Origin of the sequence: Paenibacillus sp. FSL H3-0302, from assembly GCF_037982245.1 — a bacterium.
Classification (GTDB): Bacteria; Bacillota; Bacilli; order Paenibacillales; family Paenibacillaceae; genus Paenibacillus_AQ; species Paenibacillus_AQ odorifer.
Map to the genome: position 1 here is coordinate 1,384,114 of NZ_CP150284.1, position 461,373 is coordinate 1,845,486.

388 protein-coding genes, 1 tRNA gene, 5 pseudogenes, 2 riboswitches and 1 other annotated feature (2 of these 397 cut by a window edge) are annotated in these 461,373 nt (G+C 44.9%); of the genes and pseudogenes, 287 read left to right on the plus strand and 107 right to left on the minus strand.

Annotated features, from left to right (window positions below; all coding sequences use genetic code 11):
- The 10 genes in view from MHH50_RS06125 to MHH50_RS06170 are tightly spaced (at most 57 nt apart) and all read left to right on the plus strand, a layout consistent with a single transcriptional unit that may run on beyond the window.
- Positions 1-529, plus strand: partial view of an ATPase, T2SS/T4P/T4SS family gene (locus MHH50_RS06125; RefSeq protein ID WP_312149725.1) — the final stretch only. 917 nt of this gene lie to the left of the window's left edge; the window shows 529 of its 1,446 coding nt (coding positions 918-1,446); its start codon lies beyond the left edge, outside the window; the stop codon is at positions 527-529.
- Between the two features lie 12 nt (positions 530-541).
- On the plus strand, positions 542-1,591 hold the full coding sequence (locus tag MHH50_RS06130; protein WP_076282023.1) for a hypothetical protein: 1,050 nt from the start codon (positions 542-544) through the stop codon (positions 1,589-1,591).
- 11 nt (positions 1,592-1,602) lie between these two features.
- The gene (locus MHH50_RS06135) at positions 1,603-2,472 is read left to right on the plus strand and encodes a hypothetical protein (protein ID WP_312149724.1); all 870 of its coding nucleotides are present in this window, start codon (positions 1,603-1,605) and stop codon (positions 2,470-2,472) included.
- A gap of 57 nt (positions 2,473-2,529) precedes the next feature.
- Complete coding sequence (locus MHH50_RS06140; RefSeq protein ID WP_076137569.1) at positions 2,530-2,739, plus strand: hypothetical protein; 210 nt, start codon at positions 2,530-2,532, stop codon at positions 2,737-2,739.
- A 5-nt stretch (positions 2,740-2,744) separates the two neighbouring features.
- The gene (locus tag MHH50_RS06145; protein ID WP_162636675.1) at positions 2,745-2,888 is read left to right on the plus strand and encodes a hypothetical protein; all 144 of its coding nucleotides are present in this window, start codon (positions 2,745-2,747) and stop codon (positions 2,886-2,888) included.
- A 15-nt stretch (positions 2,889-2,903) separates the two neighbouring features.
- A complete protein-coding gene (locus MHH50_RS06150; RefSeq protein ID WP_340034091.1) occupies positions 2,904-3,284 on the plus strand; it encodes a hypothetical protein in 381 nt (126 codons plus the stop codon).
- 20 nt (positions 3,285-3,304) lie between these two features.
- Complete coding sequence (locus MHH50_RS06155; protein ID WP_076128182.1) at positions 3,305-3,802, plus strand: hypothetical protein; 498 nt, start codon at positions 3,305-3,307, stop codon at positions 3,800-3,802.
- 35 nt (positions 3,803-3,837) lie between these two features.
- The gene (locus MHH50_RS06160; protein ID WP_340034092.1) at positions 3,838-4,488 is read left to right on the plus strand and encodes a hypothetical protein; all 651 of its coding nucleotides are present in this window, start codon (positions 3,838-3,840) and stop codon (positions 4,486-4,488) included.
- A gap of 5 nt (positions 4,489-4,493) precedes the next feature.
- Positions 4,494-6,755 (plus strand): PKD domain-containing protein, encoded by a 2,262-nt coding sequence (locus MHH50_RS06165; RefSeq protein ID WP_340034093.1) that lies wholly within the window; start codon positions 4,494-4,496, stop codon positions 6,753-6,755.
- A 12-nt stretch (positions 6,756-6,767) separates the two neighbouring features.
- On the plus strand, positions 6,768-10,562 hold the full coding sequence (locus MHH50_RS06170; RefSeq protein ID WP_340034094.1) for a hypothetical protein: 3,795 nt from the start codon (positions 6,768-6,770) through the stop codon (positions 10,560-10,562).
- An 87-nt stretch (positions 10,563-10,649) separates the two neighbouring features.
- Here MHH50_RS06170 and MHH50_RS06175 read toward each other — a convergent pair whose 3' ends face one another.
- Positions 10,650-11,282: a hypothetical protein gene (locus MHH50_RS06175; RefSeq protein WP_036681725.1), complete on the minus strand. Its 633-nt coding sequence runs from the start codon at positions 11,280-11,282 to the stop codon at positions 10,650-10,652.
- A 303-nt stretch (positions 11,283-11,585) separates the two neighbouring features.
- On the opposite strand from MHH50_RS06175, the gene tkt reads away from it, so the two are divergent.
- Together tkt and MHH50_RS06185 are read left to right on the plus strand one after the other, a co-directional pair.
- Complete coding sequence (gene tkt, locus MHH50_RS06180; RefSeq protein WP_036681727.1) at positions 11,586-13,628, plus strand: transketolase; 2,043 nt, start codon at positions 11,586-11,588, stop codon at positions 13,626-13,628.
- A gap of 33 nt (positions 13,629-13,661) precedes the next feature.
- Positions 13,662-13,979: a pyrimidine/purine nucleoside phosphorylase gene (locus MHH50_RS06185; protein ID WP_036681729.1), complete on the plus strand. Its 318-nt coding sequence runs from the start codon at positions 13,662-13,664 to the stop codon at positions 13,977-13,979.
- A gap of 1,832 nt (positions 13,980-15,811) precedes the next feature.
- On the opposite strand, the gene MHH50_RS06190 is transcribed toward MHH50_RS06185, so the two are convergent.
- A complete protein-coding gene (locus MHH50_RS06190; RefSeq protein ID WP_076206557.1) occupies positions 15,812-16,714 on the minus strand; it encodes an NAD(P)-dependent oxidoreductase in 903 nt (300 codons plus the stop codon).
- A 235-nt stretch (positions 16,715-16,949) separates the two neighbouring features.
- Here MHH50_RS06190 and MHH50_RS06195 point away from each other — a divergent pair, with 235 nt between their 5' ends.
- The 3 genes from MHH50_RS06195 to MHH50_RS06205 all read left to right on the plus strand — a co-directional run bounded on the left by MHH50_RS06195 (position 16,950) and on the right by MHH50_RS06205 (position 19,669).
- Positions 16,950-18,305, plus strand: coding sequence for a glucose-6-phosphate isomerase (locus tag MHH50_RS06195; RefSeq protein WP_076304504.1), 1,356 nt, complete (start codon positions 16,950-16,952; stop codon positions 18,303-18,305).
- Between the two features lie 146 nt (positions 18,306-18,451).
- Positions 18,452-19,084, plus strand: a complete 633-nt coding sequence (locus MHH50_RS06200) for a YigZ family protein (RefSeq protein ID WP_076099036.1) — start codon at positions 18,452-18,454, stop codon at positions 19,082-19,084.
- Positions 19,085-19,087: 3 nt separating this feature from the next.
- Positions 19,088-19,669 (plus strand): TetR/AcrR family transcriptional regulator, encoded by a 582-nt coding sequence (locus MHH50_RS06205; protein ID WP_036681739.1) that lies wholly within the window; start codon positions 19,088-19,090, stop codon positions 19,667-19,669.
- A gap of 146 nt (positions 19,670-19,815) precedes the next feature.
- Here MHH50_RS06205 and MHH50_RS06210 read toward each other — a convergent pair whose 3' ends face one another.
- Entirely contained in the window at positions 19,816-20,217 is a 402-nt protein-coding gene (locus MHH50_RS06210) for a secondary thiamine-phosphate synthase enzyme YjbQ (protein ID WP_340034095.1), read from the minus strand.
- A 208-nt stretch (positions 20,218-20,425) separates the two neighbouring features.
- Here MHH50_RS06210 and cysT point away from each other — a divergent pair, with 208 nt between their 5' ends.
- From cysT to MHH50_RS06245, 7 genes are all read left to right on the plus strand, one after another.
- Positions 20,426-21,241: a sulfate ABC transporter permease subunit CysT gene (gene cysT, locus MHH50_RS06215; RefSeq protein WP_340034096.1), complete on the plus strand. Its 816-nt coding sequence runs from the start codon at positions 20,426-20,428 to the stop codon at positions 21,239-21,241.
- Entirely contained in the window at positions 21,238-22,035 is a 798-nt protein-coding gene (locus MHH50_RS06220) for a sulfate ABC transporter permease subunit (RefSeq protein WP_076104839.1), read from the plus strand. Before cysT ends, MHH50_RS06220 begins: the two co-directional genes overlap by 4 nt.
- Position 22,036: 1 nt before the next feature.
- The gene (gene cysA / locus MHH50_RS06225) at positions 22,037-23,101 is read left to right on the plus strand and encodes a sulfate ABC transporter ATP-binding protein (protein WP_076104838.1); all 1,065 of its coding nucleotides are present in this window, start codon (positions 22,037-22,039) and stop codon (positions 23,099-23,101) included.
- A 317-nt stretch (positions 23,102-23,418) separates the two neighbouring features.
- Entirely contained in the window at positions 23,419-24,486 is a 1,068-nt protein-coding gene (locus tag MHH50_RS06230) for a sulfate ABC transporter substrate-binding protein (protein ID WP_340034097.1), read from the plus strand.
- Positions 24,487-24,625: 139 nt separating this feature from the next.
- Positions 24,626-25,411 (plus strand): MBL fold metallo-hydrolase, encoded by a 786-nt coding sequence (locus MHH50_RS06235; RefSeq protein WP_340034098.1) that lies wholly within the window; start codon positions 24,626-24,628, stop codon positions 25,409-25,411.
- Between the two features lie 313 nt (positions 25,412-25,724).
- Positions 25,725-26,105: a GNAT family N-acetyltransferase gene (locus tag MHH50_RS06240; RefSeq protein ID WP_312151082.1), complete on the plus strand. Its 381-nt coding sequence runs from the start codon at positions 25,725-25,727 to the stop codon at positions 26,103-26,105.
- A gap of 17 nt (positions 26,106-26,122) precedes the next feature.
- Entirely contained in the window at positions 26,123-27,907 is a 1,785-nt protein-coding gene (locus MHH50_RS06245) for an ABC transporter ATP-binding protein (protein WP_340034099.1), read from the plus strand.
- Between the two features lie 73 nt (positions 27,908-27,980).
- Here MHH50_RS06245 and MHH50_RS06250 read toward each other — a convergent pair whose 3' ends face one another.
- Positions 27,981-28,784: a Cof-type HAD-IIB family hydrolase gene (locus MHH50_RS06250; RefSeq protein ID WP_036681768.1), complete on the minus strand. Its 804-nt coding sequence runs from the start codon at positions 28,782-28,784 to the stop codon at positions 27,981-27,983.
- 12 nt (positions 28,785-28,796) lie between these two features.
- The gene (locus MHH50_RS06255; protein WP_340034100.1) at positions 28,797-29,744 is read right to left on the minus strand and encodes a DMT family transporter; all 948 of its coding nucleotides are present in this window, start codon (positions 29,742-29,744) and stop codon (positions 28,797-28,799) included.
- A gap of 228 nt (positions 29,745-29,972) precedes the next feature.
- Between MHH50_RS06255 and MHH50_RS06260 the strand changes: the two genes are divergently transcribed.
- From MHH50_RS06260 to MHH50_RS06285, 6 genes are all read left to right on the plus strand, one after another.
- Positions 29,973-30,686 (plus strand): metal-dependent hydrolase, encoded by a 714-nt coding sequence (locus MHH50_RS06260; protein WP_076128159.1) that lies wholly within the window; start codon positions 29,973-29,975, stop codon positions 30,684-30,686.
- Positions 30,687-30,745: 59 nt separating this feature from the next.
- The gene (locus tag MHH50_RS06265; RefSeq protein ID WP_076282015.1) at positions 30,746-32,557 is read left to right on the plus strand and encodes a sensor histidine kinase; all 1,812 of its coding nucleotides are present in this window, start codon (positions 30,746-30,748) and stop codon (positions 32,555-32,557) included.
- The gene (locus tag MHH50_RS06270; protein ID WP_340034101.1) at positions 32,550-33,749 is read left to right on the plus strand and encodes a response regulator; all 1,200 of its coding nucleotides are present in this window, start codon (positions 32,550-32,552) and stop codon (positions 33,747-33,749) included. The genes MHH50_RS06265 and MHH50_RS06270 overlap by 8 nt, the downstream gene beginning before the upstream one ends.
- Before the next feature lie 189 nt (positions 33,750-33,938).
- Positions 33,939-35,270, plus strand: a complete 1,332-nt coding sequence (locus MHH50_RS06275; RefSeq protein WP_076128153.1) for an extracellular solute-binding protein — start codon at positions 33,939-33,941, stop codon at positions 35,268-35,270.
- Positions 35,271-35,377: 107 nt separating this feature from the next.
- Positions 35,378-36,253: a sugar ABC transporter permease gene (locus tag MHH50_RS06280; RefSeq protein WP_038569153.1), complete on the plus strand. Its 876-nt coding sequence runs from the start codon at positions 35,378-35,380 to the stop codon at positions 36,251-36,253.
- A gap of 30 nt (positions 36,254-36,283) precedes the next feature.
- Positions 36,284-37,111, plus strand: a complete 828-nt coding sequence (locus MHH50_RS06285; RefSeq protein ID WP_036681776.1) for a carbohydrate ABC transporter permease — start codon at positions 36,284-36,286, stop codon at positions 37,109-37,111.
- A gap of 90 nt (positions 37,112-37,201) precedes the next feature.
- Here MHH50_RS06285 and MHH50_RS06290 read toward each other — a convergent pair whose 3' ends face one another.
- Positions 37,202-38,203: a lipoate--protein ligase gene (locus MHH50_RS06290; RefSeq protein WP_076128152.1), complete on the minus strand. Its 1,002-nt coding sequence runs from the start codon at positions 38,201-38,203 to the stop codon at positions 37,202-37,204.
- Positions 38,204-38,430: 227 nt separating this feature from the next.
- On the opposite strand from MHH50_RS06290, the gene cobD reads away from it, so the two are divergent.
- The 4 genes from cobD (at position 38,431) to MHH50_RS06310 (ending at position 42,084) form a co-directional block, all read left to right on the plus strand.
- Positions 38,431-39,519: a threonine-phosphate decarboxylase CobD gene (gene cobD, locus MHH50_RS06295; protein ID WP_076280083.1), complete on the plus strand. Its 1,089-nt coding sequence runs from the start codon at positions 38,431-38,433 to the stop codon at positions 39,517-39,519.
- 129 nt (positions 39,520-39,648) lie between these two features.
- Positions 39,649-40,386, plus strand: coding sequence for an adenosylcobinamide amidohydrolase (locus MHH50_RS06300; RefSeq protein WP_076218820.1), 738 nt, complete (start codon positions 39,649-39,651; stop codon positions 40,384-40,386).
- 49 nt (positions 40,387-40,435) lie between these two features.
- Positions 40,436-41,395, plus strand: a complete 960-nt coding sequence (gene cbiB, locus MHH50_RS06305) for an adenosylcobinamide-phosphate synthase CbiB (RefSeq protein WP_340034102.1) — start codon at positions 40,436-40,438, stop codon at positions 41,393-41,395.
- Positions 41,396-41,403: 8 nt separating this feature from the next.
- Positions 41,404-42,084 (plus strand): histidine phosphatase family protein, encoded by a 681-nt coding sequence (locus tag MHH50_RS06310; RefSeq protein WP_076280085.1) that lies wholly within the window; start codon positions 41,404-41,406, stop codon positions 42,082-42,084.
- A gap of 105 nt (positions 42,085-42,189) precedes the next feature.
- On the opposite strand, the gene catA is transcribed toward MHH50_RS06310, so the two are convergent.
- Positions 42,190-42,849, minus strand: coding sequence for a type A chloramphenicol O-acetyltransferase (gene catA, locus MHH50_RS06315; protein ID WP_076185747.1), 660 nt, complete (start codon positions 42,847-42,849; stop codon positions 42,190-42,192).
- A gap of 142 nt (positions 42,850-42,991) precedes the next feature.
- Between catA and MHH50_RS06320 the strand changes: the two genes are divergently transcribed.
- The 8 genes and pseudogenes from MHH50_RS06320 to MHH50_RS06355 all read left to right on the plus strand — a co-directional run bounded on the left by MHH50_RS06320 (position 42,992) and on the right by MHH50_RS06355 (position 50,430).
- Positions 42,992-43,528, plus strand: a complete 537-nt coding sequence (locus MHH50_RS06320) for an ATP-binding protein (protein WP_076194756.1) — start codon at positions 42,992-42,994, stop codon at positions 43,526-43,528.
- A 125-nt stretch (positions 43,529-43,653) separates the two neighbouring features.
- Positions 43,654-45,105, plus strand: a complete 1,452-nt coding sequence (locus MHH50_RS06325) for a PLP-dependent aminotransferase family protein (RefSeq protein WP_340034103.1) — start codon at positions 43,654-43,656, stop codon at positions 45,103-45,105.
- Positions 45,106-45,118: 13 nt separating this feature from the next.
- Positions 45,119-46,051, plus strand: a complete 933-nt coding sequence (locus MHH50_RS06330; protein WP_076128138.1) for a D-alanine--D-alanine ligase — start codon at positions 45,119-45,121, stop codon at positions 46,049-46,051.
- Positions 46,044-47,207, plus strand: a complete 1,164-nt coding sequence (locus tag MHH50_RS06335) for an aminotransferase class I/II-fold pyridoxal phosphate-dependent enzyme (RefSeq protein WP_076128136.1) — start codon at positions 46,044-46,046, stop codon at positions 47,205-47,207. The genes MHH50_RS06330 and MHH50_RS06335 overlap by 8 nt, the downstream gene beginning before the upstream one ends.
- 95 nt (positions 47,208-47,302) lie before the next feature.
- A complete protein-coding gene (gene cobT / locus MHH50_RS06340; RefSeq protein WP_340012045.1) occupies positions 47,303-48,364 on the plus strand; it encodes a nicotinate-nucleotide--dimethylbenzimidazole phosphoribosyltransferase in 1,062 nt (353 codons plus the stop codon).
- Entirely contained in the window at positions 48,361-48,909 is a 549-nt protein-coding gene (gene cobU, locus MHH50_RS06345; protein ID WP_076137512.1) for a bifunctional adenosylcobinamide kinase/adenosylcobinamide-phosphate guanylyltransferase, read from the plus strand. Before cobT ends, cobU begins: the two co-directional genes overlap by 4 nt.
- Positions 48,906-49,722: pseudogene (cobS, locus tag MHH50_RS06350) on the plus strand (adenosylcobinamide-GDP ribazoletransferase). Before cobU ends, cobS begins: the two are co-directional and overlap by 4 nt.
- Before the next feature lie 381 nt (positions 49,723-50,103).
- Positions 50,104-50,430 (plus strand): YnfA family protein, encoded by a 327-nt coding sequence (locus tag MHH50_RS06355; protein ID WP_076128128.1) that lies wholly within the window; start codon positions 50,104-50,106, stop codon positions 50,428-50,430.
- Between the two features lie 1,707 nt (positions 50,431-52,137).
- Here MHH50_RS06355 and MHH50_RS06360 read toward each other — a convergent pair.
- Entirely contained in the window at positions 52,138-53,826 is a 1,689-nt protein-coding gene (locus MHH50_RS06360; protein WP_076193028.1) for a methyl-accepting chemotaxis protein, read from the minus strand.
- Between the two features lie 366 nt (positions 53,827-54,192).
- Positions 54,193-54,238, plus strand: a riboswitch (PreQ1 riboswitch).
- A gap of 10 nt (positions 54,239-54,248) precedes the next feature.
- Here MHH50_RS06360 and MHH50_RS06365 point away from each other — a divergent pair.
- The 10 genes from MHH50_RS06365 to MHH50_RS06410 all read left to right on the plus strand — a co-directional run bounded on the left by MHH50_RS06365 (position 54,249) and on the right by MHH50_RS06410 (position 62,819).
- The gene (locus MHH50_RS06365; protein ID WP_076128125.1) at positions 54,249-54,962 is read left to right on the plus strand and encodes a queuosine precursor transporter; all 714 of its coding nucleotides are present in this window, start codon (positions 54,249-54,251) and stop codon (positions 54,960-54,962) included.
- Positions 54,963-55,240: 278 nt separating this feature from the next.
- Positions 55,241-56,722, plus strand: a complete 1,482-nt coding sequence (locus tag MHH50_RS06370) for an AMP-binding protein (RefSeq protein WP_340034104.1) — start codon at positions 55,241-55,243, stop codon at positions 56,720-56,722.
- The gene (locus tag MHH50_RS06375; protein WP_340034105.1) at positions 56,719-57,870 is read left to right on the plus strand and encodes a thiolase family protein; all 1,152 of its coding nucleotides are present in this window, start codon (positions 56,719-56,721) and stop codon (positions 57,868-57,870) included. The genes MHH50_RS06370 and MHH50_RS06375 overlap by 4 nt, the downstream gene beginning before the upstream one ends.
- Entirely contained in the window at positions 57,867-58,268 is a 402-nt protein-coding gene (locus tag MHH50_RS06380) for a MaoC family dehydratase N-terminal domain-containing protein (RefSeq protein ID WP_076302194.1), read from the plus strand. Before MHH50_RS06375 ends, MHH50_RS06380 begins: the two co-directional genes overlap by 4 nt.
- Positions 58,243-58,584 carry a MaoC family dehydratase gene (locus MHH50_RS06385; protein ID WP_052096837.1) on the plus strand — a complete coding sequence of 114 codons (342 nt, stop codon included), beginning with the start codon at positions 58,243-58,245 and terminating at the stop codon, positions 58,582-58,584. Before MHH50_RS06380 ends, MHH50_RS06385 begins: the two co-directional genes overlap by 26 nt.
- 2 nt (positions 58,585-58,586) lie before the next feature.
- A complete protein-coding gene (locus tag MHH50_RS06390; RefSeq protein WP_081391870.1) occupies positions 58,587-59,408 on the plus strand; it encodes an SDR family NAD(P)-dependent oxidoreductase in 822 nt (273 codons plus the stop codon).
- Entirely contained in the window at positions 59,409-60,209 is an 801-nt protein-coding gene (locus tag MHH50_RS06395; protein WP_340034106.1) for an energy-coupling factor transporter ATPase, read from the plus strand.
- Positions 60,194-61,051, plus strand: a complete 858-nt coding sequence (locus MHH50_RS06400; RefSeq protein WP_340012051.1) for an ATP-binding cassette domain-containing protein — start codon at positions 60,194-60,196, stop codon at positions 61,049-61,051. The genes MHH50_RS06395 and MHH50_RS06400 overlap by 16 nt, the downstream gene beginning before the upstream one ends.
- Positions 61,044-61,847 (plus strand): energy-coupling factor transporter transmembrane component T, encoded by an 804-nt coding sequence (locus MHH50_RS06405; RefSeq protein WP_340034107.1) that lies wholly within the window; start codon positions 61,044-61,046, stop codon positions 61,845-61,847. The genes MHH50_RS06400 and MHH50_RS06405 overlap by 8 nt, the downstream gene beginning before the upstream one ends.
- A 6-nt stretch (positions 61,848-61,853) precedes the next feature.
- Positions 61,854-62,819: a nitronate monooxygenase family protein gene (locus MHH50_RS06410; protein ID WP_340034108.1), complete on the plus strand. Its 966-nt coding sequence runs from the start codon at positions 61,854-61,856 to the stop codon at positions 62,817-62,819.
- 84 nt (positions 62,820-62,903) lie between these two features.
- Here the strand turns inward: MHH50_RS06410 and MHH50_RS06415 are convergent, their stop codons facing one another.
- Positions 62,904-63,998, minus strand: coding sequence for a Xaa-Pro peptidase family protein (locus MHH50_RS06415; protein ID WP_076128106.1), 1,095 nt, complete (start codon positions 63,996-63,998; stop codon positions 62,904-62,906).
- Positions 63,999-64,223: 225 nt separating this feature from the next.
- Here MHH50_RS06415 and MHH50_RS06420 point away from each other — a divergent pair, with 225 nt between their 5' ends.
- Together MHH50_RS06420 and MHH50_RS06425 are read left to right on the plus strand one after the other, a co-directional pair.
- Positions 64,224-65,066 carry an SDR family oxidoreductase gene (locus tag MHH50_RS06420; RefSeq protein WP_340034109.1) on the plus strand — a complete coding sequence of 281 codons (843 nt, stop codon included), beginning with the start codon at positions 64,224-64,226 and terminating at the stop codon, positions 65,064-65,066.
- 25 nt (positions 65,067-65,091) lie between these two features.
- Positions 65,092-65,595, plus strand: a complete 504-nt coding sequence (locus tag MHH50_RS06425) for a GNAT family N-acetyltransferase (RefSeq protein ID WP_076128102.1) — start codon at positions 65,092-65,094, stop codon at positions 65,593-65,595.
- Positions 65,596-65,612: 17 nt separating this feature from the next.
- Here MHH50_RS06425 and MHH50_RS06430 read toward each other — a convergent pair whose 3' ends face one another.
- Positions 65,613-65,957 carry a helix-turn-helix domain-containing protein gene (locus MHH50_RS06430; RefSeq protein ID WP_076128100.1) on the minus strand — a complete coding sequence of 115 codons (345 nt, stop codon included), beginning with the start codon at positions 65,955-65,957 and terminating at the stop codon, positions 65,613-65,615.
- A gap of 91 nt (positions 65,958-66,048) precedes the next feature.
- Here MHH50_RS06430 and MHH50_RS06435 point away from each other — a divergent pair, with 91 nt between their 5' ends.
- The 10 genes and pseudogenes from MHH50_RS06435 to MHH50_RS06480 all read left to right on the plus strand — a co-directional run bounded on the left by MHH50_RS06435 (position 66,049) and on the right by MHH50_RS06480 (position 74,193).
- Entirely contained in the window at positions 66,049-66,309 is a 261-nt protein-coding gene (locus MHH50_RS06435) for a YqkE family protein (RefSeq protein ID WP_036681837.1), read from the plus strand.
- 228 nt (positions 66,310-66,537) lie between these two features.
- Positions 66,538-67,485, plus strand: a complete 948-nt coding sequence (locus MHH50_RS06440; protein WP_036681839.1) for an ABC transporter permease — start codon at positions 66,538-66,540, stop codon at positions 67,483-67,485.
- A gap of 2 nt (positions 67,486-67,487) precedes the next feature.
- The gene (locus MHH50_RS06445) at positions 67,488-68,432 is read left to right on the plus strand and encodes an iron chelate uptake ABC transporter family permease subunit (protein ID WP_076281998.1); all 945 of its coding nucleotides are present in this window, start codon (positions 67,488-67,490) and stop codon (positions 68,430-68,432) included.
- Entirely contained in the window at positions 68,426-69,181 is a 756-nt protein-coding gene (locus MHH50_RS06450) for an ABC transporter ATP-binding protein (RefSeq protein ID WP_036681845.1), read from the plus strand. The genes MHH50_RS06445 and MHH50_RS06450 overlap by 7 nt, the downstream gene beginning before the upstream one ends.
- Positions 69,182-69,303: 122 nt before the next feature.
- Positions 69,304-70,308: pseudogene (locus tag MHH50_RS06455) on the plus strand (siderophore ABC transporter substrate-binding protein).
- A 166-nt stretch (positions 70,309-70,474) separates the two neighbouring features.
- On the plus strand, positions 70,475-70,978 hold the full coding sequence (locus tag MHH50_RS06460) for a sigma-70 family RNA polymerase sigma factor (protein WP_036681849.1): 504 nt from the start codon (positions 70,475-70,477) through the stop codon (positions 70,976-70,978).
- Positions 70,971-72,164: an anti-sigma factor gene (locus MHH50_RS06465; RefSeq protein ID WP_340034110.1), complete on the plus strand. Its 1,194-nt coding sequence runs from the start codon at positions 70,971-70,973 to the stop codon at positions 72,162-72,164. The genes MHH50_RS06460 and MHH50_RS06465 overlap by 8 nt, the downstream gene beginning before the upstream one ends.
- 202 nt (positions 72,165-72,366) lie before the next feature.
- Entirely contained in the window at positions 72,367-72,873 is a 507-nt protein-coding gene (locus MHH50_RS06470; protein ID WP_076128097.1) for a metallophosphoesterase, read from the plus strand.
- A gap of 102 nt (positions 72,874-72,975) precedes the next feature.
- Complete coding sequence (locus MHH50_RS06475; protein ID WP_076306749.1) at positions 72,976-73,437, plus strand: GNAT family N-acetyltransferase; 462 nt, start codon at positions 72,976-72,978, stop codon at positions 73,435-73,437.
- A 33-nt stretch (positions 73,438-73,470) separates the two neighbouring features.
- Complete coding sequence (locus MHH50_RS06480) at positions 73,471-74,193, plus strand: HAD family hydrolase (RefSeq protein ID WP_076281995.1); 723 nt, start codon at positions 73,471-73,473, stop codon at positions 74,191-74,193.
- Positions 74,194-74,504: 311 nt separating this feature from the next.
- Here the strand turns inward: MHH50_RS06480 and MHH50_RS06485 are convergent, their stop codons facing one another.
- Complete coding sequence (locus tag MHH50_RS06485; protein WP_076128094.1) at positions 74,505-75,611, minus strand: FAD:protein FMN transferase; 1,107 nt, start codon at positions 75,609-75,611, stop codon at positions 74,505-74,507.
- A gap of 173 nt (positions 75,612-75,784) precedes the next feature.
- On the minus strand, positions 75,785-76,756 hold the full coding sequence (locus MHH50_RS06490; RefSeq protein ID WP_254848783.1) for a glycosyltransferase family 2 protein: 972 nt from the start codon (positions 76,754-76,756) through the stop codon (positions 75,785-75,787).
- Positions 76,757-76,953: 197 nt separating this feature from the next.
- Between MHH50_RS06490 and MHH50_RS06495 the strand changes: the two genes are divergently transcribed.
- Positions 76,954-77,676 carry a DsbA family oxidoreductase gene (locus MHH50_RS06495; protein ID WP_076142179.1) on the plus strand — a complete coding sequence of 241 codons (723 nt, stop codon included), beginning with the start codon at positions 76,954-76,956 and terminating at the stop codon, positions 77,674-77,676.
- A 139-nt stretch (positions 77,677-77,815) separates the two neighbouring features.
- On the opposite strand, the gene MHH50_RS06500 is transcribed toward MHH50_RS06495, so the two are convergent.
- From MHH50_RS06500 to MHH50_RS06540, 9 genes are all read right to left on the minus strand, one after another.
- Positions 77,816-79,396 carry an oleate hydratase gene (locus MHH50_RS06500; RefSeq protein WP_076128088.1) on the minus strand — a complete coding sequence of 527 codons (1,581 nt, stop codon included), beginning with the start codon at positions 79,394-79,396 and terminating at the stop codon, positions 77,816-77,818.
- A 157-nt stretch (positions 79,397-79,553) separates the two neighbouring features.
- A complete protein-coding gene (locus tag MHH50_RS06505; RefSeq protein WP_232061171.1) occupies positions 79,554-80,147 on the minus strand; it encodes a TetR/AcrR family transcriptional regulator in 594 nt (197 codons plus the stop codon).
- The gene (locus tag MHH50_RS06510) at positions 80,144-80,539 is read right to left on the minus strand and encodes a hypothetical protein (RefSeq protein ID WP_076309610.1); all 396 of its coding nucleotides are present in this window, start codon (positions 80,537-80,539) and stop codon (positions 80,144-80,146) included. Before MHH50_RS06510 ends, MHH50_RS06505 begins: the two co-directional genes overlap by 4 nt.
- Positions 80,540-80,586: 47 nt before the next feature.
- Positions 80,587-81,108, minus strand: coding sequence for a hypothetical protein (locus MHH50_RS06515; protein ID WP_076128085.1), 522 nt, complete (start codon positions 81,106-81,108; stop codon positions 80,587-80,589).
- A gap of 153 nt (positions 81,109-81,261) precedes the next feature.
- Positions 81,262-82,242, minus strand: coding sequence for an RluA family pseudouridine synthase (locus tag MHH50_RS06520; RefSeq protein ID WP_076128083.1), 981 nt, complete (start codon positions 82,240-82,242; stop codon positions 81,262-81,264).
- 101 nt (positions 82,243-82,343) lie between these two features.
- Positions 82,344-82,532, minus strand: coding sequence for a CLC_0170 family protein (locus MHH50_RS06525; protein WP_076128081.1), 189 nt, complete (start codon positions 82,530-82,532; stop codon positions 82,344-82,346).
- A gap of 24 nt (positions 82,533-82,556) precedes the next feature.
- Complete coding sequence (locus MHH50_RS06530; protein WP_076282232.1) at positions 82,557-83,780, minus strand: Ger(x)C family spore germination protein; 1,224 nt, start codon at positions 83,778-83,780, stop codon at positions 82,557-82,559.
- Positions 83,773-84,876 carry an endospore germination permease gene (locus tag MHH50_RS06535; RefSeq protein WP_076185704.1) on the minus strand — a complete coding sequence of 368 codons (1,104 nt, stop codon included), beginning with the start codon at positions 84,874-84,876 and terminating at the stop codon, positions 83,773-83,775. Before MHH50_RS06535 ends, MHH50_RS06530 begins: the two co-directional genes overlap by 8 nt.
- Complete coding sequence (locus tag MHH50_RS06540) at positions 84,869-86,482, minus strand: spore germination protein (RefSeq protein ID WP_139330130.1); 1,614 nt, start codon at positions 86,480-86,482, stop codon at positions 84,869-84,871. The genes MHH50_RS06535 and MHH50_RS06540 overlap by 8 nt, the downstream gene beginning before the upstream one ends.
- A 170-nt stretch (positions 86,483-86,652) precedes the next feature.
- Between MHH50_RS06540 and recQ the strand changes: the two genes are divergently transcribed.
- Together recQ and MHH50_RS06550 are read left to right on the plus strand one after the other, a co-directional pair.
- On the plus strand, positions 86,653-88,488 hold the full coding sequence (gene recQ, locus MHH50_RS06545) for a DNA helicase RecQ (RefSeq protein WP_340034112.1): 1,836 nt from the start codon (positions 86,653-86,655) through the stop codon (positions 88,486-88,488).
- A gap of 15 nt (positions 88,489-88,503) precedes the next feature.
- Positions 88,504-90,411: a B12-binding domain-containing radical SAM protein gene (locus tag MHH50_RS06550; protein ID WP_076279505.1), complete on the plus strand. Its 1,908-nt coding sequence runs from the start codon at positions 88,504-88,506 to the stop codon at positions 90,409-90,411.
- A gap of 827 nt (positions 90,412-91,238) precedes the next feature.
- Here MHH50_RS06550 and MHH50_RS06555 read toward each other — a convergent pair.
- From MHH50_RS06555 to MHH50_RS06570, 4 genes are read right to left on the minus strand one after another with little or no spacing between them, the layout of a single operon-like run.
- Positions 91,239-92,189, minus strand: coding sequence for an alpha/beta hydrolase (locus tag MHH50_RS06555; RefSeq protein ID WP_076279506.1), 951 nt, complete (start codon positions 92,187-92,189; stop codon positions 91,239-91,241).
- Positions 92,190-92,216: 27 nt separating this feature from the next.
- Complete coding sequence (locus MHH50_RS06560; protein ID WP_076128070.1) at positions 92,217-93,185, minus strand: type I phosphomannose isomerase catalytic subunit; 969 nt, start codon at positions 93,183-93,185, stop codon at positions 92,217-92,219.
- Positions 93,186-93,233: 48 nt separating this feature from the next.
- Positions 93,234-93,836 (minus strand): class I SAM-dependent methyltransferase, encoded by a 603-nt coding sequence (locus MHH50_RS06565; RefSeq protein ID WP_076219068.1) that lies wholly within the window; start codon positions 93,834-93,836, stop codon positions 93,234-93,236.
- Positions 93,836-94,792, minus strand: coding sequence for a TIGR01212 family radical SAM protein (locus MHH50_RS06570; protein ID WP_076107276.1), 957 nt, complete (start codon positions 94,790-94,792; stop codon positions 93,836-93,838). The genes MHH50_RS06565 and MHH50_RS06570 overlap by 1 nt, the downstream gene beginning before the upstream one ends.
- A gap of 324 nt (positions 94,793-95,116) precedes the next feature.
- Here MHH50_RS06570 and MHH50_RS06575 point away from each other — a divergent pair, with 324 nt between their 5' ends.
- Both MHH50_RS06575 and trmB read left to right on the plus strand, forming a co-directional pair.
- Positions 95,117-95,296: a hypothetical protein gene (locus MHH50_RS06575; RefSeq protein WP_036679526.1), complete on the plus strand. Its 180-nt coding sequence runs from the start codon at positions 95,117-95,119 to the stop codon at positions 95,294-95,296.
- 196 nt (positions 95,297-95,492) lie between these two features.
- Entirely contained in the window at positions 95,493-96,209 is a 717-nt protein-coding gene (gene trmB, locus MHH50_RS06580) for a tRNA (guanosine(46)-N7)-methyltransferase TrmB (RefSeq protein ID WP_036679523.1), read from the plus strand.
- Between the two features lie 92 nt (positions 96,210-96,301).
- Here the strand turns inward: trmB and MHH50_RS06585 are convergent, their stop codons facing one another.
- The gene (locus MHH50_RS06585) at positions 96,302-97,417 is read right to left on the minus strand and encodes a glycosyltransferase (RefSeq protein WP_076128064.1); all 1,116 of its coding nucleotides are present in this window, start codon (positions 97,415-97,417) and stop codon (positions 96,302-96,304) included.
- A 51-nt stretch (positions 97,418-97,468) separates the two neighbouring features.
- The gene (locus MHH50_RS06590; protein ID WP_076128062.1) at positions 97,469-97,996 is read right to left on the minus strand and encodes a phosphatase PAP2 family protein; all 528 of its coding nucleotides are present in this window, start codon (positions 97,994-97,996) and stop codon (positions 97,469-97,471) included.
- A gap of 404 nt (positions 97,997-98,400) precedes the next feature.
- Between MHH50_RS06590 and MHH50_RS06595 the strand changes: the two genes are divergently transcribed.
- The 4 genes from MHH50_RS06595 to rplT all read left to right on the plus strand — a co-directional run bounded on the left by MHH50_RS06595 (position 98,401) and on the right by rplT (position 101,069).
- Complete coding sequence (locus MHH50_RS06595; RefSeq protein WP_036679513.1) at positions 98,401-99,639, plus strand: glycosyltransferase family 2 protein; 1,239 nt, start codon at positions 98,401-98,403, stop codon at positions 99,637-99,639.
- 78 nt (positions 99,640-99,717) lie between these two features.
- Positions 99,718-99,862 (plus strand) — a sequence feature (ribosomal protein L20 leader region).
- Positions 99,863-99,919: 57 nt separating this feature from the next.
- Complete coding sequence (gene infC, locus MHH50_RS06600) at positions 99,920-100,417, plus strand: translation initiation factor IF-3 (protein ID WP_036679510.1); 498 nt, start codon at positions 99,920-99,922, stop codon at positions 100,415-100,417.
- Between the two features lie 60 nt (positions 100,418-100,477).
- Positions 100,478-100,678 (plus strand): 50S ribosomal protein L35, encoded by a 201-nt coding sequence (gene rpmI / locus MHH50_RS06605; RefSeq protein WP_036679507.1) that lies wholly within the window; start codon positions 100,478-100,480, stop codon positions 100,676-100,678.
- Positions 100,679-100,709: 31 nt separating this feature from the next.
- Positions 100,710-101,069 carry a 50S ribosomal protein L20 gene (rplT, locus tag MHH50_RS06610; RefSeq protein ID WP_036679505.1) on the plus strand — a complete coding sequence of 120 codons (360 nt, stop codon included), beginning with the start codon at positions 100,710-100,712 and terminating at the stop codon, positions 101,067-101,069.
- A gap of 129 nt (positions 101,070-101,198) precedes the next feature.
- Here the strand turns inward: rplT and MHH50_RS06615 are convergent, their stop codons facing one another.
- Positions 101,199-101,741, minus strand: a complete 543-nt coding sequence (locus MHH50_RS06615) for an acyl-CoA thioesterase (protein WP_051491073.1) — start codon at positions 101,739-101,741, stop codon at positions 101,199-101,201.
- Between the two features lie 309 nt (positions 101,742-102,050).
- Between MHH50_RS06615 and MHH50_RS06620 the strand changes: the two genes are divergently transcribed.
- From MHH50_RS06620 to MHH50_RS06640, 5 genes are all read left to right on the plus strand, one after another.
- Positions 102,051-103,100, plus strand: coding sequence for a BMP family ABC transporter substrate-binding protein (locus MHH50_RS06620; RefSeq protein WP_076107271.1), 1,050 nt, complete (start codon positions 102,051-102,053; stop codon positions 103,098-103,100).
- 179 nt (positions 103,101-103,279) lie between these two features.
- Positions 103,280-104,818: an ABC transporter ATP-binding protein gene (locus MHH50_RS06625; RefSeq protein ID WP_036679500.1), complete on the plus strand. Its 1,539-nt coding sequence runs from the start codon at positions 103,280-103,282 to the stop codon at positions 104,816-104,818.
- A complete protein-coding gene (locus MHH50_RS06630; protein WP_076107269.1) occupies positions 104,811-105,884 on the plus strand; it encodes an ABC transporter permease in 1,074 nt (357 codons plus the stop codon). Before MHH50_RS06625 ends, MHH50_RS06630 begins: the two co-directional genes overlap by 8 nt.
- Entirely contained in the window at positions 105,885-106,841 is a 957-nt protein-coding gene (locus MHH50_RS06635) for an ABC transporter permease (RefSeq protein ID WP_036679496.1), read from the plus strand.
- A gap of 184 nt (positions 106,842-107,025) precedes the next feature.
- Positions 107,026-107,355 carry a hypothetical protein gene (locus MHH50_RS06640; RefSeq protein ID WP_076128060.1) on the plus strand — a complete coding sequence of 110 codons (330 nt, stop codon included), beginning with the start codon at positions 107,026-107,028 and terminating at the stop codon, positions 107,353-107,355.
- A gap of 22 nt (positions 107,356-107,377) precedes the next feature.
- Here the strand turns inward: MHH50_RS06640 and MHH50_RS06645 are convergent, their stop codons facing one another.
- Positions 107,378-107,824, minus strand: a complete 447-nt coding sequence (locus MHH50_RS06645; RefSeq protein ID WP_036679492.1) for a GNAT family N-acetyltransferase — start codon at positions 107,822-107,824, stop codon at positions 107,378-107,380.
- Positions 107,825-108,415: 591 nt separating this feature from the next.
- Between MHH50_RS06645 and ilvB the strand changes: the two genes are divergently transcribed.
- The 5 genes from ilvB (at position 108,416) to MHH50_RS06670 (ending at position 117,648) form a co-directional block, all read left to right on the plus strand.
- A complete protein-coding gene (gene ilvB, locus MHH50_RS06650) occupies positions 108,416-110,158 on the plus strand; it encodes a biosynthetic-type acetolactate synthase large subunit (RefSeq protein ID WP_036679490.1) in 1,743 nt (580 codons plus the stop codon).
- The gene (gene ilvN / locus MHH50_RS06655; protein ID WP_170914191.1) at positions 110,155-110,643 is read left to right on the plus strand and encodes an acetolactate synthase small subunit; all 489 of its coding nucleotides are present in this window, start codon (positions 110,155-110,157) and stop codon (positions 110,641-110,643) included. The genes ilvB and ilvN overlap by 4 nt, the downstream gene beginning before the upstream one ends.
- 177 nt (positions 110,644-110,820) lie before the next feature.
- A complete protein-coding gene (gene ilvC / locus MHH50_RS06660; protein WP_036679485.1) occupies positions 110,821-111,813 on the plus strand; it encodes a ketol-acid reductoisomerase in 993 nt (330 codons plus the stop codon).
- A gap of 102 nt (positions 111,814-111,915) precedes the next feature.
- Positions 111,916-113,457: a 2-isopropylmalate synthase gene (locus MHH50_RS06665; RefSeq protein WP_038569217.1), complete on the plus strand. Its 1,542-nt coding sequence runs from the start codon at positions 111,916-111,918 to the stop codon at positions 113,455-113,457.
- A 288-nt stretch (positions 113,458-113,745) separates the two neighbouring features.
- Positions 113,746-117,648: a collagen binding domain-containing protein gene (locus MHH50_RS06670; RefSeq protein ID WP_340034114.1), complete on the plus strand. Its 3,903-nt coding sequence runs from the start codon at positions 113,746-113,748 to the stop codon at positions 117,646-117,648.
- A 67-nt stretch (positions 117,649-117,715) separates the two neighbouring features.
- Here MHH50_RS06670 and MHH50_RS06675 read toward each other — a convergent pair whose 3' ends face one another.
- Positions 117,716-118,861 (minus strand): response regulator, encoded by a 1,146-nt coding sequence (locus MHH50_RS06675; RefSeq protein WP_081386357.1) that lies wholly within the window; start codon positions 118,859-118,861, stop codon positions 117,716-117,718.
- An 83-nt stretch (positions 118,862-118,944) separates the two neighbouring features.
- Complete coding sequence (locus MHH50_RS06680; RefSeq protein WP_340034115.1) at positions 118,945-122,043, minus strand: ATP-binding protein; 3,099 nt, start codon at positions 122,041-122,043, stop codon at positions 118,945-118,947.
- Between the two features lie 103 nt (positions 122,044-122,146).
- Between MHH50_RS06680 and MHH50_RS06685 the strand changes: the two genes are divergently transcribed.
- The 4 genes from MHH50_RS06685 to MHH50_RS06700 all read left to right on the plus strand — a co-directional run bounded on the left by MHH50_RS06685 (position 122,147) and on the right by MHH50_RS06700 (position 124,859).
- Positions 122,147-122,728 (plus strand): RNA polymerase sigma factor, encoded by a 582-nt coding sequence (locus MHH50_RS06685; RefSeq protein WP_076125482.1) that lies wholly within the window; start codon positions 122,147-122,149, stop codon positions 122,726-122,728.
- Positions 122,725-123,177 carry a zf-HC2 domain-containing protein gene (locus tag MHH50_RS06690; RefSeq protein ID WP_038569222.1) on the plus strand — a complete coding sequence of 151 codons (453 nt, stop codon included), beginning with the start codon at positions 122,725-122,727 and terminating at the stop codon, positions 123,175-123,177. Before MHH50_RS06685 ends, MHH50_RS06690 begins: the two co-directional genes overlap by 4 nt.
- A 75-nt stretch (positions 123,178-123,252) precedes the next feature.
- Positions 123,253-123,750 carry a hypothetical protein gene (locus tag MHH50_RS06695; RefSeq protein WP_076125480.1) on the plus strand — a complete coding sequence of 166 codons (498 nt, stop codon included), beginning with the start codon at positions 123,253-123,255 and terminating at the stop codon, positions 123,748-123,750.
- Between the two features lie 17 nt (positions 123,751-123,767).
- Entirely contained in the window at positions 123,768-124,859 is a 1,092-nt protein-coding gene (locus tag MHH50_RS06700; protein ID WP_076308054.1) for a DUF5668 domain-containing protein, read from the plus strand.
- Positions 124,860-124,935: 76 nt separating this feature from the next.
- Here the strand turns inward: MHH50_RS06700 and MHH50_RS06705 are convergent, their stop codons facing one another.
- Positions 124,936-125,916 (minus strand): aldo/keto reductase, encoded by a 981-nt coding sequence (locus MHH50_RS06705; protein ID WP_076218520.1) that lies wholly within the window; start codon positions 125,914-125,916, stop codon positions 124,936-124,938.
- 226 nt (positions 125,917-126,142) lie between these two features.
- On the opposite strand from MHH50_RS06705, the gene leuB reads away from it, so the two are divergent.
- The 5 genes from leuB (at position 126,143) to MHH50_RS06730 (ending at position 131,687) form a co-directional block, all read left to right on the plus strand.
- A complete protein-coding gene (leuB, locus tag MHH50_RS06710; protein ID WP_036680106.1) occupies positions 126,143-127,225 on the plus strand; it encodes a 3-isopropylmalate dehydrogenase in 1,083 nt (360 codons plus the stop codon).
- 181 nt (positions 127,226-127,406) lie between these two features.
- Positions 127,407-127,946 (plus strand): peroxiredoxin, encoded by a 540-nt coding sequence (locus MHH50_RS06715; protein WP_036680102.1) that lies wholly within the window; start codon positions 127,407-127,409, stop codon positions 127,944-127,946.
- A 225-nt stretch (positions 127,947-128,171) separates the two neighbouring features.
- On the plus strand, positions 128,172-128,579 hold the full coding sequence (locus MHH50_RS06720; RefSeq protein WP_036680100.1) for a hypothetical protein: 408 nt from the start codon (positions 128,172-128,174) through the stop codon (positions 128,577-128,579).
- Positions 128,580-128,970: 391 nt separating this feature from the next.
- Positions 128,971-130,074 (plus strand): ATP-binding protein, encoded by a 1,104-nt coding sequence (locus MHH50_RS06725; RefSeq protein ID WP_076125474.1) that lies wholly within the window; start codon positions 128,971-128,973, stop codon positions 130,072-130,074.
- Positions 130,075-130,181: 107 nt separating this feature from the next.
- Positions 130,182-131,687, plus strand: a complete 1,506-nt coding sequence (locus tag MHH50_RS06730) for a leucyl aminopeptidase (protein ID WP_139329924.1) — start codon at positions 130,182-130,184, stop codon at positions 131,685-131,687.
- Between the two features lie 98 nt (positions 131,688-131,785).
- Here the strand turns inward: MHH50_RS06730 and MHH50_RS06735 are convergent, their stop codons facing one another.
- From MHH50_RS06735 to MHH50_RS06750, 4 genes are all read right to left on the minus strand, one after another.
- Positions 131,786-131,932: a hypothetical protein gene (locus MHH50_RS06735; RefSeq protein ID WP_172628785.1), complete on the minus strand. Its 147-nt coding sequence runs from the start codon at positions 131,930-131,932 to the stop codon at positions 131,786-131,788.
- A gap of 103 nt (positions 131,933-132,035) precedes the next feature.
- Positions 132,036-132,215, minus strand: a complete 180-nt coding sequence (locus tag MHH50_RS06740) for a FeoB-associated Cys-rich membrane protein (RefSeq protein ID WP_038569228.1) — start codon at positions 132,213-132,215, stop codon at positions 132,036-132,038.
- Between the two features lie 44 nt (positions 132,216-132,259).
- Complete coding sequence (feoB, locus tag MHH50_RS06745; RefSeq protein ID WP_076306743.1) at positions 132,260-134,272, minus strand: ferrous iron transport protein B; 2,013 nt, start codon at positions 134,270-134,272, stop codon at positions 132,260-132,262.
- A complete protein-coding gene (locus MHH50_RS06750) occupies positions 134,269-134,511 on the minus strand; it encodes a FeoA family protein (RefSeq protein WP_076218517.1) in 243 nt (80 codons plus the stop codon). Before MHH50_RS06750 ends, feoB begins: the two co-directional genes overlap by 4 nt.
- Positions 134,512-134,749: 238 nt before the next feature.
- Between MHH50_RS06750 and MHH50_RS06755 the strand changes: the two genes are divergently transcribed.
- The 4 genes and pseudogenes from MHH50_RS06755 to MHH50_RS06770 all read left to right on the plus strand — a co-directional run.
- On the plus strand, positions 134,750-135,709 hold the full coding sequence (locus MHH50_RS06755; protein ID WP_170914180.1) for an aldolase catalytic domain-containing protein: 960 nt from the start codon (positions 134,750-134,752) through the stop codon (positions 135,707-135,709).
- Between the two features lie 244 nt (positions 135,710-135,953).
- Entirely contained in the window at positions 135,954-138,080 is a 2,127-nt protein-coding gene (locus MHH50_RS06760) for an EAL domain-containing protein (RefSeq protein ID WP_076192986.1), read from the plus strand.
- Positions 138,081-138,144: 64 nt separating this feature from the next.
- Positions 138,145-138,218 (plus strand) — tRNA-Gly (locus MHH50_RS06765).
- A gap of 147 nt (positions 138,219-138,365) precedes the next feature.
- A pseudogene (locus MHH50_RS06770) lies at positions 138,366-138,629 on the plus strand (cation diffusion facilitator family transporter); the annotation flags it as partial.
- A gap of 316 nt (positions 138,630-138,945) precedes the next feature.
- Here MHH50_RS06770 and MHH50_RS06775 read toward each other — a convergent pair.
- Entirely contained in the window at positions 138,946-140,301 is a 1,356-nt protein-coding gene (locus tag MHH50_RS06775; protein WP_036680069.1) for a dipeptidase, read from the minus strand.
- A 158-nt stretch (positions 140,302-140,459) separates the two neighbouring features.
- Entirely contained in the window at positions 140,460-141,143 is a 684-nt protein-coding gene (locus MHH50_RS06780) for an SDR family NAD(P)-dependent oxidoreductase (protein WP_076125466.1), read from the minus strand.
- 115 nt (positions 141,144-141,258) lie between these two features.
- On the opposite strand from MHH50_RS06780, the gene MHH50_RS06785 reads away from it, so the two are divergent.
- The 4 genes from MHH50_RS06785 (at position 141,259) to MHH50_RS06800 (ending at position 143,656) form a co-directional block, all read left to right on the plus strand.
- Complete coding sequence (locus tag MHH50_RS06785; protein ID WP_244886429.1) at positions 141,259-141,654, plus strand: helix-turn-helix domain-containing protein; 396 nt, start codon at positions 141,259-141,261, stop codon at positions 141,652-141,654.
- A 42-nt stretch (positions 141,655-141,696) separates the two neighbouring features.
- Positions 141,697-142,650: an RNA methyltransferase gene (locus MHH50_RS06790; RefSeq protein ID WP_076125464.1), complete on the plus strand. Its 954-nt coding sequence runs from the start codon at positions 141,697-141,699 to the stop codon at positions 142,648-142,650.
- 33 nt (positions 142,651-142,683) lie between these two features.
- A complete protein-coding gene (locus tag MHH50_RS06795; RefSeq protein ID WP_076309617.1) occupies positions 142,684-143,301 on the plus strand; it encodes an NUDIX hydrolase in 618 nt (205 codons plus the stop codon).
- Positions 143,302-143,503: 202 nt separating this feature from the next.
- Positions 143,504-143,656: a hypothetical protein gene (locus MHH50_RS06800; protein ID WP_155288093.1), complete on the plus strand. Its 153-nt coding sequence runs from the start codon at positions 143,504-143,506 to the stop codon at positions 143,654-143,656.
- A gap of 101 nt (positions 143,657-143,757) precedes the next feature.
- Here the strand turns inward: MHH50_RS06800 and MHH50_RS06805 are convergent, their stop codons facing one another.
- The 3 genes from MHH50_RS06805 to MHH50_RS06815 all read right to left on the minus strand — a co-directional run bounded on the left by MHH50_RS06805 (position 143,758) and on the right by MHH50_RS06815 (position 146,499).
- Positions 143,758-144,225 (minus strand): ASCH domain-containing protein, encoded by a 468-nt coding sequence (locus MHH50_RS06805; protein WP_076125460.1) that lies wholly within the window; start codon positions 144,223-144,225, stop codon positions 143,758-143,760.
- 24 nt (positions 144,226-144,249) lie between these two features.
- Positions 144,250-146,211 carry an ABC-F family ATP-binding cassette domain-containing protein gene (locus MHH50_RS06810; RefSeq protein WP_340034116.1) on the minus strand — a complete coding sequence of 654 codons (1,962 nt, stop codon included), beginning with the start codon at positions 146,209-146,211 and terminating at the stop codon, positions 144,250-144,252.
- A 120-nt stretch (positions 146,212-146,331) separates the two neighbouring features.
- A complete protein-coding gene (locus tag MHH50_RS06815) occupies positions 146,332-146,499 on the minus strand; it encodes a hypothetical protein (RefSeq protein ID WP_162636617.1) in 168 nt (55 codons plus the stop codon).
- Between the two features lie 178 nt (positions 146,500-146,677).
- On the opposite strand from MHH50_RS06815, the gene MHH50_RS06820 reads away from it, so the two are divergent.
- From MHH50_RS06820 to MHH50_RS06840, 5 genes are all read left to right on the plus strand, one after another.
- A complete protein-coding gene (locus MHH50_RS06820) occupies positions 146,678-147,055 on the plus strand; it encodes a PH domain-containing protein (protein WP_036680049.1) in 378 nt (125 codons plus the stop codon).
- A gap of 524 nt (positions 147,056-147,579) precedes the next feature.
- On the plus strand, positions 147,580-149,193 hold the full coding sequence (gene ggt, locus MHH50_RS06825; protein WP_256717466.1) for a gamma-glutamyltransferase: 1,614 nt from the start codon (positions 147,580-147,582) through the stop codon (positions 149,191-149,193).
- 118 nt (positions 149,194-149,311) lie between these two features.
- A complete protein-coding gene (locus tag MHH50_RS06830) occupies positions 149,312-150,736 on the plus strand; it encodes an amidase family protein (protein ID WP_254848785.1) in 1,425 nt (474 codons plus the stop codon).
- A gap of 605 nt (positions 150,737-151,341) precedes the next feature.
- Positions 151,342-151,512 carry a hypothetical protein gene (locus tag MHH50_RS06835; protein WP_175618978.1) on the plus strand — a complete coding sequence of 57 codons (171 nt, stop codon included), beginning with the start codon at positions 151,342-151,344 and terminating at the stop codon, positions 151,510-151,512.
- An 85-nt stretch (positions 151,513-151,597) separates the two neighbouring features.
- Positions 151,598-151,864, plus strand: a complete 267-nt coding sequence (locus MHH50_RS06840; RefSeq protein ID WP_081386354.1) for a hypothetical protein — start codon at positions 151,598-151,600, stop codon at positions 151,862-151,864.
- Positions 151,865-151,938: 74 nt separating this feature from the next.
- On the opposite strand, the gene MHH50_RS06845 is transcribed toward MHH50_RS06840, so the two are convergent.
- On the minus strand, positions 151,939-152,091 hold the full coding sequence (locus tag MHH50_RS06845; protein ID WP_248547815.1) for a hypothetical protein: 153 nt from the start codon (positions 152,089-152,091) through the stop codon (positions 151,939-151,941).
- 459 nt (positions 152,092-152,550) lie between these two features.
- Here MHH50_RS06845 and MHH50_RS06850 point away from each other — a divergent pair, with 459 nt between their 5' ends.
- From MHH50_RS06850 to MHH50_RS06935, 18 genes are all read left to right on the plus strand, one after another.
- Positions 152,551-154,125 carry a PucR family transcriptional regulator gene (locus MHH50_RS06850; protein WP_076306739.1) on the plus strand — a complete coding sequence of 525 codons (1,575 nt, stop codon included), beginning with the start codon at positions 152,551-152,553 and terminating at the stop codon, positions 154,123-154,125.
- A 95-nt stretch (positions 154,126-154,220) separates the two neighbouring features.
- On the plus strand, positions 154,221-155,345 hold the full coding sequence (locus MHH50_RS06855; RefSeq protein ID WP_076306738.1) for an XdhC family protein: 1,125 nt from the start codon (positions 154,221-154,223) through the stop codon (positions 155,343-155,345).
- On the plus strand, positions 155,308-155,859 hold the full coding sequence (locus tag MHH50_RS06860; RefSeq protein ID WP_280775583.1) for an NTP transferase domain-containing protein: 552 nt from the start codon (positions 155,308-155,310) through the stop codon (positions 155,857-155,859). Before MHH50_RS06855 ends, MHH50_RS06860 begins: the two co-directional genes overlap by 38 nt.
- A gap of 242 nt (positions 155,860-156,101) precedes the next feature.
- Complete coding sequence (locus tag MHH50_RS06865; RefSeq protein ID WP_076185402.1) at positions 156,102-157,262, plus strand: BMP family ABC transporter substrate-binding protein; 1,161 nt, start codon at positions 156,102-156,104, stop codon at positions 157,260-157,262.
- A gap of 109 nt (positions 157,263-157,371) precedes the next feature.
- Entirely contained in the window at positions 157,372-158,904 is a 1,533-nt protein-coding gene (locus MHH50_RS06870) for an ABC transporter ATP-binding protein (protein WP_340034117.1), read from the plus strand.
- Positions 158,901-160,043 (plus strand): ABC transporter permease, encoded by a 1,143-nt coding sequence (locus MHH50_RS06875; RefSeq protein ID WP_076306736.1) that lies wholly within the window; start codon positions 158,901-158,903, stop codon positions 160,041-160,043. Before MHH50_RS06870 ends, MHH50_RS06875 begins: the two co-directional genes overlap by 4 nt.
- Before the next feature lie 3 nt (positions 160,044-160,046).
- On the plus strand, positions 160,047-160,976 hold the full coding sequence (locus tag MHH50_RS06880) for an ABC transporter permease (RefSeq protein ID WP_042185778.1): 930 nt from the start codon (positions 160,047-160,049) through the stop codon (positions 160,974-160,976).
- Between the two features lie 58 nt (positions 160,977-161,034).
- Complete coding sequence (locus tag MHH50_RS06885; protein ID WP_076125444.1) at positions 161,035-161,934, plus strand: FAD binding domain-containing protein; 900 nt, start codon at positions 161,035-161,037, stop codon at positions 161,932-161,934.
- Between the two features lie 34 nt (positions 161,935-161,968).
- Entirely contained in the window at positions 161,969-164,263 is a 2,295-nt protein-coding gene (gene pucD, locus MHH50_RS06890; RefSeq protein ID WP_340034118.1) for a xanthine dehydrogenase subunit D, read from the plus strand.
- Positions 164,250-164,786: a (2Fe-2S)-binding protein gene (locus tag MHH50_RS06895; protein ID WP_081386353.1), complete on the plus strand. Its 537-nt coding sequence runs from the start codon at positions 164,250-164,252 to the stop codon at positions 164,784-164,786. The genes pucD and MHH50_RS06895 overlap by 14 nt, the downstream gene beginning before the upstream one ends.
- Before the next feature lie 4 nt (positions 164,787-164,790).
- The gene (gene uraD, locus MHH50_RS06900; RefSeq protein ID WP_081386352.1) at positions 164,791-165,303 is read left to right on the plus strand and encodes a 2-oxo-4-hydroxy-4-carboxy-5-ureidoimidazoline decarboxylase; all 513 of its coding nucleotides are present in this window, start codon (positions 164,791-164,793) and stop codon (positions 165,301-165,303) included.
- 46 nt (positions 165,304-165,349) lie between these two features.
- Positions 165,350-166,300, plus strand: a complete 951-nt coding sequence (gene pucL / locus MHH50_RS06905) for a factor-independent urate hydroxylase (protein WP_076125438.1) — start codon at positions 165,350-165,352, stop codon at positions 166,298-166,300.
- Positions 166,300-166,674: a hydroxyisourate hydrolase gene (uraH, locus tag MHH50_RS06910; protein WP_076125436.1), complete on the plus strand. Its 375-nt coding sequence runs from the start codon at positions 166,300-166,302 to the stop codon at positions 166,672-166,674. The genes pucL and uraH overlap by 1 nt, the downstream gene beginning before the upstream one ends.
- Positions 166,675-166,707: 33 nt before the next feature.
- On the plus strand, positions 166,708-168,102 hold the full coding sequence (locus MHH50_RS06915) for an allantoinase (RefSeq protein ID WP_076125434.1): 1,395 nt from the start codon (positions 166,708-166,710) through the stop codon (positions 168,100-168,102).
- On the plus strand, positions 168,099-169,340 hold the full coding sequence (gene allC / locus MHH50_RS06920; protein ID WP_076306734.1) for an allantoate deiminase: 1,242 nt from the start codon (positions 168,099-168,101) through the stop codon (positions 169,338-169,340). Before MHH50_RS06915 ends, allC begins: the two co-directional genes overlap by 4 nt.
- 34 nt (positions 169,341-169,374) lie before the next feature.
- Complete coding sequence (locus MHH50_RS06925; RefSeq protein WP_076276658.1) at positions 169,375-170,607, plus strand: alanine--glyoxylate aminotransferase family protein; 1,233 nt, start codon at positions 169,375-169,377, stop codon at positions 170,605-170,607.
- A gap of 234 nt (positions 170,608-170,841) precedes the next feature.
- Positions 170,842-172,659: an adenine deaminase C-terminal domain-containing protein gene (locus MHH50_RS06930; protein ID WP_076306753.1), complete on the plus strand. Its 1,818-nt coding sequence runs from the start codon at positions 170,842-170,844 to the stop codon at positions 172,657-172,659.
- 358 nt (positions 172,660-173,017) lie between these two features.
- Positions 173,018-173,470 (plus strand): IDEAL domain-containing protein, encoded by a 453-nt coding sequence (locus tag MHH50_RS06935; RefSeq protein WP_076125508.1) that lies wholly within the window; start codon positions 173,018-173,020, stop codon positions 173,468-173,470.
- A gap of 92 nt (positions 173,471-173,562) precedes the next feature.
- On the opposite strand, the gene hemH is transcribed toward MHH50_RS06935, so the two are convergent.
- Positions 173,563-174,576 carry a ferrochelatase gene (gene hemH, locus MHH50_RS06940; protein ID WP_175617361.1) on the minus strand — a complete coding sequence of 338 codons (1,014 nt, stop codon included), beginning with the start codon at positions 174,574-174,576 and terminating at the stop codon, positions 173,563-173,565.
- A gap of 450 nt (positions 174,577-175,026) precedes the next feature.
- Here hemH and MHH50_RS06945 point away from each other — a divergent pair, with 450 nt between their 5' ends.
- Both MHH50_RS06945 and MHH50_RS06950 read left to right on the plus strand, forming a co-directional pair.
- Complete coding sequence (locus MHH50_RS06945) at positions 175,027-177,312, plus strand: FMN-binding protein (protein WP_076306733.1); 2,286 nt, start codon at positions 175,027-175,029, stop codon at positions 177,310-177,312.
- Between the two features lie 197 nt (positions 177,313-177,509).
- A complete protein-coding gene (locus tag MHH50_RS06950; protein ID WP_036680004.1) occupies positions 177,510-178,466 on the plus strand; it encodes an HD domain-containing protein in 957 nt (318 codons plus the stop codon).
- Positions 178,467-178,536: 70 nt separating this feature from the next.
- Here MHH50_RS06950 and MHH50_RS06955 read toward each other — a convergent pair whose 3' ends face one another.
- The gene (locus MHH50_RS06955) at positions 178,537-179,193 is read right to left on the minus strand and encodes a 3'-5' exonuclease (RefSeq protein WP_076282260.1); all 657 of its coding nucleotides are present in this window, start codon (positions 179,191-179,193) and stop codon (positions 178,537-178,539) included.
- 111 nt (positions 179,194-179,304) lie between these two features.
- Between MHH50_RS06955 and MHH50_RS06960 the strand changes: the two are divergent.
- From MHH50_RS06960 to MHH50_RS06975, 4 genes and pseudogenes are all read left to right on the plus strand, one after another.
- Positions 179,305-179,820, plus strand: a pseudogene (locus MHH50_RS06960) (TerD family protein); the annotation flags it as partial.
- Between the two features lie 111 nt (positions 179,821-179,931).
- Positions 179,932-180,603 (plus strand): VWA domain-containing protein, encoded by a 672-nt coding sequence (locus MHH50_RS06965; RefSeq protein ID WP_340034588.1) that lies wholly within the window; start codon positions 179,932-179,934, stop codon positions 180,601-180,603.
- A 184-nt stretch (positions 180,604-180,787) separates the two neighbouring features.
- On the plus strand, positions 180,788-181,405 hold the full coding sequence (locus tag MHH50_RS06970) for a DNA-3-methyladenine glycosylase (protein ID WP_076192963.1): 618 nt from the start codon (positions 180,788-180,790) through the stop codon (positions 181,403-181,405).
- A gap of 22 nt (positions 181,406-181,427) precedes the next feature.
- Positions 181,428-182,138 (plus strand): DNA alkylation repair protein, encoded by a 711-nt coding sequence (locus tag MHH50_RS06975; protein ID WP_076192961.1) that lies wholly within the window; start codon positions 181,428-181,430, stop codon positions 182,136-182,138.
- A gap of 28 nt (positions 182,139-182,166) precedes the next feature.
- Here MHH50_RS06975 and MHH50_RS06980 read toward each other — a convergent pair whose 3' ends face one another.
- Both MHH50_RS06980 and MHH50_RS06985 read right to left on the minus strand, forming a co-directional pair.
- Complete coding sequence (locus tag MHH50_RS06980; RefSeq protein WP_340034119.1) at positions 182,167-182,859, minus strand: PspA/IM30 family protein; 693 nt, start codon at positions 182,857-182,859, stop codon at positions 182,167-182,169.
- Positions 182,860-182,918: 59 nt separating this feature from the next.
- A complete protein-coding gene (locus MHH50_RS06985) occupies positions 182,919-183,137 on the minus strand; it encodes a PspC domain-containing protein (protein WP_038569266.1) in 219 nt (72 codons plus the stop codon).
- A gap of 286 nt (positions 183,138-183,423) precedes the next feature.
- On the opposite strand from MHH50_RS06985, the gene MHH50_RS06990 reads away from it, so the two are divergent.
- On the plus strand, positions 183,424-183,837 hold the full coding sequence (locus tag MHH50_RS06990) for a zinc ribbon domain-containing protein (RefSeq protein ID WP_036679993.1): 414 nt from the start codon (positions 183,424-183,426) through the stop codon (positions 183,835-183,837).
- A 292-nt stretch (positions 183,838-184,129) separates the two neighbouring features.
- Here MHH50_RS06990 and MHH50_RS06995 read toward each other — a convergent pair whose 3' ends face one another.
- A complete protein-coding gene (locus MHH50_RS06995; protein ID WP_036675894.1) occupies positions 184,130-185,233 on the minus strand; it encodes an endospore germination permease in 1,104 nt (367 codons plus the stop codon).
- Between the two features lie 145 nt (positions 185,234-185,378).
- On the opposite strand from MHH50_RS06995, the gene MHH50_RS07000 reads away from it, so the two are divergent.
- From MHH50_RS07000 to MHH50_RS07075, 16 genes are all read left to right on the plus strand, one after another.
- On the plus strand, positions 185,379-186,893 hold the full coding sequence (locus MHH50_RS07000; protein ID WP_076282262.1) for a spore germination protein: 1,515 nt from the start codon (positions 185,379-185,381) through the stop codon (positions 186,891-186,893).
- The gene (locus tag MHH50_RS07005; protein ID WP_076125410.1) at positions 186,890-188,113 is read left to right on the plus strand and encodes a Ger(x)C family spore germination protein; all 1,224 of its coding nucleotides are present in this window, start codon (positions 186,890-186,892) and stop codon (positions 188,111-188,113) included. The genes MHH50_RS07000 and MHH50_RS07005 overlap by 4 nt, the downstream gene beginning before the upstream one ends.
- Before the next feature lie 6 nt (positions 188,114-188,119).
- Positions 188,120-188,350 (plus strand): hypothetical protein, encoded by a 231-nt coding sequence (locus MHH50_RS07010; RefSeq protein ID WP_076125408.1) that lies wholly within the window; start codon positions 188,120-188,122, stop codon positions 188,348-188,350.
- 239 nt (positions 188,351-188,589) lie between these two features.
- The gene (locus MHH50_RS07015) at positions 188,590-190,149 is read left to right on the plus strand and encodes a helix-turn-helix domain-containing protein (RefSeq protein WP_340034120.1); all 1,560 of its coding nucleotides are present in this window, start codon (positions 188,590-188,592) and stop codon (positions 190,147-190,149) included.
- The gene (locus MHH50_RS07020; protein ID WP_076192957.1) at positions 190,146-191,936 is read left to right on the plus strand and encodes a sensor histidine kinase; all 1,791 of its coding nucleotides are present in this window, start codon (positions 190,146-190,148) and stop codon (positions 191,934-191,936) included. The genes MHH50_RS07015 and MHH50_RS07020 overlap by 4 nt, the downstream gene beginning before the upstream one ends.
- 184 nt (positions 191,937-192,120) lie before the next feature.
- Positions 192,121-193,422 (plus strand): extracellular solute-binding protein, encoded by a 1,302-nt coding sequence (locus MHH50_RS07025; RefSeq protein WP_076125404.1) that lies wholly within the window; start codon positions 192,121-192,123, stop codon positions 193,420-193,422.
- Positions 193,423-193,650: 228 nt separating this feature from the next.
- Positions 193,651-194,463 (plus strand): sugar ABC transporter permease, encoded by an 813-nt coding sequence (locus tag MHH50_RS07030; protein WP_232061505.1) that lies wholly within the window; start codon positions 193,651-193,653, stop codon positions 194,461-194,463.
- Complete coding sequence (locus MHH50_RS07035; protein ID WP_076185385.1) at positions 194,463-195,284, plus strand: carbohydrate ABC transporter permease; 822 nt, start codon at positions 194,463-194,465, stop codon at positions 195,282-195,284. Before MHH50_RS07030 ends, MHH50_RS07035 begins: the two co-directional genes overlap by 1 nt.
- A 37-nt stretch (positions 195,285-195,321) precedes the next feature.
- Positions 195,322-198,393: a glycoside hydrolase family 2 TIM barrel-domain containing protein gene (locus MHH50_RS07040; RefSeq protein WP_340034121.1), complete on the plus strand. Its 3,072-nt coding sequence runs from the start codon at positions 195,322-195,324 to the stop codon at positions 198,391-198,393.
- Between the two features lie 158 nt (positions 198,394-198,551).
- A complete protein-coding gene (locus MHH50_RS07045) occupies positions 198,552-199,262 on the plus strand; it encodes a lantibiotic protection ABC transporter ATP-binding protein (protein ID WP_312148672.1) in 711 nt (236 codons plus the stop codon).
- Positions 199,259-200,005 (plus strand): lantibiotic immunity ABC transporter MutE/EpiE family permease subunit, encoded by a 747-nt coding sequence (locus tag MHH50_RS07050; RefSeq protein ID WP_340034122.1) that lies wholly within the window; start codon positions 199,259-199,261, stop codon positions 200,003-200,005. Before MHH50_RS07045 ends, MHH50_RS07050 begins: the two co-directional genes overlap by 4 nt.
- A gap of 2 nt (positions 200,006-200,007) precedes the next feature.
- The gene (locus MHH50_RS07055) at positions 200,008-200,769 is read left to right on the plus strand and encodes a lantibiotic immunity ABC transporter MutG family permease subunit (RefSeq protein ID WP_340034123.1); all 762 of its coding nucleotides are present in this window, start codon (positions 200,008-200,010) and stop codon (positions 200,767-200,769) included.
- A 15-nt stretch (positions 200,770-200,784) separates the two neighbouring features.
- A complete protein-coding gene (locus MHH50_RS07060) occupies positions 200,785-201,444 on the plus strand; it encodes a response regulator transcription factor (protein WP_076125504.1) in 660 nt (219 codons plus the stop codon).
- A gap of 113 nt (positions 201,445-201,557) precedes the next feature.
- Entirely contained in the window at positions 201,558-202,808 is a 1,251-nt protein-coding gene (locus MHH50_RS07065; protein ID WP_340034124.1) for a HAMP domain-containing sensor histidine kinase, read from the plus strand.
- 289 nt (positions 202,809-203,097) lie between these two features.
- Complete coding sequence (locus MHH50_RS07070; protein WP_036675873.1) at positions 203,098-203,871, plus strand: SDR family NAD(P)-dependent oxidoreductase; 774 nt, start codon at positions 203,098-203,100, stop codon at positions 203,869-203,871.
- Positions 203,872-204,369: 498 nt separating this feature from the next.
- Complete coding sequence (locus MHH50_RS07075; protein ID WP_036675871.1) at positions 204,370-204,729, plus strand: hypothetical protein; 360 nt, start codon at positions 204,370-204,372, stop codon at positions 204,727-204,729.
- A 64-nt stretch (positions 204,730-204,793) separates the two neighbouring features.
- Here the strand turns inward: MHH50_RS07075 and nrdF are convergent, their stop codons facing one another.
- The 5 genes from nrdF to MHH50_RS07100 all read right to left on the minus strand — a co-directional run bounded on the left by nrdF (position 204,794) and on the right by MHH50_RS07100 (position 212,034).
- Positions 204,794-205,753, minus strand: a complete 960-nt coding sequence (nrdF, locus tag MHH50_RS07080; RefSeq protein ID WP_076192948.1) for a class 1b ribonucleoside-diphosphate reductase subunit beta — start codon at positions 205,751-205,753, stop codon at positions 204,794-204,796.
- Between the two features lie 39 nt (positions 205,754-205,792).
- Positions 205,793-207,877 (minus strand): class 1b ribonucleoside-diphosphate reductase subunit alpha, encoded by a 2,085-nt coding sequence (gene nrdE, locus MHH50_RS07085; RefSeq protein ID WP_340034125.1) that lies wholly within the window; start codon positions 207,875-207,877, stop codon positions 205,793-205,795.
- Complete coding sequence (gene nrdI / locus MHH50_RS07090; protein WP_340034126.1) at positions 207,864-208,223, minus strand: class Ib ribonucleoside-diphosphate reductase assembly flavoprotein NrdI; 360 nt, start codon at positions 208,221-208,223, stop codon at positions 207,864-207,866. Before nrdI ends, nrdE begins: the two co-directional genes overlap by 14 nt.
- 403 nt (positions 208,224-208,626) lie before the next feature.
- A complete protein-coding gene (locus MHH50_RS07095) occupies positions 208,627-210,276 on the minus strand; it encodes a helix-turn-helix domain-containing protein (RefSeq protein WP_076125388.1) in 1,650 nt (549 codons plus the stop codon).
- A 30-nt stretch (positions 210,277-210,306) separates the two neighbouring features.
- Positions 210,307-212,034, minus strand: coding sequence for a sensor histidine kinase (locus MHH50_RS07100; RefSeq protein ID WP_340034127.1), 1,728 nt, complete (start codon positions 212,032-212,034; stop codon positions 210,307-210,309).
- A gap of 323 nt (positions 212,035-212,357) precedes the next feature.
- On the opposite strand from MHH50_RS07100, the gene MHH50_RS07105 reads away from it, so the two are divergent.
- The 4 genes from MHH50_RS07105 (at position 212,358) to MHH50_RS07120 (ending at position 222,424) form a co-directional block, all read left to right on the plus strand.
- Entirely contained in the window at positions 212,358-213,701 is a 1,344-nt protein-coding gene (locus MHH50_RS07105; RefSeq protein WP_036675860.1) for a sugar ABC transporter substrate-binding protein, read from the plus strand.
- Positions 213,702-213,800: 99 nt separating this feature from the next.
- Positions 213,801-214,739 carry a sugar ABC transporter permease gene (locus MHH50_RS07110; protein ID WP_036675858.1) on the plus strand — a complete coding sequence of 313 codons (939 nt, stop codon included), beginning with the start codon at positions 213,801-213,803 and terminating at the stop codon, positions 214,737-214,739.
- A gap of 15 nt (positions 214,740-214,754) precedes the next feature.
- Positions 214,755-215,594, plus strand: a complete 840-nt coding sequence (locus MHH50_RS07115) for a carbohydrate ABC transporter permease (RefSeq protein ID WP_081383301.1) — start codon at positions 214,755-214,757, stop codon at positions 215,592-215,594.
- Positions 215,595-215,743: 149 nt separating this feature from the next.
- Positions 215,744-222,424 carry an S-layer homology domain-containing protein gene (locus MHH50_RS07120; protein ID WP_340034128.1) on the plus strand — a complete coding sequence of 2,227 codons (6,681 nt, stop codon included), beginning with the start codon at positions 215,744-215,746 and terminating at the stop codon, positions 222,422-222,424.
- A 167-nt stretch (positions 222,425-222,591) separates the two neighbouring features.
- Here the strand turns inward: MHH50_RS07120 and MHH50_RS07125 are convergent, their stop codons facing one another.
- Positions 222,592-223,428 carry an AraC family transcriptional regulator gene (locus tag MHH50_RS07125; RefSeq protein ID WP_076307333.1) on the minus strand — a complete coding sequence of 279 codons (837 nt, stop codon included), beginning with the start codon at positions 223,426-223,428 and terminating at the stop codon, positions 222,592-222,594.
- A gap of 180 nt (positions 223,429-223,608) precedes the next feature.
- Here MHH50_RS07125 and MHH50_RS07130 point away from each other — a divergent pair, with 180 nt between their 5' ends.
- The 5 genes from MHH50_RS07130 to sigK (MHH50_RS07150) all read left to right on the plus strand — a co-directional run bounded on the left by MHH50_RS07130 (position 223,609) and on the right by sigK (MHH50_RS07150) (position 230,621).
- Positions 223,609-224,751 carry a DUF2264 domain-containing protein gene (locus MHH50_RS07130; protein ID WP_340034129.1) on the plus strand — a complete coding sequence of 381 codons (1,143 nt, stop codon included), beginning with the start codon at positions 223,609-223,611 and terminating at the stop codon, positions 224,749-224,751.
- Positions 224,752-224,824: 73 nt separating this feature from the next.
- Positions 224,825-226,633, plus strand: coding sequence for a hypothetical protein (locus MHH50_RS07135; protein WP_340034130.1), 1,809 nt, complete (start codon positions 224,825-224,827; stop codon positions 226,631-226,633).
- 72 nt (positions 226,634-226,705) lie between these two features.
- The gene (locus MHH50_RS07140) at positions 226,706-227,842 is read left to right on the plus strand and encodes a glycoside hydrolase family 88 protein (RefSeq protein WP_340034131.1); all 1,137 of its coding nucleotides are present in this window, start codon (positions 226,706-226,708) and stop codon (positions 227,840-227,842) included.
- A gap of 19 nt (positions 227,843-227,861) precedes the next feature.
- Positions 227,862-229,712, plus strand: a complete 1,851-nt coding sequence (locus MHH50_RS07145; RefSeq protein WP_340034590.1) for a DUF2264 domain-containing protein — start codon at positions 227,862-227,864, stop codon at positions 229,710-229,712.
- Between the two features lie 207 nt (positions 229,713-229,919).
- On the plus strand, positions 229,920-230,621 hold the full coding sequence (sigK, locus tag MHH50_RS07150; protein WP_036675850.1) for an RNA polymerase sporulation sigma factor SigK: 702 nt from the start codon (positions 229,920-229,922) through the stop codon (positions 230,619-230,621).
- A gap of 367 nt (positions 230,622-230,988) precedes the next feature.
- Here the strand turns inward: sigK (MHH50_RS07150) and MHH50_RS07155 are convergent, their stop codons facing one another.
- From MHH50_RS07155 to MHH50_RS07175, 5 genes are all read right to left on the minus strand, one after another.
- The gene (locus MHH50_RS07155; RefSeq protein WP_076125377.1) at positions 230,989-232,554 is read right to left on the minus strand and encodes a histidine kinase N-terminal 7TM domain-containing protein; all 1,566 of its coding nucleotides are present in this window, start codon (positions 232,552-232,554) and stop codon (positions 230,989-230,991) included.
- A gap of 409 nt (positions 232,555-232,963) precedes the next feature.
- Positions 232,964-233,953, minus strand: a complete 990-nt coding sequence (locus MHH50_RS07160) for a family 43 glycosylhydrolase (RefSeq protein ID WP_076125375.1) — start codon at positions 233,951-233,953, stop codon at positions 232,964-232,966.
- 29 nt (positions 233,954-233,982) lie between these two features.
- Positions 233,983-234,816, minus strand: a complete 834-nt coding sequence (locus tag MHH50_RS07165) for a carbohydrate ABC transporter permease (protein ID WP_076125501.1) — start codon at positions 234,814-234,816, stop codon at positions 233,983-233,985.
- Between the two features lie 16 nt (positions 234,817-234,832).
- On the minus strand, positions 234,833-235,729 hold the full coding sequence (locus MHH50_RS07170; RefSeq protein ID WP_042185833.1) for a sugar ABC transporter permease: 897 nt from the start codon (positions 235,727-235,729) through the stop codon (positions 234,833-234,835).
- Between the two features lie 85 nt (positions 235,730-235,814).
- Positions 235,815-237,152 (minus strand): extracellular solute-binding protein, encoded by a 1,338-nt coding sequence (locus tag MHH50_RS07175; protein WP_042185834.1) that lies wholly within the window; start codon positions 237,150-237,152, stop codon positions 235,815-235,817.
- Positions 237,153-237,415: 263 nt separating this feature from the next.
- Here MHH50_RS07175 and MHH50_RS07180 point away from each other — a divergent pair, with 263 nt between their 5' ends.
- Positions 237,416-238,480: a GntR family transcriptional regulator gene (locus MHH50_RS07180; RefSeq protein WP_076125373.1), complete on the plus strand. Its 1,065-nt coding sequence runs from the start codon at positions 237,416-237,418 to the stop codon at positions 238,478-238,480.
- A gap of 555 nt (positions 238,481-239,035) precedes the next feature.
- On the opposite strand, the gene MHH50_RS07185 is transcribed toward MHH50_RS07180, so the two are convergent.
- Together MHH50_RS07185 and MHH50_RS07190 are read right to left on the minus strand one after the other, a co-directional pair.
- Positions 239,036-239,167 carry a hypothetical protein gene (locus MHH50_RS07185; protein ID WP_340034132.1) on the minus strand — a complete coding sequence of 44 codons (132 nt, stop codon included), beginning with the start codon at positions 239,165-239,167 and terminating at the stop codon, positions 239,036-239,038.
- A 102-nt stretch (positions 239,168-239,269) separates the two neighbouring features.
- Positions 239,270-242,428, minus strand: coding sequence for an amidase family protein (locus MHH50_RS07190; RefSeq protein WP_340034133.1), 3,159 nt, complete (start codon positions 242,426-242,428; stop codon positions 239,270-239,272).
- Positions 242,429-243,282: 854 nt separating this feature from the next.
- On the opposite strand from MHH50_RS07190, the gene sigK (MHH50_RS07195) reads away from it, so the two are divergent.
- Positions 243,283-243,825, plus strand: coding sequence for an RNA polymerase sporulation sigma factor SigK (sigK, locus tag MHH50_RS07195; protein WP_340034134.1), 543 nt, complete (start codon positions 243,283-243,285; stop codon positions 243,823-243,825).
- Between the two features lie 399 nt (positions 243,826-244,224).
- On the opposite strand, the gene MHH50_RS07200 is transcribed toward sigK (MHH50_RS07195), so the two are convergent.
- Positions 244,225-245,190: a nitronate monooxygenase gene (locus tag MHH50_RS07200; protein ID WP_340034135.1), complete on the minus strand. Its 966-nt coding sequence runs from the start codon at positions 245,188-245,190 to the stop codon at positions 244,225-244,227.
- Positions 245,191-245,436: 246 nt separating this feature from the next.
- Here MHH50_RS07200 and MHH50_RS07205 point away from each other — a divergent pair.
- The 12 genes and pseudogenes from MHH50_RS07205 to MHH50_RS07260 all read left to right on the plus strand — a co-directional run.
- Positions 245,437-245,753 (plus strand): annotated as a pseudogene (locus tag MHH50_RS07205) (sigma factor); the annotation flags it as partial.
- Positions 245,754-246,257: 504 nt separating this feature from the next.
- A complete protein-coding gene (locus tag MHH50_RS07210) occupies positions 246,258-246,416 on the plus strand; it encodes a hypothetical protein (RefSeq protein ID WP_248547758.1) in 159 nt (52 codons plus the stop codon).
- A gap of 256 nt (positions 246,417-246,672) precedes the next feature.
- Entirely contained in the window at positions 246,673-247,287 is a 615-nt protein-coding gene (locus MHH50_RS07215) for a Gfo/Idh/MocA family oxidoreductase (protein ID WP_339248755.1), read from the plus strand.
- Positions 247,288-247,778: 491 nt separating this feature from the next.
- Complete coding sequence (locus MHH50_RS07220) at positions 247,779-248,411, plus strand: carbohydrate-binding family 9-like protein (protein WP_076098916.1); 633 nt, start codon at positions 247,779-247,781, stop codon at positions 248,409-248,411.
- A gap of 224 nt (positions 248,412-248,635) precedes the next feature.
- Entirely contained in the window at positions 248,636-249,514 is an 879-nt protein-coding gene (locus tag MHH50_RS07225) for an ABC transporter ATP-binding protein (protein ID WP_249267678.1), read from the plus strand.
- A complete protein-coding gene (locus tag MHH50_RS07230; RefSeq protein WP_340034136.1) occupies positions 249,511-251,970 on the plus strand; it encodes a hypothetical protein in 2,460 nt (819 codons plus the stop codon). The genes MHH50_RS07225 and MHH50_RS07230 overlap by 4 nt, the downstream gene beginning before the upstream one ends.
- Positions 251,967-252,659 carry a hypothetical protein gene (locus tag MHH50_RS07235; RefSeq protein WP_076125360.1) on the plus strand — a complete coding sequence of 231 codons (693 nt, stop codon included), beginning with the start codon at positions 251,967-251,969 and terminating at the stop codon, positions 252,657-252,659. The genes MHH50_RS07230 and MHH50_RS07235 overlap by 4 nt, the downstream gene beginning before the upstream one ends.
- Positions 252,660-252,685: 26 nt before the next feature.
- Positions 252,686-253,279, plus strand: a complete 594-nt coding sequence (locus MHH50_RS07240) for an RNA polymerase sigma factor (RefSeq protein ID WP_076125358.1) — start codon at positions 252,686-252,688, stop codon at positions 253,277-253,279.
- Positions 253,254-254,231, plus strand: coding sequence for a hypothetical protein (locus tag MHH50_RS07245; RefSeq protein ID WP_076137953.1), 978 nt, complete (start codon positions 253,254-253,256; stop codon positions 254,229-254,231). The genes MHH50_RS07240 and MHH50_RS07245 overlap by 26 nt, the downstream gene beginning before the upstream one ends.
- 12 nt (positions 254,232-254,243) lie before the next feature.
- The gene (locus MHH50_RS07250; RefSeq protein WP_076125354.1) at positions 254,244-254,894 is read left to right on the plus strand and encodes an ATP-binding cassette domain-containing protein; all 651 of its coding nucleotides are present in this window, start codon (positions 254,244-254,246) and stop codon (positions 254,892-254,894) included.
- A gap of 454 nt (positions 254,895-255,348) precedes the next feature.
- A complete protein-coding gene (locus MHH50_RS07255; protein WP_143766439.1) occupies positions 255,349-255,807 on the plus strand; it encodes a hypothetical protein in 459 nt (152 codons plus the stop codon).
- A 279-nt stretch (positions 255,808-256,086) separates the two neighbouring features.
- Complete coding sequence (locus MHH50_RS07260; RefSeq protein WP_248547753.1) at positions 256,087-256,746, plus strand: hypothetical protein; 660 nt, start codon at positions 256,087-256,089, stop codon at positions 256,744-256,746.
- Positions 256,747-256,801: 55 nt separating this feature from the next.
- Here the strand turns inward: MHH50_RS07260 and MHH50_RS07265 are convergent, their stop codons facing one another.
- Positions 256,802-257,218: a MerR family transcriptional regulator gene (locus tag MHH50_RS07265; RefSeq protein WP_312148712.1), complete on the minus strand. Its 417-nt coding sequence runs from the start codon at positions 257,216-257,218 to the stop codon at positions 256,802-256,804.
- 120 nt (positions 257,219-257,338) lie between these two features.
- Between MHH50_RS07265 and MHH50_RS07270 the strand changes: the two genes are divergently transcribed.
- From MHH50_RS07270 to MHH50_RS07305, 8 genes are all read left to right on the plus strand, one after another.
- On the plus strand, positions 257,339-258,388 hold the full coding sequence (locus tag MHH50_RS07270) for an NAD(P)-dependent alcohol dehydrogenase (RefSeq protein WP_076185356.1): 1,050 nt from the start codon (positions 257,339-257,341) through the stop codon (positions 258,386-258,388).
- A gap of 569 nt (positions 258,389-258,957) precedes the next feature.
- Positions 258,958-260,358: a sugar ABC transporter substrate-binding protein gene (locus MHH50_RS07275; protein WP_076282274.1), complete on the plus strand. Its 1,401-nt coding sequence runs from the start codon at positions 258,958-258,960 to the stop codon at positions 260,356-260,358.
- Between the two features lie 79 nt (positions 260,359-260,437).
- Complete coding sequence (locus tag MHH50_RS07280) at positions 260,438-261,361, plus strand: sugar ABC transporter permease (protein WP_076125342.1); 924 nt, start codon at positions 260,438-260,440, stop codon at positions 261,359-261,361.
- On the plus strand, positions 261,358-262,227 hold the full coding sequence (locus MHH50_RS07285) for a carbohydrate ABC transporter permease (RefSeq protein ID WP_076125340.1): 870 nt from the start codon (positions 261,358-261,360) through the stop codon (positions 262,225-262,227). Before MHH50_RS07280 ends, MHH50_RS07285 begins: the two co-directional genes overlap by 4 nt.
- 991 nt (positions 262,228-263,218) lie before the next feature.
- On the plus strand, positions 263,219-263,956 hold the full coding sequence (locus MHH50_RS07290) for a CPBP family intramembrane glutamic endopeptidase (protein ID WP_076276587.1): 738 nt from the start codon (positions 263,219-263,221) through the stop codon (positions 263,954-263,956).
- A 114-nt stretch (positions 263,957-264,070) separates the two neighbouring features.
- A complete protein-coding gene (locus MHH50_RS07295) occupies positions 264,071-265,222 on the plus strand; it encodes a DUF4163 domain-containing protein (RefSeq protein ID WP_076193514.1) in 1,152 nt (383 codons plus the stop codon).
- Between the two features lie 398 nt (positions 265,223-265,620).
- Positions 265,621-267,018, plus strand: a complete 1,398-nt coding sequence (locus MHH50_RS07300) for an MATE family efflux transporter (RefSeq protein WP_076218361.1) — start codon at positions 265,621-265,623, stop codon at positions 267,016-267,018.
- A 323-nt stretch (positions 267,019-267,341) separates the two neighbouring features.
- A complete protein-coding gene (locus tag MHH50_RS07305; protein WP_175619978.1) occupies positions 267,342-268,148 on the plus strand; it encodes an ATP-binding protein in 807 nt (268 codons plus the stop codon).
- Between the two features lie 102 nt (positions 268,149-268,250).
- Here the strand turns inward: MHH50_RS07305 and MHH50_RS07310 are convergent, their stop codons facing one another.
- On the minus strand, positions 268,251-269,288 hold the full coding sequence (locus tag MHH50_RS07310; RefSeq protein ID WP_076279555.1) for a LacI family DNA-binding transcriptional regulator: 1,038 nt from the start codon (positions 269,286-269,288) through the stop codon (positions 268,251-268,253).
- Between the two features lie 465 nt (positions 269,289-269,753).
- On the opposite strand from MHH50_RS07310, the gene MHH50_RS07315 reads away from it, so the two are divergent.
- From MHH50_RS07315 to MHH50_RS07400, 18 genes are all read left to right on the plus strand, one after another.
- Positions 269,754-270,674: an ABC transporter permease subunit gene (locus MHH50_RS07315; RefSeq protein ID WP_051490892.1), complete on the plus strand. Its 921-nt coding sequence runs from the start codon at positions 269,754-269,756 to the stop codon at positions 270,672-270,674.
- Positions 270,675-270,691: 17 nt separating this feature from the next.
- The gene (locus MHH50_RS07320; protein ID WP_036675818.1) at positions 270,692-271,573 is read left to right on the plus strand and encodes a carbohydrate ABC transporter permease; all 882 of its coding nucleotides are present in this window, start codon (positions 270,692-270,694) and stop codon (positions 271,571-271,573) included.
- Between the two features lie 61 nt (positions 271,574-271,634).
- Entirely contained in the window at positions 271,635-273,248 is a 1,614-nt protein-coding gene (locus MHH50_RS07325) for an ABC transporter substrate-binding protein (RefSeq protein WP_076220048.1), read from the plus strand.
- A gap of 57 nt (positions 273,249-273,305) precedes the next feature.
- Positions 273,306-274,787, plus strand: coding sequence for a glycoside hydrolase family 32 protein (locus MHH50_RS07330; protein WP_340034137.1), 1,482 nt, complete (start codon positions 273,306-273,308; stop codon positions 274,785-274,787).
- 21 nt (positions 274,788-274,808) lie between these two features.
- Entirely contained in the window at positions 274,809-275,702 is an 894-nt protein-coding gene (locus tag MHH50_RS07335; RefSeq protein ID WP_076309640.1) for an ROK family protein, read from the plus strand.
- 130 nt (positions 275,703-275,832) lie between these two features.
- A complete protein-coding gene (locus MHH50_RS07340) occupies positions 275,833-279,600 on the plus strand; it encodes a GH32 C-terminal domain-containing protein (protein ID WP_340034138.1) in 3,768 nt (1,255 codons plus the stop codon).
- A gap of 297 nt (positions 279,601-279,897) precedes the next feature.
- A complete protein-coding gene (locus MHH50_RS07345) occupies positions 279,898-280,899 on the plus strand; it encodes a LacI family DNA-binding transcriptional regulator (RefSeq protein WP_076125296.1) in 1,002 nt (333 codons plus the stop codon).
- A gap of 21 nt (positions 280,900-280,920) precedes the next feature.
- The gene (locus MHH50_RS07350) at positions 280,921-281,901 is read left to right on the plus strand and encodes a BadF/BadG/BcrA/BcrD ATPase family protein (RefSeq protein WP_076309642.1); all 981 of its coding nucleotides are present in this window, start codon (positions 280,921-280,923) and stop codon (positions 281,899-281,901) included.
- Positions 281,902-281,944: 43 nt separating this feature from the next.
- Complete coding sequence (locus MHH50_RS07355; RefSeq protein WP_076219660.1) at positions 281,945-283,243, plus strand: 6-phospho-beta-glucosidase; 1,299 nt, start codon at positions 281,945-281,947, stop codon at positions 283,241-283,243.
- Between the two features lie 24 nt (positions 283,244-283,267).
- Positions 283,268-284,194, plus strand: a complete 927-nt coding sequence (locus MHH50_RS07360) for an ABC transporter permease subunit (RefSeq protein ID WP_076185343.1) — start codon at positions 283,268-283,270, stop codon at positions 284,192-284,194.
- 59 nt (positions 284,195-284,253) lie between these two features.
- Entirely contained in the window at positions 284,254-285,144 is an 891-nt protein-coding gene (locus MHH50_RS07365) for a carbohydrate ABC transporter permease (protein WP_076185342.1), read from the plus strand.
- A gap of 33 nt (positions 285,145-285,177) precedes the next feature.
- Positions 285,178-286,824, plus strand: coding sequence for an extracellular solute-binding protein (locus MHH50_RS07370; RefSeq protein WP_076219658.1), 1,647 nt, complete (start codon positions 285,178-285,180; stop codon positions 286,822-286,824).
- Between the two features lie 38 nt (positions 286,825-286,862).
- Complete coding sequence (locus MHH50_RS07375; RefSeq protein ID WP_340034139.1) at positions 286,863-288,596, plus strand: family 10 glycosylhydrolase; 1,734 nt, start codon at positions 286,863-286,865, stop codon at positions 288,594-288,596.
- A gap of 266 nt (positions 288,597-288,862) precedes the next feature.
- Complete coding sequence (locus MHH50_RS07380) at positions 288,863-290,146, plus strand: DUF1963 domain-containing protein (protein WP_340034140.1); 1,284 nt, start codon at positions 288,863-288,865, stop codon at positions 290,144-290,146.
- A gap of 166 nt (positions 290,147-290,312) precedes the next feature.
- The gene (locus MHH50_RS07385) at positions 290,313-290,642 is read left to right on the plus strand and encodes a PadR family transcriptional regulator (protein WP_036675798.1); all 330 of its coding nucleotides are present in this window, start codon (positions 290,313-290,315) and stop codon (positions 290,640-290,642) included.
- A gap of 14 nt (positions 290,643-290,656) precedes the next feature.
- Positions 290,657-291,523 (plus strand): pentapeptide repeat-containing protein, encoded by an 867-nt coding sequence (locus MHH50_RS07390; protein ID WP_076125280.1) that lies wholly within the window; start codon positions 290,657-290,659, stop codon positions 291,521-291,523.
- Positions 291,524-291,599: 76 nt separating this feature from the next.
- A complete protein-coding gene (locus tag MHH50_RS07395; RefSeq protein WP_340034141.1) occupies positions 291,600-292,358 on the plus strand; it encodes an ATP-binding cassette domain-containing protein in 759 nt (252 codons plus the stop codon).
- Positions 292,359-293,129 carry an ABC transporter permease gene (locus MHH50_RS07400; RefSeq protein ID WP_036675795.1) on the plus strand — a complete coding sequence of 257 codons (771 nt, stop codon included), beginning with the start codon at positions 292,359-292,361 and terminating at the stop codon, positions 293,127-293,129. It abuts the gene before it with no gap.
- Positions 293,130-293,194: 65 nt separating this feature from the next.
- On the opposite strand, the gene MHH50_RS07405 is transcribed toward MHH50_RS07400, so the two are convergent.
- On the minus strand, positions 293,195-295,126 hold the full coding sequence (locus tag MHH50_RS07405; RefSeq protein ID WP_280752635.1) for an ATP-dependent DNA helicase: 1,932 nt from the start codon (positions 295,124-295,126) through the stop codon (positions 293,195-293,197).
- 291 nt (positions 295,127-295,417) lie between these two features.
- Here MHH50_RS07405 and MHH50_RS07410 point away from each other — a divergent pair, with 291 nt between their 5' ends.
- The 9 genes from MHH50_RS07410 (at position 295,418) to MHH50_RS07450 (ending at position 302,762) form a co-directional block, all read left to right on the plus strand.
- On the plus strand, positions 295,418-296,599 hold the full coding sequence (locus MHH50_RS07410; RefSeq protein ID WP_340034142.1) for an ATP-binding protein: 1,182 nt from the start codon (positions 295,418-295,420) through the stop codon (positions 296,597-296,599).
- A gap of 182 nt (positions 296,600-296,781) precedes the next feature.
- Positions 296,782-297,228, plus strand: a complete 447-nt coding sequence (locus MHH50_RS07415) for a V4R domain-containing protein (protein WP_076185335.1) — start codon at positions 296,782-296,784, stop codon at positions 297,226-297,228.
- A 148-nt stretch (positions 297,229-297,376) separates the two neighbouring features.
- Complete coding sequence (locus MHH50_RS07420) at positions 297,377-298,636, plus strand: MFS transporter (protein WP_076098890.1); 1,260 nt, start codon at positions 297,377-297,379, stop codon at positions 298,634-298,636.
- Positions 298,633-299,547: an ectonucleotide pyrophosphatase/phosphodiesterase gene (locus tag MHH50_RS07425; RefSeq protein WP_340034143.1), complete on the plus strand. Its 915-nt coding sequence runs from the start codon at positions 298,633-298,635 to the stop codon at positions 299,545-299,547. The genes MHH50_RS07420 and MHH50_RS07425 overlap by 4 nt, the downstream gene beginning before the upstream one ends.
- A 27-nt stretch (positions 299,548-299,574) precedes the next feature.
- Complete coding sequence (locus MHH50_RS07430) at positions 299,575-299,937, plus strand: hypothetical protein (protein WP_340034144.1); 363 nt, start codon at positions 299,575-299,577, stop codon at positions 299,935-299,937.
- 28 nt (positions 299,938-299,965) lie between these two features.
- Complete coding sequence (locus MHH50_RS07435; protein WP_036675789.1) at positions 299,966-300,838, plus strand: YitT family protein; 873 nt, start codon at positions 299,966-299,968, stop codon at positions 300,836-300,838.
- A 167-nt stretch (positions 300,839-301,005) separates the two neighbouring features.
- A complete protein-coding gene (locus MHH50_RS07440) occupies positions 301,006-302,094 on the plus strand; it encodes a nucleotidyltransferase domain-containing protein (RefSeq protein ID WP_340034145.1) in 1,089 nt (362 codons plus the stop codon).
- 130 nt (positions 302,095-302,224) lie between these two features.
- Entirely contained in the window at positions 302,225-302,551 is a 327-nt protein-coding gene (locus MHH50_RS07445; RefSeq protein ID WP_340034146.1) for a DUF6442 family protein, read from the plus strand.
- Position 302,552: 1 nt separating this feature from the next.
- Positions 302,553-302,762: a helix-turn-helix transcriptional regulator gene (locus tag MHH50_RS07450; protein WP_076125269.1), complete on the plus strand. Its 210-nt coding sequence runs from the start codon at positions 302,553-302,555 to the stop codon at positions 302,760-302,762.
- A 104-nt stretch (positions 302,763-302,866) separates the two neighbouring features.
- On the opposite strand, the gene MHH50_RS07455 is transcribed toward MHH50_RS07450, so the two are convergent.
- Both MHH50_RS07455 and MHH50_RS07460 read right to left on the minus strand, forming a co-directional pair.
- Positions 302,867-305,539, minus strand: coding sequence for a cation-translocating P-type ATPase (locus MHH50_RS07455; RefSeq protein WP_076279567.1), 2,673 nt, complete (start codon positions 305,537-305,539; stop codon positions 302,867-302,869).
- A gap of 344 nt (positions 305,540-305,883) precedes the next feature.
- Complete coding sequence (locus tag MHH50_RS07460; RefSeq protein WP_312148699.1) at positions 305,884-307,290, minus strand: MFS transporter; 1,407 nt, start codon at positions 307,288-307,290, stop codon at positions 305,884-305,886.
- Between the two features lie 111 nt (positions 307,291-307,401).
- On the opposite strand from MHH50_RS07460, the gene MHH50_RS07465 reads away from it, so the two are divergent.
- The 3 genes from MHH50_RS07465 to MHH50_RS07475 all read left to right on the plus strand — a co-directional run bounded on the left by MHH50_RS07465 (position 307,402) and on the right by MHH50_RS07475 (position 314,726).
- Positions 307,402-308,289 carry a LysR family transcriptional regulator gene (locus tag MHH50_RS07465; protein ID WP_076125263.1) on the plus strand — a complete coding sequence of 296 codons (888 nt, stop codon included), beginning with the start codon at positions 307,402-307,404 and terminating at the stop codon, positions 308,287-308,289.
- A 406-nt stretch (positions 308,290-308,695) separates the two neighbouring features.
- Complete coding sequence (locus MHH50_RS07470; protein ID WP_340034147.1) at positions 308,696-313,279, plus strand: endo-1,4-beta-xylanase; 4,584 nt, start codon at positions 308,696-308,698, stop codon at positions 313,277-313,279.
- A gap of 460 nt (positions 313,280-313,739) precedes the next feature.
- Positions 313,740-314,726 carry a stalk domain-containing protein gene (locus MHH50_RS07475; RefSeq protein WP_340034148.1) on the plus strand — a complete coding sequence of 329 codons (987 nt, stop codon included), beginning with the start codon at positions 313,740-313,742 and terminating at the stop codon, positions 314,724-314,726.
- Between the two features lie 91 nt (positions 314,727-314,817).
- Here MHH50_RS07475 and MHH50_RS07480 read toward each other — a convergent pair whose 3' ends face one another.
- Complete coding sequence (locus MHH50_RS07480) at positions 314,818-316,260, minus strand: DHA2 family efflux MFS transporter permease subunit (RefSeq protein WP_254847740.1); 1,443 nt, start codon at positions 316,258-316,260, stop codon at positions 314,818-314,820.
- Positions 316,261-316,554: 294 nt separating this feature from the next.
- On the opposite strand from MHH50_RS07480, the gene MHH50_RS07485 reads away from it, so the two are divergent.
- Positions 316,555-317,136 carry a TetR/AcrR family transcriptional regulator C-terminal domain-containing protein gene (locus MHH50_RS07485; protein ID WP_312148694.1) on the plus strand — a complete coding sequence of 194 codons (582 nt, stop codon included), beginning with the start codon at positions 316,555-316,557 and terminating at the stop codon, positions 317,134-317,136.
- 98 nt (positions 317,137-317,234) lie between these two features.
- Here MHH50_RS07485 and MHH50_RS07490 read toward each other — a convergent pair whose 3' ends face one another.
- The 3 genes from MHH50_RS07490 to MHH50_RS07500 are packed head-to-tail and all read right to left on the minus strand — an operon-like array spanning position 317,235 to position 320,259.
- Positions 317,235-318,500 carry an ABC transporter substrate-binding protein gene (locus tag MHH50_RS07490; RefSeq protein ID WP_076125255.1) on the minus strand — a complete coding sequence of 422 codons (1,266 nt, stop codon included), beginning with the start codon at positions 318,498-318,500 and terminating at the stop codon, positions 317,235-317,237.
- A gap of 38 nt (positions 318,501-318,538) precedes the next feature.
- Positions 318,539-319,378: a carbohydrate ABC transporter permease gene (locus MHH50_RS07495; RefSeq protein ID WP_076141188.1), complete on the minus strand. Its 840-nt coding sequence runs from the start codon at positions 319,376-319,378 to the stop codon at positions 318,539-318,541.
- Entirely contained in the window at positions 319,378-320,259 is an 882-nt protein-coding gene (locus tag MHH50_RS07500; RefSeq protein WP_076125253.1) for a sugar ABC transporter permease, read from the minus strand. Before MHH50_RS07500 ends, MHH50_RS07495 begins: the two co-directional genes overlap by 1 nt.
- 125 nt (positions 320,260-320,384) lie before the next feature.
- Between MHH50_RS07500 and MHH50_RS07505 the strand changes: the two genes are divergently transcribed.
- The 3 genes from MHH50_RS07505 to MHH50_RS07515 are packed head-to-tail and all read left to right on the plus strand — an operon-like array spanning position 320,385 to position 321,901.
- On the plus strand, positions 320,385-320,669 hold the full coding sequence (locus tag MHH50_RS07505) for a hypothetical protein (protein ID WP_340034149.1): 285 nt from the start codon (positions 320,385-320,387) through the stop codon (positions 320,667-320,669).
- A 57-nt stretch (positions 320,670-320,726) separates the two neighbouring features.
- Entirely contained in the window at positions 320,727-321,203 is a 477-nt protein-coding gene (locus MHH50_RS07510; protein WP_076279576.1) for a VOC family protein, read from the plus strand.
- Positions 321,203-321,901 carry an SDR family oxidoreductase gene (locus MHH50_RS07515; protein ID WP_076279577.1) on the plus strand — a complete coding sequence of 233 codons (699 nt, stop codon included), beginning with the start codon at positions 321,203-321,205 and terminating at the stop codon, positions 321,899-321,901. Before MHH50_RS07510 ends, MHH50_RS07515 begins: the two co-directional genes overlap by 1 nt.
- Positions 321,902-321,985: 84 nt before the next feature.
- Here MHH50_RS07515 and MHH50_RS07520 read toward each other — a convergent pair whose 3' ends face one another.
- The 4 genes from MHH50_RS07520 to MHH50_RS07535 all read right to left on the minus strand — a co-directional run bounded on the left by MHH50_RS07520 (position 321,986) and on the right by MHH50_RS07535 (position 326,773).
- Complete coding sequence (locus MHH50_RS07520) at positions 321,986-322,993, minus strand: iron ABC transporter permease (protein WP_076125241.1); 1,008 nt, start codon at positions 322,991-322,993, stop codon at positions 321,986-321,988.
- Positions 322,990-323,997: an iron ABC transporter permease gene (locus MHH50_RS07525; RefSeq protein ID WP_076193445.1), complete on the minus strand. Its 1,008-nt coding sequence runs from the start codon at positions 323,995-323,997 to the stop codon at positions 322,990-322,992. Before MHH50_RS07525 ends, MHH50_RS07520 begins: the two co-directional genes overlap by 4 nt.
- 5 nt (positions 323,998-324,002) lie before the next feature.
- Positions 324,003-324,950, minus strand: coding sequence for an iron-hydroxamate ABC transporter substrate-binding protein (locus MHH50_RS07530; RefSeq protein ID WP_076220363.1), 948 nt, complete (start codon positions 324,948-324,950; stop codon positions 324,003-324,005).
- A 170-nt stretch (positions 324,951-325,120) separates the two neighbouring features.
- Positions 325,121-326,773, minus strand: coding sequence for an AraC family transcriptional regulator (locus tag MHH50_RS07535; RefSeq protein ID WP_076220364.1), 1,653 nt, complete (start codon positions 326,771-326,773; stop codon positions 325,121-325,123).
- 223 nt (positions 326,774-326,996) lie between these two features.
- Between MHH50_RS07535 and MHH50_RS07540 the strand changes: the two genes are divergently transcribed.
- Both MHH50_RS07540 and MHH50_RS07545 read left to right on the plus strand, forming a co-directional pair.
- On the plus strand, positions 326,997-327,830 hold the full coding sequence (locus MHH50_RS07540) for a metallophosphoesterase (protein ID WP_340034150.1): 834 nt from the start codon (positions 326,997-326,999) through the stop codon (positions 327,828-327,830).
- Positions 327,831-328,011: 181 nt separating this feature from the next.
- Positions 328,012-329,079: a serine hydrolase domain-containing protein gene (locus MHH50_RS07545; RefSeq protein ID WP_076193439.1), complete on the plus strand. Its 1,068-nt coding sequence runs from the start codon at positions 328,012-328,014 to the stop codon at positions 329,077-329,079.
- Positions 329,080-329,131: 52 nt separating this feature from the next.
- Here MHH50_RS07545 and MHH50_RS07550 read toward each other — a convergent pair whose 3' ends face one another.
- Positions 329,132-330,409, minus strand: a complete 1,278-nt coding sequence (locus MHH50_RS07550; protein WP_340034151.1) for a helix-turn-helix transcriptional regulator — start codon at positions 330,407-330,409, stop codon at positions 329,132-329,134.
- A gap of 108 nt (positions 330,410-330,517) precedes the next feature.
- Between MHH50_RS07550 and MHH50_RS07555 the strand changes: the two genes are divergently transcribed.
- Entirely contained in the window at positions 330,518-332,782 is a 2,265-nt protein-coding gene (locus MHH50_RS07555; RefSeq protein ID WP_340034152.1) for a glycoside hydrolase family 3 C-terminal domain-containing protein, read from the plus strand.
- 106 nt (positions 332,783-332,888) lie between these two features.
- On the opposite strand, the gene MHH50_RS07560 is transcribed toward MHH50_RS07555, so the two are convergent.
- Both MHH50_RS07560 and MHH50_RS07565 read right to left on the minus strand, forming a co-directional pair.
- Positions 332,889-334,097, minus strand: a complete 1,209-nt coding sequence (locus tag MHH50_RS07560; RefSeq protein ID WP_076279583.1) for an MFS transporter — start codon at positions 334,095-334,097, stop codon at positions 332,889-332,891.
- 119 nt (positions 334,098-334,216) lie between these two features.
- Entirely contained in the window at positions 334,217-335,392 is a 1,176-nt protein-coding gene (locus MHH50_RS07565; protein ID WP_256716042.1) for a serine hydrolase domain-containing protein, read from the minus strand.
- A 172-nt stretch (positions 335,393-335,564) separates the two neighbouring features.
- Here MHH50_RS07565 and MHH50_RS07570 point away from each other — a divergent pair, with 172 nt between their 5' ends.
- Positions 335,565-336,023 carry an Lrp/AsnC family transcriptional regulator gene (locus MHH50_RS07570; RefSeq protein WP_076185318.1) on the plus strand — a complete coding sequence of 153 codons (459 nt, stop codon included), beginning with the start codon at positions 335,565-335,567 and terminating at the stop codon, positions 336,021-336,023.
- A 126-nt stretch (positions 336,024-336,149) separates the two neighbouring features.
- Here MHH50_RS07570 and MHH50_RS07575 read toward each other — a convergent pair whose 3' ends face one another.
- From MHH50_RS07575 to MHH50_RS07605, 7 genes are all read right to left on the minus strand, one after another.
- Positions 336,150-336,344, minus strand: a complete 195-nt coding sequence (locus tag MHH50_RS07575; RefSeq protein WP_340034153.1) for a helix-turn-helix domain-containing protein — start codon at positions 336,342-336,344, stop codon at positions 336,150-336,152.
- A 227-nt stretch (positions 336,345-336,571) separates the two neighbouring features.
- Complete coding sequence (locus tag MHH50_RS07580; protein ID WP_256719089.1) at positions 336,572-337,498, minus strand: HAMP domain-containing sensor histidine kinase; 927 nt, start codon at positions 337,496-337,498, stop codon at positions 336,572-336,574.
- Positions 337,499-337,518: 20 nt separating this feature from the next.
- Complete coding sequence (locus tag MHH50_RS07585; RefSeq protein ID WP_076141190.1) at positions 337,519-338,280, minus strand: ABC transporter permease; 762 nt, start codon at positions 338,278-338,280, stop codon at positions 337,519-337,521.
- Complete coding sequence (locus MHH50_RS07590) at positions 338,273-339,196, minus strand: ABC transporter ATP-binding protein (protein ID WP_340034154.1); 924 nt, start codon at positions 339,194-339,196, stop codon at positions 338,273-338,275. Before MHH50_RS07590 ends, MHH50_RS07585 begins: the two co-directional genes overlap by 8 nt.
- Before the next feature lie 82 nt (positions 339,197-339,278).
- Entirely contained in the window at positions 339,279-339,971 is a 693-nt protein-coding gene (locus MHH50_RS07595) for a response regulator transcription factor (protein WP_340034155.1), read from the minus strand.
- A gap of 209 nt (positions 339,972-340,180) precedes the next feature.
- Positions 340,181-342,769, minus strand: coding sequence for an FAD-dependent oxidoreductase (locus tag MHH50_RS07600; RefSeq protein ID WP_340034156.1), 2,589 nt, complete (start codon positions 342,767-342,769; stop codon positions 340,181-340,183).
- Positions 342,770-342,775: 6 nt separating this feature from the next.
- A complete protein-coding gene (locus MHH50_RS07605) occupies positions 342,776-343,060 on the minus strand; it encodes a metalloregulator ArsR/SmtB family transcription factor (protein WP_036675735.1) in 285 nt (94 codons plus the stop codon).
- A 101-nt stretch (positions 343,061-343,161) separates the two neighbouring features.
- On the opposite strand from MHH50_RS07605, the gene MHH50_RS07610 reads away from it, so the two are divergent.
- From MHH50_RS07610 to MHH50_RS07625, 4 genes are all read left to right on the plus strand, one after another.
- Entirely contained in the window at positions 343,162-343,482 is a 321-nt protein-coding gene (locus tag MHH50_RS07610) for a rhodanese-like domain-containing protein (protein WP_076185313.1), read from the plus strand.
- A 10-nt stretch (positions 343,483-343,492) separates the two neighbouring features.
- Positions 343,493-343,906: a rhodanese-like domain-containing protein gene (locus MHH50_RS07615; RefSeq protein WP_340034157.1), complete on the plus strand. Its 414-nt coding sequence runs from the start codon at positions 343,493-343,495 to the stop codon at positions 343,904-343,906.
- A gap of 6 nt (positions 343,907-343,912) precedes the next feature.
- The gene (locus tag MHH50_RS07620; protein ID WP_175619979.1) at positions 343,913-344,050 is read left to right on the plus strand and encodes a hypothetical protein; all 138 of its coding nucleotides are present in this window, start codon (positions 343,913-343,915) and stop codon (positions 344,048-344,050) included.
- Positions 344,051-345,165: 1,115 nt separating this feature from the next.
- Positions 345,166-345,843 (plus strand): hypothetical protein, encoded by a 678-nt coding sequence (locus tag MHH50_RS07625; RefSeq protein WP_340034158.1) that lies wholly within the window; start codon positions 345,166-345,168, stop codon positions 345,841-345,843.
- On the opposite strand, the gene MHH50_RS07630 is transcribed toward MHH50_RS07625, so the two are convergent.
- Positions 345,821-346,054: a hypothetical protein gene (locus tag MHH50_RS07630; protein ID WP_340034159.1), complete on the minus strand. Its 234-nt coding sequence runs from the start codon at positions 346,052-346,054 to the stop codon at positions 345,821-345,823. The two genes, MHH50_RS07625 and MHH50_RS07630, sit on opposite strands and share 23 nt — an antisense overlap.
- A 179-nt stretch (positions 346,055-346,233) precedes the next feature.
- Between MHH50_RS07630 and MHH50_RS07635 the strand changes: the two genes are divergently transcribed.
- Entirely contained in the window at positions 346,234-349,065 is a 2,832-nt protein-coding gene (locus tag MHH50_RS07635) for a glycoside hydrolase family 3 protein (RefSeq protein ID WP_076279592.1), read from the plus strand.
- A 49-nt stretch (positions 349,066-349,114) separates the two neighbouring features.
- Positions 349,115-349,531, plus strand: coding sequence for an HIT family protein (locus MHH50_RS07640; RefSeq protein WP_340034160.1), 417 nt, complete (start codon positions 349,115-349,117; stop codon positions 349,529-349,531).
- A 51-nt stretch (positions 349,532-349,582) separates the two neighbouring features.
- On the opposite strand, the gene MHH50_RS07645 is transcribed toward MHH50_RS07640, so the two are convergent.
- Positions 349,583-349,921, minus strand: a complete 339-nt coding sequence (locus MHH50_RS07645) for a hypothetical protein (RefSeq protein ID WP_076185308.1) — start codon at positions 349,919-349,921, stop codon at positions 349,583-349,585.
- A 28-nt stretch (positions 349,922-349,949) separates the two neighbouring features.
- Complete coding sequence (locus MHH50_RS07650; RefSeq protein ID WP_340034161.1) at positions 349,950-350,906, minus strand: MBL fold metallo-hydrolase; 957 nt, start codon at positions 350,904-350,906, stop codon at positions 349,950-349,952.
- A gap of 148 nt (positions 350,907-351,054) precedes the next feature.
- Positions 351,055-351,162: riboswitch (guanidine-I (ykkC/yxkD leader) on the plus strand.
- 84 nt (positions 351,163-351,246) lie between these two features.
- On the opposite strand from MHH50_RS07650, the gene MHH50_RS07655 reads away from it, so the two are divergent.
- The 3 genes from MHH50_RS07655 to MHH50_RS07665 all read left to right on the plus strand — a co-directional run bounded on the left by MHH50_RS07655 (position 351,247) and on the right by MHH50_RS07665 (position 352,958).
- Complete coding sequence (locus MHH50_RS07655) at positions 351,247-351,609, plus strand: multidrug efflux SMR transporter (RefSeq protein ID WP_036675723.1); 363 nt, start codon at positions 351,247-351,249, stop codon at positions 351,607-351,609.
- Positions 351,610-351,924: a multidrug efflux SMR transporter gene (locus MHH50_RS07660; RefSeq protein ID WP_076125196.1), complete on the plus strand. Its 315-nt coding sequence runs from the start codon at positions 351,610-351,612 to the stop codon at positions 351,922-351,924.
- 134 nt (positions 351,925-352,058) lie between these two features.
- Positions 352,059-352,958: an aldo/keto reductase gene (locus tag MHH50_RS07665; protein ID WP_076098851.1), complete on the plus strand. Its 900-nt coding sequence runs from the start codon at positions 352,059-352,061 to the stop codon at positions 352,956-352,958.
- 674 nt (positions 352,959-353,632) lie between these two features.
- On the opposite strand, the gene MHH50_RS07670 is transcribed toward MHH50_RS07665, so the two are convergent.
- Positions 353,633-354,706: a M42 family metallopeptidase gene (locus MHH50_RS07670; RefSeq protein ID WP_076185305.1), complete on the minus strand. Its 1,074-nt coding sequence runs from the start codon at positions 354,704-354,706 to the stop codon at positions 353,633-353,635.
- 563 nt (positions 354,707-355,269) lie between these two features.
- On the opposite strand from MHH50_RS07670, the gene spoVAC reads away from it, so the two are divergent.
- The 15 genes from spoVAC to MHH50_RS07745 all read left to right on the plus strand — a co-directional run bounded on the left by spoVAC (position 355,270) and on the right by MHH50_RS07745 (position 368,024).
- Positions 355,270-355,773 (plus strand): stage V sporulation protein AC, encoded by a 504-nt coding sequence (gene spoVAC / locus MHH50_RS07675; RefSeq protein ID WP_076125192.1) that lies wholly within the window; start codon positions 355,270-355,272, stop codon positions 355,771-355,773.
- A complete protein-coding gene (spoVAD, locus tag MHH50_RS07680; RefSeq protein ID WP_076185304.1) occupies positions 355,770-356,801 on the plus strand; it encodes a stage V sporulation protein AD in 1,032 nt (343 codons plus the stop codon). Before spoVAC ends, spoVAD begins: the two co-directional genes overlap by 4 nt.
- A 2-nt stretch (positions 356,802-356,803) precedes the next feature.
- Entirely contained in the window at positions 356,804-357,154 is a 351-nt protein-coding gene (gene spoVAE, locus MHH50_RS07685) for a stage V sporulation protein AE (RefSeq protein WP_036675923.1), read from the plus strand.
- 155 nt (positions 357,155-357,309) lie between these two features.
- The gene (locus MHH50_RS07690) at positions 357,310-358,266 is read left to right on the plus strand and encodes a MoxR family ATPase (protein WP_076125188.1); all 957 of its coding nucleotides are present in this window, start codon (positions 357,310-357,312) and stop codon (positions 358,264-358,266) included.
- 1 nt (position 358,267) lies between these two features.
- Positions 358,268-359,512 (plus strand): DUF58 domain-containing protein, encoded by a 1,245-nt coding sequence (locus tag MHH50_RS07695; protein WP_076104720.1) that lies wholly within the window; start codon positions 358,268-358,270, stop codon positions 359,510-359,512.
- Between the two features lies 1 nt (position 359,513).
- Entirely contained in the window at positions 359,514-361,754 is a 2,241-nt protein-coding gene (locus MHH50_RS07700; RefSeq protein WP_076279596.1) for a transglutaminase domain-containing protein, read from the plus strand.
- 87 nt (positions 361,755-361,841) lie between these two features.
- Positions 361,842-362,363, plus strand: coding sequence for a YqeG family HAD IIIA-type phosphatase (locus MHH50_RS07705; protein ID WP_036675921.1), 522 nt, complete (start codon positions 361,842-361,844; stop codon positions 362,361-362,363).
- A 2-nt stretch (positions 362,364-362,365) separates the two neighbouring features.
- Positions 362,366-363,493: a ribosome biogenesis GTPase YqeH gene (gene yqeH / locus MHH50_RS07710; RefSeq protein WP_076125182.1), complete on the plus strand. Its 1,128-nt coding sequence runs from the start codon at positions 362,366-362,368 to the stop codon at positions 363,491-363,493.
- 17 nt (positions 363,494-363,510) lie between these two features.
- Positions 363,511-364,383: a shikimate dehydrogenase gene (aroE, locus tag MHH50_RS07715; protein WP_340034162.1), complete on the plus strand. Its 873-nt coding sequence runs from the start codon at positions 363,511-363,513 to the stop codon at positions 364,381-364,383.
- Between the two features lie 67 nt (positions 364,384-364,450).
- Positions 364,451-364,744 (plus strand): ribosome assembly RNA-binding protein YhbY, encoded by a 294-nt coding sequence (gene yhbY / locus MHH50_RS07720; RefSeq protein ID WP_036675703.1) that lies wholly within the window; start codon positions 364,451-364,453, stop codon positions 364,742-364,744.
- 36 nt (positions 364,745-364,780) lie between these two features.
- Positions 364,781-365,383 carry a nicotinate-nucleotide adenylyltransferase gene (locus MHH50_RS07725; RefSeq protein ID WP_076138319.1) on the plus strand — a complete coding sequence of 201 codons (603 nt, stop codon included), beginning with the start codon at positions 364,781-364,783 and terminating at the stop codon, positions 365,381-365,383.
- Positions 365,355-365,933, plus strand: a complete 579-nt coding sequence (gene yqeK / locus MHH50_RS07730) for a bis(5'-nucleosyl)-tetraphosphatase (symmetrical) YqeK (protein ID WP_076125176.1) — start codon at positions 365,355-365,357, stop codon at positions 365,931-365,933. The genes MHH50_RS07725 and yqeK overlap by 29 nt, the downstream gene beginning before the upstream one ends.
- The gene (gene rsfS / locus MHH50_RS07735; RefSeq protein ID WP_036675699.1) at positions 365,930-366,277 is read left to right on the plus strand and encodes a ribosome silencing factor; all 348 of its coding nucleotides are present in this window, start codon (positions 365,930-365,932) and stop codon (positions 366,275-366,277) included. Before yqeK ends, rsfS begins: the two co-directional genes overlap by 4 nt.
- Positions 366,274-367,197, plus strand: a complete 924-nt coding sequence (locus tag MHH50_RS07740) for a S1-like domain-containing RNA-binding protein (protein ID WP_036675697.1) — start codon at positions 366,274-366,276, stop codon at positions 367,195-367,197. Before rsfS ends, MHH50_RS07740 begins: the two co-directional genes overlap by 4 nt.
- 56 nt (positions 367,198-367,253) lie before the next feature.
- Positions 367,254-368,024, plus strand: coding sequence for a class I SAM-dependent methyltransferase (locus MHH50_RS07745; protein ID WP_038569469.1), 771 nt, complete (start codon positions 367,254-367,256; stop codon positions 368,022-368,024).
- A 72-nt stretch (positions 368,025-368,096) separates the two neighbouring features.
- Here the strand turns inward: MHH50_RS07745 and MHH50_RS07750 are convergent, their stop codons facing one another.
- From MHH50_RS07750 to MHH50_RS07765, 4 genes are all read right to left on the minus strand, one after another.
- Positions 368,097-368,243: a hypothetical protein gene (locus tag MHH50_RS07750; RefSeq protein ID WP_179089392.1), complete on the minus strand. Its 147-nt coding sequence runs from the start codon at positions 368,241-368,243 to the stop codon at positions 368,097-368,099.
- Between the two features lie 304 nt (positions 368,244-368,547).
- Positions 368,548-368,838: a hypothetical protein gene (locus MHH50_RS07755; protein ID WP_340034163.1), complete on the minus strand. Its 291-nt coding sequence runs from the start codon at positions 368,836-368,838 to the stop codon at positions 368,548-368,550.
- Positions 368,839-368,892: 54 nt separating this feature from the next.
- Positions 368,893-369,051 (minus strand): hypothetical protein, encoded by a 159-nt coding sequence (locus MHH50_RS07760; protein WP_036675694.1) that lies wholly within the window; start codon positions 369,049-369,051, stop codon positions 368,893-368,895.
- Positions 369,052-369,182: 131 nt separating this feature from the next.
- Positions 369,183-370,139, minus strand: a complete 957-nt coding sequence (locus MHH50_RS07765) for a winged helix-turn-helix transcriptional regulator (RefSeq protein ID WP_036675692.1) — start codon at positions 370,137-370,139, stop codon at positions 369,183-369,185.
- A 376-nt stretch (positions 370,140-370,515) separates the two neighbouring features.
- Here MHH50_RS07765 and MHH50_RS07770 point away from each other — a divergent pair, with 376 nt between their 5' ends.
- From MHH50_RS07770 to MHH50_RS07795, 6 genes are all read left to right on the plus strand, one after another.
- Complete coding sequence (locus MHH50_RS07770) at positions 370,516-371,886, plus strand: arabinan endo-1,5-alpha-L-arabinosidase (RefSeq protein WP_340034164.1); 1,371 nt, start codon at positions 370,516-370,518, stop codon at positions 371,884-371,886.
- Positions 371,883-373,358: an alpha-N-arabinofuranosidase gene (locus tag MHH50_RS07775; protein ID WP_076125169.1), complete on the plus strand. Its 1,476-nt coding sequence runs from the start codon at positions 371,883-371,885 to the stop codon at positions 373,356-373,358. The genes MHH50_RS07770 and MHH50_RS07775 overlap by 4 nt, the downstream gene beginning before the upstream one ends.
- A gap of 4 nt (positions 373,359-373,362) precedes the next feature.
- The gene (locus MHH50_RS07780) at positions 373,363-373,635 is read left to right on the plus strand and encodes a DUF6171 family protein (protein ID WP_076125168.1); all 273 of its coding nucleotides are present in this window, start codon (positions 373,363-373,365) and stop codon (positions 373,633-373,635) included.
- 31 nt (positions 373,636-373,666) lie between these two features.
- Entirely contained in the window at positions 373,667-374,944 is a 1,278-nt protein-coding gene (locus tag MHH50_RS07785) for a glycoside hydrolase family 27 protein (RefSeq protein WP_076125487.1), read from the plus strand.
- 12 nt (positions 374,945-374,956) lie between these two features.
- A complete protein-coding gene (locus MHH50_RS07790) occupies positions 374,957-375,922 on the plus strand; it encodes a family 43 glycosylhydrolase (RefSeq protein WP_076307439.1) in 966 nt (321 codons plus the stop codon).
- 104 nt (positions 375,923-376,026) lie between these two features.
- Positions 376,027-377,585, plus strand: a protein-coding gene (locus MHH50_RS07795; RefSeq protein ID WP_340034165.1) for an IS3 family transposase whose coding sequence is annotated in 2 segments (ribosomal slippage) — positions 376,027-376,660 and positions 376,660-377,585 — 1,560 coding nt in all. Because the reading frame shifts where the segments join, the coding sequence is not laid out codon by codon here.
- 93 nt (positions 377,586-377,678) lie between these two features.
- Here MHH50_RS07795 and MHH50_RS07800 read toward each other — a convergent pair.
- Complete coding sequence (locus MHH50_RS07800; RefSeq protein WP_340034166.1) at positions 377,679-378,182, minus strand: hypothetical protein; 504 nt, start codon at positions 378,180-378,182, stop codon at positions 377,679-377,681.
- Positions 378,183-378,441: 259 nt separating this feature from the next.
- Here MHH50_RS07800 and MHH50_RS07805 point away from each other — a divergent pair, with 259 nt between their 5' ends.
- Complete coding sequence (locus tag MHH50_RS07805) at positions 378,442-381,117, plus strand: YhgE/Pip domain-containing protein (protein WP_340034167.1); 2,676 nt, start codon at positions 378,442-378,444, stop codon at positions 381,115-381,117.
- A gap of 82 nt (positions 381,118-381,199) precedes the next feature.
- Here the strand turns inward: MHH50_RS07805 and MHH50_RS07810 are convergent, their stop codons facing one another.
- Positions 381,200-382,174, minus strand: a complete 975-nt coding sequence (locus MHH50_RS07810) for an aldo/keto reductase family protein (protein WP_076280513.1) — start codon at positions 382,172-382,174, stop codon at positions 381,200-381,202.
- Positions 382,175-382,240: 66 nt separating this feature from the next.
- Between MHH50_RS07810 and MHH50_RS07815 the strand changes: the two genes are divergently transcribed.
- A complete protein-coding gene (locus MHH50_RS07815; RefSeq protein WP_076142489.1) occupies positions 382,241-382,948 on the plus strand; it encodes an SGNH/GDSL hydrolase family protein in 708 nt (235 codons plus the stop codon).
- A gap of 41 nt (positions 382,949-382,989) precedes the next feature.
- Here the strand turns inward: MHH50_RS07815 and MHH50_RS07820 are convergent, their stop codons facing one another.
- Positions 382,990-383,760: a DeoR/GlpR family DNA-binding transcription regulator gene (locus MHH50_RS07820; RefSeq protein WP_076185292.1), complete on the minus strand. Its 771-nt coding sequence runs from the start codon at positions 383,758-383,760 to the stop codon at positions 382,990-382,992.
- Positions 383,761-384,002: 242 nt separating this feature from the next.
- Between MHH50_RS07820 and MHH50_RS07825 the strand changes: the two genes are divergently transcribed.
- The 4 genes from MHH50_RS07825 to fucU are packed head-to-tail and all read left to right on the plus strand — an operon-like array spanning position 384,003 to position 388,355.
- Positions 384,003-385,769, plus strand: a complete 1,767-nt coding sequence (locus tag MHH50_RS07825; RefSeq protein WP_340034168.1) for an L-fucose isomerase — start codon at positions 384,003-384,005, stop codon at positions 385,767-385,769.
- 29 nt (positions 385,770-385,798) lie between these two features.
- Complete coding sequence (locus MHH50_RS07830; protein ID WP_076309232.1) at positions 385,799-387,244, plus strand: rhamnulokinase family protein; 1,446 nt, start codon at positions 385,799-385,801, stop codon at positions 387,242-387,244.
- A 20-nt stretch (positions 387,245-387,264) separates the two neighbouring features.
- Positions 387,265-387,915, plus strand: coding sequence for a class II aldolase/adducin family protein (locus MHH50_RS07835; RefSeq protein WP_038569477.1), 651 nt, complete (start codon positions 387,265-387,267; stop codon positions 387,913-387,915).
- 11 nt (positions 387,916-387,926) lie between these two features.
- Positions 387,927-388,355 (plus strand): L-fucose mutarotase, encoded by a 429-nt coding sequence (fucU, locus tag MHH50_RS07840; protein ID WP_076277110.1) that lies wholly within the window; start codon positions 387,927-387,929, stop codon positions 388,353-388,355.
- Positions 388,356-388,430: 75 nt separating this feature from the next.
- Here the strand turns inward: fucU and MHH50_RS07845 are convergent, their stop codons facing one another.
- Positions 388,431-390,422 carry a beta-galactosidase gene (locus MHH50_RS07845; RefSeq protein WP_340034169.1) on the minus strand — a complete coding sequence of 664 codons (1,992 nt, stop codon included), beginning with the start codon at positions 390,420-390,422 and terminating at the stop codon, positions 388,431-388,433.
- A 263-nt stretch (positions 390,423-390,685) separates the two neighbouring features.
- Here MHH50_RS07845 and MHH50_RS07850 point away from each other — a divergent pair, with 263 nt between their 5' ends.
- From MHH50_RS07850 to MHH50_RS07895, 10 genes are all read left to right on the plus strand, one after another.
- The gene (locus MHH50_RS07850; RefSeq protein ID WP_036675672.1) at positions 390,686-391,657 is read left to right on the plus strand and encodes a sugar ABC transporter permease; all 972 of its coding nucleotides are present in this window, start codon (positions 390,686-390,688) and stop codon (positions 391,655-391,657) included.
- Positions 391,658-391,674: 17 nt separating this feature from the next.
- On the plus strand, positions 391,675-392,559 hold the full coding sequence (locus MHH50_RS07855; protein ID WP_076130713.1) for a carbohydrate ABC transporter permease: 885 nt from the start codon (positions 391,675-391,677) through the stop codon (positions 392,557-392,559).
- A 34-nt stretch (positions 392,560-392,593) separates the two neighbouring features.
- Complete coding sequence (locus MHH50_RS07860; protein WP_076309234.1) at positions 392,594-394,180, plus strand: extracellular solute-binding protein; 1,587 nt, start codon at positions 392,594-392,596, stop codon at positions 394,178-394,180.
- Positions 394,181-394,231: 51 nt separating this feature from the next.
- The gene (locus MHH50_RS07865) at positions 394,232-396,646 is read left to right on the plus strand and encodes a helix-turn-helix domain-containing protein (protein ID WP_081386502.1); all 2,415 of its coding nucleotides are present in this window, start codon (positions 394,232-394,234) and stop codon (positions 396,644-396,646) included.
- A gap of 38 nt (positions 396,647-396,684) precedes the next feature.
- Positions 396,685-399,312 (plus strand): hypothetical protein, encoded by a 2,628-nt coding sequence (locus MHH50_RS07870; protein WP_340034593.1) that lies wholly within the window; start codon positions 396,685-396,687, stop codon positions 399,310-399,312.
- 27 nt (positions 399,313-399,339) lie between these two features.
- Positions 399,340-400,047: a DUF1961 family protein gene (locus MHH50_RS07875; RefSeq protein WP_340034170.1), complete on the plus strand. Its 708-nt coding sequence runs from the start codon at positions 399,340-399,342 to the stop codon at positions 400,045-400,047.
- A gap of 21 nt (positions 400,048-400,068) precedes the next feature.
- On the plus strand, positions 400,069-400,878 hold the full coding sequence (locus MHH50_RS07880; protein WP_076280517.1) for a polysaccharide deacetylase family protein: 810 nt from the start codon (positions 400,069-400,071) through the stop codon (positions 400,876-400,878).
- Between the two features lie 27 nt (positions 400,879-400,905).
- Positions 400,906-402,177, plus strand: coding sequence for an FG-GAP repeat protein (locus tag MHH50_RS07885; protein ID WP_076142506.1), 1,272 nt, complete (start codon positions 400,906-400,908; stop codon positions 402,175-402,177).
- 15 nt (positions 402,178-402,192) lie between these two features.
- Positions 402,193-404,412, plus strand: a complete 2,220-nt coding sequence (locus MHH50_RS07890) for a glycoside hydrolase family 88 protein (RefSeq protein ID WP_249267793.1) — start codon at positions 402,193-402,195, stop codon at positions 404,410-404,412.
- A gap of 446 nt (positions 404,413-404,858) precedes the next feature.
- Positions 404,859-405,029 carry a hypothetical protein gene (locus tag MHH50_RS07895; RefSeq protein ID WP_340034171.1) on the plus strand — a complete coding sequence of 57 codons (171 nt, stop codon included), beginning with the start codon at positions 404,859-404,861 and terminating at the stop codon, positions 405,027-405,029.
- A 7-nt stretch (positions 405,030-405,036) separates the two neighbouring features.
- Here the strand turns inward: MHH50_RS07895 and MHH50_RS07900 are convergent, their stop codons facing one another.
- On the minus strand, positions 405,037-405,864 hold the full coding sequence (locus MHH50_RS07900; RefSeq protein ID WP_076301920.1) for a helix-turn-helix domain-containing protein: 828 nt from the start codon (positions 405,862-405,864) through the stop codon (positions 405,037-405,039).
- A gap of 147 nt (positions 405,865-406,011) precedes the next feature.
- On the opposite strand from MHH50_RS07900, the gene MHH50_RS07905 reads away from it, so the two are divergent.
- A complete protein-coding gene (locus MHH50_RS07905; protein ID WP_076141355.1) occupies positions 406,012-407,298 on the plus strand; it encodes a Gfo/Idh/MocA family oxidoreductase in 1,287 nt (428 codons plus the stop codon).
- Between the two features lie 191 nt (positions 407,299-407,489).
- Here the strand turns inward: MHH50_RS07905 and MHH50_RS07910 are convergent.
- Both MHH50_RS07910 and MHH50_RS07915 read right to left on the minus strand, forming a co-directional pair.
- A protein-coding gene (locus MHH50_RS07910; protein ID WP_340034172.1) for an IS3 family transposase occupies positions 407,490-409,048 on the minus strand; the annotation gives its coding sequence in 2 pieces (ribosomal slippage) (positions 407,490-408,415 and positions 408,415-409,048; 1,560 coding nt in all).
- 121 nt (positions 409,049-409,169) lie between these two features.
- The gene (locus MHH50_RS07915) at positions 409,170-410,432 is read right to left on the minus strand and encodes a TraB/GumN family protein (protein ID WP_036675660.1); all 1,263 of its coding nucleotides are present in this window, start codon (positions 410,430-410,432) and stop codon (positions 409,170-409,172) included.
- A 259-nt stretch (positions 410,433-410,691) separates the two neighbouring features.
- Between MHH50_RS07915 and MHH50_RS07920 the strand changes: the two genes are divergently transcribed.
- From MHH50_RS07920 to MHH50_RS07985, 14 genes are all read left to right on the plus strand, one after another.
- Entirely contained in the window at positions 410,692-411,813 is a 1,122-nt protein-coding gene (locus MHH50_RS07920; protein WP_076279774.1) for a glycoside hydrolase family 88 protein, read from the plus strand.
- Entirely contained in the window at positions 411,803-413,965 is a 2,163-nt protein-coding gene (locus MHH50_RS07925) for an alginate lyase family protein (protein ID WP_076279773.1), read from the plus strand. Before MHH50_RS07920 ends, MHH50_RS07925 begins: the two co-directional genes overlap by 11 nt.
- A gap of 67 nt (positions 413,966-414,032) precedes the next feature.
- Positions 414,033-415,754 (plus strand): histidine kinase, encoded by a 1,722-nt coding sequence (locus MHH50_RS07930; RefSeq protein WP_076279772.1) that lies wholly within the window; start codon positions 414,033-414,035, stop codon positions 415,752-415,754.
- Complete coding sequence (locus MHH50_RS07935; protein WP_076279771.1) at positions 415,754-417,337, plus strand: response regulator; 1,584 nt, start codon at positions 415,754-415,756, stop codon at positions 417,335-417,337. The genes MHH50_RS07930 and MHH50_RS07935 overlap by 1 nt, the downstream gene beginning before the upstream one ends.
- Before the next feature lie 169 nt (positions 417,338-417,506).
- On the plus strand, positions 417,507-418,436 hold the full coding sequence (locus MHH50_RS07940; protein ID WP_051490863.1) for a sugar ABC transporter permease: 930 nt from the start codon (positions 417,507-417,509) through the stop codon (positions 418,434-418,436).
- 15 nt (positions 418,437-418,451) lie between these two features.
- Positions 418,452-419,288 (plus strand): carbohydrate ABC transporter permease, encoded by an 837-nt coding sequence (locus MHH50_RS07945; protein WP_036675652.1) that lies wholly within the window; start codon positions 418,452-418,454, stop codon positions 419,286-419,288.
- A 141-nt stretch (positions 419,289-419,429) separates the two neighbouring features.
- Entirely contained in the window at positions 419,430-420,827 is a 1,398-nt protein-coding gene (locus tag MHH50_RS07950; protein WP_076192894.1) for an extracellular solute-binding protein, read from the plus strand.
- Between the two features lie 115 nt (positions 420,828-420,942).
- On the plus strand, positions 420,943-422,217 hold the full coding sequence (locus MHH50_RS07955) for an alpha-L-fucosidase (RefSeq protein ID WP_254848818.1): 1,275 nt from the start codon (positions 420,943-420,945) through the stop codon (positions 422,215-422,217).
- Positions 422,218-422,242: 25 nt separating this feature from the next.
- Complete coding sequence (locus MHH50_RS07960) at positions 422,243-424,075, plus strand: beta-galactosidase (RefSeq protein WP_076279770.1); 1,833 nt, start codon at positions 422,243-422,245, stop codon at positions 424,073-424,075.
- 155 nt (positions 424,076-424,230) lie between these two features.
- Positions 424,231-428,091 (plus strand): polysaccharide lyase family 8 super-sandwich domain-containing protein, encoded by a 3,861-nt coding sequence (locus MHH50_RS07965; protein WP_340034173.1) that lies wholly within the window; start codon positions 424,231-424,233, stop codon positions 428,089-428,091.
- A 4-nt stretch (positions 428,092-428,095) separates the two neighbouring features.
- Positions 428,096-431,242: an S-layer homology domain-containing protein gene (locus MHH50_RS07970; RefSeq protein WP_340034174.1), complete on the plus strand. Its 3,147-nt coding sequence runs from the start codon at positions 428,096-428,098 to the stop codon at positions 431,240-431,242.
- 162 nt (positions 431,243-431,404) lie between these two features.
- Complete coding sequence (locus MHH50_RS07975) at positions 431,405-432,112, plus strand: DUF421 domain-containing protein (RefSeq protein WP_076184726.1); 708 nt, start codon at positions 431,405-431,407, stop codon at positions 432,110-432,112.
- A 108-nt stretch (positions 432,113-432,220) separates the two neighbouring features.
- A complete protein-coding gene (locus MHH50_RS07980; protein WP_076104908.1) occupies positions 432,221-433,717 on the plus strand; it encodes an alpha-N-arabinofuranosidase in 1,497 nt (498 codons plus the stop codon).
- Positions 433,718-433,729: 12 nt separating this feature from the next.
- Positions 433,730-434,011, plus strand: coding sequence for a DUF6171 family protein (locus MHH50_RS07985; protein WP_076100542.1), 282 nt, complete (start codon positions 433,730-433,732; stop codon positions 434,009-434,011).
- A gap of 49 nt (positions 434,012-434,060) precedes the next feature.
- On the opposite strand, the gene MHH50_RS07990 is transcribed toward MHH50_RS07985, so the two are convergent.
- The 3 genes from MHH50_RS07990 to MHH50_RS08000 all read right to left on the minus strand — a co-directional run bounded on the left by MHH50_RS07990 (position 434,061) and on the right by MHH50_RS08000 (position 441,372).
- Positions 434,061-434,975: an ArsR family transcriptional regulator gene (locus MHH50_RS07990; RefSeq protein WP_076100540.1), complete on the minus strand. Its 915-nt coding sequence runs from the start codon at positions 434,973-434,975 to the stop codon at positions 434,061-434,063.
- Between the two features lie 192 nt (positions 434,976-435,167).
- Complete coding sequence (locus MHH50_RS07995; RefSeq protein ID WP_076310200.1) at positions 435,168-439,985, minus strand: LamG-like jellyroll fold domain-containing protein; 4,818 nt, start codon at positions 439,983-439,985, stop codon at positions 435,168-435,170.
- A gap of 481 nt (positions 439,986-440,466) precedes the next feature.
- Positions 440,467-441,372, minus strand: coding sequence for an ArsR family transcriptional regulator (locus tag MHH50_RS08000; protein ID WP_076126270.1), 906 nt, complete (start codon positions 441,370-441,372; stop codon positions 440,467-440,469).
- A 276-nt stretch (positions 441,373-441,648) separates the two neighbouring features.
- Here MHH50_RS08000 and MHH50_RS08005 point away from each other — a divergent pair, with 276 nt between their 5' ends.
- The 4 genes from MHH50_RS08005 (at position 441,649) to MHH50_RS08020 (ending at position 445,865) form a co-directional block, all read left to right on the plus strand.
- The gene (locus MHH50_RS08005; protein WP_076101554.1) at positions 441,649-442,893 is read left to right on the plus strand and encodes an extracellular solute-binding protein; all 1,245 of its coding nucleotides are present in this window, start codon (positions 441,649-441,651) and stop codon (positions 442,891-442,893) included.
- 79 nt (positions 442,894-442,972) lie between these two features.
- Positions 442,973-443,851: a sugar ABC transporter permease gene (locus MHH50_RS08010; RefSeq protein WP_076138280.1), complete on the plus strand. Its 879-nt coding sequence runs from the start codon at positions 442,973-442,975 to the stop codon at positions 443,849-443,851.
- A gap of 53 nt (positions 443,852-443,904) precedes the next feature.
- On the plus strand, positions 443,905-444,801 hold the full coding sequence (locus MHH50_RS08015; protein WP_036675639.1) for a carbohydrate ABC transporter permease: 897 nt from the start codon (positions 443,905-443,907) through the stop codon (positions 444,799-444,801).
- A gap of 104 nt (positions 444,802-444,905) precedes the next feature.
- The gene (locus tag MHH50_RS08020) at positions 444,906-445,865 is read left to right on the plus strand and encodes a family 43 glycosylhydrolase (protein WP_340034175.1); all 960 of its coding nucleotides are present in this window, start codon (positions 444,906-444,908) and stop codon (positions 445,863-445,865) included.
- A gap of 334 nt (positions 445,866-446,199) precedes the next feature.
- Here the strand turns inward: MHH50_RS08020 and MHH50_RS08025 are convergent, their stop codons facing one another.
- Positions 446,200-447,012, minus strand: coding sequence for an ABC transporter permease subunit (locus MHH50_RS08025; protein ID WP_076134034.1), 813 nt, complete (start codon positions 447,010-447,012; stop codon positions 446,200-446,202).
- On the minus strand, positions 447,012-447,896 hold the full coding sequence (locus MHH50_RS08030; RefSeq protein ID WP_076279767.1) for an ABC transporter ATP-binding protein: 885 nt from the start codon (positions 447,894-447,896) through the stop codon (positions 447,012-447,014). The genes MHH50_RS08025 and MHH50_RS08030 overlap by 1 nt, the downstream gene beginning before the upstream one ends.
- Before the next feature lie 166 nt (positions 447,897-448,062).
- Between MHH50_RS08030 and MHH50_RS08035 the strand changes: the two genes are divergently transcribed.
- On the plus strand, positions 448,063-448,656 hold the full coding sequence (locus MHH50_RS08035) for a TetR/AcrR family transcriptional regulator (protein WP_076126280.1): 594 nt from the start codon (positions 448,063-448,065) through the stop codon (positions 448,654-448,656).
- A gap of 37 nt (positions 448,657-448,693) precedes the next feature.
- Here the strand turns inward: MHH50_RS08035 and MHH50_RS08040 are convergent, their stop codons facing one another.
- Complete coding sequence (locus tag MHH50_RS08040) at positions 448,694-450,190, minus strand: amidase (RefSeq protein ID WP_076279766.1); 1,497 nt, start codon at positions 450,188-450,190, stop codon at positions 448,694-448,696.
- A gap of 148 nt (positions 450,191-450,338) precedes the next feature.
- Between MHH50_RS08040 and MHH50_RS08045 the strand changes: the two genes are divergently transcribed.
- A complete protein-coding gene (locus MHH50_RS08045; protein ID WP_076126284.1) occupies positions 450,339-450,806 on the plus strand; it encodes a MarR family transcriptional regulator in 468 nt (155 codons plus the stop codon).
- A 74-nt stretch (positions 450,807-450,880) separates the two neighbouring features.
- Here MHH50_RS08045 and MHH50_RS08050 read toward each other — a convergent pair whose 3' ends face one another.
- Positions 450,881-452,512 carry an MDR family MFS transporter gene (locus tag MHH50_RS08050; RefSeq protein WP_076218151.1) on the minus strand — a complete coding sequence of 544 codons (1,632 nt, stop codon included), beginning with the start codon at positions 452,510-452,512 and terminating at the stop codon, positions 450,881-450,883.
- A 217-nt stretch (positions 452,513-452,729) separates the two neighbouring features.
- On the opposite strand from MHH50_RS08050, the gene MHH50_RS08055 reads away from it, so the two are divergent.
- The 5 genes from MHH50_RS08055 (at position 452,730) to MHH50_RS08075 (ending at position 457,663) form a co-directional block, all read left to right on the plus strand.
- On the plus strand, positions 452,730-453,251 hold the full coding sequence (locus MHH50_RS08055; protein WP_076134039.1) for a MarR family transcriptional regulator: 522 nt from the start codon (positions 452,730-452,732) through the stop codon (positions 453,249-453,251).
- A 69-nt stretch (positions 453,252-453,320) separates the two neighbouring features.
- Positions 453,321-454,067: a metallophosphoesterase family protein gene (locus MHH50_RS08060; RefSeq protein WP_305953684.1), complete on the plus strand. Its 747-nt coding sequence runs from the start codon at positions 453,321-453,323 to the stop codon at positions 454,065-454,067.
- 80 nt (positions 454,068-454,147) lie between these two features.
- Positions 454,148-455,185, plus strand: a complete 1,038-nt coding sequence (locus MHH50_RS08065) for a helix-turn-helix domain-containing protein (RefSeq protein ID WP_076126290.1) — start codon at positions 454,148-454,150, stop codon at positions 455,183-455,185.
- Positions 455,186-455,188: 3 nt separating this feature from the next.
- Positions 455,189-456,451, plus strand: a complete 1,263-nt coding sequence (locus MHH50_RS08070) for an FAD-dependent oxidoreductase (protein ID WP_076184718.1) — start codon at positions 455,189-455,191, stop codon at positions 456,449-456,451.
- Between the two features lie 294 nt (positions 456,452-456,745).
- Entirely contained in the window at positions 456,746-457,663 is a 918-nt protein-coding gene (locus MHH50_RS08075) for a DUF5692 family protein (RefSeq protein ID WP_076126294.1), read from the plus strand.
- Positions 457,664-457,746: 83 nt separating this feature from the next.
- Here the strand turns inward: MHH50_RS08075 and MHH50_RS08080 are convergent, their stop codons facing one another.
- On the minus strand, positions 457,747-458,607 hold the full coding sequence (locus tag MHH50_RS08080) for a type II CAAX endopeptidase family protein (protein WP_076218149.1): 861 nt from the start codon (positions 458,605-458,607) through the stop codon (positions 457,747-457,749).
- A gap of 183 nt (positions 458,608-458,790) precedes the next feature.
- Here MHH50_RS08080 and MHH50_RS08085 point away from each other — a divergent pair, with 183 nt between their 5' ends.
- Together MHH50_RS08085 and alaS are read left to right on the plus strand one after the other, a co-directional pair.
- The gene (locus MHH50_RS08085; protein WP_340034176.1) at positions 458,791-458,913 is read left to right on the plus strand and encodes a hypothetical protein; all 123 of its coding nucleotides are present in this window, start codon (positions 458,791-458,793) and stop codon (positions 458,911-458,913) included.
- Positions 458,914-459,127: 214 nt separating this feature from the next.
- Positions 459,128-461,373, plus strand: the 5' portion of a protein-coding gene (gene alaS / locus MHH50_RS08090) for an alanine--tRNA ligase (protein WP_076126297.1). Its footprint extends 388 nt past the window's final position; the window shows 2,246 of its 2,634 coding nt (coding positions 1-2,246); it begins with the start codon at positions 459,128-459,130; its stop codon lies off the right edge, out of view.

Genomic DNA, 461,373 nt, shown 5'->3' on the forward strand with positions numbered 1-461,373 from the left:
GGGAGTAGAGTCGCTGCGGCATGACCCAAATATTTTGTATATGACGGAGATGCGTTATAACGAGTGGGAATTTTATTTGTGGAGTGGGGAAAAAGGATACGACGGGATCACCGGAACCTTCCACACCGTGGATTCGGAGGACATTCCTTATCAAGGTGCGTTTGCTGTGTCGACAAGAATTGGCGGGAGTTTAAAGGGGCATTTGATCTCTGCGCTGAAATCATGCGAGCTGGTGTTTATTTTGGAGAGTGTCCCGAACGGGAAGAAGCGGCTGGTGCGAATATCAGAAATCTTTTACGAAGAGGATAGAAATTCAGTGTTTGCTAATGATCTTATGCGCTGGGAGCCGGAGGAAATGTGTTGGTCTTATAATGACAAGCTGACGAAAAATCTGATGCTGAAAATGACTAAGAAAAATGCACAGGCTACGCGGATTCTCCAAAAAGAGCTGGGACGACTTGCTTCAACAAAACCAATGGATCAGCCGCTTAAAGAAAGCTTGAAATCTAAGATAGTACTTAATGAGTGAGGAGGTGCAGATATGGATTTACTATTTTATATTTTTCGTTTTGTTCTTCATTTATGGATTGTGTGGGGACTGTGGTTACTCACCAAACTGCTCATCGAAAGGCATTTACGGCAGGTAGTCCAGAAATTCGATTTTCGAATTAAACATAAGATGAGCATTTTTGGCAAAAGAGTTAGCTCGGTTAAAAAAAGGCTGTGGCTCTACCGCCATCTGGACAAGCTTCTGTATTTCGTACACCGGAAGTATGAACCGGGTATTAGCGTTATGCGTTTTGTTATGCGTACAGCCATTTTGTTTATTGCGGTTTTCTTATCAGGACTACTGACACTTAGTGAGCTCCCTGGAAGGTTGAGTTTTAACAATCCTTTTTTGGAGGGGATTACTTTTAATGAAGGACAGCCGATTCAGGGGGCGTGGAGATTTCCGCTTTTTATAGCTGTAATATCTGCGACGATTCCTTATTTTCGTATGAGATACATCTATGCACAGCGGAAGGTACATGGAAGCTACGATCTCCTCGATGTGGTCAAAATCTCCACCAAATTCACACATTTGTCGGTAGATTCGATTCTTGATCGTACAGCGGATTTTCTAACAGATAAAAATGTACTAAAGAGTCCTCTGAAGCTGCTTGGTGCCGCATTTTCTAATTACAGTAATGAGAAGGAGCTTGTTGAGGAGGCAGGGAGATTCTCCAGTGCGATTGGCACCACCTTCGCTTTAGAGTTTATATCAGATCTGCTCTATGCCGAGAAGGAGGGAACCCGTTATTTAAAAAGCTCGCTAATGCTGTTGAATCGTTCTATGGAGCAGCAGAGAGAGACGATTTTAACTGTAAAAGCAGGAAGCAGAGATGCGATCAGCCTTGGCTTATATGGGAATCTTCTGGTGCTGGTATCTACGGTTGGTACCTTTATGTATATGCTGAAGCCCGATATCTATTTTCAACTGCAGTTCGAAACTACGGTAGGTCTTTCCTTTTTGATGGTGATCGTCTCCGGCCTTTTTATCTCTTTTGTGATCAGTACTATTCTTGCCAGGCCCAAACTGGACTACCACTAAGGTGATGAACTATGGATAGATTATTACTACTAATTACAGTGATCGGGATCGTGTATGTCGCATTACTTGTGTTTGTGAGCAGCAGCAATAAGCAGGAACGATATCTTGTCCGACTGGGCATCCGGTGGAATTCGCTGGGTGAACACGTGCAGAGTGATAGATTTCAGCAATTGTTGAATGAATGCGGTTTATCAATTTCAGCTCGAAAAGTTACGCTATTTCGTTATTCAGCGGCAATCATCTATTTATTTAGCCAAGTCGTCAGCGATTTCATCCGATCTGTTCCTTTTTCATTCTATGACCCTCTAATTGCTCTACTTATTCTCGTAATCAGCAGTCCGATGCGTTATCTTCCGCTTGGTTGGGTGTTGGCGTGGCTTCACCAAAAGACGAATATTCAAAAAGATGGCGAGTTGATCTCCTTTATCCGTCTCTATGAGAATAATCGCCTACGTAAGCGCGGATATGTGCAGTTTGGTGCTTTTTGTGGGAGTACAGCGGGACATTTTCAATATATACGTCAGGACTTGTATGAGCTGTCAGAACGGGCAGTAGATGAGGGTGTGGAGGGGGCGATTGAATGGTTTTGTGCCAAATTTCCGGATAACCATCACTTTATTAATGACATCCGGTCCATTTTGCTGGCGACAGAAGGCATGGATGATGACACGGAAGCTGCAAACTATTTGCGTGAACAAGGCAAGATTATCTCCAAAATCTCCAGCGATCAGTATTTAAAAAAATGGTCTTTCATCGGTGATCTATCGACGATTATTAATGTTATTCCATCGATTGCTACTTTTTTGATGATCGTTGCCATGGCGATGCAGTACATTTTGCTAATCAAAGGAAATTTTAATGGAGTCGGCATGTTCCAGTGAAAAATTGTATATTCAACCTTATTTTTAAAACCTAAAATAAAAAGGGAGAAATTAACAATGAAAAAAGACGCTATTTCTACAGGTTTGTTTATCGCTATCGGTTTTTTGTGTGTGGCCATCGTAATTGCCATTTTGATTCCTCTGGTGCGTGACGTGATTAATGCTGCCGATGATAATAGACCGACGATCCCGGGGGTATCTCTAACTCAACCGCTGGATTCCAGCCAGACTGCACTAACTATGTCCATGACTCACGTTTCGGTATAAGTCAGATGAAAAAAGACTCTATTTCCGTCGCTATGTTTTTGGCCATTGGCTTTGTAATTGCGGGGATGTTTGTCACGGTAGCTACGCATATGATCGGCAGCAGTCAGGACGATATCATCTCACATACTAAGCAAGTGGAACAGTATTAGAAGGAGGCGTGTCTAATGAAGGAGACCGTCCTCCGGGCATTGTTCATGTGGCTAGTCCTGTTTATTATCCTGCAGCCTATCTTCTCCTACATAGATTATCTGCTAGATTTACAGGTCAAAGCTAATACGTCCTATATCACACAAAAAGCAGCAACAGAGGGGATGGTTACAGCTTCTATGCGGAATGAAGTAATTTCGCATCTGAAGGCGATTGGATTTTCTGAAGCTTCGATAGAAATTACTAGCAGTACAGACACCGTTCAAGAGCGAAAGCAACGAATTGATGTGTATGTAACCGCGCCGCGGATAAATCTGTTTCCTTATAATTTTTCTACGGTTTCGCAGCCGACTCGATATTATGGGCATGGATCAATTATGAGTGAGTATCTCGATTGACTAAGGGATGAGCGTAATTTATGGATTACATTATTAAGCTGGCATTTGTCCTACTGATCTTTATCTACTCCTGGTTCTTTCAGATCCAGAATCAGGAGTGGGACCAGCTGCGCAGCATGTTAAAAGACGCAAATAATATCGCTGTTCACGATGCCGCACAGGAATTAGATGAGACCGAATTGACTCGTGGTCGTCTGATTATAGATCCCGAAGATGCGTACGATACTTTTCAGCAAACCCTGCAGAACAATCTAGGCCTTGATAGCGGCCTTTCCCCCCAAGGGGGCAGTCGTTTTAAGACACAAGTAAAGATTGTGAAGTTCGATATTATTGACGATTCCGATGGCGTGAATTTTCCACTTTTATACGAGGATAGCGAATATGGCATAACCAAATACATCGCAGGTCCTTCGGTTATTGCCGTCATAGAGACGGAACACCCGGTTCTGATCTTCAGATCCAAAACACAACAGCCCATCAGGGTGCCAGCAGTTCAGGAGTATAAGTTCAATAAGTAAGAAAAGCCAATTAAAGAAAAGGGAGAGATTCAGTGATGAAGAAGAACATTTTAAGAGCAGCTTTGACTACAACAATGTTACTTAGCATGGTATTGGGGCAAAACGTGATTACTAACGCAGCAGCGGTTACACCAGTAACCGCATCTACACCATCAGCTACAGCAAAACCTGCTGCTACACCAGCACCCATTATGAGGGATAACTTAAGTAAATATGGTTTGAAAAAGGATTTAGAGTTGCCGGTTACGCTTACGGCGGGTGGGCTTAGTTATACGCTGGAGAAGTTTATGATTTATGATTTCAAGTCAAAAGATGCACAAAATTTAGTGAGACAATATGATTATGATTCATTCAGTGCTATGGTTAGTAATCCTAGGTACCTCATTTGGACTAAGATCACAATTATAAATAACAGTAAAAAAACAGTGAAAAGAACATTGGATGATCATAAAGAAAAGTGGACTTTAACTCTGCAGAGATTTGGACAAATAGATGAAATTTGGCCTACGGCCAACCTAAAAAAACTAAATAATAAAGAAGCTCTTTATTATTATAGCCTTAAGCCAGGAGAGCAATTATCTACTTACCAAGCTTATTTATATGATCAAGACATTAATTATTTTGTTATTCGGTTATTTCATGACGGTGAATTTGATGAGAAATTTGTAGTCAACTCTCAGGGGTAGTAGGTATGAAAAAAATATTTATCTCAAGCATTTGCCTTCTGTTACTTATCCCACATATGACATCCATTTCTTCAGTACATGCAGCTGAGACGAAATTGACCTCGCTTGCTATTCCTATTACTACAGGTTTGCAAGGGTCAAACAATGCAGCTAAAGATTTTTATTTAGAACTTCCTAGTGGAGTGTCTAGTTCATCAGTCAAGACAGGTACTTTAAAATACAGTGGATCTAATGAAAAAATGAGCCTATCTTTGGAGAATGAGAAGATTAAAGTTACGTTAAAGGGAATCTCTAATCAAAAAGATATTAAAGGTGTGCAGGGTTATAGAGCTTCTTTTGAAGAACTGTATAAAACTGAAATCTATAATTCAATTTGGTTATACTCAGACGGTAAAAGATGGCAAATTAATGAGTACAGTGAAAAAAAAGATAGTATGGTGACATATGATAAGCCTACTGAGGATGGATATCCATCCAAGAATCCACCTGTAACCTCAGTAACTGCAGGTCCTTATCAAGAAAAAGATTACTTAAAATGGTATAACGGATCGAAAACCGAGATTATAGAATCTGAAGACATTATTCAGTCTACTATAAAGCCTAAATACACCAAAAAATCTCCATATGGAGAAGATCCGAGATTTAAAAATGGAAGAGTTATTATAAACTATACGATTCCTATAGGTGTTCCTTGGAAGGCTGAAATTAATGATAGTTTAACTGGAAAGGCAGAAGGACGAAGATATCTAGCATTCGCAGAATATTATTACACTGCAGACGCTAAAGTCACCACTTACAGCTACGGGGGAACAGTCAGCTTTGAATATGGTCTCCCAGATGAAGCTACACTCACAGGTTCTGCAATTCTAGAACAACCTAATCCAAACCCAATTAAGTTTGATAATAAGAATGTTTCGGTTAAGATCGCATTGAAGGGTGAGCTGCTATCCTATAAAGATATTTCGAATATTTCAGAATGGATTTTTTATGCCAAAGAGAAAGGTAATGACAGTTCACTCCAGACAAAAAAGGTGTATACCAAAACTCTAACGGCAAACGAAACTTTCAAGTTTGAAATTCCGAAGGAGAAAGTGGCAGGTAAAAGTAACTACAGTCAAGAGTACGAACTAAGTATAGTAGTGAGATTTAAGAATGAAGTCGTGACCAAAAGAAGTAAGTTCGACTCGTTAAAAGAATCTTTTACAGTCAAAGCAGGAGTGTATACAACCTCAGATCCTCCGGGAGGAGGGTTTCCAGGTCCTACATCACCGTCAGAACTACCGAGAGAGTTAAAACCTCCAGTAGCTCTTATAAATGCACCGAAAACTGTAAAAGCAGGACAAGAGTTTGTAGCCAGTGCAGCAGGGTCGTATGACCCCGATGGTTATATTACGGATTACTTTTGGGATACGCCTAATGCTAAGGGAGAATTGAGCACTTTGCCAAGGGGAACGCTTTGGTATGATAAAGACCATTTGGGGGAACAAACACTTGCTTTGACTGTAATGGACGACGACAAAATGACTGGAAGTACTAGTACTGAGGTTAATGTCATTGAGCCAAAACCAGATGCATCTATCAGGGTAGATGGTACATTAAAGCAAAATCGAAAGGTTATCATACAAAGTTACGTTAGTAGCCCGACCCACTACCCATTAGTAGATGCTAAGACTAAATTCACCATCACAGCCGTATCAGGTGGAACGAATTCTGATATTAAATATAGCGGATCGCTGAACGGAGTATATAGCAAAGATGTGCTATTCAAGAAGCCAGGGAAATATAAAGCAACCATTTATGTGGAGAATACATTAGGGCTAACTGCGAGAAACGAAACAACTTTTGATATAGCACCAGACCAGAAGCCTTTTGCATACTTTACGATGGCTGGAACAGTGTATCGCAATCCTTCAGATGGTAAACAAGCGACCCTATCAATAGATGATATCTCTTACTCTCCAGATCAAGATATTGTGGCTCGTAGGCTTTGGGAATACCGTTACGATTCAGATAACAACGGTAGTTTTGCAGGTGAGCAATGGGTTATTTTTAGCAATGAGAATTTAGATCGTTTGAATCTCAAGGTAAGAGATGTTGGGCAATACGAAGTGCGACTAACTGTATTCGAAGAGTTTGGCCAGCCGACCATCGAGGAGTTTGTGACGCAGGCTGATCGGCAATCCATAGATTCAGAAGCTACACAAAATGTGATCGAACGGATCTTCACGGTTAAAAATCAGGCACCTGATGTCGATTGGTCATGGTAGAGAGGATTAGAGATGCAGAAATTAAAAAAAACAATTTCAACGTTTATGGCCCTTGTATTACTACTTCTTTCATTCCCTGAATTTTATTCGGGGAGTGCAAAGGTAGAGGCGACAGGTGACCCAAATATCATCAATTTTATGGATATCCGTCTTGAAGGATTTAATAAAACAACTCCTTGGGAGCCAGCTATGGGGAATATAGGATCTTTAAGTTTGAATATGCCTGCTATGACCCTAACCAATATTACTTTTGATCTAACAACAAGAATACTGCGCTACGATTATGTACCTGATGCGCCTGTAGTTTTAACATCAGGGGATATTAATTGGTACTATGATACGCAGCGTACTAGATTTCTTAATATTTACAGTTATATGTACAGGACAGATGGAAGTGGTAATACTGATTATGCTACTGATGCCTCATGGAGAATTGAAGAAATGCCACCTGTGAAAAGTTCGGATAGTCTTCAGTTTAACCTTGACAGAAATACAACCGCTTTTTATGAAAGTTATGCCTATCCAGCGAAGTATGGCATTCCAAAAGCCCTTAAAGTCGCACTAAGAGCAAGTGATGCGCAACACCAACCTAACGAATGGATGAATGGTTGGCATAACAACGTATATTATGATTGGGTTAACATACCTCTAGTAATAAATTCAGCACCTACGCTCACAGTGACTACACCAAGCGAGCAGCAGCTACTGAATGAGCCAGGATTCAGTGGTATGAATATCGAAGGATATGTTCGAGATGTGGACAATAATGATCTAGTCGTTAGTGCTGAAATTCCTAATGTGTTCTATAAACAAGTCAATGTCCAACAGGCACTAAATAATAAATGGTTTTCCATCCCAATAGATGTTTTGGCAGACGGAATTCCTCCCGGACGACACAATATCATTATCAAGGTTGTGGATCCCTATAATTATAAGGATGAGAAATCGTTGGTCGTTAATGTATCCTATAGGCTTAGGAATAAATCCTTTATATTGATTAACACTCCTATAGACGTATCAACCACATACAAGGACTATGAAGGAGATTCTAAATATCAAGAACGCTATAGATACGATCATAACCCGTATTTCTTCGATAATTCGATGGGTATCATTTCGGATAGTGGGTTATGGCGTTCAGAAAGGTATACCTCCTTTCCATATAGCGGACTCTATAACGCAACCTTTCAAGCACGAGATAATCCTAAAAACGATGACAGATTCGATGTCTATCGTTTATGGAGCCGAGATAATTTATCTTCAATGACCTATCATGTTCATCGGAAGCCAATTGCATTGTTTGCTGCCAAACTGGCGTGGGGATCTCTTCTGCTAACAGATAGTTCCTACGATTTGGACCACATCACGGCTGTTAATAAGGGACTTATAGCTTGGCAATGGCAGTATAAAAAAACTGATTCTGAAATATGGACAGATGGTCAACCGCCAGCTCAATTACCGAGTTCTGTACAATATGACATACGCCTTAGAGTACGTGATGTCGATGGCGAAAATGGGTTGGGGGTCTGGAGCGACTGGTGTGTAAGGACGGTGGGGGCTGCAGGTAATCTACCTCCCGTAGCGTTATTTAGTGTTGATCCTAATATTGTTTCCTATCGCAAAGCTACTACCATAACAGACAAATCGTTTGATCCGGATAATGATCCATTAGATGTGTATTACTGGACGGTTATCAAAGACGGTTGGAACAAAGTTTGGGAGCATTGGGGTGGAGCTACAACGCCACCTAATATCGCAGCTTTTGGAATTGGTAATTATCAAATTAGTTTACAAGTACATGACAACCGAGGATTATGGTCAGATTGGTATCGTCAAAATGTTCAGGTGATTAATCACCCACCCGCAGCAGCATTTAACATGCCAGCTGAAGTATATCGAGACACTGTAATTACAATGGATAATCTAACACCAGATCCTGATGAAGATGGAGATTCGCTTGCTTATTTATGGTACGCCAAACTCAACAATAGTCCTTATTATTATGCTGGCAGTAACCGCAACCAATCTTTGACGATACGAGATCTTATTGCTGGAAACGGAATTTCACCGCAGCAGGCTATATCAGAAGGATGGGAAATGCGCCTTAAGGCAACAGATGTACCTAATCCCTCAAGTATTGGAGCTTTAAGTTCCAATGCAACACGCGTATTTACTGTTAAAAATCATGTTCCAACAGCTGCTATTAATGGTCCATCGGCAGTATTCCAATATGATACCCGACAATATACATCTTTTGATGAGGATGGAGATCCCTCCGACATCGCTAGTCTGCAATACTTCTGGAAAGTAACGGATAGTGATGGCATTACGCAATGGCTTCGAACTCCTAGTATTGATGTTAATTTTCCTGAGTCCGGTATCTATACATTGGAACACTGGGTTATCGATCAGATCGGTGATAAGTCTAATATAGCTACGTTGAAGGTGAGTGTTACTAAAAATCTAGCGCCCTCAATGACATTGATAACCCCGGCGGGAACCGTAACCAATCCATCCGTTATAGATGCCGAAATACAAGGAGATCCATTAATTAAATGGAATTATACAGACCCAGAGAGTGATCCGCAGGAGAAGTACCGTTTAGAATTTTTTTCGAAAGACGGACTCTTAGTTAAGACAGTTGAAAACCTTGACACCACAGGTCAGCTGCGGCAGTATCAACTCCCTAACCATACATTTAATCGCTTTGAATACTTCACCGTATATGGGCGGGCTTATTCCAAATTAAGCTGGTCAGAAATATCTAACGAAAAAACGTTTATCATCGACAATCCGCCGCAGCCCGGATTCACACTTATCACGGATACAGGCAGAGATGCTGCCAAAGAGCCGATTTATCGCACGGATCTTCTAAATATCAAGAGCAAAGCGACGGATCCAGACCTTCCAAAAGGAGATACGATCAGCCATAAGTATGATTTGAAATCATCTAACGGGACGGAAGGATTGGCTAGTACTCAAGCTGAATTTACGAAGAAATTCACCTCAAATGGCGTCTTTACCTTGAAACAAACCGTTACGGATTCTCTAGGACTGTATCGAGAGCTATCTCTGAGTATCACCGTAGCCAACCGTAAACCGACCGTAACGATAACGTACCCAACAAGTACTGACTCAAGTAAGCCTATGATCGCAAGTACGCTTACACCAATCATCAAGTGGGATTATCAAGATGAGGATGGAGATGAACAACAGCGGTATAAGGTACAAATTATCAACTTGGCGACAGGGATGGTTAAGGTTCAATCTGGCGAACAAAATTCAAGTGCCAAACAGTGGCAAGTGCCCGCGGGAATATTGGTTGAGAACGAAAAATATGCCGTGGAAGTGGAAGCTTTTGATGGTTATAACTGGAGTAATATCTCAGCGCGTAAATATTTCATGGTTAATCTACTGAGTATTAAAGGTGGGGTCCAGCACACAGAGGAATGGAATAACAACCGTAAAGGCTACAATTTGAACAAGAGCGGTAATGAGGAGAGTCCAAGAGGCTATAATGTGTTTTGGGCAGGTGAGCGATTTATTTTGCAAGGGATAGCAACCGGTCTACCTGATACTGTTGAGGTAACGATGACGGGAGGTTATTCTACGCAACTAAATCCAACGAACAGTGATAAAACCTTGTGGACAGGCGAATTTTATAATCCGGCATTTGTGAAACTTCCCGATGGTCCAGTGACCTTTACCTTCACAGCTAAGAATGAGTACAATACCAAAATAGATACAGTTACTGTTGTGATCGCTGGCGATTGGTCCGAATATTTTCGGAACCATCGTGTGAAGTAATGATACATCTACGACTTTATCCTTTTTCCATCTAAAAAGGGCTACGCGGAAATACGACCCGCATAGCCCTTTTTTACGAGCAACAACTTATATAACTCCTTCAGTCCGTTCTTCATTCATTCTCATCATTCTTGTAGCAACGGAAGGGGTATGTAAAGGTATATTCGTCGAACGTGCAGAGGCTCTTTGAGCTCTACGCACATAATAGGATAACTTGCCGCTGAATATTTTATGGGAACAGAGTGAAAGAGCGAAATCCTCCGGGGTAACAAAGCAGGAAGGCTTATTCACAGGCTGAACTGCGGTATTTTCAAATAAGGAAGCAACAAAATGAGAGCAGAAATAAGCGTTCTCTCGATCTATTTTAACATTTAGAAGTACGCCGATCAGGCCTAAAAGATGGTATTTATAACGTTCCTGATTTTTCATCATCCCTTGGACATGATTGTACATGGCATCGTATTCCGTGGCACTGACACGTAACTGATAAATAGAGCAATTTGCGCTGCTATAGAAAGGGTGAATGAAATTTTCTTGAATCAGACCCGCGACGAATGGATTGTGCATTTTTTTTCTTCCGAAGCTGTACACCTCACGTAGTTCACTATCAAAGGCGATCGAAGCATGGTTCAGATCAGCTTTTGTAAACCACTTAATGAAACCACTGAAGGCTGTACCTGTACCGGTAAGCACAATATAAACATCCTTTTTCGAAGTCATGTTCAGAATTCCTTTCCACTTGGAGATATTGGATAATGAATGAAAATTTTACTTGTGTAACTCCATCTTACTTTATATTCGAGCATTGTAAAACAAACTTTAGTCGCAATAGAAAACTAGACCATAGGCTAAGTAAAAACCCGTCTCATGACATAGTTACTTTTGCGTATATAAATGCGTAGATATTGCAAAACATAAGCTGTCAAACAAAGAGTTTTTAAAAACAATTGGAATTGCTTCCACACTAGTGATACAATAAGAGTCAAAATGACATTCTTGAGATTTCAGAGGAGGAACTATTAAATGAGTGAACAAGAACAAGCGATCCAGAAGGAAGAAAACTCAACAGTAGATAACCTGTCTATCACAACAATTCGTACGTTGGCTATTGATGCTATCGAAAAAGCGAATTCCGGCCATCCAGGTATGCCAATGGGTTCTGCACCAATGGGCTACCAACTGTTTGCAAAAACAATGAATCATAACCCTGATCATCCAACATGGGTAAACCGCGATCGTTTTGTATTGTCCGCTGGACATGGTTCCATGCTTCTGTACAGCTTGCTGCACCTTAGCGGCTATGATCTTCCTATGGAAGAATTGAAACAATTCCGTCAATGGGGTAGCTTGACTCCTGGTCACCCGGAAGTTGGTCACACAGCTGGTGTTGATGCAACTACAGGTCCGCTTGGACAAGGTATTGGTATGGCCGTTGGTATGGCTATGGCCGAAGCTCAATTGGGCGCAACCTACAACAAAGAAGGACATAACGTAGTTGACCACTATACTTATGCTATTTGTGGTGACGGTGACCTTATGGAAGGGATCTCTTCTGAGTCCGCTTCTCTTGCTGGTCATTTGAAACTCGGAAAATTGGTTGTATTGTATGATTCAAATGATATTTCCCTTGATGGTAAATTGAATCTTTCTTTCTCCGAAAATGTAGCTCAACGTTTTGATGCTTATGGTTGGCAAGTTCTGCGCGTAGAAGACGGAAATGACCTTCCGGCTATTGAAAAAGCTATCGCTGAGGCGCAAGCTGAGACTAGCAAACCGACTTTGATCGAAGTGAAGACAGTTATTGGTTATGGTAGCCCTAACAAACAAGGTAAAGGCGGCCATGGCGGTACTCACGGTTCCCCACTTGGAGCAGAAGAAGCTAAGCTGACCAAAGATTTCTACAAATGGGTATACGAAGAAGATTTCTATGTGCCTGATGAAGTTCGTGCACATTTTGCAGAAGTGAAGAAAAATGGAATCGCAGCTAACAAAGCTTGGGACGACAAATTTGCGGCTTACAAAAAAGCATATCCAGAGCTGGCTGCACAATTCGAAACTGTAATCAATGGCGATCTTCCAGAAGGCTGGGATGCTAACCTTCCAACTTACACTACTGAAGATAAAGCAGTATCGACTCGTGTCGCTTCCGGTAGTGCGCTTAACGGTCTGACTGCTGGCGTTCCTCAGCTAGTGGGTGGTTCCGCTGACTTGGAAAGCTCCACTATGACGCATTTGAATGGTTTGACATCTTTCACACCAGAATCTTATGATGGCCGCAACATTTATTTCGGCGTACGTGAGTTTGGTATGGCTGCTGCAATGAACGGTATTGCTCTACACACTGGTCTTAAAGTATTCGGAGGAACATTCTTCGTATTCACAGACTACCTGCGTCCAGCAATTCGTTTGGCTTCGATCATGAAATTGCCAGTAACCTATGTATTGACACATGACAGTATTGCAGTTGGTGAAGATGGTCCTACGCATGAACCAATCGAACAATTGGCTTCCCTGCGTATCATCCCAGGTCTGACTGTTATTCGTCCGGCTGATGCTAACGAAACTTCTGCAGCATGGGCTTATGCTATGGAAAACAAAGAGAATCCGGTTGCTTTGGTTCTGACTCGTCAAAACTTGCCAATTCTTGCTGGAACCGTAGATGGCGTTCGTGAAAACATCAAACGTGGTGGTTATGTTGTCTCTGATTCCAAAAATGGTACTCCACAAGCACAACTTATCGCAACTGGTTCTGAAGTACAGTTGGCAGTTAAAGCGCAAGCTGCTTTGGCAGAAGAAGGCATCGATGTTCGTGTAATCAGCTTGCCAAGCTGGGATCTGTTCGAAAAACAAGACAAAGAATATCGCGATTCCGTAATTCTTCCAGGAGTCAAAGCTCGTCTTGCTATCGAAATGGCACAAACCTTCGGCTGGGAACGTTACACTGGTGACCAAGGCGATATCCTAGGCATCACTACTTTCGGAGCTTCCGCCCCTGGCGATAGAGTTATGAAAGAATACGGCTTTACTGTAGAGAACGTAGTTAGCCGTGTGAAAGCACTTCTGTAATTAACTGAATAATCATTAGGGGGAGAACAAGTAATGAGTCAGTTTAACAACGCAACGATCGAAAAAGCAGCCAATGTATATTATGGCGGACAAGTAACCAGCCGTACGGTAATTTTGCAAGATGGATCTAAGGTGACACTGGGCATCATGTTGCCGGGTGTGTATGAATTTGGTACAGATGGTCCTGAAATTATGGAGATTCTGTCCGGCGATCTTAAAGTGCTGCTTCCCGGCACTGAGGTATGGCAGGAGATTAAGGGAGCGTCAACGTTCAATGTTCCTGGCAACTCTAAATTTGCGTTGGAAGTATTTGAAGTAACTGATTATTGCTGTTCTTACCCGGTTCTATAGAAAACAGACTTTTCTAAGGGCTGTCCTATAAGTAGCTTTTTTCTATGAGTGAGACGACCCGGATTCAATTTAAAAATCGTAAAAGTCAGCAAGGCAGCGGTTCTCCTGTTATTGGAGGATCGCTGCTTTTTGTGTTGTTGGTTGGTGATATTGCTTGATGTTCAATTATGTATTCATCATTCTATTTTGAGGCTTAAGGACTCAAATGACGTTAGGGCTGAATCGGATCATCACCAAATTAGCACTGAGTCATAACCATCCCCACCGCGTACGGACCCAGATGACGTTAGCGCTGGAGCAACACCAATTTAGTACCGGGTCAACAACATTCCCCGCGTACGGACCCAGATGACATTACCACTGGATTCAACACCAATTTAGTACCGGATCAACACCAATCCTACCGCTTAAGGACCCAGCTGACGCTATTAGCAAATTTATAGCCTTTTGAGCAGGTTTTCGGACTCCAGTGTAGCTATTTCATAGAAACAGGCTCATAATTGGCGCTTTTTATGCCAATAGCGACTATGGAGTCCGATAGCATGCCAAATGTGGGATTATACTGCGAATAAGGTCAGCTGAGTCCGAAGGTGCTGTGTCATCACCAACTTTAGGCACCGGGTCCGCACCAACCCACTGCGTAACTACCCAGATGACGTTAACACTAGATCAACACCAATGTAGTACCGGGTCACCACCAATCCTACTGCTGTAGCACCCGGTCAACACCAATCCTACTGCTTAAGGACCCAGCTGGCGCTATTAGCAAAATTATAGCCTTTTGAGCAGGTTTTCGGACACCAGTGCAGCTATTCCATGGAAATAGCCTCATAATTGGCGCTTTTTATGCCAATAGCGACTATGGAGTCCGATAGCATACCAAATGTGAGATTATGCTGTAAATAAGGTCAGCTGAGTCCGATGGCGCTGTGTCATCACCAACTTTGGCACACGGTTAGCGCCAACCCACTGCGTACGGACCCAGATGGCGTTAACACTAGATCAACACCAATGTAGTACCGGGTCAACACCAATCCTACCGCTAAGGACCCAGATGACGCTATTAGCAAATTTATAGTCTTTTGAGCAGGTTTTCGGACACCAGTGCAACTATTCTATAGAAACAGGCTCATAATTGGCGTTTTTCATGCCAATAGCGACTATGGAGTCCGATAGCATGCGAAATGTGAGATTATACTGCGAATAAGGTCAGCTGAGTCCGATAGAGATAGCTGTGTACCGCAGAGGTTACTTAGTTAAAAGGAGCTTGAGGTTTGGAGCGAGGGAGAGGTTCCAGAAAAGACGGGATATACCGTAGTCATCAAGCAATCAACTTGGTACCAATTTGCTACTAAACAGCAGCTCACCCAGTGACTATCCAACAACTTCTCCAGTATCTATCCAACAATTCAGCGCTCCTTCAGTAACTTTTCTGAAATTATCTAACAACTCATCCAGTAACTTCTCCAGCACTTACCCAACAATTCAGCACTCCCTCAGTAACTTTTAAGCGACTATTTAGCAACTCATCAGTAACTCCACCAGCACCAATCCACCGTTTCATCAATAATACAGTAACTTTTGCGACAAACCAGTACTTCGCGACCTTCTTAGTAACTATCCCACCAACACCACCACAACGTTCTGAGTAACTCCATAGCAACCAATATTTTCTTGCACTACAACTGTTAATTTGGTATTATAAATACACAAACAAACGTTCGTATAATTGGTTTGACAATGGGATTGTCCATAAAGAAAAGACCGCATCGCAATATCATGTGCGAGGCGGTCGTAAATGTTCTTATGAAGTAGGTTTTGAGCTCTTGGATTTATTTATTGGATACATTTGCACCCATCTTTTGGCCGATCCACTCTTCGTAACATTTCACTACGGCAGAGAGATCTTCTTCACCATAACCTTGGGTGAATCCAGCTTGGAACATGCTTTTAGCCAAGCCCAGCATAGGAGAAGGAACGCCTGTTGAATCGCTATGGGCAGAGGCAAGCTTCAAATCCTTAAGCATTAGAGCGAGGGAGAATTGATTGCTGAAATCATCTTCTATGATTTTACGGCCTTTAAGCTCAGCTTGTTTGCTGCCCGCAGAACCAAGTTGTACCAGTTCCAGGAACTTGTCTGCTGGTACGCCTGATTTAACAGCAATGGCGAATCCTTCGGCTAGGGCAACATTATGAATACCAACCATAGCATTGTGAGCCAGCTTGGCCACAGCGCCGCTGCCGTTCTCACCCATATGTAGCAGCTTCTTACCCAAAGTATCAAAGATATCACGATGTTGTTCTATGACCTCAGCACTACCGCCGACCATGAACACTAAGGTTCCTTCAATCGCTGCCGGTTTGCTTCCAGTTACTGGCGCGTCTAGGAAATGTCCACCGCGCGCTTCTACAGCAGCGGCAATCTCACGAACTAGTCCTGGTGAAATTGTGCTGGAATCAATAATTAGTCCACCAGGCTTCACAGCATCAAGTATACCATCTTGACCATAAAAGACTTCACGAACCGAATCATCATTGCTGATCATGGTAATAATAACATCCTTACCCTCAGCCGCTTCGCGGGGCGTGAGAGCAGTCTGGGCACCTTCTGCTTCAAGAGGTTTACACTTGGCTGCCGTACGGTTGTATACCGTAACCTGAAAGCCGCCACGTAGTAAATTGGAGGCCATAGGCGCACCCATTGTTCCGAGTCCGATAAAACCGATTTGTTTCATTTATATAGCCACCTTCCGTTTTCTTTATTCTATCACGGCACTTTGTCCAGCACCACAGCATACCTATGTCTTTTGATACAGGAAACGCTTCCAAGGAACTTTGGAAAACTTGGTTCTAATGCCCTCTATGTGCCCTAAGACCTTGCCAGTCAAGGCAAATTAAAGTATCCTAATTATAAAGTTGTAACAAACGGTTTTAAATTTAAAGAGATAAAACAGGAGGTTACCATTACCGATGTCTAAGAAGATTAATTTTGACTACACAAAAGCTCTTTCGTTTTTTAACCAACAAGAAATCGACAACCTTTCCGCCCCAGTTAAGCTAGCACACGAACAGTTGCATAACAAAACGGGTGTAGGCTCTGACTACCTTGGATGGATCGATCTGCCGACAGCTTATGATAAGGAAGAATTCGCTCGCATTCAACAAGCTGCTAAGAAGATCCAAAGCGATTCCGAGGTACTGATTGTAATTGGTATCGGAGGTTCTTATCTGGGAGCACGCGCAGCTATTGAGGCGCTATCGCATTCTTTCTACAATAACCTTTCTAAAGATAAACGCAAAACTCCAGAAGTTTATTTCGCTGGTAATAACATTAGCTCTACATACATCACGCATCTGCTTGATCTAGTAGAAGGTAAAGACTTCTCCGTGAACGTAATCTCCAAATCTGGAACTACTACTGAGCCAGCGATTGCTTTCCGCATTTTCCGCGCTGCTCTGGAGAAGAAATACGGCAAGGAAGAAGCTCGTAAACGCATTTACGCTACTACAGACAAGGAAAAAGGTGCCCTTAAGAAATTGGCAACTGAAGAAGGTTATGAATCCTTCATCATTCCAGACGATGTTGGCGGACGTTACTCCGTATTGACACCTGTAGGCTTGCTGCCAATTGCTGTAGCTGGCATTAACATTGAAGAAATGATGCAAGGTGCTGCTGCCGCTGCGGATGAGTTCAACAATCCAGATGTAGCTACTAACCAAGCTTATCAATATGCTGCAGTTCGTAACGCTCTATACCGTAAAGGTAAAACAACTGAAATCCTCGTCAACTATGAGCCTTCCTTACACTTTGTATCTGAGTGGTGGAAACAATTGTTTGGCGAAAGTGAAGGTAAGGACTTCAAAGGAATTTATCCTTCTTCCGTTGATTTCTCCACAGATCTACACTCCATGGGTCAATTTATCCAAGAAGGTAACCGCAACATTTTTGAAACGGTTATCCAAGTAGATCAAGTAGCTCATCATGTTACGATTGAGAATGATCCGGATGATCTGGACGGCTTGAACTTCTTAACAGGAAAGACTATGGATTTCGTGAATAAGAAAGCTTTCCAAGGTACAATGCTTGCACATACAGATGGTCAAGTACCTAACCTTATCGTTACTATTCCTGATCAAACACCATACACCTTTGGATATTTGGTGTACTTCTTTGAAAAAGCCTGCGGTATCAGCGGATACTTGCTCGGTGTTAACCCATTTGACCAACCAGGCGTAGAAGCATACAAGAAAAACATGTTCGCATTGCTTGGCAAACCAGGTTACGAAAAAGAAAAAGCAGAGCTGGAAGCAAGACTTACTGAATAGTATTGCAGTAGGTTTTACAATGGCTATTAATCACAGAACATTCATACTAATGTAAGTCACCAGGAGCAGTCCATAGGTAATCCAATACCAGGACTGCTCCTGACATTATATGAAGACATCATATGTAAATAAGGACTGGAATAATTATGTTAGAACAATATCAAACGGTCCGCTCTTCCGGCTCAAAGGAAGTTGTGATCCGTAAATCCCGTTTCATTGGTCATGTTATGCCAGTGGAGAATGAAGAAGAAGCTTTGTTGTTTATCGAGGACATCAAGAAGAAACATTGGAACGCAACGCATAACTGTTCTGCTTATGTGATTGGGGAGAGAGACGAAATCCAGAGGCAATCGGACGACGGGGAGCCGAGTGGTACAGCCGGCAAACCGATTTTGGAAGTAATCCGCAATCAGGGAGTTAAAAATGTCGCAATCGTAGTGACCCGTTATTTCGGAGGCATTATGCTGGGTGCCGGTGGGCTGATTAGAGCTTATACGGATGGAGCAGTGCTTGCGCTTGAAGCAGGAGAAGTAATCACCCGTGTACTGAGACGAGAGGTATTCGTAGAGATTGAGTACACTTGGCTGGGCAAGGTTGAGAACGAACTTCGAGGAAGAGGGATTCAGACTGGCGAGACTTTGTTCACCGACAAAGTAACGTTGTTATGTTTGCCGCGAAATGATGAGGGTGACACTTTTATGGCATGGATAACAGATCTAACCCAAGGGCAAGCCCTGATAACAGAAGGGCGGCGGATTTACTACAGCGAAGGGGATTAGTATATGGCAAGGAGAGCAGTGGAGCAGGAGTTGTCGAGGGAAAGGATTTTAGAGGCCGCTAGGCATCTGTTTATAACCAAAGGGTATCGAGCAATTTCAATGCGAAGTATTGGTCAGCATTTGGGATATAGCCACGGCTCTCTCTATTATCATTTCAAGGAAAAGGCGGAGTTGTTCTACGCTATTGTTGTAGAGGATTTTAATCATGTGGCTGCTTTACTCAGTCAAGTGATGAATAAACCGCCTGAAGAAGGAATGACAAGGGTAGAACAGCTGATTATGGAATTTATTAGATTTGGAATAGATCATCCCTATCAATATGAAATTATGTTCATGATTCGCGATGAGGAATTGCTAGCTTATTGTAGAGCAGAACAGGGACGATGTTTTGATTTATTCTCCAGTATTGTGCGCCGTCATATGAAGGAAGAGGGATATGTGTCTGAGGACTGGCAGAATGTGCCGTTAACAATGTTCTTGTCTGCACACGGATTTATTTCTTATTATATCCAGGACAAAGTATCGTTTGACGATGTGAAAGAGGCAGCGTTAGCTCATATAAAGGTTTTATGTCGCAGCCTTTAACATGCTGTTTTTTTTATAGATCTTCACTTTAAAGCTGTGCATTGGTATAACACTGCTTCTCTACTTGATGAAAGTATTGCTAGACTCTAGTTATTGTCTAAATGGCCGCTCCGCAGCGATAATGGAAGCGGCCATTTGTATGTTTATTATCCCTCTACTATTTTTAAGAAACATTGACGGCGTCTAGGTCCATCGAACTCACAGAAATAAATACCTTGCCAACGACCGAGAATTAATTCACCTTCGTGGATGATCAGGGTCTGGGAAGGCCCGGTAGTAATAGATTTAAGATGAGAGGCAGTATTGCCTTCCGCATGCCGATACTTCGGATGCTCCCAAGGGTAGACCTCATCCAAACGCATCAGAACATCATGCTTCACATCAGGATCCGCATTTTCATTAATAGCAATACCAGCAGTGGTATGAGGACAATAAACTACAATCAATCCGTCTTGAACTCCACTTTTTTTCACATAAGAAATGACTTCCCGAGTAATATCACGTAATTCATCCCGCTTTGCAGTAGTGATCTCCAGAGTATGCAACATAATCAATCCCCTTCCTGTGAGGTGCCATTTTTTAGTGTACCTTTGATACATATATTTTAACCCAAATTCACTTGAAAGTAATTGACGGCGGTGAGAAGGATTTGGTAAAGTAGTAATAATATAAAACCAAGTATATAAATAGGAATAATTAATGAGGATTTTGGTTAGTATACCGACCGGTTATCCGGAGGTGGGAGGGCAAAAATCATTGAATTCGCTGCTTAGACACAAAGGCTGGACTTGGGGTTTCCGAACTACAATTTTGCTCTATTTTGTAGTATTGATCGTGTTGCCCATACTCGGGGTCTATTACAACTCTTTTTCTCTTGGTTTTGGCAATTTTGTGGAAAGCGTCAGCGATCCAATTGCTTGGAAGTCGGTGCTGTTAACCTTAAAGCTGGCGATTATCGCTACTTTAATTAATGTCTTGTTAGGAACTATGATTGCTTGGGTCCTTATTCGTTATCAATTTGCTGGTAAAGCGCTGCTAAACAGTCTGGTCGATTTACCTTTTGCACTGCCAACAGCTGTCGGAGGTTTGATGATTCTACTGCTGCTTGGACCAGGGAGCCTTATCGGCAAAGCAGCTGAGGCACTTGGATTTGAAATTGTTTTTCATCAACCGGCTATCGTAATTGCTATGGTGTTCGTGACGTTTCCATTCGTGATTCGAGCGGTTCAGCCCTTGCTGGAGGAGTTGGATCCATCCGAAGAGGAAGCAGCATATACAATGGGTGCCAAGGGGGCAAGGGTATTCTGGCAAATTATTCTTCCATCAATGGCGCCTGGGATGATCAGTGGTGGGATGCTCGCATTTTCAAGAGCGCTTGCGGAATTTGGTGCAGTGGTACTCGTCGCAGGTAATATTCCGGGCCGTACGCTTGTATCATCTGTTTTTATTTTTGGTGAAGTTGAAAGTGATAATCCGGTCTCCGCCGCTGCGGTTTCTGTTATTCTCTTGACCTTATCCTTTCTCATTCTTTGGCTGATTAATATGCTGCAGATGCGGGGGAGACGCTCATGAGGAAATTATGGATTGCTCTTACTTATTTAGTGTTTTTTCTGCTCATTGCTGCTCCATTAGGAAAAATGGCTATCGGTGCTTTTAGTGAAGGATTTGGTGGTTTCTGGAATGCTCTGACTAGGCCCGAAGCGCTGCATGCGCTCATGATGACTGGGCTTGTTGTGATAGTAGTTACGTTATTAAATACATTGTTCGGTATTATGATGGCTCTGTATCTTGTTCGGGCGAACTGGATCGGCAAGCGTCTAAAAGGATTATTGAACAGTATTGTGGATTTGCCTTACGCGGTATCCCCTGTAATCGGAGGATTGATGATTGTCCTGTTGCTGGGTCCCGATAGTACCTTGGGAGCGATTTTTGAGGGGATTGGACTAAAGATCGTTTATGCGATTCCCGGGATGATCATTGCCACTTTATTTGTTACCTTTCCTTTAATGGTGCGTGAGGTTATGCCGGTGCTTCAGGAGATTGGTTCACAGCAGGAGGAAGCGGCTTCGACATTGGGCGCTCGTAGCTGGACTATTTTTTGGAAGGTAACTTGGCCTTCGATTCGTTGGGCGGTTGTGTATGGTGTCATTCTTACGGTGGCACGTTCACTTGGAGAGTTCGGCGCGGTACTTGTGGTTTCGGGGAACATTATGAACAAAACTCAGACGGCGACAACTTTAGTCTATCAGGATGTTGAGAATTTTAATGTGACGGCTGCTGGAGGAATAGCGCTAGTTCTGGCTGCATTTTCCGCAGGTCTGCTGCTGTTGATGGAATGGACCAAGAGAAGAAAGGAAGTGCAGTAATATGCATGTAGAAGTGCGGGGGTTAAACAAGCATTTTGGAGATTTTCATGCGGTCAAGGACGTCAATTTCACCATTACAAAAGGTCACCTGATTGGATTGCTTGGCCCAAGTGGAGGCGGGAAAACCTCAATTCTACGTATGCTGGCGGGACTGGAGTCACCGGATACCGGAGAGATTATTTTTCATGGTCAGACGGTGAACAATCTTCCTCCTCAAGAACGTGGGATCGGCTTCGTTTTCCAGAACTATGCACTCTTCAAACATATGACTGTATTTGATAATATCGCTTTTGGCTTAAAGGTTAAAAAGGCTAACAAAACAGCTATCCGCGATCGTGTTATGGAACTTGTAGAGCTTACAGGGTTAAAAGGGTTCGAGAAACGTTATCCGCATCAGCTATCAGGGGGACAACGTCAGCGTGTGGCTTTTGCACGTGCGCTTGCGCCTGAACCACAGCTGCTGCTTTTAGATGAACCTTTTGCTGCTATTGATGCGAAGATCCGCCAGGAGCTGCGCGCTTGGCTGCGTGAACTGATTGAGCGTGTAGGTATCACCTCTATTTTTGTAACCCATGACCAAGATGAAGCGATTGAAGTAGCGGATGAAATTATGATCATTAATCAAGGACGTTTGGAACAAAAGGGTACCCCGTGGGATATTTACAAGGAACCCAAAACACCGTTCGTGGCAACATTTATCGGCGAATCTACGTTGATTGAGAACGCTTCTGAGGTTAAAGGCTTTACAGGAGCGGGGGACGGAAAACCTACCAAAGCGCTGATTCGTCCTGAATATATTGAAGTGGGTAACCTGCATGAGTTCAAGATGGCTTCTGCCACGGAAAAAGGTGTTGTGAAACATCTGCATTTCCGCGGCAGCGAATGGCTCGTTGAGGTTGAAGTAAATGGCCACAAGCTGGTCACCTACCGTTCGTTGGAGAAAGAAACCTTGCAGCCGGGTCAGGAAATCTCAGTACTGGTACATCGGGCTTATCTGTTTAATGATGAGCGCAGCTGGATCCAGGAGAACAACCTGAAAGAAGATCCAATGCCGATTTTTATTTAAAAATAAATAAAATGATTTTCAATTTCTTTTGATAGTAGCGAATGTGATTCGCTAGGATTAGAGGAACTGATGTGAAGGCCAGAAGTAATGAAGTGGAAGTTTGGAACTGTAGGAGCGGAGCGACCGCCTTTGTTTCCGGATTTAATCCGCTGAGGATATAAAATTAATAAATCTGGGAACAACAGCGGCCGAAAGTTCAAACATTCCGCGTAATTACGGCAAATACCGAACGTTGGTTACTTGAATTTTAAGTTTCAGCCATAGAGCTACTTTCAAGGAAATATTAAAAATCATTACCTCGAAGGATGTGGGCCGCAATGAATATCAAAAGGAGCAGACAACTGCACGGATGTTTTGCTGCCCTAATGCTGGCCATACTCACGCTGACAGTAGTCGGTTGCGGGAATGAGAAGGCAGCTACGACGATGGCAGAGCCTTCGAAGCAAGGGGAGGTTACGCTGGTAATTGGCGCATACAGTGTGGCTAAGGATGCGATGCAGGATATTTTGCCGTTATTTGCTGCCAAGTGGAAGGCGGATACGGGTCAGGATATTAATTTTCAGGAGTCTTATGAGGCTTCAGGGACACAGGCGCGAGCGATTGTAGGTGGATTTGAAGCGGATGTGACGCTGCTAGCCATGGAAGGTGATGTCGAGAAGCTAGTTAAGGCTGGACTCGTAGCGCCAACATGGAAAGAGCAGGGTGAAGAAGGCATGGTAACACGTTCAGTAGTAGCTCTTGGTACCCGCGAAGGAAATCCCAAAGGCATTCGCGATTTTGCGGACTTAGCCAAGCAAGGGATTAAAGTGTTATATCCAAACCCGAAGACCTCTGGTGGTGCGCAATGGGATATCAACGCGATCTATGGGGCTGGTCTGAAGCTGTCAGAGGAGCAGGAGGGGGCAAAGGATCCAGCAGCAGCCAAAGCTTTTTTGGAAAGCATCCATGCCAATGTAGAGTCTCTGGATAAGAGTGGCCGCGCTTCTATGGCAGCCTTCGAGTATGGAGTGGGGGATGTAATTGTCACCTATGAGAATGAACTGCTGGCTCGGATTGCTCAGGGAGTCAAATACGAAGTCATTATTCCTAAAAATACAATTCTGATTGAGAATCCGGCGGCTGTTGTAGAGAAATATGCGGATGAGCATGGGACACGCATAGCATCAGAAGCACTGGTTGATTTTTTGATAACTCCACAGGCACAAGAGATCTTTGCAAAATATGGCTTTCGTCCCGTGGATAAACAAGTCTATGCTGAGCACAAAAGCGATTACCCTGATCCGGCGGGCCTCTTTGATATTAACTATTTAGGAGGCTGGGATGAGGTGCGAAGCTCACTTTATTCCAAGCGTGGAATTTGGTATCAGGTACTTGCCGGAATATAAGGTAGAGGTATAACAAAAGAGTCATCCCAGCAGTTCATCTGTGGTGGGGATGGCTTTTTTTGGTGGGTCTCTTTAAGATAGAGAGAGGGTAATTTAGATTTATTACTTCGTTGAAGAGAACCTGAAGGAGAGATAGCAGATGGATACGTTGGTGTTTTTGGGTACAGGGGATGCCATGGGGGTTCCTCGGGTATATTGCAGTTGTGAGACCTGTACAGAGGCAAGGGAACAGGGTAAAAATATTCGCCTGCGCTCTTCTGTACTTATAGATAATGGCAGTGACTTTTTAGTGATCGATTGTGGGCCTGACTGGCGGCGTCAGATGGAGGCGCAGGGAGTACGGAATATGCGCAGACTGCTGGTGACACACGCTCATTTTGATCATATTGGTGGGCTGCCGGAATGGGCGGATTCTTGCCGCTGGATGGGATATAAGGGCCAGCTCTATGCCCCAGCAGAAGTGATCCCGATAATAGAGCGGCAATATCCATGGCTGCGCAATCAGATCGAGATGATTCCTTGTGATGAAGGCATAGAGCTAGACGGCTGGACAATTGATACCTGGAAAGTGAACCATGGCAAGAATGGATACTCGTATGCTTTTCGTCTGGAGAAGGAGGGCTATGTATGGGTGTATTGTCCAGATTCCATTTCTCTTGGAGCTGAAGAGACACGCCTGATGCATGGAGCTGACTTGCTGGTATTAGGTACAAGCTTCTATTACGAAGCAGCGGAGTTATCGACTCGTTCTGTATACGATATGACGGAAGCAGCGGAGCTGCTGCAAACTGTGAAGCCTCAAAAGGCAATCTATACCCATATGTCGCATGATGTGGATATGAGAAAATCATATATTTTACCGGAAAATGTTACGCTGGCCGAGACGGGGATGAGAATACCCTTAGGATCTTTGGAGATCAGCTGAAATTTAGATAAAAAGAAAACTCCCTTTTGCTGGAAGGAAGTTTTCATGATCCTATTTAAACCTGTTATATTCCGCCTTGTTGAATATGTTTAATGAACTCTTCAAGCCAATAAATGGAGTGGTCCGCTTTAGTTGAGATATTCACTAAATCAAAAAGGGACATCATTCGGGCAACTTCAGCCTGTTGATGTTCCTTTTGTGATTTCTATTGCATTCAGTATTCAGATCCCGATATATACTATATAATCAAAAAGCATATCGTATTATTTTTACATATTTAGAATAATTATCATCTCCAAAGGAGGAGTACGAAGTGGCTGACTCCAAGGATCCAATCCTGCTTGATTTTCCCGAGAGTTTTGAAACAGAGAGGCTGCTCATTCGTGCCCCTTTATGGGGAGATGGAGTTAGCATGTATGAGGCTATCCGTGAAAGTATAGATGAATTGAGACCTTGGATGGCTTTTGCTCAAGTAATACCCACATTAGAAGAATCAGAGAAAGTTTTTGCCATACGGGAACTAGGGGCGAATCGTCTCGAAATCTTTTGTAGTGCACGAAATACCAAAAGTGCCGCGGTAGCCGAACGTGCGGGTTTTACCCTGGAAGGGATCCTGCGCAGTGCGAATCTTGGGTATGACGGGGAACGGCATGACAGTAAGGTGTTCGCTAAGGTTAGAGGTATAGAATTTTAAGTGAGAGGGCTGGTTCTTTGAAGCAGAAAGGCGTATTTTCAAGATTAAGTACATATATGTTAAGGCACAAGCTCTTATATACGATTTTATTATTTACGACTTTATTTGGGATTGTTCTGGATTTAACGATTGCTTGGCTGCTCTCAGTAATTACGGATGCTGCGGTTAGACTCGATGTGAAAGCTTTTAAAGGGCTGGTTATTTTCGGATTAATCTACTTATTAGTGAGTGCAATTAATGGTTTCATCGATCGATATCTCAAAAATAAAATCGCAGCTAAGATCAGAAATGAGCTGCGGTTGGATATGATGCGGCATGCCTTAGCTCTTCCTCAGTCTTATTTTGACCGTAATCATTCCGGGGATTTATTGTCCCGCTTTACTAATGATAATCAATCTGTTGGTAATGCTACAGGCGAGGTAATGATTGATCTAATCCGTAACCCTTTACTAGCCCTCGCGGCTTTTGGTTATTTGCTCTATATTAACTGGCTACTGGCATTGATCTGTTTTGCAATGGGGCCTTTGATGTTCCTTACGGGAAAAATCTTTGGTTCAGCGATGCGTGAGAACAGTGTGAAGATTCAGACTAATATGAGCAAGATTACTTCCTTTTTACATGACATTCTAGGCAGTAGTATGGTGTTTAAATCCTTTAGCATTGAACGCAGACTAATGAAGCAGTATCAGGAGCATAGTGAGAATATTACTTCTGAAGAATTGAAGCGGGGAAGAATTGAGGGAGCTACTGGCTCATTCTCCTCATTTTTGGGAAACTTTACGTTTCTTCTGGCGCTGGTCGTGGCTGGTTATTTTGTGGCAAAAGGATCACTTGAGGTCGGTGCGATGATTGCTTTCATCCAGCTCATGAATTATTTAGTGATGCCGTTCTCGTCATTGCCGGGACTGATCAATTCGATGCAGCAATCACTTGGGGCGGCGGGACGGATCTTTGAGGTGTTGGATAGCCCGGTGGAGGTTGAGACCCTTCCAGAAGTGAAGACTAAGCAACCAGAATTTGAGAGTATGGTTATGTCGTCGATCTCATTCTCGTATCCGGGAGCAGAGAGACAAAGTATAAACAAGATCAGCTTAGAGCTTCAAAAAGGAACACAGATGGCGGTTGTGGGACCGAGTGGTGGAGGTAAATCTACGCTTTTCAAACTATTGCTGGGATTGTATGAACCCGATGAGGGCGAAGTAATAATCAATGGGCAGCGGATCAACGAGATGAGTCTGGCTAAGCTTAGAAGTTATTTTTCCTATGTGCCGCAAGAGGCAGGTCTTTATACAGGAAGCATTCGTGATAATATCCGGAATGGAAATCCAGAGGCGGATGAGCAAGAAATTCTGGAAGCTTTGCGAAAAGCGAATGCCTATGATTTTGTAATGGAATTGCCTGAGGGACTGGATACTGATATTGGTGAGGAAGGCTCACGACTGTCCGGGGGACAACGTCAGCGGCTTTCCATTGCAAGAGCAATTCTAAGAAACGCTCCTATTCTACTGTTGGATGAAGCTACTGCTGCACTTGACAATGAATCAGAAAAACTGGTACAGCAGGCCATTCGTAAACTAATGGGGGACAAAACTACACTCGTTATCGCGCACCGTTTATCTACGATTCAGAACGCTGATATCATTCTCGTGATGGAGAATGGTGAAATTGTGGAGAGTGGAACGCATGATGTACTGCTTGCTGCTGAAGGAAGATATAATGATTTGTACTATTCTCAGCTAGAGCAGGAAGAAGAGAGTGGAATGGGACCCGAGAAAGTGGAATTAGCTTCTACAGGAGTTTGAGTTTTTGGAAATAAAAAAGGGTGCAGCAACGTCATAAAATATGGCGTTGCTGCACCCTTTTACTTAAGGAAGTTTAGTTCACTTTATTAAGAATGAATTTATCAATCGCATATTTCACGCCATCGTCATTGTTGCTTAAGGTCACGAAATCAGCAATTTCTTTCAGAGCAGGAATAGCATTCTCCATAGCGACGCCAAGTCCGGCAGCTTCCAGCATCTCATGGTCGTTCCAAGAATCACCTACAGCAATGGTCTCGGAAAGATCACAGCCGTAATGTTTGGCTAGGAATTCAAGTGCAATGCCCTTGGTTCCTTCATGATGCATGATTTCCAGGAAGTGTGGTTTGGATTTGGTAATATGCACGGAATCGCCAAGCAATTCATGCAGGATTGGAGCCAGTTCATCCAAGAAATCAGGATCATCGATAATTAGCATTTTTGGTGTTTTTTGCGGAACAAGCTTTTCCCAGTCAGGCTCAATAAAATATTGCGTTTTATTCAAGTCCGTATAGTCTTTGATCTTTTGGTTGTCTTCACGGGCATATAGCTTGTCGTCAATGTAAGTTTGCAGATGCAGATTATGCTCCACGCAGTAAGTGAACAGCTTGCGGACTGCATCTTGCGGGACGTAACGCTCATACAGTACTTTTTCATCGAGCAAGTTCTTAACGAGTGCACCCTGGTAAGTAATGATAGGTACGTTTAGTCCAGTTTGACGGGCAATGGCTTGAGCGGAAGCGTAAGCACGGCCTGTAGCAAGGGTTACAACAACACCTGCGGCAACAGCCTCTTCAAGCGCAGTTTGGGTAGCAGGTGTTACTTCCTTGTCATCATTAATCAGAGTGTCATCAATATCAATCGCGATCAATTTGTACATTTGTCTCTCTCCTTATCTCTTTCTAAATAGATGTAATTTGGAAAAATAACTCTTCTTATGTTGATTCTGACCCGGTTCCGGGCTCAGCTCTGCCATAAGCATAGCCCCCAGAATACAACCACAACCGAGCAGAGCGGACAACCCGAGTGTTTCCCCGCCAAAGGCTAAACCCGTCAGAACGGCAAATACCGGTTCTGTGGCATAAATAATGGCTACCCGTGATGGGGTAGTATATTTCTGACAGGCGGTTTGAATCCAGAAGGCAAAAGCGCTGGTTGGCCCGATGGAGATCAGCAGAGCCCAAAGCACATCTGGGTCCTTAATCAGCTCCCCGCTGTGGGCGAGCGGTGTTGCCCCTTCAAAAATAAGCGAGGCAGCAATACTGAACAGCCCAACGAAAGCAAGCTGCAGAGTAGCTAGCGGCAACGCCGGATAATGAGGTGCATAAACGCCAGTATAGGCTACCTGTAACGCAAAAGCTACGGCACACAGAAGAATCAAGGCATCGCCTTTATTCAAGGATAATGCAGAGCCCGTGAAGGTCAACAGATAAAGCCCGATTGCGGCGAGTGCCGCACTGAACCAAGTGTATCGTGAAATCGCATGCTTCAATAGGGCAAGAGACAGAAAGGGAACTAGGACAACCGATAGCCCGGTAATAAAGCCGGTATTAGAGGTTGTTGTATATAGAAGTCCCATCGTCTGAAAGCCATAGCCCATAAACAAAAAAAGGCCAAGCAGCAGAGAATCGCGTACCATGCGGAAACTAAGCTGTTTCCAATCCTTGCGGTAAAAAATAACTGTGATTAGAGCCAGCAACAGGGCAGCGCCCATAAAGCGGATACTATTAAACGCGAGCGGTGGCAACACCTTGACAGCATTTTGTACAATCAGAAAGGTACATCCCCACATCATCGCCACCAATAGCAGGCTAAAATCGGCTATACGGGAACGCTTCACTACTTAGGTCATCCTTTCTTCAGCAGCTGCCGTCTCTATGTAGACGACAAGGTCAAGTTGTCCAAATTGTATCGTATATTCATGGGGAGGACAAGATAGAAATCGCGTAAAGGCTTATATACTAAGCGATTTCAGCGTTTTATGTAGACAAAAAAACCGGGTCTTGATATACTTCGATAACCGCACATTTGTTCTTGTTTTTGCATCTTAGAAAGGAGCGGTTTCACTATGATGGGCAGATCCCATTTAATTATCAGCACCGGGGTTACCCTATCTGTTATGAGTTTGATGGCCCATGAGATTACAATCCCGGTTATTGCTGTCGCCGCATTAAGCTCGCTCCTGCCAGACATTGATGAACCGAATTCGTTACTGGTACGCAAGGCGATTCCTGACTTTCTGCTCAGGGTACTACAGGTTGCTTTGATAGGAGCAGCGATTTATCTTTATTTTGCAGGAATCGTTGAAAGCCCTTGGAATATTGTACTGGCCCTACTTGTGGGGAGTGTGACTTTCCTGCCGGGAAGAAAGCTGCGGCATCTGGTGATGGTACTAATCGCTACTGCGGTATTTGCATACGGAGGGGCATATGACCCTTGGAACTACATAGTAGCTTGTATACTCGTAGTTACATCACTTGTCCCGCATCGTGGATTGACTCATACCTTATATGCTGTTGCAGGCTGGAGCACTTTATTGTATTTTGCTTCATCGGGTATACAGGATGGTGGCAGTCTATGGATAGCAGGCGGCATGTCTTATGCGCTTCATCTATTAGCCGACTCTCTCACCCAAAGGGGAATTACGCCCCTGCCGCCCATTCCATTTAAGCTGCGTCTAAAGCTAATGAGTACAGGCACGAAAAAAGGTGGAGCTGTAGAGAATGTTTTTATCCTGCTGACACTAGCCCTAGTTGTATATGTATTTATACTTTCTCCTTGAGATTTACGGATATGAAGCACATAATGAATTACCGCTAGAACACACAGGAGGCGGCTGTTATGCGGGGGGATTCCTTAGTGAAGTGGTTTGGAAGATTGCAGATTCGTAATAAAATTATCCTTATTTTTATACCGTTGATCATTTTTCCATTGCTTGCTTTAGGCTTGCTCTCAGGACAGATGTTCAGCCGTTCGATGATCGAAAAGGCTAAGTACAATTTTAAAGATGAATCCAAGCTCATCATGCAGCAAATAGATACGATTGTAAAAAATACGGAGAGTAGTGCCAACATTATAACTACCGACATCCATCGGATGTATGCTGAACGTCCGTTGTTATCCTCGACAGTGGAGCAGACGCGGTTTCGCAATTTAATGCAGAGCCAGCTTTCTATCGATCTGATTATTTTTCCGGATGTTGATTCTGCTGTGTTTGTGGATACGGAAGGCCAGATTTATTCCTCTTACGCCTACGGTAATTCTAACGAGCAGAAGGTATTCACCAGCGATATGCTGGAGAAGGCTAAAGAAAAAGGCAGCTACGGAGTCAACCGTTGGCTTCCTATGGAACAGAGAGATTATCTGGTTAGTGATCCGGCAGTTCCGGTGCTCACACTAAGTAAAGTCGTGTACAATCTTAAAACGGGCAACCTAATAGGTACATTATTTGTGAACGTAAAAGAAGATGCTCTCTCTGCTTTTCTGGAAACCGCTAGAGAAACCTCTTCGGACAAGAAATATTTTATAGTAGACGGAACGCAAAGGACCGTGTCTACACCTGATAAATCAAAGCTCCTACTGAAGCCTGAGGACAGACTGAACGATAGTCTTAGGAAGACGGGAAGCTCTGTCTCGGAAATTATCGGCAGGGGGAGCGGGCGAGAGCTGGTCACAGTGACGTATTATGATAAGCTGAATTGGAAGCTTGTGAATACCATTTCGCTGCAAAAGTTAACCGCTGATATTCACCGTAATATAACGTTAACTATATTCGTGGGAATTGGATGCCTGTTACTGTCTCTGCTGCTTGCAGGAAAGCTGTCACAGATTATCGTAAATCCGCTTCTTCAGGTGACGAAGGCGATGCGTAAAGTAAGGGAAGGCGATCTGAATGTCACCTCACCAGTGACTACAGAGGATGAGACGGGGTTGATCTCCACCGTATTCAATTCTATGGTTGGTCGTATCCAGGAGCTGATGCGGACGATTACGAACGAACAAGTCCGGAAACGTGAATATGAACTAGCTCTGATTCATGCCCAGATTAAACCACATTTTCTGTACAACACACTGGATACGATTTATGTACTCAACGATTTGGAGCTTAATGAAGCGGCTCGGGATACGACCAAGGCACTGGCAGACTTCTATCGGGTTGTTCTTAGCAAAGGAAACGAGGTTATTCCACTGTCCGAGGAAGTATCAAATGCAGCTGATTATTTGGCTATTATGCAGGTTCGCAACCCCGACGTATTACGTTACGAGATTAATATCCCGAAATCTCTCGAAGGAGTCAAGGTACCCAAATTGTCCCTACAGCCACTCATAGAGAATGCAATCTACCATGGATTAAAAACAAAGGGTAGTCAGGGGCTTATCTCAATAGAGGCTTATACACACGGAAGAGAAGTTATCATTACCGTGGAGGATAACGGTGTTGGCATGTCCGAGGAACAGGTGTCCCGGATTGTAGAATACCGCTCACGAGAAGGAAAACCGGCATCCATTGGTATATACAGCGTTCATGAACGGATTAAGCTGTATTTTGGAGAACCATATGGCCTATCGGTGGAAAGTAGACTGGGAAAGGGTACTGTTATGAAAATGACGATTCCCGGAACGGAAGCGCAGGGGGGCAGCATAGATGTATAAAGTGATGGTTGTAGATGACGAGCCGCTGTTTCGTTATTATATGCGGACCAAGCTGGATTGGAGTAAATATGATTTCAGTGTCTGTGGTGAAGCGTCAAATGGCAGAGAAGCGCTGGAAGAAGCGGAACGGACGAAACCTGATTTGGCTTTAGTGGACATTAGCATGCCCTATATGGACGGTATGGAGCTGGTTACCCGGTTACAGGCCAATGCTCCTGATATGCTGATTGTTTTTGTAACAGGGCACAATGAATTTGATTATGCGCAAAAAGCGATTCGCTTAGGTGTACAAGATTATTTATTGAAACCGTTTAACCAGCAAGAGTTTAACGAGATGATGATCAAGGTGAAGCAGCGCCTTCAGTCACATAAAATAGGTGCACGCAAAGCTGGTAAGCCGGAAATAATTGCAGAAGGGACGGCTTCTAGTAAGCTCTTTCCACTCCAAATGGACGAGCAGAATTCCTCTGAAGGGATAGAGGAGTTCTCCTTTCCATCCAAAGAAATCACTCATCTTGGAATTCAGGATGCCATGCTGATGGCGTTAAAGATGGGGGATGGCGATGCAGCGGCGAAGGACATAAGCAAATTAATTGAGATTCTACGACGCCAGAGAGGGGGAGGCAGCTATTCCTTTACTCTATTAATGAGTATAGTATCCCTTTGCCTTGCCTATGCTGGAGAAAGAGGGATCAATCCGGAAAGTCTCTGGAAACCAGCAGGTTCATCAGAGCAGCGGCTATGGGAGATGGATAACTGGGATGAGACTGAAAGCTGGATAAAAGGCTTGTACAGTAAAGTCATTGATCAAGGTCGTGAGCACCGCCCCTCTAAGTCGTACAATTTATTCATTGCCGCCAAAGAGTACATCCGGGAGCATTATTCCGATTGTGAGCTGACAGTTGACCAGGTGGCGAATGGCGTGTATGTAGATACCAGCTATTTACGGAAGGTTTTTCGAAAAGAAGGTGGAATCTCTGTACTTGATTTCATTACCTATACTCGTATGAAGCAGGCCAAGGAACTGCTTGCTGGAGGAAATGTGAGACTGTCTGAAATCGCCGGTAAAGTGGGCTATAATGATCCGAATTATTTCAGTAAATGCTTTAAAAAACACTATGGCATGCCGCCGTCTGAATTTGAGCAGCTGGCTGCCCGTTCCCGCCATATTGGCGTTAATAATGAAATTTAATAAACAAATTTGGTGGCGGCTCTCTGGTGAGGCCGCTTTCATTTTGTCCTGTTTATTACCGATTGTGCCCGATATGGCTCTTTTTGGGTCTTCAAGGCTCAAATATAATAGAAACAGGACGATGAAAACGCTAACAAATAGCGATTTCAACTAGCTCCACTAAATAGAGCATCAGAAAGGGGATTCATTATGAGCAACAAGCTATTCAGAACACTGGGGGTTGCAACCGTTTTATCCTTAGCTTTCTCACTTACAGCCTGTGGTGGTAACAATGCCGGAAACGGTGGTTCAACCTCTGAAGATTCCAATACGACCGCTGGGAACACCGATAAGAAAATTCAAATAAAAATTTATGCACAGCATTTTGACGAAGATACTTCAAAGCCATTTGATTATGCCGTAGAGGAATTAAAAAAGGAAATGCCGGAGGTGGAGATTGTACTGGATGAGGCTGTTCAAGACGGCTACCAGAAGCTGAAAACATATGCCGCGACTGGGAACATGCCGGATATTTATGAAACAGACTGGCCTACGCTGCAAACCTTCGCCAAATCTAAAAATGTCGAGCTGCTTGATGAATACCAAGCCACCAAAGATTTCAAAGCGAATCTAAACACAGGGAATGAGTCCCGTCTAATTGCCCCAGACGGTCATGTATACGCATTCCCATATACGGGAATTGAATTCCAAATGTTGTTTTACAACAAGGATATCTTTAAAGAGGTAGGCATCGAGATGCCGATCAAGACGATCGATCAGCTGGCTGAAGCGGCTAAGAAGCTTTCTACAGCAGGGTATACACCGCTCTCAATTTTCGCGAAGGAGAAATGGATCACTACTTCTTTTTATAGCGGACTTGTGACTCGTGAGGAGACGAAAGGGTTTGGCCCACTCGAAACGAAGGGAACGACAACTTTGCCTTCGCCTTATGTAACAGCAGCAGAACAAATGAAGAAGCTGGAAGAAGCAGGCTTGTTCGACGTCAATGCTACGAATACCAATTATGATCAAGCCTCATCTTTGTTCTACCAAGGAAAAGCTGGCATGTTCGTCAACGGTCAGTGGGAAATCTACAGCAGTGCTGAGAAGCTTGGGGATAAAGTGGATTGGATGTACTGGCCAGCTAAGGACGAAGCGACTTATGAGAACAACAAAATGTACATTAACGGTGCCGGAGGCCCTGGTGGTTTTGCCGTTTCTCCTAGCAGCAAGAATGTTGAGACCGCAGTGAAAGTAGCTAGTTTTATCGCACAAAAATATAGCGAATACAAATATACACAGCTGGGTAGCCCGATCGTAGCGACTAAAGTGGATAAAGAAATGACCGGTGAAGTGCCTGCCATGATGAAAAGAATCGCTGAAGAAGTGCTGCCAAACGTAAAGGGTTACGCCAATGCGGTAAGTAGTGTTCAAATTAAAAATGCACTGGACGACAATACACAAAATATGTTGATCGAAGGATTCTCGGCTAAGCAGTTCACGGATAACATGAACCGAGTGCTGAACAAAGAAAATAAATAATTAGAGAAATAAAATAAATAAAAATTGGTCCATGCCCTGCAGCTCACCCGGATCGAGCCCTTATATCGGGTGAGCAGCTTGGTAAGGAAGGAGTGGAATCTTACCGCATGCATAAATACTTAGGTAATAAGAAAGCCATAATGCTGTTTCTGCTTCCCGCACTGTTGATTTATAGCGTAGTGATTATCTATCCGGTGCTTCAATCCTTTTATCGTAGCTTTTTCGAGTGGGACGGGCTCAGTACGGCTACTTTTAACGGATTGTCCAACTATGTAGAGATGTTTGATGATCCATTGCTTTTGACATCCCTTCGTAACGGCCTTATTTTTGCACTGGTGCTCGCTGTATTTCAGATCGGATTGGGAACCATTCTTGCGCTTGCCTGTGCCGATCCGCGAATCAAAGGGCGTAAGTTGTTGAAAACAGCTTATTTTATCCCCGTAGTTCTGTCGGTTACGGTTGTTTGTCAGCTATGGATTGCCATCTACGATCCGAATAACGGATTGATCAATAGACTTTTTGAAATTTTGCATATTCCTTATCAACAAAACTGGCTCACTTCTCCAACCACATCCATAATTGCGATTGCCTTTGTTAATGCCTGGCAGTTCATGGGTTACCAGTTCAGTCTTTTATATGCGGGGGTTAAATCTGTCCCTGAGCAGTACATGGAAGCTGCCACGATTGACGGTTGCTCCAAATGGATGGCGCATCGTAAGGTGACGATTCCAATGATGAAGGAGACGTTCAAATTCTGTCTGATCATTGCCATTACTTCAGGAATCGGTGCTTTTGTACAAATGTTGATTATGACTAACGGCGGACCGGGAACGAGCAACTATACGCTTACCTTTATGATTTATCGTTATGCTTTCTTGGAAAGCAACTACGGCTATGCCTGTGCGGTATCGGTTGTGCTTGTCCTTCTGTCGCTTCTGGCCACCATTATTATCAACAAGACATTTGACCGAAATGAAGCATAAGGCAGTACGCCGGAAAGGAAAAGGAACGTTATGAAAAAAGTGAGAGCATTGCTCATACAGCTTCCCTTATGGATTTATTTTATCATTTCCATCTATCCGCTATTATGGATGATTTCTTATTCTCTGAAAAATAACGATGAGATTTTTGTCACCAACCCTTTCGGATTTCCGACTAATTTCCGGATTGAAAACTATGTGGCCGCTTGGTCACAGTTCAATATACCGCGATATTTTACGAATAGCTTGGTAGTCTCTACGATTTCAACGCTACTTATTATCATATTATCGCTGATGTTCTCATTCGCAATTTCCCGGCTGCGGTGGAGATTCCGTGAAGGGGTCAGATTGTATATGACGATCGGAATGTTCATGCCGCTGCAGGTAATTATGATTCCACTTGCTATACTCGTGCGGGACTTACATCTGACTAATACCTACGGTGGGCTGATTGTTCCTTATGTCGCCATTGGATTGCCGTTCTCTTGTCTGGTATTCTACGGCTTTATGAAGGGTATCCCTGGGGAGCTGGAGGAATCCGCTTGTATGGACGGCGCGAATGTATACCGGATGTTTCTGCAGATTATTGTGCCGGTTGTAACGCCAGCTGTCGCAACAGTAGCCATTTTTCAATTTCTGAACAACTGGAATGAATTTTTGCTGGCTTATATTCTGATCTCTGATGAGGGGATGAAAACACTGCCGCTGGGTCTATTGTTCTTCCAAGGCCAATACAGCACAGACTGGGGTGGCATGGGGGCGGTTATGACGATGGCGAGTCTGCCAATGGTTATTGTCTATTTGTTCTTTAGTGAGCAGGTAGAACGGGCTATGACAGTTGGATCTGCTGTAAAAGGATAAAGCGAAGAGTATTAATTCATGCAAAAGAGGACTCCTGGCGAATGCGCAGGAGTCCTCTTTTTGATTCAAATCATGACCAGTGAATTCATCCTATTCCTCTAGGAAGACCAATCCGATAAAATCCTCCGGCTCAATACGACCGAAATAATGCTTCAAATCGAGATCAGCTAATGCTTCTCTAACCTCAGCCTCGTCATAACGTTTGCCACGAAGTGCATTTTCAACATCTACTACGTCACCGACTCCGAAGAAGTCACCATAGATTTTGATGTCTTTAATGAGGGAATCTTCAATATCCATCCGAATATCAATAATTCCGGCAGGGAATTTGCGCGTGTGTTTAACGTTGCTTTTTGGTGACAGACCGTAGTTCCAGTCCCAGTTCTGGTAGTGCTCCTTGGAGATCTCATTAATTTTGTCCCAGTCGGCTTGTTGCAGCTTGTACTGAGGAACCTCCGAAGGATCCATACCAAAGATCGAACGCAGCAGGCCGGCGCGGAACTCCTCGATCGTCATATCTGTACCCAGCAGCTCTTTGATATTCGCTACACGACTGCGTACGGATTTGGTGCTCTTTGATTTAAACTTCTCTGGATTCACTTTTAGAGAGGCTTGTACATCATCTAAATTAAGATTGAACATCAAGGTACCATGGCTGAACATACGTCCGCGTGTGGAGAACTGAGCGTTACCGGAAATCTTTTGCTCACCAACTTGCAGGTCATTCCGTCCGCTTAGCTCGGCGTTAACACCCATGCTTTGCAGGTAATCGATGACCGGTTGGGTAAATTTCAAAAAGTTATGAAAGGATTGGCCGTCATCCTTGGTAATAAAGCTGAAGTTCAAATTTCCAAGATCGTGATAAACAGCTCCACCGCCGGATAGACGACGTACGACCTGAATATTATTATCTTTTACATACTCTTGGTTAATTTCTTCGATAGTATTCTGATGTTTCCCTATGATGATGGATGGGCTGTTGATATAAAAAAGCAGGTAACTCTCGTCCATCGGCAAGTGCTTCAGCGCATATTCCTCAATCGCCAAATTGATGGATGCGTCAGTAATCCCTGTGTTATCAATAAAAAGCATAGTGAATTCCTCCGTCGCAGCAAAATTGATTACAACCTTCATTTTAAACCAAAAGCGGTTTTTTAACAAAAGAGATCACATTGTTGAGATTCATGTCGGTTTGAGGGAAGCGGGGGATTTAGCTGATTCCTTCTGCGAAAGCATTGACGTTCTTCCGGCAAAGAGGCAATAATGGTGGCAATGACATACATATCGTGCTAGAGAAAGTAGATAGAGGGAGTGTAAATATGCTTGAAAAATATGGCCATGGCGGTGATTTGCTGACGGCAGCGGAGCTCTATGGGGAAGCTGGAGGCACATTTCTCGACTATAGTGCTAACATCAATCCGCTCGGTCCTCCACCGCAAGTTTTGGAGCTGCTCAGAACAGCACTGTCAACGGTGGTAGCATATCCGGATCCTGGACACCGACGCTTCAAACGCCTACTGGCGGAAAATCTTGGCGTAGATAATAGCTGGTTAACTGTGGGCAACGGAGCAGCGGAATCTATGGCTTTGCTGCTGCTGGCGATAGCTCCACAAAAGGTTGGCATCGTGGAGCCTTGTTTCTCTGAGTATCGGCAGCTTTCCGTACAATTTGGGGCTGAAGTATTATCGGTTCAGGGGACAAGGGAACAGCATTTTCGCGCTGGAGTGGAGGAGATTGCCGGGCTGTTGGAACAGGTGGAACTGTTATTTCTCGGACAGCCGAATAATCCCAATGGCGTTCAGTATGCTGTGGAGGAACTGCGCTTGTTAGCGCAGAAGGCTGAAAGCTGCGGGACTTATTTGGCTGTGGATGAAGCTTTTATTGACTTTATCCCGGAGTCAGAGCGAAATACACTCCTGCCGGAGCTGGAGCGGTTTCCGCATACGGTTCTGGTGCGGTCGATGACGAAGTTTTATGCGATTCCCGGCTTGCGTCTCGGGTTTGCGATTTCACATCCGAAGCTGGCGAAGGCGATGAGCGGAAAGCAGGTCACCTGGAGCGTGAACGGCTTGGCGCTGCTCGCAGGGGAAGCCTGCCTTACAAGTGGACGTGACTATGAACAGCGTACGCGTGAGCTTATTGCAGCAGAACGCGAAAAACTGCGGCAGGGTCTTATGCAGCTGGGCTGCGATGTCCCACCGGGAGAAGCCAACTTTCTGCTCTGTGGCTTGCCATCACCGTGGAGCGCGGCTGAGTTTCAGACTAGGCTTGGCCGCGTAGGTATACTAGTGCGCAGCTGCGCTATGTATGCAGGGTTAGGTGCTGAGCATATTCGAGTTGCCGTTAAGGGACATGAGGATAATGCCCGCCTTTTGCTGCAGATGGCGGAGATTCTAGCGACTAAGTGACAGGTGCATGTAGTCTTTAATGACTCTATGTGCGGAGCGAGCTGACAGCGCTATTGGTGTGGCATCCTTTCGAGGATGGTTGTAAGTATTCAATGAAAGAAATGAGCGGTGAAAGGAGCGGGATCGGCTATGGTGGAAGTGAAGATTCCATTTAATCTTACAGGGGGAATCAGGGAGTATCGTCCGGCCGTCTGGCCAGGGCTTGCTCTGCAATGGAAGGATAAGCATCTGCTGCTGGAGCTGCCAGCAGAAGCCGATGGTTTATCGAGCGCGTTCTACGGCGGAGGAATGAACCGGCTGCAGCGGGCCGTCAATTTATATGTTGATCGCAATTACGAATGTAGTGATCCTGTCCAGGATATGGAGAATAAGCTGCGCGATTGGGGTTATCCTTTATCCGGCTGTGCTGGTCTGATGACGGCTGTGCCGCTAGAGCATGCAGCGGTAGCTGAAGAGGACACGGGTTCAGCGGGAATATTTGTTTGCGTTACAGCCGCTGCAGGAAATGCTGCGCGCGCAGGTGTGGAACGCAATGTGCTGGCTGTGTATCGGCCGGGTACGATTAACATCATGCTCTGCATTGATGGCCGCCTGACACCGGCGGCCATGGTCAATGCTGTGCAGACAGCTGTCGAAGCCAAAGCTGCTGCGCTGGCAGATCTCGGGATTACCGATCCCGAGAATGGCCTGATCGCAACCGGCACGACTACGGATGCTATTGTACTCGCTGTGAGCCAAAGCGGGCGATACAGCGCCGAGCATGTATATGCCGGAACAGCAACCGATCTTGGAGGCGCTATCGGCCGGCTTGTATATAGCGCTGTGACGGGCAGCCTGCTGTCGGTGCAGGCAAGGAAGGATAGCTAATGAGAATGGATAGCTGGAGAAGTAGAAGCTTGTTCAGAGGTGATTGCTTGTGACAATCGCTTTGGTGTTGCTTGCAGCTTATGTGATTGACCGGATCGTAGGTGATCCGCGTAACCTGCCTCATCCCGTAATTGGTATGGGCAAAGCAATCACGGCTCTGGAGCGGGCGATCCGTCGTTTATGGTCCCGCCCGCAAAGCCTGAGCAGAGCAGGGGTGTTACTTCCGCTATGTGTGGCGGGCGGTGCTTGGGCACTGACAGCCATCCTGCTATGGCTGCTGTCATCTATCTCACCGTGGCTCGTCTGGATAGCCGAGGTTTGGTTGATTTCAACCACGATTGCCTCCAAGGGACTAAAGGATGCAGGAATGGCGGTGTACGTGGAATTGCAGAAGGGCGATATTCCTGCTGCCCGCAAGGCGTTAGGGATGATCGTGGGACGTGATACGACTTCGCTAGATGCACCGGAAATTGTCCGTGGAACGGTGGAGACCGTAGCAGAAAACATCGTCGATGCGATTATTTCTCCGCTTTTCTACGCGCTGATTGGCGGTGCACCGCTTGCTATGGCTTATCGGGCGGTCAATACACTCGATTCAATGGTTGGTTATAAGAACGATAAATACCGTGATCTCGGCTGGGCATCTGCCCGGCTCGATGATGTGGCTAACTTTATCCCGGCACGAATTACGGCATTGCTTTTGGCTCTATGTGCAGGGATGCTTCGTCTGGATTGGCGCAGATGCCTGCAGATGGTGAAGCGGGATGCACATCTACATCCAAGCCCTAACAGCGGTTATCCAGAATCAGCTGTGGCTGGCGCACTCGGCATCCGACTCGGAGGCGAAAATGTGTATCATGGCGTCGCTTCTTTTCGGGCTTATATGGGTGATCCGGTACGTACGATGGAACCGGATGATATCATCCAGACCTCGCGGATGATGATGCTCTGCTCTTCAATATTTGTAGGTCTATGCGCGGTTTTGGCATGGATATGGATTGGAGGCTGAGCGTCGGTATGGCAATTCCCTCTATAGAGCTTGAGCTAGTGCTTATCCGACACGGGCAGACGAAATGGAATGTTGAGCATCGTTACCTGGGACATACGGATCTTCCATTGCTTCCTGACGCAAGTGAGCGGTTATCCCAACCTCAGCAGCAGATCTGCCTGCAGACTGAGTTATCAGGTGGTTTTTGGCGTGTGTTTTGTAGCGATTTGCTAAGATGTCGGGAGACCTTGGCTTTCGTAGCACCTTCACTAGAGCAGGACGCTGTTTACGATCAGCGGCTTCGTGAAATGAACTTCGGAGCTTGGGAAGGCTGCACTTATGAGCAGCTGAAAGATAACTCTCTATATAGACGTTGGATTGATGATCCTTCAAAGGTTACACCGCCAGAAGGAGAATCGTGGACAGCATTCGATGCTCGGTTGCGTAGTTTCCTGTTGGACCTAGGTCAAGCTGCTGTGGCTGCATTTGGATGCTGTGCTATCAAGGAGAAAAAAAGTGAGGTTACATCGAATAGAGTATTGGTAGTGACGCATGGGGGTGTAATCAGGAATTTACTTGCACAGTTAGTTCCTGGTCTCACATTCTACAGTGCAGTGGCTCCTTCTCCAGGGAATGTAATGGTACTAAAAATACTCTGGCAGCATGGACAATGGTCAGCTGATAAAGCTCATATTTTGGAAAAAGGATGATTACATGAAAAAAGGGTTCCACGTCATTAGGAAAACCTAATAGGTGGAACCCTTTATGTTTGAACTATCGTTTGCTGTCAGCAGAATAACATGGTTAATTAGATATTAGGTAATAGGTAACCATTCCTTATAGGTATCTGCACGTGATTGTAATTCATTATACAGCATGCTGGCATGGTAACCGTCGCACACGGCATGGTGGAATTGCCCCGAGATGGGTAATAGTATTTTTTTGTCTTGCTGAAAATATTTCCCTATCGTAAAGATGGGAAGTAGGTAGGTTCCCTCGTTATACACATTCAGGTTAAAGCTTGTGAAGCTGACCCACGGAATGCTGGAAATAGGGAAGGTGTTCGGTGGTTCGTTTGCTTTAGCGATAAATTGTTTCACGCTTCCGTACATTTTCATATCATCGAGATAACGGTTATAGAAATCATTAAACTGTTCACCGTACGAAGTCCAGATGCTTGAGAAAGTCTTATCATCATCATGGAAAATTGTAAAACTAGGGGACAAGCTATCCCAATAACCTAATCTACCTTCAGAATCAAAACATGTGCGGAATTCACTATGACGGTTCACCACCGTAGTTATCATGTGGATTAGTGCTGGGTACAGCTTAATTCCCTTATGCTTAAGCTCTGACAGTAGAAGGGTGATATCAATATTTACAGTCATGCTGTAGGTGCATCTGACATTGTTTAAATAATGTTCAAAATAGGGTTTTCTACTCCAGTTATCAATGACAATCGGGTTAAAAATCATTTATTATGACCTCCTAAAATTATTTCATTTTTCATTTTAGGAGGTCTGCTGGACTGATTTCACCATATCCTTATCACAATCCCTTGAGAAAGTATTTTGTAACGATGAGTATACCATCAATTGGAAGGGAGATGCATTTATAATGCTGAGCGAAAAGTTGGTTATTGAAAAATTGCTTCAGCAAAAGCGTACGAGTGTTGCTTCCAGCGTAGTGATGATGTGCGGTGTAGCGGGGTCGGGTAAAACAACCTTTGCTAAAAAGCTGGAAAAAGAGGGATTCGCCAGACTTTCGATAGATGAAGATATTTGGGCCACGCACGGCCGTTTCGGGGTGGATTATCCAGAGGACAATTATGAGTCCTATAAGGAAGAGTCGGAGATAAAGCTGCGGGGGGAGCTGGTGAATCTGCTTCAGGCAAAACATCATGTTGTTATCGATTTCAGCTTCTGGCAACGTCAGAGACGGAACGATTACAAGCAGCTCATTGAGAGTTATGGTGGCGTGTGGGAACTGATTCACTTAAAGGTTCAGCCGGATGAATTGCGTCAGAGACTGCTTATCCGGAGTGAACGTTTTGACGCCAATGCCGCATTTCCGATTACTGAGGAGATACTAACCCGGTTTTTAAATGGTTTTGAGATTCCTGCTGGAGAAGGGGAGCTTGTGATCGAAGCATAGAGCTGTAACTTGATTTTTTGGGCATTTTTCCTCTTATAGAACCACAGCCGGATTAAAATCCCATGGCTGTGGTTCTTTTTTTAAGCGAGTGATTGTGCCATGATAGTCATGGGGGCGATTGAGAGATGTTTAAGGATTTTAAGCTCATAGCCGGACGGCCGGTGTATATACAAATTAAAGACTATATGAAGCACTTAATCATAAAAGGCGGTCTGCAAGGCAATCAAAAGCTGCCCTCCACACGAGAGCTCAGCACATTGCTTAAGGTTAGCCGCAACTCCGTAATCTCTGCTTATACAGGGCTTGAGGATGATGGCTTTGCTTATGCCGTGCAAGGGCAAGGAAGTTATGTTGCTGCTACGCCGCCCGGCAGTGAAACGATCTCTTCCTGGACGATGGACTGGAAGTCACGTCTCAATGATCACGCGGTGCTGGCAGAGGAACTGGATATCATGAAGCGCGGGATTCGAGCGGAGAAGGGGACGATCTCCTTCACCAGCATAGCGCCTGATGAGAGTCTTTTTGATCTGGATAATGTGAAGCGGTCCTTTATGGATCGGATGTCGGTGGAAGGCAACGTTCTGCTAAATTACGGCTATGCCAAAGGGTATAAGCCTTTAATAGACTATTTGAAGCAGTATATGGAGCACAAGGGCGTTGAAATGAAAGGCAAGGATATATTGATCACCAATGGCTTTACTGAAGGGTTCGATATTGTATTGTCTGCTCTGAGTAAAAAAAATGGTTCGGTCATTTGTGAGAATCCGACGCATCATACAGCGATCAAAAATTTGAAGCTGAACGGTTTTGAGATCACCGGGATTTCGATGGAGCGTGATGGGATTGATTTGGCGGAGCTGGAGAAAGCATTGCAACAGCAAGCTTTTGACTGTGCATACTTCGTCCCTTCTTATCATAATCCGACCGGAATTGTAATGTCTCCAGAGAAAAGACAGCGGCTAATGAAGCTGATGAATCGCTACCAAGTCCCGGTGATTGAGGATGGTTTTAACGAGGAATTACGATATTCGGGCTCACATGTGGCTCCACTTATCGCAGCAGCAGGCAGCGGCAACAGCGTGATTTATCTCGGCAGCTTCTCCAAGGTATTATTTCCGGGACTACGTGTAGGTTGGGTGCTGGCGGATCAGGAGTTGATCAATTCCCTCGAAAGCGTCAAGCGCGCCCGTACCATTCATACCTCGACGCTGGATCAATCCATTTTGTATCAGTATTTATTGGGTGGTCATTTAGAAAAGTATTTGAAAAAAGCCAGAGCGGAATACAAACGAAAGTATGAATTAACCCTGCAATGCTGCAAGGATTGTATTCCTTATACGGCGCTGTCAGGGGACGGTGGCCTGCATCTTTTTGTAACCTTCGCGGAGGGCTTTAATACAAGGACGCTGTTGGCGGCCTGTCATGAGCAAGGGGTTATTTTTACAGCAGGAGATATATTCTTCACAGACGGTAAGGGTCAAAATACGATACGGATCGGTTTCTCCAGAGTGACGGATGAGGATATCCGCAAGGGGATTGAGATTATTGGCAGAACAGCTCGACAACTAATGGGATAAAGAGGTGCTTGAGATGAAGGTAGGCGTAATTATGGGCGGGGTATCCTCAGAGTATGAGGTATCCATGAATAGCGGTAGAGAAATATTGAAGAATCTAGACCCCAATAAATATGAAATTATTCCAATTGTGATCACCAAGCGTGAGGAGCTTATTGAGCAGGCAAAGGGGATCGATATCGCACTGCTTGCACTTCATGGAGCTTACGGCGAGGATGGTACGGTTCAGGGAACGCTGGAGACGATGGGGATTCCGTATACGGGCAGCGGGGTTTTGTCTAGCAGCATTTGCATGGATAAAGATCTCTCCAAAAAGCTTATGCGCTGCGCAGGCGTCAATACAGCAGATTGGCTATGCTGGGACAGCATGAAGGATTATTCGGCTGAAGCGGTGGAACGGCTCGGATATCCTGTTATGGTGAAGCCATGTTCAGGCGGCTCGAGTATCGGAATGGAAAAAGTGAGCAGCAGCGAGGAGCTGTTGTGCGCAGTGCAGAAGGCTTTTGCCTGTGATCAGTCGATTTTGATTGAAAGCTACATTCAAGGCCAAGAAATCACCTGTTCTATTCTAAACGGAGAGCTGCTGCCTATTCTGGGAATAACCTCAGCAAATGCCGAGTGGTTCGATTACAGTGCTAAGTATGAAGAAGGCGGAGCAGATGAACGGGTCATTGAATTGCCTGCTGAGGTGCATGAGCGGGTACGCGAGGCTGCCTTGAGCTGTTACAAAGCACTAAAATGTAGCGTGTATGCACGGGTTGATATGCTGCTTAAAGAGGGGATTCCTTATGTGCTGGAGGTGAATACGTTACCAGGCATGACGAAGGCCAGTCTTTTACCCAAAAGCGCGCAAGCGGCAGGCTACACCTTCAGCGGACTGCTGGACGAAATCATCTCCCTTTCCCTAACGGAAAAGAGTGCAAAAGAAGAGGTGTACAGCCATGCATAATGAATGGATTGCTCCACGTGTGCGGGAGATTGCACCCTCGGGGATTCGGGCTTTTTTTGACCTAAGTGCGGGGAATCAGGATATTATATCGCTGGGTGTAGGGGAACCGGATTTCGTTACACCGGAGCATGTAAGAGCTGCCTGTATTCGGGCCTTGAATAATGGGGAAACGATGTATACGCCAAATTCCGGGTTACTGGAGCTTAGAGAGGAGATCGCTTCTTATCTGCACACAAGTTTCAAGCTTCGCTATGAGCCAAACGATGAGATTATGGTTACGGTGGGAAGCAGCGAGGCTGTGGATTTGGCATTACGAGCTTTCATTACACCTGGGGATGAAATTATCGTCCCTTCTCCGAGCTATATCGCATATTCGCCGATTACCCATTTGAACGGGGGGGTTACGGTGGAGGTAGAATCATCGGCCGAGCAGGGGTTTAAGCTTACTGCTGAAGCGTTACGGAAGGTGATTACTCCGCGTTCCAAGCTTCTTATGGTGAATTTTCCGACTAATCCTACAGGTGCAGTAATGACTTATGAAGATTGGCTGCCTATTGCACAGATTGTAAAAGAGAATAACCTACTGGTCATTTCAGATGAAATTTATGCCGAGCTTACGTATGACAGTCAGCATGTCAGCATCGCCTCTCTTCCCGGGATGCTGGAAAGGACGATTGTGATTAGCGGCTTCTCCAAAGCTTTTGCAATGACTGGCTGGAGAGTGGGTTATGCTTGTGGCGATCGAGAATTAATTGCTGCGATGCTAAAAATCCATCAATACACTGCGATGTGTGCCCCAGTGCTCGGTCAAATTGCTGCGATTGAATCATTGCGCAATGGAATGCAGCATAAGGAACATATGAAGCAATGCTTCGATGAGCGGAGAAAGCTGCTGGTTAGTGGATTTCGATCCATAGGACTACCTTGCCATGAACCTGCGGGTGCATTTTATGCCTTTCCTTCCATCGCTCACACCGGAATGAAATCAGAAGACTTCGCTTTGCAGCTGCTCAGGGAGGTCGGTGTCGCTGCGGTTCCGGGTCATGTGTTTGGAGCAGGCGGAGAGGGTTATATTCGCTGCTCCTATGCCGCTTCCTTACAAAAATTGACGGAGGCGCTGGAGAGAATCGAAGATTTTATGAAAGTGAAGTTGTAATTCTAGAAGTCCCCCTCTATCATAGATGGGGGCTTTTCTGCGAATATGAGATAGAATAGGTTATACGGATACATTTAATAGGAGGTCGTAATTATATGCTTTCAGATATTCAAGACGTAATTAAACAAATCACTCCGGCTGATGATCAGTCCATCCTCAAGGCGGAGCATCGGCTGAACATTTTGACCAAACCTCCGGGCAGTTTGGGACAATTGGAACCTCTGGCCGTTAAGCTCGCTGGAATTTCGGGTACGGAGCAGCCTAGTTTCACCAAACGAACAGTTGTTGTGATGGCTGCTGATCATGGGGTGTGCTGCGAAGGGGTTAGCGCATTTCCACAGGAAGTCACGCTACAGATGGCCCATAACTTTCTCAGCGGTGGAGCGGCTGTGAATGTATTGGCACGTCAAGCTGGGGCAGAGGTACAGTTTGTTGATGTCGGCATAAACGGCGATCTTAGTCATGTCGATCTAATTGATCGTAAAGTGCGCCGGGGAACGGATAATATGGCTGTGGGACCTGCGATGAGTCGTGAGGATGCCATGAATGCTCTTCTTGTTGGGATAAGCGTTGCGCAGGAAGCGGTTAAGAACGGCACGGAGATTTTTATAACAGGCGAAATGGGCATTGGGAATACTACGGCTAGTGCTGCCATTCTATGTGCTCTCAAAGGAATAGCCCCTGAAGTAGCTGTGGGACGAGGAACGGGAATTGATGATGAACGTTTACTACATAAAATTGCAGTAGTGGAACGCGCCTTAAAGGTAAATCAGCCGAATTCAGCAGATCCGTTGGATGTATTATCTAAAGTTGGCGGACTGGAAATCGCTGGCTTGGCGGGACTGATTCTGGGTGCGGCTGCTAATCGGACACCTATCATTTTGGATGGTTTTATTTCGGGGGCGGCAGCGCTTGTGGCAAAAGCCCTTGCACCTGAATCCATCGCTTATATGATAGCGTCTCATGTATCAGGAGAACGGGGACACAAGTTAATGCTGGAGCAGCTTGGGCTTGAACCGCTGCTTAACCTCGGTCTGCGATTGGGTGAGGGAACAGGGGGAGTATTATGCCTTCATTTAATCGAGGCGATCTGCCGCATTTTGAGCGAAATGGCAACCTTTGAAAGTGCAGGCATCTCTGGAGCTGGTCAACGATGAGCATTCTTGTAACGGGAGGCGCACGTAGCGGGAAAAGTGGTTTTGCAGAAAAACTGATACAGTCACTGGCAGATCAGGCCTTCTATGTAGCAACCGGACAGGCCTTTGACGACGAAATGAAGGAACGGATTGCTTTGCATCAGCATCAACGAATGGAAAGTGGTTACGCTTGGGAGACACTTGAGGAACCGTATGATTTACCAGATCTGCTAAAGCGATTATCGGGTGAAAAAGCGGTGCTCGTAGATTGTTTAACCTTATGGTTATCCAATGCATTATTGGCTGTGGAAGGTTTTGAAAATAGACAAGAGCTTGTTGAGAGTGAAATAACAAGGCTTGAAGACAGTGTGCGTTCTTTTCAAGGCACGCTTATTCTGGTCACTAATGAGGTTGGCGACGGGATTGTTCCGGAGTATGCGCTTGGCCGATTGTATCGTGATCTGGCGGGACGAATGAACGCCCTGATCGCTCGGCAATGCGAACAGGTCTTTCTAGTAACTGTTGGAATTCCGATTGAGCTGAAGAGCAGGGAGTATCGTTTATGAGGGAGCGTAGGGATGCGGCCGTAGCTGCCTTTCAGTTCTTATCCCGATTTCCTGTAAAAGGTGATCCGGGATTCTCTCCTGAACTGCTGCGCCGGAGTGTAATCTTCTATCCCATGGTAGGCGCAGCAATTGGGCTGTGTGTAGCTGCTGGAGCAGCCCTGACGGGATTGCTTTTACCTGCTTGGCCAGCAGCTGTGCTCACTCTGATGCTGTGGGTAGGTCTCACTGGCGGGTTGCATCTTGATGGCTGGATGGACAGCGCGGATGGTCTGCTCAGCTATCGGCCACGGGAGCGGGCCCTGGAGATTATGAAGGACAGCCGTGTGGGTGCGATGGGCGTACTCGCCTGCGTGCTGCTCCTGCTGTTTAAAGCATCTTTGTTGGCAGCTCTAATCGAAGGCTTCGCCTACTACGAGCTGCCGCTGCTCTTGGTACCAGCGGTCTGGAGCCGCTGGTATATGGTGCGGGCAATGGTGCGTTATCCCATTGCCCGTGGAGACGAGGGGCTGGCCGCGAACTTCGCCGGCCTAGCTTCCTCGCATGAGCGGCGCGCGCTGGCAGTCGCCGCGCTGCTCTCGCTGGCCGCCGCCGCTGCGCCACTGGCGCTCGGCGCTGGCTTAGCCGCGTGGCCGCTGCATCTGGCGGCAGCTCTGCTGCTGCTTATCGCGGCCTTGGCCTGCGGCACCGCGGCTGCGCGGCGGATCAGCAGCCGGCTCGGCGGGCTTACTCGGCGACGTGTACGGCGCGCTGAACGAGCTGCTGGAGGTTGTGCTGCTGCTAGTGTTATTGCTGCTCCAGCACAATTTAATGTAAGCTCCACGGGGGAATCTTGAGTAATTTGGTGTAGGTGGTACTACGGATGAACCTTGAGTAATTTGCTGTAGGTAGCTCCATGGGTGAACATTAGTAGTTTGCTGTAAGTAGCTCCGCAGATGAACATTGAGTAGTTTGCTGTAAGTAGCTCCACGGGTGAACATTAGTAGTTTGCTGTAGGTAGCTCTAAGGGTGGATCTTGAGTAATTTGCTGTAGGTAGCTCTAAGGGTGGATCTTGAGTAATTGAGTAATTTGCTGTAGGTAGCTCCATGGGAGAACCTTGAGTGGTTTGTTGTAGGAGTTCTACGGGTGAACCTTGAGTACAATTTGTTGTGAGCAACCTTTGCGTTTTTATGAGATAGATAGGGAAGAGGGATGACATGTTATTTGCCATTCTGCTGTTTATAATTGCTGGGCTTGCTGAGATCGGTGGCGGATATTTAGTATGGTTATGGTTGAGAGAATCACGGCCACTTTGGTACGGTTTAGTGGGGTCTTTGATTCTGATAGCGTATGGGATTATCCCTACGTTGCAGAAATTCCCTTCCTTCGGAAGAGTGTATGCGGCTTACGGCGGGGTGTTTATCGTACTTGCGGTCTTATGGGGATGGCTTGTAGACAAGAAGACACCAGACGTATACGACTGGGTCGGAGCTGTTATTTGTGTGATCGGTGTATCGGTTATCCTCTGGGCACCTCGGCACTAGGTTGAGTGAGGTTTGCTTAGCCATAAAAGCGGAATGAAAGCTGAGTAACCTAGTTTTTACTGAGTGAGTAACTTGGCTCCGGACTCAGGAGACCTTATTTGTGATAAAAGGGTTAATTTGGAGCGTTTTCGGACACCAGAGACGCTATTTGAACAAAATAGGCTGAGTCTGGGTTGATTATGAGGCAATAGCGTCTCTCGAGTCCGAAAAAGCCTCCAAATGGCAGTTTTTCGAGTAATAGCGGCATCTGAGTCCGCAAGCCAGTAGCAAATGGCGTGCTGAGTCTAAGTGAGAGCTTCGCGCAAGCTAGCGCATGTAGCCGAGTCTATTGCTGTAGGTAGCATCGACGGATGAACTTTGAGTAATTTGCAGTAGGTAGCATCCACGGATGAACTTTGAGTAATTTGCAGTAGGTAGCGCCACGGAGGAACTTTGAGTAATTTGCTGTAGGTAGCATCGACGGATGAACTTTGAGTAATTTGCAGTAAGTAGCATCCACGTAGGAACTTTGAGTAATTTGCTGTTGGTAGCGCCACGGATGAACTTTGAGTAATTTGCAGTAGGTAGCATCCACGGATGAACTTTGAGTAATTTGCAGTAGGTAGCATCCACGGATGAACTTTGAGTAATTTGCAGTAGGTAGCATCCACGGATGAACTTTGAGTAATTTACTGTTGGTAGTGCCACGGATGAACTTTGAGTAATTTGCTGTTGGTAGCGCCACGGATGAACTTTGAGTAATTTGCTGTAGGTAACTTGGCTCCGGACTCAGGAGACCTTATTTGTGATAAAAGGGTTAATTTGGAGCGTTTTCGGACACCAGAGGCGCTATTTGAGCGAAATAGGCTGAGTCTGGGTTGATTATGAGGCAATAGCGTCTCTCGAGTCCGAAAAAGCCTCCGAATGGCAGTTTTTCGAGTAATAGCGGCATCTGAGTCCGCAAGCCAGCAGCGAATGGCGTGCTGAGTCTAAGTGAGAGCTTCGCGCAAGCTAGCGCATGTAGCCGAGTCTATTGCTGTAAGTAGCATCGACGGAGGAACTTTGAGTAATTTGCAGTAGGTAGCGCCACGGAGGAACTTTGAGTAATTTGCTGTAGGTAGCATCGACGGATGAACTTTGAGTAATTTGCTGTAGGTAACTTGGCTCCGGACTCAGGAGACCTTATTTGTGATAAAAGGGTTAATTTGGAGCGTTTTCGGACACCAGAGGCGCTATTTGAGCGAAATAGGCTGAGTCTGGGTTGATTATGAGGCAATAGCGTCTCTCGAGTCCGAAAAAGCCTCCGAATGGCAGTTTTTCGAGTAATAGCGGCATCTGAGTCCGCAAGCCAGCAGCGAATGGCGTGCTGAGTCTAAGTGAGAGCTTCGCGCAAGCTAGCGCATGTAGCCGAGTCTAAGCGAGATTATCGCGCAAGCCAGTAGCAAATGACGCGCCGAGTCTAAGCGAGAGTATCGCGCAAGCCAACGGCAAATGACGCGCCGAGTCTAAACGAGAGTATCGCGCAAGCCAGCGGCAAATGGCGTGCCGAGTCTAAGTGAGAGCTTCGCGCAAGCCTAGCGCATGTAGCCAAGTCTAATCGAGGTTCCGCGCAAGCCTAGCACATGCCCCCAAGTCTAAGCGAGACCTCCGCAAGCGCTAGCGAGCCATCGCAAACTAAAAACCCCCGTTCAACACTTTCGTGTGAACGGGGGGTTTAATTTACAAGCGTTAAATCTTAAATTGCTGCACAGCTTCTTGGAGTTTCTTGGCTTGCTCATACAGATGTTTAACGGTTTCTGCATGGCCTTCCAGTTCGACGCGCTGCCGCTCTGAGTTAGCAGCGAGTGTGTCCGCACTTTCTTGCGATCTTGATGTAATTTGTGCAGTTTCTTCGACGGAAGCACTGACTTCTTCTGTACTTGCCGAGATTTGCTGTGTAGCCGCAGATACGGATTGAATGCTGTGATTGATGCTTTGGATAAGAATCAGGAGGTGATTAAAGGCATCACCTGCTTCTGCTACTTTGCCGACTCCAGAGGCAACCTCAGAATTCACGTGGTTCATCTCGGTAACGGAGCGACTCATATCTTCTTGAAGCCCAAGTAGGAAGTCACGGATCTGTTCGTTTGCGTTACGGGATTGTTCAGACAGCTTGCGTACTTCTCCCGCAACAACAGCAAAGCCGCGTCCATGCTCTCCTGCGCGTGCAGCTTCGATTGAAGCATTCAGCGACAGCATTTGGATCTGTTTCGTAATTTCAGTAATGCTGTGAACGACTTCTCCGATCATTACTGAACGCTCATTCATGATTTGTAATTGATCCAGCGACTGTAGGGAAGCACGTTCAACCTGGCGCATTTGCAGCACAGCGCTTTGAGCAATTTCATTACCGCCACTTGCTTCAGCGGAAGCCTCACTGATTTGCTCCGTGACTTCATTCGCTGCTGAGGCAATACTTTGAATGCCTAAATTGATTTCTTCCATTGCTCTCGAGTTATCTGATGCACTGCTAGCGATAGTCGTACTACCTTTGCCGATTTCTACTACCGATGAGCTGGAGTGTTCCGCCATATCATTAAGAACCTCAACACGTTCTTTTAAAGAGTTGGAATCCGCAACGACAGTATTAGAGGTTACCAGTACATGTCCAATCATTTCTTTCAGGCGTTGGGTCATCGCTTGGAAGCTTACGGACAACTGTGCAACTTCGTCATTTCCTTTAACTGATAATTCTTCGGTGAAATCTCCCTCTGCGAGCCGGGCACTATAAGCTGCCAGTTTTGAGATTGGACGTGTTATACGCACACTCATGAACCATGCACCAGTTAGGCCGATGATCAACGTCAGAAGTGTGATTCCGGCACTTGTCCATAGAATACTGTCTGTTTTTTCTTGAATGAAGCTTACGTCACTGCTTACACCGATAACCATCGTACTTCCGGGAATACCGATATAAGCTGTTTTATGTATACCATGTGCGTCGCTATATGTATCGCTTAGTCCAGTTTTTCCTTTAGAGGCTTGTTGCATTGCAGAGGATACGGTGACACTTTCTGCCCGTTGCAATTTTGCATCGTGATCTGCGGATAGAATCTCAGCTTCTTTTCCCTTCAGATTGACCAGAAAAATGGTTTCCACTCCATGTTGTTTCCTCTTTTCCTGAAAATAGAACTCGAGATTGGTGGCAGACTGATCGTTCTTATTTAGGGTTTGCTGGGCGTGCATTACGTTGAGATTCTTATATACGTCCTGAGCAGCGGCAGTAAGGATTTTGTTAATCTGCGGCATAACATAGCTGTTGAAGATACTGATAGAGATAAAATAGAAGCTGGTGCTTAACAAAAGAGACGTGAGCAACAGAACAACAAATAATAAACGCGTAAATTTGCGACTGATCGAATGCTTGATACGAAACATATCGTTCTCTCCTTTTTTTATGGACGGTGAGGTCATTTCTTTTTTGGTCTTCACTAGATACTCCATGCCAACTGCTGGAAATTGGCGACCCGAGATATATTCCATAGTTATGTCATATTTCTACTAAATGGATCGGGAATAAGGTGTTTGATACTATTCTATAGAATTAACCTCTGGATGAATAGTGAAAGTTTTGTCCTATAGAGCATTTTTTTCTGAAAAAAATGAATTATTGCTGACTATTTTAGATAATTGGCGAAAAAAAAGAAATGGAACTACCAATTTCATATAAAAATATTATTTTTATGGATTGTTAAGCGCTATTGTGATAGAGTATTAATGTTTTGTTCCGAAAATTTAATATTGTAAGCCGCGGTTCGTAACCATCCCGCGTAAACAAAACTAGGAGGAATTTCAGTAATATGTTTAATTTGCTGTGGGGAGTTTTATTTGTTATTGTCAATTTTGCTTTTTTTCTACTCTGTTACCGCTTGTTCGGGAAAAGTGGAATGTACGCCTGGGTAGGTATTGCTACTGTAATTGCTAACATTCAGGTAGCTAAGACGATTGCTATGCCATTTGATATTGTGATGACACTCGGAAATACGATGTATGTCACTTTATATATGACCAGCGATTTACTTAATGAGAAGTACGGAAGAGCGGAAGCACGTAAAGCGGTCTGGTTTGGTTTCTTCACCTTGCTTATGACTACAGTCATTATGCAGATGGTATTAGTATTTAAGCCGCAGGAGACCGATATCGCTCAGTCTTCTTTGGAGACGATTTTTGGGCTGATGCCTCGACTAGCTTTGGGTAGTCTTACAGCTTACTTCATTAGTCAGTTCCTAGATGTTCGGTTGTACTCTTGGATTCGTAAATATTACAGCACCTCAAGTCAGCTGTGGATTCGTTCCAACGGTAGTACGATGATTAGCTCCTTTGTGGATACACTTATTTTCTGTACCATTGCGTTTGCGGGCTTGTATGACTGGAATGTATGGCTTGAAATTTTGCTTACGACTTATCTAGCGAAGTTCTTACTAACCGCAGTAAGCACACCTATCTTATATATCGCCCGAACCTTTACTTTTGCTGAAGAGGGTTCACCATCATCCGTTCAAAAGAAGGACTAAACAACAATACAGCCAGCGCGTACCGATCATAATCGATGCGTGCTGGCTGTTTTTTCGTTGTAAGATGGACTTAATAGTTACATGAAAGATGTGTACATAAAAATAATATAAAGCTAAAATAAGCTATCGTAGCAATTCTAGCGGGTTAGTTTAACAGGAGCGCCGGCGATGGCGCTTATCACATATCCTTTAGTTTGGGCTGGACTTGCGGGGCAGTCCGATTGAAGAGAATGTATATAATCGGTAGTCACAGAAAATACGAACAGGTGTGATCTAGGATGAATCTAGTAGTTCCTATACTGCGTCATGCAGCACAGCAGCCCGACAGCATTGCCTTAACCCATGACCAAGCAAGTCATACCTATGCCACATTAGTAAAAACGATGCGGAGAATCGCGAATGGCTTACAGCAAAAGGGTCTGAGGCATGACAAAATCGCGATTTTATCTACGAATCGTATTGAATTTGTTGAGGTTTTTTTGGGGGCGATTTATGCGGGCTGTGTTCCCATTCCCTTAGATCCCAAGTGGAGTGCTAATGAACTGCAGGTTATTATAGAGCAGTGCCAGCCGACAATGATTTTTGCCGAGCCGGAAGCCGCAAAGAATCTGACCTTCAAGGATCAAATGATCCAAACATTGACCTTCTCAAATGAACGAACAGGTTCCTATGATCAGTGGCTGGCTGCCCTGAAGCCGGAGGCTGAGTTGGATGAGACGAATGAATTATTATTTATTGGCTTTACTTCAGGCACAACCGGATTGCCCAAAGGTTATATGCGTACCCATTTATCATGGTTAAAAAGCTTTGAGGTCTCGAATATTGCTTTTGAATTGGACGCTATGAAGGATGTTTTGGCACCAGGTCCATTTGTGCATTCCCTATCCTTATTCGCCGTAATGCAGAGTCTATATAGTGGAGCAACCTTTCATATCACACAAAAATTTAGTGCCACGCAGGTGTTAGAGCTGTGCCAGCAAATTCCGGGCGTGGTGCTGTTCGTCGTACCAACAATGATCGAATCCATGATGCAGCAGGCTGTACCTGGGCAGATACAGATTGATGCGATTATTAGCTCAGGTGCAAAGTGGTCGGAGTTGTCCAAGAAAAGGGGCATGGAAGTGTTTGGTGGAGCGCGGCTTTATGAATCCTACGGTTCTTCAGAAGCGAGCTATATTAGTTATTTGGATGTTCTGACCGAGCATAATCCGACCTCTGTAGGCAAACCTTATCCCGGGGTGCAAATTTCCATTCGTGATGACCAGTTCCGGGAAGTCCCTCCTGGGGAGATTGGGCAGCTATATGTGCGTAGTGATATGATATTTTTAGGCTACCATCAATTGCCGAATGAGACAGCAGCAGCTTTTAGAGAGGGATGGCTTGTTTTAGAAGACTATGTTTATCAGGATGAAGCTGGTTATTTATATATGGCGGGACGTTTGAAGAATAAAATCATATCCGGAGGGCTGAACGTTTATCCGGAAGAAATAGAGAGGGTGCTGGAGTTTCTTCCGGAAATAGATGAAGTGATGGTGCTTGGCGTGCCTGACGATTACTGGGGAGAACAGCTGATAGCCCTCGTGAAGTGGAGCGGAGAACAGCATTTATCTGTCGAAGAAATTAAGAATTATTGCCGCCAGTATTTAGCGAGCTACAAAGCGCCGAAGCAGCTGCTAACCGTGGATGAATTTATCTATACAAGTAGCGGGAAAATTGCCCGGCAAGCGATGAAAGACTATGTGAAAAGAGCGATGATATGATAGAAGCAGTAATTGTCATGGCAAAACGTACACCGGTTGGCAGAATGGGTGGCTTATTAAGTACACTTGAGCCGGAGGCATTACTGGCGCCGCTTATTCAGCATATTGTAGCCGAAACGAACTTGCCTAAAGAACTGATCGATGATGTCATTATTGGGAATGTTGTGGGCCCAGGAGGTAATATTGCCCGGGTAGCTGCGCTTGAAGCGGGGCTGCCTGTTTCGGTTCCGGGTGTCACCGTGGATCGTCAGTGCGGATCTGGGCTAGAGGCAATTAATATAGCAGCAAGACTGATTCAAAGCGGCGCTGGTGAGATTTATTTAGCGGGTGGTGTCGAAAGTACGAGCCGTGCTCCATGGAAAATGGCTAAACCACAGACGTTAATGGGGGTTCCACAGCTGTATACCCGTGCACATTTTACGCCTAGCTCTTACGGTGATCCGGATATGGGAATAGCTGCAGAGAATGTAGCTAGGAAATACGGGATTTCTCGAGAAGAGCAGGATCAATATGCCTTAAAAAGCCATCAAAAGGCGGTTCATGCTCAGCAAAGTGACCGGTTTCAGCAGGAGATAGTACCTCTTCAGGTAGAGGGGCAGTGGGTGAGCACCGACGAATGTCCTCGGGCAAATACGAGTCTGGACAAGCTGCAAAAGCTGCCGCCAATTTTTGAAGAAAAGGGTACCGTCACTGCTGGAAATGCCTGTCCTATTAATGATGGCGCAGCGCTTCTATTAATGATGTCTCGTGAGAAATGCCAGCAGCTTAAGCTTACCCCTATTTTGCGGGTCGTGGATGCACAAGCTGCGGGTGTAGATCCGAACTATTTGGGTATGGGGCCTGTACCAGCTGTGCAAAAGGTGTTAAAACGCCAAAAGCTTACCGTTGCCGATTTAGATATCGTAGAGTTTAACGAAGCTTTTGCTTCACAAGTATTGGCATCACTGAACGAGCTTCAAATTCCACAGGAAAAGGTCAATCTTGGCGGGGGGGCATTAGCAATAGGCCATCCATACGGAGCTTCCGGGGCTATGTTAATGACTCGCTTATGTGCTGAAATGCAACATGTCCCTTACCAACGAGGGCTTGCTACTCTGGGAATCGGCGGTGGGATAGGTCTGGCAACACTCGTGGAGGTTATAGAATGAACAGTGTCCGACATCAGATCCATATGACTGCTGAATGGATTTCGGACTATGCACAGAGTATTGAAGCACCCGTGCAGACGATAAATGGAAAGCTGATCGCTCCTGCGACGATGCCTATTATTTTCTGGCAAGACTTCGATATTCCTTGGTTAATCATCGGTGAACCCTTGCTTCACGGCACTCAGAAATTTTCATATCAGGCTCCGATTACGGCGGGGATGATTTTGGATTGTGAATTAGCGTTAACGGGCGAGGTGCAAAAAGAAGGCAGACAGGGTAAACTGACTTTTTACACACATACGCTGGTTTGTAGGTGTGAGGGTGAGCTTATAGTCACCGCAGAAACGGTGTTAATTCGGGTAGGTGATGATCATGATAAAAAAGTGCATAACAGCTGAGGCTATCCGGCAATATGCAGCTGCTTCCCAAGATTTGGCGCCTATACATCTAGATGCAGAGGCCGCAGCCAAGGCTGGTTTGGAGCGACCCATCGCACATGGGATGTATCTTATGGGATTAGCCCAATCTTTGTATATTGCTGAGCACCCTACACAGTGGATCACTCAATATGATATGAAATTTCATAAGCCAATAGAGGTCGATAGTGTCGTGATTTTTGATTTTGCAGCGGACGATTGCTTTGTGAAAGTGATCCTTACAACAGAAGCTGGCGATGTTATTGCTGCGGGAGCTTTTGCAGTGAAAGAGGTGTAGTGATGAATAAAGTGGCCTTAATTACTGGAGCAACAAGAGGGATCGGACGTAGTATCGCCATACAGCTTGGCAAGTCAGGTTATATAGTGGTTGTAAATGGTACGAAACAAGTCTTAATTGATGAGGTTGTGCGCGAGATCCGCCAGGCAGGCGGAGAGGCACTAGGGTACGCTGCTAATGTAGCCGATTCCGTCGCAGTCACTGCCATGGTAGGTGAGGTCATTGCCCGATACGGTCGTATCGAGGTATTGATAGCTAACGCGGGAATTGTGCAGGATCAGAAATGTCAACGTATGACGGATGAACAGTGGAAGACTGTTCTGGATGTGCATTTAAATGGCACTTATTATTGCATTCAACGAGTATTACCACATATGCGTGAAACAGGTGGGGATATCCTGTTGATGACCTCTGCTGCTGGACTAGCAGGTTCCGTAGGTCAGGTGAATTATAGTGCAGCCAAGGCTGGAATACTGGGCATGATGTGGACGCTCGCAGCAGAGCTGAAACGTGACCAGATTAGGGTCAATGCGATTTCTCCAGCGGCATTAACGGATATGACCAGACCAATAATTGACCATTTGAAGGAGAAACATGCCAGTCGTAATGAACCTTTGCCTGATTTTTGGAGAATAGGTGACGCTGAGGCTATTGCTTCCTTCGTGACTGCATTGTTGAGGGAGTCCGACGCGGATTTAACCGGTGAAATCTTTGCCGTGAATGGATCAAAAGTGACAAAATGGGAGAAGCCTGCACCTGCATTTTCCGAGAATAGCATTGAGGCATTTTTTGCTGCTTGGCACCGTCAAAAGGGGACTGAATAAATGCTTACCTTCGATCAAGTTTGTTTTTATTATAAAAAAGGACAACCTCTTCTGGAGGATATTAGCTTTACGATAGACGCAGGGGAGTTTGTGGCGATAGTCGGGGCGAATGGTTCTGGCAAATCCACTATTGCAAAGCTCATGGACGGACTGCTGCTGCCGCGAAAAGGGACTGTACAATTTAAGAGCTTGGACACAGCAAAACCAACGGATCTTGCGGAGATTCATCAGCAAATCGGTTTTGTTTTTCAGAATCCAGAGGATCAATTTATCACCACAACCGTTATGGATGAGGTGCTTTTTGGTTTGGAGAATATCCGTGTGCCGAGGGAGGAAATGCGCAGCCGATTGGATCATGCCTTACAGGCCGTTCATATGGAGGATTATCTGGAAGCTATGCCACATCAGCTATCTGGAGGCCAAAAGCAACGTGTCGCTATCGCCGCTATATTGGCGATGTGCCCGCAAGTCATTATTTTTGACGAGGCTACCTCAATGCTTGATCCTCAGGGAAGACAGCAGGTTCTTTCTATTATGCAAGAGCTGCATCGTCAAGGCCTGACGCTTATTCATATCACCCACCATATGGAGGAAGTGCTTGCAGCAGAACGCGTATTGCTCCTGCACCAAGGACGACTTGAGTTTGACGGCGATCCACTGACTTTTTTTGAAACCATGCCTGTTGCGGACTATCAATTACAACTGCCCTTCGCAGTGCGTGTACATACATTGCTCCATTCAGCAGCACCGCTAACAGCCGATTGGAAGGGGATAATTCGATCACAATGGTCTACCAATTAAAAAATCTAAGTGTGAACTATGCCGATCATGTGGCTTTGCGAAATATAAACTGCACTATTCCTGAAGGCAAATGGATTTCTATTATCGGTCCAACAGGCGCAGGAAAGTCTACCTTTGTCAAAGTGCTGAAGGGCTTGATTCCCACCGTAAAAGGAGACTATTGGATTAACCAGCAGCCTGCCAGCAGAGATGCTAAAGGACGCTTAAAGGTTGTCCCCGAGTTGGGTTTCGTTTTTCAATATCCGGAGCATCAGCTATTCGAAACAACGGTGCATAAGGAGCTTGCTTTTGCTCTGAATCAGCAGGGTGCTTCACGTCAGCAAATTACAGAGGCGATTGAAATGATCTTGCCGCAAGTGGGTTTGCCAGAGGGGATTCTCCCCTTAAATCCATTCCAGCTAAGTGGTGGTGAAAAGCGCCGTGTAGCTATTGCCTCTGTACTGATGACAAATCCGAAGCTGCTGATATTGGATGAACCGACAGCGGGTCTCGATCCAGCTAGCCAAGTGTCTTTGCTGAGGCTACTAAAGGAATGGCAGCAACAAGACAATCGCACCATCCTCTTCGTTTCGCATCAGATGGGTGATGTTGCCGAATTCTCAGATGAGGTCATGGTTTTTCGTGAAGGTCAGTTAAAAGGGCATCATGATATCAGAACATTGTTTCTGGAAAAGGAAGAATTACTGCTGGAACTTGGACTATCCTTGCCTGAACCCGTACAGCTCTTGAAGCTAGTGGAGGAATTATCTGGTCAGAAGATTGAAGTTGCCAGCTGTAAAGAGCAGGATATCTTCGAAGCGATTTTGCCGATTTGGCATTCGAGGGGGCAAGGGCATGGCTGATTCCGTATTAGTCGGTCAATATGTGGAGACGCATTCGATTTTTCATCGTTTAGATCCTCGTACAAAGCTTGTAAGTATCGTGATGCTCATGCTTAGCTTTATGATGCTTGGTACGGGGCTTAGTTATGTTTTTGCAACCTTTTTTGTATTGGGATTGTTACTACTGTCTAAAGTTCCTGTGCATTTTTTTTGGCGAGGGCTACGGCCGGTATTATTTATTTTATTATTTACTTTTGTTTACAATGCCGTGTTCACCAAGGGGACGATTCTCTGGTCATGGTTTTTTATCGAGGTGACTGAAGAGGGATTGCGGATAGGATTACGTTTTGTATGGCGGATTATATTGCTCATCTTGTTAGCCTCAATTCTGACATTAACTACTAAACCGCTAGACTTAGCTTATGGTCTGGAGAAGCTGCTTGCCCCTCTGTCCAAATTGGGGGTACCCGTAGAGCAGTTCTCTTTAATGATAGTGATTGCGATCCGTTTTATCCCTACCATCAAGGAGGAGCTTGATCGTATCCTTCTCGCACAAAAGGCTAGAGGTTATGATCTCACAGTATTATCACTGCCTAAACGGATATATGCGTACATTCCGATCATTATTCCTCTGCTCTTCACAACGATTCAACGAGCTGAACAGCTGAGCTATGCAATTGATGCGCGTGCTTATGGGAATGGTAAAGGAAGGACTTCTTTTAAAAGACTGCAATTTCAGCAAATAGATTATCTGGCAGGGGGAGCTGCCCTTTTAATTGCCGTGATTCTACTTTGCTTAAAGATAGGAAAGGTGTAGATGAAGATGAAATGGAATACCCGTATTACGGAGTTATTACACATAGAATATCCTATTATTCAAGGAGGACTTGCTTATTTAGGTTATGCAGACCTTGCGGCTGCGGTTTCAATTATCGGTGGACTGGGTCAGGTCACGGCAATGAGTCTTCCGGATGCGGAGGCCTTACGTGCAGAAATACGTCGGGTACGAACACTAACGGACAAACCATTTGGTGTTAATTTTGCTATCGGCATGCATGGGATTGGTTATGAAGATCGGGTGCAGGTCGCCATCGAAGAGCAGGTTCCCGTGGTGAGCCTCACTGGAGGGAATCCAGCCCCTATACTGGAAATGTTACAGCCCACCGATATTAAAACACTTGTGCTCGTCTCCTCACGCAGACAAGCCCAAAAAGCTGAACAATTAGGGGCTTCTGCGGTTATTGTTGTTGGGCATGAGGGAGGGGGCCATTTAGGGCGTGACGATGTTGGAACCATGGTGCTCGTTCCGCAAGTGGTTGATGCGGTTAATATTCCTGTGATTGCTTCCGGAGGGATCGGAGATGGCCGTGGATGGATGGCTGCTCATGCACTTGGGGCTGAAGGAATCGAAATGGGCACTCGTTTCGTTGCTACAGTGGAATGTGTTCATGCGGCCGCTTCTTATAAAAAAGCTTTAGTAGAAAGCTCAGAGTCGGATACGGTTGTAATCAAACGTTCTATTGGAGCACCCGCACGAGTGTTACGTAGTGACTACATTGATCAAATTCTTGAAATCGAGCGCGTGACACCGACCTATGAAGCATTAAAAGAGTATATCAGTGGTGCAGCCAACAAGCGCTGGATCTATGATGATATCAAAGAAGAGGGCATCGGCTGGGCAGGTCAAGTGACAGGAATGATCCAAGATATTCCTACAGTCGCGGAGCTGATCGGCAGGATGGTGAAAGAGGCTAAGTTGGTTCGCGGGATGTGGGGAACACAGGTTTGAATTTAAAAAAACACAGAGCGGCGATTCTCTCATTATTGGAGGAATCGCTGCTCTGTGTTTTTGGCTGTGGCTTGTAATTCTTTTCTATAAATGAAGAATAGTCAGTTCCTTAGGGAAGCTTGTTAAGGTCTCTGCACCTTCAGCTGTAATAATCAGATCATCTTCGATACGTACACCCGCTAGTCCAGGCACATAAATTCCCGGCTCAACGGTGAACACATTGCCGATTTCGATAATGTCGTCGTTCTGTCCGTGAAGTGATGGATATTCATGAACATCCATGCCCAGTCCGTGTCCGACACGGTGTAAGAAATATTCTCCGAATCCAGCTTCTTCAATTACATCACGTGCAGCTTTGTCGACTGAGCCGAAAGGTGCTCCAGGATTGGAGGCAGCGATCCCAGCTTCGTTGGCAGCCAGCACAGTGTTATAGATAGTGACTAGCTTGTCGTCTACGGATTCAATAGCAAAGGTACGTGTAATATCAGAAGCATAACCATCGGCATACACCCCGATATCAAACATCAGGAAGTCGCCGGGTTGAATGACCCGGTTGCCAGGAACACCGTGAGGCAAGGCAGTTTTCGGACCAGAAAGCACCATAGTGTCGAAGGAAGGGCCGGAAGCGCCAACCTTTTTCATTAGATATTCTAGCTCCGCCACTAGATCGTTTTCTGTAACGCCTGTTTTTACGTGGGTAAGAACGCGGCGCAAGGCTTCCTCAACTAGCTCAGCGGCATGTTTCATGCGCTTAACTTCATCCGGGGTCTTTTTAGAGCGCATGCTGCGCAGCAATGGACCAATATCACTAAACCGTTCAGCTGGAACAGCAGCGGTTAGGTGCTCAAAACGGGCTACTGAGAAATGTTCCTTTTCTATGCCAAGAGTACCTAGCTTACTGCTGCCGAAACAATCTTTTAGCAGGTTATAGGGATTATCAGTGTCAGTGTGAGTTAGAATTTTGGTGACCGAAGAAGCCGCTTGAGCCGCTTCTGCATCCAATGCAGGCAGAATGAGCATAGGCTCTTCTCCGCGTATCAGCAGCAGACCCAGAAAACGTTCATGCGGATCGCTGGCGAAGCCGGTTAAGTAGTAGACATGCTTGGGATCTGTTACGAGCAGGGCATCCAGACCTTCGCCCGCCATTTGCTGCTCTAGGCTTGTCAGAGCATTATTCATAGTTGGTGTTCCCCTTTCAACTTCACGATTAGAACTGCAATATTCCTATTATAGATCAAAAATAGACCAGACGCACCTGACGAACTATAACTATCGTTGGCTAATCATGACATGAAGCTTTTCTTAACCCTACTAGTTGGTGTAACATATCTTTAAATATACTTCTCCTAAGGTTAGGCTGAAGCTTATTCGGGTACGGTTGTTGAGAGAGGAGTGATTCTTGCAATGAGAGAAACAATCGCACTTGTTACCGGAGCGAATTCCGGTATGGGGCTGGCCACAACAGTTGAACTGGCTCGCAAGGGAGCTAAAGTTATTATGGTTTGCCGTAATCGCCAGCGGGGAGAAGAAGCACTTGCTGCCGCCAAACAAAAGAGCCGCTCCGAGGATATCGAGCTCATGTTGTGTGATCTGGCTTCACTTGAGAGCATTCGCAGCTTTGCTGAGGAATTCACTATGAAATATCCGATGCTAGACATACTTATCAATAACGCCGGGGTAGTCACGATTAAGCGTCAGCTTACGAAGGACGGCTTTGAGATGGATCTTGGCGTAAATCATTTGGGGCATTTTCTACTTACCAATTTGTTACTTAAGTCGTTGCAGGCAGCAGAGCAAGGCCGTATCATTGTGGTTGCCTCCGGTGCTTACAAGATAGGTGCGCTCCATTATGAAGATCCAACCCTCGCTCGCCGTTTTAATCCTGCAAAAGCCTATGCCCGATCCAAGCTAGCCAATATTCTCTTCACGCGGGAGCTGGCTTCGCGTCTTCACGGAACAAGGGTGACGGTGAATTGCCTGCATCCAGGAGCAGTGGGGACGAATATAGGTGTAAACCGGGAGACTGGTTTTGGCAAGTCGGTACTTAAGTTACTCTCATACTTTTTCTTAACACCTGAACAAGGTGCCGATACAGCGATTTATTTGGCTACAGATCCCGATCTTGGAGAGGTAACCGGTCAATATTATTATCGAAGAAAGATTAAACAACTGTCTCCCAGAGCGCAGAATACAATAGAGGCCGAACGGCTGTGGCAATGGAGCCAGGAGCAGGTCGGCCTGAGTTAATTAACACATTTGGAGGAATTAAGGGATGAATTGGGAGAACAGCAGAATTGAAGATGCAACATCTGCAGACTTAGCAGCTATTGTAGATATTTATAACTCAACGATTGCTGGGAGGATGGTAACTGCAGATCTGGAACCCGTTACTGTTGCAGATCGGGAGAAATGGTTTCTTGAGCATAATAGCCATCACCGTCCCTTATGGGTACTGAAGCAAGGAGATGAAATTGCTGCATGGTTCAGTTTTCAATCCTTCTATGGTCGTCCAGCGTATAATGCAACAGCAGAAATCAGTGTATACGTGAATGAAAAGTTCCGTGGTGGTGGTGCGGGCAGAATTCTTCTGACAGAGGCCATTGAGAAAGCCCCTAGTCTCGGAATTAAGAATCTAGTCGGCTTTGTGTTTGGACATAATGATCCAAGCCTTGGTTTACTGAAAAAGTTTGGTTTTGAAGAATGGGGAATGCTGCCTGGTGTGGCTGAACTTGACGGTATAGAGCGTGATTTAGTCATTGTCGGCCTTAAAATCTAATGCCTCAGATAAAACGCTTACATTTTGAGAGTTGAATTTAGATTATCGGTGTCACAATCGACCCATTCTTTGGACCAACTCTGTAAGTCTCGGATGACTGATTCCAGAGCAAGACCTTTATCCGTCAAAGAATATTGGATCCGCACGGGGGTCTCTGGGAACACTTCTCGAAGAACGATCCCTTCCTGTTCCAGCTCTTTGAGCCGTTCGGAGAGCAGTCTTCCACTGATGGGTAATGCCGCTTCAATTACATTGAAACGTTGGGGTCCTTGAAGGAGCTGGTAGATAATTAAACCAGTCCAACGCCTGCCGATAATATCCATACTTTTTTGTAGCCGGGGACATAAATCATTGGACTTCATAGGGCTCACCTCTTAGTAAACATTATAAACGAAAAGACCAATAACTTAAACAAATTCCAATTTAATTCAGTACTAGAAAGGATGATGGACAGTGGCTAAAAAAAAGAAAATGCCTACCACACCAAGAGCCGCTACGAATGATGGCCCTGCTACGTTAAAAGATCTGCTAAGCAGTGATGTTCTAGGAAAGCTGAAGGCGCAATCTGATGCGTTGAAAGCGGAGGAAAATGACCGTAAAGAAGCTGCCCGTAAGGCAGTGGAAGATCAGCGGAAGGCTGAGCAGAAGCGGTTGGATAATGATTTTGCACATCTGCTGGAGAACAGTAATCAGGATTGGAAAAAATATAAATAAATCCTATAGCTTAGCGCTAAAAATATGGCAGAGATTAAAGAGGCACCCGTTAGGGTGTCTTTTTTTATGTAACTTAAGCAGATAAGCCTAAGTCTTAATTATTTTAAATTTAAGTATATGAAAGGGTTGACCCTCAAAGTGGGCTTAGGTATAATTTAAAACATTGCGAATGAAAATCATTATCATAAAAGCGCATTTGTAAACTATTAAACAGATAAGGAACAACTCATGAAACTAAAATATTTGTCCCTACTTCTAATAGTATTTTCATTTATATCTTTGTTTATAGGCGTTAAAGATATATCCCCATTAGATCTCTTTCATCTTACGGAATCTCAAGCACAGACCTTGCTGGTAAGCCGGATTCCCCGGTTAGCCGCATTGATTATCGCTGGAGTCAGCATGAGTATTGCCGGATTAATTATGCAACAGCTGTCACGCAATAAATTCGTCTCCCCGACTACGGCAGGGACGATGGATTCCGCGAAATTTGGTATTCTCGTATCCCTCATGTTATTCACAGGCGCAACGCCAATGCAGAAATTGCTGGTTGCTTTTGTTTTTGCACTATTGGGCACCTTTATTTTTATGAGAATCTTGGATCGGATCAAGTTCAAGGATAGTATTTTTATCCCGCTGGTCGGACTCATGTTCGGCAACATTGTAGGCTCGATTACCACTTTTTTTGCGTATAAAAATGATTTGATTCAGAATATCTCGTCTTGGATGCTTGGAGATTTCTCAACGATTATCAAAGGCCAATATGAATTAATTTATATCAGCATTCCACTTGTCATCCTGGCGTATCTCTTCGCTAATAAATTTACGGTAGCCGGTATGGGCGAGGATTTCTCCGTTAATCTTGGCATGAATTACAAAGCGGTTGTCAACGTGGGATTGGTAATTGTAGCGTTAATCTCTTCTGTTGTCATTTTAACCGTAGGTACGATTCCATTTCTGGGTCTGGTAGTACCTAACATTGTAACGTTGTACATAGGAGATAACCTCAAAAAAAGTCTGGCGCATACAGCCATTCTCGGAGCGGTGTTCCTCCTGTTCTGCGATATTCTGGGCAGGCTCATTATCTATCCATATGAAATATCAATCAGTCTCACGGTAGGCGTCATCGGTAGTGGTCTGTTTATCTACTTGCTGATGAGAAGAAAGGCGAACTAGAGATGAAGACAAAACTAACTATATTATCTATAAGTGCTGTCGCCCTCATCGTCTTGTTTATGACGTATCATGCTTTGGGAAATTGGGACTACGTTCTTCCCAGCCGGGGAAGAAAGCTGGCGGCCATTCTGATTACCGGAGCTGTGATAGCTGTCTCTACCGTAGTTTTTCAGAGCATCACGAACAATCGTATTTTGACACCAAGTATTCTCGGGCTCGATTCCCTGTACATGTTAATCCAGACGTTCGGTGTATATGCCTTAGGTTCATCGAATATGACCTTTATGAATAAAAACATCAACTTCTTGTTCTCTGCGTGTCTCATGGTCCTGTTTTCAGGCGTATTGTATAAGCTAATGTTCCGTAGGGAAGGACAAAATATTTATTTCCTGCTGCTGGTAGGGCTAATCATGGGGACGATGTTCCAGAGCGCGTCTTCTTTTATGGAAGTGCTTATTGATCCGAACGAATTCCTGATTCTACAGGGGAAAATGTTTGCCAGCTTCAACAATGTCAGCAGTGACCTATTGATTCTTTCCGCCATTGTTCTGACGCTAACTACGTTGTATTTCTTGCGATTTGTTAAGTATTTGGATGTTATTTCGCTTGGAAAAGATGAAGCCATTAATCTGGGCATCAATTATGACTATGTGGTCAAAAGGCTGCTAGTTATTGTATCTATCTACGTTTCGATCTCGACGGCTCTAGTCGGACCAATTACTTTCTTAGGTTTGTTGGTAGCTAATGTGGGACACCAGCTGTTCCGTACCTATAAGCATGCCTATCTGATTCCTGGAACGATTCTGCTGAGCATTGTTGCGCTTGTCGGCGGGCAGTTCCTGGTCGAACGTGTTTTTGGATTCAATACTACGGTTAGTGTGATTATCAATTTTGCAGGCGGCGTCTACTTCGTCTATCTGCTGTTAAAGGAGAATAAGTCGTGGTAGAAGTTAAAAATTTAACCAAACGTTATGGCGGAGTAACCGTCGTTGATGATGTGTCCTTGTCCATCAAAAAAGGCGCAATCACCTCGTTTATCGGACCAAATGGTGCGGGTAAAAGTACACTGCTCTCCATGATCAGCAGACTTATCTCCAAAGACGCGGGAGAGGTGCTGATCGAAGGTAAGGAAATCGGTACCTGCAAAAGTAATGAGCTTGCTCGTAAAATATCGGTGTTAAAGCAGTCCAATCATATTAGCGTACGTCTCACTGTGAAGGAGCTCGTTTCTTTTGGGAGATTCCCGTATTCACAGGGGAAGCTGAGTCCGGAGGATCGGGCGTTCGTTGACGAAGCGATTGCTTACATGGATCTCCAAGAGATGCAGGATAAATATATTGATCAGCTCAGTGGAGGGCAACGCCAGCGGGCATATATTGCCATGGTTATGGCTCAGGATACAGAGTACATTCTGCTCGATGAACCGCTCAACAACCTTGATATGAAGCATTCCGTCCAAATTATGAAGGTGCTTCGCCGTTTGGTGGACGAGAAGGGGAAGACGATTGTGCTCGTTATCCACGATATTAACTTTGCTTCTTGTTACTCAGACTACATTGTTGCGCTTAAAAATGGAAGAGTAGCTTCCTCGGGTACAGCGGATGAAATTATAGATTCTGCAGTTCTTAAAGAGGTATATGACATGGACATTCCTATTGAAACTATAGGAGGCCGAAAAATCGGTGTCTATTTCTAAAAAGGTAACTATTACTATGCGGATATTATTATGACGTAACGTAAGAAGTGAAAGGCGCCAGCTTCTTAACGCATACGCGAATAATTCAAATAGCTTCACTATAAAAATTAGGGGTGAATACATTGAAGAAGAACTTATCTTTACTGATTATGACAGTATTTCTTGCGGTAATCTTGGCGGCTTGTGGCTCCAATAATGCAGCAACTTCAAATAACAACACAGCAGCGGCAGGCAATTCGGAAGCTACTACTGCACCAACAACGGAAGCTACTACAGCACCGACAGAGCTTACTTTCAAGCATGCGCTTGGCGAAACAACTATCAAAAGCAATCCGCAAAAAGTGGTTGTTTTTGACTTCGGTACACTGGATACGCTGGATAAACTGGGTGTAGAGGTGACTGGAGTGCCTCAAAGTAATGTACCGGCTTATCTCTCTAAATATAACGATGCTAAATATGAGAATGTTGGGGGTTTGAAAGAGCCTGACTTCGAAAAAATAAACAGTCTTTCTCCGGACCTGATCATCATTTCCGGCAGACAACAGGATTCTTATGAAGAATTCAGCAAAATTGCACCTACCCTGTATGTGGCTGTAGATAATGCAAACTACATGGAATCTTTTACGAATAACGTGAAAATGCTGGGTCAAATTTTTGGAAAAGAAGCAGAAGTAGAAACTTAGCTTGCGACTATCAATGATTCCATCAAAGCTTTGAATACGAAGGCAACAGCTGATAGCAAAAAAGCACTTGTTATTCTTGCGAATGAAGGAAAAATCAGTGCTTACGGTGCAGGTTCCCGTTTTGGGATTATCCATGATGTGTTCGGATTTGCACAGGCTGATGATAAAATTGAAGTATCCACTCACGGACAAAGCGTATCCTACGAATATGTAGCGGATAAGAATCCGGATTATCTGTTTGTAGTGGACAGAGATGCGGCTGTGAAGAGTGATGGCGGCGAAGCCGGCTCAGCTAAAAAAGCAGTTGAAAACGATCTAGTGAAGAACACAAATGCCTTTAAAAACGGTAAGATCATCTACTTGGATCCTAACTACTGGTATTTGTCCGGTGGCGGTTTAATATCCGTTAGCGAAATGCTCAAAGAAGTTGAAGTTGTTCTGTAAGCTGAGTAACTTGGTGAATTAAAAAGCCTGTTGGCAGGAGTAATACTCCTTGCCAGCAGGCTTTTTTCGCTTTTTTCCATGGAATTACTGGTATATTCATACTAGTTGCTAAATTTATCTGTAACTTTTCAGGCTGGGATACGTGGTTAGGTTAAGGGGGGAGTGCATGAAGCGAAAGTCATTGGATGAAATATATCAGATGTATGTGATGGATATTTACCGCTATTTGCGCTCCCTTTGTGGTGATCATTATGCGGCTGAAGATTTGATGCAAGAAACCTTTTATCGCGCTTATCTACATTTGGAGGATTGTAAAGAAGAGAAGATTAAGCCATGGTTGTTCCGTGTCGCTTATAACGCCTTCGTAGATTACAAGCGAAAGGAAGGCCGCAGTACAGTTCAGAGTGAGGATTATTTCAAAAAGCTTGCTCATCCAGATACCACAGAAAGCACACTGCTTCATCAGGAACGTTGGGAAGAGATGAGGATAGCAGTAGGTGAGCTACCGGACAATCAGAGAAATGCACTGCTGCTGCATGATTTTCATGGGCTGAGTTATCGGGAAGCATCGGACATTATGGATGTGGGCTTGTCCCAATATAAGATATTGATCTTTCGGGCCAGACAGAAGCTGCGTGAGGCAGAGCGGAGGAGAAATGAACATGAGTGAAGAGTTTAAGGAGAAGTTAAGAAGGTATGGCGAAGGCACTCTTGCTGATGAGGATAGGGATGAGGTTGAACGTGAGCTAGAGAAGATGGAAGCTTACCAGGCCTATCTGGATGAACTGATGGGCGAAGAAAAGCCGGCTTCAGAAGAGGAGAAGAGCATAAAATTCGGAAAGGGTAAAAGAAACAGACCCGGCAAAGAAAAAAAGATCATCCGCCGTGGCAAGTGGAAAGCACGTATATCAAATACTTTGACGGTGATTTCTGCATTTTTGATTTTTTTGATCGTCAGCAGTATCATCACAGCGGTATTTTATGGCACTGGAGAAAGAGGAGAGACTTACCGTGATGTCGTTTCTTCCGCAATTGCTGTTTCACAGCCGAATACAATCGTCCATTTGAGTAGCGATTCCGGACCGTTTTTTAGTATGAATCTGCAGGGTGAAATAATAAAACAAATTGGTGATGCGCGGATTAATGTTGGAGATTATTCGATGAAGTTTCTATTAGGCTGGCCCAGAATATATAGTTATTCATGGACATATGAACGCAGTGGGACAGGTAATTACTTTATCTATCCCACTGAGAACCAGTCTGCAGAAAATAGGATGGATGACAGCAGTGACTGGGAAAAACTAGAAAAGCTCCCTGAAGGTACGGTAGGAGAAGCCTATTTGTCTTTTGAACAATTTTTTACGACAGATGAGCTATTGAAGAAGTTTCAGCATAAAAATCTTGAGCTTTTATGGTTCGCAGCAGATACAGGTCCAAGGACACAAGAGCCAGTAATAAATGATCCCTTAGGATTTCCAAGTACGCCCATCTGGCATGCCGATGATATGAAGGTGACACAAGAGTCAAAGAAAAAGTGGGGTTGGTTTGGAGGGGTGACTAGCCGCACGAGTGTTTCTCCATCTGTTGACTCATATGGGGATGGTGAACTTCGTAATGCGAACTTCCTTAAGACACTGCACTTAATGCAGGAGCATAAATCGATCGCCAACAAGGTAATTCCGTTTATTGATCTGGATGACTCCATTAGTTATCTGGAGAAGAACGGAGTTAGGCTGTATGGAGCTGTCGTAACCGGTCCGGTTAAAGAGTTGCTCAAGTTAAAGGAAGAAAAATGGGTCAGTAATATTCATGTTGAAGAAGTAAGATTATGGAATTGGCAGGATAGAGAGAACTGAGTTGGGATGCTAAATACTGTAGAAGGTAGTAAGCATAAATGATTTCTTTGGAATTACTTAATGGCAGCCGGATATGCTCTGTGTTAGTGGGGTGTACCCGGCTTTTCTGTGTGGGAGAAGTCACAGAACTTGCTTCTCGTTTAAGCAAATCGTACAATTATTTGAATATGAGATGAGTATGATAGATTAGGAGCTGAGTTATATGAAAGTAGGCGTGGTATCAGATACACATATGACAAGAATGGCTAAGTCTCTGCCCAAAGCACTTGTTGCTGAATTCCGGAATGTAGACTTGATTCTGCATCTTGGAGATTGGGTGAGTATGGGAATCTACGATTTGTTGGCTGAATTGGCTCCAGTGGAAGGGATTGCTGGGAATAACGATGGAATAGAGATCATCGAGCGTTTCGGGGAGCGTAAGCTGCTAACGCTTGAGGGAGTCCGGATCGGAATGGTCCATGGTCATACGCCACACTCCCGCAAAGGAACGGACGGGAATGCGCTGCTTGCTTTTGCGAACGATAAGGTGGATTGTATTCTTTTTGGACATTCGCATCAGCCTTTATTGCGGGAAGAGAATGGGATTCTGCTCTTTAATCCAGGATCGCCAACGGATAAACGACGTGAGAAACTGTATTCCATCGGAATTTTGGATATCGAAGAGGGTAAAGTCAGTGCCCGGCATGTGTTCTACGATTCCAAAGAATAAGAATAATTGTCCAAATGATCTGGCGTTCGCTCCATGGTGCACGGTACGGCTGAAATATACAATAACGTTAAAACGGCCCAAGCCGGAAAGTGAGCGTTGAGGATGAACAACTATCGTATTGAACGTGTGATCTATGATGATTTGGAACGGCTTATCCCATTGTTTGATGAGTATCGGGTATTTTATGGGGCAGTCTCTGATCTGGATGGTGCACGTGCTTTTTTATCAGATCGATTGAAGCTGAACGAATCGGTAATCTTTATTGCGGTGGAGGGAGAAGGCGAGGAGAAACGAGCGTGGGGCTTCACCCAGCTCTATCCCTCTTTTTCATCGGTCTCTATGGAGCGTCTCTGGATATTGAATGATCTATATGTAACTACGGAACTGCGAGGTCATGGGCTCGGCTCCAAGCTGCTGGAAAGTGCCAGAGCTCATGCGCTCGCAACGAATACGAAGGGCTTGTCCCTGACAACAATGACGGCGAATGTGGGGGCACAGCGTTTATATGAAGCGCATGGCTACATTCGGGATGATGATTTTTATACCTATAACCTTTTTTTCTAAAGCTAGAGAGAAAGACGAGTAAGGGGCGTTAAAGTGGATACAAGTAATAAGCTGGCAATCTTTTTTGACCTTGATGATACCTTATATGATCATTTGATTCCTTTTAAAGAAGCGGTGCGTCAAGTGCTTAGACCGGATGAGAGCAGTCTGGACTTTGCGGAGTTATTTTATAAAGTAAGACATCATAGTGATGTATTATGGCCTATGTATTTACGTGGAGAAATTCCGCTGGAGGAGACTAGGGTACGCCGATTGGAGCTTGCTTTTGCAGAGTATGGTTTACAGCTCGATCGTGATCAAGCCACGGCGGTACAAGCGGCTTACATTGGCCGTCAGTACACCATTCAAATGATAGATGGAGTCCGGGAGCAATTGGAAAGGTTCATTACTGCTGGTCATAAAGTAGGCATCATTACGAATGGACCCAAAGATCATCAAATGAAAAAGATTCGCGGATTAGGTCTGGATCAGATGATCCCCGAGGAGATGATTTTTATTTCTGACGCTGTAGGTCTGGCCAAACCAGATCCGCAACTCTTTTTGCATGTGAATCAGAAGTCTGGCACTTCACCAGACCATTCACTTTATATAGGTGATACCTGGGCTAACGATGTAGTAGGAGCGCTTGCGGCTGGCTGGAAGGTCTGCTGGTATAATCCGAGAGGCAGACAGCCGGCTACGGATCATAAGCCTAGTTATATTTTCACGAATTATAAGGAATTTAGCGAGTTGCCTTTGGTGCTGCAAAAATCTTGATCGGGAATTAATTAGGGAAAACCTCCCTGAAATTAATCGATTAAAGCGCGAAATGGAGGTTATTGGGGAATTCCTCCCTAATAAAACCTAAATAAGCACGGTTATAGCCATATTCGGGTGATTTTTAGGGAGGTTTTCCCTAATCGAAGGTTTACCTTGAAAAAATCTAATGATTTTAGGGAGGAATTCCCTAATTATTAGGCTGCTGGGCGATAGTATTCCCTCAACCATGCCAAAAAACCTTTATCCACAACAAAAGAGCTTGCCTCCCAAAGCCAATAATGGCTTTATGGGGGCAAGCTCTATTTCATTTAATCAGCGAAGCTGTACGTAGGGTCAGTCAGATTCATTCTTTCTTTAATGCCTGGTGTGGCGTAGATTTTGTTGTCATCGGTAATAAAGAAAGCTTCTACATCTTCAGGTAACGACTCCAGATATTTCATGCCTTCTTCGATCCCCATCAAGAATACCCCAGTGGACAAAGCGTCCGCATCTGTTGCATTAGGGCTCATAATGGTCAAGCTTTTGAGACCGTTCTGAGAAGGGTAACCTGTGCGTGGATCAAGAATATGGTGGTAACGAACATTGTCTTGCATAAAATAACGTTCGTAAACACCAGAAGCATCGATGACCTCATCTGCGATTTTAATCGTTCCTAGCTGTGTGCCGCGGCTTTGGTCAGGGTCTTGCAGACCAATATTCCAATCCGTTCCGTTTGGTTTCGTACCTAACGCAATAATACTGCTGCCGCCGAGGTTGATCATTGCACTGTTAAGGCCTTGCTCTTTTAAATAATCAGCGATACGGTCAGCAGCATACCCTTTGCCGATACCTCCAAGATCCAGTACCATATTTTCCTTCAGTAGCTTCACGGTCTTAGCAGCTTCGTCAATTTCAACGTCCCTGTAATTGGTTAGGCTCTTGGCTGCATCGATAGCTGCTGGATCAGGGACTTTATCCCCGCCACTACCGATGTTCCAGAGGTCGATCAGCGGACCAATCGTGGGATCGAATAGCCCGTCCATTTCTTTTGCATATTGCACCGATTGTTTTACAACATCTAAGGTCTCTTCCGAAACGACAACCGCTTCTTTTCCTGCTGCTTGATTGACTGCGTAAACCTCGCCGCCTTCTTTTGTACGGCTAAGCTCCATATCCATTCGCTCCAGCATTTGCTGGATATCATCCATATTTTTTTGGGCTACATTTTCTCCGAACACTTTGATATTCACGACCGTGTCATAGATATAAAAGGTCTGTGAGAGTGACTTGGCTTCGCCTTTTCCTGAAGCTGTTGCGCCACCTGGTGTTTCCGTCGCTTTGTCATCCTTATTTTTAGTAATTAGCCAAGCGCCGACAGCTATGACGACGATGAGGATAACAACGAGGATCAACGTCGTTTTTTTGTTCTTGAACATATTCCACCATCCATAAAGTTAGTTTCTAAAACACATTATTACTATCATACCCTAGATCAGAAGTTGATGGAAATTAATTTCATGGCATATTTAGGTACAACTCCGTCTGCACGAAAAAAAAGCCCCGCAATCTGATTCGGAGCAACGCTGTGGATATAGAGGTAACTATTAAGCTAATCTAGCATGTATTCACGGTATTTGTTTTTACGAGGATTCATTACGAAAAGGATTCCTTTGGCATAACCGCTAACGGCTTTGAAATTTCGTTTGAGAGTTTCTTTGCCTGTCAGACAGGTTAACGTCCAGATCAATGCGGCATAATTCATAGGGGGTGCTTTACGTAAGTTGAGCAGATAATAATGATTGATGGCAGTAGCTCTTGCAACAACGCCCGCCTTATCCCGAGAGCCCGGCGACTCATGATGAATGATTTTCATAGCCGGGTTAATGACAAGCTTGCCATAACGGCTAGCCAAATGGGACAAGTAAATATCCTCGGCAATGGAGTAACTTGTCATCCAGGGATAGGGTTTCATATCTTGTAATGCTGAGCGCCGGAATGACATATTGCAGCCGTGAAAAAAATCCGTCTCAAAAACCTGCTCTTTCTCTCCCCAGAGGTATAGGGAGCCTGCAAACATGCTTGGGGATAATCTGCCCGGGGATCCGGACATTTGTCCGGTCAGCATGCCAAACAGCCGGCCCGGTTTGCTGCTGCGCATGCCTTTAGCAACCCCGCCTACACCGACAATTGAATCGTCCGCTGCATAAGTATCAAGTAATCGTCGAATATATAAGGAATCATCTAATTCTGCATCATCGTCTAAATGAAGCACAATTTCAGCATTTACTAGTCCAAGTGACTCATAACGGGAGAGCCAGAGACCCGGATTAGTCTTACGATGATATCGAAACTCAGCCTGTGGCAATTTGTTCAGTATGTTACGATAATAGGTTAATCTTTCTACAGGAATCTCACCGTCATCTACAATCCAGAGCTCGATGGAGACATTCTCTAGCTGTGTCTGCTTGCTTATAGATTCTATGCACACTGTAAGGTCGTTTATACGGTTACGGGTAGGTATCACTATAGATACATCATGCATATGGGGATCTCCCTTCGGAATGTCTGGTGTTAACTTCATTCTATCTGCCCTGAAGGGGAGCGTATATACCACTTTCGTTTACTTTTTGCTTTAGCATTCACGTCTATAAATGTTATTTTAATAAAAGTTAAGTTTGTAATTTTGAGTTTTTAACTATATAATAGTAAGCGACGTATATTTAGTTATTACTCTTATATAACAGCTACAAATTATCAATAATATTAGGAGGTTTTTTCGTGAGAATAGATATCTGGTCCGATTATGCATGTCCTTTTTGTTATATTGGCAAAAGACGTTTGGAGAATGCGCTAAGCCAATTCCCGAACCGTGATCAAGTGGAGGTAGTATTCCGTAGCTTTCAATTGGATCCACATGCAGAGGTAAGTACAGACAAGAGTATTCATGAGCTGTTGGCTACCAAATACGGGATGACCGTCGAAAAAGCAAAAGCAATGAACGCACAACTAGCGGAGCAAGCTAAAGATGTGGGTTTGGAATTTAATTTTGATACAGTGAAGCATACCAACACTTTTGACAGTCACCGACTGAGTCATTTTGCAAGCACAAAGGGAAAAGGTGCAGAAATGTCCGAACGTCTGCTGCGTGCCTACTTTACGGATTCATTAAATCTTGGAGATCGCAGTGTACTGGCTTCACTCGCTGCTGAAGTAGGTCTGGATCAAGCGGAAGCTGCGGCAATGCTGGAAACGGATGCTTTTGCGAATGAGGTTAATGGCGATATTGAAGAAGGAAGCCGTCTTAATATTACCGGTGTACCTTTCTTTGTATTCAATAATAAATATGCTTTATCTGGTGCACAACCAGGTCCTGTATTTACAGAGGTACTGGATACTGTGTGGGCGGAGGAACAAGCAGGACCAACATTACAAGTGGTTGGTAAGGGGAATTCTGAAGTATCCACCGATGATGGCTGCGCAGATGGATCTTGCAATATTTAAATTTTGGATTCGAGTAAAACAAAAGAGCTGAGGGAGCCCTCAGCTCTTTTTTGTTTCGATAAAACTGTTCTTTTGTTGCTTCCCACACTCAAAAACAAGCGCTCCCGATATCCGGAAGCGCTCGCCGCTGATTGTTGTTTTATCTGAAAGATGTAACAAAGCTTGAGAATAGTGTACGTACATCGTATTGATATTGGTTGATTGGCTCGATAGGCCGTTCGATACCAAGTAGAGTATATACCGCAATTCTCGCTGCTCTCACGGAGTATTCTTCAGTGAATACAACGTCATCTGGAATTTCACAGAATTGTCCAATAAAGGCCAGGTTCGTGGAACCCTCAGGGACAACTTTTGGTCTGTCACTATTGAGTCTAGGCATGAACTGTGAAGTGATATAAGGCATCATGCAAGGAATACAGTTGGCGGTAGCCATGATCTCGTCCTTATGTTCTTCAAAGTGAAGATGACCGATCAATTCTTGCATGATTTCTTCGCCGGTACAATCACACATTCTCTTTTTCACGAAATCCCCAACTTTGTCTGGATACAGTCCGTAACCCCAGAACACTTTAACATGCTCAGGTTGATTGCGGAAATGCGGTTGGTAGGCCAGTACAACGGACATAAACCAGCTCGAATCCTTGAATGTGACCAAAGCGCCTGTGCCGGCACGGTTACGTGTGAAATTTTCCATCAGATCGAAGAATTTGGAGTCATGGAAAGTTACAGTAAAGGACTCCCATTTCGAACCGTCTACATGATCATCGAACGAAGAAGGATTGCCAAGACTTGGTTTCTTGGAAGCGATGTTTTCCCATAATTTCCACGAGCTTCCCTTGCCGTTAAGGCGTGGAGCAGAAGTCATAGAACCAAGGCTGGAGCCTTCGGTCATAGAACCGTTTGTGATAATCACAAGATCATCTTCTTTTACATCAATCACATCTTTGACACCTTCGCGCACTACATTCATTTGGGTTACGGTAATTCCGTCACCTTTTTTGAACTGCAGATCAGTCACTGTACATTTCAGTGTGAAATCGACACCAAATGGTTCAAGATATTTGTGCAAAGGCAGAATGATGGAATCATATTGGTTATAAGGAGTGCGGGTTACACCTTCCAGTGTTTGAATTCTTGGGAATTCATGGAAGAAACGGAGCATATATCTTTTAAACTCTACAGCGCTGTGCCAAGGTTGGAATGCAAAAGTAGTAGCCCACATATACCAGAAGTTTGTTGTGAAAAAGTGAGGGGCGAACCAGTCGTTGATACGCGCTTTCCCCATTTTATCTTCTGGTGTAATAATCAGCTTGCCCATAGCGAGACGATCAGCCATATCAAAACCCATGGACAATACATCTTCTACTTTGCCGTCTTTATTTACTAGTCTGGCGTTTGAGTGTGTTGGATTAGCGGTATCAAAAGCAATAATTTCATCCCGCACAGACAACCCCGGACGGTCGACAGAAGGAATCGTTGTTAATAGTTCCCAGAGATTTTCATAAGCTTCATCGTTGAGCATACGGCCGCCGCGGACAACGTAACCATGTTCAGCGTCACCTGCGCCGTCATTGCTACCACCAAGAATCTTCATCTCTTCAATAATGTGAATGTTTTGTCCCGGAAAATCACAGTCTCTGACCAGGTAAGCAGCGCCCGCTAGGGATGCAATTCCGCCACCGACAAAATAAACCTGTCTATTACCGTACTCTTTTTTCACAATGGTCGCCTCCAAGTAGTTGTTTAAATAATCACACTCTTAATGTAAACCAACTCCTATTTTGAAGGTATAATCAAACTCTTTAGAGTGTCTGGATTTTTGTCATTATGGGTGATCTGTCTAGTTTTTAGACAAAAAAAACCGCTGCAACCAAAGGTTACAACGGATGGTTCTCATATTTGTGTAAAGCTTTCAGAAAATTTCCTTCAATTAGATCACTTAGCTTCTCAATCATATGGTGCGGTTGTTCCTTCATGCCTTCTCTCATCCACTGAATGATTAGGCCTGTGAAGGCGAGCGTATAGAAATTGGCTATAAAATGCTTGTCTTCTTCGCAAACCTCCATCCCGGAGGACAGCTCGTTTATAACCCCCATGATGAGATCGTTTGTCACCTCGTACAGATATGCATCCAGGTGATTTCTGCCTAGTGAATTTAGCGTGTTACAGCAAAAGGATTTATTCCGCTCAATATAGCAGAAGATTCTATAAAAACCGTCCGTCCAAGTGCTGTAGCTGCGATACTGGGCGAGGCTTTCGACAGCCTCAGTCTTATAGATCCAACCTAGCAAATCAAATATATCCTGAAAATGATAATAAAAGGTTTGTCTGTTTAGTCCGCAATGGTCCACTAGTTGTTTAACAGTAATTTTATTGAGCGGTGTATGCTCCATTAGTTCTTTTAAAGAATGGGACAATGCATTTTTGGTTAGAAAAGAATTGGACAACAGCGTTTCACCTCTTCCATTCAAGACTTCGATGCTCGCGTATACAGCAGACGAATACCTTCCGCTAATAAACCCAGTGCAAATCCGGCACATGAAAATAAGGAAAATGCGAGGAAGCCTGCGAGATCCTCCCAACCGGACATCTCTTTGTAGGTGTAGCCCAGCATAAATGCCGCGCCTATGATTATTCCCGCCGTACTAAATACCCAGAGCAGACGTGCTCCGAGCCAGCCTAAAGTGTTGACGATGCCTGCCACTACTACGGAAAAAAGAGCAAAGCGCAGTAAGAGTGTGGTATCCATTTCTTGGGCCAGCATCACAAATCGGTGCAGAGGGAAAAGAAGCCATAGCAGAATGGCATAAACGGTCATCCAGAGAAACCAACGTTTACTTTTGGTAGCAGGCAGGAATTTCATTTCATGCACACCTCTTTTCCCATAGTTCGAACGTTAAAAAGTAGGAATTATACCGTGAAGGATTCCAGTTCTTCCGCACTTTGCAGCAGGTGGCTTAGCAGGTTTGGAATGTCCTCCATTTGTTCTTCTGTAAGTTGTCTTTTGAATTGTAGCTCGATGCAGTTATTGTAAGTTTCACTTTCCTGGCCATATATGAAGCTTAAAGATTGCACAGGCTGGAAATCAGGTCCCCAGATCGCTTTTAGAATACTGTCTATCGCCTGACATTCGTTAGGAATATCTTCGACTTCCATATAAAAACGAAGTGAAAGATTACAGCCGGGATCCGTATTAGGAACCTCCATGATTTCATCGCTGAGATCTTTCGTGGTCGAAGTGAGCAGGATTTCGGCGGTTACTTTCCTGCCTGCAGTTAATTGGAAGGAGAGACTGAACTCTCTGGACATCAGCGCCATATTCAGAAGGTCGGAGCGATCCGTAACCACCAGTATTCCGTCTAAATTATCGTAGTCATAAATCTGGTTCTCAAAGGCGATCTTAATATTATCGAAAACAGTAGGATGGAACAATAAGGGCACCTTCTTTGTTTATTTATATTGTAACATGATGTGATAGGAAGTTAAAAAAAGACGCCCAGGACCAAATGGACCGGGCATCTTGTGTAGAAGTTACGGCTTCCCATAAGCGGGAAGGCTCGTCAGTCGTGGGTATACGTTCAATTCTTAGTTTGTAGGCGCAGGCGCAGTATATTTCAGGAACGTCTTCGGAATCGGGCTCTCAAAGGTCATCAGTTCTCCAGTGGTTGGATGAATAAAAGAGAGCACTCGAGCATGTAGTCCAAGTCTCCCTACCGTTTTGGTCTCTGCCCCATACTTCTTGTCACCTGCGATAGGGTGGCCGATATCTGCCATATGCACCCGAATCTGATTTTTTCGTCCGGTTTCGAGCTTAACCTCTAGCAAGGAAAAATGGCGGTTAGCCTGAATAAGCTTATAATGTGTAATTGCATGTAGTCCATCGCCTTCATGAGGACTGGAATACATTTTAAGGGTTGAGGTTTCTTTGAGCCAAGAGCTTATCTTGCCTTCAGGTCTTTTAACCGCGCCTTCCACGAGCGCTACGTAAGAACGTTCCTTCACAGTATCTTTCCACGTAGTTTGTAATGCCTGCTGAATCCGTTCGCTTTTGGCAAACATCATTACGCCTGAAGTATCTCTGTCCAAACGGTGTACGACAAAAATCCGATTTTTTGGATTGCTAACACGGACATGCTCCATAAGCTGGCGGTAAGCCGTCAATTCATTTTCTTCCGCAGTGGCGATAGATAGCAGTCCAGCATCCTTTTGAACAATGATCAGATCTTCATCCTCATGAACGATTTTAAGTCCGATCATCTCTGCTGTTTGTACAGGCTTCTCTTGATCAATAGTAACGTTTTGACCCGGATGCAGTTGGAAATTATGCTGTGTAACTACCTTATCATTCACCGACACTTGTCCACGCGATAGGATGGATTTAATCGCATTTCGTCCGCGACCCGTGACGTGGGTGAGTAAGAAGGGCAACAGTTCAGAAGGTTCGTTTACAGTAAAAGACTTGGGTGCTGCGGTTGTTTTAGTTTTATGGTTAAGCTTGCCAGTAGGCTTGCTGTGAGAACGAGTACCTCTTTTGGCTGTTTCTTTAGGATTTCTTCTTGAGTTCATGGATGCATTCTCCGTCCTTTAATATTGTACTCCTCAATATACCATGGGCTGTGAAGAAATACTATGGAGAGGGCAGGCTTGCTGGTTTGGTTTGTAAATGCTCATAAATAGAACAGCTGGGCTAATCCAAGAAGCAGGAATAAACCGAGATAAATCCAGCCTAATATGCGGGCATATTTCTTTTCCCGGTGCATGGCATTGACTGCATATATTTTAGTATCCACAGTAAGCAACAGAACACTGGAGATCAGCAGCGCAACAATTACGTAGGTTAGCTGGTGATAGAGCATAGTAGAGCCTCCCATAAACGTCATTTAATTTTGTTTAAGACCTACTCTGTCGATGTGAGTTTTCAACTTAACTTCAATACTGAGATTGGAATACTGCTGCTCCCAGTCATGTTTGTCACGAATATTGGCTTTCCAGTAGGAGGGAGCATATGCACGAATATATTCACCCATGCCAAAGACATCGGAATGCGCTTGTTGAGTTTCTTTGATAAGGTGGTTGAAAATACCGATCACTCTCTTTTGAAAAATATCTTCAATCTTTTCTAAAGAACGGCTGGAATCGATAGGGATATCACTACGTAAATGCTCATCTAGAGCCGCCTCTAAAGTGAGATTATAGGTGATGTGAGGTTTGCCCTCTTTGAAATGAACCTTCACCCTCGTGAACCGGTCGTTGACCTTGAGCATCACCGGACCGAATTCATCAGCATAAAAAAGATCGGAGTATCCCCCTGGATTAATGCCCTTCATGGACATATATGCGCCAATCTCAATCGGAATCGTCGATCCGACCATCACTCCACCACTAAAGTAAGCTAGGCCTTTAATCATGATATTGTCTTCCTGATGTAATGAGACGTAAGGCAGATAACCACTTTCGCCCCATTTGGATTCTGCTGACCAGAATACACCTATATAATCAGCGGGGAATTTTCCTGATGTTACTGCTTTTTCCATGGTGGAGAGGATGTAAAGGGTCGGCACTCGCTGCAGCGGAGGATTAATATTCATAAATTTAGCAGCCTCCCCTTCGGATACTAGCAGCCAGGTCCGGCGACGAACTTCTGGATTTCGCCGCAAATAATCATTTAAGTCATTCATGCTTTTTTTTGCGATGTCCTCACTAATAATAATCACTCGTAAATGAATTAGATAACGTGGATCAGAAATTTGCTGCTGTAAATTGTTCATGGCGTCATCTAAGGTGTACCCGTACACTTCTACGACCCATACTGGATTTTGATTCACGCCTCCGCCTTCACCCCCACTGCCTGGTCCGAGTGGAACTCTTCCCGGAACCGCAATTTGGGCGGTCACACGGATTTTGGGAAGGCTAATATTTGCGCTTTTAAGATGAGTGGTTTGATCATCATTTATTTTGCTGTCTGGAGGGACGGAATCAATGGATAACCCTAGCACCAATGCACGGTCTTCTATTTCAAGCTGGTCCCAGCACCCTGAGAGTAAACCAGACATGAGTGAGAGAATAAATATAAGAACTACACGCTTGTAAATTTTTTTATTCATGAGAAATGGCTCCTTTATTTCGGATTAGAGAGACTAACCATAATAAAAGAGGATAGAAGGTCAAAAAAATCAAACCGATTATCGCTGTAATGCTAGCAAATGAATAGACCTGAAATATATTTCTCGGCAAAAGTGAAAAAGTGATGATAAGTGGAAGTAAGAAGCTGGATATTAGGCGGTGATCCTTGTGCCGCAGCACTTGTTGCAGAGAGTATGCAGCTAAGTAGTAGTTCGTAAAGATGGAAGTGAATATAGAAACCACCCAAATTATTATAAAAAGAGCATCAAACCGTTCTAAAAGTCCTGCGCCGATGGATATGGAGCGAGCTGCTTCTAAGGTTGGATAGGAAAGTAATTTGGTTTCTTGAGCTCCAAACATGCCTAAAGTGACCCAAACGATCATTACATAAATGAATCCAATGATACAAAGCGCAACAGTGCCTGCTTTAAGGATCTGTTGAGGTTTTTTCATTAAAGGAACCAGCAGGATGATGACAAATGTGCCCTGATAAAGGCCAGCAGACGTAATCGTTCCTTTGGAAAAGCTTGAAAAGGTGGTGTGATTTCCGGTGAGGGGTAGCAAGTTTAGAACGTCAACATTTTTCATAGCTACCAAGGCAATTGCTATAACAGATAATAGAATAAAAGGTAAATAGAAAACATGAACATAAGTGAATTTCACAATATTTCTTCGGATTGATAAGGCAACCAGTAGGAGCATTAAGAGAATTACTGCTTCGATGGGTGTCTTTTTAAAGACAACCGCAACACATACTTCTCCGAATTGGCGCATGGTGATCCCGGCAGAAAAAGCAAAAAACAAAGAAATAAAAATGGAGAAAATATCCGCGAGCCCAGTTCCGAGAAGGCGGCGGCTGAATACGAACAACGTTTCGTTCGGGAATTTTCGGCAGACAGCTGCTGTAAACCAGCAACCCAAAAAAGCAACAGGTACACCAGAAGCAGTCACGAGCGGTGCACCACTGTCTCCGGCTTCAGCCATATAACGAGGAATACTTAAGATTCCTATTCCTATAATCGTACTGACGATTACAGCCATGACTTGGATCGTTGTTATGGGGCGGTTACTATTCATCAGCTTCACTTTTCTCCTTAAAAATCAGATCGGTATGCATTTTCGGAATATCCTTGGCAAGAAGATCAGGATCAGGTGTATTAAGAAAGCTTGGGCGGCTTCGCATCCACCATAAAGGTACCCGAACGATACTATCCTTAAGGTCCTTCCATATCGTAGGGACAAAGGGTGTCATGTAGGGAACGCCAAAAGATTCCAGGAATAACAAATGGTTGATAATAACAATAGTGCCCAGCATTACTCCGTACAGGCCAAAGCAGCCTGCCAATATGATCAATGGAAATCTAAGCATTCTTGAAGAGATTGCGGCATTGTAAGCGGGTGTGGCAAAAGACCCTATGGTCGTTATAGCGACAACAACTACGGTAGTTGGACTCGCCAGACCTGCTGCTACGGCTGCCTGACCAATGACAAGCACACCTACAATAGAAAGAGCCCCGCCAATCATTTGCGGTAGGCGAATGGTTGCTTCGCGCAGCACTTCCATGAAGACTTCCATAATCAGAACTTCCAATACGGCTGGAAAGGGTACGCCAGCTCTTGCACCTGTTATTGCTACGGCGAACTCTGTCGGCAGTAGCTCAGGATTGAAAGAGATAATGGATACATATAAGGCAGGGAAGAAAAGGGAAAATAATAATGCGATCAGGCGGATCATTCTTAGGAGGCTTCCTACGATAAAACGTTCCGTATAGTCATCCATCGTCTGAAAGAATTGGTTGAAAAGTGCCGGGACGATGAGGCAGAAAGGTGAGCCATCTACAAGGATGATGACTCGTCCTTCTAATAAAGAGGCTATAGATTTATCCGGACGTTCGGTTGGCTGAACCTGTGGAAACGGGGAAAGGGGATGATCCTCTATAAATTGCTCGATATACCCCGCATCAAGGATGCCGTCTACATTTATTGCTGATAATCTCTTCATCACCTTTTGAACTAGCCCTGGATCGGCTATTCCTTCGATATAACAAACAGCTACTTTTGAGCGCGTCCGTACGCCAAGAGGGGCAGTTACTACACGAAAATCCGGCGTTTGTAGTCGATAGCGAAGCAAAGAGATGTTGGATTCTAAATTCTCTATAAACCCATCACGTGAACCGCGTATAACTTGTTCAGTTTGAGGTTGCTCAATGCTACGATGCTCAATTTTACGCAGATTGAAGTAAAGTGCCTGATCCATTCCATCTATGATTAGAACTACATTTCCATCCAACAAGACGGAGACTAGAGTATTTAGGTCCTTAGTGCGGTTACCTTGTGTGACTTGTACCGTCATACTCCAGATGTAATCAGGTAAATCCTTTAGATCTTTTGGAATTTCTGAGTGGTCGGAGGAAACATTCATTAATGGCTTTAAAACATAGTTCTGAATTTGATTCTGGTCCACCACAGAAGAAAAAAAGATAATAGCCGCATCATATCTACCGTATACCTTGAAGTTGCGGACAATAAGGTCGCTGTCTTCTCCAAAGACTTGTCGAATGAAGCTTATATTGCTCTTCAGGCTGGAATCCAATGGCTTTACTGGACGATTGTCCTGGGCAGAGGACTCGTTACGTGCAGGCTTTTGTTTAAAGGAGGTATATTTTTGTTTCCAATTTTGCACGGTCGCTCCACCTTTCTATGAAATCACGCTTATTAAAGCTTGGCTTAAAAGAAGACCTTTTATGTAAATATTTCAAAAGAAGAACAGGGTGATGATAGTTAAGAAGTGTTGCTCATTACACCATTGACCGCTAAACTAAAGATAGAAACGCCTAAGGAGTTATGAGAGATATGAAGATGCAAGCACCTACTATTGAACAGGCGCAGGCTGAGCTGCAAAAATATTACGGTTATCCAGACTTTCGGGATGGCCAGAAAAAGATTGTTCAGAACTTGCTGGAAGGACGCGACACACTGGGAATCCTCCCTACGGGTGGCGGGAAATCGATCTGTTATCAGGTTCCTGCACTGCTCCTGCCAGGGCTGACACTGGTGATATCACCACTGATCTCGCTGATGAAAGACCAGGTGGATGCGTTAACTACTGCGGGTATTCCGGCAGCCTTTATTAATAGCACGTTAAGCGGAAAAGAAGTGAATGAGCGGATTCGGGCTGCCCGGCGGGGCGATTTGAAGCTGCTCTATGTTGCGCCCGAAAGACTTGAGCTGGACTGGTTCCGTCTGGAAATGGCTGAGCTGTCTATTTCCTGCGTGGCTGTTGATGAAGCGCACTGTGTATCCCAGTGGGGACATGATTTCCGGACAAGTTATCTGTCGGTATCTCCATTTGTAGATGAGCTGCCTAAACGTCCGATCCTGGCAGCATTTACCGCCACGGCGACGCCGGAGGTTATGGAGGATATGGTCCGGCTGCTGCGCTTGCGCGAGCCGGGTATTTTCGTGACGGGGCTAGGAAGAGATAATCTGGCAATGTCCGTGCTGCGTGGAGAGAACAAGCGGGAGTTCGTTATGGATTATGCGGCTACGCATTCTCACCAGCCGGGGATTGTATATGCGGCAACCCGCAAAGAAGTAGATGATCTGTATCAGAGGCTGCAAGCTTCTGGCATAGCGGCAGGTCGCTATCATGCGGGTATGAACGACCAGGAGCGGGCAGATAGCCAGGAAGGGTTCCTCTATGACGATATCCGGGTCATGGTGGCTACGAATGCCTTTGGGATGGGGATTGATAAATCCAATGTCCGGTACGTAATTCACTACAATATGCCCAAAAATATGGAAGCTTATGTTCAGGAAGCAGGTCGTGCTGGACGTGACGGGGAGCCGAGTGAATGTATTTTGCTGTTTAGTGCGCAGGATATTATGACGCAAAAGTTCCTGATCGAGCAGAATCCACAGGATACTGACCGTAAAGCTAACGAATATCGCAAGCTTCAGCAAATGATTGATTATTGCTATACTACCCGCTGCTTGCGCAGTGCCCAGCTGGATTATTTCGGGGAAGAGCATGGGGACAAGCCATGTGGTATCTGCAGCTCATGTACGGATGAACGAGAGCTAGTGGATATGACCGTCGATGCGCAAAAGATCTTCTCCTGCATCCACCGCATGCGGGAGCGTTATGGTGTAGCCTTGGTGGCATCTGTGCTGAAAGGCTCGCGCAATCAAAAGGTGATGCAGTACGGCTTCGATAAGCTGCCCACACATGGGGCGATGTCGAGCCGGACGGAGAAGGAAATCTCAGAGAGTATCAATGTGCTTATCTCAGAAGGGTATCTTGGCTTGTCGGAAGGCCAGTACCCTGTAGTACGGCTTCAGCCTCTGGCTGCCGAGGTCCTGCGCGGACAGCGTGAGGTGATGCAGCGTGTGGCACGGCCTTCGCGGACAGGTACAACATCCGGTACGAGAGTTCGTAGTCGGGGGCATGACCTGTCGCCATCAGCCGTCAATGAGACTGTCTTTGAGCAGCTGCGTCTTATCCGGCGTGAATTGGCAGGACGCGAGCATGTGCCGTCGTACATTATTTTTAATGATGCCACGCTGCGTGAGATGAGTGTGGTTTGCCCGCAGACCGAAGCGGAAATGCTGAGGGTAAAGGGTGTTGGGGAAGTGAAATACCGGAAGTACGGTAAGGCATTCTTAGAGTTTTTTCAAAATGAAATGTAGAAAAGGTCGTGTAGCATGAAAATCGTCCTGACCACGTTAAACGCTAAATATATTCATACCTCGCTCGCAATCCGCTTGCTAAAAGCGTACAGTGAGCATGAATTTAAGGATATTCATTTGGCAGAGTACACCATCAAAGATCCCGTGATGAATATTGTGTCCGACTTGTTTCAGAAACGGCCAGATGTGATTGGTTTCTCCTGTTATATCTGGAACATCGAAGAGACGCTGAAGCTGATTGGTATTCTTAAGCAAGTGATGCCTGAAGTTACGATTGTTCTCGGAGGACCGGAAGTTTCGTATGAGCCGCTTCATTGGATGAAAAGAGAAGCTGGCATTGATTTTATAGTTAATGGAGATGGGGAAGAGACGTTCCACCATTTGCTGCAGGAGCTAAGGGATGATCGTAAGTTTCACTTTGTGTATGGAGCCGCTTATCGCAAGGGAGAAGAGATCATTGTCAATCCACCACGTCCCAAAAGCGATCTGAATACCCTGCCTACGCCGCATCGTTTTCCTGAGGATATTCCAGATTTGAGTAAACGTATTGTTTATTTTGAGACAAGCCGCGGGTGCCCATTTAACTGCCAGTTCTGTTTATCCAGTATTGAGGTAGGCGTACGTTATTATGATATTGAACGAGTGAAATCCGATCTGCTTTATTTAATACAGAATGGCGCCAAAATCATTAAATTTCTGGATCGTACTTTTAATATCAACCGCAACTATGCGATGGAAATGTTTCAATTCCTGATCGATAATCATCAAGGCTGCGTGTTTCAGTTCGAAATTACCGCAGATATCATGCGACCGGAAGTTCTGGATTTCCTATCTAAGAATGCGCCTCCGGGTATTTTTAGATTTGAAATTGGGGTGCAATCTACCAACGATGAGACGAATGAGCTTGTTAAACGCCGCCAGAATTTCAAAAAGCTGTCCCGTACCGTAATGAAGATTAAGGCAAGCGGCAATATCGATCAGCATCTGGATTTGATTGCCGGACTACCTATGGAGGATTACAGTACCTTCCGTAAAACGTTTAATGATGTATTCGTTATGGAGCCGGAAGAGCTACAGCTAGGATTCCTCAAAATGCTGCGGGGAACGGGGCTGCGGGCGCAGGCGTCTAAATATGAGTACACGTATATGGAACACGCACCCTACGAAATTCTTAGCAGTCATATGATGCCTTTCTCAGACATTATCCGTTTGAAGCGGCTTGAGGATGTGCTGGAGAAATACTGGAACAGCCACCGGATGGACCATACGGCCAAGTACTTGATCCGACATGTATTTGATTCGCCATTCGATTTCTTTCAGGAGTTCGGTGACTACTGGGAGGAGAGAGGCTGGCAAAAGATTGGTCATCAGCTGGAAGATCTCTTCACCCGCTTGCAGTCCTTCCTGATAGATCGCGGGACGCCGTCTATGGATGTTATAACTGGCTTGATGAAGCTGGACTATTTTCTTGGACACAAGTACAAGCCGCGCAAAATCTGGTGGGATTTCGTGCTGGATAAGTCGGATTGGTCGAGCTATTTGAAAGATATCGCGGCTAATCCGGGTCAAATTTCTGCCCAGTTAGCAGAAGCAGGACTTAACGAAAGAGAACTGCAAAAGTATACTGTGCTGGAAGTATTGCCATTCTCGCTGGAAGCGGTGCTGGATTCCATCAGCGGCATGCGTGCCGATGAAGGCTTGGAGGATAGTGAAGCTGATATGGCTAATCTGGAGGCGTTGCCTTCGGCAGACTCGCCATTACAGGGAGCAGCGGATAGTAGTTTAGAAGAGACTGCGCAAGCAGCAAGCTCGGCTGTAGCTGTAGCGGAGCCCGCTTCCATTAGAGAAGGGCGCACGCTACTAATCGTAATGTATCAGCAGAACGAGAGCCAACGCGCTCAGTACTACACACTGCCCTTGTAATAGGCGGGTGGAAGGATAGACCGTTCCTTTATGGGACGGTCTATTTTTTTGTCTTGGGCGATAGCGACAACGGAGTTCGGAAGTGGTGAGTAACCCGACGCAGGCGGACCCAGCGGACCTTATACGTGGAAATATCCTGTTTTTTGGTGCTAACGGACCGCATAGTCGCTATTGGCACGAAACACACCCAATATGAACCTGTTTCACATGAATAGCTGCACTGGAGTCCGAAACCTAGCTCGAAAGGCTATAAATTAGCAAATAGCGTCATCTGAGTCCGGAAGTGGCGGGGAGAGTAATGATGTGTGGTTAGTGTCAACTGAGTCCGGAAGCGGTGAGTCACCCGACGCAGGCGGACCCAGCGGACCTTATACGTGGAATTATCCTGTTTTTTGGATGCTAACGGACCGCATAGTCGCTATTGGCACGAAACACACCAAATATGAACCTGTTTCACATGAATAGCTGCACTGGAGTCCGATATCTAGCTCGAAAGGCTATAAATCAGCAAATAGTGTCAACTGAGTCCGAAAGTAGAGGGGGAATGGTGATGATGTGTAGCTAGCGACAACGAGTTTGTACGTGGTGTGGGAGAACGATGAGCTGAAGACAGCGTCAACTGAGTCCATTAGTGGTGGGGGATGTTTATTTACTAAGTTCAGATGCGCGGAGGAACTGGAGATTGTTAGATTGAGAAGTCTGCTGAGACAAGCTACGCAAACCGCAAACCGCAAACCGCAAAGAAGCGATCTCCCAAATACCGGGAGCATCGCTTCTATGTTGTCTCAATTCTCGTCTCATAAATTCACTAACAACCGCGTTTTCTCTTAACTTATCGTTGAAACCTCTGAAGGAAGGTGGCGCTCTAACCAGTTGAGCACATCGGCTGTGACTTGATCTCGATTCACTTCATTTAGCATTTCGTGTCTGCCTTCTGGATAGAGTCGGAACTCAACGTCTGACACTCCTCGTTTCTTATACAACTCCGCAAGACGGGGAATGCCTTGACCGTTCATCCCGACAGGGTCCTTATCCCCACCGAATATATAAATGGGCTTACCTGTACATAATGTGCTAAGTGATTCCTCAGTATGGATCTCTCTTAGGAGGTGGAAGAAACCACGGAAAAAGCGTGTTGTACAAATAGCTCCGCAGAATGGATCGGAAATGTACTTATCTACTTCCGCAGTATCGCTGCTCAGCCAGTCAAATGTTGTTCTGACCGGGGAAAAGGCGCGGTTATAGCTGCCAAATACCAGACTGTTCAGCAGTACACTGCGATGATGCTCACCCTTTAGCTTAAGCTGCGCGCTAGCCAGAGATTCTCCAATACGCAGCATACTGCGTGGACCATTTGTCCCGCTTAGGATAAACCCTGAATAGATTTCGTTGCCTTCTTCGCACATGAGTTTTTGACCCAGAAAGGAACCCATGCTGTGTGCGAATAAAATGATGGGCTTTCCTTCATGCTTGGAGAGTGCTGCGGCACCTACCTGTAGAAGATTGCGCCGCATCCAATAAAATCCGTCCTCCCCAACATCACCAAGCAGGTTGACTTGACCAGCGGTTCTACCATGTCCCCGGTGGTCATTTGCATATACTGCATAACCAACCCCGGTTAAAGCTTCCGCAAAACGAGCGTAGCGGGCAGCAGTTTCACACATCCCGTGTGAAATTTGCACGATTCCTCTAACTGGCACATCGGACTCAGGTAACCATTCATAGACATGGATGGTTACACCTATGGGATCCGTTAGAGTAAAGCTGTTTTCCTTCATGGTCCATTCCTCCTAAAGGTTCTCGACTTATGGTAAATAAGAGCGAAGCACAGTAGAATGACCCTCGATAGTATAACGGCCTAGGTTGGAAGGAATCAGATAACATTCCCCTGCGGCATAAGGCTGGGAGCCGCCTTCCCAAGTCAGATGTCCGCTGCCTTCGCAGATAACCAGAATAGTGAAGCTGTCTTCTGAAGTGGTGAGATCCCATGAACCATTTACGATCCCTTTTTCGACAATAAAATAAGGTGAAGCGGCAAGCTGCAGCCACTCTCCAGGCACTGCATGATCGGTCTTCATCGAAGTAGCGCCGGCGCCTTCATAAGCTGTAACATTCAGAGAATCCTCGATATGAAGCTCGCGTGGTTTTCCATCTAGTCCTGGACGGTCGTAGTCATAAATACGGTATGTAGTGTCGGAATTCTGTTGAATTTCCGCTACAACGACACCAGCACATAGAGCATGTACCGTTCCGGCAGGGATGTAGAAGGAATCGCCAGCGGAGACAGATACCTCTTGAAGGCTATCCATAACCGTACCTTTTTCCAGTGCTTCGCGTAATGTTTCACGGTCTACGCCTTCTTTAAGGCCGTAGATGATTTTTGCATCTGGCTTAGCGTCTAATACGTACCACATCTCTGTTTTACCCAGTTCACCTTTAGGCAATCCTACATAATCATCCGTAGGATGGACTTGAACGGAAAGGTTGTCGTTGCAATCCAACAATTTGATCAAGAGTGGAAATCTTCCGCCAGCTTCTGATATTCCCTTGCTTCCGAACCACTCGTGACCAAATTGCTCACGAATTTGATCCAGACCTTGTCCAGCTAATTCTCCATTAACCACCGAAGATGTTCCATTCGCATGATCGGCAATCATCCAGCCTTCACCAATATGACCTTCTGGTAGATTCAGGCCGAATTTCTCCAGCGCGCGGCCACCCCAGACACGTTCTTTAAACTCCGGTTGAAATTTTAAAGGATATGGTTGTGTCATTCGTAATCTTCCTTCCCAATTACAAGATTGTTTGATTGTTTACAAAGCTTAAGATGGGGAACCTTTTTTCTTCTCGAGGGCAATTACATAAGGTGCGTCCGTGCGCTGCAACTGGCGGTATACAATGCTCTGCGCTACCTTAGGGGAAACAGTCGCAGCCCAAGCTTCAACAGCGGCGGCTTCGAGATCTCCGCCTGCATGGCCAGGATACAGTACAGCCGTAATAATTCCCCCCGGACGCAGCAGCTGGAGTGAAGCTTCCAGGGCTGCAATAGAGCTATCCGGCTCAGTAATGATATTCTTATCGGCATCGCCTGAAGGCAGATAGCCAAGATTGAACATTACAGCACCAACGGTGCCTGGCCAGTTAGCCGGGACGGCTTCTGCCATTTCGGCATGGCTGCGTTCCAGTAAGGTAACGGCAGAGAGTGAGGAAGTGTCCTCCCGCGCAAGCCGGAGACGTTCTTCTGCCAGCTTCAGCGCCGCAGCTTGAATGTCAAAGCCGTAGACTTCGCCACGAGCTCCGGTTGTTTTGGCTAGAAAAAGCGTGTCAGCACCAGTACCTACAGTTGCATCAATCGCACGGTCACCTAAAGTTAGCCGCTCAGAGATTAATTTATGAGCAAAGCTTAGAACGGACATAAAGCCCATTAGCCCTTCCTCCAATACTTACCCTGCCAAGTATCACGAGCAACAAGCTCATCGTCAATGGCATTTAGCACTTCCCATTTCTTGAGACTCCACATCGGTCCAACTAAGAGATCCCGTGGGGCATCTCCAGTCAAGCGATGAACAATCATCTCAGGGGGCAGAATTTCAAGTGAATCAGCAATCAGCTTCACATACTCGTCCTGTTCCATGAATCGGAGCAATCCTGCTTCATACTGCTTCACCATTGGTGTTTTCCGCATGAGATGCAGAAGGTGAATCTTAATTCCCTGCACATCCATGCGAGCTACAGCAGATACCGTTTCAAGCATCATTTCGTGCGTCTCCTGTGGGAGACCGTGAATGATATGGGTACAGATCCGAATATTGTGACGGCGCAGCTTCTCCACAGCCTCCACATAACACTGCGTATCATGCGCCCGGTTAATAAGCTCAGAAGTGGAGTCATGTATAGTCTGAAGACCCATCTCTACCCAAAGATACGTACGCTTGTTCAGCTCTGCTAAATATTCGACCACATCATCCGGCAGACAGTCAGGGCGCGTAGCAATCGATAATCCAACGACACCAGGCTGCTGCAAAATAACTTCGAAATATTCTCTCAGCTCTTCGACCGGAGCGTACGTATTAGTATAGGCTTGGAAGTAACCGATATATTTAGCATTTGGCCATTTCAGATGCTGTCTGTCACGGACGTTATTGAATTGTGTGACTAGGTCATCTCGGCGGCTTCCGGCAAAATCACCAGAACCTCTGGCACTGCAAAATGTGCAGCCTCCCTTAGCAATGGAGCCGTCACGATTGGGACAGGTAAAGCCTGCATCAAGCATAACTTTGAATACCTTGGTGTTCATGTGTTCACGCATTTCGTAATTCCAAGTATGAAAACGTTTATCTCCCCAAAGTTGCGGAGGAGAAGTGTATTGAAGATTAGACACGAGAAGCCCCTTTCTGAAAATATAATTATGGATAAGATTCCTTATCCTTATATTTTTCTGAGACAGATGGCGTCCTTATCCCAGAGAACGCACAGCCGTTTCTTATAATCCAATACATTGTATCAAAAAACCGAGCTCGGCGTAACATTGACTCCTCATAACGGCATGAAAAATAGGCAGGAAATAAGGCGCTTTCAGCTTGAAAATGCTTACATAGTATGTTATATTCAGAGTGTGAAAAGCTGCTGTGGCATAAAGAAATTCATCCAAGAGTTCATAATTTCGTGTCGTCCGATCCATAATAATAACCGTGAGGTGATAGCAATGAATTCTCAAACGGTATATGCTGAGGGTAAAGATTCGATTGAAGTCCACTTAACACCAGATGAAGCCCTTGCACTAACGGGCGTGGAATTTAACGGCAACCCTAAGATCAAGACAGATGCGCAGCGCAAAATTCGTAGCGCATTCGAAAAAAAGACATTTGCCACAAACACAAAGTAAATCCTGATTTGTCAGACAAGAACGAAATCTATTCCAATATACAACAACGAAGGAATTCCTCTGAACAGCTCATTTAAGAGCTGAACCAGAGAATTCCTTTTTCTTTTTTTACCGCAATCCCTTTACTTTTTGGGACAATTTCGGCACAATATTGCAAGTGACAGTTATCGTATAAGAGATAATCGGAGGAATACCTATGCGTTTACGCGGAAGAAAAGGAATACGTGAAAGTTTGGAAGAACAGACGGATTTAGTCATTCTAGATCCTCGGAGTTATAAAGGTGAGTGGTCCAAGCTGTTCGGTAACGATCATCCGATCCATGTGGAGTTCGGAATGGGCAAAGGACAGTTTATCAGCCAAATGAGCTTTAAATATCCTGATATTAACTTTATCGGAGTGGATATGTATGATGAGCTGATCCGCCGTGCTGGAGATAAGGCTAGAGCAGTATGGGAGCCGGCAGGACATGAAACACCGCCTAACCTGAAATTGGCACTTGCAAATATCGATTATGCTGAGGAAGTATTTGCTCCGGGAGAGCTTGAACGGATTTATCTTAATTTCAGCGATCCGTGGCCTAAAAGCAAGCATGCCCGGCGTCGTTTGACACATCCGCGTTTTCTTGACAAATATCGCGGTTTGCTTAGCGATCTAGGTGAAATTCATCTAAAAACAGATTCCCGCAGTCTTTTTGAGTTCTCATTAAATGCCTTTGCGGACTTTGGCTTGCAGATGAAAAATATTTCTTTGGACCTACATGCAGATGGCATCATCAACGAGGATCATATCATGACAGAATATGAGACGAAATTTGTCGGACGTGGCGTGAATATCCATCGTTGCGAGGCAATTGTAGGTGCAGAAGCACTCAAACAGTATCAGGCTACCCGATTGGATAAATATCGGCTGTAGTTACAAAGCACTGCTTCAAATGGCATGCTTCAATAATAAAGCGGCAACTCTCCAAGTAAAGTAGTTTGGAGGCTGCCGCTTTTTTAAATTAACTATTCCAATAATTCGATGATACTCTGAGCACATTGTAAAGGATGGTAGCGCGCAATTTCTTCAAGATGAAGTTTGCGCTTGTTTTGCACATCCTCATAGTTGTTTAAGAGGCGCTCCATCCACATTTCGACAACCTCTAAAGATTCGATGGGTTCTCCGAAGCCGGCTGCAGTAAAGTAGCGGCAATTCTCCTCCTCCTGCCCGGGAAGAGGGTGATGGAAGAGCATCGGAATACCTTTTGCAAGCCCTTCACTGCAGGTCATTCCTCCCGGTTTTGTAACCAGCAGATCGGACACCTCCATCAGCTTGTGGATTTCACGCGTAAAGCCGAGTAAGGAGATATTAGGATGATTATAATGCGGGTCTTCTTTCATTTCCTTTAGCAGCTGTTCGTTATTGCCGAGACAGAAAACAATCTGAATCTTGTCACGCCATTCCGCCAGACAAGCATTTACGACTTGGTCGTTCATGATTCCCCAGCCTCCGCCCATGACAAGAACGGTTGGCATCTCCCGCAGATTGAATTGCTCTCGAATCTCCTGCTTTCCGGGATGCTTCCAAAAATTAGGGTGTATCGGTATACCTGTTACCTGAATTTTCGTGGCAGGAATATTTCGGCTGCGTAATTTGGATTTAACCTCAGGTGTTGAAACCAGGTAAAGGTCTACCTCTGGGCTAATCCAGGTTGCATGCGCATCATAATCCGTTATGACGGTGACGAGCGGCACATTTAGGGTAGGATCCAATCTCTTTAGGCGGGACACTACAGCACCTGGAATAAAATGTGTGCAGACAATTACGTCGGGTTTCAGTTGCCTCACAATATTTTTGGCATGCGTATAAAATATACGATGCAAGGCAAGCGTGGTAAGACGATTGAATGATTTCTGGTGACGGTAGACATAACCCATCAATTTTGGCTGTGTCGTTACCGTCTTTCGGTAAGCAGACAGAATAATAGGTGCCATCTTGGGGTTTAAAAAATTTCCAAGTTCTAGCACCTTCGTTTGTAAATTAGGCGATAATTGGCGCAGACTGCTCGACAACGCATAAGCTGCTTGTGTATGTCCGGCGCCAAAACCTTCCGAGAGTATTAAGATTCTTTTTTTACGCAATGTTGATTCACCTATTCTCAAGGGTTTTCCCGGTTATTAACAATAAATGCTTTACATCCATAAGGCTATAGTACCAGCTGCTACGCAGGAACCGATCACTGCGCCAGCTATAACATCTGATGGATAATGCAATCCAAGATAAATACGAGAAAATCCGACAATACAAGCTAGCGGCAGCAGAATAACGGTCAAAGCAGGAAACGCCAGCATATAAGGGACCGTAGAAGCAAAGATAGCTGTAGTATGACCAGATGGAAAAGAATGATCCTTTAATGGATTACGAAAAGTATTGGTTTCCGGTAACGCCAGATAAGGACGCATACGCGGGTACAGTTTTTTGGCGATAGCTACGGGTATATGGCTGACAGCTAGTGCTGTTAAGGCTTGTAAACCTGTAGTTCTCCAAGGCTCAGGAGCTAATACCCATACCAGTATATTGATAACAATCGTGCTTGTAGCTCCACCCAAATGAGTAAGGTAAAAGAGCCAAAAGTTCAAAAAACGATTATGCATTCGTCCGTTGATCCACTTAAAAAGATGCCGCTCCCAGAGATGTAGTTTCATGAATAAATGTCTCATATCTAATTCCCTCCGCTAGTCCGGCTACCGTTAACAGATGTTAATGCAGTAATCCGTTCTATAGCTTAGATCTGTCTTAATCATACTTTTTAAAGGTAGTTCATTTCAAGGAAAAGCTCAGGTTTACACGAAATTTGCCAGTTTTGACTTAGAGCACTATTACGCTTTACAATGATTCAAGCAGACTAAACCTGTTTAAAAGGGTAAGAGATAAATAAGGATTCAAAAAAAGGAATCCATAGAATTCTTTTAAACAGCATATATAAAAATTGTGAAGTCTGCCGAGAATAAGAATACTCTTGGTCTATTGTTAAGGGATGCAACAAAAGGGTCAGAAAGAACGTCAAGCAAGCTAGAGAGAAAAAAAGAACACCAAGAGTGAAAAAAGGGGGCATCAAAAGGTCATGACAGACGCACTGTTTGTTACGCTCCAAGTGATCTTGGCAGCAATCGCAGTCTATCAGTTTACGTTTTCATTATTCGGACTGCACAGGAAAAAGAAAAAAACGCAGTATAAGCCGGAAAAATCTTTTGCCGTACTTGTTGCCGCACATAACGAGGAAGAAGTTGTCGGCGCATTAATGGAGAATCTGAAGCAGCTTAATTATCCATCAGAACTGTACGATGTATTTGTAATTTGTGACAATTGTACAGACGGTACAGCTCGCATCGTTAGAGAACACGGCATGAACGCTTGTGTCCGCACCAATGCAAATCTGAGAGGTAAAGGCTACGCAATAGAATGGATGCTTAAAGAGCTGTGGGCTATGCCCCGGCAATATGATGCTGTTGTCATGTTCGATGCCGATAACTTGGCGCATACTGAGTTCCTGATGGAGATGAATAATGATCTTTGTTCAGGTGCACGGGTAATCCAAGGTTATATCGACACCAAGAATCCAGAGGATTCCTGGATTACAGCTGCTTATGGTATTTCGTACTGGTATATTAACCGTTTGTGGCAACTTTCACGCCATAATTTAAATATGGCTAACTTCCTTGGCGGAACGGGAATGTGTTTTGAGACCACACTTCTTAAAGAAATGGGCTGGGGAGCTACAAGTTTGGTCGAGGACTTGGAGTTTACGATGCGTAGTGCAGCACATGGTGTATATCCTAAGTTCAATTATGATGCAAAGGTATTTGATGAGAAGCCGTTAACCTTCAAGGCCTCTTCAAGACAGCGTCTGCGTTGGATGCAGGGGCACTTCACTGTTGCTCGCCGTTATTTTTTCCCATTGCTTTGGCAAAGTATTAAAGAACGCAGCTTAACGAAGTTTGACCTCGCGCTTTATGGAGCGAATGTATATATTGTATTGCTCACTTTTTTAATGACGGCGGTAATGTGGGTAGATATGGCGTTCTTTAACGGACCGAATATCGCTAACATTTACGGCAGCTTGCCGATCTGGCTCAGCTTCCTGGCTATTGGCGCCAATCTGGTGACTTTTGGTATTGCGATGGCATTGGAGAAGGTTACGTTCAAGAAAGTATATGCTTATCTTGTATTCTTCCCGATCTACTTGATCTCGTGGTATCCGATTACGTTCTATGCGTTCTTCACGCAGAACAATAAGCAATGGAGCCATACCAAGCATACTCGCGTAGTACGACTTGAAGAAGTACAAAGTAAGCAGGTATAAAATTCACGAAATTTCTGCATAAAAGGATTGACACCCCAAATAGTGTGGTGTATAGTATTCAAGTACGCAAATCATAGGGATTGCAAGAAGAAGCACCTGCTTCTCACCTGACTGGCATATTCGCCGGCTGGTTTTGATCTCAATGCTTTATGAATGTTAATGTTCATGAACGTTGATCAAACACGGGGTGTCGGGTGTTACCGGCACCCCTTTTTTATGGAGTTACGTGAGAATAGTTGTTAAAAAGATCCGGAGGTGGAGAGTTATCAGTAAGGAACATATGATCAATGATGAAATTCGGGCCAAAGAGGTACGGTTGGTTGGTGCGGAAGGTGAGCAAATCGGAATTAAACCGATCCGCGAAGCGCTGCAAATGGCGATCGATCTTAATCTGGATCTAGTCAATGTAGCACCACAGGCTAAGCCGCCGGTATGCCGCATCATGGATTACGGCAAGTTCCGTTATGAAACGCAGAAGAAAGAGAAGGAAGCGCGTAAAAACCAGAAGGTCGTTGATATCAAGGAAGTCTGGTTCCGTGCTAACATTGAGGAACATGATTATCAAACTAAGTTCCGCAATGTGATCAAGTTCTTGGGTGAGGGCGATAAAGTGAAGTGCTCCGTACGTTTCCGCGGACGTGAGATTACACACGCGAATATCGGCCAAAAAATCCTCGAACGAGTGAAGAACGAAGTGGCTGATATATCTGTTGTTGAGCGCCAGCCAAAGCTGGAAGGCCGCAGCATGATTATGATTTTGGCTCCTAAAGCTCAATAAATCTGGAGTCACTTGCTTATCTGCAATTTGGCGCCGCATAATATTCAAGGAGGAAACACCATGCCTAAGATGAAAACACACAGCAGCCTGAAAGGCCGCTTCAAAATTACCGGAACTGGTAAAGTAACACGTTACAAAGCTCACAAAAACCACTTGCTGTCCCACAAATCTAAACGCGCTAAGCGCGTTCTGAACGGAAATCCAGTAATGGCCCCTGGGGATGTAAGACGTTTGAAACAAGGATTGGCTAACTTGAAATAGTTTATTACACATTTTTGGGAGGTTTATTAATATGGCAAGAGTTAAGGGCGGATTTGTAGTTCGTCGTAAACATAAAAAAGTGTTGAAATTGGCAAAAGGTTATTTCGGTTCTAAACACCGTATTTTTAAAACAGCTAAAGAACAAGTAATGAAATCGATGGTTTACGCTTACCGCGACCGTCGTCAAACTAAACGTAACTTCCGCAGACTGTGGATCGTTCGTATTAATGCAGCAGCTCGTTTGAACGGTCTTTCTTACAGCAAGCTTGTATACGGCCTGAAATTGGCTGGTGTAGAAGTTAACCGTAAAATGCTGGCTGATCTGGCTGTGAATGATCTTAACGCATTCAACTCCTTGGCTGGTATTGCTAAAGAGAAAATCAACGCGTAAGTGTTGTAATATAACCGAAAAGCACCGCCTGCGGGTTGCCCATGCAGCGGTGCTTTTTTGTGCGGTAAGATAGGGATGAAGCAGCGTTGACATTCCCTACATAAAAGAAAAAGCTCTGCATCTGCAGAGCTATTCCCAGTACTTTATGGTGTTTAATTGAGCGGCGAGTTTTTTGCTGATATTGCGGCGAACTTTTCGTAGCTCGGAACGTTCATTAGCAGACTCGTTGATCAGCTTCTCTTCGTCTGTCTCTGGGATGATAGCTGGGACCGGAGTAGGCGTGCCATCCTCTTCGACTGCGACAAAGGTTAGGAATGAAGTAGCAGCGACAGCGCGCTCTCCAGTATATAGATTTTCTGAAATGATCTTCACAAACACCTCTATGCTTGTCCGTCCGGTCCAGGAGACGAAGGATTCAAAGCATACGGAGTCCGTAGGGCGAATGGGTCTCAAGAAGTCTACAGAGTCTGTAGAGGCTGTGACGACGTTAGTTCGACAATGGCGCATAGCTGAAATGGAGGCTACTTCATCAATGCCGCTCATAAGCTTGCCACCGAATAATGTTTTGTGATTATTGACATCATTAGGGAAAACGCGTCCGGTTTTGAAGACACGGGATTCACGGCAATACTTGAAGGCCGGTGTTGTTTGTGGATTTATTTCTTCGGTCATGATCTGATAACTTCCTTTCAGTGCAATTACTAAGGAATCATAATAATAGAAAACACTTAAGTGTGCAATAATATTTGTAATGTGTTGGAATACTATACAGAGTAAAATCAGGGTTTCTGACATTAACCAGACATAACTGTAACATGCTATGTCATGGAAAGCGGTTACTTGCTAAAAAGTGCAAATTATTATTGACCTGAGGTCATTTATGCACTGGATTTTAGATTTTATTGCAGTTATAATTTGAACTAATGGAATGTCCAAGCAGAACACAGAAGACATCCAATATTTTAAGGGGGATTACATTCAATGAAAAAAGGTTTAAAGCTATCTCTTGCAATGTTGCTGTCTCTTACAGTCGTTTTGACAGGCTGTGGAAACAACAATAACAACGCCGCTAAAGGTGAAACTAATGCAGGAACCAATGCAGGAACAAACGCACCTAAATCCGATTTCAAATTTGGTATGGTTACTGACATTGGTGGCGTAAACGATAAATCGTTTAACCAATCCGCATGGGAAGCATTGCAAGCTCTTGAAAAAGAAACAGGTAGTGGCGTTAAGTACTTGCAAAGTAAATCAAATGCTGACTATGAGCCAAACCTTAACTCCTTCGTTAAAGATGGATACAACTTGACTTGGGGTATTGGTTTTGATCTTGGCGACGCAATTAAAAAAGTAGCTACTGAGAACCCAAATGCTAACTTGGCTATCATTGATAGCGTAGTTGAAGCTCCTAACGTAGCTTCCGTTACTTTCTCCGAAAATGAAGGTTCCTTCTTGGTTGGTGTGGTTGCTGGTCTGACTACAAAAACTAACAAAGTTGCATTCATCGGTGGTCTGGAAAGCCCTGTAATCAAACGTTTTGAAGCTGGCTTTAAAGCTGGTGTAGCAGCAGTTAACCCTTCAGCTAAAGTAACACCTACTTATGCTGGTGGTTATGACAAACCAGACGTTGGTAAATCTCTTGCGGCTACATTGTATAACGACGGAAACGACATTATCTTCCCTGCTGCTGGACAAACAGGAAATGGCGTATTCAACGAAGCTAAAGCTCGTAACAAAGCAGGCGGTACTAAAGTATGGGTTATTGGTGTAGATAAAGACCAATCCATCGAGTTTGGTACTGACGTTACTTTGACTTCCATGATCAAACGTGTAGACGAAGCTGTTCTTAAAGTTTCTAAAGAAGTAATTGACGGTACGTTCAAGGGTGGTACTACAACCGTTCTTGGTCTGAAAGATAATGGTGTAGGTATTTCTGATACTAAGGACAACGTTTCTGAAGAGATCCTGGCTAAAGTTGAAGAATACAAAAAACAAATCATTGATGGAACAATCACTGTTCCTTCCGAGTAATAGTTAGTCTCCATTTATTGCATTACAATAAGGATCAAAGAATAAGGCCGGTGTTGTGCTGGCCTTATTCCTTGTTAAAGCACTGGTTATGATAAGAGGAACATAGATATACCGCCTTACAAAGGGCGGTACATCCGTGTCTATAAGGTAGTTATATATTCTGTGATGAGGGTGATTCCATGAGTGCTGCGGCTCCTGTCGTAGAGTTGAAGCAAATCACAAAACGCTTTCCCGGTATTGTTGCTAACGATTCCATTAGCTTGACGCTTAAAAAGGGTGAAATCCTTGCATTGCTTGGTGAGAATGGTGCAGGCAAGTCCACTTTAATGAACATTGTATTTGGATTGTATCAACCGGATGAAGGCAGTATTGAAATCGACGGGAAACCGGTTATTATTGATAACCCCAATAAAGCTATTGAGCTTGGTATTGGTATGGTTCATCAGCATTTCAAGCTTGTGGAGCCTTTTACGGTGACCGAGAATATTGTTCTTGGGATGGAGCCGAAAAAAGGTCTTAAAATTGACTATAAATCCGCTGCGGAACAGGTTCGGAAGCTATCGGAGCAATATGGCCTGCAAGTGAATCCAAATGCCGTTATTCATGACATTTCGGTAGGTATGCAGCAAAGGGTAGAAATTATGAAGACCCTGTACCGTGGAGCGGATATTCTCATATTTGATGAGCCGACCGCAGTACTTACGCCTCAAGAAATTACGGAACTCATGGCGATTATGAAGCGGCTTGTTGCAGAGGGAAAATCCATTATTTTGATCACGCATAAGCTTAAAGAAATCATGCAAATATCTGATCGGGTCACCATTATTAGACGTGGGAAAGTAATTGATACTGTGAATACCGCAGAGACCAATCCTAATGAGCTAGCTGAAAAAATGGTTGGGCGTGGCGTAACTTTCAAAGTGGACAAGAAGGCTCCTGAGGTTGGCCAATCTGTACTCAAACTGAAGGATGTCAGCAGTAAGAGTAAAGATGGGGTCTCCGTACTGGATGGTCTTAGCTTTGAAGTTAAAGCAGGGGAAATTCTCGGGATTGCTGGCGTAGATGGTAATGGACAAAGTGAGTTGATCCAGGCCATTACAGGTCTGCGCAAAATTGATTCGGGTTCGATAACCGTGTCTGGCAATGAAATTGCTAATTTATCACCGCGAAAGGTTTCAGAGATGAATGTCTCTCATATTCCTGAGGACCGCCACAAGCATGGGTTAGTGCTTGATTTCACCATGAGTGAGAATATGGTTTTGGAAACCTATTATAAGAGTCCTTACAACAAAAATGGCTTTTTGCAAAATGATGTCATTGATAAGTACGCAGCGAAGCTTATAGAGCAATTTGATGTACGTACACCTTCAATAGAGACCAAAGCACGTTCTTTATCCGGCGGAAATCAACAGAAAGCGATTATTGCGCGGGAAATAGATAAAAATCCGACATTGTTAATTGCCGCACAACCTACACGCGGTCTAGATGTTGGGGCTATTGAATTTGTTCAGAAGCAACTCATAGCTCAGCGTGATCAAGGAAAGGCTGTTCTACTTATTTCCTTTGAATTGGACGAGATTATGAACGTCTCTGACAGAATCGCTGTTATCTATGAAGGGAAAATTGTCGGTGAAGTGTTCCCGCAAGATACGAATGATCAGGAACTGGGTCTTATGATGGCAGGCAGCTTGCAGCGGGGAGGTAAGGCAGTTGAATAAGTTCAAAAAAATCTTCACAACTGACAGCTACATCGTTCCTCTGGTTGCCATCGTGCTTGGTTTTCTTGTGGGAGCAATAGTTATGCTTCTGGGCGGTTATGATCCGATAACTGCTTACTCCGCACTGTTCAAACGTGTGTTTGGTAATTTGTATAACTTTGGTGAAGCTGTGCGCGAAATGACACCATTAATGCTTACAGGGCTAGCCGTAGCTTTCGCATTCCGTTCAGGGATGTTTAATATCGGGGCAGATGGCCAAGTAATGATTGGTATGACAGCGGCAACAGTGGTGGGTATTAAGATGGCAGGTCTGCCATCCTTCCTGCTTGTCCCGCTTGCTGTAATTATTGCGGGTGTCTGCGGTGGTTTATGGGCAGGGATTGCCGGTTATTTGAAAGCAAAACGTGGGATTAACGAAGTTATTACCACAATCATGTTAAACTGGATTGCTCTTTACCTGTCGAATTATATCGTTAGAAACTTTTTGTTGCTTCCAGGACAAAATCGTTCCGAGGATATTCCGGCCTCGCTTTCCATGACCTTTTTGAATTCGATATTTGATAATGCACGTCTACACTGGGGTACAGCTATTGCTCTTGCTGCAGCGGTATTCTTCTATGTGTACTTATGGAAGACCAAGCAGGGCTACGAAATGCGTGCAGTTGGTTACAATCCACATGCTGCCGAATATGCAGGGATGAATGTTGGACGTAACGTTATGAAGGCAATGTTCATAAGTGGTGTATTCGCCGGTCTGGCCGGAGCAGGAGAGGTGCTTGGTGTATTCCATTATCAAGCTATTTTCGCGGCATCGCCAGGATATGGATTTGATGGTATCGCTGTTGCTCTTCTTGGTTTAACACATCCACTTGGTGTTATTCTGGCTGCGATTCTCTACGGTACGCTGACTTATGGTTCTGCGGGTATGAGTTTTGCTGCAGATGTTCCACCAGAGCTTATTCGTATCGTTATTGGTTCAATCATATTCTTTATTGCGGCACAAGGGATTGTGCGCTGGGTGCTTAAGCCCTTTTACTTCAAGCGCAAGAAAGAGAAGGTGTTATAGATGGATCTGCAGACGTTAGGTCAACTGCTTAATACAACGCTTGTTTTTTCCACAGCGCTCATTTTTGCCTCACTTGGCGGCATCTTCTCTGAACGTTCCGGTGTCGTAAACATTGGACTTGAAGGTTTGATGATGTTTGGTGCCTTTGCGGCAGCAGTAGGCGGTTATTATGCTCAGGACGCTGGTATGGGCGAATGGGCTCCTTGGGTTGGTGTACTCTGTGCTATAGCTGTTGGTGTGCTAGGCTCACTAATTCATGCGGTTGCATCTATAACCTTTAAATCTGATCAGACGATTAGTGGTACGGTTATTAACTTTTTAGCTGCAGGAAGCACGCTCTATATGGTAAAGCTCCTGTTTGATGGATCTGCTGAAACTCCGATCATTGACGGATTTAGCAAGGTTGCAATTCCTGGGCTCTCCAAAATCCCAGTGATTGGTGAAGGGATTTTTAATTCCTATCCTACAACTTATCTGGCCATAATACTGGTCATCGTTATTTATTTGGTTCTGTTTAAGACGCCATTTGGATTGCGTTTGCGTGCAGTAGGTGAGCATCCAAGTGCTGCAGATACACTGGGTGTAAAAGTTAATCGGATGAGATATATCGGTGTAATGTTGAGTGGATTGATGGCGGGTATTGGTGGAGCTACAATCACTTTAACAACAACCGGAACCTTTGGACATAATACAATCTCTGGTCAAGGTTTTATCGCCATTGCAGCGATGATCTTTGGGAAATGGAATCCACTTGGTGCCTTTGGTGCAGCGGTATTCTTCGGATTTTCCCAAGCGATCCGCAACTATGTTCAATTGTATGAGTGGTCACAAAATATTCCTCAAGAGTTTATCTTTATGATCCCTTATGTACTGACTATCATCGTGCTGGTAGGGGCTGTAGGCCGATCCTCTGCTCCTAAGGCATTAGGACAGCCATACGATCCTGGTAAGCGATAGAAATGTAACTTTTCAAAGCCGTATTTCCGGTCTTTTCCCGGAAATACGGCTTTTTTATTAGGATCAGCAAGGATAAACATTGAGGCAGGAGGGCAAGTGTACAGGCGAAGGTCCTTTCCATCGAATAGACTGTTTTGTAGATGATGCAAATGAGAGGCGTACAAAACATTTAGGAGGGGATCATATGACTAAGCCAGTTACGAAGAAGCAGGTTATGAGACTCGTAGGTAAGCAGATCATTGCAGTAAAAAAGGACGGTACTCAGGTGACAGGGAAACTGCTTCGTGTATCCGGAAATCGTCTGATATTACAACGCGTAAGTGGTAAAAAAGTACAAACCAAAGCAATCATTCCTTTAGTGTTGTTTGATTTGCTAGCTATTGGTACAGCACCTTATGCTTTTGGTGGTGGCTATGGCGGTGGAGCTCCTTATGGCGGAGGTCCTGGCTATGGTAATCCTTATGGAGGTTACGGGTACGGAGGCACACCCTATCCACCTTTCGGATTCTTTTAAGTTCAGTTGAAATTCGATTTAACTAGATGAACCTTTTCTCCAATTCGTAACAGAAGCTTAGGGATTGATAACGGGCTACGCTGTAGCCCAATTTTTGATAAAAGGCAAGAGCTGCTGTGTTTCCTAAATCGACGGATACCTTAGCCCGATGACATCCGCGTGATAGTGCAAATCGTTCTGCTCGATCCATGAGCATATTCCCCAAGTGTTTGCGCCGTGCTGCGGGTGCTATGGCTAACATATCGATATAAAGTAAATCACCATGCAGCAGGAAATGGACAAACCCCATTGGATCACTCTCATAGTCGGGACAGGCGACTAAGGTGATACCGTGTCCCAGACGACGGGGGATATCTTTTTTGATTTTGGCAATTTCAGTCTTTGGTAAATGAGATAATGGTACAAGCTGTCGCTCGATTAAATCAAGGATAATGACGTCATCCTGCTTGGGTCGACGATAACGGATCATAGAGCGCCCCCTTTCTACGCATTGTCGTACATCATATGTCGGGAGCGTGGTGGGGGTTCCCAGCACGTAGAAGTAGGAGTTGTGACAATATTAAAAATAAGGGTATTGACTTATCCATGTTAGGAATCATATAATGTGTCTAAACATTTTATCGAACATACATGTATCGGCAATGATGAGGACGAAGTTTTAAGGGCTCTTTTGCTCAGAGAGTGTGAGGATCTGCTGCAACCTCCACCGAAATCCCTTATATACGAGCTCACCTCGGAGCTGTTTTCCTGAAAGGTCCACTGGCTAGAGTGGTGGAATTATTAGGGAAAATCGTTTAGTCCGCGTTAGGGACTTCAGGTTACAGAGATTAGGGCCCTTGCCTACATCGATGGATTTTTGTATACCTGATAAGGCGTTACATCGCGAGATGTAATGCAAACATGGGTGGTACCACGGAAGATCAACCTTTCGTCCCTCACGCGCTAATACTGTGCGTGGGAGGCGAAAGGTTTTTTTGTTTTATAAGGAACCATTTGCTGATGTATAAAGGACGGTCCGTCATTTGCATAATGAATGTTAAATATCGGAGGAGGAATACTGATGAGCGCGCAAATACCGGAATTACGGTCTACTGAGCAGTTAAAAGAAAAATGGATGGAGCCGGAGGTCATTTCCGGTTCCGAGATATTACTCCGCAGCCTTGTATTAGAAGGTGTAGACACTGTATTCGGATATCCGGGTGGAGCTGTACTGTACATCTATGATGCATTGTACGGTTTTACGGATTTCAATCACGTGTTAACACGTCATGAGCAAGGTGCTATTCATGCAGCTGACGGTTACGCTAGAGCAAGTGGCAAACCAGGGGTATGTATAGCTACCTCAGGTCCCGGAGCAACGAATCTTGTAACAGGTATTGCTACAGCATATATGGACTCCACTCCATTGGTTGTAATCACAGGTAACGTATTCTCCAGCCTGATCGGTACAGATGCTTTCCAGGAAGCAGACATTACCGGGATAACGATGCCAATCACTAAGCATAGCTACTTTGTAAGAGATGTTGAGGATCTCCCCCGTGTTATACATGAAGCTTTTCATGTGGCGAATACCGGTCGTAAAGGTCCAGTGTTGATCGATATTCCGAAAGACGTATCAGCAGCGAAGACGTTGTTCACACCAGTGAAAACAGTGAATCTTCGGGGCTACAATCCTTGTACAGTTCCAAACAAACTGCAGCTTGATAAATTGGTTCGTGCGATTGCGGTTGCTGAACGTCCGATCATCATTGCAGGTGGTGGAGTTATTTACTCCGGAGCACATGAAGCTATGTTCGAATTCGTGAAACGGACAGAGATTCCAATTACTACAACCTTGCTGGGTCTCGGAGCTTTCCCTAGTGCAGAAGAACTTTGGATGGGAATGCCGGGTATGCATGGTACGTATACCGCGAATAATGCGATCCAACAGTGCGATTTGCTCATTAATATCGGTGCACGTTTTGATGACCGTGTTACTGGCAGACTGGACGGCTTCGCGCCAAAAGCCAAAATCGTGCATATCGATATCGATCCTGCAGAAATCGGGAAAAATGTATCGCCTGATATTCCGATTGTAGGCGATGTGAAAACGGTATTGGAAATGCTGAATCCTGAGGTTGGCCGCGCATCTAATGCTGATGCTTGGAGAACACAGATTGCTCAGTGGAAGCTAGATCAGCCGCTTCGGTATAAGGATTCAGAAACAGAGCTTAAACCACAATGGGTGATTGAAATGATCAATGACACCACTAAAGGTGAAGCGATTGTTACAACGGATGTTGGTCAGCATCAAATGTGGGCTGCACAATACTATAAGTTCAATCATCCGCGTTCATGGATTACTTCAGGCGGTCTTGGAACGATGGGCTTCGGATTCCCGTCAGCTATCGGTGCACAGATGGCACATCCTGAACGGTTGGTAGTATCGATTAATGGTGATGGCGGCATGCAAATGTGTTCCCAAGAGCTAGCGATATGTGCGATTAACAATATACCAGTCAAAATTGTAGTAATTAACAATCAGGTGCTTGGCATGGTTCGCCAATGGCAGAATCTTATCTATGATAAACGTTACAGCTTTACAGACCTCGCAGGCAGTCCGGACTTCGTTAAGCTGGCTGAGGCCTATGGTGTAAAAGGTCTACGGGCGACGAATAAGGAAGAAGCACGTGATGCATGGCAGAAAGCACTGGAAACACCGGGTCCAGTATTGGTAGAATTCGTTGTTCCAAAAGACGAGAATGTCTACCCGATGGTAACTCAAGGTTCAACCATCGATCATATGCTGATGGGGGATGAATAACAGTGACAAGACATACGATTTCTGTACTCGTAAATGACCAGCCGGGTGTGCTTCAACGGGTGTCGGGTTTGTTCGGTCGCCGCGGATTTAATATTGAGAGTATAACGGTTGGCCAGTCTGAAGAGGTTGGATTGTCCCGGATGGTTATCGTTACTCTTGGAGACCAGCATACGCTTGAACAAATCGAGAAGCAGCTCTACAAGTTAATTGATGTAATTAAAGTCGTTGATCTTGGATCTAAGCCCATGGTTGCTCGTGAGCTGGCTCTGATTAAAGTGAATGCTGATCCAAGTGAGCGTCCGGAAATTATGGGCGTTGTAGAAACCTTCCGGGCTTCAGTTGTTGATATTGGTAGCACTACATTGTTAGTACAGGTAGTTGGAGATACAGTGAAGATTGATGCGATGATCGAGCTTTTGAAACCTTATGGAATCAGAGAACTGTCTCGCACGGGTATTACGGCTATGGTACGCGGTAACTCTTAAATAGTTTATTTTGCGACTTTAACGGATTACTGCTTGATTGCATTAATCTGATATGATATGAATGAACTTCCCGCTAAAGAGCGGGAGCTTGAGGAGCAGCTAGATCTTCTATGATTCCAGTTCTCTTGAAGCACCCGCTCTTTATGATGGGTCTCAAATTAAAGGAGGATATTGACAATGGCAGTTACAACGTACTATGAACAGGATGCAGAACTTAGTGTATTAAAAGGAAAGACAATTGCGGTAATCGGGTACGGTAGCCAAGGACATGCCCAAGCACAAAACCTGCGTGACAGTGGTCTTCAAGTTGTCATCGGTCTTCGTGAAGGTAAATCTTTTGAAACTGCGAAAAATGACGGTTTTGAAGTATTGCCAGTAGCTGAAGCAGTATCCCGTGCAGATGTTGTGCAAATCCTAATGCCAGATGAAACACAGGCTTCGGTATATAAAAATGAAGTAGAACCAAACCTCAAAAAAGGCGCAGCTTTGATGTTCTCCCACGGCTTTAACGTACACTTTGGACAAATCGTTGCTCCTAAAGATGCAGACGTGTTGCTTGTAGCACCAAAATCTCCAGGTCATATGGTTCGTCGTACTTATGTTGAAGGCTTTGGCGTTCCTGGCTTGATTGCTATCGAACAAGATGCAACTGGAAAAGCTAAAGAAATCGGTCTTGCTTATGCAAAAGGTATCGGCTGTACACGCGCAGGGGTTATCGAAACTTCCTTCCGTGAAGAAACCGAAACTGACTTGTTCGGTGAACAAGCTGTACTTTGCGGTGGTGTATCCGCACTGATCAAAGCTGGCTTCGAAACATTGACAGAAGCAGGATATGCTCCTGAGATGGCTTACTTCGAATGTCTGCACGAATTGAAGCTGATCGTTGACATGGTATACGAAGGCGGATTGTCCAGCATGCGCGATTCTATCAGTAACACTGCTGAGTACGGTGACTATGTAACTGGACCACGTATTGTAACTGAAGATACTAAAAAAGCTATGAAAGCTGTTCTGACAGATATTCAAGAAGGTAAATTCGCTCGTGACTTTATCCTTGAGAACCAATCCGGACGTGCTTTCCTTACCGCTACTCGCCGCAACGAAGCTGCTCACCCAGTAGAAGTTGTAGGTAGCCAATTGCGTGAAATGATGCACTGGATTAAGAAATAATCATAATCATACTTATGATTAAATAGTATTACCTTCAAATGCGGCCGTGACTTTGCGAGCCGCATTTGAGAGTTTCAGCACAATTTTTGGGAGGTGCTTAGCATGCGGAAAATTTATGTGTTCGATACGACACTGCGAGATGGAGAGCAGTCACCAGGTGTGAACCTCAACACGCGTGAGAAAGTGGAGATCGCTTACCAGTTAGAGAAGCTGGGAATTGATCGCATGGAAGCGGGTTTTCCTGCAGCTTCTCCAGGTGATCTAGCTTCTGTTAATGCGGTGGCAAGAGCTGTGAAGAACGTCACGGTAATCGGCCTTTCTCGTTCTAGAGAGACAGATATTGATGCTGTAAAAGAAGCACTACAGGGAGCGCAGGACCCTTGTATTCATATTTTTCTGGCTACATCTCCTATTCACCGCCAGCATAAGCTACGGATGGATAAGGCTCAGGTGCTGGAAACTGCACAGTCTGCTATCCGATACGCTAAAAAATATTTCCCTAAGCTCGAGTTTTCATTAGAAGACGCGGGCCGTACGGAGTATGATTTCATGGCTGAAATGGTCGGCATGGCTATCCGGGAAGGCGCTAATGTTGTTAATATCCCGGATACTGTAGGTTATTTGAATCCTTCGGAGTACGGAGCTATCTTTAAATATCTAAAAGAGAATGTGCCTGATATTGAACGCGTACAGCTTAGTGCCCATTGTCATAACGATCTTGGTATGGCTACAGCAAATACGCTGGCTGCGATTCAGAATGGTGCAGATCAGATCGAAGGAACGATCAACGGTATCGGTGAACGTGCCGGGAACACAGCGATTGAAGAAGTTGCGCTAGCGCTTGAGACACGGGCTGAATTTTTTGGTGCAAAAACATCGCTTACGTTATCTGAGATCTCTCGCACAAGCCGTCTGGTCAGCAAGCTTACAGGTATGGTGGTTCCAGGGAATAAAGCGATTGTAGGAGCTAACGCATTTGCTCATGAATCGGGTATTCACCAGGACGGGATGCTAAAAGAGAAAACTACCTACGAGATCATGACACCGGAGACTATTGGACTTAAAGAGAGCAAGCTGGTACTCGGCAAACACTCTGGACGGCACGCTTTCCGCGATAAGTTGAGTGATCTTGGGTATGATTTGTCCGAAGAAGAGCTGAACACCGCTTTTTCTAGATTTAAGGATTTGGCAGATAAGAAAAAAGAAGTATCAGATGAAGACATTTTGGCTTTGATTGAAGAGAAATTAATTGATACGCCAGAAGTCTTTAAGCTGCAAACGATGTTCGTTACTTATGGTAATGAAGCTGTTCCAACCGCCAAGGTTATTATTGCGGGTCCGGAAGACCAGCCGATTGTAGCTGAGGCCGAAGGTAATGGTTCAGTAGATGCCATCTACAATGCTATTGATAAAGCCACGAATGAGGAAGTTACCCTTGGAGATTATTCGATTAAATCGGTCTCCCGTGGTAAAGATGCGCAGGGTGAGGTTCATGTGGTGCTTTCGCAGGGAGAAGTAGCTGCACAAGGCCGTGGACTTAGCACCGATATTCTAGAAGCAAGTGCCCGCGCTTATATTGATGCGCTGAACAAGCTTCTGGAGAAGCGTAAGACTTACACCAAACGTGATCACGCTAGTCTATAAGATGTACAATGTTATTTTTATTTTCCACTAAGTAGTAAATACGACAGGGATATGCGAGTTATTGCGCATATCCCTGTTTTTTTTTTGCAATAAAAAGATCTCCAAGACTGCAATAGGACGCTGTTCAGATTATGTATAGATGGACTATTTACAATAGTTGTTAGGTTGCAAATTTATATCATGAGAAAGAGTCAAGGAGGTTAATGCGGGGGAGTAGAGTACGGGATTCAAAGGATAAAGCTTAGGAAAAGCACGATAAACGGAGTGATAAAGGAGGCATTTTTAATAATGTTATCAAAAAAGAAAATTAGCGCATTGCTCGTAGTATTCTTGCTTGTGACGCAATGGGCTTACAGCTTTGGCTTTGGAGTCAATTCGCAGGCATATGCGAGTGGCAACGGTACTGTAATTGGAGATGACCTCATTACTAGTGTTACGCTTGCTGTATACACCGATGATAAATACACAAATACGGTTACAGAAAGCGTATATGAACTTGATTCCTATTCGGAATTGAACTATACATGGTCACTTCCAGATGGGCATGGATATAAGGATGGGTCCACCTATACCTTTGATCTTCCAACACAGTTTGAACTTTATAACGATCTGAATGGTGATCTTATTTTTGACGATGAGCCTGTAGGGACTTATACCGTCGACAAAAATACTAACCGCGTTGTATTTACATTTAATGCTTATATCGAAACTCACGATAAAGTGGGAGGGACTTTCTCCGTAAGGTCGCTTTTGAGCTCCAAGAAAATTACAGGCTCCACGAAGCAAACCCTGATTTTCCCGATACAAGGCGGTACTCAGACCATTGAGCTTAATTTTAAGCCGAAGGTTAGCTCTACTATAGAAAAAGACGGTTCGCCTAAGCCGCAGTATTATAATCCAACAAGCATCGCTTGGACGGTTGATGTGAATAAGGCACTGGAAAGCGTAAAAAATGCAGTTGTCACCGACACACTCCCTGCGGGATTATCACTGAATACGGTATCTATTGCTGTTTATGAGCTTGATGTGAAGGTCGATGGGACTGTGAGTCTTGGCAATCTAGTGGACAGCAGCAAGTATGATGTGACAGGATCCACTTTGGGAGAGTTAAAGCTGAAATTTGCGGATAACCCGCTTACTAAGGCTTACCGGATTGGCTTCTCTACGGATATTACTGGTACTGGTGTAGATGCGAAAACCTTTTTGAATGAGGCAGTCTTAACAGGAGATAACGGATTTTCTAAAAAGGCTAGCACTACAGTTACAGTAGGACGTGGCAAACCACTATCGAAAGAGTCCACCAATTACGATGCAGCGAATCAGGTGATTTCCTGGGCTGTTAATTTCAATTACAATGAAAAAACAATTTTAGCGGCAAATGCTATTTTGAAGGATACATTCAATAACACCCAAGATCTAATTCTCAACTCGGTTAAAGTTTATCCTGTAACGATCGACAGTAATGGCAACGGGGTTAAAAGCGCGGAAATCGCTTCAAGCGAATATACAATAACTCCAACAACTGCAACGGGATTAAATGGTTTTGATCTGAAATTTAACAATGATATAAATTCTGCCTACCGTATTGAATATCAGACAAAGGCAAACGGCAGAGTATTTGTTGATGGTCAGATTACGAACAAGATTACTTATGATGGAAAAACAGAAACGGGTTACAGTGATATCAAGCAGCAAATTCTCCATAAAAATTATAGCAACGTTAATTATGCGACTAAGACCCTCGATTGGACTATCCAAATTAACGATGACAGCAAGACTATGGAAAATCTAGTGGTGACCGATACTTTTGGCAATGCTGGATTAAAGCTTGTCCCGGGTACATTAAAGGTTCAACCAACTAAAGGTGGAACTGCTACCGTCCATAGTGTTGTTTACAATGCGCATGATCCAGTTGCAGTAAACGATGGATTTGTGATTACTTTTAATGCGCCGATAAATGAGCCTTACACAATTACTTATACAACAAGCTTTAACTATGATTGGCTGGCTCCGGGCAAAACTCAATTCACTAATACAGGTGCACTCGATTGGAAAGAAACGGTTAATGGGGTGCAGGAGTCTAAGCATAAAGAAGCGACCGTAACCTTTAATCCAAGAGATGAGGTTAAAAACAATGGGAAGAAGAGTGGTTCCTACAATGCTGTAACTAAGGAAATCACTTGGAACATTGGGGCTAATTATAATCAGAAAACGTTAAACCAAGCTCAACTGGTTGATACCATTTCAGCTGGCCAAGTTGTAAATATGGATTCTGTGAAAGTGAATAAATGGGAGTATGGAAAGGATGGAAATCCTTCTCCTCAAGCTAGTGTGAATTCCGCGGACTATAAAGTGGAGCTGGATGGCAGTGAGCTGAAGGTGACATTTAATAAAACGATTAATTATGCGTTCTACGTCACTTTCAAAACAACGTTCGCGGATCAAGCGATTGATTCAAATGAAATTAAAAATACAGCTACGTTATATGACGGTGCGAAAGTAGAGTCCGCTAAACTGCAAGCTTCTGTTAATATCCCTCAGGGCGGGGAATACGTTAACAAAGAAGGTGCGCAGGATGGCAATAAAATACATTGGACGGTTTACATCAACCGTAACCAATCTTTTGTAAAAGAAGCGGTAATTACGGATATTCCAAGCGACAATCAAATCCTGCTGTCCAATACATTCCATGTCTACAAAACGAAAGTTGCAAGTAATGGGGATGTAACATCGACCAACCAAGAATTGGTGAGTGGTACAGATTATAAGCTGGAAATCACTACGGATAATGACGGAAAAGAAAGCTTTAAGCTTAGTTTCCTGAAGGATATTTCCGAAGCTTATATTTTGAAATATGACTCCCTGATCACAGCACAAAACAATGATAAGGTAACCAATAAGGTTAGTTTCGATGGTAAAAACATCAAGGTAGTTCCAGGTGTAAGCACCGAGGAAATTATCGTTAAGCTCTCTAGCGGCTCCGGCACAGGAAGCGGCGTAAGAGGACCGTTGACGATTACCAAAGTAGAAGACGGGAATACGAGTAAGGTGTTAAGTGGGGCCGTTTTTGATCTGTATCGGGTAGTTGATGCCGATAAGATCTGGATTAAGGAAGGCACTACGGATACAAACGGGATACTTGAATTTACCAAACTGACAGGTGGGAAATATATATTAATTGAGAAAACAGCGCCTGCTGGTTATGTTCTTGATCAAACACCACATGAAGTGACTATTTCTTCGACGACAGGGATAAGCCTTGAGGTAAAAAACAAAGTTCCGACACCAACAGCAACGCCTATACCGACCGTAACGCCCGCACCAACGGTAACACCAACGCCAGCGCCAACAGCAACAGCAACGCCAGCGCCAACAGCAACGCCAACGTCGACACCGACAGCAACACCAACGTCGACGCCGACAGCAACACCAACGTCGACGCCGACAGCAACACCAACGTCGACGCCGACAGCAACACCAACATCGACACCGACAGCAACACCAACGTCGACACCGACAGCAACACCAACGTCGACGCCGACAGCAACGCCAACGTCGACACCGACAGCAACACCAACGTCGACGCCAGAGGAACCGACAGGTCCTATCTGGACACCATCACCGACACCGGAAGTAGTCGTTACTTCTACACCAACAGCAACACCAGTTGTGGTGGCAACACCTTCGCCAACACCGATGGTAACGCCAGTGTCGACGGCAACGCCAACGGTTACGCCAACAGCTACTCCAAGCCAGCCTGTGGCAACTAGTACGCCTGTTGTTCCGCAGGTAACTCCACCTGTGCAGAAAGAGATTACCAATGAAGATGTTCCTATTGAAGGTGAAATTCCACTTGGGGGAGTGCCAAGCTTGGGAGATGAGCCGGGACATGGTAAAGTGACTATTACTAAGGATGGCAAATGGGTCTACACACCTGATCCGGGCTATATTGGTAAAGATAAGTTCACCATTATTGTTACAGATGAGAATGGTAATGAAGAAGAAATCCTCATAGAGATTGATGTGGAGGAAGTACCAAAGGGTACAGTTACTGAGCCGGGAAATAACAGCAATAAACCGACTCAGCTTCCGAAAACAGGAGAAGACAGCGCGTTTCCGATCTACTTGGCTGGTGGAAGTCTGGTGCTTTTAGGGTTTGTATTAACAAGACGATTCAAACGTAATAACTAGGAAGGTAATAATAAAGACACCCGGTTTTATCCGGGTGTCTTTATTATGTCTTGATAGGTTATTTAGCTCATCGCACTCTATGGTTAAGCTGTTCCCATTGCTCGTACCATTGCTCAACGCTGGCTGGAAGGCCAAGGTTAAGTTCCTTTTGGAACAAATCCTTGAGCAGCTTGTACTGCTCTTCCACAGCGGAACGTTCTCCAATGCTGTCGTAGACCTTCATTAATCCTAAATGCCCTTGTTCAAAATAAGGCTGTAACTGCACTACTCGTTGATAGACAGTAACGGCCTCGGCAATTCTGTTGCTTTCTATATAAAATTGGGCTATGCCCATTGCATGGTGCAACCAAATGGTACGAAGACGTTGCCGCTCACTTTCAGCCCATAAATAATCATAATCGTCATAGTAATCTCCAGAATAAAGCTCGAATAAAACTTGATGCTCCGCACAATTAACTTCACTGATGGTTTCCAGAGCCAGGATACCCTGTTCCCACTTATCTACATCAATCAACATTGATCCGGTTTCAAGGGTATAGCCTTCCCCCCCGCTAAGGTTGCTGATATGCAGGTCGACTTCATTCTGCTTTAAGCATTGCCGGACTTGATAAATTGTTGTATAGAGATGGGTAGAGGCCTTTTTCAGATTGAAGTCTGGCCACAGCAGTTCAATCAGCATGTCTTTACTTACGAAGCGGTTGCGATTATGGAGCAAAAAGGCAAATAACTCTTGGGCCTTAGAGGTTCTCCAACGCAGATTATTCAGAGATTGTCCGCCTCGTTCAAAACGAAGCGATTGAAGACAACGAATGGTTACCTCTTCTTTTGCAATTATGAGTTTTGGTGCAAGTGACAATCTTTCTTCTAACCGCTGGACAGCTTTCAATAGTCGGTCATTTCGCACAGGCTTCAAAATATAATCGAGCGCATTGATCTCAAAAGCCTCCACAGCATAATGGTTATACGCGGTAACGAAGATAATATTTGCATTTGGACAGGCCTCTTGGAGCATCTCCGCAGCTTGAAGACCATTAATTTCTGGCATTTCAATATCAATAAAAATAACGTCAGGATGATAAGACGGAGCCTCTTGAATGGCCTGTGAGGGGTCCGTATAGGAAGCGGCTATATGTAAAGATGGTATTTTTTTTAACATAAACTCTAATTTCACAAGGGCAAGCCGTTCATCGTCAACTAATATTGCCTGAATCATTATTAATCACCACTCAGATATAGTATTTTAGCCAAAATACGTCGAATCCTTACTTGATATTTCGGTTCACAATAGTTTGTCTGTTAATCAGAAAGTTTTCGAAGCGGATTTTTTTTGTCAGAAGGAATAATAAAACTCACAGAAGTTCCTTTCCCTTCGGAGCTTTTAATCTGCAGCCCTTTTCCGTAGACCCGCAACAGCCGTTTATGTGTATTTAAAAATCCGATTCCTCTTGCATCATTAGACGGATTGCTGAGCAACTGCTGGAGTTGTTCGTTTTTCATGCCTTGGCCATTGTCTGATATCGTGATTTCAATATCGCCAGCTTGTTCCTTGATGGTTATGGACACCGTTCCTCCTTGGGAGCGACTCAAAATACCGTGCCGGACAGCATTTTCAACCAGTGGCTGTATAGTCAGAGGCGGCAGTTGAAAATGCAAGCTTTCCTCATAATCCCAAAGAATGGTCATCCTATCTTCAAAGCGCTCCTTTTCTATGTAGAGGTAGGCATGAACAAGCTCAAGCTCTCGTTCAATCGGTATCATAGGCTCAGCATTCAGGAAATTGAAGCTTAAACGCAAATAAGAGCTGAAGGCATCCACAAGGTGACTCATTCTATTAATATCAAAAGAAGCCAGCGCAGATATTGAATTTAATGTGTTGAACAAGAAATGTGGTTGTATTTGCGCTTGAAGATAGGCAGCTTCCACACGAAGCCGTTCGTTTACGGACTGTTTTAGATCTGTTAAGGAGCGTACACGGGCCTTCAGCTCTATTGCATTCATAGGCTTCATTACATAGTCATTTGCACCTGAAATAAAACCGGTATAAATATCTTCCGCTTGGCCTCGTGCCGTCAGAAGCAGAATGGGAAGCTCAGCAATAGTGTAACGTTCACGAATTCTATGCGCCAACTCATACCCGGACATTTGTGGCATCATTACATCTGTAATAATTAAATCCCACTGAACGGTATCCAGCAATAGTAAAGCATCGTTTCCGCTGGTCACCGTAACGATTTCATAGTCCTTGATGGAAAGTACGTTGGTAAGTATTTTTAGATTAACCGGATCATCATCTACAGCCAGAAGCTTGGGTCTCCTTCCATGGGCTGATGAAACGATACCCGGTGCGGTTAATTTGGATAAAGTGATCATAGATGGCGTGTCTGAGAATTCAGTCATAGAGGGCAGTTCTGAACTCAATACCCGGCTGGTTGAATCGTATAATGGCATTGTGAATGTAAAGGTAGTACCTTCTCCAAGTGTAGAGACTACACTTATTTTCCCGCCGTGAAGTTCAACTAACTGCTTGCTGGTGCTTAATCCAAGCCCGATGCCACCGCTAACTTCGTTCATGCTGGAATCGCCCTGTTCATAGGGCTGGAAAGCTCTGAGCAACGTCTCCTCGTTCATGCCAAGACCCGTATCCGTAATATGAATCTGCGCCGATTTTTTATGAATATCTGCATGGATTCTTATCGTGCCTACAGTCGTATATTTAACAGCATTTTGAAGCAGATTGAACAAGATCTGAATGAGTCTTTTTTCATCAGCCACAATAGAAGGGAATGAATCTGGTATTTCTGAGATTAAGGTTAAAGATTTCCCTTCCGTTAAGAATTTGAACATATCAAGCACACCCACTGCGAAGGATTGGATCTTAAGTTCTCTGAGCTGCAATTGTATATTGCTTTCACGGAGCTGGGATTGATCCAGCAGATCGTCTACCAGAAGGGACATACGTCTTCCAACGGTAATGAGCAGTTTTAAATTCTCAGCATTTTGATGCGTTACAGTGTCACGCTCGCTGTCCAGGACAGTTTCGGCAATGTTAATGATACTGTACAGCGGATTTTTTAATTCATGTGAGGTGTTAGCCAAAAAAGCATCCTTTTGTGTAACACTTCTCTGCAGGCTGTGCGCCAGTTTTTCTGTCTCCTTAGTATTCCAGTGATATCGCTTAAATCCAAAAGTCGCAAAGCACAAAAAGGCGATAATTAGATCAAAAGGATAATAGGTAACGTTAACCCAGTTATAATTCTTGAACATTCCCCAAAGTGTGCTGTTAACGATGGCAAACATAGATAACAACAGGAAAATAGAGCCTTCGTAATTTTTAACAATAGATCTCAGAAAAAGAATTACGACACCTAATGCTAAAACTAATAAATTTATGCCGAAAATCAGCGTGTGAAATTCATAATAGTGAACAACGGGTCCAAATAATATGAACAGGATGTCTACTACGGACAGGATGGTTAGGATACGAATACTTTTTATTTTTAAATCCGCGAACAAAAGATGTTTGCTTGTCTGCAGGATAAAAATAAATACAGCAATATAAGAGATAAAAAATAGCTTGAAATTCCATTGATAGTTCAAGGGAAATACGTGCAATAAAAGCCTGTCATCATCTATGAGTACGGTAGTTATAGCGGATATTACCAGTAGAAAAAAATAGATCAACATCTTTTGCCGCAGCCCAATTATATATAAAATAACAGCATATACAGCGTGCAGTATTAGAACAACACATAATAGCAACTGTAGGCTAATAGAGAGCAGTCTTTCCTGTGTTAAAGCTTTTTCGCTGCCAAAAACAATCGTTTTAGAAATTCCTCCCGTTTGGGAAAAGGAATAGTTGGCTACATGGATCACAATTTCAAGTTCACTTTTATCGGTTGTAAAGGATATTGAATAAGGCAGTATGTACGGAATATAGTGTTCTTTACTCTCAGCAGGAGTGCCAGAGCTGTCCAGCCGTTCACCGTTGATATACACTTCTGAAGAGGACCGAGCTCCGGAAATTAGAAGACTATAGGATTGCTTCTTATGATTATCTGTTAGGACACGTAGCCGATAGGAGCCGTAGCCATAAGCAGATTTATCGCTATCGCTAAGGGCATCTTTCCAGTTCCCCGGGACTTGTATATATTTTGCAGGAGCAGCAGTTACAGATTGTTCGTTGAATGAAGGAAGCAGCATACCCGGATAGAACTCCCACTGCCCATTTAAAATAAGGAGTTTGTCCTGATTCCATTGTTTATCCCGTAAATCCAACACACCATTGATCAGTGGTGGTTGTGTGGTGTGCGGAGAAATCTTTACCCATAGGATACGGAATCTAGTGAGTATAATAAGAAACAATGCGATAATTAAGAAGAGTTTTCTTTTAGTCATAGTAGTTAAACATTATTCGACAACAAACTATATATTCCTCTCTTCAGCCTATTTCAAAAAAACCAAAAAAATTTATGTATAGGTTGCAGGGGAGAACGATTGGTTGGCGTCTAACGTTATGAAGGTGAAGGAGGGGAGAAAGCTGGAAGAGGCAGAATGGATTGCTGCTGTGCTGAACGGTCAACATCAAGCCTTTGGGCATTTGGTGACACGTTACCAAGGCATGGTATACAGAGTATGCGTCAAAATCACAGGAGAAGCCGAATCGGCCAAAGATATGGCCCAGGAGGTTTTTATAAAAGCATATAAAGCGCTCCCCTCTTTCAGAGGACAATCCTCCTTCTCGACATGGCTGTATCGGATTGCCTACCGAACCTGTCTGGACTGGAAACGGGCCAACGATAGGGAGTGGAAGTACCGAAGTGCAGCTGATTACACAGAAAATGATTGGGTAACGTCTCAAACTCCGGAGCATGAGGTACTTGAGCAGGAAACATCAGCTGAATTAGGTGAGAATGTGAACAGTCTGGCGGAACCGTACCGGTCGGTCGTCCAGCTGTACTATTTTCAGCGGAATTCCTATCAAGAGATTGCAGAGCAAAAGGGAGTTTCCGTGAAAACAATCGAATCGCAGCTTTATCGAGCCAGACAGATGATGCGTAAACAAAGGGAGGAATGGCGATGAATTGTGCAATAGTGAAGGAATGGATGCCACATTATATAGACGGCCTACTGTCTCCAGAGATGGAGCTGAGTATCCGATTGCACATAGAGTCATGTCCTGATTGCGCAGAGTGGCTGGAGGAAGCCAAAGCAATGTCGGAGCTGTGGTCGGAAATGGATGCTGACAGAGAACAGTTGCAGGCGCAGATGGACTTCCCGGATCTCGCAGCAGATGTTATGACACATATTGAGCAGCTCGAAACAGGGCGCAGATCACGAGCGACTAAGGCAACCAATGTAAGACGTCGTTCTGCCCCAAAAACCTCATGGATTCATTATGGAGTGGCTGCTTGCCTCAGTTTGTTATTGTTGCAGTTTGGGGTATTTGAGAATTTGGCCTATGGCATTACCGAAATAAACGGCCATATGTCGAATTCAGTAACCCAGTGGTTTGGTGGCTTTGGGAGATAGTAATAAAATAATTGATCATCAATAGATGTTTAAATTGGCTAAAGTTTTGCTACCCAAATTTTAGGAGGATGTATTATGATTAAGAAGAGACGTTGGCTCACTTTTATGCTGGCTATGATACCTGGAGTAGGTCATTTGTACTTAGGCTTTAAAAAGCAGGGTTTACAGTTTATGATCGGGGCCTCCTTATGTATAATGTTTATTCCGTCCGAGCCCTTGATCTTCCCGTTTGCCCTGGCGGCGCTGTGGTTTTATCAGTTGTTTGATGCCCTGCAGAAGGCGGCTTGGATGAAAATAACTGCTGCTGAACACGAACGAATGATGTTTCATCCAGACAGCTTCGGAGCCCCTTGGACCATGGGGATGTCCTCTATGCCTGGATATCCACATGAAGAGATCAATCCAGCTTGGGTGGGAATCGGCTGTGTTGTTGCTGGGTTCCTTATGTTGGTAATCACAGCTTTCCCTACCCTTTGGGATATGCTGACTGAGATCAACATCGGCACGATCTTATTATCAGTGGGTCTGATTGCGTACGGACTGAAGATGTTAAGGAACAATACGAGAGCATAAGAAACGGGGATTTAACTATGGGGAGATGGAAAATAGGAAGTTTCACAGCAGCCTTGGGCTGCATTGCCCTTGGTGTCATTATCGTGATGGCTCAGTATGATATGATCAGCTATGAGGTGCTTGGTTTTTTATGGCCGGCGTTGTTGGTCTTATTCGGAATTGAGATGTTGATTAGACTTTTTATCAAATCCGATGTCAAAAGCCGTGTAAGCGGCTGGGCCATCCTGTTAATTATTGTACTGATCGGAGCAAGTGCTGCTCAGACAGTAATGGCTGGAGGTTCACTCAGCAATCTGATCGGTAATACACATCTAACTCCGCTTAGTGGGAATGTGGAAGTGAAAGAGAATATTACGACGCTCAAAATCGTACTTCCAAGTGGAAAAGTAAAGGTTGAGGGTGTAGCTGGAGGCACTTTGGATTATGAGGGGAGTTTACTGCTGCCTGGAAAATCGCAAAGTGATGCTGAAAGTGCACTGGAAAAGAAATGGAAGGTTAGTACTGAAGGAGATACACTGATTATGGAGCTTGATACCGATCATAATTGGTTCTCTAACATTCAGTTTGGATTCAATACCAAAAGTCCTTATTTAAATATAAGTGCACCCAATAACCTTGCTGTTGAGGTTGAGACAAGTGATGGCTCTATAGAAGCCTGGAATCTTAAGTCAGGTATAGAGGTTGAGACAAGTAATGGTGCATTAAATATTCATGATATTATCGGCGAAGTGGATGCGCATACCAGCAATGGGTCACTATCCGTACAGAATATCCAAGGTGAAGTTGAACTTGTGAGCTCTAATGGAGCCATAGTATTGGATAACATTGATGGGGCATTGTCAGCCAAGAGCAGCAACGGCAAAATTACTATAAACTCAGCAGTGACCGGAAACTGGAAATGTACATCCAGTAACGGAAAGATTATAGTGGGCTTGCCGGCCGTGTCGGATGCGAAGATTATTGCAGATACAAGCAATGGCTCGCTGAAGGGGAATGTACCCTGGGATCGGGACGGCGATAGCTATGGTACCGCTGTGCTTGGTAAAGCCACGTATACTGTGGATTTAAGCACGAGTAATGGAAGTGTGACCGTGGACACAGCTGAATAAGTATGAGTAAAAGGGAGCTGAGGCTTCAGCGAATGGATTCTGCTGAGGCCTCAGCTCCTTTTGTGATAGAACTTACCTACCAAGCATAGGCTTTAGGGGCTTCACCGCCGGGTCCAGGGAATATTTCATCTAGTCGTTTAAGCACAGCTTCATCTAGTACAATCTCAAGACTGCGCAGCGCACTCTCAAATTGCTCCAGTGTGCGGGGGCCGATAATAGGAGCTGTTACAGCAGGATTAGCCAGTAGCCAAGCAAGAGCGACATTATCCTGTGGTTCTCCCAGCTCCATACATAAGCTGGCAAAAGCCTCAAGCTGGCTCTTGTGCTGCTCTACACGATCTGCATTTCCGCCACTTCGGCTGCCCTCTATTTTTTTGAGTGCATTTCTTCCGAGCAGACCTCCATCGAGTGGACTCCAAGGAATAATACCTAGCCCCAGATGGCGAGCGGCTGGCAAAACTTCAAGTTCAGGAAGCCGACAGGTCAGACTGTATTTATGCTGCTCTGAGACTAGTCCAAGAAAACCACGAGCCTTTGCTTCTTGTTGTGCTATGGCGATATCCCAGCCTGCGAAGTTACTGGAACCGACATAACCAATCTTGCCTTGACTCACAGCCAGCTCGAAAGCCCCCCAGAGCTCTTCCCAGGACGTACTGCGGTCTATATGATGCATCTGGTACAATTCAATATGATCGGTCTGAAGACGCTGCAGGGACCCTTCAAGATGGCGGCGAATGATATATGAGGATAATCCTTCTTCATCATTAGGACCATCAAGCTTATCATTCATGGCTCCATAAACTTTGGTGGCTAGTACAACCTTTTCCCGCCGCCCGCCGCCTTGTTTAAACCAGCGTCCGATAATGGTTTCAGTCAGGCCAGAATTTTCGCCCCAGCCGTAAATGTTAGCGGTATCAAAAAAATTAACACCTGCATCCAGTGCAGCGTCCATGATGCGGAAGGCTTCTTTTTCATCCGTCTGTGGGCCAAAATTCATCGTTCCTAGACATAGGCGACTGACCTTCATGCCGGATTTGCCAAGCTTTGTATAATGCACTTCGCATTCACTCCTTTGATAGATGACTTCATATTAATTGTAAACATCTTCAGAACTAAGAGCAAATATGCTCAGCATTTACGGTGGTGTTCTGATTCTCACTGTTTATAGGCTATACCTATCAGTTCAATAGAATCTATATCTTTGTCCTTTACGACTGGGTATGATACAACAATATAAAGAAGAACTATGTCTGTTAGAGCAGAAAACTTGAGGAGTGACTGAGATGAGTGAAGTTAAAAAAATCGCCGTTATCGCAGGGGACGGTATTGGACCAGAAGTTGTAGCAGAAGCGGAAAAAGTATTGAAAGTAACAGAAGAAGTATTCGGTTATGCCTTTGAAACAGAGCATGCATTATTTGGCGGTATCGCTATAGACGAGAAGGGCACTCCGCTGCCGGAAGATACACTTGAAATCTGTCGTAGCGCAGATGCTGTGTTATTGGGTGCTGTTGGTGGACCGAAATGGGATAATAATCCAAAGGAGCTTCGTCCTGAAACCGGACTGCTCGGAATTCGCAAAGCACTGGGGTTGTTCTCCAACCTGCGTCCAGCTGTCGTATTTGACTGTCTTAAGGATGCTTCGACTTTGAAGCCTGAAGTCCTGGAAGGCACAGATCTTATGGTAGTTCGCGAACTGACTGGCGGGATTTATTTCGGAGATAAATTGCGCCGTCAAGGAGAACATGGTGAAGAAGCTGTGGATACCTGTGTATATAACGTAATGGAAGTAGAACGAATTGTCCGCCAAGCTTTTGAAATTGCCGGCAAGCGCCGCAATAAACTGGCGAGTGTTGATAAAGCGAATGTACTTGAAACTTCACGTTTGTGGCGTGAGGTTGTGAATAAGATCGCTCCAGAATATCCGGAGGTAGAGGTAGAGCATGTACTGGTTGATAACTGCGCAATGCAGCTGCTGCGCCGTCCATCTAGCTTTGACGTTATCGTTACTGAGAACATGTTTGGTGATATCCTGAGCGACGAGGCTGCTATGCTGACAGGTTCTATCGGTATGCTTGCTTCGGCTTCGATGGGTGACGGCAACTATGGTCTCTACGAGCCCGTTCACGGCTCTGCTCCTGATATTGCCGGACAAGGGCTTGCGAACCCGATCGCAACAATCTTGTCGCTGGCCCTTATGTTCCGCTTAACCTTTGGTTATGAGGATGCTGCTGCTGCAATCGAAGCTGCAGTTGCTGCAGTATTGGATGCAGGACACCGTACAAGTGATATCGCCGTGGATAAGAGCAAAGCGATCAGTACAACTGAAATGGGCGACCTGATTGTTGCAGCAATCCGCAAAGCCTAATCTTCTATTTATAATAATTATAAATAAATAATTGATCTAATCTTGACTTTGATTTTGTGCGATGATACCATTTGTTTAGTAGACAAGATATTATCGATTTCTGCAAATTTCAATATATTTCAGTATATTGAGAGATACAAATGGTACTTTTTCTTACATAATCAGAGGGAGGATTCTAGCAATGGCGGAACGTTTAGTAGGTAGACCGGCTCCCGATTTTACTATGGAAACCGTATCAGGTGATGGTAAGGATTTTGGTAAAGTAAGCTTGTCTGATTATCGTGGCAAATGGCTTGTATTCTTCTTCTATCCGCTTGATTTCACATTTGTATGTCCAACTGAAATCACAGCTCTCAGTGACGCAGCAGCACAGTTTGAAGCACTTGATACAGCGATTCTCGGCGCAAGCATCGATTCGATCCACAGCCACAAAGCTTGGATCAATACCCCTAAGGATTCTAATGGCCTGGGTCGTTTGAATTTCCCGCTTGCAGCTGATATTACGAAACAAGTCTCTAAAGACTATGGCATTCTGATTGAAGAAGAAGGTATCGCATTGCGTGGTTTGTTCATAATCGATCCTGAAGGCGAATTGAAATATCAAGTCGTTAACCACAATGATGTAGGCCGCAGCGTGGAAGAAACACTTCGTGTTCTGCAAGCCTTGCAATCTGGTGGTTTATGCCCAATGAACTGGAAGCCGGGAGATAAGAATCTGTAAATTTTAGACCGTTATCATAGTGATCCTTGATATTCTGATTTCTACCTCCTTGCAGAAAATTTTCTGTAAGGGGGTTTTTTGCTCCAAAAGATCTTGTATATCTAAATAGATTTGAAAATAGGCGCGAAAAGTTATATTATGTCCTCGAGTGGAGGAATCTCCATTGGGGTAATGTAATACAATAATAAACAATCAAAGGGTTATTTCTAAGGAGGGCGAACAAATATGAGCTTTTGCTGTGGAGCGAGTATGGTAGGAACAAAGGGGACCCTAAAACATTATCGCACGCAAGTCCATAATGTTCCCCTGCTTTTTTGTCCGGTATGTCATCGTGTGGAGGTTCACTACAAGGTCGAGAATGAATATGAGATCTTAGCGGAATATGCACATGGAGATGGTGTTACCGACGTGGACTTTCAGGACTATGTCATGGAAGACGAAACTGCAATATTCGAGAACGTCATTAACGTCGAGAGTGAAGATCCTCTAGCCGTTGTACGCAATCAAATCGATATGGCGCTTGACCTGCTAGCTGTAGCCAAACAGATTGAGGATACCAAGTGGGAACGGGAATTGAAAAAAAGGTTAGCTGTGATGAGTCAGCGCCGTCTACGCCTGCAACAAAAGGCATAAGTTTATTACTAATTTTTTGGGCATGCCCCATTTTTCCATGTAAGCCTCCGCAATCGCGGGGGCTTTTTAGCTTTTTATAATCCTTTTTAGCTTTTCGTGATCCTTTTTAGATTGTTTTAAATCATTTAGGCGAATAAATAGCGATAAATATAATTTGATGTGATGTTTCATATGTCTTTGGAATCATTTTATGAATTTTTTTACCATTCGACAGTTTCTCCGATTGCGTTGTCTAGTTCTCTTGGATATGATTGGAATATAATTGAACCGGTTGGAAAAAGTGCAACGATTACCGAATGTTCTGGCGGCTTCGTCATACACTCAAATACATAGTAATTTGATGTCGCTTAAGCGTCTTCGTCAAATGCAGTAAAAGGGGGAACTTCGTATCGTGATTAGCCAATATCAAGAAAGTCTTCTATTACCGGGAAGAACCTATCAAACTGGACCTGTGGATACTACATACGAGGATGTTCTAGAGAATATTGACAGCGGAATCATGCTTTTTGATGAAGAGGGAGTTATAAGTTTTGTAAATAAGCAAATGTACGGGATGCTTGAGCTTACCCGTCACTCTCTTGTGGGCTGCACATTTTCCCATCTGCTGTCTAATATTCGACTGAGCCGTTCCAAGAAAAAACAAGTACTGCAGAGCTACAGAGAGATGGTATACAAAGGAAAATCAAATTATGAGTTTCTAGACGAGTATGGCCGTTACTGGAAGGTTACTTTATGCTGCGGAGAGCAAATGAAAGGCTGTTATTTGTTCACTGTCAAGGAAATCTCGGATTATAAGTTAATCGAACAAACGGCTTACCAGAACGATAGCTTGGCTATGCTAGGCAAATTATCCGCATCTATTGCCCATGAAATCCGGAATCCGTTGACCGCGATCCGGGGATTTATTCAACTGCTTCATCCATACTTGCATCAACTGGGGAAAGAGGAATATGCCAAGATTATATTGGCCGAGATCGATCGTGCGAACGATATTATTCATGAATTTCTATCCTCCTCTAAGCCGTCAGTTCCGCAGGTGGGGATGATACCCGTGTCCGCATTGCTTAAGGAGGTTGTTCTCCTTACAGAGAGCGAAGCTTTAATGAAAGGCTGCCAGATCAATCTTCATCCTCTTCAAGAGGACATGGTGATTTCTGGCGATGTCAAACAGATGAAGCAAGTCGTGCTTAATATGATTAGAAATGCAATGGAGGCTGTAGCGGATCGAGAAGATGATTCGATGGGGAAAATCGAGGTTGGTGCCCGCAGAGAAGGCTCTGAGGTCCGTATTTTCATATCTGACAACGGTAAAGGAATGGATATTCGTACACTGGACAGGTTATTTAATCCTTTCTTTACTACCAAAGAGAATGGTACAGGATTGGGTCTTTCCGTAAGTGACCGCATCATCAAAAATCATGGCGGATGCATTTCTGTTAGCAGCAGAGTCAACGAGGGTACTCATTTTGTGATCTCTTTGCCATTAATCCATTAGAATAAGTAATAAGAGGCTGATCCCTGCGGATAATACAGATGCGGAGATCAGCCTTTGCTTATGTTACAATGGGTGTTGGTTTTGGGAAACAAATGGAGGGAATCACAATGAATATAGATTACAACAGTGGTGTTGCCAACAATGTGCAGGGTGATGCCCTTATCCTTATTATTTCTGAGTCTGAGGTCGAAAATGGAGGCTTTTCCGAGGGCTGGGATGACAGAATTCGCCTATTGGGAAAGGCAGGTTTATTTAAAGGCAAGCTTAATCAGACTTATGTACTACCTGCTGAGAATTCATCTGGTTGTCCTGTTGTTATTTTGGTTGGCAGGGGGGACCAACTTCTCACGACTGAGGATCTAAGGCAAATGGGGGCTCAGACAGTTCGTGCAGCACTTCGTTTGAAGGCGCTCAAGCTGATATTTGAAGTGCCGGACAAATTACAGGAGCTTACCGTAGAGAAGGATGTGACTTCTATTGCTTATGCGCTGACGGAGGGGCTAATGCTTGGTTCCTATCGTCGGGCTACCTATAAGCAGGTGCAGTCTTTTTATACAGGCCCAACAGCAGTTGTTTTCACTATAAAAGAGAAATTAGAGGGTACTGCCGGGCGGGATTGGACTCAAGGCATTCAGAAGGGGCTAGCTTTCGGTGAGGCCACGAATTTGGCGCGGAGCTTGACCAACATGCCTGGTAATCTATTGACCCCCTCAGACCTTGCTGTGGCCGCTATAGAGATTGCTGAGCGATATGGCTTTCCTTCTGAGGTGCTGGACGAACGGGAAATTGAGCAAAAAGGAATGGGCGGATTACTCGCCGTCGGAAAAGGAAGTGTAAACCCTCCACGAATGATCGTCATCCGTTATCAGGGGACAGGGAATTGGGATAATGTAGTGGGGCTTGTAGGGAAGGGAGTTACCTTTGACACCGGCGGGATCTCCTTAAAAAGAGCACCAGGTATGGAAGAGCTGATTAGTGATATGGGAGGGGCAGCGGCTGTACTCGGAGTAATGGAGGCGCTTGGCCGCTTACGTCCACGAATTAATGTCGTTATGGTTATTCCTTCTGCGGAGAATATGCCATCGGCCAATGCTTTTAAGCCTGGAGATGTTATTACCTCCATGAGTGGACGAACGATAGAAGTGTTGAATACCGACGCTGAAGGCAGAATTGTCCTAGGAGATGCGCTGACTTATGCTCGGGAATGGGGAGCGAAACGTATTATCGATGTAGCTACGCTGACAGGCGCTGTGTTGTCCACTTTGGGAGATATAGCAACAGGTGCTGTGACTAATGATGAAGCGTTTCTGGAGCGATTTCTGACCGCTTCAAGCTATTCAGGGGAAAAGGTCTGGCAGCTTCCGGCATACCCGGAATTTCGTGAAATGCTAAAGAGCGAGGTTGCCGATATCCGTAACACTGCTGGAAGATATGGTGGAGCTACTACAGGCGGATTATTTGTAGGTGAGTTTGCTGAGGGCTTGCCATGGATTCATCTAGATATTGCTGGCACTGCATATGTATCTAAAGAACGTGGAGTTAATCCTAAGGGAGCAACAGGTGTCATGGTTCGTTCTATCATTCAGTGGCTGCTGAGCGAAAGCGAGATCTAAACATCCGGGGAGCTGTCCGTTCTAAACAACAAGGGGTGTTCCCTAAACCAGACTCTGGTTTAGAGAACACCCCTTTATTGAAATCCAAGAGCAGAAGCTTAAACAGTACCACTGGATTTTTTGGCCTTCGATTGGGAAGTGTAGGATTGAATGCCGTTCATAATTTTATCGCGAGTTCCCTTATTCTTCAGTAAATATACTGCTCCCAATGCGACTGTTGTAAATAATGTCTTTTTGGTATTCATAGGAATTACCTCCTTGGTATTGTCTGTAGTTGCTTATAACAAACATACCCGTTAGTTAAGGAGGCTAAACGATAAATCTCTATTTATTGCTCGTTTTACAAGCTTACTTCTTGTTGTTAACCGGTGTTGAACAACAAGAAAGAGGGGAATCCATCGATGCTGCCGAGCAGCTTTTTCCTTTATCACAGCCTGCACAAGCGCCCTGCTTCCCCTTTTGCACATGTCGATAGATGGTCCAGCCAGAATAACCGAAAATTAAGGCGACAATCACAACATTTATCATAATGGTACCCCACTTTCATCATGAGAATCTTATAATTTACAAGTCTACGACCATCCTAATAACCGTCCGCCTTGAAAAATAATTAAAGATACGATATACGCCAGAACGAGAGAATAGCCCATGGAGAAGAAGGTCCATTTCCAAGACGCTGTTTCTTTTTTGATTACCCCTACAGTAGCCAAACAAGGAATATATAGCAGGATAAAGGCCATAAAGCTGATCGAACTCAATGGTGTGAAGACTTGAGAAATTTGATTTTCTAAACCAGCAGCATCTGGTGCGTGATAGATGATATTCATGGTAGAGACTACGACCTCTTTTGCCAAAAAGCCCGGAACCAATGTAGAGCCAGCCTGCCATGTTCCGAAACCAAGCGGTGCCAGTAGCGGTGCGATCATACCTCCAAACTTAGCCAGGAAGCTGTGATCCATGTCCACATCAAACCCGCCAGGACCGGCATAAGACATAAACCAAATAATTGCTGAGCCTGCAAGAATAATAGTTCCAGCTTTTCGCAGGAAACCTTTGCCCTTTTCCCAAGTGCTGCGCGATAAGGTCTTGATCTGCGGCATACGATAAGGTGGAAGCTCGATCATGAAAACTGAGGATTCATTTTTGAATAAATATTTAGAGAATACCTTACAAAGAATCAGCGCAAACACAATACCCATCACATACATGGACAGAACTGCTACGGCCTCTTGCGCCGGAAAAAACACAGCTGCGAATAAAGCGTAAACAGGCAGTCTCGCAGAACAGGACATCAGCGGCATTAGCAAGGTGGTCAGCATTCGGTCTTTGGGCTGTTCGATGCTGCGCGCCGCCATTATGGCAGGTACATTGCAGCCAAAGCCAATGATGAATGGAATAAATGCTTTTCCGTTTAGTCCCATACGTTCCATCGTGCTGTCCATTAATAAGCAAACCCGAGCCATGTATCCTGAATCCTCCAAGAAGGAAATGATCAGGAAGAGAATGAAGATTTGCGGGACAAAGACGAGGACGCCCCCTACACCGCTAATTAATCCATCGACGATCAGGGCATGCGTGAAGCTGGATGCTCCAAGCGTCTGTAGCAGGGAATTGGCTCCATCACTAATCGGTCCGGAGATCAGGCCATCGAGGAGATCTGATAAAGGTCCGCCAACCCAGTCAAATGTGGTCTTAAAGAGAGCATACATAAAGAAGATAAATAAGGGCAGTCCTAGAAAACGATGCGTCAATATGGAATCTAATCTTTCTGTTAAGTTATGAGGCTTCTGTGTTGTTGTATCAAGTACAACCTCACAAATGGAGTGGATATAATCCATCCGCTGTGAGCGAATCCATTGGGGGAGCGTCAGGGCCAGCTTTTTGATCTGTAGCTCACTCTGACAGGATTCACAGATGTTTAGCAGGCGGGTGGTTTCCATACGTGTCTTTAGAAAATGAAGAATAACCGGATTCTGCTCCATAAGCTGTAGAGCAATCCAGCGGTGATTGGGTAAGTTCTTGATAGGAAGTAATTCCTTTTCTATAGAAGATATCGCATGCTCTACAATCTCACCGTAGTTTAACTTGAACTTTACAGCGGGAATCGCAGAGGATTTCTCTAAAATACTGAGGACTTGTGCGCAGCCTTTTCCCGTTCTTGCAACAAGCGGGAGGACAGTTATACCCAGTCGTGATTGTAAGACTTCATGATTGATGCGAATTCCACGTGCATTGGCGACGTCAATCATATTCAGTCCGAGTAAGGTAGGTTTGCCATACTCAAGTAATTGAAGCGTGAGCAGCAGATTTCGTTCCAGCTGTGAAGCATCCACGATATTAATTAAGGCTTCAGGAGATTCTTCTATTAAATACTGGGCAGCAACTCCCTCATCACGTGAGAGTGGGTGCAAGGAATAAATGCCCGGCAAATCAATGAGCTTGCCAGCGCCGTTCTTCAGGCTGCCGATCTTCTTTTCTACCGTTACCCCAGACCAGTTACCAACATATTCGTATGAGGAGGTCAATGTATTGAAGAGAGAGGTTTTACCTGTATTGGGGTTACCTACAAGTGCTATTGAACTCAAGACACGTTCACCTCAATCAATGAAGCTTCCTTCCGGCGGATGGCGAACAGTTGTCCATTGCATTCCAAGGTAATAGGTCCTAAAAAAGGTCCTTTTCCTTTCAGGCGAATGCTTACACCCTCGGACACTCCAAGATCAGCCAGACGACGACGCAGGATGGGATTGATTCCTTCTATTTTATGAATACATCCAGTCGAACCCGGTTGTAGTCGCAGTAATGAGCAAGAGGTAGAAGCCATTTTTATCCCTCCAAAAGAGACTGATAATCAATCTCAATGATTTTCTTGTAATGTAGCATTTTTAGGGCTTATTTACTGTGATCATTGTCGCTGACACGATGTGGTAATAGCATTAAAGAGAAGAAGATGAAATTCCTTTACATTTTATTCTTCATTAAAGTATGATTATACGATATAAATTGCATAGTAAAGCTATATTCGCGGTTATAATGATTGCAATAGTTGAAGGGAGATAATTATGAAGACTAATCAATGTAAGATTGTTGACTGCACCATCCGAGATGGGGGCCTAGTGAACAACTGGGATTTTAGTGTGGAATTTGTACAAAACTTATATGCCGGCTTGAATGAAGCTGGTGTTGATTATATGGAAATCGGTTATAAAAATTCACCAAAATTGCTCAAAGGAGCAGAGGGTGCCGGACCATGGCGTTTTCTGGACGATGATTTCCTGCGTAAAGTGATTCCGCAAAAAGGTCACACCAAGCTATCTGCTTTGGTTGATATCGGCCGCGTGGATGAGAATGATATTTTGCCCCGCAGCGAAAGTATGCTGGATTTGATTCGTGTGGCATGCTACAGCAAAGATGTAGAGAAAGCCCTGCAATTGGTACAAACTTTCCATGATCTAGGCTATGAGACAACGATCAACATTATGGCTTTGTCTAATGTTATGGAGAATGAATTGTTGGAAGCTTTTGAAATGATCCGTGAGAGCGTTGTTGATGTGGTATATATTGTAGATTCATACGGCAGCTTGGATCACAATGACATGAATTATCTGGTTGAGAAGTTCAAGACACATCTGCCAAACAAACGTCTAGGCGTACATACTCACAATAATCTTCAGTTGGCGTTCTCCAACACGTTGATTGCTGCTGAGAATGGTGTAGAGTTACTGGATGCTTCTTGTTATGGAATGGGACGAGCTGCAGGAAATTGCCCTACAGAGCTGTTAGTAACTCATTTGAAGAATACACGTTACTCCTTGCGCCCTGTGCTTGATATTATTGAACGCCTGATGATTCCTTTGCGTGAGAAAGAGGAGTGGGGCTATATCATTCCTTATATGATCACAGGTACACTTGATGAGCATCCACGTTCAGCAATGGCACTTCGTGCATCTGCAGACAAGGATAAATCCGTTGATTTTTTTGATAAGCTTACAACACCAGAAGTAACCTTCGGTGACAAATAAACTTGAGTTTCTTAGAAGCACTGAACCCTTTCGTAGGGGGAAGTGCTTTTTTGGTTGCCTGCTAGCAGAAAATGGTTTATATTTATGCAAGATTTATGAATATATAACTTATAAACGCGCCTTCCATTTGAATGCCCATAAAAGAAATGTAACTTAAAAGTCCTATCCCGCCGATATTTATACATAGGACATAACTATACTTGAATGTTAATTAATAGATATTATTTTCAGACGCGAGGGACTTATGAGACAAGAAGAGAAAAAGACAATTCAAGCAGCTGCTGTAGGCGCCTTGCTGTTCCTTTTAATTCAAATTTTCCATACATCGCTTAACCGATTGGACGATTGGGATATTATTTCTTCTCTCTATCTCATTGTCGGCTGCTGTAATGTTGCTTTTGGATTTGCAATATTTGCACAGGGCTGGTTATTCTTCTCTAGCAGATTATCTAAAGGAAGATTATATGCCGCTGCTCTTTTTGGTGGAATATGTATTATTGATTTCTTGCATACACTGGGTTTTGTCGGCGTCCCGTTGATTTCATCATTCATAACTTTTGAAGAATCGTTGTGGCTGCGAACCCTCTCACGACTAATCAGCGGTTTAGGAATGTTGTTTATTTTTAGCAGGGAAGATAAGCCCGTGTCTGTCTCTGAAAAAAGAAAATTGTTTAGAATAGCCTTCATGTTGATTGTGCTTTCCATTGTTTTGTTTATTTTCAGCCACTCGGCATTGCCTCAGTTATTAACTAAGCCTTGGATGAATCCATTGAAGCAGATTGCTGATTTAGCAGTTCTTTTTGTTTACTTGGCAGGTGTTGCAGTTATTGTATTTCCTGAAAAAAGTGAAAAGTCAGCCTCACTGCTTATTATTATTCGAGCACTTATCTTTTTCTCTTTGGGCCAAGCCTTTTTTATGAGTCCATTCAGTAGTGGCAATATAGATGATCTTTTTGGAATGGTGTGTAGCGGAGTTGCTTACTACTTGCTGCTTACTGGAGTATATCGTCTGACGATTGAAGAACCTTTTTACGAAAAGCAGTTGGCTGAGGAGCGGATCAATTATTTAGCCTATCATGATGATTTAACGGGACTTCCCAATAGACGTCGTCTGACGCAGCGTGTAGAAGAGATGATTATTGCTGGAGAGAAGAAAACGAGCGATAAATTCTCAGCGTTAGCTATTATGAATATTAATCATTTCAAGAATATTAATGACTCCCTGGGCCATTTTGCCGGAGACCATTTATTGAAGCTAGTTTCTGAGCGGCTTGTGAATGAGGCCAAATCTACTGAAGAGCTTTATAGTATGGGGGCGGATGAGTTCGCTTTTCTTATGATGGAGAGAGCAAGTCTTGGAGAATGTTTGGTACGAGCTACGGAGCTGCATCGATTGTTTGAGGTACCTATTGCCTTAGAGTCGGGGGAGTACCATATTTCGCTTAGTATGGGGTTAAGTATTTATCCCGGTGACGGTGAAACTGCGGAACATCTGATTCAGAATGCTGATACGGCTGTACATAATGCCAAGGAACAGGGAGTGGAGATTCGCCGGTATATCCCAGCTATGCAGATGAAAGCAAAGGAACGTTTAAAGCTGGAAAATGACCTCCGCAGAGCGCTTGAACGCAATGAATTCTTTCTGGTGTATCAGCCAAAGGTTTTGTTGGAGACGGAAGAGATCGTAGGAATGGAAGCACTGCTCCGCTGGAATCATCCGAAACGTGGTCTGGTCTCTCCTGCGGAATTTATCCCGTTAGCTGAGGAGAGTGGACTTATTGTTCCGATTGGGGAATGGGTACTCAAAACAGCTTGTCTGCAGAATAAAAAATGGCAGCTGGCCGGCTATGTGCCGATTTGCGTCTCCATCAACCTATCTATGCGGCAATTCCTTCAGCCTAATCTAGCAGGGAGGATTCATACCATCTTAACCGACATTGGATTAGATCCGTGTTATGTCGACCTTGAGATTACTGAGAGTATGACCTTGGATAAAGAAACAGCCTTTGATCAGCTGAAGCGTCTGAAAGAGCTTGGTGTCTTCATCAGTATTGATGATTTTGGTACAGGCTACAGCTCCCTGCATTATCTAAAGAACATGCCGATCGACAGATTGAAAATAGACAGGTCGTTCGTATCAGAGGTTATGGAGGACAGCAACAATGCTGCTATAGTCTCTACAATCACTTCTATGGCGCATCATTTGAAGCTGAAGGTTACGGCTGAGGGTGTTGAGAACAAGGAGCAGCTGCAGTTTTTGCGTGAACAGCATTGTCATGAAGCTCAAGGATTTCTGTTCAGCAAACCTATTCAACCAGCAGAGTTTGAGGCGATATTTTTAAAAAAGGCACCCCTCGGCGCTTCACTGTAAACTAAAAAAATGTTGATTTTTACTTGTAGAGATGATACAATAACTCTTGTATTCACTTTCTAGTGCGGGTGTAGTTCAATGGTAGAACTTCAGCCTTCCAAGCTGATAGCGTGGGTTCGATTCCCATCACCCGCTCCATAATTCAAACTTCCAAATCCTTGCGATGCAAGGGTTTTTTTATATCCCATCAGCCTATTAATGGTTGGTGGGATTTTTTTGTTTATGCTATTTGCCTAATGGAAAAACTTTAATATAGCGTACTTTTAAGAAAAGGTTGTGAAACTTTTGAATGGTGCAAAGATTGCGTTCCTATCTGTACTTAGCAATACATTTATCGTTTCTTTAAAGCTTATGGTCGGAGTACTTACAGGTTCAGTAGCAATTATCTCGGAAGCGATCCACTCCTCCTTAGATTTAGTTGCTTCGTTGATTGCTTTTTTCTCGGTCCAATGGTCGAGTCGCTCTGCGGATAAAGCTCATCCTTATGGTCATGGCAAAGTGGAGAATATCTCAGGGACGATTGAAACGTTGCTTATTTTTGTAGCTGGAGATATTACATGAAGGCTAATAATGGTGATTAAGCACAGAGATTCTCTGCTATTTCAATATTTTGTATTAAGTGATATGGTGATTATATCTCTTTTATATTCATTCTAAATGGGGGACGGATAATGATCGCTTATTTAAGACCTTTAATAATAAGTAGCTCAGTTAAAAGCCTGATTTTTCTTTTAATAATAATGGTGATAGCAATGGTATGGTGGTTTTATAAATGGACTAAGCAATGATCCTCTTTTGTTTGGCCGCATACTAAAAAGCCAGGCTCCCAATTTAGGGAACCTGGCTTTAATTGTTTGTAGGTATCTTATACAGTCTTTAGGAACTCAACAATGGTGAGTAATCCCTTGTCGAAGTTCTCCAGGTTGAAATGCTCATCCGGTGCATGCAGGTTCTCATCATCGAGACCAAAGCCCATCAGAACGACAGGTGCTTCCAGTACACGGGAGAAGCTCTCCATGATTGGAATGGAGCCGCCGTCTTTGGTGAAGAGGGCGCGGGTTCCATATACTTTGCCATATGCGTCTGCTGCAGTTTGCAGAATAGGATTCGACGGATCGATGTTAAAGGCACGTGCCTTCTCCATTTGCTTAACATGCACTTTCGCTCCGGTCTGAATATTAGCCTTCAGATGTGCTTCAACGGCATCGAGGATATGCTGTGGATCCTGATCGCCTACTAGGCGGCAGGTAATCTTCGCATGGGCTTCTTTAGGGATAACCGTCTTACTGCCTTCCCCTTGGAAACCGCCGTATACGCCGTTAAGCTCAAGCGTAGGACGAGCGCCAATCCGTTCTACAAAGGAATAACCTTCTTCCCCGTATAACGATTCCAATCCAAGACCTTCGCGGATTTTATCTTCATTCACACCTTGCTTCACGAATTCTTCCCGCAGCATTGGGGAAAGTTCAGGAACACCATCATAGAATCCGTCTACAGATACACGTCCTTTGTCGTCATGAAGCGAGCTTAGTAAAGATACTAGGGCATGCAGTGCATTCGGAACACCGCCGCCGTAAGAACCGGAGTGCAGGTCTGTCAAAGCGGTAGTTACATCAACTTCAAGGGAAGCTAGTCCACGTAGCCCAGTGCAGATGGCAGGACGACCGCGTTCCAATAGGGATGTATCGGAGACTAACACCGCATCCGCAGCGAGCTTTTCTTTATTGGCTTCAAGGAACGGAGGCAGATTCACACTGCCGATTTCTTCTTCACCTTCGATGCAAAGCTTGAGATTCACAGGAAGAGTACCTTCTTGTTTCAGGATCGCCTCAATGGCTTTGAGGTGAACGAATACTTGTCCTTTGTCATCTGTTGCTCCGCGTGCATAAAGCTTGCCATCACGAATCTCTGGTTCAAATGGAGGTGTGGTCCATAGGTTTAATGGGTCTACTGGTTGTACATCGTAGTGACCATACACGAGAATGGTTGGTTTGCCTGGAGCATGAAGATAATCGGCATATATAACGGGATGTCCCGCTGTCGGATGCAACTCAATGTTCTCAAGTCCGGCTTTTTTCAGGGTGTCTGTCAGCCAATGGGCTGCCTTCAGTACATCGTCCTTATGTTCAGATAAGGCAGAAATACTTGGAATTCTGAGCCATTGTTTTAGTTCTTCGAGATGTTCATCCCGGTGGGTTGAAAAATAAGTTTCGTATGACATAGTGAGTATGTACCTCCTTAAGTTTTGCTGCGCAAAACCGGCTTTGTAAGCGCCTGGGCATAAGCTTATTGGCCATGCGTGACCGTCTTGTTTAGCATTCTATAGGAACCATTATACTGGAGAACTCACTATGGATCAAAAGCGATGGGGCAAACCTCTCACCAGATGATTGTAGCCGGTGTCACACCTTGGGGAAAAGTATCCTCAGCTTTGCTTTTGTCCATATACATCTCATACCAAACATCAGCGATGAGTCCTGGATCTGTAGCAGTGCCGGGTTTAATGAATACACCAAGTGCTAAATGACCTACATAGATTCCTTGTGGAGCCAAATCTGCATGCAGGTTAAGTGCGTAGTTTCTTAATCCGCTAAGCGCAATGCCAACATTACCCATCATCTGCATGGGATAGACGGAGGACAATCCGGTTGTGAACAGCAGTGCGCCGCTGCGTTTCTCCAGCATCTCAGGCAATACCTGTGCTACGCTGCGGATAGCGGCTACAACCAGTGCCTGAAAGGCATCCTGTGCATTTTCTTCGGTTACTTGTGAAGCAGGAGTAGGAGGGTAATTTCCACTTGTCGGGCTGAATTCGAGCACATCGATAAAGCCGTATTTTTTCTTGATATTATCGAAGGCTGTGGCTACTTGTTCTTTATTGTATACGTCGGCAGGAAAAGCAGCAGCCTCGATATTTAGTGCTTGCAGTTCCTGAACAAGGGTGTTCAGCTTCTCTTCATTTCGAGAGATTAATGCCACTTGAAATCCGTTGGCTCCGAATTTTTTGGCGATTGAGAGTCCTAGGCCGGGTCCAGCACCCATGATGGCAATGGTCTTTTTCATGATTTATTAGTTCCTTTCCGGTTGTTGATTACTAACAGTAACCATGATAAGCTGAATAGGCTTGAGGGACAAGAAGGCACTATTACATGCTTAAGTTACATGGAGGTAACCACAGTTGGAACATTCAAAGGAAGAACCCACCCGGTTCATGCCGATGCTGGAGGATTGCTCCATTACCCGCCAGATTCTGGACAGGGTCGGAGACAAATGGAGTGTACTGATCATAGTCAATTTAGGTGCTGAAGCTTTGCGGTTCAAAGAGTTGCAAAGGCGCTCTGGAGGGATATCACAACGGATGCTGACCCAGACCCTGCGCCATTTGGAACGGGATGGATTAGTTTGGCGTAAAGCGACGCCTACAGTCCCACTGACTGTGGAATACGGTCTGACGAGCATAGGAGAATCATTGTTGGGACCTTTAACCTCGCTTGTGGACTGGGTCAACAAAAACAATGGGAAGATCGCCAAAGCGCGTATAGATTATGACCACCAGCACGATACACAGGAGTAACAAGACAGCAGAACAATTCACTGGGATAGAGGATGGATTATATTGCATACGGAAAGTGGAACCAACACATTTATTTATACTTACACCTGTTCAGAGGACGAATTATCGCTGTGTCAGATGGAGCTGCGATGTCTTTTTGGCGAGCAGGTGCCGACTGCTCTTTTTAAGAGTGAGGTTGAAGTGGATGTCAGCCGCAGTCCCTTCATTAAAGAGCGGATAGATGTAATGTATGAAGGGGATAGTCTGCCTGAGATTTATGATCAAACGGAGCAGGTGGAGCTTGGCGGCAAGACGTTTAAGGTTATTTTTGTGAAGACCAACGATCTGGGCCCTGCAGACAAAATAGAGTATGATGAGCGCAGAGTGATCGAGCGGGAAATTGGGTTGCGGATTGAAGGAGAAGCGGATGTTAACCATCCGGAGCTGGTATACGGCATTGTTACGCTGGGTGGACGCTGGTACTTCGGATCTTATCATAAAAACAAGGCAACTTGGTTCCGCCAAATGAAGAAGCCACGCAGCTATTCTATCGCGCTTAGTACACGTGTTGCCCGTGCCGCGGTTAATATGGCTATTCCGAATCCTGAAGGTATACGTGCTATAGATCCTTGCTGTGGTATTGGAACTGTAATGGTAGAAGCCTTGTCAATGGGAATCGACATGGTTGGACGTGATATTAACCCTATGATTGCTACCGGTGCGAGAACAAATATTGCCCATTTTGGATTCACCAGTGAGGTAACGCTTGGGGATATTGCGGATATCACTGATCATTACGATGTAGCCATTGTAGATATGCCATATAATCTATATTCTAGTATTACACCTGAGGAGCAGTTCGCGATTCTAGTGAATGCGCGCCGGATTGCAGATCGGGTGGTTATCGTTGCGATTGAACCGATGGACGAGATGATCACTGAAGCTGGATTTACAATCATAGACCGTTGTGAAGCTAAAAAAGGAGCCTTCTCGCGTCATTTAATGCTTTGCCAGTAATCCTAATCAAGGTACCGAAAAAGGGGTGCAGCAATGGAGCAGAAATGGTTAACGTGGGCCAAAGAAATTCAGGCCATCGCACAGACTGGATTAACTTATGCTAAGGATGTTTATGATATAGAACGGTATCAAGCTTTGCGGGAGCTCAGTGTAGATATCCTCGCTAATTATACCTTCGAAAGCAAGGAGAGAATTAGACTCTCCTTTGCGGGTGAAGGGGGTTATGCTACTCCAAAAGTTGATGTCCGTGGTGTTGTATTCCGGGAGGATAAAATTCTACTTGTTCGCGAGAAGTTGGACGGGAATTGGGCGCTTCCTGGTGGCTGGGGAGACATTGGACTGTCCCCGAGTGAGGTTGTTGTGAAAGAAATCAAAGAGGAATCGGGTTTTGAGGCAGAAGCAGTTCGCTTACTGGCTGTACTAGATAAGAAATTTCATAACCATCCACCGGAGCCTTATCACGTGTACAAGTTCTTTATTCTATGCCGCATCGTGGGCGGAGAGGCAATGGAAGGGGTAGAGACAAGCGAAGTTTCTTTTTTTGCAGAAGATAAGCTGCCTGAACTCTCAACAGAGCGGAATACAGAGGCGCAGATTCGGACGATGTTTGAATATTTACGAAATCCGGAAAAAGTAGTAATATTGGACTAAGAATCTGCATATACTGTATGACTTCCGCAAATTTAAGTTTTTAATTATTCAAAATTTGGTTAATATCTAATATGTAAGCACTTACAACGGTTTGGCCGCTGAGCCTTTATATCTACCAAAATTCAAAATTTTAATTTTTTGGGTCGAGCGGTCTACATTTTTTCCTCTACTGTGACGATAAGATATTTTAGGAGGGGATCGCATGGAACAAGAAGAATTGAGCATTCCATTGAAACAGGAAAATGTGGTGCGTCCTGCAGAAGGCAATATTGCCACTGGGCTGGTTTGGGGTATCTTAATCAGCATTCCGTTATGGATCTCTGTTATTGGCTGGATTTTGGGATTTTGGCACTAAACCATAAATTAATGAGGATCTAATTCTGTTGAATTTATAGTATACACAAAAGGCTGTCCCTTCCTTGTGGAAGAGACAGCCTTTTGCGTTTTCTGAAGATCTTAGCCTTTTGTATATACCACTTTAAAATTCTCACAAACAACTTTCATCTTTGGATCAAAGGGTTTGTTTAAGAATTTTAAGGATTCTCGGGTGAAGAACTGCTCATGATCATGACGCCATGACTTAAGCGTCCGGTCACCCTCTCCTTCAGTATAGGCAAACTCAGCGCTAACCTCATCAAAAGGTATAATTTGTACCTCTGTAGTAATAATTATTGCCTGCGGATCACCAGAACCATCCAGCACGATACTGTGCCCGCCAACTTGCGGAAACGTCTCGTCACAAGTTTCAAATATATCATAATTTGAAGCAGTTCCTGTCTTGATCCCACGAATCACCAGATCGAGCAGTTTATCGGCCATCTGGGGACTGTCACCAAAGGCCCAGGCGTCATATTTATCCGCTTTTTGTGGATGAAGCTGGGTATATTCTTTCCATAACAACTTAATTTTCTCTTTGTTGCTCATATGCTCATCTCCTTATAGATCAATTTATAGATCAGTTGTCTCCATCCATCCTGTATAGAGCTCATCCAACTGTTCCTGTATCGCATCACGTTCTTGTTGCAGTTCAGCAAGTTCAACTGCATCGCTGCTGATCAGGGGCTCTAACATCTTGGCATCGATCACGCCAAGGCGTTTCTCTACCTCTGCAATGGCCGTTTCCCAGTCGAAGGTGGTGTTTTTCCTACGGGAACTGGAGGATTTAGCGTTGGTTTCTTTCCCTGAATTGTTAGATTGAGGCTTATCAGAGCCTGAACTTGTTCGTTCTGCAGAGAAAGGTTTAGCTTGATCCGCAAAAGAGGGAGCTAATAATGCTTTTTCAGCTTGTTTTTCCTTGTAATATTCATAGTTTCCGTTGAACACTCCAAACCGCCCGTCTTCAATGGACCATAGTTTGTGAAATAGACGATTGATGAAATAACGGTCATGAGATACCGCCAGAACTGTGCCTGGAAACTCCTCTAATGCTTCTTCGAGTGCTTCACGAGAATCTATGTCCAGATGATTGGTCGGCTCATCGAGAATCAGCAGGTTTGGCTTGCGATGCATTAGTACAGCGAAACGCAGGCGGGTCCATTCACCACCGGACAGATTCGTAATGTCTTTGAATACATCGGGACCATAGAATAGGAAACGTGCAAGCTTCCCGCGAGCTTCACCTTCTTCAAGTCCAGCTTCTTCGCGGAAGTAGCGGAGTACAGACTGTTTGTTATTTTCCGGAACAGCCTCTTGTGCGAGGTAGCCGACCACAGTTCTTGAACCGAGTGTACAGCTTCCGCTGTCCGGGGTTTCCTGCCCTAAAATAATTCTTAAAAGTGTACTTTTACCTGCCCCGTTACCGCCGATGAGTGCCGTAGTCTCTCCGTAGCGAAGCACTTCGTTTGCCTCTGTGAAAAGGCTTCGCTGACCATATGCTTTTCCGATATCCTCCAAAATGACAACCTGATTACCGGAACGGTCATTTTGCTGTAGCTGCAAATCCATTGATTTGCGCTCCAGAATGGGACGTTTAACCTTCACCATACGATCCAGTGCTTTTTGCATGGATGCTGCTCTCCGGTAAAAGGAAGGGTTAGGAGGAGTCCCGCGATTGCCAAATTCAATGAGACGTTTGATGCTTTCCTGCATTTGTTTTATTTTTTTCTGCTGCTCTTGATAATCAGCAAATTGTTGAAGAAGTCGTGTTTCCTTCTCCACTTGATAGCCGCTGTAGTTGGTGTGGAAGGTAAAAGCCTCGCCATCTTCAATCTCGATGACTTTCTTGACTACAGCGTCCAGAAAGTAGCGGTCATGGGAGATCGCCAGCACTGTTCCATCATAACTCTGTAAAAATTGCTCCAACCATTCGATGGCATTCATATCGAGATGATTGGTTGGTTCATCCAGTAGAAGGATGTCTGGACGGCGCAGCAGCAGCTCCGCAAGTCCGACTTTTGTTTTTTCTCCTCCTGAAAGAGAGGCGAACAGTCGGCTGTATTGTCCGGTTCCGATCCCGAGACCCGAGGCTACGCGCTGAATAGAGGATTCGATCTCGTAACCTCCGGCGGCCTCGAACTTATCCTGCAAGCTGCCATATTCTTTTAACAGCCGATTCCAGAGGGTTTCATCCGTTCCGCTGTTAAAGCTGGACATTTCCAGCTCAAGCTCCCGCAGGCGGTGCTGCCATTGCAAAGGTTCAGCAAAGCTGCGCTGTAGAACATCATATACGGTTTCTTTTTCGCTAACTTCTTGTATTTGAGCCAGCAGGCCTACTACGCTACCTTTGCGTATTGAGATTTGCCCTTCATCGGGACGTTCTTCCCCGTTCAGCAGGTGGAATAGTGTCGTTTTGCCACAACCGTTGCGGCCGATCAGGCCAATTTTTTCCCCTTGGCGGATATCGAAGGTAATGCTATTCAGCACGAGCTGTGCCCCGTGGTATTTTTGAACATTTTGGCATTGGATGATCATATATATTCTCCTTTAAGAATGCCCTTCGCACCGCCAGTACCCTAAATGGCTCCGAAATCCTGTGAAAAACCATAAAAAAAGACCGTAGGGAAATTTCCCCACGGCCTTATCATTCTCCGGTTAACTGATCCGTCCGGGTGATGGCAGGAAAGGCATTTCACAATTGTGTAGTGTTATTAAATTCATACAAATGGACAGACTTCTCCCGTTATCGCCATTTACATGAGCAATGCCAGCTATCGCTTTAGGTAGCCGACTCATAACACTGTTGGTCCAATTGTGATCCATTCCTTCCACACCCCTCTCTTAGTAAATTTAATGACAGTGTAATCAAAAATCAAAGAATAAGCAAGTAAAAAGATGTCAGAGAGTATTTTTACACAGCATAGAATATAAAAAATAGAATAATATGGTTCTGTAGTGGGGGGCAAGTGGCTAAATTTAACGGATGAAAAGAGGAAGAGATATGGCACTTTTTGACGGGTTAATGGGCAATGCATCGCAAGTGAATCTTACGGAGGTCCAGCGGGAATACGCACAAATTCTTGCCCCTCAGGAGAAAATTGAACGCGCCTATAAGCTGATTAGAGATATGTTCATTTTTACGGACAAGCGGCTTATTTTGGTGGATAAACAAGGTCTGACGGGCAAAAAAACAGAATATCATTCGATCCCTTACAAAAGCATCTCGCATTATTCCGTGGAGACGGCAGGGCATTTTGATCTGGATGCGGAGCTATGTATCTACATTTCCAGCAGCACGCTTCCGGTGAAGAAGACCTTCAATAAATCCGTAAATATTTACGAGGTGCAGGCCGTGTTATCGCAATATATTTTAAAATAAATTGTTTATTCGGTGTTCCAAAGCACAAGCCCCCCTAAGTAAAAGTGGCTAAGATTACTAAGGTTAGATGCAGTTAGACATATCTGAGATAGGCAGAGCCACAATACATAACCGAGATAGGCAGCCAGTGGAGGAAATAGGTTAGAGACATAACCGAGATAGGTAGCTATATGGCGGCAAAAGGTGACTATATATATTCGAGATAGGCAGCCATTTGGCGGCAAAAGGTGACGGAAGTACTCCATGGGTGTATGCGGCTCCCTGTAATTAAAATGATTTTATAATATTCGTAGGCGTGATTCTACAAGGTTAAACAAAGATGACCTCTTATTTGTGCATAGCTCACAAAAAGAAGAGGTTTATTTTGCGTTTCAGCGTAACCGATTGACAAAGGATTTTCGTGTAATGTTAAATGACACTAATTAAACCAGAAGTTATAGGGGGCTCGCAGAGGAACCTGCCGCAGAATATAGGAGATTGAATATGATGGAGAAACCCGCCGCAAAAAAATAAGGAGTTGGGACATGGCGGAAAAACCCGTAAAACATAGGGGGATGGGCATGGTGGAGAAATCCGTAATAGGCACAAAAACTATGGTAGTTAGCCCCCATTATTTAGCCTCGGCTGCTGGTGCACGTATGCTGGAAAAAGGGGGGAATGCCTTTGATGCAGCGGTGGCGATCAGTGCGACATTAGCTGTAGTATATCCACATATGACGGGGCTAGGCGGAGATTCCTTTTGGTTGACCTATAACACGCAAGAGGCGCGTGTTCGGGCCTATAACGGAAGCGGGCGCTCCGGGTACGGAGTCCGCAGAAGCAGCTACGCCGGGGAAGCTTTCATCCCGCGGCGGGGGATTCGCAGCGCCATTACGGTGCCGGGGATGGCGGACAGTTGGGATGCCATACTGAGTAAGTATGGCCGCTTTACGCTGGCGGAAGTACTGGAGCCTGCCGTTGGTTACGCTTTGGAGGGGTTTCCGCTGTCGCCGGATCAGCGGAATAACACGGCTGTTGCGGGCTCTGCGCTGTCACCGGAGGCGGCAGCGATTTACACGCCAGGCGGCGTGATTCCTTGTGCTGGATCGCGATTCCAGCAAAAACAGCTGGCGGCCACCCTGCGGACATTGGCGGCGGGTGGGCGGGATGCTTTTTATAAGGGAAAGATTGCGGAGGACATCTGTGACTTTATGCTGGCATCTGGCGGGTATCTGACTCGGGATGACTTTGCGGATCATCAGGGCGAGTGGGGCGAGCCGCTTCATACGGATTATCACGGGCATACGGTGTACCAAGTGCCGCCTAACTCTCAAGGTTTCACAGGACTAATGAGTCTTAATATGTTGGAATATTTCAATTTTGAAGCAATCGAGCATGGATCGTATGAATATTATCACCTGCTTGTTGAAGCGTTGAAGTTAAGCTTCCGCGATCGGGATAGGGTGCTTACGGATCCGGATTTTAGTGCTATACCTTTGGAGCAGCTGCTGGATAAACGTTATGCAGGACAATTAGCGTCTGCGATTTCGATGCAAAAAGCTGCACAACTGACAAGTCAGCCTATCGGCAGTGATACAGCTTATGCTGCAGTTGTGGATGAAGACGGGAATGCGGTCTCTTTTATTCAGAGTCTGTATTTTGAATTTGGTTCGGGCGTGATCGCTGGGGATACGGGGATTTTGCTGCAGAATCGAGGTTCGTTTTTTTCGCTGGATCCCGGGCACATCAATACGCTTGAGCCGCATAAGCGCAGCTTCCACACACTGATGCCAGCGATGGCCTGCCGCGAGGGAAAACCTGCAATTCTGTATGGGACGCAAGGTGGCGAAGGTCAACCACAGACTCAAACTCTACTGCTTACACGGATGCTGCATTATGGCATGAATCCACAAACGGCTGTGAATGAGCCGCGTTTTGTGTGGGGGAGAACGTGGGGAGAGCCTACGCAAGAACTGAAGGTGGAGAGTAGGGTAGCTGATGAGGTGCTGGCAGATTTGGCCGCAGCCGGTCATATTGTCCGGAAAGTAGATGACTATGATGGGGTTATGGGTCACGCTCACGTGATTTCGATAGATGACAATGGATACCGGAGTGGGGGAACGGACCCGCGCTGCGATGGTGCGGCGATTGGGTGGTAGGTATAGGAATGATGGAGCGGCCGGAAGGACTCTGAAGGAATCGTAGGAGAAAAGGTGACGGATTCGAAAGGCTGTTAGAGGGATTGTAATAGTAATGGTGAGGGGAGGAGGAGTAATTATGGTTTTGGATAATCGGTATGGTGCGTTTATAGATCCTGAGCTTACGGTTGAGAGTTTAGGTAGCGGGATATTGGATGGACTGACCTTTGCAGTAAAAGATGTATTCGCTGTAGCTGGACACAGCTCTTCTGCAGGTAATCCTGATTGGCTGCATAGCCACCATTCGTCCACGGAGCATGCGGTGGCTGTACATCGTTTACTGTTGTCGGGTGCTACACTTCGTGGTGCTGCCCATACGGATGAGCTGATGTATAGTCTGGGTGGCGAGAACCATCATTTTGGAACGCCGATTAATCCGCGTGCTGTAGGTCGTATCCCGGGCGGATCTTCAAGTGGTTCGGCAGTAGCGGTAGCTTCTGGTAGTGTTGATTTTGCGCTCGGTACGGACACTGGTGGCTCAATTCGAGTACCTTCCTCCTATTGCGGAGTATATGGCTTCCGGCCAACGCATGGAGCTGTGGATTTTCAAGGTGTTATTCCATTATCTCCGGCTTTTGATACAGTTGGCTGGGTGTCGGATCGCTTGGATGTGCTCCAGCAGGTAGGGGAAGTGTTACTTGTGGCTGGGAGTACATCTGTAAGGACGTCGAAGAAAATAGGAAGTAGTCTAGAAGAAACTGTAGGGAAGAGCATAGAGAAGAATGTAATTAAAAATTTAGAGAACAACCTAGAGGGAGACATGGTGAAGACTGATGAAAATAATTTAGAAATGAGCCAGAAAGAAAGTTTAGAAACGATTTTGGAGAAGCGTATTGAGAAGAGTACGGAGGAAATTTTAGAGATCGGCCCGGAGAACAAGGTAAAAAAGAAAATAGAAGACAATATCAAAATGGGTACTTTATTTGTTGCTACTGACTGCTGGGCTTTGGTTAATCTGGAGAATGCAGCTATTTTATCGGAGGGATTAAGGTGTTTGCGATCCGGGGCAGATCATCTCATGGAGATAGAGATTGCTTTGGAGGGTTTAAAGGACTGGATGGATGTTTTTAGAGAATTGCAGGGGAATGAAATTTGGGAAACTCATGGCGCTTGGATTGAGAACGAGAAACCAGTCTTTGGGCCTGATATTGCAGCGCGATTCTCGTGGGCTGCTAGTTTGGCGGAAGTGGATCATAGTGTTGCGAAATGTAAGCAAAAAGAGATTTCTAATCAGATGCGCTTGCTGCTAGGTGAGGACAATTGTCTTGTGATTCCGACAGTTCCGGGACCAGCGCCGCTGCGTGGAGGGGATTTGCGCCAATTAGAGGAGAATCGTAGCGGTGCGATGATGTTGAGTTGCATAGCAGGGTTGGCGGGTTTGCCTCAGGTAACAATACCTATGCTCTCCACAAGTGGATTGCCACTGGGATTATCCGTTATTGCCGGACATGGTCAGGATCTCCGGTTACTCTCTTGGGCGAATGAAGTGTGGCAGCAGTCCTGAGAAGCTGGGTGTAGCGGCCTTGAAAAAGCGATACTAAACAGATCGTAGCTACTGAACAACATAGCTTGATGATTCTTTTCTAGTTACTATTAACCGGTACTCCTCCATTACCCTCTTGGAATACACTCTAGAAATACACTCTAGGAGTACACTCTAGGAGTACACTCTAGGAGTACACTCTAGGAATACACTCTAGGAATACACTCTAGGAATACACTCTTGGATTACATTCTAGCAATACACTCTAACGCCACACTCACTTATTCATTCACAAATTAACGAAATGCACATGTCATTCCCTCCTGCTTTTAGTTTTATTGACACCGGGGAGCCTAGTGGAGTTGCTTTTAATACTAAGGTAGTTGGAGTTAGCTCAATAGTGGGGCAGTAGTGTAAAAAAAGATAAATTCAGCGCTCGATTGTGTGGTGTAAGACCAGTGGAATTAAGTGAATACGTCGCTGGAGAGAAAAGAACGGTATAAATCCCGCAGAAGTCGGGGGAAATGGCTCAAGTAACTAAAAAGAACGGGATAAATCCCGTAGAATCTAGGGGAATGGCTAAATAAGCTAAAAAGAACGGGATAAATCCCGCAGAATTCGGGGAAGTGGAACAAGTAACTAATAAGAAGGGGATAAATCCCGCAGAAGTCGGAGAAATGGCTGAAGTAGCTAAAAAGAACGGTATAAATCCCGCAGAAGTCGGGGAAGTGGCACCAGTAACTAAAAAGAACGGTATAAATCCCGTAGAAGTCGGGGGAAATGGCTCAAGTAACTAAAAAGAACGGTATAAATCCCGTAGAATCTAGGGGAATGGCTAAATAAGCTAAAAAGAACGGTATAAATCCCGCAGAATTCGGGGAAGTGGAACAAGTAACTAATAAGAAGGGGATAAATCCCGTAGAAGTCGGGGAAGTGGCACAAGTAACTAAAAATAACGGGATAAATCCCGTAGAAGTCGGGGAAATGGCTGAAGTAGCTAAAAAGAACGGGATAAATCCCGTAGAATTCGGGGATATGGCTGAAGTAGCTAAAAAGAACGGGATAAATCCCGTAGAATGTGGCGAAGACGCCTATGTAGCCAAAAAAAGGGCAAAAGTGCCCTTCACCTCAGCAATTTCGGCTGGATAGCTGGAAAGAAGGGCAGAAGTGCCCTTCATCTCGGCAGTTTCGGCCAAACAGCCAAAAAGAAGGGCAAAAATGCCTCACACCTCGGCAATTCCGGCCGAATAGCCAAAAAGAAGGGCAAAAAAGCCTTTCACCTCGGCGATTTCGGCCAAACAGCCAAAAAGAAGGGCAAAAAAGCCCTCCACTTCTACCAGCAGCAGTAGATCTATAAGCGCTTGTACCTCCGCCACAGCTACAGTGGGGTGGTATTATCTCTACTCGTACGGATCTCCTACACCGCTCAATTCCCCGTCTTGCAGCGCTGGTGTGCCTGCGACTTCGATCCGATGGCCAATGCGAATGGCCCGAGAATACCCTCCCATCAACTCCCATGTTGAACCCGTAAAAACTTGTTTTTACTCGAAAGCCCTCCCTCAACTCCACCTACTATTTTCCAATCCCCTTATACAGTTCACATGAACGATATGAGCTAAAGTTCAATAATTCATAATTCATAATTCATAATTCATAATTCATAATTCATAATTCATAATTCATCATCCATGTTCATTTTGTGTTAAGTTTATTTACATATAATCATGAAATTTTAACTTTCCTCTATTCAACACGGTTCATTTTAATTATAATGTTACATAAAATAACATTATGAATCAGAAATGGTTCTATTGATCCTAATAAGGAGGGGTGGCATGCATCTTACGGTTGAAGAAGCGTTGTCCATTTATCCTTTGTCCGAGGCGAAGCTTATCGCTGGGTCTAAAGGGAAACATCGAATTGTGAAGTCAATTAATGTGATGGATGCCCCCGATATTTCGGATTGGATCAAAGAAGGCGAGATGCTGCTAACGACAGCCTATTTGATAAAGGACAATATGGAGGAAGCCTCTGCCTTGCTGCAGACTTTGAATCGCCGGGGATCTTCAGCCTTGGGCATTAAGCTGGGGCGGTTTTGGGATGAAGTACCAGAGCAATTGGTCGCAGAAGCGGAGAGTCTTAACTTCCCTCTAATCCAGCTGCCGTTCGAGTTTACTTTTTCGGATCAGATGAATGGTCTGTTTCGCGCCGAGCTTAGCCGCAGCACTCACGTTCTGCAGAGCATTATGGAGAAGCAGAAAAAGCTGATGCAATTCGCCTTAAGATCTGTCCGCAGCCGTCCGTTGTTTGACTCGGTGTCTGAAGTGATTGGCCATTCACTTGTGGTGGTTAGCGCACGGGGGGATGTGATCTACAACAACTCTGAATACTATCCTTCAGAGCTGCTGGAGGGGTGGCCATGGCAGAAACGGAATCAGCGCTTTCGTGTGGGAGATCATGTGAGCTACCGTACGCCACTTTTGCAAGGAGAGAAGTGTTCCGGATATCTATTGTTTTGTGCCATCGACCCTTTATTGCTCCCAATGGAAGAAAGTTTGTTCGTTCAGGGAGCTGAACTTATTTCATATCATATTCATTCAGGATACGAAGATTATTTTGAACAGGCAGAACACAGGGAGTTTAGCGGATTGCTGAGACGTTGTTTGAGTGGTAATTTATCTTACACAGATTTGGCGCAGGCTGCTCTCGATTTGGAGATTGAGCTGCTTCAATCACCATTTTGTCTCTTATTGACCGATACAGCTGCGACTGGGGAAGAACGCCAAGGGGAGCTACTCAGGCTAAAAGAAGAATATCTTGAACATCCCGGGCTGCGGGAAGTAAAGGGAATTCATGTGATCATAGATCAAGGACTTTTGTCTATATATCCGGGAGATCGTCAGCGTCCTGAACAATTTCGGGATCTAATCCAGGTTTGTTTTGACAACATGAAGTTTGATAAGGGATATTATCCGCGAGCTGCGATAAGCAGTTGTAAAGCGAAGCCGGAGGGGCTGAAGGAGGCTTTTGCCGAGGTAAAGGATTGTATGGGAATGCTTCAGGGCGGGGGAGTAAAAGGGAGTGTTGTGCATTACCGGCAGCTTGAGCTTAACCTGCTGCTCGGGCAAATTCCGGCAGAGGTTATGGAGAAATATTGTAATGGAAGTCTAAGAGGGTTGCTTAGCCGAGAACCGGAGTATGTCAGGGAAATGCTGCGGACGCTGGAAGTTTATCTAGAGAACGATGGTCATGTTAATGAGACGGCTAAGAAACTGTTTATTCATCGAAACACGGCTACCTACCGGATTGAGAAGCTTAGTGAGCTGCTGGACGTCGATTTTAAAAAAATAAATGATCTCATGAGGTTGAAGTTAGTATTCATGTTTCGGAGGATGCTCGGACGGGATTAAGGTCTGAGTTCTAAGGTCTAAGGTTTAAAGTCTAAGGTCTAAGTTCTAAGTTCTAAGTTCTGGTTTGAAATGCAAACCCGGAGGAGGGGAACCTCGTGAATACACATGAGATCGCAATGCATATTCAAACCCATCAGGGGCCTGCGGTGCTGGCAACGCTAATAGAGGTGGAGGGACACTCGTATCGTAAAGCCGGAGCGGTGATGTTGTTTTTTGGAGGAGGTACGATTGGGAGCCTGAGTCCAGGTTGTCTGGAAAACGATCTGCAGCTGCGAACTTCTGAGATCTGGGAACGAGGGCTGCCCGAAATTGTGGAATACAACATGCTGTCTCCGGATGATCTGTCCTGGGGTGAGGTTGTCGGCTGTGGAGGCAAAATCAAAGTAGTGCTTGAACCCGTGCAGGGTCAGCTCTACAAGCTTTTAGTGCAGGCGAGTGACAGATTGGCTAGGGGAGAGAAGCTAATTCTGTTCCGCGAAGCATTGGAGAAAGGTTTTGCCTATAAGCTGGAGCTGGATCCAGACCTTGTACTGCCGCAGAGCAAGAAACATCCCAAATTATCCCACTCGGCAAAAGAAAACCTAGCGGCAGGTCGCTTTATGGCCGCTCCAGCAGAATTGACAGCATTCCATACGTCTTTCGTGCCTAGACCGCGGCTTGTGATTTTTGGCGGGGGACGTGATGTGGTTCCAATTGCGGAACTTGCTGACAGAGTTGGCTTTCGGGTTGCGGTTGCGGATTGGCGCGAAGGAAGCTTGCACAATAAGTTTCCTCGAGCTGAACAAGTAATTTGTTCCCCTATGGAGGTTGTTCAGCGATTGGGCGTAGCTCGAGAGGATTATGTATTGATTTGCAGTCATCAACTTGGGCGGGATAGACAGTTCCTGGAGAGTGTGATTCCGCTTGCTCCTCTATATATAGGGATTATCGGTTCGAAGGCGCGAATATCTCTTTTACTGGAAGGGTTTGAGGCTCCTGCATCTTTGCATGCACCTGTAGGGTTGCCGATTGGAGGAGAAGGTCCGGAGGAGATTGCGGTCAGTATTATAGCAGAAATTATTCAAATTAGAAGGGCGGGCTCACGAGAGCTGCCCAAAGGAGCGGATAGTATTGAAGGTAGCAGGAATATATTTGGCAGCGGGGCAGAGCAGGCGGATGGGCGTGTCCAAGGTTTCACTGAAATTGTCGCAGGAGGTCTCACTCGGGAGCGTCGCGCTTAGTGAATTGGATCGTTGCAATCTAGAACCGCTAATCGTGGTAGTGCGTGCGGATGACAACTTGGAATGGCTGCCACCCGCGATTGAACCGCAAGGCTCCAGACGTACCGAAACTTGCTTAACCGCACATCTGGGATTGTCTTTTTCACTGCGCTGCGGCCTTAATGCGGTATTACCTTTACAGCCCGATGCAGTAGTTGTGGCGCTTGCGGATCAGCCATTTATTACTACAGCATTAGTGAACCGTCTAATACAAACGTTTGAACAATCTCCGGAGATGGACTATGTCGCTAGCGTCAGCAATGGGTCGGCTATGCCCCCGGCTTTGTTCTCGAAGACGTTGTTTCCAGCACTACAGGGATTAGATGGAGATCGAGGAGCGGCGGGGATATTGCGTTCACCTGATTATAAGGGGATTGTTCTGGAATCTGAGTCTGCCCATTATTTCATGGACGCAGATACAAAAGAAGATTTTGGTGAGATTCAGGAGCAATGGATTCTGAGAAATGGAAAGTGAAGTAAAGAATAGTGTGGAAAGTAATCTGAAACAGTGTTCCTTTTCCACCTTTGGTCATATAATATGACACGCAACTCACCTTCCGAAAACCAATTAGTGCATTACACACAAAAAAAGTTCTGATTCTTATATTCCTATACAAACGTATGTTATATAAATTTACGCCAAGGCCACCTCTAAGTATAGTAGAAGTACATTAATGGTTGCAGCCATGATGAGAGATGATTTGGAGGAGGAGAATTATGAAAAAAAGGGGTCAGTTCATAACATCTTGTCTTGCATTAATGGTTCTAATGACGGTGGCTTTGGTGGGGTGTGGCAGCAATAATAATACTTCTACAAATGCAACGGAGGCACCAGCGACAACTACAGCGGCAACAGAGGCAACTGCAACAAAAGAACCGGCTGCAAAGAAACCGACGGTTGCTTTTGTTTATATCGGACCTCCGGGGGATGGCGGCTACACGTACCAACATGATCAAGGACGGCTGTATATGGAGAAGGAGCTGGGGATTAAAGCTGACTTTGTAGAAAATGTCCCTGAAAGTGCTGACGCCGAACGAATCATCACAGAGCTTGCGCAATCACACGACATCGTGTTTACAACGAGCTTCGGATATATGGATTTTACATTAAATGTAGCGGGCAAATTTCCCAACGTGAAGTTCCTGCATGCTTCGGGTTACAAAACCGCAGAGAACATGGGGACCTACTTCGGGAAAAACTATCAGGCCAGCTATCTGAGCGGCATAGCGGCAGGGAAAATGACCAAAAATAATCAGTTGGGTTATGTAGGGGCTTTTCCGATCAGCGAAGTGATTTATAACTTGAATGCTTTTACCCTTGGAGCACAAAGTGTCAATCCTGATGTAAAGGTGAATGTGGTATGGACGAATACATGGTATGACCCGACGACTGAACGTCAAGCGGCAATCAGCTTGCTGGATAAGGGGGCGGATGTGCTTTTGGCCTATCAGGATTCACCTGCAACCCTGCAGGCTGCTGCTGAACGAGGGGCTTTTGCCGGGGGAAATGACTCGGATATGAGTAAATACGCTCCGGACAATTATTTGACGAATCCGGTATGGAATTGGGGGCCGTATTACGTAAAAGCTGTGCAGGCAGTTATGGATGGAACCTGGAAGAGCGAGCAATATTCGGGTGATATGGCTGACGGTATGGTGGAGCTGGCTCCTTTCGGGAACAAGATCCCAGATGATGTGAAAAAGCTTGTCGAAGACGCCAAAGCCAAAATTATCAGTGGTGAGCTTGAGGTTTTCACAGGTCCGATCTCAGATAATCAAGGGAATGTGAAGGTTCAGGAGGGTCAGAAGCTGACCTTGGAGGAAGTGCTGGGCATGAACTGGCTCGTAAAAGGTGTGGAAGGAACTATCCCGCAATAATGTTTAAAAATAGGGAATAAGATGTGCACAATCTATGGGTGGGGCGGGTTCCGTTAAGCGGAAACTTCCCCACCCGTACTACAACTTGAAGGAAGGAGGGGTTCAGGCCATGCGGGGAACTTCAGTTGAAATGCGGGGGATTGTGAAAAAATTCGGCTCGGTAACCGCCAGTGATCAAGTCGACTTTTCGGCAAATGCGGGTGAGATTCATGCGTTGCTTGGGGAGAATGGGGCCGGGAAGAGCACGGTGATGAGCATGCTGTCAGGGGTGTACAGAGCAGATGAAGGAGAAATCTTCATTCATGGGAAAGGTGCTCAGATCCGTTCTCCTAAAGATGCTGCGCAGCTGGGTGTAGGTATGGTGTTTCAGAACTTTAGGCTGGTGCAAAGCCTCACAGCAGCAGAAAATATCGTGCTTGGCGAAAAGTCGTCTTTCTGGCGCGGCCGTAAGTGGATGAAGAACAAACGCGAGGAGATAGAGGCATTAGCGGAACGGTTTGGACTGAATTTCCCGGTGGATCGCCCGATCTGGCAGTTGTCCGTGGGTGAGCAGCAGCGTGTTGAAATCGTTAAGACGCTGTATCGCGGGGCTGACATTATTATTCTGGATGAACCAACCTCTGTATTGACCCCGGGAGAGGTGGAACAGCTATTTGAAACGCTGCGGGTCATGAAGCAGGCAGGAAAAACGGTCATTATGACTACTCATAAAATGAAAGAGGTTATGGCGTCCTCCGATCGGATTTCCGTCATGCGCAAAGGGAAAATGATCGCCACACTGACCACGGCAGATACAGATGAACTGGAGCTGGCTCGTCTGATGGTGGGCAAGGAAGTAACCATCACCCGTCAAGAACGGGAAGCCACTGAAGGGGATTCTTTATTAGAAGTGAAAGATGTGGAGGTATATGCCGATCACGGGCGAAAAGCACTGGATCACTTCTCACTGAACGTATGTAAAGGGGAGATTGTAGGCGTAGCTGGGGTAGCTGGTAACGGGCAAAAGGAACTGGCTGAAGTGTTAACAGGTCTTAGAGGCTGGAAAAGTGGTGAAATCACGTTTGATGGAAAAACGGTGAAATCGGCTTCGGTTAGAGGGGCAATTGATTCAGGAATCTCCCACGTGCCGGAGAACCGGATGAAGAGCGGTTTAGCTGGACGCCTCGGATCGGTGGATAATCTTTTGTTTAAGTCTTACCGCTCAGAGGAGCACTCCAAATTTGGTTTCTTGAAGTCCGCGAAGAACCGTTTGTGGTCACAGGAGCTGGTCCAGCGCTTTAACGTCAAGACACCTGAGCTGGAGACGCCAGTACAACAGTTGTCAGGTGGTAATCAGCAGAAGCTGCTCTTTGCACGTGAAATCAGTCATCGGCCTAAGCTGATGGTCGCCGTTCATCCGACACAAGGGCTGGATGTAGGTGCCACGGCTGGTGTTCACGACCTTCTTATGGAGTTGCGTGGTTCAGGTAGTGGCGTGTTGTTAATTTCGGAGGATTTAGATGAATTGCTTCAGTTGTCCGACCGGATTCTAGTGATCTATAACGGCTCAATTATTGGTGAGAGTACACATGAGGAAGCGAATCGAGAGAGCATCGGACTACTAATGGCTGGTATTCATAATAGAGAGGAGAGCGCCGTATGAGCCCGGAGAATGGAAGAAATACCGCAGCAGCAGTACTGGAACCCCTCTCCTCCCACTCCGGAAAACGATTCTCTCTACGTTTCGAATACGATGCCAGCCGCATCCGTTCTCCTTGGTGGACACCTATTGTATCTATAATTTTAGCGCTATTGTTGTGTGCCCTATTTATTGCGGCGAATGGCATGAATCCGGTGCTGGTCTATGAAAAAATGTTCCGTGGCGCATTTGGCACTGCGTATGGGCTCACGGAAACGATGGTTAAAGCGATCCCGCTACTCCTATGTGGGCTTGGGATTGCTGTGGCTTACCGCATTTCGGTATGGAATATTGGAGCAGAAGGCCAGTTAACCGTTGGGGCTATGGCGGCCACAGCGGTCACGATTTATTTTCCTGACTTACCTTCATTCTGGTCCCTGAGCTTAATGCTGCTGTTCGGGATTGCCGCGGGTGCGCTTTGGGGACTATTGACTGCTATTCCGCGGACGCATTTTGGAGTGAATGAGCTGATCACTTCATTAATGCTGAATTATGTTGCCCTATTGGCGCTCGATTACGTGGTATTCGGACCTTGGAAAGATCCTAAAGGTTTTAATTTCCCGGGATCACCTATGTTTACTGCGGCTCAGTCGCTGCCTGTTCTCGGAAGTACAAGATTGCATATTGGATTGTTATTTGGACTTATCGCCGTTGTGATTTATTACTTAATGATTCGTTTTACCAAGTGGGGTTACGAGCTCCGTCTGATCGGGGCCAATCCTGTTGCAGCCAGATACGCGGGGATTCCTATCAAGCGCCATATTATTATCGTCATGCTGATCAGTGGGGGGCTCGCCGGGATCGCTGGCATGGCGGAGGTCTCCGGTGTTACACACAAGCTGATGCAGGGCATTTCACCGGGTTATGGATACACCGCCATTATTGTGGCTTGGTTGGCCAAATTGAATCCACTCGGTCTAATCGTTACTTCTATTTTATTCGGTGGCTTAATTGTTGGCGGATATAGTGTTCAAACCATCGGGCTGCCCTCATCGATATCAGAAATGCTGCAGGGCTCCATCCTGTTTTTCTTGATTGCTGGCGATATGATCTATCGTTTCCGCATTCGCCGTAGCCGGGTTCAGCTGAAAGGGGGGAGATAGGCGATGGATTTTACAACACAGCTACTTATTGCCGCTATTTCCGCAGGGACCCCGCTGCTGCTGGCTACGCTGGGAGGCATTCTAAATGAACGAGCCGGCATTATACAGCTTGGGGCTGAAGGTCTGATGCTGATGGGAGCGGTCACCACTTGTATCGTGTATATTCGCTCCGGAAACCTGTTGCTGGCTCTGCTGGCTACCGTAGCTGTAACGGCTGTGCTTGGTTTGCTGCATTCTTTTCTCTGTGTGACCTTGCGGGCGAATCAAACGATGTCCGGTCTTGCGATGACCTTGTTCGGCAGTGGGTTGAGCGCTTATCTTGGTAAACCAATCAGCGGCATTCCTTTGCCGGGAACCTCCCCTAAGCTGCATCTGGCTTGGCTGGAAAATGTACCGTTCATCGGAAAAATATTCGGCAACATGGATTACCTAACCTGGTTCAGCCTGCTGCTAGTGCTTGCTCTGCATCTGCTAATTCACCGCACTTCATGGGGCCTGCATTTGCGGGCAGTCGGAGACAGTCCGGCTACCGCAGATGTGATGGGGATCCGTGTGCAGCTTATCCGCTACAGCTATGTGATCACCGGTGCTGCTCTCATCGGCCTGGCCGGAGCGGATATGGTATTGGCCTATGCGCCAACCTGGAATGAAGGGCTGACAGCCGGTCGAGGCTGGATTGCGGTAGGGCTAGTGATTTTTGCCAGATGGAATCCGCTGCGCGCTTTGTTCTGCGCTTACTTTTTTGGGGCATTGGATTCACTTGGCTTCCGCATTCAATTGCTGGGCAGTGCAGTTCCGCCCTATTTTCTCAAAATGATTCCGTACCTTGTGACCATTCTGGTCCTAATGTACCTTGGGTACCGCAATCGCAACAAACCATCCGGTACACCGGAGGCGCTCGGAGTTCCTTATATTCGGGAACAAAGGTTTTAAGGCAGGCTATACGAGAAGGGAAGCGGCAATCTGGTACTCAAAAAGGGAGGCGGAGTGTATGGGAGTTATACGGGAAGAGGATGGAAGGCTACCTGAAGTAATTCAACCCCACAGCCTGCACGAAGCTTGGGAGAGAAAAACGGCGTTTGGAGACAGTTCCCGATATGTCGCAGGAGGAACATTGCTGAGAACAGGGTGGGAAAATGGAACGGATCATATGCCCAAACAGCTGATTGATCTTCGGCAAATCACAAATCTCGGCGACATTACCTTAACGGAATTTCACTTATCTCTGGGCGCTCTTGTTCCACTCTCCCAGTGCCGCAGTAATGAGCATTTGCAGGCCGTGGCTCCTGCGCTGCAAGAGGCTGCACGTTGCATAGCGGCTCCGTCGGTGCGTAATCTTGCCACGCTCGGGGGCAATATCGCTTCTGGCTTCGGAGATATTCTACCTGCGTTACTGGTCTATGACGCGGAGTTAATCTCCTTTGACGGCAAATTTATGACGGCACTACCTTTGATAGAGTGGCTAAACAATCACTGGAGCGGGATAAAACCTGCGGCAGATCTTGTGGCTGAGATTCGCATCTCACCTACTCGCTTAGAGAGTCCGTTAACGGATAGGCTAGAAATTTTCCGTAAGGTTGGCCGCAGGGAAGTGTTCACCCCTTCACTTGTAACAGTAGCAATCTCAGCATCAATCGATGAGGAACTCCGTTTCCGTGAGGTGCGTATCGCCGCAGGTGGGGGCTCTGGGCGGCCGCAGCGACTAAGTAGAGCTGAAGTTATGCTTGAAGGTGTGAGGTATACAGAGGAGCTGTTGGCTTCTTTATATGAAGAGGTTGAGAACAGCTTTGAGACGTATAGTGATCCCTTTGCAACAGAACTTTACAAGAAAAAGACTGCTGGGAATTTGGTTGTATCTGAGCTGTGGAAGGCTATGAATATACGGAGTTAAGAGGTGAATAACCCGACGAAAGGAGAGAGGGAAAATGCTGCTGAATAAGGAATCCAGCGGTAGCCGCTGGCGTACACGACCCGATGGAGAGGGCAAGGTATCCGGTAAGCTGCAGTATTTGACCGACATGAGGGCAGAAGGAATGTTGATCGGCCGCGTGCTCCGCAGTGAGCAGGCACATGCTCGTATTTTGTCCATACGCATTGAGAAGGCCGTTGAAGTCCCTGGTGTACACGCTGTAATTACTCATGAGGATGTGCCCGGACTTAACGGCTTTGGCATAGCTTTGCCGCATCAACCGGTATTTTGCAGTGACCGTGTGCGTTACACTGGCGATGCGATTGCGGCAGTCGCGGCAGAGACGGACGAAATTGCGGAATATGCCTTATCTCTTATCGAAGTGGATTATGAGCTTCTACCCTTACTCGAGAACCCGGAAGAGGCGATGAAAAAGGACGCAATTCTGCTGCATGCCGAGGGAAACGTGCTTCATCATACGGAATATCGAAAAGGGGAGCCGGAAGCGGTATTTACGGATTGCTGTCATGTGGTAGAGGAGACTTATTATACACCACGCCAAATGCACACTTATATGGAGACTGAAGGTGGACTGTTTATCCCAGAGGATAACGGACGGCTTACCGTATATTCAGCTACACAACATGGGTTGATGGATCGCCTGCAGCTATCCAGAATTCTGGCTATTCCTCAAGAAGATATTCGCGTCATCTCGAGTCCTATCGGCGGGTCCTTTGGAGGAAAAGACGAGCTGAATGTACAACCGTATGGAGCGCTGCTCGCCTTGCGGACACTCCGTCCGGTAAGACTGCATAATTCGAGAGCTGAATCGGTACGTGCAGGACTAAAACGCCATCCCATGAAAATCACCATGAAAACTGGCTGCGACCCCGAAGGAATCATCAGGGCACATCAGGTCAGAATTATTTCGGATACGGGAGCTTACGCAACACTGGGGGCGGAGGTGCTCAACTTTGCGACAGAACATGTGATGGGCCCCTATATCATCGATCATGTGGATGTGAAGGGTTTTGCTGTATATACCAATAACGGTGTATCTGGTGAATTTCGCGGTTTTGGCGGCAATCAGGCGATTTTCGCTTTGGAGGGACAAATCGATCGGTTGGCTGAGCGATTGCAGATCGATCCGTGGGAAATGCGCCGCCGCAATTTGCGTAAATATGGAGATCTGGGGCCGCTGGGTCAGGAAATTGCTCAGACCGATGGTGCCTTTCAGGTGTGGGAAGCGCTGGCGGGTTCGCCTCTTATGACTGAGGCCGCATCTACAGACAGTGATTCAGGTGTGGTGGAACCTTGGATCGTAACTGGAACGGGTGCTGCTATAGCTATGCATGGTGCAGGACTTGGCTATGGTATTCCCGATCCGGCGGGTGGCAGGCTCTCTTTGACGCTAGAGGGCAAAATTGAGGCGGTGTTTGGTTACGAGGAGTTTGGTCAGGGGTTAATCGCAACAATGGAACAAATGCTGATTGAACAGTTTGGCTTGGCGGCAGAGGATCTAAGCATCGTTATTGGCGATACGGATGTTGTGCCCGATAGCGGATCTAGTACGGCTTCCCGATCAACCAGCATGATGTGGATGGCCTTAAAACGGCTGCGTCCAGACTTCACCGCTCGAGTGCTGCAGGCAGCTGCGATGATAAAGCCAGAGCTGGATAACTATGAAATGAAGCTCGGCCCTGGCGGTATTTGGCTAAAAGACGGCGGTCTGCTTCTGACTTACAAGGACTTGGCACAGCGTATTTCAGAACCCATTGTCTGTAATACAAAGTTTACTTATCCAACCACACCCTTTAAAAGAGTGGGGGCACATTTCCTATACACCTATTCTGCAATCGCAGTCCGCGTGGAAGTTAATCTGCTTACTGGACGTGTTCGTGTACTGGATCAATATCATGCGGTAGCGGCGGGACCGGTGGCTAATCCGCAAGGTTATCTTGGACAGATCGAAGGTGGCAGCAGTATGGCGGTCGGTTTCACCTTGTCAGAGGATGCTGTGATGTCTGGCGGCAGCTATGTCACCAAAAATTTAGACACCTATTTGGTGCCGACCATTGCCGACATGAATGGCAGCATTCAGGTGCAGCCGATAGAGGATTTGCCGGATCATGACACGTACGGTCCTCGCGGCATTGGAGAGGTGGGTTCCGTCAATTTAGCTCCGGCAGTCGCGTCAGCCATATTTCAGGCTGTAGGGAAACGGGTAACCAAGCTGCCCATTGATCCCGAATGGCTGCAGTCTACACCGTTTATTCCACAAAAGGTGGTGAACATCCATGTCGAGCCATAATTCAGATGCGAATCTAGATGAAGATAACCTTGACCCCTTATCGTCTGAGGAAGCCTTTGCAGAAGAGAGGTTCACCTTTAATTGCAATCTTAATGGTAAAGCGATATCCACGGAGATTCCACCCTCCCGCCGGCTTTTAAAGGTCATACGTGAAGATTTGGAGCTGACCGGCACAAAACGTTCTTGTGAGATTGGCCGCTGCGGGGCATGTATGGTGCTGGTGGATGGACGTCCAGTGAATTCATGTCTGGTCATGGCCTATCAATGCTCAGGTGCGGAAATTACAACGATTGAGGGTCTTAGTGAAGTAGGCCTGCATCCCGTTCAGCGGGCTTTTTTAGAAGAGGGGGGGTTCCAATGCGGTTATTGCACACCAGGGATGGTCATCTCGGTGGTTGCTCTGCTGGAAGAGAACCCGCATCCTACTCAGGCTGAAGTGGAAGAAGCTTTATCGGGTAACATTTGTCGCTGTACGGGGTACGGTGGTATTTTACGAGCTGTTAACAAAGCTATTGGAGGTTGAGTGGATGGTCGTTTCTGAAGGCATGTTTACGTTGGAAGAGATAAATGCCATGAGTATAACGGATTTTGTGAAGCATCTAGGCGGCATTTTTGAACATTCACCGTGGGTAGCAGAGGAGGCTTATAAGCAGATTCCGTTCCATTCTTTAGAGCATTTGCATAGCACCATGATGCAGACCGTACTGAGTGCTGACCGGAGCCGAATGGAGGGACTATTAAAAGCTCACCCGGATTTGGCGACTAGGCTTCAAGTTACGGCTTTATCTGCCTCTGAGCAGCAGGGAGCTGGACTGGATCGGTTAACAACGGAGGAGTTCAATCTATTAAATGATCTGAATCGAAAGTATACGGACAAATTTCATTTCCCTTTTATTCTAGCTGTTCGTGGCAAAAACAAAGATGACATTATCAGCGCCATTGGAGTGCGAGTTGAGCGTTCCCCTCAGGAGGAATGGGTTCAAGCCTTTTCTGAAGTCGGTACAATTACGAGATTTCGCCTAAGTGATTTAATTATTTAATTATTTAATATTCATTCATTCATCATAAACGGGGAGGGTGTCAGCCATGCTGGAACCAATTAACGGACGTACAATGTTTTATGGAAAAAGTGATGTGCTAACTTATCGTACCTATGCTAAACCGCTGGCCGTTACCCCCGTTCCCGAATCTTCCTTCACGGGCTGCGACAACATTATATTCGCACATAATATTACATTCGCAGTCACGGGCGAAGCGTTTCTTCCTTCTTTTTCAGAGGGGGATAATTCCATGGTTGTTGCTACCGATTCTATGAAAAATTTCATCCTGCGCAATACCGCGGACTACACTGGAAGCACAACGGAGGGGCTACTGCAGCTTCTAAGCAGCCGTTTTCTCGATAAATACGATCATGTCACCGCAGTTTCAGTTTCCGCAGACCGGTTACCTTTTGAACAGGTGATGGTGCCCGGGGTTGAGGGGCTTAAACAGAGTCATTTAGTACTGCGTCACTCCAATAATGAATCTTATTCGGCTTCGTTAACTATAAAACGTGGAGAGAATGGGACTGAGGTTATCGCTCATGAATGCCGATTGAAGGATTTACAGCTGATAAAAGTGAGTGGAAGCTCGTTTTATGGATTCGTCCGTGATGAGTATACAACATTGCCGGAGAGCTTTGACCGTCCGCTTTATATTTTTCTGAATATTAACTGGACCTACAGTGATGTTCAGCATGCTCTGGATGGAGATCTAGGCCAATATGTGGCATCGGAGCAGGTTCGCGATATCGCCCATAGCGCTTTCCATGAGCTGAACAGTCCATCAATCCAATCGTTGATTTATCAAATTGGGCTGCGCGTATTGTCCCGTTTTCCACAGCTGGCTACCGTTTCATTTGAGTCCAATAACCGGACTTGGGAAACCATTGTTGAGCCTGAAGAAACTAAAGGTGGAGTCTTCACCGAACCTCGTCCACCCTATGGTTTTCAGGGCTTTTCTGTCAGCCGTGCAGATCTGGCCGGAGAGACAGCGTAATGAGCGGGCGTCTTACCACCCATGTGTTGGATCTGTCGCGGGGGATTCCTGCTACAGGTCTGACGCTTCAGCTCTGGAAGCTTACGGATGGGATGAGCAAGCTTCTGTGTGAAGAAGTCACAAACAGTGACGGGAGGCTGGATGCTCCGCTGCTGGAGGGAAACGAAATGGAGTCTGGATGTTACGAGCTGCTGTTTATGGTTGGCGATTACTACCGTAGAGCGGATGCCAAAGCGTCAGCAGACACTCAACGTGAGATGCCTTTTTTTCTAGAACAGATACCTATTCGCTTTCATATAGAGAGCTCCATGCAACACTACCATGTACCTTTGCTAGTAGCACCTGGTGGATATAGTACGTATCGGGGAAGTTAAGAGAAAGTTGACGACCGGAGGAGGTGGCAGCTCATGAAGGAATCCTATGAACTTGTGATTAAGAACGGGAATGTAGTGCTGCCCGATCAGGTACTCAAGCTGGATATTGCAGTATCAGAGGGTAAGATTGTCGCACTTGGAGAGGAACTTTCGCTTGCGCCGCTAACCAAAGTCATCGACGCAGAGGGGTTCTATGTGCTCCCCGGTATGATTGATATGCATGTCCACTTTAATGAACCAACATTTGGACATTGGGAAGGCTTTCGCAGCGGTTCTGCGGCGTTGGCAGCTGGCGGCTGCACAACCTATGCAGATATGCCGCTTAACGGTAATCCACCTACTGTGAACGAGGCTGGGCTTCGTCAAAAGGTAGATGCTGCGGCTGGAAACTCTGCCGTTGATTATGTGCTGTGGGGTGGGCTCGTTCCCGGCAATCTGGATGATTTAGAAGTTTTGGCAGCCGCTGGCGTCACTGGGTTTAAAGCCTTTCTCTCCAATCCTGGAGGGGAGGGCGAAGGCAGATTCCGTGAAGTGGATGAGGATACACTCTATCAAGGGATGCAGCGAATCGCTTCTCTGGGCGGGATTCTGGCGCTGCATGCAGAAAGTGAGGCTATCACGGCGGTGTTGACCGCAGATGCAGTGCGAAATGGCAGAACCAGCGCAAGTGATTTTGCGGCTTGCCGCCCTGCTGAAGCAGAGCTGGAGGCAGTGTCCAGGGCGCTGCTGTACGGTGAACGTACGGGCTGCCGGTTGCATTTTGTTCATATCAGCACGGCCGCCGCCATTGAGAAAATCTATGAAGCTAAGCTTCGAGGTCTGGACGTTTCGGCCGAAACCTGTCCACATTATCTGGTCCTCACTGAAAATGATATGAAGGCTTTAGGCCCTGTGGCGAAGTGTGCGCCTCCGCTGCGAAGTGCGGTGGAGCAGGAGAAGTTATGGGAGATGCTGGCCCAAGGCAAAATCGATCTGATTGCTTCGGATCATTCCCCCTGTCCAACGGAATTGAAGGTGAAGCCGGACTTGTCTTTTTTTGCAGCTTGGGGTGGGATCTCGGGTGCGCAGAGCAGTCTGGAGCTTATGTTCCATGAAGGCGTGAATGTGCGGGGTTTGGATGTTACATTAATTTCCAGTCTGCTTGCAGGGCAACCCGCAAAACGTTTTGGAATAGAGCATCGCAAAGGCGCTATAGCTCTAGGTCTAGATGCCGATTTAGTTCTGCTGAATCCAAATACAACCTATACGCTGACTGCGGAGGATTTATTGTATCGCCACAAGCACAGCCCCTACATCGGAAGAACTTTATCCTGCAAAGTAGTTGCTACGATCTGTCGCGGGAATGTGATCTATACCTCTGAAGAAGGAGTGATCAGTGAGGGAGGTGGACAGTGGCTGCGAATTAGGAAGGAACAGTACAGCCTATGAATGATTCCAGAGTTCAAGCGTCGACTCAGAAACTGCTGGAGCTGCTGGAGGAGCTGGCGGCATTCAGCACACCTGGGCCAGGAGTTACTAGACTGCTATATACGGAGGAATGGAGCCGGGCGCAGATTTTTTTGCAGGAAAAAATGGCTGGGCTCGGCTTAGAAGTTTCCATAGACAAGGTTGGCAATGTATATGGACGATTGAGTGGATGCAATCCGCAGCAAAAGGTTATTTTAACCGGATCGCATATCGATACTGTAGTCAATGGCGGAAAATATGATGGTGCCTATGGGATCGCTGCGGCTATGATTGCGCTTCAAGATTTGCAGAGGAACTTTGGCCAGCCGCAGCGGACGCTTGAGGTCGTATCTTTTTGTGAAGAAGAAGGGAGTCGATTTCCGCTTGCTTATTGGGGTTCGGGCCATGTCACGGAAAGGTATGACGGAAGCGAGGCCGAGACCTATATGGATGCAGAGGGCGTGACGTTAAAAGCAGCAATGGCACAATCCAGCTTTTTGCAAGGTGTAACAGATGAGAATGGAGTCAGAAATGATATTGGTGCTTTTGTAGAACTGCACATCGAGCAGGGGATTATTCTGGAGAAGACGGACACTCAGATAGGCGTAGTTCAGGGGATTGTTGGCCAGAGACGATATGTGGTCAAGGTCAGTGGTACTGCTAATCATGCGGGCACGACACCGATGTTGATGCGGCAGGATGCACTGGCTAGTGCGGTTGAAATGCTGTACGTGCTTGAAAGTGCTGCTAAAACTACTGGTGAACCTCTTGTAGCAACCTCGGGTAAGCTTGAGGTGTATCCGAATACGCCAAATGTGATCCCGGGTGAGGTTCTTTTTACACTAGATATCCGCCATAGTGAAGAGGACGAACTGGAACGTTTCTGTGAGAAGCTTCTTGCGGAATGTAATGAAATTGCTGTTAAACGTGGGGTGACTCTTGAGGTTACATCCGTGCTCAATACAGTCCCTGCGCCTATGGATATGAAGCTATCTGCAATGCTGGAAAATATCTGCCGCCAACAGGGGAAGACGTACCGCATGATGGTAAGTGGAGCGGGACATGACGCCCAGCTGTTTGCGCCGCGTTGCCCTACTGCGATGATATTTGTGCCAAGCCGAGCTGGCATCAGCCATTCTCCGGAAGAGTATACTTCCCCTGAGCAGCTCGTTGCTGGGCTTGAGGTTCTGACTGCGATGTTATATGAGTTAGCTTATTAAAAAGAGTTCGCCGAACTTTTAAGGGAGGATCATCATGAAGCGTTACGAAGATTTGTCGCCGTCCCAACGCTGTATTATGACTCCGGGTCCGGTCGAGGTAGATCCGCGTGTACTGCGGGCGATGTCTTTTCCGGTGCTGGGTCAGTTTGATCCAGAGTTCACCTCTATTATGAATGAAACGATGGAAATGCTGCGGGAGCTGTTTGCTACTTCTAATTCATGGGCTTACCCAATTGATGGTACCTCCCGTGCTGGAATTGAAGCCGTGATGGTTAGTTTGATCCTGCCGGGTGAGCGTGTGCTGATTCCGATCTTTGGCCGCTTCGGACATCTATTGCATGAGATTGCTGAAAGATGTGGCGCTGAGGTGTTCGTGTTGGAAAAGCCATGGGGGAGTGTGTTTGAGCCGGATGAAGTGATAGCAGCTATGGAGACTTTTAAGCCACATGTGGTGGCAATGGTTCACGGGGAGACCTCTACAGGACGTGTGCAGCCACTCGCGGAAATTGGTAGAGCTTGCCGCCGGATGGATACTTTATTCATAGTCGATGCAGTTGCAACCATTGGGGGCATTCCTGTCGAGACAGATGCTTGGATGTTGGATGCCGTCGTTGGCGGTACACAGAAATGCCTGTCCGTCCCTTCCGGAATGGCACCGATAACGTATAATGATCGTGCTGAAGCTAAGCTCATGACCCGAAAACGAGTAGAACGCGGGATTAGAGCAAGTGATGTCCAGCCAGGTGACTTATCTTTTGTCCGCAGTAATTATTTCGATCTCGGCATGCTTCAGGATTACTGGAGTCCACAACGTCTCAATCATCATACAGAGATGACCTCAATGCTTTATGCACTGCGGGAGGGCTTGCGGCTTACCCTTGAAGAAGGGCTGGATGCCCGATTCGCCAGACATATCCTCCATGAAAAAGCACTTGTAGCTGGATTAACAGCTATGGGTTTAGAACTATACGGGGATCCTTCCTGCAAGCTTACTGTTGTTACCTGTGTGCTGATCCCTGAGGGGATAGATGGGGAAGCTGTCCGTTCGCTGCTGCTGGGGCGGTTCGGAATTGAAATTGCCAGTTCTTTTGGACCGTTAAAGGGAAGGATCTGGCGCATCGGTACGATGGGTTTTAGCTGTCGTGAGAATAACGTGTTGCGGCTGCTTGGAGCGCTGGAAGCCGCATTACAGCGTCATGGATTTAAGGGGCCTTGCGGGTTTGGGGTTCAGGCAGCACTTGACGTATATGAGGCAAAAGTAAGATAATCGTTGGAATAGAGCGGATGGCGGGAGAGTAAAAACAGGGGCATGTCCGGATGGTTCGGACAATCTTTGGGAATAAGTAAACGGCTATCATCTACAGGGATGATTGAGCCGTTTTTTCTTACAAATACAGACCTGCGCAACTATATTATCCTAGGCTTAATAGTTAGGCAATCCTCTATGATTACGGATCTATTCACTACATCAAGACAACACTTGGATACTAACGGGGGAGAGATGAAGATGACAACTTTTACAAGAAAGCCTTTAGCGGATTGTGTACCTGAGCTTGTGGCTACGGCAAGAGGCGATAAACCGGCAACACTGGTAATTACAGGTGGAAAGCTGGTCAACGTATGCTCTGGTGAAATTCTAGAAGGAATGTCTGTTGGTGTTCAAGGTGGACGAATTGCTTATGTTGGTAAAGATGTGACACATATGATTGGCGAAGGAACGCAAGTTATTGATGCGAACGGCAAGTATATAGCTCCGGGATTGCTCGATGGCCACTGCCATATTGAGAGCACCCAGCTAACCGTTACTGAATTTTCCCGCGCTGTTCTGCCGCTTGGCACAACAGGTGGTTTCTTTGATGCACATGAGATTGCTAATGTATTCGGGCTGAAGGGTATTCAATTGATGCTGGATGAGATGCGGGGGACGCCGTTAGCTGCTTACATGCAGGTGGCTTCTTGTGTGCCTGCGGCAGGTGCGGAATTCGAGACAACGGGTGCCTCAATTGGTCCTGAAGAAGTTGCCGAAGCTTTTACTTGGGGCAAAGATGTGATTGCTCTGGGCGAAGTGATGAATTTCCCTGGCGTTGTTTACGGCGATGAGAAAATGCTTGGAGAGATTCAAGCTACGCTGCGGGCAGGCAGATTTGTAGATGGTCATTTCACATGGCCTTCCAGCGACTGGAGACTGCCCGTGTATGCTGCGGCAGGTGTGACTGGCGATCATGAGTGTGTGACAGCAGACGATGTGATTGAGCGCGTTAGACTGGGGATGTATGCCAAAATGCGCCGGGGCTCGGCTTGGCATGATGTTGCCAAGACCATCACCGCTCATACAGAGCGTGGACTTGACCCGCGTCGCATGATGCTGGTAACTGACGACCGCAGCTCGGAATCGTTACGGGACGAAGGTCATATGGATTTCGTTGTTCGCCATGCGATTGCTCAAGGCGTGAAGCCAGTAACAGCCTTCCAAATGGCAACTATTAATACAGCAGAGCGTTTTGGGTTGTCTCAGGATATCGGATCTATTACTCCAGGTTCTTTTGCGGATATTATTCTGCTGGACGGGAATTTGGCCGATGTTCGTGTGGTACTTACGATTGCTGCTGGTGTAGTCGTTGCCGAAAACGGTGTGATGACGGCAGAGCTTGCTAAATTCACATATCCAGAGGAAGTTTTGGCTTCGGTTCATTTGCCGCAGCGTCCTACCGCCGAAGATTTTATTATCGCGGCTCCAATTGAAACAGGGGAACTTACTACAAGAGTTATTAAAGTAAGAGAAAATCATGTGGAGACCATTGAACGTATGGTTTCGGTACCTGTAGTAGCAGGGCAGCTGGATGTAAATGCTGTAGAGGGTCTATGTAAAATCGCTGTGCTCGAACGGCATAAAGGAACAGGAAATAAATCAGTGGCTGTTGTGGAAGGCATCGGTTTTAAAGAACCGGCTGCTATCGCAATGACTGTTGCTCATGATAGTCATAATGTACTCGTCATCGGCAATGATAATGAGCTAATGGCCAAAGCTGCGAACGCGGTGGCGGACGCTCAGGGTGGGGTCGCCGTAATTACATCTAGTGGAGAAACGTTATTCCCGTTGGCCATTGCAGGCCTAATGTCTACAGAGCCATTTGAAATTGCTGCTGAGAAATCAGCTGCGATCAGCAAAGCGTTGTATGATGCCGGCTGTACTTTGAATTACGCGTTTATGACTTTATCGCTGCTTGCTTTGGCGGTTATCCCAACGTTACGTATCACAGATAAAGGACTCGTGCGGATTTCACCCGAGGGAATACAGTTAGTGCCATTGTTTGTTTAAGTAAATTAACTGAAGTATAATCCTAATGCAAAAAACTGTTCTGAGGTCATAATGACCCTTCAGAACAGTTTTTTTTGTTTAAATATAAGAAAGCAAAAGCTTCACATGATGCGTAATCTTTATACATCCTTTTGTAATGAACAATAATATTAAACAGATTTTTAGAGAATGAAACATTTTTCTGAGCGAAATCCTAAAAAAATATAAATAAAGCATAGTCAGGTGACGATAATAATGTTAAATTAGATAAAATTAAAGTGAATTAATGGAGTTAATTTTACATTAATGGCATATAAAGAATTATAGATAATGGCAGGTTTCGAATAACCCAACTAAGAGGGACGAGGTGCATGGAGAGATGATCAGACTAGAAACGCAAGATATTTTGAATATTAGCATGAAGCAAATTGCTACTATTTTTAAGATGAAGCCGCTTGAACTGAGATTTGTCACCGATTTTCAGGGTGAGAAATATCTCTTAACTAATGATAAGTTACACCTCAACAACCAGCAATATTGGGCAAAGGTTATGGAATGTGTCTTTGATGATCATGTTAGACCTGTGTTAATGTGTGAGGTATTATATTTCCTTCGTAATGAATTTCTGGAAAGTGACATTAAGTTATGTTTTTCTTATGATTACGCAGAGGATGGGAATGGCGCAGCTACAGCTACGGCTGAAGTATCCTTTAATGACTCAGCAGATTTACAGCCGAGTGAGATTGCCGAGCTGATTGATTTTGCGTTGACCTTGCAGGACAAGCAGTGGTTCCATGAACTGACTACGAAATATAAGCAGCTTACAGCATAAGTATCCTTTCGATTCTTCATGCTTAACAATTGATATAGCTAACCGTCTTGTCTGCAACAGAAATGATCTGTGGACAAGACGGTTTTTTTGATTTACCATCCTTGGGCGTTTTTTTCTACATGTTCAGCCAAAAAATCAAGCCAATCCTCATGGTCATTCAAACAGGGGATTGCCATAAATTCCTCTGCTTGTCCTCCACCAGCCTCGAATTGTTCTCGTCCTTCTATGGCTAGCTCATGCAGCGTTTCCAGACAATCGGTCACAAGACCCGGTGAAAAAATCAGAGGCTTACGTATTCCTCGTCCGGCAAGCTCTCCCAGAACATCCGCAGTAGAGGGTCCTACCCATTCTTCTCGTCCGAAACGTGATTGAAAACTAAGCTGCCAGCGTTCGGGCTCCCAATTCATAGCAGAAGCAAGAAGATGCGCGGTTTCCATACATTGCTGCGGGTAGGGATCGCCGGTATCCGCATACCGTTTGGGAATCCCATGGAAGGTCAGTACAAAATAATCAGGTTCTTTGCTCAGAATCTCCATTTGACGCAGTAGGTGTGACTTCAAGGCTGAAATATAACCGGGCTCATTATAGTAGGCATCAATAAATCTTAGAGCCGGAATCAGACGTTTAGTTACAGGTCCAGTGGAGCTTTGGCGACCTAAGGCTGCAAAGCTGGCCTGATCGAATACGGACGCGGTAGTCGTGGACGAATATTGCGGAAACAGCGGCACAATGATAATTCGGGTAACTCCGGCGGTGTCGAATTTCGCCATCGCTTGCTCCATGCTGGGTTCGCTATAAGCCAATCCAAGCTCTACCTGATACCGTGGACCCAGCAGTTCTTGTAATCCAGATTGCTGAGCTAAAGAGTGAAAGAGCAATGGTGATCCTTCGGTTGTCCATATTTGACTGTACAGCTCAGCGGACCGGCGTGGACGTGAACGCAGAATGACACCTCGCAGCAAAGGCTGCCACAGCAGAGGAGAATAATCTATGATTCGGCGATCTGATAAAAAACGTTTCAGATAAGGCCGTACAGCTTTTGCAGTTGGTGCAGTAGGGGTGCCGATTTGGGCGAGTATAACTCCAATAGGTGGCTGTTTGCTCAAAGCACAGAACTCCTTTCCCATATAAGAGATCGTTCTAAAATAGCATAGCTAGCCTTGAATGCACAGTTATTGAGATCACTTTGCGCGTATAAATTAAATTTAATCGCAAATAGTGATGTTTCTTATAGGGTGTGTGATTTTCGATACAGAAGAACCGCAGAAAGGTCTGGTAGTATCAAACCAGAAATTGATGGAAAACGGGTGTAAGTGTTTTTATAGTAACTTATGTGAATTATTTCACCTTTTATACAGCTTTGTGTTAAAAGGAAGAAATGAAATAGATTCAAGCTATTTTTTATTGAAAATCGAGCGTGTAAAGGCATGAGAGGGGGGATGAGTTCTTATGAAGAGAGAAGTTATGCTTCATAAGAAGAGAAGGGGCATCGTACGAAAAAGGTTTGGTTAACAAAAAGCTACATATCACTGGGGTTTGGTAAAGGAGAATTTTCATTGAAAAAACTAATTTCTTTAACGGTTAGCGCGGCTATATTGTTAGCGCCGTTTGCTTACACACTTAATGTGCCTGCTATAAACTTGAAGGTGGATGCAGTATCGGCAGCCTCCGAAGAAGCGGATGCACCGGCAGCAAAACCAACAGCAAAACCCACGGCAAAACCAGCAGCAACACCAAAAGCAACGGCAAAACCAGTAGCAACACCAAAGCCAACGGCAAAACCAACAGCAACGCCAAAGCCAACGGCAAAACCAACAGCAACAGCCAAACCAGCAGCAACCCCAAAAGCTACAGCAGCACCAGTAGCAACCCCAAAAGCAACCGCTGTACCAGCAGCGACAGTAGTACCAGCGGAAACTGTTAAGCCTGTGGCTACAGCAAAGCCTGTTACAGTTAATGAAAACGTATACCAAGATGGAGTTTACGTAGCTTATGGCGATGCATACTCCAAAGGCACGGAAGGTGCCAAGATCGAAATTAAAGATGGTAAAATTACTAGCATTGAGCTTTTGAGAACCAGTCCTAAGCTGATTGATAGAGATGCTCGTAACAATTATAGTGCTTTATGGCAAGCTTATGGATTGATGAAGGATAGATTGCTTGGCAAAACAAGAGATGGAGCAGCGGCAGTTGATGCTGTTTCGGGAGCTACCCGCTCCAGTAATGGCTGGAAATTGTCTGTAGATAGAGCGTTTGAAAGAGCTCTGACAGTGAAAGATACAAATGCAGTTTACTTTGATGGAGTTCATATGGGCGTAGATCCTACAGGTAAATATTCTGTATTTGCGACCTACGAATCCAACAAGCTCACAGATGTTAAAGTGTATCCTATGAACAGCGCTGGTGATTTCATTGAGGAGAAAGCTTACACAGCTGAGCAAGCGGCAGCGGTTGCAGCTATAGCTCCAGCCTTGCTGGCCAAAGGAACAGAGGCACAACCTGTTGCAGGTCTTGAAGCCGACTTTAAAGCAGCGATTAACGCTTTCTGGGATGCTGAGCAGAATGCAATAATCAATAATACATCTGCTTATGTAGACGGATTCTATTCCTCTTATGGTACGGCAAGAAGTGTTGGCGTTGAAAGAGCCGACATCGTGATTCGCAACGGTAAGTTGGTTGATGTGAAGCTGTTTAGACTTGGCAACAACCTGATTGACAGAGGGGCAACAGCTTATGCGGAAGTAGTAAAAGCAAATGCTCCTATGACAGCTAAGCTGTTAGCGAATGGTTCATATATCGCTAACTATGATGAAAAGGTTGACGGAATTTCCGGAGCCACAGAAAGCAGTCACAGCTGGAACCAAGCTGTAGAAAGAGCATTTGAGAAAGCGCTGAAGGTTCCTGCTGAAGGTCAATATTTTGACGGCAAATTTGCCGGAGTAGATAACCAATCTAAAGTGCTGCTGCTAGTTGATGTTGATGCAGATGCGGTAACAGGCATTAAAGTAAGTCTGTTTGGAGCTGACGGCAAGCTGATTGCTGACGATAAAATGAGTGCAGAACAAAAAGGATGGGTAGCTACACTCACATCCGGGCTGTTAGAAAAAGGTGTACAAATGGCCGATATTACAGGCCAAGAAGCATTGTCGGCAGCAGCTAAAGCAGCACTGACAGATGCTTTGGCCAATGCATCCAAAGTCCAAGGAACCTATAAAGACGGAACCTTTACTGCATTTGGTGATGCTTATGATAAAGGAACGAACAGAGCGGACGTTACCCTGCGTAACGGCAAAATCGTAAATGTAGCCTTGTACCGTGTAGGAATGAACCTTGTAGATAGAGGGAACGCTGCTTATCCTGAGGTGGTAAAAGCAATTCCTCAGTTGACGGCTAGCTTCCTCGCAGCAGGGACTAGAGAAGGTGTGCAGGAAGTAGATGCTGTGTCTGGTGCAACTAGCAGCAGCGTGGCTTTGAAGACTGCGGTGGATAGAGCATACGGAAAAGCTGAGGTTGTAGAAGCTAATAAAGCGGCTTATTTCGATGGAATCTTCATTGGTGTAAGTGCCGATAAGCTTGTAAATGTTATGGTGAATGTAGAGTACGGTGTTCCTGTCAAAATGCTTGTTTATTATTTGGATAAAAACGGAAGTGTAAGAACAATCAATCAGTTAACGGACGCGGAGCTGGCAGTGAAAGGTGAAATCGAGTCGACATCGACCGGATACAGCCTGCACAAATATGGTTACCGTCCAGCAGCCTTCGGAAAAAATGATGCAGAAAAAGAAATATCCGCTAAAGCGGTAGAAGCTATTAAATCAGCGCTTGAATCGGCTGGTAAATAATTATCGTTTTATAATAAAAGGAGGATATTCCAGTGCCAGAATATGGCCGGGGAGTAGCCTCCTTTTTCAAATATTCTTGGCTTGTACATAAATATGAAAATAGATCGTATAGTGATTTAAAGGGATTTTGGAGGTGAGTGTCTAAAGTTTAATATAGAGAGCAGGCCAAAAGCCTGTTATTAATAGGAGGCTCCAACATGACACAAATTAAACAGCTCGCTCCACAAGATGAATTTGTTGGCTTTTATCTTTTAAGAGAGCTGGCAATTAAACAAACGAACGGCACTCCTCCAAAAGATTATTTTGACATCGTTCTGGGGGATTCCACTGGACAATTATCTGCGAAATATTGGGATGCCAGCACAACCGATAAAGAAACTTTTTTTCCTATGGCGCTTGTGAAGGTACGCGGGATTGCTCATACTTATCGTGAGAAATTACAAATAAAAATTACTAAAATCAGGTTGGTTAACGATGAGGATGGTGTTGCACTTACGGATTTCATCCGTTCTGCCCCAATTCGTCCAGTAGACCTTATTCATACGATTAAAGGGGTTATGGCAAGTATTTCAGATCCGGAAATTGCTTCGATTGTCTCTTTTTGTGTGGGTAAAGTGGAAGAGAAATTGATGCATTATCCGGCAGCCAAAACACATCATCATGCTTATTTTGCCGGACTTGCTTATCATATGGTGCGTATGCTGGAGATTGGTGATTTTCTGTGCAAGCAGCGTCCGTTCTTGAATCCAGATCTAATGAAGGCAGGAATCATTCTGCATGATATCGCGAAGCCGGAGGAGATGGTCTCCCAGCTTGGGATTGTCTCGGAATACAGCGTTCAGGGCAAGTTGATTGGCCATATCTCGATGGCGTCTAACTGGATCACGGAAGCGGCTATCCGTTTAGATATTGATTTGAATTCGGAAAAGGTTATGGCGTTACAGCATCTCGTATTGTCACATCATAATTTGGGCGAATGGGGTAGTCCTGTTCAGCCACAGACAGCTGAGGCAGTCGCTCTGCATCATATCGATGCGATGGATGCGAAGCTGCAAATGGTGGAGGATGCTTTGGATACCACACCGGAGACCGAGGAATGGACACCGTTCATCAGAGGTCTAGAGAATAAGGCTGTGTATCGTTTGAAGATTTAAGAGATACCCTGTAAAACCAAACCCCCAATCAGCAGAAAGGAGCTGGTTGGGGGTTTTTGATGTTCTTTGGTTATTTGGACAAAGTGGCGCGGCTGCTATAAATGGAGGGTTTATGTTTAGTGCCTTGTTTCTTAGCAGGCTTTTTCGTGCGAGTGGAAAATGGGGTATACCCGCCGGCAAACATCGTTCCGCTAGTATATCCTTGACTGGCAGAGAGCAATAGAGGATCATAGTGCTCCTCCTGCTCCATAAGTTTTACTAGAATTGCAGCGGCTGCGCGTGCGTCATCTAAGGCATCATGGTGCTTTAGCGTAATGCCGAAAAACTCGGAGACTACATTAAGTTTATGGGAGGGCAGGTCGGGCAGCATTTTTTTGCCTAATAAATAGGTACATAAGTATTGAAAGCTTGGGTAGCTCAGGGACATTCCATCGAGACAATAACGCAGGACACTCATATCAAAAGCAGCATTATGCGCCACGACGATTTGTCCGTGTAGTAACGGTTCTACGGTGGGCCACAGTTCTTGAAAAGTAGGTTGCCCGATTACCATTGATGGCGTGATGCCGTGTATCGAAATGTTCATGCCATCAAACCGCTGCTGCGGGTCAATTAGCCAAGAATGCTCTGCGGTTATATTTCCAGCTTTAACTTCCACAAGTCCCAAGGCACATGCACTGGATCGACTGGAGTTCGCGGTCTCAAAGTCAATTGCTATAAAGTCCATTCGTAAAGCTCCTTATCTATCATATATACGTTTCATATTAAAGTAGTAAAATGATAAATACAATCTAGTGAATCACAATGAGCTGTTCAGTAAAAATAAGGAGATGATAGAGTGCGGCTTATAAAGGGGCAAAAGGTGGATATTACGAAAGGGAGAAACGTGAACAAGCTTTTGCTGAAATTTGGGTGGATGACTGCTGATACTAGAATTGGCATAGACTCTGCTGCTTTTTTACTGTCAGAGCAGAACCGTTGCGAACGCGATGAGAACTTTATCTTTTATGGTAATCCGTTGTCTATAGACGAAGCTGTAACTCATTCTGTCTTACAACTAGGGGATAAAGAAGCTATCGCCATTACACTTTCTCGACTTCCTAAGGATATTACTAGAATAGCTTTAACTTTAACGATCTATGAAGGAGAAAAATTAGGACACTCTATGAAGCAAGTAACCTCTCCTTATCTACGCTTAGTGGATGCTGCTAGCGGTGAGGAATTATTCGTTTTCGAGTATGGCTCTGACCTGTCGACGGAGACAGCTATTGTGGTTGGAGAGCTATATCGCTATGGCCCAGAGTGGAAATTCAGTGCGATTGGTAGTGGCTTTGAGGGAGGATTGGCTGCGTTATGTACAAACTATGGGCTCGTTATTGAAGAAGACGAAGGGAACCCTGAGGTAGCGGCCACAGCTGAGTTATCCCTGCCTTTAGAGACGATCCGTTATGAAGAGAAGAATGTACTGTCCTCTATTGATTTACGTAAAAAAATTGTTCAGATTACCTTAGAAAAAAAGTATCTGACAGGAGTCATCGCAAGGGTAGGCGTTGTTCTGGATATTACAGGATCTATGAGAAATCTCTATAATAATGGAACCGTTCAAGAAGTAGTTGAGCGTATATTAGCCGTTGCCTGCAAATTTGATGATAACCAATCGTTAGATGTTTGGGTGTACGATACGGAGTTTAGCCGGCTGCCACCAGTGACAGAGCAGGAATTAGGAAGATATGTGTTTACACATATTTTAAATAATCGTACCATTCATAAGTTTGGCCGCAATAATGAACCGCCAGTAATGGAGGATATCATTAAAAAATATACGGAGGAAGAACCCGATTCTACACCAGTATTTATCATATTTATTAACGATGGTGGTGTAGTGAAATCCACTAAAAATGTGATTATGGCTGCTTCGGTCCAACCGATTTTCTGGCAGTTTGTCGGAATCGGTAACTCGGATTTTGAAGTATTGAAGCAACTTGATACGATGAAGGGCCGTTTGGTGGATAACGCCAATTTTATTCATCTGGACAACATTGAAAAGGTGACTGATGAAGATCTGTATGATCAGCTGCTGAATGAATTCCCCTTGTGGCTAAGCGCAGCGAAAGAAAAAAGAATCCTGCGAACATAAAAATACATTACTGAAAATGAATAAGCCTGTGCGTTACTATAGGCCATAACCACCTATCTTAGGAGGTCTTATGGCTTTTTTTAGTTTCGCTATCTTGCTATTCTATTCAACAATCCGTACACTGCCAAATAGGTATTGTATATTAGGATTAGGGTCATCACTATCAGATACGGGAGGAAACACTTTGAGCAGCGTAATTACTAAGTTTTTTGATTATGGGCAAGAAGACATAGATTATCTCCGAAGTGTGGATCCAGTACTTGGCGCAGCTATGGCACGGATGGGCAGGGTGGAACGTGTAATTATACCGGATCTTTTTACTGCGCTTATCTATGCTATACTAGGACAGCTTATTTCAGTAAAAGCGGTTCGGACCATTTGGAACAGAATGTTGGCTCAGTTCGGAGACATCACTCCGCAGCAGTTAGCCTTACATACGGCGGATGAGATTCAAAGCTGTGGGATGACGATGAAAAAAGCACTATGTATCCATGAGATTTCCAATTTGGTCGCTCAGGGTGATTTTAAGCTGGAGGAATTGCCTGGGTTATCAGATCAAGAGGTTATACAAAAACTTATGACGTTAAAGGGCATTGGCAAGTGGACGGCAGAAATGATGTTAATCCATTCTATGGAACGACGGGATGTAGTCAGCTGGGGAGATATTGCGATTCGTCGGGGGATGATGAAGCTGTATGGACTTGATAAGCTTACCAAAGATCAATTTGAACAATACCGGCTAAACTATTCTCCTTTGGGTTCTGTGGCTTCTATATATTTATGGGAAATTTCATTTGAATAATGGACGGGTAAGGAGTACTACTATGGAAAAAACAATAAGAGAACAGCTATTGAATTTGGCAGATGTGGACTACCAAAAGTTTTCTGCGGCCTTAATTCCGACGATAGATAATGTTATAGGCGTCAGGCTACCGGAACTGCGCAAGCTTGCCAAAATCATTGCAAAGGGTGATTGGAGAGCCTATTTGGAGCATGCCGAGACAGATTATTTTGAAGAAGTGATGCTGCAAGGTATGGTGCTTGGCTACGTGAAGACAGATCTTGAAGAAATCCTACGTTATATCGCTGACTTTATTCCCAGAATCGATAACTGGTCGGTATGCGATAGCTTTTGCACAAGCCTGAAGTTTACCGTAAAGAATAAAGAACGGGTATGGGAGTTTATAATGCCGTACTTATCATCAGATAAAGAATATGAGATCCGATTTGCTGTGGTAATGCTGCTTAATTTCTTTATTGAAGAAACGTATATCAGCCGGATTTTACCATTGCTCGATAAGGTCAGTCATGAAGGCTATTATGTAAAAATGGCGGTTTCTTGGGCGCTTTCGATTTGTTATGTGAAATTGCCAGAGCCTACGATGAGTTATTTGAGAAACAACAGCTTAGATGATTTCACTTACAACAAGGCTTTGCAGAAAATCACGGAGTCTTATCGCGTGGATCCGGAAACGAAAAAATGGATTCGCGGGATGAAAAGAAGTAAAAAACAAACCCCTTATTCAGCACAATAGCTGAGTAATAAGGGGTTTATTGTCCTATTTATTTTTTCTCAGTGTTTACTTCAGTGTTAGTTTTACGGTTGCGGATTCGCTCGATTTCGATGTCAACAGCGCTACGCAGGTTAGGATCGATGGAAGGACTTATACCTGTACCTGTATTGAATTTATTTTTGGAGTTTTCCGCCAATGCTTCCCACTCGAAAATCTTCTCTTCCATACGTTCGAAGCCTTGCGAAGCTGATCCTACATTTAGACCTTTCGTAGAACTACGTGGAGCTGAGTGGAGTGTTTCTGTGGCTTGTTGAGCGCGAGCGATAAGCTCAGTTCTTTTCGCTTTGAGATGTTCACGCTCTTCTTTAGCTCTAGCGATATTGATCTCAAGCTCTGCCAGGGATTGCTTAGTTTGTACTTGACTATTTATGGACTCTTCCAGCTGTTCCACGTACCGTAACTTGGCTATGAGTGCCAGGCGAGCTCTTTCTTCATTTCCTTGCTCAACTGCTTGAACGGCTTCGGCTTCACTTTGCTCTACGAACTGAGTATATTCTTGCTTGCGGCGTTCCAACACACTGGCTGTTACTTGCAGATCACGCTCATTACGTTCCGCCTTAGCAATATCATTTTCAAGATCACGTAAATACTGACCTGTCAGCAATACCGGGTTTTCTAATTTATTTAGGCCTTCGTGTAGGGCTGCTTTAGTAATTGTGGAAATTCTTTTTAATAGACTCATGTTCTATCTCTCCTTTTTTATGGCTATATTAGGGCTGGCTTGTATTGAACGACGATTAATTAATAGAAATCATGTCCATCTGAAAAGCTGTTAAAAGGTTCTTTAGGAACGATGATACTAGCGATGACGTAGAAGATAAGTACTGTTCCGAAGCTGAACAATGCTGCGGCAACAGCAACAAGACGGATTACTGTAGCATCAATACCAGACCAACGAGCAAGACCTCCGCACAAACCACTTATCTTCTGATCACTTTGGGAACGATATAATTTTTTCATTTATTGTTTTCTTCCTCTCGTATGGGTGTGATTGTTATTGAATCCTGCAACCCGTTTGCTTATGTACTCATTCTAATGTCTTTTTGCATGCGAAAAAACGGCCTGGAGGCGGTTTTGTATACCAGACCTGAGTCGAGGTTCGTTCCCGCAGGAAGGCGGGGAAAGGGTTAGTAAATCGGTTATAGGCTACAAACCATGGACGAAGTTAGGTACAATAAAGAAAGGAATACTTCTGGCGGTGTCGAAATATGCTTATATATGACTACTACGGAATTGGGGGCTGAATATGAGTTTTTTTAACAAAGTAAAAGCAGGGGTAAGCGAGGCTGGGAATAAAGCAAAAACAGTGGTGGAGATTAACCGGTTGAAGCTGCAAAATAACGGTAAGCAAAATGATATTGACCAGCAGTATCAGGTCATGGGCAAACTGTTATTTGAAGCCGTAACTCAAGGTGCAGGACCACTGCCAAGTGAGCAAATCGAGACTAATATTAATCGTATTCTCGAATTGAAGGCGGAGATTGAGACGAACCTTCAGCAAATTGCTGAGTTGTCCGATGTAAAGCATTGCAAAGCATGTGGTGGGAATGTGGCGATCGAGGCACGCTTTTGTCCGGCCTGCGGATCCACTTTTGAAGTGGCAAAAGAACCTGTCAGTGATGTAACTCCATCGTCGATTTCTTTGGATAAGAAGGAATAGAGTTACTTCATACAAGAAACTTATGAACAAAGAGGCTGTCTTAAAAGTAGTGAATACTACTTATGAGGCAGCTTCTTTTTTAGTAAAAAGGCTATAAGCGGATTCTTGCTTTAGCCAATAGACTATGGGCTACGCACACAAAGTATTCTATGCCATTAGGTTGGGCGGCGGAATATTCACTTTGTGAATTTCAGGGAGAAATTCCCCAATTATTTTAGTGGAGCGTAATTAGATCATTAAGCGGGATTCGTATCTACAATCTTAATTTCACTTATTCACAATCTAGTGTCGTTTAAACCTTAGAAGCGTGGCGTTTCTTAAATTTATACACAACTAGCAACATAAGCGGCAGAACAAATGCACAGGTGAAATCCCAATCTACCCAGTAGGCGGGGATCTCCTTCACATAGAAAATGATGTCTTTGGCAATCAGCTGTGACATACCGAATAACAAAAATCCAGTGGGGATGATCAGAGGACGGTGGCTTTTGAGTTTAAATAATTGGGCTGTACCTAAGGTTAAAGCATAGTAATAAACTGCAGTTTTGAAGTATGTGCTGATAATCCATGCTGTAGCCATAAGCGCTTCAATACGTTGCAGAGAATTAGCAATATTAATTTTTTGAGCAAGAATATAAGCGGCATAAAATTGATGTTCAGAAGCGTAAACACCTAGAACGGTAAGGGAAAACAATAAGATGAGGTTAAGGCCCAGAGCTCCGATGATCAAGGCTATGAAAATATCCCGGCTTGTTTTGCTATTTTTCTGAGCATAAGGATATATCATTAGAAACACGCACAATTCGCCAAAAGGATAAAAAACACCATACATCAAAGTATGAAGCATGTCCGGTACTGGTGTGTTCAAGATGGGGTATAAACGTTCCATTTTGACATCGGGGGTCAGCAGGAGCAGCAGACCGATTAAAAAAACTGCAAATAAAGGGAAAAATAGCTGAGCTGCCCGGCCCAAGGTTTCTAGGCCAAGTCGTACCCCATATACCAGCAGGAAAATGGCCATGAAACGAATAACCCCACCGGGTGTTTTCTCGTAAATCTGTGTACACATGAAATCTTCAATTTCTCTTATGTAGGTGGAGGCAGCAATCAGGAAGAACCCTAAATAGAATAAGGCCACAGCAGTTCCGACCCATTTTCCTAAAATTTGTAGGCTAAGCTCGATAATATTCTTGTTGGGTTCAAGGTCTGCTAAGCAGAGTAACAGTTTTATGGTCACTAGACCCAAGGGAATGCTAATCAAAGCAGCAATCCATGCATCTTGCTTCGCTCCTGATATCATTAACGCCGGATACACAAGCGCCATATCCCCAATAAATGTGAATAGCCCGAGTATAATCATTTGATTGGTACTAATTCGATCTTTCTCCAAACTCATATACCCCCTCAAATTTATTGGACTAGTTTTAGTATGGTTGTAGTTACCAGAATTATGCCATCCCGATTTTTTAATCCGAAGGAATAATTATCATAATTAACATCAAACTATACTCATCTATCTATGGAGAAGTGGAGGTTGCATCATGAAAGATACGGAGATTGGTACATTATCAAGCCGGTTGGAAGTTAATATTGCTAATTTGTACCAATTGATGGGGGAAAGCTCTGATGTAGTCATAAAAGAGTTGCAGATAGAAGAAAACACTCATATTTCTTTGGTTTACATAGATGGTCTTGTGGATACTCAGGTGCTGCATAATTCAATTTTGTATTCCTTGCAGGAACACATTCCTTACGAACAGCTGAGGGGGCTTTCTCCCGAGCAGAAGTTTGAGATGATTAAGAAACAGATATTAATAGCCGGCGATATAGCCGTCATTGACGATTACAGCCAATTTATTCATCATTTATTGTCCGGTAATATAATGCTGCTGCTTGACGGGTTATCCAGCGCTCTGCGGATCGGCTTACCAGGCTGGGAAGATCGTAATGTCGGGGAGCCTAGCTCACAGTCGGTTGTTCGGGGTCCAATGGAAGGATTCACTGAGAATTTACGGACGAATACGGCACTGGTTCGGCGAAAAATCAAAGATAGCCATTTATGGCTGGAAACCGTTCAGATCGGAAGGGTGACTCAAACCAGCGTATCCATTATGTATCTAAGTAACATCGCGAATAAGGAACTGGTGCAAGAGGTAAAGCGCCGTCTGAATAAAATAGATACGGACAGTATTCTCGAGAGTGGATATATTGAAGAGTTTATTCAAGAGACGGCAGTTACACCTTTTCCTACCGTATACAACAGTGATCGTCCAGATACGATTGCAGCGGGTATTTTGGAAGGAAAAGTGGCCATTCTTGTTGATGGAACTCCTTTTGTACTGTTGGTGCCCACATTTTTTGTGGCATTTTTCCAGTCAGCTGAGGATTATTACCAAAGGGCCGATATTGGAACATTGCTGAGATTAGTTCGTTTTATTTCATTTTTTATTACTTTGCTTGCCCCTTCATTGTATGTTGCGATTACTACTTATCACCAAGAGATGATACCGACCAATCTTGTAATCAGTTTAGCTGCCCAGCGGGAGAGTGTTCCTTTTCCTGCTTTTATTGAGGCACTGATCATGGAAATGACTTATGAAATTTTGCGGGAGGCCGGGGTGCGGATACCCAAAAATATTGGTCAGGCGATTTCCATTGTCGGAACGCTGGTGATAGGACAAGCCGCGGTAGCAGCGGGTTTTATTTCATCCGCAATGGTCATTATTGTATCGCTAACAGCCATTTCTAGTTTTGTTATTCCGGAGACAGGAATGTCTATTGCTGCGCGGATGATCCGTTTTGTGCTTATAGCTTTGGCCGGATTTATCGGATTATATGGAATTCTCTTCGGTATTTTCATCATCGTATTGCATTTGTCGAGTCTGCGTTCTTTCGGAATGCCTTATATGAGTCCGCTCGGACCGTATAATTCCAAAGATTTAAAAGACTCTATTTTTCGCTTTCCGTGGCCGTTTTTAAAGACAAGGCCTGCTGAGAATAAGACGCAGAACCTGTTTCGTCAAAGCACATCCAGTGATAAGGAACCAACCAAATGAATAAAAAATTAGTTAGAGGCGTTCTTCGATTAATGATAGCCCTCCAATTTACGTTAGTGCTAAGCGGCTGTTGGGAAAGAAATGAGCTGAATGAGATAGCTTTTGTCTTGGGGATAGGGATTGACAAGGCAGAAAAAGGTTATACCGTTTCGATGCAGGTCGTTATTCCATCTGCGATTTCCTCCCAAACGAATGGAGGAGGGGGAGGCAGTGGAGTCCCAGTGGTTGTATATAAATTTACTGTACCTACGTTTTATGATGCGCTGCGTAAGCTGAATCTGGATAGCTCTAGGTCAAGTTATCTCGGTCATATCCGGGTGTTGGTGATTGGGGAGGAGCTTGCCCGCACCGGAGTGGGTGAGATACTCGATGTATTTAAAAGAAGTCGGGAACCCCGGATGGATTTCTACGTTATGGTTGCCAGAGATACAACCGCCAGCAATGTCTTGAATGTCCTTACACCTATGGATAAATTACCAGCGAACAAATTATTTAGTTCCTTGGATAATTCTTATAAAGATTCAGCAAAAACAGTCGCTGTCACGCTGGATGATTTTATTGAGAATTTATTGTCTGAAGGCGAGAATCCTGTGCTAACCGGAGTGAAAATTATAGGCGATCCCAAAGATGGAGAGGACAAAAGCAATGTAGAGCGAACAATGCCTAAGGCAAGATTGGAATACCATACTGTAGCTGTGTTCAAAAAAGACAAGTTGATCGGTTGGCTAACTGAGGGAGAAACGATTGGTTACAATTATATTAACGATAAGGTAACCGCACATTCTGGCCCGATCGCAGGGGAAGACGGAAAGCCCATTGTAATCGAAGCGATCCAGGCTACAACTAAACGCAAAGTGAAAATCATTAATGGGGAGCCGCATATTTACCTTAGTGTTAAGACGCTTTGCAATATTGAAGAAGTGCAAAGTGTAGAAAATTTGGAATCGGAAAGCACTATAAAACGTTTGGAAAAGGAGACAGAGGAGCGGATTATAGAGCGGATGCAAAAAACTGTGGAGCATGTAAATGATCGTTTCAATGTTGATATTATGGGATTCGGACAATCGATCTACCATGCCAGCCCTAAAGCTTGGGCAAAGCTGCAGCAACAAAAGGGTGACGATTACCTTAAATCATTGCCCATCCATTACAAAGCCTCAGCAGTTATTAACCGCGTGGGTCTCACAGATAATTCTTTTCTTGAAAAAATCAAGGAGTGAAGTCAGATGCTAGTACTGTTATTCTCGGTGATTGCTGTAGGTTGTATGGCACTTGATTTGCCTAAATTAATGCGAAAGCGCCGAGTGCGTGATCTTAGCGTATATTTTATTTTTTGGATTTTGGGTCTTGGTGCGACCTTCTGCTCGTTGTTAAAATTGAACATCCCCAGTCCGCTGTTTCTTATTATTTTTATCTATAAGCCAATAAATAATTTATTTGGATTATTGTTTCATTAACAAAGAAGCTGCAAATATCGCAGCTTTTTTTGTTGCATCATCTAGAAGTTTTTTCCTTAAATTTAAGAATATTTCATGGGATGAAAAATGAGAGGTTGACCATATTTGTCAGTGGGGCATATGATTTGGAATGAACAATTTTTAAGTAAGCTTACGGCTTTACTTGTCTAGAAGCTTGCTCCTTGTTGGATGTATTGTATACTAACAAATGGAAAGAAAACGGTTACAAGGGGGAAGAAATGAAACCAATATTCAAAATTATGATTGTTGATGACGAGATGCTAGTAAGACAAGGAATCAAACATCTTTTGGATTGGGAGAATGAAGGGTATCGAATTGTTGGTGAGGCTGCTAACGGTCTTGAAGCACTAAATATGATGGATGAGGTCAGTCCCCATATCATCATTACAGATATTGTTATGCCAATCATGGGCGGAGAGAAACTGGTTAAGATTGTTAAGGAGAAATACCCTCATATTGAAGTAATCGTCTTAAGTAGTTTCAGTGAATACGATTATGTCCGATCCACATTTCAAAGTGGGGTAGCGGACTACATTCTGAAGCCAAAGCTGGAAGCTGACTATTTGTTATCCATCCTAAATAAAACTACTGCTAAATTGGTAGGGATGGAGATGTCCGATCAAGGAACGGATCCTGGCGAAAAGCAAATTTTGCTAGTTATCGAGAAGCTTATGACCGGATATGAGTCTGGGCTTGAACCTGCTTTGCTTCATGCGAAGTTTCCACACCCACTATTCGCTTTCTTCGGAGCGGATATGAGACATATTAAAGATTCTGGGGATAGGTTAACTTTCACACAGAAAATAGAAAAAGGGCTTAGTACGCTCCCTTTGGGTGATACAGTGTTTATTCGGCTGAAGTTTGTCAATGATTCGGTTATTTATTTGCTTAATGCAAACCCGGAACAGTGGGACGAGCTTGTTATAGAGCTCCGATATCTGGTCTCGGAAATGGATCATTGGGCGAGAGAAACACATTTCGTTATCAGCCAAAGCTTTACGGATTTTAATAAGCTGGGAGAGATTTATCGAGACAATTATTTAAAGCTTACACGATACAGTTTCTACTTGCCGGATCGAAGCTTAATTGAAAACGATCATTTGCCCAGCCTTCCGAGAGCCTATCAGGAATATGATATGGGCGAATTAATGGAACAACTGAAACGTAAGCAATACCAGAAGGCATTTACTGGATTTCTGGAATATGTTCATCTCCGTTCGATGGATTATAGGACCGATATTTTCGAATTCAAATCGTTATTGGGGAATTTCATATTTAACGTAGCGACCACACTTGGAAAAATGAAGTACGAGACTGGAGGCTTGGAGGCATCCAAATACGACTACTTTCGAAAAATAGATGAAGCGATGTATGCCGGAGACGCAATTGCTGTTGCTGAAGCCTTTATTCGCGAAGCTGAACGTGCGATTGGTGAGACGAACCTAACGACCAATCCCAATATGACCCGATTGCTTGAATACATTCAGACTCATTACGCTGATCCCATCACGTTGACTGGGGTTGCACGGCAGTTTCATTTCAACGCTTCTTATTTATCGAGCCATTTCACTGCTCAGAATGGTGAAGGATTTAATGAATATTTGAATAAGGTCCGGTTGGAGAAAGCCATGGAGTTACTCGTGACGACGGAAAAAACAATTTCTGATATCAGCGCTAGTGTGGGGTATTCGGATCAGAGTTATTTTACTAAAGTGTTTAAGAAACAGGCTGGTATTTCTCCGAGCCAGTACCGAAGACGGGACGTAGAGCGACCATGATTGGAACTATCATTAACAAGATTAGAAAGCAGGGCCTATTTCTTAAGCTTTTTCTTGTGACCCTCATAAGCATTGTTGCTGTATCCCTGCTGACTTTGTCTATTACCATCCGTATGTCAGAAAATTTATTCTTAAAGACCTTCAGCATAACGAATGGCAAACTACTAAATCAGATGAAGACAAACTTGGAGTCCTACAACAACGTTGTAGCTACGGGTGCTACAATGACAGCTCAGAAAGGTGCCATCCGCAGCTATTTGTCTGGGGGAGAGACGGATTCATTGACACTCGCTATCAAAACCTACCAGATGACAGAAAGCATGCGGGCAGTCCGCTCCAACCTAAGTGCTTTTGATGTGGGGATTATGATTGTAGGTGCGAATGGCAGAAGTTACTCAACTGACCCTTGGTATTGGTCTGCTACTGCTGAAGAATTGAAGAACCACCCGATTACGAAAGCGACAGTGGCTCATCCGCAGCAAATTCTGTACCAGCTTTATCAAAAAGAGGATGGTCAAACCCATAAGAAAGAGATCATGTTAGTGGCTTCTAAAGCTCTATTTGATCATTCGACCGGCAGTATCTATGGCACTATGTACATTGCAATTCGTGATAGCGATTTCAAGGCCTTCTATGCCAATTTTACGAGTGAAGGTAATGATGTTGTGTTGCTGAATGCAAAAGGGCAAATTGTATCCAGCAACAGGACAGAGCTGATTGGACTGAACGATCAACAGCTGCTTCAAGAAGTAGTTGATGAACAGAGCACAGGAGACAATGGAGAATCTGTCTATGTGATGGGGAATGAACGGGTAGTATTCTCGGAATACTTGCCTGAATTTGATGTTTATTTGGTGAATCTGATCGATAAAAAAGCTGTGACCGGGCAGATGGTTAATGCCAAAGCAGTGTCGTTGACGATCATGGCTATCGTAGCCATTTCGCTTATTATTGTATTTTTAATTACAAGGAAAATGACGAAGTCCCTGCGTGTACTCGTTGAACAGATGTCGAGTATTCCAAAGGGGGGATTCGATAACCACGTGGATGTCGCTACTAGTAGTTATGAAGTTAAGGAGCTAGGCAATGCCTTTAATTTTATGCTTGATTCCCTACATGATTATGTTGATCGGTTGATGGAGACCCAGAAGCAGCAGCGTAATGCGGAGCTGGCCGCCCTTCAAATGCAGATCAATCCCCATTTTTTATACAATACACTGGCTTCTATCAAATTTCTGGTGCAACAGGGTAACAAAGAAAAAGCAGCTGGCACGATAAATTCGCTAATCTCACTCCTGCAAAATACTGTCAGTGATGTTCAATCCACTATACCTGTTAGTCAGGAATTAGAATCGCTGAAGCATTATGTATATATCAATCATGTAAGGTACGGCGAGAAGATCCGCGTGAATTATTTTGTGGAGCCTGAAAGCTTGGATTATCATATGCCAAAGCTAATTCTGCAGCCTTTTATCGAAAATGCGTTCTTTCATGCATTCAATCTTAAAGATGAGGGAAGAATTCTAATCATGATCGCTGTTCAGGAAGATCAGCTTGTATGTGAAGTTGTAGATAATGGTGACGGGATGGACCTTGATCCTAATTTTCTGAAAGAAGAACAGTTGCCAGCCTCGAAGCACAAACGCCAATTGTTCTCCGGGATCGGTATACGGAATGTTGATGACAGAATCAAATTGCTGTACGGAGAGAGTTACGGTATTAACATTACAAGCAAACGAAATGAAGGTACGAAGATCATAATTACGCTTCCATTGTTAAAAGGCTAAAAAATTTACAAAAATCTAAAATTAGTACCAGTGTCGATCTCAGAGGGAAAATAGAATCCAATAATAACACCAAAGCTAACAAAGATACTGCCAAAGAAAGCGAATACAAAATGATAATATGGAATTGTAGCAGAGAAAACGCTTCCATCTTTATTATTTTACAGATTAACAAGGGGGTTACGAAGTGAAAAAATTATTATCCGTGATGCTGGCTAGTGTGGTTCTACTTTCGGCATGTTCCTCAGGTGGAACGAAAAACGAAACGGGCAACTCCGGAAGCGAAGGTAGCAGTAAGCCACAAGAAATCACAGTTTGGGCTTGGGACCCAGCGTTTAACATTGCAGCCATGAATGTTGCCAAAGAAGCTTATGCGAAAGTCAATCCAGACATAACGGTAAACGTCGTAGAGAACGCACAGGCTGATATCGTGCAAAAGCTGAACACAGGGCTGAACTCTGGATCTACGAAGGGTCTTCCTAACATTGTATTGATCGAGGATTACCGTGCGCAAAGCTTTTTACAAGCGTATCCGGATTCCTTTTATGAATTGACTGATGTTGTAAAAGCCGCTGATTTTGCGGATTATAAGATTGGCCCGACCAGTGTTGACGGCAAGCAATACGGTGTTCCGTTTGATTCTGGTGTGACTGGAATGTATGTACGGACAGACTATCTTGAGCAAGCAGGCTACAGCCTGGATGCACTACAGGATATCGACTGGAAGCAATATATCGAGATCGGTAAAGCTGTAAAAGAAAAAACCGGCAAAAGCATGATCACACTGGATCCCAATGATCTTGGACTTATCCGGGTCATGATTCAATCGGCGGGTGCATGGTATACAGGTGAAGACGGTCAGACTCCGACCATTGCAGACAACGCTGCTTTAAAAGAGGCACTTGTATTGTACAAAGAAATGATGGATTCCGGCATCGTGAAAGTTAACTCAGACTGGAGCCAATTTGTAGGCGCATTTAATAGTGGTGAAGTGGCAACCGTGCCGACGGGTAACTGGATTACCCCTTCAATTAAAGCCGAAGCTTCCCAATCCGGTAAGTGGGCAGTAGCTCCACTTCCTAAGCTGGCAGCAACAGCAGGCTCCGTCCATGCATCTAACCTTGGGGGCAGCTCCTGGTATGTAATGAATGTAGATGGTAAAGAAGCCGCTGCGGAGTTCCTTGCAAAAACATTTGCTTCTGATGCTGATTTGTATCAGACGTTGAATACAAAAGTTGGTGTTATCGGCACTTTAAAAGCTGCGGCAAGCGGAGAAGCTTATTCAGCAGCGGATGAATTTTTCAAAGGTCAAAAGGTTGTATCAGATTTTGCGGCATGGACCGAGCAAATTCCTAACGTCAACTACGGCATGAACACTTACGCAATAGAGGACATTATGGTTGTAGCAGTGCAATCTTATCTTGGTGGAAAAGATGTAGATACTGTTCTGAAGGATGCCCAGAAGCAAGCAGATACCCAAGTTCGCTAATCACACTTAGGCTGTACAATCTAAGCCCTTGCTTCTACTTCTCCTGTAAATTGGATTTCTACAGAAGGATGGGTAGCAGGGGCTTTCATCTCTAATAAATCAGACAGAAGGGTGTGAAGTGGAGTGGAAAATGTAAAGCCAGGGCTAAGCTCTCAAAGACATAAAAGCTCTAAGGGTCAACGGCAGATCCATCTGACAGGTTGGTTATTCGTTATTGTGCCGGTAATTATGATCAGTATTTTCTATTTCTATCCAATGATTCAAGCCTTAATTCTATCCTTCAAGACAGGTAGAGGCAATAATCTTCATTTTACCGGCCTTGATAATTATATTCGGCTGTTTAGCGACACCACTTTCCTTACAGCCGTCAAAAACACTTTTATTTATTTGATTATTCAGGTCCCAGTTATGCTGGTGCTGGCGCTCTTTATCGCTGTGCTGCTAAATGACGAAAGACTGAAATTTAAAGGGTTTTTCAGAACGGCCATATTTCTGCCAACGGTAACTTCACTTGTAGCCTACTCCGTTGTTTTCAAGTACATGTTTGGAGCCGAAGGTATCGTCAATAAATTTCTGGTGAATCTGCATCTAATCAGCGAACCGATTCAATGGATTACTGACCCCTTCTGGGCCAAAGTCACTATCATTATCGCTATCACTTGGCGCTTTACTGGCTATAATATGATTTTCTATTTGTCCTCACTGCAAAATGTCGACAAATCAATATATGAGGCTGCTCATATAGATGGTGCGAGTGCATTTACACAATTTTTCAAAATTACAATTCCCCTATTGAAGCCGATTATCTTGTTCACGACGATCACATCGACCATTGGTACCCTTCAGTTGTTTGACGAGGTGGTTAACATCACGAAAGGTGGACCCGGCAATGCAACCATGTCGATTTCCCAATATATTTATAACCTTTCCTTTGAATACACACCTAACTTTGGATACGCTGCAACCGTCTCCTATTCGATTGTTGTAATGGTGCTCATTCTGACGCTTATTCAGAACAAAGTAGGAGGGGATAAGAGATAATGAAAACCAAACGCATGTTTACTTACGTTTTTCTAATCATCGCTGCGCTGATCTCTATCTTTCCATTTATCTGGATGGTTATAAGCGCCACGAACCAGTCGGTTGATGTAACCAAAGGAACATTGTTGCCGGGTGCACATTTAGTGAAAAATATAAACAATCTATTTAGTTCAGTGGATATGTGGCAGGCTCTCTGGAACTCTGCAAAAATCTCTGTGGTGACTACTGTGCTTTCACTGCTAGTCGCATCGGCGGCTGGATATGGTTTTGAAATGTACCGCAGCCGGAGTAAAGATATCGTATTCAATATTTTACTTGCTTCAATGATGATTCCATTTGCGGCGATCATGGTACCTCTATTTCAAATGTTCGCAAAAGTATCTAGTGTAGTGCCTTTTCTGGGCATCGATACAGCATCGGCGGTCATTCTTCCGACATTTACAACAGCATTTCTAATTTTCTTCTTTCGTCAAAGTACAAAAATGTTTCCTAAGGATATGATGGAGGCTGGGCGCATCGATGGTCTTTCGGAATTTGGTTTGTTCTTCCGCATTTATATGCCAACGATGAAATCAACTTACGCCGCCGCAGCGATTATCACATTTTTAAACAGCTGGAACAATTATCTGTGGCCTTTGATCGTATTGCAATCACCAGAAAATATGACTGTGCCTCTTCTTATCTCGAATCTAGGCTCAGGTTATGCCCCTGACTATGGTCTGATCATGTCTGCGATTGTCATTACAACCTTGCCGACAGCACTAGTGTTTTTCATGATGCAAAAGCAATTTGTAGCTGGGATGACGGGTTCGGTTAAATAAGTTAGCGATCATGTTATGAATAGAGGAGGAAATATAGATGAAGCAGCAGGTTGAACGAAACCTCACTCCAAGTCTGGAATGGTTATCAGACCCTTCCATTTATGCAATAGGCAGAGTGCACGCGCATTCTGACCATCGATATTACCAAACGAAAAATGAAGCCGAAGCGCTTGGAGAAATGCCCTGGCGCCACAGCCTGAACGGCAGCTGGAAATTTAGCTATGCCCAAAATGCCATGGAACGACAGGTTCATTTTTATAAGGAGAACGTGTCTTGCAGAGGCTGGAAGGATATTAAAGTTCCCGGTCATATCCAACTTCAGGGTTATGGACAGCCACAGTACGTGAATACGATGTATCCATGGGACGGTCATGAGCATCTTAGACCTCCAATGATCTCTGAGGACCACAATCCTGTAGGCAGCTATGTCAAATATTTTGAAGTTCCTGCGGGCTGGGAGCAACGTCCGGTGTATATATCTTTTCAAGGAGTTGAATCGGCTTTTTATATATGGCTAAACGGGGAATTTGTTGGCTATAGCGAAGATAGCTTTACACCGAGTGAATTTGATTTAACATCGTACTTGACGGAAGGTGAAAATAAGCTGGCGGTCGAAGTCTATCAGCGCAGCACGGGGAGTTGGTTGGAGGATCAGGACTTCTGGCGCTTTTCGGGAATCTTTCGTGAGGTGTATCTATACACCGTGCCGGATGTTCATGTGCGGGATCTCCACGTTCAAACCGATTTGGATGAAAAGTTTGAGCAAGGAACGCTGACGGCTGTCATGCAATTGATAGGTAATTCTGCCTCAAAAGTGCTCCTTGAGCTAAAGGATAGAGCAGGTAATCTTGTAGCTAGTGGGGAAAGTGAAGTTTCAGGAGATTCCCTTTCGCTTACGCTTGCGGCAACAAAGGTGCAGCTGTGGAGCGCAGAAGCTCCTAATCTGTATACCCTTTACGTCTCTGTTTACAACGCATCCGGGGATCTTGTAGAAGTTGTGCCGCAAAAAATTGGTTTTCGGAAATTCGAAATGATAGATAAGATTATGCACTTAAACGGCAAACGTATTGTATTTAAAGGCGTCAACCGACATGAGTTTAATCCGCGCTTTGGACGCAGCATTACAAAAGAAGATATGCTATGGGACATAAAAACCTTAAAGCAGGCGAACATCAACGCTGTGCGGACCTCGCACTATCCGAATATGACGCTCTGGTATGAGTTGTGTGATGAATACGGAGTCTATGTCATTGACGAGATGAATTTAGAGTCGCATGGATCATGGCAGAAAATGGGGGCAGTTGAGCCGTCTTGGAACATCCCCGGCAATAAGCCTGAATGGCAGGATATCGTGATGGATCGTGCGATTTCCATGGTAGAGAGAGACAAAAACCATCCCTCCATTCTAATTTGGTCCTGTGGGAACGAATCTTTTGCAGGAGAAGTAATTTTGAACGTAGCCAATTATTTTCGAGAGAAGGATCCTACTCGTTTGGTTCATTATGAAGGGGTGTTCCATAACCGTGAATATGATGATTCGAGCGATATGGAAAGCCGCATGTATGCGAAAGCGGCAGATATTGAAAGATATTTAACAGAAGATCCGTTAAAGCCATATATTAGCTGTGAATACATGCATGCGATGGGTAATTCCGTCGGGGGACTGCATAAATACACAGAGCTAGAGCAGAAGTATCCAATGTATCAGGGTGGATTTATCTGGGATTATATGGATCAGGTGATTATAAAAAATGATCGATACGGTAAGCCCTTCATGGCTTATGGAGGAGACTTTGATGACCGTTCAACCGATTACAACTTCTCCGGTAACGGAATTGTGTATGCGGATCGGAGATGGTCGCCAAAAATGCAGGAAGTGAAATTTCTGTATCAGAACGTCAAGCTGCTCCCGGACAGTCAGGGTTTTACAATCAGAAATGAAAACTTATTTGTGGGCTTGGATGCTTATGAATTACAATACGCTCTGAACTATGAGGGTAGGGTCATCCAGCGTGGAACTGTATTCGCTCAGGTTAATCCAGGCGAGGAAAAATATGTAGAAGTTGATCTACCCGATATCAAGAATCAGTCTGGCGAGTATAGCTTGGATGTTTCACTTGTCCTGAAGGAAGATTCATTATGGGCGAATAGCGGTTATGAAATCGCTTTTGGCCAGCATGTTTTTCAAGTGGCCAATACGTCAGCCGAGGAGTCTTTAACAGATGCTAAAATAACATCTGTCGTGAATGATTTTCGCGTGGTTGAAGGAGATGTGAATATTGGTGTACATGGTCGTGACTTCTCCGTAATGTTCTCAAAGCAGGCGGGTACATTAATTTCTGTTAAATATTCAGGACAGGAAATGATCTCTTCACCGCCGGCACCACTCTTCTGGAGAGCAATGACAGACAATGATAAGGGGGCAGGAATGCATTTCGACTCTTCCCCTTGGTATGCAGCAAGCTTGACCCGTAGAACGTTAAGCTTCGAGCTCGTGGAGGAGAAAGATCGTGCGACCGTGACTTACGTGTATAAGCTTAGTGTATTAGAGGAGGTACGTGTACGTGTAACTTACACAGTGTTCTCCGATGGAAGCATACAGGTGAAATCAAGCTACCATGGAGCAGCGGGTTTACCAAAGCTTCCACTCTTCGCTTTAAGCTTTAAGGTGCCAGCGGATTATCACCAGCTGAATTGGTATGCAAATGGGCCGGAAGAAAATTATATCGACCGTGCGTGTGGAGCAAGATTGTGTCGCTTCCAGAATCATGCGGTGGATAATGTGTCGTCCTATTTGGTGCCGCAGGAATCGGGCAACCGCACAGGTGTGCGCGAAGTATCCATTAAGAACGATTATGGTCAAGGCATTATAATATCGGCACCAGCTACAGCCCCTGTTGAAGCCAATATCTCGCCTTACTCGGCAATGGAGCTGGAGAATGCGACACATCATTATGAGCTGCCGAACGTTCACTATACCGTTGTTACCATTGCTGGACGTCAAATGGGCGTAGGCGGGGATGACAGCTGGGGAGCTCCAGTTCTTGATGAATATCAAATCAATCCATCCTTAGATATGGATTTTGAATTTACAATTCGCAGAGCATGATGATAAAAATTCAACAGGCTCGGCTCAACGTTAAATTTGAACCGAGCTTTTTTTTATGCTCGTTATAATCCCGTATAATTTGAGCTCAGTAAAACCTTATAAAGTCCTTAGATTTGCTATATATGATCAACGTATAGCAAATGAGAGGATGATATAGGATGGGAGAATATATTTTACAAACTAATAATTTATGCAAGAATTTTAGGGGGCAGTGTGCGGTTAATGATATCAGCATAACCGTAAAAACTAATTCGATTTATGGACTGTTAGGCCCAAACGGCGCAGGTAAATCGACGACTCTAAAAATGATAACAGGGATTCTTCGAGCGACGTCAGGACAAATTTTATTTGACGGTCATCCATGGACACGTAAGGATTTACTACACATTGGAGCGCTGATTGAGTCCCCGCCACTTTACGGGAATTTGACTGCTGCCCAAAATTTGAAGGTACATACGACAATATTAAACTTACCGGATTCTCGGATTCGGGAAGTTCTTGAAATTGTTGATTTAACAACAACAGGCAAAAAAAGAGCGGGACAATTCTCTATGGGCATGAAGCAACGTCTCGGGATTGCGATCGCCTTGTTAAATCAACCTAGACTCTTGATTCTGGATGAACCGACAAATGGGCTTGATCCGATTGGGATTCAGGAATTACGTGAGCTTATACGCTCATTTCCTGCACAAGGGATTACCGTCATCTTATCGAGTCATATTCTTCATGAGGTGGAGCAAATTGCCGATCATATTGGGATCATTAGTAATGGTGTTCTAGGGTATCAGAATGCAATATATCCTGGTGATGATTTGGAGAAATTGTTCATGGAAGTCGTGACTCGGAACAGACAGGAGGTAACAAGATGATCCACTATCTGTTATCCGAAAATCTTAAATTCAAACGAACATTTTCGCGAAAATTGATTGTTGCGGTGCCACTGTTTTTTCTTCTATTTTCATTTTTTACACAACAGAACCTGCAAACGGAAGACCACTATTTTATGGAAATGGTATTTAATTGGTGGCCGCTGTTATTCATGACCATAGGATCTGCTTTGTTGTCTACACTATCGAATAACAAGGATCGTAAGGCTGGAGGGTACCGTAGCTTAAGCAGTCACGGAATTAGTATCGCTAAACTTTGGCTCAGTAAAATAATTGTGGTGTCATATTATTTGTTGCTGTCTTCGCTGCTTCTTATTGTAGTAATGTACCTATCTGGTCTTTTGTTTCCTTTGGGTGCAGCACCCTTATCTGAAATTACAACAGCCGCTATTGTTGTTTGGTTGACCTCTTTGGGGATGATTCCAATCTATCTATTCTTAGCCGAACAATTTGGGGCGGTAGTATCTATTCTTGCAGGTCTGTTTGGGATGATTGTGAGTGTACTAGCAGCGGATCAACCTTCATGGATTTATGTTCCGTGGAGTTGGGCTTTAAGGTTAATGTGTCCCATTGTTGGTGTGCGTCCCAATGGTGTGGCTCTTTCAGCACAGGATGCTCTAAGAGACTCTTCGGTTATTTTACCTGGAATTGTGGTGTCGCTGGTATTCTTTTTGGTGACCCTCACCTTAACTAGCTGCTGGTTTAGTAGAAGAGAGGTGCGATAGAGATGGTGATACTCCGACTATTACAAGCTGAATGGTTGATGACTAAGCACACTGCAATTCGTTGGTTGATATTCCTTGTTCCTGTTCTATATCCGATGATGGTACTTTGGTATTTTTCACAGCGTGCGGATCAGCTTCACATCTATGATGGTTATTTTTCATTAATAGCCTTTGGGTTGCCTGTTGGGATAGGATTATTCTCTGCTTTAATGAGTGGTTTAGAGGAGGGGGCAGGGGGATTCTATAATCTATTAAGTGCTCTTTCACGTCCGAAGTGTTATATAAGAAAACTAGGGTTCATAATCTTGGCGATGATATGGATCGTATTCGGTTCAACATCAATTCTAATACTGGGCATGAAAAAAATTTTGCATATAGAGCGGATACAATATCTAATATTCTGGCAAGGAGCTTGTTGGGTAGTAGGCACTGCTCTAATCTTAATGATCTTTCATCTCATCTTAAGTTATGCTGGAGGCATGGGACTTTCTCTAACGGTGGGTAGTGCAGGTACGCTAATTGCAGCTATCGTAGGTGGAACAATTGTAGGCGATAAAGTGTGGTTATACATACCGTGGGCCTGGTCGATGCGGATGATTCAACTTCCCTTATTTTATGCTCAACCCAACGGGCTCATTGAAACGGAAGTATTGAAGCTGCAACTTATTCATTCCGTACCTGCTATACTTATTAGTACAATGGTAATGGCAGTGTTAGGCTTGATATGGTTTCATTACTTTCAGGGTAGGAAATCATATGAATAAATAGGAGTGAGGTCACTGGCTAATATTTTAATAATAGATGATGAACCTGATATTTTGGCGCTAGTAAATAATATTCTTAGCAAAGATCACCATAGGGTTACGATAAAAACAAGTGCACGACATATGCCTTTGAATGAGTACTCGACATTTGATTTAATCCTGTTGGACGTGATGATGCCAGATATCGATGGTTTTGAGCTCTGTACTCAAATCAGGGATATCGTAGACTGTCCGATTCTGTTTCTTACAGCTAAATCAATGGAAACGGATATTATGTTTGGACTTAGTGTAGGTGCAGACGACTATATCGTGAAGCCTTTTCGTGCAGGCGAGTTGAAGGCTCGGGTGAACGCTCATTTGCGGCGTGAAAATCGAGAGAAAAATCATATGTTAAGCGCATCTGGAGTGAAATTCAATCTCTCGGCAAAGGAGATTTTTGTTGATAAAGAGAAAATAAATCTCACTAAAAGTGAATATCAGATATGTGAATTTCTTGCTAGAAATAAAGGTCAGGTTTTTTCCAAAGAACAAATTTATGAATCGGTTTATGGCTATGACAGAGAAAGCGATAGCTCAACTATTACAGAACATGTGAAAAATATCCGCAGTAAGCTGAGTGCGAGGGAGGTTTCACCGATTGAAACCGTTTGGGGGATAGGTTACAAATGGGTGTGAAACGAATACGGCTCCGTACAGTCTTCATTCAATATTTATTATCATTAGGTGCGTGTACTCTATTATTGGCATTTCTGTGTTTAGGGGTATTTACTCTCTTAATGCAGTATGGAATGATTGTTCCAGCAAACCATACCGAGCAATCCATTGCAAAGTCTTGGGATGTTTTGCAGCGTGCTCCACAAATTACGGAAGAAATGATCCCTTGGGGAGCGGAATATGCGGTATTGGATCAGCAAAAGAACTATATTTCAGGAAATATTCCTAAAGAACGCGCTCTAGATATATTGCAGAAGAATCAAAGCAGTTGCAATCTCATGGGTACAAACTGCAGCGATGTGATTGAGCGGGAGCATGAGGTTATCGTACTGCAATATGCAATTGTACCGCAGTTCACCTCAAATTTTCTGCATAACACGCTGCCTAATCCGCAATTAACGCTATTGCTGTTTTTTGTAGTTCTGATGTTACTGGAAGTTATTCTGATTTCTGGATTTTTCGCTCGAAGACTGAGTCAAAAAATGGCTTCCTTGCAGGAAGCTGCACATCACATTGAAGCTAAAAATTTGGATTTTACTGTCGTGTATTCTGGGGTCAGTGAAATTGATGAGGTGCTATCATCCCTGGAACAGCTGAGAGAGGAATTGAAAAAGTCACTAGAACAGCAATGGAATCTGGAACAAATGAAAAAAGAGCAGATTTCTGCGCTTGCCCACGACATTAAGACTCCTCTTACGATTATTCAAGGAAATGCAGATTTGCTGATAGACTCAGATTTAGCAGAGAATCAGCAAGAATATATAGGGTATATTTCCAAAAATGCAGATCAAATCGAACAATACATGGCAACACTTATTGAGATTTCTAATACAAGAAAACAAATTTCTCCCCGCTCTAAATGGGTTGCAACGGATGCCTTTATCCAGCAAATTCGTATGCAGTTAGATGCGTTGGTTGTCCCTAAGCGTCTTCAGATAGAATTTCACCAGGACAATAATCTGCCCCCTGAGGTGTTGATTGACGATGAGCTACTTCATCGGGCTGTGATGAATGTACTCGCTAATGCGGTAGAGTATTCCCCGTATGAGAGTGTGATTTATTTGCAGGTTGAGGCAAAACAAGATCGGTGGAGTATAACGGTAACAGACAGTGGATCAGGATTTACGAGTGAAGGACTCCAATCAGCACTTAAGCAGTTTTATCGAGGGGACAGTAGCCGTACCTCCAAAAGTCACTATGGATTGGGACTTTATATTGCCGACACCATTGTCAGGCAGCATCAGGGCAGTCTGCATATTAGCAATTCTACCCTCACGGGTGGAGGTCAAGTTCGAATCGACGTCCCAGTTCGTGGAGTTAGGTAGAGGTTTATTACACCTCTTAGAATAACATTGGATAAAACTTCTGGTTTATCTGATGAAATTCTAAGGGGTGTATTTTTTATGACGATCAAAACCAAATTCTCAATTGTTGGAAAAGTAGATTAAAATATTGATTGCTATATACAATTAAATACAATAAAGTTGTCATATAGAGGATAATTTTGTCGATTTTTCTGCAAAAATGTTCCAATCCACATTGTATCAGGTGACATTAGGGTCTATGAGGTTCAAATCCTCTTCCTGAAAAAGACATAAGAAAGTGGTGCGCATAATGAGTAGCAACAGATTTGAAAACAAAGTAGTTATTATTACGGGTGCTGGTACCGGAATCGGAAAAGCTACAGCATTGAGAGTAGCAAGAGAGGGTGGTACTGTAGTAGTTGCCAATCGATCAGATGCTGGCGCTAACACAGTCGAAGAAATCAAAGCTTTAGGTGGAGAAGCGCTGTTTGTGCGGTCAGACGTTTCAGTTGAAGCAGACTGCAAAAATATCGTAGATCAAACCTTAGCAGCTTATGGAAAGATTGATTGCCTTTATAATAACTCAGCAATTACAGGAGATAATGCGGATGTTACAGAATATGATCCGATATTGTTTCAAAAGGTGATTCAGACAAATCTTAATGGCCAATTCTACATGTTGCATTATGCATTACCACATATGAAATCCGGTGCTTCCGTTCTAAACTGTTCCTCCTTGCATGGTATTTTTATTGGGATGGCAAATGATGCAGCTTATTCAGCAAGTAAACACGCCATTGTGGGCATGACTAAATCGGTTGCTAAAGAAGTGGGTCACCGTAATATCAGAGTAAATGCTATTTGCCCTGGTCCTATTCCTACACCAACCATGAACAGATACGAAAAGCTGTTGTCTGATGATGTAGAGATGCTTCAATCTCTTATCGCTTCTGGAACGGCTTTGGGCAGATATGGTACGCCTGAGGAAGTAGCTGCTTTTGCATGTTTCCTTCTAAGTGATGAGGCTTCATTTATTACAGGTACAGCACATGTGATTGACGGGGGCTACTCCGCAACTAAGTAATTAGACGGATTAATTTACTTATATAAGCATCTAGTATTGAAGGCTTTGCGGCGTATTCCTGTTCGAATATCCTGTAGGATGAATGGACTGGAGTTGGAAGGCGCACGCAGAGCCTTTTTTAGTTGTTTCTAAACGATAACGGAATTACACAATTGTGTATGAAATTAAGGCAAATATAACCATGAATATGTTGGAATTTGTAGAAATTTGTATTTTAATATAAATAAAAAAAGAAATTTGTCGATAATAATATAGGTAATAGGTATGAGTTAAAATATATTAGAAAGGATGTTGCAATAAAACGATACAGGAAATAGATGTCATTAACTATTGATTGTAACGATATGGCATCATTTAAACAAGGCAGTTTGTTCCAAACCCAGTTGCCAAAAGTAGAAGTTACTGAAAAGCCTGGGCAGAAATTTTTTGTCTGTTGGAGTTACATACATTACTTTCTATTATTAAAAAATAACTATTAAAACTTGGAGGAATACAATTATGTCATACACAATTAAGTACAACAAAAGTGAAAACCACATCGATGTAGTATCTATCGATTTTTCTGCTGAGGATGTTCCAGGATACTTGAAAGATTTTGAGAATATCATGAAGCTTGTTAGTCCTAAATTTACGGGTACAACTGATGTAACTGAATCTGCAAGTGTACTTTCCCCTGAAGTTGCAGCAATGTTGGCTCCAACAGGTGAGATGGCGAAAGCAGCTGGCCAAGCAGGATGGGCTTATGTAACTAAAAACCCAATTTGGAAAATGCAATTGAAACGTATTTTTGGCAGAGATTTTGCTGATGCTTACGATACCTATGAAGAAGCTAGAACAGTACTGAAAAAATTGCAATAATCTAATAAATAGAGTTAGCAAAAAGTGCGGAGAGCTTTCTCCGCACTTTTTGTTTTATCTATATTTAAAATTGAAAATCTTCATCCTTCAGTGGCTCCACATTAAGCGCCCGGACATATCCGTTGCCTTTCTTCGAGAAGAAGTCATGCTGCTTGGTGTGGGTGCTGATCCCGTTCTGTACAATCGGGTTGATCTCTTCCTCGTCAAATAGCGGATCATGGCCCAGATTCATCATCGCTTTATTGGCATTGTATCTTAGGAAAGTCTTAACCTCTTCCACCAATCCGATAGGGGCATAGATCTGCTCGGTATAACGCTCTTCATTCTCATGCAGCAGTCGAAGCAATTCTACCAGCGTATGGTGAAGTTCGCGTTGCTCGTCTTCTGGGAGCCCGTCAAAGATCTCCTGTGCCAGCACACCGACATATACCCCATGGATGCTCTCATCCCGTAGAATAAGGTCGATGATCTCACCGCTGCAAGTCATTTTGCCCTGCCCAGCCAGATATAGGGGATAGAAGAAACCACTGTAGAACAAGTAGCTCTCGAGCAGCACGGAGGCTGCCATGGCGAGGTACAGGTCTTTTGGTGAGTCTATGTTTTTGTAATATTGTGAGATGGTCTCCGCTTTGAACTGGAGGAAGGGGTTCTCTTCTACCCAGCGGAATACACTGTCGATCTCCTCTGTAGAGGACAAAGTGGTGAAAATACTGCTGTACGATTTGGCGTGAATTTGTTCCATCATACCCATGAAGCCCAGTACGGCTTTGCGTTGAAGGCCTTCGACATGCTCCATAATCTGTGGCATTCCGACTCCGCCTTGAATCGTATCCAGCAGTGTCAGACCGCCCAGCACCTTCATATAGGAGTCCTTTTCTTGCTCACTGAGCGTGAGCCAGGACATTTTATCATCGGATAATGGAATTTCATCGTCCGTCCAGAATTGCATAATGTTCTGATTCCAGAACATCAATGAGAAATCGTCGTCGGGACGGTTCCAGTTAACGGCTTGGATAGCGGTCATAATATTGCAATCTCCTTTTCTGCGGCTATAGCCTTCCTTTTAGATCGAGCAGGTGAGGCATTCCTCGACGGACAGCTTTTTGGTCCGGGTGTAATACAGCGACTTCAAGCCTTTATGCGCCGCATACAGGTAGGAGCGGGCCAGTTCTCTGGTGGAAACATCACTGTTAACATGCAGAACGGTCGAGATACCCTGGTCGATATGGGGCTGAATTTCCGCGATCAGATCGATTACCTTGAACTGGTCCATCTGATAAGCCGATTTATAGAAAAATACATTGTCCGGCCGCAGGTACGGCATCGGATAATAAGTAGTTGAATTAGCGTAAGTCCGAGTCTCAATCTGCTCAACAATCGGCATAACGCTTGAAGTGGCGTTTTGGATATAGGAAATGCTGGCTGTTGGCGCAATTGCCAAACGGTAAGCATGGTATAGGCCATTTGTTTTTACTGCATCCCGCAATTGTTCCCAGTCTGCTGGGGATGGGATATAAATATCTCCGAATAATTCTTGTACCCTTGGGGTAACCGGGCGGTAATCGGTAGTCAGGTAACGCTCGAAATAAGCTCCCGTAGCATAATCAGAAGCCTCAAATCCATGGAAAGATCGGCCCGTGGCGGCAGCGATTTCCATGCTTTTCTCCAGCGAGTGGAAATTCATAGTCATAAAGAAGGTCCGGGCAAAATCGCGGGCCTGCTCGCTTTCATAAGCAATGTTGTTCTTAGCCAGATAGCCGTGCAGATTCATGACGCCAAGACCGACAGAGTGCATTTCCTTGTTTGCTTTGGCTACGCCTGGGGCATTGGAAATACTGGTCATATCGCTAACAGCGGTCAGGGCGATCATGCCCTCATGTACGGATTCACGGATTTTGCCATGTTCCATCACGTTAACAATGTTCAAGGAAGCCAGATTGCAGCTTACATCGCGGCGGATTGTACTCTCCTGTCCGTAGTCGGCAATCTCTGAGGTCTCCTGCAGCTGAAAGATTTCAGTACAAAGGTTGGACATTTTGATCTGTCCGACGTTTTTCAGGGCATGGGCCGCATTGGCATTGCTCTTGTTCATGATATATGGATAGCCAGATTCCAGCTGGATCATGGCAATTTTGGTCAGCATATCCCGTGCGCTCATAGCTTTCTTCTTTTTGACACGTGGATCGGCCAGCAGCTTATCATACATGTCATCCAGATCCATATCGTCGAGATGCGTGCCGTAGGCTTTGTACACACTGTAAGGAGCAAATACATGCAGCGCTTCATTGTCCTTCGCCAGCTTATAGAAGCGGTTTGGAATAATCAGGCCGATGGACAGGGTTTTGAGTCTTGTTTTTTCGTCGGCGTTGATCTTCTTGCTGTCAAGGAATTCCAGAACGTCCCAGCCAAAAATGTTGTAATAGGCTGCTCCTGATCCTTTACGTTGACCCATCTGATCTGCATAGGAGAAGCCGTCTTCCATCAGCTTGAGTACAGGTATAATTCCCTTCGCAGCATCCTCAACACCCTTGATAGTTTCACCACGGGAGCGTAGCTTGGATAGGTTAACGGCCACACCGCCACCGATCTTCGACAACTGCATGCAGGTATTCAGCACATAGTTGATGGAATTGAGCGAGTCGTCCATTTCGATTAGGAAGCAGGAGACGAGCTCACCACGCCGGCTCTTACCGGCATTTAAGAAGGTTGGTGTCGCAGGTTGCAGGCGCTGTTCCATCATCGAACGGGCAAGTACCCCCGCAGTATCGGCGTTGCCGCGTCCCAGGTGAAGGGCGACTGCCGCCACACGGTCCGGGTAATGCTCCAGATATTGTTTACGGTCATTGGTTTTTACAGCGTAATCCGTGTAGAATTTCGAAGCTGCCATATAAGATGGAAAACTGAAGTTGTAGGCATGGCTAATCTGGTAGACTTCTTCAATTTCCGCCGTGCTGTACTGATCGTAAAAATTCTCGTAGAAATCCTGTTCAATCATATAATCAACCTTGGCTTTTGTATTCGCAAAAACCAGACTCCGGCGCTCTACATCCCGCATAAATTCGGCTACTGCCTCAAGATCTTTGTCTAACTGAAAGAAGCCACTTTCGTCTCTCTTCATCAACATGTTGTTTAATTCAATATGCCGCAACCCGGCTCACCTCCTGTTTAATCCGTTCTACATCGCCAAATGTACCCGATAACTCAAATTTACCGATAACGGGCACGTTATACCGATCTGAAATCAAGTCCGCGCTGTGCGCGAACAGCTCGCCCCAGTTCTTATTGCCGCTGGCGGCGATGCCCTTCAGATTGGCATTATTGTTCTTCAAGAAAGTAGACACCTTTTCTGGAATCTGTCCAAAGCCGGTGGTATATGTAATAAGCACATAGGGCTCATCAATCGTCATATGCTCCTCAATCTGCACAGCCGGCAACTTAAGTTTGCTGATGAAGCGTCTGACATTTCCTGTTTTTGAATCATACGCGACTAGCATGGTGTCTGTCCCCCTGTAAATATTAAAAACTATTGAAAATAGTATGAAAACTGAATGGATAAGCTATAAATTCTGAAAAATCGTATCTATACTATATTTAGTGTGCGTTGTTTATTTTAATTACTATATGTTGAAAAGTCAATATGGGAACAGCAGTCTTAATAGCTGGGAAAGTGTCTCGTAAGCGGTTTTTTGGTAGACTTTTAGGGCAGAAAGACCGGAGTATTAGCATTTTGCTAGTTTAAAAATAAAAATAAAAAAATTGCAGGAATAAGGGTGATACTTAGGGATGCTGCTGAGGGTGATGGCAAGCCAATAAATCTGCAAGGAACAGAGCCTGCTCCTTGCAGATTTATTGGCTTTATTTTTGCGAAGTGGGATTATTCTTAATAATCTCTTGATCTCAAGAACGGTTGTTCACTCCGAGGCTTCGGTCAGATGGTGAATCTGCTTTAAGTTGCTGCATGTATTCCCTGGGGGAAATTCCGGTTACCTTTTTGAAAACTTTACTGAAATAGAAGGCACTCTCATATCCCAGCTTCTGTGAGATTTCGTAGATGCGACCTTCCCCACGTGCCATCATTTCTTTGGCTGTCGTGATTTTGATCTCCGTGATATATTCCACATAGTTGACCTTGGCAACCTTGGAGAAAAGGTGGCTCAGATAGTTGGGACTGAAATTGAAGACATCAGCCACTTGATTGAGCGAGAGCTTAGTTCCGAGATTTCGTTTAATATACTCTTGGACATTTTTGACGAGCTGCTCCTTGTAGCTTTGTCTGCGGGTAGAGAGGATGTCTGAGCAACCGTCCCGGAACTGGATCAGCCAGCCAGCGATCTCTTCAATTGTATGCATCTGGTAGATAGCCCGGTAGCCCTCCGGTTCATTTTCGAAAATTTGTTCCACAATGTTCTCACCGTCTGCGAGCAGTGAAGTGGCCATGTACAGAATGTTGCAGGCGGCATCAGTGGCGGGAACCAGCAGGTCGGCCCGGCCGTCGAAGATTTCGATCATTTTGGAGATAATGGCGTATAAAGCTTGGGTATCCATTTCTTCAAAAGCACGGCGGATCTCTGTACGCAATTCGGAGAAATCAAACAACAGATGATCCTGCTCCAGCGACTCTCCTTCGGCAAAAAACACAAACGACTGTGCTTTAACCGCAGCAGGAAGCGCTTTTCGGGCAGCGAGGTAGCTTTCCCGCAGCAAATAAGGATCCTCGACCGCAAAGCCGATCGCGCCGATGATCCTTACATTAAAGTAGTTATGAAGTATGGAGGCCATATGGGTCAATAGCATTTCAATCTCAGGCATCCATTGCCGTGAATCCGTCCCGTTGACGGGCAGGGTTACAGCAAAATTGCGCAAGTCCAGACTGGTCACATAACAAGGTCTTATGGAAGTAAGCGTATCTTTAGCCATTTGGACGGTACTTGAGCACAGAGCAACCATTTTATCGCCGCGGGGCGGGACACTGTCTGGTCCCAAAATACGGCAAGTGCAGACTAGATAAGCAGGTTCCTTGAGCTCAAGGTTTAAATCATCTCTCTGCAAAAGGTACTGGTTTTTATTTGCGAATAAGTTATTGAACAGGCGGATGAAAAATTTATCGCGTTGAGCTTGTAGATTGCCTCTATGAGCAAGCATGGGATAGCTGTCTAGGGTTTGAAAAGCCTCCAACTGGGAAATTGCTTTCCGAATGGAGGCATCAAGTGCCTCTGGTGTCAGTTCTAGCTTCACTAGATAATCTGTGGCTTGCACTTCAATCGCTCCACGCGCGTATTCGAATTCCTCGTAGCTTGTTAAGATGATGAACAGCGGAAGCCGGCCGTGTTTTTTGCGTACCGCACTGGCAACTTCTAAGCCGCTTTTAATTGGCATTTTTATATCGCTGATTACGATGTCAGGACGTAGGGTGTCAATCATTTCTTCCTCTTGAGCCCCGTTGTGTGCAATGCCGACAATTTCTATATTATATTGCTCCCACTTCAGCATGGACTGCAAGCCGATGCAGACCAGCGCCTCGTCATCAGCAATTAACAACTTGATCAATTCCATCACATCCTTGCTTGATATGCTACTCTATTCCTTTTGCAGGAACGGCAGAAGAATCTTCATCCGGGTATATTGGCCCGACTCACTCTCAATCGAAAGACCGTAATTATCCCCAAATGCCAGGCGCAAACGTTCATTTACGCTGCGGAGTCCAATATTCTCGGGCATTTCTTTGCTTCCATCACCTGGATTCGACAGAATCGTGGAGATTTCTTCTTCCTTCATCCCTACACCATTGTCTTCAATCGTAACTAGAATATCGGCGAATCCACTTTTGGTCACCTTAATGAGAATTTCTCCTCTGCCTTTGGGCTCAATGCCATGGAAGATGGCGTTCTCGACCAGGGGCTGGAGCGTGAATCGTGGAATTAGGCCGGTTAGCAGTTCCTCGTTGTCAATCTCCTTTACCATAGAGACCGTACTGCCATAGCGGTATTTCTGAATTAGAAAATAATCATCCAGCAGGCTCAGCTCATCTTTCAGCGGCATTAGTCTACGGTTGTCTTTGGCGATGCTGCGCAGCAGTCTGGATAGTGAAGTGGTCATTTCCGCGATGCCGGTAGCATTCTGAATTGTAGCCATCCATTTGATCGAATTTAGTGTGTTGTACAGGAAATGGGGATTGATCTGACTCTGCAGCATCCGGTATTCCAGCTCCTGCTTCTGTTTCTCGTCAGCGAGCCGGCTGTCCATAAGCGCTACGATATCTTGGGACAGGCGGTTAATGCCCCGGCCGACATCGCCAAGCTCGCTGTTCCATTCGATATTGCGGTCCAGCAGGAAATTGCCCTGGGCGATCTTATCAATCCGCTTCTTCAGTTTTTCCACCGGAAGACTGATGGTACGGGTCAGATACAGCGTAATGATAGCGCTTAAGACAATAACCAGGAGACAGACGCCGAGCATAACCAGAATCCATATATTTGTCTTGGGAGCGAACAGGTCATTGGATAAAGTCTGTGACAGAATGACTCCGCTGCGTACGGGATAAGATACCACGATATGGCTCTCTTTCTCGTCCTCGAGCTTGACCATGGACAGCTCAGTTTGTGGACCGACAGGTTTATCATTGGTATAGGCCACCGGTTCATACGGCTCTGCAATGGCGATGACCTGATCGCCGATGAGCTGATAATGATGATTGCCGAGCGTCAGCAGCAGCCGGGAATTCTTCGGCAGGGAGTACCCTTTCAGCTTGTCGGTAATAACAGTGGTATTCGCTAACAGGTACACTGTTCCAACGCGGGAAGCTCCTTTGCCGTAAATAGGAAAAACAAAAGGAATTCCGTTTGTGTTGGAGAGCGGGTCCTTGATCACCCGGTCCCATTTCTCCTCGGCATCGTTGCTAAGGCCGGTAATTTGACCGATATTGTGTATGGTAAGCGGAACAGAGGTGCCGGTTTTATCCACCTGCAGAAACTTTCCGTTGCTATCCGTAACAATCAGACGGCGGGCATAGCTGTTGGAGCGGTTGTTCAGGAAGTCCTGCTGCATCGAGTTGAATACATTAACTGCTTCCTTAGAGCTAGCCTTAGGTGAGCTGAAGTAGTCTGTGATCAGGGTATTAGTAGAAGAGTTAGTGCTGCAGGTCATCGCCAGCGATGACAGATCAATTAAATCCTGTTCAATAATATGGGATACCAGCTGCAGATTGAATTCGGTCGCCTGGATGGTTGTTTTACGCTGATAATAAGTAATTAATTCATAGCTAAAAAAAGACAACAGCGACGCTATCAGCAGTGCGAATACGGCCATGAGCAGAATAATGCGACTTTTAATGGTGGATTTTCTTACCGTATTTAACACTCCTCTACAAAATGTGAAAACATATAAAGCGTTTTCATATACCATAGCATATTCCTGCGTTCCGATACAGGGGGAGGTACATAAGCTGAATATTTTACATGTTTTAGATAGAAAATTACAGGTTTGAACCGGAGCAGGGAAGAAGAACACAGAAAAGTGAATGAACTTTGTTTGATAATGCATGCCATTCTTGCGAAAAAAGCTATAAACTTTGAACTAAGCTCAGAAGAGCCGATCGTAGTTACACAATCAGAAGAAAAGGGGATATTTAAATGAAACTGAAAAGATTCTATGGCATAACCCTCGCCACAGTATTCTCCATGAGTCTGTTGGCTGGATGTTCTGGTAATAACAACAACGAAGGTGCTGCTGCAACGACAGCTCCAGCAACGGGGAATTCTGCAAACGCTTCCGCTGAACCGAGCCAGGAGCCTGTGACTTTGAAATGGGCCTTGTGGGATTGGGAAGCTACCGCTTACTACAAGCCGCTAATCGATGCCTATAAAGCTGAGCATCCGAATGTAACAATCGAATATGTCGATCTGGGGTCGACGGACTATATGACCATGTTAAGCACACAACTGTCCGGTGGCGCAGATCTGGACGTACTTACAATTAAAGATATTCCGGGCTACTCGAACCTTGTGAAACAGAATCACCTGGAGCCGCTTAAAAGCTTTATGAGTGGCAACGCTATTGATCCTTCGGTATATGGAGGTACTGTAGAACAAATCGAAGTGAACGATGAGGTGTATGCGCTTCCTTTCCGCAGCGATTTCTGGATTCTCTACTACAATAAAGATTTGTTCGACAAAGCAGGCGTGGAATATCCAAGCAATGATATGACATTCGAGCAATATGATGAGTTGGCCAGAAAAATGACATCTGGCAGCGGTTCTGAAAAAGTGTACGGAGCTCACTACCATACTTGGCGTAGTGCGGTTCAACTGTTCGGTATTCTGGACGGCAAGAACACTGTTGTTGACGGAAACTACGATTTCTTGAAGCCAACCTATGAGCGGATCCTGAAAGAACAGGAAGACGGCATCGTAATGGATTACGCCACACTGAAGACTTCAAGCACGCACTATTCTGGCGTATTCTACAATAATTCCGTTGCTACTATGAACATGGGCAGCTGGTTTATCGCTACACAAATTGAGAAAGTGAAGAGCGGCGAGTCCCAATCGGCTAACTGGGGCATTGCGAAATACCCTCATCCGGATGGTGTGGAAGCCGGTACAACCCTGGGTACAATTACTTCCCTAGCTGTAAATCAGAAATCCAAACATAAAGAAGCAGCACTTGATTTCATGAAATTCGTGACTGGTGAAGAAGGAGCTAAAGTCATTGCTTCCACCGGAACCATTCCAGCGATTAAGAATGATGAAGTTATCAATTCCATTACTTCCATCGAGGGCTTCCCTACGGATGAGAACAGCAAAGCGGCACTGACTACTGTTAAGACTTATCTGGAAATGCCTATGCATGAAAAGAGCGCAGACATCGAAGTTATTTTGAATGAAGCGCATGACAATATTATGACTAAAAATGCTTCGATTGACGAAGGTTTGGATGATATGAATGCTCGCGTACAGCAGCTCTTGAATAATTAACCTTAAGAGAGCCGGTTCTAAGGGCGGGTGAAAGCCCGCCTTTTATATTAAAAACTATAGATTTGTGGGGAAAGTTTTAGAAGGTTTGGAGGAGAAAGAATGCAGAACGAAACCATATTGGGTACAAAAAAGATCCCTAAACGTCATTTGTCAAAAGGTGTCCGGGAAAACCTGGTAGCTTACAGCTTCATTGCGCCGAACTTTATCGGATTTGCCCTGTTTACACTGGTACCTATGTTTTTTGCCTTTATCCTTGCTTTTGTGAAATGGGACGGGGCCAATCCAATGAAGTTTATCGGGCTGGACAATTTCACCCGGTTGATCAGAGATACAACATTTCACAAAGCATTATGGAATACCATTGTTTACACTATTGGCGTAGTACCGTTCACCATGATTGTCGCGCTGGCGCTGGCGATTCTGCTTAATCAGAAGATAATGGCCCGCAATTTCATGAGAACCGTATTCTTTTTCCCTTATGTAGCATCCCTGGTAGCCGTTGCTGCCGTATGGAACTTTATCTTCAGTCCTACGATGGGTCCGATCAACAATATCCTGCATACCCTTACCGGTATCCCGCTGGAGGATCTTCCCCGCTGGGCAGCGGATAAACACTGGGCGATGTTCACAGTAATACTGTTTACAGTGTGGAAAAACATGGGTTATTACATGGTTATTTACTTGGCAGGTCTTCAGGGCATCAACCCTGAATTGTATGAGGCTGCTGAACTTGATGGTGCGGGCGCGTGGAGAAGATTCCGCAATGTGACGGTCCCTCAACTGGCGCCTACCTCTTTCTTTGTTCTGATGATTCTAGTCATCAATTCGTTCAAAGTCTACGATATCTTTATCAACCTATTTGCCGGCGCCGATAACCAGTTGAATGATTCTACAAGGGTTATGGTGTATCAAATCTACAATACGGCGTTCCGCTCGCTTGATTACGGATATGCCAGCGCCATGGCCATTGTATTGTTTCTGCTGGTACTTGGCATCACCATCGTCCAGTTCCGCGGCGAGAAGAAATACGGACAATAGGAGGATTCAAAAGATATGGTTGGTAAAAGTAAAGGACTTCGAATCAGCATTATGGTTCTTGTGTATATTTTGTTGTTTGCGACAGTACTGGCGATGCTGGTTCCGTATATATGGATGTTGTCTTCTTCACTCAAGATGAACAAAGATGTCTTTTCCTTCCCAATGCAGTGGATTCCACAGAATCCGCGCTGGGAGAATTTCGCGGATATCTGGACACGCATTCCGCTGGGCCGTTTTATTTACAATACGGCGAAACTATCGATTATCGTAACGATTCTACAACTACTGACTTCCAGCTTTGCTGCGTACGCGTTCTCCAAACTGCATTTCCGGGGAAAAAACATTCTATTCCTTGGATATATTGCAACGATTGCGATCCCTTGGCAGGCTTACATGGTGCCGCAATTTATCCTGATGCGTTACATGGGACTTAACAATACGCATTTGGCAATCATACTGCTGCAGGCATTCTCGGCATTTGGAGTATTTCTGATGCGCCAGTTCTATCAAGGTGTTCCGGATGAATTATGCGAAGCTGCCCGTATTGACGGCTTGAGCGAATATGGAATTTGGGCGCGAATCATGCTGCCGTTGTCCAAGCCAGCCTTGTCTACATTGACGATCTTCACCTTTGTCGCTACCTGGAATGACTTCCTAGGGCCAATGATTTATCTGACAGATACGAAACTCAAGACTATCCAAATCGGACTAAGAATGTTCATCTCGCAATATTCCGCCGAATATGGCCTGATTATGGCCGCGAGTGTGGTGTCCATTATTCCGGTTGTAATTGTTTTCCTGGCTCTGCAAAAGTACTTTGTACAAGGTGTTGCAGCATCGGGCATTAAGGGCTAGAACCGTATTTGACCTGGCAGTTGCATGCTTCATAGGCTGCCAGGTTTTTTTATAAGTCAAAGGGGTCTGTATAACTCTAGTAATTATTCATTTAACAATAAAATGAATACGCTTTCTTTTATTATTGGCCATCAAAGGAGGAGAAGAGAATGAACAGAAAGCACTTTCGAAAAAGGCTTTTCTCAATAACGATGACTACTGCGCTCGTAGTTGGGATGTTTCCGGCATTCACTCTGCCTGCAGCCTCTGCTGCTACCGTAAATTCTATCTACGCTGCCGCCCATATGGGGGCTACAACAATTGCAGATACAACGCTGCCAGCCAGCATTGATATCGGAGGCCAGAGCACAGCAGTGAACTGGAATATTGGAGCAGATACCTTTGCCGTGCCATACGATGCCGTGACCGTCAGCGGTACAGCAAACGGGGGGCCGGTCGTAGCCAGTGTGGAAGTTATTCCGCCCGCAAGTAATCCGTTGGTTTACTTTGTGGATAGCGGCAGAGGGGGCGATTCCGTAGGCAACGGGCCTACTTCCTCGCCGCTGTACGAAGCGGTCCGCACGCTGAGCGGCAGCGATTTGCTCAACCAGTCACCCGACCAGAAGTATATCAGCGGTACGGCGGACTGGGGATTTGATGATTCCGTAAACAAGGTCAAGAATTCCAAAGACGGGGGACTTACCGATCCAGCCACCGATCCGTCCCTATGGACTGTCGGACTTCGTGCCGACCCTGCCAGCAATCATATCGTGTATAAATTAAAAGCGCTTGAAGCTGGAACCTATACGCTCAGCAGCGGTTTCCATGATTGGTACGGCAGCCGCTCCCGTGTAATACGTCCTCAGATCGAGTATAAGGATGCTAGCGGGGCAACCAAGACCATCTTGTTTGACCAGTTCAACACTAATGTGACTAAACTAATTTCCGGCGAATTCACCATTCCTGGAGACATTGACGTTAGTAGTCCAATGACGTTGACTTACGCCTATGTTGCTGACGAAAAACCTATTTTGAGCTGGTTCGCCGTTGCCAAGGGCGGAATCAAGAAACAGATCGAAGAGGCTACACAGAGCGCAGCTTCTATGGTCAAGGTTCTGCTTGACGGCAACGATATCCAAGCTGACAATGTCAACGGCCTCACATTCAAGGGATTTGGCGTACTAAGCGCTAACAGCACCAGTGCGCTTTTGATGGACTATAAGTCAGAGCATCCAGAGGCTTATGCAGAAATGCTACAGATCTTGTTCGGTGGAGAACATCCGCTCATGACGCATGTGAAAATCGAGATGGGCAATGACCGCAATAACTCCACGGGACCTGACCCGGCGACTATGCGTACGGCCGATGAAGAGGCAAATGTTACCCGGCATCCCGGCTTCCAGCTTGCCGCAGATGCCAAGGCGGTGAACCCTGATCTTAAAGTGAGCATCCTGAGATGGAGTGCTCCGGCCTGGGCGAATAACAACGACAAAATCTATACCTGGTACAAAAAAACCATTCTGGCCGCTTATCGTGAATACGGTTATATGGCCGATTACGTTAATCCTTATATCAACGAGCACGCTCCAGATTTGGCGTGGACCAAACAGTACGCTGAGAGAGTCAAGACTGACAGCGAAGGCTTCAACAGCACCGAAGAGCGGGAACTGTACAACCGGATCAAGTCTGTGATATCCGATGAAGTCGGGATTGGCAGTTTCGGTGCCAGTATGGTGAGTGATCCTTCTCTGCGGGAAGCCGTGCCGATCGCTGGATACCACTACAACACGGACGACGACAGCGCAGGCAATTTCAAAAAACTTGCAGAACAATATGATATTGAGGTTTGGAACAGCGAGGCGCAGTCTACCTTCAGTAATTCCTCTTTCCGTCCCAACAACAATATGAAAGATCCTACAGTGGCAGGAACAGGAATTGGTGGTGTCGGCAGTCCGCTGGAGATGAGTAACACGATTATTAAAGGATTCGTTAACTCCCGCCGGACACACTTTATTTACCAGCCCGCCATTGGTTCCTTTTATGAAGGCGGACAATATTCCTTCAAGGAATTGGTCAGCATGCGCGATCCGTGGTCGGGATGGATTCATTATGATGCGGGTCTTGTCACTTTGCAGCATTACAGCTGGTTTGCGAATGTAGGCTGGGAGAACGAGGATAATACTGCTGGGATCTGGCGAGCGGTTCCTCAAGCCAGCTCTACAGGTGCGACAGGCACCAATCCGGTCAGCGGCCGCAACGGTTCCCCTAGCTATATAACCCTTGCAGCACCTGATAAAAAAGATTTCTCTACGGTTATCGTGAACGATAGCGAGTATTCCAAAATCTACAAGCTGCAGACAGTCAATATGGCTTATACGGGTAATCCATCCATGGAAGTATGGGAAACCCGTGCCGCTGATGCAGGAGAAGCGTTCAACAGCAATTATATGCAGTATCTCGGTGATGCCACTGCTGATGGCAGCGGGGTGTATACCGTTAAGGTTAAACCGTATTCGACCGTGACTGTGTCTACTTTGAAGAACAAGGACAAAGAAGAATATAATACACCGTTGCCTGTAGAAGGCGAGCGTACCGTACTGGATACCGATACTACAGGAGCGGGACACAGTACTGGGGACAACATTCTGTACGCTGATGATTTTGACTATTCCAAGCAGACTGTTGTGAAGATTGGTGCAGGCGGTCAATCTGAGGGTACCCAGAGCTATATCAAATCCCGCGGCGGTTCCCAAAGCGTTATCCCGCGTTTTACCCATGACCGCAACGGGGCATTTGAGGCCTATCTTCCGGACGGTTCAGACAATTATGTCCTGCGGCAGCAGCTGGACACGGGAACCATGGGGCTTGGCGGCACATGGAACAGCGGAGATCCCGTAACGGCCATCGGCGACAACCGGTGGATGAACTACAAGGCCAGTGTTGATGTTTCGTTCGAAACAAACAATACTCAGGGCGGAGCCAATTATGCTGCGATAGGCGCCCGTTATCAGGGAGGTGGCAGTTCCCACTCCATAACCGGTACACCGTATGTGCTGAAATTCTGGTTCGACGGCGGCTGGCAGCTGCTGGTCAACAATAGCGCAGTTGCGAGCGGAAATGCCGCGAACGGTTCCGGCGGCGTGAAGATCGACGGATTCGATACCGCATATGACGCATGGCATAATATTGCCGTTCAGGTTGCAGGCGATAAAGTGACTGCCTATCTGGATGGGGTGAAGCTGGCTTCCTATACCGACCCTACTCCTGAATTGTCCGGCCGGGTAGATCTGGCCAGCGGCTACTATCACGTCCGCTTCGATAATTTGAAGGTGGAGAAGGTTGAGGGCTACACGCCGTATTATTCAGAGCTTCTAGACAATCTTGAGATGTATGACCTGGCTGCGGCTCCGAACCCTAAACTGATCTATACCGGGTCGTGGAGCCATATAAATGGAGCGGGCATGTACATTTACCAGCGTTCTCTTTCTACCAGCCAGGCTGCAGACGCTGCAATGGAATATACGTTTGAAGGCACCGGACTGGATATTTTAGGAGCGAATAACGGATCGGCGAAGCTTGAGGTAACGGTGGACGGAAAAGTTATTGCTCTATCGGCTGATACATTAGCTTCCAAGGAGCTGTACCAGACGTACGCACTCCGCGGGCTTAAATATGGCCAGCACCATGTGCAGATACAGGTGGTAAGCGGCACCTTGGTTGTCGACGCGGTGGCGGTTGTTTCCGGGGAAGTAACCGGTACTGTAGATACTGCTGCTCTTCAGGCGGCGGTAACAGCCGCGAAAGAAATAAACAAACAGGATGAATATTCGGACAGAGAGTGGCAGCTCTTCGTAGATGCACAGAGCGCTGCACAGGAAGCACTGGATAATCCTATTTTATACAAATTGGATCAGGAAGGAGTTACTCAGCTTGAAGCACGCCTGATCTCCGCCCAGAACCAGTTGACTACGGGAGATATACGGGAGCTTGTCGCTCCTCAGGATTTGGCTACTTATGCTGGAAAACTGCCGGATCTTCCAGACAAGGTGGAAGCCACTCGGGCAGACGGATCCAAATTGCTGGTATCAGTAAAGTGGAATGTAAATGCGGCCAGCTTCAACAATCCGTATGAACGGGTAGCTGTAACCGGCACTTATGGAAATCTGAAAACAACTTGTTATGTGGAAGTGGTACCGGAGGGGCTCTTATACTTCCTCGATGCTGGTGTATCGGTGGACGGTATCACGCCGCCGTATACGTTAATCAAGGATTTTGTAGGTGACAGCTTGCTTAATAACAAGGCGGATCAGCCTTCGACAGGCAATGGCGTATGGGGGCATACCAGTACTAAGTACCTCCTCAAGGGGCTTGGTGGCGCTGTAGTTCCTTCTGATAAAAGTCAGACAGGTGTTTATGGTTCGGATACAAAAAATAATCCACTTGTATACCTGCTCCCTTTGAACGCAGGCAAATATACGATTACGTCATTCCATCGGGACTGGTGGAACAACACCAACCGCACGATGGATATTACGCTTAGCTATATCGACGCTGAAGGGAAAGAAGTGACCAAACCGGTCCGAACCGGACTCGTCGCAGGTCCTAATGGCGCTATGATTAACTATGACTTCACGCTTCCGGTGAGCGGTACTGTGAAATACTCAATAAACAATACGTATTCAGGCAATCAGGCGGCATTGATCAGCTATGTGGCTGTAGCTAGAGATAAAGCCAGTGTTGCTAATGAGCAGGCTGTAAATGAGGCTAAGAGTATCATAGAAGGTGCGGTATACAGCGTGCAGAAGGAAGTGGCAAACAGCGAAGAAGCTGTCCAGACTTGGCTGCTGCAGACGATAGGCGCTCTGCCCGGTCTCAATGATACCGGAGTTGCGATCGGTGAGATTACCTTGTCTTCCTTCCAAGAAGCAACCGATGAGACTAACGGCAGTTTCAGCTTTACGGTATCACTGAGTAAGGGAGAGGCCACAGCGGACAGTTCGGTGAGCGGAACAATCAAGCTGCCGGAACCGGATACTGTTCAGCCTTTGATTACTCTGTTAGGTGATGCAATAGTGAATTTGCACATCGGTTCTGAATATACAGATGCAGGAGCGACTGCTTATGATGACAAGGATGGTGATATTACAGACCGTATAACAACAACAGTTAGCAGTGAAGTATACGGCTTGACTGCTCTCGATACAGCGAAAGCTGATATTTATACCTTCCATTATAATGTCAGCGATACCGCAGGCAATAAGGCTGAAGAAGTGACAAGAAAAGTAGTCGTTGCACTTGATCCGGATGTAATGAAGCCGGTGATTACACTGCTTGGTGAACCGTCCATTCAACTGGAAAATGGCGCAAGCTATATGGATGCTGGAGCCACAGCGGTAGATGACCGTGACGGCGACATTACGGAGCTTATTATAGCAACGATTACGAAGAATGAGGAGAATGTGCTGGCACTGGACACTAAGGCGGCAGGCATCTACACCTATCATTATAATGTGAGTGATGCGGCGGGCAACGCGGCTATTGAAGTGACTAGAACCGTGACAGTGGGCGAAGCAGAGCACCCTCCGGTAGTGACGCCAACACCAACACCAACACCGACATCGACGCCGGAACCGGAGCCAACAACAGTACCAACATCTACGCCGGCGCCAACGGAAGCACCAGTGTGGACGGTAGCACCGACACCAGCAGTCATCCCGTCCCCAACGCCAACACCGCTGCTGCAGACCGAAAAGGTTCTTGATCGAAAGGATTTCACGGCACCGGTTGGAGGAGTAATAACGGTTCAGCTCACTGAAGCTACAGAATCCGTGCTCCTTCCAGCAGGACTATCAGGAATCATCGGAGAGAACACTCTACGTCTGGCTTGGAGTAAGGTTGCTATCGATCTGACCCCAGAAGTGCTGAAGAGCATTCAAGAAAAAGCTACTGGAGGTCAAACGGAGGGGGCGCGAATTAAGCTCTCAGCAGTGAAGGTATCCAGAGATGCTGTGGAACAGTTAATCAATAATCGGGCTGTTAATGGTTCCGTACATTTATCTGCGGCAAGTGATGTGATTAACTTCAGCTTGGAGGTTGTTGCTGCCAACGGCACTGCTGTAACGGTAACTGCTTTTGATAAACCGTTGACACTTACGTTCAACGTAGATCCGGATGCCAATATAAGCTTGCTCGGCAGCTACTATGTTTCTGCAAATGGTGCGCTTGAATTCATGGGCGGAACGTTGACTAATGGTAAATGGACTGCTGAAATACGGCATTTCAGCCAGTATGCAGTCCTGGAATACGATAAGCTGTTCACAGATGTAAGCAGTGACAGCTGGGCCAGCAATGTGATTAAGACCATGGCTGCGGAGCATATTATTGAAGGCATTTCCAGTACGGAGTTTAATCCGCAAGGGGATGTAACTAGGGCACAATTCGCTGCTATGATTGCACGCGCGCTTGGGCTTAAGGCAGGAAGCCATCCAACATTTGGTGATGTGGATTCCAAAGCCTGGTATGCCGAAGCCGTTGCAGCTGTTAGCGGAACGGGTATCGTGCTCGGACGCAGTGCGGATTCGTTCGCCCCGGATCAGAGCATTACCCGCGAGGAAATGGCTGTGATGATCGTTCGTGCTTATGAATATTTGCAGGGAAGCGAGACCAATGAACCTGCTGTAGGATCGTTCAGTGATTATTCCCAGATTCATGACTGGGCGAAGAACGCAGCAAACATCGCCGAACAGGCGGGACTGATCAAGGGACGCGGCAATAAGCAATTCGCGCCACAAGAGACGATGACCCGTGCCGAAGGTGCGCAAGTTATCTCCAATCTGCTGGGATATTTGTAAGTAGCATTTCAAAGAACCTGGCAGGCTGCATTAAGCGGGCTGCCAGGTTCTTTATAGATTTGGAGAGACGGGGGAGTGCTTAGGAAAACAGCGGCCGGAAGTCCAACTATTCACCGCAGTAGCGATTGCATCTTTTTTGAAGAATCCTTGAATTTGAGTTTTAAAGCTCAGCTTCTTTTACTATATTTTCCGGGTGGAATGCCCGTGATGTTCTTGAAGGTACGGATGAAATTGGCATAATCGTTAAAGCCGGACAGATAGCAGGTATCGGATACGGAGTTCCCGGCGGACAAGAGCTGCTTGGATAACGCAATTTTTTTGAGCAAGACGTAACGGTAGATGGTTCCGCCTGTCTGCTGTTTGAACAGATGGCTGAGATAATATTTATCGACGTTCAGTTCTCCAGCGATTTGCTCCAGTGACAGATTTAGATGCAAGTGGTTGTCGATATAGCTCATGGCTGATTGAATATGTGAGGAAATGATGCTGGGCACGGTAGATCGGGTGCGGCTGTACAGCTCATTGATGAGGACGAGGATCTGAACCAGGTAGGTCAGAGCCAGAACTTCGCTCCCGTACTGCTGATTCTCTAATGTCTCAATCAGGCGGGAAGCAAGGGCTGTATACTCTGCAATCAGCGGTTCATCCATTTGCGCGAGATTATGCTCTCCGGGCTGGCGGTTCTGGAAACAAGCGAGCAGATTTGTAGTTGCGGTACAGAAGGGATAGACAAGCGGAGCTTTGAAATGGATAGTCAACCGTTCATAGGGCTCCGGAGATAAATTGATGATTTTATGAATCTCGTGATTGTTGAACAACAGGACATTGCCCCGCTGCAGGGGATAGCTGAACTGATCTACAAAACCGTTCACCTTGCCGCCCAAGAACAGGAAAATTTCATAGTGGTCATGGATGTGGAAATCCCTGGTAGGTGAGATCGGCGAATTTCCGATACCTGCCAGAATATCTCCATCGAACGGCTCATAATACTGGGCATGCTTCATTGGAATTGCCCCTTTCAGATTGATCACAATATACGCAATAAAACATCATTATTCGCAAAGACATTGCAATAATACAACACTAAACTATAGTAGAAGATTACGCAATATAACAAGATTCAGGCGGTAGGCAAGAGAAGTAGCTGTAGCTGATTAGATGCAATTGAAAGGGTGGAATTGTGCATGAATGGGAAGGAACAGCGTAAATACTGGCTGGATACAATGCTGCTGATCGGGGGGCCTGTGCTGAATGCTTTGGCTGAGCGGAAATTAAAGGAACAGTTGCCTACAAAGTTTCATAGTGACCGGAGCCAGTTTGCCCATTTGGAGGCTTTTGCGAGATTGGCATGCGGAATGGCCCCTTGGCTTGAGCTAGAGGGACTTGAGGGTGAGGAAGAACAGCTTAGAGCCCGTTATGCCGGGCTAATGCTGGAAGCCATTGATGCCGCTGTTGATCCGAATTCACCTGACTATATGGAATTCAAGGCTGAAGGCCAACCGCTGGTTGATGCGGCATTCCTGGCACATGCGCTGGTGCGTGCACCAAAGCAGCTTGCCGGCAAGCTGAGTGCGCGGGTCAAAGGCAATGTAATAACAGCGCTGAAGCAGACACGCCGGACAGCGCCAAGCGGCAGCAACTGGCTGCTGTTCAGCGCAATGGTGGAAGCCGCTTTGTATATACTTGGCGATCCTGAATATGACCGGATGCGCGTTGGCTATGCGGTCCATATGTTCATGGATTGGTATAAGGGCGACGGAGTTTACGGGGATGGCAAGGACTTTCACTGGGATTATTACAACAGCTTTGTTATTCAGCCGATGCTGGTGGATGTGGTAGCACTTTTTGAACTGGAGTCGGAGCAATATTCCGCATTGAAACCGCTGATTCAGCAACGGGCACAGCGATACGCTACTGTTCTCGAACGGATCATTGCACCGGATGGAACCTATCCCTTTATCGGGCGTTCGATCGTTTACCGTTTTGGGGCGTTTCAACTGCTGTCGCAGGCGGCGCTGCAGCATTTTTTGGAGGAAGCATTGCCCCCTGCACAGGTACGCTGCGCTTTGACAGCTGTGATTACGCGAATTATGGAATATCCGGGTACGTTGGATGAGTCCGGATGGCTACGTCCGGGGGTATACGGTTATCAGCCGGAGCTTGCGGAGAGCTATATCAATACAGGCAGTCTTTATTTATGCGCCTCCGTATTCCTCCCGCTGGGGCTGCTCCCTTCTGATCCATTCTGGTCAGGGGAAGAGATGAAATGGACTTCACTAAAAATTGCAGCCGGTGAGGATGTTATGAGAGATCATGCCTTGGAATAAAAAGTATTCAGCCATATTAGTGAAGAATAAGATGCTTCGCGGATCTGACTGACCTTTAAGGAGGAAAAAAGGCATGAATAAACAGATGCTTTTGGAAATAGTGCATGAAATGAAGCCAGTCGATCTGAGCTTGTATTATCCAAAGGGGGATGCGGCTGCTTTTTGGAAACGGGCGTTATCATCAGGAGTACTACAGGCAGATATCAGCGAGATCCGCGCGGAGGCGGTAAGGCTGGACGGGCAGTCTATACCTGAAATGTCGTATACGTTATTTTCCATTTATTCGCGTACGGGTTCAAGGCTGGAATATGAACGGGTCTATTTTGAACGGAGAAGAAGGCTGAATACTTATGTATTTCTGGCTTTGCTGGAGCCGGATCATCCGGAAGTACTGGAGAAGCTGGAGGACATCCTCTGGGCTATTTGCGATGAGTACACCTGGTGTCTTCCGGCCCACCTCCCAGCGGATCATAATGCAGCTGATATCAACCGGTATATTGATCTGTTTTCTTCCGAGACCGGATTTACTTTAAGTGAAGTTTTACTTTTGCTCGGGGAACGACTTTCGCAGCTTCTGAGATCCCGAATCCACCATGAAGTAGAGCAGAGACTGTTTCGTCCATTTCTTGAAAATGGTCCTTATGATTGGGAGACAGCGCGACATAATTGGGCAGCGGTCTGTGCGGGATCAATCGGGGCTGCTGCCTTGCTGTCTGTGGAGGACCCAGCCATGCTTGCGGATATTCTGCTGAGGACAGAGCGCGCCATGTTGTATTACCTGGAAGGGTTCGGTGAGGACGGTGCCTGTCTGGAAGGCCTTGGGTACTGGAATTATGGGTTTGGTTATTTCACTTATTATAGCGATCTCCTCTGTTCCAGAAGCGCAGGCAGACTGGACTGGTTCAACCAAGAGAAGGTAGCGCAAATCGCGCGCTTCCAACAAAAATGTTTCATTGACGGAAGTCATGTAGCCAATTTCTCTGATTCAGTGCCTCAGGTGCTAGTACATATGGGATTGTCTCATTATCTGGCGGAAGTCTGTACGGATGTCGAACGCCCCCCATCCGCTTTGCGCGCTCCTTACACTGAAGATCATTGCAGCCGCTTTGCACCGGCTTTCCGCAATCTGATCTGGACCAGGGCTGGCAAGGAGGACGAAGCTTGGCAAGCCGCCAGCTATTATCTCCCTGATGCCGCTTGGCTTGTCTCGCGTTATGTGTCAGAGGCGGGTTCATTCGGATTCGCAGCCAAGGGCGGGCACAATGCTGAACCGCATAACCATAATGATCTGGGACATTTCATTCTGAGCGGCCGGGGAGAGATCTACGCATCCGATCTTGGAAGCGGAGAGTATACCGCTGATTATTTTGGGGCTGGCCGTTACCAGTATGACTGCAATGGATCGCAGGGCCATTCGCTGCCGATCATTGATGGCCAGTATCAGCTGGCCGGTCGGGCGTTCAGGTCCACAGTGCTGCATGCATCGGCGGAGGAGAATGATGAGCTGACATTGGATCTGACACAGGCGTATCAGGTAACAGGACTACAGTCCTTAATCCGTTCGTTCGTCTGGCATAAAGAGGAATGTCCACGGCTGGAGCTGACAGACACTTACCGGTATGCGGGAATTCCGGCGTGCTGGACGGAGCGGTTTGTCACCTGGCGTGAGCCTAAGCTCCTTCATCCGGGTACCTTGCTGCTGCCGGGGACTACGGCTCGCGGCGTTGAAGTGACATACGATTCACTGAAAGTTGAGCCGGAGATTACTGTGCATGTGTACCGGGATCATTTTGGTATGGAGAAGCTCTGGTATAGTCTGGACTTCCATGTGCTTCAGCTTGGCGCGGTGGGCAAACTGGTATTCACTTTTCAATTTCTATAAAAGATGGGCCTGAGCTTATAAAAAGTCCTCTATCAGAGGGTAGAGGCTAATTCGAATAAAGGCGGGATTTAGATGAGTAGATTAGTAAAGCAAGCTTGGGTAGACGAGGCTTGGGGCAAAGCCTTGGAGAAGACTAGAACGAACAGCCGGAGAATCGGTGCAGAATTCCCCCATGCCAGTCAAGGCGGCAAATACGTGCTTGAAGCACCAAACTGGTGGACGGCCGGCTTTTGGCCGGGAATGCTCTGGCAGCTCTATGCTGAGAGTGGTGATGAGGATTTGAAAGCGATTGCTGAGCAGTGTGAGGAACGGCTTGACGAGGTGCTGGATGGTTATGTGAAGCTGGACCATGACCTAGGTTTTATGTGGCTGTTGACCAGTGTTGCGAACTACAAGCTCACGGGCAGAGAAGCATCACGAGTCCGGGCGTTGAAGGCAGCTAACTATCTGGCGGCCCGCTTCAATCTGAAAGGACGCTACATCCGGGCCTGGAATCCATGGAGTGAAGGCGAGGATAACAGCGGGGTAGCCATTATCGATTGCTGCATGAATACCAGCCTGCTTTTTTGGGCCTCCGAAGTAACAGGGGATCCACGTTATCGGCATATCGCTGAGGCGCATATGGATACGGTGCTGGAGCACTTCATCCGGTCGGATGGTTCGGTTTATCACATCGTCAAATTCAACCCGGAATCGGGCGAAGTGGTTGAAAAGCTTGGCGGGCAAGGTTATGCGCCCGAGTCGGCTTGGTCGCGCGGGGCAGCCTGGGCGCTCTACGGACTGTCATTGGCCTATCATCATACGGGCAAACAGAGTTACCTCAATGCATCCAAGCAGGTCGCGCATTTCTTCTTGACCCGTCTGCCCGAAGATCACGTTCCACATTGGGATTTCCGTGCTCCCGGTGAAGTTGGGGAGATTCGGGATAGCTCTGCAGGTTCCTGTGCAGCGAGTGGCTTGCTCCTGCTGGCTAGCCAGGTGGACGACTCGGAGGCTCATGTGTATCGGAACGGGGCTATAAGAATTACTGAATCCCTTTATCGGAATTATGGAACTTGGGACAATGCAGAAGAAGAAGGATTGCTGCTTCATGGTACGAGTAACTATCCTGAGAATCGGAATATAGATGTTCCGCTTATCTATGGTGATTTCTTCTATGTCGAAGCGCTAGCTCGGCTGAAAGAAGCCGGACCGTTCTACTGGGAATAGGGGGGATATGATGCAGACCATGAAGGCTTCTACTACTATAGCTATTAATCCGCTGAAGACCCGGGAGGATCTGGTCTCTGCTCTTGAACAGCTTACAGATCCGCTTCGGCCGCTCTACAGCAGAGGCGGTGCACGGCTGGCAATCGGCGGGACAGGAGCGAGCTATCCAGCAGTAACTGCAGAAATGGAAGGTTTCTCCCGGGTATTGTGGGGCTTAGTGCCCCTGCTCATGGGAGGTGGAGAAAGCGGGCTTTGGGATACTGTGCTGGATGGCATACGCCACGGCACGGATCCTGCCCATGAAGAATACTGGGGTGAAGTTCAAGATTATGACCAGCGTCTGGTAGAGATGGCGGTCTTCGGTTTCGCCTTAGCCGCCATTCCTGGACAGATCTGGTCACCACTTACCCAGAAGGAACAGGAGCAATTGTACAGTTGGCTGAATCAGATTAATTCCCATCCTTGCTATGACTGCAACTGGCTGTTCTTCAACGTGCTGGTTAATGTTGGATTCCGCAGAATCGGCCGCCCCTACGACGCGGAGCAGCTGGAGAACAATCTGAAGCGAATGGATGATTTTTATCTGGGTGATGGCTGGTACAGTGATGGAATTAACGGGCATAGCGATTATTATGTTCCTTTTGCCATCCATTACTATGCGTTACTGTACGCGAAGCTGATGGAACAGGAGGACCCGGAACGTTCACAGGTGTTCAAAGAACGGGCCCGGCTTTTTGCCACCGAATTCTTGGGCTGGTTCGCTCCGGACGGATCTGCCCTTCCTTATGGAAGGAGCTTAACCTACCGCTTTGCCCAGTCTGCTTTTTGGAGCGCACTCGTCTATGCAGGCGTTGAAGGATTCCCTATAGGTGTGGTCAAAGGATTAGTACTGCGCAATTTGCGCTGGTGGTTCAGCCAGCCGATCTTTGATGCCGGAGGCGTACTGACGATTGGTTATACCTATCCCAACTTGGTCATGGCGGAGAATTATAACGCTCCCGGTTCCCCCTACTGGGCGTTAAAGACATTCCTGCCATTAGCTCTCAGCGCGGAGCATCCATTCTGGAAGGAAGAAGAACTGCCTCTGCCGGATATTCCTGCAGTTATAGTCCAGAAGCCTGCGCATCTTGTCATTGTCCGCGAACCTGCTTCCGGCCATGTGGCTGCCTTCAACAGTGGTCATCTATATACGAATGAACATACCCACACGTCTGCCAAGTATGAGAAATTCGTATACTCAACAGGCTTCGGGTTCAGCGTACCCCGCTCCGAATGGGGATTGTCTCAAGGGGCATTTGATTCCATGCTCGCTCTAAGTGAGAGCGGGGACAACTTGTATCGGGTCAGACGGCGGAATATGGAGTCAAGAATTGTGGACAATGTGCTGCACTCCGTCTGGAAGCCATGGACTAATGTGGAGGTTCGGACCTGGATCGTTGCTGGGCTGCCTTGGCATATTCGGATCCACCGGATCGAGACCGGACGACCGTTGGACGCCGCAGAGGGCGGCTTCGCGCTTGGTCAGGAAGCGGGGGGGGAACAGCAGATCGGCCTTACAACCGCGGCAGTATCTACAGCATGGGGAATAAGCGGAGTCAAGGGTTTGATCGGCTACGAAAAGGCTGAGCTAATTTGGCCTAATGCCAACACAAACCTGCTTCATCCCCGGACTGTTTTGCCTACACTGACGACTTTCCTTGAGCCTGGAATCCACTGGCTGGCTTCGGCTGTATACGGTGATCCGTCGGGAGATTCTTGCGGTGGTATTCTTGAACAATCACCTGAGTCTATTTTGAAGGTTACTTTTGATAAGGACATCATAAAGGTTCTTACGTCTAGTGAAGCGGAATTTATTATCAGAAGAGAGTGAGAATTACCGCTAACAACATTGTGTTAAAAAGACAAGTAATTGAGTAGAGTATGACTGATTTCTCGTATGAAAAATAAATTTCTGTGGTTGTACAATTTCCCCCGTACAGGCACTTCTAGGCGCACGCCCACATACAATAAGGATGACCATGAACCCGTAAGGCAAACAGATCGGTTTCATTGTACAAGTGCGGGAGGTGTCGCCAAGTTGCCTGGATTCTTAAGCACGATTGCGTTGCTGATCAAAGAACTGACGCTGCTGGTATCATACGTAAGGAATAATGCATTTCCACAACCGCTCTCGGAGCAGGAGGAAAGCCGATACTTAGGGATGATGGCTGAGGGAGATGCCAAGGCCCGCAATTTGTTGATTGAGCATAATTTGCGGCTCGTTGCCCATATAGTGAAAAAATTCGATAACACCGGAGAAGACATGGAGGATCTGATCTCCATCGGCACCATCGGCCTGATTAAAGCTATTGAGAGCTATCGTCCAAACAAAGGAACCAAACTAGCCACATTTGCAGCACGTTGTATTGAAAACGAAATTCTGATGCACCTAAGATCCTTGAAGAAGACTCGTAAAGACGTATCCCTGCATGATCCAATTGGGACGGACAAAGAAGGTAATGAAATTACACTTATCGATATCCTTGGCTCCGAAGCGGATGATGTCATTAAAGAAGTAGATCTGAAGATCGAAAAGAGTAAGATTTATCGTAACCTTGATATTCTGGATGACCGGGAAAAGGAAGTTGTCGTTGGGCGGTTTGGATTGGATACAGGTGGAGAAGAGCGGACACAGCGGGAGATTGCTAAGGAGTTGGGGATCTCGCGGAGTTATGTTTCGCGGATAGAGAAGAGGGCGCTCATGAAGTTGTATCATGAGTTTTATAAGGCGAAGCGGTAGGACTGATGACAATTACACAGTAATAATCCATTAATAATAAAACTTGAAAAGCGACTTGTCTACGGATGAGTCGTTTTTTGTGTGGATAGGGTTCACCCTACTTATGATACGGTTCACCGTAACATCTATAGAGCGAAATACAGGTAATTCTCATACCTATACCGTTTACAATTCCTCTTTCTGTAAATTGCCTAATAGCATCACTAGCATATGATCCTTCAATATCAGAATAACTGACTGTTATATCCTGTTGAAACAGTCACTCATAAGTATATTTCTTCTTGATTGATAGGCATTTTGCTCTCAATCCACCAAGTTACTGAACTAAGCACGGCTCCGATGTACGCCTCTATTTTAATTTGCTGTACTATTCCACATATTCGTACTTTTCATTAAAAACCCGCACTTGATTTCGACCAGCTCTTTTGGCAGCATAAAGTGCTTCATCAGCTTTATGAAGAAGTTGATGGATTGTTTCCTCCACAGCTCCTGTCGTTACGGATACCCCAAAACTAGAGGTAATCGTTACCAATTTTTCATTTTCAACTAGAGGCTTCTGTTCAATGCAAAATCTAAGGTGATTAGCGAAGTTTTCCCCTTCCGCTAGTGTATAACCAGGTAAAGCGAGTACAAATTCTTCACCACCATATCTAGCAAATAGTATATGTTCTCCCATCTCAGCCTTACATATTTGAGCCACATGTACTAGCATTTGATCTCCGGTTTGATGCCCATAAGTGTCGTTCACTTTTTTGAAAAAATCAATATCAAATAGAATAATCACAAAGGATGATAATTCACCCTTTGCTTTCATTAAGCTTTGCTCACTTTTCTGGAAAAAGGCACGACGATTGTATATTTGTGTAAGATCATCATAATAGGCTTGATGCTCTAACTTTTGTTGTAATGTATGTAGCTCTGTTATATCCGTAAATATAATTAGTAAGCCAGAGTTATTATTAGATTGTTGAAGCATAGAAATACGTAGCTGATATATATAATTACCTTGATGAATCGTAACATTCAATTTATCTGAGATCGTATCTAATTGAACAGGGAATGATTGATCCGTTAGCATATACCAAACTTGATCAAATGGCTGCCCTAACGTTGATCGATCCAATTCACTAAACATACTTTTACAAGCTTGATTATATTCGATTAATTGATAGGTATCATTAAGCACAATGACACCATCGTTCATACTATTAAAGATCGTTTCCTTTGCAATTGGCATTATTGATAACATTCGAGAGGAGGTAATAGACCAAAGGTACAAAACAGAAGAAAACCAAATAACCATGGGTACAGGATCGATACCATCGGGTGTCACTCCTATGAATAATAAAAATGCAGTCATTATTGGAAGCAGTTGACCGCAGATGAGGGCAAATAATTGAGATCGATATACACTAACGGTTTCCTTCCAGCGTGAAAGCAGCAATAAGAGCGCAGCTAACATACAACAGAAAATGTAAATATTATGTACGGCAAACCATGCCCCATACTCAATCTCACTATATGGAGCCCCGAGCACCGAATGGATATCATATATTCTATAGTAAAAATGATGGGATTCATTAGTTACATTGATGAGAAAAGTAATACAAGGCATTGTAAGTAGCGCGATTATTCTTTTTCTCGTTATTTTATAACCCAAATATTGCATGACAAACATTAATCCTAACGGAGGGAAAAATGGCATCCCTGCATACTGTACAATATTCCAAAATCTAAGCTGTTCTAACGAAGTCGATGTTAAGCTAAAGGCATAACCAAAGCAATAAATCATTGAAGTTAATGTATTCCACATGAACAAATTAGCGATATTTGTATAATAATGTCTCCTCCAATAAGTAAAGACAAGTATAGACAAATTCAGAACAGCCGAAGTACAAACTAATGTTATATATGCTGCTAGCTTCGAATCCAATAGGTATACCCACTTTCATACAATACATATATTTACGTTAACACGATTAATATAAGATGTTGATTTGTTCCTTGAACCATTTACAGGATTCCGTCCACATCACTATTATGTCTGTACTACCCACATCGTATTGATTATTGCTTCATGAAATAGATTGTTTTTAACTTAGCATGACACTCATGACAGTAGCAACACATTTAGCCAATCAGTAATGCTATGATTACTATTTCGTCTATACCGATCACCAAATAGTTAGTACAACATTACGTAATTCATCACTTCTATTGCATTGCAAACAAGTACCCATCGATTGGATGGGTACTTGTTTTTATTTCTAATTATAAAGGCTTCCCCATGTACGACATAAGTCAACTAAATCCATTTAGAATTTTGTGAAGCGCTTGCAGATCTATTCGTATTGTACAGAACGTGCAAGTGCCGCAACAGAGCCGCGAAAATCAGGTCTGCCGTCATCCGTCCACAACAGCTCCGCTACAAATGTATGGCGATTCGGATCGTATAGCGGATCTCCTACAATATGCTTATACGTTCTTGCGTGGAACACAAACAGCGTCTTCTCGCCAGTCTCTGACACCGTGAAACTATTATGACCAGGACCATACATCGAGATGCTCTCATCAGTCGTGAGAACCGGTACTTTCGACTTGCGCCATGAGGCAGCATCGAGCAAATCCGAGTCCGCATCGGCTTCAAGCAAGCCCATGCAATAATTGAAATCAGTAGCGCTAGCAGAGTAAGTGAGGAATACCCGATTATCTTTGCGAACAAATGCCGCGCCTTCGTTCACTTTATACCCGATGATCTCCCAGTCATATTCGGGCATCGTAATCATCGTTTGCGCCCCAATCAACGTCCACGGATTGCTCATTTTAGATATGTAGAGATTAGAGTTGCCTTCGATTTCCGGATCCTTTTGTGCCCATACGTAATAGAGGCTACCATTGTGCTCAAAGGTAGTGGCATCGAGGGAGAAGCTTTCCCAAGCGGTACGAACCTGTCCTCTTTCCGTCCAGCTGCCTTCGAGCGGATTTGCATTTTCATTCTCCAGTACATACATCCGATGGTCGAACAAGCCTTCTGTCGTTTCCGACGTATGCGCGGCAGCGAAATATACGTACCATTTTCCATCAATAAAATGCAGCTCTGGCGCCCAAATATTGGCACTAAGAATGCCAGTCTCTCTCTTTCTCCAGATCACTACAGGAGCTGATGTAATAAGCCCTACAAGGTCCTGTGCCCTACGGATTTCAATCCGATTATACTCTGGAACCGAGGCCACGAAATAATAATAACCATCTGAATGTCGGCATATAAAAGGATCAGCTCGTTGCTCGATCAATGGTTTAATGACGCGTAACTCCTCTTGTTGGACTCCCATCTTATCACCTATTTCATAAGTAATAGATACTAACCTTTAACAGCACCCGCAGTCATACCATCAATGAAATATTTCTGGAAAGCGATAAACAATATGAAGATTGGAATGATGGAGAAGAAGGAGCCCACGATCAGAAGGTCATAGTTATTCCCATAAGGAGTTAACAATGTTTTTAAACCGATTGGCAGTGTATATTTATTTTGATCTCCCAACACCATGAATGGCCACAATAGATTATTCCAGCTATTCATACCATTCAGAATGGCCATTGCCGCAAAGGAAGGCTTCATAATCGGCATAATCACTCTGAAATATATCGCATATTCGTTTGCTCCATCAACTCGCCCAGATTGAATAATTTCTTTTGGTATGCTTCTGAGATATTGCCTAAAGAAGAATATCGTCCCGGCATTAGCTATACCCGGCAGAATGATTGCCGAATAGCTATTCACCATTTGCAAATCATTTATTAAGCTGTACAAAGGAACCAGCAATATTTCAAATGGCACCATCATAATGAGCAACACACATATAAAGAGGAAGTTCTTACCTTTGAAATCATACGCTGCAAAACCATATGCAACAAAAGCGCTTACAAACAGTGTTAAAGCAACCTGAATGATTGTTAACGTCATACTGTTCCAAAACCATACAAAATAATCATGTTGTCCAGTGAATAAATAGATAAAATTATCAAAACTCATTATTTCAAAATTCAAACTTAAGTTAAGACCATATCTTATTAAAGCTTCACCTGGTTTAAAGGAAGAGAGGGCCACTGCATAGAATGGAACCATAATTATAACGAATAGTATAATAAAGGTACTAATTATGACTATTCTAGCAATTACGTTGTTCTTCATCTGACTAGTGTCCATTTTAATCCTCCTCCTTTTTGAACATTCCACTAAATTTCAACTGCGTTAAATTGATAATCATAGCAATGACTAATAGAACGATACCAACTGCTGCAGCGTAACCGAGCTTATTCTTCTCAATTCCTTGTCTATACAAATATCCGACTATAGTTAGGCCAATATTTTTCGGTGAATTGTTACCGTTAAACATCATTAAGCTCTCGGTAAACATTGCCAAACCTGCATAAACACTAATTGTCGTAACATATATCGTGGTCGGCTTCAATAATGGCATTGTAATCGATCTGAACTTCTGCCAAGCAGATGCCCCGTCAATTGAAGCAGCCTCATAATAATCATTGTCAATGTTTTTCAAACCAGATAGATAGTACAGCATATTAACACCTGTCCATCGCCAACATGCAAGAATTAATAGTGCAGCCATACTCCATTCTGCATCTTTCAAGAATTTAGTAGGCTCTACACCAAATAGACCTAGAAAACTGTTCATTAATGAACCATCCATTTCGCCGAATGTTAGGCGAAAAATAGTACCCGCCACTGCGACAGATGTCAATGCAGGAAGAAAGAACGAAGATTTAAAAAACTCCCTCCCCAGCATTAACTTACTGTTTATCATAACTGCAAATAACATTGGGAAAGGGATTAACAGCACTAAGGTTCCTAGCATGTATACAACGCTATTTTTAATAGCCGTCAAAAACACTTTATCTGTGAATAACTTCGAATAATTCGCTTCACCAACCCATTTTGGATCCTGTCCCAACATCCTATCTTGAAAACTCATTACGAATGAATTTACAAGTGGATAAGACCAGAATATCAAGAATATGATTATGAATGGCAACACAAATACATAAGGTGCAACCTTTTGAGAGTATACAAATTTCTTTATCATAATCCCACTCTCCCTTGACTATGACTAAACCTGCCGAGCACCATTCTTGCCGACAGGCTTAATCATAACCATTTACTTATTATTTTTATTTCAATTCTTGTTCAATTGCTGCCTGTGCTTCATCGAGAGCTTCCTTCACGTCTTGGCCATCTTCAAAGATCGCATTCAGAGTAACCGTATTGAGCACATTGCCGATCGTCGGTGAAGCTTTTACGGATTTGATAGCTCTAATTTCGTCTTTGATTTCATTCAAAGTATCAAATGCATTTGTTTTAAAATACTGGACGTATTCGTTATCAGGGTTTTTCGTTACAGCCTCATCTTTCCATACTTCCATATTGATTGGGTCAAATCCAAGTGTATTCCAGATTTCAGTAGTAGCTTCTTTCGAAAGCTTAGCAAAAGCTACAAACTCTTTTGCCAACTGAACGTCTTTACCAGTCTTAGTAACAACTGTGCCAGTACCGCCTAAGCCAACGGAACGAGGATTACCTTCTTCGAATACAGGCAATGGAGCAATTGCATACTTACCTTTAAGGTCCTTCATTTCGTTTACAAAGCGGGACATGTACCACTCAGGCATCAATGCGCTTGCGTAGTTGCCTTTGTTGTATTCGCCTTTTGCTTCTTCTGTGTCGGGTTGTCCGCCTGGGATCGTATGAATAACATTATTCTTCTGCAGGTCAACTAACATTTCAAACGCTTTAATCATCTCAGGGGAGTTAACTTTTGGATTGCCATTTTCATCTGTAAAATCAGCGTTTTGCTGAGCAAGTAACAGCGAGGCTTGCCACGTAGCGGATGTATCAGCAGTACCTAAGTACTTACCAGTCTTTTCATAAACCTTGATACCTGCTTGATTGTAATCTTCCCAAGTTTTGATCATCTTGTAGTCAACACCTGCTTGTTCGAGAATTTCCGTGTTGTAGAAAGCAAGCGTAGCACCTACGTGATAATCAAAGCCATAAACCTGGTCAGCTTTGGAGTAAATATCGACACGTGAGGGAACGACAACGTCTTTGTATGGTGCAAATACATCATTCAAAGATTCCAGTGGAACGTTGTCCCCTTCCAAGAATTTAGGGAACTGACCAAGCTCGATATCCGCAATATCAGGAGCACCTTTTCCACTTGTAACTGCCAATAAGAGCTTGTTGTGCATATCATCGTAAGGCATAACCGTTACATTCAACTTAATCTGTTTGTCTGGATTCTGTTGGTTCCATAACCCCAGCATTTTATCCAAATGCTTGCCATGCAAATCTACGAATGTCCAAAATGACATTTCTGTTGCATTCTCACCGGCATCAGCGCCTAACTGCTGTGTTTCCGTTGATGAACTGGAAGACTTACTACATGCCGACAAAACTAGTGACATCATAAGGATTGTAACGATGGAGATTAATGTAATGCGTTTTTTCATTTGTTCGTCATCCTCTCTTTTTTTGTTACTCATTTGAGATGCTGGGTGACTGGTCACTTCTGTTAATTTAAGCGGTTTCAATACGTCTCGTTACCAACCTTCTTAACATGATTCTAACCTTTCAATGAAAAGACACCTTCGTAATAAATTTCCTAATTCTGTATTGTAAGCGCTTTATAAATTGCATTATAATATATACGTAATATATTTTATATAACCAATTGATTATAAAAATCATTAAATTTTAAGGGAGATGTACTTATTTGAAAAAGCTGGTGCTCTACAAGCAAATTCAAGAAGATATTGTACAGAAAATTAAATCTGGGCAGCTTCGGCCAACGGACCGCGTCCCTTCTGAACAAGAATTAATGGACGAATTCAAAGTAAGTAAAATAACCGTCAAAAACGCCTTAACCCAGCTAGCTGACGAAGGATTAATTATACGCGTACAAGGCAAAGGCACATTCGTCTCTTCTAGTCTTGATGTTTCTAGCATTGATTCTCCATTATCTCCACACAGCGCGTCGTCCTTGCCGCTCATCGGCTTCATTATTCCGACGATGGTAACCCGTGTCATTCAGAAGCTCGTCGACTACACGGAACAATTCCTGTCTGAAGCTGGCCTCAGCATGGTACTAAGCATCACGCGAGAGTCCTCCTCTATCGAATCGAACGCCATTCGTACACTAACGGGGCTCGGTGTGAAGGGACTGATCGTTTTTCCAACAGAAGATGAGAAGTACAACGAATCACTACTGCGTCTGTCGCTCGATAAATTCCCATGTGTGTTCATCGACCGCTACCTGCGCAACATTGAGACATACACGATTACATCAGACAATTACGGCGGTGCGTATAAGGCTGTCTCTCATTTGCTATCCAAGGGTCATCATCAGATTGCGCTCATCTCACCTGAGAATGCCAATACAGCCATCGAGGATCGCACGCTCGGCTTCGAGAAGGCGTACACAGATCGAGGTATATCAATCGACAAGAGCTTGTGGTGTCACATCCCTCTCGACATTCTACGCGGTAAGCAAGCATTGGACTATGTAAGCGACTTCTTGCAGGGGCATAGTGGAATTTCGGCAGCTTTCTCCTTAACCGAAGAAACCGCACGCCTTACATCGGCCGCTATCAGCCGTCTCAACAATCACTCAAATATCGATTTGCTATCTTTCGATAATCCACATCTTTCATTCGTAGCTTATGTACAGCAGGATGAACAGGAAATGGCACGTACAGCCGTAAAGCTGTTACTTGAACAAATAGAGAATATATATTCACCTAAGAATGCCGTCATTCCCGTGCAGCTCATCTTCCCCTAACTATTTCATTGGACTTTATCGACACTCTAGGAGCACCTTCAGTAGAAGTTGTCTTCTTTTGCGTTCCAGCGCATAGAGTATAACAATATATCATAAAGGTGCTAGCGGCCAAAACGGGAGATTCGCTCCACTTTGTTACGAAAACCGCTGATTCATACGGATGAAACCGATCTTCGGGTCGGGGAGTGAGTGTCAAGGAATCTCAGAGCATGATGATCATGAAGGAATATTCAAATGTCTCCAGGAACTCAATGAGGAAATAAATATGAAAATGTTTATATGAGCAAATAATTTTCTAGGCGCTGGATGGAGTAAGATCGAGTAGGGATGACATGCCGAGTGTACCGACTTGTACATCGACCGAGCCCCCACCATAGTAGATTGTAAGATATTCATGCTGATTTGAGACCATATTTTATTCACGTTTTGTAGCCAACTATTTGTAGAATCTTTATAGTGATTATCGCCGCTGTAGCTTGCAGGAATAGTGTGATTACCAACCGTAAGATCTGACGCCTCATAGACCGCTAGTCCCCTAGCATACAGTCCCTAACTCTACTTTTCCGCCATAAAAAGTGATAGTCCCGCTAGGAACAAACGACTTACAGAGGGAACTTCTGCTATAAACGAGACCGTCTTTCCATAATCCGGAAAAAGTCTTTTCGCCCTACTTGTGGTACGGTTCATCGCACTATCTGTAACGGCAAGTTATAAGGCCATCCCTTTCGGGATGGCCTTTCCTGTAAACGTGGTTACTCGAGTACTCTGTCATTTTTAATTGAATTTCTTTTAATTAGTAGTCTCTAGTAATCTGGAAACAATTGTTGCAAACTCTGCTCTAGTAATATCTTTTTCAGGCTTAAATGTACTGTCTGCGTATCCTGTAATAATATTATTGGATGCGAGTGCATCAATGGAATCATAATACCATGCATTTCTTGTAACATCTTTGAATGATGTGTTTCCAGTACCTGTTAGCTTAAAAGCTCGAGTGATTAGTGCCGCTAATTCACCACGACTAATCTTCTCATCTGGACGGAAGCTTCCGTCACTATATCCGTTCATCAAGCCTGATCTAGCAGCTGCACCAATAAACTTATTCGCCCAATGAGTTGGAGATACATCTATAAAGTTACTTTCTTGTCCTTCAAGTTTCATGTGCGTTGCAATTACCTTGATGGCTTCCGCACGAGTCAAACCTGAATTTGGACGGAATGTTCCATCGGAATACCCCGTCAATAATCCCTTAGCAATTAGTGCGTCAATGCTTGTTTTTGCCCAATGATTCATGGTATCTACAAAACTAACAACTTTTGGCTTATCTGCTGGTGTTATTGTTTCTGCAGGTGCCGGTGTTTCTATAGGCGTTGTTATTGCTGGAGGTGTCACCGTACCTCCTCCAGTATTTGGATGGGTTGGTCCATTATCTGTGTTTGGATCAGGATTAGTAGAGTTTGAAACGTATTGAAGTGCTGGAGCAAATGTTGTAAGTAGTCTAGCTTGACTTTGTTGCTCAAGAGCGTAGCTCATGCCTAAAACTTTTGCATCGTCCCATGCTCTACCAACCAGTTGCATAGAGATAGAATATCCGCTGTCATTCGTTCCTACAGGAACAACTACCGTAGGTAGACCCATAGTAGAGGTTAATACGCCTGTGTTACGGTCTGAACTTAATTGAGAAGCTGCTGCGTCATTGTTATATACGTCACTAATAAAACCTGCATAAACAACAGCATCAACGCCATTCGCGTCCATCCAGCTTTTAATAACATCCTTATAGTCAGTTCTATACTTAATGTAATCTTGTACAGCCTGTTCAGTCATACGAGTTGGGGTACTATATCCTCTTTGATTATAGATAAGCACTTTATCTGAAGCTAGTACACTTGCTCCATCAATATAAGGGAAGTCCTTATGCAACTCAATATAACGTGCCCAACCTTCAGTAGATCCATTAATACCTGAAGGACGACTAGGGCCTGATGGTACAGCTGACATTTCAACCATAGTCGCACCCGCTGCTTGAAGCTCTGAGAACTTATCCATCACTGCCTGTCCAGTATCATCATCAGCATATGCAGATACAAAGGATGCAGGAATGTATCCAATTTTCTTTCCTTTCAATGCATTAACATCCAGAGATTCCTTCCAATCCACTGGACGCTTATGATCTGCATCAGCAGTGACTGTGAAAATATCCTGTGGGTCCGTACCCGTTGTAGCATTCAATATAATAGCTAGGTCAGTTACTGTTTTAGCAATGGGACCTGCATAATCTTGTCCCCAAGTGAGTGGCAGTACACCTGTAGTACTTGCCATACCGTCTGTACCCCGGAAGCTTTTTAAGCTAGCGCCTGTAGTTGGTGCATAGAGAGATACCCCTGTTTGCGATCCCATTGCTGCTGCTGCAAAATCAGCTGCAACAGATACTGCAGACCCGCCGCTTGAGCCAAAAGATGTTTTCGATGGATAGAGTGCATTCCATGTTTGCTGCCAGCCGCTTTCACTAAAACTTCCGCTGTTAGCAAACTCAGAAGTATTTACTTTACCAATAATTACAGCTCCAGCTTCCCGCAGTTTTTTCACTTGGAATGCATCAGAATCAGGCTGCCAGCCTTCAAGAGCTTTACTGCCACCGGTAGTAGGCATATCCTTTGTATCATAAATATCTTTTATCGCAATTGGAATACCCAATAAATCACCTTTTACACCTTGTGCACGGGCATCGTCAGCAGCTTTTGCTTGGTTAAGCGCAGTTTCAGATACATGCAGGAATGCATGGAATCCCAATTGTCCCTCATCGTATACCTTGATTCTATCTAAATAGGCTTGAGTAATTTGTACAGAGGTAGTTTTGCCAGTAATCATATCCTGTTGCATTTCTGCAATTGATTTATTCTTAACATCATACGGCGATGAAGTTACTAATTCTTTAGGCGCAGGAGCATTTGGTATAACCAGATGATCTCCAGTATCAAGTCCCTCTATAGCAGATATATCCCAGTTGCTAATTGACCGAATTTGTGCGTTTGTTAATCCTGTTACATCCAGCAGACTATTAAGTCCATCTAGCATAGCAACCAGATTTTTCAACCCTTCTTCACCAGCTTCTCCAACTTGTACATAATTTACTAGGGATTTCGATTCGCCCGGCCCAATATTTAGTGAATTAATGAACCCATAGAAATTCGCTTCATTTCCATACTCAGCTAAGGGTATTGTGAAGGGATCCTGTTGCTGATTACCTAGACCGGTTAATCCATTATCAAACGGCTTTGGAGATCCCACTGCAACGCCTAGCGGCTTATTGTTTTTGGCGCTACTATCTACAACAATCCATGAATCATCTGTAGTTATCTTTAGATCGCCTGAATAGGTTGCCTTAACTACTGAAGCATTTGTTGTTGTACCATATCCTAAAGAGCCACCGAATGATACATCAACTTTTATTGCCACATCATTTTTATTAGTGAAAGTATCAAAGAATCTCGTTCGATTATGAATAGTATCCACATACACCTCACGTGTTACTGTTACATTTCCTAGATTTACAGATTGAGCCGAAGTAAACTTATTAACGCCGTCATATTTCAAGTCAAACCCACGCATCATTTGACCATTCATCAGCGGAGCTGAAGGCGAGGACACTTTAACAAAGATATTGCCGAAACCTTGTACTTGTGTAGCACCAACTGTACGTAAACTTCCTGTGTCTAAGCTAGGAGCAAAAACATCGTGAATCTCCCATACTGTGCCACTTTCTGAAGTAACTCTAGTTAAAGCGTCAGCTGTTTGGAACGGAATTACACTCGTAGCAATAACAGATAACACAATTGAAGTAGCTATAAATTGCTTTTTACTCCAATTTTTTTTTGCTGGTGAATATTCAGATCGGGTGGAACCAGAATGCTCTCTTTTAGTTTCACGTAGACGTTTGAACTTATTCATGTGCGTAATCTCCTTTTCCTGTATGTATTTTATTATTTAATGTTAGGAAATATAACACTAGTATTTGTTTCAGTCAATGAATATTATAAATTTAATATATTTTGAGTTTGTGAAAAGGAAAAAACGGCTCTTTTAATTATTATGTGTAACGTATATGTAAACTATTGTGTTAAATAGATTACAATTTATGATAGGTTTTGGAGAGTCTATAGGATATTGAGTATCATCATCCGGCTGCATCACCAAAAACCTTGAATTTCACTTATCTCTATGTGAATTTGACGAAATCAAAAAGAAAAGGAACAGCTAAAAATTAACGGAGAATATTATGTTTTTCATTTCATGAAAGTGGAAGATTCTATATCGGAGCATGGCATAAAACAGAATCACTGATGATTCCAGATGCATAGCCGCAAGATCACTAATGGGCATCCTGAAAAGAGTAAAGTATCTGCTGGGAAAGAAGCCATAAGAATAGCCAGGTAGTGTATCTGGAATAAGTGGGATTTCATTGTGGAAACCACTTTAGCGGGTGGTAACGTTATAAGGTAGATGAGGATGCAAAGGAACAAGGCTTTGAAATTATTGTGTTTTATATGGGACTAGCAGATGTTCGGCTAAATATTGAATGTATTGCTCTACGTGTGAAAAACGGTGGCTATCATATTGAAACCGAGGATATTATTAGACGCAATTTAACAAGTATGAATAATCTGATATCTTACTTAGAGTTGATTGATCAAGTAAAGTGTTATTTAAATGGATTACCAGGATGTACACAAGAAATCAATCGGAAACTACAAATTAAATATAATGTGCAAAAGGAAACCAATTCGAATCAGAATCGATCGTAATTGGTTTATTTTTTGACATCACATCGTGCCCATAACCTCAAGAAATTCGATAACACTGGGGAGGACATGGAGGATCTGATCTCCATTGGCAACATCGGAATGATTAAAGCTATTGAGAGCTATCGTCCAAACAAAGGAACAAAGCTAGCCACATTTGCAGCACGTTGTATTGAAAACGAAATCCTGATGCACCTAAGATCCTTGAAGAAAATACGTAAAGATGTATCTCTGCACGATCCAATTGGGACGGACAAAGAAGGTAATGAAATTACACTTATCCATATTCTTGGCTCCGAAGCTGATGATGTCATTAAAGAAGTCGATCTGAAGATCGAGAAGAGTAAAATATATCGCAACCTAGATATTCTGGATGACCGGGAGAAAGAAGTTGTGGTGGGTAGGTTTGGGCTGGATACAGGTGGAGAAGAGAGGACACAGCGGGAGATTGCTAAGGAGTTGGGGATCTCGCGGAGTTATGTTTCGAGGATAGAGAAGAGGGCGCTCATGAAGCTTTATCATGAGTTTTATAAGGCTGAGCGGTAAACTCATAATCACAAGGTAGTATCCGTTAACCGGCATACATAGAAAGCTTCAAGGACCATATTTAAATTTTTTAGAGAAGATATAGTTCAGCGAATTTTTGTATTAAACCAACTCATAAAAATACATGAGAAAGGGGGAGGGAAAATTGTTAAGTGGTGCTCTGAAGAGTACATATATCCAGTCATCTTTTGCGATTGGGCATATTGCATTTTGGCTGTGAAGATATTTAGCTGTTGTTGCAATTAAAAAGAAAGGTACGGAAATCTTTGGTTAATACAACACAAAAGCTTATTAAATATAACTAGATTTGAGTATCAAGCGAAATAAAAAAACCACTTATGCTCGGAAATCCCAAGCTTGCTTAAGTGGTTAATCGTGCTTTTGAATCTTATAACAACCTTAAGTTGTCGGGTTCAATGCCCCTTGATACTCATCCATTAAATTGTCGATAATCTGCTGTACGGACAAAATCTCTTTAATCTCATGAACTCTGGACCCAGCAAAAACCAATCCGTTCTTAACATCTCCTCTAAGGGAAGTGAGCAGGGATTCCATTGTACAGAAGCGATGTGAACAAACCTTTAGACAATTATAGCATTTGACTATCTTTAATTTGGCATCATCACTGATCCGGTCCGTAAATTCATTCCGAATCGCTCTACCTTCTAGACCCACAGTAGACTTGATTAGGACAGTATCTCCTTGCTGAGCATCTACATACTTTTGCTTGAAGGCTAAGGGAGCATCACACTCAAGGCTAGCCACAAAACGGGTACCCATTTGAACACCAGATGCGCCGATCCGAAGGGCTTTTGCGATATCATCCCCTGTTAGAATTCCACCCGCAGCAATAACAGGAATCGAAACGGCCTCTAAGACTTCAGGAAGGATATCAAACATGGATCTGTCTGTACCTAAATGGCCTCCAGCTTCGAACCCTTCTACAACGACTGCGGAGGCACCAAGTCTTTCGGAAATTCGGGCTAATTTGGCGGATGAAACAATAGTTACGACAGGAGTACCATATTCTTTACCCCAAGCATAAATATCTCTGGAGATTCCGGCTCCGGAAATAATAAAGTCAACCTCTTCCTCCAAAGCAATCTTCATTTTTTCGGCAAAGTCCTTCACTGCGAATAGTACATTCACACCGATGTAGCCATTCCCTTTAGAGAGTTCTCTTGTTTTGCGAATATGCATTCTCAGCTCATCAGGAGTAATCCCTGTACCAGAGATGGTGCCGATCCCGCCTGCATTGGCTACAGCAGCGGCTAGTCCACTTAAGGATATGCCTACACCCATTCCACCTTGAATAACAGGAACTCTCGATTTAATATGTCCGAATTGGATTGTTGGAAATTTCAATTACACACCTCTTTTGCAAGTTGTTGACATTATTAATACTCCTCTAGAGTAATAAGATATATCGTAACACAGCTAATTCTTTCCCGGATGTGACTGTAAACATGCTCAAACTATGTTAAATATCATGTCTTTCAACTGTTAAGTTGTTGATATCAAGTGAAAATTTAAGAAAACGAAGTGACTATTAAAAAAGGACAATGAATAACAAAAAAAGAGCCATCCATCCGGTAAAACCTTCATACTTCTATCAACGCTTTTCTATCAAGAAAGTGGATTTTGACATCGTATCGTGTCCACAACCTCAAGAAATTCGATAACACTGGGGAAGACATGGAGGATCTGATCTCCATCGGCACCATCGGCCTGATAAAAGCTATTGAGAGCTATCGTCCAAACAAAGGAACCAAACTAGCCACATTTGCTGCTCGTTGTATTGAAAACGAAATCCTGTTGCACCTGCGTTCGCTCAAGAAAACACGTAAAGACGTATCTCTGCACGATCCGATTGGGACGGACAAAGAAGGTATGAAATTACACTTATCGATATCCTTGGCTCTGAAGCTGTATCATGAGTTTTATAAGGCGAAGCGGTGAGGATAGTAGATAATAACTTAAGATTCACTATAGAGTGTTTTAAAAGCGACTTGCAAAAAGGGAGTTGCTTTTTTATGTGCGCCCAGCATTGGCGATCTATAGGGTTGAAGTTCCGCATACATCGTACAAAAATGGCAGACCTTGCGGCAAGCGATAGAAGAAAGAACCTATGAACCGAGCCCCTCCCCTACATAGAATTAGAAGGAATAACGGAATCGTGCAAAAAGTAACTTTCTTTGCTAAATAAAATTATCCATCATTCTTATATAATAAAGGTGACAAGGTATCATAACAAGATGCAGGTTATTCTGTAGTAGTCCGGTATTGTACAAATGTAAGAGAAGTATATGCATGAAGAATGGTAAATCATCAATGCCCAAGAAGACTAGACGTTGTAAGGAGACTTCGGTTTCTCCCAACAAGGAGCTTGGATCAACATAAAATAACCTCTGCGAGTGAGAAGGATAGGATGGATGCATCATGAAAAGGTACGGGGCGGTCGTGATAGGCTGCGGTTATATGGGCTCTCTCCACTTGGACGCGATATCACGACAGGTGCGGGTCCGGTTGATCGGCGTGGCGGATTGGAACCGGGACAGGGCCTCCTTAGTGGCAAGCCAATACGGAGCTGAGTGTTGGAGCACGGATTACCGGGTCTTGATAGAGCGTGATGATGTGGATCTGGTCATTATCGCCACGTACCCGTCCTCCCATCTGGGGATCGCAAAAGATTGTCTCGCTGCAGGGAAGCATATCCTATGCGAGAAGCCGATGGCGGGCAATGCACGGGAAACACAGGAATTCATGAAGCTGGCCCGTGGAGCTAAAACCAAGGTGCTGATCGGTCACATCCTTCGCCATAACACTACGTACCAGGCGGTTATGAAGATGATCCGGGAGGGCGCCATCGGCTTCCCTTTGGTCATCCGGCTATCCCAATTGAAGCCCTCCAAAAATTGGGTTTCCCACTTATCCCTGCTCCGGGACGTCTCGCCGATCGTGGATTGCGGCGTCCATTATATCGATGTGATGCGTTGGGCTACAGGGGCGGACGTAGTAAGCGTCAATGGGATCGGGCAGCGTCTCTACGAAGAAGTCCCGCCGTATACTTACAATTACGGACTCATGACCCTCCGTCTGTCGGACGGCTCCATCGGCTACTTTGAGACAGGGTGGGGCAAGGGGCTTCCGACTGATAACCGGAAGGAATTTATCGGACCGGCAGGCCGGATTCGCATCATATACAAGAACGAACGACCGCGAGAGGATCAGCATCTGGGGAATCTGATCGAGGTCGAAGACTACCAGAAAGGAGCGGTCCGGCAGATCAATATGGACTTCTCCGTAAAGCCTACGGGTGCCCAGCTGGACTATTTCCTGTCCATGCTGGAGAACAACTTGCCCCCTATACCGGCAATGGAGGAAGCCTGCCGGGCGATGGAGATCGCTCTCTTAGCCGACCGGGCGATCCATGAAGGAATTACGTTACCTTGCGCGAAATAAGGGTTGACCAACATGGTGATGGTAACAGGGGATGAACCGGTGCATGGTGTACACCTGCTGAGGAATAAATTGTCCACACCCATGCAAAGTACGGCAGCCGACATCAGTCAGTCGAACTGAGGGATGTATACGGTGCCGTCGGGTACCACCCGCTGGATCATCAACGGATTGCAGGGCTAGTAAGCTCCGGAGCCATATTCCGGGAGGTTCCATTCGGCGAGGTGAAGGTAGATTTCGACGCATTGCAGGAGAACACGGATACGGGGGGATCTGACCATCGATCGGGAAGTGGGGGATGCGCCCGAGGGGATATAGAGTGTGCAGTTCCATCATCCGCCAATACAGGTAACGGCAGACGGCCGTGCGAAATTTCGGGGATCGAGACTGCGTATTGGAAAACCGGTAAGTCGCGGGTCTAAATAATCAAGTTAATTAATAGGGTTGTTTTGCTGTGTTAGCCTAGTGGGATTTCCAACCGAAGGGAATGAACCATGGAAAGAAAATTAGAAACCTTAGTGATTTCCCGCCTGATAAATCAGACGGATGTTTCAGTTACAGAAGATTTCCAGATCATTAAACAGTATCAATGGCTTAAAGGATATAACCCGGTCGTTACAGCAAGATTAAATTACAGTCAGGAGGATCTGAAGCTTCAGTTTAAGGTTTACGAACAGAATCCAATACGAACATATAGAAACATGAATGATCCTGTGTATAAGGATAGCTGCATCGAGTTCTTTTTTCAGCCTACTCCGGATTCGGACCAGCGCTATATGAATTTCGAATTTAATGCGAATGGCGCAATTCTCTTGCAGATAGGAGCGGATCGGTATGATCGCTTCCCAATCACTATCAATCCAGCACTTTTCCAAGTCCTATCCACCACGGATCAGATTAATGATAAAGGGGAAGCGTATTGGGAATTAAGCTTTTCGATCTCATGGGCATGGGTACAATCTTATTTTTCGGATTTTCGGGCAGTGCCGGGAAAAAGGATAAGAGGAAACTTTTACAAGTGCGGCGATGAAACGGTTTATCCGCACTTTGGAACATGGAGCAAAGTTCATTCGAACAAACCAGAATTTCATAGAAGCTGTGATTTTGGGATTCTGTACTTAGAGTAACTGCGAAATGCAGGTTAATGAATAACTTCCAAAGCCGCATATACGGGGTTGGAGGTTTTTTTGTCGTAGTAGACACATCGAACAAATGTCATATTGGCAGCGCAAGGATACTATTATTTTAAAAAATCACCTGTTTTTTAAACTTTTAGAAGGGAGTGTCGTTATACTGTTCGACAATCTACTCGTGCGCACGGTAGTTGGCCAAGTACGAATGGAGGCAGGTAATGATGCATGTAGTTATCCAGCAATTGTGCAAAAAATATGGCAGTAAACAAGTACTGAACGGAATTAACCTGACATTGGGTACGGGTATGTTCGGCTTACTCGGTCCCAATGGGGCGGGAAAATCGACATTGATGCAAATATTGGCAACAGTAATACCGAAAACATCAGGGGATGTACAAATTGGACATTGCAAGCTTGGGCGGGATGAACGTGAAATTCGTGGCTTGCTTGGCTACCTGCCACAAGAGTTTGGCGTATATCGCAAGTTGACAGGCGCAGAATATCTCGATTATGTCGCGTCCATGAAGGGCATTACAAATGGAAAAGCCCGGAGGAAAGCAGTAGCCGAAATGTTGCGCCGAGTCAATCTGGAGGAGAAGCGCCATGTGCGTATAGGCAAATATTCTGGCGGGATGCGGCAGCGCATCGGTATTGCCCAGGCGTTGCTAGGTGATCCGCAGTTCATTATTGTGGACGAGCCTACGGCAGGGCTTGATCCCGAAGAACGCATGCGATTTCGTGATATGCTGACTGAGCTGGGTAAAGATCGTACTGTGCTACTGTCTACACATGTCGTCGCCGATATTGATAATAACTGTAAGAGTATGGCGATTATGAGCGGAGGGCGCATCGTATTTCACGGTACGCAAGAACAATTGCTCCAGCGTGTGCAGGGACAAGTGTGGACGGTCCAAGTGGGTGATGAGAAGCTTGCAGAGCTCAAAGAAACTGCAGCCATCGTGACTGCAAAGCGTTCAGGAGCCGGCTATGAGGCGCGTGTTCTTGCCAGTTCTGTCCCATTACCTGGAGCAGTCCAGGCAAAGGCAGGACTTGAGGACGGATATATCGCGGTCATGAGAGCGGGGAATAGCCAATGAGCCTGATTCGCTATTACAAAACAGAGTGCAAGCTACTGCTGCGTGGCCCAGGCTTGTATCTAATGCTGGCAACTGTGGTCGGCATCCTGTATTTGATGTTTCAGACCGCCGATGCCAAATTGGATCGTGCAGTATACGTGATGGATATTTCTGAGGTGTATTGCCTTGTAGCCCTCATTATTTTGCCTTTGCTGGCAACAGCGATAGCACGGCGGGATGAAGAATGGAAGACAGCAACCATGATGGCTACCTTTCCGTATCGAACATGGGAAATGGAGGCTGCACGCTTGCTCTGTGCTGTAACCCTTCCGTTAGCAGCTGCGCTCGTGCCGATGGGGGCTTATGTATGGTTGGTCGTAAATGATGGCATCTCATGGGGAATGCGTGAATGGTATACCTCTGCTGTATTGGCTTCCTTTGCCATCCCGATGTTATTTGCAACTGTAATTGCCTACTTAGTAGGTATCCTTATCCGCAAGCGATACAGTTACTTGATCAGCTTCGTCCTGTTGCTTAGCTTGGCAATTATTTTACCGGAATTTTTTAAGACCGATCGCCCTTCTTTTTCATTACCCCCTCATACGCAGATTTGGTTCGATTATTCACTAGTTAAATATATTGGTAAGTCTTACTCACGTATGTGGGGATTTATATATGATCCGGCATTTTGGCTGCATCGCGGCATCGTTGCAGCTTTAGCAGCAGGAATGGTCATGACTGTTCTACTTGTAGTATGTAGACGCAGGCGGGAACGGGTCAAGGCATGGCTTGTCTATCCCACGATGCTGATTCTAGGTGCAGCATTGTTATGGGCAGGTAGTGCGATGTACGGATACCTGCAGGAACGGGCAGATATTGCGGATGCCAATGAACGTTTCTATCGCGAACGTCTTACTTCAGCCAATGATATCACGCAACAGCGTGAATTGGAGCAACTGCTCGTTGCTGGAATTGCAGCGGGTAAATATTCGGAGGCGGATATTGAGGAAATGTCTCGGATCACCCTTAACACAAACGGGAATACCAGCAATCCGCTCTCGGTATCGCATATTAAAGATCTGCTTGTCGGAATGAAGTTCCAGGATCTACACATTAACAGCTACAAGCTGAAGTTGGAATTACTGCCGCGGCATGGGTTAGAAATACAGGCGACGATGCAAGCAAGCAATGGACAAGCGGCAACACTAGAGCGATTCCCAATCATGCTGCGACATATCTTTGATGTACAGGAACTGAAGGTGAACGGTGCTGCTGCTGCCTATGAGTGGGAAGAGGCTACAGATGTACTTTGGATCAAGCCTGCAACGGATGTTATGCCAGGGGAGCATCTGGAGATCGAGATGACATATAGAGGTACCCTAAATGATTGGCGGCATTATTATTCCGTCGCTCCTAGCAGGGATAGATGGGAGCAGATCGCTGTTGTCGACGATAACAGGATTTTCCTGCCAGCTTTCTATGGCTGGTACCCTGTTATCGGCAATAGCCGGCTATCGGAATTGCTTACCGATCACTACGAATGGGGGCGTCACGCTACAGATATTCTGGACACACAACTGCCGCGCCATATGGCGGGCTTTGAAGTTGCTATCACAGGGCCAAGTGGCTTGAAACTGTTCTCCAACGCCTCTGTCATTACTAGTAAGATGGCTGGAGAGAAGGGAGTGACCATCACGCGCCTGGAGCTGGATGAAGCAAGCGGACTTACATTATTTGGGGGCGATCTGCAACTTGCAGAAGCGACGGCAGACGGCAAGACGTTGCGTCTGTTGGCATCTGGTCAATTGCCTGCCCGTTCTGTCGAAGAAGCAGCACAGTTCGCAGCCAGGCATTACGCCCAAGCGGCGTGTACTTTGAAAAAGTTGGATGGAGAAGCTGCGACGAGTTTTCCCCAGACGGTTACTATGGCACTTGCCGATTATCCGTATTATAGTTTGAATATGGTGAGTATGAGCACCCTTGGCATGGTAGATGCATCAGTTGGAGGTCCGGAAGCTCGCGATGTCCACTTTTTGTCTAAGGTGTCTGTGTCAAGTTATTTTGGGGCGGAAATTGATCGAGGGAAAAATGGGAATATCCAACTGAGAACGGGGCAGTACTGGCTTGATTACAGTGCCAAACGTAGAGAGATTAGAAATGCGAGAATGTTAAATTTAAACGCCCAATATACACTGAATAACTTTTTTCAGGCTTATAACGAGCTCAAGCTGGTCGGAGGGAAACTGCCAGATCGACTGTTCGAACCTGTTAGCAGCTATTTTTTGAACGGTACACCGAATCAGGTTTATGACCTTATGAATACCATATACAGCCAGTACGGTATTGAAAGTGTCTACGATGTCATCAAGCTTGTCTATGACAGTATTGGCACAGAGCAGCTAATCGAGGACAGTGATGAACAAATGGAAGCGCTTCTGCGAGGCTATTTGCAAAGGAAAATGGAGGGAGGACAATGAAGGTTGCCCTCATTCTTTTGTCCCGTGCAAAATATGCTTGGCGCATCCTATGGGGCGGCTACTTGCTAGCTATAGCTATTATTGCGGCGCTGATAGCAGCTGGTTGCCTCATGCTGCCAATGATGATGCCCTCTCCTGGTTTTTATCATGTCAAAGTGGCTTTTATATTTGTGCTGCCTTTACTTGCGATTGCCTTGAGTGCTGCCTTGTTCGCCGATGATTTCAGTGAGGGTACTTTTGCCCATCATTTCAGCTATCCATATTCACAATTACTCGTGTTCGCCGAGCGAGGAGCGGTCGCTGCGCTATTGCTAGTTATCTATGAAGCAGCGTTGCTCTGGGCAATTGACCGCTGGGCGATCGTTTTAAGTACGGCACAACTAGCTTACATAATTAAACATAGCCTCAGTGTGAATATGTTCCTTGGCGGTCTGGCGGCATTGGGCACTCTGCTAGGGCGCAATATGGCTGTCGGGCTAGGAGTGGGGGCAACGGTGTGGCTGCTGGAGTATTTTATGTCCAGTATGCCGCTCAATCGGTACTATTTATTTCAAGCCGTCTGGCCGGTGAGCCGGTTCACAGATAAATCGCATAACGCTATCGCATTATTTGCAGCAGCTGGAATACTGCTTTTCTGCTGTATGCTTCTATTGGGGAAAGGCAGAGGTTGGCTCGTGTGCAGGCAATAGTGCTGAGCGAGAAAGGAGAGAGTCAAGTGAACAGCAGGGCTGTTGTTACGGATGAGCAACTGCTCGAGCAATACAAGCAAGGGAATACAGCCGTGCTGGAGTTGTTCGTCTATCGGTATCATCAGACCATCTATGCGTATTTATACCGACTGACCAGCAAGCGTCAGCTCGCAGAAGATTTGGTGCAAGAGTGTTTTGTCAGAGTATTCACGGCTTTGCAAGCTGGTCGGTTGCCTGAACGGTTTCGACCATGGATTTATCGAATTGCGACGAACCTGTGCCGTGATGTATGGAAGTCCGGAGCTTATCGTTATGAAGTAGCGGCTAAGGATACCGGAGTGTATGATGCGGCAGATGGCGGTAAGGATACGGTAGCGTCTTTTTTAGACAAGCAATATGAGCGTGAAGCAGTCATTGCTGCCCTTGGCGCTTTGCCTGAGGAGGAGCGGCAAATTGTTATTTTGCGTTTTTATGAGGAGCTCAAGCTGGATGAAATAGCCGAGTTGCTGGAACTGCCTCTTGGAACGGTCAAGTCCAAGCTGTATCGGGCGTTCAGGCGACTGGCCCATACATTGCAGAAAGGGGAGGATCAGGATGAGTTACATATCCGGAGCCGGTAGTGCCGATAAGGCTAGTCGCGACAGTCAACTGCACAGGGAATTGCAAGAGCAGCGGCAACTAGAGGAAAAGGGTGAAGCAGCAGCGGATCGATGGGAGCATGACCAGATCGGAGCCGTATTCAGCCAACTGGATCGCTATACCGTCGATGGTCCCAGCGGCCAGCAGACGGAATCTCTGCTGGCGCTTGCCGCCACATATGCCACACAGCCTGAGTGGGCGGTTGCTGTACCCTCTTCCAAGCGAGTGGCAAGACATGACAGGCCTGGGCGGCAAGCAACTGTCGCTATATCTTTACCAGTAAGGCTTATGCAACGCATGGCAGCTCAGGTAAGGACGATGCATTGGCTGTTTTGGCTTACATCAGCGCTTATGATTGGCATAGGAGCAGTCGTTGAGGGGCTGGTAGCAAGTGAATGGTTCAGTAGCTCTGCCAAGCCGGATGTATTTTTATTTACGATTCTGTTGCTTCCTGTAGCCAGTGTGGCCTATTCACTCCGATCCATGCATACGCCAATGAGTGAGCTTGAGGCGACCTTTCCTGTTACACCCGTACAGCTCATGGTAGCCAGAATAGGAACCATACTGCTATATGACCTCCTTCTAGCGCTGTTGTTTTATGGAATACTCGTTATGACGGGTACCAGCGGTGAATTCGGATCTAACACTACTTTACTGATCACAGATCTATTACTGCCGATCTGCCTGAGCGCTTTTGCAGCGCTGGCTGCAATGCTTCGTTTCGGGACATGGCCTGGTACCGCGGTTGTGCTCGCAGTGGGTGTCATCCAGTTTTCCGCTGGCGAGAGGCTTGGCGTATTTCAATTGTTCAGCGAATACGGGTCCGAACACTGGCTTGCAAGCAAGCTTGTTGCTGTTAGTCTGGCAATAGCGCTGGGTGTTATAACAAGTATTTTGCTGCGCCATCGGCATTATTACAAGCAATATGGATAGGAGGGAAGAGTGGTGCGAGGAGCTGAGCTAAAACTTACCGCGGTTGAACTTCTTGCAGATAATGGTCACCTGCTGCTAGGGGATGTGAATCTGGCTTTGCCGCCAGGCTGGTATGGTCTGGAGGGCGCCAATGGCAGTGGAAAAACAGCATTGCTCAAAGCGATAGCTGGTCTATACCAGCCTGTACGCGGCCTGATTACCTATCAGCTTCATGGCGTGACGTTGTCAGGCAATGCTTTCAAGCCTTATCTGGGCTACAAGCCACAGCAGGCAGCGTACTATGACAATATGAATGTCGAGGCATACTTGCGTTATGTGGGTGAGATGAAGCTGATGCCACGGGCAACCATTGAGGAACGATCTCGTGAGCTAAGTGAACGGCTCGGGCTTACTGCCGAGTGGAAAACGCCCATTCAGCGGTTGTCAGGCGGCAACAAGCAACGGCTTATGATTGCTCAGGCGATGCTTGCTGATCCATGGTTTCTGCTGCTGGATGAGCCTCTCTATGGCATGGATATCGAGATTCGTTTCCTGCTGCTAGACACGTTGTACGAAATGACACCTGGCACAGTCGCAATCTTTTCAGGCGCTTTGGAGGGCCTACAGGGAGGTTGGTTGGATGCTGTGATCAAACTTGAAAATGGTACAGCGGCGCTGCACTGATGCAGCGCCGTTTTCTATATTAAATCATCCTGCTGCGGCTGCGAAACTTGCCTGGCGGATAGCCAGACATTTGTTTGAACCATTTGCTGAAGGGGTGGATAGAGTCGGCCTCTAGATGGCTGGCAATGGAGACTCTTCTACTCTTATCATTGGCAAAGAACGGGGAGTTTTGAACACAAATAAAATAATGAGAAGTGACAGATTGCTTGGGTAGTGTTGGGATAATATCAATAATTGGCGAACCAGCCGATGGAATAAATGGCGTGATTTTCTCTTTGAATGGAGATTTTTTGGTACCTTATTGTCAGTACAATCATACAGAGAAAAAAAGGAGGAGAACCCAGAATCATGCACACCAAGAATAAGGGGAAGTACAATGATTTTTCGAGATATTTACGGATAGCCAATTGTTGCGGAAGAAGACGAAACACTTCCCTTGGCTCATCCTGATTTGATGTTGTTTTTGCTTAACACCACAAATGTAATTGATAGTGTTGATTATAGACTGTTCAAAATAAAGGAAACAGCTATCGTTCAATTTTTTGTAACGGACGCATTTAAACAACTAGTGGAACTCCATGACCTTAAGGGCTTAGATTTCTCAGAGGTATACGATTCAGCTTTTACTGCAGAAAAAGAAGAAGAGCAAGAACGTAATTACCAAGCTGCCCTTGATTTCATAGAGCGCAATAAAGGAATTGAAGTTTCATATGATGAGGCTCGTTTCCTTATGGAGCAGGAAAAAGTTGTTGCCAGCGGAAAGTGGAGAATGCAACTAGATGAGAATGGGGAGCTATGGCTTGCGAATTTGACACCTGATTTGATTTATTGCTGGGGCCAGCCAATTTATATTCCTCCTGTGTTAATGCTTTTTCAATGGCATGAAGTAGAGAAGTCTGAAATTAACTTATAGAACCCGGTGGAATGAAATATACTCTTATGAAGCTTTATCATCATTTTTAAAAGGCTAAGCGCTGAGCTTAAAGTCATAAGTTAGATCCGTTAACACTAAAGTTTTACAAAGGCGACTTATCTGCGGACGGGTTGCTTTTGTTTTTTTCAGTTCCCATCAAAACAATATAGTCCTGACCGATCTGCTTATCCAAATCATTGAATACTATCAATAAAGATAACCGTCAAACAATAGAATATATGATATAATGACGTGGTTGTTGTAAGGTGCAATTTTAATATGAAAAATAGGATGGGCAATATGAAGGGTTATCTTTATAACGTGGATAAAAAACGATTGATTATTATGGTTATCGGCAATGTATTTCTGGGCATGGGAATTAGTATTTTTAAGCTGTCCGGCATGGGGAATGATCCCTTTAGCGGCATGGTAATGGCACTTGCAGAGTGCGTGGGTATAACATATGCAAATTTTCTGATCTTGCTGAACCTGGTATTGTTTGTAATCGAATTCATCACCGGACGAAGGTATATTGGAGCCGGGACTTTTGTAAACGCAATCTTTTTGGGGTATATCGCTACGTTCTTTCATAGTACTTGGCTATCTCTGTTAGGCGAACCTCAGCTGTTATGGCAGCGGGTGGTCGTCGTAGCGATTGGCGTGGTGGTATGCAGTTTTGGGGTATCCCTGTATCAGACATCGGCTGTGGGAGTCGCTCCTTACGACAGCCTGTCCCTGATTATGAGGGATAACGTCCCGAAAATATCTTATTTTTGGCACCGGATGTTTACGGATGCTCTTTGTGCTTTGATTTGCTTCCTGGCAGGAGGCGTTATAGGCTTAGGTACTCTAGTGTCCGCACTTGGTTTGGGACCCATTATTCATTTTTTTGATGTGAATTTTACGGAGAAGCTGCTGGCAAAAAAGCGTCCAAATTAAGAAAGGCGGGGCAGACCAATCTGCCCCGCCTTTACTGTAATTTGAAGGTCCATTTTTAATGAGTAAATGCACTCTTAATGTTATTTTTTTTATGAACATCTTCCGTGCCGCTATCCAAGGCGGTCTTGTAGTAGAAGCATTTATGGTCTATGACTTCCATCGTTTTTCTCAATTCTTCCATCTGTGCTTCTACAGAAGCTTTCCGCTCCAGGAACATATCATATCTCTGCTGCAAGGTGGAGTCCCCCTCAGAGCACCACTCAATGAAATGTTTTATTTCCTTAATTGGCATCCCGGATGACTTCAGGCATTCAATTACTTTTAAAGCATCCATATCCGTTTCTTTGAAAACGCGTTTCCCGCTGGGGGTTCTTTCTATAAAAGGCAAAAGTCCCTCCTTGTCATAGTAACGCAGGGTATGTGATGTCATATTAAAATATTCTGCAACTTCACTTATGGAGTATGTCTTCATCATCTATCTCCAGTCTTAATTATATTTTATGCTTGACTTAGAGTTAACTTTAAGTAATAACATAGGTTTTGTAAAGTCGGCGTTACAGCTTTTTATATTAACTAGAAGAGAGGTTTCACTATGATAAAAGTAAATGCACGTGCTACATTCAGTCAGGAAGGCCCGTTCAAGCTAACTACAATCGAACGTCGGAATCTGCAGCCGCACGATGTTCTTATAGAGATTAAATACGCGGGCATTTGCCACTCGGATATTCATACAGCCCGCGGGGAGTGGGGACCGGTTAAGTATCCACTTGTTCCAGGGCATGAGATCGCCGGTATTGTCAGCCAGGTCGGTTCCGAAGTTACAAAGTACGCAGTCGGCGATCGTGTAGGGGTTGGTTGTATGGTTGACTCCTGTGGAGAGTGCAGTAATTGCCAAAAAGGTGAGGAGCAGTATTGCCTGAGTGGAAATACCGGCACCTATGGAGCTATCGACCGGCATGGTCACTATACTCAGGGCGGATATTCCACGCACATCGTTGTAACAGAAGACTTCGTGGTCCGGATTCCTGACGCTATTCCGCTTGACGCGGCTGCACCGCTTTTGTGTGCAGGAATCACCACCTATTCACCGCTGCGCCATTGGGGAGCCGCTCCCGGCAAAAAAGTAGCGGTAGTGGGTCTTGGCGGGCTTGGACACATGGCTGTGAAGATTGCTCATGCCATGGGAGCTGAGGTTACTGTGTTATCACAGTCACTGAAGAAGAAGGAAGACGGATTGCAATTAGGAGCGGATCATTATTATGCGACCAGCGATCCGGAGACATTTAAGCAGCTTGCCGGTTCATTCGATCTTATTGTGAATACAGTAAGCGCACAAATTAATATTGATGCTTATCTTTCACTTCTGGCATTGGATGGTACATTAGTCAATGTTGGTGCGCCCGCTGATCCATTGGCAGTTAACGTATTCTCGCTGATCGGCCACCGCCGTTCGTTTGCCGGATCGATGATTGGCGGAATCCGTGAAACGCAGGAAATGCTTAATTTCTGCGCTGAACATAATATTGCTTCTGAAATCGAGGTCATTTCTGCTGACCGGATTGATGAAGCTTGGGAGCGTGTGCTTGCTTCAGATGTCCGTTACCGGTTTGTCATCGACATCAGCACGATGGGGAACGAATAAGAGACGCCTTCATTCTTGACCTCGGTTCGTGGCCACAACCTCAAGAAATTCGATAACATAGCGGGAATTTGCTAAGGAGCTGGAAATCTCACGCAGTTATGTTTCGAGAAGAGAAAAAAGGCGTTGTTGCATACAGCAGCATATGTGTATAAATGCTAAATAGGCAGAGCAGTGCTTCTACCATTGGGGTAGGAGGACGGCTCTGCTTATTGTCGTTACTGCAATTGAATATTTTGGTTCAGCTGATTCTGCCGTTTTTATGAAAAAGCTGATTCTTTAAAGGTTGGAATTTTTAAAAATCAGGTTGAAAAATGCTATTTTCCCTAATAGAAAATCATGACACAATAACAATAAAGCGCTTACTTCATTAAAACATCCCAAGTTCATGAAGACTCTATACCACTTTTTGAAAATATTTACGATATTAAAAGTCGTATCTGCTGGCCGAAATTTCGGATTCCAAGCAAAGGTTGAAATTATTAAAAAAGTTGGTACTAAACGTTTAACTCAATAACTTAAGGGGTCAAACGGTTAGACATATCTATGTAATTATGAAGGGGGAGAGGGAAATGAAAGTAGGTAAAGCATTCGGGGCAGGTATTCTTTCAACTGCAATAGCGTTAAGTGTCATTGGCTGCGCGAAAGACGAGACAAACACAGTAACCAAGGCATCTGATGCACCCAAAGCATCTGAGAACGCAACCTCCAAGCCTGAGGAGAAGGTCAAAATTATCTATTCGATGTGGGGAAGTGCGGAAGAGGGAAATGTAACCCAGGGAGTGGCGGATAAGTTTAATGCTTCTCAAGACAGAATTGAAGTAGAAGTACAAGCAATTCCTTGGGAAAACTACATGACTAAGCTGAATACAATGGCTACGGCAGAGCAATTGCCTGACACAGGGATGCTCAGAGAAGATGGGGTCGTTCAGTGGTCTACCCAAGGCATGCTGAATGATGTAAATACAATGTACGAAGGAAGCGACAGCAAACCACTCGATAGCTTAGCCTACAAATATCAAGGGAAAACCGTAGCCTACGCGGCTGCCAATGAAATCTTACTCCTCTATTACAACAAAGATATGTTTGACAAAGCCAATGTACCCTATCCCCCAGCCGCTTTAGACCAAGCGTGGACATGGGACGAATTTGTAACAACAGCAAAGAAGCTGACCCTTGATAAAAATGGTAAACATCCTGATGAGAGTGGCTTTAATGAGCAGAGTATCGTACAGTTTGGCGCATCCGTTGAAAACTTACCATGGCAGCTTGAGACCTGGGCGCTTGGTAATGGTGGAGGGTTCTATTCGGGTGATGGGACTGAGGTGAGAATTGGAGAAGACGCCAGTATAGAGGGAATTCAGAAGGTTGCAGATCTTTACTTGAAGGATCATGTTGCTCCGTTGTCTGTCGGACAGACTGATGATGGCATTCAACGAACCATCATCGCGGGAACTGTTGCCATGGCTACTAACGGTGCGTGGAACGTGGGAACTAGTCTGAATACGGCCAAGAATGAAGGCTTGAACTATGGCGTCGCAGTATTGCCTTACATGAAGGATAAGGTTACTCTCAACACGGGTGGCGCCAATGTCGTCTTCTCCCAGACTAAGCATCCAAAAGAAGCGATGGAATGGCTGAAATGGTACAACTCAGAAGAAAATAACTGGGGCCTCATTAGCTCGGGGATCTGGATGCCAACACTGGAGAAGTGGTACACGGATGAGACCCTTACCCGTAAATGGGTCGAAAATCCTAACTTCCCTGTTTATGACGAATATAAATCTGCAGTAGTCGATTATGCGCAATCACCTGCTGTGAAGCCTGCAGCGTGGTTCTATACGAATCATACGACGGAGTTTAACACCTTGCTCGGGTCGGTTTTAGGGGATGTATGGACTGGAAAGACGACCGCTAAGGATGCTATTTCTAAAAATCTCGATGCGTTGAAAGCAGCCCATTCAGGCAATTAGTAAAGTTCGTAAAAGACTGGCCGCTGCCAAGCTCACACACGCGGCGGCCATATTATGATCTTCAGGTGGGGAGATAGAGATGGAAATGATTAATAAATCTCCGAAACGTCGTTCACGTATTCATGCAGGTGAGGCACGAGCCGCGTATATATTATTGATCCCTGCCTTCATTGGGCTGATCTTTCTAACGTATCTACCTCTTATTGGGGTGCTCGGGATCAGCTTAACGAATTGGACGGGACTTTCAGACCCCAAATTTGTTGGCTTCGAGAATTATATTAATCTATTTACCACTGATCCTTATATTAAAGATTCTATTATCGCTACGGTCTACTTTGCCGTCTTATCGGTAGTTGGAGGCATGATTTATTCACTTTTTATTGCGATGCTACTGAATCGTAAAATTCCGGCTAGAGGGTTTTTCCGGGCTGTGTTCTATGTACCGTACGTTTTGCCGGCAGCCGCAATATATGTAGGATGGTCCTGGTTATACGAAGCTAATTTTGGATTTTTTAACTTTATTCTCTCTGAGATGGGTTTGAACAAAGTTTCTTTTATCGCGGATTCCAGCTATGTCATTCCATCCCTATCCTTGATTTCGGTTTGGCTGTCAGGTAACTTAATTGTTATTTTCTTAGCTGGGCTGCAAAATGTTCCGGTCGTCTACCATGAAGCGGCTGAAATGGATGGTGCGAATGGATGGAAACGATTCTTGCATATCACTTTACCGTGCATGTCGCCCATTATCTTTTACAATTTGCTAATGAGCTTGATTGCCAATCTCCAAATTGTTACGCCGGCTCTTTCATTAACGAATGGCGGCCCGGGTAATTCTTCACGCTTTTTAACTTATCTGATGTATGATCAAGCTTTTGTAAATTATAAATTGGGGTATGCTTGTGCGACAACAGCCGTTATTTTTGTTATTCTTGCAGGCTTTACTGGTGTATTATTCAAAACCTCCAACCTATGGATCTTTAATGAAGGAGGCGATGACAAATGAGTGTAGCCTCATACGGAAGATTAAAGAGCAAAAAACGTAATAATCAATGGATGAACCTGATCTCGTTTGTCGTTGTTATTTTTTTTACTATACTCGTGCTCTTTCCAATCTGGTGGATATTTCGCACGTCGCTCATGTCGAATGCCGAGATATACCAATATCCGCCTTCACTGCTGCCAGGAAATTGGTTGTTTTCAAACTATGCAGAAACGCTAGAGATCTTTAAGTTTTGGAAATATTTATGGAATACTATGATTATTATTGTACCCGCCTGTTTGGCAGGAACCTTTACAGCGACTTTATGCGGTTATGCCTTTGCAAGACTACGTTTTCGGGGCAAAAAATTGATTTGGGCTCTTTGTGTCGGTTCGATGCTTCTACCTGCCATGGTTACACTTATTCCGCTATATATTGGGTGGACGAGAGGCTTAGGAATTCATGACAGCTATCTGCCGTTGATTTTGCCTTATTTCTGTGGTGGCGGGGCTTTTAATATCTTTTTGATTAGGCAATTTATCATGTCTATTCCGAGAGAGCTTGATCAAGCAGCAACGATCGATGGCGCTGGATATTACCGCATTTTGTTCAGCATTATTATGCCGGCCATTAAATCTGCGATGATCGTCGTCGCATTATTTATCTTTATCGGTTTATGGAATGATCTACTTCAACAGATGATTTACATAAACTCAAGCGATAAGTATACGATAGCCTTGGGACTAACCGCTTTTAGAGGCCAACTAAAGCAGGACTGGTCGCTGACGATGGCGGCTACGTGTATGTCCTTTGCGCCGGGTGTCATTTTTTATCTGATTGGTCAAAAATATTTCGTAGAAGGAATCACGTTGACAGGACTGAAAAATTAGCTCCAATGTACACCCATCCGTTAAATTACAGAGCCTCATCATTTTCTTGTATGCCACTTCAAGATAACACTGGTCATTGTATTGAAAACGAAAACCTGATGCACTTATCGATATCTTTGGCTCCGAAGCTGTATCATGAGTTCTATAAGGCGAACATGATAAAAAAGCAACTTATCTGCGGATAAGTTGCTTTTTGGCGATACGTCATTCTTTAGCTAGTTCGGCTCTTTTATTATTCAGAGCGGTTCTGCTCAATCATTAGGTTGTACCTCTTTACAAGCAGCTTGTTGAAAAAATAAAAACATAACCCGTTAAGGAATCCTATTACGGTTGAACTGAATGCCGAGATTAGATATCCTTCATTTTCTACATTTGAAACAAGGTTAATGACAATAATTGAAAGAATAAGACTGAAAGCAAAACCTCCCAAGGAGAAATATAACAAATTGAGTAGAAAAACTCCTCTTCGCTTTTTAATCAAGCTTTCAATAAAATCATTTAAATAGATAATAAGTAAAATACCATAAACTAATAATAGGGCAATAAGCCCATAGAAACCAGCAGGTGGTGGCTTATCCGCAAGAGCAAAAAAGATGACAGTCCAAAAAAAGAAGAATGTGAAGAAATTTATCGTTTTAATTCTTTTTAACAGCTTCAGGTCCATAACATTGGTAAACCTCGCTTTTTAGTTTTTTAACAAGAGAACTGTTTATTCTATTATTACCTGTCTATTTTATCAAAACAACATAATTATTTCTGAAATAGATTCATTTTTTTAAACATTTTCATGAATTTGCAAAATTAAGTGATGAATTAATTTCAGTTTATTCAAAACTTGTGTAAATATTGTAATTCTTTTCTGAAAAAATTGTAAATGTTTCAGAAAAAAATGGGAGTATAGTGTGATAGTACAAAAAACAGCTGACTGTATTCATTGGTTTTAGTATTCAGAGAGTATAGCTTTTCATTATTTTCAGGAAGGATTTGATTAATGATGAGTAAAAGTAATTTTTTTAGATTTGAGCGTAAAAATGATGATTTTCCGTTCTACAGTGAACTGCAATCCCCTACTCTAAATTTGAAAACCAGCCTAATATTTCTGATAGCTGTTGCTGCAGGTTTTGCATTGTTTCTTATTGGGTTTGGAGGTACTTATGGACATCCTTTTATAAATGTGATTTTCCCATTAGCAGCAGTTATCTTTGTTGCACGGAGTCAGTGGACATTACTTTTCAGAAAATTAGTTGCTAAAGATATTATATTAATTCTTGGGACGTACATTGTAAATCTTATTGTGACCTATGGTGTTGGTTTTATTATTACGAAATTATTTAATTTTAGTGCAAATCCAGTGAGTGAAGGATTCAATGGTAATTTTTCCGATACAATTACGACGTTCCTGACAATGCTCCCGATGCTTTTTGGAGAAGAATTAATAACGATCCTTCCATTCTTAGTCATTTTGTACTTAGGAGTAAAAAAACTTAAACTGAACAGAAAGTCTGCGATTATCTTAGCGTGGATTGTAGTATCCATTATTTTTGGCGCATACCATTTACCAACTTATAATTGGAATATTGCACAAGCCATTCTCGGTATCGGCATTGTACGGATTGTTCTGCTCTATCCATACATTAAGACTAAAAACATTTGGACATCGTTTATAGTGCATGTGCTAAATGACTGGACACTTTTTGGATTTGCCTTAATGGTTTCAATGCATCATTGATTAGCGAATTCCATGTAAAAATTGTAATCTTTTTCTGAAAATACTGTAAACAATCCGGGAAATGACGGGATTATAGTGTGATAGTAAGAAAATGACTAAAAGGAGATCTTCAAAATGGAAACTCAAGTTAAAAAATTCACAACTAAAAAGCGGATGTCCGTACTTCTATTGTCAGCAGCACTGGCTGCAGTTGGCACAGCGGCGGCTTTACCCGTGTCTGTCGGATCAGTTCATGCTGCAGCCACTACTGCAACAATAACCTCCAGGGTGAATGTCCAGGTTAAAGGTAAAGCAATCGGGACTCAGGCTTTCCTAAGCCCATTAGGTAATACACTCATTCCGCTTAAAGACGCAGCGCAAGCATTAGGTGCAGCTGTTAAATACGATAACAAAAATCATAGTGTAGAGCTTACCCTGGGAGAGAATACTGTAAATTATTCATTGGATATCGACAGTGCACTTGTAAAGTTAAATGGAAGCGGTCTGGGACAAAGATATGAAGCTCAGGTAATCGGAGGAACTTCTTTTGTTGCAGTGCAAGCCTTGGTTGAACCTTTCGGATATTTGGCCCAATGGAACGGACAAACCCGTACTGTCAATATCACGAATGCAGGAATGAATGAACTGACTATAACTGCCGGTAAACTCCAGTCTTCTAATTCCCATAAGGATGTAACCATCAATATCGTATATCCAGTTGTATCGCAGCTTGCGAATCAAAATGCCGAAGCGGCAATTAATAAAGCGGTGAAAGCTCAGGCACAGAAGTTTCTAGATGCCTCGGAAAAACAACTGGCTAAGTCTGGTGCTCCAGCGGAAGGAGCGACATACGATTTCGAACTGGCCTACAAGGTGACTTACAATCAAAATGGAGTGATTAGCTTCCTGCTTACCAATTATCAATACCTCGGCGGAGCTCATGGGGGCGGCTCACAAACAGGTCTTACTTACTCTCTGCAGGATGGTACGACAATGAAGCTGGGAGATTTGCTGAAATCCAACAGCAATTACAGTCAGGTTATTAAGAAATCACTTCAAGAACAAGTCCAAAAAGGTACTGAGTCTTCTATCTACTCTATTGACCTGTTCAATAAGTTAACTAAAGATTCTAATGCATACCTGGATAACTTCTACTTGACTAATGCAGGATTCACTGTGTTTTTTGTTCCAGGTGATATAGCAGAAAGTGTTGTAGGCAGTCCTGAATTCAAATTCACATGGGCTCAGTTCCTTTCGAATAATGCGGATCCGTTCGCTGCTTATTAGGTCGTTTTTTGACTTCAATCGTTTTTTTTCATCGTTACTTTATCACAAAAGAGTTTTTTTAAAAGCAACTTGCCAACTGGGAAGTTGCTTTTTTTGTTGAGTTAAGTAGGGGGGACTAAATGATTGCCTAGCATTCAAAATTGACCATGTACCGGAAACTTGCGGAGCCGCGACCACTCCTGCTGCAGTTTTTTAATAGGAATGAAAATGAGAGGGGGCTATTCCGGGGGAGATTTATATAAATTCAAAGATAAAATCCTATATGAGATAGAAACAATCCTTTTTGCGGTAGTTGCTAGCCAACATGTCTTATAGACTAGTTAATGCAAGGAGTCCCGTATAATTTTTGAACGAGGACTTTGCATATTCAGTCAAAAGAAGGAGAGAAAATTCATATTATGAACACAGTAACACAGATAAACAACAGCAAAGACAAGCAGACGCATTTTATTCTCAACGGTAATCTTTGGAATATTATGGTCCAGTTATCATGGCCCGCTATCATCGCAATGGTCCTCTATGGCTTAAATGCGGTTATTGCCGCTGTATTTGTGGGAAGGTTTGTCGGAGAGGAAGCACTGGCTGGGGTTTCGGTAGCTTATCCATTAACCCAGATCAGCTTGGGACTGGGCTCCTTGATTGGGGTGGGTGCCGGTTCTGCTTTAAGTTTAGCCCTCGGCAGGCAGGACAAAGAAATGCAGAAGCGTTTGATGGGGAATGTTAATTATCTGTCCATCCTTGTAACGCTTGTCTATATGGTATTGGGTTTGCTTTTCTCTACACAGCTGGTGCGAATCATGGGAGGAGAAGGGGAAACTCTGGCTCTTGGAGACAGCTATTTTAGAATTACGGTGATTGGTTCATTTTTCTGGATTTATGGACTGGCTGCCAACATGATTGTACGTGCCGAAGGGAAAATGAAATCGGCAGCCGTGGTAATGGGCATTGGACTGGCAGTTGATGTATTGTCCAATTATATTCTGGTAGCCTGGCTGGATTTTGGAGTAGAGGGAGCTGCCTGGGCTACAAATATCGGGATGCTGGTCTACACCTTGCTGGGATGGATTTATTTTGGCAAAGGATTTGCCTCATTCCGAACGAATGTCTTTGCAATCTATCGGGATGCTGCCACAATCAAATCCATAATTGGTCTGGGAATGTCCTCTTTCATTATGAACTTTATGAATCTGGTACAGGCTGTTGTAGTATTTAATGCACTGTCGAGATACGGGACTACAGCAGATATTGCATTTTATGGAGTGGTTTTTCGTGTATTCACCTTCCTGTTGACGCCGATATTCGGATTAATGCGCGCCTTGCAGCCAGTCATCGGCATAAATTTTGGAGCAGAACAGTATGAGCGCGCCATCAAAGCCTATAAAATATTCACACTCGTTTCCATGCTGCTGACTTTGCCTTTCTGGATAATTTCCATGATCTCGCCGGCTTCCATTCTGGGGCTGATGCTGCCGGATCAAATCTTTAAGACCAGCGAAATGTTATATTTCCGGTTGAACATGGCGGTTCTGCCGTTATTGTCGCTCATTTTTATGGCCATGACCTTTTTCCCTGCGATTAATAAAGGGAAACCGGCAGCCGTTATCGGCATCACCAGACAACTTGTTTTTTATGTGCCAGTGATGCTTGTTTTGCCAAGATGGTTAGGCGTCTCCGGAGTATATTGGGGTTCGCTTGTAATTGATTCTGTGGTTGTAGTGTGGACGGTAATCCTGGTAACTAAGGAATTCACCCGGCTCAGAGCTAAGTCCAAGCTAGCCAGGACTTACAATATGTGAACGCAAAATGCTGGAACTTCTGCTTTGCCTGGATGGCCGATTTAATAGATATACCCTAAAAGAGCCTTGGAATTATAAAGGCTCTTTTTTGTGCTACTGGTTGACATAATAAACAAAAAGAAAGTATGATATTTTAAATCGTAATAATTACGAATAAATACAATGTGGAAGATGAATTGATTTGTGGATAATGAATGGTCACAAGCGGACTCTATCGTTCCTCACGAGAACTTCGAGCGGCAATTAGAGCAGGTTGAACTGGATTCAGAAAGGATCTTTTGGATTTCTTGAAAATAACCATTTTAAAGGAGCTTCAATAAATAATGAATAAAAGCAGCACCAATCAACGTCTACCCAGAGCAAAAGGGATTGATATGGGTACCTATTATACACCCAAAGAATGTGCCAAAAAGGTTAGACATCTCGTCCTACCCGATATGAATCGAAAGATTGTCGAAGAATTCATCACAATCTTAGGTATGAGGGAAAGATTTGAAGAACATCGAGTTCCCATTCCCAATAAAGTGGTTATGTATGGTCCACCGGGCACAGGGAAAACACTGACGGCATTTTATATGGCTCAAATGCTGGAGCTTCCACTTATCCTGGTTCGACTTGATGCAATTATTCACAGCCATTTGGGCGAGACTGGAAGTAATATCCGGAAAATATTTGAGTATGCCAAAGCATCTCCTTGTGTTCTTTTCCTGGATGAGTTTGATGCCATTGCAAGAACACGGGAGAGTAATGACGAGGTTAAAGAAATGGCTCGTGCGGTGAATACACTGCTGCAATGTCTCGATGATTTTGGTGACAATAGCATTTTTGTAGCAGCGACGAACCTAGAAAATGAACTGGATAGAGCTATTTGGCGAAGGTTTGATACAAAAATGATTTATGCTAACCCGGATGAATCAAGTAGGCGTCAATATGTCGAACTGTTAATTAATGACTTTGAAAGTGAAGCTGGGTTGATGGAGGAGGCATGCGAACGTCTTTCCGGTTGCAGTTTTGCTGATATTGAACAAATTGTCCTGAAAGCGAAACGTAAGGCGATTATAGAGCATTGTCTGCTAAAACGAGAGCATATTGTTCTATCTTATGAAGAATACAATCCTTCCTTGAACTAATTGTGGGATTATAAATACAGGAAATTGTAATTGGAACAATTCAACGAAAAAAAAGAACCCCAGCGACGGAATTTTTAATCGCTTGGGTTCTTTTTAAATTCATCAACTGATATTAGGTGTAGATTCTCTTAGGATGAGTTTGGTATAAATATGAGAAACCTGATAGGGTTGCTTCGGATCATGAATTCGGGAAAGTAGCATTTCAGCTGCTTTGACACCCATCTGATTACTATAAATATGAACAGTGGTGAGATGGGGTTCTACAATGCTTGATTCAGGACCATTATCAAAACCACAAATGACGAGGTCATTAGGAATGGAAAGCATATTTTTGAGTGACTTCATAAAGGTAACCGCAATATAATCGTTAGCACACACGAAAGCAGAAGGAAGCTGATTGATTTGGCTTAGCTTAGCATCTGCCCACTCCGGACTCGAAAAAAATAGTCGATCGTCATCGAGAATACATTGTGAGAGATCGAGATGAATCCCAGATTCTATCAATGCGCGATTAAAGCCCACCCATCTTTCATTAAAACTCCTACAGTGATTATAGTCCCCGATGAACCCCAGTGATGTGTAACCGCCATCAATTAACTTTTTTGTAAGTTGATATGTGCTGTGTTCGTTTTCCATGAGAAGTACATCTGCTTGGAATTCAGGGTAGCAGATATCGGCAGAGCAGTCGATGAAAATAGTTGGAATGCCTAGACTTGTAATCAGCTTACTATATTCGGAATTGAACAACTCAATACAAATAATTCCGTCTACATTGGCGACATCAAAATTATTTGGAAGAGACAAGGACTCCTGATCAATGTCTCTTATAATGTGCATGGATAAATTATATCCTTCTGCACTGATTCGTTTCTCCATGCCACTGATCAGTTTCGATCCAAAGTGGGAAGTGTTAGGTAAGTTTTCTGTTAATAAAGCGATATTTCCAGAGTTTCTTGGTTGAACACTCTCGGTGTCCATAAAAGCAAATTGTTTATATTTTAACTCTATCGCTTTCTTTATAACCTTGTTTCTAGTTTCATCAGGTATACCATTCGTTCCATTTAAGGCTTTGGAAGCTGTATTTCTAGAGATTCCTAAAGCATCCGCGATGTCTTGTATGGTTACTTTTTCCCTGGCCATCTATGTAATTCACCTCTATATTCTTGTTCTTAACCTTCGCCACAAATAGTGTACTGTTTGGCATGATTCCAACTCTCTTTAATGTATATTAGTTTACTCAAAATAGCAATATGATATTTACAAATGAACAATTTAGTTTACATTTTATCAGCGAATAAATGTGCAAAAAATGTATTATTATTTTCATCTTCATGAGAATATGTTGACTTTAAAGTATATAATCCTATTTAAATTGGCTGTATTTGTAATTATGTAAAATTATATGCATCATTTATGAACATAATGCTTTGTCATATGCACACAAATATTTTTACAAAATGTATTGACGAACGATTAAGTGTTTGGTAAATTGTAAAAGCAGCAGGACATAAGCCAATTGAAAGCCCTTACTGCATCAAGATATAAACATTGATAAGAACGGAGGTAAAGGCATTGCAAAACCTAATAGAAGCTGAACACAGAACAATGGTGACCAAACATAAGAGCTCCTTACTAGACTATCTAAAGAAATACTACTTTCTTTATATTTTGCTCGCACCAGCTGTGATCCTGACCCTGATTTTTAAATACGGTCCTATGTATGGTGCGATTATCGCCTTTAAAGATTTCAGCCCAATCAAAGGGATTATGGGGAGTGAATGGGTAGGCTTGTACAACTTCGAGAAATTCCTGTCATCCCCCAACTTCGAAGTTATCTTTATGAATACGCTTAAATTAAGTTTCTTCGGATTAATTCTGAGTTTTCCAATCCCAATCCTGCTTGCGTTGATGTTAAATCAAATTCGCCGTGCAGGCGTCAAAAAGAACATTCAGTTGTTCTTGTATGCACCTAACTTTATTTCTGTTGTCGTTGTGGTCGGGATGTTGTTTATCTTCTTGTCCCCAACGGGACCGATTAACCAGTTTTTTACCTGGCTTACAGGTGAACCAATCATGTTCATGTCTCGTCCGGAGTACTTCCGTTCGATCTACATTCTTTCTGATATTTGGACCGGAGCCGGTTGGGCATCCATTATTTATGTAGCAGCACTTGCTAATGTCGATCCTGAGTTACATAATGCAGCCAATCTTGACGGCGCTAATCTTCTACAAAGAATACGCCATATCGATTTGCCAACCATTCGTCCAATTATGGCTATTGTATTTATCCTTGCAGCTGGTGGGATTATGTCCATTGGCTTCGAAAAAGCCTATCTCATGCAAACGGCGATGAACTTGCCAACCTCAGAAATCATTCCGACTTACGTTTATAAAATTGGTTTGCAGTCGGGCGATTATGCCTATTCAGCCGCAGTAGGATTGTTTAACTCTATCATCAACATCGTCTTGCTCATCACCGTTAACTTTACCGTGAAGAAACTGAATGAGGGCGAAGGTCTTTACTAAGAAAGGAGCAACAAGCTATGCCCATTAAACATTCCGGATTAGATCGCTTTATCGTCGTGCTGAACGCGATCTTCCTGACACTGGCCGTACTTATCATTGTACTTCCTTTGATTTATGTAGTGATTGCATCTTTTATGGATCCATCAGTTCTGCTCAGTAAAGGATTATCATTCAACCTTTCGGACTGGTCATTAGAAGGGTATATAAAAATTCTTTCTAATCCGGCCATGATCCGAGGTTTTGGAAACTCTGTTTTATACTCTGTTTCATTTGCTATGCTTACCGTTCTCGTCTCAATCTGTGCAGGGTACGCACTGTCTGATGACAGGCTCAAAGGAAAAGGATTCTTCATGACCTTGTTTATTATCACCATGTTCTTTGGGGGTGGGCTTATACCTACATACCTGCTCGTTAAGAATCTTGGTCTGCTTGATACAGTATGGGCGGTGATCATTCCAGGAGCAGTCAATGTATGGAACATCATTCTCTCTAGAACTTTCTTCAAAGGAGTACCGAATGAAATGAAGGAAGCCGCTAATGTAGACGGAGCTTCGGAGATGCGGATTTTCTTCAGTGTCGTATTACCGCTCTCCAAACCGATTGTTTTCGTGCTCGCTCTTTATGCTTTTGTGGGCCAGTGGAATTCCTACTTTGACGCCATGATCTATTTAGATAATCCGAATCTTCATCCACTGCAGCTCGTGTTGCGGTCCATCTTGATCCAGAATCAGGTAGATCCGGGCATGATCAGCGATCAACTCGCCATGGCGGAAATGAAACGATTGTCTGAAATCATCAAGTACGCTGCCATTGTTGTTTCCAGTTTGCCACTTATTGTTATGTATCCGTTCTTCCAGAAGTACTTTGAAAAAGGTGTTATGGTCGGTTCCCTTAAGTAGGAAACAGGCTGCACATAGATAAAGATTAATTCATTCATATCTAATTTGGAGGTCATACCCTATGAAAAGAATTAAGAAATCAAGAGTATCAACGAAAGTAGCTTCTGCATCTGTACTTGCTTCGTTTATGTTCCTTACTGCATGCGGTGGCGGAGGAGGAGGGGGAAGTGCAGCTAGTAAAGAACAGGACGCCAGCGGTAAAGTAACTTTGAACTTTATTACGCAAAGCTCTCCACTTGCACCCGTTGATCCAAATGAAAAACTGATTAATAAGCGTCTTGAAGAAAAGACGAATGTTCATATTAATTGGAAGAATTTCACGAAAGACGTATTTGTTGAAAAAAGAAACTTGGCTGTGGCAAGCGGCGATCTTCCTGATGCAATTTTTAATGCGGACTATAGCGACTATGAGCTGCTCAAGCTTGCTAAAGATGGTGCCATTATTCCGCTGAATGAGCTTATCGAGAACAATATGCCCAACTTCAAAAAGGTGCTGGAAGAAGCACCGGAATACAAGAGTATGATTACGGCACCAGACGGTAATATTTATGCCTTTCCGTGGATCGAAGAGCTGGGCAATGGCAAAGAAAGAATCCAGGCGGTAGACAGTATGCCTTGGATCAATGTGGAATGGCTTGAGAAGCTGGGCCTTGATATGCCTACAACAACAGAAGAATTAAAAGAAGTATTAATTGCCTTCAAGACAAAAGATCCAAATGGCAACGGTAAGGCTGACGAAATTCCTTTGTCCTTTATTAACAAGCCTGGAGCAGAAGATCTGGTTTTCCTATTTGCTTCATTCGGATTGGGTGAGAACCCTGACCATGCGGTTGTAAACAATGATGGAAAGGTAATATTTACGGCGGCACAAGATGATTACAAAGAAGCCGTTTCTTTTATTAACGAGCTGTATAAAGAAGGACTCATTGATATTGAAGCCTATACACAGGACTGGAGTACTTACCTTGCAAAAGGGAAGGATCAGAGATACGGACTTTACTTCTCATGGGATAAAGCGAACATCACTGGAGCAAATGACATTTACGAGGTTATGCCTCCACTTGCTGGACCAGATGGTGAAGTTAACGTAACAAGAACGAACGCGCTTGGTTTGGGCAGAGGTAAGATGGTTGTTACTAGCGCCAATAAGAACTTAGAAACGACAGCGAAATGGGTTGATCAACTCTACGATCCGATTCAATCTGTACAGAACAACTGGGGAACGTATGGAGACGATAAACAGCAAAATATTTTCGAATTTGATAAAGAAAAAGAAATGCTGAAGCATTTGCCGCTGGAGGGTGCAGCTCCTGTAGAACTACGTGAGAAAACAAGTGTCGGTGGACCCTTAGCTATCCTTGATTCCTATTATGGCAAATACACAACCATGCCGGATGATGCCAAAGGCAGAATGGATATTATCAAGAACATCATGGCGCCTAAAATGAAAGCAGAAAACGTAATGCCGAGTGTATTCCATTCTATTCAAGAGCTTGATCGCCTTACGACAATTGAAACGGATCTGTTTGCCTACGTGCTTAGAATGCGTACTGAATGGTACCAAAATGGTAAAGTCGAAGCGCAGTGGGATGAATATTTGAAAGAATTGGACCGTCTGGGCCTGCAAGAATGGCTTGAAATTAAACAAGGCGGCTATGACAGAGCAAGCAAATAATAAACTATAAATAATATGCGGTAAATGCCGTGTTCGGGAGTAAAGGAGAAAACAATAATGTCTACGATTGCGAAACAAAATTACCGCGGAGTGTATCATTTTTCCCCTAAGGAAAAGTGGATGAATGATCCAAACGGAATGGTTTATTTTGAGGGTGAATATCATTTGTTCTTCCAGCACCATCCAGGTGGAATGACTATGGGCGCTATGCACTGGGGCCATGCGGTCAGCAAGGATCTGGTTACATGGGAGGAGCTGCCTATCGCTCTTGCTCCAGATGAGTTAGGTATGATTTTTTCCGGCAGTGCCGTAGTTGACTGGAATAATACGACTGGATTTTTTGAAGATAAACCAGGTCTAGTAGCGATTTTTACACACCATTTGGATATGCCGGAAGGCAAGCCAGCCATTCAGCGTCAAAGCTTGGCTTATAGTAAGGATAACGGAAGAACCTGGACGAAATATGATGGAAACCCGGTGCTTGAACATGATACATTCATTGATTTCCGTGACCCGAAAGTATTTTGGAATAAAGATACTAATCAATGGGTGATGATTGTAGCTTGTGGTCAAACGGTGTGTCTATATCATTCTCCTGATCTGATGAACTGGACATTTACCAGTGAATTCGGAGAAGGAATCGGTTCTCATGACGGGGTATGGGAATGCCCGGACTTGTTCCCGCTGGCCATTGATGGCGATCCTTCGAACACGAAATGGGTGATGCTAGTGAGCATCGGTGCGGATCCCGCTTTTGTGGAAGGATCAAGAACACAGTATTTTACAGGGGATTTTGATGGAGAAGTGTTCACGCCAGATGAAGATTCGATAAAAGTCCGCTGGCTTGATTATGGAAGAGATAACTATGCAGGTGTAAGCTGGTCCGATATACCGGCGGAAGATGGAAGAAGGTTATTTATCGGCTGGATGAGCAACTGGATGTATGCTAACAAGACGCCAGCAGAAGAATTCCGTGGCGCGATGACAATTGCAAGAGAACTTCAGCTCGAATCAAGACAAGGGGGAACCTTTCTTGTGCAGAAGCCGGTACAAGAGTTGGAATCAGCTCGTGTACAAGTCCTTTCTATAAAAAATGCAACGGTGCAAGAAATCAATACTCTTCTTAAAGAGATTCACTTGGAATCTTATGAGATTATAGCTGAGTTCGCTCGGGGTAAATCTGTAGGTTTCAAGGTAAGAGTTGGTGCGGATGAACAAACAGTGATCGGTATCAACGGTGAGACAGAGGAACTTTATGTAGACCGGAAGGCTTCGGGCCAGCATGATTTCCATGAACATTTCGTAGGACATCATTCAGCCAAACTCGCAGCGCTTGATGAGTCAAATGATCTCCGTATTTATGTGGATCGCTCTTCCGTTGAGGCGTTTAGTAATAGAGGCCAGGCAGTGATTACGGATCTTATATTCCCTGGACTAGAATCTAAAGGTATTGCTGTGTTTGCAGAAAATGAGAATGACTTGCTGATTTCCCTGGATATCTATGAGCTTACTCTCTCTGCTGAGCAAGACAAGAATTAGTCACCGAGAGGAGTCTTGTATATGCGTATAGGAGCGATTGAAGCTGGCGGAACGAAGTTTATATGTGGCATCGGGAATGAAAATGGGATCATTGAAGATCAGATCAGTTTCCCGACAGAACATCCTGAGTTGACGTTGCCCAAAGTTATTCAATATTTTCAAGACAAACCAGTAGAAGCTATCGGAATTGGATCGTTTGGTCCAATCGATATAAGCCCAGATAGTCCGACGTATGGTTACGTTACAACAACACCAAAACCAGGTTGGGGAAATTACGATATGCTGGGCACTTTGAAAAGAAACTTTTCGGTTCCCTTTGGCTGGGACACGGACGTCAATGCAGCGGCATTTGGTGAAGCCAAATGGGGCGCAGCCCAAGGGTTATCCAGCTGTTTGTACTATACAGTTGGCACGGGTGTTGGTGTGGGAGTGTATTCAGAAGGTAAACTTATTCATGGTCTTGTGCATCCTGAAGGGGGTCATGTTCTTACAAGACGCCATCCTGAAGATGAATTCCCAGGGGGATGTCCCTATCATGGGGACTGCCTAGAAGGGATGGCGGCAGGTCCTGCTATTGAAGCAAGGTGGGGGAAGAAGGGACATGAACTTCCTATAGATCACCTTGCATGGGAAATGGAAGCATTTTATATTGCACAGTCGATTACGGGTGCTATATTGCTTAACTCTCCTCAGAAAATCATTCTGGGTGGTGGTGTTATGCAGCAGTCACAATTATTTCCACTTATTCGGCAGGCCGTGCTACAGAACCTGAACGGTTATGTCAGCTCAAGTACTATTTTGGAACACATAGATGAGTATATCGTTCCACCAGGACTAGGCCAACAGGCGGGATTATGTGGTGCTCTCGCTCTTGGACTCACAGCACTGGAAAGTCAGAGTTCTGCTCAATTGTAAATGAATATAGAGAGGAGGTCAGTGCAATGAATTGGCCTCCTTCTTATTTTACAATAAAAGAAATGATTGATGATAGAAAAAGAGGGTGAAGAGGATGGTTAATAAGGGAAAAGTAGTTTTATCCTTTCTCATGGCAACAGGATTTGTTATGACTTCCGCAGGCATATATGTAGCCAATCCCGGTATGGGTTGGGCTGCGCCCGCTGATCAGGAGGTAAGTAAACAAGCTAAGGAGGGGCTTTCTATTTTTGAAAGCGTAACCAAAACAAACACAAACTTGACAGGTTGGCAAATAAAAGGAAAAGGTAAGTTGGCGGATACTGTGGAAGGGATTTTACTGACTTCCGATCCACAAGAAAATGTAATGGCAATCTCCGAAACGGTGTCAGAGGATTTTATCTATGAAGCTGATGTCATGATCAAGGATATGCAAGCGGACGCGACCTTATTGTTCCGTTCTAATGAAGATGGCTGGGGTTCCTACATGCTCCAAATTGTTCCGAATGCAGGTATGATCCGCTTACGAGACGCAAGTGATGGTGAAGGGAAATTAAAAGAGGAGCGGAAGGTTACTATTAAGGCAGGAGAGATCTATCATCTCAAGGTGAAAGCAGAGGGTTCATCACTGAAAGTATATTGGGACAACGAATATAAACCTTTGATTGAGGTTCAGGATGATGCGTATCGTACTGGTAAGCTGGGACTCAATGTATGGAATGGTTCTGTTTTGTTCCAAAATATTTTCGTGAGTGACCTGAAAGGAAATTTGGGTGCTGTGGTTACAAATAAAGGACAATGGCAGCCTAATATCAACGGCAAGAAAGGAATGGCAGTAAAGCAGATGAAGTCACAGCAAATTTATAATAAACAAGCTGCTGATTTTGTATATGAAGGAAATCTATCTCTTCGTCCTGATTCTGTTGCAGCGCTCGCCTTTCGTTCATCGGCTGATGGAACAAAGGGATATGAAGCAGCCCTGACAAAGGAAGGAAATCAGGTTCGTGTAAGTCTGACGAAAGCTAGCGGAACAACGATTGCAAGTTCACAGCATACCTATCCAAGTCAGACCGGAGCAAAACATCATGTAGAGATAAAGGCGAAGGGAAACAGAATTCAGGTCTTTCTAGACGGATACACCCCGGCCGCAATCGATCTAACAGATGAAACCTATACCGATGGATATGCAGGAATCGTTGTTAAACAGGGAACAGCTTACTTCCAGGATACCTATGTGACGGATGCCAGCAATTATTATAGTGAAAAATATCGTCCTCAATACCACTATACGCCAATTCGTGGTTCTGCCAGTGATCCGAACGGACTTGTCTACTTCGAAGGTGAATATCATCTATTCCATCAGGACGGAGGCACTTGGGCACATTCTGTCAGTAAGGATATGCTGAACTGGAAGCGGCTTCCGATTGCGCTGCCGTGGAATGATCATGGGCATGTCTGGTCTGGATCAGCTGTGGCAGATTTGACGAATGCATCAGGTTTGTTCGGGGATTCAGGAGGTAAAGGTCTAATTGCCTACTACACTTCCTATAATCCCGATGGCCCGAATGGGAATCAGCGTATCGGTCTTGCATACAGCAAGGACCAAGGTCGTACTTGGGAATATTCCAAGACGCGTCCAATGGTTATCGAGAATCCAGGCGATAATGGAGGGGAGCCGGGAGGCTGGGATTTCCGTGATCCGAAAGTGATTCGTGATAATGACAATAACAGGTGGGTAATGGTTGTATCCGGTGGAGACCATATTCGTTTCTTTGCTTCAACGAATCTACTTGATTGGAACCTGACAGATAGTTGGGGATACGGGGACTATGTTCGCGGCGGTGTATGGGAATGTCCGGATCTGCTTCAGCTTTCGGTAGACGGAACATCACAGAAGAAATGGGTTCTGATGATTAGTACAGGAGCGAATTCAAAAACAGGCGGATCAGATGCTGAATTTTTTGTGGGTCATTTAACAGCGGATGGTAAATTCGTTAATGATAATCCGGCAGGGAAAGTATTGCGAACAGATTTTGGAAAAGAATTCTACGCTTCAATGTCTTTTTCAAACATGCCAGATCATCGCAGCGTAATGATGGCGTGGATGACAAACTGGGACTATCCGTTTGCTTTTCCAATAAGCCATTGGAAAGGCGTACTGTCAATCCCAAGAGAAGTCTCATTAGTAACGACAAAAAATGGGATTCAGCTCGCTCAAAGTCCGATCAAGGAGTTGGAATCGCTGCGTAGTCAGCTGTATTCTACTGCTAACAAAGAGGTGAGTCCTTCTTCTCAGAATCTATTGAAAGGGGTTACCTCTGGTGCATACGAGATTGAAGCTGAAGTAGAAATTCCAGCAGGTAGTCAGGTTAGTGAATTTGGCTTTAACGTTCGTGTAGGGGGAAGTCAAAAAACGGTTGTTGGATATAAACCTGGTGAGGGTCGGATTTTCGTGGATCGGTCTGCATCTGGTTTGACGGATTTTTCGAGTCTATTTAGTACAAGACATGAAGCGGCAATGCAAACGGAGAACAAGCGAGTTAAGCTGCGTATCCTTGTAGATGAGTCTTCTATTGAGGTTTTTGGCAACAACGGTAAAGTTGTTTTCTCTGACGTCATCTTTCCGGATCCAGCCAGCAGAGCTTTGAGTTTTTACACCAAAGGAGGCAACGTAAAAGTCGTATCTCTGAAGGTGAATCAGTTAGGCTCTGTATGGAATCAGGAGACGGGCTCAGCTACCAAGATAATGATGGATACAACTGATCGCGAACTGAGCAAGGGGCAAAGCGACATACTTTTGGCGATGGTAGAGAATGGTACCGGTAATGGGGCACAGCCGCTTAAATGGAATTCCAGTAACAAGGATGTTGTTGAACTAAACGTGGTGGATAACTCCCAGGCAACCCTTGTAGCTAAAAAAGAAGGCGAGTCTATCATTACTGTCTCTACTCCAAATGGGAAGACATCGGCTAGCTTATTAGTTAAGGTATCTGGGGGTAAATTTCATACGAACTTAAGTGGGTGGACTAAAGATCTATCTGCAGCCTCCTGGGTCATTGGTGAAAATGGGATTCATGGAAATTACTGGAGTGACGCGAATTATATCGCAGAGAAGCAGGCAGGAGATTTTACTTATGAAGCAGAGATGATGTTAGGGAAATCCGGAGGAGCAGGCTCTTTGTTGTTCCGTGCCAGCGAAGATGGACGCAGCGGATACTACTTAAATCTGGATCCGAATATGAAGTCCATCCGTCTGTTTTATAAAATCGACGGCCGTTTTGAAGAGCGTCAGATTCTAGCAAAAGTTCCGACGTTCATTCAGCCGGGTCAAACCTACAAAGTGAAAATCGAAGCGAAGGGCCCGCATATCGTGGTTTATGTGGATGGGCAGAAAGTGATCGACCTCCAGGACGGCGTATTTGCAGAAGGCCGCTTTGGACTACATGTATTTGGCGGAAATGTTTCATATCAAAACGTTAACGTGAGCGGAGAAACACCTGCCGATTTAACCACTTCCAGTCTAGTAAATGCAGAACTAGAGAAATCCCTTTATACAGCAAATCTCGCAAATGGTGAAGCTGTTACACTGAAGGATGCGAATGATTTTACGGATCAGAAGTGGGTATTCGTGCCGACGGGGGACGATGCAGGTTCCTATTCTATTCGTACAACAGCCGGTCAGGCGCTTGATCTAGACACAGGGCAAAATAAAATTCAGTTATACCCTTATCTCGGATATAACAATCAGCGTTGGATTTTTCACAAAAATGATGATGGGACCGTAAGTATTATTTCTGCTCATCATAAGAAAGCGATGGAAGTATCAGCGGATGGGTCGACACTGTCCCTTAGCGAGCTTGATCCTACTCTTGATCGACAAAAATGGGTAATTACCAATTAACCTGAGGATGATAGAAGCAATGGAAGGGGGAATAGCGTGTCTAAAAAGCAACTTGTCTGCGGATGAGTTGCTTTTTGTTTTGGCTGCATTTTATGTATTGACGGATATTGGAAATGTAAGTAGAATGTAAATTAGTTAAAACCTTAAAACTTTTGTAAAGAATTTTGGTGTTCTTGATAAAGGCAAAGCTGACATTCAGTGTGCAATTTTCAATCAGAACATAGAAATATCACGAAAGGTAAGGTTTTTTTATTTACCTAAAAAGTTTAATCGTTTAAACTTTCGGGTGACGGAGGTATGGAAGCTAAGATGAATATACATGATGTAGCCAAAAAGTCGGGACTCTCTGTAGTGACCGTATCCAGGGTGCTTAACAATTTACCCTCTGTACGGGAAGCTAATAGACAGAAAGTACTGAAAGCTATGGAGGAATTAAATTATCAACCCAATTCAGCAGCGCGGAGTCTTGTGAGAGGCAAAACGGGAGTCATCGGGATGTCGATTACCAACTTTAACGACTCTTTCTATGACCGGGTTATTCGCGTGGTGAACCGGAAGCTGGCGGCGCAAGGGTATTTTTTAGCCCTATCGATCGCCGAGAATGAGGATGAGGGCGATAATTTCCTGTTTCAGAAGGATCGCGTTGATGGAATTATCCTGTTGTCCCCACTTGAAGAAAAGGCATATGTAGAGGAACTGAAAAGAAAAAATATTCCGTTTGTATTGCTGGATAACCAGTTTCAGCATGAGGATGTGCCTAGCGTCGTGGTCGATAACTATCAAGGCGGGTATGAGGCTACAAAGCACTTGCTCGATCTTGGGCACACTCAAATCGCCTATATTGGCGGCCCTTCGGTATTTCTAAGTGTAGCGGAGCGTAAGCGCGGTTATGTCCAAGCGCTCGAGGATGCCGGGTTAACGCCATTCGGAACGGAATACTGCAGTTTTACAGTAAGCGGCGGCTATGAGGTGGCCAAGAGATGGATCCGCGAAGATAAGCTGCCGACAGCTTTTTTTTCCGGGGACGATTTTATTGCTCTTGGAATGGTTCAGGCTCTCCGGGAAGAGGGAATTCGAGTACCCCACGATATCTCAATTGTTGGATTTGATGATCAGCAGTTCGTAGGTGAATTTTACCCGCGGTTAACGACGGTCAGACAACCTGAGGCACAAATGGGCAATATAGGCGTTGATTTACTACTAAAAATGATCAACGGGGAGGTGATGCCGCCCGCTGTAACGAAGCTTGCTCCGCAGCTACTCATTCGTGAATCCACCGCATCTGTTAGATTACCTTGAATTTTAGGAGTGAAATCATCCGTGAAGTATTTTTTGGGAGTTGATGCAGGAGGCAGTAAAACCCACGCAATGATTGCAGATGAACAAGGGAAGGTCATCGGAGTTGGCAAGGGTGGGATCGGAAATCATCAAATAAACCGTGAGCAGGCGGTGAACAGTTTGCAGCAGGCCATATCGGAAGCAATTATGGCGTCAGGGCTGACCAAGGATCAGCTGGATTACTCCTGGTTCGGCTTAGCGGGAGCGGACAGAGAGGCTGATTTCCGGATTTTGCGACCGATCATCAGCAGCTTTGATCTTCCCCAAACTGAGATTTCCTGCGACACCTGGATTGCCTTGCGGTCAGGTACAGAGAAGAACTATGGGATCGTGCTGATTTGCGGATCAGGCGTGAACTGTAGTGGTAAAAATCCGTTGGGTGCTACATACCAATGTGGTGGATTCGGCTATCGGTTCGGGGATTATGGCGGTGGCTATGATTTAAGTATTGAGGTATTCCGTAGCGTCCTTCGGGCGGATGAGGGAAGAGAGAAGGAGACGGTCCTAACCGAACGCTTAACGGAATTGTTGGGCTATTCCAATGTTTCGGAGCTAAGAGAGGATTACCTGGATCATTTCAGAGACCTGCCTCCCCATATTGCTGAACTATTGTTTCAAGCGGCAGAGGAAGGGGACCAGGTTGCCACCGAGCTGCTGGTCAAGCAAGGGGATGAGCTGGGTTTGGCCGCGGCATCGGCCATCCATCGCTTGGGCATGGAGGAGGACTTCTTCGACATCGTACTTGCAGGCAGCCTGCTGACAAAGGGAGACCGCTCAGGCATCATCCGGCGGGCCATTGAGAGAAGAGTGAAGTTGTCGGCTTCGAATGGCACTTTAAGGATTTTGACCCGGGAGCCGGTTGTAGGATCGGTCGTTCTGGCTATGGAAAGCAGCGGTATGCGTGTAGATCAGAAGGTTCTAGATAATCTATCACAGGGGAAAGTACTGAACACAATAGGCTAGTTTTTATAAGACCAAAATGAAAAAGATGAAGGAAGGGTCTATCATGGAGGAAACATTGAAGCTGGTTGTCATCGGAGCGGGATCATCGTATACGCCTGAGCTTATTGAAGGCATCATCCTGCATCACCAAGAGCTTCCCATTCGCGAAGTATGGCTGGTGGATATTGAGGAGGGAAGGGAGAAGCTGCATACGATTGCAGAACTGAGCAAACGCATGATTGCTGAGTCCGGACTGCCGATTACCGTGGTCCAGACGCTTGAGCGCAGGGAAGCCATTGCCGGAGCGGACTTTGTATGTACGCAAATCCGGGTAGGCATGCTGGAAGCGCGCAAATGGGATGAATTAATTCCGCTTCAATACAATGTCATCGGCCAGGAGACGACAGGTCCCGGAGGGATGATGAAAGGCCTACGGACTATCCCGGTCATTCTGGATATTTGCAAAGACATTGAGGAGCTGGCTCCGGATGCCTGGTTGCTGAATTTTACGAATCCGGCCGGTATGGTGACTGAAGCTGTTCACAAATACTCATCGGTAAAAAGCGTAGGCCTGTGCAACTCACCGATTGGTTTTCAAAAGTGGCTCTCCGAGTTCTTCGGACTTCCTATGGAGAAAATCTACGCGGAGTTTGTCGGCATCAACCATCTGCACTGGGTATCCGATATCGTGATTGACGGTAAAAGCAAGCTGCAGGAGCTCATTGATTACCCGCAGAGCTACAAGGCGAGCAATGTGCCGTTTGATTCCTGGGACTACCGGTTTCTGAATGCTTTGAAAGCGATTCCCTCTTATTACCTGAGCTATTACTATATGACGGACGCGATGCTTGCGGAACAGAAGGAAGCAGCAGCAACGACTGGATCGCGCGCTGAGGTAGTGAAGAAGGTGGAGGAAGAGCTGTTTGAACTGTACCGGAACGTAGCGCTGAAGGAAAAGCCCAAGCAGCTGGAACAGCGCGGCGGAGCCTATTACTCGGAGGCGGCAGTGCTGCTGATGCGCTCCATTTATAATGATTCCCGCGATATCCAGACGTTGAATGTAAGGAATAACGGAATGATTGACTTCTTGCCGGACGATGCCTCTATTGAGGTGAACTGTATGGTAACCAAGCAAGGCCCGCTGCCGATTCCGCTGCGTATAATTCCTCAGCCCATCAAAGGCTTGCTGGCCGCGGTCAAGCAATACGAGAGCCTCGCCATCGAGGCGGCTGTGCACGGAGACCGGGATATAGCCCTACAGGCTATGGTTCATCATCCGCTCGTGCCTTCGGTCACCGTAGCTGAACAACTGCTGGATGAAATGCTGGAGAAGAACAAATCGTTGTTGCCGTTGTTTCACTAGAATCGTCCAGAGGAGGAAAAGCGGATGAACACGGCCGAGAAACCGCGTAGATGGAAGAAATTTATCAGTCAATTGGATTTGCAGTCCATGGTTTGGCCGGGAATTATCTTTGTATTCATTTTTAGCTACATTCCGATGTATGGCGTGGTTATGGCATTCCAGCAATACGATATTTTTGGCGGCATTATGAAGAGCCCCTGGGTTGGATTTATGCATTTCAGAATGTTCTTCGAGGCGCCGGAGTTCTGGAATGTGATGCGAAATACCCTTGTGATTAGCTTGCTTAAATTGATTATCTCTTTTCCTGCCCCGATTCTTCTTGCACTGATGCTGAATGAAATCGGGAATATGGGCTTTAAACGGATTATCCAGACCGTCAGCTATTTACCTTATTTCCTGTCCTGGGTTATTGTATCCGGTTTTGTATTTTCGCTGTTATCCGTTGATAACGGAACGGTGAATTATTTGCTGGAGCGATTCAATTTGGTAGGGGAGCCAGTTAACTTCCTGGCGTTACCCAAATACTTTTGGTCGATTCTAGTAAGCGTAAATGTATGGAAAGAGGTCGGATTCGGGAGCATTGTCTACCTGGCCGCGATTGCAGGTATTGATCCAACCCTATATGAGGCCGCTTCTATAGATGGAGCAAGCCGGTTTAAGCAAATTCACTTGATTACACTCCCCAGCATTACCCCCATTATCATTATCTTTATGATTCTTGCCATCGGCAGTCTGCTCAGTGCGGGCTTCGAGGACATTTTGCTGCTGGCAACCAATCCAATTCTGCGACCCTACTCCGATGTTATCGACACCTATGTGTACCGTGTTGGGATTTTAAATGCCAGATTCTCTTATGCGACAGCTGTAGGGCTATTCAAGGCGGTGATCAGTGTCATTCTGCTAGTGACGGCCAACAAAATCGCTCGCCGGGCAGATGTTAGTCTCTGGTAGTACTACTACTCATAGCGAATGCTTCCGATGCTCCATAAACCTTTTAGGAGGAGTGAACAATGAGACTAAGCCTAGGCGACAAAATCATGCAGCGGAGTATTTATACCCTTTTGACGCTGCTGGCGTTACTCATGCTATACCCGTTTTGGAATGCGTTGGTCATTTCCTTTAATCTAGGGAGCGATACGGCGCTCGGCGGTGTAACCTTGTTACCGAGAGCTTTTACCCTGGAAAATTATTATATTGTGTTTCAGGATCAACGCCTGCTGAATTCTTTTCTGATCACCATTCTTAGAACGTTAAGCGGCACGGCATTGTCTGTCTTTTTCACGGCACTGTTAGCCTACGGAATGTCCAAGAAGACATTGCTTTTTCGAAAACAATATATGGTGTTCTTCATGATTACGATGTTCTTCAGTGGAGGGCTCATCCCTAGTTATTTACTAGTTCGCTCTTTGGGTATGCTGGACACCTTTTGGGTGCTGATTATCCCCGGCATCATCAGTGTCTGGAACATGATTGTCATCCGCACCTTCTTCCATGCTCTGCCGGAGGGTTTGGAGGAATCTGCCAAAATCGACGGCAGCAGCAACTACGGCATTTTTTTCCGAATCGTCATTCCGGTCTCCGGCCCGGTGCTGGCCACGATTGCCTTATTCACCGCAGTAGGTTATTGGAATGACTGGTTTACGGGAGCGATCTATATTACAAAGGATCACTTGCTCCCTATACAGACCCTGCTGCGCCAGATTATGAACTCCAACATCATGACCCAAATTGGCTCATCGAATGCTATCGCGCTGGATCATATGAACCGGAATCGGACGATTACCACGAAGTCACTGACTATGGCTACGATGATGATCGCTACCATTCCAATTATCCTGACGTATCCTTTTCTCCAAAAGTACTTTGTTAAGGGCGTAATGATTGGTTCGATGAAAGAATAGCAGTCTCCATATTATGTAGAAAGAAGGGAAAAGATGCGCAATCGTATGAAATGGGTATCTCTTTTGCTGACTTCACTGGTGCTTCTTCTCGCTGCCTGTAGCGGAGGAGGAAATTCTAACACTTCACCAAACACAAGCGAGAAAAATCTGAATACTGAGGCCGCCACAGATGACGGCAGCGGGATCAAGCCCGTCACCTTCAGCTTCTATGGAAACTATGACTGGCTTACGACATCACCCTGGGGGGATAATGAGGCGACAAAATGGATTCAGGAGAACCGTAAGGTTACTGTTGAACCCATACAATCCGGAGGAGCGGCCGGAGAAAAGCTCAACACGATGATCGTCGGCGGTGATTTACCGGATGTCATTTTTACTGACCGGGGATCCTCAGTGGAGCGGCTGGTGCAGGCAGGACAACTCGTTGCGCTGGATGATTACTATGAGAAGTATCCGAACTTCAAGAAATATGTGAAGGAATCCACCCTGAATTTGCTCCGTTCAGAAGACGGGAAAATCTATCAAATCCCGAACTGGTATACATCCGGGCAATTCGGCAACGGCGGATGGATGGTGAATAAAGATATTTATAACGAACTCGGCAGACCGGCGCTGGAGACCTTTGATGATTTGTATCAATATTTGCTTAAGGTGCAAGAAAAGTATCCGGATGTAGTACCTCTGGAGGTTGGGGAGAAGGGGGCAGGTCTGGAAATTATGTATGGTGGTTTTAAGGAGAACTCCACCAGTAAGTTTATTTCACTCATGGGATATCCGGATGGCGACAAGCTGTCATCTATCTTGGATGATCCTGCTTACGAAGAGATGGTGCTGTATATTAATAAGCTGTATCGTGAACGGCTGATTACGCAGGATGCACTGCAGCAAACCCAGGATGCGGTCAAAGAAAAGGTCAATACCAACCGGGTAGCAGTCATGGTCGAATCCAATATCACTACGTATGGAGCCGAGGGACACCGGGCACTGACAGCGAACAATCCGGACAGCGGTTATGAGATTATATGGCCGATTCATAAATCCGGACTAGACAAAACACGAGTGTTTGTAAGCGGCTTTGAGACGCTGGGTTGGAACGTTAATGTCATTACGAAAAAGGCCAAGGATCCAGAGGCCATCTTCGCTTATTTTGACTGGATTACGGGTCCGGAGGGGCAGAAGGTGCTTTTCTTCGGTCCTAAAGGCTTGTACTGGGATGAAGAGGATGCGGACGGAGCTCCAATCCCGAACGAGAAATACAAGACGACTCCTGCTAACGAGCGTACGGAAACGATGCGGAAATTCGAGGACTTTAACTGGGCGGGAAATACGACCTTTATTGATACGGCGAAAATGAGCCTCGAGGCGTTGCTTTCCGCGAACCAGAAATCCTGGGAGACCGTGGCGCAGTCCACGGTGACCTGGAAAACCGCGTTGGATATCACAGAGTTTGTAAATACCGATCCGATTCCGGATACGGAGATCGGCATCATCGCACAGAATATCGGGGATATTTATACCCTTGCTTACGCCCAGATGGTTCAGGCGAAGTCGGATGAAGCGGTGCTGTCGGCGCTAAAGACAGCTAAAAAGAACACCGAAAAAGCGGGGCTGGCTAAGCTGCTTGAATTCAGAACCGAAAAATGGCAGGAAAATGTTAAGAAAATCAACGCGACGAAATAAGACTATTTATAAAATCTTATAATTGTGGAGGCGAGATTATGGCATTTGCGTTGAGATCGAGGTTCATAGCACTGTTAAGCATCGTGTTGGTTTCTTCGATAGCCGGTGGTTCCGTTCCTGTTATGGCCGAAGAGGAGAGTAACCCCCCTTTCGAAACGGAAGTTATTGTACGGACCGTAAACCAGTTTAAGAACATGGCGGATGTCCAGAATTTCATCGCGCTGTCTACAAGCTATGGCGTCGATGTTATTAGCATGAACGTGAAGCAGGATGAAGATGATGAGGTTCCGTCTGGAAGTGTATTTTATCAGAGTGATATCGCACCAATTGCCCAAGGCTACCAGAATTTCGATGCCCTGCAGGCTGTCATTACGGCAGCCCATGCTGCAGGAATCAAGGTTCATGCCTGGATTCCGCAGTTCCATGATCAGCAGGCTTTCCTGGAGCACGATGAATGGCAGATGCAGGCGCTGGTTGACGGGGTTCAGACACCGTTTACAGGTTCTAACGGCAACGAATACTTCGTCAATCCGATTCACCATGAAGTGCAGGAGTATGAGCGTTCCATTATTCAGGAAGTAATCCAGAATTATGATGTGGATGGCGTTGTGCTGGATTGGATCCGCTTCGACAATTACAACATGGACGTCAGTGATTACACGGCCCTGAAGTATCAGGCGCAGTTCGGGTATTCACCGCTCAGCATTGACTTCGAGACAGATTCGCCTCAGCGTGAGCAGTGGAATGAATGGAGAACCGAACAAATCGGACAGTATGTGGGCGATATCCGTCAGGATATCACCCAGTCCTCGAAGCCGGATGTGCAGCTCGGCGTGTATATTTTGCCGCCAGAATTCATTGAAGTTGGGCAGAATGTAGCCAAATTCAAGGATGATATCGACTTTGTTGCACCAATGGCGTACTTTGATGACTGGGAGTTCAACAGTGATTGGGTATACAGCACTTCCTACGGAATCCTGAAGGATACGAGCGACCGGATTAGCGGCAGTGACGTGGAAATTGTTGCGACGCTGGATAATGACTGGACAGATGATCAATATCAGGAGATTTACAAGGGAATCCGCGAGAATTATCCAGGTGTGAAGCGTCTGTCGTTCTTTGCTTACGGGGCCTGGCCAGAAGATGAGCTAGCCAATATCAAAGAACGTGAAACCTGGCCTACGCCAGGCTGGACGCCTCCGGTAGAACAAGATTATCCGGCTCAATTACCAGCAGGGTGGAAGGCGCGAAATATTGGTTCCATGCCGGGGAATGTTACCTACAATTCTTCCAATAAGCAATTTACACTCAGCAGCAGCTCTACGGATATCTGGGGAAATGGAGATCAACTGAATTATATATACCAATCCGTGCGGGGCGATGCGGAGATTATTGTTAAAGTGCAGTCCACTAGCCGATTGGACGGCTGGGCCAAGGCCGGCATTATGATTCGGGAGTCGCTGGGTCATAATTCGAAGCACGCAGATATGATGCTTACCCCCGAGAATGGGGCCACCTTCCAGTATCGTGCAGAGACTGCGGGCAATATGGTTGATCAGACTGCGGCTGCCTCGGCTCCAAGATGGCTAAAGCTGACCCGAAGTGGAAATACCTTCAAAGGGGCTATTTCGACGAACGGGAATAACTGGCAAACGGTCGGAACTGTTCAGATTCCGATGAACCGCAAGGTGTATATTGGCATAGCACTTAGCAATCCCGGGGATGACTCGAGGAATAAGGCTGTGTTTGGAAATGTGAAGATTACGGATTAAGCCTAATACAAGGGCACCGGTTCTTCTTTATCCGGGGGAGTTTTCGTTTATCAGGTTAACCAGAAATATTTGGTTGACCTTTTTTTGTTTCCGTTTAAGGTGATGGTGGGGGATATATCCAATTGAAATCTGAAATGAATTTAAAGCTGCTAAATCCGGTGGTATATTTAATGCAGCTAATTCTATAATATAGCTAATTCTATAATGCAGTTTAGCTTATTAATAATAGTCTTTGAGAATAACTTATACAGAATAGGAGAGATACGATGAGCGAGCGTATACCCTGCCAAACCTCAGGCTGCAAGGGAAGCATACTTCCTGCAACTGCTTTAAAGACGGGGGGAATCTGCATGCCCTGTCATCAAAGGAAGCTTGCGCTGGAGCAAAAGGCTTATATTGAACAAAATCGAAAAGACATTGATTTGTATGCAGGTGTGAATGATCCGGTTGAAATTCTTAAAATCATGCACAAACCGCGGAGATGGAGCCCGCTTGAACACGAAATCTCCTATCACAAAACCGCGCAAGAATTGTATCGTCAACTGACTGAAAGCGAAAGGGAGCGATTGGAATCCTACGCCATTGAATTGATGGAAGAAGATGATTTTGACCAGGCTGAGGCTATTTTACTGTCGCTTATATGTTTTTCAAGTGCGTGCATTGAACGGGGGCTGGAGGTTTTTTTTCACAAAGGGAAGTATTATCCCGGTATTCTCTATAAAGAAGCGGGTCAGGAGATCCGCGATATGATCATTCATCAGTTAGAGCATGACTCGGAAAACCGTAATCATTTGCTGCTTGCATTGGCCTGGATTGGCGATAAAGAGGTTGTACGGCAGTTCGAGACATGGCGGCAGCATCCGCCTCGATGGACATCGGAGTTAAATGTGGCTCCGGAAACCTATGCTCACGAAGCAGGATGGGAATTAGATCCCGACGGTGGGAAAAGGCTGCTCTTTTACCCCGAGAGTTATCATTTTGAAGTAAACAGGGACGGAAAAAATGGGCTGGATCGGGATCATACGGCGGTAGCGGCGCTGCAGGAGGGTGAGCATTCCTGCCCTTGGTGTGGCGGTAAATTGACAGTGCTGTTTGATTACGATTTGCAGAATCCACTGGTTCAATTTATGAAGCTTTCCGGCCAGCGGTTAAGGGTTGCAGCTTGCATGCATTGTAATTGTTATGGCACCGTGTTTATGAAAGCGGAGCTGGATGGCCAATATTCGTGGAGTGAATATAATACCGTTCCTGATTTTTTGCCTGCAAATGAAGACAGGGAAGAAATAGCATGGCATGCCATGCAGCTATCGGAACGGCAGATGGGAACCTATGAAAATTCGTATTGGATGCTTGAGGCGCCTGCGTCGCAGATTGGAGGACATCCGGCTTGGATTCAGGATGCGGAATATCCTGTGTGCCCTTGCTGTTCGACGACGATGAAGTTTATTGCCCAAATGGACATGGAACAGGCCGAGGACAGCGAGGGGATTTATTATGCATTTTTGTGTGAGGGTTGCCGGCAGGTAGCTGTGAATTACCAGCAGACATAAATCAACTTATTTCTGGTTAGCGTAAATTGGAACTTCAGACTTAAAAGAGAAAAATGCTGCCTTAGACAACTAAGGACGGCATTTTTTTATTTTGTATAAACATGATGATCAAAGTACCTTGACTGTCACAGTAGTATGATATACAATGCGATTATGAGGTGATGAAATGAGTGAGAACAAAATCACATCCGATCTGCTGCGAGGGCATACCGATACGATGGTATTACGGCTCTTGTCCGAAGCCGATCGTTATGGATATGAAATCGTCAAATTGATTGCTGAGCGTTCCGGAGGCGAGTATGAATTAAAAGAAGCTACGATGTACTCCAGCGTCCGGCGGCTTGAGGCAGACGGTGACATTGAATGGTATTGGGGGGATGAGTCTCAGGGGGGACGACGGAAGTATTTTCGGATTACCGAGAAGGGGAAAGCTGTTTACGCCAATAACAAGACTAATTGGGAGTACGCAAAACGTGTGCTTGAAAACTTATTATAAGGAGACTTGATAATATGAATGAGAAATTAAACATGTATTTAAATGGCGTATTCGCACCCTATGACGGGATAAAAAGCGTTGCTGAATTAAAGAGTGACCTCCTTTCCGATTTGCAGGAGCGGTTCAGTGAACTCAAGGCTGAAGGCAAGGATGATGAAACGGCGTTTAAGATGACGATAGACAGCATCGGCGACATTGAACAGACGGTGCAGGAGGTTGCCAATCTCTCCCGTTCACTTGAGCGGCAGGTGGTGACGAGCTTTAGGGCGAGCAACTTATCGAAGAGTGATTTTGCAGGCGTTACCGCCCATAAAGGGGATTTTAAAGTGAGCGCGTTGCGGGGTTCCGATTTTACAGGCGCAGACTTGACCGGCAGTTCTTTCGCGGGCAGTGACGTTGGCGAGGCCAAGTTCGACAGCGCTAATCTGACCGACTGCAATCTGTCCGGCATTGAACTGGCAAATGCGAGCTTTCACAAATCTATTCTTGTTCGCACCAACTTTAGCTCATCAGGACTTACAGGGGCGAAATTTATCAGTGCAAGACTGACCGACGTCAAGCTGTGTACGACTGATCTCACGAAAACAATCTTTGAGAACTGTATCTTTGACGGTGTGGAATTTAAAACCTCTGATCTGCGGGGATTATGTTTTGACGGCCAGACCTTTATCGGGGTCAAGTTTGAAAAGTCGGCGCTGAACGATATTTCGTTTAGAGGTGCGACGTTAAAAAATGTGTCATTCCTCTCCGGGTTTTCGTTATCCAAGAAGTTTTATCGTGCAATCAAAACGATCAACTTTGACGGTGCAATGATGGATAAGTTGACCTTCGCTGCGCTCAAAGGCATGGAAGCTGATTTGACAAAGGTTACAGTTCTATAAGCCTGAGCTTCCGAAGTGAGTTTTGCGGGGAGAATTCCATAAAGATATGCTAACAAAACCTTGAGGAGGGAATGCAATGAACAAGTCCATTAAAGTGGTTGGGTTAGAAAAGTCCTACAGACAGCTTCAAGTTTTAAAGGGGGTGGATTTTGAAGTGGAGCAGGGCAGCGTTTTTGCTCTGCTGGGCTCCAATGGTGCAGGCAAGACCACCATTGTCAAAATCCTCACCACTTTGCTGAATCAAGATGGCGGGACTGCTGCAGTGAACGGATTTGATGTCGCCACAAAGCCTGATTATGTACGCCAGTCCATCAGCCTGACGGGTCAATTTGCTGCCGTGGATGAGATTCTGACCGGCCGGGAAAATCTGATCATGATTGCGAGGCTCCGCCATGAGAAGCATCCGCGTCAAGTTGCGGACGATCTGCTGGAACGCTTCACTTTGACCGCTGCCGCGGATCGCAAGGTATCCACTTATTCAGGCGGGATGCGCCGGAGATTAGATCTCGCGATGAGTCTTGTTGGAAAACCGCAGATTATTTTCCTTGACGAACCAACCACTGGACTTGATCCTGAGGCAAGGATGGATGTATGGAAGATGGTTAAGGAGCTTGCCGACGGCGGTACGACTGTCTTTTTGACGACGCAGTATTTGGAAGAGGCAGAGCAGCTTGCTGATCAAATCGCCATTCTACATGAAGGTAAAATTATTGCGAACGGTACACTCGAAGAACTAAAAAAGCGTTTTCCGCCCGCAAAAGTTGAGTACATTGAAAAGCAGCCGACGCTGGAGGAAATATTCCTCGCAATCATCGGCAAAAAGGAGGGAAAGTAAATGGAAATGATTAAGAAGCACTTTTTCAGTGACATGAGTGTAATGCTCGGACGCTCTATGCGCCATATTCTCCGCAGTATGGATACCATCATCACGGTAACTATCATGCCAATTGCATTTATGCTGTTGTTTGTTTACGTGTTCGGTGGGGCCATCCAGGCGGGTACGGATAACTATGTGAATTATTTATTGCCCGGGATCATACTGATCGCTATTGCAAGTGGTGTAACTTATACGGCTTACCGCCTGTTTAATGATGTGCAAAAAGGGATTTTTCAGAGATTCCATTCTATGCCGATTGCACGTTCTACCATGCTGTGGGGACATGTGCTGACCTCCCTGATTTCCAATGCGATTTCAGTTAGCGTCATCATTCTTGTTGCATTGATTATGGGGTTTCGTTCATCGGCAGGAGTGCTATCATGGCTGGCGGTTGCCGGCATCCTGATATTGTTTACGCTGGCTCTAACTTGGGTCGCAGCAATTGCTGGACTATCCGCAAAATCGGTGGACGGCGCGACTGCTTTTTCCTACCCGATTATTTTCCTTCCTTTCATCAGCTCGGCCTTTGTGCCTACCGAATCGATGCCGCCAGTCGTTCGCGCCTTTGCTGAAAACCAACCCGTTACATCTATAGTAGAGGCGGTTCGCTCCCTCCTGATGGGGCAGCCTGTTGGCAATGATATTTGGGGAGCCATCATATGGTGCATAGCCATTCTAGTAGTTGCTTATTTAATAGCGATGCGGGTATACAAACATAAAGTAGTTTAATTGCAGATAACGTTATAGGGTTTAGAAGCGACTTGTCTGCGGATGGGTTGCTTTTTTTCATCTCTCTACGTATCGCTAAGCTGTATCCCTTTTTCTTTCACAAACTTCTCCAGAACCTTGAAATCCTCAGTAACCTTTTTAAAAGGTAAGGCTTCCAGTACCTGATCCCGGTAATCCTTTTTGGCGGCAATGGACAGGCGGGAATCGAGTATGCTGAGTACACCCAGATCAGTTTCACTGCGGATCAGGCGCCCGGTTCCTTGTCTTAACCGAAGCAGCATGTCCGGTACAAAAACCTCTTTCAAGGGATTCTTTGCCATCGAAGTCTTATATTCATAGACAGGATCGGCAGGAACAGGGAAAGGCAGACGGAAAATGATTAACTGCGACAAATCGGAACCTTCGATATTCACACCTTCCCAGAATACACCGGTACTAAGTAGTACGCCTTTACTGCCCCGAAAGTCAGCGATCACCCCGTCCTGGGACGAACCTTCCCTTTGAACATGTAATGCCCATGCCAGATTCTCAGAGTTTAATTTCTTATGAATATACTTCATATCCTCTTTAGCTGAAAAAAGAACCAATGTCCGCCCGTCTGTTAAATTACAGAGCCTCATCATTTCCTTGTATGCCGCTTCAAGATAATCTTCCCGCCGCTGATGGTTATAGTAGGGGATGTCCTTGGCAATATACAGCATGGTGTGGTTGTCATAATCAAACGGTGAAGCTTGGCGCTCCATATAATCTCCCCTGTAACCGAGGGACTCAGTGAGATAAGCGTATTGTTCCTCCAGCGTTTCTCCGCTTTGACACATCGTTGCTGACGTTAAAATAACAGAGGTTTTCCCGTTAAATAAGGTATATTTCAGAAACTGGCTTATCCCTTTAGGGCAGATACTAAGGGTACTCTCCCGCTGGGTATTGCTTGCCCAGATCAGATAGTTATCCTCTACTCCGTCGAGTACATCAAAGAGGTCGATAAGTCCGTTCATGGCTTCGAAAATATTGTCAATCTCCCGCTCATGCCGTGAAGTTAAGACGGAAAGGCTGAGATTAAAATCTTTTAAAACCTGTGCTGCTCGTTTTAAGGGGATTCCTGTGATCTGCGATATTTTTATACGGTCATTGTCCTGCTTGGCTGTTTGCAGTAAGTCTGCCTCAACTTGTTTGAAAATATGGCCAACGCATCTTTTTATAAATTTAAATTGCGGCATAAGCTCCGTATCGGCAGATTGCTTGAAGAGAATCTGTAAGGCGTCATCCAGAATACGGCAGGTTCCCCGGTATGTAAATTCGACCGTTCTTGCATCTCTAACCTTTGCTTCCAGATTATGAGCTTCATCAATTACGATCAGAGCCGGCCGTTCAGTGATTAACCCCTTCGTTCCTTCCTTTTTCTTGATTAAATCACGGATGAGCAGATCCTGGTTTACGATAATAAAATCCATATCGCTCGCGTTGGCATTAATTTTAGCTCTCATCTCATAAAACGTACATGTACTTTTATAATGGCAACGTTCAAATTTGCAATCATTCACACAAACGTTAGACCATACTGCATCACTAACCCCGCCCTTAATATCTGCCCGCTCATCAATTTCATAATTGACAATCTGTTGAGCAAGCGCAGACAGAGGGGCGTTTGAATCATCCGCTTGGAACAGATCTGCTGCCCTATACCGGCAAGCATACTGCCCCATGCCTTTTCCAACTACCGAACGTACCCTTGTAAATCCGAGCCGACTTCCGATGAATCTCAGATCTTTATGTATTTGTTCTGAAAGTTGTATGGAGGATGTCGCAATAATAACCGGTTGCCTTGAGATTTGGTTAATAAGCAGGCTGGGAATGAGGTAGGCAAAGGACTTGCCGATGCCGACTCCAGCTTCAATCATCGCGTTACGACCATTAATATAGGCATCAGCGATATCTAGAGACATATCCTGCTGGCCGATCCGCTCTTTAAGTCCAATCCTGGGAAATTTATCATACATGCGAAAGATAGCATTGACTAAAGAGGGCTCGATGTCCTTCTTTAGCTCCTGCTTCTGTAAATTGTAGAGATCACTTAACCAGCTAATGACGACCGCCCCTTTTCAAAATCAATGATCTTCCTAATTATAGTTTTTTTGGTTTTTTGGTGAGGTTGTAATTATCTTCGATGCCACTCTAACAGTCAAGTCCAGAATATAATATGATGATTAAAACAAAGTGAATTACTGTGTTTTTGAAGCAGGAAAATATACACATATCTTGAATACAAACTACAAAGAAGGAGGATGACAATGTCATACAAAGAAAATGAATTGCGTTCGTCATTAATCTTAGCAGTTCCAATCATTTTAAACAGGCATTATCATTCCATGACTATGAAAAACATCGAATTCTCCTGGTTTGTAGAGACGCATAAGGAATTGTTAGATTCATCATTCAGTACGATATTAATGAGTATGGTAGAAGCCTTGTTTTTTGATTCTTTTGGTTACGATCAATACTTAAACCTGCTAGAAAAAGAGGGGGCTGAGCAAGGGGTTTATACTGCAGAAATATTCGGTGATCATTTTGATATTTTACTTGATATGAGCAAGGATTTAAATTTAACCGCTCAGAATATTATGTTTAAGATCATTGAAGAGTTTGTAGATGATTCCGCGATCCGATTGTTTTTTTATAATCGTTTAATGGAATGCAACTGGACCCGTTTTACTGGCTTTGCACAAGGTTATTTGTCTAATAAAAATCAACAGATTGACAATTTACATGAACAAAAAATTGCTGTTATGGGACAAATGGCAGCAGGAATGGCGCATGAAATAAGAAATCCGCTAGCTTCGATTAAAGGTTTTGCTCAGCTTGTAAATATCAGGCTAAATGAGCCGGAGATCAAAGCGGATGAATTGCGTGCATATCTGGATATCACCATCAAAGAGATTGATGCTCTGAATGGATTAGTAACGGATTTTCTAATACTGGCTCGAAAAGGTGACAGTACGAAAAATAACGGCGTAGTATTTAACGTTATGGAGGTTATACATAGAGTTAATAACATTGTGAATCAACTCATACTTAGTGATGATATTAAACTTTCAGTAGAGTGCTCTTTAGAAAAAGTACTAACGTTTGGAAGCGCCTCTCAGCTAGAGCAGGTAATTCTTAATATTTTGAAAAATAGTATCGATTCCTTCACAGCTTTTAGAGGCAGAATAGATATTTCTGTTACCACAGCTGCTGAGACAAACGAAATTATTCTACTCTTTAAAGACAACGGAGAAGGAATTCCACAGGATAAATTAAAACGGATATTTGACCCTTTCTTTACTACCAAGCAAAAAGGAACAGGGATTGGATTATCGATTTGTAAACAATTAATTGAAATGTATGGGGGGCATATTAAGGTAGATTCAGAGGTTCAGGTTGGAACTAGCGTGAGGGTTATTTTGCCTTGGGTTTATGATTATCATATTTGAGATGCTGCTGCAGCTAATGAATGAAGGAGTGACTTGCCAACAGGGAAGTTGCTTTTTTTGTTATGGTTCTACAAAAAATCAGGATGTGCGTAAGATCACAAAGCAATTATTGGATACGTTTATACTCAATATATCAATTAAATTTGAAATATATATTACATAAGCAATTGGAGGCTACTGGCATGGATCAATTTACTTTTACAGATATGAAAAAAATAAAGAGAAAAAATTTAGGTAATGTCGTACCTTTAGAGCTTTTCAGAACGATTAGACTTATTGGTTTATATCAAGCGTTACCCATGAATGGTAAGGGTACAACGTTGACTATAGGAAGAAAAATTGGGGAAGAATTTGGTGTTACCTCGGTTAATGAACTATTCGAGTTATTCGAACAATTGAAGATAGGGATTCCTATAATAACCCATGAAGATGACAAGGGGATGACGATTGCAGTACACGATTGTTTCTGCGAAGGGTTACCTATTATGGAAGGGAAAATGGTTTGTGACCTGGAGGGGGCCATTATCGAAGGAGCACTTACTAAAATTCGTGGGAAACGAGTTTCCGTCCGGGAAATAAAATGTAATGTTAATGGGGATGAATATTGCGAATATATCGTCAAATATTAAATTCATATATAAAAGCGAGTAAGCGACCTTTCAATTTTAAAAGGTCGTTTTTTTATGAAGAAGTTGTGATGTAATTAACATTCATTTAACATGGCTCTTATGCTGAAATGATATAACAGTTACAAATAGGTGAAAAGGTGGCTGTTAGATGAAACTTAGCAAAGAGGAAAAATCATGGATTTTATATGACTGTGGTAATTCAGCCTATTCGATGGCGGTTACAACTGCATTATTGCCTATTGTATTTGGCATGTTTTCAAATGTTAACAGCAGCATGGATTTAGGGTACTTTAACTCCATTGCTAGTATTCTTGTGGCTATCCTTAGTCCGATTTTAGGCACGATCGCAGATTACAAGGATAAGAAAAAGCGCTTTTTCTTATTTTTCTCTTTGATCGGTGTGCTGGCTACGGCTTCGTTGGCATTCGTTGCACCTGCGAGCGGGCAGTGGCAGTTATTGATTGTGTTTTACATCCTGTCTGTCATAGGTTTTGCCGGAGCCAATATTTTTTATGACTCTTTTCTTGTGGATATAACCACTGATGAAAGGATGGATAAGGTATCCACAAAAGGTTTTGCTTATGGATATATCGCCAGCGTCATTCCATTTGGCATCAGCCTGCTATTGATTCTGTTTATGGGGATGGATAAGTCGATCGGTTATCAGATTGGGTTTATCATTACTGCTCTTTGGTGGGGGCTGTTGACCATACCCATGATCAGAGATGTGAAGCAGAGATATTATATTGAGCCTGAACCAAGACCTGTAATCAACAGCTTTAAAAGACTGGGGGACACCTTTAGGAATGTTAGACAGCATAAAGTTGTATTTGTTTTCTTAATTGCGTACTTTCTTTATATTGATGGGGTAGATACGATTATTAAAATGGTGGTGCCCTATGCCACATCGGTTCTGGGTGCGGATGCTTTTGACACCTTTACCTTACTGGGGATATTATTAGTTATCCAGATTATCGCTTTTCCTTGTGCAATCCTGTATGGTAATCTCGCCAAAAAATACTCCGCCAGGACTTTGATCATCGTGGGGATTGTTACATATATCATTTCCTGCATCGCAGCTTTTTTTATCACTTCAGTGTGGCATATATTTATTCTAGGTGCGCTAATTGGTTCCGCTCAGGGAGGCATTCAGGCGCTCAGCAGGTCTTATTATGCGAAGATCATTCCAAAGGAGAATTCCAATGAATTCTTTGGTTTTTACAATATTTTTGGCAAGTTCGCGGCCATTGTTGGTCCTGCTGTAATGTCTTTAACAACAACCTTAACAGGTAATGCTAAATTTAGTATTTTAGCGATTATCCCACTTTTTATTATTGGATTATTCGTATTTATAACTTTACCTAAAGAGCAGCCTGAACATGACGAACCTAAGGGGCTTATTCTATGAAGTCAATTAAAGCACAAACCGTTATGGCCAAGCATTTGATCGTCATCTCTTACGATGCCTTTTCAGAAGACCACTGGGCATTGGCCAGCCGGCTTCCAAACTTAGCGGAATTAATTAAAAACGGAGCCCATAGCCATAAATTGAAAAGTGTGTATCCCACGCTCACATATGTAGTGCACACCACCATAGCAACCGGTGTATATCCGGATAAGCATGGCATCCATCACAACAATCCGTTTCAGCCCTTTATTAAGGAAGAGGAGCAGAATTGGTTCTGGTTTAGAAATGCGATCAAGGTGCCAACGATTTACGATGTTGCGCGCGAGCATAAGATGAGCACAGCCGGAATCCTATGGCCAGTATCGGGTAAATCCTCCATCCAATACAATATACCTGAAATCAGAGCCATCAAAAACGAAAATCAGGCACTGAAGATATTAAAAAGCGGAAGCCCCTTATACTGCGTGGATATGGAGCTGAAATATGGCCGGATCCGCAAAGGGATTGAGCAGCCCTATCTGGATGACTTCACGACCAAATGTGCTATAGACACGATTAAGCGCAAAAAACCTAATCTTCTAATGATGCATCTGATCGATCTGGATGATGCCAAACATGCTTATGGAACTGACAGTGACGAAGTGAAGCAGGTAATCACACGTATGGATAAAAGGGTAGGCGATATTATGCAGGCAGTGGATGAAGCGGGGATAAAGGATGATACGATTTTTTTAATTTTGGGGGACCATGGCCAGTTTAATGTTAGGTACAAGGTGCATTTAAACAACCTTTTGCAGGAAAAGGGCCTGATCTATGAAGAGAACGGCGAAATGAAGTGGAGAGCTTACTTTCAGTGTGGGGGTGGAGCGGCTTACTTGCATATCCGGCAGGGCGATGAAGAAGCTGAGTAAATAGCATTAGCTGTTATTGGAGATAATATGAGAGATGAATCCTCAGGTATAGAGAAATTGTATGCTAGAGATGAACTGGATTATTTTCATGTGGGCCAAACCACAAAGTATATGCTTGAGGCTAAGAGAGGTTATTGTTTCGACGAAAGTATGGATGAACCAACGATTGTTGATTTGGACAAACAAGGCGTTAAATTTGCCACGCATGGTTATTCTCCTGATAAAGACGGCTATAGATGCAACTTGGTTGTCTCCGGGGAAAAGATTAGAAATGGGCATCATATAGGGGACATCGAAATGGTAGATATAGCCCCCACGATGGCAAAGATTTTAGGGATTGATTTTAATCCAGGTGACGGAAGACCTTTAGAGGAAATTTTTATGGACTAAATTAAGCAATGTGAAACGGAGAAATTCAATGATTGAAACGCGAAAACAGAAATCAAATAAACTCAAGATATTCTCAAAAGTATTCATGATTATTATTGGGGCGCTAATAGCTGCCTATGGTCTAGAATCCGTATTGATACCCAACAACGTCTCAGATGGAGGTGTCACAGGTCTAAGCATCGTTGGCTCTGAACTGTTTGGCTTACCGCTAGGGCTGCTAATTGGCATAATTAATATCCCTTTTGTATGGCTAGGGTATAAGCAAATTGGTAAAAGCTTTGCTCTTTACTCCGTTATCGGTATTGCTTCACTGGCTATTGGCACTAGTCTTATGCATCATGTACCGACGATTATAGAAGGTGATACCTTATTAATTACCGTTGTTGGCGGGATTATTATCGGTTTTGGTATGGGTTTAGCCTTACGTAATGGTGGAGCATTAGATGGGATAGATATGTTAGCTGTCTTACTTTCACGAAAATTACCTTTTGGGACCAGTGATTTAATCTTATTTCTAAACATGTTTGTCTTTATTGTTGTTTCAACAGTATTTGGCCTACAAGGGGCTATTCTATCAGCGCTTGCTTATTTTATTGCTTCTAAGGTCATTCATATTATTGAAGAAGGTTTGAGTGGCTCTAAAACGTTTAAAATCATCACCATTCAACCGGAAATCATGGTCGAGACTATTCGTGACCGATTGGGTCGTGGAGCAACTTATACAGATGCTTATGGCGGCTACTCCAATGAACAATTCAAAGAAATTACTTGTGTCATTAACCGTCTGGAAGAAAGTAAAATAAAAGATATTATTCGTGAAATTGACCCGAATGCCTTTGTAGTAGTCTACGATGTTGCAGAAGTTAAGGGCGGCAGTTTCAAAAAGAAAAATATTCACTAATGACTATAAATCGCGTTGGAGAGAAGCTAATTATGCTCTTACCAGCGCGTTTTTTGTTTTCTTTGAAGGAGAGGAAGGGCTTGGTACAGATTTAATATAATTAAAGTTGGAATACCTACTCTAACAACATGCTTATACAATAGAATTAATAAGGTTGGAGAGGGGACATGGATATGGATGCTGTTCATAAAGAAAAGATCTTAATCAAAAATGAAAAGCTTATTAGCATGGTCATTGAACGGGCTAAGAGAGATTTTTCTGATGATATTGCAATTATTGGGCTTACAGGTTCTTTTAGTACTGGGGATTATCATGAAAAAAGCGATCTTGATCTAACCATAATTAATAACACAGAGCAAGGCTGGGGAATATCTTCGTGTTTTATTTTGGATGATATTGGATACGATCTATATTGTACGCCATGGGAAACAAGGATAGAAGATCAAGCCAATCTCGAGAGTCCAATGATTTCATGTCTGGTGGATTTACAGGTGTTATACTGTGCAAAACCCGAATATTTGGAAAGGCTAAATTTATATAAACAGAGAGCACTCGATGCTCTGGCAATGCCTATAGGGAGAGAATGTATCAGTAGAGCGAAAAAGTGTATAGACATAGCAAAACAGGAATATGCGAATACATTACTTTCTGAAGATATAAGAGCAGTAAGGTATGCTTCAAGCGAAGTTTTATACAATTTATTAAATACGCTGACTCATTTGAACAATACTTATTTCAAACGGGGAATGAAAAGATATTTGGAGGAAATAGCTACGTACCGTTATGTTCCTGATGATTTTGAAAAGACATATATGGCTGTGATAGAGGCGAAGACTATCGATGAAATCAGAAGTGCAGCATATAAGTCCCTTAGAAACATCAACGATCTATATAATAAAATGTATAAGGATTTTGTAGTGCAGCCAGTCCCAAGCTATGATAATCTTGGCGGAACTTATGAGGAGTTATGGTGCAATTACCGCAATAAGATTATAGCAAGTGTGGAATCGGGTGATAGATCGTATGCGTATCTAGCAGCAATGGGCATACAAGGTTTTCTTGATGAAATGACAGAATGGAAGGGAACCAAAAAGTTTGATATCATGCAGTATTTTGATTCTGACCATCTTCAAGTCTTTAAAAATGAGTTTCTGAAGGTCATGGATGAATATCTGGAGGAATACAACAAGGTAGGCAGGAAAGTCGAACGATACAATACTTTCGAGCAATTATATAACGAATATATGAAGGTATAGAAAATAGCTCACTACCAATCTTTGGATTGGAGTGGGCTATTTTTTTATTTGACAAGAAAACTTGGCGTATTATAATAATGATGACAAGAAAACTTGTCATCATCTTTTCAATTTGAAAGGAGAAATTTTTATGAAAAAGGAAGAAATATTAGAAAAAAGCCGAAATGAAAAAGGAGACGAAGGAAAAGAATTTGTATTTGCTAAAGGCGGAAAAAGCGGATTCATTGGAATGTTGATTGTATTTTGCATTCTGAGTGTCTTCAATTTATATAATCATAGTCAGGAAACAAATTTTGCATTAAAAGCTATGATAGCTATGTTTTTTGGATATTTGGGCTGTGAAGGTCTTGGAATGTATTCTGTAACTAAGAAAAAGATGGATTTACTCAAATTCATTTTAGGATTAATTATAAGTGTTTATTTTTTGTATATTTACTTTTATGGAATGAGTGATTAGTATGAGTGAACATTTGGTTTTAAAAAATAAACTGCGCGAAGCAAGAACAGAACAAAAATTATCGCAAGCACAATTGGCAGAAATGGTGGGTGTCTCAAGAAATACTATAAGCTCGATTGAAACCGGACAGTTTAACCCTACTGCAAAATTGGCTTTGATTTTATGTATTGCGTTGGATAAAAAATTCGAAGAATTATTTTATTTTGATTAAAATCAATAGAAGCTTTTCTAGGTTTAACTCTAGATGTCAGAAAAACAGCGATACTCCATCATTGGAGAATCGATGTTTTGTCTTTTCGGTCGATTATAGCTTACTCAGGAATTTACAGGGTTCTGTTCAACAGATTTGGGTGTAAAAGCTCTTCGAACAACCTTCGTTAATTCCATTAGGATGAGGGAGCCGAGGGCTAAGCCTGCTGCAATCAGCCACTCTGACATTCCAAATGAAGCCGGAATCGAGAAGATTTCTCTAACCCCTGGCAGAACTGCAATGCCGTAAAAGGCAAAGCAGACCAGAACGGCTCCGATGACGTATTTGTTGCTGAAAAGCCCAGCTTCAATAGCAGTTTGACTGTTCGAACGGGCGGCAAAGGTCTGCAACGTACGAGACAAGATCAGGGTTGTGAATGCCATAGCTACGCCCATATCAGGCGAATCCTGAAGTCCGATATACAGGGATATGATTACAGCTATACCTATGAGTAGACCACGAGTGACAATGGCCTGCATCATTCCTCCTGCGAATATTCCTTCCTTGAGCTCTCTTGGTTTTCTGTTCATCACATTAGGTTCAGGTTTTTCCATCCCAAGAGCAATGGCGGGCAGAGAATCATTCGCCAGATTGATGAATAGAAGCTGAATCGCTGTGAAAGGATTAATCCAGTTGAAAATAAGGGCAAAGAGGATGGCGATAATTGCACCCAGGTTACCTGAGAACAAATAGGCGATCGCTTTTTTGATATTGTCAAATACCGTTCTGCCCACAGATACAGCATTGACAATAGATACAAAATTATCATCGGTCAAAATCATGGCAGCCGCATCTTTGGCAACATCGGTTCCACTGCCCATGGCAACTCCGATATCTGCTTGTTTCAAAGCAGGCGCGTCATTTACACCATCACCGGTCATGGCTGTTATTTTGCCTTTCCGCTGCCACGCGCGGACAATTCTGATCTTGTTCTCCGGGGAGACACGGGCGTACACACCGATCTGTTCGAGTTTTTGATCAAGTTCCTTGTCAGACATGGCATCGAGTTCTTGGCCGGTTACGGCAATTTCATTCTCAGTCATCAGACCGATATCGCGGCCGATCGCTTGTGCGGTTGTCTTATGATCACCGGTAATCATGATGGTTCGGATGCCAGCCTTCTGAGACTCTGCGATCGCGCCGTAGACAGCTTCCCGAGGTGGATCAATCATAGCTGTCAAACCTACGAGCACCAGATTTTGTTCATCCTCTAATCCGACTTCAGTAACCGTATTTGGTACGGTTTTGTAGGCATAGGCAAGTACACGTAGTGCTCTGCTGGAGAACTCCTCATTGGCTTCGAAGAAGCGTTCAAGAACTTCTGGTGTCATCGGTACTTCTTTTCCACTTAACAGTACATGCGAGCATAGACCAAAGAGCACATCGGGCCCGCCTTTAGTAATCATTGCTTTTTGCCCGTTAAAAGTATGCAAGGTCGTCATTAGCTTGCGATCCGAGTCAAAAGGTAGCTCGGCTTCGCGCGGGAAATTATCGCGTATTTCCTTATAATCTTTATTCTTGCTGTTGCTGAAGGCAATAAGCGCTACCTCTGTAGGATCACCCAGCTCTTTACCATCCTCATTAATGTTAGAGTCGTTGCAGAGCACAGCAATATGCAGGAGCCGCCGGGCTTCTTCAGACCATTCTTCAGGCGCTTGATTGAATTGATCACGGTCCCCTTCTGGCAAAAAGTAATCTACAACAGTCATTTTATTCTGGGTGAGGGTACCGGTTTTATCTGTACAGATGACACTGGTTGACCCAAGGGCTTCGACAGCGGGCAGCTTACGAATAATCGCATGTTGCTTAGCCATCTTATTAGTACCTACGGATAGGACAATGGTTACTATTGAGGAAAGAGCTTCGGGAATCGCAGCAACCGCCACAGCGACTGCAAACATTAACGCATTCAGGATAGCTTCTGTTGTATCCACAGTATCATTCGACAACCAAACACGTCCGGCCTGGATGGCAAAGATTACAATGGACAGGAGTATAATTGCTACCCCCAGCTGCTTGCTGAATGTTTCGAGCTTGCGCTGCAGCGGCGTTTGCTTGGCTTCGGCGCTTTCAATGAGTTCAGCAATTTTACCGATTTCGGTAGTGAGTGCAGTTCCCGTTACTACCAGACTTCCGCGGCCATATACAACTAGTGAGCCGCTGAACGCCATATTACGCCGGTCTCCAAGCGGAGATTCTTTCGCGATGATATTCGTATGCTTTTCCACAGCTTCGGATTCTCCGGTTAGCATACCCTCATTTATTTTTAAGCTTTCCGATTCTATAATCCGGCCATCGGCGGGTACGAAATCGCCGGCTTCCAGCCATACGATATCACCGCGAACAAGTTCCCTTGCCGGGACGGTTTTTAATTCTCCATCACGCAGCACTTTGGCCTCGGGTGCTGACATCTGCTGCAAGGCATCAAGTGAACTCTCCGCTTTACGGGTCTGGATGACACTTATAACTGCATTGAGAATCAACACGAGGAAAATAATAAGCGACTCCATAACTTGTCCCATAACAATCTGGACAATGGCGGCTATAAGCAGTACGACTACCATAGGGTCTTTGAAGTTTTCAAGAAAAAGCTTCCAAACAGGATCTTTTTTCTTTCCTTTTAATTCGTTAAAACCATAATCTTTCAGACGTTTGTCGACTTCTGCCGAAGTAAGCCCGTTAGCTGAACTCTGAACATCCTGTAAACTGTCGGCTACATTGTTGCGGTAATATTCCACTAATGATAGCTCCTCTCTGCTGTGCTGTGTCTTTGTTCTTAAAAATTACGGTTCAAGCCGGGACAAGTTTCAAAATATCGAGCTGCCGAAACTGTTTTTACATTATAAATGTGTCTTTTGAGCTTGAAATTGGACGGAAAAATATATGTAAATCTGGTTTCTTCATTATGTTTTTGGCTCACCGAGCACAAGTTTACTATGGGCGCTTTATTTATTATCCTATTTATGAATCGAGTTTATCCCCACCTTGAAGAGTTAAATAAAACTCATAAAGAGCTGAGGCTACGCATTAAAATAACAAAACAAGACCCGTCTGATGACAGGTCTTATTTGTCTGCACTTTCCTATTTGTTAGCGCCCGAATTAGCCGATTTCTGCAATTGCCCTGACTCACGGTGCTTCCGACTCATGAATACCAAAGACAATGCAATTACCGTGAGGATAACCCCAAGGACTTGAAATCCCTCGAAGCTAAACTTACCTCCCATTATGATACCTATTAACAATGAAGAGAGAATGGTTCCCAGGTATCTCGATGTATTAAATAATCCGGAGGCTACACCGATTATTTCTTTTGGAGAACTTTGGAACAAGGCTGCTTGCAGGCCGACATTGTTCAATCCGTTGCTAATACCGAATGCAGCTAAAGCCACACATACACTGATAACTGGTGAAGTCTGATTTAAGGTCACAAGCCACACTGATCCCAATGTCATCAGGACCCCGGACACTAGCAATGCTGGCCGGGGTCCTGATCTATCGATCCAGCGTCCTGCTATTGGAGCAGTAATCAGTGAGCATAATCCCAGCGTTAGCATGAGAATTCCTGTTTGGAATTCACTGACATGACGTACCATTTGCAAGTAGGATGGGATCCCGAAAAAGAGTGAGTAAAAAAGTACATTAACGAGCATGAATTCAACATTAACCCAAGTCATTGCCGGGTATTTGGCAAATGTACGTAAAGGAATAAAGGGTGATGCCGCTGTTAGCTCATGCCGGACGAATACTCCTAGCAGAACGAGTCCTGTTAGCAAGGTAATGACATGTATTAATGAGATATGTCCGGATGATTTTGCTGAAAGCAATCCAAGGAGCACGGCAATCAGCCCCACAGTGAAGAGCAGGATTCCTGACGCATCAATCAAATCAAACCATTTGCGCAGGGACATTCCCCGGGTAACGGTTGTTGACGGTTCGTCCTTGGGGATATGCCTCCAAGATAATAGAAAGCTAGCGACCACGAATGGAATATTGACGAAAAAGATAGCTGGCCAGTCCCACCAGTGAATAATAACCCCGCCAATAAAGGGACCAATTGCTGCCGCGCCGGATAGGAAGATGGATAAAACAGATAGTGCGGTCGCTTGTTTCTCCGTAATATGAATCCGCACAATGGCCATTCCAACGGCAACCATCATGCTAGTTCCAATGGCTTGCACAATACGGAACACGATGAGACAGCCAAAGTTTGGGGAGAAAGGAGCTAATAAACCTGCAATGAAGGATACGACAAGCCCGGTAAGAAATATTTTCCTCCGGCCGAATAAATCGCTGGCCTTTCCCATGACAGGTTGAGCGATGCTACTTGCAATGTAAAAAGAAAAAATAATCCAGGAAACACCTGTATAGTCAAGCTGGAATACATTTTGCAGCCTTGGAATAGCCACAGACACCATCGAAGAATTTAAAGGGTTCAATAAAATCCCCAGACCTACTGAAATCATTAACCACCTGTTGCGAACACTCATTTTAAATCCCCCTAAAGCTTATTAATGTCATCGTACTTGAAATCGATTATTCATTCCAACGCATTTTATGTTATGATCTCATTGACTTGAGGGAATGAACGGAGGTGCGAATTGGAACTTTTGCAACTGCAATATTTTCTCGCGGTAGCTCGATTGGAACATATGACTGAAGCTGCACGAAATCTACACGTTACTCAATCTTCACTAAGCAAAACGATTCAGCGTTTGGAGGAGGATCTGGGGGTACCTTTATTCGATCGGGTAGGAAGAAAGCTGCGACTGAATGAGTCCGGAAGCCGGTTCCTTCGCCGAGCTGAAAGGGCATTGTTTGAATTGGAGCAGGGAAAACAGGAGCTTAGCGATTTATCCAGTCCTGAACATGGCACACTCGAATTAGCGGTGACGACCGCAAGCACATTACCCAATATCCTGCGAGAGTTTCGGAAAAAGCGGCCTGATATTCAATACCATGTGCAAATGCTAACCACGCAGGAAATGGTTACACTTCTTAATAGAGGAGAAGTTGATTATTGCTTATCCTCACCTCCAATAAAAGGGGATGACATCGAATGTCAAATCGTCTTTATCGATCCAATTCTTGTGGCTGTTCCAAAGGGGCATCGGCTGGCCAATCGAAGCAGCGTAACTTTGATAGAGCTAAGGGATGAGTGGTTTGTTGGTGTAAAGAGTGGCTATGGTACTCGCGATTTAATAGACTCTGTATGCAAATCAGTTGGATTTGTGCCTAAATATGTGTATGAGGGAGATGAACCCGCAAGGCTTAGCACTCTTGTGGAAGCTGAAATTGGCTTAGCTTTCATACCAAGCACGGCACGGAATTCACGGGAAGATATCCAATACCTCCAAGTAGAGAATCACGAATTGGAAAGGGAGATAGCTTTATTGTGGCACAGGAGCCGGTACATTTCTCAGGCCGCTTTGGAATTTCGGGAGGTAGTTGTAGAATATTTTGGAGCGTTATCCAAACAGACCATTTAATTATGCGGCAGAACAACTAACAAACCAATTCCCCGTTACCTTCCGTTACGTTCAACGGTCCGTAAGTGGGGTTTTCTTTTTGGGCTAAATTTGTAGAATCTTTAATCATACCTATGTTTTCCTATAATTATGGGGGGTAACACCTTTAATATTAGCGTAGTAGTGCGTAGCAGCGAGGCTGTAAAATAGTGTGAGTAGACATGAAAGCGTTTACATATAAGGAGGGGATCTGTAAGTAAAAAGATTCATTTGTGATGATGTTCTACTGCTCTTCGGGATGATTGTACCACTGTTGAAATTAAGGATTTAGCAGGTAAGGAAATTAGCGTGGGAATATAGGGCTGGTGCTAATAAGGTAGGTCATTAACTGATTTTTATGAAAATCACTAGAGGAGGAATGCATTAAATGAGTAGAATGCTTAAACAAGTAATCTCGATCTTACTCGCAGCTGCCTTGCTTATTCCGACAAGCTGGATCGCTCCGGTTACTGAAGCTGCGGCGCAGGATACGACAGTATCATCAGATAGGGTAACGGTATATCATGAAACTTTTGCGAGTGGCAAGGGGATTGCAGCTCAAGCAGGCAGTGCTAGCCTTACACCTGTGAATGATAAAGTTTTTACTGGCAATGCTGACGGCGCAGCTTTATATGTAAGCAACAGAGCGAATAACTGGGACGCGGCTGATTTTAAATTCAGCGATATGGGCCTAGAGAACAGCAAAACCTACACGGTGACTGCAACCGTTTATGTGGATGCTAATGCTACTATACCTAGCGGTGCCCAAGCTTATCTTCAAGCGATAGGCAGCTATGCCCTTTTGGCAAATGTGAATTATGAAGCAGGCAAAGCAATCACCTTGACGAAAGAATTTACCGTGGATACGGACAAAGATACGACACTGCGCGTTCAATCCAACGATGACGGGAAAACGGTTCCGTTCTACATTGGTGAGCTTCTCATTACAGCAAAAAAAGCAGTGACGGAAACGGATAAAGAAATCTATCACGAAACTTTTGTGAGTGGCAAAGGTTTAGCCTCACAATCAGGCAGCGCTAACCTAACCCCTGTCACCGGAAAGGTTTTTGCGGGCAATGCTGACGGGGCAGCTTTATATGTAAGCAATAGAGCGAATAACTGGGACGCGGCTGATTTTAAATTCAGCGACATGGGCCTAGAGAACGGCAAAACCTACACGGTAACTGCATCCGTTTATGTAGACGCTGATGTGATTGTACCCAGCGGTGCCCAAGCTTATCTTCAAGCGATAGGCAGCTACGCTCTTTTGGCAAATGCGAATTATGAAGCAGGCCAAGCGGTCATATTGACGAAAGAATTTACCGTGGATACGGACAAAGATACGACACTGCGCGTTCAATCCAATGATGACGGGAAAACGGTTCCGTTCTACATTGGGGATGTACTGGTCACAGAAAAGGTGGCTACCGTAGAGCCAACTCCAACACCAGAAACACCTAGAGACCCAGCTTTACCTTTTGCCACTGTTACTTTTGAGGATCAAACGGCAGGTGGTTTTGAAGGCAGAGCAGGTACAGAAACGCTTACGGTTACTAATGAAGCGAATCATACGGATGATGGTTCATACGCTTTGAAGGTTGAGGGAAGAACCAGTACATGGCATGGGCCGACATTACGTGTGGAGAAGTATGTGGACAAAGGCTACGAATATAAAATTTCGTTATGGGTCAAGCTGATCCAGCCTGCAAGCTCGCAGCTCCAGCTGTCCACGCAGGTTGGCAATGGCAGCAGCGCCAATTATGTGCAGCTCGCACCTAAAACCATCAGTGCAAGCGATGGCTGGATTCAGTTTGAGGGATCCTACCGTTATAACAATGTAAGCAGTGAGTATTTGACCATTTATGTGGAAAGCTCCAGTAATAGCACGGCCTCTTTTTATATTGATGATATTAATTTTGAAAAGGTAGGCTCTGGCCCGGTAGATATCGAAAAAGATCTTATACCGATTAAGGATGCTTATCAGAATGATTTTCTGATCGGAAATGCGATAACCGCTGAGGATCTGGAAGGTGTCAGACTTGAGCTTTTGAAAATGCATCACAATGTTGCTACGGCAGGTAATGCCATGAAGCCGGACGCGTTGCAGCCTACTAAGGACAACTTCACGTTTACCGCGGCAGATACAATTGTAGATAAAGTACTGGCTGAGGGCATGCAGATGCATGGACATGTGTTGGTATGGCATCAACAATCGCCTGCATGGCTGAATACAACAACAGACGCAGCTAACAACACAATCCCCTTGGGACGGGATGAAGCTCTTGTGAATTTGCAGACCCATATCCAAACCGTTATGGAGCATTTTGGTGACAAGGTGATCTCTTGGGATGTTGTAAACGAGGCGATGAGCGATAATCCATCCAACCCAACAGATTGGAAAACAGCGCTGCGATCCGCCCCATGGAAAAGTGCCATTGGAGCAGATTACGTAGAGCAAGCCTTCCTGGCGGCAAGAGAAGTATTGGACGCGCATCCAGATTGGGATATTAAGCTCTATTACAACGATTATAACGAAGATAATCAGAATAAAGCGCAAGCCATCTACAGTATGGTCAAAGAAATCAATGATAGGTACGCGCTGACTCACCCTGGCAAATTGCTTATCGACGGTGTTGGTATGCAGGGGCACTACAGCATTAATACGAACCCAGAGAATGTGAAGCTTTCCTTGGAAAAGTTCATTTCCTTGGGTGTCGAAGTAAGCATAACTGAGCTGGACATTCAGGCCGGAACCAACTATCAGCTCTCTGAAAAGCTTGCTAATGCGCAGGGCTATCTATATGCGCAGTTGTTAAATATCTTCAGGGATCACGCTGATTCTATCAAACGTGTTACCTTCTGGGGAATGGATGATAACACAAGCTGGAGAGCTTCATCCAATCCGTTGTTATTCGATAAAAATCTGCAAGCCAAGCCAGCTTACTATGGCGTTATCGATCCTGATACCTTCATTGAAGAGCATGAGCCTGAAACAGTAGAAGCCAATCAATCTACCGCTAAATTTGCTGCACCTGTTATAGACGGAACAGTCGACGAGATCTGGAGCCAGACCGCTGAGATTCCGGTCAATCGGTATCAAACCGCTTGGCAAGGAGCGAGTGGAGTGGCAAAAGCACTCTGGGATGATCAAAATTTATATGTCCTGATCCAGGTGAGTGATACACAGCTTGATAAGAGCAGTGTGAATGCACATGAACAGGATTCGGTCGAAATCTTCGTGGATCAAAATAATGGGAAAACGACGTTCTATCAAGATGATGACGGCCAGTACAGAATCAATTTTGACAACGAAACTTCATTTAATCCTTTAAGTATCGCAGCCGGCTTTGAATCGGCAACCCAGATTTCCGGAACCAACTATACGGTTGAAGTGAAGATTCCACTTCAAGGGATCACTCCGGACAACGATAAAAAGCTTGGTTTCGATGTACAGATCAACGACGCTAAAGAGGGCTCACGTCAAAGTGTCGCGGCGTGGAACGATACGAGCGGAACTGGATATATGGACACATCCGTTTATGGTGTGCTTACTCTAAAGGGTAAATCTACGGGGCCGGAACCCACTCCAACGCCGACAACAGCACCGACACCGACACCAACGAGCCCAACCGATCCAACTGACCCAACCGATCCAACCGATCCAACCGATCCAACAAACCCAACGGAACCATCGGCAACCCCGACACCTGTTCCAACAGCGACGCCAGCACCAACAAATGCGCCAACGGGTAGCAGTAACTCGGGTAATGTAGTATCAACTCCACAGCCTGGAGCCATTACAAACAAAGATGGTGTTGTTACGATTAAACTGGAGGTAAAGTCCGATAACGGGCGGGTTATAGGTACGATCTCCAGCGACAACATGAAAAAAGCGCTTGAGCAGGCTACTGTAGCGGCAAACGGCAAGAAACAAATTATCATTGAAGTGCCAAAGCAAACGGACGGGAAAGGGTATGATATACAATTACCGACCCAAAGCCTAACGGGGAAAGAAAACTTTGAACTATGGCTTAAGACGGAAAATGCCACAATTCAAATTCCAAGCAATATGCTGTCCAACATAACAGATAATGCTGAGCAAGTATCTATACGAATAAGTAAAGTCACCACGGACAGCTTGGAAGCAGCTACCCGCAATATGATTGGCAACCGTCCAATTATCGGTCTAAGCGTAATAGCAGGTGACAAAGTTATTCCTTGGAATAACCCTAAAGCACCTGTAACGGTAGCCATTCCTTACGTGCCGACAGCGGAGGAGCTAAGTCATCCAGAGCTTATAGTCGTTTGGTACATCGATGGCAAAGGCAACGTACTGCCGGTTCCGAGCAGCCGATATGATGCTGCAACCCAAACGGTTGTCTTTCAAACAACCCACTTCAGCACTTATGCAGTAACCTTCGTAAAGAAAAACTTCGGAGATCTGCAGAATCTGTCTTGGGCCAAACAAGCTATAGACGTTATGGCGGCTCGCGATATCATTAAAGGAACGTCCACGAACAGCTTTTCACCTGCAGATTCAATCAAACGAGCGGATTTCATTGCTCTCCTCGTAAGAGCGCTTGAACTGAAGGGAACGGGCAAAAGTGCAATAATGTTCAACGATGTCCAAAAGACGGACTATTATTATGATGAACTGGTCATCGCGAAGGAATTGGGAATTGCTACAGGTTTTAAAGATGATACGTTTAGACCCAATAGCGATATCTCCAGACAAGATATGATGGTGCTGACAGCACGCGCGCTGGCGGCAGCCGGTAAGCAAGTTAAGGCGAGCGGCGTTGTAGCTGCTGCTTATCTTGATGAAGCAAGTATTTCCAGCTACGCAAAAGACAGCGCATCATTGTTGATCCAATCCGGAGTCGTAAACGGAAAGAATAATAGAATTGCGCCGAACGATACGCTTACCCGTGCTGAAGCGGCAGTCATTCTGTACCGTATCTGGAAGCTGTAGTCCCGGCATCACAGAAAAAAAGTCTGAATTGTCTCAAGGTCATATTTAGTCTGAAGAGTGGAAATACGTGTGCAACCATCCCTTGCATTCTTCTGTATTAAGCATCGCTGCTCACCTCCTTGCGGAGAGGGGCAGCGATTTTTTTGTGTATGTTCCGTTGAGTTGGAGCTGAAAAGGAAAAAAATGTCACGAAAAGAAAGTCTATCTTTTTTCAAATATTATCAGACTCTAGCAACAAGGTCATAGTTATTAAGGCTTACCAGAATATCGACCATTTTGAGGGGGAATTTGGCGTTGGAGAATGGAAATGTGTCTTTTTTAAGTATTCACAAATAAAGAACGAATATCCTATCATACCAATATTTACAAAATTCGATATAAAGTGATATAATTTTCGAGATTCATATACATAAACATGAAAGAAGAGTGTAAGATGCTAAAGGTAACAAGCAAAAAAGTCATGTCAATTATTACAGTTAGTTCAATGCTGTTGGCTGTGGGTGCAGTCGCTTACGCAGACACGACATTGAAGAAGATTTCCGCATATCAGAACGCGGCCATCAGCATTGAAGTGGATAATCAGAAAGTGAACCTGTCAAGTAGTGAAGGAACAATGTACCCAATTATCTATGAGGGACATAGCTATGTATCCGCCAAGGCTGTATCTGAAGCACTGGGGGCAACCGTGAAATGGGATAACAGTCGTCAAGCTGTTGTGATCACATCGGCGAACGGCGGAACATCAACATCCGTTGTCCCGGATAAGGACAATACTGTTGCACAAGCTACTGCGAAGCCTGCAACCGTATCTACTCCACCTGCAACTGAGTCCACTCCGCAAGCAACACCAAAGCCTGCTGCATCATCTTCCGCTACAACTTCCAGTAACAGCGGCGCTTCGTTTGCAGATGCAGTGAAGTTGGGTACTTCTTTTACTTATACGGACCTTGATAACTATTATAGCCCTAAGGGTGATTCAACATCTGCTCAATATACTTTCACTATCAATAAGGTTACGTCGACTACTCTCGGACAATTAAAAGCTCTTGGGTTTGAAGAACATGTCACTGATCCCGATGTAGCTGTAGATTATGTCCTGCTTGATGTAACGCTTAAGGTGAAGAACGCCAGTCTTGTAAAAGGTAGTCAGGGCCAAGGGTGGAAGTTCCTTTCAAGTTTTACACCTACCATTTGGGGAGCAGAAACTTCCAGTGGACAATACTATATTGGTGGCTCTAGTGATTATTTTGAGGGATCTCTCGGAGAAAATATCGAAAAGCTGTTGGCTGATTTTCCTGAAGTCACCCCAAGTAAACCGGGTTCTTTTGAAGCTTCGGGTAAAGTTATTCTGCCAATAATCAAAGGCAAGGAGAACAGCCTTGTTCTTCGTAGAAACGATAGTAAGCTTGAGTCCGACAAAACGTCCATCTATTTCAAACTGAAATAGTTATGCAAGTTAGCAGAAAAAGAGATCAACGATGTTATTCATCGTTGATCTCTTTTTTTATGAGGCTTACACAGTGCTGATAACTTTTATATCAAGCTTCTTTGGCAATGATTTTTTTGAGCTTCACCTTGGGTTCTTGCTCAGGGTCAGGCGCTTGCCCAACACGTTTAATAAAGAAAGATAGCAGCAGACCGAGGATACCAATTCCCACAATCACTAGATAGGAATCATTGATCCCTTGAATGGATGCTTCCATAATCATATGTTCCTGTGTTCCGTTCTGTGTACTGCCAGAGGCCAGCATATCCTTCATATGCGTTGTAGTACGGCTTGTCATTACGGTGACGAGCAGGGAAGTCCCAACGGCGCCAGCTACTTGTCGAATGGTATTCGAAATCGCTGTACCATGCGCACTAAGCTTGGCGGGGAGTTGATTTAGACCCAGAGTTTGTATAGGCATGAGGAGCAAAGCCATACCGATCCGGCGGCCTGTTGACATGTATACCAGATACATGTAGCTGGTTGAGTCTGTTAAATTTACAAAGCTTAGAGTCGTTGCAATTGTAATCAGAAGACCGATAATAGCGAGCCATTTTGCCCCGAACCGGTCGAACAGCTTGCCGGTTACCGGCATCAACAATCCCATTACGAGTGCACCAGGAAGTAGCAACAAGCCGGACTCCATCGCTGTAAAACCGCGGGCATTCTGCAGGTACAAAGGTAGCAGCATCATATCCGCATACATCACGATTGTAACTGCGATACTGATGACAGTTGTTAAGGAGAACATATTGTATTTAAAGGCCCGGAGATCAAGCAGTGGATTTTGGGAAGCCAACTGTCTCCAAGTAAACAAGCCAAGGGAAAGCACACCTGCTGCTAAAGACAATAACACTTCTGCGCTCGACCAACCCGCACTGGCAGCGCGGCTGAAGCCATACAGCAAGGTTCCAAAACCGATGGTAGAAAGAGTTACGCTAACAATGTCCAACTTGGGAAAGATGCGTTCCGATACATTTTTTAAATAAATAAATCCGCATATGATTACAATGACGGTCAAAGGAATCATGCCATAAAACATAATCTCCCAAGAATAATGTTCCAAAATATATCCAGCCAGAGTAGGTCCAATCGCAGGTGCGAAAATAATGGCCAACCCTACCATCCCCATAGCAGCCCCTCTCTTTTCAGGAGGGAACAGGGTCAAGATGACATTCGTGAGCAGTGGCATGATAATCCCGGCACCAGCTGCCTGAATCATACGCCCGGTCAACAGAACAGGGAAGTTTGTCGCGACGGCCGATACGATCGTTCCAGCCAAAAATATAAACATAGAAGCTTGAAAAAGCTCTCGCGTCGTAAATCGTTGCATTAGATAAGCTGTAATCGGAATTAGAACACCATTAACCAGCATATACCCCGTTGTCAGCCACTGAGCTGTAGCCGCTGAGATATTAAAATCATGCATTAACTCCGGAACGGCAACGCTCATTACCGTTTGATTCAGTGTTGCAAGAAAGGCGCCCAAAATCATAATGAATAAGATGGGGCCCTTTTTCACGGAACTGCTTGTTACTTCTCTCTTTGTACTCACTCCACTCCATCCTTTCAACTCGTCGATCATGGACTAAATTTACAGTGTGTTGTATAGTTTACAATGCATGAATTAGATTATAAATGAAATTTTCATGTAATCAAGCAACAATTTGCGAAAAAATGTAAAGTAGTTTACATTCTTTGTGAAAATGTAGTTTTTTCTTTTTAAAAAACAACAATTATCTAAAATATGTAGCTTACAATATGAAAGTAAAAGATTGGAGAGTAGAAGATGAATAACGCAACGCAACGTACAGATCCCCGGGTACTTCGGACACGTCAATTGCTTAGAGATGCTGTAATTGAATTGCTTGAGGAAATGGATATTGAGAAAATATCCGTAAACCGTATTGCAGAGCGGGCTAAAATCAATCGTGTTACTTTTTATCTGCACTATCGGGATCTCCCGGATATGTTAGAAAAGATGGCGGATGAGATGGTGGAGGACATTCTACAAGTGGTGAACAACGATGGCAACCATGATGAATCGGTTGATGAAGAGAATCTGAGAATATTAGAGAGTCTGCTTAAGCATATTGCGGAAAATGCAAAATTCTACAAAGTCATACTCACATCGAAACGAAGCCCGATTTTTACAGATCGCCTGTTTAATTTGATGGCGGAAATCATTTCTGCACACCAGAAGAAAAAGGAGGGGGCCGTTGATCATTCAAAGGTACCGATACAAAAGGACATTGCCGTTTGGTACGGTTCAGCAGCTCTAATTGGCACGGTTATTTCTTGGCTCCGAGATGACATGCCCTATACGCCTGTGTATCTTGCCAGACAAATTAGCATGCTGCGTGCGAACTAGCAACGGGTTCCGACTCATGAACGGAGAGGAATTAAATGAACACGCGCAAACAGCCACGCATCGTTGCGCGGCTGTTTGTCGTATCTAGAGCAGGTAAATCACTGCACACTGAGATTATCCCAGTTGATTTGGAATTCCTTCAACATCCCTTCTTTGGTCAGCTTGCCGCCGAGATACCCTTGAATGCTGCTGGATAATTCCTGTGGCATCCCGTTCGGCAGGCGGGTCCAGTTCCAGGTCAGCGCTTGATCTTTATCGGTATAAGCCAGCACCTCAGCACCTAGTGCTCCAAGATCTTCTTCGGTTCCCTTAATGTTGTCGAGCGCAGGGATGAATTGGAATTCCTTAGTGATATATTTTTTTCCGGTCTCGGAAGTGACTAGCCAATTCAGGAAGACCTTGGCCTCCTCCTTAACGGGAGAGTTTTTATTGATAACCCAATTGCTGGGTACACCTACATAAAGCTTGTCGTTGTCATCGGGAGTGTCGTCAATGGGCATGGGCAGGATGCCAAGGTTTAGATTGGGATCAATGCCGTCGATCTGCCCTTGTGTCCAGTTACCCTGCTGCATCATCGCAGCTTCGCCGCTCGCTAGCATAGTGACTTGTGTATTATAGTCGGTTGAGAGCGGGTTCTTATTGCCGTACTCAACAGTAAGGTCAAGTAGATCGATCCACTTGGAGAAAATAGGGTCTCCGGCGAAGGTTTTGGAACCGTCTGTAAGTCCGGCGATGAATGCCTCTGGATCAGGCTGCTGGGCGAAAGGCACGTTTACATTATGATTGCCAAGCACGAACCATTCTTGATAACCATTCGCAAAAGGTGTGATGCCTGCCGCTTTTAACTTCTCGGAGGCTTCGCGTAGAGCGGTTAGCGTCAATGGCTTCTCAGTGATTCCGGCTTTTTTAAATAGATCCTTATTATAGATAAAGCCGTATCCTTCCAGATTCATCGGCATCCCATACAGCTTGCCATCTATAGTCATTTGTTCTGCTGCGAGTGGCTTTACATCCTTGGCCCAAGCTTCGCCGCTCAGATCCTCCAGATATTCCAGCCACATATCACGTTCATTGTTGCCGCCGATGGTAAAGATATCCGGTTCATCTCCGGAAGAGAATTTGGCACGCAGCGAGGCGCCATAATCAGTCCCGCCACCCACGCTTTGTACCTCAAGCTTAATATCGGGATGTTCTTTCTCGAATTCGGTCTTGAGCGAAGCCAGCGCTTCAGATATTTCAACCTTGAACTGGTAGATGTGTACGGTTTTGACTCCATCTGCATTGTCGCTGCTGCGTCCGCAACCGGCTGTCAGGGCAGCCAGCAGCAGGGAGCATGCGAGGAGAATTCCACGTTTTGTTCTCATATTCATTCATCCTCTCTGGCTGAAAGCAACATGTATCATTAGCCCTTCACGGAGCCCTGGGCAATGCCTTCAATAATATATTTTTGCATCACTAGGAAAAAGATGACCACCGGCGTAATCCCGAGTACAAGTCCTGGAAGCGCCAAATCCCACTGCTTCGTATATTGTCCGAAAAAGCTATAAGTGGCGATAGGAATGGTGCGAAGCACCGGATCCTGCAGAATAAGCGATGGCATCAAGTAATCATTCCAGATCCACAGGGTGTTCAGTATGATGACGGTGACGATAATCGGCTGCATAAGCGGAAGAACAATCCGGAAAAAGGTACCGTAAGGACTGCTGCCATCTACTCTTGAGGCCTCCTCGATATCGAGAGGTACCGATTTGACGAAGCCGTGGAATAGAAAAACAGTCATCGGGGCCCCAAACCCAAGATATGCTAAAATCAAACCGGCGGTTGAATCCATGACGCCCAAACCGCTGACGACCTGCACCAGCGGAATCATAATAGATTGAAATGGAATAACCATGGCGGCTACTAATGCAATATAGAGCACACGGTTATACAAGCTGTTGTTGCGGACCATTTTGTAAGCGCACATAGAGCAGAGGAACGCTAGCAGAACATTACTAATCACCGTGATGATAAAAGAGTTCAGGAAGGCGCGAGGGAAATTGGTAGCTTTCCAAGCTTCCGCGTAGTTGCTCCACTGGAGTGCTGAAGGCAGCGCAGCAGAGTCAGAAAGTATTTCACTATAGCTTTTCACTGAGTTAGCCAGTAAAAAGTAAAAGGGCACTAAAAATAGAAGTCCCAGCAGGATTACAATCACTTCGATGAGAAGCAGGGGGACATTAAATTTCTTGGCGGTAGTCTCCATTACAGCTCCACCTCTCTTTTCTTGGTTGCTCTAACCTGTAGTAGGGAGATCACGGCCACGATGACGAAGAAAACCATCGCTTTAGCCGAGCCCATTCCGAACCGGCTGATGGTGTAGGCTTCATTGTAAATATTCAAGGCTACAGATTCGGTAGCTTTAAAGGGTCCACCTTTGGTCAGCGACAGGTTGAGGTCAAACAGCTTAAAGGACCAGGAGATAGATAGAAATAGACAAACAGTTACAGCAGGCATGACCAGTGGAAGAGTGACATGGCGCAAGGCCTGAAAACGTCCGGCTCCATCCACTTTGGACGCTTCAATTAGGCTTTGGGGAACATTGTTGATAGCAGAGATGTAAATTACCATCAGATATCCTGCATTTTGCCAGACAAATACGATAACAATCGCCCAGAATGCTGTTCCTCCGGTGCCTAGCCAGGGAAGATTAAAGAAGGACCAGCCGGTGGCCTGCCCGATAGAGGAGAATCCTCTGACAAAAATAAACTGCCAAATAAACCCGAGCAAAAGTCCGCCAATCACATGCGGTACAAAAAATACAGTTCTCAGGACATTACGTGTGAACAGCTTGCGCGTCAACACATAAGCGAGTGCGAAGCCAAGCAGATTGGTCAGCACTAGACCGAAGAAAGTGAACTTCGCCGTGAACCAGAATGAATTAAGAAAGGAAGGATCCTTGGTGAAAATATGTAGATAGTTCCGTAGTCCGGTCCACTCGACATGCCGCGAGATTCCGTTCCAGCTGGTAAATGAATAATAGAGTCCCAAAAAGAAAGGAATCAGCACAATAATAAAGAAAAACAAGGAAGTTGGCCCGACAAAAATAAACTGCTGCATCAGGCGTGATCTTTTTCTATGGTCCATCGTTCCTCACCCCTTTTGTTAATTTAAACTTTTCATTCTATAACCGAATTGGTGATTAACCGAAACAAAAAGTAATATTACTAACCGAGTATTCTTAACCAGTTGCGGCATCGGGAGAGGCAAAAATGCCTTTGATAGCGCCGAAAGTGTGCGATTTGGAGAAAAGAGAGGTAAAAATGCCCTTGATAGCGCCGAAAGTGTGCGGTTTGGAGGAAAGAGAGGCAAAAATGCCTTTGATAGCGCCGAAAGTGTGCGATTTGGAGAAAAGAGAGATAAAAATGCCTTTGATAGCGCCGAAAGTGTGCGATTTGGAGAAAAGAGAGGTAAAAATGCCTTTGATAGCGCCGAAGTCGGCTGAGCTTTCTCTGGATAATTTTCATTGGCCCGGAGCGATTTCTTTTCGGGCTTGACAGCCTTTTCAAAGAATCGGTATGGTGGACTTGTCAGACAAATGGGAGGTAGGGTACATGTCAGGATGGCTGGGGAATCATTTTGTTACGCAGATTGGAATTTTGGTGAATGATGTTGAAAAGGTAAGCACGGCTTATGCGGAGTTTTTTGGACTGGAAAAGCCGCGAATTATCGTTACAGATACAGAAGATCAGGCGCAGACTCGGTATAATGGCGAGGCGACGGTGGCGCGGGGGAAGTTAGCTTTTTTTGATATGGGCTCCCTGCAGCTTGAACTGATTGAGCCAGACCAGCAGCCCAGTACATGGCGTGATTATTTGAATGAACATGGTGAGGGACCTCATCATATTGCTTTTGTGGTTGAAGGAATGAAGGAGAAGATTATGCTGCTCGAAGGCAAAGGGTTCCCACTACAGCAAAAGGGCGAGTATACCGGGGGGCGTTATGCTTATATGGACACGTTCAAGGAGTTAAAGGTGATTGTGGAGCTGCTGGAGAACGATAAAGATAAAGATAAAGGAGAGGATGTATAGTGAATATTCTAATTACTGGTGCCGGACGTGGACTAGGTTATGAGCTGGCGGCTGAGGCATTGAAGCGGGGGCATGGAGTCATTGCCGGGGTTCGCCGTCCCGATCAGGAACAAACAGCACTATCTCAGCTCGCTGCGACCTACGGGGAGAAGCTGACTGTGGCCCAGCTGGACGTGACGGATGAAGAAGGAATCGCGGCACTTGCTGCAAATCTGCAAGGACAAGGCCGGACGCTTGGTGCCATTATCAATAATGCGGCCGTACTGACTGCAAGGGACACACAGATTGAAGAGCTGGATTTCCAAGATATGCTTACCACGATGGATATTAATCTTTATGGACCGATGCGAGTGGTTAAGCATTTCTTGCCGCTACTCATTGAACCCGAGCTTTCGATCATCAACATATCGTCGGAAGCAGGCAGCATTACTAATGCTTATTCCGGAGACTATCCTTATTCCATCTCCAAAACGGCACTTAATATGTTCTCACAGCAGCTGCATGTATATTTAAAAGAACGCGGGGTACAAGTACTCGGCGTACATCCCGGCTGGATGCATACGGATATGGGCGGGGCAGAGGCGCCAACGAATCCAACCCAAAGTGCTGAGGGCATCATGGACTTGATCGAGAAGCGGACTATACCGGAAGGTCAATTCATGTTTGTAGACTATACGGGTAAGGATATGAAGATTTAATAATGAGTGTTCTAACTAAAAGAGGTAACTCAATAGCCATTCATGGCTTCTGAGTTACCTCTTTTGATTTTTCTATATGCTTATTTATTTCTTAATCAATAAATAAGCGAAATAAGGTACGCCGATCAACGCTACCATGATCCCAGCCGGGATGCCATCAGGGGAGACGAGATTGCGGCCAACGGTGTCCGCGATCAGAAGCAACCAGCCACCCAGCAATACTGCGACGGGAATAAACATCTGATTGCGCGGACCGACCAACGATTTCGCAATATGTGGTGCCATCAATCCGATAAAAGCGATTCCACCTGTTACGGATACCGCGGAGGCGGCAGCTGCGACGGCGACAAGAATCAGGACGATACGTTCGCGCTCCAGATTCAGACCGACACCAATGGCTGATACCTCACTCAGACTGAGCAGATTGAGTCGCAGCGATTTGTACAGGGTAAAGGGAACTAGCAGCAATAACCAAGGCAGTAAAGCCCAGATGAAGGGCCAATCTGTACCCCAAATATTCCCGGCAATCCATTTTGCGATAAAATCAACTTTGGCACGATCTGCGGATGAAATGATTACGATCATAACTCCCGACAGCGCTAGGGAAAATCCGACCCCGACCAAAACTAGCCGAATAGGATCAAGCCCTCTAGTCCGACTATATGAAAAAAGATAAATTAATGCTGCCGTAATGATAGCCCCTATAAAAGCAACCAGCGGCAACGCATAAATGAAGGTTCCAACGCTAACCGGGAAGTAGAGAAAAAATACAGCGACAGCCACACCTGCCCCGGAGTTAATCCCAATAATACCGGGGTCTGCTAGATCGTTTCGGGTAACACTTTGCAGAATCGACCCAGATAAGGCCAAGGCCATTCCTGCCAGTAGCGTAATTAGAATACGTGGCAGTCTCACAGAAAATAATACAAAGTCCTCTTTAAAGGTTCCATGACCGAAGAGAACGGGAAGCAGCCTGTCAAAAGACAGGGAAGAGTAGCCGATTCCCATACTGGCAATAGCCGTAAGCAGGATCAGTCCGGTGCATACCCACAGGATAAGACGTTGTTTTCGTACTGGAGCAGAGGAAATCATGAGAGTGTTTGACCTCCTTTACGAACAACGAACAAAAAGAAAGGCAGTCCTAGCATAGCCACGACAGCAACTATCGGCGTTTCATAAGGGGCATGGATTGTACGTCCAATGGTATCTGCAAGTAGCATGAAGGATGCCCCAGTGAATACTGAAATCGGCAGAATATAGCGGTAGTCGGTGCCGACTATTTTGCGGACAATATGCGGAATCATTAGCCCTACAAAAGCCATGTCCCCAATTAGAGCGACCGATGCGCCAGTCAGCAGAATAATGAACGTGAACAGAATCCCTTTAACCAAAACAAGGTTTTGTCCTAATCCGATCGCTACCTCGTCACTCAAGCTAAGAATAGTCAGCTGGTTAGAAAATATTAATGCCACCACGATCCCGATGAGGATCACAGGTGCAATGGCCTGAAGCTGGCCCCAAGTTGTGCCGATAAGCCCACCGGCAGTCCACATGGATACATCTTTGGATATCTTGAAGGCAATGCTGACACCACTTGCGATAGCATATAGGAATGCAGATACCGCAGCACCAGCGAGTACGATACGGATCGGAGACAAGCCACCTTGGCGCACGGAGCCGAGAATAAGAACCAGAACGGCTCCCAGAGCAGCGCCGAAGAAGCAAGCAATCATGGTACCAAAATAGTTCAGCCCCGGCATAAATACGAAGGTAAGCGCCAGTGCCATATTAGCTCCTGAAGTTAACCCCAGCAGGCCGGGATCGGCTAACGGATTGCGCGTAACGCCTTGCATAATAGCACCGGATACGGCAAAGGCGGCGCCGATCAGCATGGCGGCCAGTTCACGCGGCAGCCTGATCTCACGAAGAATGAGGACATTGTCTGCCGTTGAACTTGAAGTGATGGCAAGCCACAGATCATGGAGGGTGGTTTCTTTAGCCCCGAATAACATCGCGATCACGAGGCAAATAACCATTACCAGCACGCTACCAAGCAGCTTATAAAAGAATGGAATGGAAGTTTGCTTCGTAGTCATCTTTATTATTTTCCTAGAAAGCTTTTTTCAAAGAATTCCAGTTGATATTCTAAGCTAAGCGGATCGTTAAAATAGAATGCTTTGGCATCAGCTTCGTAAACATGATTATTTTTGACAGCAGGGATGCTCTTGTAGATTTCTGTATCCTGGAAGGAATTATCTTCATCCGCATTTTTACTAAAAATAACGTAATCGCCTAGATAATCCTTCAGCACTTCTGTTGAGAGGGCCACGTAACCATCTGTTTTGGTGCCTTCCTTTACTGTCTCCGGCATACCGAGCTTGAAGTCCCCATAGAGGAGTTCAGTTCCGCGGCCAAAGTTATACCCGTATACATACAATTGCTTATTGAAGGTTTCAATGACAGAGACAGTTGCATCCTCGCCGATCTTCGCTCTGATTTCCTCACCCGCTTTTTTGGTGCGGGCACTAAAGTCATCTACCCAAGCTTGGGCTTCTTTTTCTTTGTTCACCAATTTGCCGACTTCCAGCTGTTGGGTTAAGTAATCAACTTTATTATAAGTATAAGTAACCGTTGGTGCGATTTGCTTGAATTTATCGATGTTCTTAATATCGGAGAGACCGATAATCAGATCCGGCTGCAGCTCAATGATCTTCTCCAGACTTTCATCACTTACAGCTTCTACATCTTTCAATTGCTCTTCAAAGCGAGGATTGGTTTTGGACATTTCATCTACGCCTACAACAGGTACACCTAGAGCCATAACATTACCTGTTAAAAATCGAGTGAGGACAACGACACGCTGAGGATGTGTCGGAACTTCAACAGGTCCATTTTCCGATTCATAAGTAAAAGTCGCACTTTCTGACTCCGCAGCAGGAGCCGAGGATGGGCTATTTGTAGGACTAACCTCATTCTTCGCCTGATTTCCCCCACAAGCACTAAGGGCAAGCCCTAAAATAAGTACAAACGGAATAAATATCTTTCTCATTTAAATAATTCTCCCCTTTTAATGACTATGTTTCCGTGAATAATTCCATTATTTAATGAATCCCAGGCTGTGCCATAGATTGATTATGAGAATCATTCGCATTTGTAATCATTATAGGGATCACTTATGTGCCTAACCATGCCTTTTTGTTGGAAAAAAGACTTGGACTATTATTGGCCTTCGAATAATGCAACCGCACGTCCAAGCTGCAAACGAATGGAAACTGGATTATAAGGCACCCATTCATCCAGATTAAGCAGATGGATCTTCTTGTTCTGCACAGCAGAAAGCTGGTTCCAATAAGAGGAGTGGAAGATTTCTTCACTGTGTGCAGTGGAGCCTTTTGCGTCTGGAAATACAGTGACTAACAATCGGTCACCGGCATAAGCCTCCAGCTCAGAGACGTCAATCACAAGGGAATGAAACTGGTCGCCGAGTTTATTTATTTGATCCTCAATCAAGGCAGGAGCCTTGAGACCTAGCGATTGATAGATCACATACCCAACATTTCTTGCCCCGTATACGAGTAGTCCATCTGGTTTAATGACCAGAAGGGTTACAATCTCGTTAGCCACCGCGCTTTGCTGCACCACGGCCCGAGCTTCCAGCTCCTCTTGTTCAAAATCGTCCAGCCACTGCTCAGCACGTTCGCTACGGTGAATGGCACGGCCGATCAAGCGCAAGTGGTCTTTCCATCCTAGTTCCTGCCAAGAGATTTCAACAATAGGAGCGACCGCCCGCAGCTGCTCAGCGTTCAAGCCGAATTCTTCCAGATGTTGTGTGGCTGCAATAAGCAATTCAATGTTTGCTTCCAGTAATAACACTTTTATCTGCTCAGCCGAGCTGTTCGTATGGATGAATTTCATAGACTGTGGTGGTTCCTGGTCAGAAAGATTTAAATACTCGCTGCTCTCTGAAATGGTAACTGCAGGTTCCAGGCCAAGCAGCAGCAAATGACTGGCATAGGGAGTGAGCATCACCGCTACACGTTGGAAAGGGATAAGATTATAGCCTGAAGGAGATGCGCCGGTCTGCTGCTTAAAGCGCCGACTAAGATAGAACTCATCCTTGTAGCCCACCTTTAAAGCAATTTCTCTTAGTGTGCTTGAACTATTAAGCAGTAGTTCCTTCGCTCTGTGAACTCTCAACCTGGACAGATATTCATTAGGGGTAAAGCCCGTAAATTGTTTAAATAGCGTTGAATAATGTGAACCGCTCACACCCGCAATTGCAGCTAATTGCTCACGTGATATTTTTTCGCTGAAGTGATTCTCTAAGTATGTGATACTGCGTTCCATTGAGGGCTGCTCACTCACTTCAAATCTTGTTTCCTGCTGCTCCAGCAATTGAAGAAGGATCTGATGGAACAGGATCTGGTTCTGTACATGACGTATTTCACGATCTGGCAACCGGTGAAGATACAATTCCTTCATATTAGATACAATGGCTGGTTCATGAGGAAATAACAGCATATTTGAATTGGATGTCAGTTGGCTTGTCCGCGTCATAGCACTGGAGGGCAGTGCTCGTGTCTGTTCTTGAATCCGGATTGAAAGCTTATAAGCATGAAGCGGCTGCTGGCGATTTGTAATTAGAGAGGCGTAAGTATTCTCGGGGAGAAGGACGACAATGCCTTCCATTAGCTCATAAGTCTGATGATTGACCTCAAGCATACCCTTGCCAGCAGCAATAGCTAGTAGGACGGTTGAATGCTCATGAATCTGAAGTCTTGGCAGATTTGAGGTTCCATACATCGACTGAATACTATCAGCGGTATATAAAGGGAAATGGGACTCCGCCCATTCTGGGACTACGTTATTCAAATCTTAAGCCTCCGTTACCTATAATTCTATGAATGGTATTATATTCTTCACTTCTATGGGACTAATTATAACATCTCTCGTTTGGGACAAGCCGCATAAATGACCACAAAGTAGAAGAGAAACTAATCTCCTAGATGAATCCATTGGTCCAAGAGTCCCTAAGGTCAAGCGAATATAAATACTACTATGATCCTTCATCCATTTTAAAAGAGGTGAATCTAAGATGAAAAGACAGGTGAAACCTAGTAGGAAAAGAAGACCTGCCTCCAGACTGCAGCCTAAACGTAGTTTAATTCTTAAAGCAAAAGCGCAAATCATTAACTTTGCGGTTATTGGTGATAGTCATGTGGGGTATGGAAACAGCTCAAGCATTTTTAGTAATCTTTTGCCTAAAGCTGTGAATAACGGGAATAAGAGATTTGTTATTTTTGGAGGAGATAATACGCAAGCGGGAGCTAATCATGGAAATAATGCGAATGCTTACTACAAGGACTTCAAGGATACGGTAACAAGCACGCTTGGGAGTATTCCTTATAAAGCATCTATAGGAAATTGGGAGGCAAGCACACAGTCCTTATTCACACAATATTTAGGTGCTGTTGAAGGTCAAATGAATTTTCCGGGTACGCAGGGGAAGGTCAAGTATGTATGGCTTAATTGTGCGCTTGGACGGTTTACTCCGGGTAGTATAAATTTGTTGAGAAATTTAGATGATAGTTTTTATTATATTATAGATTTTCATTGGCCTCTCAAAGTAAGTGGGATTACGGTGGACCCAACCCATGTATTAAGCGCATCGGAGACGAATAAGTTTTTTTCATCCATTCATACAAAAGTGAGAGATAAGGTGTTAGCTATTTTTACGCATCATGGACATCTGTTTTACCGAAAGCTTAGTAATATATATCCCGGTTACAACAAAACTAAATTTTTCGTATGCGGATGTTCTGGGGAATATAAATGCAAAACAAATGGTGATCGGGGTTATTACAATGCCACATTATCCATCAACGGGACAACAATTAATGTAGATGCTTTTAAGGTAGCGGTAACTTAGCAAAAACTAAGCTGAAGCTGATTTTCGGGAAAAACCGGGTTCAGCTTTAGTTTTGTTTAGCGAATAGTTAATAGAAACTCAACAATTCAGTCACAGGATAATAGTAAGCTAGCAGGATTATTTAATATATTTGTATAATAGTTTATATATGTATTAAATGAATCATATTGGAGGGCTACCGATGAGAGGGTTAGTATTTAATTCTTTAGAACAGGCGGGTGTCTCGGCTTTTGGTGTGGAGCGTATTCGTACAGCCGCCGCACAAATGGTTGAAGACAATATCACACCTGCGCAAGTTATTGTTGCTGCGAGAAAGGGGACGCTGCTGGTCCATCAAGCGAATGGAAAATTCGGACCTGAAGCAGACGCAGCAGATTTAACAGCGGATGCTATATTTCCACTCTGTTCCATCACAAAACTATTTACTGCAACCGCTATTATGATGTTAGTGGAACAAGGGAAAGTGGGCCTAAATAGGCCGGTTTCTGATTACATCCCCGAATTTACAGGGGAGAACAAAACAAAAGTATGCGTACATCATTTGTTGACACATACCTCTGGAATTGAGGTTAATGGCGGTTATGATGCACCACTAAGCCACGAGCCAGGTACTGTGATGTCTTACTGTGGATATGGTTATGAGCTGTTGGGTGAAATTATACGGCGCGTTAGTGGACAAGCTTATGATGTATTCGTAAAGGAAACTATTTTTAAACCGCTTGGAATGGAAAATACATATTATCGTGTGCCAATGGAAGTGCGGAACAGAGTAGTTAGACGTGCCCCTGAGGCAGCATGCGCGGAATGGGTAGACAGCGAATACAATTTGAATTCTGTATCTGCGGGGGGCGGCGCTTACTCAACGGCTATGGATTTGGCTGTTTTTGGCCAGATGTTCCTTAACGGCGGAATTTATAACGGAGTACGATTGCTTAGTCCGGTAACAGTAAAAGAAATGACCCGCAATCAAATTCCGGGCGTATCCTCACAATATAGAGACGAAGTTTTCCCTGAAGCGTACTGGGGGTACGGATGGGCGATTAATGGCACGAAGCGTGACGGCGGAGATCTGCTCTCTGCAGATGCCTATTCACACTGGGGGGCGGCAGGTCCTTTCCTCTGCGTGGATCCGATTTATCAGACAGTGACGGTTCATTTATCCGTAGAACTGGATCACCAGAAGCCATTTAAAAATATGTATGTTGATTACTTCAACAATACTGTTCTTGCAGCAATCACAGAGCTGTGATGTCGGCTGCTATTTTCATATCCATTTAGAATTTTTGTTGTGTCTACTTTTCTTAAAGTGCGTTTTCCCTGTTTGTTCTAAATTGTTTAGGGGTGATTCCGGTATATTTCTTAAACACTTTGGTAAAGTAGCTCTGATCATTAAAATGTAGGCGTGAGGCGATGTCCGATAAGCTTATCTCTGGTACTTCTATTAGTCGTTTTGCCTCTTCAATCCGCTCCAATTGAATAAAATCGCTGATGGTGATGCCGGTCTCCTTCTTAAATAATAGGGAGAGATAACTTCTATTTAATCCTGCAACCTCAGCCAGTCTATCTAAGGAAAGTTCCTCATATAGGTGATTGAAAATATAGTTCTGACAGAGAGCCACGGTGCGCGACAGTTTCGCCATCCGGCTCTCTTTGACATGGTCTGCGAAATCGCAAAGGGCATTAAGAACGGCATGATCTACAGCGGGAATATCTTTTAGTTCTTCGATATGCTGGATATGAAAGTCGCTTAGGGTATAAGAAATTTCCCAGTACAGCCCTCCATCTATAGCTGCACGTGTAGCGAGTGTAATACAAGAGATTGCCAGATTCTTTTTGTTACGTAATTGGCTCCTTTTAGAGAGAAGCCCGTAACTCTCTTCGGAGAACGAAGCTTGAACGCGTAGCAGCTCAGTTTTATTGCCTTTTTTGACATAGTGAAAGAGATTTTTTTCTAGCATAGGCTCGTGGTGCAGCCACGTATTCTCACGGCGATAAGAAATATCCAAATCCAAACTGCCTGAGGGCAGTTGTTTATAGGCAAGAATGCGGGAGTCCAGCAGTAGTTCGCTAAGGGTCAAGGTTTTTCCAGTAACGAGCGAGTATAGCAGCATAGCGGTATGGTATAGTCTCATTTTATTTAACACGGTCAGGCTGCGGTAATAGTTAAGCCATTGCTCCTGAAACTTAAGCGGAACTTCATGATCACGCATCAGACTTACCACACTATCCTCCGTAGGTTGAGCATACAATGAAGGGCCAATCACAATGCTTCCCTCGTTACTGTTGTCTGAGGGTAAATGGAGAATGATGTAATTCTCTAGAAAATTTGTGGTACGAACGATGGGTATGGTAGAAGTCCGTCCATTGCCATTAGAGTTGTTTTCACGGTTAAAAGATTTAGTAATTTCAGAAAGTGGCTCATTAAGGTTATGAACCCAAGGGGCGCACTCGAAGGAGGAAGGCATAGCAAATTCAATTTCCCGATTGGCGTCGAGCAGGAACACGGGAATTTGCTGTGACTCATACATCACTTTACAGATATATAGGACTCTTTCCTTATCCTCCAAATGATCTAACATGTTATGACCTCCTCGCCACAAGAATACCAAAAACACGATAATAATGCCATAAATCAAGCATGAAGTATATTAAAATGGGGATAGTATACATTCAGAGGAGGCATTTTTATGAAAACCAAAATTCATGAACTCATATCACAATTGACCCTTGAGGAGAAAGCGGGACTCTGTTCAGGGCTTGATTTCTGGCATACCAAGGGGATTGAACGACTCGGAATCCCTTCTTTGATGGTAACGGACGGACCCCATGGTTTACGCAAGCAAAAAGAGAGTGCCGATCACCTCGGGCTTCATAACAGTGTTCCCGCAACTTGTTTTCCTTCAGCAGCAGGGTTGGCTTCTTCGTGGGATCGGGAACTAATTGAGCGAGTGGGGAAGGCGCTTGGTAAGGAGTGCCAGGCAGAAAACGTCGCTGTTCTGTTGGGACCGGGGACGAATATTAAACGCTCTCCACTGAACGGTCGTAACTTTGAATATTTCTCGGAAGACCCGTATCTTTCTGCCGAGATGGGGGGGAACCATATCAAAGGTGTGCAAAGCGAAGGAGTAGGAACCTCGCTTAAGCATTTTGCCGCCAATAATCAGGAACACCGGAGAATGTCGGTAGATGCCGTTATTGATGAACGGACGCTGCGGGAGATTTATCTGGCTAGCTTTGAAGGTGCAGTTAAGAACAGTCAACCTTGGAGCGTAATGTGTTCTTACAACCGGGTTAACGGTGAATACGCTTCTGAGAGTGAAACGCTTCTAACGCGGATTCTTAGAGATGAATGGGGTTTCGAAGGATTTGTAGTTTCGGATTGGGGTGCGGTCAATGAGCGAGTGAAGGCGCTGCAAGCAGGGCTGGAGCTGGAAATGCCGTCAACGGGAGGACTTGGCGATGCCAAGATTGTCGCAGCGGTGCAAGGTGGGGAACTAGCTGAAGAAACGTTAGACCTTGCGGTGGAGCGGCTGCTCACTTTTATTTTTAAGGCGGTAGACAATCGTAAAGATAATACTTCATTTAATGCTGAAGAGCATCACCAACTGGCACGGAAAGTGGCGCGGGAAAGCATGGTGCTTCTTAGAAATGAGGAGGAAGTTCTACCCTTATCTAAACAAGGTACTATTGCGATCATTGGGGAATTTGCTAAAAATCCGCGTTATCAAGGTGGGGGAAGCTCGCATGTGAATCCAACTCAATTGGATGATGCTTTTGAAGAGATGAAAGGTCTTGCGGGGTCTGCTGAGCTGCTATATGCCCAAGGATATGAACTGGAGCATGATGAGATTAATGAGGTTTTGCTGCAAGAGGCACGAGAAACAGCGGCAAAAGGTGATGTAGCGGTGTTGTTCCTTGGACTGCCGGATAATTATGAGTCAGAGGGTTATGATCGCAGCCACTTGTCTCTTCCAGAGAGCCATAAAGCGCTGATCGATGTGGTAGCTGAGGTGCAGAGTAACATCGTTGTTGTACTCAGTAATGGCTCACCTGTAGAGATGCCTTGGATTGATAAAACAAAAGGAGTCCTTGAGGGTTATCTAGGTGGGCAGGCGTTTGGGGGTGCCGTAGCAGATTTACTGTTTGGAGAGGTCAGCCCAAGCGGTAAACTGGCAGAGACATTCCCTATGAAGCTGAGCGACAATCCATCCTTTCTTAATTTCCCGGGGGAAGGGGATAAGGTAGAGTATAAGGAAGGTTTGTTCGTAGGTTATCGTTATTATGATAAAAAAGAGATAAAACCGCTGTTTCCTTTCGGCTTTGGTCTCAGCTACACAGAGTTTCAATACAGTCATTTAACAATTTCCAAGAGCAGCATAAAGGACACCGAGACTATTCAGGTTAAGGCTATTGTTAAAAATACGGGCACTCGCGCAGGAAAAGAAATCGTTCAGCTCTATGTTAGTGATGTGGAGAGCAGCGTGATCCGTCCACTGAAGGAACTAAAAGGCTTCCAGAAGCTAGAGCTTCAGCCTGAAGAAGAGCAGGAGGTAACCTTTGAGTTAGATAAACGCTCCTTTGCTTATTACAACGTTAACATTGGTGATTGGCATGTGGAAAGTGGAGATTTTGAAATTGCTATTGGCTCATCATCGCGGGATATTCGTCTGACAACTTGTATCGGAGTAGAATCGACCATTCCGCTTACGATGCGTTATCATCGGAATAGTACTATTGGTGATTTGCTGGATAATCCACGGACAGCGGAAAAAGTGAAGAAATTCAGCAGTGTTTTTGGCTTAGAAGGTGCGATGGATGATAACCCGGAAATGTACATGGCGATGATGAAATATATGCCGCTGCGGGCAATGATCGGTTTCGGCCAAGGGAAATACACGGAAGAAGATTTAGCCAAGGATCTGCAAGAATTTAATACATTGGCTACTAAGTAGAAGTAAGCCAGTGGCACATATTAGTCCTATCTAATATGCACCACTGGCCTTATTTGTGTAAATTTCTTGTCTGGATACCGTTACCCATTAACTCGATAGGTGTGCCTCAACGTTTCCTTGAAGGAAATCCGTAATCTTTAGCGCGCCACGCTACTAGCAGCGCAAGAATCAATAGTATAAACATTACCCACGGGAAGGAGCGGACACCAAGTGTTTCAATAAGAATTCCGCCTATCACTCCGCCACCGCCAATAGCTAGGTTCCATGCCGTCACCAGCATCGATTGGGCCACATCTGCACTTTCGCCAGCGGTTTCGGCAACGGCTGTCTGTAGCAAAGTAGCTGCTCCTCCGAACGTCAACCCCCATACACCAACCACTAAATAGATCACTATGGGCTGGCTGCTACTAATGCCTAGTACAATGGATGACAAGGCAAAAGCAGCTAGGCTGATCAGAACCAATGGACGCAGTTTGCGGTCGATCAAAATACCGATGACCCAGATGCCAACAAGCGCTGTAATGCCGAAAACAAGCAACACCAAGTCAACCCGCTGGGTTAGCCCGGCCTGAGTAAGATAGGGGGCAATATAGGTATACAAGATGTTGTGTGCTAGTACCCATACCAGAACGACAAACAATACCGGCCGTACCCCCGGAATAACAAAAACCTTGTAGAGAGGGAGCCGTTTTTCAGGGGCTTCTCCTGGATAGTCCGGTAGCTTCCAAAATACCCAAGCGATCAGCATGAGAGCTAATAGCGACATGAACCCGAAGATAGAGCGCCAGCCTACAAGGGTGCCAAGAAGGGTTCCAGCAGGGACACCGAGTGCCAGAGCGAGAGGTGTGCCAACCATCGCTACCGCCATTGCTCGTCCCTTGAGTGACTCCGGCACCATGCGCCGGGCGTAACCTGCTATCATGCCCCATAAGACTCCAGCGGATACGCCGGCGAAGAACCGAGCTGTTAGCGTAAGTATATAATTGGAAGAAAAAGTGGTGACGGTGTTGAATATGAGAAAACCAAGGATGCACATTAGTAGCAGTGGTCGCCGCCGCCATCCACGCGTCACGGTAGTTAAGGGAATCGCGGCCAACAGGGAACCAAGAGCATACAAAGTGACAAGTTGACCGGCAAGGGCCTCGGAGACACCAAGCCCCTCACCTATTTGGAGCAACAAGCCTGCCGGAATCGTTTCGGTAAGAATACAGATAAACCCCGTCATAGCTAAGGCGAGTAATCCAGCCCATGGCAGACGTTCAGAAGAGGGAGTGCTGGGGGCACTTTGTGTGGCAGAAGATGTGTTTTGGCTCATAGAGAAGCCCCTCTCTTATATAATTTTAGCAAACTCAATGATATAGACGACGAATAGGGTCTACTGGACAGAGAGCCTAGGCTGGTTCATTCCGGACCCAGGCTTCTTGTGTTCATGCTCTATTTATTACGTCTATCATAAATGGCATCACAAAGGTCTACAGTAAACTGACCCGACATGCCTTCCAATGCGGTATTAGTGAAAGCGACGACACTGAGGCGTTGCTTGGGATCTACGAACCACGAATGACCATAAGTACCCCCCATGCGCCAAGTACCCGGAGATTCTGGAGTGTCTGCGGCGACAGGATCCTTTAGTACCGTGATGCCTAGGCCAAAGCCTCGTCCTGGCCAGAAGGCCATTGGCAGATCACCGATCTGGTTGGTCGTCATATCGTGAACCAGTGACTCCGGTAGCAGCGGCGCTCCGCCCTTACGTAATGTTTCCAGCAGTTGCAAAAAATCTCCGGCGCTGCCGACCATGCCAGCTCCTCCAGAAGGATAGGCAGTAGTGTCAAGTGCTCGGCTAGGGGCAAGCAGGAACCCAGCCGTTCCCTCCACAAAGGCAATACTGTCAGGATCAAGTAAGGGCCGTGGCTCTGGAGTATCATTGGCATAGGAAGTGGCCAGCCGTTCTCGATCGACTGCAATAAAACCCGTGTCGCTCATGCCAAGCGGCTTGGTCACGAGTGAATGTACAGCCTCACTGAGCGGTGTTTCTGTGACCTTTGCAATTACTGCTCCCAGCACATCTGTCGCGATGGAATATTTCCACTCGGTACCTGGCGTATAAAGGAGGGGGACAGAGGCAAGACGGCGCAGGTTCTCTTCCAATGTGATGCCGGACTGATCCATACCATCTGATACCCCTGCTGACTGATAGGAACCCTTCTCTTCTTGGAAAAATCGGTAAGACAGGCCCGCGGTGTGCGTCATCAAATGACGAATCGTCAAGGAAGCGAACTCGCCATTCTGCAAACGCGGCTGAAACTCTGGAAGCCAACGATCAACGCGGTCGTCCAGTTGTAGACGACCTTGCGCAACTAATACTAGGGCTGCCGTTGAAACGATAGGTTTAGTAACTGAAGCGAGCCGGAATAAGGCATCTTCTCGCATAAGTCGGCCTAGCTCGCGGTCGGCAAAACCGGCAGCACGGCTATAAACCAGTTCCCCATCTAACGCCATTTTAATGACAGCACCGACCAAGCGCTTGTCAGCGAGGGTTCGATCGATTACTCTATCGATGCGACCTGATAAACATTCTGTAATTATTTTATTTGAATCCAATATACTCAACGGTCTTCATCCCTTCGGAATAGTTAAAGCCAAGAACACTTTACTATTGTAGGGTTATTATATATAACAAGTTATCTTGATTACATAAGGCAACTAAGCTAAATTAGCTTTATAACGGTTAATTACAATCTAGTTAATATAGAAAACCTTAAATTTAAAGGAGGCGATTTTGATGGACCATGTTGATAAGCAAATTCTTTTCCATCTTCAAAATCAAGCAAGAATTTCTATGACAGAGCTGGGGAAATGTGTCGGGTTATCGCAACCTGCGGTTACGGAGAGAGTTAGGCGTATGGAGGAAAAAGGCATCATCAGCGAATATCGCACCATAATTTCTCCTGAAAAGATTGGGAAACAAGCAGCTGCCTACATGTTATTTCATTCTAGGGATTGTAATGCATTCCTTGATTTCTGCCGCTCAAGTCCTGATGTCGTCGAATGTTACCGTATAAGTGGGGAACACAACTACTTATTGAAGGTAGTAACCGACTCTACACGAGCCCTCGAGGAGTTCGGAAATCAATGTGATAAATACGGTACTTACACGATTCTGATCGTGATGTCATCACCAATCGATCATAAATTTCTTATACCCTCGCTTGAAGAAGCAAGCCTAAACTTGCTGAGTTAGATTTTAAACATAATCCGTTAGCCTGTCGTAACAAGAAAAAAAGACTCTTCTATATAAATAGAGGAGTCTTTTTGGTTTAGATATTGTAATAAAAATGATTGCAGCTGCTCCTTTTTCGTAGATACATCATGGACTTTCTATCTTATAAGTCTGGCGGTATTTTAGTGGAGAAAGCCCGGTGATTTCCTTAAATACCCGACCAAAGTGAGTCATATTATCAAATCCAACATTTTCAGCTATCTTGGCTACTTTAAAGGCAGTATTGATTAACAAGGCACGAGCTTCCTGGTGGTGATAAATATAAATAAGCAGCTCAAACATAAGTGTTTTTAAATAGAATTCATAGCCGGGAGGTTGCTTCGTAAATTCAGAGACCCTTTTATTGAATAATTTCTCGATAAAGTTTTGTTCAGAACCATGAACCTGAACGGGTGGGAGATCAGTTCGAAGAAGTCCGGAAAAACCTGCAGGCCATTGGCTATCGGGAATGGGCTACCTTCAATAAACGGGTTAGAACAATGGTTAGTCTAGACCAACTATAAAATGAATTAAGTAGCCAAGCTAATGCCAGCATCGCCTAGTTTCCAACGGCAGGTCATTATCAGCTTCTCACCCTCCAGTTCGGCTGTCAGCGTGCCACCCATTTTATTCATTAGACTTTTGGCGATGGAGAGACCCAGCCCGGAAGCTTGTGAAGATCGGGTACGGTCTGCGGTATAGAATCGGTCAAATAAGAGGTTAATATCGCTTCCGACTAGTTCCTTCGCATCGTTTACAATTGTTAAGTCAGCTGTTTCCTGCTGTCGTTCGAAATGGATTTCTACATACCCGGTCGCATGTTTGACCGTATTGACAAGTAAATTTTCGACAACTCTCCGCACAGCGGATTCATCGGCGTATACGGATACATTTTCCTCAGGTAGCCGTATATCCGGTGTAATATTGCGTTCGTTGAAAGAATCGTAAAATCCGACCAGAATTTCCGAGAGCAGGGCCGTCATCCCAAGCTTTTCCGTATGTAGAGGATAATCTAGCGATTCGATCAAGGAAAGCTCAAAAAAATCATTCAGCAGCGCCTGCAGCCGTTTCGTCCGATTTTTAACGATGGCAACATATTCAAGCTTTTCATCAGGGGTAATTGACTCATCCTCCAACAGTTGAATATAACCGAAGATGGAGGTGAGGGGTGTACGGATATCATGTGAAATATTCGCCACAGCCTGACGGAATTCTTGTTCGACACGTTTTCGCTGGGCGTCCGCTTCGACGATTAAATCAGATTGACGATTGATTTGTCCTGCAAGCGCCTCAAGCTTCTGGTCGAATAGAGCCACATCAATTTTTTTACCGGTTGCTCGCTCATTGTAGGTATGCAATTGCCCTGTTATCCGCCCTAGCTCTCGCCTTAACATTAATAAACGGAAAAGCAGGAGAGCTCCTGCCACAAACAATATGATTGTCAGAATAAGCAACACTCTCCTGCACCCCCCATTTGCTATTTGATCTCTTTTCGGTGGAATACGAGAATACCGAGTACCCCGGAAACGGCTATTGTCAACAACGGCACGAGTAGAAGTGCTGGCCAATCTCCACTGTCGATACTGGGCTTACCGATATCGCTCACCCGTTTGAAGATGGAATAATCGTACAAATTACTAAAGAAAGAGATCTTCGAACCTATACTAGCCAAAACCGTATCGATCATAAGGAAGAAAATCATTGAGAAGCCGATAGTTTTGCCGCTGTCGGTTAGGATTACGGTGAACAGCGCCCCAATGGCTGCGTAACCAGCCGTGTACAATAACGTTAGCCCGAGAGCTCGCGGTATGAAAAGTGTAGTGCTTCCTTCCGGCAGATGACCGAAGCCCGAAAGCAGCGTGACTTCGACTGTGCTGACAATAGGAAAGACGAGCGAAATCGCCATGGCTCCAACTGCGAATACGATTAGTTTTGCTGCGAACAGCCGGCCTCTGGTGTTGCCCGAAGATGCGATCGTCTTCATGACCCCTGTGGAATATTCGTTAGAGATAAAGAATCCAGCCAGAATGGCTACGCCGAATTTAATAATGTAGGCATTGCTTGAAATAAAGGTAGTCAGAAATTCAGCGCCGGTGATCTGAGGTTCCCCATTGGAACGATGATCAAAATAATATAGCAAAGGGTACGCAAGCGAGAGGACGGAAAGTGCCAATAGAAAAGTCCAAAATGATCTATTCTTTCGGAGCTTGAAAAACTCCACTCTGATCAGATTATACATTTGGGTTCCCCCCAATCCGCTTTGTAAAATAACTTTCCAAGTCTTCACCCATAGGCATAAACTTCTCGATCTCGAGGCCCGCAGAGAATAAAGCAGTTGATACTTTGCCTGGCTGCTCAATACGGCTATACAACTTGATGGTTCCATCCTGCATCACTTCGAAATCGGTCGTACCCAGCTCGTTCTGAATGACGGCTGTTGCCTTGCCCGGATCATCCACTTTGATAAATAAATACTGCTGACATTTCTCGTTTAATTCCTCCGCAGTGAGTTGTTCAAGCAACTGACCGTGGTGAATAATGCCATAATGACTTGCCATTAAATGCAGCTCACTTAGAATATGACTTGAGATCATTATCGTAATGCCTAGCTCACGGTTTAGTCGCTTGAGCAGTTCGCGCATTTCGACGACACCCATCGGATCCAACCCATTAGTTGGCTCGTCCAGAATCAGAAATTCTGGATCTCCCAGTAAGGCGATGGCAAGACCTAACCGCTGCTTCATTCCAAGTGAGAAATTTTTGGCTTTCTTCTTTCCGGCGCCCTGCAGTCCAACTTGCTCTAGCATTCTAGGAACACAATCTTTGCCGGGAATACCACGTAGAATCCGGTTTGCTTCTAAATTTTCACTCGCAGTCATATGGGGGAATAAAGCGGGGCTCTCGATAATCGAGCCGATTCGCTTACGAGCCTGGATCAGGGCTTGCTCTTCACTGGCTCCGAACAGCTCGATCGTCCCCTCAGTCGGAAAAGCAAGTCCGGTCACAATCCGGATTAATGTTGATTTTCCGGCTCCATTTTGTCCAATAAAACCATAAATAGAGCCTTTACGGATTGACAAATTGACTTTGTCCAGCGCTGTATGGCCCTTGAACTTTTTGGATAGCTGATTTGTTTTTAATACATACTCGTACATCTCGTCTTGGCCTCCTTTTCGTGATAGACCAAGTATAGAATTGAAAACATAAGAAGAGCTAAAGCCAAATCTTAAGAATGTCTTAAGGCTTGAGCCGATAACCTATGCCCCATACCGTCTCGATAAATTCGCTTCCTGGTGCGGCCTTGGTTAGCTTGTTGCGCAAATTGCTCATATGGACATTGACCGTATTATCGTCCCCGTAATATGGCTCGTGCCAGACTCTTTCATACAAATTCGCTTTCGTAAACACCTTTTTGGGGGCTGACAAAAGTAACGAGAGAATTTCAAACTCTAGAGCTGTGAGCGTCAGTTCCACACCATTTGCCGTAATCGACATCGCCTCTCGATGAAGTACAAGACCCTGATGCTGGAGCACGTTAGGCAAAGCCGATTGCGTAATCCGCGAATACAAACGCAGATGAGAATCGATCCGTGCAGAGACTTCCTCAACGTCGAAGGGTTTCGTAATGAAATCATCCGCCCCCGCCCGCAGGGCAGACACCTTGGTCTGGGGCTCACCCTTGGCAGAAATGATAATTACCGACATATCATCCCGCCCGGCAATCTTCTCAAGTAGTTCCTCACCCGACATGCCTGGCAGCATCAGATCCAGTAGCAGCATGCTCCATTGACGTTGCTCCAGATAGAGAAGTGCCTCCGTTCCCGAGTAAGCAGGTTGGGGAATATAGCCGCTTTTCTTGATAATGTTGCACAGCAATCGGTTGATGTCGCTGTCGTCCTCAGCAACAAGAATATGTATCGGGTTATTCATTTAATCTCCTTTTTTTACCTGAAATAGGTCGTTGTTCGGATGAATGCCTATTAAATAGGATAGCAGGTTTTAGATTCTGTATCCAGATCCAGCCAATTTCTGCATTTTGGTTATTCAAATCTATATCACCGATTCTCGTGAGTTCATTTTTATATAAGAAAGAGACTCTTCTATTTAAATAGAGGAGTCCCTTTGCGATGTTAAGGTATTTAGATAAATAGATTATGACCCGACTGATCGGCTTGGCCGAGGTAATAACCAACGCCGCCGATTCCGACACCGTCAATCAGTTCTTCACGAGTGATGCCCATAAGATCCATGGACATTTGGCAGGCGACGATTTCCACACCTTGGTCGATAGCCATCTGAATCAATTCCTCCAAGGAAGAGATATTTTTGCTCTTCATTAGAGAGCGGATCATCTTCGAGCCCATGCCCATCATGTTCATATTTGAAAGCGTCAGCTTCCGGCTGCCGCGTGGCATCATGGCACCGAACATTTTTCCGATAAAGTTTTTGTTCACAGGCACCTTCTCATCCTTGCGGATAATATTGAGGCCCCAGAAGGTAAAGAACATTGTGACTTTTTTGCCGCTGGATGCTGCTCCGTTGGCAATGATGAAGGAAGCGATCGCTTTATCCAAATCCCCGCTAAAAACAACCATTGTGCTTGCATTGCTAGTTTGAATTACTTGTGCGCCTGCTCCGGTTGGTGCTGATGCTGAAGTCTCGATAACTCCTTTGCGCAGATAAGCTTCGATCATGCCAGTAGGCAGCTTTGTTAGCTGCAAAAGCGTATTGTTGGACATACGAGCCCAAGCCTTGATATCCTCATAAAATCCGGGATCGGAAGCAGTGACCTTCAGGACTTGCCCGTCCAAGAGCGGGTCCATGCTCATTTTAACTTGGATCAGCGGCCCTGGGCAGCACAGTCCGCAGGCATCAAGCACGGAATCAGGTGTTGTGAAAGCTGCAGCGTTAACGGTTGGTGTAACTGTGCCAGTTCCAGTCTCTGTCCCAGTTCCAATCCCAGTTCCAATCCCAGTTCCAATCCCAGTTTCAGTCTCAGTCTCAGTCATTGCTCCCGTTGCTGCGATTTCTTTACTGGCTGCTGGTGTACCAACGTTTGGCGTCAAGTTATCTTTTTTTTTAGGCGTAAATTGGATCATCTGATAGGTTTTATAACCGCCGGTCAGATTCTTCACACGGTAACCTTTTTGCTGTAAAATCCGGGAAGCGGTGTAGCCTCTGAGTCCAACTTGGCAATACACCCAAATTTCTTTACTAGAGTCAAGCTCGCTTAGCCGACTACGCAGATCATCCACAGGGATGTTAATAGACCCTTCAATATGACCATTAGCATGTTCGATTTCCGAACGTACGTCAACTAAAATGGTATTGTTTTTGTCACGACCTTCTAAATCCTTAGGGACGAATACCGTAGTCAAACCATGCAAAATATTTTCAGCGGCAAATCCAGCCATATTCACCGGATCTTTAGCGGAAGAATAAGGAGGGGCATAAGATAGCTCCAACTCCGTCAAATCAGTGACCGTACCTCTAAAACGAATAACTGTAGCAATATCGTCGATACGTTTGTCTACACCACTGTAACCTACAGCTTGTGCTCCTAGCACCGTACCTTTTGGATCAAAAATCAGTTTCATAGATATCGGGGTTGCCCCCGGATAATAGGTTGCGTGTGAGCTTGGATGTATATAAATCACGTGATACGGCAGACCCAAACGTTGTAATGTTTTTTCGTTATTTCCGGTAGAAGCACCTGTGACTCCAAAAACCTTTATAATAGAAGTCCCTTGTGATCCTTTGTAAGTTGTGCCGAGACCACTGACGTTGTCCGCAGCAATCCGCCCTTGCTTATTGGCAGGACCAGCTAGTGGAATAGCGGTTTTTGTTCCGTTTACGAAATCAACCACCTCAACCGCGTCACCTACAGCGAACACTTGATCCAGATTAGTCTCCATCCGCTCATTGACTAAAATATGGCCGCGGGGACCGAATTCTAAGCCACTGTCCTTCAGAAAAGAGGTATCCGGAGAAACGCCGATAGCCAGCAGAACCATATCACTTTGCAGTACAGTGCCACTTGCTAATTGCACCTGTATTTGTTCTCCCACCTCAGCAAACCCTTGGACCATATCGGAAAAAATAAGATTAACACCATGCTCGTCGAGTTCTTTTGCCAAAATAGAAGACATTTCAGTATCGAATGGAGCTAATATTTGTGGTCCTGCTTCAATTAAGGAAACTTCCAGACCAGCTTCTCTAAGGTTCTCAGCCATTTCCACACCGATAAATCCACCACCGATCACCACGGCCGAACGTGTGCCTTCCGCAGCGACTTTAGCTTTGACTTTGTCAGTGTCGGGAATGTTACGCAACATGTGTATTTGGGAACTCTCGATACCGGGCAGATTCGGACGAATCGGTTTAGCACCTGGCGATAAAATAAGCGCATCATAGCTCTCTTCATAGGAGCCTTTTTCTATGCTTTCTACTCGCACTTTTTTGTTCACGGGGTCGATAGACACGACTTCACTTTGAATCCGAACATCGATGTTAAAACGTTTGTGCATCGCCTCCGGTGTCTGCACCAGCAGCTTGGAGCGGTCCTGAATGGACCCACCGATATAATAAGGAAGTCCGCAATTGGCAAAAGAAATGTACGGATCACGCTCAAACATTACAATATGGGCATCTTCATCTAATCTCCGAAGTCGGGCGGCTGCTGACGCGCCTCCTGCAACACCGCCAACAATTAATACTTTTTTACTCATGATGACTTATTCCTCCCCTAAAAATAACTGAATCAGATGTTTGATTTTTTCGTCTTTAACAGAATAGTTAATCTCCAGCCCATTACGTTCGGTTTCAACGATGCCTAGTGATCTAAGCTTCTGTAAATGCTGGGACACCGTAGATTGTGGAAGATCGAGACAGTCCTGCATGAAGCTCACGTTGCAGCTGCCCTTTTCCAGAAGTCCTTTAATGATGCACAAGCGCACGGGATGAGCTATAGCCTTTAAGGTTTCGGCGGTTTGGTTATAGGCTTTGAAATTTTTGTCCATGGTAACGAACACCTCGCTTTACAATATCCTTATATCGTAATATTATGATATAGTGATATGAAAATCAAGTTATTTTTATAAAGGTGAAGGAGAGATGCTCGATGTCTTTTAAAATTTCAAAGGAAATTACCCCACAGCAAGTGGCGGAGCGCTTGAAGAATGGCGAAACTCTTACCATGTTGGATATACGCGAACCCGCCGAATGGGTGGAGGGACATGTAATGGGTGCTAAACATATTCCGCTTGGACAGCTATTGATGCGCACAGATGAACTGGATTCTCATGGAGAGATAATTGTGATGTGCTTAAGTGGTGGCCGTAGTGGACTGGCTTGTGAGCTGCTGAGTGAAAAGGGGTATAACGTTGTGAACATGACGGGTGGATTAGGCGCTTGGACGGATGATTTTTTGGTACGGGAGTAATGATATGAGCATGATGGTTCGGATCCTACTGAGTATTTTAATTGTCTTTAGTATTGTGAGGTTTTTGCGTTATGCTTGGCCTGTTCGTTCACTTACTTATATAGAAGTCCGTGAGGTTCGCGAATTAGCGGATCAATCATTGGCTATGAAAATGCTCGATGTCAGGGATGCCGTTGATTACCAGAAGGACAGTATCCGTGGTTCGATAAATATTTCGCTGGGGCGGTTACCCTATGTCTGGCAGCACTGTCTATCTCCGGGCGACTCGGTTCTAATTCTTGCAGGAAGTTACTACAAAAGAAATAAAGCCGCGAGAATTCTTTATAAGCAGGGATTTCGTAAGCTATATGCGGTAAATGGTGATTTGTTAGGGAACAAAAGAACGCTCTCCGACATTTCTGTGAAAGGTTGTTGTGAAGGATAATGGATAATGGATTTAAGGTCATTGATTTCCCGTCTCGGATTGAAGCTGGGGTGTCGAAGTCAGGGTGTCGATGGAATGATCTCTTTTGATGCCTATGGGCAAGGCGCTCGGGCTGCACGTTTGCTAGGTGAGGGAAGGCAGTGAAGAGGGAGCAATATGTCACTCTAGTTGAGCCGCTATATTAATGTTGCTAAGTCGTGATGTTGTGGCTAGATCGCTAAATTAATGTTGCTAAGTCGCGATGATGTGGCTAGGCCCGCTAAGTCAATGTAGCTAAGTCCCGATGTTGTAGCTAGGCCGCTAAGTCAATGCAACTAAGTCGCAATGTTGTAGCTAGGCCGCTAAGTCAATGTAGCTAAGTCACCATGTTGTAGCTAGGCCGCTAAATCAATGTAGCTAAGTCGCAATGTTGTAGCTAGGCTGCTAAGTCAATGTAACTAAGTCGCAATGTTATAGCTAGGCGGCTAAGTCAATGCAACTAAGTCGCAATCCAGTCAGCCTCATCTCGAACTCAGTTTTAATTGCATTTTGTGCAGTTAAACTTCAGTAGTTTTAGGAAAAGTAACAGTTAACTGCACTTTGTACATCTAAATTTGATCATTTACGCTTAACTACCTAATGTTTCCTTTTTTAGTTGTAGAAAGTACAACTAAATGGACTTTTAGGGGGATAAGAGTTAAATAGTTGCATGAAATACAATTAAATAGAAAAAGCACAGGTCGATAGCCAGTGAATAGTGGAGAATGGGAGACGATTTCGGACAATTTCAAAAAGGTAGGACGAATAATATTATTCGAGCGGAACTTAGTGAAACCGAGATTACTTTAACGGAACCTACTATATAAAACCTACTATATAAAACCTACTATATTGAGCTAAATCTAGTCGTCTAACTCAAATGTAGTTTACTTAACCAAGATTGCTCTTGCTGAGTTAAGTCTAACTGAACTGTAGTGATCTAACTCTAGCTGGACTCACTGTAGTGATCTGACTCTAGCTGAACTTACTGTAGTGATCTGACTCTAGCTGAACTTACTGTAGTGATCTGACTCTAGCTGAACTTACTTTAATGCAATATACTTTAACTAATGTGATTTTTTATTAGGTAAGCAAATTTATCTCGAGTGCTAACGTTGAATGTAGAGTGTCATTGACAGCATAAGAAGGCGAATACTATACTTCTGAGTAATAGGACGAAGCACGTCCCGCATCCATAATTGGGTGCGGGATTTTTTTATGCCAAGGAGGAGGAGAACGTTATGGGGTTTACGGAAGAACATCGTAAGTGGGTGGGAGATCATATTAGTCGAAGAACGGGAGAAAGACGGGGGAGATTGGAGCGGGGACATGGGCATGGTGAGCGGATGTTTGCGGAGAAGGTTTGGTGGCCAATGATGGGTCATTTTAATGATCTTCATCCTGAATATGAAGTGTTGGATTGGCGGGGATGGCCTTATTTTGTTGATTTTGCGTGGAAGCCTGGGCAGGTTAAGTTTGCTTTTGAGGTAAAAGGTTACGGCCCACATGTGCAAAACACAGATCGGACGCGTTATCGGCAGGAATTGAATCGAGAGACTTATCTACAAATCGCGGGTTATCGGGTAGTGGCGATACCATATGATGATCTGGAAGCGAGTCCTGAGAATACTATTTTTTTGTTGAGATCATTACTGATGCCGTACCTCGCTTTAAGGACAGAAGAGAAGGAGGCGTTTAGTCGACTGGAGCGTGATATTTTGCAAATTGCGGTGCGTTCGAGCGGGGACATTCGGCCTGTTGATTTGGTGAGAGAGCTTGGCATTGATCTGCGTACAGTTAGGAAATGTATGAGGTCACTTTGTGAGAAAGGTAAGTTTAAGCCGATAGTTTCCCAGGTGAGTGGGAGGGTTTGTCGTTATGAATATGTACATTCACTTAACGATATTCAGCTGTGGTGAATAAACGGTATAAATCCCGTAGATTGGAGGCGTGCAGCGAGAATAGGGCAAATGAACGGTATATATCCCGCAGATTGGAGGCGTGGAGCGAGAATAGGGCAAATAAACGGTATAAATCCCGTAGATTGCGGAGATGGAGCGGGAATTGGGCAAATGAACGGTATAAATCCCGCAGATTGGAGGCGAATAATGAGCAAACCCATGCACTCACACTCACATCTTCCCCCTAAATCTCTAATTATGACCTGATTTCTATTTAGATTGTTAAGGTGTTGCGGAGGAGGGGAATCTTCTATGATTAGATGGATAGGACGTATGGGTGTTTTTTCGAAGGATTGTCCTCGAGAATGAATGAAACCGCTATCAACAAGAGACGAAGGAGCGATTTTGATGGGAACAGATATAGCTAAATATCCATTTCAACAGATTGATTTACCTTTAAATGAGCGAGTGCAGGATCTGATCTCCAGACTAACACTTGATGAAAAAGTAAGCCTGATGCCTCAGTATCAAGCTGCCATAGAGCGTTTGGGTGTTGGGGCCTACAAGCATGGTACGGAAGCGGCGCACGGGATTTCTTGGCTTGGAAAAGCGACTTCTTTTCCTCAGCCGAGCGGACTGGCTTGTACTTGGAATCCAGAGCTGCTGAAGGAGATTGGTTCGGCCATCGGAGATGAAGCTAGAGCCTTTTACAAAAAGAATCCAACGGTGAACGGTCTGACATTATGGGCGCCAACGGTGGATATGGAACGTGACCCGCGTTGGGGAAGAACCGAGGAAGCTTACGGCGAAGATCCAGAGTTGACCGGACGCCTCAGCACATCACTTGTGCAGGGAATCCAAGGTGATCACCCGGTCTATTTGAAAGCGGTAGCAACGCTGAAGCATTTCCTCGGCAACAATAATGAGATTGAACGCGGGAACTGCTCCGCGAGCATCGATCCGAGAAATATGCGGGAGTATTATTTGGAAGCGTTTAAGCCTGCTTTTCAAGAAGGTGGCGCACAGTCCATGATGACCGCTTATAACTCGGTGAATGGCGTGCCTGTTATTCTTCATCCGGCAGTAATGGATGTGGTCAAAGGCGAATGGGAAATGGATGGCTTTATCGTAAGCGATGCCGGCGATCTTTTTGGGATTGTGAAGGATCACAAGTATTATGAATCTTTTGCACAATCGATGGCTGAATCTATCAAAAATGGAATTGACAGCGTAACAGAAGAAACCGCAGAGACAATCAAGGTTCTTCACGAAGCACTAGACCAAGGCCTCTTAGCAGAGGAAGATTTGGATCGTGCGCTTGCCAACACTTTCAGAGTTCGTTTCCGTCTGGGAGAGTTTGATCCGGCTGAAGGGAACCCATACGCAGCGATCGACGATTCCGTTATACTTAGCAAAAAACATACCGCACTCTCCTTGGAAGCAGCGAAACAATCGATAGTATTGTTGAAGAATGACCAAGGTACATTGCCATTGAGCAAAAGCAGTCTGAGCAAATTGGCGATTATTGGTCCACTTGGTGATGAAGCTTTTAGAGACTGGTATTCTGGCACATTACCTTATGGAGTGACTCCGCTGCAGGGGGTTAGCAAAAAGCTGCCTGGTAAACACGTTACCTTTGAGAGTGGCGCAGATCAGATCATTCTTACTTCAGCTGCAAACGGCCAAGCCATTGGAATCACAGGTGAGGACGGAAGACTGGCTGTACAGCATGACATAGCAGCGCACGGGGAATTGTTCCAACATACAGCCTGGGGCTGGACTAGCAATACTCTGAAGTCGACAAGTCGCGGTCAGTATGTAACTTTAAGCGAAGCAGAGACTCTTACAGCATCTGCTGAGGAAATTTACGGCTGGTTTGTAAAAGAATCGATTAACATCGTTCCGGAAAGCGAAGATACGGTATCTTTGCGGACCTGGAATGATAAAATGATCTCGGTGAATCCGGAAGATGGAACGCTGCAGGTGGCAGATCAGGATGCCAATGCGCAAGCACGTCTTTTCAAAAAGAACATCGTAACTAACGGCATAGAGGCTGCAGTAGAAGCTGCCAAGGCGGCTGAAATCGCTGTGGTTTTTGTGGGCAACCATCCACTCCTTAACGGAAAAGAAGAAATCGACAGACCGGATATTGTGCTTCCAGAGGAGCAAGAGCGACTGGTCAAGGCTGTCTATGCAGCGAACCCGAATACAGTTGTAGTCATTGTCGGCAGTTACCCGATAACTTCCACTTGGATTGACGAGAACATCCCGGCTGTATTGTATACCTCCCACAGTGGACAAGAGCTGGGCAATGCGGTGGCAGAAGTTCTTTTCGGCGATTACAGTCCTTCCGGCAAGCTGAACATGACTTGGTTCCGTTCTGTAGAACAGCTGCCTGAGCTGATGGATTATGATATTATCAAAGGCAAAAGAACATATATGTACTTTGACGGAGAGCCACTGTATGCGTTTGGACACGGCTTAAGTTATGCCCAAATTTCCTACAGCAACCTAAGCCTAAGCGCTAAGGAGCTGCAAGCGAATGAGACGCTGAAAATTTCTGTTCAAGTAGAGAATACAGGCGTTGTTGATGGGGACGAAGTGGTGCAGCTTTATGTGCAAGCTCTGAATTCCCGGGTCAAACGTCCGATTAAACAGTTGAAGGGTTTTGAAAAAGTAAACCTAACCGCAGGTCAATCGCAAACCCTAGAGTTTACGTTACCGGTTGCCGAGCTGGCATTCTGGGATGTTACCCGTGAGCAATATTGCGTGGAAAATGGAGAGTATATGGTTCTGATCGGCCGTTCATCTGCTGACATCCAATTATCCGCTCAACTATCGGTCCAGGGGGACGTTATTCCGTCGCGTAATCTGTATATCAATACCAAAGCAGAGAATTACGATGACTACGAAGGCGTATATCTGGACGAGTGCAAAGCAGGCGGTGCTTCCATACATCCAGTAAAAGATGGCGCTTGGATCGCTTTTAAAGATGTATTGTTCGAGCAAGGGGCAGGAGCTTTTGAAGCCTTGGTATCCTCTGCAAAAGGTGGCACCCTTGAGATCAGAACGGGCAGCCCAGCAGGGAAGCTGGTTGGATCTGTGACTGTACCGTCGGGTGGCGTGTTGCAGCAGTGGAACACACTTACTGGTGAAGTGTCCGTGGAATCTGAAACTACCGATGTTTATCTCATCTTTAATGGTGAGGTACTGCTTAGCCGTTTTCAATTTAATCAATAAGATAAGCTAGAACGCGCTTAATTTCTTCGGATGGAGTGGTGGTGCCTGTATGGATTGTTTGGGTTGTCGAATCGCTAACGGGATTGAGGCTAACGTAAACGTAGTATACGAGAATGAATTTGTAACTTGTGTGCTCGACATTGCTCCATTTAACGAAGGACATCTCCTAATTCTCCCTAAAAAGCATTATTGGGATCTCGAAGATATCGATTCAGAAACATCTTATGCGATTATGGACGCTTCAAAGAAGCTATCAGTTGTCCTGAAGGTTTTGTTTGAACCTGCTGGCATCAGCATTTGCCAAAATGGCGGGAAGTTTAACGACCTGACTCACTATCATATGCATCTTATCCCTAGATACGAAGGAGATGGCTTCGCTTGGAGCGAACCATTCCATCCGCACGGTGCCGAAAAGTTATTAAGCCAAACTCAAGCTAAAATTCTCAGTATCATAAATGAGCATTAAAAAAAAGGGCATTCCTGAAGGATCAGGGATGTCCTTTTCGTTTCTTTTCAATTAATCACAACCGCCCCCGCCAGCATCTCCACCCCCACCGAAGTCTCCACCGCCACTATGTCCGCCGTCTCCACCCCAGCTATGCCCCCCGCTGTCAGGTCCAGAATGGTGATGCGAGTGATCTCCGTAGTGATTATGGTGGTGGTTAGAATGATTAGAGTGGTTAGAGTGGTTTGGATCCAGCAGATCCGGATGACTGGCAGCCATAAAAGACATGTTGGCGGCATCATTTTGCCTATTTCTATCAAAGGTACTTTTGTTTGAGCTCGAGCCATTACGTATTACGGCTTGTATAATAATAAATACAGCAACACCTACAAATAGTATCCCAAAAACCATAACGAACCGCTCCTTTCAACTCCAAAAATTAGTTACTAGCTGCTTTCGTCAAAAACTCAAGATTTCTGTAAAAAATACTCCCATAATTCCAGCCCAGATAAGGCTCGGGAATTTCTATATGGTTCACATTCACATTCATGTCTTCGCGTATCAATGATTCGCTAATATGGATTATATCATTTATATACCGTTTTATTTGCTGTAGATAATGTTTTTGAGTAACGGGCCCATGACCGGGAACAATTATGTTCACATCTAAGCGCTCGACATAAGTAAGTGCCTCCAACCAGGATAAGGGATTACCGTCTACTAATAATGGATGATTATCAACTGCGACAATATCTCCAACAAAAGCTAAAGAATCGGATGGAGAAAATAGAATAGAATCGCATTCCGTATGGGCAGTACCCACCGATAGGAGTTCAACGGTCCTTGCCGAGCCATGTATAGTCATTTTGCGGTCATAAGTTAGTTGGGGAAGGGTTACTTCAAGCGTTAGTATAGACTCTTTGATTTCTTGTAAATAACCTATTTGCGAAAGGAGCTCTCGTTGTTTGGAATCGTTCAGTTCGAGTTCGAGTTCGAGCTCGAGCTCGAGAGATGTATTAAGCTTCGTAAGATCTTCTTCAAGATTAGGAAGCAGTTTCTTCATTCGGGCAAGCCAGTCTGGTTGAGTTTTTATCATGAGCTCTCTAGTCCTACTGGAGGATATGATTACTTCATCCGAGAAGAATTGGTTCCCTCTAACGTGGTCTCCATGCCAATGGCTGTTGACGATGTATTTGATAGGTTTATTAAAATAATACAGAGCGGCATCCCTAAGATCTTTGCCAGCTTGTGGAGTGTTGAATGTATCAAAGATTAATGTGTAATCACCCATATCTATCAAACCGGCATTGCTCATGGCTCCGCCTTGCTCCTTCGCTTCAAGGCAATAAATGCCTTCCACTAGAGGGACGCAGTTAAAATGTCTGGAAATAAACATAAATTAACCTCTTTTCCTAGATAATCGAATGAAATTTATATCTATTTTATAATTTTATGGAATTTTATACTATGATTTAATTACGCTCGGAATAGAAAAGGTTGCTTTTATACGCCCGATTTGCTACCATACGATGTAACTTAATCATTTATTTGTTTTCTAGGGTTCCGCAGCGAGTGCACAGCTGGTCTGGTCCGAGGGAAAACGCACGAACATTAAGTTTGTGTTTACACGGAGGGATAAAAGCCCGGGAGGTATCGCCATTTGGCGATGACCTTCCGGGCTTATTTGTTTGTCCGTGGGCAATCATAAGTTATGGAGAATTGAAGGAGGGCTTGAAATGAAAAAGAATTCAGAGTGGCTGAAGGTAGTTGGCGCTGCGATTTTCGAAGTCATGTGGGTCATAGGTTTAAAGCATGCTTCAAGCGTGTGGGAGTGGCTGATCACAGTTGTAGCCATAATCATAAGTTTCTATGTCATTATTTCAGCAAGCAGTAAATTACCGGTGGGTACCGTATATTCTGTATTTGTTGGGCTGGGGACAGCAGGTACAGTCATTGCGGACATGGTTTTATTCGGTGAACCCTTCAAGCTAATGAAGCTGGTACTGGTGGTTATTTTGCTGGCAGGAGTTATAGGTCTGAAAATGGTAACTAACGAAACCAAAGATATCAAAGAAACTGAAATAAAGGGGGAGTCTTAAATGGCATGGGCATTTTTGGTTGTTGCTGGATTGTTTGAAATGTTCGGAGTGGCTATGATCAACAGGTTGAATAAATACCGGAATCTGCAGTCGTTTTTGCTGCTCTTCCTTGGTTTTGGAGGAAGTTTTCTTTTTCTATCATTTGCAATGAAAAGTTTGCCTATGGGCACAGCTTATGCGGTATGGACGGGGATCGGTGCATCCGGTGGAGCAATTTTGGGGATGCTTTTATATGGGGAGGCCAAAGACTGGCGGCGGGTTATCTGTATTTTTATGATACTGGGAGCCGCAGTGGGGCTGAAGTTGATAGCGTAGTTAGCAATCAATTTGTTGCTTTTCTCTCCTAAAGGAAAGATAAGTTATAAATTAGACACGATTCAGATGTTTCGAAAGGGTCATAAAGGTCGTATAAAGTAAGTATACAATTTATCGGTAAGGAGATTTTTACAATGACTAAGGATTCAATCGAGCATTTGGCTGAAATTGTGAAAGTGAACCGAGCTAACCGCATGCTGCTTCCAGACGGTACCTCTGTGCCTAGAATAGGACAGGGAACTTGGAATATGGGTGATGATGCTTCCCGTAGAGAGGAAGAAATTGCTGCTCTTAGATTAGGCGTGGAATTAGGCATGGATTTGATAGATACGGCGGAGATGTATGGGGAAGGAAACTCAGAGCTTTTAGTAGGGGACGCTATTAAAGGAATTCGGGATGACGTTTTTCTGGTATCCAAAGTATACCCACATAATGCCGGCAACGAGAATCTTATTCGCAGCTGTGAAGAAAGCTTGCAACGACTGAATACGGATCATCTGGATCTCTATTTACTGCACTGGAGGGGAGATATTCCGCTTGAAGTGACTGTGGAAGGCATGGAGAAACTGGTCTCTCAAGGTAAAATAGCAAGATGGGGTGTATCGAACCTCGATGTTGACGATATGAAAGAGCTGCTTAGTATAGCTGGGGGAACTCACTGTGCTATGAATCAGGTGCTGTATCATTTAGGGTCGAGAGGCATCGAAGCTGAATTGCTGCCATGGCAGAAAAGTCACCGCATGCCCGTAATGGCGTACTCTCCGCTTGCACAAGCAGGCGCGCTCCGCAAAGGGGTTATCGAAAGTGAGGCGGTTCAGGAAATTGCCCGTGTTCATAACGCAACCCCACTACAAATTATGTTAGCTTGGACGATCCGCGAGGAGGACATCATTACGATTCCAAAAGCTTCTTCACGTGAGCATGTAATTGAGAATGCTGCTGCAGGTTTAATTACGCTGAGTGAAGAAGAAAGATGGAAGCTGGATGAGGCTTTCCCGATACCTTCGTGGAAAGTGCCGCTGGATATGAGTTGATATAGCTGTCAAAGAGCTCGCCGTTGAGGCGGGCTTTTTTATATGAAAAGAGATAAGGGGGAGTCTCTATAGGACACAGATGATCTTAAACGCAGAATTATGCCACTTTTGGGGGAATATCGGACACCATAGTCGCTATTAGCATGAATGACACCAATTATGAGCCCATTTCTCTGGAATAGTGTCACTGGAGTCCGGAAACTTACTCAAAAGGCACTAAATTAGCAAATAGCGTCATCTGAGTCCGAAGCAATATGGGGAGCGTAAACAATAAACAACGTGTCGCCGTAAGCAAGCAACTTGAGAGCGTAAACAATAAACAATGTTTCGTCGCCGTAAGCAAGCAACGTTGGGAGCGTAAGCAATAAACAATGTGTCGCCGTAAGCAAGCAACTTGAGAGCGTAAATAATAAACAACGTGTCGCCGTAAGCAAGTAACCTTGGGAGCGTAAGCAATAAACAACGTGGGTTCGTAAGCATCATGGGTCCGTCGTAGTACCTATAGCGGGATCAGCGGGCAACGGGGTTCATGAGCATAAGCACAATTGGTTTTTAAAAGTAATATCGGGGTTTGTAAACACCACTGGGGCGCAAGTGACACAGGTCGTAAGCCCCGACCCAAAAAAGAGCAGCAATCCTTCAAAAAGGATCGCTGCTCTTTTAAAAATAAGAACTTAGCTGTTCTCAATAATCGTTTGCAGTGTAGTGCGGTCGAGGCCTTCTACCAGTTTAACTAACAGCTCTTTAGCAGCTTCGTAGTCATCGCTATGAATAACTGATGAAGCAGTATGAATGTAGCGGGAGCATATTCCGATGACTGCGGAAGGAACGCCGATGCCACTTACATGAACCTGACCTGCATCTGTTCCACCTTGGGAGACAAAATACTGGTATTTGATCTTGTGAGTATCCGCTGTGTCTTGTACATATTCGATTAAGCCGCGATGTGTAACCATCGTAGGATCATAAATGCGCAGGAGAGCGCCTTTTCCCAAATGGCCAAAGGCTTGGCTATCCCCGGTCATATCGGCAGCAGCGCTCGCATCCAAGCCGAAGAAAATGTCTGGGGACAGAAGATTAGCGGCTGTACGTGCTCCACGAAGTCCGACTTCCTCTTGTACAGTAGCACCAGCATAAACAGTATTAGGCAGCTTTTTGCCGTGTAATGACTTAACCAGCTCAATGGCGAGACCTACACCGTAACGGTTATCCCACGCTTTAGCCATGATTTTTTTAGGGTTGGCAAGCGGGGTGAACGGACAGATCGGCAGTATTTGTTGACCTGGTCTGACGCCAAAGCTTTCCGCTTCTTCACGGCTGTCTGCACCGATATCAATATACATTTTGCTAATTTCGCCCGTCTTGCCGCGTTCTTCTGCGCTTAGTAGGTGGATAGGCGTGCTGCCAACAACACCGGTCAATGTGCCTTTTGGTGTAATGATTTGGAGACGCTGGGAAGCAACAGCAGAAGCAAGCCATCCGCCTAGCGGTTGAAAACGAATCATCCCGGTGTTAGTAATTCCGGTGACCATAAAGCCCACTTCGTCAAAATGTCCAGCGACCATAATTTTTGGCCCGTTTTCCTCACCGCGCAATACGCCGAACAGACTTCCGAGACGATCCTGCACGAACTCTTCGGTATAAGGTGTCATAGCATCCTTGACGTAAGCGCGGAGTTCGCGCTCAAAGCCCGGGGCTGCAGGGAATTCGGTAAGTGTTTTGAATAGATCCAATGTTTCTTGATTCATTTGAAATCACTCCTTTATTAAAATATAAGGACGTATAAGCTTTGCGTTATACATCATCCTTATAGTTCTACGAGAAACGGTTGCCATCCAAAATGGACGACAACGTTATTTCTTCCTGCCACTTAGTATGAACATTGTGAGCTCACTTGTCCATGCTAAAGAGACAAATGAACACCCGGTGAACGCTCCGCGAATACAATGCAATAGGGGCTCTGGTGGCAGGAGCTTTAGAAAGGATGCGAAGGAAATGAGGGTAGCAGGTAGTGTACCCAAAAGAAGGGTGCAGGGAGGATACTCCAAAAGAAACCTAAAGGTTAGCGGAGCGCGCAGACGTTACTGGCGCCACAACTCTCTGGAAAAGGAAGCAGTGCTTATTCTTGTGCTGTTCTTGCTGCTGATAGTTGTGTTACTGTATTTTTCCTGAATTGGAGGGACATAACGAAGCGGGGTATGGCAAACAATAAGGAAAACTTCTAAGCGAAGAAACAACTTGAGGGGCTCAAAGTGAGTACTACTATGATGCTTGTCAGCCCCCTTCGCCTAACTTTCAGGAGGTGCCCTCAATGCCGGCGAAAACGAAAAAATCGGGTGTCAAGCTGAAGCTTGATACCCTGACCCCGCAAGATTACGAGAAATTGTCCAAGCCCTTTGTACCCGCTAGGCCCGTATTCAAAAACTGTGTGCGAGCATTTCTTGCTGGCGGCCTAATCTGTGTAATTGGACAAGGGATTCAGGAGGCTTATATGGCAATATTCGATATGACCTCCAAAGAAGCCGCAAGTCCAACTGTAGCGACGATGATTCTACTTTCTGTAATCCTGACCAGCTTTGGCGTGTATGACAAACTGGCGCAATGGGCCGGTGCAGGAACTGCGGTTCCAGTTACTGGTTTTGCGAACAGTATGTGCTCAGCAGCTCTTGAACATCGTGCGGAAGGACTTGTGCTCGGTGTGGGCGGCAATATGTTCAAGCTGGCGGGTTCAGTCATCGTATTTGGTGCCGTTGCTGCTTTCATAATTGGTATCGTCTATCTCTTTTTAGGCGTTGGCGGAGGTGCACATACATGAAACAGCTTGGCAGTCAGACTTGGGAGTTCACGAGCCGTCCCGTTATTTTAGGCTCTTCCGCTGTAGTGGGTCCTGAAGAGGGAGAGGGTCCATTAACGTCAGATTTTGATTTTATATTTGATTCCTTGGAAATGGGTGAAAAAACATGGGAAAAGGCTGAGCGGGCTCTTTTCGAAAAAGCCTCCCTATTGGCACTGATTAATGCAAACCTGGATAAGGAGAAGCTGGAGTTTTTTGTTGGCGGAGATTTGATGAACCAAATTATCAGCAGCTCCTTCGCGGCAAGAAAATTAGGTGTGCCTTATCTTGGAGTTTTTGGTGCTTGCTCCACTTCTATGGAGAGCCTTGCAATTGCCTCTATGATCGTTGATTCCGGAGGCAGCAAATACGTGCTCGCGGGAACATCCAGCCATAACTGTACGGTGGAGAAGCAATTTCGTTATCCTACCGAATACGGTTCACAGAAGCCGCCAACGGCGCAATATACGGTCACAGGCTCGGGCTGTGCTGTAGTAGGTCAGAATGATGGGACTGGCAACAATCCGGTAGTGGTCTCGGCTACCCTTGGACGAATAATGGATCTCGGTTTGACAGATCCTTTTAATATGGGAACAGCGATGGCACCGGCGGCGGCGGATACGATCACTGCGCATTTTCGGGATACCGGACTATCCCCCGGGCATTATGACTTAATTGTTACAGGTGATCTTGCATCTGTAGGCTTGCCCATTGCGAAAACCTTATTAGCTAAAGAAGGGATTCCAATGGAGCAAACAACCTTTGATGATTGTGGTTTGCTTATCTACAATTTGGAGAAACAGAAGTATGTGATCGCCGGAGGAAGTGGTTGCGGGTGTTCCGCGGTAGTGACTTATGGTCATATACTCAAGCGTATTAAAAAAGGTGAACTAAAACGGGTGCTGATTGTGGCAACTGGAGCCTTATTATCCCCATTGTCATACCAGCAGGGAGAGAGCATTCCGTGTGTGGCTCATGCTGTTGCTATAGAAAGTGGAGGTGGAGTTTAATGATGATTTACTTATGGGCTTTTCTGATCGGAGGAGCCATTTGCGTTATAGGCCAGCTGATGTTTGATGTATTGAAGCTGACACCTGCACATACGATGAGTACATTAGTTGTAGCCGGAGCGATTGCTGATGCTTTTGGCATCTATGATCCACTTGTGAAATTTGCGGGTGCGGGCGCAACCATTCCAATCACAAGCTTCGGTAACTCTTTGGTCCATGGAGCATTGACAGAGCTGGAAAGGGATGGCTGGATCGGTGTAGTTACAGGGATTTTTGATATCACGAGCGCAGGGATTTCGTCAGCGATTGTGTTCTCTTTCCTGGCTGCATTGGTTGTTCGGCCTAAAGGATAATGGGATTTTAGCGCTTTAGATTAGAACCTGCGGGACATTTTGTCCTGCGGGTTTTTGGTTTGTTTACACTTCGTAAGCTTCAACAATGTACTTTGGGTCCCCTAATCATGTAAAATATAAATATTACTGCTTATTCTGACCTAGGAGGATCATATATGCCCGTTCGTCAAGAATCAATGCACATCATGAATGCTGTCCGTAATAATCTAGAATCCTGCATACTTGGAAAATCATTTGAAATACAATTGCTGCTAACAGCGCTGCTTGCCGGTGGTCATGTTCTGATCGAGGATGTACCGGGAACAGGAAAGACCCAGCTTATTCGCGCACTTTCCAGATCAATGTCCGGAGAGTATCGCCGGATACAATGTAATCCGGATATTCTTCCGAGTGATATTACCGGTGTATCTGTGTATCATCCGAGAGACGAGATGTTTCATTTCCGCCCAGGTCCAGTGATGACGAATATCCTGCTGGCCGATGAAATTAACCGAGCCACCACAAAGACACAATCCGCCCTTCTGGAAGTGATGGAGGAACGAAATGTAACCGTAGATGGGGAGACCTATCCGCTGCCGCATCCATTTATGTTGTGCGCCACCCAGAATCCGATAGATTTTGAGGGAACCTACACGCTGCCGGAAGCTCAGTTGGATCGGTTTATGCTAAGAATTAGTCTTGGTTATCCTGATGCAGCAACCGAAAAAAATCTATTGCTGAGCCATCAAGAAGGTCAACCAGTGGACAGGCTTACGGCTGTCACTAGTATGGAGCAGATCGCTAGTATTCAGGAGGAAATTCGTGAGATTTATATGAGTGATCCTGTACTGAATTACTTGTTAGATATTGTGCGCCAGACAAGAGAGCATCCGCTTGTATTGCTCGGTGCAAGTCCACGAGCTTCGTTATCGTTTATGCTGGCTTGTAAAGCTTATGCTTTCTTACAGGGAAGAGATTATGTGCTTCCAGATGACGTAAAGGTGCTTACTCCATTTGCCTTGGGTCATCGTATATTGCTGCGTCCAGAGTCGCGCCTAGATAATGTTAGCGTAGATTCACTGCTTCAAAAGCTTCTGCAGAGCATTCAAGTGCCTGTTACGATGAGGCAATAATATGAGACGTTATTTGTCTACGGTGGCAGCTCGCATTCAGCCTACTAAGTTCGCCAGCATCCTTGTAATTTGGAGTATTACTCTCTTATATGTACTATTTCAGGGCGGTAAAACTGCATTTATGTTGTTTATTATGGTCTCTGTACTTATTGCATATCTGATTGCTGGAGGTTTGGGAGGCGTTCGGCGGGCTAAGGGTGTTCGCAGTTTTTATGCCGAACAGGATAAGGGAGATTTGCTCTCTGCCGGTGGGTATCTTCGTGTAGGTCTGAAGGTCACAATCCCGGGGATTTTGCCTTTACCTTATGTAGTTGTTAGGGAAGTTCTGAAACGGCATAATGGCGAATCCTGGGTATTTGAGGAAAGCCTGATTCCCAGCCTCAGAGGACTTGGGGAACTGCGGTTTCAGACACCAGTTCTCGAACGGGGCACTTATACATTTTCAGATACGGATATCATCAGCCAAGATATTTTTGGCCTTGTTGAGCATAAAGGTACTTTTCTGGCTGAAGGCCAGTTTCAGGTGTTGCCTCGTGCAATCTATGTTCCGCGGTGGCAGTTATATGAAAGAAAATCCCGTCTTTCTGGGCCACAGACCTCTGTTGTTCAATCACGACGTGAGACTACCCAAATTAACGGTGTACGCGACTACGTATATGGCGACCGCCTAACACGCATTCATTGGAATGCAACGGCAAAGACAGGCTCGTGGAAGTCCAAAGAGTTCGAGCATGAGTCGATTCCCAAGACCATTCTAGTTCTGGACGGCTCTGCTTCTGCTTATATGAATTCGAATCAATTTGAACTCGCAGTCTCCGTCGCAGCCTCACTACTTGGATTCGGCATTCGAGAGCGAATTGGGATCGGTCTTTGCTGTTTGGATAAGACCACGAAGGTATTTGCACCTGTTGAAGGTGCTGCTGAGCGTCAGAAAATGATTCAATATTTGATCGATCTTAACGCCGAAGGGCACGGTCCACTCATTTCCCGTTTGGAAAAAGGTTACCGTATGTTCCCTAAAGGCTCATACTTCGTGCTAATTAGTCCTCAACGTGGTCAGCCTGTACTGGATGCACTACGTTGGGCTGACAGCAGAGGGATGACTCCGTCGCACATTCATATAGGGAATTTATCAGAAACGAATAGCAGCACAGATTGGACAGACGTTCTAAGATCACGGGGGATAACAGGCTACAGCATTAGCTCACTGCAAGAGCTTCCCATAGTATTAGGAGGGGAAGTCTGATATGAGAAACTGGTGGAATCAGATGAAATTCTCCTGGCACCGTTCTTTAGGTCTATTGTGGCTTTTGATTATAGCCCACCAGTGGGTCTCTTATACGGAACCTATCTGGTTAAGACAGACAACTGCTGTTGTGTGGGCTGCATTAATAACGATCACTGTGATTGAAATCATAATTCCTGTAAAAGTTCAGATAAGGCTCTTTATTGAAGCGGCAGCTATTATTTATATCGTTTATCGGATACTTATCAATTATGGTATATACGTTGCTGATCCTTGGGCAACAACCCTCCCGGACAGACTGCAGGATATTGCAGTTCATATGGTGCCCTATATCTGGTTTGCTCTCGGAGCCTCAGCCCTGCTGCTGTTGTCGTCTTGGTGGGCATCCTCAAAAAGACGTATTTTATGGTTTATAGGAATGAACATAGTGGCCTTGGCTGCCTTGGATTCCTTTACATCTATTGTTTTGTGGCAGGAAGTAGCCTGGACGGTATTTGCGGGGATGGGCTGGCTGGTCAGCCAGCATCTGAGAAGCTTCCAGCTTCAATATCCGCGTGGTTGGGTGCATCTGCTGAAATATCCCACGAAAATAGTCATTAATATTGCCATCGTCTTCTCTTTGGTCATCCTAATTGGAGTGAATATGCCTGGGGTAAGGCCTACCCTAACCGATCCTTATACCGCTTGGCAAGAATGGAATGGGATTGGGAAGTCTTCTGGAAAGGGCACAGTTGGAACCACGAAATCTGAGATGGGTTCTGTCTCCCCTACTAACAATACATCGTCAGGCTACAGTCTGAATGATGATCAACTAGGTGGCGGCTTTACCTTCGATTATACACCGGTGATGACAGTGGTTTCTGATTTGCGTATTTATATGCGGGGAGAAACGCGCAGATTATATTCCGGAAGAGGTTGGGTCGATAGAGACCGGTTAAATCGGGGACCTCTAGAAGCGGTGGATGTAGGTGAAGCTTTAGAGAGCAGTGTGGGTTCTAAAGTAAATACACGAACACTGAAACAAACAGTAACCGTGCTTAATAATAATGAATTTCCCGTACTATTTGGCACTTATTCAGTATCTTCGGTGGATTCTTTAAATGGGGAAAAAGCTGGAGATGGACTCTCCTGGAGAAGCCGAGACAGCGAGCTGATCTGGGATGTGGATGGGAAGAAACTCGCTTATCCGTCTACTTTTGAGGTGACGTCTGAGGTTCCTGTAATTCCTGTTCAAGAATTGACAACAAAGACGTATGAGGAGCTATATAAAGGGAACGATTTGGAGAAAATGTTTCTTCAACTGCCTAACGATTTTCCTAAAAGAGTCAGGGAGCTGGCTGAGGAAATCACGGCTGAAGGAAAAACGCCGTATGAAAAAACAGCGCTTTTGCAACAATACTTACAACAAACCTTTCCATATACCAATAATCCAGATATATCACGTGTCACAAGCAACGATTTTGTAGAAGGGTTTTTGTTTGAGTTAAAGGAAGGTTACTGTGATTATTATTCTACGGCACTGGTTACTATGGCGCGTTCTCTGAACATCCCTGCACGGTGGGTTAAGGGGTACGCACCTGGGGAACAGCCAGAAATCCCAATGAATCCGGCACAACAGCAATCAGGCACAGTGAATAATAACTATACAATTACCAATGCGGATTCCCACTCTTGGGCTGAGGTTTATTTTGGTGATTATGGTTGGATTCCAGTTGAAGCTACACCTGGATTTAATATTCCGCTTTTAACTCAGAGTGAGCAAACCCCTGAAGTCGAACCAGAAGATCAAAAAGAGCAGGCAGAACCTACACCAGCGCCTGTGAATAACGCACAAGAAGATCAAGGGTTTCATGTAGGTCTATGGGTTGTTGTGGCAGCTGTAGTGGTGTTGCTGTCCTGGGCGATTTTTATAGTTTGGCATAGACGCTTTAAGCTTCGCTTCTTCATGCAGCAGCTGCGCAATGGCCGGCCTTTAACGCCAGATCAGAAAGTAGTGGTGGAAACTGAGCGTTGGGTAAGGTATTTGCATCGCAAGGGAATGCTAAAAGAAGAACACGAAACTTTACGTGAAGCCGTAGATCGCTGGAGTGGAGAACGGCCGGCAGTGGCTGATCATCTACACTCGCTACTAACAATGTTCGAAAAGGCGAAATATAGCCCTGAGGTTATTGAAGACAAAGACTGGCAGAGCGTGTATACTGAAGCTTTGTGGGTGCGGAGAAAAATGAGATCCAAGAAATAACACTTTGCGTGAAAGTATAGCTACAGATTTATTTGCGATGCGCAAGGAGTATGTTATAGTTTTTTGTATGAAATCGAGGTGAACGTATTGTTTGAAATGTTAGTTCCCAAACTCCGGGTGAATACGGTATTCGATATTGCTCTGGACGAGCTGTATAGACAGGGATATCGCGGAATCATCACGGATCTGGATAACACACTGGTCGGTGCCAAAGCGCCTGTGGCTACTCCGGAGCTGTTGTTATGGTTCGAAAAGGTGAAGGAACTGGGCTTTAAGCTCATCATCGTATCTAACAATAACATGGAACGGGTGTCCCGCTTTGCAACACCGCTTAATATTGAATTTGTGCACCAGGCTCGTAAACCGAGTAATGCTCCTTTTCTCAAAGCGATGAAGCAGATGGAGCTGCCCCCTGAACAAACGATTGTGGTGGGAGACCAAATGCTTACTGATGTATACGGCGGCAATCGCCTTGGCCTGTATACTGTTTTGGTACTGCCAATCTCCGTCAAGGACGAGGGGTTCGGCACAAGGTTTAATCGCCGGGTAGAGCGGGTTGCTCTGACACGGCTTCGCAAAAAAGGATTGTGGCACGAGGAGGATAAATAGTAATGAACGAACAAAGCGAAACACAGCGTCCTGAGAAGTGCAGCGGTTGCGGCATCAAGCTTCAGACGGAGCATAAGGATCAACCAGGATACCTTCCGGAGGTTGCACTTGAACGGGACCCGGTGATTTGCCAACGCTGTTTCCGGATTAAAAATTATAATGAGGCTTCATCTGTTTCGGTGAATCAGGATGAATTTCTTCGCCTGCTGAGTGGAGTAGGAGAGAAGAATGCGCTTGTTATTCATATTGTCGATATCTTCGATTTCGAAGGCAGTCTGATTTCCGGCCTGCAGCGGTTTGTTGGCAATAACCCTGTTATTCTTGCAGTGAATAAATGTGACTTGCTGCCGAAGGTTACAAACTGGAACAAGTTGCGTAACTGGATGCAGCAGCGCTGTAAAGAGGAAGGCTTGCGGACGGCTGAAATCGTACTTTGCAGTGCGAAACGCAATCAAGGTTTTGACCGTTTGCTGGAAGCCGTAACGGAGTTGCGCGGTCAACGCGACGTATATGTAGTAGGTGCTACCAATGTGGGCAAATCCACACTTATTAATCGTCTGATTTCGGACTATAGCGATTTAGAGCAGGAGTTAACGACTTCACGTTACCCTGGCACAACACTCGATACGGTCAAAATTCCACTGGATGACGGCCACTACATTATAGATACTCCAGGGATTGTGTATCCTTGGCGTTATAGTGAATTAGTTGAGCGTCAGGATCTGGATGCAGTTATGCCTGCCAATCCTTTGAAGCCGACAGTCTATCAGTTGAACGAAGGACAGACTCTTTTCTTCGGTGGATTGGGACGTTTTGATTTCGTACAAGGCCCGCATCAATCCTTCACTTGCTTTATTAGTGGTACTTTAAAAATCCATCGCACGAAGCTGGAACGCGCAGATTCCCTCTATCAGGATCATCGCGGTGAAATGCTGTCTCCACCGGGAAGTGACCGGATGGACAAGCTGCCACCTTGGCAGCGGCATGAGTTCCGGATTAACCGGGGCAGCAGAGCCGATCTGTATATTTCGGGTCTGGGCTGGATTAAGGTTAATGGAACTGAAGGTGCAGTTGTGGCCATTCATGTTCCGCGTGGTGTGAAGGTGCTTACCCGCCCTTCGATGATTTAACGAGGGAGGATAATCTATTGTCTACAACTGCAGTCGAAGGCTACAATAGCGGTAATATTCTACTCGGTGTAATGGGAGATCCTATTATACAATCCAAATCTCCAATTATGCATGAAGCAGCGCTGCAAGCGCTGGAAATTCCGGGTGCTTATGTACCGCTTCACATCCTCCCGGAGAAGCTGGGCGATGCGGTGCAAGCGATCCGTACGCTTGGTTTCCGTGGAGTGAATGTGACGATTCCGCATAAGGTTGCGGTGATGCAATATTTGGATGTATTAGATGAGAGTGCAGTTGCCGTTGGTGCAGTCAATACGATTGTTAATGATAACGGAGTGCTCACCGGATATAATACGGATGGGATCGGTTATGTGCGTTCGCTCAAAGCGGAAGCTATTTCTGATTTGTCTGGTGTGAAGATTATGGTTATCGGGGCCGGTGGAGCAGCAAGAGGAATTGTTGCCGCACTACTTCAGGAGAAGCCTTCTTCAATCATTATTGCTAATCGCAGTGTTGATAAGGCAGAGGACTTGGCGTCAAAGTGCCGGAGCAAAGGGAATGTCATCGGGATTAGCATGAACGAAGTAGCAGAAATGCTAAGTGGTGTAGACGTGCTGATCAATACTACCTCCGTAGGTATGTATCCTCATATGGATGAGACACCGATAGATCCTGGACTGCTTCGTGAAGGAATGGTCGTAAGCGATCTGATTTATAATCCGCTGCGTACGCGGCTATTGTTGGAAGGACTCGAACGGGGCTGTACGATTCATGGAGGCCTTGGTATGTTTGTCTATCAGGGAGCTTATGCACTGGAGTATTGGACAGGGCAGCCTGCACCTACGGAAATCATGCGGCAGACCATTCTCGATTGTTTGGGTGGAAATGAGTAAGAAATGGATTCATCAAGTTAGGGTAATAATAGGTAATAATATATGTTAATTAAGGAGTTATTCATTTATGTTAACTGGTAAACAAACACGGTATCTTCGTTCATTGGCGCATCATCTCGATCCTATTTTTCAAGTGGGCAAAGGTGGAGTAAACGATCACCTCGTACGCCATATTGAAGAAGCTATTGAGAAGCGCGAGCTTATGAAGATTAGTATACTGAGCAATAATATTGAGAATCCCAAGGAAATTGGCGCTGCTCTGGCTGAACAATCGGGTTCTGAGCTTGTGCAAGTGATCGGTAAGACTGTCGTTCTATACAAAGAATCACGTGATAACAAAACCATTGAGCTGCCGCGTTAATAGCTGTAAGTATACCTTACCGAGGAGGTCGTCCTCTTGAAAGTTGGAATTATGGGAGGTACCTTTGATCCTCTTCATATCGGTCATATGATGGCAGCGGAAGCCGCAAGAGATACTTATGGGCTGCAAGAGGTATGGTTTATGCCTTCACATATCCCTCCTCATAAACATGAGGCGGGTGTATCTGGAGAAGACCGACTAGCCATGGTGCAGGAAGCGGTGAAGAATCACGAAGCTTTTTGCACATTAGATTGGGAAGTGGTCAGAGGTGGCGTCTCCTATACCTATGAGACCATAAGACGTCTGCAAGAGGAGTATCCGCATTTCGATCTATATTTCATCATTGGAGCGGATATGGTCCAGTATTTGCCGAAATGGAACGAGATTGAAGAACTGGTGCAACGGCTTACATTTATTGGTGTGGGTCGTCCGGGAACACCTCTTGATCTGGATGCATTGCCAGACTTTATAGCAAAGAAGGTGTTGCTTGCAGATATGCCACTGGTTGATATTTCGTCAACGATGTTAAGAGAACGGGCGGCAGCAGGTAAATCTATTCGTTATATGGTTCCAGAGGCAGTGTTCGATTATGTTCAAAGGAGTGGATTGTATGGCATACAGCCGCGAAGCGCTGATTGAAGCGGTCTCCGCACAGATGCCTGATAAGCGCTGGAAGCATACACTCGGCGTGATGGAGACATCTATTCAACTGGCGAAGCAATATGGTGCTGACCCTGAGCGTGCAGAGACAGCAGCAATTCTGCATGATGTGGCCAAGTATTGGCCGGTTGAGCGTATGAAGGAGATCATTGAACAAAATCAATTAAATTTGGATCTTCTGGTGTATGACAAGCAGATGTGGCATTCGGAAGTAGGCGCCTTTGTAGCTGAGAAAGACTATGGGATTACGGATCCTGATATTATCAATGCGATTCGTTTCCATACCTCAGGCCGTGAAGACATGAGTTTACTTGAAAAGATCGTCTGCCTAGCTGACTACATCGAGCCTGGGCGTGATTTTCCCGGGGTTGATAAGATACGCGAGAAGGCACAAGTAAGTTTGGAAGAAGGATTAGTCGCTGGGTTCGATTCTACGATTAGTTTGTTACTGGAGAAACGCCGGGTGATTTTCCCCTTAACGGTACTGGCGCGTAATGATTTAGTTAGAATATTGGAGGATAAAATATGAGTGTACAACCAAGCAAGCTGTTAGAACTGGCCCTTAAGGCTGTTGAAGATAAAAAAGCAATGAACGTCGTGGCACTAGATCTACGTAATGTTTCACCAATCAGTGATTACTTTATCGTATGTCACGGTAACTCGGATATTCAGGTACAGGCGATCGCTACCGAAGTCCGTAAAGTGGTTCATGAAGCAGGCGGAGTGATCAAAGGGATTGAAGGCATGGATTCAGCACGCTGGGTGCTGATGGATCTTGGCGATGTTATCGTTCATATATTCCACCGCGATGAGCGTGAATATTACAATATCGAGCGTCTGTGGTCCGATGCCAAGGTTGTGGAGACTGTATGAGCCTGATTGCAGGAACTACGGTTACACTTCATGTAGAGCGGGAAGTTTCGCCATACGGATTTTTTCTGAATGCTGGAGACCAAGATGTTATGCTGCATTATACGGAGCTGACAGAGAAGGTAAAAGCCGGCGATAAAGTTGAAGTTTTCATTTTCTTTGATACCGAGGACCGTCTTGCGGCAACGATGAAAAAACCATTTCTGACGCTGGGCGAGATGGCGTTATTGGAAGTGGCTGATATTCATCCGCGTCTGGGCTGCTTTTTGGAGATGGGTCTTGGACGTCAGTTGCTGCTGCCTATCCGTGAGCTTCCAGAGCTTCCAGAGCTGCGTCCGCAGGTTGGGGACTATGTGTTTGCGATCATGGAGCATGATAAACAGGGGCGTCTGCGTGCCAAGCTGGCCGGAGAACAGGAGCTTGCTCCTCTAGCTCTGCCTGCACCTGAATCTTGGATGGGACAGACTGTAACAGCCCGAGTGTATAAGCCGCTGCAAATGGGTACTTTTGTACTTGTGGATGCGGGTGTGCTAGGCTTTGGGATTATCGGTATGGTCCATTCCTCGGAGCGGAGCCGTCTGCTGCGTCTTGGTGAGCAGTTTGAAGCACGTGTCTCTCATATCCGTGAAGATGGACGTGTTAACCTTTCTATGGGTCTTCGTAAAGAAGTGGGGATGGATGTAGATTCTGCCGCACTTTTGGAGTTCTTAAATGCTCGTCCAGGTGGAGCGATGCCTTATTCGGATGCTACGCCGCCAGATATTATCAAACAACGGTTCGGAATCAGTAAATCCGCCTTCAAGCGTGCACTTGGGAAGCTGATGAAGGAAGGCCATATTACTCAAAAAGAGAACTGGACGTATCTTGTTGCTAAGGATAATGAAGAAGGAACAACCGAAGGGCAAGAAGAAACGACGGATTAAGCTTACGATTCAATAGACGGAATTTATAAAATGTTGTTATAGAAAGCGGTGTAATTGTGTCTTCCTATGGGAAATTTGCTTATGTATACGATGAGCTTATGGCAGATATGCCGTATCCAGATTGGATATCCTTTGCTGAAGCCGCATGGAGTAAATACGGCAAACCGTTAACTGTAGCCGAGCTTGGCTGCGGAACAGGAAGTATTACAATTCCTTTGGCGGGTTCAGGATATCATATGACCGGAATCGATTTATCTTCTGACATGCTCTCAGTGGCACAGCGCAAAATGGAGGAGCATCCCCAGGGACGGCGCTTTTTGCGCGAAGGCAGTGTTCGTTGGATTAGACAAAACATGAAGGAATGGGAGCTTCCGGAGCTGGTGGATTCTGTGATTTCCTTTTGTGATTGTCTGAATTATGTGTTGGAAGAGGATGACATCAGCGCTGTTTTTGCCAGTACCTATGCAGGGTTAAAGCAAGGCGGAACCTTCCTGTTCGATGTGCATCATCCAAACACACTAATTCGTTATGAAGAAGAACAGCCCTTTATTCTGGACGAGCCATCTGTTTCTTATATTTGGACTTGTGAGATGGATGTTCCACGCCGCGAAATTGAACATCATTTGTCCATTTTTGCCCGTGAAGACGGACATAGCGATCGCTATCGCCGATTCGAAGAGACCCATATTCAGCGCGCCTACGATCCTAACTGGATGAAGGAAGAACTGCTTAAGGCTGGGTTTAGTGATGTGAAGATCTACGCCGATTTCGAGTGGGTAGAGGCAGAAGATGATGCTGAACGATTATTTTATGTAGCTATAAAATAATTATTCAAAATGCTAAGAGGGGCTGTCCCATAAGCTATGAAAATAGCTGCTGGGACAGCCCCTTTTTTGACTTTAGCTTATTGCTGGGGGAAGCGAGTGGAATGCTGCTGTTGGAAGCACATAAGTTGACGCTGCCGGAAACAAGTAGGTTCCCGCAATTGAATGCTCATGCATTGCCGCTTTGCGGAAGCGTGTAGGTTCCCGCAATCGAATGCTCATGCATTACCGCTTTGCGGAAGCGTGTAGGTTCCCGCTATCGAATGCTCATGCATTACCCTTTACGGAAGCGTGTGGGTTTTCACTACCCATCACGCATGCATGCACAAGTACCATCAGATATACGTATTAGTAGTAGCGATCGGACCCAGCGGACCTTATACGCAGCATTTTCCAATATTTTGGGTGCTATCGGACTCCATTGCAGCTATTGGCTTGAAAAACGTCCAATATTGGTCATTTTCCAATGGATAGCGTCACTGGAGTCCGAAAACATGCTCCAAGAGCTAAAAATATGCAAATAACGTCATCTGGGTCCGTAAGCCACGTAAGCCGCGTAAGCCAGTAAGCCGCGTAAGTCACGTAAGCCGCGTAAGCCGCGTAAGCCAGTAAGCCACGTAACCACGTAAGCCGCGTAAGTCACGTAAGTCACGTAAGCCGCGTAAGCCAGTAAGCCACGTGAGATACGTGAGATGATGGAGACAAGGTTGGAGCAACCAGCCAGCGCCCCAAACAAAAACAGCGCTTCTCCGATATCAGGAGAAGCGCTGTTTTTTATGACATCATCTGTTGGAGCAGCTTGTAATTGCGCCAACATAAGAAATACAAAATAAACCGGGCAGTGTTCATACCACCCGGCATCTTCCAATCCTTACCGATGCTCAAACAGATCAATGGCACCCAATACGACATGAGCCAGACCAAATCCAAGTACGCCTGTTGCTGCCATCTTATACTTGCTTCCAAGAAAAGCGGCGCTAGAAGCGGTTACGACGGTTCCAAGAACAGCGGGAATTAGACCTTCACGCATTCGAAACACTCCTTCTCGGTGGTTTGGGAGACAAAGTTATTATGGTTCAATATCGAAAAAATATACGAAGCACAAAAAGACCCTAAATCAGCGTTAGCTGAATCTAGGGTCTTTTTATTTAAGCGGGGTTGTTACTCTGCTATTATAACAGCGTTACGAGGGAGGCCCTCTCCAACTTCATGTACATCATACAACACACGTGCCAGTAGGTCCTGGCTATAATTGCCGAAATGTTTTCCGTAAATCGTGAGTCCACGTTTGTTTGTAGGTTTGTCGGTTACTGCGATACGGAAAGTGAGTTCACTCTTGTAATCCAATTGGATATCATCAAGGGTCACGTCAGAAATCCGACAGCCATCAATAAAGCTGCCTTCATTATTGATACGGATCAGCTTCAGCATACCGTATTGGTTTAGGTGCGGAGGCCACCAATCGGGGTTAAATGTTCCCCGGGTATCTCCGAAATCGCCAGGGCTAGTCCAGAATCCGATTTCAATTCCATTTAAATAGAAATAAAGGTCGGACGGATAGTTATCGTTAGACCCAGGAGCTTCAGAGCCGATCTCCATCGAGAACTGAATTTCGCGGAACGTTTGGTTGGCTTTAAGGTAGTTCGGAATTCTATATTCGAGGAACCCTTCAGCCATCCAAATAATTTCGGATTCAATTCGCTGCGGATCTGCAAAATAACGCGGCTCGTCGAAATCCCCGATGATGCTGTCTTTGGTAGCCAGTCCACAAGTTGGAACAGCCTGATAGTTGCTGTAATGACCTACTTGAATTTCTACTTCGTAAAGATTATCAACATCCTTGCTGCGAAGGTCAACAATAAGCTTGTCCTTATTTAAATAGCAGACCTTTTGAATACCGTGCTTACCCACTGATGTGTTTATCTCAATGAGACCGCTTTCTTCTAACTTTTTAATATGCATGGTGATGGCGCCGTTGCTGAGGTTCAGTTTCTTGGCAATTTCATTCAGGTTCAAGGCTTGATTGGTGGCAAGGAGCTCTAAAATGAGAATTCTGATTTCTGAGCTTAGTGCCTTAAAAATTTCTAATCCACTCATTAAATCTTTAATATAGATCATTTTATCAATACCTTCTTCCGATTACGTCATAAATTATACTATTTTATAAAATTATAAACTAATAAGGCATATAAATAAAGTATACTTCCTTATTTTGTAGAATGTACGAATATAAGAGGGATTTTTGGCATGATTTTTATTTGATTTAGTGAAATTTAAACATATAAAGAATTAATCTAAAGAAAAAGGCTGTTATTTCGCCATAATTCATTTATTTCGAGTTTAATTTTATATAAATATAAAAAGGTTTATAGAAATATATTTACAAGGCTTTTTATATATGTTATTTTATATTGTAAGCGAATACATATTTTTTCATTTTAAATTTAATATTTATTGTTACTCAATCTGTTGCTATTGCTGAGGTGATAATCTAATGGTAAAAAAAACAACAGATCTTGTCTTTCCAAGTTCCCCGGGGAACATGCCAATGTATGATCTATCAGTGATTGATATCGAGTCTTTATGGACGATTCACAACACACATGATCCAGGCATTATTAAAACAGATGAGGGTTACTATGTTTTTTCTACTGACATAAGAGTCGGAGGAGAATTACGTCCAGGCGTAATGGTTCGGAAATCACAGGATCTTATCCATTGGGAATGGGTTCATTATGCGCTGCCGGGAATTCCCCAAGTTGCGAAGGAATGGGCAGGGGCTACTAATTTATGGGCACCCGATGTGGTGAAATACGGTGAACAGTATCGAATGTATTACTCGGCCTCATCTTTCGGAAGTAGACAATCGCTAATCGGACTTCAAACTTCAGCTTCTATTGAGGGACCTTGGACCGATGAAGGTGTAGTGATTCAGACGCGTGCTGAAGATTCACTGAATGCGATTGATGCCAATGTGCTTACGGATGCAGATGGGCGAATGTGGATGGTGTATGGTTCTTTTTTTGGTGGAATTCACATCATTGAGCTGAATGCGGAAACGGGCAAACCGAAGCAAGAAGGTTTTGGTACGCTGATCGCTAAACGGGATAACACCATTAAAGATGGAGCAGTTGAAGGACCGTACATAGTGTATAACGAGCAATTCAAAAAATACTATTTGTTCGTCTCCTATGACTCCCTGTTTGAGGATTATAACGTTCGTGTCGCTCGTGCAGATACTATTACCGGCCCATATGTGGATTATAACGGACGAGATATGACTGATAGTGCGCATCAACCCCGATATGAGGTCGGCAATAAAATACTGGGTGGCTATCGCTTTGGACAAGATCCAGGTTGGATTGCTCCCGGCCATAACTCAGTTCTTCATGAGGATGGCAGCTATTATATAGTTCATCATGCACGTGGTGAAAACGATAAACATTGGTCCTATTTACAGATTCGTCGAATTCTGTGGACAGAGGATGGTTGGCCTGTTGTATCTCCAGAACGGTATGCGGGTGAAGTGGAACAGGATATTCCAGAACAGCTAATCGCAGGACAGTGGGAATGGATTGTAATGGACCCCTCAGCGGATGGCCAGATTCAGTCTGCCGTCATAAGTCTATCCTCTGACTTTAAGCTGGAAGGTGCGAATGGAAAGGGAAGCTGGTCTTTTGATGGATGCAGAGTCCTGACCTTGGTCTGGAATGATGTTGTCGAGGGTGAAGGCCGGATAGAGAAGGTGCAATTGCTTCCGTCATGGGATTGGGAGAAAGAAACTCAGACCCTTGTATTTACTGGATTAAATGAAAATGGAATTTCCATCTGGGGTAAGCAAAAGAATGGAGAAGAGAATAGATGACTACGATCAAGCTACATGCAGGTAAAGGAATTAATAAAATCAGCAAATATCTATATGGTCATTTTGCCGAGCATTTGGGCAGATGTATCTATGACGGGATCTATGTGGGGGAAGATTCACCGATTCCGAACACCAAGGGCTTCCGCAATGACATCCTAGCAGCACTCAAAAAAGTTAATATTCCTGTCCTTCGTTGGCCGGGGGGCTGTTTTGCCGATGAGTATCATTGGAAGGATGGCGTCGGTCCAAAAGAAACCCGTAAGCGGATGGTGAATACGCACTGGGGCGGTGTCGTCGAGAATAATCATTTTGGGACGCATGAGTTTTTTGAATTATGTGAGTTGCTGGATTGTGAACCGTATATCTGCGGGAATGTTGGCAGTGGCACTGTTCAGGAGATGTCGGAGTGGGTTGAATATATGACCTTTGAAGGCGAATCACCGATGGCGGACTGGCGTCGTGAAAATGGGCGTGAAGAGCCGTGGAAGTTGAAGTATTTTGGTGTAGGTAATGAGAACTGGGGCTGCGGCGGCAATATGCGTCCAGAATATTATGCAGATTTGTACAGACGTTACCAGACATATGTGCGCAATTATGGTGAAAATCAGATCTATAGAATCGCTGGTGGCGCCAACGTTGATGATTATAATTGGACGGAAGTGTTAATGCGCGAAGCTGGACGGTTTATGGATGGTCTCAGTCTTCATTCATATACGATTCCTGGAAGCTGGGAAGAGAAACGTTACGCTTTAGGTTTTGATGAAGCCGAATGGTTTGAGACTATGCAAAAAACCTTGCATATGGATGAACTGATAACCAAACATTCAGCGGTAATGGATAAATATGATCCGGATAAGCGGGTTGGAATGATTATAGATGAGTGGGGAACTTGGTTCTTAAGTGAACCTGGTACGAATCCAGGGTTCCTGTATCAGCAGAATACACTCAGAGATGCATTGGTAGCAGGGGTAACGCTGAATATTTTCCAAAAGCATAGCAGTCGTGTGCAAATGGCGAATTTGGCTCAAGTGGTCAATGTACTGCAAGCCCTTATCCTGACGGAGGGCGACAAGATGATTCTAACGCCTACCTATCATGTATTTGAAATGTACAAAGAGCATCAGGATAATGAACTGCTTGAAGTTACTATTGAGAGCCCTGATTATACGTTTGGGGAGCTTACAATTCCACAGATTAGCGTTTCTGCATCTCGTGATACGAATGGCAAAGTATATGTTTCACTCTGTAACCTGAGCCATAAGGACAGCGCATCGCTAAGTATTGGTATTGAAGAGGTTAGCTTTAGCAAAGTGACAGGTCAGATTTTAACGCATTCCGTGCTGGGAGCGCACAATACGTTTGAGGCACCGGATACAGTTACTCCAGTAGCTTTTGAGGGTGCGTCTTTATTAGGTGAAAAGCTGAGCTGTGAGCTTCCACCTGCTTCCGTGGTAGTCTTGACTCTGGAATAACATCATGTCAGAGAACCAAGAAAAAAACCGTCGCTGCAAAAGCTGTGATGAGAACATGAGAATAAGCCCAGAAAAATTGGAGCGTTTAATAGAAATAGCCACTAGAGAAAGACCTTTAGCACCGGAGGAGCAATATTTGCAGCGTATTGAACATTGCCGAGATTGCTCTGGCCTGCAATTTGGTAGCACTTGCCGTTATTGTGGCTGTCTTGTAGAGGTAAGAACAAGATTGCAGGACTCTACTTGCCCTTATCCCTTGGCACCTCGCTGGGAGTGAATACTAAGTTTTTGAAAAGGACGTGAAAATCATCAAACAAAATTTGTTAGCTGCTACGCCCCCGATGGGCTGGAATAGTTGGGATTGTTACGGGGCCAGTGTAAATGAAGAAGAAGTAAGAGGCAATGCAGAATATATGGCTACCCATTTGAAGGACTTTGGTTGGGAATATGTAGTTGTGGATATTCAGTGGTATGAGCCTGGAGCGAATTCTTCGCAGTATCGCAACTTTGTACCGCTGGTTATGGATGAGTACTCCAGACTTCAACCTGCTGAGAACCGGTTTCCTTCCGCAGCGGGAGGCAAAGGGTTTGCGCCACTCGCTGAATATGTACATGGATTGGGTTTGAAATTCGGCATACACATTATGCGCGGAATCCCGCGTCAGGCTGCTCATGCGGCCAGTGCCATTCTAGGATCTGAGCAAACCGCACGCGATGTGGCTCACCCAAATTCTATTTGTCCATGGAATACGGATATGTATGGAGTAGATGCTTCAAAAGAAGGCAGTCAGGCGTATTATGACTCGCTGTTCCAGTTGTATGCCAGTTGGGGTGTGGATTATGTGAAAGTGGATGATATTGCCGCTTCACGCATTTATGGATATCACAAAGAAGAAGTTGCTATGATCCGTAAGGCTATTGACCGCAGCGGTCGCGAGATGGTGCTCAGTCTTTCGCCTGGACCTGCTCCAGTGGAAGAGGCTGAACACTTAGCCGGACACGCTAACCTTTGGAGAATGACCGATGATTACTGGGATCATTGGCATTTGCTGCGCGGGATGTTTGAGCGCTGTGAGAAATGGGCTCCTTATGTGCAGCCGGGCCATTGGCCGGATTGTGACATGCTGCCGTTAGGTCATCTGGGCATTCGTTCTGTAGATGGCGGGGGAGACCGGTTCACGCGGTTTACTCATGACGAGCAGGTCACCATGATGACACTATGGAGTATTTTCCGCTCCCCGTTAATGTTTGGAGGAGAACTTCGGGACAATGATGATTGGACATTATCTTTATTGACCAATAAGGAAGTGCTTCATCTGCATCGTTATGGTAAAGGCGGCAGACAGGTGGCGCTAAATGAGGAGCATGCGATCTGGACATCTGAGGATGAACAAGGTAACCATTATGTAGCTTTGTTTAATCTTAGCGATGAAGCTTTAACGCTTCAGGTGTCGTTCGAGCAGCTTAAGGTTTCAATTCCTAATACTATACGTGATCTATGGCAGAGCCGCGATTTGGAAGTGGTTAACGAAGGTATTTCTCAAACTCTTCCACAGCATGGTTCTGTATTGTTAAAGTTTAAATAGAGGAGAGAGATTATGAATACGAGTGTAGAATATAAAAATCCATTGGTGGAGCAACGTGCTGATCCATGGGTATATAAACATACAGATGGTTATTACTACTTTATTGCTTCTGTCCCAGAATACGACCGGATCGAAGTACGGAGAGCAACAACAATCGAGGGATTGGCTGTTGCAGAACCGGTTGTAGCTTGGCGTAAATATGAGACGGGTCCGCTTAGTGCGAACATTTGGGCACCAGAGCTCCATTATATTGACGGGAAATGGTACATTTATTTCGCGGCGGCGCGTACTACGGAGACGAAGGATGGATTATTCGATCACCGTATGTTTGCTCTTGAGAATGAATCTGCCAATCCTTTAGAAGGAACATGGGTAGAAAAAGGCCAGGTAAAAACCGCTTGGGAATCCTTTGCATTGGATGCAACCACCTTTCAACACAAAGGAAAATTGTATTATGTATGGGCACAGAAGGACCTGAATATTGAGGGGAATTCTAATCTGTATATTTCGGAAATGAGTAATCCATGGACGCTAACCGGTCCTCAGACCATGATTGCTACTCCTGAATATGACTGGGAGATTATTGGGTACAAGGTAAACGAAGGAGCTGCAGTGCTTAAACGTAACGGCCGTATCTTTATCAGCTTCTCGGCTAGCGCTACGGACTTCAATTACTGCATGGGACTTTTGGTTGCAGATGAGGACAGCGACCTGCTGGATGCCACTTCATGGACCAAACTGCCGGAACCGGTATTCCAGACCAATGAAGAGAATGGACAATATGGACCGGGTCATAACAGCTTTACTGTAAATGAAAATGGGGAAGATGTACTCATCTACCACTGCCGCAATTATAAAGAAATTACCGGCGATCCGCTGTACGATCCGAACCGTCATACTCGTGCTCAAGTCTTCCATTGGAATGAAGATGGTACGCCGAATTTTGGGGTTCCCGTTAAGGATGCAGCTAAACAATAATTCGTTAAGGAAATAAAAAAAGAGGGTTACTTATAAGTGATATGCTCCCCATATAGTAGACAGGTGAAATAATAAAAACCTGTCGCTGTATGGGGAGCATTTTTATGGAACAAAAGAAGTTTACAGCACTGGAAAAGTTAACGATTCTCCAAGAAATTGAACGGGGCGACATTGGTTTGAAAACTGCGGCCCGGAAGTATGGAATATCCAAAAACTCATTAGTGAAGTGGCGGCAACGTTATCAATTGTATGGATACGAAGGGCTGGAAGTCCGAAGCTACAATCGTACATATTCTGCAGAACTTAAACTCCATGCCGTTAAGGACTATCTCGAGGGAGGATTGTCGCAAAACCAAATCATCTGCAAGTATAAGATTGCAAGTTCAACCCAACTCGCCAACTGGATTAGGAAGTATAATGGTCATAGCAACAGCTTAACAGCTCATTCAGGAGGAACTAAAGCTATGACCAAAGGACGCGTAACCACTTGGCAGGAACGGATAAATATCGTGCTGTACTGCCTTTCGAACAGAGAAGACTATGCGAAGACGGCAAGCCATTTTCACGTGTCTTACCAACAAGTATATAGCTGGGTAAAGAAGTACGAAGCTGGTGGTGAAGAGGCGTTACGAGACGGTAGAGGACGCACTAAAGCGCCTGAAGAACTTACGGAAGCAGATCGCCACAAACTCGCGATGCAAAAGCTGGAATACGAGAATGCACGCCTGCGTGCGGAGAATGCTTTTCTAAAAAAGTTAGAGGAACTCGAAAGGAGGAGACGTTAAGGACCATTCGCCAGGTGAACATCTACCTGGCCATTCAGGCCGTTCAGCAGGAACAGACATGCTCCATTCGGCTTTTGTGTGACATCGCAGGGATTTCACGGTCAAGTTATTACAAATGGTTGAATCGCAAACCCAGTTCTCGAGAGGCAGACAACGAGAAACTGACAGAGGCTATGCTCCTCTTGTATGAGAAGGTGGAACGAAACTTTGGGTATCGCCAATTGACCCTGCATTTGCGCAGACAAATGGATAAATCTATTAACGCAAAGCGAGTGTACCGGCTGATGAGATGCCAAGGCATCCAGTCAGTCATCCGCAGAAAGAAAAAGAAGTATGTAGGCTCCACGCCGCAGCAGGTTGCAGAGAATGTGCTGAACCGTAATTTTGAGGCTGAAGCTCCAAACCAAAAATGGGTAACGGATGTAACGGAATTCAAATACGGAAACGGCAAGAAGGCGTATTTAAGTGCAATAAAAGATCTGTATGACAAGTCGATTGTTGCTTACGTTCTGGGTCATTCCAATAATAATTCGCTAGTTTTTAACACACTGGAATTAGCTTTGAAGGCAGCACCGGAGAGCCGAACCTTACTCCATAGCGACCGTGGTTTTCAGTATACCTCTCTGCATTTTAAAAAGATGCTGGACGATGCAGAACTGAAGCAAAGCATGTCCCGAGTAGGCTGCTGCATTGACAATTCGCCGATGGAATCCTTCTGGGGAACATTGAAATGTGAGAAGTACTACTTACATTCCTACCAGACCTTTGAAGAACTCCAAACAGATATTGATACCTACATTCATTTTTACAATAACGAACGGTTACAGGCAAAACTAAACGGCCTCAGTCCCATTGAATTTAGGACTAAGGCCGCTTAAACTACTTTTATTTTTTGTGCTGTCTACTTGACGGGGTGCAGTTCATAAGCCATTTACATGGCTGCTGAGTAACCCTCTTTCTTATGTTGCACCTTAAGGTATATATTGTTGAACGATAGAAGTAATTACGCCGTCCTGAACGGTGATGTGATACGGGAACTGGCTCAAGTCGATGACATCCGTTTTATTAAATTGATCCATAAATTGCTGTAAGGTTATGGACTCATTCCAGTTGATATCCAAGTCATCCATATTGCCAGTGTGATCAAAAATTTGCATCGTCACTGTGGCGTTATCCGCAATCGGATAAGTTGTCAGAGTATCAACATCATTTACAATATAATAACTGTCTGGAGCTCCGCCTATTTCTGCTGCAGCTTCTGGATCTCTTTCAGCAAAGATTCGATCGGCATCAGCACCCTGATACCAGTTTATTTCATCGGTCGTACCGGAGAGCTTGCCATGGTCGGATTCAATAGTATGAAAGTAAACTGTTTGATGCTGGGTCTTGTCACTATCTTGCGCATCTACCCGTGTTCCAATGGTACTTGCAGAAGTAATGAGGGAAAGAAACAACAGAACAACAACCGGTAACACATACGCTGACTTTTTCTTAAACATTATTAATCTCCCCCTTGAGATATGTAAGACGTTGTATAGAACTTATTACCCGCTCTGTTTTTTCTTAAACGGGTTTATATTACTCTTTACGTGAGAAGAGCAGTTTTTGTTGCATTTTTTTAAAAGTTTTTTTAAAAAGCAATGAGAAGTCATGAGTTTCCTAAAATGAATAGTAAAAGCTTGTCTCCTCGGGCATATTAAAATATCAAAACATGCAGATTAGGGGGAGCAGCGAATGGGCGGAATACTACGGATTTATAGGAACGATTGGCGTAATTTATTCAGAGTTCCTGTGGCCGTATTGCTGGTTGCCGCTTTGGTGGTATTGCCCTCCGTGTATGATTGGGTGAACGTTGCGTCAGTATGGGATCCTTATAGCAATACTTCTGGCATTAAAATTGCTGTTACCAGCTTAGATGAAGGTACTAAGGTGCAGGAGAAGGATTTTAATATCGGCAATGAGGTCATGGAAAGTCTTCGGAGCAATAAAAACTTGGGCTGGACCTTTGTAGATGCAGAGACTGCACATAATGGTGTCAAACGCGGAGACTACTATGCCAGTATTGTTATCCCTGCAAATTTCTCCAAACGAATGACTGGAATTCTTGAAGGAACGATTGTGAAACCAGAGATCGAATATACCGTCAATGAGAAAATAAATGCGATTGCTCCTAAAATCACAGATAAAGGCGCCACTTCAATCACCACACAGATCAGTGAGAATTTCACGGAAACGATTAGTGAGACGGTATTTACTGTTTTAAGTCAAATTGATAAGGAATTTCAATCTGAATTGCCCATTATACGCAAGGTAGAAAAAGGATTGTTTAAATTAGAGGCGAGTCTGCCAGAAATTGAAACCGCAGGTAAACGTGTATTAAAAATTCAGGAAAATTGGCCGCAGATTCATGCCTCAGCAGAGCGTATTTCCACATTGGAGAATAAGCTGCCAGAGGTGGAAAAAGCGGGTGAGGCTTTAGAGAAAATTGCTGAGCATTGGCCGCAAATCGCGAGTACCTTAGATCATTTAGGGGGGCTACAGGACAAGCTGCCCAAGATTGAAGAAGCGGCACAGCTAATCGTTCAACTTGATAACCATTATGGTGAAGTTGAACAGATCATGGCTCAGGCCTCGCTAGGTCTTACGGAAGCGCATAAAATCGTTAATGCTGCCTTAACAGCACTGCCTGAGGCAGAAAAGATTGCCACTGCCGGAAATGATTTTGTTCTGGAGCTTCAACAATTTTTGGAGAAGAGCAGTGCTGCATTTGAAGCTGTTCCAGCAGCTGTCAAACAGAATCTTAATCTCCTACAGCAAACGGAGAGCTCAGTGGTCAAGCTTGCTGAACAGTTAAAGGGAGAGGATAACGAGCCACAAGCTGTACGTGAGCAGTTGGAGTTACTCTCAGCACAGTTGGCTGCAGGAAGCAGCGTAATTGAACACACACTTTCTTTGTTAAATGCATTGAACACATTTTCCCCTGAAACAGTGTCTATTGCTGAGCTTGCGGCATTGAAAGGTGTAGACAGTGTTTTGAACAGTCAGAAGTCCTTGGTAAATGCTATGACGGCTGACCTTCAGAATAAGGATAACGCTGATTCCAGTGCAATTAACCAATTGTTCCTAAAGTCTGGTCTTGGGAAGCTGGCGATTGCGAAGCTTATCTCAGGATATGATTCGTCGACTATCCCTGCCATAAAAAATAAACTGGAGCAAATAACTTCGGCGGCAGATGTCACAGCTACCGCATTGCAGCAGGTGCCAGATCGTTTACCCGCGCTGGGTACCCTGCTGGAAGAGACAATGTCGGCGATTGAGTTCGGGCAGACAAGCTTAGCTAGTCTGCAGCAGGATTTGCCAGCTATACGCGAAGCGGTCCACACAGCAGCCAGTGGGGTTGCCGATCAGACCCAGGGCTTTGGTGCTTTCATCCGAGATACACTTCCGCTATTGGAGAGCAGCTTACCTACTGCAGGGGAAAAGATACAGCAAGCTGCGAATTTCGTGCGTCAGGATCTGCCTACTGTAGAAGAGCGGGTTCATCAGGTCTCGGAGCTGATTCGTACAGGACTCCCCCGTGCAGACAAAGGAGTGGCGCTTGCCGCAGATTTGGTGAGAAATGATCTTCCAGTACTGGAAGACTCGATTCGAAAAGCCGCCTCCACGATCCGCCAAATTAAAGAAGAGATTGATCTGGGGGAAATTGCGCAACTGCTCGGAGGAGATATTAAGAGCAAAAGTGATTTTTTGGCCAATCCGGTAGTGTTAAAAGAGAATAAGTTATATCCCATTCCGAATTATGGCTCAGCAATGACTCCTTTTTATGTCGTACTTTCCTTATGGGTCGGAGGCACACTGCTTGTCTCTCTTCTCCGCACAGGTGTGGATACGGGGGGGCTAACGTACAAAAGATATCAATTGTATTTTGGCCGCCTGCTGACCTTCCTTACGGTGGGGATTCTTCAGGGGCTGGTGGCTGTCCTGGGCAACATTTTTATTTTGCACTGTTATGTGGTGAATAAGGTGTGGTTTGTACTTTTTGGAGTGTTAATCAGCATCGTGTTCGTAACCATTGTATTTACGCTTGTCGCTGTATTTGGCAACCTGGGAAAAGGAATAGCAATCGTGTTCATGGTGCTTCAATTCTCTAGCTCCGGCGGTACATTTCCGATTAGTACGACTGGGCGTTTTTTTCAAATATTAAATCCGTATATGCCGTTTACCTATGCAATTAGTCTGATGCGGGAGGCGGTTGGGGGAATTCTGCCGGAAGTGGCGATTCGTGATGTGATTTATTTGATAATCTTCGGTGTGCTGGCACTCTTGCTGGCATTACTCCTCAAGAAACCACTGGAGCCTTTTATCCATAAGGCTTCTGAACAAGCCGAAGAGTCTAAATTGATTTCTTAAAGAAAAAGAGGATGTGCCTAAGCCATGGTGATGGCTTTTGGCACAACCTCTTTTGTGTACTATATGGCAGGTGCGCAATAGGTTATCTTGCAGGAGCAAAATCAGCTACCGGCTTAAGAATCTCCTCGATTTGCTGTAAAGTATCTGCGGAGAGTACCGTATCTACAGCTTTGGCATTTTCTGCAACTTGCTCTGGTTTACTGGCACCAATTAATGCTGAACTTACACCAGGCTGGCGTAGAATCCATGCCAATGCCAATTGCGAAAGCTTCAGGTCTAAACTGTGAGCGAGTTCATCCAGCTGTCCAACCACAGACAACACATCATCACGGAGGTAGCTGGAGATCACACCATTAACTGAATTATCCGCTGCACGGGTTCCTGCTGGAGGTTGTTGCCCCGGTTTATATTTGCCAGTCAGAATTCCTTGCGCTAGAGGAGAGAAGACCACTTGGCCCAGCCCTTCACGCTGGGATACTTCAAGGACCTCGTCTTCAATATAACGTTCGAACATATTATAGATAGGTTGATTCGAGATCAGTGGACGCAGATTCAGTCTGCGGCTGATACCAGCAGCATTGGAGATTTGGGCTGCGCTCCATTCGCTAACAGCGGAGTAGAGAATCTTACCTTGAGCCGTCAGATCATCCAGCGCGCGTAGAGTCTCCTCTACAGGGGTCTCTGTATCAAAGCGATGACAAAAATATACATCAATATAATCGGTGCCTAAGCGGCGGAGGCTGGCTTCACATTGCTCCATAATATGCTTGCGGGACAAACCACGGTTATTAACATCGTCTCCCATGGGGAAAAAGACCTTTGTACTTAGCACATAAGATGATCTTTCATAGGAGCGTAGAGCAGCACCCATCGCTTTTTCGCCTTCACCACGGTTATATGCATTAGCCGTATCAAAGAAATTGATACCGCATTCAAAAGCTTTGCTGATACAAGCATCGGCTGCCTTTTGCTCTGCTGCTGTTCCATATGTAAGCCAACTGCCTAGTCCGATCTCACTGATTTTGAGCCCTGAATTGCCTAGTCTTCTATATTTCATTTTTCTCTTTCCTCCTTGTATTCTATATGATAACTTTACTTGTATTATAGGAGACATTCAAGTTGAATGATTAATATACTAGTAATCAAGGAGATGAAAGATTCAATGACTAATCCAGCTACTAAAAAATCAAAAGTGATCTTATTTCAGGGTGACTCCATTACGGATGGGAATCGGGGTCGTGATGAAGACCCGAATCATATTCTTGGACATAGCTATGCGTATATCATCGGTGGCAAGCTAGGGAATGAGCGGGCAGAAGAGAATCTGGTATTCTATAACCGCGGAGTGAGTGGAGATCGAATCTCCGATTTATATGCACGCTGGAATGAAGATGCAATTAGCTTGCAGCCTGACATCATTAGTATATTGATTGGGGTTAACGATATTTGGAGAATGATGAAAGGGGAACCAAGTGGAGTTACGGACCGTTTTGAACGCGCTTACCGTCACGTACTTGAAGAAACACGTGAAGTTCTGCCACATACGAAGCTGGTTTTATGTGAGCCTTTTATTTTAAATACCGGAGCTCCAGCTGAACAGTGGGCAGAATGGGAAGCGAAGATAACACATTATCAGGGAGTGGTTAAGCAGCTGTCTGAGCAATTTGATACGGTCTATGTACCTTTACAGGATGCTTTCAATGCAGCTGTGGAGAGAGCAGAAGCAGCCTACTGGCTGTGGGATGGCGTTCATCCGACGACTGCCGGGCATGATCTGATTGCTGGGGAATGGCTGAAGGTCGTCTTGGAAAGGGGTCTTTTAAACAACTAAGTTATAAAGTTATTATCTCTCTTTATCTATGCACCTGCTGATCACTCAGCGGGCGCATAGATAAGAGATACATGGTAATTATTTAAGAAATCGATCCATTCCTCAGAAGGCTTCTGATCTGTAACGATATAATCCACTCTATCAAAGCTGAACAACTTAATGAACGCAGTCCGGTCAAATTTGGAGTGATCTACGAGCAGAACCACTTTATTTGCCTGCTGCTGCATAAGCACCTTCAGTTCACTTTCTTCTTCATTTGAATCACTTAGCCCGCCTGTCATGGACAATGCTTTACAGCTGAATATAGCTACATCCACATTATATTTTCGAATCGTCTGTGAAGCGGTATTTCCAACAAAGGAGCTGGTCTCGGGACCTAAAATTCCACCTGTGGAAATCAGCTTTTGACCGGAGTGTTGAAATTCGGATAATACCACCAGAGAGTTCGTAATAATTGTCAGATTGTTTTTCTCCTCAATAATTCTACGCAAGGCTTCAAACACCGTTGAGCTCGTATCTGTCACCAAGCTGTCTCCATCATTGATTAATTGCAGTACATTATCGGCTATGATTCGCTTTGCTTCAATATTGACCTGATGTCTGCTGATGTAGGAAGGATCTTCATTGGTATGGGCGTTGAGAATGGCTCCACCATAATTTTTTTTGGCAAGACCTTCTTTGTCCAGTTTATCTAGATCCCGCCGAATGGTCTCTTCCGAGACGTTGAATTTTTGCGCTAGCTCTGCGACATGGACCTTCTTCTGTCTGTAAAGCTCTTTAATAATTAGATCCCGTCGTTCAAATGCTTTCATTCGTTCACTCACCTTTATATATAAATCGTCTGCTTTCTAGTGTACTACATTGTTGTTTAAATCTAAAAATAATTACATATTCACATAAAACCACAATATATAATAATTATATCACATAAAACCACACTTTTGTTTAGGTAATATGTTGTTTTGTGTTGACTAAAGCGCTTGCAGATTTTATGATGAAGGAGAAATAGATCTATTAACGAATGACTCTAAGATGATCTTGAGGAGGAACGGCATTGATAGAAAACTATCCGAAAATTGGTATCCGCCCAACCATTGATGGCAGAAGAAGAGGCGTTCGTGAATCACTGGAAGAGCAAACGATGGGCATGGCTCAGCGGGTGGCTAAGTTTATTGAAGCGAATTTAAGGTATCCGAATGGGAGTCCTGTAGAGTGCATCATCGCCGATTCTACGATCGGTGGAGTTAAAGAAGCTGCTGCTGCGGCTCAGAAATTCTCCGGGGCTAACGTAGGGGTGTCGATCACCGTGACGCCTTGCTGGTGTTATGGCTCAGAGACAATGGATATGGATACATCCATTCCGCATGCCGTGTGGGGATTTAACGGAACGGAACGGCCGGGTGCTGTGTATCTAGCTGCTGTTCTCTCGGCGTATGCTCAAAAGGGAATTCCTGCGTTTGGTATCTATGGTGAAGATGTTCAAGAGTCTAGCAGTGAAGAGATTCCAGCGGATGTGCAGTCTAAATTGCTGCAGTTTGCTAGAGCAGGCTTAGCAGTTGCTCAAATGAAGGGGAAATCATATTTATCTATGGGTTCTGTTTCGATGGGGATTGCGGGTTCCATTGTGAATGAACAGTTTTTCCAAGAGTATCTGGGCATGCGCAATGAATATATAGATATGTCTGAATATGTCCGGCGCTTTGAAGAAGAGATTTATGATAAAGAGGAATTTAAGCGGGCGCTAGCGTGGACTAAAGAAAACTGCCAAGTTGGCGCCGATAATAATCCGCCGCATCTGCAAATCAGTGCAGAAGAGAAAGAGAAGCAGTGGGAGACCTGTGTGAAAATGACATTGATCGCCCGCGACCTGATGATCGGCAATCCGGTTCTCGCTGAGCTTGGTTTTGAGGAGGAAGCTAACGGCCACAATGCAATTGTTGGCGGTTTCCAAGGCCAGAGACAATGGACGGACCATTTCCCTAACGGCGATTTCATGGAGACGATGTTGAATTCTTCTTTTGACTGGAACGGCAAACGTGCACCTTATCTCGTAGCGACAGAGAATGACAGCTTGAATGGGGTAACGATGCTGTTCAATTATTTGCTTACGAATACAGCACAAATCTTTGCGGATGTCCGAACCTTCTGGAGTCCCGATGCTGTGAAGCGAGTGACGGGTCATCAATTGGAGGGAGAAGCAGCTCACGGAATACTGCATCTGATCAACTCTGGTTCGGCAGCGCTTGATGGTACAGGTGAGCAAAGGATAGAGGGTAAGCCTGCAATCAAACCTTTTTGGGAGATTACAGACGAAGAGGCTGAGGCTTGTCTAAGCAATACACAATTCCGGCCAGCTTCTCAAGAATATTTCCGGGGAGGCGGCTTCTCTACCGATTATTTAACCCAAGGCGGAATGCCGGTTACTATGGCTCGTTTGAACCTGGTGAAGGGGCTTGGACCTGTTCTTCAGCTTGTTGAAGGTTACACCGTAGAGCTGCCTGAAGAGGTTCATCATACTTTGGATCAAAGAACAGATCCGACATGGCCGACGACCTGGTTCGCTCCTAAGCTAACTAACAGTGGTTCATTCCAATCGGTATATGATGTCATGAATAATTGGGGCGCGAATCATGGGGCGATCAGTTATGGCCATATCGGGGCGGATCTGATTACGCTGGCGTCGATTTTACGCATTCCAGTAAGTATGCATAACGTTGAGGAATCACATATTTTCAGACCACGGGTGTGGTCGTTATTTGGGACGGAGAATCTGGAAGGAGCAGATTACAGAGCCTGTCAGAATTTCGGACCGCTATATTAAAATCTTCTTGTGGAGCAGGTGTGCTTGAAATGGGTGATACGATTAAGCTTCTGGCTATGGATCTTGGCGCCAGTTCCGGAAGAGTGATGTTGGGATTGTATGACGGTAACACCCTTCGCATAGAAGAAATTCATCGGTTTGCTAATACGCCGGTGTATGTTGGCGGGCATTTGTATTGGGATGTTTTGAAGCTCTTCCACGAAATGAAAAAAGGAATCCAGAGAGCTTATAGGGCGCATGGAAAATTGAGGTCTCTAAGCGTGGATACGTGGGGAGTCGATTACGGTTTTATTGATAAAAGAGGGATGTTGCTCTATTCCCCCCATCATTATAGGGATAGGAGAATGGGAAGCCATCGTCTAGGGTTGGAGGCGCTGCTTCCACCAAGGGAGCAATTTAGCATTACAGGTATTCAACCGAGCTTGATTAATACGGTTTATCAGCTGTTTGCTGATTTTCAGGATAACGATTCTCTGCTAGAGGTTGCAGATACTATTTTAATGATGCCAGACCTGTTCCACTATTTATTCTCTGGTATCACGGCAGCAGAAAGCACGATTTGGAGTACAAGTGGCTTAATGGACGCTGTATCTGGTGAAGTCTCCACTGAAGTATTCAGCAGGCTTAATATCCCGGTTGGTCTAGTGCCACAACGGGTTCAAGCGGGAACGGTTATTGGTTCTATCCTTCCGGTAATTCAAGAGGAGCTTAGCGTAGGTTCAATGGAGGTAATTTCGGGTGCTTCTCATGATACGGCTTCAGCAGTAGCTTCTATTCCTTATTCTCTAAAGGAAGATGCAGCATTTATTAGCTGTGGTACATGGTCGTTAGTGGGCATGGAGACGCCTAAAGCTGTCATTACAGAGAAAAGCTATGAATACGGATTCACAAATGAGCAGTGTTACGGCCAATCTAATCGTTTGCTCAAAAATATAACGGGACTATGGATTTTGCAGGAGCTGCAAAGGAATTGGGCCGAAGCGGGAAAATACGTCAGCCAAGGCCAAATGGTTGAGCTAGCCGAAACCATAAATCATGCTCCAGCAATTATTGATCCGAATGACGAGCTGTTCAGTACACCCGGTGTGATGACCCAACGGATTAGAGAATATTGCGAACGAACAGGCCAGCAAGCCCCTTATACGAAAGCTGAGATTATACGCGTCATACTTGAGAGCTTAGCAGAGTCCTATCGCCATACGATTGACGAAATGGAAGAGATCACCGGCAAAAAAATCAATATCATTCATATGGTCGGTGGTGGGATTCAGAATGAACTGCTCTGTCAGCTTACCGCTAATATTACGGGGAGAAAAGTTGTAGCAGGGCCTGTGGAAGCCAGTGCAATTGGCAATATAATTATTCAACTGGCTGCCCTAGGGGAACTGGAAATCTCCGGGGGCAAGCAGGTAGTGGAAAGTTCTTTTGCCTTTAAGACATATCTGCCTTCTTTGGTGAAGGTTTGTGAAAAATAGGATACGAGGAGAGAAACCCTATGGATACCTTAGAACAAAAATTACGTTTGCAGATTTGTGATATCGGGAGAAACCTGTTTAATAAAGATTTTATTGCGGCTAATGATGGGAATATTTCTGCTCGCTTATCAGAGAATGTAATTCTGACTACCCCCAGAGCGGTGAGTAAGGGATATTTAGAGCCTCATATGCTTGTAAAAGTGAATCTGCAAGGTGAAGTCCTTGAAGCAGCTGAAGGCTACAGACCCTCAACGGAAGCAAAAATGCATCTAAGAATTTATAATGAGCTGCCAGAGATGAAGGGTGTGGTCCATGCACATCCCCCGTATGCTACTGCATTTGCCATAAAAGGTGAGGCGCTCGACAAGATGATGATGCCAGAGTCGGTGATTATGATCGGAGATATTCCGTTGGCGGAATATGGAACACCATCGACGGAAGAAATTCCAGATTCACTGATGCCTTTCCTGGGCAAAAAAACTGCGGTTCTGCTCGAGAATCACGGAGCCCTTACTTGGGGAGAAGATGTTATGGAAGCATATCTGAATATGGAGCGGCTTGAGTATACCGCCAAGCTCACCTTCATTACCCGGATGATTGGCGGGGAGAGAGAATTGCCGCAGCATCGGATTGATGAGCTGGTAGCGTTGCGATCATTTTATGGGAAGTAAAGAGGTGCCTTATGTTAAAAGGAATTCCTAAGCTGCTGTCTCCGGAGCTGGTACGCATTCTGATGGAGATGGGTCATGGGGATGAGCTTGTATTGGCTGATGCGAATTATCCCGGACATTCGTTGAATCCGAGGGTACTGAGATATGATGGCATCGGTATTCCCGAACTGCTGGATGCCATCTTAGAGTTGTTACCTCTGGATCATTACGCAGAGCAACAGGTGGCTTTTATGGCAGTGGTTGCAGGAGATCCAACTGTGCCGGTCATTTGGACCACATACGAGACTATCATCGCCAAACATGATGCTGAAGCCACGATTAAACATGAGGAACGTTTTGATTTCTATAACCGTTCTAAGCAAAGTTATGCAGTGATAGTTACAGGTGAGGAAGCGTTGTATGGGAACGTTATTCTTAAAAAAGGCGTTATAAAAAGTTGAAATAACGGAAATGAAGCCGCTAACCGCTTGGGTGACCAAGGAGTTAGCGGCTTTTTATGCTGCAAGGATAAGTATTTATAACCGGATTACTCGGTACTCATATGCACCAAGGGAGAGGGGGCCGCAGGCCACGGATTTGCCTGAGAGAACATCATGTCCGTCCCGCGGGAGTGTGAGACTTCCCCCGTGTCCATCCATATTTACAAGGGTCCAGACTTCGGCAGCCTGGTCATCGCTTCTAGGGCAGACAAGGGTTCCCTTAGTGACATCACTGCGTAGGGTAACACCAGCACGTTCTGCATAATGATCAATGAGTTTATATAACATTAGGTCGCCTTCTTCACCGGCAGGCATTGAACCCAGCATAACAATAGTGCCTTGTCCGTAAGGCTGCTCCGTCAGGAAGGACAACCCCGGCGTCACCCCCTCCGTAATCATTCCGATACTGGAAACGGACTCTGAAACGGGTTCAAAAACAGAACTCCACAAGGACAAGGGAGCAGATACCCCAAAAGCGTGTCCAATCGTGCCTGTTGATTCCAGCGGATAGGTAAACTTAGTTTTGACGCCTGCTAACCGCTCTAATTCCCCAAGTCCGGCATTCGTATGAAGGGTATGCTCCTTCGTTCGTCCTCCGGTAAGAGGACCGACAATCCAAATCCCGCCAGCTGCTGTGAAGGCCAGGGCACTTTGCACATACTCGGGGGACAAATAATGTACGAATGGAGTGAATAACAGCTTGTATCCGGTTAAGTCTCCGCCTTCGGGCAGCAGATCCCTGTGAATGCCCATATGAAGAATTCTTTTGTAGAAATCGCCCAGCAGACTACGATAATTTAGCTTCCGATGAGGTTCAGTTGCGAGATAAGCTTTGGTTCTGTCCGAATAGGTGATCGCAACATCTGCCCGAAGGGGCCGGGTGGAGAGCATAATTTGTTCAATTTCCCGCCGTGCTTGATTGGCCTCCAGCACATTAACGTACCCTAGAGCTGGTTCTCCCCAGGCACTAAGGATCGAGCTATGTGTTTGTTCACTTCCGGAAGTATGCTGGCGCCAGAGCCAATAGCAAAATGCACCTGCACCCAGCGCATAGGCGGCAACTGCTTCTGCTTTCAGATATCCATTCGGATGGGGCACACCAAAACTGACTAGAGATGCGGCAAACGAGGGTCCGGTCTCCATTATCCAGAAATCTTTTCCCGGCTTGAAATTTCGCCACAGATCACAGTTAAGCAGATAAGCATGCATATTTTCCTGTGAGGCATAGGTGTCGTAGGCAGCAAAGTCGAGATTTTGAAATAGCCGCTCATTATCTAGATGAAAAGCGACACTGCTGTTGTGGGTAATTGGCGCAGTGGAGTGGCGGCGGATAATATCAGCCTGCTCATCGGCGAATTCAGCGATCTTTTCCATTGAAAATAAGCGATACATCGTCCGCAGGGATGAATTGTGGAGGAAAGGTGCGGGTCCTGGCTGTGGCACCTGTTCAAAACGTTGATAAGTTTGGCTCCAGACGGCTGTTCCCCATGCCTCATTCAACCTTTCAATGGAGCTGTAGCGCTGCTGCAACCAGATATGCCATAAGTCTTTACAGGTCTCACACATACACTCCGCCACATGCGCTTTGAATTCGTTATCGAGCTGCCAGGCGGTTAACCCCGGCAGTGCTCCGGTCTCCTTGGCAATATGCTCCGTAATGATGGCAGCCCGCTTACGAAAATAAGGATTGTTGGTACAAATATGCTGCCGTGCTCCATGTCCCATTACCGTTCCGCTTTCATCCACATAACAGCGCTCAGGAAGTCCATGAGTAAGCCAGATGGGGGGTGTAGGTGTCGGCGTACACATTACTGTGTCAATTCCGTTTCTATGTAACCTTTCGATATATTTCACGACGGGGCCGATATCAATCTTATCTTCTTCTGGCTCCAAAGCAGACCAAATGAATTCTCCGATTCGTACGATATTAATCCCCGTTTCTTTCATTAGAAGGATGTCCTGCTCAAGCACCTCTTCACTCCATAGCTCGGGATACCAAGCAGCACCGTAGTATAGCTTGTTCTTCAATTCAGTTCCTCCTTTAAGGCAAACATTTGCTGGAAATCATCACTTGGAATCATAGGTGCTTAATGTCTTACGGACAATAGTAAACTTTTGCGCGGTTTGGACTTTTTAGATAAAATGGAATTTTTAGCTTATATAAAGCGTTCAAAAAAGTCCGATTGCTGGAAAAAATCACTAGCAGCATAATAGGAGTCGCAGTAAGGGTGATTGCAGTAATCCATGGCTACAGTAATCGCGAGCTGTACATGACAAATGGAGGTGACAGGATGAAGCACGTAACAGTTCCGGGAACTGCAGAACAACAGCCAAAGCCGCAGACCTATCGAAATATCCGGGTAAGAAGATGGAAACGTTTTAAACGTGATAAATGGTTATATATTCTGCTGCTCCCTGGAGTCCTTTATTTTCTTGTTTTCAAATATGTTCCGATGTGGGGCGTGCTGCTGGCTTTTAAGAATTACCAGCCGTTTCTTGGTTTTCAGAAAAGTGAATGGGTAGGTTTTGAGCATTTTCGTGTTTTTTTCCAGAATCCTGATTTCTTTATGCTGCTGCGCAATACGTTATTGTTATCGTTTTATAATTTGATTTTCTTTTTTCCGGCGCCGATTATTCTGGCACTGCTTCTAAACGAAATACGGCTTTCCTTCTATAAAAAGACGATACAAACGATGATTTATGTTCCGCACTTTATATCCATGGTCATTGTGGCCAGTATGAGCTATGTATTTCTAACTACGGAAGGCGGGACTGTAAATGAGTTTTTGTATACGTTTACAGGCAGGAAAATAGATTTTCTAGCTAATCCTGACTGGTTCCGTCCATTGATTATTCTCCAGACGATCTGGAAGGAGTGCGGCTGGGGGACAATTATATTCCTGGCAGCGCTGGCCGGTGTAGATGTGGAGCAATATGAGGCTGCGGTAGTAGATGGTGCGAACCGGTGGCGGCAGATTTGGCATATTACGTTGCCTGCTATCCGCAGTACAATCGTTATTTTACTTATTCTTCGGATGGGAACGATTTTGGATAACGGTTTTGAACAAATTTATTTAATGATGAATGCTCTTAATCGTGAAGTAGGTGAGGTGTTCGATACCTATGTATACGCACTGGGAATTACCCAGGGAGCTTTTAGTTACAGCACGGCTGTTGGATTATTTAAATCAATAATCGGTGTGACGCTTGTGCTCGGGACGAATTGGATCGCCAAAAAATTTGGTGAATCTGGACTTTATTGAGAAGGGAGAAGCTTGCTGTGGCCAAACAATACAAGAGTACGGGTGGAACTGCATTTGATATATTCAATTATATATTTTTAGGGATTATCGGAATCGTAGCGATTCTCCCTTTCCTCTTTGTGGTTTCGGGCTCCTTCGCTACAGATGCGGAAATTACTAAACGTGCCGTATTCCTGATCCCGACCACGATTTCATTTGACGCCTACCGGTTTATCTTTTCAACAGATACGATTATGCGCAGTATAGGGGTTTCTATTTATGTTACGGTAATCGGAACTGTCGTTAATTTATTCTTCACGGTAACTATGGCTTATCCGATGGCAAAACGATATCTGATGGGCCGTAATTTGGTACTCAACCTTGTTATTTTTACGATGCTGTTTGGTGGAGGAATGATTCCAACCTATCTCGTCATTCGGGAGCTGCATCTGCTGGATACGCTCAATTCTCTTATTTTACCGGGAGCAATTAGCGCCTTTAACCTGATTATTGTCAAAAACTTTTTTCAGGAGCTGCCTATAGAAATGGAAGAAGCGGCGCGTATTGATGGTTGTTCTGAGCTGGGCTTGTTGTGGAAGATAGTCCTTCCTTTATCCAAACCGGTTCTCGCTACATTTACGTTGTTCTATGCTGTGGGACATTGGAACAATTTCTTCTCGGCACTGCTCTATATTACGGATCCGACAAAATGGCCTTTGCAGGTGATGCTGCGACAGATCGTAATGTTATCCCAATCTGCGGCTGGCGATATGAGTTCTATGGATCCAAGCTTTGTGCAGCCACCGGAGCAGTCGATTAAAATGGCGGTTATTGTAGTAGGTACTCTACCAATTTTATGTGTGTACCCATTTCTGCAAAAACATTTCGCTAAAGGGGTGATGCTGGGTTCTGTTAAAGGATAACAAACTTAACTTATTCCAATTTGGAGGTATAATAATGGAAGCTAATCGTTCGGTAAAAAAGAAGCGCTGGTTGTTACTTTTACTTGTGGCTATGATGGTTACAACTGTTGTTGCAGGTTGCTCAGGTAATGAATCTGCAGGTTCTAACAGCAAAAGTGAGGGAAGTAGTAATACTGGAGAAGAGAAAAGCGAGTCCCCGCTGGATCTGACCCTCATGCTGCCGATATTCAAAACAAATTATCCGAAGGATGGCAGCCCGGTTGCTGCTGAACTGGAGAAACAGACCAATACAAAAATCCACTTTGAGTGGGTCCCGAATGCATCTTATGCAGATAAATTTAATATTACGCTAGCTTCTGGGAAGCTGCCGACCATTATCTACGTGGGGGATGTTAAGGCTTCTAGTTTTGTGAACGCTGCCAAATCGGGTGCATTCTGGGAAGTAGGGCCTTACCTTAAGGATTATTCGAATTTAAGCCAAGCGAACCCGGTTATTCTGAAAAACTCGGCCATTGATGGGAAGAATTACGGGATCTATCGGGGGCGTGTACTCGGCCGTAACGGTATGGTTTTCCGCAAGGATTGGCTGGAGAAGGTGGGGTTGCAAACACCGCAGACGGTGGATGATTTCTACAATATGCTGAAAGCGTTCAAGGAAAAAGATCCAGACGGCAATGGTAAAGAGGATACGTATGGCATGGTGCTTGTCAAATGGAGCGGCCAGTGGGCCAGCGGTTTTGATACCATTAAGTTATGGTTTGGAACACCGAATAAATGGGGCGTGCAAGATGGCAAGCTGGTGCCTGAGCATGAATATCCAGAATATTTGGAAGCGCTTAAGTTCATGAAGAAGCTGTATGATGAGAAATTGATCAACTCCGACTTTGCTGTAATGGACAGTGCCAAATGGACAGATCCGATCGTGAACAATAAGGCAGGAGTAATCGTCGATGTGGTCGATACAGGCGCCCGGGTGGATGATAAAATTCACGCTGCGCTAGAAAAAGAAGGCAAAGACGAACCGGATAAACATTATGTAGATGTAAGCGGGGGCGTAACAGGTACGGATGGCAAGCTACACACATTGCCGACCTCTGGTTTCTCGGGCATGCTGGCTATTCCAAAATCATCTGTGAAGAGCGAAGAAGAACTGAAACGGGTACTGGCTTTTCTAGATCAAATCAATAATCCGGAATTACAAACGATGTTAGGTTTTGGTTTGGAAGGTACTCACTACACTATGGTGGATGGTTTTATTGAACGCTCCAAAGACACTGTACTTGTGGAGTCAGAAGTGGAAGGTCTAAACCAAATATTGGCCTATATTCCTGAGGATAAGTCCAAGACTGTAGCACAAACGCCGCTGCGTCTTAAACAAACTGAAGTTCAAAAGGCAAATGAAGCTTCGATCGTGGTTAATCCGGCAGAGGCCTTTATTTCCACAGTATATTCGCAAAAGGGTGCTCAACTCGACAATGTAATTAATGATGCACGCATAAAGTATATTGTAGGACAAATTGATGAAGCTGAATTGAAATCCGCATTTGACGTATGGAGAAAAACAGGTGGAGATGATTTAGTAAAGGAAATGAACGAATTATACGCTAAGGCTGACCAATAGATCCTTCCTAGTGCTTTTATCCGGCTGGAAAGGATCTGAGGAGCAAAACGAATGTGGTTCGATTGCACTTCAAATTTATCCGATTCGGCTGGTGAGAGCATAGTGATGAGAAATGTGGCGAAATGGAAGCGTTATACAAAAGGCTGGTCAGGCTGTAAAGGCCGGTATTATCGGAAAAACCTGATCATTATGCTGGTGGTGTCATCCATTCCGGGGTTTATTATTGGTGCGCTTGTCTACTGGATGGCAGGGGGACGTCTGGAGAGCGAGCTGCTGCAGATGCATAACAGGCAGATTGAACAGCGGGCGGCTAATATTGATGATCAGCTGTCCAATCTGGAGCTGATGCTGGCACATTGGGCTTTTGATCCCAAGTTTGATTACAGCTTGAATGGCCTTGATTTTATTCAGGATCATGAGCGGGCTTGGGATATTACGAAGACACTCGTAGTGATGCAGGGCTCGAACACGATGACGAGTAACGTTGAACTCTATCTATCAGGAGATCATCCATTACTATTTAATCCCGAATATGGCACGATTGACTCCAGCATGGTTTCTGGTCAATATGACAAATTGATTGATACTGAACAAAGCACCTATTGGACGCAGTGGGCATTCGATCCCAATAAACCAAATGTCAAAGAATTAACGCTTGTCCATCATATTCCGGGCGGAAGCTTGAAGCCCTTCGGGGCTCTTTTGCTCCGCATGGATACGGAGAAAGTAGCTGCGATGCTACGAACTATGACACCTTATAATAGCGGCGAGACATTTTTGCTGCAGACGACGGGGGATTTGTACGTATCTGCTGGAGACAGTGCCGAGGATTCTCCCTTACTTACCGCATTGCATAATGAGATTGTGGAACGGGGCGCGAACCATGAGTCAAATCTTGAGTCCTCTTTTCTCTTCGACTGGGGTAAGGCTACATATGCAGTGACTTATGGTGAGTTTTCCCGACTCTCCGCAGACTGGCTCTATGTGTCCGCTTCACCGATAACCAGCATAACTTCACCTGTCGTCTTCATTTCAAGACTGATATTTTTAGTTAGCTTTAGTGCTTTGCTGCTGGCGGCGATTCTGTCTTGGTTTGCTTCCCGTAAAATCTATTCACCGATAGGACGTTTGCTGCAGACTTTGTTGCCTGACCAAGCGGCGGCTGCGAGTAGGGAGGATGAGTTCATTCTGATTGAACGGCATTGGCAGAACTTGCACGGGGAGAGCCATGCCCTGAAGTACACTCTTTCCGAGCAGCTTCCACATGTGAAAGAAAGCTTTCTGCATCAGCTGTTTCAGGGGTATTTATATTCTTATTCTGAGCAGGATCTGCAAAGCCGGATGCGGCGCTTTAAGTGGGAAGTAGAGGATTGTCATTATATTATTCTTTATATTCAGCTTACAGGCATCTCCAGCCAGGAGGGGAAGTTCCGCAACGGTGATGAAAGTCTTGTATCATTCGCCGCCGTCAATATTATCGGAGAATTGTCTGCCGAGCACTTTAAGCAGGCTGATATTATCAATTTCCATGATCTCACGGCAGGATTACTTCTTATCGAACCCGTTGCGAATCCATCGCTGGAAGCGGTGCAAGCCTTTAGCGAAGAACTGACAGGAACGATTAATCGCATGTTAAAAATGAGGGTAACAGTGGCGTTTAGTGCACCGGTTGGAAGGATATCCGGTATTCCGCTAGCGTTCGAGGCTGCGAAGCAAGCCGCTAGTTATCGCCAGTTTGGTGGTGAGAACCAGATTATTAATATGGAGCTACTGGATCGTGAGGGGCAAAGTACGCCAGAACCGCAATATTCGTTCACTTTGGAGCGCGGAATGATTCAGGCCCTGCGCACAGGAGAAGCGGAAGAGGCTTACCGGCTGTTGGAGGAATTTCTGGAGGCACTGTGTGCCAATGGGGCAAAAGTGATTGATGTGCAGCAGGGCATGCTTCATTTGTTAGGCAGTATTCAGCACGCCATTATGGTCTCAGGCATTCATCCAAACCAACTGTTCAAAGGGGCTAATCTGTACGCGGCACTGTCGCAAATTCATGAGCCGAAGCTTATCCTTGCCTGGTTTCAGGAAAAGGTAGTCGCACCGTATCTGACGGAGCTGAGTGAGCGTTCTGATGCCGGAATCAAACGGACGATTGAGCATGCCATGATGTATATCAATGAGCATTATATGGATAATATTTCGCTGGATGGATGTGCGGATTATACAGGGATCAGCCCATTTTTACTGAGTAAATCATTCAAACGGGTCACCGGGAAAAATTTCATCGATTATCTGACCGAATTACGGCTTGATAAAGCCAAGGAGCTGCTGCGTGATACCTCGCTGCGAATTAACGATGTAGCTGAACAAGTGGGTTATCAGCATAGCTATTTTAACCGGATTTTTAAGAAACAAGAGGGAATAACCCCAAGCCGCTATAGAGAGCTAAGCCATAATAATGAAGCTCTTTAAAAGTAAAGAGAACGTGCGGCGAAGAACGTATGAAGGAGATGGTTGTTGTGCCTACGGCTCTGCCGATTGGCCTGCATTGGCTAAAAAAGCCCGCTATTGATGTGGGTGTTACCTGGGGGGTTCCTTGGAAAAAAGGAGCGCTCGACAGGGAAGCGTTAAAGAATCTCTGCTTAAGTATGCCGAAGAACGAAAAGCATGTGCCGCTGCAAAGCTGGCCAGCAGCTTTTTGGCCAGACGGGAGCATCAAATGGTCCACGCACTCGGCAGTAAACAAAAATTCGGATATTCAGCAGGATTCCTTAGCGACAATGACAATAAATCAAGCGACTCCAGCTACGGAAGTGACTGAGCGACTAACTGTGCAGGAAACAGAGGAAGCTTTCATTATAGATACAGGTGTTATTATTTGCACGGTTAACAAGCAGGGGAAGGGTCTTATCCGCAGTATTGTGCGCAGAAATCCGGCGGACACGGAAGGAACCGAAGTATGCAGTAATGGCGAGCTTGTATGTATACGTGAACAGAGAGATGAGGGTGCTGGCACCCTGAGCATACGTGAGGAGCGATTCGCAGGACGAACGTTAAGGGCCATCCTTGAACAGGGCGGACCTGTTCGCGCAGTGGTGAAGCTAGATGGACTTCACCAAGCTTCGCACAGTGCTCGTGAGTGGCTTCCATATACGTTACGTTTATATTTTTATGCTGGGCTGGAGTCTATTCGATTAGTTCATACGTTTCATTATGACGGTAATCCACAGCAGGATTTTATTAAAGGATTGGGAATAGAATTCACAGTGCCGCTGCGTGGACCTCTTTACAACCGCCATGTTCGTTTTGCCGGAGATAGCGGCTTGTTTAGCGAGTCTCCTAAGACGTTGCATACACGGCGAACCAAAGGTAAGTACCGTGATTTATTCCTCGATCAGGTAGCAGGATGTGCTGTGAAATTTAATCCAGAAGAGGATGCCTATTTCCTTAAATTATTGGATGACTCCGCCACTTGGGGCAGCTTTCGGCTGGTTCAAGATTCTTCCGAGCATTATGGGATCTGGAAGCGGACAGAGGATGGCTGCGCTTGGATCAAGGCAGCAGAAGGCCGCCGGGCAGGTGGACTTGGTTATGTTGGGGCAGAGGGCGGAGGGCTAGCCGTCGGGATGAAGAATTTCTGGCGTAAGCATCCGGCAGGAATGGAGATTGGTTCCACTGCCACTGACGCGGCAGCGCTTACTGTCTGGTTCTGGTCACCTGATGCGGCAGCTATGGACTTGCGGCATTATGATACGAAAACACATGTGGAATCCTCGTATGAAGGTGCAGAAGAATTACGGGCCACTCCATTTGGTATCGCTAATACTAGCGAGCTAACATTCTGGTGTACGGCGCAGACTCCCGGGCATGAATTGTTGCAGCGGATGCAGGCAGAAGCTGAAGAACCTTCATTGCTGGTTTGCGAACCAACTTATTATCATGAAGCGGGTGCTTTTGGTTTCTGGAGTTTGCCTGATCGGAGCACGCCAGCCAAGGCATATCTGGAAGAGCGGCTGGACGGGATCATCTCCTTTTACAAGGAAGAGATCGAGCAGCGCAAATGGTACGGTTTTTGGGACTACGGAGATTTCATGCACAGCTACGATCCGGTCAGACATGTATGGAACTATGATCTCGGTGGCTGCGCCTGGCAGAATTCCGAGCTGGTGCCAAATATGTGGTTGTGGGTAACGTTTCTCCGGTCCGGGAGAGCGGATGTGTTCCGTATGGCCGAAGCTATGACCAGGCATACGAGTGAGGTAGATGTATATCATTTTGGCGAATACGCCGGACTAGGCTCGCGGCATAATGTCATCCACTGGGGCTGCGGCTGCAAAGAGGCTCGTATCGCCATGGCGGGTCTGCATCGCTACTATTATTATCTGACCGGAGACGAGCGGGTCGGCGATATTATGGACAGTGTAAAGGATGCTGATTATTCAACAGTTACTCTGGACCCGATGCGGGCGTATTTTCCGAAGGATGAATTCCCGACTCATGTTAGGGTGGGTCCGGACTGGGCGGCCTTTAGCTCTAATTGGATGACCCGCTGGGAGCGGTTCGAGGATACCGCTTATCGTGACAAGATTATAACAGGCATGGATTGCATCAAAAGGGCAAATTTACGGCTATTATCTGGTCCCACATATGGTTATGATCCGGCAACTGGCCTATTGTCAGGAATGGGCGACGATAACTGGGGGCGTCATCTAGCGATTAGCATGGGAGGTCCGCAGGTGTGGTTCGAGCTGGCGGCAATGCTGGAGGACCCGGACTGGGAAGATATGCTGGCTGAGTTCGGTGTATTTTATAATTTGCCACAAGAAGAGAAGGACGCATTTACGGGAGGGTTGATTTCAGGAAAACTCCGTTTTGAGCATCCTGTACTCAGCGTAGCCATTGCTGCATATGGAGCATATTACCGCAAGGATCCAGCGACGGCAGAGCGGTGCTGGTCGATTTTGCTGGAGAATCCGTTTGGTTGTGTGAATCTACAGGAGGAAGCTGATCGGGTCACTTATATGACTGAGTTAAATGAGATCGATTGGATGAATACAAATGAAGCCTCGCAGTGGTCTTTAAATACGATCATTGCCTTGGAATTAATCGGTAGTGCTTTACCGGAACGCGCGAATTAAAGGCTTCATTGTGGGGAGGAATGTTTTATGGCTAGGCCGATGCAGGACACGGGTATAGGTGGTTTGATCCCTGAAGCATGGAAACCAATCTACCATAATCCCCTCGCTTCAACTAGTGATATCGCTGGATTCCAGATGGAGGGAGCGGGAGCGGTTTCCTTCCCTTTGCAGCGAATGAGACTGGAGAGTACTATCCATGCCGAGGCCGGACAACAAGCAAATGTCGTTCTCTGGTGTCCAGAAGAGTTCCCGGCAGACCTCGCCGTATCTTGGAATTTCCGCCCATTGCGTGAGCCGGGGTTGGCGATTTTGTTTGTAGCGGCCAAAGGAGAGGGTGGGAAGGATTTATTTGATTCCACGCTTGCTCGTCGTACGGGTGAATATGATCAATACCATCACGGGCAGATAGACACGTATCATATCTCGTATTTTCGCAGGCGTTGGGTGGAAGAACGTGAATTTCATACCTGTAATTTGCGTAAAAGCTATGGTTTTCATCTGGTTATGCAGGCAGCCGATCCGCTTCCGGACGTAAGCGACATGACTGAGCCCTACCGGATGTTAGTGGTGAAGCGTGGTCCTATGCTGTCTTTTGCAATCAATGAACTGCCGATTTTTACATGGATAGATGATGGTGAAACCTATGGGCCGCTACTGACAGGCGGGAAAATTGGGTTCCGACAGATGGCACCCCTGATGGCTGAATACTCAAATCTGACGGTTTTTGGACAGTAATGCGAAGGAGGCTTCAGATTGATGTCTATTATTTATTATTGTTACCCTGAGGGCAGACATAAGGCGCTTACAATGAGCTATGATGACGGCAGACGGGCTGACGAAAGATTGGTAGGACTATTTAACCGCCATGGGATTAGAGGAACATTTCATCTCAATTCTGGCCTGCTGGGTGAAGGTGATCGTATTACGGCAGATGAAATAACTGAGCTGTACCAGGGACATGAGGTATCTGTTCATACGCAACACCATCCGACGATGGCCCGTTGTCCGCAGGAGCAAATCATCCATGAGATTATGGAGGATCGAAAGTGTTTTGAGACGCTGCTCCAGGTGCCGATACGGGGAATGTCTTATCCTAACGGTTCCTTTAACAAGGAGATAAAGAAGCTTTTGCCTCGTTTAGGCATGGAATATGCCCGTGTGGTACAGACCACTGGCGGCGGCTTTGGGCTGCCGGAGGATTGGCTGGAATGGCGGGGGACTTGCCATCATAATGATCATTTGCTGGAGCATGCGGAGCAGTTCGTGAAGCTGCATAAACGGCAGTATTTATATCTGATGTATGTGTGGGGCCATAGTTATGAATTTGATAACGATAATAACTGGGAGCTGATGGAAAGCTTCTGTGAAGCAGTGGGAGGACTAGAGGAAATCTGGTACGCGACAAATATTGAACTCGTTCATTATATGAAGGCTTGTGAAGCCCTTATTTTCTCCGCTGCTCGGGATTTTGTATATAATCCGGGAGCGCTATCTGTCTGGCTGGAAATCGACGGTTTGATTATAGAAGTAGCAGGCGGACAAACCATCCGTTTCCCGGAGATCTAATCGAAGAGAGAAGACAGGAGGATTCTAATGAAAACGAAGGACACACAATTAGTCTATCAGCTGGCAAAAGTAGATATTTCCGCTGCCGGTCCACGCTGCAAAATGCTTATTGGCGATCTGAATGGGGATGGACGTGCGGAAATGCTGCTGGTTCAGCCGGATAATCGCCAGGATGTACGTTATATTCCCCATCAGGTGCAATGCCTGACTGCTTTTGATATGGATGGCAAGCTGCTGTGGCAGGTGGGCACACCCGATCCTGACGCTGGCAGCCAAGGCTCGGATTATCCAGCGCAAATTTATGATTTAGATGGTGATGGGGCGCTGGAAGTATTATGTGTAATGGATGGACGGTTTCATATTCTTGAAGGTTCAACAGGAACGGTTAAGTCGATATACGACTTACCTGCTGAACATGCACATGATTGTATTATCATCGCCAATCTAACAGGGCAAGAACACGCTTCCGACATCATTCTGAAGGACCGTTATCATCAACTGTGGGCCATGGATCAGAATTTCAATTTATTATGGACGCATAAAGGCAATGTAGGACATTATCCGTGGGTTCACGATCTTCATGGAAATGGACAGGATCAAGTGATGGCAGGTTATGATCTGCTTGATTCTAAAGGTGATTTATTATGGAGTTGCCATGATCTTGACGACCATGCGGACTGTATTTGGGTTGGCGATGTGAATGGAGATGGCTATCCTGAACTGGTTGTCGGCGGAAGCGTAACGGTGATGTATGACCGGGACGGACAAGAGCTTTGGCGTTATGACGGCTCTATCGAGTCACAGCATCTGGCGTTAGGCCGATTCCGGCCTGAACTGCCTGGCCTTCAGGTTGCCGGGCTGGACCGAATGATCCGCGAAGATGACGGCAAAGGGCTGAAGGGCAAGGATGCGTTGTTTCTTCTAGACTGTAATGGCAAGGAACTTTGGAAAGAAGAACGTACAAGCGACGGTTGGCTGACTATAGTTGAAGCCGTGAGCAACTGGCAAGCGGGTTCTCCGGATTATATTCTCGCGTACCGCCGGGGAGGCGGAGTATATCCTGCTTTGTACGATGGACATATGCGGGTTGTAGCTGAATTCAAGGAGGAAGGTTATGCCGTTCACGGCGATCTTCTGGGATGTGGCAGGGAACAGGTTGTAATTTATAATGATGAGTCCGCAACGGTATATTCAAGCGAGTGGATAGATATTAGTACCTGTGCCTCCGAGAAATCGTTACCTCAGCCTAAAAGATTGTACAACTCGACGCTGTATCCCGGTGGAGAAATAACGGTGTGAAGGAGGATACGCTTAGTGAGTACTTATATTACAGAATACTTTCCTGATCCTGATTGTATTGCCAAATATAATGGGGGCAAAATCGAAAATGTACTGGCCGCTGTGGCCAGCCGTTTTATCGGTGCCTATCCCCCGCAGCCTCCGGTGTACCGGGTACATTCGCAGAGTGGTTTCAACCGGCTCCGCGACTGCCGTTACGATATGAATCTGGAAGAACGACTGCCGGAGCTAGCGGCAGGACAATTCGTATATGTATGGGGAAAGCTGTGGAGTGACAATGAGGTAGATGCCCCTTTCTCAGTTAGTTGCTATAGTCCAGTTAAGGTTTACATAAATGGACGGCTGGTGTTTAGCTCCAATCTAAATGATGATGTGTTTCCGGACAGAAGGACGTTTTTTCGGGCGAGCATGGGTAAAGGCTGGAACCATCTTGTACTGGAGTATGTTGCAACAGGTACAGGTTGCGGAGGGGTTTTTGGAACGGGCAGTGTCAAAGGTGCACCAGTACACTTTCTTACTCCAACGGCGCAGTTAAGCGGTTGTGAAGGTTGGATTTATAGTGGACCCCAGCAGACATCTTGGGCAGCTTGGCTGGAAGCTGAATTCACTGAAGAGCAAATGACAGCTCGCTGCGTTTGGTTTCCGACACAGCAATGGTCGCCACAGGAACAGGCAACTGGCAACTGTTCACGCATATTTGGGGAAATGCTGGGAGCCAAGGCGTATGCTTGGTGTAAGCTGGAAGTTAACAGCCTACAGAAAGACGACATTCGTCTGCATGGTAGCTATCGTGGAATGGCTGAAATCTCTATCTATGTGAATGGGAAACTTGTAGCTGAGCATCAGAACGTGAAAGGTATGCTTGATATCCAACTGGAGCTTGGTTATGGACTACATGATCTGGTCGTGGAGTCCATCTGTGGAGAGGGGAATTGGGGATTTGAACTGGACGTACGGTCTGGTGGTGTTCAGAGTAGTCTCGTGCAACCATATCCCGTTAAAGGATTAACTGATCCATGGTTGTACCTTGGATTGTTCACCAAGGAGGCAGCGCCGAAAGTCTTAGAACTGACCTCTATGGATACTTTATTTGGGGAAGCGGATGAAGTAACCTTTTGGCGTGTAGACCAACCGAATAGCTGGGTTAGGCCTTATTTGGAGAGTGTTATGTTTGGGCGCTGGAATTACCCTCTAGGCGTAACCCTGTACGGATTGCTGAGAACAGGAGTAGAGCTTAAGGCCCCCCATTATGCCGAATATGCACAACACCATATTGAGCAATGTACAGGGCTGCATAAATATGCCTTATGGGACCTTGTACGTTATGGCGCTCCGGGCATCAATCATCAGCTGGCGCTGATGGATTCGCTGGACGACTGCGGATCCTTCGGGGCAACGATGCTGGAAGCACATAAGCTTCGTCCACTACAGGGCGCACCGGAAGCTGCTGCTGAAATTGCCAATTACATTACTAAAGTGCAGAGCAGGCTGCCTGACGGAGCTTTGTATCGGACCAGTGGCACAGTTGATTTTATGCAGCAGACGATGTGGTGTGATGATCTGTATATGAGCACGCCATTTCTAAGCAAATATTATGAAATGACCGGAAATGCGGCTTATCTTGATGATGCGGCGGTGCAGTTTTTACATTACAAGGAGCGGCTGTTCCAGCCGGAGCTTGGCATTATGCATCATGTGTATGATTATAAGTTTAATAAACCCAATGGCGTGCCTTGGGGCAGAGGTAATGGTTGGGTGATTTTCTCGCTGACTGAGCTGCTTGAAGTTATGCCTGAGCAACATCCGTTGCGAGCTGATTTGCTTGATTATTTCCGCGAGCTTAGTAAAGGCTATCTTAAGCTGCAAGATGAGCGGGGCCTATGGCATCAAGTGTTGACGGATCCTGAGTCCTACGCGGAGGCTTCTTGTACCTCTATGTTTATTTACGCTTTTGCTAGAGGCGTACGCTGCGGTTGGCTGCTGGAACCAGAGTCATACGTAACCTCTGCAATCAACGGCTGGAGTGGCTTAACCCGTTATTGTATTGACAAACAAGGCAATGTTTACGGTGTCTGCCGCGGTTCGGGTTATTCGTTTAACAAACTGTATTATAAAGATGAATTGACCTGGCAATTAAACGATACACATGGGATTGGCATCGTGCTGCTGGCCGGAATTGAGGTTCACAGGCTCGTACGAGATTTGGAAATGAAATCACATGACGAAGCAAAATGAATGGCATGATGAGGAATGAGACGACCGTATTAATCACAAAATTACAGCGGAGCAGCGATACTCCATTAGTGGGGATCGCTGCTCTTTGTTATGCGTTACAGTGCTGCTTAAACCCCCGAAACCCCGAAACCCCCCCCGGTCCCCCCGGCCCCCCGAAACCGCCGATTACTCCTGCTAGACAAAGTTATGCGGACTCAGATGACGTTATTTGCAGATTTATCGCCTTTTGGGGCCATTTTCGGACTCCAGTGACGTTATTGCTTCGAAAACGGCTAATATAGGTAGCTTTTTATGCCAATAGCGACTATGGGGTCCGATAAAATCCCAAAATAGCGATTATGCTGCGAATAAGGTCCACTGGGTCCGATAGCCTCATGAGCTTTGTTCGCGCGAAAAGGTAATCTAGTGACGGGGTATTGTTGTTGCTCAGATGCCCCAGATGCCAGATGCCAGATGCTCCCGATGCTCCCGGTGCTCCCGGTGCTCCCGATGCTCCCGATGCTCCTGATGCTCTTGATGCCCCCGATGCTCCTGATGCCCCGTATGCCCATGGCAGTTCACATAAGGTACTTGTGATCGACGGAGCGGCTACAGAGAGAATCGGTTGTGATTTCTAGCTGTGGATCAGCGGTTTTGCTTGCGATATTGCAAAGGCGAACGTTTAACGATTTGTTTAAACACACGCCCGAAGTGGGCGATGCTGTCAAAGCCGGTATCCTCGGCGATGTTCGTAACTTTAGCGTTGGTGCTCTGCAAGAGACGTTGGGCTTCCTTGATCCGAATGTAGTTTAGATATTCTACGATGGTGAAGCCAGTTGTCTGCTTGAACACTCGGCAGAGATAGGTGCTGCTGATGAAAAAAGTCTCAGATAGCCGCTCCAATGTAAGCTTTTCAGCATAATGTGTTTGTAAAAAATCAATAATTTCGTAGACTTTTAGCTGCTTCTCACTGTTCTCAGGGGCAATGGGCTCGCGGCTTATTTCCTGTATTCTGTTCATTTCAATAAATAGTTGGATGAGCAGCGTCTGCAGATAGGGGGATTGCTGTGTCCGTGGTTCTGTTTGTTCTTTTAGCATGCTGAAAAGAAGATATTCAATGACCCCCTGCTCATGTACTCCGGGCCGCAAAAGCAAGCTTTGTGTAGCCATAAATGGAAAATGCAGCTCGAAATGTGCCAATGTCTTTTGCAGAAAGCTTTCCTCAAAGTTAATTAAGATCCGTTCATGGCTTGCAGAGCCTTTAGAGGTGGTACGATGGAGCTCGTTCTTGTTAATAAAAATCAGATCACCTTTACGCAAGGTGTAGATCAGATTGTTAATGTAATAACTGCGTTCCCCGGCGAGTAAATAATAAATTTCATAAGTATCGTGATAATGGTCGGAATCCATGCTGAATGGACCGGCTCTTTTTATTTGCTCAATTATAAAAGGAGGCTGAGGCTCCTGTTCCATACTAAATCTGCTCCTTTCTGATAATGAGGATAATATTTGCAAAGTTTTTGTTATTTCTGCTAAGAATCGCTTAGATTAAGATATATTTTATACTATACACTATAAGAAGAAAACGCTTTTAAATCAATAAGTGATGGAGTGATCCTGATGTCCAACAAGAAATATGCTTTCGTAGGAACCGGCGGCCGAGCGGAGTTTTTTTATGGTGAGATCACCACGAATTATCGTGAAACCTCTGAGATTGTAGGCTTTTGTGATGTGAATGGAGCAAGAATGGATTATGCGAACCGTTTGCTGGAGGAAAAATATAAATATCAAGCGGTTCCTACCTATAAAGCTCATGAGTTTGACCGTATGATTGAGGAAACCAAACCTGACACGGTTATTGTCACGAGTATTGACCGCACGCATCATCGTTACATTATCCGGGCGATGGAGCTTGGCTGCGATGTTATTTCGGAGAAACCGATGACAGTGGATGAAGAGAAATGTCAGGAAATTCTTGAAGCGATTGAGCGGACTGGGAAAAAGCTGCGTGTGACCTTCAATTACCGCTATGCCCCACACAACACCAAAATCCGTGAACTCATTATGGACGGCGCGATTGGAGAAGTGCTTTCCGTCAACTTCGAGTGGCTGCTAAATACGCAGCATGGGGCGGATTACTTCCGCAGATGGCATCGTGATAAACGGAACAGCGGAGGTCTGTTGGTTCATAAATCCACACATCATTTCGATTTGATGAATTTCTGGCTGGGTTCGCGCCCAGATACGATTTATGCGATGGGTGATCTAAGATTTTATGGCAGAGAAAACGCGGAGAAGCGCGGGGTGACTGAGTTTTATCAGCGTGCTCATGGTAGCAGTGCGGCGGAAAATGATCCGTTTGCCCTGCATCTTAAAGATAATGAGCAGTTAAAGCAGATGTATCTGGATACGGAGCATGAGGATGGCTACCTGCGTGACCAAAGTGTGTTCGGTGATAATATCAGCATTGAGGATACGATGGCGGTTATGGTCAAATACAAAAATAAGACGATTATGAATTATTCACTTAATGCTTATCTGCCTTGGGAGGGTTTCATTGTGGTATTTAATGGGACCAAGGGGCGGATGGAAGTAAAGGTCGTCGAACAGTCTTATGTAAATGCCGGAGGAAATAAGGAAGATGAAGGGGCGTTAAAAGACAAGCGGATCACGGTCTTCCCTCATTTCGCAGCACCTTATGAAGTGGAGATTGAAGAAGGAGTTGGGGGGCACGGAGGCGGAGATCCTGTGATGCTGCGTGATATTTTTGAACGTCCGCTGGAGGATCGCTTTAATCGTGCAGCATCCCATGTGGACGGAGCGTTGTCTATTATGACCGGGATTGCGGCAAATCGTTCAATAGCTACTGGACTTCCAGTTAAGGTAGATCAGTTAATAAAATTGTAGTAGCCCGTTTATGAACAAGCGGCTTTGGGTTCGTAGGGAGCGTTTCTCCAGAATCCCGGAGGGCCCTCCGCTCTGTCCACATGTTAAGCCAACTTCTACTCTTAGATTGAGCTAAAAAAAGTGAAAATAAAAGGCTGTCTCCAAAATGAACTGCACCCCGTCAAGTAGACAGCACAAAAAATAAAAGTAGTTTAAGCGGCCTTAGTCCTAAATTCAATGGGACTGAGGCCGTTTAGTTTTGCCTGTAACCGTTCGTTATTGTAAAAATGAATGTAGGTATCAATATCTGTTTGGAGTTCTTCAAAGGTCTGGTAGGAATGTAAGTAGTACTTCTCACATTTCAATGTTCCCCAGAAGGATTCCATCGGCGAATTGTCAATGCAGCAGCCTACTCGGGACATGCTTTGCTTCAGTTCTGCATCGTCCAGCATCTTTTTAAAATGCAGAGAGGTATACTGAAAACCACGGTCGCTATGGAGTAAGGTTCGGCTCTCCGGTGCTGCCTTCAAAGCTAATTCCAGTGTGTTAAAAACTAGCGAATTATTATTGGAATGACCCAGAACGTAAGCAACAATCGACTTGTCATACAGATCTTTTATTGCACTTAAATACGCCTTCTTGCCGTTTCCGTATTTGAATTCCGTTACATCCGTTACCCATTTTTGGTTTGGAGCTTCAGCCTCAAAATTACGGTTCAGCACATTCTCTGCAACCTGCTGCGGCGTGGAGCCTACATACTTCTTTTTCTTTCTGCGGATGACTGACTGGATGCCTTGGCATCTCATCAGCCGGTACACTCGCTTTGCGTTAATAGATTTATCCATTTGTCTGCGCAAATGCAGGGTCAATTGGCGATACCCAAAGGTTCGTTCCACCTTCTCATACAAGAGGAGCATAGCCTCTGTCAGTTTCTCGTTGTCTGCCTCTCGAGAACTGGGTTTGCGATTCAACCATTTGTAATAACTTGACCGTGAAATCCCTGCGATGTCACACAAAAGCCGAATGGAGCAAGACTGTTCCTGCTGAACGGCCTGAATGGCCAGGTAGATGTTCACCTGGCGAATGGTCCTTAACGTCTCCTCCTTTCGAGTTCCTCTAACTTTTTTAGAAAAGCATTCTCCGCACGCAGGCGTGCATTCTCGTATTCCAGCTTTTGCATCGCGAGTTCGTGGCGATCTGCTTCCGTAAGTTCTTCAGGCGCTTTAGTGCGTCCTCTACCGTCTCGTAACGCCTCTTCACCACCAGCTTCGTACTTCTTTACCCAGCTATATACTTGTTGGTAAGACACGTGAAAATGGCTTGCCGTCTTCGCATAGTCTTCTCTGTTCGAAAGGCAGTACAGCACGATATTTATCCGTTCCTGCCAAGTGGTTACGCGTCCTTTGGTCATAGCTTTAGTTCCTCCTGAATGAGCTGTTAAGCTGTTGCTATGACCATTATACTTCCTAATCCAGTTGGCGAGTTGGGTTGAACTTGCAATCTTATACTTGCAGATGATTTGGTTTTGCGACAATCCTCCCTCGAGATAGTCCTTAACGGCATGGAGTTTAAGTTCTGCAGAATATGTACGATTGTAGCTTCGGACTTCCAGCCCTTCGTATCCATACAATTGATAACGTTGCCGCCACTTCACTAATGAGTTTTTGGATATTCCATACTTCCGGGCCGCAGTTTTCAAACCAATGTCGCCCCGTTCAATTTCTTGGAGAATCGTTAACTTTTCCAGTGCTGTAAACTTCTTTTGTTCCATAAAAATGCTCCCCATACAGCGACAGGTTTTTATTATTTCACCTGTCTACTATATGGGGAGCATATCAAAAATCATCGTAGATGACTAAGAGACAGCCTTGTTTATTTTAGCTAAAACTCAATTATTGTTTGACGACGTTAAAGCCATCTTTTTGCAATTGGGTCACGATACCATCGTCACCGAGCATATGCAGCGCGCCAACGACGACAAGGTAAGTCGCTTTTTTATCACTATTCAAATATTCTTTTACATGCTTCACCATGTTGACGTTACGATCCGAAACCAGGCCTTTATAATACTCTGGCTCTTGCGCGACCGCTTTTGTCATCGCTACGAGCGACTGCTCATCACCTTGCATCCACATTTGGGATAGTGCATCCAGCGAAGCTGCTGCGGAAGTATTGTCCGTTTGATTGAGGCTGCCGAGTGTGTCGACAAGAAGCTTTTCTTGCAATCCATCTGAGAACTGGTCGAACATATTCAGCTGCAATTGTGTGTTTTCCAGTTCAATAATAGGTTTGTTCAGCTTGCCTGCTTTTTGTAAAAAATATAAATCAATGCCGGTATCCGCCGTATAACTTGTAACTTGCATCTGTAGACTTGAGACACCTTGGGTAACGACCCACGGTTTGAAGGAATCGAATGCATTTTCCGCCAGACCATTTGCTTTTAGCAGCTGAGTTACTTTGTTATATGTATCTGCGGATACATGATCCTTGAGCTTGGTTCCATCTGTATAAGAGCCTTTTTCCAAAATAAACTTTTGGATCTCAGCTTGATCAATCTTAGAGATATCTACTTCGACACCTAAATATTGCGAGGCTTCAAAAGCAGCTTCAATCTCCGGACGCAGCGGGTACATTTTGTCGTTAGCCACATGGATAGAACCAAGCAGATAGACGGTGTTGCCGTTGTTCTCCACTTTCCATAAGAATCCGGTGCTTCCGGCAGCTTGAGTATCGGCCACAAAAGTGATGGTGCGCAGCGCTGGACTCCACTCCACCTTATAGCCGATCGTTTCTCCTATAAAGCGGACAGGAACATAGGTGACATTGTTGATGGTTTTAGGAGCCACCTCTAGTTTTTTCTTCTCCCCGTTTACCGTTGCGGTTGTGCTACCGATGGTCAGTGAGAGGGCCAGTCCATTTTTGGTCCCTGTTACGGTTTGGGTTTTTTTATTCCAATTAATATTTACATTAAGCTTCTCTAGCAGGGGACGCATAGGAACTAGGGTCGTTCCTTTTTCTACAACAGGGTTAGAATTGCCTAACTTTATTTCGGTTCCATCAATCCATACACCGACAGGCTTTTCAGCAGCATGCGCAGTGGTAAAGACAGACATAACCATGAAAATGGATAAAAATAATGCACCTAGCTTTTTCATTAATAGGACACTCCGTTTCTAAAAAAGAATGAAAGATGTAAGTCACTCTCTGATTTTAACGTATTTTCCCATAAACAGTTATACCTTTTGTTACTATATTGATTTGATGCCTATGATTGGAAAGTAAACTTACAGTACTTCACGTCATTCAAAAGTCAAAATAATGCACATCAAAGCAAAAATCGCCCCTATTAGATCCTGTTCACTCTCCTTATCATGAAACGTAAGAAACGAAGAGCCTGAAGGGAGCAAGGAACTTATGTGGAGCAGTGCGATTGAAGATGCGATAGAGAAGGTACGTAAGAACATAGACCGATTCGGGGGCAGTTTCCCTCATGTCAGCAGGAATGGAACTTATCAGCTCAATAACAACGACGATTGGACGAACGGATTTTGGAGCGGCATGTTGTGGTTGTGTTATGAATATACGCGGGATGACAGCTTCCGTATTGCGGCATCCCATACCGTAGAAGATTTCCGCCGCCGTTTCGCGGCAAAGACCGTGCTTGATCATCACGACATTGGCTTCCTGTATTCGTTATCCTCTAAAGCCCAGTGGATTATAGATAAAGACGAATCAGCGCGTCAACTGACATTGCAGGCGGCAGACTTGCTGCTGAAGCGCTGGCGTACAGCTGGCGGTTATATTCAGGCTTGGGGACCGGAGGGGGATACTCAGGAAGGCGGGCGGATCATTATTGATTGTCTGTTAAATCTTCCCCTTTTGTATTGGGCAGAAGAACAGACCGGTGATTCCGAATACAGGGAGGTGGCGGTCATGCAGGCGGAGAAAACGAGACGGTATCTGGTACGGGGAGATGACAGCTCTTACCATACGTTTTTCTTCGACCCGAAGACCGGAGAGCCGATTGGCGGCGCCACTCATCAGGGCTTTACTAACGGATCGACCTGGACGCGCGGGCAGGCTTGGGGTGTTTACGGTTTTGCATTATCCTACCGCTATACCAAAAATCCGTTGTATTTGGAAACGTCCAAGCGGATGGCCCGCTATTTTCTGGAGCATTTGCCGCAGGATCATGTCGCTTACTGGGATTTTAATGCTCCGGTATCTCCGAATACTTACCGGGATAGCTCGGCCTCAGCAATAGTAGCAGCCGGACTACAGGAACTGCTGGAGCTAATGGATGGGGAGGATTCTGAGCGGGCTTATTTTCAGCAGGGATTAGTGCAGTCGATGACTTCGCTTGTGCAGAACTATTCCACGCTCGGTGAAGAGGCGGAGGGGCTGCTGAAGCATGGTTCTTACCATGTGCGCGGCGATCTGTCTCCAGATGACTTCATGATCTGGGGAGATTATTTCTATCTCGAAGCATTGATGCGGCTGCAAAAAGGCAACAAGGGGTACTGGTATGAACGCTGATGTCAGACAAATTTCCCCCTATGCCGTCTTTGCGCTGCTCGACCTTGAGTTGCCTGCTTTAGCTCTAGTGAAGAATGCACTCAGCCAAGCGCGTCAGGACGATGCGCTGATTGAATTGCATCGGTATTTGACCCGCCGGAGCACGCCGGGCTGGCGGATAGAGGATAACCGGAAGCAGCAGCTTATTGACTATGTACGGCTTTATTGTGCAGACGAACTGGAAGCAGTAATGAAGACAGCGGATGAAGTTGTGGAGCAGACGTTTCTCTTTCGTTTTACCTGGGATATGGAGCGCAGCCGCATTCCGGTTACCTTTGAGGAAGAAATTGACTGGCGTCATGTTCCGGACAAGGATGTAGAATGGGCTTATATGCTGAATCGCCACCGCTACTGGGTGGCATTAGGACAAGCGTATGCGATAACAGGTAAAGAGGTTTATGCGAGAGCATTTTGCTGCCAGCTTGAAGATTGGATAGACCGTAACCCCGTTCCAGACAAGCCTACGAATGATACGCTGACATGGCGTACAATTGAAGCGGGCCTTCGTTGTGCTAACTGGATTAAAGCACTGTCTTATATACAGGATAGTCCGCTGCTCACACCGACGCTGCTGGCCAAAGTGATGATATCTCTCCATGAACACGGCCAATATTTAGCTTTATCGTTTACGGGCTGGAAGAAGATCAGCAACTGGGGGGTGCTGGAGACTTGTGGTTTGTTCCAAACTGCGCTCTACTTCCCTGAGTTCACTAGTGCCAATAACTGGCGACAGCTCAGTGAGGAGAGATTGGGAGAGACGGTGCGAATTCAGATTATGGCGGACGGCATCCACTGGGAGCAATCGCCCACCTATCACCATGAGGTTTTGGTATGTTTTCTCGACTTCATCCGCTTAGCCCGATTGAACGGACTGGAGCTTCAGGAAGAATTTCAGCAAAAGGTTCAGCAAATGGCTGTCGCTTCATTGTATTGGGCCAAGCCGAATCACCGGCAGCCGATGCTTGGCGATAGTGATGACAGCGATATCCGTTCGCTTTTGACTTATGCGGGCTGGTTATTTCAGGATGCTGTACTCCGCTTTGGCGGATACGATCAAATGGATTATGACAATGCCTGGTTGTTTGGGATAAATGGAGTTGAGGGCTACGAGCGGCTGAATGCGGAGCTACCGCCAAACTTGTCACACGCCTATGCACATTCCGGCCATTATGTGATGCGAACGGGCTGGGACGAGCAGGATTTGTACCTATATTTTCACTGCGGACCGCTTGGGGGTGGACATGGGCACGCGGATCTGCTACATTTCGATCTGTATGCCTATGGGCGGGATCTGCTTACCGATCTTGGCAGATACAACTATAGTGATCATACACCACTTAGAAAAGCGCTAAAAGAAAGCGCTGCCCATAATACGACCACTGTCGACGGAATTGGATTTACCGAAGTCACGGATACATGGTCCTTCTCTCAGATTGCGAAGCCAACGGGCTGCCAATGGATCAGCCATCCGGACTTTGATTATGTAGAGGGCAGCCATGACGGCTACCGTCATTGGGATGATCCGGTCTACCCGTTAAGGAGGATTCTATTTATTAAGCCTTTTTACTGGCTTCTGGTGGACAGCTTCAGTTCCCGGCAGGAGCATACATTTTCCCAGCATTTTCATTTTGCACCCGGAACGGTTCAGATGGAAGATGGAACGCTAATATGCCTTACAAAAAATGAGCGGGAAGCCAATCTTTGTATCCTTCCTGTTCATGTTGATGGTCTTCAGGGCAGGATGGATGCTGGGGTAATCTCCCGCGAATATAATCTGCTGGAACCCAATCAGTATGCTGTGTACTCCCGAAAGGGGAAAGGAACGGTCTCGATCATGCAGGTGCTGTACCCGCAGCCTGCGGGTGAGTTGTTCTGTCCGCTGGTCGAACAGGTGCCGATTTACCGCCATACGGGTGAACCGGTGGCTGCTGCACAGGCGGAGGCCTGCCGCATCATCCTCCCCGAAAGGAATGAGGAGCATATTATCGTGATCAGCCACGAGATTCCATCCAGTCATTTAGATTCCTATGTAGTGGAAGGCGTACAAATTTTTGGAGAAGTAGTGCTTATGGTTTCTGCAGACGGTCAAAAGAAAGTCACGGTAATCAGATAATGTATGAATACTGGACAACGGGCTGATAGAATAAAAGAAAAGAGCATGAGAGAGGCGCGGAGAAAACATGTTCAAATTCACTTACTATAGACGTATCCAGGTTTCATTTCTTTTGCTGATTTTTATCCCGCTGATTGCAGTATCGATCATCTCCTTCGTGCTCATCCGGGATACGATGGTAGAGAAGCTGCAGCTCAGCAACGATAACTTCCTGAACGTTATGATTGACGAACTAAACAAAACTATTGATGATGTGACGTTCGCTTCCCATTTTATTGTAAACGATACCAATTTCCGCGCTAATCTGAAGTCTTTTGCGGATACTGAGCGGCTAAATAGCTATCAGGATTACGTACATTTTACGCAAATTCAAGATGTGTTTTCGCTCATCAACTCTAAGCCGTTGAATAATAATATCCGCATGTATTTGGTCAACCGGAAACACTTTGTGATCTCCTCTGGGACGGAGAATTTATCTGTAATCAATGCTAACCTGGACAAGCTGATGAGCCGTGTCAATATCCACGAACCGGAGACCTTGCAATGGCTTGGGATGGCTGACAGCGGTTCCGGTAAAAGCAGCAGCTATTATATTGCCAGAGTAATCTATGACAGCCGGGAGAAACAGCAGGTGTCCGTGCTGCTTATCTCAATTCCTGAATCCTATTTCAATAAATTGCTCGGACCCGTCGAATTTGGCAAGGTTGCGTTATTTGATTCTGGAGGAGGCTTGATCGCTGGGAACTCAGAATTGGCTTCAGAAGGCAAGGAAGCGAGAGGAAGCGTTCGTACAGCCAGAGCTATCGACAAATCCAATTGGCAGCTGATCTATGAAGCTTCGGAGAAAGAATGGTCGGGCCAGATCTCGCGGACGTTTTATAGTGGCATTGGCTTGGTACTCCTCTTATTTATTGTCTTTTCGGCTACCTCCATGCTGATTGCCAAAAGATTGCATAGTCCGATCATGAAGCTGCAGCGCGTTGTGCGCCAGTTCGGGATGGGGAATCTTGATGTCAGGCTGGAGGTCAAGGGCAAGGATGAAATCGCTGAGCTGGGGCAGACGTTGAATACTATGCTGGACCAGCTGCAAGGACTGATTCACGACATCGAGCTGGAGCAGGAACAGAAGCGGGTGATGGAGCTGGAGGCGCTGTTTATGCAGATTCGCCCCCACTTTTTGATCAACACGTTGAATTCGATTAAATGTAGCCTTATTTTGGCCAAAGATAAGCTGCATAGCGGGATCATCGATTCATTAATGAGTCTGCTCCGGGCCTATTTGAAGGTCAATGAACCGGCTACCTTGCGGGAAGAATGCAAACTGCTTGGCCATTATATCGATATTATGAAGATCCGCAACGAAATCCCTCTTGAACTGGAGGTCGATCTGGAAAAGAATACAGAGAAGCTCATCGTCCCTAAGCTAATTTTGCAGCCCCTTGTAGAAAATGCAATCGTCCACGGATTGGTTGACCACCCGGCACCGCGTATTGTCGTTCGCTCGCGAACGGTCCCTGATGGGATCATGATTGAAGTTGAAGATAATGGCTGCGGTGCAGGGGCTGAAGTTCTGGCGGGCCTGAACCGCAGGTTACTGTATAAGGACGATGAACAGGATGAAGCTTATCAAAGGGTCGGGTTAATGAACGTAGTTCAAAGGCTGAGGCTGACCTATGGGCAGGATACCCGCTTGTCGCTGCATAATCTGCCGCAGGGTGGGGTGTCCGTTTCTCTGTATTTGCCGCAAGGCAATCATCAGGTTAATCTGTCAGAGAGAGAGGGATATTGATGTATAAAGTGATGCTCATAGACGATGATGTTCCTATGCTCAAAGTGCTTCAGCAGATGATTGACTGGGAGGCACATAGCTTGCAGATTGTCGGCAGCACCTATTCCAGTGCCAAGGCGTTATTAATGTTTGAGGAAGTGCAGCCTGACATTGTGATCACGGATATTGGTTTGCCGCAAAAGAACGGGATTGAGCTAGCCGATTGCTTCACCCGCATGAAGCCGGAGGTCAGAATTATTTTCCTGACCTGTCATGAGGATTTCCATTATGCTCAGCAAGCGGTAAAGCTGAAAGTGGATGATTATTTAATCAAGGACCAGCTTACAGAAGAGCAACTGGAGAAAAGCCTTGCCAAGTCCGTACACTTGCTTAAGTCGAAGATCGGGTTGATCAGCCATGGGGAGACAGGCTACAACAGCCAGCTCTTCCGGCAGAACCTGCTGCAAAGGGTGATTGGCGGTGCTCCGCCTGAAACCACACTGGCCTATGCGGCGCAAATCGGCATATCCTGGACGTATCCGTGGTTTATGCTGGGCACGGTCAGTATTCATTTTTCCAGCTTCGACAAGCGATACAAGCAGAGTGAGTATCCACTTATTCTATATGCTATTTACAATATAGCCTTGGAATTGTCCGAAACGTGTGAAGGGGTTACGCCTTTCTTGGAGCAAAAGAATATTGTGATTTTATATAATTACCGTGTGAATCTGGCGCAGAATGCCAGTCTTCATTTTCACGATTATTTACAGCGGCTGTGTTCTGAATGCTCCCATCTTCTTAAGATTCAACCGGGCATTATTGCCGTCACAGAGAAAATGGAGCTACAGGCGATTGGCCAGATCCATCGGCAGATTGTTCAGGACAAATGCGAGTTCTATGCAAGTGCGGATTACACGGTTCTGGATACTTTGCAAATCGCTTCTCCACGTTTCCAGCCTGCTCCCCAAGGATTTCTGGACAGCTATATCCCGCAGATGGAACGGGCCGTGATTAAAAAAGACCTTGAAGCCATCCGTGGCACTCTACAGGAAATCGCTAGGACTGCAAAAGTTATGTCTATTCATCCTGGCGATTTCGCCCGGGATTTATCCTTTATGCTCCGCGGCATCGAGTTAATGTTTACGAGCCTGATGTTCGATGAGGATCTGTTCGTCTATCTCGTGCAGACCCGCACACTTGAAGATACGATGGAACTGGTGGAGAGAAAGCTTGTACAGATTACAGGCAGCAAGCAGCAGGTGGCAGGAACTTCTCCGCAGGAGCCCAAGCTGCAGCTTATCCAGCAGTATATCGACCAGCATCTAGGCGATAATATCACTTCAATTGATATGGCACGTTATCTGTTTCTGGATCCAAGCTATTTTTCGCGTTATTTCAAGCGCATGACTGGCCTGACCTTTACGGACTATGTGCATCAGCACAAGATGAAGGTCGCTACCAAAATGCTGAAAATCTCCAGCCAGAACCTGGAGTCGCTGGCCGTCGGCCTGGGATATTCGGACAGAACCTATTTTTCAAAAGTGTTCAAAAAATATGTAGGAACAACGCCAAGCGAATATAAATCCAAACATTCGGTACGCTGAGAAGTACAATTGTTAATGATATGAACAGACTCGCCGCCCCTCTAGGGCGGTTTTTTGTTGTCGGCGTACAAAGGTCAAAATCTTGCACATTCCGGGTCATAATCACTCCTTCTTGCGGAAGGCGGATGTATTACTATAATGACAAATCAAATTGTCGAGGTGATACAACGTGGAGGCTGCAAAACAACCTGTGCCAAAAATTCTGCAAGAGAAGCGGAAATTCTGGACTCCGCAACGGAAAGAGGCTTTAACCGGGTGGCTGTTTTTGGCACCGGAAATTGTCGGGATGCTTTTTCTTAATGTATTTGCGCTTGGATTCTCACTTTATTTGAGCTTCTCGAAATGGGATCTATTGTCGGGAGTCAAAGGAATCGAGTTCATCGGATTGGATAACTATATCAAAATGTTCCATGATCCGAGTATCATTCAAGCTTTGAAGAACAATGCTTTTTATATGATTATGACCGTGCCGATACCGATTGCGATTGCGCTGGTGCTCGCGGCATTGATTCAAAACAGTGTGTTCCTCAAAAATTATTTTAAAGTGGCTTTCTTTATTCCTTATATTTCTTCGATTATTGCGATAGCTGCCGTATGGAGTGCATTGTTCCATCCGTCTCTTGGACCGATCAATCAGTTGCTGATGGAGTTTGGAATTTCCAGCCCTCCGAAATGGCTAGTTGATCCAAAGACCTCACTGTTATCCATTGCTATTATCAGTTCTTGGGCGAGTCTTGGCTACACCATAATTATCTATATGGCTGGCTTGACGAATATTTCCGATGAAATCTACGAAGCCGCCGAAATAGATGGCGCCAGCGCGTTGAAAAAATTCTTTGCCATCACAGTTCCGATGCTGCGTCCGACCACATTTTTCCTGCTTATTACCATGCTGATTGGCTCGTTTAAGGTGTTCGACATCATCGCCTTTTTGACCGAAGGTGGCCCGAATAATTCTTCTACCGTGCTTGTGTTCAGGATCTATGAGGAAGGGTTCAAATACTACAACATGGGCTACGCTTCTGCAATTTCCTGGCTGCTATTCGCTGTCATCGGCTTGATTACCGCAGCCACTTGGAAAATGAGAAATGAAGAATAAAGGGGGGAGATTAACATGCAACTGATTAGAAAAAATATGTCCAGAGTGATCACTACCTGCATCATGGGGGCTTTGTCCATTGTATTTCTTATTCCGCTGATCTGGATGATTTCCGCAGCCTTCAAATATGAAAAAGATGTAATGCGCTTCCCGATCCAATGGATTCCCGAGAAGATCAATGTAGCGTATAATTTCAAGATGGTTTGGATGGGACGGGTACCTTTCTCCCATTTCTATTTAAACTCCTTTAAAGTTGCGATTATTACAACCTGCATCACACTGATCATTTCATCTATGTCGGCGTATGCCTTGACCAAAATCAAGTTTAAAGGACGGAATATGGTCTTTCTGGCGCTGCTGTCATTCATGATTATTCCTGACCAGGCCACGCTGATTCCGCGTTTTCTGCTGATTCGTTGGTTCGGCCTCTATGATACTCATGCTGCTATCGTATTAATGAGTATGTTCTCCATTTACTTCACGTTCTTGCTGCGGCAATTTATGATTGGTATCAGCGACGAATATATTGAAGCGGCGCGAATTGATGGTGCAGGCCATTTGCGGATATTCTGGTCTATCATTGTTCCGCTCTGCAAGCCGGTGCTCGCTACCGTGGCGATCATTAAATTTATCTGGACCTGGAATGACTACCAGAATCCGCTGATCTTCTTGCTAAACAAGAATCTGTACACTATCCCACTCGGTATGACACTGTTCCGAGATGATTATTCGAACAACTATGCGATTATGATGACGGCAGCCGTTTCGGCGATCATCCCATTGGTCATCGTGTTCATTGCCCTGCAAAAGCAAGTCATTAACGGAATCTCCTTGGGAGGCGTAAAGGGCTGACTTGCGAGTCTGCAAAAGAGGGTAAAAGTCAAAAATGTGATCCTACTACAGCAAAATTGTGCACTTGGCCTGTACAGCGGGTGCCTATAATAAGAAATGAACAAGGCACTATACTTAAATTTCAGTGCGGGGGGAAGTAAAATGAAAACAAAGGGCAAAAAAAGATTATCCGTTGTACTAGGCTCCATGCTGGCGGTTTCCTTAACGTTAAGCGCCTGTGGAAATTCCGGAAATTCAGAGAAGAATGGCGGTGCTGAAGCCAGTACGAATACCGGGAACACCAAGGTGGACAAGCAAGTCGCCATCAAATATTACAACTGGGACAATGAAGCCCAATCAGCAGGCACGGATGCCATGCTGCAGGAATTTATGGATCAGAACCCAAATATCAAGGTAGAGCATGTGACACTCGTTCCCGGTGATTCTGTGGAGATGCTGAAGAAACTCGACTTCCTGATTTCATCCGGCGAAGCGATTGACGTTGTTCAGGTACCAAGCCTTGGAGGCGTACTTGAACGGGCGACCCGGGGAGCACTTGCCCCGCTGAATGAATTCTATGAGAAGGATAACCTCGTTCCTGAGGATGAATATTATGTGAATGCTAAGGTAGACAACAACTATTATGGGATGCAATATACCAAGAGCAGCAACTATGTAATGCTGAACAAAGATGCACTGGATGAAGCTGGGCTGCCTGTACCTACTTTTGGCTGGACATGGGATGACTATCGCGACTATGCCAAAAAACTGACCAAAGGTGAAGGCGTAGACAAACGTTACGGCACATACTTCCACACCTGGGAGTTGTATATGAACGCTCCGGCCCAAACGATGATGAAAGATCCATTCGTGTATGATGACGGGACGACCATTTTCGCGGATCCAACCTATAAATACTTCTTCCAGCTGCGCAAAGATATGGAGTCTGCTGATAAATCTGCGAAAACTTATGCAGACGCTTTAGCGGCTAAGCTCAATTACCGCACGGAATTCTTTAATGAAGAAGCCGCTATGATTCTGGCTGGTAACTGGACGATTGCTGATCCGGGCAATACTGAGCAGTATCCGCATGATTTCAAGACAGCTTTTGCTCCGGTACCGGTGCCTCCGGCAGGATCGGAACCAAAAGAATACGAGGGCAAATACTTCACCAGCGGCAATATGCTGGCGATGGGCGCTACTTCGAAGAACAAAGAGGCGTCTTTCCAACTGATGAGATTTATGTCAACGGCTGTTAGTGATAACAGACTGGAATTCTCCGGTTATAAAAAAGCGGATAATGAAGCCTTGCTGACCAAACTGGTAGCTGGCAAAGAGGATATGTATGATATGGATTCACTCAAATATACACTCTTTGACAGTGCAATCCAGTTCCTTGATGGTGCGCAGGTGATGACGACGGCAACGTCCGAATTGACCAAAATAATCGATGACGGCTTCAGCAGATTTATGCTTGGAAATGAATCGATTGATAAGGTGCAGCAATGGATGGTTGATGAAGCAACAAAAATTATCAACGAAAAAGGTGTCATCAAATAAACAGGGAATAAGCAAGTATCACAAGTTGTGGACGGGGCTTTGGAAGGTCATCAACTGGCTTTCCAAAGCCTTATTTATATATTGGGCCTACACAAACATATGGGAGAGTGTAGAAATGATGGAAAGCAGATTTTCACAGAACAAGCCGGAAGAGCAACTGGCGCTGCCTTCTAGGGAACAGCTGGAGTGGCAGGACCTGGAGCTGGGGATGTTTTGCCATTTTGGCATCAATACGTTTTGCGATCAGGAGTGGGGAGAAGGCAATGATTCACCTGCGGTCTTCAATCCGCTTCATTTGGATGCCCACCAATGGGTTAGTACAGCCAAAGAAGCTGGATTCCGTTATTTTATACTGACAGCTAAACATCATGATGGCTTCTGCTTGTGGCCGACTGCGACAAGTACTTATTCTGTGGCTTCTAGCCCATGGAAAGAAGGGCGCGGCGATGTCGTCAAGGAATGCGCGGAGGCTTGCCGTGAACTTGGAGTTGGCTTCGGCATTTATTTGTCTCCGTGGGACAGACATGAGCCCTGTTATGCAGATCCGCAAGCGTACGATGATTTCTATGCCCTGCAATTGCAGGAATTGCTTACGGGCTATGGTCCGCTTACGGAAATTTGGTTCGACGGCGCAGGGTCGGAGGGCCGCAATTACGATTGGCAGCGGATTATGGATCTGATCAAGTGCCATCAGCCAGGCGCCATGGTGTTTAATATGGGGGCACCAACGATCCGCTGGGTTGGCAATGAGGATGGTGTTGCTCCTTATCCATGCTGGAACACTGCGAATTCTGCGCGGGGTAGCATGTTCAGTGAAGCTTCATTGAACTGGCTTCCCGGAACGCCGAGCTGGGTGCCTGCGGAATGCGATGTGCCCATCCGTAAAGACCGCTGGTTCTGGCATCCTGAGGAGGAGCATCTGCTGCTGTCTCTGGAGCAGCTAATGGATATTTATTATCGTTCGGTTGGACATGGGGCAACTTTGCTGCTCAATGTAGCCCCTGACAAACGCGGGCTGTTTCCGGAGGCTGATGTGCAGCGGCTGCTGGAATTCGGCAAGGAGATAAGACGCAGATTTGACAAGGCTCTGGCGGTAACCGCAGGTACAGGAGATATTGTTGAACTGGAATTGCCAGCAGCTACTGTGATTGATCATGTCGAGATTATGGAGGATATCGCTTACGGCGAAAGAGTAGAAGGATATATGCTGGAAGCGTACAGCAACGGAGCGTGGCTGGAGTTGAAGCGTGGCAGTTCGATTGGCCATAAGAAAATCGATGCCTTCCCTCCGGTTGTCGCAGAGAAAATCCGCTTACGGGTGTCAGAAGCTGCCGCAAGCCCCAAGATCAGACGGCTTGCCGTCTACCACTGCGGGGAATCGTTAGAATAAATATTAATAAAGGAGGTTGTCGATAATGAGCCTGCTCACCTGGAACGACGGACACTATTTGCTGGACGGACAGCCTTATCGTATCGTATCGGGAGCCATTCATTATTTTCGGGTTGTGCCTGAATATTGGAAAGACCGGCTGCTGAAATTGAAAGCCTGCGGATTCAATACCGTGGAGACCTACATCGCCTGGAATATACATGAACCTAAAGAAGGGGAGTTCGTATTTGATGGCATGGCCGATGTGGTATCTTTTATCGAGCTGGCTGGGGAGCTTGGGCTTCATGTTATTGTCAGACCGAGTCCATTCATCTGTGCGGAGTGGGAGTTCGGAGGCCTGCCGGGCTGGTTGCTAGCTTACGGGGAACTCCAGCTTCGCTGCTGTGACCCTCTTTATTTAAGCAAGGTAGACCGTTATTACGATGAGCTAATTCCTCTGCTGGTTCCGCTGCTCTCCACACATGGCGGACCAATTCTGGCCGTTCAGGTAGAAAATGAATATGGCAGCTATGGTAATGACAGTGGCTACCTGGGCTATATGCGTGATGGACTGGTCAGCAGAGGGATCGATGTGCTGCTCTTTACTTCCGACGGGCCAACCGATGAGATGTTGCTCGGCGGAACACTGGAGGATGTGCATGCGACAGTCAATTTCGGCTCCAGTACAGAGGAATCCTTCCGCAAATATCGGGAATACCGCTCTGAAGAGCCGCTTATGGTGATGGAATACTGGAACGGCTGGTTTGATCACTGGATGGAGGATCATCATGTACGTGATGCCGGGGATGTAGCAGGTGTTCTGGATGAGATCCTGACCCAGGGCTCCTCATTTAATATGTACATGTTCCATGGTGGAACTAATTTTGGTTTCTATAATGGTGCGAATCATATCGTCACCTACGAGCCGACGACTACAAGCTATGACTATGATGCCCCGCTCACGGAATGGGGAGATACGACGGCGAAATTTGAAGCTGTCCGGTCGGTACTCAGCAACCATGGATTTGCCCCGACTTGTCCATTCCCTGAGCCGATTCCGAAGATTTCTTACGGGAAAGTCGCTTTGACGGAAAGAGCGGAACTATTCACGGCTTCCAATCTGGAGAAGTTATCAGAGACGGTGAACAGCGTGTGTGTACAGCCGATGGAGAAGCTCGGACAATCCTATGGTTTTATATTGTACAGCACTTATGTGAAAGGGCCGCGCTCTAGACAGAAGCTTTACATCGAGGGCGTGCGCGATCGGGCGCAGGTCTTCCTGGATGGACAGGTGCTTGGGGTGATTGAGCGCTGGAATCCGCTGCCACTGGAACTTTCCATCCCCGCTGGGGGAGCACAGCTGGATATCCTCGTCGAGAACATGGGACGAATCAATTACGGGCCGCTCATTCGCGATCCGAAAGGGATTCTGGACGGGGTTCGGATTGATAACCAGCTGCAATATAACTGGACGATTCGTACTTTGCCGTTGGAACAGGAACAGCTGGCTTCACTAGCGTACAAGAAGCACCCGGTGGAGAAGCAGCAAGCTGCGACCCTTTCGGGTCTGCCCGGATTCTACCGGGGCAGCTTCGAGGCGGAGGAGATTGGCGATACCTTTCTACGATTCGATGGATGGAATAAAGGGGTCGCCTGGATTAACGGATTTAATCTGGGCCGTTACTGGAACGTTGGACCGCAGCGGGCGCTATATATCCCTGGTCCACTCTTGCGCAAGGGGAGCAATGAGCTGGTTCTTTTGGAGCTGCATGGTTGTGCGGAGACTTGCGAGATTGAGCTTGTGAACCTTCCTGATCTGGGAAGAACTTCGGCCGTCGATGACGCCGTGTTGAATTTTGTGCAGGATGATAACTTGTAGATGCCTTTAGCTTTAACCAATTCTAAGATTGGGGTGAACAAATGCGTAAACCAAGTCTATTTTTAGTATTAGTTCTCATTGTTGATCTTTTTTCTTCCTGTGGGGGAGTTCTTTATCCCTCGCATAGCAGGGCATCTGCGGCTGCATCAAATCTTATGCTTAACGGAAGCTTTGAGAATACAACGACAGCCCTTGACTCAACCTGGACAGGGGTTACAGACGCTGCTCCGGTGGGCTGGAGCTTATGGGTCCCTACAGGTAGCGGGAAAGGCACGAATAAAACAGCGAATATCAAGATAGACGCTGGCACTGCGCATGAAGGAACCCGGTCCATGCTGTTCGATGCCTTTGCCACAAGCAGGATTTCCATCAATCAGGGGGTAACTTCGGTTATCCCCGGTAAATCCTACAGACTTAAAGTCTGGTTAAAGACGGACAACGTCACTGGACAGGGAGCCTACTTTAGAACACAGTATTACAATACTGCCAAAGTGGGAGATGGACCTTCCTCTCCCAAAATAACAGGCACACAGGACTGGAGTTTGCAGCAAGTACTTCTAACTATGCCGGCTAACGCGACGAAGCTAGTCATCGAGCCTTTTTTGGAGACTGGAAAAGGAAAGCTATGGATAGATGATATCGCTTTGGAGGAATATGCGGGTCTTACAGGAATTGCGCTAGACCGTACGGCCTTTTCTATGGTCAAAGGGGACACGGTTGCACTTCTGCCGACTTTATCCCCTATAACGGCGGTGGATAAAACGGTAGTGTGGACTTCGAGCAATCCAGAAGCTGCGACTGTGGACGCACTTGGTAATGTAATGGGTACGGGGATCGGTTCTTCGACCATCAAGATCGCCACACCGGATGGTAGCCTTGCAGCCGAATGTCTGGTTACTGTCGAAGCTCCCGACACGATACAGGCCTACAATAAACTGAGGCTGAAATGGTACGACCGATTAAGTGGTGGTCAATACGATGGGAGTGATCCTGATATAGCTGCTAGTATTAGCGCTCAGGCTGCATCGGCTGCTGTACTTTGGGAGAGTATGGATAAATCCTCCGGCCGCACCTCCTTGTGGAGTGATACCGCGAGCACTACAGATTCGCAGTTTATTACAAGCGCTTACAATCGCTTGAAGACTATGGCATTGGCCTATTCTGTGGAGGGATCGGAGCTTTACGGCAACAGCGTTTTGGTGAATGATATTGTAAGCGCAATCAATTGGATGTATACAAACCGCTATAATCCGAGCAAAAGCGCTTATGGGAACTGGTGGGACTGGGAGATTGGCACGCCGCAGATTGTGAATGATCTTATGGTGCTCATGTATGACCATCTAACACCGCAGCAAATCAATCAGTATCTTGCGGCTATTGATGCCTTCTGTCCAGACCCCAAAGTAGGGTCGGTGCTTGGCGTTAAAGGCACGAAGATGACGGGAGCAAATCTACTAGATAAAGCACTTGTGGTCACGGTAAGAGGTGTGATTGGCAACAACAGTGCAAAGATCATTCAGGGCCGTGATTCCATTGGCTCCGAGTATGTGTACACGACCCATGGTGACGGTGTGTATAAGGATGGTTCCCTCGTTCAGCATAATAATATTGCCTATACGGGAGGATATGGTTCGGTCTGGCTCAAAGGGACGGCGGACATGTCTTATCTGCTGACCGATTCTCCATGGCCAATAACGGACCCGAATGTTCTGAATATTTACGAATGGGTGGCTCAGACTTACGAGCCGGTGATCTACAACGGTCAATTTATGGATTCGGTAAATGGCAGAGGTATATCTAGAAAAGGAAGCGGCAGCGCAAGAGGGTTGATTGTCACCTTGCTGCGGATGGCTGAAACTGCTCCGGAGAATATTGCAGTATCCATAAAGCAAGCGGCGAAGGAATGGATTTCAGCGAATATGACATCCGGCAATTATTATGAAGGGTTGTCGCTTGCCGATATAACGATTGTGAAAAAGCTGATGAATGACGGAAAGATCAATCCAAGAGGAGCTCTCATTAAGAATCAGGTATTCGCCGGCATGGACCGGGTGGTTCATCTACGCGAAGGTTACGGCTTCGGCTTGAGTCTGTTCTCGAATCGCATCTCGGCGTTTGAGAAAGGGAACAACGAGAACCTGAAAGGATGGTATACGGGGATTGGGATGACCTATTTATACAATCAGGATCTGACCCAATACCGGAATGACTTCTGGCCTACCGTCAATTCCTACCGCTTGTCTGGCACGACAACGGATGGATCGGGGCAGGGGATGGTGCCTGTGGAATGGAAAAGTTACATGAATCCGAAAACCTGGGTGGGTGGATCGTCGCTGGAAGGCCTATACGGTGCAGCAGGTATGGATTTCTCACTCTCCCAAGTGACCGGTAGCGATTTGCAAGGCAAGAAATCCTGGTTTATGTTCGATGATGAGATTGTGGCTCTTGGTTCGGGAATTTCTAAATCAACTGCCGGCCCGCAGTCTGTTGAGACGATTATCGATAACCGGATGCTTAACGAAGTGGGAAACAACAAACTTCTAATCAACGGAGCTGTAGAACCGTCACAGTCCGGATGGTCAGCGACGTTAAAGAACGTTCAATGGGCCCATCTGGAGGGTAATGTGCCAGGTGCCGACGTGGGCTACTATTTCCCTGAAGCTCCAAGTATACTGGCGCAACGTGAAGCCAGAACCGGCAGTTGGAAAGAGATTAATGCCACTCAATCCGATGTTCCCATTACACGCAACTATTTAAGCCTGGCAGTTGAGCATGGAGATACGCCTACGAATGGCTCATACTCCTATGTTCTGTTGCCTAATCGTGACATTTCAGGTACTGAGGATTACAGTGGCAACCCGGATATCGAAGTGCTGCGCAATACAGAGGATGTGCATGCGGTCAGAGAGAAGAAGCTGGGCATAACCGCCGCTAATTTCTGGAATCCAGGAACAGTAGATTCCATCAAGGCACTCAATCCAGCTTCCGTGATGATTCGGCAGATCGATCAGGAGCTTGTCGTTTCGGTGTCTGATCCTACTCAGTCGCAAAACCTATTGTCCCTGGAACTGGATATACCGGGGTTGACACTGCTCAGCAAAGATAGCAAGACGGATGTAGTGCAAGCTTCGGGAAATACAGTTATAACGGTGGATGTGAAGAATTCTATAGGGGCAACGCATGTATTGAAATTTAATATTACTGAAGGAGAGACTCCAAAAGACGAATATGACGAGCTTCGTGGAAGATGGGTGGAGTATTTGACCGGAGGGCAATCCTTCGACCCGAATAACCCGGACATTGCCAAGTCTATAAAGACTTTATCCGATAAGATCAGTAATCAGGAGCGAACTGGATTCTGGGATACGATGAACAAGCAAATGAACCGTACTTATTTATGGAGCGATAAGCCGGGCAGCACAGCGGATGCTTTTGATACGGCAGCCTCTTATAACCGGTTGAAGGATATGGCTATTGCCTTTTCGACATCCGGCTCACCATTGTACGAGAATATGCAGTTGAAATCAGATATTATGGATGGTTTAGATTTCTTATACGACAATTGGTATAACGAAACTAAACTGGAGAAAGGCAATTGGTTCGAATGGGAGATCGGCATTCCGCTTGCATTGGGAGATACGATGGCCTTAATGTTCGAGTATTTGTCAGCCGATCAGATTACCAAATATACCAAAGCCATTGATAAATTCTGCCCGGACCCAACCAAACGGACCAATCAACCCTCGTTGATGGAAACCGGCGCGAATCGGCTGGATAAAGCACTGGCAGTGGTCTTGAGGGGCATTCATAATCGTGACAGCGCGAAGATCAAACAAGGGCGGGATGCAGTTAGCCAAGTATTACCCTATGTGACCCGCGGAGACGGATTTTATGAGGACGGCTCCTTTATCCAGCATAATAATATTGCTTATACCGGCAGTTATGGGGCTGTATTGCTTGGCGATATGATGAAAATGATGACTTTGCGCCAAGCCATCCGCGCTGGGTTGGTCTGAGTCAATGAATCAGGTGCATTGGGCACATCTGGAAGGCAATGTTCCCGGCTCGGGAATCGGTTATTATTTCCCTGATGCCCCAACGATAGACGGTCTGCGTGAGTCTCGGACTGGCGCATGGAAGGATATTAATCAAGGGGGATCAACGGAGCCGATTACGAGAAATTATGCCAGCCTGTCGATTGCTCAGGGAACGAATCCGGTGAATCAATCGTATTCGTATGTGCTTCTGCCGAATCAGGATGAAACGGCGACAGCGCGCTACAGCAGTAGTCCTGACATCGAAATTATAGCCAACACGGATAGTGTGCAAGCCGTCAAGGAACAGAAGCTGGGACTTACGGCTATGAACTTCTGGGTACCGGGAATGATCGAATCCGTGCGCGCCAATCATCCAGCCTCCATTATTATCAAGGAGTCTGGAGATGAACTGACGATAGCCATTTCGGATCCGACACAGTCTCAATCTGTGGTGAATGTGGATGTCGGCAGAACCGCGCTGGAAGAGCTGATGAAAGATCCAACCGTAACGGTACTGCAGACCTCACCGAGGATTGAACTCGCAATTCATACCAGCGGGTCCAAAGGAAAAAGCCATGTTGTCAAGTTCAGAATTGATCCGAATGCCGAGCCTTCTGAGCCTTCCGATTCGGAACCAGACGAAGCGGCAATAACGAAGCTGTATGTTTCTGAAGATGCGTATGTCAATGGAGGATCGAAAGCTGCAGTCAATTATAGTTCGGTCAATTACTTGCAGATCAGAAATGGCAGCGGGGACACAGACAGAAGGGTTTATCTAAAATTCGATCTGAGTCCATTTCTCGGTGAAGTTGGTTCTGTGAAGCTGAATGTGTTCGGAAAGACAAATGACGGGGCAGGCACTTTGTCCGATATCGGTGTATTTGGAGTCCAAGATGATGATTGGACGGAGGCAACGCTAAATTACAATAATGCTCCAAAAATCGGTACTCAAGCTGCGCTGCAGACTTTTTCCGGACCGGAGCAGTGGCGGCAGTTCGATATTACCTCATGGGTTGGCACGGAGTTCCCTTCCGATCCGGTGATAAGTCTGGCTCTTAGGCAGGTAGGCTATAATCTCGCCACAGACATAAGAAGCCGTAAGAATGAGAATGGCAAATATACCGCGTATCTGGAAATTTTGCCGAAAGATACAACACCTCCAGTCACGAAGGCTACCATACTTGGAGAAACAGGAGAAGGGGGCGCATATAAGGGCAAAGTCAATATCACTTTTGATGTCACCGACCAATCCAATGGGGGAGCTGTCGGCTGGGGAGTCAAGCGGACAGAATACCGGCTCAATGGTGGTTCATGGAGTACGGTTACTCAGAGCGTATATATCGAGAACCCCGGAACCTTCGGGATCGATTATCGTTCGGTGGATAAGGCTGGAAATGTAGAGCCTTTCCGACAGCTTCAGGTGACAGTCATGGAGCCTACAGAAAGAGTCTCAACGGCAATTAGCGGCCCGGAAAGCCTGGCTGTCGGGGAGACCGGAACGGCGGTTACTTCGGTAGTGTACAGCGATGGCAGCCGTTATATAGTAACCGAAGGTATAGTCTATGAGAGCAGCGATCCTAACGTCGCAAGTATAGGCAAAGATGGCCATATTGAAGCTAAAGGACCGGGCGTTTCGGTTATTTCATCCGTATATGACAACATGACCGCTTCCTATTTATTAAAGGTGTATGGACAACTGCCGGAGCTCGTCTCTATTTCGTTAAGCGGTCCGACATCCTTGGAAATAGGGCAGAGCGGTAAGGTGGTCACAACGGCGGTATATAGTGATGATAGCCACCTTACGGTAACCGAGGGTGTGATCTACGAGAGCAGTAACAGGAAGGTAGCCACAGTAACGACAACGGGGCAGCTGCAAGCACTTGATCCGGGCATGACTGTGATTACTGCAAGTTACGGAGGACGGCAGAGCAGTCTGAGGCTTCAGATTCTACAAGCGGAAGAGACTACTTCAACTGTTCCGAGTCCGCAACCACAAGTGCCTTCCGTACCGGAGGTAACGGCAGGGCGGCTGCAACTAAACGCAGCTTCGTTGAACGATCTTTCGGAAGCCATTGTCTACGAGGGTAAATTGAGAATGCTAGTATTGCCGGGGATGGCAGCAGACATGCTCAAACAGAAGCCGCTTCGGGTAGAGGCTTCTAACTTTAATCTGACCCTTCCGGCAGCGGTGCTTCAACAATTGCGGGGTTTGATTCCTGCGGAGCAATTGGCCGGCAGCCAGATCTTTCTGGAGGCTTCTGAGGTGAATGGGGAAGCGGCGCAGAGAATACTAGCTAGCGCAGAGAAGAAATCTGGTGCAGTGCTAAACCAGGCAGGAGAGTTCCTTCTCTTTACCCTGTATATTGTTGCTGGTGACGGTACAAGAAGCATACTTCCCCAATTTGTTGAGCCCGTTACATTAGAGCTTAACGCCTACCCTGAGGCCAAAAGGAATTTGCTCGGCGGCTATTATTTTCCGGATTCCGGAAATATAGAGTATGCGGGCGGTTCCTGGCTGAAGGGCAAGGTGGCTCTGCGCACCGAACACTTAGGCACATATGCCGTGCTGGAATACAACAAATCGTATGACGATGTTCCTTCTGGACATTGGGCGGCGGCGGTTGTACAAGAGCTAACGGCCAAACATCTGATTCAAGGAGTCGGACTTCGGAATTTCGAGCCGAACCGCTCTGTGACCCGTGCAGAATTTACAGCTATGCTGATCCGCTTGCTAGGACTTGAAGGGAAATCATCTACAGCATTTGCGGATGTATCTGCGGATGAGTGGTATGCGGAGGAAGTGGCGCAGGCAGTAGAGGCGGGGATAGTCCATGGGGTGAGTGAGACTCGCTTCGCTCCAGAAGCCCCTATTTCCCGCCAAGAGATGGCGGTCATGGTGATGCGAGCCTACGAATATGTCAGCGGGAAAAAGGTGGAACCGAAGCCTGTAATCCAATTCGGTGACTTGCGTGCGGCTGCCTCATGGGCCCGTGAATCGATCATTGCTGCCCAAGCCCTTGGACTTATCCAGGGTCGAAGTGACCAGCAATTCGCTCCGGGAGGCTCAGCAACTCGAGCTGAGAGTGCAATGGTTCTATACAATCTTTTAGCAATTAAGACTGAAAAGTAAGAATTTGAAGCCAGGGCTTTGGGTAGGTTCAGTAGAACCATTCCAGAGCCCTTTTGGCGTTTAGAGAAATCGGCAGATTTGGATGGGCAGAGCTTTCGTTGAGGTTTCATTTCTACTCGGTTTGTGAATAATGGAGGATTGAATAGGAAGGGAGCATTAGAGATGCAGGTGTATATGGACATTGTGCTTAGGGCCTTTGTTGCTATGATCATGCTTTTGCTGATCGCCAAAATATTGGGAAAACAAACGTTATCTAACTTGACCTTCCACGATTTCGTGACGGGTATTATATTGGGCTCAATAGCCGCGAACTTGGCGTTTAATAAACAGCTACATTCTTCCTACATGATCCTGGCGCTTATAGTCGTTACCGTTACATCTTTTTTACTATCTATCATCGCTTTAAAAAGTCGTAAAATGAGAAGCTGGATTTCAGGTTCACCCACTGTACTTATTGAGGATGGGAAAATTCTTGAGCAAAATATGAAAAAGGTAAGGTATTCGTTGGATTCTTTGGATCAGGCCTTGAGAGAAAAGGAAATTTTTAATCTAGAGGTAGTAGAATACGCTGTGCTGGAAGATAACGGAATGGTGTCTGTATTAAAGAAACAAGAGTACCAATATGTTACCCGAAAAGATCTAAAGCTGTTGTCCGTTCCTCAGAGCTTTCCCGTTGAATTGATTATGGATGGAATAGTGCTTGCAGATAATCTTAAGGATAATGGCCTGACCCAAGAGTGGCTGGAGAACGAGTTAAGACGTAAGGGAAAACAAATTTCTGATGTGTTTTACGGGGTAAGAGGAACGCAGCAGCAGCTGATTTTTGACTATTATGAAGACGGGATAAAGAAACCTATTGATAAAGAATAGCTTTTGTTCATATTGGAGATTGACGGATACCTAAGCAGCGTCTTATAATGTTTATATAATTATTAATTAGTTAATAAAAATATAAACGTTGAGAGGCGGTATTTAACCATGGCAGAACGTGCGATCCTTAATACTGACATTCGCAAAGGGACGATTAACAGAAATATTTACGGACATTTTTCTGAGCATCTTGGCCGTTGCATTTATGAAGGGATTTGGGTTGGAGAAGATTCAACTATTCCTAACACCAACGGTATTCGTAATGATGTTGTGAAAGCGCTTAAGGAAATTAAAATTCCTGTACTACGCTGGCCAGGTGGCTGTTTCGCGGATGAATATCACTGGAAAGATGGTATCGGAGCCCGTGAAGGTCGTAAACGTATGATTAACACTCACTGGGGCGGAACGGTTGAGAACAACCATTTTGGTACGCATGAATTCATGGAATTATGTGAGATGCTGGAATGTGAGCCTTACATTAACGGTAATGTGGGCAGTGGTACCGTTCAAGAGATGTCCGAATGGGTGGAGTATTTAACCTTTGGAGGCGTATCTCCAATGTCCGAGCTTCGCCAGCAGAATGGTCATCAAGAGCCTTGGGCTGTGACTTATTTTGGCGTGGGGAATGAGAACTGGGGCTGCGGCGGGAATATGCGTCCAGAATATTATGCAGATCTTTATCGCCAATATCAGACGTATGTACGAAATTACGGGGACAATCGTATTCACCGGATTGCTTGTGGTCCTAACGTGGATGATTATCACTGGATGGAGGTTCTGATGCGTGAGGCAACACGCTTTATGGACTCGATTACCCTGCATTATTATACAATTCCTGGTCCAGCATGGGAGAATAAAGGTGCAGCTACAGGCTTTGAAACGAGTGAATGGTTTAGTACATTAGAGAAAGCCCTTCGCATGGATGAGCTGATCACCAGACATGGCGTTATTATGGATAAATATGATCCGGATAAAAGAGTAGGTCTTATCGTAGATGAGTGGGGAACTTGGTATGATGTAGAGCCGGGGACGAATCCAGGATTCCTGTATCAACAAAATTCAATTCGGGATGCTCTTGTAGCAGGCGTGACCTTGAATATTTTCCATAAACATAGTGACCGGGTACGGATGGCAAATATTGCGCAGACGATTAACGTACTTCAGGCAGTTATATTGACCGAAGGGGAAAAGATGGTGCTGACCCCAACGTATCATGTATTCAATATGTTTAAAGTCCATCAGGATGCGGAGTTGCTGGATTTAGCACTGGAAAGTGGCACTTACAGCTTTGAAGGCCGTGAGATTCCTGAAGTATCTGCTTCGGCTTCCGTAACTGCTTCTGGAATCATCCATGTCAGTCTTTGCAACTTGAACCATGCTGCTTCTGCTGCTGTTCCACTTGAGCTTCGTGGTCTTTCCGGGAAGAAGGTTGAAGTGACAGGCACAACACTTGCCGGTGATAAAATTGATGCTCACAATACCTTCAGCCAACCGGAGGCGGTAGTGCCGCAAGCCTTCACTGCCTTCACTCTGGAGGGCGATCTTCTTAATGTTGAACTGCCTCCAATGTCAGTAACTGTGCTGGAGATTACGCCGAAGGCTTAAGGTGGTGTTACCATGTCAACAACATCAACATGCAAGGGATGCAGAGAGGATTATAAAGTTACGCCAACGCAGATTAATCGTATCTTGTCTTCTTCCATGTTTAAGCCAGAGTTTTGTGTTCCAGATGAAGTTTACGCTGAACGGGTTGCCCTTTGTGGGACTTGCCCTAAGCTGCACGAAGGGGTAACTTGCGTCGCTTGCGGCTGCATCATCCCCGTAGTAGCCAAGCTTAAGGAACGTAGTTGTCCATTGCCGGGGGGTGGCTTGTGGGGTCCCTTTATCGAAAAGAATTAAGCTAAAATAAGAGCCGCATTCGACTCTCCAATGGGAGGTGAATGCGGCTTTATTCTTGGTTATCCGTATAGAACAACTCAACGATTAGATCTTCATTATAATTTCCAAAACCTTTGCCAAAAAGAGTAATCCCGCCAATATGCTCGGCATCTTCATCTACGGAAAGCTTGAAAGACCACTGTTTGTCACGGATATTCACTTGATCAAGGGTAACTTCTGAGAGCTTCAAACCATCCATAAATGTACCTTTCGCTGTAATACGCAGCTGCTTGAGCAAGCCGTATTGGTTCGTGAGTGCTGGCCACCAGGCCGGTGTATATTTACCACGGCTATCCCCGTAGTCACCGGGACTTGTCCAGAATCCAAGCTTCACTCCGTTCAGAGTGAATGTGATATCCGAAGGCCAATTATTATTAATGGAAGGTGCTTCGGAAGCAATTTCCATGGTTATAATCAGTTCCTCAGGATGCTGGCTGGAGAGGAGGAAATTAGGGATTTTATATTCGATAAATCCTTTGCCGAACCAAAGAATCCCCGCATTCATACGCTCAAGATCCCAGAAATAGCGGGGATCATCAAAACTGCCGATCACTTTCTCAGTAGTTGCAAGACCACAGGTTGGCTCGATCAGGAAGTCGGAGTAATGTCCAACCGGAATTTCCTTGCGATAACTTTTGCGCTCATTGATCTGTCTGCCTGGGAAGGTGATTTCTGCTCCTTCAGCAGCTAGAGTACAGATCTTTTGCAGACCACTTCGACCAGGTGCCATATGCGTCTGGATCAGTCCAGCAGCTTCCAGCTTACGCACATGCATAGTCATAATGGCGCTGCTCAAATTTACTGCTGCGGCCAATTCCTTAACATTCATAGGATTTTCGGCAAGCAAACGCAACATATGCAGGCGTACTGAGCTGGCTAAAGCTTCATAGACGGGAAGGGATTCTTCCGACAGGTCAAGTTTCATAAATGGCCTCCAATTAAAATTTATGGGCTAATCGCCGATGATTAAGAAATTTATTAATAACAATATAAAAATCGACGTTTATTTCGGATGTATAGTTAATGATTATATTAGTTAAATACTTTTTTTACAATATGGGACTTTAAAAAAAGAACGGAGCCTGTGGCTCCGCTCTCTTTTCAAATCAAATCTTGCTTAATCTACGTTCGAGCTATACTCTGCCTGTACTTCATCTGACTTGAGCGCTCTGCTGTAAATCTTCAGTTCATCAATCATGCCCTTAAATGGTGCATCCCAATAGTTGACGCCTAGAGCGAAAACGCCGTTTTTGTTCTTAAAGACATTCGGGAAGCCCTCACCAGAGAACTGCTCTACTCCGTTGAGGTAAACTTTTACGGTACCATTGCTGACCGTAAACGCAACATGTGTCCATGCGTTTACTGGAATCTTCATGGCAGAAATAGCATCATACCAAGCTTCTCCGGACCATAATAACGTTTTACCGCCGCCGTTCTGAGGAACGAAGCTAATCCAGCTATTTTTAGTGGCAGCGCCGAAGAAAGTAGTTGTTGCATCTGTAAGTTGTTCAGGATTTAGCCACATAGATACGGTGTAGGTATTGCTGTCAATTAATCCATCAGGCAAACGGATACCGGAGGTACCGTTGAATATTGCAGCTTGACCGAGGACACCGTTACCGTATGTGATATTGCCTACTGTTGGGCTATCTACTTTTGCTCCTGTAACTTCGCCTTTTCCGTTCAATTGGAAGGAGTTATCCAGGTCGCCATCAAAAGCATAATGAGCTACTTTTCCATCAGTTACATTTACTGTGTAGCTGGCTGAAACTTCGCTTCCATCAGTCGCTGTTGCAGTAATTACAGCTTGGCCACCGACAGTTAGTGCTGTTACTCTTCCGCTCGCTGCGTCAACAGCCACTACGCTGGAATCGCTAGAGCTCCAAGTTAGCGCCTTGTTTCCGGCATTGGTTGGAAGCACACTTACTTGAGGGGTGAAAGTATTTCCTACAGCTACTGATTTAACAGCTTCACTGAATGAAATATTACTTACTTTAATGTTCGTATCAGGCTCACCGTTTACAAGCCAGCCCACAGCTTCCGCAGACAATGCTCTATCATACACGCGGAATTTATCAACCAAACCTTTGTATGGTGCATCCCAGTAGTTCACACCAAGAGCAAATACACCGTTTTCTGTATCAAAAATATCTGTGAATCCTTTTCCGGAGGATTTCAATATACCATTTACGTACATATTGACTGTTCCAGCATTGTAAGTGAAGGCAACATGCGTCCACTGGTTAACTGGAATTTGTAAGCCTGTATCAGCATCTAGCCAAGTATCGCTACCGAACCAGAGTCTGGTGGTTGCTCCACCGTTTCCATATGGCAGGAGACTGAACCAGTTCGTTTCGGTTTTAGCACCGAAGAATACAGGAGTAAAAGCTTTTAATTCGGATGGGTTCAGCCACATCCCTACCGAATATGCGCTACTTTGAATTAATCCGTCAGGTAGACGAACACCGGATTTACCATCAAACTTGGCTGCCTGACCGTCTTTACCAGCCTCAAAAGTGATGTCTCCATCCTCAGTGTTGTTGATCAGATTTCCGGTGACTATGCCGTCAGCTGTGCGATCCCCATTTTCTGCAAGGTCGCCATCAAAGTCAAAGGCAGCTACTAAGCCGTCTTCCAATTGCGTGCTCTTTTTTTCCATAACAACGGCGGTGAAGGTCTTAGTTACTGCGACTTCACCTAGCTTAATTGTAGCAGTCAGTTCAACTGTAGCGTTTCCAAGTCCAAGTTCAGGACGAGTAACCTTACCATTGTTAGCAATTACAGCCTCATTGGAAGAGGACCATGAAATTTCTGCTCCGCGCAAGCCTTCCGTAGGAAGGGTGATGTCATCGTATATTTTTCTTGTGTCACCAATACTCAAGCCTGCAGCAATATTGTTCAAAATCTGCTCAACGCTCATCGATTCCATCTGGCTGCCCCAGATAGTGATCCCTTGATCTGACATTGCGGTGAACGTCATAACATGCTGTTGGCGTGAGGAATCCCATTGCTTCACAAATACACCTTTGTAGAGATGTTGTACGGTGCTTCCATTTTCCGTTTCGTTAATGAGCAAATGAGCGAAGTACTCATCCTTCAATTCCCAAGTTCCGGTTAACGATCCAACGATCGTTCCGTCACTTTTTAGCTCGATATCTACTGTAGGTTTGATAATGCCTGAAACATCCTTGCCGTGGTTAACGAACTGATAAGAGCCGACAACATTATCCCGTGCTACAGCCCCAATAGTTTCACCCGTGTAACGATGTACGGCAGTTACTGGCCAGCCATCTTCGTTAGTGAACATTTGATGCACACGAAGTTCATGGGTTTCACCACGGAGTGGGAAACGAGTGTGGAAGAAGTTAAATATTTTACCCGTTTCATCATCATATTGTACCGAGTTATGTCCTGAGGACACATAACCATACGTTTGGAAATTCGGGTCTGCATTTTGATTTGTAAACATGAAGTTTCCTAATAGCTTATTACCATATGGTGTGTTGTCACCATCGGTAGTTAGAACAGCATTCTGTCCTGCTGCATCCGTATAAGGGCCGTCCGGATTTGTTGAACGGAACTGCCGCATGCTGTAACCGCCTTTGGAGTCAAGTCCACCGTAAGTTACATACAAGAAGTAGTAACCAGTCTCCTTGTCGTAAACGATATACGGACCTTCACCCGATTTGGTCATTCCGCCAGAAATATGGGTTCCGAAATAGCGGTCGATAATACGTCCATCAGCGGTCTTTCCATCTTTGCCTGGATATTTAGGTTCTCCGGTAGCTGGATCAATCTCCAGAATGAATATACCACCTGACCATGAACCATAAGTCATCCAAAGCTTGTTGTCTTTGTCGTAGAAAATAGTTGGGTCAATTGCATTTGTATAGGTTTTGTTTTGATACAAACCACCTGCATTAAACCAATCTGGATTGACACCTTCCAACGTTCCATTGTCGATAAGGTCCTTGATATTTGTATTGTCCCATTTCTTATTTACTTTACTGTCACTGTCATAAGCCTCTTCCTTGGTGAAACCGGAATAAATTACGGTATTTCCATAAGTATAAGGCCCTTCGATATTTTGCGAAGTGGCGTAGCCAATCGCCGAACGGATATAAGTAGAAGAAGCGCTGTAATACATCATATAAGCGCCAGTTGTTCCATCAGCGTTCTTATAATCATTATTCCAGAATACGTCCGGTGCCCAGATGGAGAATCCGCCTTTACTGTCCGAATCGTTCTCGCCAGCCCACTTAAAGGATTCTGCCAGATTCTTGGACAGATCACCAAAAATCACGTTGCCCGGTGTTGTATAACCATTAGTGAACTGTGTCCAGTTCATCAGATCATCTGATTTGGCCGCATCGATATGGGAGCCAAATACATAATAAGTTCCATTATCCACTACCACCGATGGATCATGTACCGAGACATTGGTGAGTGCTGGTGCAGTTGCTCCCGGACTAGGTGTAGCCGTCGGACTAGGTGTAGCCGTCGGACTAGGTGTAGCCGTGGGATTTGGTGTAGCCGTCGGATTTGGTGTAGCCGTCGGATCTGGTGTAGCCGTTGGGGCCGGAGTAGCTGTAACTTCCGGAGCCGAAGTAGCAACAGAACCGCCGTTAGATCCACCGGTACCAGTGGTTGCCGTAGCCGTTGGAGTTGGTGTTTCAAAATGGATTAACTGACTGTACTTGCTATCAAAGATAACCTTACCCGTGCCTTGGATGGTTAGGATATCGTTGAAACCAAGGATTAGATTCTTGATTTCTGTACCTGCTTCTACACGCAGCTTGGCTTTTTGCTTCAGTGTAACTTCAGCAATACTGCCTGCTGTCAGATGGAGTGTAGGCTCTCCCAACGCTTGAAGCTCAACGGAATCAAAGCTTCCTTTCAGCTTGAGGATGGAATCCTTAGGCAGCGTATTCTCAACAATAACCCGGCTGAAACCTGCCCCCGTTAGTGCATCTTCCTCTAGTATTGCGCCGGAATGTACACGTACGTTTGGTACAGCACTTGTGCCTCTAGTAACGACTCGCAGCTTGCCGTTATGCTTATCTACTACCATTTCAGCAGCATTGGAGTCGCTTAGTACGACACTGTTCTCACCACCACCAGAAACGAATACTTTTCCCTTAACAGTGACATTATTCAGTGTGACATCGCCCTCAGCAATACCTTCGGTAAGGTAGAGATTCCCTGAAATTGTGGAGTTTTTCAACTCTACGCCTGGGCTGCTGATAACCATATTCCGAGTGTTAATCCCCGAATAGCTTCCGCTCTTAGGCGTGATTTCTCCGCCCAGCTTCTCAATCATGCGCAGTGCTTCCGCTCTTGTTACAGCCTGAGTTCCTTTAAAGCTGCCGTCAGTGTAACCTTGCAGATAACCTTCACCAAGTAAAGACAATACTGCTTCTTGGCTCCATTCTGGCAAATCAGCAGCATCCTTTGGTGCAGAAGTGCCAACAGATGAGTTGAGTTGGAACAGTCTGTATAACATTACTGCAGCTTCTTGCCGACTTACTTGCTGTGCGGGTCGGAAGGTGCCATCGCTGTATCCTGTTACATATCCTGCAGCGGTTGCTTTTTGGATATCGCTGTAGTAAGCACCTGTCGTGGAAACATCCGTGAAGCCTATAACGGCTTTTTCCTGCAAATTAAAGACCCGATTAACCAGAGTAACCCACTCTGCACGGTTGATTTCTTGATTTGGCTTATATATTCCGTTTCCGTAACCGAGAATCAAGCCCTTATCTACCCAGGTTTGAAAATCTTTTTGTGCCCAGTGGCCGGAATAATCGGCAGTTTGTTGCTGAGTGGATAATGCGACTGCTTTGGAATCGCTTGCAGAAGCAGCAGAAATTAATGGAGCAGGCACTAATAGAGTGAGGGCAAGCAGGGAAGCGGTTAGTTTACCAGTAGTTTTTCTCAAATGTATGTTCCTCCGATTCTAGTGATGTAGAGCTTGTACACGCGTATTTTTCCAATTCCTCCCTTCTTTACTGAAAAAAATGTAAAACGCTTACATAAATAGCTACTAAAAAAACGCTTTCGAATATGAAAATGGTTTTAATTTATGTATTACTAAACCATAACACGGAAAACGTTTTATAATGCTCTCATTTTAAGCATGATATCAGCAAATAGTCAAATAGAAATTTAATGATTTATGAATCTTTTTATATTTTTATAAATTATAAATTTAAAAATAGAGGCAAATGATTTAACTACTGGTGATTACTGCTGAAGTGGATAAGAGTGAAATGTGGTGAATGGATGACTAGGCGGGATATATCAGCAAGATAAAGAGAGGGGATAGGGCATAACAGGTGGGGGGGAGCTAAAGAAGAATAGCTAATTAGTTGTTCACCCCCGCAAAAAAACCAGTTTTGCTTAGATCATAAATGAAAAATTTACAGATAGTACAACTTGAAAATGATATCTTGATCATGGTTTCCGAATTTTTTTCCGAAAATCGTTGCTCCTCCTACGTGTTTTGCATCTTCCTTCACTTCGATCCGAAAGGTCCAACGATCACAATTCGTATCTAAATCCTCAATCGAAACCTGAGACAGCGGGTCACCGTCAATATAAGTTCCATTGTGGTTTGTAATTCTAATCGTTTTTAGCAATCCGTATTGATTGATATTGTGTGGCCACCATTCCGGTGTGAATTTACCTCTAGCATCAGCGAAATCTCCGGGGCTCGTCCAAGTCCCTAATTCCAAGCCATTCAAAGAAAAGGTGATGTCTGAAGGCCATACGTCATTAGCAAAGGGGAATTCGGAAGAAAGCTCTAAGCTAATCTCAAATTGCTGTAGGGTTTCCTCTTTTTTTAGGAAATTAGCGATATTATATTGCACATAACCTTGCGTGAACCAGAGAATCTCTGCGTCCACTCTTTTAGAATCCATGAAATACTTAGGTTCGTCTACTCTGCCGATAAACTCCTTATCCGTAGCAAGTCCGCAAGTAGGTTTCAGATCATAATCGGTATAATGACCAATCGGCACTGATGTCTCGTAGGAGGCAAAAGAGTGAAAGATTTTTTTCGGGAAGTTAATCTCAATATGATCCACCCTAAGGATTGAGATTTTTTGCATTCCTGATTTACCAGGCACCTTTTCAGTTTTTATGAGCCCTGCATCTTCTAGTTTTTTAATGTGTTTGGTAACGATAGGACTGCTTATTTTAAGTTCTTCTGCCAAATCTTTGATGTTCATCTTATTTTTGGAGAGCAACTGAATAATTTTGATGCGTACTTCACTCGCTAAAGCTTCGTAAACAACAAGAGAGGATTTGTCGATTTCCAACTGCATTTTACCCACTTCTTTCAAAGTTATTTCATATACTGTAAAGTTTATTAATCTATATATAAAGTAACATGAAAGGTAACCGAAGTAAATATAATATCGCTTTCATCTCCGAGAGATGAATCAAAAGGTTAATTAAACGAAAAAAAATTCTGTTAAGTTTATTTAAATGTTATTGACTACGCTTTCACAATGAATGTATACTAATCTCAAGTTAATCGTTTTCAAAGAAAGTGAACATGAATGGTTATCTTAACATTACAGCTGCAGGGGGAGAGAGTAATGAAAAAGAAATTTGGAGTTTTATTAGCAACGGTTCTAACATTATCGACAGTTTTGGCAGGATGCGGTGGTAAAGATGATAGTAAGACGATTACGTTCTGGACACCGCTGACCGGTGATGACGGTGCTTATATGGATCAAATTGTTAAAAACTACAATGCAACGAATCCCGAAATCAAAGTAAAACATGTTATTACGGCTGATATGTACACAAAAATTTCTACAGTTTTGGCATCTAGCAAAGGTGTTCCTGATTTAGCAATTATCCACGCTGACCGTGTTCCTGGGTTTGTTAAACAAGGTGTACTGGAATCCATGCAAGATACCGTATTGCCAGCACAACCTGAACTGAAAGCTGAAAATTACTTACCACAAGCTTGGAACACTGGTAATATCGATGGAACTCAATACACAGTTCCTCTTGATATTCATAGTAACGTAATGTATTACAATAAAGATTTGCTGAAAAAATATAACGCTGAATCCTTCTTGGATGATAACGTTGTTACTATTGATGAAATGCTTTCCTTACAAGGTAAATTGGATGAAGGCGATTACGTAGTTAATGATGCCTTGCTGGGCTGGGTTATCTTGGCTCAAATTCAAGATTTGGGAGGGGATATCCAAGTCGATGGAAAACCGGCTGTTAATACCCCTGTATTTAAACAAGCGTTTGAAAATGTTAAGAAAATCGCCGATGCTGGCCTGATGACTCCATTTGGTGAAGACGGTTACTTGATGTTCCAATCTCAAAATGTACTTTTCTCGACAGACGGAACTTGGAGTTCTACAGCACATGCTGGGGTTGAAGGCTTGAACTTTGGCGTGACCAATGTTTATTCTCCTACTCCTGATAAATTCACCAACAGATCTTCTTCTCACTTGTTCGCTATGTTGAAAAATGATAAGAGAACAGACGAAAAAGAAGTGGGTATTGCTAACTTCTTGGAATATGTTCGTACGAATTCGATGGAATGGGCAAAAGCTGGACAAAACGTAGCAAGTAACGTAGTTAACCAAAGCCCTGAGTACAAAGACTTTATGCAATCCTTCTTTACATCTGATGAAAAAGAAATCGAATCCCTATACATTTACACCTATGAATACTACCCATACATTGCGGAAGCTGTAGATACTTACTGTGCGGATATCGTGCGTGGCAACGTTGATATTGATGAGACTTTGGCAACGATGCAAAAATTTGTTGAAGATAAAATTGCGGAAAGCAGCAGTGCAGCAAAATAAAGCAAAATAGAATAGATTGTACGAAGTAATGTGCCATGTTATGGTGCATTACTTTGTGCAAAAGGAGAAATGAATTCCTATGAAAAAGAAAATCAATTGGGCACCTGCTTTCTTTGTAGGTCCGCATGTCATTTTGTTTGCTGTCTTCATTTTATTGCCAACGATTTATGGGATTTATGCTTCATTTACAAAATGGAATTTAATGAGTGATCCGGTATGGGTAGGCTTTGATAACTATAAGGCTATTCTTTTTGACAACAGTTCAACCTTTCATACTCAATTTTTCAGAGGTCTAAAAAATACATTGATTTTCGTTGCTATGTCTGTTCCGTTGCTGATTATTATTCCATTAATGGTCGCGGTGGCGTTGGAACATAAAAAAGTTAAAATGAAGAGCTTAATTCAATCTATTCTTTATATTCCTGGCTTGATTTCAATTTCTGCGGCCGCACTGATTTGGCTGTTGATCTTTAATAAGCAACTTGGGATCACTGGTAATCTATTTGGATCACAAATTGCTTGGCCTGCAAATCAACCCTATGCGTGGATTATTATCATTGTAATTACTTTATGGGGTGGTATTGGGGGCAACATGATTATCTATCGTGCTTCCTTAAGTGGCGTTTCTCAAGAGTTATATGAATCGGCTGAGCTCGATGGTGCGGGTTCTATTAAAAAATTCACTAGTATTACCTTGCCATCTATTCGTTTTCCATTAATTTATACCTTTGTTATGACAACTGCGGGTGCCTTTAATGTATTCGGCCAACCGTTAATGATGACCGATGGCGGACCTCGACAAAGTACACACGTTCTAATGATGTATATTCGTCAATTAGCTTTCGGTAACGGTGAGTCCATCGCCGGGATGGCATCAGCTATGGCAGTTTTACTGGGATTAGTTATTTTGGTGATCTCAGCGCTGCAATATTTTGTAATGAACCGAAATGCTTCATAGGTTCGCAGAAACTAATTGACTAACAAGGAAATGGAAAAGGTAGGTGTACTAAAATGTCAAACCAGGCAGTAAATCCAGTTGTAAATACAACAGGCAAAATAAAAGGCTCCTCCAGTGTAAGTATTTCAAAATATATTTCCTATATATTTCTAGGTATCCTATGTGTGATTTGGATCATTCCTGTTATATTCGGGATTTCCACCTCATTTAGATCACAAACGGAAGTAGTATCCTCGGGCTTCAGACTATTTCCTAAAGAGTGGGTCTTTGAGAACTACGTTACAATCCTAAACAATACCTCTACAGCTCCAATTCTACGTTGGTTAGGTAACTCATTGTTTATTGCCACATCTCACACCATTCTGGTTGTTATTGTTATTTCGATTACAGGTTTTGGTTACACCCGTATTAAGTTTAAAGGAAGAGACACATTGTTCTTTACTTTGCTGGGGATCTCCTTCTTCCCGGGTGTTGTTAACTTGATTCCTTCTTATAAAATCATTGACTCTTTTGGTTGGGTGAATACTTCCTGGGCTATGATTATCCCTGGTCTTGCGGGTATGGGTAATATCTTCTTGGTCAGACAGTTTATGAACGGTATCCCAAAAGAATTAGATGAATCGGCTAAAGTTGATGGTGCTAGTGACTTTAGAATTTTCGCGCAAATTATATTGCCGTTAGTTAAACCAATATTGATTGTTTGCGGATTGTTCTCCTTTACTGGATCTTGGAATGACTTCCTCTGGCCGGTTATTGTGTACACAGATGTAGACAAAATGCCAATTACCGCTGGTTTGCTCTTATTGCAAGACATCTACGGAAACTATCGTATGATCGGACAATTAATGGGCTCGGCAATCATGGCGATTATTCCAACATTGCTGCTATTCGTTTTTGCACAAAAATACTTCGTTCAATCCATCAACCTGAATTCGGGTATCAAAGGTTAGATCGAATGAACTTAAACTTAAATACACCTTGACTTCTTATAAGGAAGGGTGTGTTTTGGTGACCTGCAAATATAAAAAAAGAGATAAATATAGGAGTTGTCATTGTGAGAGAATTTAATGTGAAAAATCCACTAGTTGAGCAACGAGCAGATCCTTGGATCTATAAACATACTGACGGGTACTACTATTTCATAGCTTCAGTTCCAGAGTTCGATAGAATTGAGCTTCGCCGTTCTGAATCCATTCAAGGATTAGCTGAGGCTGAAGGGAAGACCATTTGGGTTAAGCATGAAACGGGCTTGATGAGTGCTAATATCTGGGCGCCAGAGATTCATTATATTGATGGAAAATGGTACGTGTATTATGCAGCTGCACATACCTCTGATACGAAAGATGGTTTATTTGATCATCGCATGTTTGCACTAGAAAACTCATCCGCAAATCCTTTAGAGGGTGAATGGGTGGAAAAGGGTCAAATAAAAACAAAATGGGAATCTTTTGCCTTGGATGCAACAACTTTTGAGCATAAAGGAGTTAGATTTTACGTTTGGGCACAAAAAGATCCTGCTATCCCTGGCAATTCAAATATTTATATTTCCGAAATGGAGAACCCTTGGACACTAAAAGGCGAGCAGGTGTGCATCACCACTCCTGAATACGATTGGGAAAAAATCGGATTTTTGGTGAATGAAGGCGCAGCAATCCTTAAGCGTAATGGACGCATTTTCATGACTTTCTCAGCTAGTGCAACAGATCACAACTATTGTATGGGATTGTTGACTGCTGATGAGAATAGTGATTTGATGGATCCAAAATCATGGGTCAAGACACCTGAACCTGTGTTTACGACTTCTGAGGAAAACGGCCAATATGGTCCGGGACATAATAGTTTTACTGTCTCTGAGGATGGCACACAGGATATCCTTGTTTTCCATGCTAGAAGCTATAAGGAAATTGTCGGTGATCCGCTTTACGATCCGAATCGTCACGCACGTGTGCAAGTAATCCAGTGGAATGAAGACGGAACGCCAAACTTTGGTGTACCTAGACCGGATACGAAATAAAAAGGGATTTGTCGCATAAAACAACAGAGCAATGATTCTCCCAGAGGTGGAGAAACACTGCTCTGTTGTTTTTTATAAGAGTCATAGTTATAACCCTCCTGAGGCTTAAGGACTCAGCTGACGCTATTTGCAAATTTTTGGACATTTGAGCAAGGTTGCGGACCCCAGTGCAGCTATTCCTTTAGAAAAGGTTCATTTTTGCTGTTCTTCAAGCCAATAACGACTTTAGGGTCCGTTAGGTACACAAATTTGTGATAAAGTTGCATTTAAGGTCAACGGTGTCCGATAGTTGCTTCGGGAACGCGTAAAAGCAAGATGATCAAATGAGGTACTCTTATAATGGAAGATCCCGTCTTCTGAACAGCTCTACTCCCAAGGAAAAGGTGAACACTCCGATCAACAGCAGCCAACTGGAGACCTGAATAATCTCCACGTTGCCCTGAACGATTTCCCCGGGTTGATAGAAGGAGAATAAGGTTAGGAAACGCAGTCCTTCCAGTTTGTCGCTTATTTTACCGAGTAGATCCAGAGTGAAAAATCCGAAGGCGATGGCGCCGGAAATTCCGAGCGCTTTTTTCTCGTCATTACATACAGAGGACACGAGAAAGGTAAGGCCGCCTACCGCAAAAAATAATAAAAACGCCACGGTATTCAGCTGAGCGAAGCGACCACTGTTAAAGTCATATTCACTGCCAAGGAACCATGCTTTACCTAATAATCCGGCGAGGGTGGTTACACCCATAATTAAGAGTAATGCTGTAGTGAGAACAAGTGCCTGCGTGGTAGCGACTTTTCTCCGTGTAGTTGGGGCTATGAGCAGATAGGCCATGGAACCGCGATCCACGAGTCGAGCCATAAGCTGCGTTGACATTTGCACACAAACTATGGAAAGAATCAGAACTAGTATAAGTCCATAATATTCTCCGGAGATAAAAGCTTCTGCACTAGTAAAACCGCTATTTAGCCCAAAGGCTTTACCCACACCCTCTGGCATCGCCTTAATAAGGTCATCAATTGCTTGTGTACTCCCCGCAATCCCAGGATAAAGCCAGATCATAAACAAAATATAGAAGGCAGAACCAAAGGCGTAATTCAATATTCCTTTCAGGTTCACTCGCATCATTTCCTTATAGAGCGGAAGATTCATTACACTACCCCCTCGCGGTCATAATAGTCCATGAAGATGTCCTCCAGATTCTGCGTGAATACGTCGATGCTGCGGATATTGTATTTTCCAGTTTCCCGGATGAATCGGTCATAATTGCCCTGCACAGCTATTCGGACCCTATTTCCCTCGTGAGCTTCCACTTGTAGGCCGGAGGCGGCAAAATTCACTGCATCTTCACTATTCGCAAAAATGACCTCAAACAGCTTCCGTTGCATCGATTGCAGTTCATGAATATTTTTCACGGTGATAATCCGTCCGTCTTTAATAATTGCGGCGCGGTCACAGGTGCGTTCAATTTCTTGAAAGCTGTGTGAGGACATGAGAAAGGTGGTTCCGGCTGATTTTTCCTCCAGTACCAGATCAATAAATACCTTTTGCATGAGCGGGTCGAGACCCGAGGTAGGTTCATCCAGAATAATAACGTCAGGACTGTGCATAAAAGCAGCGACGATTCCGACCTTTTGCTTCATTCCCTTTGACATTTTTCGGATCGGAGTGGTGGCATCAAATTGCAAACGTTCAATCAGCTGCTCGCGTTTGGTAGTATTTTTGATTCCCTGCATGGCTGAGATAAATTTAAGGAAAGAAAGACCCGTCATCCCATCAAAAAAGTTGATTTCACCGGGTAAGTAGCCAATATGCTTCTGGACTGTCCCTTGTGCCTTCCATACATCAAGCCCATGGATACTCGCATGCCCTTGATCTGGTTTCATAAAACCCATGATATGCCGTATGGTCGTCGATTTACCCGCACCGTTAGGACCCAGAAATCCAAAAACCTCGCCTTTATTTACGGTAAATGTTACATCTTCGATTCCTTTGCCATTCGAAAATCGTTTAGTTAAGCCTTCTACTACCAGCATGCTGCCACCCCCGCCGTAAAAATAATGAATTATTATGAATCAAATATTTCATATGTTATATTATTCCTAGTGGTTAATGAAGTCAATAAAATTATGAAATAATTGAAATGGAATATTTCATTAAATTTGAATATGCTTACTTAATAACGAAGTTAGGGTGGAAGCTATGAATGGATTTGAGAAGAGAGCAGCACAGATTAAACTCAAAATTATGAAAACTACCATGGAGATGCTCAAGAACTGGGAACCGAAACGTCTACGGATCGCTGATATTGCGAAAGAAGCAGGGGTCTCTCAGGTGACGATTTATAATTATTTTGGCAGTAAGGAAGCGCTGCTTAGTGAGTCTTTTAAGGACTTTGTTCAGAAGGAAATTCAGGAGTTTGAAGATTACATTTATCAAGAGCATTCTCTAAAGGAGATTATTGGTTACATTCTAACCATGGAGAGGGAAACTTACAGCGGCTTATCTCCCGCAACTGTGAAGGAGCTTATGGTTGAGGATCAAGAAATGTTCCATTATATTGAGGAACGATATGCGAATGACATTTTGCCGGTGCTGGTGAAGATGGTCGAAGATGGGAAAGCGCGGGGAGAAATCTCAAATAAAGTATCCACCAAAGGGATACTTTCACTAATGGGGATGTATATGCGTAATGCAGGTGAACTTCTAGACGAAGCTAGCAAACAGGAAGATATGGATGCCTTCATCGAGGAAGCCATCCATATTTTCTTCTATGGCATTTGCGGGAAAGAGTAAGGGGAGCTTGAGCTGCGAGAGCATCACCCTTAATTGATCAGGTGAACAGCGGATTTCCAGTCATGCCGACCCAAAGAGCGGATTGTTCAAGCTGGGCAGCAAGCTGAAGCAGCAAATCTTCACGGCCTTTGTTCGCCATGACTTGAACACCTAGCGGCAGGCCATTTGCTGACTTATGGACGGGCACACTCATTGCAGGCTGGCCTGTCAGATTTGCGAGCTGGGTGAACGGTGTATAGGTTAGGCTTGGCTCAAACATCTCGTAAATTAAGCGGCTCTGTTCTTCTTTTGGCAATTCGTTTACGTGCAGCAGCTTTGCTATCTCTGCAGGTTTATGCGTTAATTCACCAATTTTGGGAGCAGAGTTTGCATTCGTAGGTGTTATATATAAGTCGTAATGATTAAACAGTTCCGCCATTTGGGCGGCTGCAACGTCCCATTCATCCAGACTATGTACGAATTCGGCCGCTGAAACATTTTTTCCGGTCTCACCAAGGACCCACGTAATGATATCGACATCGTCAGCAGTTATGGAACGTCCCATATTTCTCTCCAGGGAGACGAACATAGCTGCTACCTCTCCGGCATTCATCGTATAGTAGTTCTCCATCAGTCTTGTGCCATTCACAGGACTTTCTGTTTCTTCAACCGCATGTCCTTCAGTTTCGAGCCATTTCACGGTTTTGAGAACAGCATTTGCGGCCTCTTCAGAGATAGGCGTACCTACTGGGGAAGCCGTCGTAAATCCAATTCGTAGTTTACGTTGCGTAGGCTTAAACAGGTCATCCAGATATACGCCCGGGTATAACGGGGTCTGGAAGGCGGCTTCCGGCTGCACAACCTGCAGCAGATCTAACATAGCAGCGCTATCGCGAACGGACCGGGTTAAGGCAAAATCAATAGAAGCCCCTTGCCATTGACGGCCGACTCCAGGTCCTACTGGTGTGCGCCCGCGCGTGGGTTTAAGTCCGAATAGGCCTGTGAATGAGGCGGGAATACGGATGGACCCACCACCATCACTGGCTCCTGCTACTGGAACAATACCAGAAGCTACAGCCGCCGCGGCTCCGCCACTTGAACCTCCAGGAGAATATTCGAGATTCCAAGGATTACGAGCAGGGCCATGGAGGACATTCTCTGTAATGTTTTTTAAGCCGAACTCGGGTGTATTCGTATGGCCAAGTGGAATAAAGCCGGCTTTCCTAATTCGTGCAACATAATTTGAATCCCACCGTGCGACATTGTTCTTCATCAGCATAGCCCCACAAGTGATGGGCTCGCCAGCGATAGATTGGGAAATATCTTTTAATAGAAACGGAACGCCAGCAAACGGCCGAGTGTTATCCTGAACAGGCATCTCGTCGGCTTCTCTAAGAGCAGCTTCACGACGGGTGCGCACCACCGCATTTATGACCGGATTGATCTCATCTAACCGAGCAAAGGCGGCTTCGACCAGCTCACGAGGTGAAATTTCACGTGCTTTGACAAGTGAAGCAAGTCCTAGAGCGTCATAGGTAGAGTAAGAAAAGGACAAATTAGATACCCACTTTCAATTTAGGATGATTATTATATTATACATCCCATTAGTTATTTTTTGAAAATGGGTAATCTGACATCTATCAATTCTTTTTTACGTCATATTAGGCTATACTTAGTGTTAAATGATTTTATGGGGTGTACTGATGAACGAAGAGAAATATCAGAATGTGGATGGGTTAATGGAGGCTTTCCAACAATTCGCTAGAATGAACTGGCGTAAAACCACGATTTGGGGCTTGAAGCCAAGTGAGGTCCGGATGTTGGTTTCTTTAAAGCTTGGTAAAGAACGGGAAGGGAAGAAGGGACAGACGGTTTCGGAGATTAGCAAGTTTCTGAAAGTCACCTCTCCTACGGTTACCCAAATGCTCAATAGTCTGATTGCACAAGGATATGTGGTGCGTACTTCTGATGCACAGGATCGCCGAGTTAGTGAGATCACGCTTACGGAAAAAGGGGAGCATCTGGCTGAGATGGCTGTAACGAAATCCCGGAATACCTTTAAAGGTATGATTGATTACATGGGCAAAGAACAGACGGATACGTTAATGGAGCTGTTAAACGGAGTCTATGTTTACTTCGAAGAATTGAACGATCAACCAAATGAATCCTAGCCCTTCTTATAAAAAAAGAGATGCCGCACAGCCTAAGCTGTTTACGGACATCTCTAATGTAAGGTTATTTGTGATTAATGTGCAGCAGGCACAGATTTTTCGAGTTTTTTACTCCCGTTTTTATCCTCTGCGTGTGTCTCCATTTTTTTCTCTCCACTACGTAATGGAATCTCTTTAAGGAACAGAACGAGCAGTGCTGCGATAACTAACAGCGCCGTACCACTTAAGAACACAACTGTCAGGGAATCGCTTAGTGCGTTCCGCAGCATCTCAATCAATTGATTGAAGAGCGGCTGGATTTGCTCTGGCAGTGTTGCATGCAATTCTTTAAGCTTAGGCTGATCTAGCAGCATTTGAGGATTCATAAAGGCAGAAAGCTGTTTAGCGGATTCAGAATCAAGTTTGGATAAATCCGGACCTTTGCCAGAAGACACCGCTGCCTCTAATTTTTTCGTTAATGAGGAGTTCATAATGGTACCCATGATGGCAATACCTATGGTTCCACCTAAATTACGGAATAAAGTATTTGTAGCAGTAGCAACACCTAGCATTGAAGGCGCTACAGCATTTTGTACGGTTAGAGTAAATACAGGCATTGATAGTCCTAACCCAACCCCGAAGATAATCATGCTGACTACAGCCGTAGCAATGTTACTCATAAAGGCCATTAATATCATGGCTACAACCATGAATGGCATCCCCATTAGAGCATAACGTTTATATTTTCCTGTTTTGGAGATCCATCTTCCCACTAAAGTACTTAGTACAATCATAGTAAGTGACATTGGCATATTGATGAAACCAGATTTAGTTGGGGAGACGCCCTCTACCCCTTGCACGAAGAAAGGCAGGTAGATCATTGCGCCCATCATACCGGCATTCATCAGGAAGCCGACAATCATTGAGATGGATACGATGGAATTTTTAAATAAGGATAATGGCAATACTGGGCTTTTAGCTTTACGTTCAATCAGAATCAGGATAATCAGACCCAGAATGGAAGCCCCAAACAAGCCGAGAATCTCCGGAGAACCCCAGTCATATTTTGTTCCTGCCCATGAAAAGCCGAGCAAGAGCGCAACAATGGTCAGGGAAAGGAAAATGGAGCCTAAGTAGTCGATGGACTCAGATGTAGAACGCGTGGTTTTAGGGAACATTTTCAAAATCATAAAGAAGGCCACGATCCCGAAAGGTAAGAAGATCCAGAAGATCCATTTCCAAGCCATGTGATCTACCATGAATCCACCAAGGGTAGGACCAATTACACTGGAGAAACCAAATATCGCCATCATAATTCCAGTCCACTTGGCTCTCTCTCTTGGAGCGAACAAATCACCTACAGCGGTTACGGTAGCCGACATTAGAATCCCGCCGCCTAGACCTTGAATCCCGCGATAAGTGATCATTTGAAAAATGTTGGTCGACAATCCGGATAGGAAAGCACCTATAATAAAAATGACAATCCCTGATAACAGGAAGGGCTTTCTTCCGTAAATATCGGATAACTTACCGACAAGTACGGTAGCAATGGTTGAGGTGAGCATATAGATGGTAATTACCCAGGTATAATGTTCAATACCTCCAAGCATCGCAATAATTCGGGGCATTGCTGTGCCCACAATCGTCTGGTTGATTGCTGCGAAAAACATAGCCGCCATTAAAGCAATCATAATTGTAACTTTCTTTTTCTGAGTGAGATGCTCCAGAGCAGTTCCTCTCCTTTAACTTCTATATATTGTAGTTTGGGAATTCATGTCGTAATAATTAGGTAGCCAAACTATCATTTATGTATAATACACAAATTCATCAATTAGCACAACAGGTTAATTATTAAATTTTAATTTAAAGAGAATTTGAATTTGACTTGATTTTTTGGGAATAGGTAAGTAATCTAATTAGATTGAGGTATATTGGAGGTGCCCTATGGATACCCATGACAATCAAGAGCAGAAGCTGATCATAGCCCTTGAAAATATAAAGCGTCTGACTGCTCGCCCCTACTCGATTGATGTAGTATCGTATAGAGAGTTTGTTATGATGTACGTCATTCACACTGTTATGAAGCAAAAGAAAGCGGCTGAAGGTGACAAACAGCACCGGGGAGTTATGATTTCTAAATTAAGTGACCTGCTCCAGATAAGTAGACCTACTGCCACGCAAATGGCAAATACGTTGGAGGAAAAAGGTTACGTAGTGCGTACAACATCCGATACAGATCGGCGGGTCGTATATATCTGTCTGAGTGAGCTTGGAGAGCAGATTTATAGCAGGCAGATGGCATCCTATTCCGGCATTTTGAGTGAAATCACACAAAAGGTCGGTAAGGAAGAGATCGACCAGCTGATCTTTTTGTGCGATCGTTTTCAAGAAGCGGTGCATGAGGTCAGAAGCCGTCATTTTTTTCCACAGTCGGATGAGGAGCCATTAGTTATAGATTCAGTATAGAAAGACCAACATCAAAAGATATTCCTGCAGACCTGCGGGAACATCTTTTTTTGCATCTTAGAGCAAGGAGTGATTATCATCAGAATATTAGCAATTAGTGACATTCACGGAAGTTATGTAGAATTCAATGCCCTATTATCAAAAGTGAATTATCGCCCGGCGGAGGATAAGCTTATTTTAATGGGAGATTATGTGGATAGAGGTCTGGACAGTAAAGGAATTGTGGAGCAAGTGATGACTCTGCAGCAAGAATGTGGAGCGATAGTTCTCAAAGGAAATCACGATAAAATGGCTTGCGATGCGCTCACCAGCGATGATGATAAATTGGATACCCATTGGCTAACTAACGGCGGATTTCATACACTGATGAGTTATTGCGAGGCGGGCTACGAAGGATTGCAGAAGGATTTTGGCTGGAAGGATTATATGCAGCTAAAAGAAAAAATTAGGCGGGACTATAGACATCATATAGACTTTCTGAGCACATTGCCGCTTTATCATGAGACGGAAGAACATATTTTTGTTCATGCAGGCATTAATCCATTAATAGAGGATTGGAAGCAGCAAGACCCTTATGATTTTATCTGGATTAGAGAACCCTTTTATAAGAATCCGGTAGTTAGCACTAACAAAACGGTTGTTTTCGGTCATACTTCGACGATGGATCTGCATGATTCAGAAGAAATCTGGTTTAGTCCACTGGGAGATAAAATTGGCATAGATGGCGGCTGTGCATATGGCCAACGACTAAATTGCTTGGAGATTTCCGCAGGGAAATACATAACGCATTTTGTTCGGAATGGTGAGACGCTTTGAGCGTTCTCCCATTTTTTTTAGAATAGTAATGAATTAAACGTTAACTATGTATAAAATAAAGATAGGAGGGGTGCAAATAGGTGAATGCGAACAACAAATATCATATCCTCATGCAAGGGGCCATCAGCAAGAATGTGAGCGAAACCTGTAAGGAGTTTGGCATTTCCCGGACGATCTATTATAAGTGGTCTAAAGCTTATCAACAACATGGAATGGATGGACTTGGGGAGAAGAAAAGAAAGCCGGTAATGCCTAATAAAGTAGATAAGAGAACGGAAAGATTGATCTTGGAGTACGTCGCCAGATTTCCTGAGGATGGGCCTAAACGCATCTTTTATGAACTGCAAGATGAAGGTATGCAAATAGGGGAATCCGGTATTTATAATGTACTACGTCGAAACGGACTAAATAAACGAATAGAACGTGAAGCTTACGCCAATCAAATCAAAGCAAAGAAGAGGAATGGCGCACAATCCACTCACACTAAAGGATTTAAAGAGAAACGGAAAATACTAGATTATAAGATGAAGAATCCGATAAATGCTCATCCCGGGTATATGTGTCAGCAGAGTATTAGCTATTTGGGAGTTTTCCCGAGGGTCGGAAAGGTATATCAATATGTAATTTATGATGCCTACTCCAGACTAGGTCTAGTTAAGCTATACAATCGGAAATCTACCATTCATTTTATAGATTTTATGCATCTGAAAGTTCTCCCATTGATGAAGACATTAGATTTTCATATCGATAATCTGGTTACGAACAAAAGCCGTGAATTCATTACGAACTGGGACAGAGGAAAACATAAATATAGTGAATTTTTACATAAGAACAATATTAATCAAGTCGCTATAACGGTAGACCAAACAGAGATATTTCAGCCCTTGCAGCAATTTGCGGCGGTGTTGACCAAAGAATTCTACCAGCAGGCTTGGGTAGATGATACGATAGATTCCTTTGAAATTTTAGAAAAGCGCTTACATGAATACTTGAGAACCTACAACTTCAACAGGCAAATTACAGACGGACCTAATCAAGGTAAAATACCATCGGATGTCGCACTTGCCTATACGGGACAACGAGAAACTTTGCCATTATGGTTATTTACAAGGAGATAACGGATGATGACAAACACAAAGAATAAAGACCGAATTGGAATCATCGGTGCAGGGATTTCTGGGGTTACGGCTGCTTATGAATTAGCGAAAAAAGGATATACCAACATTACCCTCATGGAGAAGTCGGATAGAGTAGGAGGAAAGTGTCATTCTATTGAGTACAAAGGAAAAAGTTATGAAATGGGGACGCTAATCGGCCTGCCTACCTATAAACATACGATGGATTTTATGAGAGATTTTGATCTTATGGATAGGGGACCATTGTTAGAACGTGGATTTTTTGATAATAATGGGAGAAAAACTTCACAAATTCCCATGGAGCAGATAGAGGCGTTTACACAAGAATTCAAACGATTACCGGATATTCTAAAACGCTATGAGTCTCTCCAAGAACCGGGTTTTCTCCACTTACCGCCAGATTTATGTCAGCCATTTTCGCAGTGGTGTGTAGAGAATAAGCTGTCTGTCCTTGAGCAGGTCTACATGCATTATTTTAATACTTTTGGATTCGGTGGTATCCATAATGTGCCCGCTGCATATGTGCTGAAATTTCTAAGCTATGATAATCTGTTGTCGTTTATTGAAATTACTCATATGATAACCTGGCCTAAGGGTGTTACTGAGCTGATTAGACGAATGGCCGACCAAGTAAACGATCTACGCCTGACTTGTGAAGTGCTTTTTATGGAGCAAGAACAAGATGGGCAGGTTCGAGTAGAGACGAGTCAGGACATCTTTTATTTTGACAAGGTCATTTATACAGCAGCTTTAGAGCAAATGGGCGATACAGTTAGCCTGTCAAGTGAGGACAAAACTTTATTAGCGAATATAACCTATGAATGGTTTAGGGTATATGCGTATAGAGTGAAGGGGTTGCCGGAGCTTTCTGGCTATATCCCCCGGAATATGTACCCTGAACGTAAAGGGCATATGATGGCATGGTACTATCGGTGGGCAGATATGGGAACTACGGATCTAGTTACGGTTTATGTAGCTGAGAATGAAGCTATGACTGATCTGGAAATGCGAGAGACGGTAGAAAATAAACTTCGCGAGCTGGGCGGAGAGAGCATTCGACTATATATGATGAAGCGTTGGAGGCATTTCCCACATGTGGATTCTAATGCGCTACATGAGGGATTTTATGAACGGGTTGATCAGATGCAGGGGAAAAACAATATCTATTTAGCTGGAGAAATCATGAACTTCCCTACACTTGAGAATTGTATTATATACGCGAAACACTTGGTTGAACGATTCTTTTGAATAACATTAATGAGGAACCTTGTCCACAAAGAAATTTGTCGACAAGGTTTTTTTACATTCAAGTTAGGTTTGCAGTATATAGTTCTATAGACATGTATTCTAATAGATTTCTCAGAAGAAAGGTAGAAAGTTTGGCGAATTCTAGTGCTAGGGTTGTGTAAACTCAACTTGAAATGAAACTAAAAAAACACTGATAAATCAACGTTTTAAGCGATTTGATCGTTTAAAGAGGGATGGGCTATATTGGACCTGAGACACAGATTACATACACCAACCTACAAGGAGGAGTAAAACATGTTTTTATTCGAATCGATTCCCTGGTACTCAGCGCTAATGTGGTTAGTAGTACTAGCAGGATTAATGTTTGTAAATGAAATCGCACGGAAGAGCAAGTGGTTCTCAATCATTCTGTTTATAGTTGTCCCTATTGTTCTTACCATAGCGGTTTGGCCAAATACGGCAGGAGAAGGCTCCAGTACTGGAACATGGTTTCACTGGGTAAAAGTATATTCTGCTTTGGCAGGATGTATAGGGTTTATGGCTATCCGTTATGTTAAAGGATGGGACAAAAATAAATATATATTAATGTTCCCGGCTATTATCCTTGCAGTTAACATTCTTGAAGCAGTTATTCGTGATTTCCAAGTGTACAGCTTGCAAGGTATGGTGGATGGCGTAATGATGGTAGGTGGTCCTTGGAACATTATGAACGGGATCGCAGGTATTCTGAACATTATTACGATTTCTGGTTGGATGGGTATTGTGATCAGTAAAGATAAGAGTAAAGATATGTTGTGGCCTGACCAGCTTTGGTTCTGGATCATTGCTTATGACATTTGGAACTTTGCCTATGTATATAATGCAGTTTCTGACCATTCCTTCTATGCAGGTGCAGCATTGTTGATCTCTTGTACCATCCCGGCGTTCTTCTTTAAAAAAGGGGCATGGCTGCAGCATCGTGCACAGACTTTGGCGATTTGGATGATGTTTACGATGTCGTTCCCGGCGTTTGTTGGCGAGTCAAAGTTCTCTGTACAATCCTCTCATAGTGAAACCGCTCTGTGGATAGTAAGTGCATTATCTTTAGCTGCTAATATTGCAGTGTTTGGTTATCATTTCTATAAAATCATCAAGCATAAACGCAATCCGCTTAAAGATGAAGTTTATACGGATTTAGCTGCTTATAAAGCTATTGCAGAGGGTGCGAATTAATAGAGACATTATAGTAATAGTGATAGAAGTTCCTCCTGCTTAAAGGGGGAACCTCTTTTTGTGAATAATTAAAGTTCTAATTATCAGGGCCCCATATCCGCCCGTTGCTGCGCACGAAATGTTTTCCTTTTTATACAAAGCAAAAGACAAGTCAGTAATAAGACACATAATAAAGTTGCCGTATACGTGAAATTACTGTTCCAAAACACTATCTGAATATTCATTAATGAGTGAACGCCGATCACGAAAAATAAATTTCGGGTTAAGATATAGAGTAGAGCGAATATAATTCCTAGAATTAGAAGCATGATAAAATCATAAACAAACTCCATTCCAACTAATCCTGAGTAAATCCGGTTTGGGATATGTATGGCGGCAAAGATCGATTGTGAAATCAGCATTGCAGAGATCATCCGTGTAGTTTTGTTGTTGATTTTTTTTAAGTATAGATAGATTTGAACGAGCAGGAAGCCGCGAAATAAGATTTCTTCCAATAAAGCATTTCCCAAGACTTGACCTAGAATTTCACCGAAAACTAAATTTGAATGGCTGAAGATAGCATTGTTAAGTGTTAGCTCTGAGTGATTCAGGTGTACCATACACAAATCTACTATATTTATAGCGAGCCAAAACAGAAAGGTACCCAGCAGTCCGGCTCTTAATTTTTCTATTTTTAACCCAAAATCCCGGGGCGAAACTTTAGCTATCAGAATCAAAAAAATAATTACTTCTAAGAGAAGCCCAACTAGATTGGCGGCTAACGTTTCATTGATCCAGTGGTTTGTGTTTTTGGCAATAAAACTTAAATATCCATGCTCAAAAAGGATGAGATTAACCGCAAGAGTAAAGATAATATGAATAAAAATGAGGCTCGCTATAAAAAGGTAGTGTGTAGGCTTTGCTTCAAAAATCGATGATGGATTGAACTCCTTGGAGTGAAGCATCGACGGCAGTCCTCCTGATACAAAATATTCCAAATTAACCTTAGATTTCACTATATCCTTTTTGAGTCCAAGTTTACTGTTACAAAAATCATGTGTTATTCTTCACATTCGCCCATCCCCAGATTGACAGAAGCAAGGGCACTGGCTATACTTGAAATGTTAAAATGCAAATCGGACAAATCGTTGATGAAAATGAAGTACACCGGAGGATGGCTTGATCAGAGAAAAGGTTCCTTTACGAAACGTTTCGTAATGGCTGTGAGAACCTTGAAGACAGGCCGGTGGAAAGCTAATTTCGGAGTGTGAGATCAATGCTCACCGGGGGCGCCCGTTATCAGCCGCGACAAGGCGATCGTCTGCAATTGTCCCATTAGTGGGGTCAAGGCGATAACCAGGGTGGTACCGCGATATTAATCGTCCCTGAATTATTCAGGGGCGTTTTTTTGTTTTTATTTTTTAGGTATTTTGTAATTTCCGGTGTAAATGCCGAAGTAAAAAGATGAGACGGGAGCTGTAAATGATGAAAGCAAGTGAAATTCGTTCCAAATGGCTTAAGTTTTTTGAAAGTAAAGGTCACAAGATTGAACCAAGTGCGTCCCTCGTTCCTCACAACGATCCTTCGCTTCTGTGGATCAATGCGGGTATGGCACCTTTGAAAGTGTACTTCGATGGCCGGGAGGTTCCAGAAAATCCGCGCCTGACTAACTCACAAAAATGTATTCGTACCAATGATATCGAGAATGTGGGTAAGACACGCCGTCACCATACATTTTTCGAGATGCTGGGTAACTTCTCCATCGGCGATTATTTCAAAGAAGAAGCTATCACATGGGCTTGGGAGTTCCTAACCGGCAAAGAGTGGATCGGCTTTGACCCGGAACGTATTTCCGTAACGGTGTACGCAGAGGATGAAGAGGCATTTAAGCTGTGGAATGAAAAGGTTGGCCTGCCTGCTGAACGCATCATTAAGCTGGGCGACGATAATTTCTGGGATATTGGCGAAGGCCCATGCGGTCCTTGCTCGGAAATCTTTTATGACCGTGGTGAAGCTTACGGCAGTGATATGAGCGATCCGGAAATGTATCCAGGTGGAGAAAATGAACGCTGGTTAGAAGTATGGAACCTGGTGTTCTCACAATTCAACCATAACAAGGATGGCAGCTATACGCCGCTTCCGAATAAAAACATTGATACAGGGGCTGGCTTGGAGCGTTTTGCATCCATTCTACAGGATGTAGATTCCAACTTCGACACTGATTTGTTCCAACCTATTATTCAAAAGACAGCACAGCTCGCGGGTGTAACTTATAAAGATAACGTTGAGCAGGATATCGCGCTTAAAGTAATCGCTGACCATGTGCGTACCGTTACTTTTGCGGTAGGGGATGGAGTACTTCCTTCTAATGAAGGACGCGGTTATATTATCCGCCGTTTGCTTCGCCGTGCTGTTCGGTACGGAAAGACCTTGGGTCTGGATCGTCCATTCCTGTATGAGCTGACTGAAACCGTTGGCGAAATTATGGGTGTCTACTATCCATCCGTTGTGGACAACCGCGAATATATCGCAAAGATTATTCGTACTGAAGAAGAACGTTTCCACGAAACATTGTCTGACGGATTGGCTATTTTGGGTGAGATCAGTGCTAAAGCAAAAGCAGAGGGTCTCAGCAATATTGCTGGAGCCGATGCATTTAAGTTATATGATACTTATGGGTTCCCATTTGACCTGACCGAAGATTTCGCAGCGGAGCAAGGTTTAACTGTAGACCGAGAAGGTTTTGATGCGGCTATGCAGGAGCAACGTGACCGCGCGAGAGCTGCACGTCATGATGGCGGCAGCATGAAGATCCAGGGAGGCGCACTAGCAGACCTGACGGTTAAAAGTGAATTTGTTGGATATAATGACTCGGTAACAGAGTCGAAAATCCTGGCTATTGTTGTGGGTGATGAATTGGTAGATGTCGCCGGTGAAGGCGCAGAATGCCAAGTTATTCTTGATACAACACCGTTCTATGCTGAGAGCGGCGGACAAGTAAGTGACACGGGTGTGCTTACTGGGGGTTCAGTTACAGCTAAGGTAAAAGGACTCTTTAAAGCTCCACACGGCCAACACGTACATTTGGTAACTGTGGAAGCGGGAGAATTGAAAGTGGGCGAATCCGTTCGCGCGGAAGTGGATCGTGCGGAGCGTGAAGATATCGTGAAGAACCACACAGCTACCCATTTATTGCACAAAGCGCTTAAAGAAGTTCTTGGCGGGCATGTTAATCAAGCGGGATCTTTAGTGGAAGGTGCTCGTTTGCGGTTTGACTTCTCCCATTTTGGAGCGATTACTCCAGAAGAATTGAGCGATATCGAACATCGCGTAAATGCACAAATCTGGCGCGGTCTAGATGTAGTGATTGAGAACAAGCCGATTGATGAAGCTAAAGCAATGGGAGCAATGGCACTCTTTGGTGAAAAATACGGTAATATCGTCCGTGTCGTTCAAGTGGGTGATTACAGCCTTGAGCTTTGCGGTGGTTGTCATGTATCCAACACGTCGCAAATCGGAATTTTCAAGCTGCTTAGCGAAAGTGGCATTGGTTCCGGAGTGCGCCGCATCGAAGCGGTTACCGGACGTTACGCTTACCAGTTCACTGAAAGTCAGCTAGATTTGCTCAAACAATCAGCAGGCCTTCTTAAGTCTTCTCTGAATGACGTTCCGAAACGGATCGAAGCGCTGCATAACCAGGTGCGTGAGCTTTCGCGTGAGAATGAGTCCTT

What these genes read in the sequence shown, in the direction of transcription:
- MHH50_RS07275 (WP_076282274.1), top strand. Translation starts at nt 258,958, where the DNA reads ATGAAAGTAGGTAAAGCATTCGGGGCAGGTATTCTTTCAACTGCAATA.
- MHH50_RS07625 (WP_340034158.1), top strand. Translation starts at nt 345,166, where the DNA reads ATGGGGTTTACGGAAGAACATCGTAAGTGGGTGGGAGATCATATTAGT.
- MHH50_RS07975 (WP_076184726.1), top strand. Translation starts at nt 431,405, where the DNA reads ATGCAGGTGTATATGGACATTGTGCTTAGGGCCTTTGTTGCTATGATC.
- MHH50_RS07360 (WP_076185343.1), top strand. Translation starts at nt 283,268, where the DNA reads ATGAACACGGCCGAGAAACCGCGTAGATGGAAGAAATTTATCAGTCAA.
- MHH50_RS07650 (WP_340034161.1), bottom strand. Translation starts at nt 350,906, where the DNA reads ATGTTTATTTCCAGACATTTTAACTGCGTCCCTCTAGTGGAAGGCATT.
- MHH50_RS07145 (WP_340034590.1), top strand. Translation starts at nt 227,862, where the DNA reads ATGAAGGCTTCTACTACTATAGCTATTAATCCGCTGAAGACCCGGGAG.
- MHH50_RS07880 (WP_076280517.1), top strand. Translation starts at nt 400,069, where the DNA reads ATGTCTATTATTTATTATTGTTACCCTGAGGGCAGACATAAGGCGCTT.
- MHH50_RS08030 (WP_076279767.1), bottom strand. Translation starts at nt 447,896, where the DNA reads ATGCTGGTAGTAGAAGGCTTAACTAAACGATTTTCGAATGGCAAAGGA.
- MHH50_RS07230 (WP_340034136.1), top strand. Translation starts at nt 249,511, where the DNA reads ATGAGCCTGATTCGCTATTACAAAACAGAGTGCAAGCTACTGCTGCGT.
- MHH50_RS08015 (WP_036675639.1), top strand. Translation starts at nt 443,905, where the DNA reads ATGTCAAACCAGGCAGTAAATCCAGTTGTAAATACAACAGGCAAAATA.
- yhbY (WP_036675703.1), top strand. Translation starts at nt 364,451, where the DNA reads ATGTTAACTGGTAAACAAACACGGTATCTTCGTTCATTGGCGCATCAT.
- MHH50_RS06885 (WP_076125444.1), top strand. Translation starts at nt 161,035, where the DNA reads ATGGGAGTTATACGGGAAGAGGATGGAAGGCTACCTGAAGTAATTCAA.
- MHH50_RS06175 (WP_036681725.1), bottom strand. Translation starts at nt 11,282, where the DNA reads ATGACTTCGAAAAAGGATGTTTATATTGTGCTTACCGGTACAGGTACA.
- MHH50_RS06485 (WP_076128094.1), bottom strand. Translation starts at nt 75,611, where the DNA reads ATGTTCAAGAACAAAAAAACGACGTTGATCCTCGTTGTTATCCTCATC.
- MHH50_RS06520 (WP_076128083.1), bottom strand. Translation starts at nt 82,242, where the DNA reads ATGAACTCAAGAAGAAATCCTAAAGAAACAGCCAAAAGAGGTACTCGT.
- MHH50_RS06665 (WP_038569217.1), top strand. Translation starts at nt 111,916, where the DNA reads ATGCGGAAAATTTATGTGTTCGATACGACACTGCGAGATGGAGAGCAG.
- MHH50_RS06865 (WP_076185402.1), top strand. Translation starts at nt 156,102, where the DNA reads ATGAAAAAAAGGGGTCAGTTCATAACATCTTGTCTTGCATTAATGGTT.
- MHH50_RS06235 (WP_340034098.1), top strand. Translation starts at nt 24,626, where the DNA reads ATGGATACGTTGGTGTTTTTGGGTACAGGGGATGCCATGGGGGTTCCT.
- MHH50_RS06330 (WP_076128138.1), top strand. Translation starts at nt 45,119, where the DNA reads ATGAAGGTAGGCGTAATTATGGGCGGGGTATCCTCAGAGTATGAGGTA.
- MHH50_RS07555 (WP_340034152.1), top strand. Translation starts at nt 330,518, where the DNA reads ATGAAAACCAAAATTCATGAACTCATATCACAATTGACCCTTGAGGAG.
- MHH50_RS07945 (WP_036675652.1), top strand. Translation starts at nt 418,452, where the DNA reads ATGCAACTGATTAGAAAAAATATGTCCAGAGTGATCACTACCTGCATC.
- MHH50_RS07775 (WP_076125169.1), top strand. Translation starts at nt 371,883, where the DNA reads ATGACTACGATCAAGCTACATGCAGGTAAAGGAATTAATAAAATCAGC.
- MHH50_RS07520 (WP_076125241.1), bottom strand. Translation starts at nt 322,993, where the DNA reads ATGATTTCCTCTGCTCCAGTACGAAAACAACGTCTTATCCTGTGGGTA.
- MHH50_RS07410 (WP_340034142.1), top strand. Translation starts at nt 295,418, where the DNA reads ATGTCATACAAAGAAAATGAATTGCGTTCGTCATTAATCTTAGCAGTT.
- MHH50_RS07835 (WP_038569477.1), top strand. Translation starts at nt 387,265, where the DNA reads ATGGATACCTTAGAACAAAAATTACGTTTGCAGATTTGTGATATCGGG.
- rpmI (WP_036679507.1), top strand. Translation starts at nt 100,478, where the DNA reads ATGCCTAAGATGAAAACACACAGCAGCCTGAAAGGCCGCTTCAAAATT.
- MHH50_RS06185 (WP_036681729.1), top strand. Translation starts at nt 13,662, where the DNA reads ATGAGTCAGTTTAACAACGCAACGATCGAAAAAGCAGCCAATGTATAT.
- MHH50_RS06690 (WP_038569222.1), top strand. Translation starts at nt 122,725, where the DNA reads ATGAATTGTGCAATAGTGAAGGAATGGATGCCACATTATATAGACGGC.
- MHH50_RS07370 (WP_076219658.1), top strand. Translation starts at nt 285,178, where the DNA reads ATGCGCAATCGTATGAAATGGGTATCTCTTTTGCTGACTTCACTGGTG.
- MHH50_RS07050 (WP_340034122.1), top strand. Translation starts at nt 199,259, where the DNA reads ATGATCCACTATCTGTTATCCGAAAATCTTAAATTCAAACGAACATTT.
- MHH50_RS07640 (WP_340034160.1), top strand. Translation starts at nt 349,115, where the DNA reads ATGGATTGTTTGGGTTGTCGAATCGCTAACGGGATTGAGGCTAACGTA.
- allC (WP_076306734.1), top strand. Translation starts at nt 168,099, where the DNA reads ATGAATGATTCCAGAGTTCAAGCGTCGACTCAGAAACTGCTGGAGCTG.
- MHH50_RS07125 (WP_076307333.1), bottom strand. Translation starts at nt 223,428, where the DNA reads ATGAAGCATGCCCAGTATTATGAGCCGTTCGATGGAGATATTCTGGCA.
- spoVAD (WP_076185304.1), top strand. Translation starts at nt 355,770, where the DNA reads ATGAAACAGCTTGGCAGTCAGACTTGGGAGTTCACGAGCCGTCCCGTT.
- MHH50_RS06170 (WP_340034094.1), top strand. Translation starts at nt 6,768, where the DNA reads ATGCAGAAATTAAAAAAAACAATTTCAACGTTTATGGCCCTTGTATTA.
- MHH50_RS07045 (WP_312148672.1), top strand. Translation starts at nt 198,552, where the DNA reads ATGGGAGAATATATTTTACAAACTAATAATTTATGCAAGAATTTTAGG.
- MHH50_RS07560 (WP_076279583.1), bottom strand. Translation starts at nt 334,097, where the DNA reads ATGAGCCAAAACACATCTTCTGCCACACAAAGTGCCCCCAGCACTCCC.
- ilvC (WP_036679485.1), top strand. Translation starts at nt 110,821, where the DNA reads ATGGCAGTTACAACGTACTATGAACAGGATGCAGAACTTAGTGTATTA.
- MHH50_RS06700 (WP_076308054.1), top strand. Translation starts at nt 123,768, where the DNA reads ATGGGGAGATGGAAAATAGGAAGTTTCACAGCAGCCTTGGGCTGCATT.
- MHH50_RS07895 (WP_340034171.1), top strand. Translation starts at nt 404,859, where the DNA reads ATGCCAGATGCTCCCGATGCTCCCGGTGCTCCCGGTGCTCCCGATGCT.
- MHH50_RS06460 (WP_036681849.1), top strand. Translation starts at nt 70,475, where the DNA reads ATGAAGCGAAAGTCATTGGATGAAATATATCAGATGTATGTGATGGAT.
- MHH50_RS07590 (WP_340034154.1), bottom strand. Translation starts at nt 339,196, where the DNA reads ATGTACGAGTATGTATTAAAAACAAATCAGCTATCCAAAAAGTTCAAG.
- MHH50_RS07485 (WP_312148694.1), top strand. Translation starts at nt 316,555, where the DNA reads ATGAATAACGCAACGCAACGTACAGATCCCCGGGTACTTCGGACACGT.
- MHH50_RS07810 (WP_076280513.1), bottom strand. Translation starts at nt 382,174, where the DNA reads ATGAAATATAGAAGACTAGGCAATTCAGGGCTCAAAATCAGTGAGATC.
- infC (WP_036679510.1), top strand. Translation starts at nt 99,920, where the DNA reads ATGATCAATGATGAAATTCGGGCCAAAGAGGTACGGTTGGTTGGTGCG.
- MHH50_RS06250 (WP_036681768.1), bottom strand. Translation starts at nt 28,784, where the DNA reads ATGTACAAATTGATCGCGATTGATATTGATGACACTCTGATTAATGAT.
- MHH50_RS07285 (WP_076125340.1), top strand. Translation starts at nt 261,358, where the DNA reads ATGAGTGTAGCCTCATACGGAAGATTAAAGAGCAAAAAACGTAATAAT.
- MHH50_RS07135 (WP_340034130.1), top strand. Translation starts at nt 224,825, where the DNA reads ATGAATAAACAGATGCTTTTGGAAATAGTGCATGAAATGAAGCCAGTC.
- MHH50_RS07405 (WP_280752635.1), bottom strand. Translation starts at nt 295,126, where the DNA reads ATGTATGATAAATTTCCCAGGATTGGACTTAAAGAGCGGATCGGCCAG.
- MHH50_RS06525 (WP_076128081.1), bottom strand. Translation starts at nt 82,532, where the DNA reads ATGCTCTATCACCAGCTAACCTACGTAATTGTTGCGCTGCTGATCTCC.
- MHH50_RS07545 (WP_076193439.1), top strand. Translation starts at nt 328,012, where the DNA reads ATGAGAGGGTTAGTATTTAATTCTTTAGAACAGGCGGGTGTCTCGGCT.
- MHH50_RS06565 (WP_076219068.1), bottom strand. Translation starts at nt 93,836, where the DNA reads ATGGGCTTTATGTCCGTTCTAAGCTTTGCTCATAAATTAATCTCTGAG.
- MHH50_RS07600 (WP_340034156.1), bottom strand. Translation starts at nt 342,769, where the DNA reads ATGAGTAAAAAAGTATTAATTGTTGGCGGTGTTGCAGGAGGCGCGTCA.
- MHH50_RS07430 (WP_340034144.1), top strand. Translation starts at nt 299,575, where the DNA reads ATGAGAGATGAATCCTCAGGTATAGAGAAATTGTATGCTAGAGATGAA.
- MHH50_RS06270 (WP_340034101.1), top strand. Translation starts at nt 32,550, where the DNA reads ATGTATAAAGTGATGGTTGTAGATGACGAGCCGCTGTTTCGTTATTAT.
- MHH50_RS07345 (WP_076125296.1), top strand. Translation starts at nt 279,898, where the DNA reads ATGGAAGCTAAGATGAATATACATGATGTAGCCAAAAAGTCGGGACTC.
- MHH50_RS06335 (WP_076128136.1), top strand. Translation starts at nt 46,044, where the DNA reads ATGCATAATGAATGGATTGCTCCACGTGTGCGGGAGATTGCACCCTCG.
- MHH50_RS07140 (WP_340034131.1), top strand. Translation starts at nt 226,706, where the DNA reads ATGAGTAGATTAGTAAAGCAAGCTTGGGTAGACGAGGCTTGGGGCAAA.
- MHH50_RS08080 (WP_076218149.1), bottom strand. Translation starts at nt 458,607, where the DNA reads ATGCTTCACTCCAAGGAGTTCAATCCATCATCGATTTTTGAAGCAAAG.
- MHH50_RS06430 (WP_076128100.1), bottom strand. Translation starts at nt 65,957, where the DNA reads ATGAAGTCCAATGATTTATGTCCCCGGCTACAAAAAAGTATGGATATT.
- MHH50_RS07190 (WP_340034133.1), bottom strand. Translation starts at nt 242,428, where the DNA reads ATGAATAAGTTCAAACGTCTACGTGAAACTAAAAGAGAGCATTCTGGT.
- MHH50_RS07130 (WP_340034129.1), top strand. Translation starts at nt 223,609, where the DNA reads ATGAATGGGAAGGAACAGCGTAAATACTGGCTGGATACAATGCTGCTG.
- MHH50_RS07700 (WP_076279596.1), top strand. Translation starts at nt 359,514, where the DNA reads ATGAGAAACTGGTGGAATCAGATGAAATTCTCCTGGCACCGTTCTTTA.
- MHH50_RS06360 (WP_076193028.1), bottom strand. Translation starts at nt 53,826, where the DNA reads ATGTTTCGTATCAAGCATTCGATCAGTCGCAAATTTACGCGTTTATTA.
- MHH50_RS06820 (WP_036680049.1), top strand. Translation starts at nt 146,678, where the DNA reads ATGGCACTTTTTGACGGGTTAATGGGCAATGCATCGCAAGTGAATCTT.
- MHH50_RS07755 (WP_340034163.1), bottom strand. Translation starts at nt 368,838, where the DNA reads ATGTTGGCGCAATTACAAGCTGCTCCAACAGATGATGTCATAAAAAAC.
- MHH50_RS06160 (WP_340034092.1), top strand. Translation starts at nt 3,838, where the DNA reads ATGAAGAAGAACATTTTAAGAGCAGCTTTGACTACAACAATGTTACTT.
- MHH50_RS06230 (WP_340034097.1), top strand. Translation starts at nt 23,419, where the DNA reads ATGAATATCAAAAGGAGCAGACAACTGCACGGATGTTTTGCTGCCCTA.
- nrdF (WP_076192948.1), bottom strand. Translation starts at nt 205,753, where the DNA reads ATGACCGCTATCCAAGCCGTTAACTGGAACCGTCCCGACGACGATTTC.
- MHH50_RS07670 (WP_076185305.1), bottom strand. Translation starts at nt 354,706, where the DNA reads ATGAATCAAGAAACATTGGATCTATTCAAAACACTTACCGAATTCCCT.
- MHH50_RS07460 (WP_312148699.1), bottom strand. Translation starts at nt 307,290, where the DNA reads ATGAGTGTTCGCAACAGGTGGTTAATGATTTCAGTAGGTCTGGGGATT.
- MHH50_RS07380 (WP_340034140.1), top strand. Translation starts at nt 288,863, where the DNA reads ATGAGCGAGCGTATACCCTGCCAAACCTCAGGCTGCAAGGGAAGCATA.
- MHH50_RS06290 (WP_076128152.1), bottom strand. Translation starts at nt 38,203, where the DNA reads ATGCTTTTTATTGATAACACAGGGATTACTGACGCATCCATCAATTTG.
- MHH50_RS06795 (WP_076309617.1), top strand. Translation starts at nt 142,684, where the DNA reads ATGGAGCAGAAATGGTTAACGTGGGCCAAAGAAATTCAGGCCATCGCA.
- MHH50_RS07220 (WP_076098916.1), top strand. Translation starts at nt 247,779, where the DNA reads ATGGAAAGAAAATTAGAAACCTTAGTGATTTCCCGCCTGATAAATCAG.
- MHH50_RS07870 (WP_340034593.1), top strand. Translation starts at nt 396,685, where the DNA reads ATGGTTGTTGTGCCTACGGCTCTGCCGATTGGCCTGCATTGGCTAAAA.
- MHH50_RS07245 (WP_076137953.1), top strand. Translation starts at nt 253,254, where the DNA reads ATGAGTTACATATCCGGAGCCGGTAGTGCCGATAAGGCTAGTCGCGAC.
- MHH50_RS07805 (WP_340034167.1), top strand. Translation starts at nt 378,442, where the DNA reads ATGGGCGGAATACTACGGATTTATAGGAACGATTGGCGTAATTTATTC.
- MHH50_RS07425 (WP_340034143.1), top strand. Translation starts at nt 298,633, where the DNA reads ATGAAGTCAATTAAAGCACAAACCGTTATGGCCAAGCATTTGATCGTC.
- MHH50_RS07325 (WP_076220048.1), top strand. Translation starts at nt 271,635, where the DNA reads ATGAAAAGAATTAAGAAATCAAGAGTATCAACGAAAGTAGCTTCTGCA.
- MHH50_RS08005 (WP_076101554.1), top strand. Translation starts at nt 441,649, where the DNA reads ATGAAAAAGAAATTTGGAGTTTTATTAGCAACGGTTCTAACATTATCG.
- MHH50_RS07925 (WP_076279773.1), top strand. Translation starts at nt 411,803, where the DNA reads ATGAACGCTGATGTCAGACAAATTTCCCCCTATGCCGTCTTTGCGCTG.
- yqeK (WP_076125176.1), top strand. Translation starts at nt 365,355, where the DNA reads ATGGCATACAGCCGCGAAGCGCTGATTGAAGCGGTCTCCGCACAGATG.
- MHH50_RS07215 (WP_339248755.1), top strand. Translation starts at nt 246,673, where the DNA reads ATGATCCGGGAGGGCGCCATCGGCTTCCCTTTGGTCATCCGGCTATCC.
- MHH50_RS07320 (WP_036675818.1), top strand. Translation starts at nt 270,692, where the DNA reads ATGCCCATTAAACATTCCGGATTAGATCGCTTTATCGTCGTGCTGAAC.
- MHH50_RS06220 (WP_076104839.1), top strand. Translation starts at nt 21,238, where the DNA reads ATGAGGAAATTATGGATTGCTCTTACTTATTTAGTGTTTTTTCTGCTC.
- MHH50_RS07055 (WP_340034123.1), top strand. Translation starts at nt 200,008, where the DNA reads ATGGTGATACTCCGACTATTACAAGCTGAATGGTTGATGACTAAGCAC.
- MHH50_RS07330 (WP_340034137.1), top strand. Translation starts at nt 273,306, where the DNA reads ATGTCTACGATTGCGAAACAAAATTACCGCGGAGTGTATCATTTTTCC.
- MHH50_RS07865 (WP_081386502.1), top strand. Translation starts at nt 394,232, where the DNA reads ATGTGGTTCGATTGCACTTCAAATTTATCCGATTCGGCTGGTGAGAGC.
- MHH50_RS06810 (WP_340034116.1), bottom strand. Translation starts at nt 146,211, where the DNA reads ATGATCATCCAATGCCAAAATGTTCAAAAATACCACGGGGCACAGCTC.
- MHH50_RS06935 (WP_076125508.1), top strand. Translation starts at nt 173,018, where the DNA reads ATGATCAGACTAGAAACGCAAGATATTTTGAATATTAGCATGAAGCAA.
- MHH50_RS07260 (WP_248547753.1), top strand. Translation starts at nt 256,087, where the DNA reads ATGAAAAATAGGATGGGCAATATGAAGGGTTATCTTTATAACGTGGAT.
- MHH50_RS07110 (WP_036675858.1), top strand. Translation starts at nt 213,801, where the DNA reads ATGCAGAACGAAACCATATTGGGTACAAAAAAGATCCCTAAACGTCAT.
- MHH50_RS07310 (WP_076279555.1), bottom strand. Translation starts at nt 269,288, where the DNA reads ATGGCCAGGGAAAAAGTAACCATACAAGACATCGCGGATGCTTTAGGA.
- MHH50_RS06805 (WP_076125460.1), bottom strand. Translation starts at nt 144,225, where the DNA reads ATGAGCAACAAAGAGAAAATTAAGTTGTTATGGAAAGAATATACCCAG.
- MHH50_RS07335 (WP_076309640.1), top strand. Translation starts at nt 274,809, where the DNA reads ATGCGTATAGGAGCGATTGAAGCTGGCGGAACGAAGTTTATATGTGGC.
- MHH50_RS06425 (WP_076128102.1), top strand. Translation starts at nt 65,092, where the DNA reads ATGAATTGGGAGAACAGCAGAATTGAAGATGCAACATCTGCAGACTTA.
- MHH50_RS07620 (WP_175619979.1), top strand. Translation starts at nt 343,913, where the DNA reads ATGGATTTAAGGTCATTGATTTCCCGTCTCGGATTGAAGCTGGGGTGT.
- MHH50_RS07010 (WP_076125408.1), top strand. Translation starts at nt 188,120, where the DNA reads ATGCTAGTACTGTTATTCTCGGTGATTGCTGTAGGTTGTATGGCACTT.
- MHH50_RS07660 (WP_076125196.1), top strand. Translation starts at nt 351,610, where the DNA reads ATGGCATGGGCATTTTTGGTTGTTGCTGGATTGTTTGAAATGTTCGGA.
- MHH50_RS07790 (WP_076307439.1), top strand. Translation starts at nt 374,957, where the DNA reads ATGAATACGAGTGTAGAATATAAAAATCCATTGGTGGAGCAACGTGCT.
- MHH50_RS07665 (WP_076098851.1), top strand. Translation starts at nt 352,059, where the DNA reads ATGACTAAGGATTCAATCGAGCATTTGGCTGAAATTGTGAAAGTGAAC.
- MHH50_RS06620 (WP_076107271.1), top strand. Translation starts at nt 102,051, where the DNA reads ATGAAAAAAGGTTTAAAGCTATCTCTTGCAATGTTGCTGTCTCTTACA.
- MHH50_RS06615 (WP_051491073.1), bottom strand. Translation starts at nt 101,741, where the DNA reads ATGACCGAAGAAATAAATCCACAAACAACACCGGCCTTCAAGTATTGC.
- MHH50_RS06420 (WP_340034109.1), top strand. Translation starts at nt 64,224, where the DNA reads ATGAGAGAAACAATCGCACTTGTTACCGGAGCGAATTCCGGTATGGGG.
- MHH50_RS06370 (WP_340034104.1), top strand. Translation starts at nt 55,241, where the DNA reads ATGAATCTAGTAGTTCCTATACTGCGTCATGCAGCACAGCAGCCCGAC.
- MHH50_RS06400 (WP_340012051.1), top strand. Translation starts at nt 60,194, where the DNA reads ATGGTCTACCAATTAAAAAATCTAAGTGTGAACTATGCCGATCATGTG.
- MHH50_RS07765 (WP_036675692.1), bottom strand. Translation starts at nt 370,139, where the DNA reads ATGATCTATATTAAAGATTTAATGAGTGGATTAGAAATTTTTAAGGCA.
- MHH50_RS07340 (WP_340034138.1), top strand. Translation starts at nt 275,833, where the DNA reads ATGGCAACAGGATTTGTTATGACTTCCGCAGGCATATATGTAGCCAAT.
- MHH50_RS06465 (WP_340034110.1), top strand. Translation starts at nt 70,971, where the DNA reads ATGAGTGAAGAGTTTAAGGAGAAGTTAAGAAGGTATGGCGAAGGCACT.
- MHH50_RS06880 (WP_042185778.1), top strand. Translation starts at nt 160,047, where the DNA reads ATGGATTTTACAACACAGCTACTTATTGCCGCTATTTCCGCAGGGACC.
- MHH50_RS06780 (WP_076125466.1), bottom strand. Translation starts at nt 141,143, where the DNA reads ATGAAAAAGACCATTGCCATCATGGGTGCTGGACCCGGCCTAGGACTC.
- MHH50_RS07020 (WP_076192957.1), top strand. Translation starts at nt 190,146, where the DNA reads ATGATTGGAACTATCATTAACAAGATTAGAAAGCAGGGCCTATTTCTT.
- MHH50_RS08010 (WP_076138280.1), top strand. Translation starts at nt 442,973, where the DNA reads ATGAAAAAGAAAATCAATTGGGCACCTGCTTTCTTTGTAGGTCCGCAT.
- MHH50_RS07525 (WP_076193445.1), bottom strand. Translation starts at nt 323,997, where the DNA reads ATGACTACGAAGCAAACTTCCATTCCATTCTTTTATAAGCTGCTTGGT.
- cysA (WP_076104838.1), top strand. Translation starts at nt 22,037, where the DNA reads ATGCATGTAGAAGTGCGGGGGTTAAACAAGCATTTTGGAGATTTTCAT.
- MHH50_RS07530 (WP_076220363.1), bottom strand. Translation starts at nt 324,950, where the DNA reads ATGAGAAAGATATTTATTCCGTTTGTACTTATTTTAGGGCTTGCCCTT.
- MHH50_RS07885 (WP_076142506.1), top strand. Translation starts at nt 400,906, where the DNA reads ATGAAAACGAAGGACACACAATTAGTCTATCAGCTGGCAAAAGTAGAT.
- MHH50_RS07695 (WP_076104720.1), top strand. Translation starts at nt 358,268, where the DNA reads ATGAGACGTTATTTGTCTACGGTGGCAGCTCGCATTCAGCCTACTAAG.
- uraH (WP_076125436.1), top strand. Translation starts at nt 166,300, where the DNA reads ATGAGCGGGCGTCTTACCACCCATGTGTTGGATCTGTCGCGGGGGATT.
- rplT (WP_036679505.1), top strand. Translation starts at nt 100,710, where the DNA reads ATGGCAAGAGTTAAGGGCGGATTTGTAGTTCGTCGTAAACATAAAAAA.
- MHH50_RS07905 (WP_076141355.1), top strand. Translation starts at nt 406,012, where the DNA reads ATGTCCAACAAGAAATATGCTTTCGTAGGAACCGGCGGCCGAGCGGAG.
- MHH50_RS06145 (WP_162636675.1), top strand. Translation starts at nt 2,745, where the DNA reads ATGAAAAAAGACTCTATTTCCGTCGCTATGTTTTTGGCCATTGGCTTT.
- MHH50_RS06535 (WP_076185704.1), bottom strand. Translation starts at nt 84,876, where the DNA reads ATGAATAGTAACCGCCCCATAACAACGATCCAAGTCATGGCTGTAATC.
- MHH50_RS07570 (WP_076185318.1), top strand. Translation starts at nt 335,565, where the DNA reads ATGGACCATGTTGATAAGCAAATTCTTTTCCATCTTCAAAATCAAGCA.
- recQ (WP_340034112.1), top strand. Translation starts at nt 86,653, where the DNA reads ATGAAGATGCAAGCACCTACTATTGAACAGGCGCAGGCTGAGCTGCAA.
- MHH50_RS06510 (WP_076309610.1), bottom strand. Translation starts at nt 80,539, where the DNA reads ATGAAATTCCTGCCTGCTACCAAAAGTAAACGTTGGTTTCTCTGGATG.
- MHH50_RS07295 (WP_076193514.1), top strand. Translation starts at nt 264,071, where the DNA reads ATGGAAACTCAAGTTAAAAAATTCACAACTAAAAAGCGGATGTCCGTA.
- MHH50_RS06300 (WP_076218820.1), top strand. Translation starts at nt 39,649, where the DNA reads ATGGTGGAAGTGAAGATTCCATTTAATCTTACAGGGGGAATCAGGGAG.
- MHH50_RS06210 (WP_340034095.1), bottom strand. Translation starts at nt 20,217, where the DNA reads ATGTTGCATACTCTGGAGATCACTACTGCAAAGCGGGATGAATTACGT.
- MHH50_RS07780 (WP_076125168.1), top strand. Translation starts at nt 373,363, where the DNA reads ATGTCAGAGAACCAAGAAAAAAACCGTCGCTGCAAAAGCTGTGATGAG.
- MHH50_RS07510 (WP_076279576.1), top strand. Translation starts at nt 320,727, where the DNA reads ATGTCAGGATGGCTGGGGAATCATTTTGTTACGCAGATTGGAATTTTG.
- MHH50_RS07690 (WP_076125188.1), top strand. Translation starts at nt 357,310, where the DNA reads ATGCCCGTTCGTCAAGAATCAATGCACATCATGAATGCTGTCCGTAAT.
- MHH50_RS07270 (WP_076185356.1), top strand. Translation starts at nt 257,339, where the DNA reads ATGATAAAAGTAAATGCACGTGCTACATTCAGTCAGGAAGGCCCGTTC.
- MHH50_RS07290 (WP_076276587.1), top strand. Translation starts at nt 263,219, where the DNA reads ATGATGAGTAAAAGTAATTTTTTTAGATTTGAGCGTAAAAATGATGAT.
- MHH50_RS07955 (WP_254848818.1), top strand. Translation starts at nt 420,943, where the DNA reads ATGATGGAAAGCAGATTTTCACAGAACAAGCCGGAAGAGCAACTGGCG.
- MHH50_RS07860 (WP_076309234.1), top strand. Translation starts at nt 392,594, where the DNA reads ATGGAAGCTAATCGTTCGGTAAAAAAGAAGCGCTGGTTGTTACTTTTA.
- MHH50_RS06950 (WP_036680004.1), top strand. Translation starts at nt 177,510, where the DNA reads ATGACACAAATTAAACAGCTCGCTCCACAAGATGAATTTGTTGGCTTT.
- MHH50_RS08055 (WP_076134039.1), top strand. Translation starts at nt 452,730, where the DNA reads ATGGATACCCATGACAATCAAGAGCAGAAGCTGATCATAGCCCTTGAA.
- MHH50_RS06355 (WP_076128128.1), top strand. Translation starts at nt 50,104, where the DNA reads ATGTTATTTGCCATTCTGCTGTTTATAATTGCTGGGCTTGCTGAGATC.
- MHH50_RS07500 (WP_076125253.1), bottom strand. Translation starts at nt 320,259, where the DNA reads ATGGACCATAGAAAAAGATCACGCCTGATGCAGCAGTTTATTTTTGTC.
- MHH50_RS06740 (WP_038569228.1), bottom strand. Translation starts at nt 132,215, where the DNA reads ATGATAAATGTTGTGATTGTCGCCTTAATTTTCGGTTATTCTGGCTGG.
- MHH50_RS07540 (WP_340034150.1), top strand. Translation starts at nt 326,997, where the DNA reads ATGAAAAGACAGGTGAAACCTAGTAGGAAAAGAAGACCTGCCTCCAGA.
- ilvB (WP_036679490.1), top strand. Translation starts at nt 108,416, where the DNA reads ATGAGCGCGCAAATACCGGAATTACGGTCTACTGAGCAGTTAAAAGAA.
- MHH50_RS06385 (WP_052096837.1), top strand. Translation starts at nt 58,243, where the DNA reads ATGATAAAAAAGTGCATAACAGCTGAGGCTATCCGGCAATATGCAGCT.
- MHH50_RS06320 (WP_076194756.1), top strand. Translation starts at nt 42,992, where the DNA reads ATGCTGAGCGAAAAGTTGGTTATTGAAAAATTGCTTCAGCAAAAGCGT.
- MHH50_RS06445 (WP_076281998.1), top strand. Translation starts at nt 67,488, where the DNA reads ATGAAGACAAAACTAACTATATTATCTATAAGTGCTGTCGCCCTCATC.
- MHH50_RS06930 (WP_076306753.1), top strand. Translation starts at nt 170,842, where the DNA reads ATGAAGATGACAACTTTTACAAGAAAGCCTTTAGCGGATTGTGTACCT.
- MHH50_RS06310 (WP_076280085.1), top strand. Translation starts at nt 41,404, where the DNA reads ATGGCAATTCCCTCTATAGAGCTTGAGCTAGTGCTTATCCGACACGGG.
- MHH50_RS07365 (WP_076185342.1), top strand. Translation starts at nt 284,254, where the DNA reads ATGAGACTAAGCCTAGGCGACAAAATCATGCAGCGGAGTATTTATACC.
- MHH50_RS07490 (WP_076125255.1), bottom strand. Translation starts at nt 318,500, where the DNA reads ATGAGAACAAAACGTGGAATTCTCCTCGCATGCTCCCTGCTGCTGGCT.
- MHH50_RS07930 (WP_076279772.1), top strand. Translation starts at nt 414,033, where the DNA reads ATGTTCAAATTCACTTACTATAGACGTATCCAGGTTTCATTTCTTTTG.
- MHH50_RS07475 (WP_340034148.1), top strand. Translation starts at nt 313,740, where the DNA reads ATGTCAATTATTACAGTTAGTTCAATGCTGTTGGCTGTGGGTGCAGTC.
- MHH50_RS07935 (WP_076279771.1), top strand. Translation starts at nt 415,754, where the DNA reads ATGTATAAAGTGATGCTCATAGACGATGATGTTCCTATGCTCAAAGTG.
- MHH50_RS07990 (WP_076100540.1), bottom strand. Translation starts at nt 434,975, where the DNA reads ATGAAACTTGACCTGTCGGAAGAATCCCTTCCCGTCTATGAAGCTTTA.
- MHH50_RS07770 (WP_340034164.1), top strand. Translation starts at nt 370,516, where the DNA reads ATGGTAAAAAAAACAACAGATCTTGTCTTTCCAAGTTCCCCGGGGAAC.
- MHH50_RS06715 (WP_036680102.1), top strand. Translation starts at nt 127,407, where the DNA reads ATGGCGGAACGTTTAGTAGGTAGACCGGCTCCCGATTTTACTATGGAA.
- MHH50_RS06280 (WP_038569153.1), top strand. Translation starts at nt 35,378, where the DNA reads ATGCATAAATACTTAGGTAATAAGAAAGCCATAATGCTGTTTCTGCTT.
- MHH50_RS06640 (WP_076128060.1), top strand. Translation starts at nt 107,026, where the DNA reads ATGACTAAGCCAGTTACGAAGAAGCAGGTTATGAGACTCGTAGGTAAG.
- MHH50_RS06410 (WP_340034108.1), top strand. Translation starts at nt 61,854, where the DNA reads ATGAAATGGAATACCCGTATTACGGAGTTATTACACATAGAATATCCT.
- MHH50_RS07495 (WP_076141188.1), bottom strand. Translation starts at nt 319,378, where the DNA reads ATGGAGACTACCGCCAAGAAATTTAATGTCCCCCTGCTTCTCATCGAA.
- MHH50_RS06200 (WP_076099036.1), top strand. Translation starts at nt 18,452, where the DNA reads ATGTTAGAACAATATCAAACGGTCCGCTCTTCCGGCTCAAAGGAAGTT.
- MHH50_RS07280 (WP_076125342.1), top strand. Translation starts at nt 260,438, where the DNA reads ATGGAAATGATTAATAAATCTCCGAAACGTCGTTCACGTATTCATGCA.
- MHH50_RS06475 (WP_076306749.1), top strand. Translation starts at nt 72,976, where the DNA reads ATGAACAACTATCGTATTGAACGTGTGATCTATGATGATTTGGAACGG.
- MHH50_RS06260 (WP_076128159.1), top strand. Translation starts at nt 29,973, where the DNA reads ATGATGGGCAGATCCCATTTAATTATCAGCACCGGGGTTACCCTATCT.
- MHH50_RS07415 (WP_076185335.1), top strand. Translation starts at nt 296,782, where the DNA reads ATGGATCAATTTACTTTTACAGATATGAAAAAAATAAAGAGAAAAAAT.
- MHH50_RS07375 (WP_340034139.1), top strand. Translation starts at nt 286,863, where the DNA reads ATGGCATTTGCGTTGAGATCGAGGTTCATAGCACTGTTAAGCATCGTG.
- MHH50_RS07815 (WP_076142489.1), top strand. Translation starts at nt 382,241, where the DNA reads ATGATTAATATACTAGTAATCAAGGAGATGAAAGATTCAATGACTAAT.
- MHH50_RS07170 (WP_042185833.1), bottom strand. Translation starts at nt 235,729, where the DNA reads ATGATAAAGAAATTTGTATACTCTCAAAAGGTTGCACCTTATGTATTT.
- MHH50_RS07750 (WP_179089392.1), bottom strand. Translation starts at nt 368,243, where the DNA reads ATGAGCATTCGATTGCGGGAACCTACACGCTTCCGCAAAGCGGCAATG.
- MHH50_RS07830 (WP_076309232.1), top strand. Translation starts at nt 385,799, where the DNA reads ATGGGTGATACGATTAAGCTTCTGGCTATGGATCTTGGCGCCAGTTCC.
- MHH50_RS06190 (WP_076206557.1), bottom strand. Translation starts at nt 16,714, where the DNA reads ATGAAACAAATCGGTTTTATCGGACTCGGAACAATGGGTGCGCCTATG.
- MHH50_RS07160 (WP_076125375.1), bottom strand. Translation starts at nt 233,953, where the DNA reads ATGGGAGTCCAACAAGAGGAGTTACGCGTCATTAAACCATTGATCGAG.
- MHH50_RS07820 (WP_076185292.1), bottom strand. Translation starts at nt 383,760, where the DNA reads ATGAAAGCATTTGAACGACGGGATCTAATTATTAAAGAGCTTTACAGA.
- MHH50_RS06980 (WP_340034119.1), bottom strand. Translation starts at nt 182,859, where the DNA reads ATGAGTCTATTAAAAAGAATTTCCACAATTACTAAAGCAGCCCTACAC.
- MHH50_RS06635 (WP_036679496.1), top strand. Translation starts at nt 105,885, where the DNA reads ATGGATCTGCAGACGTTAGGTCAACTGCTTAATACAACGCTTGTTTTT.
- MHH50_RS06195 (WP_076304504.1), top strand. Translation starts at nt 16,950, where the DNA reads ATGTCTAAGAAGATTAATTTTGACTACACAAAAGCTCTTTCGTTTTTT.
- nrdI (WP_340034126.1), bottom strand. Translation starts at nt 208,223, where the DNA reads ATGCTAGTCGCGTATGATTCAAAAACAGGAAATGTCAGACGCTTCATC.
- MHH50_RS06395 (WP_340034106.1), top strand. Translation starts at nt 59,409, where the DNA reads ATGCTTACCTTCGATCAAGTTTGTTTTTATTATAAAAAAGGACAACCT.
- MHH50_RS06750 (WP_076218517.1), bottom strand. Translation starts at nt 134,511, where the DNA reads ATGGCTTCTACCTCTTGCTCATTACTGCGACTACAACCGGGTTCGACT.
- MHH50_RS06470 (WP_076128097.1), top strand. Translation starts at nt 72,367, where the DNA reads ATGAAAGTAGGCGTGGTATCAGATACACATATGACAAGAATGGCTAAG.
- MHH50_RS08075 (WP_076126294.1), top strand. Translation starts at nt 456,746, where the DNA reads ATGTTTTTATTCGAATCGATTCCCTGGTACTCAGCGCTAATGTGGTTA.
- MHH50_RS07265 (WP_312148712.1), bottom strand. Translation starts at nt 257,218, where the DNA reads ATGAAGACATACTCCATAAGTGAAGTTGCAGAATATTTTAATATGACA.
- MHH50_RS07760 (WP_036675694.1), bottom strand. Translation starts at nt 369,051, where the DNA reads ATGCGTGAAGGTCTAATTCCCGCTGTTCTTGGAACCGTCGTAACCGCT.
- MHH50_RS06675 (WP_081386357.1), bottom strand. Translation starts at nt 118,861, where the DNA reads ATGATTCAGGCAATATTAGTTGACGATGAACGGCTTGCCCTTGTGAAA.
- MHH50_RS06870 (WP_340034117.1), top strand. Translation starts at nt 157,372, where the DNA reads ATGCGGGGAACTTCAGTTGAAATGCGGGGGATTGTGAAAAAATTCGGC.
- MHH50_RS07950 (WP_076192894.1), top strand. Translation starts at nt 419,430, where the DNA reads ATGAAAACAAAGGGCAAAAAAAGATTATCCGTTGTACTAGGCTCCATG.
- pucD (WP_340034118.1), top strand. Translation starts at nt 161,969, where the DNA reads ATGCTGCTGAATAAGGAATCCAGCGGTAGCCGCTGGCGTACACGACCC.
- cobD (WP_076280083.1), top strand. Translation starts at nt 38,431, where the DNA reads ATGCTTGAAAAATATGGCCATGGCGGTGATTTGCTGACGGCAGCGGAG.
- MHH50_RS07185 (WP_340034132.1), bottom strand. Translation starts at nt 239,167, where the DNA reads ATGAACCGTACCACAAGTAGGGCGAAAAGACTTTTTCCGGATTATGGA.
- MHH50_RS07255 (WP_143766439.1), top strand. Translation starts at nt 255,349, where the DNA reads ATGTTGTTTTTGCTTAACACCACAAATGTAATTGATAGTGTTGATTAT.
- MHH50_RS07480 (WP_254847740.1), bottom strand. Translation starts at nt 316,260, where the DNA reads ATGATTTTGGGCGCCTTTCTTGCAACACTGAATCAAACGGTAATGAGC.
- MHH50_RS07030 (WP_232061505.1), top strand. Translation starts at nt 193,651, where the DNA reads ATGATCAGTATTTTCTATTTCTATCCAATGATTCAAGCCTTAATTCTA.
- MHH50_RS06985 (WP_038569266.1), bottom strand. Translation starts at nt 183,137, where the DNA reads ATGAAAAAATTATATCGTTCCCAAAGTGATCAGAAGATAAGTGGTTTG.
- MHH50_RS06760 (WP_076192986.1), top strand. Translation starts at nt 135,954, where the DNA reads ATGAGACAAGAAGAGAAAAAGACAATTCAAGCAGCTGCTGTAGGCGCC.
- MHH50_RS07740 (WP_036675697.1), top strand. Translation starts at nt 366,274, where the DNA reads ATGAGCCTGATTGCAGGAACTACGGTTACACTTCATGTAGAGCGGGAA.
- MHH50_RS06365 (WP_076128125.1), top strand. Translation starts at nt 54,249, where the DNA reads ATGTTTAATTTGCTGTGGGGAGTTTTATTTGTTATTGTCAATTTTGCT.
- MHH50_RS07875 (WP_340034170.1), top strand. Translation starts at nt 399,340, where the DNA reads ATGGCTAGGCCGATGCAGGACACGGGTATAGGTGGTTTGATCCCTGAA.
- MHH50_RS06590 (WP_076128062.1), bottom strand. Translation starts at nt 97,996, where the DNA reads ATGAGACATTTATTCATGAAACTACATCTCTGGGAGCGGCATCTTTTT.
- MHH50_RS07115 (WP_081383301.1), top strand. Translation starts at nt 214,755, where the DNA reads ATGGTTGGTAAAAGTAAAGGACTTCGAATCAGCATTATGGTTCTTGTG.
- MHH50_RS06205 (WP_036681739.1), top strand. Translation starts at nt 19,088, where the DNA reads ATGGCAAGGAGAGCAGTGGAGCAGGAGTTGTCGAGGGAAAGGATTTTA.
- MHH50_RS06440 (WP_036681839.1), top strand. Translation starts at nt 66,538, where the DNA reads ATGAAACTAAAATATTTGTCCCTACTTCTAATAGTATTTTCATTTATA.
- MHH50_RS06285 (WP_036681776.1), top strand. Translation starts at nt 36,284, where the DNA reads ATGAAAAAAGTGAGAGCATTGCTCATACAGCTTCCCTTATGGATTTAT.
- MHH50_RS06720 (WP_036680100.1), top strand. Translation starts at nt 128,172, where the DNA reads ATGAGCTTTTGCTGTGGAGCGAGTATGGTAGGAACAAAGGGGACCCTA.
- catA (WP_076185747.1), bottom strand. Translation starts at nt 42,849, where the DNA reads ATGATTTTTAACCCGATTGTCATTGATAACTGGAGTAGAAAACCCTAT.
- MHH50_RS06915 (WP_076125434.1), top strand. Translation starts at nt 166,708, where the DNA reads ATGAAGGAATCCTATGAACTTGTGATTAAGAACGGGAATGTAGTGCTG.
- tkt (WP_036681727.1), top strand. Translation starts at nt 11,586, where the DNA reads ATGAGTGAACAAGAACAAGCGATCCAGAAGGAAGAAAACTCAACAGTA.
- MHH50_RS06150 (WP_340034091.1), top strand. Translation starts at nt 2,904, where the DNA reads ATGAAGGAGACCGTCCTCCGGGCATTGTTCATGTGGCTAGTCCTGTTT.
- MHH50_RS06135 (WP_312149724.1), top strand. Translation starts at nt 1,603, where the DNA reads ATGGATAGATTATTACTACTAATTACAGTGATCGGGATCGTGTATGTC.
- MHH50_RS06730 (WP_139329924.1), top strand. Translation starts at nt 130,182, where the DNA reads ATGAATATAGATTACAACAGTGGTGTTGCCAACAATGTGCAGGGTGAT.
- MHH50_RS06995 (WP_036675894.1), bottom strand. Translation starts at nt 185,233, where the DNA reads ATGAGTTTGGAGAAAGATCGAATTAGTACCAATCAAATGATTATACTC.
- MHH50_RS07470 (WP_340034147.1), top strand. Translation starts at nt 308,696, where the DNA reads ATGAGTAGAATGCTTAAACAAGTAATCTCGATCTTACTCGCAGCTGCC.
- MHH50_RS07395 (WP_340034141.1), top strand. Translation starts at nt 291,600, where the DNA reads ATGAACAAGTCCATTAAAGTGGTTGGGTTAGAAAAGTCCTACAGACAG.
- MHH50_RS06925 (WP_076276658.1), top strand. Translation starts at nt 169,375, where the DNA reads ATGAAGCGTTACGAAGATTTGTCGCCGTCCCAACGCTGTATTATGACT.
- MHH50_RS07960 (WP_076279770.1), top strand. Translation starts at nt 422,243, where the DNA reads ATGAGCCTGCTCACCTGGAACGACGGACACTATTTGCTGGACGGACAG.
- MHH50_RS07645 (WP_076185308.1), bottom strand. Translation starts at nt 349,921, where the DNA reads ATGGTTTTTGGGATACTATTTGTAGGTGTTGCTGTATTTATTATTATA.
- MHH50_RS07355 (WP_076219660.1), top strand. Translation starts at nt 281,945, where the DNA reads ATGGAGGAAACATTGAAGCTGGTTGTCATCGGAGCGGGATCATCGTAT.
- MHH50_RS07655 (WP_036675723.1), top strand. Translation starts at nt 351,247, where the DNA reads ATGAAAAAGAATTCAGAGTGGCTGAAGGTAGTTGGCGCTGCGATTTTC.
- MHH50_RS06265 (WP_076282015.1), top strand. Translation starts at nt 30,746, where the DNA reads ATGCGGGGGGATTCCTTAGTGAAGTGGTTTGGAAGATTGCAGATTCGT.
- MHH50_RS06555 (WP_076279506.1), bottom strand. Translation starts at nt 92,189, where the DNA reads ATGAAGGAAAACAGCTTTACTCTAACGGATCCCATAGGTGTAACCATC.
- MHH50_RS06140 (WP_076137569.1), top strand. Translation starts at nt 2,530, where the DNA reads ATGAAAAAAGACGCTATTTCTACAGGTTTGTTTATCGCTATCGGTTTT.
- MHH50_RS07900 (WP_076301920.1), bottom strand. Translation starts at nt 405,864, where the DNA reads ATGGAACAGGAGCCTCAGCCTCCTTTTATAATTGAGCAAATAAAAAGA.
- MHH50_RS06800 (WP_155288093.1), top strand. Translation starts at nt 143,504, where the DNA reads ATGGAACAAGAAGAATTGAGCATTCCATTGAAACAGGAAAATGTGGTG.
- MHH50_RS06955 (WP_076282260.1), bottom strand. Translation starts at nt 179,193, where the DNA reads ATGGACTTTATAGCAATTGACTTTGAGACCGCGAACTCCAGTCGATCC.
- MHH50_RS06155 (WP_076128182.1), top strand. Translation starts at nt 3,305, where the DNA reads ATGGATTACATTATTAAGCTGGCATTTGTCCTACTGATCTTTATCTAC.
- MHH50_RS08000 (WP_076126270.1), bottom strand. Translation starts at nt 441,372, where the DNA reads ATGCAGTTGGAAATCGACAAATCCTCTCTTGTTGTTTACGAAGCTTTA.
- MHH50_RS07610 (WP_076185313.1), top strand. Translation starts at nt 343,162, where the DNA reads ATGTCTTTTAAAATTTCAAAGGAAATTACCCCACAGCAAGTGGCGGAG.
- cobT (WP_340012045.1), top strand. Translation starts at nt 47,303, where the DNA reads ATGCTTTCAGATATTCAAGACGTAATTAAACAAATCACTCCGGCTGAT.
- MHH50_RS07175 (WP_042185834.1), bottom strand. Translation starts at nt 237,152, where the DNA reads ATGAAAAAACGCATTACATTAATCTCCATCGTTACAATCCTTATGATG.
- MHH50_RS07635 (WP_076279592.1), top strand. Translation starts at nt 346,234, where the DNA reads ATGGGAACAGATATAGCTAAATATCCATTTCAACAGATTGATTTACCT.
- MHH50_RS06390 (WP_081391870.1), top strand. Translation starts at nt 58,587, where the DNA reads ATGAATAAAGTGGCCTTAATTACTGGAGCAACAAGAGGGATCGGACGT.
- ggt (WP_256717466.1), top strand. Translation starts at nt 147,580, where the DNA reads ATGGCGGAAAAACCCGTAAAACATAGGGGGATGGGCATGGTGGAGAAA.
- MHH50_RS07850 (WP_036675672.1), top strand. Translation starts at nt 390,686, where the DNA reads ATGAAGCACGTAACAGTTCCGGGAACTGCAGAACAACAGCCAAAGCCG.
- MHH50_RS07015 (WP_340034120.1), top strand. Translation starts at nt 188,590, where the DNA reads ATGAAACCAATATTCAAAATTATGATTGTTGATGACGAGATGCTAGTA.
- MHH50_RS07400 (WP_036675795.1), top strand. Translation starts at nt 292,359, where the DNA reads ATGGAAATGATTAAGAAGCACTTTTTCAGTGACATGAGTGTAATGCTC.
- MHH50_RS07385 (WP_036675798.1), top strand. Translation starts at nt 290,313, where the DNA reads ATGAGTGAGAACAAAATCACATCCGATCTGCTGCGAGGGCATACCGAT.
- MHH50_RS07445 (WP_340034146.1), top strand. Translation starts at nt 302,225, where the DNA reads ATGAAAAAGGAAGAAATATTAGAAAAAAGCCGAAATGAAAAAGGAGAC.
- MHH50_RS06695 (WP_076125480.1), top strand. Translation starts at nt 123,253, where the DNA reads ATGATTAAGAAGAGACGTTGGCTCACTTTTATGCTGGCTATGATACCT.
- pucL (WP_076125438.1), top strand. Translation starts at nt 165,350, where the DNA reads ATGCTGGAACCAATTAACGGACGTACAATGTTTTATGGAAAAAGTGAT.
- MHH50_RS06680 (WP_340034115.1), bottom strand. Translation starts at nt 122,043, where the DNA reads ATGACTAAAAGAAAACTCTTCTTAATTATCGCATTGTTTCTTATTATA.
- MHH50_RS07040 (WP_340034121.1), top strand. Translation starts at nt 195,322, where the DNA reads ATGAAGCAGCAGGTTGAACGAAACCTCACTCCAAGTCTGGAATGGTTA.
- trmB (WP_036679523.1), top strand. Translation starts at nt 95,493, where the DNA reads ATGCGTTTACGCGGAAGAAAAGGAATACGTGAAAGTTTGGAAGAACAG.
- MHH50_RS06415 (WP_076128106.1), bottom strand. Translation starts at nt 63,998, where the DNA reads ATGAATAATGCTCTGACAAGCCTAGAGCAGCAAATGGCGGGCGAAGGT.
- MHH50_RS07315 (WP_051490892.1), top strand. Translation starts at nt 269,754, where the DNA reads ATGGTGACCAAACATAAGAGCTCCTTACTAGACTATCTAAAGAAATAC.
- MHH50_RS06575 (WP_036679526.1), top strand. Translation starts at nt 95,117, where the DNA reads ATGAATTCTCAAACGGTATATGCTGAGGGTAAAGATTCGATTGAAGTC.
- MHH50_RS07225 (WP_249267678.1), top strand. Translation starts at nt 248,636, where the DNA reads ATGATGCATGTAGTTATCCAGCAATTGTGCAAAAAATATGGCAGTAAA.
- MHH50_RS07035 (WP_076185385.1), top strand. Translation starts at nt 194,463, where the DNA reads ATGAAAACCAAACGCATGTTTACTTACGTTTTTCTAATCATCGCTGCG.
- MHH50_RS07435 (WP_036675789.1), top strand. Translation starts at nt 299,966, where the DNA reads ATGATTGAAACGCGAAAACAGAAATCAAATAAACTCAAGATATTCTCA.
- MHH50_RS08070 (WP_076184718.1), top strand. Translation starts at nt 455,189, where the DNA reads ATGATGACAAACACAAAGAATAAAGACCGAATTGGAATCATCGGTGCA.
- MHH50_RS07920 (WP_076279774.1), top strand. Translation starts at nt 410,692, where the DNA reads ATGTGGAGCAGTGCGATTGAAGATGCGATAGAGAAGGTACGTAAGAAC.
- MHH50_RS08045 (WP_076126284.1), top strand. Translation starts at nt 450,339, where the DNA reads ATGAACGAAGAGAAATATCAGAATGTGGATGGGTTAATGGAGGCTTTC.
- spoVAE (WP_036675923.1), top strand. Translation starts at nt 356,804, where the DNA reads ATGATTTACTTATGGGCTTTTCTGATCGGAGGAGCCATTTGCGTTATA.
- MHH50_RS06405 (WP_340034107.1), top strand. Translation starts at nt 61,044, where the DNA reads ATGGCTGATTCCGTATTAGTCGGTCAATATGTGGAGACGCATTCGATT.
- MHH50_RS06275 (WP_076128153.1), top strand. Translation starts at nt 33,939, where the DNA reads ATGAGCAACAAGCTATTCAGAACACTGGGGGTTGCAACCGTTTTATCC.
- MHH50_RS07300 (WP_076218361.1), top strand. Translation starts at nt 265,621, where the DNA reads ATGAACACAGTAACACAGATAAACAACAGCAAAGACAAGCAGACGCAT.
- MHH50_RS07985 (WP_076100542.1), top strand. Translation starts at nt 433,730, where the DNA reads ATGTCAACAACATCAACATGCAAGGGATGCAGAGAGGATTATAAAGTT.
- MHH50_RS07165 (WP_076125501.1), bottom strand. Translation starts at nt 234,816, where the DNA reads ATGAAGAACAACGTAATTGCTAGAATAGTCATAATTAGTACCTTTATT.
- MHH50_RS07965 (WP_340034173.1), top strand. Translation starts at nt 424,231, where the DNA reads ATGCTTAACGGAAGCTTTGAGAATACAACGACAGCCCTTGACTCAACC.
- MHH50_RS06625 (WP_036679500.1), top strand. Translation starts at nt 103,280, where the DNA reads ATGAGTGCTGCGGCTCCTGTCGTAGAGTTGAAGCAAATCACAAAACGC.
- MHH50_RS06775 (WP_036680069.1), bottom strand. Translation starts at nt 140,301, where the DNA reads ATGTCATACGAAACTTATTTTTCAACCCACCGGGATGAACATCTCGAA.
- MHH50_RS06850 (WP_076306739.1), top strand. Translation starts at nt 152,551, where the DNA reads ATGCATCTTACGGTTGAAGAAGCGTTGTCCATTTATCCTTTGTCCGAG.
- rsfS (WP_036675699.1), top strand. Translation starts at nt 365,930, where the DNA reads ATGAGTGTACAACCAAGCAAGCTGTTAGAACTGGCCCTTAAGGCTGTT.
- MHH50_RS07605 (WP_036675735.1), bottom strand. Translation starts at nt 343,060, where the DNA reads ATGGACAAAAATTTCAAAGCCTATAACCAAACCGCCGAAACCTTAAAG.
- MHH50_RS06645 (WP_036679492.1), bottom strand. Translation starts at nt 107,824, where the DNA reads ATGATCCGTTATCGTCGACCCAAGCAGGATGACGTCATTATCCTTGAT.
- MHH50_RS07235 (WP_076125360.1), top strand. Translation starts at nt 251,967, where the DNA reads ATGAAGGTTGCCCTCATTCTTTTGTCCCGTGCAAAATATGCTTGGCGC.
- fucU (WP_076277110.1), top strand. Translation starts at nt 387,927, where the DNA reads ATGTTAAAAGGAATTCCTAAGCTGCTGTCTCCGGAGCTGGTACGCATT.
- cobU (WP_076137512.1), top strand. Translation starts at nt 48,361, where the DNA reads ATGAGCATTCTTGTAACGGGAGGCGCACGTAGCGGGAAAAGTGGTTTT.
- MHH50_RS06815 (WP_162636617.1), bottom strand. Translation starts at nt 146,499, where the DNA reads ATGGATCACAATTGGACCAACAGTGTTATGAGTCGGCTACCTAAAGCG.
- MHH50_RS07505 (WP_340034149.1), top strand. Translation starts at nt 320,385, where the DNA reads ATGCCTTTGATAGCGCCGAAAGTGTGCGATTTGGAGAAAAGAGAGGTA.
- MHH50_RS07105 (WP_036675860.1), top strand. Translation starts at nt 212,358, where the DNA reads ATGAAACTGAAAAGATTCTATGGCATAACCCTCGCCACAGTATTCTCC.
- MHH50_RS06755 (WP_170914180.1), top strand. Translation starts at nt 134,750, where the DNA reads ATGAAGACTAATCAATGTAAGATTGTTGACTGCACCATCCGAGATGGG.
- MHH50_RS07585 (WP_076141190.1), bottom strand. Translation starts at nt 338,280, where the DNA reads ATGTATAATCTGATCAGAGTGGAGTTTTTCAAGCTCCGAAAGAATAGA.
- MHH50_RS06975 (WP_076192961.1), top strand. Translation starts at nt 181,428, where the DNA reads ATGGAAAAAACAATAAGAGAACAGCTATTGAATTTGGCAGATGTGGAC.
- MHH50_RS06595 (WP_036679513.1), top strand. Translation starts at nt 98,401, where the DNA reads ATGACAGACGCACTGTTTGTTACGCTCCAAGTGATCTTGGCAGCAATC.
- MHH50_RS07915 (WP_036675660.1), bottom strand. Translation starts at nt 410,432, where the DNA reads ATGAAAAAGCTAGGTGCATTATTTTTATCCATTTTCATGGTTATGTCT.
- MHH50_RS08035 (WP_076126280.1), top strand. Translation starts at nt 448,063, where the DNA reads ATGAATGGATTTGAGAAGAGAGCAGCACAGATTAAACTCAAAATTATG.
- MHH50_RS07005 (WP_076125410.1), top strand. Translation starts at nt 186,890, where the DNA reads ATGAATAAAAAATTAGTTAGAGGCGTTCTTCGATTAATGATAGCCCTC.
- uraD (WP_081386352.1), top strand. Translation starts at nt 164,791, where the DNA reads ATGGTCGTTTCTGAAGGCATGTTTACGTTGGAAGAGATAAATGCCATG.
- MHH50_RS06165 (WP_340034093.1), top strand. Translation starts at nt 4,494, where the DNA reads ATGAAAAAAATATTTATCTCAAGCATTTGCCTTCTGTTACTTATCCCA.
- MHH50_RS06550 (WP_076279505.1), top strand. Translation starts at nt 88,504, where the DNA reads ATGAAAATCGTCCTGACCACGTTAAACGCTAAATATATTCATACCTCG.
- MHH50_RS07550 (WP_340034151.1), bottom strand. Translation starts at nt 330,409, where the DNA reads ATGTTAGATCATTTGGAGGATAAGGAAAGAGTCCTATATATCTGTAAA.
- MHH50_RS07615 (WP_340034157.1), top strand. Translation starts at nt 343,493, where the DNA reads ATGATGGTTCGGATCCTACTGAGTATTTTAATTGTCTTTAGTATTGTG.
- spoVAC (WP_076125192.1), top strand. Translation starts at nt 355,270, where the DNA reads ATGCCGGCGAAAACGAAAAAATCGGGTGTCAAGCTGAAGCTTGATACC.
- yqeH (WP_076125182.1), top strand. Translation starts at nt 362,366, where the DNA reads ATGAACGAACAAAGCGAAACACAGCGTCCTGAGAAGTGCAGCGGTTGC.
- MHH50_RS06895 (WP_081386353.1), top strand. Translation starts at nt 164,250, where the DNA reads ATGTCGAGCCATAATTCAGATGCGAATCTAGATGAAGATAACCTTGAC.
- MHH50_RS07440 (WP_340034145.1), top strand. Translation starts at nt 301,006, where the DNA reads ATGGATATGGATGCTGTTCATAAAGAAAAGATCTTAATCAAAAATGAA.
- MHH50_RS06490 (WP_254848783.1), bottom strand. Translation starts at nt 76,756, where the DNA reads ATGAAGTTAACACCAGACATTCCGAAGGGAGATCCCCATATGCATGAT.
- MHH50_RS06670 (WP_340034114.1), top strand. Translation starts at nt 113,746, where the DNA reads ATGTTATCAAAAAAGAAAATTAGCGCATTGCTCGTAGTATTCTTGCTT.
- MHH50_RS07450 (WP_076125269.1), top strand. Translation starts at nt 302,553, where the DNA reads ATGAGTGAACATTTGGTTTTAAAAAATAAACTGCGCGAAGCAAGAACA.
- MHH50_RS07420 (WP_076098890.1), top strand. Translation starts at nt 297,377, where the DNA reads ATGAAACTTAGCAAAGAGGAAAAATCATGGATTTTATATGACTGTGGT.
- MHH50_RS07595 (WP_340034155.1), bottom strand. Translation starts at nt 339,971, where the DNA reads ATGAATAACCCGATACATATTCTTGTTGCTGAGGACGACAGCGACATC.
- MHH50_RS07210 (WP_248547758.1), top strand. Translation starts at nt 246,258, where the DNA reads ATGCATCATGAAAAGGTACGGGGCGGTCGTGATAGGCTGCGGTTATAT.
- MHH50_RS07970 (WP_340034174.1), top strand. Translation starts at nt 428,096, where the DNA reads ATGAATCAGGTGCATTGGGCACATCTGGAAGGCAATGTTCCCGGCTCG.
- MHH50_RS07100 (WP_340034127.1), bottom strand. Translation starts at nt 212,034, where the DNA reads ATGGCCGTATTCGCACTGCTGATAGCGTCGCTGTTGTCTTTTTTTAGC.
- MHH50_RS06375 (WP_340034105.1), top strand. Translation starts at nt 56,719, where the DNA reads ATGATAGAAGCAGTAATTGTCATGGCAAAACGTACACCGGTTGGCAGA.
- MHH50_RS08025 (WP_076134034.1), bottom strand. Translation starts at nt 447,012, where the DNA reads ATGAATCTTCCGCTCTATAAGGAAATGATGCGAGTGAACCTGAAAGGA.
- MHH50_RS06380 (WP_076302194.1), top strand. Translation starts at nt 57,867, where the DNA reads ATGAACAGTGTCCGACATCAGATCCATATGACTGCTGAATGGATTTCG.
- MHH50_RS07065 (WP_340034124.1), top strand. Translation starts at nt 201,558, where the DNA reads ATGATTGTTCCAGCAAACCATACCGAGCAATCCATTGCAAAGTCTTGG.
- MHH50_RS06875 (WP_076306736.1), top strand. Translation starts at nt 158,901, where the DNA reads ATGAGCCCGGAGAATGGAAGAAATACCGCAGCAGCAGTACTGGAACCC.
- MHH50_RS07390 (WP_076125280.1), top strand. Translation starts at nt 290,657, where the DNA reads ATGAATGAGAAATTAAACATGTATTTAAATGGCGTATTCGCACCCTAT.
- MHH50_RS07575 (WP_340034153.1), bottom strand. Translation starts at nt 336,344, where the DNA reads ATGTTTGAGCTGCTTATTTATATTTATCACCACCAGGAAGCTCGTGCC.
- MHH50_RS06735 (WP_172628785.1), bottom strand. Translation starts at nt 131,932, where the DNA reads ATGAATACCAAAAAGACATTATTTACAACAGTCGCATTGGGAGCAGTA.
- MHH50_RS07120 (WP_340034128.1), top strand. Translation starts at nt 215,744, where the DNA reads ATGAACAGAAAGCACTTTCGAAAAAGGCTTTTCTCAATAACGATGACT.
- MHH50_RS07075 (WP_036675871.1), top strand. Translation starts at nt 204,370, where the DNA reads ATGTCATACACAATTAAGTACAACAAAAGTGAAAACCACATCGATGTA.
- MHH50_RS07980 (WP_076104908.1), top strand. Translation starts at nt 432,221, where the DNA reads ATGGCAGAACGTGCGATCCTTAATACTGACATTCGCAAAGGGACGATT.
- leuB (WP_036680106.1), top strand. Translation starts at nt 126,143, where the DNA reads ATGAGTGAAGTTAAAAAAATCGCCGTTATCGCAGGGGACGGTATTGGA.
- MHH50_RS06990 (WP_036679993.1), top strand. Translation starts at nt 183,424, where the DNA reads ATGAGTTTTTTTAACAAAGTAAAAGCAGGGGTAAGCGAGGCTGGGAAT.
- MHH50_RS06530 (WP_076282232.1), bottom strand. Translation starts at nt 83,780, where the DNA reads ATGAATAAAAAAATTTACAAGCGTGTAGTTCTTATATTTATTCTCTCA.
- MHH50_RS07305 (WP_175619978.1), top strand. Translation starts at nt 267,342, where the DNA reads ATGAATAAAAGCAGCACCAATCAACGTCTACCCAGAGCAAAAGGGATT.
- MHH50_RS07000 (WP_076282262.1), top strand. Translation starts at nt 185,379, where the DNA reads ATGAAAGATACGGAGATTGGTACATTATCAAGCCGGTTGGAAGTTAAT.
- MHH50_RS06325 (WP_340034103.1), top strand. Translation starts at nt 43,654, where the DNA reads ATGTTTAAGGATTTTAAGCTCATAGCCGGACGGCCGGTGTATATACAA.
- MHH50_RS06830 (WP_254848785.1), top strand. Translation starts at nt 149,312, where the DNA reads ATGGTTTTGGATAATCGGTATGGTGCGTTTATAGATCCTGAGCTTACG.
- MHH50_RS06560 (WP_076128070.1), bottom strand. Translation starts at nt 93,185, where the DNA reads ATGACACAACCATATCCTTTAAAATTTCAACCGGAGTTTAAAGAACGT.
- MHH50_RS07070 (WP_036675873.1), top strand. Translation starts at nt 203,098, where the DNA reads ATGAGTAGCAACAGATTTGAAAACAAAGTAGTTATTATTACGGGTGCT.
- MHH50_RS06130 (WP_076282023.1), top strand. Translation starts at nt 542, where the DNA reads ATGGATTTACTATTTTATATTTTTCGTTTTGTTCTTCATTTATGGATT.